Genomic DNA, 461,373 nt, shown 5'->3' with positions numbered 1-461,373 from the left:
TTGTTTTTCTTGAACATAATTTCTAAACCATAAGATCGCATCTGACCATTTAAAATAACTTGTTCAATCGCATCGTTGGCTATTAGATCGGCTCCGTCAATATAATCTAATCTATTTTGAATTTCCTTATAATAGGTTTCAATTTCAAAAGAATAATCACCATTTCTGATGTTTCGAAAATATCCTAAAGCAACCTGATCTGCCAATTGAGGTTTGATGTAATTATCACTAGGCATCCAGACATCTAGCGGAGTAGGAGAAGAAGTATTTGAAATTAGCTGAAGATATTGCGCCATTCGATTATAACTTGATTTTAAAGCTTGATTTTCATTTAATTGATAAGAAACAGAAAATCTTGGTTCAAAATTATTATAGCTTTTAATGGCTTTATTCTTGCCGAAATATTTTGTTGCCGTTGGTGTGCCTTTTTCATAAATCTGCATTTCATTATCAAAAACAACGGCTTCATTATTGTCGTAATAATTAATCGTTGAAGAACCTAATCTGTAAAATAAACTATAACGTAATCCGTAGGCAACGGTAATTTTGTTAGAAAGCTGACTTTCGGCATCTAAATAAGCCGAGGGTTCAAAAGCATATTTTTTATCTAATTGGTCAGGATTTATTCCAGAATCTGTTCCTGTTGGCTTAATGGTTCCGGGATTAAATTCATAATACGTTCCGTTTACGCCATAATTAAGTTTCAATTTATCAGAAAGATAATGTTTGAGATCGTATTTAATATTGTAGTTTTTAATTCCTGAATCCCATTTGAAACCAACAAAATCTAAGTCAAGACCGTAATAATAATCGCTGTAAATTAAAGAGAGATTTGAAAATAATTTATCAGAATACAAATGATTCCATCTCAAATTTAAAATAGAATTTCCGTATGTATTGGTAAAACTTTTGTTGAGTCTAAAAACATCACGACCAAAATAGCCCGAGAGATATAAACTGTTGTTTTCGTTTAGTTTATAACTTAGCTTGGTGTTTAAATCATAAAAATAAGCCAAATTATCTTTATTGTCTTCTGAAAGTTTTAAAAATAAATGCGTATAAGAAGCTCTTCCTCCAATCAAAAAAGAACCTTTATCTTTCACAATCGGACCTTCAGCAAGTAATCGACTTGAAATTAGGCCTATACCGCCATTCATATGAAAATCTTTACTGCTTCCGTCTTTTTGATAAATATCCAAAACGGATGAAGCTCTGCCGCCGTAACGTGCTGGAATTCCACCTTTATACAATTTTAAATCTTTAATGGCATCTGGGTTAAAAACAGAGAAAAATCCAAAAACGTGAGAAGAATTAAATATTGTAGCTTCATCCAAAAGAATCAAGTTCTGATCTGCGCCGCCTCCGCGAACATTAAATCCAGAAGCGCCTTCACCTGCATTGGTAACTCCGGGAAGTAATAAAATAGATTTTAGAACATCAACTTCTCCTAAAACAACCGGCATTTTTTTGATGGTCGAAATAGAAAGTTTATTAACGCTCATTTCTGGCGACTTAATATTTATTTTGCCTTTATTCTCTGTAATGACAACTTCTTGAAGTTCTTCGCCGCCTTCTTTTATAGAAAAATTGTTTTTTGTATTCTGATTTAAAATAATATTTTTTTGAATGGTTTGATAACCTACGTAACTGATTTCAATTTCATATTCTCCTTTTGGTGCAGAAAGAGAATAAAATCCATATTCGTTTGTAGTTGTTCCAATTTTTAATGAAGGAATATAGATGTTAACTCCAATTAGAGTTTCGTTGTTTTTGCTGTCAATGATAGTTCCGCTTAGAGTGAATTTTTCCTGCGCAAATGAGGTGAAAATCGTTAAAATAAAAAGAAAAAATGTGCAGGTATTTTTTGTAATCATTGTATTGATTTTGATTTACATAGATAGCAATTCTTGCTTACATATTCTGAAAAAACTATTGTTAAACATAAGTTAAGATAAAAAAAGGACAACCTTGCGAGTTGTCCTTTTGTTTATTTAAAAATACAATTGTATTCTGAATTATTTGATTTTAGCAATAATAGCGTTGAAAGTTTCGCTAGGACGCATTGCTTTGCTCACTAACTCAGGAGTTGGTTGGTAGTAACCTCCAATGTTTTGAGCTTTTCCTTGAGCACCAATTAATTCTGCATCGATTTTAGCTTCGTTAGCTTCAAATTCAGCAGCAATTGGAGCAAAGATTGCTTGCAATTCAGCATCTTTAGTTTGAGCAGCCAAAGCTTGTGCCCAATAGAATGCTAAATAGAAGTGAGAACCACGGTTGTCAATCTGACCAACTTTACGAGCTGGAGATTTATCATTTGCTAAGAATTTATCGTTTGCCTGATCTAAAGTTTCAGATAAAACAATTGATTTAGAATTATCTAAAGTTTGTCCTAAATGCTCTAATGAAGCACCAAGAGCTAAGAATTCTCCAAGAGAATCCCAACGTAAGTATCCTTCTTCTGTAAATTGCTCAACGTGTTTTGGAGCAGAACCTCCAGCGCCAGTTTCGAACAATCCTCCACCGTTCATTAAAGGAACAATAGATAACATTTTAGCAGAAGTACCAAGTTCTAAAATTGGGAATAAATCTGTTAAATAATCACGTAAAACGTTTCCAGTTACAGAGATAGTATCTAAACCTTTGATGATTCTGTCTAAAGTAAATTCAGTAGCAGCAATTGGGTTTAAAATGCGGATATCTAAGTTTGTTGTATCGTAATCTTTCAAGTATTTTTGAACTTTTACGATCAATTCTCTATCGTGCGCTCTGTTTTCGTCTAACCAGAAAACAGCAGGAGTATCAGATAAACGAGCTCTGTTTACAGCCAATTTAACCCAGTCCTGAATCGGAGCGTCTTTTGCCTGACACATTCTGAAAATATTATTTGCTTCAACGTTTTGTTCCATTAAAACATTTCCATTTGCATCAACTACACGAACAACACCATCAGCTTTCATTTGGAAAGTTTTGTCATGAGATCCGTATTCTTCTGCTTTTTGAGCCATTAATCCAACGTTAGGAACACTTCCCATTGTTTTCGGATCAAAAGCACCATGTTTTTTACAGAAATCGATAGTTGCTGTATAAACACCAGCATAAGATCTATCTGGAATAACTGCAAATGTATCTTGTGCTTTTCCTTCTTTGTTCCACATTTGTCCAGAAGTACGGATCATTGCTGGCATAGAAGCATCAACAATTACGTCAGATGGAACGTGTAAGTTTGTAATTCCTTTATCAGAATTAACCATTGCCAAAGCAGGTCCGTTTTCTATAGCTGCATTAATTGCTGCTTCAACTTCAGCTTGTTCAGGTCTTCCAGCGATTTTAGCGTAGATATCACCTAAACCGTTTCTTGTATCAACATTTAATTCTGCGAATAAAGAAGCGTATTTTTTGAAAACATCTGCAAAATATACTTCAACGATAGCGCCAAAGATAATTGGATCAGAAACTTTCATCATTGTAGCTTTTAAGTGTACAGAAAGTAAAACTCCTGCAGCTTTAGCTTCAGCAATTACATCAGCAGCAAAAGCTTTTAATTTGTTTACACTTAAAACAGAGCTGTCAATAATTTCTCCAGCTTTTAATGGAGTACTAGCTTTAAGAACAGTTGCAGTTCCGTCTTTAGCAATAAATTCGATTTTTACATCATTAGCTTCAGCAACAGTTAGAGATTTTTCACTTCCGTAAAAATCACCACCTGACATAGAAGCCACTTTAGTTTTTGAGTCAGCAGACCAAGCACCCATAGAGTGTGGATTTGCTTTTGCAAAGTTTTTAACTGCTCTTGGAGCTCTACGGTCAGAGTTTCCTTCACGTAAAACTGGGTTTACAGCAGAACCTAATACTTTTGCATATTTTGCTTTAATTTCCTTTTCAGCATCGTTTTGAGGATCTTCTGGGAAATTTGGTACGTTGTATCCGTGCGATTGTAATTCAGCGATTGCAGCTTTTAACTGTGGTACAGATGCTGAAATGTTTGGTAATTTAATAATGTTAGCTTCTGGCTGAGTTGCTAATTGGCCAAGTTCTGCCAATGCATCTCCAGTTTTTTGAGCATCAGTCAAAGAATCTGGGAAGTTTGATAAAATTCTTCCTGCCAGCGAAATATCTCTGGTTTCGATTTCAATTCCAGCTGTTGCTGTAAATGCTTGAACAATTGGTAAAAGAGAATAGGTTGCCAATAACGGCGCCTCATCAGTTAAGGTGTAAAAAATTTTTGATTTATTCATTTTCTTTTTTTTTTATAATCGTATCGTCAGGAGTTAACGATGTCAAAGATATATTCGGCTCAAAATGAGCGGAGCAAATATAATAAAATCACAACGAAATCGGTTGAGTTTTGCAGAGAAAAGACGAAATTAACAGATTGTTATTTCGAGCTCGTTAAATTGCTAAATCGATGATTTTGGTATTAAAAAATTACGGTTTTGTTAGCGGTAGAATTAGAACATAAAAAAAACTCGCTTCAAAGAATATGAAACGAGTTTTTTATAACATTTTGATAAATGATTATCTTCTTTTATCTTTAATCTTAGCTTTTTTACCAGTAAGTTGTCTGAAGTAGAAAATTCTAGCTCTACGTACAGCACCTTTCTTGTTAACTTCGATTTTTTGTAAAGCTGGTAAGTTTACTGGGAAGATACGCTCAACACCAATAGATCCAGACATTTTACGGATAGTAAAAGTTTCTGTGTTACCAGAACCTCTTCTTTGAATTACAACTCCTTTAAAAAACTGAGTTCTTGTTTTTTCACCCTCTTTAATTTCGTAGAAAACAGTGATTGTGTCTCCAGCTCCGAATTCAGGGAAATCTTTTCTAGCAACGAATTCGTCTTGAACGAATTTTAATAAATCTGCCATGATAATTTAAATTATGGTTTTTATATTAGAACAACATTCACGGATCTCGCCAGAGGTTGGTCAAATTCGGGTGCAAATGTAAAAAATAATTATAAATTATGAATTATAAATTGTAAATTATTTTTTAGTTTGTTTTGTTTCAAGTTCCAGGTTTCAAGTTGTTGCTATCGAGAGTCTTAACTTGAAACAAAAATAACCTTAAACTTGAAACTAAATTTTAGTGTCCTTCCAATAAATCTGGTCGTCTGTTTTTTGTATGTTCAAAAGCCATGTCTTCGCGCCATTTGTCTATTTTTGCCGCGTGACCGCTGGTTAAAACTTCTGGAACTTTCCAGCCTTTATAATCTGCAGGTCTTGTATATATAGGTCCAGAAAGCAAATTGTCCTGAAAACTATCTGTCAAAGCTGAGGTTTCATCACTTAAAACACCAGGAATTAATCGAATTAAAGCATCAGATAAAACTATTGCGCCTAATTCTCCACCAGACAAAACATAATCACCGATAGAAATTTCTCTGGTTATAAAATGATCACGAACTCTTTGATCTACACCTTTATAATGTCCGCACAAAATAATAATGTTTTCATACATCGACATTTTGTTTGCCATTTTCTGATTCAAAGTTTCGCCATCTGGTGACATATAAATTATTTCGTCATATTCTCGCTGGCTTTTTAAATGCGTAATACAGTCGTCAATAGGCTGAATGGTCATTACCATACCTGCGCCGCCGCCAAACGGATAATCGTCTACACTTTTTTGTCTATTTGTGCTATAGTCACGTAGATTGTGAAAATGTACTTCAACTAAACCTTTGTCGATAGCACGTTTCATAATCGAAGCCTCAAAAGGACTTCTTAACAATTCTGGTAAAAGTGTAATAATATCAATTCGCATTTCCTGTTGAATAATTTTCTTGTCGGCAAAGATACAAAGTTAATATTTGTCAATTTCTAAAGATTTATCTAACGCTTATTTTGAGTTGATTTTTTGGGATTTAAAACCAAAAGATGCATTTCGTCGTATATAATGTGATTTTCATCGGATTTAATGTTATGATAAACTATCGTTATGTTTATTTGAGATAATAGTGTTAAATTTATATAGACTCTATAGCTAAACTTTAAAAATTACCTTACACTTATGAAAAAAACTTTACTTTTGATTGCAATTTTATTCTTGCAAATATCTTGTTCAACCAAAAATGTTCATGATGAATGGGTGGGACAATCGAAACAAAAATTGATGAAAGCATGGGGACCTCCTGTAAGAGTTCTTCATGATGATCAGGACAATGAGATATTGCTTTATGCAGATCAAATTTTTACAACAAATCACGGTCGAGAGGTTTCTGGAAATGCAGGTCCTTATTATTGGAAATATGATTACATGTATGTCAATAAATCAGGAAAAATTGTTTCTTGGCGAAACGAAAAACAGAAATTTCCGCCTCAATCAGTTGATGTAAAAATGTTAGGAATGAATTTAAAAGGCAATCCATTGAAATAAAAGCCTTTTAATTTTAAGATTTTAATCTCTAAAAAAGTAGTAATTTTAAATGTTAATTTAGAACTACTACTTTTTTTATATATAATGTCATCAAAAATAAAAATTATAGCCATATCGGGCAGCACCAGAAAAGATTCTAGTAATTTTAAAATTCTACACTATATTTCTAGCCAGTTTCAATCAGAATTTGAATTTGAAATATTTCAAGAATTAGATAAGCTTTCTCATTTTAATCCAGATTTAGATACAGATAACGCACCAAAAGAAATTGTTTCTTTACGAAATAAAATAAGTGATGCACAAGGGGTAATTATTTGTACTCCAGAATATGTTTTTAGTCTTCCGGGAAGTTTAAAGAACGCTTTAGAGTGGTTCGTTTCCACAACTATTTTTTCTAATAAAAAAGTTGGTTTGGTAACAGCTTCGGCTTCTGGAGAAATGGCGCACGAGCAGCTTTTATTGATTATGAAGACTCTCGGAGCAGATCTTGATTCTAATACGCAATTATTAATTCAAGGTGTTCGAGGCAAAATCAATACAGAAGGAAAAATTATAGATTCAGAAACCGCTATTTCGCTTCAAAATTTTGCAAAGAAATTTGAGAATCATTTTTTATAATATATTTACTTCTTGGAACCTATCTAACCACATGATTACAAGAAGAAATTTTATAGCAACCACAGGTCTGGTCACAACTGCAGTTTTGGCTTCACCATCATTTGCATTTTCTATGAATAAAAAAGAAATAGGATTACAGTTATACACGCTTCGCGAAGAACTTCCAAAAGATGTAAAAGCAACTTTAGAAAGAGTAGCTAAAGCAGGATATACAACAGTTGAAACGTATGGATTTTCTATTAAAGATCAGTTTTGGGGATTAACGCCTAAAGAACTTAAAAAGATTCTAGATGAAAATAATCTCAAAGCTGTAAGTGGACATTATAATTTAGGAAGTTTTCTTTATGATGGAAATAAAGAAGAATTAATTGCATCAATAGAAGTTGCAAAAATTTTAGGAAATGAGTTTTTAACTATTCCTTGGGTAGATGAACCTTTTAGAAGAAATATTGAAGATTATAAAAAGATTGCGGCTCGTGTAAACGAAGCGGCAATAATGTGCAATAAAGCAGGTTTGAAACTCGCATATCACAACCATGATTTTGAATTTCAAAAACATGATGGAATTACTGGTTTCGAAATTTTATTAAAAGAAACCAATAAAGATTTGGTCTTTTTTGAATTGGATTTGTATTGGGTAATTCACTCAGGAAATGATCCTTTAGAATTATTCAAAGAAAATCAAGGACGTTTTAAAATGTGGCATGTAAAAGATAAGGATAAAAAGAACAATGATCTGAACACTGAAGTTGGTTCTGGAACAATCGATTTTAAACCTTTATTTGCAGCAGCAAAACAATCTGGAATGGTTTATTTTTTTGTAGAACAGGAAAATAATTTTGCTTTAAGTTCTTTTGAATCAATTAAAACGAGTTATGATTTTATTTCTAAAGATTTAGTATAAAAACAGATTCATCAAAAATGTTATATTAGTATAAAAATCAATTTTGAAACTTATGAATATAGGAACAAGCAAAGAATTTATAAAAGGAGACGAAATAGAGTGGGAAGTAGTCGGGGAAGGAATTAAACGCAAGATTTTGGCTTTTGATGAAAGAGTAATGCTTGTCAATGTTCATTTTGAAAAGGGAGGAATTGGCGTTTTACACGAACATTATCATACGCAAGTTACCTATGTAGCGAGCGGAAAATTTGATGTAACTATAAATGGTGTAACAAAAACTCTAAAAGAAGGCGATAGTTTTTATATTCCGCCTCATGCAATTCATGGAGTTGTTTGTTTAGAAACAGGTATGCTTACAGATGTTTTTGGGCCAGCAAGAGAAGATTTTTTGAATCATTAAATAATTGAAAATCAATTGAATTTAGATTGTGAAATTCTGATCTAATCTTAAAATTAAAAATTTTATAACTTTTTTAAAGTTTCAATTAAGATTAGATCGGTATTTTTGCAGCATGAATTTATCTAAAACAAATGTACTTTTTATGGCAGTTTGCACTGGACTTATAGTTGCAAATCTTTATTACTGCCAGCCTTTGATTGTTTTAATTGCTAACGAATTTAAAATTCCAGAAGCCAATGCCGGAACGATAACTTATCTTACTCAGGCAGGTTACGCTATTGGGTTGTTTTTTATGGTTCCGTTAGGTGATAAATTAGAACGAAAAAGGCAAATTTTAATGACAACTTTTGCTACCGTAATCGCACTATTAATTGCAGCAACCGCCAAAAGTTTTTTTATTTTGCAAATAGCTTCCTTATTAATTGGAATTACATCAATTGTACCACAGCTTATTTTACCGTTGGCGGCTTCTCTGAGTGCGCCAGAAGAACGAGGAAAAGTGGTTGGAACAATTATGAGCGGTCTTTTAGTTGGAATTTTGCTTTCGCGAACATTAAGCGGTTTTATTGGTCAGGTTATGGGCTGGAGATCAATGTTTTATATTGCGGCAGGAATTTGTCTTTTGATTTTCTTTGTCATTCAAAATAAATTTCCAGTTAACAAGCCTCAGTTTCAAGGAACTTATGGACAGTTAATTAAGTCTTTGTTTACGCTAATAAAAACGGAACCAATTTTACGCGAAGCAACAGCAATTAATGTTTTTAGTTTTGCTCAATTTGGAGCTTTTTGGACCACAATGGTTTTACTGCTTTCGGGAGAACCTTTCGGTTTTAATAGTGCAACAATTGGTTTATTCGGAATTGTTGGTGCTTCAGGAGCTTTAGCGGCGCCACTCGTTGGAAAATTAGGAGATAAAGGAAATTCGAGAATTGCAGTTGGTTATGGAATTTTACTAGTTTTAATCAGCTTTTTGATTTTCTATTTTTCAATCGAAAGTGTTATCGGAATTGCAATTGGAATTGTATTTATAGATATCGGAATTCAAGGCGTTCATATTTCTAATCAAACCCGTGTTTATTCACTGCTTCCAGAAGCTAGAAATAGATTAAATACGGTATTTATGTCACTTACATTTTTAGGAACTGCAGCAGGTTCTGCATACGGATTATTGTTGTGGAAAATCGGCGGATGGCATGCTGTAACAATTGGCTGCATGATTTTATCGTTGATATCATTAACGATTTACGGACTTACTTATAAATCATCCCGACGCTTCGGGGCTAAAAAACAAAAAGCGTAAATTGATTAAAAAATTAATTTGTAAATTTGCGTTCAAATTAAAAATAACAACATGGAAAACGGAATATACGCTAAATTCAACACTAGCAAAGGTTCGATTTTAGTTAAACTAACACACGATTTAACACCTGGAACTGTAGGGAACTTTGTAGCTCTTGCAGAAGGAAATATGGAAAATAAAGTGAAACCTCAAGGACAAAAATTCTATGATGGTTTAAACTTCCACAGAGTAATTGCTGATTTCATGATTCAAGGTGGTTGCCCTAAAGGAACTGGAACTGGAGATCCTGGATATAAATTTGATGATGAGTTTGTACCGAGTTTAAAACACGACCGTCCAGGGGTTTTATCTATGGCAAATTCTGGTCCTGGAACTAATGGTTCTCAATTCTTTATCACTCACGTTCCAACTCCTTGGTTAGACGGAAAACATACCGTTTTTGGTCACGTTGTAGAAGGGCAAGATGTTGTTGATGCTGTTGCTCAAGGTGATGCTTTAGAAACTTTAGAAATTATCAGAGTTGGAGATGAAGCTCAAAAATGGAATGCAATTGAAGCTTTTATCGGTTTAAAAGGTGCTAGAATGAAAAGAGAAGCAGCTTTAAAAGCAGAATCTGAAGCAAAAATGGAACAATTAGCAGCTGGTTTTGATAGAACTGAAAGTGGTTTACGCTATAAAATGATCCAAAAAGGCGAAGGTAAAAAAGCTGAAGCTGGAAAAACAGTTTCTGTTCACTATGAGGGATCTTTAGAAAATGGAAAAGTTTTTGATTCTTCTTACCCACGTAAAAAACCAATCGAATTTAAATTAGGAATTGGGCAGGTTATTGAAGGATGGGACGAAGGCATTGCTTTATTGCAAGTTGGAGACAAAGCTCGTTTTGTTATTCCTTCTGATTTAGCTTACGGACCATCTGGTGCTGGTGGGGTTATTCCTCCGCACGCAACTTTGATTTTTGACGTTGAATTAATGGACGTAAAATAAGAGTTTTACAAACAATTCAGGATTGTATAAATAGAATCCCATTCGCATGCCGAATGGGATTTTTTTATTTTCAAATAGATATAAAAAAAAACACCGTCACAGAATGAGGTGTTTAATAAGTTATGAATGATGCAATACTTCAGTATTATCTACTGCAATTACTTTTAAAGTTTTAACGCCAGCAGGTAATTCCCAATCTACTTCGTCATTTTCTTTAAAACCAATAATAGCAACGCTTAAAGGTGCTAGAATTGAGATTTTAGATTGTTTTACATCTGCAGCAGAAGGTAAAACGATTTGAATTTTCATTTGTTTCTTGGCTTTTACATCTTCAATTGTGACAAATGAATTGATTCTGATTACTGAACTGTCAAGTTCGCTTTCTTTACTAATTACAGCGCGATCTAATTCTTGCGAAAGCTGATTGGCTTCTTTAGTATTTGTTGAATTTTTACTTTTTAAAATCAATTCTCTTAAAAATTGATAATCTGATTTACAGAAAGTGGGTGTTGGTTTCATATCTAAATTGAATTTATTGTTATTAAAATTTAAGCTATATTTCTTCTTTTAGGACTAACAAAAAGATGATTTTCAGTCTTTAGAAAAAAACGATTTTTTTAAAAAGTTCATTTTTTGAAAACAAAAAAGTATCTGATCAAAAAATGATTTTTGTCAAATAAATAAATTTTTAATCTTGATGTAAATCCTCCGTCAAAAAGAAGAAAACTGAAATAGACGGAGGCCTAATTAATAAAGGCCTTATTATGTGAAATAATTACAGCAGGAAGCGGTTTTGCAATGCAAAACGACTTTTTAGAAGCTGTAGATGGTATTTTATTTCCCATGAGGATGATAAATTGATCTGCAAAGATAGGTAATCTTTTTTAATTTTATACGTATTTACTTCCATTTAATGCCACAGCCCAAACTAGGTTTCTGTGTTTCCTTCAAACTTCGGTTGTAAATTAGGGCATCTATTGCGCCTCTTAAATCGCTTCCACTAAGCGGAATACCGTTTCCAGGTCTAGAATCGTCTAGCTGTCCTCGGTAAAATAATTTGTCTTGACTATCAAACAAATAAAAATCTGGAGTGCAAGCTGCTTGATAAGCTTTTGCAGTTTCTTGACTTTCATCGTATAAATAAGGAAAATCAATTTTATTTTCAAGAGCAAAATCGGCCATTAAATCTGGAGAATCCTGTGGATATTTTACTGCATCATTGCTCGAAATAGCAATAACTCCAATTCCTTGAACACGATAATCATTAGCAATCATAACGACTTCTGGCATAACGTGATGTACAAACGGACAATGATTACAGATAAACATAACCAAAGTACCTTTTGAACCTTTCAAATCTTCGAATGAAAAAGTGTCATTAGAATTGGTGTCCTTTAAATAAAATTCAGGAGCAATTGTGCCTAAAGGAAGCATTGTAGATTCTGTTCGTGCCATTTTACAAGAAATTTGATTTTCAAAAATAGCTTTAAAAATCTGTAAATAAAAGAGCACAAGAATAAAAAAGTATCCAAAGAAGCAGTTAGCCGATTTAGCTTGCTTCTTGGGATACTTTTTTAGTTTTTTATGAATTTAAAAATTGAAGTAAATCTTCATTTAGTTTTTCTCTGTCAGTATAAAATAATCCGTGCGGAGCGCCTTCGTATTCAATAAATGTGTTGTTTTTGATTGCTTCAGCAGCCTTTCTTGAAGTAAGATCTATGGGCACAATTTTGTCATCATTTCCATGAATAATAAGCGTTGGAACTTTTATAAAATCCAATTCGTCTCTAAAGTCGGTAAATGAAAATGATTCAGCACATTTTAAAGTAGCACGAGGAGAAGCAGCAGAACATAATGCTCTGTAATATTCTAACAAAGGAGTGCTTAAAGGTTTGTTGATAATATTAACACCGAAAAATGTTTTTCCGAAATTATCAATAAATCCAATTCTGTCTTCTTTTATTGCTGCTGCAGTATTTTCGCTTTTTTCTTTTGGATGTCCGTCTGGATTATCATTCGTTTTTAATAAAAAAGGAATAATAGAAGATATCAAAGCAATTTTAGAAACATTTTTTCCGCCATGACGACTAAAATAGCGAACAACCTCGCCACCGCCCATTGAGAAACCGACAAGCGTTACATTTTCTAATTCTAATTGTTCTATAATTTCCTGAAGATCATCTGTTAAAGTGTCATAATCGTATCCATCCCAAGGATGTGATGATTTTCCGAAACCACGACGGTCGTATGCAATAACTCTGAAATTATTTTGTACTAAATGATCAATTTGATATTCCCACATTTCGTTTGAAAGCGGCCAGCCATGTATTAAAATTACAGGTTTTCCTTGACCATAATCTTTTACATAAAGCCTTACATTTTGTGCGGTTTCAATATATTTATCGGTATGAATCTGTTTTAAATTAGATTCAAAATCTTTTATAGAAAGGCAGGCATTTGGTTCTGTATGTTCCATGATATATCTTTTTTTACGTGAGTTTAATTCTTTATTCTCGTAAAATTAGAATGGAAGCGAAAGAAAAGGGTTACAGAATTAGGACGATTAATTACAAAATTAATAGGTTTGTAATAAAACAGATTTGAAATGGATTTAACTTGGAGCGAATTTGAAAGAACCGATATGCGTGTCGGAACAATTATAGGTGTAAATGATTTTCCCGAAGCCAGGAAACCAGCTTTTCAGCTAACAATTGATTTTGGTTCAGAAATCGGAATTAGAAAATCATCGGCGCAAATAACAAAAAGATACCAAAAAGAAGATTTAATTAATCGTCAGATTGTTGCGGTTGTCAATTTTCCTAAAAAACAAATTGGAAAATTTATGAGCGAATGTTTGGTTCTTGGTGCTGTAGGCGAGGAAGGAGACGTGATTTTATTGGCTCCTGATTTTAAAATAGAAAATGGTTTGCGTATAGGTTAGTTTCTGCTCAATAAATTTTACCGCAAAGCACGCAAAGTTTTTTTGTAATTGACTTTTTTAGAAAAGGTTAAAGTTCGCAAAGCTTTATGAACTTTAACCGATAAAAAACTTCTCATATAACTTTGCGATCTTTGCGTAAATCTTTATGTCCTTTGCAGTTAAATTAAAAGTTTGTTTTTTTCGATAAACTGTCTAAGAATTAACTGTCCTTCTTCCCAATATTTTAAGTCAGAATCGGAGTTAATATGACCTTGTTGTCCGATGTTTACAAAATCGCTTCCCCATATTTCTGAAAGATATTTTTTTCTTTCAAAAGATGCATAAGGATCATTTTCGCTAGCAACTACTACAGAAGGAAATGGTAATTTGTAAAGCGGAATTGGTGAAAAATTTCTAGTGCATTCTGGCGTATGCTGAGGTGAATCAACATCAGCGGGAGCAACTAAAAATGCGCCAATTATATTTGGATTATTATTTTTTTCGGCCCAATGTAAAACTAATGAAACCGCTAAACTATGTGCGACTAAAATAGTTGGTTTGTCTAGTTTTAAAATATTTTCGTTTAATCTTTTAAGCCATTCTTCGCGAATTGGTTCATCCCAATTGTCTTGTACAACACGAATTGAATTTTCAAATTTTTCGTGCCAAAACGTCTGCCAATGCTTTTCTCCAGAATCGCCAAGTCCTGGAATTATTAATAATTGTGTCTCCATTGCCGTGGAATTTTATTTAGTGATTTATTTTTTGCGTTCTTTTACAATTCGGTTTACTTCATTAACCAAAAGCGGAAAACCAGGTTCTGTCATTCCGTGACCATAACCGTCTAATTCGTAAAGTTTAGTTTGAGTATGTCCAACCAATTTCATCATTCTAGCCATGTATGCGTTTTCTTCATAACGCCCTAACATTTCTAATTCGCGATCTCCAGTAATTAACAATAAAGGCGGAGCATCTGCGCGAACGTGATATAAGGGCGCGAATTCGTCAATTGTTGGCTGTTTTTCTGGAATTCCGTTTTCTCTTCTAATTTCAAAATGCGTGATGCATTGTCCGCTGAAAGGAATTAATCCTGCGATTTGATTTGCATCAATATTTTCTTTCTGAAGGTATTTTTTATTAAGACCAATCATTAAAGCCAGATATCCACCAGCAGAATGTCCAGAAACAAAAATTTGAGATTTATCACCTCCGTAATTTGAAATATTATTGAATGTCCAAGCTACTGCCGCTGCTGCATCTTCAATAGATTTTGCCGCTTTTGCTTTTGGCGAAAGTCTGTAATTAACTCCAATAATAGCAAAACCTTTATTTTTTAAAGCTTCTGGAATTTCTTTATTTCCGCCTGTCAATCCGCCGCCGTGAAACCAGACGATAGTTGCGAAATCTTTTTTATTTTTTGGATAGTAAATATCTAATACGCATCTTTCGTTAATATATTTATCAGACTTATTTACAGAAGCATTATAGTATTGAATATTATTTTTTGTTTCGTATTCAAGATTTTGTGCAGAAAGAGAAATTCCGAAGAAGATGAAACTGAAAAGAAGAATTAATTTTTTCATTTTTTGTTGTTAGATGTGAAATGTTAGAAGTAAAATATCATTTGAGAAAAATAAGCGAATTGCACGTCTCACATTTTACAATTCACGTCTCATATATAAATGTATAAAAAAAGTCCAAAATGCAGAACAATTTGGACTCGTACTTTTTGAAAAGTTTTATTTTGAATTAAATATCATCAAAATCAATGTCTGTAAAGCTAGATCTTTGGGTTTCTACTTTTTCAGAACTATATTCTTTCTTAAAATCTTTTTGATGTCTTTCAGAAATTACTTCTTCGCCTTTGTGGTTCAAAACGTATGAAGTCATTTCTTCTAGTATTTCGGCAAAAGCACTAAAATCTTCTTTATATAAGTAAATTTTGTGTTTTTTGAAGTGAAACGAACCGTCTTCTTCAGTAAATTTTTTGCTTTCGGTAATCGTGATATAGTAATCATCAGCTTTGGTAGCTCTCACATCAAAGAAATAAGTTCTTCTTCCTGCTCGTAATACTTTAGAAAAAATCTCTTCTTTTTCTAACATGTCATTTTCTCTCATAATACGTTCTATCATTTTTGGAATTAATAGTACTCAAAAATCATAAAAAATTATCTATTACGCAACAATTAAAGTAATTCTTTTTCCGAAAGTTGTTTTAAATATAACGATGCATAATATCCTTCTTGATTTATTAATTGATTATGAGAACCTTGTTGAATAATCTTACCATCTTCGAGTATGATAATTTTATCTGCATTCTTTGCAGATGATACTCGATGGCTTACAATTATGGTTGTTTTGTCTTTAGAAATTTCAAATAAATTGTTTAAAATCATTTCTTCGGTTTCGGTATCTACGGCAGACAGACAATCGTCAAAAAGTAAGATTGCAGGGTTTTTAATAATTGCTCTTGCTATAGAAACACGCTGTTTTTGTCCGCCCGAAAGTGTAATTCCTCTTTCTCCTAAAATAGTGTCGTACTGTTTGTTAAAGGTAATAATGTTGTCGTGAACAACGGCATTTTTAGCGGCCGCGAATACTTCTTCGTCGGTCGCATTTTGATTTCCGAATTTGATATTATTTTTAATAGTGTCAGAAAACAAGAAAGCATCTTGAGGAACGATTCCGATATTATTTCTAAGATCGTTTAGATTTAATGTGCTGATTTCATTTCCGTCAATTTTAAGTTCACCTTCAGTCACATCATATAGCCTAGAGATCAAAGAAAGAATGGTAGATTTTCCAGAACCCGTTTTTCCTAGAATAGCTAAAGTTTCTCCTTTTTTTACAGTAAAAGAAATATTTTTTAAAGCTTCAATATTAGTGTCTTTATATGTAAAAGTAACATTTTCGAAAGAAATATTTCCTTGGATAACAGATGAATTTTCGTTATTGTTTTTAATTTCTGGTTCAATTTTTAAAAATTCATTTAAACGCTTTTGAGAAGCTTCGGCCTCTTGGACCATAGACGAAACCCAGCCTAAAGAAGCAACAGGCCAAGTAAGCATATTTACATATAAAATAAACTCAGCAATGGTTCCGATATTTGGAATAGTTCCGTTAATGTACATTACACCTCCAAAATAAATTACAACCAAATTACTGATTCCTATAAGCGCAATCATTAAAGGTCCGAACAACGATTGAACTCTTGCAAGACTTAAGCTTTTACGTTTGCTTTCTTCGGCAAGATCAACCATATTATTTTGATGCTGATTTTCTAAAGAATATGCCTTGATAACACGAATACCAGAAAAGATTTCCTGAGTAAAACTTGAAACTTTAGAAAGATATTGTTGGAAAGTTGTACTTCGTTTATTGATTTCAGAACTTAATTTGAAAATACAATACGAAAGAATCGGCAGCGGCAATATAGTATATAATGTAAGACGTGGTGATACGTTATACATATATAATATAACGATGATAAAACGGATAGCTGTATTTATAGTGTACATCACTGCAGGACCAACATACATTCTGACTTTTGAAACGTCTTCGCTGATACGGTTCATTAAATCTCCAGTTCGGTTTTGTTTGTAAAAAGTCTGCGAAAGATTTTCGTATTGTCTGAAAACTTCATTTTTTAAATCAAACTCAATATGACGCGACATTACGATTAAAGTCTGACGCATTAAGAAGGTTAAAAATCCTGCGACAATAGTTGTTCCGATGATTAAGAGCACGTTATGAATTAAATCCTGACGAAAAGCCGAAATCACAATTTCTGATTTTTGGTCTGTAATTGATAATTTATCAAAATTTTCAATTGCATTTAAAGACTTGCTAATAAGCTTTGGAGTATATAATGAAAATATTTGTGCGATTATAGTTGTTAAAATACCAAGCGAAAAACTGTATTTATATTTGATGAAATATTTGTTTAAATAGCTTAATTCTTTCATTTTTTTAAGAAATCTGATATTGAATTGATTTGTATTTAAGAATTATTATTAAATAAAATTATAATAATTTGCGATTTAATCAAAACAATTATATTGTAATATTGTTATTTTAAAGATAAAAAATTAGCACATGTGTATTTTTTAATTATGTTTGAGTTGTCTTTTTGACGAATTCATAATTTTAACCTAATTAATACTAGCGCTATGGATGCAACTTTCGCAACTGGAAAGGAACTTCAAAAAATGGATCCTGTTTTTGGTCAATTATCTTTTGACGATCACGAACAAATTGTATTTTGCAATGACAAAGATACAGGTTTAAAAGCAATTATTGGTATTCATAATTCGGTTATGGGGCCAGCTTTGGGAGGAACCAGAATGTGGAATTATAACACAGAATGGGAAGCTTTAAACGATGTTTTACGCCTTTCTAGAGGTATGACGTTTAAATCTGCTATTACTGGACTTAATATTGGTGGAGGTAAAGCCGTAATTATTGGCGATGCTAAAACTCAAAAAACACCTGAATTAATGCGTAAGTTTGGTGAATTCGTTCACTCATTAAGCGGAAGATACATCACTGCAGAAGATGTCGGAATGGAAACTAAAGACATGGATACTGTAAGAGATGTAACGCCTTATGTTACTGGTATTTCTGAAGAAAGAGGTGGCTCTGGAAACCCTTCTCCAGTTACGGCTTACGGTGTTTATTTAGGTATGAAAGCAGCAGCTAAAAGTCAGTTTGGGACTGATGTTTTAGATGGTAAAAAAGTCTTGGTACAAGGAATTGGACACGTGGGTGAAACTTTGGTTGAATATTTAACTAAAGAAGGAGCACAGGTAACAATTTCTGATATTAATGAAGAAAAACTATACCAAGTTGCTTCAAAATACAATGCAACAATTTATACTGGAGAAGATTTGTATACTGCAGATGTTGATATCTATGCACCGTGTGCAATGGGAGCAACAATTAATGATAATACAGTAGATAAAATTAAAGCTAAAGTTATTGCTGGTGCAGCAAACAATCAATTGGCAGATGAGAATATTCACGGTGCAAGATTACAAGAAAGAGGAATTTTATATGCTCCAGATTTCTTAATAAACGCTGGTGGAATCATTAATGTTTATGCTGAATTAGCAAACTATGGTAAAGCTGAAATCATGACTAAAACAGAAAATATCTACAATACAACTTTAGAAATTATTGATTTTGCTGCTAAAAATAATATTACAACTCATAAAGCGGCTCTAACAATTGCTCAAAATCGTATCGATCAAAGAAGAATCGAGAACGCGGCTAAGTAATTTTTTAAGTTTACAGTTTCAGTCTCAGTTTTCAGAACTACTGGAAACTGAGACTTTTTGTTTTCACTTAATACCGAAAACTGCGACTGCGACTGAAAACTAAATAAAAAGGAGACCAAAAACTACGACTTTTTTACGAATTAATTTTAAAATATGCCTTAAAAGTTATACTTTTGCAGACTAATTTTTAAATGTTCTTACGAGGTGGTAAATAGAAGACACATACGCGTTAAAGTAATGCAATCCATTTATGCAATGCATCAAAGCGGTTCTGAAAATATGGAAAAAGAAGAAAAATTTCTTTTCTACAGCATTGATAATATTCAGGACTTATACCTTATAATGCTTTCTTCATTGATTGAAATTTGTAAAAAAGAATCTGTTTTTTTACATCTGTCAAGTAAAAAACACCTGGCAACTGCCGCAGAACGTAATCCGAATGAAAAATTTGTAAAAAACAAGATTTTTCAACTTCTTGCCGAAAGCAATTCTCTTAGCATCGCTTTAGAAACTCGTAAAATTAATAATTGGTCTTTAAACGACGATTATATTATTTTGCTTTTAAATGATGTTAAAGCAAACGATATCTACAAAAAATACATGAGCAATAATGTAAATACATTTGAAGAAGACAGACAATTTATTATTGATTTGTTTGAGAATGTTATTGTTCCGAATGAAAAATTATATGAGTATTTAGAGGATGATAAATTAACTTGGGTTGACGATATTCCAGTTGTAAATACGCATATTGTAAAACAATTGAAAGGAATTAAAACGGAAGATTCGGACGATTTTAGAGTGCCAAAATTGTATAAAGATGTTGAAGATAAAGATTTTGCAAAAGATTTATTTAGAAGAACAGTTTTAAATGAAAATGAATTTGCAAAAGAATACGACGATAAAACGCCAAATTGGGACAGCGATCGTATTGCTGAAATTGATACTATTATCTTGAAAATGGCGATTTGTGAATTTGTTAAATTTCCTTCAATTCCAGTAAAAGTAACTCTTAACGAATATTTAGAAATTGCAAAAGAATATTCTACTCCGAAAAGTAGTATTTTTATCAACGGAATTTTAGATAATCTTGTAAAAGAACTTACCGCTAATAAAAAGATGGTAAAAGTAGGAAGAGGGTTAATGTAAGATTTTGAACTTTCAATTTTTTAAATGCCAAATTCCAACTTCTTTGTCTCTTTGAGCAAAGTCGAAAAGCTAAAAAAAAGAATATTAAATATAAATCAAAAATAAATTTAAATTATGGGACAATTATCTCAATTTGCGCCATTTCTTTTAATGTTTGTGGTAATCTATTTTTTCATGATTAGACCACAGCAAAAAAGAGCAAAAAACGAAAAAGAATTTGAAAGCAGCCTAAAAGTAGGCGACAAAATAATCACAAAAAGTGGTTTTCACGGTAAAGTTGTAGAATTAGCTGAAACTTCGGTTATTATTGAAACTATGTCTGGAAAATTAAAAATTGAGCGTTCAGCAATTTCTATGGAAATGAGCGCTGCTTTGAATAAGAAAGCGTAAATTTTAAATTACAATATTTTAAAAATCCCAAATTCCAAATAGGAGTTTGGGATTTTTTTTTGTTTTTAATGATTCCCTACACAATCATGTCATTCCGAGGAACGAGGAATCTCCGTTAGAAAATCTACAAAGATTGTCGATACAGATTGCGGAGCTACTTACGGAGATTCCTCGTTCCTCGGAATGACAAACTGCATCTAGGAATCGTGAAGTGAGTATTGTTGTCCTGACGAAAAAAAAGAAAAAACCTTTGTCAAAGTTTTAAACTTAGACAAAGGTCTATTATCGTTAGAAAGCTGTTCGACTTCGCTCAGAGTGACATCAAAAATCTATCTGTATTTATCATTCAGCCCAACATTTGCCAGAATCATCGGAATCACCTTTTCAATTCTTGAAAGTTTTGTTTTTTCCTGTTTGGCTGATTCAATATATTCTAAAAACTCGTATTGTTTGTACGGTTTAAAGTTTTCAAAAGCTTCTTTGAGACTTGGATTTTGTTCCATTTCTTTATTCAAAAGCTCAGAAATAATAGTTTCTTTTTTGGAAGGTTTTATTATTTTTCCCTGCTTTTCATTCTCAATGGCTTCGTGAATATATTCTAAAATTTCTTTTTCGTTTATTTCTTCTTTCGATTTAAAACGCCATTGACGAAGGGACTTCGTTACTTCTTCTTGAGCATTGATAAGTTTTTTCTTTTCATCTTTTAAGAAAACGCCATTGTAAAACCAAATGGTAAAATAATCTTTAAAACCGCCTAGACCAACAACGTTTTTTTTATTGAAAACGTAAACAGGAGCTCCCCATTTTACGGTTTCGATCAGCTCAGTTTTATCAATAATTGATTTAAGAATATGAATTTCTTCTTCCCACTGATTTACTTTGTCCCAAACGTATTTTTTATCAGACATTGTTTGATTATTTTTTTCTTTTAGGTTTTTCTGGTGTGTCGAAAATTCCAGGAATTGCAGTTAATTCAGCAATTTTTACAATAACATCAGTCGCTTTTTGAATGCTTTCTGCTGGAACGTATTCATATTTTCCGTGGAAATTATGGCCGCCCGCAAAAATATTCGGACAAGGTAATCCCATGAATGATAATTGAGAACCGTCAGTTCCACCGCGAATTGGTTTGATTATCGGTTTAATGTTTAATTCTCTCATTGCTTTTTCGGCAATATCAACAATATATTTTACAGGAAGAACCTTTTCTTTCATATTGTAGTATTGATCTTTAACTTCAGCAATAACAATATCTTCACCAAATTTCTTTGCGAATTTCTTGTTGAATTTTTTAGCAATTTTATGAATCAATTCTTTTCTGCTTTCGAATTTCTTCTTGTTATGATCGCGAATGATTAATTCTAAAACAGTTTCTTCAATATTTCCTTTTATATGATGAACATGGAAAAATCCTTCATAACCTTTCGTTTCTTCGGGGGTTTCACCTTTCGGAAGTTCGTTGATAAAATCATTTGCCAAAAGCATCGAATTAATCATTTTTCCTTTTGCATAACCAGGATGAACGCTTTTTCCTTTAAAAGTAATTTTAGCTCCAGCAGCATTAAAATTTTCGTATTCTAATTCTCCAATCTGACTTCCATCCATCGTGTAAGCCCATTGCGCTCCGAATTTTTCAACATCAAAATGATGCGCTCCGCGACCGATTTCTTCGTCTGGTGTAAAACCAATTCTGATTTTTCCGTGTTTGATTTCCGGATGCTGGATCAGATATTCCATTGCAGAAACAATTTCTGTAATTCCAGCTTTATCATCGGCGCCTAGTAAAGTTGTTCCATCAGTTGTAATGATGGTTTGACCTTTATATTGCAATAAATCTTTAAAGTAATTTGGAGATAAAATTATGTTCTTTTCAGCATTTAAAACAATATCTTTTCCGTCGTAATTTTCAACAATCTGAGGTTTTACATTTGCTCCGCTAAAATCTGGCGAAGTATCAAAATGAGAAACGAAACCAATAGTTGGAACTTCGTGGTCAACATTGCTAGGAAGCGTCGCCATGATATAAGCTTTGTCGTCTATAGTTACTTCTTCAAGACCAATTGCTTTTAGTTCTTCGACTAATTTATTGGCAAGATTCCATTGTTTTTGTGTACTTGGTGTTGTTTGAGAATGAGGATCTGATTCAGTGTCAATTGTTATGTAACTGATAAAACGATCTATGATATGTTGCATTTTTTTGAATTTTTAGCAAATATAGAAAAAATTTTCTGCTGAATAATTTAGCTTTTTCTATCTGAATTAATAAAAAAAGGGATTCTATATGAATCCCTTTTTGATATTTAAAATGTTGTTATTTACTTTTTACACATCTAAAGCCAACGTGATTTGCCGCAGATCTGATTTCGCCTTTTCCTCTTGTTCCGACCATATAACGAGTACAATATTGATCGGTGCATAAAAACGAACCGCCTCTATGTACACGCTTAATTTCTGTCGGATCATTTGGATCGTAATAAGCGCTTGGTCCCGTAGGGTTTTTTGTTACTTTTCCGCTTTCCGCTAATGATTTATAGTAGTCAACACTGTACCAATCATTAACCCATTCCCAAACATTTCCTGCCATATCATAAAGTCCATAGGCGTTTGGAGCATATTGCGCTGTTGGAGCAATTCCTTTAAATCCGTCTTCGCCAGTATCTCCATCTTTTATCGGGAAATGCCCTTGATAAATGTTAGCTTGAAATTTTCCCTTAGGTTTTAAGTCATTTCCCCAAGCATAAAGATTTCCTGTTTTACCGCCACGAGCTGCAAATTCCCATTCTGCTTCAGTTGGAAGTCTTTTTCCTGCCCATTTTGCATAAGCTTCGGCATCTTCATATACGACATGAACTACAGGATATTTTTCTCTTCCTTTTATAGTGCTTTGCGGACCTTCGGGATGTCTCCAGTCAGCACCGGGCTCGTAGCGCCACCATTGCAGAAAATTATTCAGATTCACGGCAGAAGGAGTAGGAGTAAAGACAACAGAGCCAGTAATTAAATCTTCTTCACTCGCCGTTGGAAATTCCTCTTTAGTTGGTTTTTGTTCTGCAACAGTTACATATCCCGTTGCTTTTACAAATTTTTCGAATTCTTCGTTAGTGACTTCGGTTTCATCCATATAATAACCATCAACATAAACACGATGAATAGGAGCGGCATCTTTTGTAACTCCTTTTATACTGCATAAACTTTCGTCTTCTACATTGCTTCCCATAGAAAATTCGCCGCCAGGAATCCAAACCATACCTTCTGGTGCTTTTGTTTCTGGTTTGGATTTATTTTCTATAGTTGGCTTAAATTCAGATTCTACGCTAACTGGAACTTCGTGGCATTCAGCAACTGTTTTTTCTTCTTTATCTGTAAATCTAGTGTAGCTATAGGCTATTGAAATAATGGATAATGTAAGTAAAGCAAATATCCAAAAGGTCTTGTTTTTCATGGTTTATTTTTTTGAACTGATAATGGTTGTAATAGAAGGGATAAAATTATAAAAATAACTTTGTAATTATACTAATTTTATAGAATTAATATAATTATTTGTCTTCCTCAACAAGAACTACTTCGTATTTATCTTTTCCGTCTACTTGAACAGGCTGATAATAAGTTTCACCAAATTTTATGTATTTTACATCTCCTACAGTGACTTCTTCTCCGCCTTCAGGAAGATTTTCTACTATTGTTCCTGCGGTAGGCGCGACCACTTTATAAGAGCTTCCATCTTTTTCATAATAAGTACCGCCGTAGTAATAATTATTGACTGTTCCTGTATTGACGGTTTGGGCGCCACTAGGAATATTATTGACTGTTCCGCCAACGGGAGCGGCAACTGCTGTATAACCTCCATTTGAAGGTGCGTACCAAACTCCCTGATCATAATGATATTGGTTACTTTCTACACTAACCACAATTGCTGTAACAGCTAAAGTAGTGACGAAAAATCCCCAAGGATGCCATACTGGACCCCAGTAAAAAGGTCTGTAAGGATGGTAATAGTAAGGATGATAACCATAATATCTGTATCCGCCGTGTATGTAAGGAGGTCGTGTGTAAACAACTGTATTTCTTCTTACAACTGTATTTCTATTGTTGTTGATTGTAATATCTCTGCTTCTGTCTACATTTCTTGTATTTCCGCTAATATTTGTGTTTCTGTTTCCTGAATTTCTATTGCCAGAGTTTATGTTGTTATTAGAATTTCGGTTAGTGGTATTGTTTTTTCTGTTGCTAATTTTAGTGTTAGAACTATTATTTGGTCTTGTAATTTTTGTTCCAGAACCATTAGAGCCAGGTCTTGTTACTGCTGGTTTATTTGCTGACGGTTTAGTTACAGTTGGTCTTGACTGATTGGCTGGTCTTGTAACAGACGGTCTTGTTTGAGCTCCGCCGGCAGGTCTATGTACGCCTCCGCCACCTCGATGTCCTGCGCCTGCGCCTCCGTGACGCTGTGCGAAACTATCTATTGAAATAAGGAAAAATGTACCTATCAAACACATTAGTGCCGATTTTCTTGCTGATTTGGATATGTTTTTCATTTTCAGTTGTTTATATGAATTAAAGTTATGAAAAAAAATCTCTCGTTTAAAAAAATGAAACAAAAGTTTGTTTACAGATTTATAGTGAAATATCCCATTGTATTCTGAATCGCCAGCCTTGCTCCAACGGGAGTGTTTTATCTTGAAAACTAAAATAACTTACCTCAGAAGTTAGTTTGTTTTTATGTCCTTTAAAGAACCAGTTAAAAGCCAATGTAGATTCGTCTTGTCGATTTTGTCTAATTGAATAATCTGGTCTATATGCTGCATGTCTTGCAGCCATTTCTAAATGTTCAGGCCACCAATGAAAAACATTATGGAAGAAATAACCAGCTTGAACATAATACCCTTTCATAACAGTCATATAGTCATTATTGTATTTATCGATTATTTCTTTAGTATGCCATTCGCTTTGCCAAGAAAACCCGCGATACATAAAAGCTGTTTCTAAGTTCCATTGATTTACTCTGTATTGTCCCGGTAATCCATCTTCAAAACCATCTAAAGAGCCGCCTCCAGCTTGCGAGAAACGTGTATATGGGCTTCGATTAGTAATAGCTGAAAAAGCAATTATTGGAGTTGGCTTTTCGTGAAATTCTAAATCACAGCCTTCAAAATCCAAGAATCTGCCTAAAAAATTCCATTGCGCTCTTCCAAAATACATAAGATGATTATCGTCGTTAGAAGTGCTTCCGCGTCCTGTACCTGTTAAAGCCGCAAACCAATAATTAAAATCGGCAATGCCTTTTCCTTTTAAGTGACCGTAAACTTCGGCTCCCAATTCTCTATCAACTGTAAAAGGTCTATTGATAAGAGATCGTTCTACCATTTGTTGTTCGCCGCTGCTAATGAAACGTTCACGCGTAAATTCTGTTTTCCATTGCCCGACTTTAAAACTCAGCCAATCCCATTTTTCGATCATAATTCTAAAATCAAGCAGATTAGACTGACTTAATTCGTATTCCCAATAATATTTAAGCCATGGTTCAAAGGCATGACCGCCAATTTTAAGTCTAGCTCGATTTATTTTAAAAGTAGTTTTAGCATCTTGACTGTAATCATCATAAGTTAAAGGATCTGTATCGTAAGGAGTTGAAAAACGAAATTGTAACCTGCTCTGTAATTGAAATAGAAATTTTTTATCACGGGTTTCTAAGTCAATTCCTTTATTACCATATCTAACATTCATAAGCTTTGTCGTATCTTTTTCTTGTTGCGATATTCCTCTCGAACTAAAAAGAAGCATTGCAAGCAAAAGAAGTTTTTTTATGTGAAGTATTTTTGGTGCGTTGAACATAAGCTTAATGGGTTGTATAATTTCTTAAAGAATGATCTAAATTTATTTTCCTCCAAAGTTTTTTGCAATTCCCAATCCAATTCCCCAGCTGTCATAAGCATTCCATTTAAAATCGTAACTCATAGTGCCGAAAATTTCCCATCCTTTTGGTAATTCATATCCATATTCTACTCCGGCACGAGTCAGGAAAAAATCTTCTTCTTTGGCAAATTCACCTCCAAAACCTAAGAGAAAACTCCAATGTTCATTTGGTTTGTAAATTCCCATAATGGCAGGAGCAATGGGATAACTTCTTTCGATAGTTTCTTTATCTTCTCCGCTGGCGAGATTTTTTTCTACTTTAAATTTTTCAATAATAAAATCAGTATGAAGTCCGATTGCCCATTTTTCTTTAAATTGAAAAGTATAATCTAATCCCCAAGCGGGTAGACTTAAAACTTCCCGATTTCCTTCATCATCGCGACCTTCAAAAACATGAACATGATTTATAGAAAGTCCGATTTGATGATGTGGACTAAAAGTCTTTTCTTCAGTATCTTGCGCTATTATATTATTTGAAATAAAACAGATTAAGCTAGATGTTACTAGTAAAAACAAGTTTTTTTTGTGATAAAAACTATAGAACATTTTATTCAGTATTGATGAAAAAGTTTGCATCTTATTTTTTTTTAAGAAAAGAGGCATTGGTTAAAGAATACCTCTTAATCTTTATAAATTGGATTTAGTCTCTGCCTAAAGCTCTTTTTGCTTCATTATTTAAGTCAGAATATTCAATTTTTCCAACATTAACTCCAACACCATAGATTTCTCCTCCTTTAAAAGTTCCCGGTGTTTTGTATTCTTTACTAACGGCGTCTCCACTGTCAAATCCTACGCAAAGTCCATCGCCAGAAAGCGTAAATTTTCCAGACTGTGTTCTCATTGGACCAGAGGCAACTTCTTTACCATCAATATAAAGTTTCATTGTCCCAAGTGACTCGCCATTTGGACCTGCTTTTTCACGGTTAAATTCCATTCCGAAAACGTGTTTTCCAGGTGTGATAACAACATTAGAAGTGAATTGTTGTTCTGGAGCAATTCCTAAGAAATTGTACACATAATGGAGTTTTTTATCTTTTAAAAATAAGGTATGACCACCGAAACGAGATCCGTGCGCAAAAATTACACCCGAAGCATTCGCATCTTTGACATCGACATCGGCTACAATTTTATAAGAACGTCCACGAACATTAACTGCAACTCCTTCAGGTACTGCCGAAGTTCCTGGATAATATTTGTAAAGATCACGAGGGGCTTCGGATGAAGGTCTTTCGGTTCCTAAAATTTCAATTGCAGAACGATCGTCAAGCGGCAGAACTAAATTTTTATTCGCTTCATCATTCCAGTCTTTAATAAGTTCTTTTAACTTGTCTGGATATTTTGCAGCTAGGTTTTTAGACTCTGATCGGTCAACATCAGTATTATAAAGTTCCCAAACATCTTTATCAAAATTTCCTTTTCCCGATAATGGAGCGTGAAGTGCAACAGCTTTCCATCCGTCTTTCCATAGAGCTCGGCTTCCAAGCATCGCAAAATACTGAATATGTTTCTGTGTTTTTGTATTTGGAGCAGCATCAAAAGTATAACGCATAGAAACTCCAGATAACGGATATTGAGGAACACCTCTATATTCTTTAGGCATTTCTAGACCGCAAACATCTAAAATAGTTGGTACAATATCTGTTGAATGATGAAACTGATCGCGAACAACACCTTTGGCTTTTATTCCTTTCGGCCAAGACATCACAAGCGGATCACAAGTTCCTCCAGCATATTGGCTGTATCTTTTGAACATTTTAAACGGCGTGGAAAACGCTGCAGCCCAACCTGTTGGGTAATGTTCGTACGTGTCAGGACTTCCTAATTTATCAATATATTTTAGGTTTTCTTTTAATTCGTCAGGATATCCGTTAAAGAATTTATTTTCGTTTACAGAACCTGATTCAGAACCTTCTCCAGAAGCTCCATTATCGGCAGCATAAATTACAAGCGTATTTTCTAGTTGTCCTGTTTTTTCCAAATAATCAATAATTCGACCTACTTGTGCGTCTGTATATTCGGAGAAACCAGCATAAACTTCTGCTAGTCTAGAGAATAATTTCTTTTCTTCTGGTTTCAATTTATTCCAATCTAATACATTATCTGCCGGATTGGCAACTCCTGGAGGCATTGGATTAAATTTATCAAAGTTTGTTCCCGCAGGAAGTACGCCTTTTGCAATCATTCTCGGAAGTACCCATTTGCGATAAGCATCATAGCCTTCGTCAAATTTACCTTTATATTTTGCAATATATTCTTCTGGGGCTTGATGCGGGGCATGATTTGCTCCAGGACAATACCACATGTACCAAGGTTTTGAAGGATTTGTAGCCTGCTGATCTTTAATAAATTCTAGAGCATGATCTGCTAAATCTTTAGATAAATGATATCCTTCTTCTGGAGTTGCAGGTGGTTCAATAAAATGATTGTCTTCAACTAAATCAGGATACCATTGATTGGTTTCTCCTCCAAGAAAACCATAAAAACGGTCAAAGCCCATTTGAAGCGGCCAAGTGCTTCTTGGTCCTCCAGAAGCAATATCTTGTTCTGGCACGTTATGATTTTTTCCTACCCAAAAAGTACTCCATCCGTTATCTTGAAGAATCTGTCCGATTGTAGCTGCCTGTTTTGGAATCCTTCCGCTAGCACCAGGATATCCATCTGCTGTTTCGGTAATGGCGGCCATTCCGTTAAGATGATGGTTGCGGCCAGTTAATAATGTTGAACGAGTTGGAGAACATAATGCAGTTGTATGCCATTGTGAATACGTAATACCGTTATCTGCCAATTTCTTCATTGTAGGCATGTTAATTCCTCCTCCATAAGGCGACCATGCAGCCATTCCAGTGTCATCATATAGTATGAATAAAATATTTGGAGCTCCTGCTGGGGCTTTTTTAGGAAGATAAGGAGCCCAGTCACTTTTAGAATCTCTAATGTCTAATGCCATTTTTCCTTTAAAAGTTTCTTTCGTAACCTGTTGCGGGTCTGCCTGAGCCATTGTTTTTTGGCTTAAGCCCACTAAAAGAAATAAAAAGAATAATAATTGAATATTGATTTTTTTTAGAGGGTTGTTGCTTTTCTTCATGGTTTTATAGTTTAATTATATTATTTAAATGAAAAAACTTTTGAAATTTCTAATAAAAATTAATCCGATAATGAATGCAGCTTGTAAGTAATATAGATTGTGATTTTTCTTATAAGTCTCAAAATTAAATAATTAAAAAACCAAAGAAGCTTGTTTAGAGCCTTGAACTTGTTTCATTTTATAATTTGCAACATCAAAAAAAGCTTTTTGAACACTTCTGAACACAAAATTGCACAAAATAGAAATGATTTGTTTTTGTAAAAAAGTACCTTTTTCAACTATAATATTTAAATTTGCAGCCAAAATAACAACAACACAATTCTTATGTATAAATTGATAATTCGCCCGATACTTTTTTGGTTTGATCCTGAAGAAGTGCATTACTTTACTTTTTCATTTGTTAAATTCATTTCAAAAATTCCAGGAGTTTCGGCAATTATAAGATCAATTTATGAGGTAAAAGATTCTCGTTTAGAAAGAGAAGTGTTCGGAATTAAATTCAAAAATCCGGTTGGACTTGCAGCTGGTTTTGATAAAGATGCCAAGTTGTACAAAGAACTGGGAGATTTTGGTTTTGGTTTTATCGAAATCGGAACTGTAACGCCAGTTGGACAAGAAGGAAATCCGAAAAAACGTTTATTCCGTTTAAAAGAAGATCAAGCAATTATTAACCGAATGGGATTTAATAATGGCGGAGTTCTAGAAGCGGTAGAACGTTTGAAAAAGAATTCAGGGGTATTAATTGGCGGAAATATCGGAAAGAACAAAGTAACAGATAACGAAGATGCGGTTAAAGATTACATCATTTGTTTTGACGCATTATTTAATCATGTCGATTATTTTGTAGTAAATGTAAGTTCGCCAAATACGCCAAATTTGAGAGCTTTACAAGATAAAGAACCATTGACGGCTTTATTGCAAACTTTGCAAAATAGAAATGTCGAAAAACAAAAGACAAGCACACAAAAAATAAAACCAATTCTTTTAAAAATTGCTCCAGACTTAACAGACGAGCAATTATTGGATATTATTGATATTGTAAAAACAACTCAAATTGCGGGCGTAATTGCTACAAACACCACAATTTCGAGAGACGGTTTACAATCTGCAAATCAATCTGAAATGGGAGGTTTGTCTGGAAAACCATTAACGAAACGTTCTACAGAAGTAATTCGTTTCCTTTCGGAAAAAAGTAACAAAGCATTCCCAATTATTGGAGTAGGAGGAATTCACTCTGCTGACGATGCTATAGAAAAATTAAATGCAGGAGCAAGTTTAGTGCAATTGTATACTGGATTTATTTACGAAGGTCCAGCTTTAATAAAAGCAATCAATAAAAAGATTTTAGGGCAAATGTAAAAGAAGCGCCTGAATTGCTAAACCGGTAAGAATTGAAATTCCGAAACTAATTAAGGTTCCAATCATAACATATTCGGTTAGTTTTCGGTCTTTGGCTTCTTTCAAATCGCCGAATCTGAAAATAGATTTTGCAGCCAACAAAAAACCGATTGCTTCAAAATGTCCGGTCAAAATAAAACAAACTACAAACAGACGTTCTAATATGCCAATGTAATTTCCTGCATTGGCAAGAGAATTGTCTTGATGGCTATTTTGGCTTTCTGGACTCCAGATAGAAATAATGGTTTTTATGAAAATCGAAGAAGGTTTTGTAACCAATATGAATCCCGTAATCAGAATCCAAAAGTCATTCATGGGCAAGAAACGGACAAAGCCGTTGTCATGATAAAAAAATGCAGTAATCCCAATTAAAATTAATAAATGCGCAATTTGGTCTACTACAAACCAAGTTCGTTTGTTTTTTGGTTTCTGAAAATTTAGTTTGATTACATCAATAATTCCGTGAGTTACAGCAATAAAAATGGCATAAGGAATAAAACTAACTTCTCCAATTAAAACCGCCGCCAATACTCCGTGAAGTAAAATATGAAGATATAAATAAACGCTTTTATGTTTATTTGCTTCTTTATGGCTTACCCACGAATTGGGTTGCCAGATAAAATCGCCTAATAAATGCGCTAAAAGCAGTTTTATAAATAAAATCATAATGCTGTAAGTTGTTTTATTTGATTTCTAAAATATTTATCTAAATGCATGACCAAATCAAACTGAGCGCGTTTTTGTCTTCGACTCACGGCAGCTTGATTGATGCCTAATTTTTGTCCTAACTCTTCTTGTGATAAATTTGGATTTTCTATAGCCAAAGCTACAAATTCTGCCGATTGCACTAGCCAACTGTCCATAAATGTTAATGCAAGCTGAATCATTAAATTTAGTTTTTCATCAAAATTTGAATCTCCCGTTCGCAAGGCTAATGTGACTTTTTGCTTTTTTAAGGTTTCAAATAATTCGCCAGAATTAATAAAAGCAGCACCATTACTTTCAGAAATTCTTTCGGCATTATGGGTTTTATCTCCAAAACCAATACTCATTCGCGCGTCAGATTTTATGGCTCGCAAACGTGCTTTTACTAAAATGGCAACTAACAAAGCATCTTCAGGATTAGTAACTTCAATCTGAAATTCGTCACCACGATAAATCTCCCATTGGCTTGGTGTTGTGCCAAATGGCGTTAAAATTTTTTTCAAATCTTCTACCCAATGTTCAGATTGCTGTTGTCTTGAACCAATTATATCGCCCGTAATTACACTAGTCATAATCAAATATAATTAAAAAATAATAAACTTTCTATTACAAATATAAGTAATATTTTTAATTATTACGCTTTTGGGTAATATTTTAAAATATTACGTTTTTTGGTAATTATGTTTAATATTACAATATTTTGTAATACTTTCGATTCAGCTAAAATTATCTTTTATTTCAATAAAAAAGAAACTAACTTAGCCTTTACAAATGAATAAGCTTTGAATAAAGAAATCAAGATTATCGAATGTCCAAGAGATGCCATGCAAGGCATTAAGACTTTTATTCCGACAAAAAATAAAGTGACATACATACAAGCTTTGCTTCGTGTAGGATTTGATACTATTGATTTTGGAAGTTTCGTTTCTCCAAAAGCTATTCCGCAAATGCAAGACACGGCGACTGTTTTAGAACAACTTGATTTATCTCAAACAACAAGTAAACTGCTTTCCATAATTGCCAATACACAAGGCGCAATTACAGCGTCTGAATATGAACAAATTCAATATTTAGGTTTTCCTTTTTCTATTTCGGAAAATTTTCAAATGCGTAATACTCACAAAACTATTGCAGAATCTTTAATTACTTTAGAAGAAATTTTAGAAGTTGCCGATAAGAAAAAGAAAGAAGTGGTCACGTATCTTTCTATGGGTTTCGGAAATCCATATGGAGATCCTTGGAACATTGAAATTGTGGCAGACTGGACAGAAAAACTTGCAGGAATGGGCGTAAAAATTCTATCGCTGTCTGATACAGTTGGAACTTCAACTCCAGAAGTAATTACCTATTTGTTTTCAGAATTAATCCCGAAATATCCTGAAATTGAGTTTGGAGCACATCTTCATACAACGCCAGAAAGCTGGTTTGAAAAAATTGATGCAGCGGCAAAAGCAGGTTGTACTCGCTTTGATGGTGCTATTCAAGGTTTTGGAGGCTGCCCGATGGCAACAGATAAGTTAACAGGAAATATGCCGACCGAAAAACTAGTTTCTTATTTTACTGCAAATAAGAAAGTTACAGGTTTGAACTCTTTAAGTTTTGAAAGTGCTTATAACGAAGCTTCAAAATTGTTCGGAAAGTTTCATTAATAAATGGTTATATTTAGTAACTTCGACAATGATTGTAAACATTAAGCGTTACATTTATTAGATATACTTTTGTCATGAAATCAGCCTTCTATAAAGTTATAAAAATAGTGATTTTGTCACTTTTATTTTCTTCATGTTCAAGTGATTTAGACTTTGGTCAAATAGATGATCTTAAGTTAGAACCTGCTTTTGTGGCAAATCTTGCTTATTTTGATATTCCAGCAAATAAGCTAATCGACGATGGTGGAAATCATGTTGTTGATGATTCAAGAGGATTTGATGTTTTTAAAGATAAATTTTTTAATGATCATTTACGAAAAGCCGAATTCAATTTTGAAATAGAAAATACCATAGATCGCGCTTTTGTTGTAAGTCTTCAATTATTAGATGCTAATGATCAAGTGTTGCAAACTCTCATTTTTCCTGTTCCTGCCTACAGAGGAACTGCCAATGTTATTGAATTTCCAACAGAAGTTTTTGAAAATCAACGATTGGATCTGTTAAAAAAGACTGTAAAAATAGGTTTCAAAATTGCAATTTCTCAAGGAACTCCGCTAAATAGTCAGAGTTTAGGGAGTTTAAAATTAAAATCAAGTGCAACAGCTTATTTAATAATTGGATGAGAAAAATATATCTGATTATCTGTCTCGTTTTTCAGCTTTCTTGTTTTTCTCAAAATAAAGAATTACTGTATAATTTCACGGCTATTCCGCAATCTTTAATGGTAAATCCGGGAGCCGATGTTTCTTACAAATATTATTTTGGATTTCCGGTTTTATCCGGAATTTCAGCCAATGTTGGTTCAAGCAGTTTTACGGCTTATGATTTGTTTGCCAATAACGGAGTCGATTTTAATCAAAAAGTTAGAAACGTAATTAATCAATCTACAAACAGAGATAAAGTTGTAACCAATCAGCAATTGGAAGTGTTCTCAGGCGGCTTTAGAATTGGCGGACGAGAAAGTAAATCATACATTTCGTTTGGTTTATATCAAGAATTTGACTTTTTCATGTTTGTTCCAAAAGATTTGGCAATATTAGCTTTAGACGGAAATAGCAATTACATCGGAAAATCGTTCAATCTTGGAGATCTTAGCATGAAAGCTGAGGTTCTTTCCGTTTGGCATGTTGGTTTTCATAAAAAAGTAAGCGAAAAATTTGTTTACGGCGGTCGTGCTAAAATCTATTCAAGTGGTGCAAACGCTACATCAACAAAAAATGCAGGTTATATCTATACAGGACAGGATTCAGGAAATGCTAATCTTTACAATCAAATCATTTCTTCCGATTTAGAATTAAAAACTTCTGGACTTTCTAAATTCACAAAAGACGAATACGAAGGAAATGTCGTAAAAGATATTGCCAATAATACTTTTTTTAGCGGAAGTTTAGGTCTTGGCGTCGATGCCGGTTTTACTTATTATATTAAAAAGAATTTGCAGTTAACGGCAAGTATAATAGATTTAGGATTTATAAAACAATCTAAAGATATTGAAACTTTAACCTACAAGGGAACATATCGATATGATGGCGTAAATCCTGATTTTACAGGAAATGATGAACCAGAAGATATATTTGATGAATTCGACAAAGCCATTCCAAGAGATACATTATACAATAAGTATACTACATGGCGTCCAACTAAGTTTTATTCTTCAATACAATATTCATTTGGAGAAGCGCGCCCTGATGACGAATGCAATTGCCGTGGAAAAATCAATACTTATTATAAAAATGCAGTTGGAGCACAATTATTTGCTATGTCTGCGCCACGCGAACCCTTATTTGCCTTAACAGCATTTTACAAAAGAAGTATTTTTAAAAAATTAGAAGCAAAAGCTACTTATACTTTTGATACATTTTCAAATAAAAATATTGGTTTAGGTCTTGCAGGAACACTCGGGCCCGTAAATATTTATGCGCTATTTGGCAATGTTTTAGAATACAAAGATTTATCGAAAGCTAGCAGTGCAACATTCCAACTCGGAATTAATTTTGTATTTCAAGACCGTGATGATGATTAATTTCAATCATTATAATTAGAAGCTATTTCCAGCTGTCCATTACAAGCACTCGAGCCAAAAAACTTTTTTTCAAGGCTTAAAAAGAGCTTCCGTTGGTCGCTTTTTTAAACCAGAAAAAAATGTTTTTTAGCTTTTCGTGGCTTTTCATTTCCATCTGGGCTAGGGCATATGTTTTTATAAGACAATTCTTGTAAACGCAAATTTATGAATAACTTAGTATTTAAGTTAGCAATTTATTCACTATATTTGCACGCAATTCAACTAGAAATTGCAACATGATAGCACACAACTCCAAGATTATCGGCGAAGGTTTAACTTATGACGATGTATTATTAGTACCTAACTACTCGAATGTGCTTCCCCGCGAAGTGAGTATCAAATCAAAATTCTCAAGAAACATCACATTAAACGTTCCAATCGTATCTGCTGCTATGGATACGGTAACAGAAAGTGCAATGGCAATCGCTATGGCGCAAGAAGGCGGAATAGGTGTTTTACATAAAAATATGACTATCGAACAACAAGCAGGAAAAGTTCGAAAAGTAAAACGTGCTGAAGCGGGAATGATTATCGATCCGGTAACTTTACCAATGAACTCTACTATTGCTGACGCAAAAAATGCCATGAAAGAATTCGGAATTGGTGGTATTCCAATCGTTGACGAAAACAAAATCTTAAAAGGTATAGTAACGAACCGTGACTTACGTTTCGAGAAAAATGGCGCAAGACCAATCGCTGAGGTTATGACAAGCCAAAACTTGGTTACAGTTTCTGAAGGAACTTCATTAGAGCAAGCAGAAGTTGTTTTGCAAGGTCATAAAATTGAAAAATTACCAGTTGTAAACGAAAAAAACGAATTAGTTGGTTTAATTACTTTTAGAGATATCACAAAACTGACTCAAAAACCAATCGCTAATAAAGATTCTTTTGGTCGTTTAAGAGTTGCAGCTGCAATTGGAGTTACTGGAGACGCAGTTCAAAGAGCTGAAGCTTTGGTCGCTGCTGGTGTAGATGCCATTATTATCGATACAGCACACGGACATACAGAAGGTGTTGTAAATACATTGAAAGAAGTAAAAGCAAAATTCCCTCAAATAGATGTGATTGTAGGAAACATTGCAACGCCAGAAGCTGCTAAATATTTAGTAGAAAATGGTGCTGATGGTGTAAAAGTTGGAATCGGACCTGGTTCTATCTGTACAACTCGTATCGTTGCAGGTGTTGGTTTTCCTCAATTCTCAGCAGTTTTAGAAGTTGCTGCTGCAATTAAAGGAACTGGAGTTCCAGTAATTGCTGATGGTGGAATTCGTTATACAGGAGATATTCCTAAAGCAATCGCTGCAGGTGCAGACTGTGTAATGTTAGGTTCATTATTAGCAGGAACAAAAGAATCTCCAGGAGAAACTATCATTTTTGAAGGAAGAAAATTCAAATCTTATCGCGGAATGGGTTCTGTTGAAGCGATGCAAACTGGTTCTAAAGATCGTTATTTCCAAGATGTTGAAGATGATGTTAAGAAATTAGTTCCAGAAGGAATCGTTGGGCGTGTTCCTTACAAAGGAGAATTGAACGAAAGTATGCTTCAATTTATCGGCGGTCTTCGTGCTGGTATGGGATATTGTGGTTCAAAAGATATTCCTACTTTACAAGAAACTGGACGTTTTGTTAGAATCACATCAAGCGGAATTACTGAAAGTCACCCGCATAACGTAACGATTACAAAAGAAGCTCCAAATTATTCTAGATAATCATAATGAATTTGCAATTCAAGTTAAAAGATGTTCTTGAAGTTGATTTGTATTATGGATTTTATGATATCTATGTTTTAGGAGGTTTTGATGTTCAAGTAAACGATGATTTCTTTGTTGAAATACTTGATTTGAAAACAAACGAATCTATATTGCTAAGAGAAAAAAGTCTTAAAACTAGAGATTATAGAAACGGAAGTAGGGCTGTGAAATTTTTTAGTTTTCAAATAACTGAAAAATCGAAATATAAAATTTCAGTTCATAATTATGAAGATATGACTGTATTTTATTCAATGATAGGAAGTAACCCATTGAGTGTTTTTAATTTATTGAAAAGACTTTATGGAATAAAAAGGAAACAGCTATCGTTAAATGAAATTGAAATATTAATCAATTAACTTATAGAAAAAAGGCGTAAGATTTAGTTCTTACGCCTTTTTTTATTTGTTTTTTGAGATTTTAGATGTTTGTTTAAAATCACTTTTTGATTTTAGTTGCATGCTAAAATCGGTATGTTTCAAATCAAGATTAAAATCCATTTTTAAATTGTTTTCGGCCATAAAATGATTTGGAATATCATAAATTAAATCTCCGCTTCCAATTCCAGAACCGCTTGTATCAAATCTTGTATCAGACATTTTCATTGTATACGTTTGTGAAATATCAAAGAATGCACTTTTCGAATCCATTCTTTTTAATTTGTATACCGTAGTAATCACCATTTCAATATTAATACCTGCAATTGGCAATGTTAATGGACTTTCCTGAATAAAAGATTCCCCGATTTTTAATTTTTTCTGAGGCATAACTAATTGCGAAAAAGTGCTTTGTACTGTTTGAAACACAACATTTTTTAGACTTTCTTCCATGTCTTTAGCAACAATAGAATCCATTTTTGGTAAAGTGGTTTCTGAAGTTTTTCCGTAAAGCAATGTACCGCTTGGGATTATTGTTCTTCCATTTCCATCGACAGCTTTCAAGTATTCAATTGTAATAGGAAAAGTTCCATCTTTATCTGTCTTACCAGTTTTAGAAACGATGTCTATGGTCATGATGCTTTTAATAGCGGTTGGATTTGGTACTTGATTTTTCTTTAGTGTTTCTAAAAAAACGTCACTCCCAGAATACGTAACTTCATAATCTGAAGAATTAATTGTCGTTTGATTATAAATAGTTTGTGGAGAATAACCAGCTTTAAAATCTAAAATTTGATTAGACTGACCGTAATTAAAGATCGTTGCAGAAATAAAAAGAAGTACAAATAGTTTTTTCATAGTTAAGTTTGAAGCGTTTTTCTTTTCGCTAGTTCGAAACGAAAGTAAGAAATTAAAAACAACTTTGTTATTTTATTTAAACAAGATTTTTCGTTCGTAATTTAATTAAAACCTACTATTTAAAATGTCCTCTGCTACAATATCAGAATGCAATAAATCTTCCATTTTTTTTGTCATACGTTGTGCTTCTAAGGCATAACCAAACATCTTTTGTTCGTAATCTGCAATTGCTTCATCAATTGTTTCGAACTTTCCTTCTGTTAAGTTTTTAGTTAAATGAAAAGCGTCAAATAATCCCATATTAACTCCTTCGCCAGCAAATGGAGGCATTAAATGCGCTGCATCCCCAACAAGAGTAATATTTGAATGTTCTTTCCACGATTCTTCTAAAGAAAATAATCGTAAAGGCAAACCTGAAAATTCGGTAGAAGCGGCGAAGAATTTTTTATAATCGTCACCCCAATTTTTGAAAGTTTCATTTAAAAAGAAAATCACTGCTTTATCATTTTCAAAATCAATTCCGTGATTAGAAATCCAATTTTCGTCGGCTTTAAAAGAAACTCCAAAATGTACAGAACCATCACGCATTGTATGTGTATAAAACATTTTGTGCTCGCCCATTGCCATTACATTTCCATTTCCGTATTTTGGTTTAAATTCAGGATAATCGTGATCTGGATTTACAATTTCACCTTGAATGATATAAGTTCCAGAAAGTTTAGGTTCCTGATCACTCACAAATTTTCTGGCATTAGATCTTCCGCCATTTGCAACAATTACAAAATCGGCTGTAGTTTTTGTGCCATTTTTGAATTCTAAAAGATACTGATTTTCAATTTTTTCGATGTTAATTAATTGGCTATTCCAAACAACAGTGTTTTCTTCAAGATTGTCGAGCATAATTTTTCTTAAATCGTTTCGATCAATTTCTGGACGTGAAAAAGCATTAGTTTCATCTGGCATTTCATCAGAAGTAATATTGCCATTTATATCAGCCATTTTTTCTCCAGTTGGTCTAGCGTATTGCAGAAAAACGTCCATTAATCCCGCTTTTTGAATCGCATATTGACCTGAATCCGAATGAATATCTAAAGTGCCGCCAGAAGTTCTGGCTTCAGCATTAAGATCTCTTTCATAAATCGTTACATCAGCACCATTGATTTGTAAAATACGAGCAGTTGTTAATCCAACTGGACCGCCGCCAATAATGGCAATTTTTTTGTTTTCTATAATTGAAGTTTTCATTTTATTAAAATTTATATTGTAATTGCTCTTCTCCCGCCCGAAACTTCGGGATCGGGGCGCTCAGAGTGACAAACTATTAGAATTTGGAATTTTTGCAATTGTTATTTGAAAACTAAGGTGTCAAAGCTTTTAAAACCAAATTGAAAGTTTCATTTTTTAATTCTTCAGTAAAAACAAAAGCTTTTCCCGACATTGATTTTCCTTCTCGATGAAACTCTAATAAAGAATAAAGTGGTCCGTAAGCAATACTCCAAAATATTTCGTATGGAATAGAAATAAGTTCTTTTCTATCAATTGCAGCAAGCATAAATTCTGTCATCATTTGTTTGTAATCGCCTGATATTTCTGTTACAATAGCCTCGCCATAAGTAGAATGCTTTAAAAGTTCTAAACAAGTGGCCTCAAGTGTAAAATTTAAATTGAAATAAATACGGTTTTCCCATTGCATTCGTAATCCATCTCTAAAACTCATATCTGCAGAAAATCCGTCGAACATCTTTTCGAAGAATTTTTTACCAATTTCGATTCCGATTTTTCTAATCAAATCTTCTTTGTCAGAATAATAAATGTAAAGTGTTGCAACAGATATACCGCATTCTTTTGCTAAACGATTCATTCCAAAACCTTCTACACCTTGCGCAACAATCATTTCGATTGCTTTTTGCTTTACAATTTCTTCTTTATTAATATCTCTTGTTCTCATAATCTTAACTAATTACAGTACAAAGATATAAATAATAAATGAATGCTCGCTTATTTATTTTTTTAAGGCTCAAAGTTAGTGAGGTACAGAGGAACAAAGGTTTTTTTATTTAATGGTTAATTGTTAATGGTTGATTGTTAATTGTAATGGTTGATTGCAGTGGTTTATTGTGTTTCTTTTAATTTGATTTGAGAATAACTAAATTGTCTCCAGCTTTAGCTGGAGGTTTATTATAAATTGAGAAAAAGGCTTTAGCCAAATTTTTTACTTTATATATTGAAACAAAAAAAATCAGCTGAAACAATATTAAATTGTTTCAGCTGATTTTATATGGATAGTATATTTTATAAAGTTTTTGTAGGTTCAGCTTCTCTAAGATTCTGATTTTCTAAAATCTCTTTTAAATAAGGCTTGGTAGCAGTTTCTATATCGCCTTCAGAAATATCTAAAGCTTTTGGATCTGATGCGAGTTGCAGCCAAGGTTTTGGTCCGTCAAAAGGATAGCTTCCAAAAACAACGACCGGAGTTCCCTTTACTTTTACATTTTCTTTGTCTTTCAAAATCCATTCGTCTGCGAATTTGTAAAGATATTTAGCATCTTTTTCTAATAATCTTAAACAAGAATGAGAAGCCGGATAGCCTGGAAGTTCGTATTGATGAAAACCAACGCCAAGTTTGTTTTCTATATTAAAGTTCCATTTTAAATCCCATTCGTCATTAAATGTACTAGTTGTTTGTTCTGCTTTCCAGTTGGTAAAAAATAATCCAGTTGGAGTAGGATCTTTTTTTCTTCCCATATTGGTTGGGCCTGTACGAACTAATTCGCCGTTTTCATAAGCGGCAAAAGCTTGTGTTGGATATGAAAATAATATTATTTTTGAAACTTCTTCTAAAGCAGAAACGTGCAAAGGAAAAGGAAGATAATAAACCAAATCACCACTAAAATCTGCAGGAATTACAACAGAATCTAGTTTTTTGAAATTTGCTTTATCAGTTCTGTTTAATGCGTAAACAATATTCATTTTACTGCTATCAGCTTCATTTGCCTTTAACCACTCTTTTGTATTAGAAATTTGATAAGAAACCGTTTTTGGTTTTTTATATTCAATTACTTCTTTTTTGTCTGTTTTATTTTCAGTCAGCGTTATGGTATCAGTCTTTTTGCAAGAACCTAATAAAACTAACATTAATAATAGTAATCCGTTTGCTGTGTAATATAACTTTTTCATAGGTCGTATTTTTATGAAAATAAAGTTATGGTTATGATAGCTGAAAAGGGTTACATAATTTTTTGAATTGGTTTCGGGATTTACATTTTACATTAAATCCTAAATAATTCATTTAATATCATTTTTAAAAGCAATAATGTTTAAATCAAACCTTTTATTTTAGCATGTTGCAACAACATAATGGTTTTAGCATCAGTAATTTCTCTAGATTCGATCATAGCATAAGCCTGATCAAAAGTAAATTCTAAAACTTCAATATTTTCTTGTTCAGCATCTAATCCGCCGCCTTCGCTTACTTTCATGCTTTCGTCGTATTCGCCAACAAAAAGATAAAGAATTTCAGTAACTGCGCCTGGCGACATATAAGTTTCAAAAACTTTTTCTACTTTAGAAATACGATAACCGGTTTCTTCTTCGGTTTCGCGAATAATCGCCGTTTCGGGATTGTCTTTGTCTAAAAGTCCAGCGCAAACTTCAATCATCATTCCGTCTTTATTTCCGTTAAGAAAAGTCGGAAGACGAAATTGACGCGTTAAAATAACAGTTTTTTTGGTTGAATTGTATAATAAGATTCCAGCGCCATTGCCACGATCGTAAACTTCACGAGTATGAATTTCAGATTCTCCGTTTTCTTTTTGGTAATCAAAAGTAACACGGTTTAAGATGTACCAATTGTCTGATAATAATTTAGTTTCTATAATTTCAACTTTTGGATTTTTCATATATGAAATAATTTGTATAAAAAAACGCTCTGATTATCAGAGCGTTTAAATGTATTATTTTGTTATTGTTTGCTTTCTGTCTGGTCCAACCGATACAATTTTGATTGGCACTTCGATTTCTTTCTCAATAAACTCAATATATTCTTTTAGCTCAATTGGCAATTGATCGTAAGATGTTAAACCAGTTAAATCTTGTTTCCATCCTTTAAATTCTTTGTAAATAGGAGTAACGTTTTCTGGCTCAATGTTGTAAGGGAAATGAGAAATATTTTGTCCTTTGTAGTTGTACTCTGTACAAACTTTTAAAGTTTCGAAACCAGAAAGAACATCACCTTTCATCATCATTAACTGAGTAACTCCGTTAACTTGAACAGCATATTTTAAAGCTACTAAATCTAACCATCCGCAACGTCTTTGTCTTCCTGTTACAGAACCAAATTCGTTACCAACTTTTGCCATTGTAGCACCAACTTCGTCAAAAAGTTCAGTTGGGAAAGGTCCGCTACCAACACGTGTAACGTAAGCTTTGAAAATTCCGTAAACCTCTTTGATTTTGTTTGGAGCAATTCCTAAACCTGTACAAGCTCCAGCAGCTGTAGTGTTTGATGAAGTTACGAAAGGATAAGTTCCGAAATCAACATCTAATAAAGATCCTTGAGCACCTTCACAAAGAATAGATTTACCCGCTTTTTGAGCTTGGTGCATGTATTCTTCACTGTCAATAAAATCTAATTTTTTCAACTCTTCAATAGCTTCAAAGAATTCTTTTTCTAATTCAGCCAAGTTGTATTGAATGTTAACATCGTAAAAAGCAATCATTGCTTCATGTTTGTCTGCCAATGCTCTGTAACGATCTTTGAAATCTTCTAATTCGATATCTCCAACACGTAAACCATTTCTACCAGTTTTATCCATGTAAGTTGGTCCAATTCCTTTAAGAGTAGAACCAATTTTTGCTTTTCCTTTAGAAGCTTCAGAAGCAGCATCTAGCAAACGGTGAGTTGGTAAAATTAAGTGTGCTTTTCTAGAAATAATTAATTTGCTTTTGATATCAAGGTTGAATTTTTCTAGACCTTCAATTTCTTTTTGAAAAACTACAGGATCGATTACAACACCATTTCCGATGATATTTACTGAGTTTTTATGAAAAATTCCAGAAGGGATAGTTCTAAGTACGTGTTTGATTCCGTCAAATTCTAATGTATGTCCTGCATTTGGTCCTCCTTGAAAACGTGCAATAATATCATAATTTGAGGTAAGTACGTCTACAATTTTTCCTTTACCTTCATCTCCCCATTGTAATCCTAGTAATAAATCTACGGTCATTCTGTTTTAATTTGCGTTGAGACAATCAAAGTTGTCCTACTGATTATGTAGTTAATTTTCTTTTTTATTTTTTTTGAATAAATCCTCTTTGCGGATTATTGTTTTTGCTTTTTGTTTCCGTAGAAATAAAGTGAGTGATTCGTAATTTCGATATCAAATATTTCTTCGATTGTTTTTTTGATGGTTTGAATTCTTGGATCACAAAATTCAATTACTTCTCCAGAATCAGTCATGATAATATGATCATGCTGTTTGTCGAAATAAGACTTTTCATAGTAAGCCTGATTTTGTCCAAATTGATGTTTTCTAACCAAAGCGCAGTCTAACAATAACTCGATCGTGTTGTATAAAGTAGCTCTACTCACACGATAGTTTTTGTTTTTCATTTTGATATACAAGTTTTCGATGTCAAAATGTTCCTCGCTGTCGTAAATTTCCTGAAGTATAGCATAACGCTCAGGAGTTTTGCGATGCCCTTTTTGTTCAAGATACATTGTAAAAACGTTTTTTACAATTTCTTGATTTCTAGTGTTGTCAGTTGAAATGAGTGTCATATCCGGCAAAGATAAATTTTTATTTTCAATCAATAAAAGTTTCGGGTTTAAAGTTTAGTTATAAAACCCTTATAGATAGGTTAAAAAGTTAGGTTCTGTATTCTCTGGTCACTTTATCAACACCGTCAATCTTCTTAATTGCATTGATCATTTTCTTTAAAATGGTATTGTTTTTTACAATAACAGCAATCTGACCGTGAAAAATTCCAGCATCTGTACTCAACGAAATGCTTTGAATATTTACGCTCATATTGTTCGAAATTACTCTTGTTAATTGGTTTGTAAGTCCTAAAACATCCATTCCAGTAATATTGATAATGGCTTTGAATTCTTCTTGCGAAGAGTCAATCCATTTAGCGCTCATAATTCTGTAGGCATAATTAGACTGCATTCCGATTGCGTTTGGACAATCTTTTTTATGCACTTTGATTCCTTCATTAATCGTTACAAAACCAAATACATCATCACCAGGAATTGGATTACAACATTGCGAAAGTTTATAATCTAGTTTGTCATGCTCCGTTCCAAAAACCAGCATGTCGTAATTACTGCTAATGACTGGTTTGTGAATATCTTCGTCGGCTGTATCTTTATTTCTTTTGATTTTATTTTTAAAGAAATTGATGAAAGAATTTCCTTTTTGCGCCGCATAATCTTTTAACTGCTGATTTTCGATCGCACCAATTCCGACTCTATAAAATAAATCTAAACTTGTTTTTAGTTTGAAGAAATTAACTAACTCGTTTGTAACTTGCTCATTAAAAGTAATTTTTAAATGTTTCAGTTTTCGAACCAATAATTCTTTTCCTTCCTCTGCAATTTTTTTAGTATTCTCGTTAAGAACGTTTTTAATCTTATTTTTTGCTCTCGAAGTGGTTACATATTCCAGCCAGTTTACCGTAGGTTTCTGATTAGCAGAAGTAATAACTTCGACTTGATCACCACTTTTCAGTTCGTAATTCAGAGGAACTAAACGTCCATTTACACGAGTTCCGCGGGTTTTAATTCCAATTTCGGAGTGAATACTAAAAGCAAAATCTAGAGAAGTTGCACCTTTAGGCAATGATTTGATTTCTCCTTTTGGCGTAAATATGAAGATTTCTTTAGAATATAAATTCATTTTAAAATCTTCAACAAAATCAACTGCGTTTGTTTCGGGATTTTCTAGTGCTTCGCGAAGTAAATTCAGCCAAACGTCTAAGCCACTTTCTTCAGTTGCTCCATTTTTATATTTGTAATGCGCAGCGTAACCTTTTTCGGCAATTTCATCCATACGTTCGCTTCGAACCTGAACTTCAACCCAGCGACCTTTTGGTCCCATAACTGTAATGTGAAGCGCTTCATAACCAGTAGATTTTGGTGATGAAATCCAATCGCGCAAACGGCTCGGACTCGGGCGATAGTGATCGGTAACGATAGAATAAATTTTCCAAGCTATAAATTTTTCTTCATGCGGATCTGATTTATAAACTATTCTTAGCGCGAATTTGTCGTAAACTTCGTCAAAACTTACATTTTGAGCGCGCATTTTTCTACGAATAGAATAAATAGATTTCGGACGGCCTTTAATAATATAATCGACACCTTCATTATCCAAAGATTTCTTCAATACATCTGAAATATCTTTGATGTAAGCGTCTTGTTCTTCTTTTGTTTCGCGAATTCTACTAACAATGTCGTTGTAAACTGCAGGTTCAGTATATTTTAAACCTAAATCTTCTAGTTTGGTTTTAATGTTGTAAAGTCCCAAACGGTGGGCTAGAGGAGCGTAAATGTATAAAGTTTCAGATGCAATTTTGGTCTGTTTATATTCCGCCATCGAATCCATAGTCTGCATATTATGAAGACGATCGGCTAATTTGATCAGAATTACTCGAACATCATCATTCAGCGTCAGAATCATTTTTCTGAAATTCTCAGCCTGCATTGAAGCATTCAAATCCTTTTGAACTAATGAGATTTTGGTCAAACCTTCAACCAATTGCGCCACTTTCGGATTAAATAAACGTTCAATATCTTCAACCGTAATTGGAGTATCTTCTACAACATCGTGTAATAATGCCGCGGCAATAGAGGTCGCTCCCAGACCAATTTCTGAGGCAACAATTTTTGCAACTGCAATAGGATGAAAGATATACGCCTCGCCAGATTTTCTTCTCTGTTCTTTGTGTGCATCGACCGCAACATCAAAGGCTTTTCGAATTAATTTTTTGTCGGCTGGGGTTAAAGTTTGGTAACTTATTCGTAGTAATTCTTTGTATTCCTGCGCAATAGCTTTATTTTCTTTTTCAATATCTATTTCTGTCATAACGGCATAGTTCAAGTACTAAAAATAAGAATTTGTTTGAACATACGCAAGGCTATACAATTGTAGATTTTAGAGTGCAGATTTTAGATTTTTGAGGGTTTAATTTTGAGATTTTCATCTCTAAAAATGAGCTTCGATTTCGCTCAGTCTGACAGTAAAAAAGAAAGTAAATTCCAATTTTTAATCCCGAAGCTTCGGGACCAAATTCCAAAAAGGAGCAAAGCGACTTTTAGAAAATCTAAAATCTAAAATCTAAAATCTAAAATCTAAAATCTAAAATCTAAAATCTAAAATCTAAAATCTAAAATCTAAAATCTAAAATCTAAAATCTAAAATCTAAAATCTAAAATCTAAAATCTAAAATCTAAAATCTAAAATCTAAAATCTAAAATCTAAAATCTAAAATCTAAAATCTAAAATCTAAAATCTAAAATCTAAAATCTAAAATCTAAAATCTAAAATCTAAAATCTAAAATCAGAACCCTCTCTGACGTTTCGCTTCAAAAATCAAAATTGCAGCGGCGACAGAAACGTTCATGCTATCAATTTCGCCCTGCATTGGGATAATGATATTTTGAGTTGCTTCGTCACGCCATTGTTGTGTTAAGCCAGTAGCTTCTGTGCCCACAACTAAAGCGGTTGGAGTAGTGAAGTTTTGAGTGTGATAAGAAGTTGAATTCTGCAAAGTTGCACTATAAAAATCAATCTTTTTTTCTTTTAAAAAAGAGATAATTTCTTCAGTAGTTCCTGTTGCAATTTGGTTGGTAAAAAGACAGCCAACGCTAGAACGCACAATATTCGGATTGTATAAATCGCTTTTTGGATTTGCGATTAAAACCGCGTCCAAATTTGCCGCATCTGCAGTTCGTAAAACAGCGCCGATGTTTCCTGGTTTTTCTAAAGATTCAACAACTAGAATCAATGGATTATCGGATAATTTTAGGTCTGATAATTTTAAAGATTTGGTTTTCGCCACCGCTAAAATTCCTTCGGTAGTATCACGATAAGCCAGTTTTTGATAAACTTCTTTATTAATTTCTATAATTTGAAAGGAGTTTTGAATCAGTTTATTGATTTCTGATTCTGAAACTAATTCAGGTAAAAATAAAACTGTTTCAATTTCGTAACCGCCTTTTTTGGCTAATGAAATTTCTCTTAAACCTTCAATCAAAAACGTTCCAGTTTGTTTTCTTGCTTTGGATTTTTCCTGAAGTAAAACCAAAGATTTTATAAACGGATTTTGAACAGAAGTAATTTGTTTCATTTTTTTTAAGACTCAAAGTTGCAGAGGAGCAAAGGTACAGAGTTTTTTTCTTCCTGCAAGGTTTTTAAAACCTTGTAGGTTTACTAAAAAGGTTTGCCACGAATTCCACTAATTTTCACTAATTTTTCCTCTACATTAAGACAAAAAAATAATTAGTGAAAATTAGTGGAATTCGTGGCAAACAAAAAATTATTCCTCTGTAGAATTATTTTCCTCTAAAAGAGCTGTTTCTTCAGCAGGTTTTGTAACCACTTGATCTTTATTTCCAAAAAGGAATTTCTTTATTCCTGCAAAAGCAGCAATAACTCCGATTACGATAAATTTTGCGAATTTAGCTAAAATAGCAAAGAATCCGACTTTTGCCAGCACTTTCCCAGCTACCAAACCGCCAATTGTCCAAGCGGCAACAGTATCAGTGTCAGCGTCAAAATCAAGGTATTTATTTCCATCGTTGAACTCAACACTTTTAATGATCCCCGGAATACTTGCTTTTACTTCTGCAAGTTGATCAATGCCAGCAACAGCAGAAATATTGTACATTCCTTTTCTTCCTAAAACTCTCAAATCGTAGTTTAAAGTATGGTTTTTGTCATGTCCAAATTCAAGTTCTTTTGCCCAATGCAATACTTTTAAAGTGTTGTCATAATAAGGTTTAGATGCCCACCCAATTAATTCAACTTCAGAATAGCCTCCTTTTTTTCTTTCTTCATTTTCAGCAGCTACATCTTCTTTCATTGTTTTCAAAAGATCATCGTAATCAATGTCATCTGCATCATCATCCTTTACATAACCGTCGCCTTGGTAGCTAATTACAAACATCCAGCTGTTGTTATGCGTTACACCTTTTCCGTCTGGAACCAAAGAACCCAAAACGGTTTTATCTTCGGGATTTCCCCACAAATTGCTCAAAACATTTTGTGTTTGTTCAGCATTTAAAAACTTAAAACCTTTTGGTATATTTAATGTTCCATCACCTTCAGGAAGGCTAATTTTTCCAGATTCATAATTAAAAGATTTTTCAATCTTGTCGTAATAAGCGGTAAGTGTGTCTGGTTTTTGTGCGCTGATTTTAGTAATTGCTGTCAGCGATAAAAAAAGAAAAAATAGTTTTTTTTTCATTTTGGGGTTGGTTTTAAAATGGTTAATTATTTATGGTTTGTGATTGTTTTCAAATAATTCTGAAATTTCTTTTTCTACAGGATGTGATGTTTTAAAATCAAATCCTAAGACTTTAGCCAAAGTTTGGGCAAATTGTTTTTGATAGAATTGAGCTTCTGTTTTGATTTCTCCTTTTGAGGCAATTTCTGGTCCCATTGCAGCAAACCAAATTTCAGATGCGCCAGGAACATCGGCACCATGATCGGTCCATTGCGCTTTTACTTTGTCGCCGCGACCATGATCTACGGTAATAAATAAAGTAGTTTTGTTTTTGTATTGAGGATCATTTTGGATGTAATTCCAGATTTCCTGAATCCATTTATCGACTTGATTTGCAGCGTCTAAATAAGATCTGTAATCTCCATGATGTGCCCATTCATCCGTTTCTCCGTAGGCAATATACAGTACTTTTGGCTTTTTAGTTTTAAGTTCGTCTAAAGCCTGATAATGCGTAAAAACATCTAGACATTCATCTTGATGAAAAGGCTTGAATGAATTATCACGCATTTCATTTAACAGCTTTTGCGCAGGTGTTGGTTTGTTTCCGCCAACATTATCAAAGGCCGAAATGACAGGAAAACCGCTTCTTTCTTCATTTAAAATTCTGTCAAAAGCATCCCACGCGCCAAAAGCAGCTACTTTTCCATTAAATTTAGATTGCTGATTTAGAAATTCTAAAACATTGACATTTGGATTGGCTTTATAACCATTTGAGTTGACTTTTAAATCAACATTTCCAGTCATAATTTCGCTATATCCAGGATAACTAAACCAATACGGATTGGCAACATCAACTTTATTTCTTAAGTCTCTATTGCCATAAATTTGACCTTTTGAAGCAATTTCTGACCAGAAAAAAGGCATTAATTTTTTTCGTGCTTCTTTGATATCGGCATCAGCATATTTTTTATAAATATAAGCGCTGTCTCCTTGATTAAATTTTTTGTCGTTTGCAATTGCGGGATCAATTCCTTTAAAAACTTCCTGCCATCTAAAACCGTCTGTAGTGATAATAATGATGTTTTCTGTTTTTTGTGCTAAAGATTTACAGCTCAATAATATGAACAGAATTAAAATTGCTTTTTTCATTTCTTAATTAGTTTGTAATTTCATGAATTATATTTCAAAACTAATTAATTTAATTAAGCAATTTTTACGGAATGTCGTAAAGTAACTATATAGTAATAAAGGATTAAAAAGAAATCTTTTATTCTTTGTAGTTCAGGGAGTTTCGGCTTATAAAATTCCTCTAGATTTAATTTCCAAGTATTTATTAATAGCGTCTAAAGTCAGATTTTCTGGTTGGGTTAAAACCGAATGGATTCCGTATTTTTTTAGTTCGTTTACAATTAATCGCTTTTCGAACATGAATTTTTCTGCGATTACTTTGTCATAAACCTCCTGAAGCGTATTTGTTTTTTTATTAATGATACTGTTCAATTCAGTATTGCTAAAGAAAACTACAACCAATAAATGGCTTTTTGCAATTCCTTTTAAATAAGGTAATTGTCTATTTAAGCCGTCCATTGTTTCAAAGTTAGTGTACAGAATAATTAAACTTCTTTGATTGATATTTTTTTTGATATCGACATAAAGTCTGCTGTAATCGCTTTCAAAAAAATCGGTTTTGATATTGTATAAAGTCTCTAGAATTTTCTGCATTTGAGAACCTCTTCTTTCTGCAAAAACTCTATTTTCTACTTTTTTAGAAAAAGAAAAAAGTCCCGCTTTATCTTGTTTTTTAAGAATAACATTCGACAAAACTAAAGCAGAATTGATTGCATAATCCAATAAAGCCAAACCGTCAAAAGGCATTTGCATAACGCGTCCTTTGTCGATTGCCATATAAACAGATTGCGATTTTTCGTCCTGAAATTGATTGACCATCAAAGAGTTTCTTTTCGCAGTCGCTTTCCAGTTCAGTGTTCTTAAATCGTCACCTTGAACATATTCTTTAATTTGCTCAAATTCCATTGTATGTCCAATTCGGCGTATTTTCTTGATTCCGTATTGAAACAAATTATTAGAAAAAGCAATTAAATCGTATTTACTTAATTGAATGTAAGATGGATAAGTTGGAACCATCTGATTTTTATCAAAAATAAATCTTCTCGAAATTAATTTTAAAGGCGAAGAAACATAAATATTTAAAGCGCCAAATAAATATTCACCGCGTTCCGTCGGACGCAATTCATAGCTGATTTCTTTTTGTGTCGCAGCATCAATTGTTTTTAAAATCTTAAAATCGCGAACTTGAAATTGAAAAGGAATTTCATCAATAATTTTAATTAAAACAGAAAAATTATAATGATTTTTTAAATTAATTTTTATCGGATTTAAATCTCCATTTGATAATTTTTCGGGTGTAATTCTTTCTGCTTCAATTCCAGTTTTGACAGTATATAACAATAAAATATCAATTCCTAAAAAAGTCACTAATCCTAAAACTAGAAGCCAAACCGCATTGTAAATATTTGGAAAAATAAAAGCGCAAACAAAAAGCCCTATAATGCCTAAAAGCACATAGAAAAAGAAATTATTTAGATATAGACTTTTTATGAATTTCATTTATCTGGTTTAGAGTTTCAAGTTTCAAGTTTCAAGTTTCAGGTTTCAGGTTTCAGGTTTCAACTTTCAAGTTTTACTCATTAACAATTCACCATTTACAATTAACAATTATCTTGGTATTTCAACTGTTTCAATAATTTGTTTAATAATTTCTGAGCTTGTAATACCTTCCATTTCACGTTCTGGAGTTACAATAACACGGTGTTGCAAAACAGGAGTTGCTGCTTCTTTAATATCTTCTGGCGTAACAAAATCACGTCCGCGAATGGCAGCAAAACCTTTAGCAGCATTTAAAATTGCAATTGAGGCACGAGGAGAAGCTCCTAAATATAAAAAGGCATTTTCTCGCGTATTTACTACAATTCGGGCAATATATTCTAGTAGATTTTGCTCAACTCTAATTTGTTTTACCAAACCTTGATATTGTCTGATTTCTTCAGAAGAAAGAATCGTTTTTATCGCCTCTAATTTATCGTGGTTTTGTAAAGTATGTTCTCTCTGAATGATTAAAATTTCTTCATTCAATTTTGGATAATCAATACTAATTTTAAAGAGAAAACGGTCTAATTGCGCTTCAGGCAAACGGTAAGTTCCTTCTTGTTCAATTGGATTTTGAGTTGCAATAACCAAAAATGGAGTATCTAGCTGATATTCAGAACCGTCAATTGTGATTTGACGCTCTTCCATAACTTCAAAAAGTGCCGCTTGCGTTTTTGCCGGCGCACGATTAATTTCGTCAATTAGAATTAAATTAGAAAAAATCGGACCTTTTTTAAACTCAAATTCTGAACTTTTCAAATTATAAATAGAAGTTCCCAAAATATCAGACGGCATCAAATCTGGCGTAAACTGTATTCTGCTAAAACCAATATTTAAGGTTTTAGATAATAATTTGGCAGTGATTGTTTTAGCAACTCCAGGAACACCTTCAAGAAGAACGTGACCGTTTGATAAAATAGCGACCAAAAGCTGATCGACCATTTTGTGTTGTCCAACAATTACGGTTTCAATTTCTTTTTTTATTGTGTTTACGTGATCTAAAAGCGGCCCTAAATTAATTCGGGTTTCAAAATTCACATTTTCGTTAGTGATTTCGTTTGCATTAGTATTGATATCGTCCATAATTTGGTCTATTTTTTATTTTTATTTTGCCACTCCCGATAGCTATCGGGATAAGAGGATTAAAAATGATTTTTATAGAATGAATTAATCATTTTAATCTGTGGCTTATATTTTTAATTAGTGCAAAATCTTTTCAATTGCGGTGTTTATTCGCAGTAAATCTTCTTCAAGACTTCCGTGATAACTATTTCTATGATTGTTAATTAAAGAAACAAGTTCTTCAATATCTTTTTCGTCTTTTCCGGTTTTGTAATGTAATTTTTTTATAAAATCATCATTCAGTTTTGTTGTATCTATTAAAAAGTCAGTTCTTATTTTCTCTAAGAAATAAATGATTTTTTTGTCAATTAAATTGGTGTGATCACCTTCTTGATAATATAAATTTCCGATCGTTTTGGTAAAATCAACAGTTAAATTTTCTAATGGTTTAATTATCGGAACGACACGCTGTTTTCGTTTCGCATTAAAAATCATAAAAATTAAAATACCAAGCAAACCTAAAAACCAAGCCGATTTTAGAGGCGGCTGACTCATAATATAACGAAGTGGAGAACCTGAAATTCGTTCATCTTTAGGTTCTTTATTGTACCAAAAAACATCTCCTTTTGAAAAATAAGACAATACATTTTCAGCATACTTATAATGGTCTTTTTTCAGCAAAGTGTAATTGGTAAAAGCCACAGGTTGTGTGTGCAAATAAAAATATCCGTTTTTATAAGGAACCTCAATAAAATTAATCTGTTTATTTTTTTTATTGTTTTGATATCCTAAAACAGTTGTATTTAAAGTATCAATTTTAGAAAAATAATCATTTAAGCCAGAGTTTAAAGTATATTTTTTATTGCTTAATTTTTTGTTTGCCAACCAGGTTACAACGCTATCTGCGGGAGGAAAATCGGCTTGTGTCCGAACTTTTAAAGAATCCAGCAACAAGCTAGGAAATTCTTTCATGCTCAAAAAAGCATTATTTCCGTGCGAAACAAAATATATAATCTCTATCATCGATCGATCATCAATATTATTCACTTCAGAAATATTGATGAAATTACCTTTCACTTTATAATTTTCTACATCTTTCGAATCATCGTATTCAGAATCCAAGTATTCGTATGCCGTTTCGGTAGAAATTCTTTTAATTTTTTGATTCTTAAAAAAGCGATTTGCTTCTTGATCAAAAACATAAAGGCCAAACGGAATTTTGTCGTTTACAGAATAAGTCGGAGTCCAATCGATTGGTTTTGGCTGTCCTTTATCTATCAACAGAATAAAACCAAAAAGCAAAACCAAAAACGCAATGTATATTTTAATATTTCTATCCATTGCCAAAGGTTTTTAAAGCTTGTTTGAATCTGTTTTCTGTGCTATTGAATCTAATATCGTCAATTTCAAATTCGCCGTACCAGATGTAATTGTATAAATAGGAGAGATAAGTAAACTCTTCTTTATGAGCTGTTTGCTGTAATTCGTACAAATAATCAGAATTTGTTTTTTCGATATCCCATTCTATATAGTTATGTTGGGCCATAACTTTTAAAAGCCAAAGATAATAGTAACGAATGGCAGCTCTTTTTTCGCCGTTCTGAATACTTTCTTTAATTAGCTTTTCGAAATCTAAAAGATGAATGTTTTTTTCGGCATCAGAATAAAATATGGTCTTCTTATCCGATTTCCCAAAAATCCATTTTCCTTCTTGATTGGATATGTTTTTAGCAATAAAATAAACAACAATAATAACCACTAAAATGGCTATGATTCGGAATAAAATCACAACAAAATTTAATGAAGTCTGTGCACTTTCAAAATGAAAAAGGTTTGCAAATAATTTTGCCAGCCATTCTTTAAAAAGATCCCACCAGTTTTTTTCTGGAGTTTGATATTCATAAATAAAATCCGAACCAGTATATTTTTTCTTAAAATTTTTATCAAAATGTTTGGCTTCTATTTCTGAAGCATCAATTTGAATATCTTTTTCAGAAAATTTTATTCCAGATACTTTTGGAGGTTCTTCGTATACAGCAGTACTGTCTTGAGCCATTGAAACGCCAAAGCAAAAAAGAAAAGATAAAATAAATAAGAATCTTGTCATTACTTGGGTTTAAAGATTTTTGGCTGTTAAAGAATGTATTTTTTTGTGCACGATAAAAGGGTAAATCAAGTAATAAAATGAAATAATACTTAAAGTAGCCAAAATAATAAAAATGCTTAACCAAATTGGCATATCAAGAGAATATCTTGTGATAAAACCTTCTAGAAATCCTGCGCTTATTGTAAAAGGAAAAGTACTCAAGAATATTTTGAAACTGTTTTTAAATCCGATTTTGAAGGAATTTAAACGAGAAAAAGTTTTCGGAAAAAGAATCGAAGCTCCCAAAATAAATCCAGTTGCAGTTTCAATTACAATGGCAAAAATTTCCATAGAACCATGAATCCAAATTCCTCTTACACTTTTCCAAAATACGCCATGTTCGTAAAAAAAGTATTGAAAAGAACCCAGCATAATACAGTTTTGCAAAAAAATGTAAAAAGTGCCAAGTCCGGCAATTATGCCATAGAAATAGCATTTTGCGCCTACGTGCAAGTTGTTGACCGTAATGCCAATAAAACTTCCCCAATTGCTTCCAGAACCGTAAACAGCCATTGGATTACCTTTTTTAATATTTGCCAAAGACATATTTACATATTCGTCGCCCATAATAAGCCTAACAAAATCTTGATCGTATCGAGCCGAAAGAACACCAATGCCCACAGTTATAAAAAATAGAGAAAAAGCATATAATAAATACCTTCTGTATTCGTAAACCAGCAAAGGAACTTCAATTTTAAAAAACTCAACAATTTGATTTCTATCCGTACGCTTGGTTTTGTAAATCTTTTGATAAATCTGTGAAGCAAGATGATTTAAATAGACAACCGTTTTACTTTTAGGATAATACGTTTGGGCATAAGATAAATCATTCATCATTTGAATGTACAAATTAGCTAATTCATCAGGATTTTTTTTAGCTTTACCAAAAATTGCCAGCTCAAATTCGAGCCATTTTTCTTTGTTTTGTTTTATAAAGGCGATTTCTCTCATTGTTGGCTAAAATATAAAATATGTCAGAATTATCTATTAATACGACACAAAATGTTAAAATAAATTTTATTGCCGCTACAGTAGGCGAGCGATTAGGGGCATTCTTTATCGATTTGTTCATTATGATCTCTTATGCCACGGCGCTTTCGATAATTCTTTTCAGTTGGTTAAAACTTGATAAATTGATGACTGATTTAGACGGATGGTCTAGAGGAGCTATTTTTATCATTTTGTATTCGCCACTAATTGTTTATTCTTTAGCTCTCGAAAGTATTTTTGAAGGACAATCGCTAGGAAAAAGAGTTGTTAAAATTAAAGTGGTCAAAATTGATGGTTATCAGGCAGGTTTTGGTGATTATCTGGTGCGTTGGTTTTTTAGAGTAATCGACTTTTTTAGCTTTTTTGGTCTTCCAGGAATAATCGCAGTAATTACCAGTAAAAATGCGCAGCGTTTAGGCGATATGGCGGCGGGAACGGCGGTAATAACATTAAAAAATAAAATCAATATCAGTCATACAATTTTAGAAGAAATAGACGATGCTTATGTGCCGACTTATCCTTTGGTAATCAAGCTTTCTGATAATGATATGCGTATTATCAAAGAAACTTTTCAAAAAGCTGAAGCTAAAAACGATCATGAAATTATTTATAAATTGGTAGCAAAAATTGAAGCAGTAACCGGAATTAAAAACCAATCTGGAAACAATAGCGATTTTATTCGGGTTATTTTAAAAGATTACAATTTCTATACACAACATATGTAAGCTTTTTTTTAGGTTTTGATGATAATTCTTTATATTTAACATCTTATTAATTAGTATGTTAATTTAAAAAGTAAAACATGAGAACTTCAAAAGCTTTTTTTACCTTATTAATGTTGTTTACTGCTCTTTTTAATTTCGCTCAAGGCGGAAAAAAATTAGATAAAATCATAAAAAGAGATTACCAGATTATCGAATGTACGATTTCTAAAATGTCTGATAGCACCGTAGAATATTCTCTTCCTGGAGAAACGCTTCAAATTTCAATTGATATTTCGAAAATTGCCAGAATTGATTTCGCAAGCGGAAGATCTCAAACTTTTGACGTTTCTCAAAATAATGCAGCGCCAAATTCTAGTCAAACTGTAATTGCTCAAGATGTTAAGCCAAATACCATCGCGGTACTGCCAGTTCCTTATGTTAATTCTGATACGCAAGAAGCTTCTGAAGATATGGCAAAATTTGCTCAGAACGATTTGTATAACAAATTGTTAGATAAATCTTCAAATATATTTCCGTTGACCGTTCAAGATTTAAGAACTACAAATAGTTTACTCCACAAAGCCGGAATCGATTACAAAAATATTGATGAAACACCAATTGAAGATCTCGAAAAAATATTAGGTGTTGATAATATTGTTGCCGCAAAAGTATCGTATACTATTGGAACAACTTCGACAGCAACAACTTATAATAGCGGAAATGCAAAAGTGAGCGATAATAACAAAAAAGTTACAACAAGCGATATTTCTACTACAACAGCAAACAACCAGAGTTACTACTATTACACGGTTTACTTTGATATGTATAAAAATAAAGACAAAATCTATTCGCAAACTCGTAAACCATTTTTGGCAGTAAAAGACAGTTGGATGGAATCTGTTTCTTATTTATTAAAAAGAAGTCCGATTTATACTAAGAAATAATTCAGGAATACTAAATGGAAAAATTCAAATCTAAAATTGACCTCTGGTTGGCATTTCTATTAATTGTAATTTTTGGTTTTGCACTGATTCAATTTGCTTATGAAAAAAAATGGATAGGTCTTTCTTTTATTTTTTGTGTGATTAGTTTCATTATCCATATGTTTACTACTACTTTTTATACAATAGAAAGAGACAAACTAAGAATAAAATGTGGTTTTCTTATTGATTTCACGATTGAAATTAAAAATGTAAAAAAAATTTCCGAAACTTTCAATGTTTTGAGTTCACCAGCACTATCATTAGACAGACTAGAAATTCTTTATGGAAAATATGATACAGTTTTGATTTCTCCAAAAGACAAAAAAAGATTTATAGAAGAACTAAAAAGAATAAATCCTGAAATAGAAATAGTACTAAAAAAATAGGAAGAATACTAAAAACTCTGCACCTTTGTACCTTTACCTCTTTGTAACTTAAGAAAAATGTTTCATTTACTAGATATTATTGGGACAATGGCTTTTGCTATGTCGGGAGCTTTAACAGCAATGCATAAAAAACTAGATCCTTTTGGGGTTTTTATTATTGCTTTTGTAACGGCTGTAGGAGGAGGGACCCTTCGTGATGTTCTTATCGGAAGAACTCCAGTTGGCTGGATGCGAGATATGCAATACGTATATGTAATTATTTTAGGTTTTTTTCTTGCCATTATTTTTAGAAAAAGATTTGACAAACTTCGAACTTCTCTATTTTTATTTGATACGATCGGACTTGGCGTTTTTACTTTAATTGGTCTTGAAAGAGGAATTTTAACTGGACTTCATCCCGCAATTTGCATTGCTTTAGGAACAATGACTGCATGTTTTGGTGGCGTAATTCGTGATATTTTATGTAATGAGATTCCGAATGTTTTTAGAGAAGAAATTTATGCTACAATTTGTATTTTGGGAGGAATTGTCTTTTTTGGTTTAAGACGTTTAAATTTAGACGACGATATTTTATATTTAGTTACTTCCTTAATTATTATCATAATTCGATTAATGGCAGTAAAATATAAATGGCATTTAAAAGCATTTGACCATAAATAATCTAGAAATGTATATCATAAAAAAATACCATCAAGACGATTATTTAATCTGGAACGATTTTGTCGCCCAATCCAAAAATGCTACTTTTTTATTTCATCGCGATTTTATGGAATATCATAAAGATCGTTTTGAAGATTTTTCGCTTTTAATTTTTGAAGAAGACAAATTGAGAGCAATTCTTCCCGCAAATAAAAAACAAAAAGCCGTTTATTCTCATCAAGGTTTAACTTATGGAGGTTTGGTTTTTTTATCTAAAATGAAAGCAGAAAAAGTAGAATCAATTTTAGATGCAATTTTACTTTTTTTGAAAGAAAATCAAATTAAAACCTTTTTTTATAAGCCAGTTCCTAGTTTTTATTTTTTGGAAGGAAATAAAGAAATGGAATTTTTTCTGTTGAAAAGAGGAGCTGTTTTAGAACAAAAAGAAATGAATTTGGCAGTTAATTTAACTGCTCCTTTGAAAATTTCTAAAAGTAAAATGAAACATTTCAGACGAATTGAAAATCTAGATCTAGATATTATAGAAGAACAAGAATTTGATCCGTTTTGGGAAAAAGTTTTAGAACCCAGATTATTAGAAAAACACAACACAAAACCGGTTCATTCTAAAGAAGAAATCACGCTTTTACAATCGAAATTTCCAAAAAATATCAAACAATATTCAGCATACAGAAATGACGAAATTATTGCCGGAATCACGATTTTTGAAACTAAAAATGTCATTAAATCGCAATACGGCGCCACTTCAAAAACTGGAGAAGAATTTAGAGCTTTAGACTTTTTATTCATCAATTTGATTCATAAATACAAACGAAAAGGAAAACATTTTTTTGATATGGGAATCGTAAATTCTGATATTCAGGATTATAATTCTGGTTTATTAAAACAAAAAGAAGAATTGGGCTGTTCTGTTTACAATCAGGATTTTTATAAAATTGAAATAAAGTGATACCATTTTTAGACCTAAAAAAAATCAACGAACCGTATGAAACTGCTTTTCAGGAAAAACTGAAAACGGTTTTGCATAACGGCTGGTATATTTTAGGAAACGAAGTGGAAACATTCGAAAAATCTTTCGCCAAATATTGCGACAAAAAATATTGTATCGGAGTAGGAAATGGTTTTGATGCTTTGGTTTTAATTTTTAAAGGTTATATAGAACTCGGAATATTGCAAAAAGGAGACGAAGTAATTGTTCCAGCAAACACATATATCGCAAGTATTTTAGCCATTTTGCAAACCGATTTAGTTCCGATTTTGGTTGAACCGAGATTAGAAACCTACAATATAAATCCAGATTTAATTCAGGAAAAAATCACCTCAAAAACCAAAGCCATTTTAGCCGTTCATTTATACGGACAATTGGCAGAAATGGAAAAAATAAATCAAATTGCACAAAAAAATAATTTAGTTGTAATTGAAGATTGCGCACAATCACACGGTGCAGAAAATAATCTAAAATCTACAATCTATAATCTACAATCAGCGTCTGCTTACAGTTTTTATCCAGGTAAAAACTTAGGCTGTTTAGGCGACGGCGGCGCAGTTACAACAAATGATGAAGAACTTGCAAAAGTGCTTTTTTCGCTTCGAAATTATGGTTCCGCGAAAAAATATCGCAACGATTATATTGGCGTAAATTCGAGATTAGACGAATTGCAAGCAGGATTTTTAAACTTAAAATTACCAAATTTAAATGCCGATAATGAAAACCGAAGAAATGTAGCCAAACGTTATTTATCAGAAATTAAAAATGATAAAATAATATTGCCTTTTTGGGATTTTTCAAATAATCATGTTTTTCATTTATTTGTTATTCGAACAGAAAACCGTCAAAATTTACAAGAATATTTAACCGAAAACAATATTCAAACTGTAATTCATTATCCAATTCCGCCACACAAACAAAAAGCTTTATCTGAGTGGAATAATTTGTCTTTTCCTGTTACCGAAAAGATTCATAATGAAGTTTTGAGTTTGCCCATAAGTCCGATTTTAACTGACGAAGAAATTGATTTTATTATCGAAATTTTAAATCAATATTAAATTGAATTTCTACAGAAAAATAATTCAAACGAGTTTGTTTAAGATTACTTCTTTAAACAGTTTTAGTGTCGTTTTAAAGATCGGTATCGGATTAATTACGTCAAAAATATTAGCCATTTTCGTTGGTCCAAGCGGAATGGCTTTGGTTGGAAATCTTCGTAATTTTTTGACTTCATTAGAAAATATTTCGACTTTAGGTTTTCAAAACGGAATTGTAAAATATGCTGCCGAAAACGAAAAAAATAAAGATGAACTTCAAAAAATAATTTCCACCGTTTTTATCAGTTTGCTTTTTATCGGAGTACTTTTAAGCGGAATTTTGTTTTTTACCGCTTCGTTTTGGAACGAAAAAATCTTTGGAGACAATACCGAATATTTACTGATTTTTAAAGTTTTAGCATTTGTTTTACCAACTTATGGACTTTCTGTTTTTTTAATCGCAGCAATTAATGGTTTAGGAAAATTTCAAAAAGTAATTTGGATCAATATTATTGGAAATATAATAGGATTAATAACTTCCGTTTTTCTGATTTTACAATTCGAAACAACAGGTGCTTTATTGGCGATTATAATTGCGCCGAGTTTATTGTTTTTTTTGACTTTTTATTTAGTTCAGAAAGAAATTCAATTTCTTCAACTGATAAAATTCAATTCATTTGATTTTAAAATTGTAAAAAATCTTTCTTCTTATTCCTTAATGGCATTGGTTTCATCGGTTTTAGGACCTTTTATCTTTCTCGCAATCCGAAACCATATTATTCAGGATTTAGGAATCGAAAAAGCAGGATATTGGGAAACCATGACGCGAATTTCGTCTTATTATTTACTATTTGTAAGTACTATTTTAAGCGTTTATTTTTTGCCAAGATTATCTAAATCTCAGAATAATTTAGAAACCAAAATTGTTTTTTGGCAGTATTATAAATTTATTCTTCCCGTTTTTGTTTTAGGTTTAACGGTACTATATTTTGTTAGGTTTTTTGTAGTTCAGTTACTTTTTACAAAAGAATTTTTACCAGTAACCGATTTGTTTTTCTGGCAACTTTTAGGAGATATTTTTAAAGTTTGCGCACTGATTTTAGGTTTTCAGTTCTTTGCCAAAAAAATGACTTCAGCATTTATCATTTCCGAATTGTTTTCGCTTTCAGTTTTATATTTTGCAAGTTTATATTGTATAAAACTATTTCAGATTGAAGGCGTTGTAATGGCATATGCGTTTCAGAATTTTGTTTATTTGACAGTTTTGGCGATTTATTTTAAAAAGAGTTTATTTTAATTTTCTGTCCATTTCTGAATATAATTTTCTGCAATTTTAATATAATGGTGATTTTCCTCAATAAAAGTTCTCGCACGCTCTCCAATTGCGACAATTTCTTCTGGATTTTCTATTAAAAAAGACAATTCTTTTACCAAATAATTTACATCTGGAATTGCGTTTACGCAGACATTTTCTGAAAGATTATAGTATTTTGTAAATTCAGTTTCAGCGCCAGTAAAAACGACTTTTCCTTTCGCCATTGCTTCAAGCGCATTATAACCTTGATCGTAAGCATAAACCATGTCCAAAAAAATATGACAACTGTTGTACAAATTAATATATTCAGAATAAGGAACGCTTCGAACTGTAATAACTTCCACTTTTGAAGCGTATTTTTCTTCAATTATTTTTAAAGCTTTTTCAAAATAATCATTTCCTTTTTTCAAATAATTATCATTGTTAATTCCATGAAAAATGACAATTTTATCCATAATTTGAAGCGGTTTAAAGGAAAGTTTTTCAATATTAATCGGATTCGGAATCAATCCTAAATATTTCTCATTGCCTCGAAGCGGAAGATGATAATCTAAATCTGAAGCAATTATGCCACGACATTTTTCGTGAATAAATTGATGCAACTTAAAAAACGCTTCTTCTTTGAATTTCAGAACATTTCCAAAAGATTTTCGATCAATTTTATGATTGAGATATAACGGAATTACAGATTTAAAATCAGGATTTTCAAAACAATATTTCACATTCAAATAATCATATCCGCAACTCAGTAAAAATAATTTTTGATTGTTTTTTAATAAATAAGAAATGATTTTTTTTTCGTAGAAAGACGTGCAATAAAAACTATTTTCGTTAATAAGCTGCACAACATCAAAACCAGAGCACTGTCTTTTGAATTTTAGAAATTGGCGAAAAGTCAAATAAGAACTTATATCAAAACCAGAAAATTTGAATACGGCAATTTTTACTTTTTTCAAAAAACCAGAATCCCATTTTTTTTGAATAGGAAAATCAACAGGAAAATTTTTAAAACCGTCTTTGAGACCGATAATAAAAACTTCATGCCCTAAAGCCTTAAGACCATCTTTTAAAGAATTGTGCAAATGGCTGTATTCGCCTACCAATAAAACTTTCATTTATGTGTATATTTGACAAATATATTTACTTTTTCGGTCAAAACATGAATAAAAAGAAAGTTGCTATTGTTTCAAATTCTTTAGGAAAAGGTGGAGCAGAACGTTTTGCAGCTTTGCTGACTTTTATGTTAGAAAATACTGGTTTTGAAGTTCATTCAATTTTAGTAAATAATGTTGTAGATTATTCATACACTGGAACTTTGTTTAATTTAGAAAAAGAAAGTTCTAATTCATTTTCTTTATTTAGAAAAATCAAAAAAGGCATTTTGTTACGTCGATATTTATTAGAAAATAATATAGATTTTATAATCGACAGCAGATCAAGAAATGTTTTGATAAGAGAATTAATCACAAGATTTATTTATCGAAATTCGAAAATCTATTATATAGTTCACAGTTATAATTTTAAGAATTATTTTCCCGATTCGAAATTCTGGGCAAGAGCGATTTACAAAAATGCTGGAGCTTTAGTTTGTGTATCAAAAGCGATTGAAGAAAAAGTAAATCAGTTTTTAGAATTAAAGAATACAACAACAATTTATAATCCTTTTTTTATTCCAGAAACAGAAGTTAAAAATGCTATTCTAGAAACCCAAAAAGTGATTTTGTTTTTTGGAAGATTTGATGAAAAGGTAAAAAACTTCAGCTTGTTATTAGAAGCTTTTTCGCAATCTGAAATTTTTTCGAAAGGATACAAACTTCATTTGCTGGGCGAAGGAAATGATCTGAACTTCATTAAACAAAAAATAAAAAGTTTAAATCTTAAGAATTACGTCGAAATTTTCCCGTTTAAAAACAATCCTTATAAAGAAGTTCGGGAAGCTAAATTTACCATTTTGACCAGTAATTACGAAGGTTTTCCTTTGTCAATTGTAGAATCATTAGCTTTAGGAACTCCCGTAATTGCTGTTGATTGCAATTCTGGACCAAGAGAAATAATTCAAAATGAATTTAACGGATTGTTGGTTGAAAATCATAATCCAAAAGCTTTGGCAGAAGCAATAAGTAGATTTGGAGATGATGATGAATTATATGATTTTTGTAAAAAGAATGCTTCAAAAAGTGTTGTACATTTGACTTTAAATACAATTTCAGAACAATGGAAAAATCTTCTCAACAAGCCAAAATGACAACAAATCAGGATGTTCAATTATTAGAAATTCCTAAAATTGAAGATCGAAGAGGCAATCTTTCGGTCATTGAAGGAAATACTATTCCGTTCGTTTCTAAAAGAGTGTATTATTTGTATGATGTTCCAAGCGGAAGCAAAAGAGGAGGCCACGCACATATTGAACAGAAGGAATTTTTAATTGCGCTTAGCGGTAGTTTTGATGTAGTTTTAAAAGACGGAAAAACCATTAAAACGGTAACACTTAATAAACCAAATGTTGGTCTTCTTATAGTTTCGGGAATTTGGCGCGAGCTTAAGAATTTTTCTTCGGGAAGTGTTTGTCTGGTTCTGTCTTCGGATGAATTTAGCGAAGAAGATTATATTCGTGAATACAAAAAATTCAGGTTATTTAAAAACGGATGAACCAAATCCTAAATTTGCTAGAAAGGTTTTAAACGAAATTAAGAATCGCAAAAAAGGTGCAGGAAGCTGTAATAAGATTCTTTTTTTTAAGCTAAAATTCTTCAAATTTATTGAGTTGGAATATTTTATAAAAAGCTCATTTTCTCCAGCTAATTTGCTTTTTATGGAAAGAGAAAAACGATTTAAATCCAGAAATTTTTTTAAATCTAAATTGGTTTTTTCAGCTTCTTCAAATTTCGAAAAATCCATTTTTTCTTTAATTAATTTAGTGTTTTTGGAAAGACTTTTTGAATCGTAAATGTAACGAGCTAAGATTTTCCAAGAAAAAACAACTGAATAAACAAGTCCAATTCTAATCCATAAATCGGTGTCTTGACCGCTTTTAATTTTAGTGTCAAAATTTCCAACTTCATCAAAAACAGATTTATGAAAAACAGCGCACGAAGTGCATAAAACGGTTTCTTTGAAACTGGCTTTAAAATAATTTACAATTTCAAAATCGTAGTTTGTTTTTAAAATTGAATATTGTGCGGGAATTGTTTTTTTTGAAGTATCAAATTCAATTGCTGCAGAAAAAACTTTTTGATCTGGAAGTTTAGAAATAAGATCAAACATCGTTTCTAAAAACGTTGGATACCAATAATCGTCTGCGTCGAGAAAAGTTATAAAATCGGAGTTCGCTTTTTCAATTCCGTAATTTCTAGCTGTCGAAGCGCCTTCATTTTTTTTGCTATAATATTGAATTCGCGAATCTTTAAACTGTAGTGCTTTTTCTTCACTTTTATCTGTAGAACCGTCGTTTACAACAATAATTTCAAAATCCTGAAAAGTTTGATCGAGAATACTTTGTATCGTATTTTCGATAAAGTTTTCTTTGTTGTAAAGCGGAATTATTACAGAAAAAAAAGCCATTTATTTTGATTTTAAAAAGCAATAATAGCCTAATTTATAAATATCGAACAGAAAAAGCGATGGTTTTTCTGAAATCAAATTCTGTTCAATTTTTGATTCTAATTTTCGAAAAATAAAAGAAAAAGCAGTAAGCAGTTTTAGTGTTTTTAAAAGCTCAAAATAAGCAATAATTCGGCTTTCATTTTTTGAGATTTTATTTGAATTATTGAGAAAAGCTAAGTTTTCTAATGCCGTTTTTGTTTTGTTTAAAAATAGAACAGAAGTTTCTAAGTTTAAATGAAAAACAGGATTTTCAATATGCGTAATTTTAAAAGCTTTTAATTTTAAAACAGAGAAAAAAAGTAAATCTTCGTAACCGTATTTTGTCAGCGTTTCATCAAAAGGGAAACGATTTATAATTTCTTTTTTTATCAATAAATTAGAAACCAAAGCAAAATCAGAAGGGTTTTTAGTTCTTTCAGATAAATTTAATGCTTCTCGCTCTCTGCCATAAACCCAGCGTAAAAGAAATTCTTTGTCAGGTTTTTGATCTTCATACAAAAGACCTCCAAAAACGACTTTTTTATTTTTATTTATCTCTGAAATATAATTCGCAATAAAATGATCATGAACAGGAATTACATCGGCGTCCAAATAAAGAAGATTTTCAAAAACTGCTTTTTTAGCCAATAGATTTCTTATGGCACTTCGTCCAATATTTTTTTCTAAAGAAATAAAGGAGCAATTTTGAAACTGATTTATTTTTTGATTTTCTGCTATAAAAAGGTTTGAAGCATCGTCGTAGCAAAGGATTTCAAATTTAATTCCGCAAGAAATGCACTGTTTTTGAAGTTCGCTTACAAGCGGCAAAACAGCATAATTGTAAACCGGAATTAAAATGGAAAGCATTACACGCTTTTTTGCACTACTTCGAAGATTCTTTCATCTTCGCATTTCAATGTTTTAGAAGGGAATTTCATCAACAAAGCATAATCGTGAGTTGCCATGATAATTGTTTTACCAGCCGCATTGATGGCTTTTAGTACTTCTAGAACTTCAGAACTTGTCTGCGGATCAAGATTTCCTGTTGGTTCGTCTGCCAAAATAAATTCTGGATCATTAAGAAGCGCTCTTGCAATTGCCACACGCTGCTGTTCTCCTCCAGAAAGCTGGTGAGGCATTTTATTTACGAAGTCTTTCATGCCAACTTTATCCAAAACTTCATCAATTTTGTGTTGCATTGCTTCTTTTTCTACCCATCCTGTAGCTCTTAAAACAAAAAGCATATTGTCTTTGATAGAACGGTCTGGAAGTAGTTTAAAGTCTTGAAATACGATTCCGATTTTACGTCTTAAATACGGAATGTCGTTTTCTTTTAATGTTGCCAAATCAAATTCAACAATATGTCCTTCTCCCTCAACTAATGGTAAATCAGCGTATAAAGTTTTTAAGAAACTACTTTTTCCAGAGCCTGTTTTTCCGATGATATAAATAAATTCACCATGATTAACATCCAAATTAATATGAGATATAATTTTTCTTCCTTCTTGATATATAGTTACTTCTTTAAGAGACAGTACGGTTTGTGACATAATAAATTGATTTGAATGGTAAAAGTAATAAGATAACGTATGTATTCAAAATAAATTTGAAAAATTAAACCATATAAGTGATATAAGTTCATTTTAAATAATTATGAATTAAGTTTTCCAACTTATAATAGCTTATATGTCTTATATGGTTTTTGAATTTATTTATTTTTTGAAAGTTTGAGTACCAATAAATTGAAGTTTGCTAAACCGAAAAATCACAGCGATTTCTTAAATTGTTCATAATAAAACTGCGAAACGTTTCGTTATAAAGCGTATAAAATGATACATTTGAATACTAAATATTTTGAAAATGCGTAAACTTTCCTGGTTCTTTTTATTCCAAATTATCCTTATTTCGACGACGGTTTCGGCACAAAAATCAGCTATCTATACATACGATTTAAAGGATTTTGACAAAGCACTGGCTTTATATAATGACAAACAATATGCTTCGGCACAACTTATTTTTGAAAAAGTAAAGAATAATGCTACGACAGAAGAAATTCAGTCAGATTGTGCTTATTACATTGCCAACTGCGCGATAAGAACCAACAAAGCAAATGCCGATGCTTTAATGGAAAAATTTGTAAATGATTATCCAACTAGCACAAAGCAAAATCAGGCTTATATAGAAGCTGCGCAATATTTTTTCGAACAAGGAAATTACCCAAAAGCTTTATTATGGTTTGATAAAGTAGACGAAAGTTATATGAGTAAAGCTGAATCTGATAAGTTTAACTTCATGAAAGGTTACAGCTATTTTAATGCTAAAAAGAAAAAAGAAGCAACTTCTTATTTTAATAAAGTGGTAAATTCTAAAGAATATGGTTCTCAAGCCAAGTATTATTTAGGATTTATGGCCTATGAAGGCGACGATTATAAAGAAGCGACAAAATATTTTGACGAAGTTTCAGGAGAAGAAAAGTATAAAGAGAAACTTTCATATTATCAAGCTGATATGAATTTCAAATTAGGAAATTTCCAAAAAGCTATTGATTTAGGTCAGCAAGCGATGGCTAAATCTAATGCTTTAGAACAATCAGAATTAAATAAAATTATTGGTGAAAGTTATTTCAATTTAAAGCAATACGAAAAAGCGATTCCTTATTTGGAAAAATATGCTGGTAAAAAAGGAAAATGGAATAATACCGATTTTTATCAGTTAGGTTACGCTTATTATGAGCAAAAAAACTACGAAAAAGCCATTTCTCAGTTTAATAAAATTATCGAAGGAAAAGATTTCGTTGCGCAAAATGCGTATTACCATTTAGGTTTAAGTTATCTGAATATTGGTAAAAAACAAGAAGCTTTAAATGCGTTTAAAAATGCTTCTGAAATGGATTTTAATACCCAGATTCAAGAAGATGCCGCTTTAAATTATGCCAAATTAAGTTACGATATCGGAAATGCTTATCAGGCTGTTCCAGGAATTTTATTAGATTTTCTTAAAAAATATCCAAATAATTCAAGCCGTTCTGAAGTAGAAAAATTATTGGTTGACTCTTATATTTCTTCAAAAAACTACAAGGAAGCTTTAACATTATTAGAAAAAAATAGAACTGCAGAAAACAAGGCAGCGTACCAAAAAGTGCTTTTTTACCGTGGATTAGAATTGTATAACGAATCGAATTATCAAGAAGCGGGTAAAATGTTTAAAAGCGCTATTAGCGAACAAAAAACTCCTGAATTTACGGCACGTGCGACGTTTTGGAAAGCAGAAACGGAATATCTAAATGATGATATGCAGAATGCTTTATTAACGTATAAGCAGTTTGCTGGAATGGCAGCTGCAAAATCAACAGATGAATATAAAAACATCAATTATAATATTGGTTACACGTATTTTAAATTGAAAGAATACGATCAGGCGGCAAATTCTTTTCAAGCTCAGATTGATAATTCGCCTTCAGATAAGGTTCGTTTAAACGATTCTTATTTGCGTTTGGGAGATTCTCGTTTTGTGACTTCAAAATACAGTGCAGCAAATGAAGCATACGGAAAAGCAATTGCGGCAAGAGGTGTTGATGCTGATTATGCGCAATTTCAAAAAGCACTTTCTTATGGATTTATGTCAAACAATACCAAGAAAGTTGATGAATTGAATAATTTCCTTCAGATGTATAAAAAGTCATCTTATCGTGATGATGCTTTGTTCGAATTAGGAAATACGTATGTTGCTGAAAAGAAAAATGATCAAGCTTTAAAAACTTACGATCAGTTAATTTCAGAATTCCAAAATGGAACTTTTACTTCAAAAGCAATCTTAAAACAAGGTTTGATTTATTACAACTCAGATCGTGATCAGCAGGCTTTAACGAAATTTAAAAAAGTAGCAGCAGAATTTCCAAAAACTCCAGAAGCTTTAGAAGCAGTTGCAACTGCAAGATTAATTTATGTTGATTCGGGAAAAGTAGACGAATATGCAACTTGGGTAAGAACTTTAGATTTTGTTGAAGTTTCAGATGCAGAGTTGGATAACGATACTTATGACGCTGCATTTAAACAATACAGTCAAAATAATAGTAAAACTGCGATTACAGGTTTTGGAGGTTATATTGCAAAGTTCCCGAACGGAATACATGCTTTAGAATCTAATTTTTACTTGGCACAGCTTTATTACGCAGAAGGTTCTGAAACGAAATCTACAGCAAACTATCAATATGTTGCAGATCAGCCAAGAAGCGAATTTACAGAACAAGCTTTAAACAGATTGGCTCAGATTTATTTGAAAACAAAAGATTGCGATAAATCAATTCCTGTTTTAAAACGTTTGGAAAGCGAAGCAGATTATCCGCAGAACAAAACTTTCGCGCAAGCAAACTTAATGAAATGTTATTATGACAAAAAAGATTATGATAACTCTGTAGTTGCTGCTGAAAAAGTTTTGGAAAACCCAAAATCTGATGCAGGTGTAAAAGCCGATGCGCAAATTATTGTGGCGCGGGCAGCAATTCAAACTGGAAATGAAGACAAAGCGAAAACGGCATATGCAAAATTAGCTACAACTTCTAAAGGAGAATTGGCAGCAGAAGCACTTTATTATGATGCTTACTTTAAAACCAAAGAAGGAAAGTATGAAGCTTCAAATACTGCTGTTCAAAAATTAGCAAAAAGCTATTCGGCTTATAAATATTATGGTGCAAAAGGCTTGGTATTGATGGCAAAAAATTTCTACGGATTAAAAGACAGTTATCAAGCGACATATATTTTGGATAATGTAATTAACAATTTTACAGATTATCCAGATGTTGTTGAAGAAGCTAAAAAAGAATTGAGTGCTATTAAATCTGAAGAATCAAAAACGAATTCGTCGATTAATAGATAAGAATAAAAGAATATAGAATATAGAGAAAAGAACATAGATTGAATTAAAGATTGGAAAGTCTATTCTCTATATTCTTTATTCTATTTTCTAAAAAAGAAAGAAAGAAATGAATTTACCTTTTTATATAGTTGATGTTTTTGCTGATAAAAAATATGCTGGAAATCAGTTGGCGGTTTTTATGGATGCAGAAAATCTGAGTACAGAACAAATGCAGCAGATTGCTCGCGAAATTAATTTTGCAGAAAGCACATTTGTTACCAAACTTGACAGAGAAAATAATAAAGCTGAAATTAGAATTTTTACACCAGCTCACGAAATGCAGTTTGCAGGACATCCAATAATTGGAACTTCTTGGGTTTTGATGAATAAGATATTTGAAAATGCTCCAAATGAAATCAAACTTGAAGTTCCGATTGGACCAATTGCGATAAACAAATCAGAAAATTTGATTTGGTTAAAAGCGGCTCAGCCAAAATTTTGGGATGTTTTTGCAAAAGAAGATTTTCCGTCTTTCAGCAACTTGACAATTGATGATTTTGATAATCAATATTTGATACAAGAAGTGACAACAGGAAGTGCGTTTGTAATTGTTCCGTTAAACAGCAAAAGAGCCTTAGAAAATTTAGTTTTAGATAAAGATAAAACCGATAAATGGTTGAAACAGCATTGTAAAACAGATCATAAAGGATTGTATTTTTATAGTTTTGAAGATTCGAAACTGACAACCAGAATGTTATGTGTGGAAAATAATCAATTGGTTGAAGATGCCGCAACAGGAAGCGCAAGTACATGTTTGCAGGCGTATCTTTTAAAATATCATTCTTCTGAAATTGAAGTGGCAAATCATCAGGGAGATTACATTGGTCGTCCGTCTGAAATTTATTTTAAAGGGAAACTAGAAAATGATCATTTTGATATTAATATTGGAGGAAAAGCTCAGTTTGTAGCCAAAGGCGAATGGGAAGCTTAAAATAGAACAAAGAAAATAGAACAAAGAAAAAAGATTTTAGAATATACTTAGAGAACAAAGAGTTTTAGTATAAGAATTAAGAAATAGCATAAGTCTATTTTCTATAATCTTTTCTCTATACTCTTAAAAAGAAGAAATATGAAATTAAATTGCCAGTATAAAATTATCGTTTTGCTAGTATTATTTACGGCTCAGTTTTCGTTTGCACAGAAGAAAAATGAAAGCATCGGAACTGAAACTGTAAACGTGGTAAAACCTTATTCGCCAACTATTTCAGATGCTTTTAAAGTAAAAGAAACTCCTTCGCTTGACGATAGCGGGAATCAGCCGAAAGAAGTTATTAAATATAGTATTTTGTCTGTTCCTGTGGCTTCGACATTTACACCATCTAAAGGAAAAGCCGAAGGTGTTGAAAAAGCTAAAAGAGAAAAATTGTTTAATAATTATGCGACTTTGGGAGTTGGAAATTATGGCACTTTAAATGCAGAATTATTTGTAAATCAGGATTTAGGAAATAATGATTATTTGGCTGGAATATTTCGTCATCATTCTTCTCAAGGCGGAATTAAAGACTTAGAATTGAATGACGAGTTTTACGATACGGCAATTAATGTAGGTTATGGTCAGAATAACAGAGATAATAATTGGAATGTTGATTTAGGATATCAAAATCAACTTTACAATTGGTACGGACTTCCGGCTGATTTTGGTTCGACAAATCCGGCTCAGCGTCTGGATTTAGTAAATAGCATCAATTCAGATCATTCTTATAATACGATTTGGCTTGGCGGAAATGCTGAATTTACAGAGAGTATTTTTAGCAATCTTGCTGCAAAATTCACTCATTTTTCAGACAGTTATTCTTCTTCGGAAAATAGATTTTATGTAAAGCCGACTTTTACGGTTGATATTATGGATCAGGCAATTAAAACAAATGTAATTGTAGATCATGTTAGCGGTTCTTTCAAAAATAATTATTTACAGACTAATACTGAAGCGGTAAAATATGGTTTTACAAATGTTGGAATAGAGCCAAGTTTTGTAATTCATGAAAATGATTGGACGTTAGAATTAGGAGCAGGAGTTTTCTATAGCGGAAATACAGAAAATAGTGGAAACAAATTTTATTTATACCCAAAAGTAAACGCTTCCTACAAATTGGTTGGAGATTTAATGATTTTCTATACAGGAGTAGATGGAGGTTTAAAACAAAACTCTTATGCTGATTTTGTGACTGAAAATCCGTTTTTGTCACCGACTTTAAACATGCGTCCGTCTAGCACTCAATATAATGTTTTTGCAGGTTTGAAAGGTAAATTAGCAAACAATGTAAATTATAACTTGACAGGTTCATACTTGAATGAAAAAGATAAAGCATTATTTAAGGCTAATGATTATACAGAAGTAATTACAAATGAGGATTATGCATTCGGGAACTCTTTTGGAGTAGTTTATGAGGATATTAGAACATTGCGATTTTATGCAGAATTAAAAGCCGATTTCTCTCAAAATGTGGCTTTTGGAATCAGCGGAACTTTTAATAGTTATAATACTGATAACGTAGTTGAAGCATGGAATTTGCCAAAAATGAAATTAAGTTCAACTTTAGACGTTAATATAACTAAGCAATGGTATGCAGGTTTGAATGTATTTTATGTAGGAGAAAGAAAAGACATGCAGGCAAATTCAGGAATTGCAGCTAATTATGCGCCAATTACTTTAAAAAGTTATTTTGATGCTAATGCTCATGTTGGTTATAAGTTTAGTGATCGTTTGACATTTTTCTTAAAAGCTAATAATATTGGAAATCAAGCTTATCAAAAATGGTTAAATTATCCTGTACAAGGATTCCAGATTTTAGGAGGCGCAAATTATAAATTTGATTTTTAAAGATATTTAGCCACAAAGACACTAGGGCACAAAGATTATATAAATAATAGAGTGCCTTTTTTTTTCAGCCATGAACTCATGAATTTTTTGGAGTAGATTCGTGAATTCGTGGCTGTTTTTTTTAATAAAGGAAAAAACCTTTGCATCTTTGTACCTCAGAACCTCAGTACCTCAAAAAATGACTTTCAAAGAAAAAATATACACACATTATACCCAAATGGTTCAAGATAGAATTGATGTTTTTAAAGACATGATTTCAAACTTGACTGAAGATTCTAAAAACGATGCCAAAGGTTCTGCAGGTGATAAGCACGAAACGGCTTTGTCGATGATGCATATCGAACAGGAAAAATTGACTACAAAACTCAAAGAAGCAATCGAGCAAAAAGGAATTTTAGATAAAATTGATCCAACAAAATCAACAGAAAATATTGTTTTGGGGAGTTTGGTAAAAGCAAATGGAATCTATTTATATGTTAGCGTTGCGCTTCCTAAAATTGCAATCGACGGAATTAATGTGATTGCGCTTTCTCCACAATCTCCGCTAGGAAATCATTTGATGGGAAATAAAGTTGGATTTCAGTTTGAGATTAATAAGACGCATTATACTATTGAAAATGTTGAGTAATTAATTTAGTTTACGAACAACTTTGACAAAGTTGAATTAACAAGAAAGCATTCTCCATAATTTTGCCATCTCGAGTTCTTTATCTTTTATTGAACATAGCTCGTGGTTTCAACCACGGACGCAATATATACAATACGTTTCCCGTGGTTGAAACCACGGGCTATGTTTTAATATTAATGAATAGAAGATCTTTGTCGAGCTACTTATGAGGATTTTTCTTTGTTGAAATTGGAAAATGATTGTATAAAATACAATTCAAAAACAACTTTCAATCTGTTCTTTGCGAATTTTTCATTGATACTAAGATAACTCAAAATTTTATTCAAAGAATTACATCAAACTTTCAATTTTAAACCTTTTTTTAGTTCCAAATTAAAATTTTCAAGTTTCGAGCTTATTTTTACTTCTAAATTTTACATTTTATATGTAAAATTAAAATTATGGTTATAATTTGTAATTGAAATTAATATTTATGTTTTTCAATTGTAACTAATACTTCATCTTTGCCTTATCAAATTAAAATTATAAAATAAAAATATAGAATATTATGTGTGGAATTGTATGTGCCTTTGATCTTAAACAAAAAGCCGAAGCGTTAAGACCTCAAGTATTAGAAATGTCTAAAATCATTCGTCACCGCGGACCAGACTGGAGCGGAATTTATAGCAATGATAAAGCGATTCTTTCTCATGAGCGTTTGGCAATTGTAGATCCAGCTTCAGGAAAACAACCTTTATTTACGGAAGATAAAAAATTGGTTTTGGCTGCAAACGGTGAAATTTACAATCACAGAGATTTACGTAAGCAATTTGAAGGAAAATATAACTTTCAGACTGAAAGTGACTGCGAAGTTATTTTAGCATTATATAAAGAAAAAGGAGTAAGCTTTGTTGACGAATTAAACGGAATTTTCGGTTTCGCAATTTATGATGTGGATAAAGATGAGTATTTCGTAGCTCGTGACCATATGGGAATTATTCCGTTATACATTGGATGGGATCAGCATGGAACTTTTTATGTAGCTTCTGAGTTAAAAGCTCTTGAAGGATATTGTACAAAAATCGAATTATTCCCTCCAGGACATTATTTATCAAGCAAAGACGGCGAATTTGTACAATGGTACAAAAGAGATTGGACAGAATATGATGCAGTAAAAGATAACGAAACAAGTATTCCAGAAATCAGAAAAGCATTGGAAGCGGCGGTTCACAGACAATTAATGAGTGACGTTCCTTACGGAGTTTTACTTTCGGGAGGTTTAGATTCTTCAATTACTTCGGCTGTAGCCAAAAAATTCGCTCAAAAACGTATTGAGTCAGATGATACTACAGATGCTTGGTATCCGCAATTGCACTCTTTCTCAGTTGGATTAGAAGGTTCGCCAGATTTAGCTGCAGCAAGAAAAGTAGCAGATCATATTGGAACTATTCACCACGAAATTAAATTTACAATCCAAGAAGGTTTAGATGCTGTTCGTGATGTAATTTATAACTTAGAAACTTACGATGTAACTACTGTAAGAGCTTCAACTCCAATGTGGTTAATGGCAAGAGTGATCAAGTCAATGGGAATAAAAATGGTTCTTTCAGGAGAAGGAGCAGATGAGTTATTTGGAGGATATTTATATTTCCACAAAGCACCAAACGCTAAAGAATTCCACGAAGAAAACGTTCGTAAATTAGGAAAACTTCATATGTACGACTGTTTACGTGCAAACAAAAGTTTAGCAGCTTGGGGAATCGAAGGGCGTGTGCCATTCTTAGATAAAGAATTTATGGATGTTGCAATGCGCATCAACCCACAAGATAAAATGATCAACAAAGAGCACCCAATGGAAAAATGGGTTGTTCGTAAAGCTTTTGAAGATATGCTTCCAGAAAGTGTTGCTTGGAGACAAAAAGAGCAATTTTCTGATGGAGTAGGCTATAGCTGGATTGATACTCTGAAAGAAGTGGTAGCAAGAGAGGTTTCAGATGAACAATTGGCAAATGCAAGATTTAAATTTCCATTGCAGACTCCAACTTCAAAAGAAGAATATTACTATCGTTCTATTTTTACAGAACATTTCCCAAGCGATGCGGCGGCATTATGCGTACCTCAGGAAGCAAGTGTAGCTTGTAGTACTAAAATTGCTTTGGAGTGGGATGAGGCTTTCAAAAACATGAACGATCCATCAGGAAGAGCAGTTGCAAGTGTTCACGATGATGCTTATGTTAAAGCGTAAATAATTTTAATTTTTAGAATTAGTATATATTATATTTTTGAAAAAACGTTCTCTGTTTCAGAGAGCGTTTTTCTTGTCTTATGAAGTTGATTTGTGTAGTTTTCAATTGATTATAAGCTTTGTTTTGTAATTATTTAACTTTCTTTTAATATATTTGAAACCTGCATTATTATTGTTAAACTCTGAATATTTTAATGATTTTAATAGCTCAAAGCAAAAATTAATATTTAGTTTTGCCTTGAACGAAATGTTTTAATGATTTTTTAATGTTCGGATAAACTGAATGATAATAGAATAATAAAATAAAAAATTATGTCTGGATTATTAGCCGTAATTGGTAAAGGAAAAGCCCCACAACTCGTAAAAGAACTTTCTGAAAGAATGTCGCATCGCGGCCCTGACGAAAGTGATATTCATATTATGGAAAACGGAAGTGTGCTTTGTCATGAAAGTTTATCTATTATTGATCTTAATTCAGGGAAACAGCCAATTCAAGGAACTGATAAAGCTTGGATGATTCACGATGGTGAAATCTATAATTATCAGGAACTTAAAGATACGGTTTTAAAGCATCATACTTTTAGAACAAATTCAGATTCTGAAGTGATTGTACATCTTTATGAAGAATTTGGATATGATTTTTGTAATAAACTAGATGGCGATTTTGCATTCGTTGTTATCGATGGAGATAAATATATTGCAGGTCGCGATCCGATTGGAGTAAAACCTTTGTATTATGGTTTGGATGAAAGAGGAAGAATTTATTTTTCGTCAGAAATGAAATCTATTGCAGATCAATGTAAATCATTTTCAACTTTTCCTCCTGGACATTATTATACAGCAAAAACTGGTTTTGTAAAGTATTATCATCCAGAATATGAGGATCATAAAAAAGCAACTCAGACATTAGATTTAGAACTTATTCGCGAAAGTTTAATAGAGTCAACTCGTAAGCGTTTGTTGGCAGAAGTGCCTTTAGGAGTGGTATTGTCTGGTGGTTTGGATACCTCTTTGATTTCTGCCGTAACTTCAAGATTATTAAAAGACAAAGGAGAAAAACTGCATTCATTTTCTATCGGATTAAATGCTGATTCACCAGATAATATTGCGGCTAGAAAAGCAGCTGAATTTTTAGGAACTGAACATCACGAAGTTCATTTTTCTGTAGAAGAAGGAGTTAAGATTTTAGAAAAAGTAATTTATCATATTGAAACGTATGATATTATTTCTGTAAGATCGGGAGTTCCGATGTATTTGCTTTCTAAAGAAATTGCTAATCAAGGAATAAAAGTAGTTTTGTCAGGAGAAGGTGCAGATGAAGTTTTTGGAGGTCATTTGTATTTTAGAAATGCCCCTTCAGAAGAAGAATTTCAAGACGAAACAATCGAGAGAGTTCAGAAATTGTTTACTGCAGATTTGCTTCGTGCCGATAAAACGACAATGGCGCACGGTTTAGAAGTGAGATTTCCGTTTTTGGACACAGATTTTTTAGATACTACAATTCGAATTAAAACAGAAGAAAAACAACCAAAAACTTACGACGGAATTGAAAAATACATTTTAAGAAAAGCCTTTGATGTTGCTGAAAATCAATACTTGCCTTCAGAAATTTTATGGCGTCAGAAAGAACAGTTCTCAGACGGAGTTGGGTATAATTGGGTAGATGAATTAATAGAATATTGTGCTTCGCAAGTTACAGACGAACAATTGGCTGGCGCAAACATAGAATTTCCATATAATTCGCCAACAACAAAAGAAGCTTATTTATATCGATCAATTTTCCATAAATATTATCCGCAAGTCAGCGCGGCACAGACCGTTCGAAAATGGATTCCGAAATGGCAAGAAAATTTAGATCCAAGCGGAAGAGCAAATGCAGCTCATTTGAATGGAAATTTTGAAACCGTAAAAACCGGGATTACAGTTTAAAAGATTAATTTTAATATCGAATTAAAAATAGAAAAGCCGAAATGCGTTTAAATGCATTTCGGCTTCGTTAGTTAATATAGATTCAATTTTTGCTTTTGGAATTTATAGAATTAGAATTTCAAATTTTGCATTATTTCTAGTTTTGAAATTTAGAATTTGAGAAAATTAGAATTTAAATTCATTTTTAGTTTTATTTTTTGGTTTTATTTTTTGGTTTTTCAGACAATTCTGTTAATAACTTAAGTGCTTTATGTCGTATTTTACTGGATATATAGCTTGCGTTTTTATATATTTGCCTGTTAGACAATAATTACATTTTTTAGAATAAATTATATGAGCGAAGAAATCAAGAAGAACAATTATTCAGCAGATAGTATTCAGGCATTAGAAGGGATGGAGCACGTAAGAATGCGTCCATCGATGTATATTGGTGATGTAGGGGTTCGAGGACTACACCATCTGGTTTACGAGGTTGTTGATAACTCTATTGATGAGGCGATGGGAGGACATTGTGATACGATTAGTGTTGCAATAAACGAAGACGGTTCGGTTACAGTTGAAGATAACGGTCGTGGTATTCCAGTTGATTTACATAAAAAAGAAGGAGTTTCTGCACTTGAGGTTGTAATGACTAAAATTGGTGCCGGAGGTAAATTTGATAAAGACTCTTATAAAGTTTCTGGAGGACTTCACGGTGTTGGGGTTTCTGTAGTAAATGCACTTTCGGTTCACATGAAGTCTACTGTTTTTAGAGAAGGAAAAATCTATGAACAAGAATACGAAAGAGGAAAATCATTATATCCGGTTAAACAAATTGGAGAAACAGAAAAAAGAGGTACTCGTCAGACTTTTTATCCTGATGATACTATTTTTACTCAAACTACTGAGTTTTCATACGATACGCTTTCAGCTCGTATGCGTGAGCTTTCTTTCTTAAATAAAGGAATCACAATCACGTTTACAGATAAGAGAGAAGTAGATGAAAAAGGCGAATTTAGAAGTGAAGTATTCCACTCTGATGAAGGTCTTAAAGAATATATTCGTTATTTAGACGGTAACCGTGAGCCAATTGTTTCTCATGTTATCAGCATGGATAATGATAAAGGTGAAATTCCGGTGGAGGTTGCCTTGATTTATAATACAAGCTATACGGAGAATATTTTTTCTTACGTAAATAATATTAATACTCACGAAGGAGGAACGCATTTACAAGGTTTTAGAAGTGGTTTAACAAGAACACTTAAAAAATATGCTGATGCTTCAGGGTTATTAGATAAATTAAAATTCGAAATTGCTGGAGATGACTTCCGTGAAGGATTAACTGCTATTATTTCGGTAAAAGTTTCTGAACCGCAATTCGAAGGACAAACAAAAACCAAACTTGGAAACAGAGAAGTAGTTTCTCCAGTTTCTCAAGCAGTTGGAGAAATGTTAGAGAATTATTTGGAAGAAAACCCAAATGATGCAAAATTGATTATCCAAAAAGTAATCTTAGCGGCTCAAGCACGTCACGCAGCGAAAAAAGCTCGTGAAATGGTACAGCGTAAAACCGTTATGGGCGGTGGAGGATTACCAGGAAAATTATCTGATTGTTCTGAGCAAGATCCTGCAAGATGTGAGGTTTACCTAGTCGAGGGAGATTCGGCTGGTGGAACAGCAAAACAAGGACGTGATCGTAATTTTCAAGCGATTCTGCCATTACGTGGTAAGATTTTGAATGTTGAAAAAGCGATGCATCATAAAGTATTCGAAAACGAAGAGATCCGTAATATTTTTACTGCTTTAGGAGTAACAGTAGGAACTGCAGAAGATAGTAAAGCACTTAACTTGGAAAAACTAAGATATCATAAGGTAATCATCATGTGTGATGCCGATGTCGATGGTAGTCACATTTCTACCTTAATATTAACGTTCTTCTTCCGTTTCATGAAAGAACTAATTGAGGAAGGTCACGTGTATATTGCTGCACCGCCTTTATACTTAGTTAAAAAAGGAAACAAAAAAGAATATGCTTGGAATGATGTTCAACGTGATCAAGCAAACGAAAGAATGGGTGGAAGTGCTAATATTCAACGTTATAAAGGTCTTGGAGAGATGAATGCGGAGCAATTATGGGAAACTACAATGGATCCAAACTTCAGAACTTTACGTCAGGTAAATATTGATAGTTTAGCAGAAGCAGATCAGGTTTTCTCTATGTTAATGGGTGATGAAGTACCGCCACGTAGAGAGTTTATTGAGAAAAATGCAGTTTATGCAAATATTGACGCATAAAATGAAAAATTAATAATTTCAATTCGTTTAATTGTTTAAATTTACTAGACAATTAAGCGAATTGTCTTTTTAAGGAATAGACAAGAATTAATAACCGATAAAGTAAAAAATATGAAAGTTACCATTGTAGGAGCAGGAAATGTTGGAGCTACATGTGCAGATGTTATTTCTTATAGAGGAATTGCAAGCGAAGTAGTATTGTTGGATATTAAAGAAGGTTTTGCCGAAGGTAAAGCGTTAGATATTACACAATGTGCTACAAATACAGGTTTTAATACTAAAGTATCTGGCGTTACCAATGATTATTCTAAAACTGCTGGAAGTGATGTTGTTGTAATAACATCGGGTATTCCAAGAAAACCAGGAATGACAAGAGAAGAATTAATAGGTATAAATGCAGGAATTGTAAAAGGAGTTGCAGAAAACGTTTTAAAATATTCTCCTAATACAATAATTGTTGTAGTTTCCAATCCGATGGATACGATGACATATTTGGCTTTAAAAGCTACTGGTTTGCCAAAAAACAGAATAATAGGTATGGGAGGAGCTCTAGATAGTTCGCGTTTTAGAACCTATCTTTCTCTTGCTTTAGATAAACCTGCAAATGATATTTCGGCAATGGTAATTGGTGGTCATGGTGATACGACTATGATTCCGTTAACACGTCTAGCATCTTATAATGGAATTCCAGTTTCTCAATTTCTTTCAGAAGAGGTATTGCAGAAAGTAGCTGCTGATACTATGGTAGGTGGAGCAACGCTTACAGGGTTGCTTGGAACTTCTGCTTGGTATGCGCCAGGAGCCTCTGTGGCTTATTTAGTAGACAGTATTTTGAATGATCAGAAAAAAATGATTGCATGTTCTGTTTTTGTAGAAGGAGAATATGGTCAAAATGATATATGTATTGGAGTGCCTTGTATAATAGGTAGAAATGGTGTTGAAGAAATTGTAGACATTAAATTAAATGATCAGGAAAAAGCGTTATTTGCGAAAAGTGCAGATGCAGTTCGTAGTATGAATGATGCTTTAAAAACGATTTTAGTATAATAAAAACGGCAAAAAAGAGAAAAGGCTGCACTTTTGCAGCTTTTTTTTTGAGATTAATTAATAAATAAATTGGTTAATATTTTCGTTAATTATATATTTGCTCGGTTTAAAAAAGAATTGGTAATTCGTGATCTCGTATTTTTGTTTTAAAAAATCATGTCAGGGCTTATTTTATGGGACTTTAAAACAAAAACAAAAATAAAACATAATTAATTTTTAGTAATAATGCAGAATAAAGGACTTATTAAATTTTTCGCAATTCTATTTGCATTGGTAAGTATTTACCAACTATCATTCACTTTTGTGGCAAATGGCGTCAAAAGTGAAGCTAAAGCTTTTGCAGGAGACAATCCTGATAAAGAGCTGAAATATTTAGATTCTATTGGTAAAGAAAAAGTATTAAATCTTGATTTTACTGATTTCACTTACAACGAAGTGAAAAACAAACAGCTTAATAAAGGGCTTGACTTAGAAGGAGGAATCAACGTTATTCTTCAAATTTCTATTAAAGACGTATTAAAAGGTTTGGCTAATAATTCTAAAAATCCAGTTTTTAATAAATCATTAGCTGATGCATCTGCAAATTTAGAAGGAAACAAAACGTATTTAAATAAGTTTTTTGAAGCTTTTGAAGCAAATTCAAAAGGTTCTGTAAAATTGGCTTCGCCAGATATTTTTGCTAACAGAAGTCTTCAAGGAGATGGTGGAGTAGACTTTCAAATGTCTGATGCACAAGTTCAAAAAGTTATCAAAAGAAAAGTTGATGAGTCTGTAGAAAGTGCTTTTAAAGTATTAAGAGAGCGTATCGACAAATTTGGTGTTACACAACCAAATATCCAAAAATTAGGAGAGACAGGAAGAATCTTAGTAGAGCTTCCAGGTGCTAAGGATGTGGATAGAATTAAAAAATTATTAGGTGGAAAAGCGCAATTAGAGTTCTGGGAAACCTATAAAATGGAAGAAATTGGAAATTTCTTAGTTGCTGCTAACGAAGCTTTAAAGAAAACTGAAGTTTCTAAAGTAGAAACAAAAACTGTTGCTAAAGATTCATTGAATGCTTTATTAACAGATGCTAAAGATTCTGCTGATGTTAAAAAAGGAAATAATCCTTTATTTGATAAAATCGTAGGTAATGGTGGCGGACCAGTTTTGGGTTACTTTGCTACAAAAGATACTGCTGCGATTAATGGTTATTTAAAAAGACCAGACATTAGAGTTTTATTAGCTGCTGATCAGCATTATGCTAAATTTGTTTGGAGTAAACCAACTACTATTAAAGATCAAAAAGCAAAAGATTTAGCAACAGCAAAAGATTTAGAAGTTGTTGAATTATATGCTTTAAAAGGGAATAGAGACAATAACCCAGCAATGAGCGGTGGTGTTGTTACTGATGCAAAAGATACTTTTGACCAAATGGGTAAACCTGCTGTTTCTATGCAAATGAACAGCCAAGGTGCTAAAGTTTGGGAAGAACTTACAGGTAGAGCATTTGCTCAAAAAAGTTATATTGCTATTGTTTTAGATGATATCGTATATTCTGCTCCTGGTGTAACAAGTGGTCCTATCGCTGGAGGAAGATCTGAAATTACAGGTTCATTTGATGTTGCTGAAACTAAAGATTTAGCTAACGTATTAAATGCAGGTAAATTACCAGCTTCTGCAGATATTATCCAGTCAACGGTTGTTGGTCCATCTTTAGGACAAGCGGCTATTGATGCAGGTACAATTTCTTCTGTATTAGGGTTCTTATTAGTTTGTGTTTGGATGGTATTCTATTATGGTAAAGCTGGTTGGTATGCAAACCTTGCTTTATTATTAAATTTACTATTCTTATTCGGAATTATGGCAAGTTTTGGTTTTGTATTAACATTGCCAGGTATTGCAGGTATCGTATTGACATTAGGTACTGCGGTAGATGCGAACATTATTATCTACGAAAGAGCAAAAGAAGAATTGCGTGAAGGTAAGTCACTTTCAGAGGCTGTTGCAGCTTCTTACGGATGGCATGGAGCAATGCGTTCTATTATTGATGCTAACGTTACTCACGTATTAACTGGAGCTATCTTGTTTATTTTCGGAACAGGACCAATCAAAGGTTTCGCATTAACATTATTAATTGGTATCGTAACTTCATTGTTTACTTCTATCTTTATTGCTAGAATTTTTATTGACAGAAATATCGCTGGAAAAGCAGATTTGACTTTCTCAACAAATATTACTAAAAACTGGTTTACAAACTTCCACTTTGATTTCATTAAAGTGAAAAAATTCACTTATATCTTCTCTTCTATTGTAACAGTAGTAAGTTTAGTTTCTATCTTCTTCGTTAACGGATTAGATGAAGGTGTTGATTTTGTTGGAGGTAGAACTTTCCAAGTTAAATTCGAAAAAGCTGTAGATGCTACTGCGGTTTCTGATGAATTATCTGCTGCTTTCGGTACTCCAGTTGAAGCTAAAATTTTAGGAGATGATGATCAATTGAAAATCACTACTAAATATAAAATTAAAGAAGATGGTGTTGCTATCGATGAGGAAGTAAACCAAAAATTATACGCTGCATTACAGAAATATTTCCCAAATACTACTTACGATAAATTTATCAACTCATTTGATGGTAAAAAAGTAGGTGTATTACAAGCTTCTAAAGTTGGTGCTTCTATCTCTGAAGATATTAAAACTAACTCATACTGGGCAGTTCTTGGTGCAATGGCAGTTATTTTCTTATACTTAATGGTATCTTTCCGTAAATGGCAATATTCATTAGGTGCGATTGCAGCTGTTGCTCACGACGTAATCTTCGTATTAGGAGTTTATTCATTATGCTACAAATTCATGCCTTTCCACATGGAAATGGATCAGCACTTTATCGCAGCGATCTTAACTGTAATTGGTTATTCTATGAATGATACTGTAATTGTATTTGACAGGGTAAGAGAATTTATCATCGGAAACCGTAAAGGTAGTTTCGAAGATATCGTAAATGCTTCTATTAATACAACATTATCAAGAACATTGAATACTTCATTAATGATGATTATCGTATTATTAACGATGTTTATTTTCGGTGGAGAGTCAATTAGAGGATTTATCTTCGCGATGTTAATCGGTATTATTGTAGGTACTTACTCTTCATTATTTATCGCAACTCCAGTATTGGTAGATACGATTTCGAATGATGAGAAACATACAATCGAAGACAAACACAACAAAGCATAATTTAAAACTTTGTTTTAATATAGAAAGATCCAGTGAAAACTGGATCTTTTTTTTATGTTTGTGTTAAAGTTATAAATGCTAATTATGATTAAAAGGATATTTTTCGTTATTACTTTTTTCTTTTCCATACTGCTGCTAAATGCGCAGAATAGTAATTTTAAAATTGGACTCAGTTATGGTTTTGGAAGTGAATTTAATAACAAAGATTATACTTTTACAAACCATTTTTATAAAACGCAATTGTATTATGGTTTTAAAGAATCTCGAAATTTTAAATATGAAGTTTTAATTCAGCCGGAAATCAATTTTGGAAAACATCAATTATTGAATCTTTACTTTGTAAAACCTGAGACGCCAAATTTTGAAGAAAAGAGAACTGAGTATATGAAATTAAAAGAGGTGCGGGAATATGTGTTGAATATTGGTTTTATTGTTAGAAAACCATTTGCAAAATCATATTCAATTTATCTTCTTGGAAGTGTTGGACCAATGATAACTGATACAGAAACAGAAAGGATGTCTAGTGGTTTTGCCTTTGCGGATGTTTTGGCTGTGGGTTTTACGGCTGATTATAATCAATTCAGATTTGATATTCGTCCAAGTTTAAGGCATGTTTCCAACGCTGGTTTAGGAAGCACAAACGCTGGGTATAATACGAAGAATATAGAATTTGGAGTATCTTATCAATTATAAAAAGAAAATGCCCGATATCTCAGATATTGGGCATTTTTTATTGTGTAATTATTTTTTAAGATTCTGCAAGCGGATTTCTTTGCGCTCTAATGATGAAGAAAAGTCCGATTATAATAAAAGGAATGCTTAACCATTGTCCTGTAGAGAAATAACCTAATGTGTCTTCTAATCCTCCTTGTTTTGATTTAACAAATTCTACAATAAAACGAACAACAAATAGAAGTACTAAAAACATTCCAAATAATAGTCCAGTTTTAAGTCTCGCATTTGTTTTCCAATACAAAAAGTATAAAATTGCAAATACAAAAATGTAGCAAAAAGCTTCGTATAGTTGAGTTGGATGTTTTACAGGTACTTCTGCTAATAAATTAGCAAATTTTGGATCTGTTACAACTGCATTGTAAGCTTCTTTAGGATCGGTAATTCCTGTTTTGCCTACGATTTGATATTTATCAAATTTGTCGTGTAAAAAACGAATTCCAAAAGAAGATGTAGTTTCGTTTCCAACAATTTCTGAGTTCATAAAATTACCAATACGCACAAAAATAGCGCCACTTGCCACTGGAATTACAACTCGATCTAATATCCATAACATAGGACGTTTTAAGATTTTTTTGCTGTAATAATACATAGCAACTATAATGGCAATTGCAGCTCCGTGACTTGCTAAACCTTGAAATCCTGTAAAGTGAAATTCTGGTTCAAATTTAACAGGCAGAATAATTTCTAATAAATGGTCTTTAAAATAATCCCAATCGTAAAAGAAAACGTGTCCTAAACGTGCTCCAATCAAAGTAGCAAGAACTGTCCAAACAAATAAAGAATCTAACTTTTCAAGTGATTCATTTTCTCTCTCGAAAATCTTTTTCATTAAGAACCATCCTAATCCAAAGGCAATTACAAACATTAAGCTGTAATAGCGAATCATAAAAAATCCTAGATCGATTCCTTCAGAAGGATTCCATATTAAATTTAGGGCATGTGTCATATAGTATTTTTTTATAGAAATGTAAAGATAAAAGTTTAATGTAAAGTATCAATTTGCAAACAGTTAATGTTTGTGATTGCATTTTTTTTCTGGAACTGGATCGTAGCCAGTTCTGCCCCAAGGATGACAGCTTAAAATACGTTTTATTCCTAAAAAACCTCCATAGAATAAACCGTGAATTTGTAATGCCTGGATCATATAGCTGGAACAGGTTGGTTCAAATCTGCAAGTTGCTGGGGTAAACGGAGAGATTGCCGTTTGATAAAAACGAACCAATAGCACAAAAGGATATATTAGAATTTTAGATAACATATTTTTTTAGTGTTCAGTCTTCAATTATTTAGTATTCAGTATTTTGTATTGTGTTTAAGCCAAAGTTTAAATCCGAATACTAAAAAAATGAATATTGAATACTTTTATTGTATGCTAAATGAAGTTCCTTCTTTGCCGTCTTTTAATTGTATTCCCAAGGCAATCAATTGATCGCGAATTTGATCAGAAAGAGCAAAATTTTTGTCTGCTCTTGCTTGGTTTCGCATGCCTATAAGCATATTTACAACACCTTCAAGTTTATCATTGTCACCATCTGCATTCTTGTCATCACTAAGACCTAAGACATTGAAAACAAATGCATTTACTGCTGTTTGAAAACTCTTTAAATCTTCTTCTGAAATTGTTTCTTTTCCATCTTTTAATAGATTGATAAAGCGAACAGCTTCAAATAGTTGAGCAATTAAGATTGGCGTGTTGAAATCGTCATTCATAGCATCATAACAAAGCTGTTTCCATGCGCCAAAATCAATTGAACTGGTTTTTCCGGCAACGATATTAGGTAATGCTTCAACAGCTTCCATTAATCTTTTGTATCCTTTTTCGGCTGCAACAATTGCATCATCAGAAAAGTCTAAAATACTTCTGTAGTGCGCTTGCAACATGAAAAAGCGAGTTACAGAGGCAGAAAAAGGTTTGCTTAATATGTTGTTATCTCCACTTAGAATTTCGCCTGGTAGAATATTGTTTCCAGTTGATTTTGCCATTTTTTTTCCGTTTAAGGTAAGCATATTGGCGTGCATCCAATAGTTTACTGGAGATTGTCCTGTGCAGGCTTCATTTTGAGCGATTTCACATTCATGGTGTGGGAACTTTAAATCCATTCCACCTCCGTGAATATCAAAATGATTTCCAAGATATTTAGTGCTCATTGCAGTACATTCAAGGTGCCAACCTGGGAAACCATCGCTCCAAGGCGAAGGCCATCTCATAATGTGTTCTGGTTCGGCTTTTTTCCAAAGTGCAAAATCCTGCGGATTTCTTTTGTCAGACTGTCCATCAAGATCACGTGTATTGGCTAGCATATCTTCGATATTTCTACCGCTTAAGATACCGTAATTGTTCGTTTCGTTATATTTGACAACATCAAAATATACAGAACCGTTGGCTTCATATCCAATTCCGGTTGCTATAATTTTTTTGATGATTTCGATTTGCTCGATAATATGTCCAGTTGCAGTTGGCTCAATGCTTGGCGGCAAAAAGTTGAATGCTTTTAGAATATCATGAAAATCTACCGTGTAGCGCTGTACAACCTCCATTGGTTCTAACTGCTCTAAACGTGCTTTTTTTGCAATTTTATCTTCGCCTTCATCAACATCATCTACGATATGTCCAACGTCAGTAATGTTTCGAACGTAACGAACTTTATAATCTAAATGAAGAAAATATCTGAAAATTACGTCAAAAGACATAAAAGTTCTCACATTTCCTAAGTGAACATTACTATATACTGTAGGTCCACAAACATACATTCCAACGTTTCCTTCATGGATTGGTTTGAAATCTTCTTTTTCACCAGATAGTGAATTGTATATTTTTAGTGGCTGACTGCTATATAAAGGCATAGTATTTTTGTTTAATCGTTTAATCGTTTATTTGTTAATTGTTTTTGAATAAGCAATTTAACAAATAAACGATTAACCAAAATATTTAGAATTGAGTGTCTAATTTAATGTAATCCAAGAATTCTCGTTTAGTTTGAGGATCTTTGAATTTTCCACCGAATTCAGACGTTACAGTACTGCTTTCGATATCTTTAATTCCGCGAGAGTTTACACAAAGGTGTTTTGCATCGATAACGCAAGCAACATCTTCTGTTCCTAAAGCTTTTTGAAGTTCCTGAACAATCTGCATAGTTAAACGCTCTTGAACCTGAGGTCTTTTTGCGTAGTATTCTACAATTCTGTTCATTTTTGATAAACCGATCACACGTCCGCTTGAGATATAAGCCACGTGAGCACGTCCTATAATTGGCAATAAATGGTGTTCGCAAGTAGAATAAACCGTAATGTTTTTCTCTACAAGCATTTCGCCATATTTGTAATTATTATCAAAAGTAGAAGCTTTTGGCTGTTTTGCTGGGTTGAGACCGCCAAAAATTTCTTTTACAAACATTTTTGCAACTCGGTTTGGAGTACCTTTAATGCTGTCGTCTGTTAAATCCATTCCAAGAGTTTGTAGAATGCTTTCAACATCTTTTTTAATTTTTTCTATTTTTTCTTCGTCAGTAATGTCAAAAGCATCTTCTCTTAAAGGGTTCTTTGCGTTACTGCTGAAATGATTATCTCCTATTTCGTCTAAAAATTCTTCGTTGTTTATCATTAAAAACTACTATTAGTATATGTATTCCTTTTTAAGGCGGTAAAGATAATTAATAAATAGGAAACCTTTTCTATGCTTTTTAGGATTTAATTGCTCCTTTTTGAAGATAATTTAATTTCGAGATTAAATATTCGTATTTGAAAACAAAAAAAGCAATAACGAAAGTGTTATTGCCTTTTTAATATTTGATTTAATCGATTGATTATCTGTTGTTATAAACCAATAAAGCTTCTTTTAAAATGTTTACGGCTGTAATCAAATCTTTTTTGTTCAATACATAAGCAATACGGACCTGATTCAATCCCATTCCTGGAGTTGAATAAAAACCTTTTGCTGGTGCAATCATTACAGTTTCACCATTTAAATCATAACTTTCTAAAAGCCATTGCGCAAAATCATCAGAGTTTTCTATTGGCAATTCTGCAATGCAATAAAAAGCTCCTTTTGGTTTTGTAACAATAACTCCATCAATTTTATTTAGTTCAGTAATCAAAGTATCGCGACGCTCTTTATATTCTGAAATTACTTCGTCAAAATAACTTTGCGGAGTGTCTATTGCAGCTTCGCAAGCAATCTGCTCAATTGTTGGCGGACTCAAACGAGCCTGAGCAAATTTCATTACTGTTGCTAAAACTTCTTTATTTTTAGTTACTAAACAACCAATTCTTGCACCGCACATACTGTAACGTTTTGAAACAGAATCAACCATAATAACATTTTGCTGTACATCTTCTAAATTCATTACAGAAAAATGTACGTCATTTCCATCGTACAGAAATTCGCGGTACACTTCATCAGCAATTAAGTATAAGTCATGTTTTTTAATTAAACTTGCTAATTGCTTAATTTCTGCTTCAGAATATAAATACCCAGTCGGATTTCCAGGGTTGCAAATCAGAATGGCTTTTGTTTTAGGTGTAATTAATTTTTCTACTTCTTCAATACTTGGCAAAGCAAAAGCAGTTTCAATTGTAGAAACAAGTGGCACTACAGTTGCACTTGTTGAAGATGCAAATGCGTGATAGTTAGCATAGAAAGGCTCTGGAATAATGATTTCATCTCCAGGATCTGTAATTGTGGCCAGCGCAAAAAGTAAGGCTTCAGAACCACCAGTTGTAACAATGATGTCTTCTGTGTTAACGTTTACGTTTTGACGCTGGTAAAAATGAGCTAATTTTTTTCTATAGCTTTCATATCCGGCAGACGGACTGTATTCTATAAGAGTTAAATCAATATTTTTTACCGCCTCGATGGCCACTTCGGGTGTCTTGATATCCGGTTGACCAATGTTTAAGTGATACACTTTATGTCCTTTTTTCTTTGCTAAATCTGCAAAAGGAGCCAGCTTGCGTATCGGAGATTCAGGCATGTTTTTGCCTTTGTGTGAAATTGTTGGCATGAGTACAAATTATTGAAGTGCAAATTTGCATTTTTTTTTCGAATTTAACGTAAACAATATGGGTACTTGCAAAAATGTAACAATAATAAATATATTTACTAATTTTATAATAAAAAATTGTCAATGAAAAAATATATAGTATTGTTTTTTGGGGTATTCTTACCTTTTGCGCTTTTTGGACAAGGCGATTTTTTGATGGAGAACAATGCGACAAAGGCCACAATTCCTTTTAAACTAATTAATAATCTGATTTTTATTCCGATAAAAGTAAACGGAGTAGAACTTAATTTTCTGTTAGATTCTGGTGTTGAGGAAACAATTCTCTTTAGTATGGAGGAGAAGCAGGAAGTAAGTTTTAATAATGTGGAAAAAATCAAACTTCGCGGTTTAGGAAGTGAAGAGGAAATAGAAGGTTTAAAATCGACTAAAAATGTTTTAGAAACTCATGGTCTAAAGTCAAACGACCATATGGTTTATATTATTTTGGATCAAAGCTTCAATTTGTCTTCTCATATCGGAATTCCTGTAAATGGAATTATCGGACATAAATTTTTTAGAAATAATTTGGTAGAAATCAATTACCAGAAAAAGAGAATTGTTGTTCATTCTAAAAATACTAAGTTTCAAGAAAAACTGGATAAAAAATTTAAATTAATCCCAATTACTATCGAAAGATCCAAACCTTATATAGTAACCACGGCTACAGTTAATAATGAAAAGATTGAAGCAAAATTGTTAATTGATATTGGTAATAGTGATGCTTTCTGGATTTTTGAAAATGATAAGATTAAGTTGCCAGATAAAAATTTTCCTGATTTTTTAGGAAAAGGCTTTAGCGGTGATATTGAAGGACATCGTGCCAAAATAGATCAGTTTTCGATTGATGAATTTGATTTTAAAAAGCCAATTGTTTCTTTTCCAGATTCACTTTCTATACGTAATGTAAAGATGGTTCCGGGCCGTATTGGTTCGATGGGAGGAGAAATACTGAAAAGATTTACTGTCGTTTTAGATTATAAGGATAAAAAACTCTATTTAAAGAAGAATTCAAAATTTGGGGAACCTTTTACTTATAACAAAAGCGGTATTTCTGTTCAACATAACGGATTGCAATGGGTACAAGAAACGGTACATATGGAAACTGTTAGAGTTGCTAATACATTAGAAGAGTTTCAGGGAGATAAAAACAATAATAATTTTAAATATAAGTTTGCTTTAAAACCCGTTTACGAAATCGTAAATGTGCGTAAAAATTCGGCTGCCGAAAAATGCGGATTACGTAAAGGTGATATTATTGTGAGTATTAATAAAATTCAACCCTATAGATATAGTTTACAGCAAATAAATAATCTTTTGAAATCAGAAGAAGATATTTGGGTTAATATGGAGGTTGAAAGAAATAGTGTAGTCTTAAAATTTAAGTTTAAGCTTGAGGATGAGCTTTAAATAGATTTATAATATATCTACAATTATAATTACTTTATTGATGATATATTTTTTGTGAAAAAATGTTTGTTAAAATCGTGACTATCTTTAGATATTTTAGTATGTTTAACGAAAATTTAATCTATGGCAAAAAACTACATTAATTTATTGACATTTGTAATACTTTTCATTTTTTTAAACTTTTTTTCTTCAAAAATTAATGCTCAATGCGCAGGTACTGATGGACAAAAAATAATTTGTGATATTGAGAATCCAGCTAATGAGTCATTGTCATTATTTTCATTATTGGGAGGTTCTCCAGTTCCAGGAGGAACTTGGTCTGATGACAACAATTTAAAAGGTCTAGATCCTGCTACAGGAATTTTGCGTCCTCAACTTATTACTAAGGGAGGTGTTTATCATTATACCTATACAGCTCCAAATACTGCGGGATGTACAAATAATAAAGCTGTCGTAACCATTACTATAGGTGCATTTCAAGGTGTTGGATCTCAGGCAACTGTTTGTAATGACAGCAATTATTTTAATCTCTTTACAGCATTTGATAGTAATTCGATGGGACCGCATTCAAATGGGCAATGGACAAATAGCGAAGGGAAAGTTGTGCCACAATCTATTTATATAGGTGATATAGATAAAAAAACTACACTTCAATTTACATATACGGTACCACCTGTATTAGAATGCTCGCCAGCATCAAAATCTACAACAGTCTTAGTAACTGTTTTAAGAGCTCCTAAGCCTGGTAATGCTAGCCATTTACTTTTGTGCGGAACTACTGATTTAGCTGGATATACTAATTTGGATTTGAATGATCGACTTACTGGACAAGATAGCGGAGGAACCTGGTCTGGTCCCGGTATTACATCAAGTTCCGATCACAATGTCAATCTGCAAGAATTGTTCGATAATTCCGGTCCAGGATCATATACTTTTAAATACACAGTTTTAGCAGTTCCAGACAATTATATTTGTAGCAACAAGGATACTGATGTAGTAGTGGTGCTAGAAAAAAGAATTGATTTTACAGGTTCTAAAATTGTGGTTACCAAGGATATTTGCGAAACGGAGATTTCTACAGCAACATACTATGCAACTATTACGCAAGGACCTGATGGGATTCCTGTTGGCGAGTATGATGTGACTTATACTGTTGCGGGATCAATTTCAGGAACTGAAAATGTAAGAGGTATTTTTTCAAATGGAGAATTTTCATTTCCTATAAATTCTGCTTATTTTCAACAGGTAGGAAAATCTACTATAACTGTAACTAGAATTGTAGCAACTTCTGGTTGGAATACATGTACAAATATCTTTAGTCCATTTTCAACAGTTTTAAATATTTCTCCCTTACCAAGATTAAACGGAGCAACACTTACATCAACTCCAACTTGTCAGAATAAAGCGGGATTGATGCAGTTGGATGCACCTCAATTACTTGACGGAGATTATCGCATTACCTATAATATAAATGGAGACAATGTAGCCACTGGACAAACTGCAATTATAAAAGCAGTAGGAGGGAAAGCAACTTTTGAAGTTCCTGGAAATTTGAATGTAAAGAGTGGCTTATCAGTGATTATAATTTTGAATATTGTAAACATTACTAACCCAACTCCGCAATGTGGTAGCCCTGCAAATTTAGGTGGAAATTTAACCATTAACCCACTTCCAAATGCTACAACTGTTAGTGTTGCTGTTAATAATTATTGTTTAAATGATCCCGTTTCTGTTGCTATTTCAGGATTAGGAAATTTAACAAATGCTAAAATTTCGTATCAGCTATCAGATAGTAATGTTTCTGCTGTCCAAACTATTACGCAAGCAGTAACAAACGGGAGATTAGATTTTGTCATTCCAGCAGCTTTGCTTCAGAATTTTGGCAGCACTAAGATTACCTTACTAAATGTAACTAATACTGTCACAACCTGCGATGTTGATTTGACTAATATAGCAGATGATTTTGTTCTATATCCACTTCCAGTTCCGCCAAACGTAACCGATCAGCAATTCTGTAAAGTAGATGAGGCAGCAATCGCTAATTTAGAACCAAGAGGAGCGCAATATAAATGGTATAACTCTCCAACGGCAACAACACCGCTAGCATCTACTTTACTTTTACAATCAGGTAATTATTATGTAAAGGAAACTTCTGCAACTGGCTGTATCTCTGAAGCATCGATGGTTACTGTTACAATAACTGATACACCAGTTCCAGTTTTAAATTCAGACGGACAGAATTTCTGCGGTTTAAAAAATCCAACTATTGCAGATTTATCAAATAATACCAATGTGCCATCAACAGTAGTTTGGTATGATGCTCCAAATGATGGGAATTTATTATCGGCTTCAACTCGTTTAACGGAACAAGGCAGATATTACGGATTTAATTTTCCAGATACAGGATGTTTTTCTTCAGGATATATTGAAGTTACTGTTACGTTAACATCTTGTGATAATGTACCAAACGACTTTTTTGTGCCCGATGGTTTTTCTCCAAACGGAGATGGTACAAACGATACATTTGTAATCAAGGATATTGAATTTTTATACCCAGACTATACTCTAGAAATTTATAACAGATATGGAAACGGAATGTATAAAGGAGATAAAAATAAACCAGCTTGGGATGGAAAAAATTATGAAAAGAGTGGCATAGCAGGCGGAATAGCGCCCAATGGAGTTTATTTTTATGTGCTTCATTTCAATAAAGATAACAAACCGCCGAAACAAGGCCGTCTTTATTTAAATCGATAAATCTCTTTTATATTTTTAATATAATTTCCAAATGAAAAAAATACTACTCTTTATAAATTTCCTTTTCTATTTGTCTGTTTCTGCACAGCAAGATCCAGAATACACGCATTATATGTATAATATGAGTGTTGTAAATCCTGCGTATGCAACTGGAGTTCCAGCAATGATGAATTTCGGTGGACTCTATAGAACACAATGGGTTGGAGCTTATGGTGCACCAAAAACATTTACATTTTTTGGACACACTGCGATTACAGATAAAATAGAAGCTGGAATTTCGTTTGTCTCAGATGATATTGGTGACGGAGCTAAAAAAGAAAATAACGTTTATGCAGATTTTGCATATGTTTTAAAATTAAGCAACAAAGATAAACTATCATTAGGTTTGAAAGCTGGATTTTCGTCTATGCAAAGCAATTTTAATGGATTTCGTTTTACAGACCCTCAAACCGATTATGCTTTTTCGGAAAATATAAACGCTACAAAACCTAATATTGGAGTTGGAGCCTATTATTTTAGAGATAATCTTTATGTTGGACTATCTGTTCCGAATCTTTTAAAATCAAAATATATTGAAGAAAAATCTGGAGTCAATGCTTTTGGTTCTGAAGAAATACATACATTTTTAACGGCAGGTTATGTTTTTCAGCTCAACGATATGTTGAAACTGAAACCTGCATTTATGTCCAAATTTGTCAAAGGCTCGCCAATCACTTTAGATGTTACAGCAAATGTTCTGTATAATGAAAAATTTGAATTTGGCGCGGCATATAGAATTGACGATTCTGTAAGTGCATTGTTTAATATCAATGTAACGCCAACTCTAAGAGTAGGTTATGCTTACGATTACACACTTACCAATTTCGGGCAGTTTAATTCGGGAACACACGAAATTATGCTGTTATTCGATTTAGACTTGTTAGGAAAAGGATTTGATAAATCACCAAGATTCTTCTAAGATGAAAAATATGAAAAAACTACTCGTTATTATATTCGTATTTTCAATACAGTTTATAAACGCTCAAGATCAAGAATTGATTAGAGCAAAGAAATTTTTTGATAGAACATATTATACTGAAGCTATTGTTTTATATCAAAAATTAGCAGACGAAAGACCTTCGCAAGAGGTAATTAAAAATTTGGCAGATTCTTATTTTTATACAAATGATTTGGTTAAAGCACAACGCTATTACAGATTATTGGTAAAGAATTACAATAAAGATTTAAAAAGAGAATACTATTTTAGATACGCTCAGACTTTAAAAGCAACAAATAGTATTGAAGACGCAAATAATAATTTAAAAGAATATTATGCGTTATCTGGAAATCCTGATGATGTTGTAAATTTTGAAAAAAACTTAAAAACATTAGAAAATGTTTCAGCAATAGGAAAACGTTTTGAAATTAAAAATCTTGCCATAAATACACCAAATTCAGAATTTGGAGCGGTAAAATACAACGATAATTTAGTCTTCGCAGGTGTAAAATTAAAACCCGGATTATTGGATAAAAAGTTCAAATGGGACAATGAAACCTATTTGAATTTAGTTTCAATTCCATTAAAAAATATAAATTCAGCAGATTCTATCGTTCATTATTTTGCAAAAGAATTGAAAACTGGAATGCACGAATCGAATGCTATTTTTACAAAAGATGGCAAAACAATTTATTTTACCAGAAATAATTCTAAAAACGGAAGGAAAAAGAAAGACGAAAGGAAAATTTCAAATCTTCAAATCTTTAAAGCAGAATTGGTAAATGGAAAATGGACTAATATTACGTCACTTCCTTTCAATAGTCCGAATTATTCTGTCGAACATCCTGCGTTAAGCGCAGACGAAAAAGTATTGTATTTCGCTTCGGATATGCCAGGTTCTCTAGGATCTTTTGATATTTATTCGGTTAATATCAATAAAGGTGCGTTTGATACTCCAAAGAATTTAGGTCCAAATGTAAATACAGATAAAAGAGAGCAGTTTCCTTTCGTTTCAGCGGATAATAAACTTTATTTTTCATCAGACGGACATTTAGGCTACGGATCTTTAGACGTTTTTGTTTCTGAAATTAAAGGTTCAGAATATGGAGAAGCCGTAAATATCGGTTTGCCTTTAAATTCAAATTTAGACGATTTTGCTTTTAACATTGATTCAAATACTAAAGAAGGATATTTTGCTTCGAATAGAGAAGGAGGAAAAGGCAACGATGATATTTATCAATTTAAAGAAATAAAAGACTTAATTGTTGAAGATTGCAAACAGTTTATTGCTGGAATTATTACCGATGTTGATACCAAATTGGCTTTAGAAAATGCAACTGTAATTTTGCAAGATTCAGAAAATAAAACTTTGAATACAATTACAACTTTAGCTGACGGAAAGTTCAGTTTTACAGTTGCTTGCGAAGCTTCGTATAAAGTTTCTGCTTTTAAAGAAAATTATACTAATGCTTCTACAATTCTGACTTTAGATAAAACCAGAGATAAAAATAATGACGCTTCATTAGCTTTAAAATCTTTAGAAGCGATTAAACAGGAAGAAAAGTTAATTGCTGAAAATAAGAGAAAGCAGGAAATTATTATAGAAGAAAATAATAAGAAGAAAGAAGCACTTGCAGCAATCGAGCTTAAAGAACAAGAGAAGAAAGCCAAAGAAGCAGCAATTGTAGCTGCTGAAATAAAAAAGAAAGAAAAAGTACAAGAGATTTTGGCGCAGGAAAAGGATGTTGTTAAAGATAAAGACAGACTAATCATTAAAACAGATCCGATTTATTTTGACTACAATATGTGGTACATTCGTAAAGAATCGAAAGTGGTTTTGGGAAGAGTTGTTGAATTAATGAAAAAATATCCAGGAATGGTAATTGAAATTGGTTCGCATACGGATTCTCGAGGAAATGCAAAATTCAATGAAGATTTATCTCAAAAAAGAGCCAATTCGACAAGAGAATTTATTATCCAATCAGGAATCGATGCAAAAAGAGTTTCTGCAAAAGGATATGGAGAATCTGTGCCAATTATAAAATGTAAAACAGATGAAGCTTGTTCTGAAGAAGATCATGAATTGAACAGAAGATCTGAATTTGTAATTAAAAATTTATAAAACAATAGTAAGAAAGAAAAACCTTTTTTATAAATTTATAGTATAACTGCGAAATAAAAAAATATGAAAAATCTTGCCTTATCTTGTTTGCTTTTGTCTGTTATTGGATTACAAAGCTGTAAAAATGAAGAAAAACAAAAAGCTGCTGAAGCCGCTAAAGCCGATGGCGAAAAAGTTGTAAGTACCGAATGTTATAAAGCAATTTATGAAAAGGATACTATAGATTTGAAATTAAATACTTTAAAAAACGGAAAATTAGCTGGAGATATGATTATGAAAGTTGCGCCTTCAACTGTAAGAACAGGAGAAGTCGCGGGTGAATTTCATGGTGATACCTTATTTGTAGATTATACTTTTAAGGATAATGTGAATAAAGATAAAACCTTCAAAAATCCGATGGCCCTTTTAAAACGCAATAATCAGCTTATTTTAGGAAATGGAACTATGCAGACTACAATGGGAGTAACTTATTTAGTAAAAGACAAACCAATTGATTTTGAAACAGTAAAATATAAATTTGATTCTGCTGAATGTGCTGCAAAGTAAATTAAAGAAGAAAATTTGAGAGACAAGATGTTTCTCGGTAAAGAGAAAATAGGCTGTCTCAAAAGGACAGCTTTTTTGTTGGATATAAATATATTTATAAAGAAGATATGTCTGAAAAACCCCAGCGGGGTGAAATATTTATAGAATCGTAATGGGACAAATGAAAAAAGCTCCAGAGGAGCGACATGTTTTTTCTACAGTTTTAATATATTTCGCTCCTCCGGAGCTTTATGCTGTAAACATTTTTTGCTATAAATATTTCGCTTCTCCGAAGCTCACAAAAAAAGGCTGTCACTAATGACAACCTTTATGTTATTTTTAGATATAAAAACCTTATTGAACTTCACCTTTAATTTTTAAGGCAACACGTCCGTCAGGATAATTTACTGCATTTGATTCAACAGTAATGGTTTTACGGATAGGACCAGCAACCATATTATATTTTACGTCGATTTTTCCTTTTTTGCCCGGCTGAATTGCTGCCGCTGGTTTTGTAACGATTATAGAACTTACAGTAGATTCTGCACCTGTAATTAATAAAGGAGCATCTCCAGTGTTTGTAAATTCAAAGGAACGAAGTCCGTTGTCACCTTTAGAAATCTTTCCATAATCAATTGTATTGTCTGGGGCTGCAAATTCAATTTTTGGGCCGTTTTGTGCATAACCTATTGCACTAAACAATAAGACTGCAATAAAAGAGGCTGCATTTTTCATATGAAATTAGTTTTTAATTGTAAGTAAATATACATTCTTTTAATTAACACACAAATTAATAATTCGCTTTTTATAGTCTACTTAATTATTTACTTTTGCTCTCAGTAATAATTACAAAAATTGAACCAATTTTTTGTTTAACTGTTTAATCGTTTATTTGTTTAATCGTTGAGATTGAATTATAAATGATGTTAGCAAGATAGAAAAACAATCATAATAATTCAATTTTACATTATAGTAATCAAAACCAATTAACGGTTAAACAAATAAACGATTAAACATAAATAGATGACAATTCCAGCACAATTTGACGCTAAAGCGATTGAGAACAAATGGTATGATTACTGGATGAAAAACAATTATTTTCATTCAGAACCAGATCATAGAACACCTTATACAATTGTAATCCCGCCGCCGAACGTCACTGGAGTCCTTCATATGGGACATATGTTGAATAATACGATTCAGGATGTTTTAATTCGTAGAGCACGTCTAAAAGGATTTAATGCTTGTTGGGTTCCTGGAACAGATCATGCTTCTATTGCAACTGAGGCAAAAGTTGTAGCAAAATTAAAAGCAGAAGGAATCAATAAAAATGATTTAACTCGTGAAGAATTCCTAAAACACGCTTGGGAATGGACAGATAAATACGGTGGAACAATCCTAGAACAGCTTAAAAAATTAGGTGCTTCTTGCGATTGGGAACGCACCAAATTTACAATGGATCCAGATATGTCGGCATCTGTAATTAAATCGTTTGTAGATTTATACAACAAAGGATTAATCTACAGAGGATACCGTATGGTAAACTGGGATCCAGAAGCAAAAACGACTCTTTCTGATGAAGAGGTAATTTACGAAGAACAACAAGGAAAATTATTTTTCTTAAAATATAAAATAGAAGGTTCAGAAGATTTCTTGACTATCGCAACGACACGTCCAGAAACTATTTTTGGAGATACTGCAATCTGTATTAATCCAAACGATGAGCGTTTTACACATTTAAAAGGTAAAAAAGCGATTGTTCCAATTTGCGGAAGAGTAATTCCAATTATCGAAGACGAATATGTAGATGTTGAATTCGGAACAGGATGTTTGAAAGTAACGCCTGCGCACGATATGAACGATAAAACGTTAGGAGAAAAACACAATCTTGAAATCGTTGATATTTTTAATGAAGATGCAACTTTAAATAGTTTCGGATTACATTATCAAGGAAAAGACCGTTTCGTAGTTCGTAAAGAAATTGAAAAAGAATTACAGGAAATCGGTGCTTTAGCAAAAACAGAAACGCACTTAAATAAAGTTGGAACTTCTGAAAGAACCAAAGCGGTAATCGAACCAAGATTATCTGACCAATGGTTCTTAAAAATGGAAGATTTGGTAAAACCAGCAATTAAATCAGTTTTAGAAACGGGAGATATTAAATTACATCCAAAACGTTTCGAGAACACTTATGCGCATTGGCTAAACAACATTCGTGACTGGAACATTTCTCGTCAATTATGGTGGGGACAACAAATTCCAGCATATTATTACGGAGACGGAAAAGAAGATTTCGTAGTTGCTGAAAACATAGAAGATGCATTAGTTTTAGCAAAAGAAAGAACCAACAACCAACAACTAACAACCGACAACCTTAAACAGGATGTTGACGCATTAGATACATGGTTTTCATCTTGGTTATGGCCAATGTCTGTTTTTGGCGGAATTATGGATCCAGAAAGTCCAGATTTCAAATATTATTATCCAACAAATGACTTGGTAACAGGTCCAGATATTTTATTTTTCTGGGTTGCGAGAATGATCATTGCAGGTTACGAATATGCTGGCGAAAAACCATTTACAAATGTATATTTGACTGGTTTAGTTCGTGATAAACAACGCCGTAAAATGTCTAAATCATTAGGGAACTCTCCTGATCCTTTAGATTTAATTGATGCTTTTGGAGCTGATGGAGTTCGTGTAGGATTGCTTTTAAGCGCCTCTGCAGGAAACGATATTATGTTTGATGAAGAATTGTGCAATCAAGGAAAAGCGTTTTCAAACAAAATCTGGAATGCTTTCAAATTGATCAAAGGTTGGGAAGTTTCAGAAACGATCGCACAACCAGAATCATCAAAAGTGGCAATCGAATGGTATGAAGCAAAATTGCAGCAGACTTTAGTTGATATTGAAGATAATTTTGAGAAATACAGAATTTCAGATTCATTAATGGCGATTTATAAATTGGTTTGGGATGATTTCTGTTCTTGGTTCTTAGAAATGATTAAACCAGCATATCAACAGCCAATTGACAGCGTAACTTTCGCGAAAGCGATCGAAATGTTAGAAAGCAACTTGAAGTTACTTCATCCTTTTATGCCTTTCTTGACAGAGGAAATTTGGCAATTAATTGCTGAAAGAACTCCAGAAGAAGCTTTAATTGTTTCGACTTGGCCAGAATTAAAACCTTTCGATGCTAAATTAATTGCTGATTTTGAAAACTCAATTGAAGTAATTTCTGGAATTAGAACCATCAGAAAAGATAAAAATATTCCGTTTAAAGATGCAATTGAATTAAAAGGAATCAACAGCGAAAATGTTTCAACCTATTTTGATTCAATCATAACGAAATTAGGAAACGTTTCGGCTTTCGAATATGTTTCTGAGAAAGTAGATGGCGCATTGTCTTTCCGTGTAAAATCAAATGAATATTTCATTCCGATTACAGGAAACATTGATGTTGAAGCAGAAATTAAAAAACTGACAGAAGAATTGAATTACACAAAAGGATTCTTGAAATCGGTAGAAGCTAAACTTTCTAACGAGAAATTCGTAAATGGTGCTCCAGAGAAAGTTTTAAATATAGAAAAACAAAAACAAGCCGATGCTTTGGCAAAAATTGCTACAATCGAGCAGAGTTTGGCTGGTTTGAAGTAAGAGTCAGATTGATTTAAAATAGAAAAGCTGTCCACTTTGGACAGCTTTTTTTATCTTGTATCATTCCGAGGAACTTTGAATCACAAAATTTTAATTTTCGTAGAAATTATCTTTAATATAGAAAACAGTGTCTATAAATTGAAGTATGCCATTTTCTGTTAATACATTTTCGTCGTGAAGATCTTCAAGAATAATTCCTAAGTCAGGATTATAGTAATCATTGTTTTTGGTATTTAGAAAACCGTTTACAAGCATAAACTTCTTTACAACTTCTAAGTCTGTTGGTTCAGTTGCTTTTACGAAAGGCTGTTCGACAACTGCATATATGATATCTTCGTTTTTGAAAAAGCCTAATAAATTGTATGCTGTATCTGGGAAAAAGAAGTTATTTAATAATAAATTGTTGAAGTAATCTATCCAAGAATTGTAATAAATAGAATCATTAAGTTTGATTACATGTTTTCCGTCTTTTAAATAGACTTTTTGCTCTGCGCCTTCAGAAAGATAATCTTCAAGATTAATATCTAAAATCCAAAGACTATTTAATTCAATAAACCTTTCTAAGGTCTCTTTTTCTTGTTTTTTGAAATGCTTGAACCCTTCAGCCATTTTACTTGAGCTTTGGCTTCTTCTAAGGTAACCGGCTGCTGCTTGGATAATTGTTCCATGCTTAACTTTGCTCTTTCCTGAAATGATAAGTTGTAATTCATATTTCATATAATAAAATGTAAAAGTATTACATTTTATTTATAATATCAAATACTACTCCTTATTTGTAGTCTTTATACTATATTTTTTTCTTCCTCAAAACCAAAAACAAAGGATAAGAAATAATTGCAATTCCAACAATAATAATAAAACTTTTTGGATCGCTGTAAATAAATCCTGCAAGTAATGCAATAGAAAATATAATAGCAATTATGGTTGTCCACGGATACCAAAAAGAACGATAAGGCCTTGGTAAATCAGGTTCTGAATTTCTTAGTTTTAAAAGCGAATAATAAGCGAGCCCCCAAACAATAATCGAGATAAATGCGGCGAAAGAAAACAAGACTTCAAAAGATCCGATGCATATTAAAAACAAACTGAAAAAAGAAGAAACCAAAAGTGCTACAATTGGAGTTCCGCCTTTGTTTACTATTGTTCCTTTTTGAATAAAAAATCCGTCACGGCTTAATCCGTAAAGAATTCTTGGCGGAATCATCATAAAAGCATTCAAAATACTGATTAAAGAAAAAATCGAAATTACCGTTACGATTTTGGCACCGTTTTCACCAAAAAGAATTTTGGCAACATCGGCTGCAGCTAGATTTGACTTAGCCAAAGTTTCAATTGGCAATACATGAAAAAAAGCGGCATTCACTAAAATATAAATCGCAACAACAAGCAAAACGCCACTATAAAGAGATTTCGGAATATTTTTGCTAGGATCATCATTTTCTTCTGCAAAAAAGCAAGTGGCATTCCAACCATTGTAAGTGCCAATTATAAGCTGTAATGATTTAAAAAAGCCAAAGATTAAACCTATTTGAAAAATAGAATTGTCTGTTTGAATTTTAGGAATTTGGACTCCTGTATACATAAAACAGGCAATTACTAAAGCTACGAAACAAATTACTTTTAAGAAACTGGTAATTTGCTGTATTACGCTTCCGTTTTTTACGCCGCTTAAGTGCAGCAAAACAAAAGCTGTTAATAACGAAATAGCCATTGTTGTCGAATAATTGGCTAGAGATGGAAATAAAATAATAATATATTCACTAATTACGATGCAGTAAAATGCGGGCGGAATAGCATTGGTAATATAATCATACCAACCAGACAAAAAACCAGCATATTCTCCTAAAGCTCTTTTGATATAATTATAAGATCCACCAGCTTTTGGTAACATTGTAGCCAGTTCAGAATAAGAATTTGCGCCTAATAAAACATACAAACCTCCGAATAACCAACAGGCAAGAATAAGCCAGTAATTGTTTAACATTTCTGCAATTGTTCCGGGCGTTCTTAAAATTCCAACTCCGATTGTTCCTCCAATTAATACGGCAATATTAAAACTAAGACCTAAAGTTTTCTTTAATTGGTTTTTCTTGAAATCGGACATGTTTGGATTTAATTTTAGGAAATAATAATTGAAGCAAAAGTAGCATTAATTGCATTACAAATAGCTTTAAAATAAAAATCCCAAGATATTCTGTTTTCGAAAATGAAATCAGAAAATCTTGGGAAAAACCAACCTAATTCAATGTTTTAGAATTTGTAGCGAAGACTTGTCATAACTTGACGAGGCGCTATCGGGTTCACGCTATAATTTTCGTGAACAGTATAATTTAATTCGTTTGTAATATTTGATAATTTGCAAAGAATGGAGAACTTATTCCAAGTATATCCAACAGATGCATCAATTGTTGTATAACCTTTGATTGGAATTTCTCTATGGTAAATTCCGTCAGGATATTTAACAAGATCTGTGCTATATTGGTCATTCCATCCACCTAAACGATCTCCAATATAGTTTCCAATTGCTCCAATAGACACACCTTTGAAGAAACCATCTTGCACTAAGTAATAGAAACTTAAGTTAGCAGTATTTGCAGGAGTTCTAACAAGACGATCGCCTTCTATAAAACTTCCGTTTAAACCAGATGTTTTTGTGTAACGCATGTCATTGTAGCTATATCCAGCAACGATACTTAAACCTTCTACAGGTCTTGCAGTTACATCAATTTCGATACCTTTACTTTTAGTTTCTCCGCTTAAAACTTTTACGTTTGTGTCTGTATTTACACTTCCGTCAGCTTTAAATTCTGCAGTTTGCGCTAAATTGTTGTTTACAATTTGATAAACAGTAACATTGGTGCTTAATAATCCTTCTAAGAAATCGGTTTTAACACCAGCTTCATATTGATCAATAATAGAAGGTTCAATTGGTTTTAGATCTGCTGTTGTTCCTGTGTTCGGCGTAAAAGAAGTAGAATAACTTGCGAATAAAGAAACGTCTGTTCTTGGTTGGTATATCAATCCGAATTTTGGAGAAAAAGCATTATCTAATTTCTTAGCACCAACGGTTGGAACTGCATTTTCAGGTTTTACAGTTTGAACTCCAGAAGCAAAAGTTTCTTTGTAAGTTGTTACTTCAGCTTCTTGCCAAGACCAGCGTATACCTGCTAATACTTTAAATTTTTCTGTAATTGAAATCAAATCCTGAAAATAGACACCAAAACGATTGGTTTCTGTTTTTGCAATTTGAGTTGCTCTAGCATTTGGAATGTCATTTCTTTGCGTTGACGGATCAAAGTTGAAAAGATTGATTGTGTCATAATTTGCAGGATTGAATGCAAAAGTATAAGCAGTTGCAAATGAGTTTTCCCAATCGGCACCTGTGAAAATCTGATGTTTTACAGATCCAGTATTAAAATTTCCTTGAAGACTTATTTGATCTCCTAATATTTGTTCTGAGTTGTCGTTTTGAACCAATGGTCTTGTCCAATCTCCATTATCTTTCACTGTAGATAATTGTGCTGTAGATTTTGAAGCTCTATCATAAGTTTGGTAAGAACCGTTGAAATTAAGCTTCCAGTTTTTATTAAAATCATGATTTAATAAGACAGAAGCGCTGGCAGATTTTGTGTTTCCATTTGACCATAATGATCCGTAAAAAGTATTACGAGGCAAGTCAAGGATTTTAGTTCCGATAATTCCCGTTCCAAAATCTGGAGTCCAGTCTGCCGTTAAATAATCTCCCTGTACAGTAATCTGCGTTTTAGGATTGATTACAAAAAGTAGGGAAGGATTAATATATAAACGCTCGTTTTTTACAACATCTCTAAAGCTTTCTGAATTTTCGTAAGAACCGTTAAGTCTAAAAGCAATAGATTTATTTAGGCCACCATAAACATCGAAAGCAGGTTTGTAATAAGAAAAACTTCCTATTTGCATTGATACTTCGCCACCACTTTTAAATTGAGGCGTTTTAGTAACCAAGTTAAGAATTCCTCCTGGCGCTACATTTCCAAACAAAAGCGCAGAACCACCTTTTAAGAATTCAACCTTATCTAAACCAGAAACATCTGGAATTGATCCTGCGTTGTAACGGAAACCGTTTTTAAACATATTATTGGCAGACATATCGTAACCTCTTGAGAAAAAAGATTCTTGAGCGCCACCACGAGCAGAACCAACATAAACTCCGTTGGCATTTTTAAGGACTTCACTTAATCTAATAGCTTGCTGCTGCTCAATAACATCAGATCCGATAACTTGTATAGATTGCGGATTGTCCATTGGCTTTAAGCCAGAACGAACGGCTGTAACTGGTTTTGGCTCTTTATTTTTAGTAACAACTACTTCGTTTAAGATTTCTCCTTTTTTATTTTTTACAGTATCATTTACTGTAGAAGTGCTTTCGTTGCTTGAATAATCTTGTCCGTAAGAGGCAAGACTTAATAATCCTAGTGCAAATAGTAAATTATATTTCATGGTATTTATTTAGATTCAATAAAAATTATCGAGTGCAAATATAAATACACCTGCTCTTTAACATGAAATTATGACGTGGTTTTCTTACTTAAACCTTTCTTATTCTTGTCTTAAGATTTGCTTAAGAATTTTCTAATGTTATTTTAATTTTGTATTTATTTTAAATAAAAAAACCTTGCCGTTAAGCAAGGTTTAAATTGAAATTAAATCTAAGAATGAAATTTTCTAAAATTATTTTACTGCAATTTGGTAAGTAGCCATTTTCCAGATTTCATCGTATTTTTTACCATTATGGTCACCAGATGCTTTTTCAGTGTGAGCATATTCTACCATGTAGTTTCCAGACCAGATTGGTGTAAAAGAGAATTCTCCTTTATCGTTTGTCCATAATTCTTTTTCCCAGCCGTTTGGTGCAATAACTTTGATTTTTGCTTCTTTAGCAATAGCTCCATCGTAAGAGGCAACACCAGTGATTTTTGTATCTTTTTTTGCAATATCTGCACTTTCTGAAAAAACAGCAATTTTATTCGTGTTTGATGCAATATTGTTTCCAGCAGCTTTGTTTCCAACAACAACAGTTGCACTCGAATTATAATCTAAAACCATAGTTCCGTACACATCTTTAACTTTATGGTGCATTACGACAGTGTAAACTCCATCTTCGTCTGGTGTAAAGAATGCTTGATATTTATTGTCTAAAGCTTTAGATGTCAATTTTGTTTCTTTTTTAGAAGGAGAAATTAGCACTAAAGAGAAATCTTTTAAATCAGAAAACCATTTATCTGCTTTTGTAATGTCGTTATCAGAGAATTCTCCAAAGTAAATTGAGATTTCTTGCGCTTTACCTTTTGTTCCAGTTGCTTTAGTTTCGATCCAAAGTGCGTGAGCGAAGATTTGCGGTGCAGCAAAAAGCATTAGAAATAAAAAGGTTATTGTTTTTAAAGTATTTGATTTCATAAGATCAAGTTTAAATTATTAGAATGAAATTTTCTACAAACATAAGTCTTATTTAGAATAATTAAAAATAAAAACCATAAAAAAAGCCTCGAAATCCATTATTATTAAATGATTTCGAGGCTTTTTTGTGATTTAAAGTTGATCTAGAATTTATAAGCGAAACTTGCTACAACATTTCTAGGTTTTTGCGGGTTAACAGTTGACCAGCCTCCGTTAAAATAATCTTTGTTTGTAATGTTATTTACATTTAAGCTTACGCGGAATTTAGTTGTGTTATAAAACACAGAACCATTAATAACGGTGTAAGAAGGCAGGATAAATTTGCCCGTAACTTCGCTATCTAAAATGGCATTGTCACTAGCATAATTTCCACCAAAACCAAGACCGAAGTTTTCTAAAGTTCCTTCTTCAAATTTATAAGTTGCCCAAAGATTTACTAAGTTTTTTGGACCAGCCCAGAAAGGTCTTTTTCCTTGTTCTAACCAAACATTATTTTCATCTCCTTTTGTAATTTCGCTTTGATTATAGCTATATCCAGCAATAATGCTTAAACCTTTTATTGGGGCAGCATTCAAATCAAATTCAAAGCCTTGGCTTCTTGCTTCACCACCTTGAGCGCTGTACATTGGATTGCTAGTAACTAAATTAGCAACATTAATGTCGTAATAACTCATTGTCGCAGTTAATTTGTTTGAAAACAAATCGGCTTTAATTCCAGCTTCTAACTGATTGGCGTGTTCTGGTTTAAAAGTTTGAGAACCAATAAAAGTTCCATTACTATCGTAAATAGCACTTGGAGCTATATTTCTGAAACCATTCATATAGTTAGCAAATAATGATAATTGATCTTTAATTGGCTGATAAACAACTCCAAATTTTGGAGATAATGCCGTTTGAGTATAGTTGTCTGTATCGGTTTTAATGTTTCCTTCTGTATCGAAATAATCTACTCTTAAACTTGCCATTGCTAATAATGAAGGCGTAATGTTTAAAACATCAGATGCGTAAGCACTATAAGTTGCATCTTTAGAATTATAATTTGGACCAGCTTCTGCCGCCAATAATTGATCTACTGAAGTCTGGCTAAGATTATATGGGTTTGCAGGATCTATTTGTCTTACTTCGCCTTGAGCGGTAACATTATATAGTTTTCCGTAACCAGAACCAGCAAACATAAGATTACGATCAAAATAATCTAAACCAACAACAAGACGATTTCTCATACTGCCGATTTTAAAATCTCCAATAAAATTCTGTTGAATATCAGTTGTTGACGTTTGCGAATTCTCTTTAGTAATCCAGAAAGCAAAATCGCGATTTCCGTCTTCATTGTCATAAATATAAGAATAGTATCCTCTTGATTTAGAAGATGTTCTTGATAAAACCGTCTGAGATGTCCATTGCTCAGAAATTTTATAAGTCATTTGTCCTTGCAAATTAAATCTCGGATTTTTCATCGGAAGATCGTTGCTGTAAAAAGACAAGTCGGTATTGTAGTTTAAATCGGCTAAGTCTTTAAATTGTAATTGTGAATCTCTTCCTAAAAACAACATAGAAGGCGTTGTTTTTTCTTCAGACATAAATTCTGTATTAATTAAGAAAGACAATTTCTCGCTTACTTTATAAGAAAGGGAAGGAGCTACAAAAATAGAAGTACGGAATCCTGCATCCTGAAAACTGTTTTCTGTTTGGTAAGCCGCATTAATTCTAAATAGCACATCATTATTATCATCTAGCGGAGTATTTACATCGGCAGTAACTCTGTTTAAACCGAAACTTCCAGCTAGATAAGAAACTTCACCTCCAAAACCGCTGTAAGGTTTTTTAGTAACCGTATTGATAAGTCCGCCGTAACTTACTAAACTGCTTCCGAATAAAGTTCCAGAAGGACCTTTTATAACTTCGATTCTTTCAATATTTGCAGGATCTAAAGTTCCGCTTGTAACGCCTGGCAAACCGTTTACAATATTGGCTTGAACTTCAAATCCGCGAAGCGAATAATAAGAACCTCCATCGCCACCACGACCTGTAGATTCCCAAAGTTTCTGAATTCCAGGAACATTTTTTAAAGCATCTTCATAGTTTGTAATCGCTTGATCTTTCATCAATTCAGAAGAAACAATATTGTAGACCTGTGGGTTCTCAACATTTTTTAGAGGCATTCTTGAAACATAAGTACTTTGTTTTGGAAACGCTTTTCCTTTATTATTGGTAATAATAACCTCTTGCAACTGCTTATTAGAAACAGTCAATTTTAAATTAAGAGAATTTGTTTCATTGGTTGTAACTGTAACTTGTTGTTCTAGAGTCTCGTAACCAGTTAAAGAAACTTGTAAAGTGTAGGTATTAGGTTTAACACGATTAAATTCAAAAGCTCCATCTTCGTCAGTAACGGTGCCATATTTTGAATTTTTAAGGATAATATTAACCCCAACTGCATTTTCTCCGTCAGAGGTTGTAATTGTTCCTTTAATTTTTCCCAAATTTTGCTGGGCAAAAATAGTGTTGCAAAATAAAAAGAACAGGCAGAATATGGTACTTATCTGCTTGATGCGATTTGAATAATTCATGGTAATTTTTTTGGATTAATTTTCTGCCTTTATTATTTAGAATAATTAAAAACAAGGCAAAAATAGAAATTATAATTTCCTTAACAAAAAAAATCCACTATTTCAAGGTTAATAAATTATAAAAAAAGAAGCCAATTTTTATAAAACTGGCTTCGGAGTTGCTTTTTTCTTCTTATTTCGTCCCCACCAGATCAGAAAACCTGTTATGGGTAAACTGGCACATACAAGACTGGCAAAGAAAGCTAATACTTTTCCTGGAAAGCCAAGAATGCTTCCAACGTGTAAATCATAATTTATGAATCGAAATTTTTCGCCATTATTTTTGTCTTCGAATTTTGTTATCTTAAGATTCTTGCCTGTATATTGGTCAAACTCCATTGATACGTCATCAAAACGATTTTCGTAACGAATAAAGGTTTGATAAGTTGCTAAAGAATCCTTTTCTTCAGGCGTAAACAAAAAGTAACATTTAGCTTTAGGATTTGCTTTTACAGTCGCTAAATATATTTTATCGTTAGCGTCAATTTTAGAATAATGAGTGGTGTCTGAAACAATTCTTTCTTCTTTTGGATATGTTTTTCCGCCATTAAATAGCCATTGAACTCCTTGATCATAACATCTGAAAGCCCAAACTAAACCCGTTAATGCAATTATTAAAGCGAAAATCATCATATAAAAACCCATAATATTATGCAGATCGTAGTTTTTACGTTTCCATTTCGTGGTATTTTTCCATTGAAACCAAAAACGTTGTTTTGCCGCACTTTTATTTTTGGGCCACCAAAGTATCAAACCTGTAATTAAGGAAATAATAAAAATAATAGTCGCAGTTCCGACAATTGGATCGCCAATTTCGCTATTTAAACAAAGTGTTTGGTGAAGCATTCGCACAAAAACAAAGAACTCAAAATTGTAATCTTCTACTTTTTTTATGCCACCCGTATAAGGATCTACATAAATGTAAGTGGTATGATATTGATTCCAGTACCAAATAGCGTCTTTGTCTACTTCTTCATAAAACCAAGTTTCAATGGTACGTTTGTCATCATTAAATGTTTTACATCCAGAAAAGGTTTGTTTCGGGTGAATCTTTTTATTGGTTTCTTTTGCGATTTCTATTAAATGGCTGATTGGTAATTTTTTATCTTTTACCTGATCAACATAATAATGATTGTGAATTATTGGACGTAATTCTTCTTCAAAAGCGTATAAACAACCCGTGATTCCAAGTATGACAACGATTATTCCAGAAGATAATCCTAGCCATAAATGTATTTTTAGTATTAGTTTTTTAAATGTCATTTTTATAAAAAATTAAAAAATAAAATCGGTATAAAAAGAAACACCTCTGCAGCTAAACAGAGGTGTTACTTTTAAGAAAATGACTTTAGAATTTCAATGTCAAATTAACCAAAAAGTTTGATGGAGCTTGAGAGTTTCCATAGAAATCCCAATATTTTTCATTAGATAAATTGTTGAATTTAACTCCAATTCTCCAAGTCGGCTGATCGTAAAATACGGTTGCATTTGCTGTTGTATAAGATGGAATGTAGAATACGTTATCTTCAAACATATAGCTTTTTCCAACATAATTTATTCCAAATCCAGCACCTAAACCTTTTACAGTATTTTGTAAGGTATAAGTCGTCCAGAAATTAGCAACGTTTTCTGGAGCTCCAACAGCTTTTTTTCCAGTTGCGGGAATAGTGTTATCGTTAAAAGCATATCCAGCAATAATATTAAAACCATTTATCGGATTAGCAATTAATTCAAAATCAAAACCTTTACTCACTTGTTCGCCATTCTGAAATGCAAAACCATCATTGTCATATTGTACAGCATTATCAATTTTGATGTTGTAATAACTTAAAGTAGTGCTCAATTTTTTATTGAATGCCTCTACTTTTACACCAAATTCATATTGTGCCGCGTAAACAGGATCTAAAATTAATCTTGTAGCATCGGGCTGCGTGGCTGGAGGCGAGTTTTGGAATCCGTTCATGTAGTTTCCAAAAACCGAAACCTGATCTTGAACAATTTGATATACTAAACCTAATTTTGGAGATAATGCTGTTTGATTGTAACCTTCTGTACTTTCGTCTGTGTCCAATTTAAAATTATCTAAACGTAAACTCAACATGGCAGATAATCTGTCTGTGAAATTAATAACATCAGAAGCGTAAACACTAAAAGTTTTGCTAGTTGTAACAGGATATGCAGTTTGAGTTAATGTCGCATCAACCGTTTTTCTTCTCATCGGATTAAAAGGAGTTCTCACGTCGATTGTGTCAAGATATCTTGTAACTCCAGAAGAAAAACCACTTTTGTTAAAGCTGTAATTGGCACCAACTAAAAGCTTGTGTTTAATGCTTCCAGTTTTAAACTGACCATTAACGTTTTGCTGGATATTAGTGTAATTATCATAAATAGGTCCCCAGTTTCCAACTCTTCTTGCAGCTTCGTAAGGGTTTAGCCAAAGCGTATAAGTTTGATAACTGCGTTCTACATTTTCTCCCATAAAAGAAAATAAAGTAGTCGATTTCCAATTATCAGATATTTGATATTCTGCCTGAGCAAAAACTTTATTTGCAGAAGTTTTTGCGTCGTTATCATCGTAAAATAATGACTTCCTATAGCCAATTTTCAAATCTCTAGGATTTGTAATTCCAGAGGCTGCGTCATATCTATGGTAAGTACGTCTTGTATTGTTCGAACTGATATATTCAGCATCGATATTAAAAGTAAGTTTTTCGTTTGCCTTAAAAGTTAAACTTGGCGTAAAAGCGACCGTGTTGTTGAAACCATAATCTAAGAAACTCTTTTCTCTATTAACTGCCGCATTCACTCTAAATAATACCGTTTTATCTTTGTTTAAAGGAGTATTTACATCGGCAGTAAAACGGTTTAAGTTGAAACTTCCTGTTGTATAAGATACTTCTGTCGCTGTTGTTTCGAAAGGTTTTTTGGTAACAAGGTTAACGACACCTCCAAAAGACGAAATAGTCGAACCGAACAAAGTTCCAGAAGGTCCTTTTAAAACCTCAATTCTTTCTACGTTTGCAAGGTCTGTAGAAGAACGGTTGGTTGAGGTTTCCATTCCATTTCTAGCATTAATACCCGTTGTAAAACCTCTAAAAGTTACACCAACTCCTCCAGAAGGATACGTAACAGGTACAGATCCTGGAGAGTTTTGTACCGCACTTTTTACATCTATAGAAACTTGTTCTAATAAAAGCTCTTTATGGATTACATTGTAAACCTGAGGATTCTCAAGATTTTTAAGTGGCATTCTAGCTACATAATCCGTTTTTTTAGAAGCGATGCTCTTTTTACCGCTAACTACAACTTCTTGCAATTCTTTGTTCGAAACTTTAAGTTGTAGATTAAGAGCAGTCGTTTCATTTTCGGTTACTGTTACTTGAGTTTCTAAAGTTTCATAACCAGTTAAAGAGATTTGTAGCGTATAAGAATTCGCTCTTACTCTGTTAAAATCGAAAATACCGTCGTCATTAGAAACTGTACCGTATTTAGTGTTTTTTAAAATAATATTTACTCCAGCAGCAGCGTCGCCATCTGAAGTTGTAATTGTTCCTTTGATTTTTCCGTTGTTTTGTTGTGCAAAAATGGATAAGAACGAAAATAAAAAGCTGATAGAAAATAGAAAACGTAAGGTTTTCTGATTGTGGTAATTCATTGCTATTTTTTAATTGGTTTATAAATAGTTTTTATTTAGAATGAATAAAAACAGTGCAAATGTAAAAATTAAAATAACTTTAACAATTTTTATTTTTATGATTTATGGATAAAATTGTTAAATGATGATTTAAGAGCGATTTAGACAAAATCTTATAGGAAGTTGTAGTAAGATAAAGTTTAAAAAGCTTTAGTTTTGCAGTCTGAAAAACAATTTCATGATTTTACATTTCTTCAAAAAAATTCAAAATACACCTCGAGGATACCGAATAGCCAATACTGTTTTTTTCTTTTTGTCAGGTTTTGGATATTCTTCGTGGGTTTCTAGAATTCCACACATACAAGCACAATTACATTTATCTGAAGCGCAATTTGGAGCCGTTTTATTTGCTTTTCCAATTGGTTTAATGCTAACAATGCCCTTTACAGGAAAATTATTGAATAAATATAGTAGCCGTTACATTATGCTTCTTGGAGCCATTATGTTTAATATTGTGCTCTCTTTGCCAGGTTTGGTGGCATTTGTTTGGCAATTGGTTATTGTACTCTTAATTTTTGGAGCTTCACGAAATATCTTCAACTTATCGATTAATGCGCAATCTTTAGAAGTGCAGAAATTATATCCGAAATCTATTATTACTCGTTTTCATGCGGTTTGGAGTATTGCAGTTTTCTCTGGAGCTGGTTTAGGCTACATAATGGTAACGCAGAAAATCGCGCCATCACATCACTTGTTGGGAGTTAGTGTTTTTATGCTGGCTCTTACAGCTTGTTTTTATCCGATGAGTATTCATAATGAACCAGTTCCTGTAAAGAAGAAGTTTTTCTCAATGCCTGAAAAAAATCTTGTCAAATTTGCTATGATTTGCTTTGTTTCAATGGCTTGCGAAAATACAATGTACGACTGGAGCGGAATCTATTTTGAAAACATCTTAAAAGCTTCTCCAAAATTAACCAGCGCTGCGTTTGTATTTTTTGCATCTGCGGTAACTCTAGGACGTATTTTTGGAGATTATGGCGTTATGAGATTCGGAACTAAAAAAATCCTTCTTTATAGCGGAATTCTAATCACATTAGGTTTCGGAATTTGCTTTATTCTTCCGTACGCGTATCCAACTATTTTTGGTTATGTTTTAATCGGATTTGGAGTTTCTTGCGTTGTTCCGCTTGTGTTTAGCATCGCCGGAAGATCTTCAAAATTAAGCAGCGGTTCTGCTTTAACTTCTATTTCTACAATTGGTTATCTCGGATTTTTATTAGTTCCGCCAATGGTTGGTTTTATCTCTGAATACCTAAGCATGAAATGGGCGTTTCTTGTTATGGCGCTTTTAGGTATTTTGATGATTTTTATGGTGAATAAGATCGGGGAGAATGAGTGATTTTTTGAGGTGCTGAGGTTCTGAGATGCTGAGGTTCTAAGGTTTAGGCTTTTGAGGTTCAATTAGACAAAGCTTTCTTTATGTTAATCTCCTAAAATTCTTCAAGTACAATTTATTTTTTATCTATTTCATATAAATAATCCATCCATTTTTGTTTTTCTATAATGTATGAATATTGAAAACTGGACTCATAGATTCGAACTTTATCTTTATATTGAAGTGTATCGACATAAAACAAATCTAGCAGTTCTTTTTGATTAAGGAAATGAATAGAATAGGAACTTGTTGGACAACAGCAATAACCTGTTTTTTCTGCATTCTCAAAAATGATTTCAAAATCTTTAACTTGTTCTTTTGTTGTTTTAAATTCCTTATTAGGAAGATACTTTTCTACATTTATTGTTTTATTTGTTGTAGCTGAGTCGTATTGTTTTATGATAATTTGAGTACTATTTGATAATGTACTATTAAATGAAAAATTATCATAAAGATCATCAATTGTATTTTGAGTTTTTTTACTACAGCTTATTATGAAAACCGAAAACAGAATTAAAAAAATGATCTTATTCATTTTTTTTGATTAATGAAATTTTTTCAATGGATATATAATTGTGCATTCTAAATTTTATGAAACAGAGATCTTAGATACTTAATTTTTTATTTTGATTTAGAATTAAACAAATTTTCAATTTGTATCCTTTCAGCAAAAGTTTCAAGTTGAATGTTTGAAGTTACATTATTAAAAATCGCTTTGATTTTTTGTGCATTTTCGGGATGAATTATTTTGCAACCTATAAAATCATGATTTTCTAAATACTCTCCAAAAACCGTTAGTAATTTCTCTCTTGTAATCAGTGCATTTTCTGTTTTAGTCTTAAACCATTTTTTTTGAACTTTAGTCAATAAAAAATAATCAGCCGAAGGAATAACATTTGGAATATGTTCTGTCCAGCTAGAAACGGTTATTATTTCATTGTTTTCCTTCGTTTTAAAGAAGAACATTTTAGGAACGAAATAGGCATTTCCTAACTTTTGCTGAATCAAATTTCTATTAAAATTGTAGTTCCAAATAGTATTCGATTTTTCAATTTCTAAATAGCTGTTTTGCTCATGGAAATTTACAGAACTAGCATTTAAATTTGTTTTATTCCAATTCTCAAATAACTCCGTTTTGGTCGGTTTATATGGTTTGTCATTTTCAGACTGCGGATTATAAACGTATAAATCTAAATCATTAACTAGTTTTTCTACAAAGTCAAATGCTTCAATTCCAAAGAAACTAGGACGAAGAAAATTTAAGTTGAAAGAAATACCTAAATCTTCAAAGTTTTCGAAATTTTGAGATTCTTCATCATCTTCATTTTCTGTTTTCAAAAAAGTAAAATATACTTCAGTATCAGGATTATGAAAAAACCATTGATTATTTTCTTCTGGAACTAAATTAAAAGATAAATAATACTCAACTTCATCGTTGGTTATCTTTGTTTCTATATTCTTAAAAAAGTATAAATCGTAACTCATATTTTAAATCGGTAAAAAAATTACTTCTTCGTCATAACAAACTTCTCCGAACTCGGTTTTCCGTTCAAATTCCCAGAAATTTCAGCTGTTAAAGTATTATTTTCGCCTTTAGAATACGTGATTTTTTGAGGATAATCATGTTTCGGGTTTTCAAAAACTAATTGTTGTTCTGTTTCAGAAGTCGATGGAAAAAAAACTGGTTTATCTTCGTTTTGACCTTTTACGGTTGCTTTATACGTCAACGTTTCTCCTAATTGTGCTAGAATAATACTTTCAGAATGAATGGTGTCTTTTCCTTTTATAAAATAAGAAATCGCACTAAAAGTACTATCGTTTAATTTTTGCCAGTTTTCAGATAAAACACCGTCTGGCGTTGTATTTTCCCAATTTCCAATTAACCAATCGGCTTTTTTGATTTTATCTTTTTCAACGGTTTCTTTTTTCTGGCAAGAAACAAAAGCTATAGTAAGTGCGATAAGAGTAATTTTCTGAAACATATTTTATAAGGTTTTTGATAGCACTAATGTATGAAAAAAATGTTTGCCACAAATTACAAGAATTTCCACGAATTTATTTTTACATATGCCACAGATTAAAAGGATTAAAAAGGATTTTATTTCACGCAGATTTAGCAGATTCAGCAGATTTATTTCACACCCTGCATTATAAAAATCTGTTATATCAGCTAAATCTGCGAGAAAAAATTTGTGGAAATTTGTGAAATTCGTGGCAGAAAACAAATAAAAATAAGTGGCTAAAAAAAATCAAACGCTAGCACTCAAAATCGAATAAACCAATTCCTTAGTAGGTTTTTGATCTCCGAGTTTTGCACGAACGTCATCAAAAGTCACTTTAAAATCGCAACCCGATTTGTATTCGGCACAGCCATAAGCAGTTTTTCCTTTTAAGATTGTTCCTTTCTTGCATTTCGGACATGTCAAAGAATCTGAACTTTCTTTTGTTTCGGCTTTTTTATCCGTTTTCTTTGGTTCTAATTTCAGTTTGTAATTTTCCTCAAAACGAATTAAACCTTCTGTCGTTCCATAATCGGTTTTAAAGCCTTTTATATTTACTGTAGAACCTTTCTGAACCAATCGTAAATATTGACTTTCCGTAATTTTTTTATCATAAAAAACAAAAGGCAGTACAAAGTCACAGCCCGATTTATATTCACTGCATCCAAAAGCCGATTTTCCTTTTATCAAATTTCCTTTTTGACATTTCGGACACGTTTCTGCTGAAATTCCCGAAGATTTCTTTTTTTCTGCTTTTACAACAGGTTTTTGAACGGTTGCGGCATGCGAAATATTGGCATGTTTAGTTTCGCTTCGTACTTCATAAACCAAAGCTTCAACCATGCTTTTCATATTTCTAATAAATGCAGCAGCGGTGAAAGTTCCTTTTTCAATATCTTTCAATTGTTTTTCCCAAGTTCCAGTAAGTTCAGCCGATTTAACCAATTCATTCTGAATCGTATCAATCAATTGAATTCCGGTTAAAGTCGGTAAAACCTGTTTTTTATTTCGAACAATATATTGCCGTTTGAAAAGAGTTTCAATAATATTCGCACGCGTAGACGGACGCCCGATTCCGTTTTCTTTCATCAATTCACGTAAATCTTCGTCGTCAACTTGTTTTCCAGCGGTTTCCATTGCACGCAATAAAGTCGCTTCTGTAAACTGATTGGGCGGTTTGGTTTCTTTTTGAAGGAAAGAAGGCTCGTGCGGACCTTTTTCGCCCACAACAAAACTTGGCAATAAATCGGGTTCTTTTTCTTTCGCATTTGGATCTTCAAAAACAACACGAAAACCTTTTTTCAAGATTTCTTTTCCAGTTGCTTTAAAAGTAACTTCGGCAGCTTTTCCTATTACTGTGGTATTCGCAACCAAACAATCATCATAAAAAACAGCAATAAAACGCCTTGTAATAATATCGTAAACTTGCTGCTGATTATACGCTAAATTATTTTGAACTCCAGTCGGAATAATCGCGTGGTGATCGGTAACTTTTTTATCGTTGAAAACCTTTGGTGATTTCTTGATTTTTTTCTCCAAAATAGGCTGAGTCAATTCTGCATAATTGCTTAATTTTTGCAGAATTCCCTGTACTTTCGGATAAATATCTCCAGGTAAAAAAGTCGTATCAACTCTTGGATAGGTAATCACTTTTTGTTCGTACAAAGTTTGCGCAATTTTCAGCGTTTCTTCTGCCGAAAACCCAAATTTCTGGTTGCAATAAACCTGTAAACCCGTTAAATCAAAAAGCTTTGGCGCATATTCGTTTCCGTTTTTTTTGTCGACAGAAACAATTTCAAAATCGCTTTCTTTTACTTTTTCTGCTAAGATTTCTCCATCTTCTTTTTTTAAGAAACGACCTTCTTCATAACTAAAAAGTGTTTCTCTGTATAAAGTCTGCAATTCCCAATAGGGTTGAGGTTTAAAATTTTCGATTTCTCTAAAACGATCTACAACCATCGCCAATGTTGGCGTTTGCACGCGCCCGATGGATAAAACCTGTTTGTAACCGCCATGTTTTACGGTATACAAACGTGTAGCGTTCATACCTAAAAGCCAGTCGCCAATGGCTCTCGAAAATCCGGCGTAAAATAAATTATCGTAATTCGTAGATGGTTTTAAGTTTTCAAAACCTTCTTTTATGGCTTCAGTTGTAAGAGACGAAATCCATAGACGTTGAATTTCACCTTTATAATTTGCCTCGTTCATCACCCAGCGCTGAATCAATTCTCCTTCTTGTCCAGCATCCCCGCAGTTTATGACTACATCGGCTTTGTCAAAAAGACTTTTTATGATTTTAAACTGCTTTTGAATTCCAGAATTCTGAACCACTTTAGTTTCAAATTTTTCGGGAAGCATCGGAAGATTGTTCAGATGCCAGCTTTTCCAATGAGGTTTGTAATCGTTGGGTTCTTTTAAGGTGCACAAATGCCCGAAAGTGTAAGTTACTGCATAACCGTTGCCTTCATAATAGCCATCGTGTTTGATATTGGCGCCCAAAACGGATGCGATTTCACGTGCTACACTTGGTTTCTCGGCAATACAGACCTTCATTTTTTCTTTTCTATTTAGTGAGCGAAATTACGTATTTTATTGTAAAGAGGCAAAGGTTCGTAGGCGCAAAGGGCCAGAGGTATCTATTGATTTTTTACTTTTTTTTGCAATTGTATAACTTGTAAAAACTAAAATTTTAAGGTTGAAATTATTTCCTGATATAAATCATTTGCGTCCAAAAGACCTATCACAGAATAAATGATAAGAGCCAAACCAATGAAAATAAACAGAATCAAAATAACGCTGTTTGATTTTCTTTCTTTTATTACAAAATTTTCAGGACTTTTTGCGCTGTAAAGTATTGATATTTTGGTGTTTATGGTTTGTAGGTAAGGCCCAAATCTATCCAAATCAGATGAGCCATGTATAAAAGGCTCTCCTTTAAAATTCTTTCCATCTGCGGTTTGGTATTCAATAATAGGAGTTTTATAACCTTCTTCATCTGATTTGTACGACACGATTTTTCCAATACTTTCGATTCCGTTTTTATGGATATTATCTAAGAAAATATAACCTGTAATAGAATAAACTAAAAACAAGAGTCCAAGTAATAATAAACAAATTAAGATATTATAAAAGCTTAAAGCTACGAAGACGATAAAGAAAATGGCGAAGAAAAAAGTTGCGTATTTTTTATTAAATAACATGTAATGGGTGTTTGACTTAAACTTTAAAAATATCAATTCTTTTCATCCAAGGAATTTCCGATTCTAGAAATTGAAGCTTTGTCTTTACTACTTTATCGCTTTTATCTCGTGGGTTTTTAGTAACAAATCTAGCTTTAGAATTAGTAAAATCTAAAGTGTTTTTTGCATCTAAATCTTCATTTTTATTTGCCGAAAAAGTAATGACATTATCTTTTACGCTCCATTTTCCTTTTCCGTATTTATTTTCTTCCGGAGGAGTTCCGCCTTGCAGTTTTCTATAATAATGAAATAGAAATGTTCCGTCTTGATTTAAGATCAGTTTATATTCAATTATATGTTGTTCGTTAGAAAGTGAACGAGCGTAATCGCCCGAAAACTGACTAGATTGTGCCGATAAACTTATACCAGAAATTAAAAGCAAAGTGATGATAAAGTGTTTCATTTGATTGTTATTTTGTATTTAAATTTTATTGGTTTAAAGTAAAATGGTTAATTTTTATTACTCTATTAGCAAGCTGTTTTTTTCTTTTGTAATAATACTTAATTATTAATCATAGGATTCAGATTGCTGTCTTTATTTCTCAAATCCAATCCGCCTTCGTAAACCGATTTAAGATTGGTCAGATAAAAATGCCAACCGTTTGAACATCCTAATCTAATATATTGTTTAGAAAAATCATCTGTTGGAATATTATGATGACGAAGTTCTACCAAAGTATAACCGTTATTTTCACTCAAATTGATATCGACCAGACAAGTTCCTTCAAAAGTAAATTGCAAATGGTCTTTTCCGTTTGCTAAAGTAATTTTTCCCAGCATTGGATCTTTGTACAAATGCCAAAACCATTCATAAGTATGCCTTTCTGTAGCATTTTCATCTTTACTTATAAGTTTTTGATTCGAATCAAAAAAAGACACTTTCTCTAGAAACCATTTTTCTAATTCTTCAGCTTTTGTCCAAGCATTATAAATATCATTCAGTTTAGCTTTAACTGCTATTTTTTTAGTGAAGGATGTCCAGTCGAAGTTTTCCATTTTAAGGTTTGATTTATTTTGTTTCAGCAGGTAAGTTTATAAATTCTGGAGATAAATTATTTAAAGATTTAAAGATATTGATTTTTAACGAAATAGAAGTTTGTGATTTTATTATTCATAAGAAAAAGTTTATATTTGCAGGATATTAGAATAATTACAATAATGGGAACTGCCAATTTTTATTTATTAAATAGCTGTTTGATGTGCTTAATGTACACCTTATTGTATTTGCATGACGATACTTTCTTAAAAAGTTCAAAAGAGTTTATTCATTTTGCCCTGTCACAACTCTAGACAGGGGATTTTTCCAATTTTATTGCTCATTTATTAATCTTCAATTTTCATTTAAGATGAAGTATCATTGTATTGGCATGAGCCGCTAAATAGCAATGAAGAGTTGTATTGCATTATCAATGAAAATGAAGCAAACAAGAAAGTCATGTCACAACATATTATTTTAACAACAGGAACATACGATTTAATTAAAGACCACGTAAGAAGAAAAAAAGTAACCGTACAGGAAGAAGAATTATTATTGAACCAATTAAAAAATGCTTCTCAGGTATTGCGTAAAAACCTGCCAGAAGATATTGTTTCTATAAATCGAAGAATTACGTATAAAGATCACGTCAATAACGAAGAAAAAACGATTCTTCTTGTTGGTCCAGAAAAAGCAAAAACAAGCAAAAATAAAATTTCGGTTCTTTCAGATGAAGGAATTGCAATGGTTGGCTACAAAGTGGGAGACCTTGTAGAATGGCCAGCTAAAAAAGGAAATTTGAAATTAGAGATTTTAAAAGTAGAAGAAGTAGCCTAAATATGTTTTCGTTTTCGAATTAAGTTAGTAACATCCCGATAGAATTTTTATCGGGATTTTTTTATATAAGGCATTTTTTAGTTCAAGATTTTGATTTTATTGCCTTTATTAATTTCTGATTTCGTTTATTAGCTCTTGAATTTTGTAAAGAAATAACAGCCCAAATTGCCGCAGGAATCCAGCCAATTAAAGTAATTTGTAAGATGAGACAAATAATTGAAGTGAATATTTTTCCTCTCAAAAAGAAAGAAAGAGACGGAAAGAAAATCGCAATTAGTGTCATCATCTTTTTATGTTTTGGTTTAGACTAAAGTAAATTCTATTTTTTTTAGGAATACTTATTTGTATGTGTTTTATTTTTAATGTTACATTTTTATTGAATATAGTTTTCATGATTTAAAGCGCAATGTTGTCGATGTTGGCAATGCTGTGCGAAGTCTCCCGACTTCGTACCCGTTCCAATATTCCATACAGTTTTCAGTTCCAATTTTTTTATTTTTTTTTATTTTTTAATTTGTTGTAAATTAGATGGTTGATTTTTTTTGTTAGGCAGTGTAATAATAAAACTTCTTAATATGAATGAAAATTTTAGACATTACGAACCCATCTTCAAAGAAAATGCAGTTCTCTTAAGTTATATAAGAAATACTGTTTCAGAAACTGCACAAGAACTAGGCGTCAAGCCTAAAATGCTTTCCAAATGGCGAAGTGCTTATTCTAAATTTGCAAAGGGAAGTTTTCCCGGTCTTGGTCACAAAAGAGTTTATTATGAAAACAAGGAAATCTACGAATTAGAAAATAAACTTGCAGAATCCAAACTACGATTAGAAATACTTGAAAAGGGAATTCAATATATGAATAAAGGAAAACATGCAATTTGTAATTTCATAATTCAGAATAGAGATAAATATCCTTTGTATACCATGTTTGAGGTTTTAGGTGTTTCTCATTCTACTTATGATTTATGGACAAAACAACCTTTTTCAAAAACAGAAAGTCGTATTTATCTACTTAAAAAAGAAATAAGCTCCATATTTTTTGAATTCAATCAATATAAAGGATGTGTACTTATTACGAGAGAATTACATAGTCGTGGATTTCAAATTTCTGAAGGACAGGTATCATTTTGGATGAAACAGCTTGGTTTGCGAAGAAAAGTAAAAAAGAAATTTATAGCGACAACCGATTCAAAACATAATTTATTTATTGCGCCAAACATTTTAAACAGACAATTTAAAGTTGATAAACCTTCTAAAGTATGGGTTTCAGATATAACTTATATTCGAATTGATAGAAGATTCTTATACTTAACTGTTGTTATGGATTTGTATGATAGAAAAATAATAGGATGGCATTTGAGTTCTGGACTTTCCACTAAGGTTACAACTTTACCTGCTTTTGAAAAGGCAATAAATAATCGTCATATTTCAGATGGTTTAATATTTCATTCTGACAGGGGTATACAATATGCTAATAGCATTTTTACTAATAAATTGAGTGAATTAAACTGTGCGCGTAGTATGAGCCGCAAAGGTGACAAACTTGATAATGCCAGTATTGAAAGTTTCTTTAATACACTAAAAAGAGAATTAATATATAAACAGACGAGATTGTTAACAGCACGAGAACTGAAGAAAGAAATCATGGAATATATCGAAAACTGGTATAATAAAAAAAGAATCCATTCTAGACTTGATTACAAGACAATTGAAGAGTTCAATAGTATTAGTTTATGAAAAAGAATAGAAAACTATATGATCGAGATTTCAAATTAAAGGCAGTTTTTTTAAGCTATGAAAATGGAAATTCGGCTCAGACAGCAAGAGATTTACAAATAGATAAAAATCTTCTTTCTCTTTGGCGAAAAGAGTATAAAAATTATGGAACAGGATGTTTTCCTGGTTATGGGAATCTAATTTTGACTTCTGAAGAGAAAAGAAAATACAATCTCGAAAAACAAATTAAGGAAACAGATTTGAAATTTGAAATAATTAAAAATGCTAGTAAATATATTTGTCTAGGAAAATCTTCTATTTTTCATTTCATGGCAGAAAATGAGAAAAATTATTCTGTAAGATTAATGTGCGAGGCATTTGGTATAAATAGAGGGACATATAGAACATGGAAAAAAGGCTTGCTTACAGAAACACAGAAATGGCGAATAGCCTTAAAAAAGGAAATAAGTTTAATTTTTCTAGCTTCAAAAGAAACTTATGGATGCCATCGTATTAGAATAGAACTTCAAAAATCAGGATATTTTTTATCACACACGACCGTGCTCAAGTGTATGAGAGAATTAGGTTTATATGTTTCGATAAAAAAAAATAACCAAGTTTTTAGAAAAACAAATATTACAAATCCTTAATTAATTCGCTTGGATGAATTTTTAAAGCTTGTGCAATTTTAAACATAGTACTTATTTTCATTTCTTGAGAACCTTTGATGTACTTTCTTAAACTTTCTACATCCATTTCGGCATCATGGGCAACTTCACGTTGTTTGAATTGATTTTCTTGAATTACACTTTTTATCTTGATTCCCAGTTCTTTTACAACTTCTGGAATTTCACTTTTTCTTTCTCTTTTCATGCAAATGAAATTACAAGTAATCGATTGTTTTTAAGTGAATGTAAACAGTCGGTTGTATGTCGCTGAATTTTTTATATATTTGCTTGTAATTGTAGTTTAAATCTTATAAAAAATAAAATGAGAATTGAAGAAAAAATAGAGGCATTATTAGAATTAGTTAGTAGAGGAAAGTATTTTACCAAACTAAAAACGACAAACTAAAACAGGAAATTCTTTTACGATTCCGTTAGAAGTATCTTCTTATAACGAATTAAATTTAATGGTTTCAGATTTATTAAAAGCAAGTATTATTCTGCTTAATCCAGATGCAAAAGGTTTGTCGAGTTTTACAAAAGACGACAATGTCAACGTAATGACTTTACTTGAAATTGCCTTGCAGTTATTACCTGAAGAAGAAATGGAATTGTTGGATGAATTGTGTAAGTTAAGTTTGAAGTAATATTACGATAGCATATTTCGATAGCGCGGATTTGTAATCCGTGCCCGCAAAGATTGGTTTATATTTTTGAAGATTTTTATTGTGTCTTATTGTTGCGGGCACGGATTGCAAATCCGCGCTATCGGGACGTGTACGAAGTCGGGAGACTTCACACAGCAAATCGTGTTATTTAGGAAAGAATACTTCGCAGAGCGTGGTATTATGCTTCGTTTTTTATAAATTGCGATCTGTAGTAATCATAAACTTCTCCTTCTTCAAAGTGATTTAGAAAAAATTTATTCAATCCCATTCTATAGATTATATCTTTATGCACACTTGGTAAAGTATGTCTTTTTCTTAAATAGTGACTAATTAATTGACAACAGTAATCTGCTAGTAAATGTCCATAGCAGAATTTTAAAGTCTGAATCTTATGCCTTAGTCCAAAGGCATTAACATTTTTTCGATTAACATTTTTCTCAATAAATTTATTATTTAAAACGTCAGTTTTTATAAACGGTAAATCAGCAGGTGTGCATTCGACGCAGAACATGATTCCTGCTTTTCTTGGAAAAAAAGAACTTCCTTTTTTGAACAAATACGCATCTGCATTAACTGCAGCTTTTATTTGATTTAAAAAAACATTAAAGTTTCTATCTAAATCTGTATTATCAATCTCCACCGCTGTTAATTCTTCTATTACAGTTTTTATCACAGTTTGGTTCCATACATCATTTTCCCAGCTATATCCATGAGTATAATAAATTTGCTTATGCTCAAGTCGTTTTTTTAATATTTCATCAAACTCATTATCCATTGCTACAAAAACAGTGGTTAAATTACCATCCATAATTTCAATAGCAATTTCTTTTATAGTTGTTTTTGATCCAACTGATTTGAATTTTATATTTTTATTTGGTGCAAATTTTTTAAAAATATTTTTCCAGAAAATAATATCTTCAGTTTCTTCATGATACTGACCATCTAATACTTGATTTTTTGTGAATGATGCGTTACCACCTTCTAGAAAAACTACTAAATCAACATTGTGAAACAAATGCTGATTGTTTAGTCCGCTACGTGTTCTTCTAAATGTTCTCATTTAATTGCTTCTTCAACTTTAATAATAGAATCATAAAAATTACCAACAATATCTGGTGAATGGGTAGCAAAAATTATTTGCGAATTTGGATTTAGGTTTTTAAGATTACTTACTAATTTTTCTTGCCAATCAACATGTAAAGAAAGTTCAGGTTCATCAGCTATATAAACATGATTGCTATATTCTTGCAATAAACTTTGACCTAAAATAATAAGCAATTGCTTTTCTCCAGAAGATAATTGAAACAGTGAAAATATTTTTCCACTTTGCGTTTCTACCTGAAGTTCATTTCTCTCTGTGATGAAAATTTTCTTTCTCTGGAATAGATTATTTACTTCATCGAGAAAAGTTAATTTTGGCTTGTAAATATTATTTTTACGTTCATTTAATAAATTCCATTCTTGTACAATTGAATGAATCCTTGTAGTTGCAATTAGTGAGGATAAATGATCAAGAGTAACAGGTCTGTCTTTTTGAACAAGAGCTTCTTGAGCATCCTCAAAAGATTTGAAATGTTTCTGAAGTTTTGAGCTAAACTCATTTTCTTGAAGTTTAAAAAGAAAAAAGATTTGTCTAAGAGATTCTTTTTCTTTTTCAGGTTCTAATTTAGGAGAAACAGAAATCATATCATTTTTAGACTCAGCTTCAATCAATGATAAGAAAATATTTTTTTGAAATTTCTCTGTTTCTTGTGAATATTTTCTATCTAAAAGACCAAAGTACTTTGCTAAATCTGTTGAAAGTTCCTTTATTTTTTTATCAATGCTGTATTCAAAATTTTTATCATCATTAATTTTATTTAACGCACTCATTCTATGAATAGATAACCATGTTAAATTTACTAGACCTTTTAATGCACTATTGACATCTCTATCATACGAACCTTTTGATAAATTTAATTTTACTTGGTGTGACGAATATCTATAAAATGTTTCTTCTTCTAACTCACTAAGGTTATATAATCTCGTTTTTTCTTCTCCAGCAATTTTAAGTTTAAAAATTATGTTTGAAAAAGGAGAATATTTTTGGTCAGTTTTTTCTACTTGTATATAAGTAACCCCTTTCTCTTTTTCAATTGGAAAGAAATCAATTTTAATTTTACTGAATGAAGCTTTATCTAAAGTTACAAAATCAGCATTTAAACTAGCTGCAATTAAGTTTATAATAGTAGTTTTTCCTGAGCCATTAACTCCAATTAGAAAATTTATATCTTCTTTAAAATCTATTAAAACGGATTTATCATCCCAAAATCCATCTATTTTAACTTTTTTAATTTTTCTCATATAATTATTGCTTTTAAATATGTAATGACTACCATATGATTTTAGAAGAAATTTGCATATTATTTTAATTTTCTCTCAAACTAAAATAAATCAACTTTTAAGATTGGAGGTTCTAAACATAATTCTTTTTAATTTACAAACTTTACGGAAAACCATAAATTTTGTAAATAATAATTAATAAATAGTAATTTGTGATTAAAAATATAAAATTGAAATATTAAAGAACAAACATCGCATTAAATTCAAATCCAACACCAAGTAAAAACCCCTGTTTTTCAAAAACAAAAACAATAGAAACCTTCAATAAATCCCCAAAAAAATAACCGCTAGAATTTTCCACAAATATTTCGTAATTTTGCCGTCCAAATAAAAGGAATTAGAAAATGTTAGATAGACTTCAATATGTAAAGCAGCGTTTTGATGAGATTTCGGATTTGATTATTCAGCCGGATGTTATTTCTGATCAAAAACGATATAAGCTACTCAACCAAGAATATAAAAGCATTAAAGCTTTGGTTGATAAAAGAGAAGAATACATTCTTGTTTTAGCCAATATTGACGAAGCAAACGAAATTATTGCTGACGGTAGCGATGCCGATATGGTGGAAATGGCTAAAATGCAGTTGGATGAAGCAAAAGAACGTTTGCCAGAATTGGAGGATGAAATCAAATTTATGTTGATTCCTAAAGATCCTGAAGATGCTAAAAACGTTATGGTGGAGATTCGCGCGGGAACGGGTGGAGATGAAGCGAGTATTTTTGCAGGTGACTTATTTAGAATGTACACTAAATATTGCGAAAGCATGGGGTGGAGAACTTCTGTTGTAGATATGAACGAAGGTACTTCGGGTGGTTTTAAAGAGGTTATTTTTGAAGTTACTGGAGAAGATGTTTATGGAACTTTGAAGTTTGAAGCTGGTGTGCACCGTGTGCAACGTGTTCCGCAGACAGAAACGCAAGGTCGTGTGCATACTTCGGCTGCTACGGTTATGGTTTTGCCAGAAGCGGAGGAGTTTGATGTTCAGGTTGATATGAACGATGTTCGTGTAGATTTCTTCTGTTCGTCTGGACCTGGTGGACAGTCGGTAAATACAACTAAATCAGCTGTACGTTTAACGCACATTCCAACTGGATTGGTGGCACAATGTCAGGACGAAAAATCGCAACATAAGAATAAAGATAAAGCTTTAATGGTATTACGTTCTCGTTTGTACGAAATGGAATTAGCCAAAAAGCAAGAGGAAGATGCAAAAAAACGTAGTTCTCAGGTAAGTTCTGGAGACCGTTCTGCAAAAATTCGTACGTACAACTATGCACAAGGTCGTGTAACGGATCACCGTGTTGGTTTAACGCTTTACGATTTAGGAAACATCATGAATGGTGATATCCAAAAAATTGTTGCCGAGCTTCAATTGGTTAACAATATGGAGAAATTAAAAGAAGCTTCTGAAGTTTATTAACGTAACCTTCTTAGGATCAAAGGGACATAGGAGCAAAGGCTCAGAGGTTTCTGGACTAGATATAATTAAAGCCGAACTTTGTTCGGCTTTTTTGTTTTTAGAAAACAAAGTAAGAAAGTATTTGCATGTTTGTATAGATTAAAAAAAATATGCAAAAAGTATATAAACCTCTGAGCCTTTGTGCCTCTGAACCTCTGCACCTTTTCAAAAAAAACTTAACGAATTCATAATTCGTTAAGTTTTTTTTTGACTTTTTTTACCTCATATTTGCTAGACCAAAAATAACCAAACATTAAAATTAATCTATGAAGAAAACTTTACTTTTATTATGCTTCTTTGGAAGCTTTTTTTATGCGCGATCGCAATCGTACTTCGGATTTAGAGATGACAATTATGCGGGAATTCAGTCGGCAATTTTTAACCCTTCTGCTATTGTAGCTTCAAAGTATAGCGCCGATGTGACTCTTTTTTCTGCAAGCGGAACAGCACAAAATGATTTGTACAGCGTTAATTTTTCCAGCATTTTAGACGGCAGTTACGATTTTGACACCGAAGCCAATAAAAACTTCAAATCGAACAATAGAGGAAACTTTAATATCGATGTTTTGGGACCTTCTGTTATGTTCAACATTACGCCTGTGCATAGTGTGGCGCTTTTTACGCGTGTGCGAAGTGTTACGAATCTTGTAGATGTAAACGGACAGCTTGTGGATGAAGTAAACAAGGATACTGATTTTTCTAACAGTTTTATGATTCAAGGCGGAAATCCGAATGGTGTTACTAATTCTTGGGCAGAAATCGGAGCAAGTTATGCGACTGTTTTACTAGATCGCGACGATAATTTTATAAAAGGAGGAATTACCGTAAAATACTTAATGGCAGGAGTAAACGGTTATCTAAACGGAAATGACATTAGCGTAGCATTCAACAGAAATAATGTTAATCCAGAACAGAGTGAATATTATTCTACGGGAACTTTAAGAACGGCAGCAAGCTACGATTATGATAATGGCGAAGATCCGAAATTTGATGCTGGTTCTGCTGGTGTAGGATTTGATTTGGGTTTTACTTATGAATATCAAACCAATTGCCATACTTGTATCGGAAATCGATATAAATTTAAATTGGCGGCTTCGATTACGGATATCGGAAAATTGAATTATAAAAATGTTGTCGAAAACACGTATAACTTAAACGGAAGAGTAACGCAAGATGATATCGAAAGTGCCGATAATATTTTCGAATTCTTCAATGCAAATTATACTAAAGTTTCGTCTAGAAAAGGTATTCAGGCGAATCTTCCAACGGCTTTGCATACTAACTTTGACTGGAACATCAACCAGAAGTTTTATCTGAATTTAAGCACTGATTTTAGTTTAGTTGATGCTAAAAAAGTAAACGGAACTGCAATTGCAAATTCGGTAAGTTTTACGCCAAGATACGAAACAAGACAATTTAGTTTCTATGTTCCTGTAACTTACATGCAATATAGCGGAACACAAATTGGAGCAGGTTTTAGAGCAGGACCTTTATTTGTAGGTTCTGGAACGCTGTTTACTAATTTGTTTTCAAACTCTTCAAAAGGCTGCAATATTTACGCTGGTTTGAAAATTCCAATTTATCAAAATTATAATTAAGAAGTCACAAAGGTTCAGAGGTTCAAAGTTGCAGAGGTTTCACCTTTGTTCCTTTGAACCTTTGTTTCTTTGTCCCTAAAAAAAGAGCAAAATATACCAAAGGTAAATTTTGCTCTTTTTAAAAATATAGTGAAGGTCTTATCTTCATTAACCGCTTTCCCCAAGAAGCGTATAATGAAAGTTAGATACCTAGAAATACTCTCGTATATTCAAAACATTTATATAGATTAGAGTAAACGTATACACCATTTTTTAATACTATTTCGCTTAACTTTTCCATAATACTTAAATATTAAGTTAGACAATTACTCTTTAGACGTTTAATATTGTGATTCTTCGTCTTCTTCTTCAGAAGCTTGATTTGAAGATTCATTTTGTGGTTTAGAAACCAGATTGGTTACAATTAGCTGGACAATAGATCCTAGAATGCCTTTAAACATTGAGTCTCCTTTTCCGACAATAAATCTTTTAGCAACATATCCAATTCCGATACTGATGGCTGATTGTGCCAAATGACTTTTAAAACCAACAGTTTCATTAATTTCTTCAACCGTATTTCGAATTAGATTTATCGGTTTTAGATTTTCTTTAATTTCGTCAACATTGTTTTTGATGGCGCACCATTCTGCATCTTGACGAACTTCTAATTCTTTAATTTTTTGATTTAATTGATCAATATTGTAAATGGCTTCCATAAATTAGTCTTTTAAAATTATCAATAAATTAAACCTTTAGTTTTTAGTTTCTTTTAGTATACTAGAAATGATAGTATTACCAATTGGAGTTTTTATTATTTTATGATGCGATTTTACCACAATTATGGTTACCAATAGATAAAAAAGTGCCATAATAAAAAATCCATAATAATATTCTCCCAGTTCTTTTCCAATCCATAAACTGATTCCGATATTTAAAAACAAGGTAAAAAATGCAACAACAATACCGATTGCAATCTTAGACGCCAACGATGATACACCATCGGCCACTGAACATACAGTTTTCAGTTTTAATAATTCTAAACTTGTTTTTGCGTAGTTTTCAGCTTTTTCGTAAAGATTTAGATCTTCGTTTGTTGTTGCATTTGGTTCCATGATATAGGGTTTTATGGTTTGAAAATTTCACTAATTAATTCTTTCGATTAATAGTTTGATTTTACTGTTTTAACATCATCTTTCAAGGTGTTGTAATCCTCTTTCACTTGATTAAGTTTAGATTTTCCTTCTTCAAGAATTTCTTTACCGTTTGAAGTGATAGTGTTTACTACGTTATCAAATTTTGTTTTAATGTTATCTCCGTAATCTTTCGATTTATCTTTGATTTTTTTTCTAGTGTTAGAACCTTTGTCTGGTGCAAACAATACTCCAATAAATGCTCCCGCCGCTGCGGCTCCTAATATTCCTAAAATTGTGCTACTTGCTTTCATAATAATTGATTTAGTGATTAATATTTAATAAATTGTTGATTTAATATGTGATTTTTAAATTTCTCGACCTTTAATAAGTCTAAGAAGAATGGCAATAATGGCAATAACTAACAGTATATGGATAATGCTTCCGAAACTGTAAACAAAGAACCCTAAAGCCCAAAGTATTACCAGAATAACCGCGATTGTATATAATAAGTTTGACATGGTTTTTATTTTACTGGTTAATAATTAATTTTTAATTTAACCTATACGAAAGGTATAATGATAAATTTCTGTTTCTTGCATCTGGAAAAGTGGTGGTAGTTCCTAAAACTGTTCTTTCTTTACCAACAGTTGTTAAACCGTGATTATAACGCAAACCAATGCTTATTGGATTAAAGTCAACTCCAACCCCTACAGCTAGACCAGCATCAAATTTTGCAAGATCATCTGTGTCGATTTCTTCATTGAATTCAAAATCTCCATTTCCCGTTACTTTAGAACTTACCAGATAAGATGCATATCCACCGGCGTGTATATTAAAGTTTTTAGTTAGATTAACTCTTACTAATAAAGGAACTTCGATATAATTCAATCTGAATTTTGCATTTCCATTAAAACCAGCACCGCTGTATTCTGATTCTGCTCCTTTGGTTGTAAATAAAATCTCTGGCTGAATAGCTACAAAATCTGAGACAGGAAGAGTAGCATATAGACCAGCGTTAAAACCGTATAAAATATTATTGTCATCAACGTTTTCGTCTTTGCTTAAGTTAGACATGTTGAATCCTCCCTTTACACCGAATTCGGTAGTTACATTAGTGTCCTGAGCGTGCAGCATTCCAAACGAAGCTGATAAAAAAAGTGTTAAGGCGCATAAAAAATTGGCTTGTAATTTCATAGTAAAAAATTTAGTTAATAGATAGATAATAGGCGTTTATACATTTTGTTTTCTTAATCTTTCGGTTTCCCTTAAAAGTTTGTATTGTTCAGGTAGATATCGCAGTACTAATTCCAAGATTTTTTTATCGTTTGTTTCTCTTGAAATAGATTCGAATAACTCGATCTGGTCGTCTAAAGCTTCTTTCGTGGCGTTTAAATAAATATCATTAAAATCATTTGCTTTTGCATCAGTAAGGTTGTACAAGTCTATTTTGTGCATGGCGTTGATTTCCGTTATTACAATGAGCTTTAAATTAGCCATTCTTGTTATTTCATTTAGCAATTGTGTTTCTTTGAATTCAATTCTCTGACTTAATTGCTTTACGATAACGTCTGAACTTTTTTGTTGTGCAATTTGACTTTTAGAAATAATTCCTTTACTTAAATTCGTCGTCGAAATAAAAAAGAAAACTTCTGTTTTTTCTTTTTCATTAATTGCAAAAGATTGATTCTTTAAGGTCTTTTCTATTGGATTTATTCTTTTGCAAGATGAGCTGCAAATGATTATCGCCGATAAGAAAAAGACTTTAAAAAAATGAGTCTTTAGATGGTGAATTTTGTTCATTATTACTTCCTAAAGTATTACATTACAAAGATGCTAACGAATGCAAGAATTTACTTTACAGCATAAAAAAGAAACGTTATATAATTCCCATAATGGATTTATATAACGTTATTTATGTGTTTTTTTAATGAATTTTAATCGGGTAGAAACACCGTAAATACTGAGCCTTCGCCCATAATGCTGTTGGCTGTAATATGTCCTTTATGATTCTCTACAATCTTTTTGCAGATAGCCAAACCAATTCCGGTTCCGGGATATTCTGTTTTAGAATGAAGACGCTGAAAAAGAATAAAAATGGTTTCTTTAAATTGCGGATCAAATCCCATTCCGTTATCAGTGAAAGTTATTTTATGAAATTTCTTTACAGACTGATCGACAATTTCTGGATAATCTGAAGAACTGACTTTTTCACTAGAAATCGAAATTTCTGGTTCAACTCCAGGTCGACTATATTTTAATGAATTTCCAATTAAATTGATAAAAAGCTGTTCGATCTGATATGGAATTACCGATAATTTCGGAAGCTTGTTTGATTTGATAACTGCCTTCTTGTCTTCAATTACTTCGGCTAATTCAGACTCAGCATTGTCAAGAAGTTCGTTGAGATTTATTTTTATAAATTCCTTTTTAGTGGTGTTAGTTCTAGAAAATAAAAGCAAATCATCAATTAAAACACGCATTCTTTTAGCAGAAACCTCAATTTTTGTGATGTAATTTTTACCGCTTTCAGACATAACTTCTTTATCTGCATCTGAAACTCGAGAAATAAAAGTTTGAATTTTTCGAAGAGGTTCCTGCAAATCATGACTTGCAACATGATTGAAAGAAGCCAATTCTTTATTGCTTTTTTCTAATTCTTTGTTTCGTTCCTGAAGTTCGATATTCAGTAAATGTTCATCAGTAATATCAAAATTGATTCCTAATAAAATTTTACTTCCTTGTTGGTCTGTAACCAATTTTCCTGCAGTTTTAAAGTAACGAACTTCAAAATCTGGTCGCACAATTTTATAATATAAAAACGGAACCTTTTTGTTTTCGATAATTTCGTCTATAGATTTTGCTACAGCATCTTTATCGTCTGGATGCACATATTTTAAAAGCGTTTCTTTACTCGGTACAAAAGAATTGGGTTCGAAACCTAATAATCTAAACTGATTGTCAGAATAATCAATTTTATCGGCATCCAAATCCCATTGCCAAGTGCTGAAATTTCCAATGCTTTCAGATTCTGCAATTAAACCAGAAGAAATTAAAAGTCTTTTGTTAAATACTTTCAGGCGTTCAAAATCACGGCTGATTTGTCTATAAGCTAATAAGATAAAACTTAAGGCGACTAAAAATAATGAAATCGAAAAAAGCGGACTTAAAGAAATTTCCGCATCATAAATTTTAAGTCTTTTTTTGAGATAGGTTTTTTCAATATCATTCATTTCGTCAACCTTAAAACGAATGTTCTCCATCAAAATTCGACCACCAAACATGTGATTGTCTAATTTTCTTTTGTCGTATGTTTTTGGATCGCTGTATTTTAAACAGTTTTCAAAAGAAACAAAACGAAGCGTAATGAGCTTGAAAAGTTTTTGAAGATTTTCCTGCTGTTGCGGATTATCAGCAGTTAATTTTTTTAAGGTGATAAAAGACGTATTTACCTTATCTCTAGAATAAATATAAGGCGTCAAAAAACGGGCATTGCGAGTAATAATGTAGCCTCGCTGGCCCGTTTCTGCATCTTTTATAGCCGACATTAAGCGTTCGAGCTGAATGTTTATTTCATAAGTATGCATAACCAGTTTGCTTGATTCGTTCAAGTCCTGATTATGTTTGTAAGCAATTGAAGATAGAAATAACAGAATGAAAACTGCGATTACAAAAATAACTCTCAAAGAGTTTGAAGAATTAAAATTTGGTATCCATTTCATTGGTATGCACTTATTTTAGTCGCAGCAAGAAATTATCACGGTTTAACCCAGAGGTATGATAGTGCCAGTTTACGGTCACGACTTCATTAATTATTTTTTTTAACGTATTAAAATCGCTTGGCTTTTTAATGTAAATATTAGCACCCTGGATAAAGGTATCTTCAATATCTTCCTCAGAAGAAGAGGTAGAATAAATGGCAATAATTATATCTTTTAAACGATCCGTTTTTTTGATTTCAATTAAACATTCTTTACCCGTTTTTTTAGGCATGTTCAAATCTAGAAACAAAATATCTGGAAGTTTATTGTCTGTATTATGTAGATGATCCATTAATTGCATCCCGTCGTGAACAAAACTTACATTGGTTTGTATTTTTATTTCTTCAAAAGCATCTTTAAAGAAAAGACGGTCATCTTCATCATCATCGGCAAGTAAAATGTGTAATGCGTTTTTTTGCATTTGCGTTCGGTATTTGGGTTTTTATTTTAAATTTTCTCTTCGTTTCTTAATAATTCTCTGAAAAGCAGACGGAGTAATTCCCGTTGTGTTTTTAAATTGCGTACTCAAATGCGCAACACTTGAATAGTTTAATAAAAATGCAATCTCGGTTAAACTCATTTCATTGATAATAATCAATTGTTTTGCTCTTTCAATTTTCTGCAAAATAATAAAGTTTTCTATAGAAGAGTATGTTACTTCTGAGAAAACATTTGATAAATATCCATAACTGTGATTTAGCTTTTCAGCCAAAAAAACAGAACTTTTATAATTATTGCTGTCGTCCATAAAGACCAATTCTATAATTGCGTCTTTAATTTTTTGGACTAATACACTTTTTTGATTTTCAACAACTTCAAAGCCGCATGGCGTCAATTTTTGTTTTAAATTTTCAAGTGCTTCAGCATCAATATTGTCCTCGATTTCGATTTCGCCAAAACCCAGCGTCGTAAAATTCACATTGTTCTGCTCCAAATTCAGTTTCAGATATTGAGAGCAAATAGTGTTAATGTCGAACTTTATAAATAGTTTCATTTTATAGAAATTTGGTTAAAGATACTTATTTTATTTTTGGTTACCGCTTTTAAACAGTGTAGAATTGTTAGATAATGATGTTTTTTTTAAAATAAAGCCCTCAAAAAAATACCGTCTAATATTTTTTATTTACTAGACGGTATTTCCTGATTGAGTTGTAAGGATTTACAAATCAGCAATGATTTTACGAACTTCATCTTTTGTTTTACCTAATTTTTGTTGAAGTTTTCCGTACATTTCGTCTTCTTTTCCTTCATCATAAAGTAAATCATCATCTGTTAAATCCGCATATTTTTGCTTCAATTTTCCTTTTAACTCATTCCAGTTTCCTTTTATCTCTGTAGTATTCATGACGTTTTTGTTTAATGTTATTAATAATGTAAAGTTGCAATTTATAATCTGGCTCTTGTTACATTAATTTTAATGACTGTTGTATAATTTTCATTTTAGACAATTTGTAACAATTAATAATTAACCTTTTACAATTAACCATTAAAAACTAAACTTGATATCTTCTAAGAACCCAAGCCATTTTTTCGTGCTCTTGTAATAATCCAGTAACAAAATCGGCAGAGCCAACATCTTTTGTTTCTTCTTCAAATATTGGAATATAACTTCTAAATTCTGTCACCAATTGTTCGTGATTTTCTAGAAGTTCAGAAAGCATGTGTTTTTGCGAAGCATATTCTTTTGGCGATTCTTTTAAAGTAGAATTATCGATAAACTCTTTCATTGTACCAATTGTTTTTTCTCCTAATTGACTGATGCGTTCCGCAACTTCATCGATTTGTGCTTCTAGAATTCTGTATTGTTCTTCAAATAATTTATGCAATTCCATAAAGCTATTTCCAGAAATATTCCAGTGAAATTTTCTGGTTTTTACATATAAAGTCATTTCGTTAGATAAGATTGTTCCTAAAATAGAAGCACTCTTTTTTAGATTTGCAGGCGTAATTCCGATATGTGGGCTCATAATTGTCTTTTTTATGTGTTTTTTCAAAGATAAAAGAGCCTTTCTTGTTTTTTCTTATATAATTTTAGATTGATGTTATAGGAATTCAATGTTAATTAGAGAATTAGAAAATTTAGATAATTAAAAACGAAATTTATAAATATCCTTTTAAGTATCAATCTGAGTGAAGTCGAAGGGCGCAAACTGCTTCGACTTCGCTCAGCCTGACAAACGTTAGACCTGAAACTTGAAACCTGAGACTTGAAACCAGAAACTCATTAACAATTAACCATCAACCATTAACCATTAACCATTATAATTTGTAATTTTGCCGCACAAGCAAAACAAAATATGACAACACAACAATTACACGAACAAATTCTTCAAAAAAAATCATTTCTATGTGTGGGTTTAGATCCTGATTTGGACAAAATGCCACAACATTTATTAAATACCGAAGATCCTATTTTCGAATTTAATAAAGCAATAATCGATGCTACGCATGATTTAACTGTAGGATATAAACCAAATACAGCTTTTTTTGAAGCATACGGAATAAAAGGATGGATGTCTCTGCAAAAAACAATCAATTACATCAACGAAAATTACCCTGATATTTTTACAATCGCAGATGCAAAACGCGGTGATATCGGAAATACGTCAAGCATGTATGCAAAAGCCTTTTTTGAAGATTTGAATTTTGATAGTGTAACGGTTGCACCATATATGGGAAAAGATTCTGTCGAACCTTTTCTGGCTTTCGAAAATAAACATACCATAATGCTGGCTTTAACGTCTAATGAAGGCGCTTTTGATTTTCAGACTTTAAATACTGGCGGAAAAGAATTATACAAACAAGTTTTAGAAACTTCTAAAACATGGAAAAATAGCGAAAACTTAATGTATGTAGTTGGCGCTACAAAAGCAGAATATTTTGCCGAAATCAGAAAAATTGTTCCAGATAGTTTTCTACTAGTTCCAGGAATTGGCGCTCAAGGCGGAAGTTTATCAGAAGTTTGTAAATACGGAATGAACGACAAAATAGGTCTTTTGGTAAATTCGGCAAGAGCAATTATCTACGCTTCAAAAGGAACTGATTTTGCTGAAAAGGCTAGAGAAGAAGCTTTGAAAGTGCAAAAAGAAATGGCTGAAATTATTTATTCTAAGTTTTAATAACTTTATAAATAAATTAACCGCAAAGTTCGCTAAGGTTTTTCGCAAGGTTCGCAAAGAAAAAACTTTGTGTTCTTAGCGTAAATCTTTGCGAACTTTGCGGTTAAAATAATGCAATCTAAATCAATGAAACAATTTCAAGACCAACTAGGAACGATTCATTCTTTTGAAATAACTCCAAAACGAATTATTTCTTTAGTTCCTTCACAAACCGAATTATTATACGATTTAGGTTTAGAAGAAAAAATCATCGGAATCACAAAGTTCTGTGTGCACCCGTTTCATTTTAAATCTACTAAAAAGATTGTCGGCGGAACGAAGAAAATTCATTTTGAGAAGATGAAGCTACTACAACCTGATATTATTATTTGCAATAAAGAAGAAAATACAGAAGAAATCGTAAATCAACTAAAAGAAATTTGTCCAGTTTGGGTTACAAATATTGTTTCTATTGAAGATAATTTTCAGATGATTTCAGATTTCGGACAGTTATTCAATTGCAGAACCGAAGCTCAAAAGTGGAATGACAAATTGGCTTTCGCCTTGAGCGATTTCAAAAATTATATAAAAGATATTAAAGAGAAAAAGGCAGCATATTTTATTTGGAAAAATCCTTATATGGTTGCTGGAAATGATACTTATATAAATGAGTTATTAAAACTCAATCATTTTAAGAATATTTACGAAGACAAAGGCCGTTATCCTGAAATCGAATTAAAAAAAATGCGTTTAGAAGGCGATCCTGATTTGGTTTTTCTTTCTTCAGAACCTTATCCATTTAAAGAAGAAGATGCTTTCGAAATTGGAAGATTTACACATCACGCCAAAACTATTTTTGTAGACGGAGAAATGTTCTCTTGGCACGGAAGTAGATTATTAAAGGCTTTTATTTACTTTAAACTACTTCATGAAAGATTGAAGAATTAGGTTTTTTGTTTAAAGTTTCAGGTTTCAGGTTTAACCGCAAAGAGCGCAAAGATTTACGCAAAGTTCGCAAGGCTTTTTTAGAAAAAGCTTTGCGGACTTTGCGTTTTGTATAAAACTTCTAAAAAAAAAAATCTTAGCGCTCTTTGCGTTAAAATTATGTTCAAAGTAAAGTAACTTGAAACCTGAAACAAAATAAAACAAAAAATGCCGACATCTCGAAGACATCGGCATTATTTAACTAACCAAAACCAAAATAATAAATAACCAGTTTATTACATTACAAAGATCCGACATAAATCAATGTAATGCTGTTAAGATCTTGTTATTACTTTGTTGGATATTAGTTAATGTTTAAAACTTGCAATTTTTTGTTTCAAGTTTCAGGTTTCAGGTTTCAAGTTGATTTATAGAACGTTGATTTTAACGCAAAGAGCGCTAAGAATTACGCAAAGTTCGCAAAGTTTTTTGCGCAAAGCTTTGCGAACTTTATATATACAAACTTCTTTGGTGAAAAAAACTTAGCCCTCTTTGCGTTAAAATTATGTTCAAAGTAAAACAACTTGAAACCTGAAACTTGAAACCTGAAACAAAATAATATAAAAAAAGAATGCCGGCATCTCGAAGACGCCGGCATCATTTAACTAACCAAAACCAAAATAATAAATAACCAGTTTATTACATTACAAAGGTCAGACATAAATTGATGTATTGCTGTTAAGGTTTTGTTATTACTTTGTTGGTCATAAGTTAAGATTTTTCAAATTGCTGTTTTGAGCTTTGTGCAACATAAAATAATTTTTAATTATTAAAATATAATAACAATCAATTTTGTTTATTAATATGCTAGAGATTAGTTTGTATATTTGATAAAACATTAAATATCAACGAAATGGAAGAACACAAAAAATTAACAACTGCAACAGGAACTCCCGTTCCAGACAACCAAAACATTCAAACAGCTGGGCCTCGCGGACCTGTTTTATTACAAGATTTTTGGTTTTTAGAAAAAATGGCGCATTTTGATCGCGAAGTAATTCCGGAGAGAAGAATGCATGCTAAAGGTTCTGGTGCGTACGGAACATTTACTGTAACACATGATATTACCAAATATTCAAAAGCAGATCTGTTTTCAGAAATTGGTAAGAAAACAGAAATGTTTGTACGTTTCTCAACTGTTGCAGGAGAAAGAGGTGCTGCTGATGCCGAAAGAGACATTCGTGGTTTTGCCATGAAATTTTACACAAACGAAGGAAATTGGGATTTGGTAGGAAATAATACTCCCGTATTCTTTTTTCGTGATCCGATGAAATTTCCAGACTTAAACCACGCAGTAAAACGTGATCCAAAAACCAACTTGAGAAGTGCTGATAACAATTGGGATTTTTGGACATTATTGCCAGAAGCTTTGCATCAGGTTACCATTGTAATGAGCGATAGAGGAATTCCGAGATCGTACAGAGAAATGCACGGTTTTGGAAGTCACACTTTTAGCTTCATTAACGCACAAAACGAAAGACATTGGGTTAAATTTCACTTGGTTTCGCAACAAGGAATCGAAAATCTTTCAGATGAAGAAGCCGCTTCTTTAGTTGGTAAAGACAGAGAAAGTCACCAAAGAGATTTATTTGATGCGATTGAAGAAGGGAATTTTCCAAAATGGAAAATGTTCGTTCAGATTATGTCAGAAGAACAAGCAAAAACGTATCGTTTTCATCCATTCGATTTAACGAAAGTTTGGTTAAAAGGAGATTTTCCACTAATTCCCGTTGGAGAATTTGAGTTGAATAAAAACCCAGAAAATTATTTTGCAGAAGTAGAGCAAGCAGCTTTTAATCCAGCTCACGTAGTTCCTGGAATTGGATTTTCTCCAGATAAAATGCTTCAAGGGCGTTTGTTTTCTTACGGAGATGCGCACCGTTATCGTTTAGGCGTTAATAATTATCAGATTCCAGTAAATTCATCAAGATGTCCGTACAACAGTTTTCACAGAGATGGAGCGATGCGCGTTGACGGAAATTATGGAGGAAGAAAACATTATGAGCCAAATAGTTTTGGTGAATGGCAAGATCAGCCAGAAACAAAAGAACCGCCATTGGCAATCTATGGCGATGCGTACGCGCACAACTTTAGAGAAGATGATAATGATTATTTTACTCAGCCCGGATTATTATTCAATTTATTGACACCAGAGAAAAAACAACTTTTGTTTAAAAATACCGCAGGTCAGGTAGGAGGGGCACAGAAATTCATTCAGGTTCGTCACATAAGAAATTGCTTTAAAGCTGATCCTGCATATGGAGAAGGCGTAGCAAATGCTTTAGGAATGACAATGGCAGAAGTTGATGCTTTTGATGATCCAAGATTGAAGATTGTGGCTCGTTAAATAAGGTTCTGAGATGCTAAGGGACTAAGTTTCTAAGTTATTCTAAATGATAAACCCGACAGATTTTAAAATCTATCGGGTTTATTTTTTATTTTAACTGGACTGAAGTCCAGCCCTACAATATAGATCGAGCCAAAGGCTCTAATTTCGTTCCGAAGGAACAATTTATGTTGTAGAGCTGGACTTCAGTCCAGTTTAATATGCAGGAAAAGAATCTATAGACAAAAATCTTAGGGATCTTGGCAAGCTTTAACACGCAAAAACAAAACTTTGCGCACTTTGCGAAAAACCTTTGTGACCTTTGCGTTAAAAACCATCAAGAAAAAACAACCGTTTTGTTACTGTAAACCATTGTTTTACGTTCAGAATGCAATTTTATCGCTCTTGCTAAAACTATTCTTTCTAAATCTCTTCCTTTCATAATAAAATCTTCTACAGAATGAATATGCGAAACACGCGCAATATCTTGCTCGATAATCGGACCTTCGTCTAATTCTTCTGTAACATAATGACTTGTTGCACCAATAATTTTTACTCCGCGTTTAAAAGCAGAATGATACGGCTTTGCTCCAGGAAAAGCTGGTAAAAAGGAATGGTGAATGTTAATGATTTTATTTTCGTAAAGCGAAATCAGTTTTGGGGTTATAATTTGCATATAACGAGCTAAAACAATAAAATTGATTTCATATCTTTTTAATAATTCAATTTGTTTTGCTTCGCCTTCTTCTTTGTTGTCTTTGGTAAAAGGAACAAGATGAAACGGAATATCAAAACGTTCTGCAATTGATCTTAAATCGTTGTGATTACTGATAATTAGTGGAATTTCTATGTTTAATTCACCTGCGCTGTAACGTCCCAAAATATCAAAAAGACAATGATCGTATTTAGAAACAAACAATGCCATTTTTGGTTTTTGATCCTGATTGTACAAATCCCAAGACATCTCAAATTTGGATGCAAGAGCTTGTTCAAAATCTTCTTTAAAACTTTCAACGGTTATTTCAGAATTGGTAAATTCGCATTCCAATCTCATGAAAAACACGTTCTGTTCAACATCAACATGCTGGTCGATGTAAGTAATATTTCCGCCCACTTTAGCAATAAAAGTAGTCACTGATGCGATAATATTCTTTTGGTCTTTACAGTGAATTAGAATTGTAATTTTCTGCATTTGGTTATTTTTTGGTTAGTTACAAAGTTGCAAAGGTTCAGAGTTACAGAGGTCACTTTGTATCTTTGTTACTATGAACCTTTGAACCTTCAGAAAAATCTATTTTCCATCCTGCATTGCAAATACACTTTTTAATAAAGGCGTTGTTCTTGCAGAGATGTTATTGCGTATTTCTTTTTCTTCAACAGCAATCATTTTAAAAACTCCAGACAAAGCTTGAGTTGTGGTATAATCTGTTAGATCTGGATTTACTTTTTTTACTAATGGAATTGTATTGTATTTTGTAATAATGTTTTTCCACACTACATCGGCGCCTACTTTTTCAAAAGAACTTTTAATTACTGGATTAAATTTTCCGTACAAGGCAGTTGTAGTACTTCCTTGCAAATAAGTTGTTGCAGCACTGTCATTTCCTAATAGAATATTTTTGGCATCTGTAAACGACATATTTTTAACTGCGGTAACAAAAATAGGAGTTGCTTCTTTTACGGCATCTTCTGCAGCACGATTTAGCATTTTAATTCCTTCATCTGCAAGAGAGCTTAAACCTACTTTTCGTAAAGTTGCATCTACTTTTTGCAATTCTTCTGGCATTAAGATTTTTACAGCTTCATTTTTATAAAACCCGTCAACGGCAGTTAATTTACTCACTTGTTGAGTAATTCCTTTGTTTAAAGCTTCTTTCAATCCAGAGGCAATATCTGCATTGCCAACCGGGAGCTGTGATGCTATTTGTGGCAGCTGATTTAAAGTCTGTTGAACTTGTGCACATGAAGTAAGCGAAAACGCAAAGGCTAATAGAATAATCTTTTTCATTATGGAGTTTTATTAAGTTTCAAAAATACTACTTATTCAAAAACAAAGCCACAATTTTATTGCTATAGAAGAAAGATTTTGTTGAATAAATAACAGGAATTGTAATTGTTTAAAATACGTATAAAATAAGTTGTCTGAAATGTATTTTAGTCAATTTTTGCATTGTTTTTCCATTGAAAAAGTAAATCTTCAAAAAAAGATTTTATCTCTGGATTTTTACCATCAACATAAACCTTAGAGGTGTTTTGTTTTTTTAGAAAAATGGGATAAAAAAACACCCCAAATTTTTATGAGATGTTTCTACTATAATTGTTTCAATCTTATTGTAAATATTGTAAATTAGGATGATACGTCGGATTATTATTTTTCAATTCATTCAAAATATCCTGCGTATAATCTTTTCCTCCTTTAATCAAATAAAAAATAGATTTAAGCACATAAATTGGTCCGTAAGGAATACTTCGCCAGCTTAATGATAAATTTAAAAAGAAATGTTTTAAAGCATATTTAAAAGTATGTTCGTTCGGACGAACAAAATAAACATTCGAAAGTTTAAATTTCTTAAAGAGTTTTGAAATAGTATTAGGAAAAACAATAAATTTTCCGCCTTGTTGTACCAGTACATTTATTTCAAACATTGTTAGACCTTCTGTATTATTTGTTTTCATAATAGTTAACTTTAAATATTATAAAATAAGTGGTATATTTTTGAGCAAAAGTCGGGAGGTTTAAGAAAATGTTTTGTCTGTAAAAGGTTTAATAGTAATAAGTTAAGGTTTTTTTGCTTTCTAAAAAAGACTAAAAAAGAGAGAAATTACCAAAAAATGATAATTTCTCTCTAAGATTGAATAAAATTGTATTATTGAGCTACAATCGCAGTTTCGCTTGTAACTTCTTTATCTTTTTCATAAACATCTTGAAAAAATCCTATTTCGCCATTTTCATTTACTAATGAAGTAAAATACGTAATGTAGATAGGTACTTTTTTAGATAATTTAAAGCTGCTTTCTGTTTTTCCTTCCATTGCCTTATCAATTTTTGCTTGAGTCCATTCTGGATAATCCTGCAACATGGCAACTGCCAATTCTTTAGCCATTTTTACATTAATACAACCGTGGCTAAAAGTTCTTTTTTCAAAATCGAATAAAGTTTTAGACGGCGTATCGTGCATGTAAATATCATCTGAATTTGGAAACATAAATTTCACTAATCCTAAAGAATTATCTGGACCTGGTTTTTGTCTTACTTGTCCGTTTACCATTTCCATATTTTTTTCAGCCAAATAATTTGGATCTGAAGCGATTTTGGATCTTAACTCATTTTGAACAATACTTTGTGGAACTGTCCAATACGGGCTAAAAACAATTCTATCAATTTCTCCATTAAAAATGGTTGTTTTAGTTAAAGGTGCACCAACAAAAACAGGCGAGGTTAATTGAACTTTTCCGTTTTTAACATATACCATTTCATAAGAAGGAACATTTACCAGTACATATTCATCGCTTGCAGCAATTTGAGCAGCAATCGCGCGGCATCTTTCCATGTTTAACTGTAAAGTTTCCATTTTTTCAGAAAGTGGAATATTCATCTCCTTAATATGTTCTTCCGCAAGAATATAATTTGGTTTAAATCCGTTACGAACTTTGTATTTCATTACAGCATCCATTAATTCTCTATCATAAACATCGCTTTTAGAATCCTGTTTTAAATCCCCCAATAAATATAAACGGGTTCTAACTTGCGCGATTGTATTAGATACAGCATCTGGACGTAAATCTTTATATGGAACTTCAGTTTCAATAGGTTTCCATTTATGAGAACGGTCTAGTTTTTTATATTTTTTTAAAACATCTTGCAATTTGTAATATTGGTCATATTCTACTTTTGCATCAAGATTGGCAGTTGCAGATGATTCTTCAATAGTGCTATAGTTCAAGAAATCTTTAAGCATTACATCATAAGCCAATTTCTTTTTGTCAGTATTATTTTTTTTAGTGTACATTACATACAATGAACTTAAAAGCATATCAGCATCTGTTTTAGAAATATTAGATTCTGATTTAGAATCAAATAACAGATCTATTTCTTTTTGGTAAGGAACAATTAAATCGTTAGTTTTTTTTGCTTTTTCATACAATACAGAACCAAATTCGTTGATTTCATCTTCATCAAACCAAATACTTCCAAGCGTTCTGTTTTTGTATAATGACATAATATCCGATTTGTATTTTTTTAAATCAGAATATCTTTTGAAAAAGTCATTAGCTTTCGCTGCGTTTGCAAGATCTGTATCGTTGAAAACGGTTGTGTGGTTTGAAGTTTTTTTATGGGAAAAATTGCTGTTTTCAATCGTATTGAAAGAAAATATAAAGAAACTCAAACCCAAAATTACGGTGAATGAATAAAATGTTTTCATTTTTTAAATTTTTACGTTATTACTTTTTTTGATGGTAAGCTTTGGTAAAAATTTGGGGCTTTTCTACAATGCTAAATTACTTTAGAAGGCCTTGAAACATGTTTTTAGATTTTATTTAAATGTTGCGAAATTGCCATGTCTTTAAGCTTTCTTTAACTATATCAATTAGTTACGTAAATTGTTACCCTTTAGGTTCACGAAATCGATTTATTTTTGTTAAGATAAGCTTAGAGTGAGGATCGAATATTAAAATATTTTGTAAATTGCCTCCATAAAATTATCATATTCATAAAATGGAACAACAAATACCATATATTCCTAAAAATAAAGTAAGAATTGTAACTGCTGCTTCACTTTTTGACGGACATGATGCTGCCATTAATATTATGCGCCGTATTATTCAGTCAACAGGAGTTGAGGTTATACATTTAGGTCACGACCGAAGTGTTGAAGAAGTGGTAAATACCGCCATTCAAGAAGATGCCAATGCAATTGCCATGACTTCTTACCAAGGCGGACATAACGAATACTTTAAATATATGTATGATTTGCTTCGCGAAAAAGGAGCAGGCCACATTAAAATCTTCGGAGGTGGAGGTGGAGTGATTCTGCCAAGCGAAATCGAAGAATTACACGAATATGGTATTACAAGAATTTATTCTCCAGATGACGGCCGTTCTCTTGGTTTGCAAGGAATGATTAATGATTTGGTTCAGCGTGCTGATTTTCCTATTGGAGATAAACTAAACGGAGAAATCGATCATATTGAAAATAAAACACCAACTGCAATTGCACGTTTGATTTCTTCGGCAGAAAATTTCCCGGATATTGCAAAACCTGTTTTTGATAAAATACACGAAAGCAATTCTGATTCTAAAATTCCAGTTTTAGGAATTACAGGAACGGGCGGTGCAGGAAAATCTTCTTTGGTTGACGAATTGGTTCGTCGCTTTTTAATTGATTTCCCAGAAAAAACAATCGGATTAATTTCTGTCGATCCTTCTAAGAGAAAAACTGGAGGAGCACTTTTAGGAGACAGAATCCGTATGAATGCGATTAATAATCCTCGTGTATATATGCGTTCGCTGGCGACACGTCAGTCGAATTTGGCTTTGTCTAAATATGTAGCCGAAGCGATTCAGGTTTTGAAAGCCGCAAAATACGATTTGATTATTCTGGAAACTTCAGGAATTGGTCAGTCTGATACCGAGATTATGGATCATTCTGATGTATCCTTATATGTAATGACACCAGAGTTTGGAGCGGCAACACAATTGGAAAAAATCGACATGCTTGATTTTGCCGATTTAGTGGCTTTAAACAAATTTGATAAACGTGGAGCATTGGATGCTTTACGCGATGTAAAAAAACAATATCAGCGCAACCATAATCTTTGGGAAAAGAATCCAGATGAAATGCCTGTTTTTGGAACAATCGCTTCGCAGTTTAACGATCCGGGAATGAATACGCTTTACAAAGCAATTATGGATAAAGTGGTTGAAAAAACCGATTCTGAATTGAAATCGACTTTCGAAATCACAAAAGAAATGAGCGAGAAAATCTTCGTGATTCCGCCACACAGAACACGTTATTTATCTGAAATTGCAGAGAATAACAGATCTTATGATGAAATCGCCATTTCACAGCAAAAAGTAGCGCAAAAATTATACGGAATTTTCAAAACTATTGAATCAGTTTCTGGAAAAGTTCCTGAAATCAATAAAGCTGGAATTGACGATTCGACTGTTTTACCAAGCGGAATTGCTGAACATGATGAAAACAGAATCTTTTTAAATCTTTTACTAAATCAATTCGATAAAGTAAAAATGGATTTAGATCCGTACAATTGGGAAATTATCTTGAATTGGGATGAAAAAGTAGCGAAATACAAAAATCCGGTTTACTCGTTTAAAGTTCGTGATAAAGAAATCAAGATTGCCACGCACTCTGAAAGTTTATCACATTTACAGATTCCGAAAATTGCTTTGCCTAAATATGAAGGCTGGGGCGATATCTTGCGTTGGAATTTACAGGAAAATGTTCCTGGAGAATTTCCATTTGCTTCGGGGTTATATCCGTTTAAACGTGAAGGCGAAGATCCGTCGAGAATGTTTGCGGGTGAGGGCGGACCAGAAAGAACCAATAAACGTTTTCATTATGTAAGTGCGGGAATGCCCGCAAAACGTCTTTCTACGGCTTTTGACAGCGTAACTTTATACGGAAACGATCCAGATTTGCGTCCGGATATTTACGGGAAAATTGGAAATGCGGGAGTTTCAATTTGCTGTTTGGATGATGCTAAAAAACTATATTCAGGTTTCGATTTGGTTCATGCTTTAACTTCGGTAAGTATGACGATTAATGGGCCTGCGCCAATGTTGTTAGGTTTCTTTATGAATGCCGCAATAGATCAGCAATGTGAGATTTACATTAAGGCAAATGAATTAGAAAAAGAAGTTGAGGCAAAAATCAACAAACTATATAAAGACAAAGGAATCGAAAGACCGAAATACCAAGGCGAACTTCCTGCTGGAAACAACGGTTTAGGATTAATGCTTTTGGGCGTTACGGGAGATCTGGTTTTACCTTTGGATGTTTATAACGAAATAAAAGTCAAAACGTTAGCGCAAGTTCGTGGAACGGTTCAGGCCGATATTTTAAAAGAAGATCAGGCGCAGAATACTTGTATTTTTTCAACCGAATTTGCGCTTCGATTAATGGGTGATGTTCAAGAATATTTTATTACTAAAAACGTTCGTAATTTCTATTCGGTTTCGATTTCTGGATATCATATTGCCGAGGCGGGAGCAAACCCAATTACGCAATTGGCATTTACGCTTTCAAATGGTTTCACTTACGTGGAATATTATTTGAGCCGCGGAATGAACATCAACGATTTTGGACCAAATTTATCGTTCTTCTTCTCAAACGGAGTAGATCCAGAATATTCGGTTATTGGTCGTGTGGCGCGTAAAATTTGGGCAAAAGCCATGAAAAATAAATACGGAGCCAACCAAAGAGCACAAATGCTGAAATACCATATTCAGACTTCTGGACGTTCGTTACATGCGCAGGAAATTGATTTTAACGATATTAGAACAACTTTACAGGCTTTATATGCTATTTACGATAACTGCAATTCATTGCATACCAACGCTTACGATGAAGCGATTACAACGCCAACAGAAGAATCTGTACGTCGTGCAATGGCGATTCAGTTGATTATTAATAAAGAATTAGGTTTAGCGAAAAACGAAAACCCAATTCAAGGTTCGTTCATCATCGAAGAATTGACTGATTTAGTTGAAGCAGCAGTTCTTCAAGAATTCGACAGAATCACAGAAAGAGGCGGAGTTCTAGGCGCAATGGAAACCATGTACCAAAGATCTAAAATTCAGGAAGAAAGTTTGTATTACGAAACCTTAAAACACAACGGCGATTTCCCAATTGTGGGTGTAAATACATTCTTGAGTTCAAAAGGTTCGCCAACGGTAATTCCGGCTGAGGTTATTCGCGCCACTGAAGAAGAAAAACAATATCAAATTACGATGTTGGATAACTTGCATCAATTTCACGAAGCAAAAGTAAACGAGCATTTAAATACGTTGCAGCAAGCTGCTATTAAAAACGAAAACTTATTCGACCATTTAATGGAAGCTACAAAAGTTTGTTCTTTAGGTCAGATTACTTCGGCGTTGTTTGAAGTTGGTGGGCAGTATAGAAGGAATATGTAGTTTTTGTACTTAGATTTATGAAAAAACCTCTCATGCGAATGGGAGGTTTTTTTTTATGAATAAGTAATTTGTCTTTAAGATTAAATATTTTTGTATGATAAATCATATATTTGTTTTTTTATGATTACTTTTTTTTTAAAATAATTAACCTTAATTACTGAATGAAAACAAAATTACTTTTAATTTTTCTACTCTTTTTAACAATACAAATAAATGCTCAACAATTAATTTATGATTTTATAAGTACACCGTCGACTTTTAAAATATTTAATGATAAAATCATATTTTACGGCAATCAAGAAGATACTGGTCGAGAATTATGGCTCAGCGATGGAACTAATTCAACTACAAAAATATTAAAAGACATATATCCTGGTACAGAACAATCAGTAAAATCAGGTTCAGCAATTTTAAATAATAAGTTTTACTTTATGGCTAGAGATGAAAGTTCTGAAGGTGAAATATGGGAGACAGATGGAACTGATTCTGGAACTAAAAAAATCACAAACTTTATTAACGGAAGAACTTTTAAGCTCACGACAGTAGGGGATAGAATATTTTTTCTAGTTCGATTAGATACAAATAAATTCCAAATTTGGAAAACTGATGGAACAACTAGTGGAACAGTATTCATTAAAGAAATTTCAGATTATTGGAATAATTCGACATATGAAGGTAATTGTAATAATACTTTTATATTTACAATTCAGCCAGCTTCAACTATGAACTCAAGAGTATGGAGAAGTGATGGCACTGCTGATGGGACTTATCCTATAACGCAACAAATGGATGGAAATGGTTCCGATTCTGGAGGAACAGCTGGTTTTACTCAGTATATAGTACATAATAATAAGCTATATTTTGTAACTAGATATTTTTTATATGAAACGGATGGAACTCTTGAAAATACCAAAAATATTGGTAATGTCTGGAATGCACAAAATAATATTGTGAATCACAGTAATGTTATCGAAGCAAATAATGAACTTTATTTTATGTTTTATTCATCTGATTTAAACAAGCTGTCAATATGGAAGTTTGATAACGTTGCTAAAAACTTATCCGAAATTTATGTTAACAGTAGCAATAAATATTTTACTCCGTCTAATTTTTCGAAAACAGATGATTCTTTACTTTTCTTCGGATCAAATACAAGTGGAAATACATCTTTATTATCCTTAAATCTAAATGATTATTCGGTTACAGATTTGAAAGAGTTAGCAAATAATGATTTGCAGAGGCCTGATTTCTTTTTTGTATCAATTTATGATATAGCTACGATTTATAAAATTAGGCAAGATGAGTACTTTATTTCTTCTGGAGTAAATGACAAATTTTTGAGAAAAGGATGGATATTTAATAAAACTTTGAATAGAGCTGAAAATATAAATACGCTTGACAATATAACTCAAGCTATCGTTTTTAAAGACAACTTGTATTATGGAAAGGATTCTAAATTCTGGAAGTATAGCAATGATTTAAGTACTCCTATATTTGGAAATAAATCCCCGTTAGTTTTCTTTCCTAATCCTTCAATCAACTTTATCAATATTAAAGCTGAGAATAATAATCAAGTTGAAAGTGTTCAAGTTTTTGATTTAAATGGCAGACTAGTTACAAATACATCTGATTTTGCTAATGATAAAATAGATGTTTCTAAGCTAAGTCCCGGAACATATGTTTTAAAAGCGAAAGTTGATGGACGTGAGGTATCAAAGAAAATAATTAAACGTTAAACTTCCTCGCTATATTGAGATAGCCATTTTGAACATGATGTTCTTGAATATCTTTCCAAGTATCCAAAGTCTTCATTTTATAAAATTTGCTGATTGCTGTGCGAAGTCTCCTGACTTCGTACCCGTTCCAATTATCTATAAAGAATATAAAAATAATTTTGGAACGGAATATAGCGGCGGGTACGAAGTCGGGAGACTTCGCACAGCAACGGTCACAGATCTTTGCGGAGTTACAAGTGTGATTTATCCCTTCGGTCGAAATGAAAATATTATAGATGTTTTCTAAAAAAAAGACATAAAAAAAGCAGCTTCTGGTACGAGCTGCTTTTCTAATTTTTGGGGGCAAAAAAGTGATTAACGACGAAATCCTGGACTATGATTAGCAGAATTGTCTAATTTCACATTTTTCACCTTTTTAGCAGCAACTTTAATTTCGTGTTTCGCAACTTTGTCGTTTGCTTTCAATTCTAGAACGTAAGTTCCAGCAGGAAAGTTTTCTAAACTAATTGTTTTTGAAACCTCTAACTTATCTGCTAAAGCGTCTCCCGCATAAAGTAAGTTGTGGTTCTCATCATAAATAGAGAAAGATGAACTCTCAACAGTGTCTAAAGTAAAGCTAACTACTTTTCCGTTACCTGTTTTAATGTTTAAAATATAGTCACCTTTTCCGTCAATGGCATAGGTAAACACAGTCGCTAAAAAAAAGGCAGCAACTAAACCAGCTTTGGTAAATTTTGTCATGTTTTTTTTAATTGTTAATTACTAAATGTGGAACGCGTAAAACTACAAATAGAAATTTAATTTTTAGCAAAAAAATAGCATTTTTAAGCAGTTAAGTTGCTGAATTAAAACTATTTCTATTCTTTGTTTGAACTATGTACGTAAATACTGGGATTGCGGATTTATTTTTTTTAAAATTTTTTCGATTTTTTTTATTGCTTAGAAATCAGTTAGTTGAATTAATAAGAATATTTTTTCAGAAAGTGATTTAGTGTAAAAATCACCTTTAAATTTAAGCACAAAAAAACAGCTCATTAACCAACAAAGAGCTGTTCTTTTGATATTAAAAGTTTACTTTTTAATTTTTTCTTACCTCATTTTATACCCTTAGTATAAAATCTTAACGGGCAGCGACATTTGTATTTTTAGCAAAACCATATTTATAAACTGAAGAAATTGCATTTCTAGATAAAACAGATGCATTTTCAGTTATTTTAATTTCATATTTTGCTCTTTTTACATTGTCTTCTACTTCTAAGAAGTAAGTTCCTTCTGGAAATTCTTCTAAGCTGAAAGTTCTCAAAATTCCTTCTTTACCAGAAGCATTTTCAGAATAAATTAGCGTTCCGTCTTTGTCATAAATTGCTAAGCTGGCTTTCTGTACTTTGTTAAGAGCGAAAGTGATCAGTTTTCCATTAGCTTTCAATACGTGAAGATTAAACTCCGACGTTCCGTCAATTGCGTAAGTGCTTATTCCTGTGAAAAGCAACGCTGCTACTAAACTCATTTTTGCAATCTTTTTCATGGGACTTAATTTTTAAATTATTAGTTCTAATTCTCTGATGCTAAATTAGTTATGAATATCAAGAAAAAGCGCAACTGTATTTTCTTATTTCTATGCTATATTCTCATTTACGAAACCGTTATAGGTTAAAACTTGAATTATATTTAATGTTTTTGTTAATTCAGTTATTATTTTTTAATGTTTCGCTTGATTTTAACTTTACACTCGATTAAAAATTTATTTACAATGAGCTGAGGTTTTTAACGCAAAGTGCGCTAAGTTTTTTTTAAATTTTTGAGACTTATAAAAGCGCAAAGTCCGCAAAGCTTTGTCTATAAAACTTTGCGGACTTTGCGCTTTTTCTTTGTGAACTTTGTGTTAAAAACCTTTAATTAAAGAGCAAAAAAAAACAGCTCAGTAACCACAAAGAGCTGTTTTTAAAACTTTAAAAGTTTTTAAACTTTACTAACTATCTAACCTCACTTTTTATACTGTATGAGAGTATAAAAATCTTTTAGCGTGTTGCCACGCTAGTATTTTTAGCAAAACCTGATTTGTAAACAGATGCAACAGCATTTTTAGATAAAACAGTTGCTTCGTCAGTTACAGTGATTTCGTATTTTGCTTTTTTTGTATTGTCTTCAACTTCTAAGAAGTATGTTCCTTCTGGAAATTCTTCTAGACTGAAAGTTCTTAAAATTCCATCTTTGCCAGAAGCAGTTTCAGAATAAATTAAAGTTCCTTCTTTGTCATATATTGCTAAGTTGGCTTTCTGTGTTTGGTTAAGACCGAACGTGATCAATTTACCATTAGCTTTTAATACGTGAAGATTAAACTCCGACGTTCCATCAATTGCGTAAGTGCTAATTCCAGTGAAAAGCAACGCTGCTACTAAACTAATTTTTGCAATCTTTTTCATGGGACTTAATTTTTAAATTAATAGTTCTAATTCTCTGATGCTAAATTACTTCTGTTGTAAGTATAAAAGCGCAACTATATTTTCCTATTTATATGCTATATTTTCATTTACGAAACCGTTATATGTTAAAATTTGAGTTTATTTTTATCGTTTTGGCTTATTTGGTTATTTTTTTTCAACGTTTTTCTTGATTTTAACTTTACAATGATTTAAAGGTTTGTTTAATAAATGTAAGAATAGGTACAAGGTTCTAAGATGCTAAGTTTCTGAGATTTTTCTTTTGTGAATATAATTGTAGAGCAGCAATGCAATTTTGTCTACAATTCTGTTTGTCAACAATAGATCTTTATATATAAGAGTAAAGTAAAAAACAATAAACTAAAAAACAATAAACTAAAACCTTAGAAACTTAGCATCTTAGAACCTTAGAATCTTTAAAAAAGTATAAAGCAAAAAAAAACAGCTCAGTAACCACAAAGAGCTGTTTTTAAAACTTTTGAAAGTTTTTAACTTACTAACTATCTAACCTCACTTTTTATACTTTATTAGAGTATAAAATTTTAAGTGCCGTGAAGTAACACTTAACTTTAATATTTTCTTAGTAAACTGAAGAAACTCCTTTTGAAGACAAAACTGAGTTTTTAGAATCTACTGTAATATCGTATTTTACTTTTTTGTAACTATCTGCAACTTCTAAGATATATTTTCCTTGTGGAAACTCTTCTAAACTGAAAGTTCTTAAAATTCCTTCTTTACCAGAAGCATTTTCAGTATATAGTACATTACCATTTGTATCATAAATGCTAATAGTAGCTCTTTGAAGTTGATTAATTCCAAATGCAATAACCTTGCCATTTCCTTTTAATACATGAAGATTTAATGCCTCATTTCCATCAATTGCATAAGTACTTATTGCTGTTAGAAGTACTGCACATACTAAACTTAATTTCATAATCTTTTTCATATTCTGTAGTATTAATTTTTTTAGTTCATTTCTCTGAGGCAAAGTTATAGCAGCAGTTGTGTTATTTTAACAACTATATTTTCCAATTTATATGCTATATTCTCATTTACGAAACCGTTATAGGTTAAAATTTGCGTTTAATGTTATGTTTCTGTTAATTTGGTTGTTATTTTTCAAAGTTTATTCAAAATTTGATTCTTCCTAAAATTTCCTTCTTTCCTACAAAAAATACCATAATGGTATAAAATCATGCTTCAAATTATGATATTTTAAAAAAATTACGGAGAAAAAAACGAGACACTAAAAAAAAGCCGATTTTGATGTAAAATCATCAGTATAAAATGCTTGATTTTTATGCAAAATCCTCATTTACGAAACCGTTATAGGTTAAAATTTAAATTATTTTAGGTGTTTTTGTTAAATTTGCTATTATTTTTTAAAGAAATTATCATGAAGACTATTGCCCCAGCTCTTGAAGTGATAACTAACTCATACGGAAGTTCTTTTACTTACGCCAAACACGCCGAAAAGACCAATAGCAAAGCTCATTTATGGCATTATCATCCAGAGATTGAGTTGGTTTATATTAATGGTGGGGCGGGGAAGAGACAAATAGGAAGCCATGTTTCTTATTATACCAATGGTAGTTTACTTTTAATAGGAGCTAATTTGCCTCATTGCGGATTTACAAATGAACAAACAGGAAATACAACAGAAACTGTTATTCATATAAAACCTGAATTTTTAGGAAACGATTTTTTTATCGCTCCTGAGATGAAAAAAGTTCAGAATATTTTAAAACAAGCTAAAGGCGGAATCGCTTTTGGCGGTGAAACGAAAAAAAGAATAGGAAAGAAAATTGAAATGATGGAAAATGAACCGCCATTTCAAAGATTGCTTACTCTTTTAGGAATTTTGGACGAATTAGATTCTTCAACTGAATCGACTATATTAAACGCCGACGGATTTTCATTAGAATTGCAAACTCAAGATAATGACCGTATGAATGTGGTTTTCAATTTTGTGAAAGATCATTTTCAAGAATCTATTTCTATAGATGAGGTTTCGAGTTTGGTAAGTATGACTACGCCATCGTTTTGTCGTTATTTCAAAAAGATTTCCAATAAAACATTTACAGAATTTGTAAATGAATACAGATTGGTGCACGCTTCTAAACTTTTGGCAGAACAGCCAATCAGTATTAATGAAGTTTGTTACGAAAGTGGTTTTAATAATTTCAGCCATTTTAGCAAATCATTTAAACAATATACAGGTAAAAGCGCATCGCAATACCGTCACGAGCATAAGATTATTATTAGTTAATTTTTGTATTGCCACGAATTACACTAATCTTCACGAATTGATTTGTGTAATTAACTAAAAAAGACATTTTACAAATCCGATCAGTTAAAAGCTGATCGGATTTTTTTTATTCCTACATCCTGTTTTTTGTATTGTCATAAAAATTGCTAGAGTTAATTAGTGAGAATTGGTGCAATTCGTGGCATAAAAAGCTGGTCGGATTTTTCATATGTTCTATTCTGAAAAAAGTTATATTTACATTCCCTAATCAGAAAAAAAACATAAAATGAAAAAATTTAAATTGCTGTTGTCTGCCTTTTTGCTTTGTCTTACAACCATGACATATGCCGCAAAAGTAGACACCTTACAAGTTGCCAGCGCCGCTATGGGTAAAACCTACAAAGCTGCTGTAGTTTTGCCAAATTCTTATTCTAAAAGCAAAACCACTTTTCCGGTAATGTATTTATTGCACGGAGCCTACGGACATTTTAGCGATTGGCTTAAAAATACTCCAAACAAAAAACTGGTTCATAATCTTGCAGACCAATATAATATGATTATTGTGATGCCAGAAGGTGAGACTTTTAGTTTTTATATTGATAGTCCTGTAAATAAAGAAAGTCAGTTTGAGACTTTTATTACTCAAGAAGTAATTCAGAAAGTAGATAAAACGTATAAAACGATTGCCAATAGAAACGGAAGAGTAATTACCGGACTTTCTATGGGCGGACATGGTGCTTTGTATTTGTCGGCCAGACATCCAGATTTGTTTTGTGCAGCAGGAAGTATGAGTGGTGCGGTAGATATGAGTACAATGCTCAATAGAGATTCTTCGGCTCAAATTGTAAAATTGATGCAGCCCGTTTTTGGAGATAAAAGCGGAAACACCGAATTATACGAGCAAAATTCTGTTTTAAGAATGGCTGATAAATTAAAGACAAATAAACTTCCGTTAATTATAGATTGCGGTGTTGATGATTTTTTAATTGAACCAAATAGAGAATTGCACAGAAGATTAGTTTATAATAAAGTAGATCACGATTATACGGAACGTCCAGGAGCGCATACTTGGGATTATTGGGAAAATTCTCTTCCATACCATGTTTTATTTTTCAATAAAATACTGCTTAAAAATCAAGTGACTGCGAAAAAATAAAGTCTTTTTTTACATAAAATAAACCGAATCGCTTTTTTTGGTTTGATTTTTGGAATATCTTTATAGTATAATCCTTAAAAAAAACAAGTTTATGAAAAAGATACTTACCTTATTCGCTGTTGCAGGACTAATGGCGTTTTCGAGTTGCTCGAATGATGATGATAATGTTGACTACGATACAATTGCTCATGTTATTGATGTTAATAATGTTAATTTTGCTTCTAATGGAGATGGAGAAGTTATAGATTTTGGTTTTACGCTTTTTCCTGGCGATGTAGTTTTGATTTACAGAGCGACAGGAGTAGCAAATGGAAGTACTCTTTGGTCTCAAATTCCAGAATCACATTATTATGATGATGGGACTTTATTTTTTACTTATAAATTTAATTTTAGTCGAGTAGATTTTGAACTTTATCTGGATGGATTTAATTTAAATACTGTGCCGGCTAATTTAGGAACTAATCAAAAATTTCGTGTTGTAATTGTTCCTGGTTCGGATCCTGAAATTAGTAATAAAACAGTAAATAAAAAAGATTACTCTGATTACAATACAGTTATTGCAAAATATAATATTGATGATAGTAATGTTAAAACAATTAATTTATAATTGAAAATATTGATAAACATAAAAAAAGGAAATCGTAAGATTTCCTTTTTTTATGTTTATATGTTTTAAAGATTTATTCTTTATCAGAATCAGAATCTGTCAAAACTTTTTCTTCTCCAAATTTTAATGAAACCAGAACTCCAACTAAAAGAGATAAAGCGATAAAACCTAAAGAAGCCCATTCTGGTACTTCAATATAATCGTGTAGAAGCATTTTTAATCCAACGAAAGCTAAAATAGCTACCAAGCTGTATTCTAAATAACTGAATTTTGCCAGCATATTTGCCAGAAAGAAATACATAGAACGCAATCCTAAAATGGCAAAAATATTAGAACTAAACACTAAAAATGGATCTTTGGTAATAGCTAGAATTGCAGGAACGCTATCTACTGCAAACAATACATCCATAACTTCGATTACGATTAAAGCAACAAATAAAGGTGTTGCCGCTTTTTTTGCAGTATTGGTTGTGATAAAGAATTTTTCTCCATCCATTTCTGAAGTAATCGGAATAATTTTGCCTAACGTTTTGTATACAAAAGAATCTCTCGGGTGAAAATCTTCGTCTTCTCCAGAAAAAAGCATTTTTGCAGCAGTAAAAAGCAAGAACAAACCGAATACATAAGTAGTCCAGGTAAATTTGCTAATTAACATTACTCCAAAGAAAATCATTAATCCGCGGAAAACTATAGCGCCTAAAATTCCCCAGAACAAAACACGGTGTTGGTATTTTTGCGGAATTTTAAATGAAGCAAAGATAATTGCAATAACAAAAATGTTATCTACGCTTAAAGATAATTCGATTAAGTAACCTGTAATAAACTTCATTGAAGCTACCGCAGGTTTTAATCCATCAGGATTTTCGATATAATCTGTGGTGTATAACCAGTAGATTACACCAGAAAAAAGAAACGATAAAGTTACCCAGATTAAAGTCCATTTGCTGGCTTCTTTTGTGCTAATAATATGTGGTGTTTTGTTAAAGACACCAAGATCTAAAGCAAGAATAAAAATTACAGCAAGTAAAAAGAGAGTCCAGACTATCATAATGAATTTTTTAAATGATATACAAAGATAAGTTTTGAAGTTTAACTTAAAAATTAAATTTAGCCTTAAAATTAAGTAATATTTGTTATTTGTAAAGCGCTAAATGTTATATAGTTATAAGGTTTTTGAAGAAGATTTAGTCTTTCGAAATATTTAGACATATTGATTTTTAGTCTTTGTTTTGTCATTCCGAGGAACGAGGAATCACACATATAACTCCTCAAAGTGAATTGTCAATCTTTGTCGATTCTCTAGTGTGATTCCTCGTTCCTCGGAATGACAAAAAACATGGTAAAAACAAAAGCCGACATAAAATGCCGGCTTTTGTAAATATATTGTAAGCTGTAAATTATAGCGCTGATTTAACAGTTTTGATAATTCTAGCAGCAATTTTGTAAGGATCTCCGTTTGAAGCTGGTCTTCTGTCTTCCAACCAACCTTTCCATCCTTTTTGAACAGTCATCAAAGGAATTCTGATAGAACATCCTCTGTCTGAAACTCCATAAGAGAAATCGTGGATAGAAGCAGTTTCGTGTTTACCAGTTAAACGTTGGTCGTTGTAAGCTCCGTAAACTGCGATGTGCTCAGCAGTAACAGGACGGAAAGCCTCGCAAATTCTTTCGTAAGTTGCTTGGTCTCCACATGTTCTTAATACTTCGTTAGAGAAGTTAGCGTGCATTCCAGAACCATTCCAGTCTGTATCTCCTAGAGGTTTTGGGTGGTATTCAATATAGTAACCATATTTCTCAGTCAGACGGTCTAATAGGTAACGAGCAACCCAGATTTCATCTCCAGCTTTTTTGGCACCTTTAGCGAATAATTGGAATTCCCATTGTCCGCAAGCAACCTCTTGGTTGATTCCTTCAAAGTTGATTCCAGCAGCGATACATAAATCAGCATGCTCTTCAACTAATTTTCTTCCGTGTGTGTTTTTTCCACCTACTGAACAGTAGTACATCCCTTGTGGAGCAGGGTATCCTCCAACTGGGAAACCAAGTGGAAGTTGAGTTTTAGTATCCATGATGAAATACTCTTGTTCGAAACCAAACCAAAAATCATCATTATCATCATCAATTGTAGCTCTACCGTTAGAAGGGTGCGGAGTTCCGTCAGCATACATAACTTCAGACATTACTAACCATCCGTTGATACGAGTTGGATCTGGATAAATTGCAACAGGTACTAAAAGACAGTCAGAAGAACCACCTTCAGCTTGTTTAGTTGACGAACCATCAAATGACCAGTTTCCAAGTTCTTCTAATGTTCCTTTGAAGTTTTCGTGCTCTTCAACTTTAGTTTTACTTCTAAGATTTTGAGTTGGTTCATATCCATCTAACCAAATGTACTCTAACTTAATTTTAGCCATAATAATATAAATTAATTTTTTTGTTTTTTTTCGTTGGTCAAATATAGATTTATTTTTTTAGTCCTAAAAATTAGGGGGCTATTTTGTTTGTCGAACTATAATTTTTTGGATAAGCGCAATTTTGATAGGGGTATATTTTAAAAAAAGCAATTTTAGTTAGGTTAAAAAAATAAATTCGTAATAATTACGGCACTTTTTTGAGTTTCTGAGTTAAGGAATTATGAAAAAATGTTTATTTAATCAATATTACCGCACAGTTTTGTTATATTTCTTTGCTTTGAATTCATTATTCTTCGAAAAAAGCACTTTATGTTGAAAAATTATAGTTCAAAAATCTAAAATTTATATTCTAAACAGGCTTATTAATTGTTTATATTTGTTCCTCATTTTTTTAGTGAAAATTATTACGAATTTAAAATATACAACCAATGTCAACATTACGTTTCCAAGCTTTACAAGAAGCTTCTAACAGAAAGCCGGTTCACTTTGAAGAAATTGATAGAAAATCGAATCTTTTTGGTTCAAATGTGTTTAATGAAAAAGCAATGAAGCAATATTTAACTTCGGATGCTTTAAAAGGAGTAAGAGATGCCATTCAGCACGGAACTAAAATTGACAGGAAACTGGCCGATTATATTGCAATGGGAATAAAAGAATGGGCTCTTGCAAAAGGAGTTACACATTATACACACTGGTTTCAGCCACTTACAGGAACAACAGCAGAAAAACATGATGCTTTTTTTGATACTTCTTATGATGGAAGTGATCCTGTAGAAAAATTTGGCGGTGCACAATTAGTGCAGCAAGAACCAGATGCATCTAGTTTTCCAAATGGTGGAATCCGTAATACATTCGAAGCAAGAGGTTATACGGCTTGGGATCCAACTTCGCCAGCCTTTATATATGGAACAACTTTATGTATTCCGACGGTTTTTATCGCTTACACGGGTGAAGCTTTAGATAATAAGATACCTTTATTAAGAGCATTATCTGCAATTGATGAAGCGGCTACAGAGGTTTGTAAATATTTTGACAAAAATGTAAAAAAGGTAACGGCAACTTTAGGTTGGGAACAAGAATATTTCTTGATTGATAAAGCCTTAGCAAATTCTCGCCCAGACTTAATGATGACAGGAAGAACTTTATTAGGACACACTTCTGCAAAAGGTCAGCAATTAGACGATCATTATTTCGGATCAATTCCAACTCGTGCACTTACTTATATGAGAGATTTAGAGCAGGAGTGTATGTTGTTGGGAATTCCGGTAAAAACACGCCATAATGAAGTTGCACCAAATCAGTTTGAGTTGGCTCCAATTTTCGAAGAAACAAATCTTGCCGTAGATCATAACTCCTTATTAATGGATGTAATGCAGAGAGTGGCAGAGCGTCACGATTTTAAAGTGTTATTTCACGAAAAACCATTTAAAGGTGTAAACGGTTCAGGAAAACACAATAACTGGTCATTGGCAACAGATACGGGAGTTAATTTATTAAGTCCGAGTAAAACGCCAATGAGCAATTTGCAATTTTTGACTTTCTTTATTAATACCATAAAAGCGGTTAATGATTATGAAACTTTATTAAGAGCTTCAATTGCAACAGCAAGTAACGATCATAGATTAGGAGCAAATGAAGCGCCGCCAGCTATCATTTCTGTGTTCATTGGAGCACAATTATCAAAAGTTTTACTTGAGTTAGAAAGCGTAACAACTGGAAAACTTTCGCCAGAAGAAAAAACAGATTTAAAATTGAACGTTGTCGGAAAAATTCCAGACGTACTATTAGACAATACAGATCGTAACAGAACTTCTCCATTTGCTTTTACAGGAAATAAATTTGAGTTTAGAGCCGTTGGTTCAAATTCAAACTGTTCAAACGCGATGACGACTTTAAATGCAATTGTTGCAAAACAATTGATTGATTTTAAAAATGAAGTCGAAAATCTGATTGAGAATAAAGACATGAAAAAAGATGATGCTATTTTTAATGTTTTAAGAGAATACATCAAACAATCTAAGAAAATTCTTTTTGAAGGTGACGGTTATAGCGACGCGTGGGAAAAAGAAGCTGCAAAAAGAGGTTTAAGCAATTTTAAAACAACTCCAGAAGCGATAAAAGCGAAAGTTTCTAAACAGGCTTTAGATTTATTTGCAGAATTAGGAATCTTTAATCACGTTGAAGCCGAAGCACGTTACGAAATTGAATTGGAAGAATACACTAAAAAAATCCAAATTGAAGGAAGAGTTTTAGGTGATATTGCTAGAAATCATGTAATTCCAACAGCGATTCGTTATCAAAATACTTTAATTGAAAACGTAAAAGGATTAAAAGAAATTTTCGGAAAAGAATTTGAAAATATCGCAAAAGAGCAGATTACTTTAATTAAAGAAATTTCAGGTCATATTGAAGGAATTAATACAAAAGTATTAGCAATGACAAATGAAAGAAAGAAAGCCAATCAATTAACAGACGCTCAAAAAATGGCAGAAGCTTATTGCAATAAAGTAAAACCATATTTTGAAGATATTCGTAATCATTGCGATAAATTAGAATTATTGGTTGATGATGAAAGCTGGACATTAACTAAATATAGAGAACTGTTGTTTACTAAATAATCAATTATAATCTACTGAAAACCTGTCTATTTAGGTAGGTTTTTTTATGAAGTGAAATTGAGGAAAACCTAAATAATTATTAAATAAGTAGTTTTATTCCTGTAAAATTATTTGAGAACAAATGTAATTTATCGAAATAATTTACACTTCATCGAAAAAAAGAGATTTTTAGAAAAAATACATATCGTTAATGCAGCTGACTTTGAGGAAGTTTTCTAATTTTAATCAAGAAATTAAATCAATACATATAAAATACCACAATAACCAACATAATTTAATCTGTGAAAAATCGGCGATATTCCAATCTGCCGATTTTTTTATGAATCAAATATTCGAATAAGCTAAAGAATTAAAAAAAGGGATTATCTTTGCACCACATCAACACAAACTAATTTTCATGAGTTCAGATTCTAGCAAAAGGTACGCGCAAAGAGGTGTTTCGGCATCAAAAGAAGACGTACACAACGCCATTAAAAACATTGACAAAGGTTTATTTCCACAGGCATTCTGTAAAATTGTTCCAGATTATTTGACACAAGATGCAGATCATTGCCTTATTATGCATGCCGATGGAGCAGGTACAAAGTCGTCTTTGGCTTATATGTACTGGAAAGAAACGGGAGATTTGTCTGTTTGGAAAGGAATTGCTCAAGATGCGTTAATTATGAATATTGACGATTTATTATGTGTTGGTGCAACAGATAATATTTTGCTTTCTTCGACTATTGGAAGAAATAAAAACTTAATTCCAGCTGAAGTTATTTCGGCAATCATTAATGGAACAGAAGAATTAATCAACGAATTAAAATCTTTTGGAGTGACGATTCATTCAACTGGAGGCGAAACTGCCGATGTTGGAGATGTTGTTCGTACTATTATTGTAGATTCTACCGTTACAGCTCGAATGAAACGTTCAGATGTTGTAGATAATGCAAATATTAAAGCTGGCGACGTAATTGTTGGTTTGGCTTCTTTCGGACAAGCAACTTACGAAAAAGGTTATAACGGAGGAATGGGAAGTAATGGACTTACTTCTGCACGTCACGACGTTTTCGGAAAATATTTGGCTAAAAAATATCCAGAAAGTTACGATGCTGCCGTTCCAGAAGAATTAATTTATTCAGGACAAGTTAATTTAACAGATGAAGTAGAAAATAGCCCAATCAATGCAGGACAATTAGTGCTTTCTCCAACAAGAACTTATGCGCCGATTATCAAGAAAATTTTAGATAAATATACTCCAGAAGAAATTCACGGAATGGTGCATTGCAGCGGAGGCGCGCAGACCAAAATTTTACATTTCGTAAAAGATTTACATATTATAAAAGACAATTTATTTCCAGTTCCGCCATTGTTTAAGTTAATCCAAGAGCAATCAAAAACGGATTGGAAAGAAATGTACCAAGTATTTAACTGCGGACACAGAATGGAACTTTATGTTCCTGAAGATATTGCGCAAGACATTATTGAAATCTCAAAATCTTTCAATGTTGATGCTCAAATCGTAGGTAGAGTAGAAGCTTCTGAAGAAAAGAAACTGACTATTAGTAGCGAATACGGAACATTCAATTATTAATTTAGTTGCAAAGATTCAAAGGTCCAGAGTTGCAAAGGTTTTGTAGCTTTTAAAATAATTATTATATTTAGAGATGCGCAATTGTGCATCTCTATGTTTTTAAATACTTTACATTATGTACGAATTACTTTTTTGGAAATATATAGACGAAATCTACTTGAACAATCAAGAAGTTTACGAAGCGCTGCTTGAAAAAGAAGAAGTAGAGGGTTTGGTTGTTCTCCAAATTGAAGTAATCGTAAATAGAATTAATTCTGTTTTTTCTGACTGGGAAAGAGTCGATGAAAACAGCTGGAAAAATCCAAAAGGAAAAGGCGCATTTCAAGTCATTACAACACCTCAAAGCGTAAAAATCGATTGCTACGGAACAGAAGGAAAAACCATGAATAAATTAGTAGATGTCATGGAAGAATTCAAATGCCCACTTTACGATCCGCAAGTTCCGGAACGTTATGATGAAATGAGCGAGTGAAAATAATTGTTAATGGTTGATTGTTAATTATTAATTAGAAATCATTCATCAATCATTAACAATTAATAACTAACAATTAATAATTAAAATTACCCGTTTTTCAAAAGTAAATTCTGTTCTTTTCTAAGTTTTGCAATCAATTGATCAACATAGGTTTTTATTTTCTGCGGAAGCGTATTCCAATTTTGATCCTTTTTAAAACTTCTGCAATCGTCTAAATTACATTCAACAGCGCGAATAGCATATTTTTTGTTTTTGTAAACAGTAATAATCTTCACACGTCTTATTTCTCCATATTCGGTTTTTGATCCGTAAACAACAATTGGATCAATGTAGCCGTCACCGTCTAGATCTTTCGTGCTGCAATATTTTGTCCAAAACCAAATAGTAGTTTCTTTAGGATCGTAATCTTCCAATAAATCAGTAATTCTCCATTTTTCTAAAAAACCGCCATGATCATTCATCACGCAAATTGCTTGAATTTTAGTATTTAAAGTGTCTTTTTTAGAAATTGTTTTTTGATTTTCGGTGAAAACCAAATCATAAATACCGCCTTTATCTTGAAATTCAATTGCTTTGTAAATCGGGAAATTTGAGATTCCGTTAAGTTCTCTCTGAATGATTTGTTCTTTAGTTAGTTTATAACTTTCTACTTTTTGAGAAAATCCAGATAATGAGTAAATTAAAAATAGAAGTAAAATATACTTTTTCATCAGGCGTTTATTTTTTTGAATTTCAAAGATATTCAAATGTATTTAGTTTAAAATTTAAATTTTATCGTAATTTTCTAAACTGAAAATAATTATAAAAAAGACTTTCTTAATATGTTGCAAAAAACTCCTTTTCGTTTTGTAGCGGGAGCATTATTACTTGCTTTTTCTCTTTCTACAAGTGCACAAAAAAAACCTAGCGAATCTAAAAATCTAATCCAATATGTTGATTCAATGATTGGAACAGCAAAAATGGGGCATACTTATCCTGGCGCAACTGTGCCTTTTGGGAGCGTGCAGTTAAGTCCAGAAACCGATACAATCGCTTACGGATTAAATGGAAAATACAATGGCGAAGTCTATAAATATTGTGCAGGTTATCAATATGAAGACAAAACGATTGTAGGTTTCAGTCACACTCATTTCAGCGGTACAGGGCATTCTGATTTAGGCGATTTTTTAATTATGCCGACGACAGGAAAATTGCAATTAAATCCTGGTGTTGCTTCAAAACCTTTGTCAGGTTACAGATCGGCATTTTCACATTCTACAGAAAAAGCAGAACCAGCTTACTACAGCGTTTTTCTAGAAGATCATAAAATTAAGGCAGAATTGACGGCAACAACTCGAGTTGGAATGCATCAATATACGTTTCCAAAATCTGATGAAGCGCATATTATTTTGGATCTTACTTCGGGAATTTACAATTATGATAAAAAGAATGTTTGGACTTTTGTTCGTGTAGAAAACGATACTTTAATTACTGGTTATCGCCAGACAAATGGTTGGGCGAGAACTAGAACGGTTTATTTTGCAATGTCTTTTAGCAAACCAATTAAAAGTTACGGACAAGCAGCACAAGAAAAAAGTGTGTATAGAGGTTTCTGGGGAAGATTTGATCAGACGAAAAATTTCCCAGAAATGGCAGGACAAAATCTAAAATTATTCTTTGATTTTGATACGAATGAAGGTGAAAAAATCAAAATTAAAATGGCTTTATCGCCTGTAAGTTCAGCGGGAGCTTTAGAAAATATGAAAAAAGAAACTCCAGATTGGGATTTCGAAAAAGTAAAAAAACAAAGTCAGGAAGTTTGGAATAAAGAATTGAATAAAGTTCAGGTAGAAACGATTCAAAAAGAAGATTTAGTTAATTTTTATACTGCAATGTATCATGCCTTTTTAGGTCCGACTGAATACATGGATTTGGATCGAAATTATAAAGGCCTAGATATGAATGTTCATAAAGCAGAAAATTTCACCAATTATACGAGTTATTCACTTTGGGACACTTATCGTGCTTTACATCCATTATTCAACATTGTACAGCCAAAAAGAAACGCCGATATGGTAAGTTCAATGTTGGCGCACTCAGACCAAAGTGTGCATAAAATGCTTCCAATTTGGTCGCATTACGCTAATGAAAATTGGTGTATGATTGGGTATCATTCGGTTTCTGTTGTTGCCGATGCAATTGTAAAAGGCAATATTAGTTTTGATGCCGAAAAAGCACTTCAAGCTTGTGTAAATACTGCTAAAGTACCTTATTACGACGGACTGGAATATTACATGAAACAAGGTTATGTGCCAGAAGACAAGAATGGTTCATCGGTTTCTAAAACTTTAGAATATGCTTATGACGATTGGGCAATTGCACAGGCGGCGAAGAAATTAGGTAAAACAGATATTTATAATGAATTTATCGAAAGATCTAAAAATTATAAAAACGTTTACGACGAAAAAACAGGTTTTATGCGTCCAAAATTAAATGACGGAACGTTTAAAAAAGAATTTGATCCGCTTGATACGCATGGACAAGGTTTTATTGAAGGAAATTCATGGAATTACAGTTTATACGTTCCGCAAGATCCTGCTGATATGATTAAAATGATGGGAGGAAATGATAAATTTAAAGTTCGATTGGATTCGTTATTTAATATGCATCTTCCAGATAAATATTTCGAAAATACAGAAGATATTACAAGAGACGGAATTATCGGAAATTATGTTCACGGAAATGAGCCTTCTCATCACGTGGTTTATTTGTATAATTGGACAGATTCTCCTTGGAAATCGCAAGATAAAATCAGAATGATCTTGAAAAAAATGTACCGAAACGGTGCAGATGGTTTAGGAGGAAATGACGATTTCGGACAAATGAGCGCTTGGTATATTTTCAGCAGTTTAGGATTTTACCCAGTTGCGCCAGGTTCTGACGAATATGCTTTAGGAAGTCCACTAATGAAAAATGCTGTTTTGAATTTAGAAAATGGAAAAACTTTTGAAGTTGCAACGGTAAACCAATCCGATAAAAATGTGTTTGTGAGTAAAGTTTTGCTGAACGGAAAACAATTAGAAAAACCGTTTTTAAAACATGCAGATGTTATAAATGGTGGTAAGATTACGTTTTATATGAGCAGCAAACCTAATAAAAAGAGTTATTAATTAAGGTGCTGAGCTATAAACCTAACAGGTTTTTAAAACCTGTTAGGTTTTGTTAGAATATTTAATTCGTGAAAATTTGTACAATTCGTGGCGGAACAACAAAAAACTTCACGAAATTTGCACTTCAAATAAAGAAAACGAAATATGAGAATAAATTTAAAATCAGGAATTGATAAACTGCTTTTTGGAATGAAGCAGAATGATGTAACGGCAGTTTTAGGAAAACCTGATAAAAATTATAAAGACGAAGATGATAATGTGATTTTTGTGTATAATGTGCATAAAATCAGATTGACATTTTATCAAGAAGAAGATTTAAAATTAGGTTATCTTGTAGCTTCAAGTAATAATCTAGAAGTTTTCGGATTCAAATTAATTGGAAGAAAAATTGCTGATGTAAAGAAAGATTTAGCAACAAAAGGAATTACAAAATACAATCAGGAAACTTTTGATACTTTCGAAAATTATTTCAACGAAGACAATTGGTTTATTCTGCAAACAGAATTTGATGAAGTTGTGAAGTTTGAAATTGGAGCGATCATCAATGATAAAGACGAATTTGACTGGAAATTTCCGGTGAAGAAATAGTATAAAGTTTGTCAGGCTGAGCGAAGTCGAAGCCCCGCAAGCCGAATCACATTGTGGGACTTCGACTTCGCTCAGTCTGACAAGCGGAACAAATAATCACAATAAAAAAACCGACAATCACTTGTCGGTTTTTTTATGTTTTGAAAAAAGAAATTATCCTTTTAGCCATGCATTTTTAAGTTTCTCTTTTGAAGCATCAGTAGCTTTAAAAGTTTCAGCTTCATCGTATGGTAATTTTACAGTTCCTTTGATAGTTTCTTCTTTTGCACCACGTTTTATTTTTAGTGTAATTGGATCGTTTTCTTTCCAATTTTCGCTTTCTGTAATCAAATCATAAATATTATCTAAATTGTATGATTTATCATTTACAGTTAAAATTTTATCACCACCTTTTAATTTAAGGTTTTTGAAGAATTCAATAGATTCAGACTCAGCGCGAACAGTAATTTCTTTTGTTGCTTTGTCGATAGTAATATTTGGAACTTGTCCTTTAATGAAAGGATTTCCAGGTTTTTTCTCAGTAGCTTTTGAAACTCCAACTTTAGCTAAATAAAAATCGTAAGGAATTGGAGTTGTTCCTGCTACATATTTGTTTAAGAATTCTCCAACTTCTGGGTAAGTTAATGAAGTGATTTTAGCAAACAATTCATCATCATTAAATGGTTTTTCAACACCATATTCATCAGATAATTTGTGCATTAAATCTAAAATACCTCTTTCTCCGTTGCTTTTCTCTCTAATGATAATATCGATACACATACCAATTAAAGCTCCTTTTTGATACACATTTAAATATTGATCTTTGTAAGGTTGCTCTAAAACGTTTTTACTCATTACAGTAAATGACATTGTATCGTTTAATCCTTTAGCTTGTTCAATTTTATCTGCAATTCTAGTGTAGAATTCTGCTTCATCAATTAAACCTTGGTTGATTTGGAAAAGATTAGCAAAATATTCTGTAACACCTTCGTACATCCATAAATGCTCAGACATTTTTGGCGCATTATAATCAAAGAATTGAATTTCTTTTGAATGAATTGTCAATGGCGTAACAATGTGGAAAAACTCGTGAGAAACTACATCTTTCATCGTTTCAACTAATTTTTCTTTTGGCATAGATTCTGGCAAAACTACCGTAGTCGCTGTAGGATGTTCTAAAGCTCCAAAACCATGTGCATCATCTTTTGCCATGCTTGATAAATAGACTAAAACAGTATATTTTTTAGTAGAATTTACTTTTCCTAAAAAGTTTTTCTGCGCCGTCATCATAGTTTTCATTTCTGGCGTAATGCTTTCTGCAGTATATTTTCCAGTAGGAGAGTAAACCGCAATTAAAATATCCATTCCATTTACATTAAATGTAGTGTAATCAGGTTTAGAATACATAATTGGATTTTCTACTAAAATAGCATAACGAGAAGTTGAAAACACATCTGAAGTATTACTTGCATCTTCATCTGTCATAGAAGTTGCGCCCCAAAGCGTGTCAGGATGTGTAATAGTAACTTTGTACGGAACATCTAATTTATCTTGAAAATATCCAACAAAACCATGAGTATTTAGCATGAAGTTTTTGCCTGCATCAATGTTAGTTCCTGCTGGAGAAAAAACGTCATCATTACCAAATCCTGTTCCTTTTTCAGTATCGAAAGTATCGTTTACCAAATAAGTGATTTTCTTTAAAGTTTTTGCATTTGAGATAGACCAAGAATTGTCGTCTAATCTTTTTACAGTTAATGCATTTCCTTTAGCATCAAAAGCTTTGAAGTCTTCTGAATATTTTCCGTAATTATCTGTAGAATAAGTTCCTGGAACTGTTTTCGGAATACTATAAACAATTTCGTCTGTTTTAATTGCTGGAGGTGTTACTGTTACCAGCACTTTATCATCTTTAACGTCGGTTAGATTGATATTAACTTCTACCGTATTGCTTTTTGCGGCACCAGTGCTACCTGTTTTACAGCTCCAAAATGTAACCGCTAGAGCTAAGGTGTAAAGTATTTTTTTCATTTGTATATATTTAGTTAATAGTATTTGTCACAAAAAGTGTCGAAAAGTTACTAAAAAATAACAATAAATTTAAAATAAAAAAAACTCCTGAAAAACAGGAGCTCAAAGTTTAGTCTAGTTTATTTTTTATATAATATTTTCCATCCAAATCTTCATCAAAATCATCTATTTTTACTGGTTTTGGTTTTGGTTTGTTTGCGATTGCCTTCTTTTTCCACATCTCAAATTTTTCAAGAGGCATCTTCTTTTTCATGATTTCCAGAACTTCTTTTTCTGCTAATCCAAATTCTTTTTTTATAATTTCAAATGGATTTTTTTCTTCTAAAGCTAACGAAACAAGTCTTTCGGTTTGCTCCCAAGTCAATTCTTTGCGGCTACTCTTTTTCATCACGTGAAAATTAATTCAAAATAGGGTGTTAATTATTAATAGATTGATTCTCAATTTATGTATCAATATTAAAAAAAAAAATAATAAGTTGTTTCGGTAGAGTATATTTTTTTTAATGTTTTTAGCTGTTTTTAAAGGATCTTGATTTTTCAAATGGAATTTTTAACAGATTCTTCAGTTTATTATTTTCTTCTGGCTTCATGTGCGTGTCAACTCCATAGATTAATTGATCTTTAGGAAGGTAGGTAAAAGTTCCAAAAAGTCTGTCCCAAACCGAAAATATATTTCCATAATTGCTATCTGTATAAGGCAGAACATAATGATGATGTACTTTGTGCATATTTGGAGAAACGATAAAATAACTCATAAAAATATCTAGTTTCTCTGGCAATGAAATATTAGCATGATTAAATTGTGAAGCGACGACAGAAAGAGATTGATATAGAAAAACCATCCACATTGGAGAACCAACAATTAAAACGCCTAAAGTGGTAAATATAAAACGAATTACACTTTCTCCAGGATGATGCCTATTTGCAGTTGTGGTATCAATCCAAGTATCGGTATGATGGACTAAATGAAATTGCCACAGATATTTGAATTTATGTTGAACGAAATGCGCTAAATAAGCGCCAATTAAATCCAAAAGCAATAAACCGATTAAGGTATAAAGCCAAATAGGCATTTCTGGCAGCCATTGTAAAATTCCAAAATGATTTTCTGTTGTCCAGCTTGCCGTTTTTATTAAAATGAAAGCCAAAATAAAATTGACAATAATTGTTGTAAATGTGAAAAAGAAATTTATTCCAGCATGCGGCCATTTTTTATATTGCATTCTGAATAAAGGAAAAGAGTTTTCAATTAACCAAAAAATAGTAATTCCGCCAATAAGAATAAGACTTCTGTGCGAAGATGGAATTGTACTGAAGTAAGAAATAATTTCGTTCATAATATAAATATTTGAGTTGAAATAACGTTTTCTTGCCGATTTTATCCAAAGGAAAAGAGAAAACCAAATATAAATATATCTGATTTTCTCTTTCGAAATAAATTATTATGCTAATTTATAATTATTATAATACTATTTTTTCAGGTTCACCTTCTTGCTGTAATAGATTTTTATAGATAAATCCTGCCGCGATTGCGCCCAAAATTGGTGCTGCCCAGAAAAGCCAAACCTGAGATAATGGTTCGCCTCCAGTAAAAACCGCCTGAGAAAGCGATCTTGCAGGATTTACAGAAGTATTTGTAATTGGAATACTAACTAAATGAATTACGGTAAGTGTTAAACCAATTGCAATACCGCAAAAATTGCTGTTAGCAAATTTGTCTGTTGAGCCAAGAATAATTAAAATAAAGAGTAGTGTAAGAACAAATTCAGCTATAAAACAGGCTTGTAAAGAATAGCCATCAGGAGAGAAGGCTCCAAAACCATTTGATGCAAATGCTCCAGCTTTAGTGTTGTCTATTGCAAAACCAGCTTTTCCAGATGCAATAGTATATAATGTACCAGCTGCAGCTATAGCACCAATACATTGTGCTATTATATATGGAATTAGATCTTTAATCGGAAATTTTCCTCCTGCCCATAATCCAAAAGAAACGGCTGGATTAAAATGTCCTCCAGAAATGTGTCCAACGGCATAAGCCATCGCTACTACTGTTAAACCAAAAGCAAGTGCAACACCAGCAAATCCAATTCCTAATTCAGGAAAACCCGCAGCAAATAGGGCACTTCCGCAACCGCCAAAAACAAGCCAGTAAGTTCCGAAGAACTCAGCAAATAATTTTTTCATAATAAAAGAATTTAATTAATGGTTAATGTTAGAATATATATTGGTAAGCCCAATAAATTAAAACAATTTGTAAGAGCAAACGTACAAATAAAATCCATCTTGGTAAACCAAAACCTGCTTTTTTATTTTGAAACATGTATAAATTTGCGGGAAAAACAGCAATAAGTAAAGCTATAATTCCCCAGGCGGCGAAAATTTTTGTCGCAGGTATAGTCAGCAGAATGCCTAATATTATTTCGGCAGCACCACTTAAAATATTTATTAATTTAGTATTCTGAAAGAAAGGCGGAATGATTTTAATATACATTCTTGGCTTTCTAAAATGATTAATTCCAGCACCTATATATAGAAAAGCCATTAAATATAAATGCCAGGGTAGAATCATGATATCTTATTGTTTATCACGAATTTATAAAAAAATTAACAATTATTGCATTACAGGAGCTCTTTTTTTAAGAATGCTTACTTTGGATTATTTTTTGCCTTGAAATTTACATTCATAATAATAATGGCAAGAATAATTAGAACAATTCCAACCCATTGCGAAAAAACTACTGTTTCATTTAATAAAACGTAAGCCATCATTACAGATACGGGCAATTCAAGCGCCGATACAATACTTCCAAGTCCGATACCAGTTAAAGGAAATCCTGCATTCATCAACATTGGAGGAATTATGGTTCCGAACAGAGCCAAAACAATTCCCCATTTTAAGAAAATTTCAAGATTGAAAGGAGAAACCTGCGTAAAAAACGCAAAAGAAAATACAATAACAGATCCGCCTAAGAGCATATAAAGACTTCTTTGCGCTGACGAAATCTCGGTTGCCACTCGATTTGCAGTAAACATCGTGGTAGTAAATGAAGCTGCTGCCATTATTCCCCATGCTAAACCTCTCCAGTCTAACGTAATATCATTGTTTATAATGTTTGTTGCTAATACCGTTCCGAAAAGCACAATAAATACAGCAATGACTTTTTGTTTTGAAGGCAATTTTTTTTCTAAAATCATTTCAAGTAAAACTCCCATCCAAACGGTTTGCATCAATAAAACGATTCCGATAGAAACTGGAATGTATTTTACAGCCAGATAAAAGAATAAACTGGTCATTCCTAAAGAAGTTCCAGCAAGCATTAAACTAAATATGTTTTTTGGAGTTGCTTTAACCGCTTGATTTTTATTTTTAATTCTCTGAAAAAGATTGATTAAAAGAATTCCTGTAATTCCATAAATAAATTGAGAGCTTGTAACTTCTGCCGTAGTGTATCCTTCAGAATAAGCTATTTTGACAAAAGTAGCTAGCATTCCGTATGTTGTTGCACCTAAAGCAACAAAAAAAACACCTTTTAAAACATTGTTTTGAGACATCATAATTTACGTATTTTTAAAAATTCAAGCCGGCAAAGGTAAGTTATTTTGTTTAGGATTTTATCGTACTATGTTGAGAAAATTGATTTAATACTAATAAAATTGAATTTTAAAGTCTTGAATTGTGAATTATTCAAAATATTGAAAAAGAAAAAGCCATCAAAAATAATCTGATGGCTTTTTATAAATTAAAAGAATAATATTCTCTGTTATCTAATTAGGTTGATTTTGATAGGTTTCGATTTCAAAAATCAAAGTAGCATTTGGCGGAATAACTCCTCCGGCACCTTTTTCGCCGTAAGCTAAATTAGAAGGAAGAAAGAAGATTGCTTTTTCTCCATCTGTCATCATGTCAAGAGCTTCAATAAAGCCAGGAATCATACCGTCTTTTTTACCAACTGCAAACGGAAAAGCTTTGTAACCGCCTTGAGCATCTCTGTTAGCATCATACTTTCCATAAGTTTTAGCTACGCTAGATATACTGCTGTCAAATAAGTTACCATCTTCAAAATATCCTGCATAATGGAAATAAATATTTGATCCTTCAGCGCCTTTAACTCCAGTTCCTTTTTTTGTAATTACATATTTTAAACCAGATGCAGTTGTAGTTGCTTTTGCTTTTGTTGCTGCGAAATATGCTTGTTTAGTTGCTACGACTTTTTTAGCTTCTTCTTTTTGCAATTCGCCTTTTTTCATTTCATCGCTGAAAATTTTTACTGCATCAAATTTTTTAGCGGCAGCTCCTTTACGAGTAATGGTAATTTTTGTCATGATATCATCCTGAACAATTTTATTTACATTGTCCATACCAGAAACTACATGTCCAAAAATAGTATGTTTCCCATTTAACCAGGGAGTATCTTTGTGCGTAATGAAAAATTGACTTCCGTTTGTTGCAGGACCAGAATTTGCCATTGCTAAAACACCGCCTTTTTCAAATTTTAATTCCGAAACAAATTCGTCTTTAAAAGAATATCCTGGACCTCCAGAACCATTTCCGTCTGGATCACCTCCTTGAATCATAAAATCGTTTATAACTCTATGAAATTTTAATCCATCATAAAATGGTTTTCCTTTTAATTTTTCAGCCTTAACAAAAGGATTTTTGCCTTCTGCCAAAGTGATGAAATTTGCCACAGTTACAGGAGCTTTTACATATTCTAGCGAAACTACAATATCTCCTTTGGTAGTAGAAATTGTTGCAAAAATTCCATCTCCTGGATTTGGCGCTGCTGCAGGTTTTGCTGCTGTTGCCGTTTTAGGTTTTGCTGCAGGTTTAGCCGCAGGTTTTTTTGTTTGTGCTTGAATATTTACTACTGCCAAGCAAAATAAAAATAAAAATTTAAACTTCATTACTTTTATATTTTAAGTCTGTGAGTTACTTTTTATGGTTTCTCTGTAATTTGGATTTCAAAAATGATATTTGCATTTGGCGGAATTACTCCTCCAGCGCCAGTTTCTCCATAAGCCAAATGAGATGGAATGAAGATAACTGCTTTGTCTCCTAATGAAAGTTGCTCAATTCCTTCAATAAAACCTGGAATTAAACCTTCTTTGCTTCCAACTTTAAAAGGAATTGGTTGATATCCATTTTGTGCTGCTCTTGCAGGATCAAATTTTCCGAATTGTTGCGCAACATTTTCTATACTGGTATCAAATAAAGTTCCATCTTCAAGAAAACCAGCGTAGTGAACATATATTTGACTTCCTGCTGCAGGTTTTTTACCAGAACCTTTTTCAGTAATTGCAAATGCTAAACCGCTTGTTGTTTTAGTTGCTTTTGCTTTTAAATCAACAAAAGAAGCTACTTTTTCTTTTTGAACCGCTGCGGCTTTAATTTGTTCTTTTGAAATATCAGCAAAATAGTCATGGAAAACTTTTACAGCATCAAATTTCTTTGCTGCTTCACCATTTCTGATAATTGTTACCGTTACGATATTATCGCCTTGAACTACTTTATTTACTACTTCTTGTGTTTTTGCATCAACAACATGACCGAAAATAGTATGTTTGTTGTCTAGCCAAGGAGTTTCAACGTGAGTAATAAAGAATTGACTGCTGTTTGTTCCAGGCCCGTTGTTAGCCATTGCTAAAACTCCAGCTTTATCAAATTTTAAATCCGAAAATTCATCTTTAAATTTATAACCAGTATCTCCAGAACCAGTTCCAAGAGGATCTCCAGTTTGAATCATGAAATTTTCAATAACTCTATGAAATTTTAAACCATCAAAAAAAGGCTTCTTTTTAAGGTTTTCATGCATTACAAATTCATTTTTACCTTCGGCTAAAGTTACAAAGTTAGCAACTGTAATAGGCGCTTTTTTGTAGTCAAGTTCAACAATGATATGACCTTTGTTGGTTTCTATATCGGCATATAAACCATCAGGCAAATTGCTGTGGTCATCTTTACAAGAATAAAAAGAGCTAACGGCTATTAATAATAATAAAATAATCTTTTTCATTTTAAGATATTGTTTTTTATGGAGTTAATGTGTCTTTTTTAACTGGTGCAGCTGGTTTTACAGCAGCTGGTTTGGGAGTTGTTGCTTTTGGCGTTGGAGTTTGTGCTGCAGGATCTGGAACAAAATTTCTCAATGTAACAGTAACCATCAAAGGTTCGTTTGTTCCAATTTTTTTGTTGTCTCCGTGATATCCATAAGCCATATGCGAAGGAAATAGGAAAGTCACAGTTTCATTTTTGTGCAATCTTTTAATTCCATCACGAAGTCCCATCATAATGTCTTGTTTATCTACATAATAAGTTTGCGGACCAAGATCAGATTCAGAATAAATGATTTTGCCTTCAAGGTCTTTTACTTCCATATTGAAGTAGGCAATATCTCCTTTTCTTGGTGCTGCAGTTTCTGCGGTATTTCGTTCTTCGTAATTAAACCAATATCCTTTTGGAGTAGCATAATACTTTACTTTCGGATTGCTTTTGATTATTTTTTTAATAACATCTTCTTCGCTAGCCACCAATTTTTTATTTCGATCTGCTGATGTTTTCATGAATGTTCCTGAAGCGCTAGAAATAGGTCTTCTCGCTTCTTCATGATGCTTACAGCTGATTAATAAAGCAGCAAAAAGCAAACTGTAAATACTCAATTTTAGGTTGTTCATAGATTGGGCTATAAGGTTAGTTTTTTTACTAAATCTTCAAATTTTTGAACCGTTTCTTCCATCGAAACTTCAGATCTTCCACCGGCTGCGTTGCTATGCCCGCCTCCGTTAAAATGATCTCTGGCAAATTGATTCACATCAAAACCGCCTTGAGAACGGAAAGAAATTTTGATAATTCCTTCGTCTTTATTTTCGATAAAAATAGCAGTAAAAACAATATCTTTTATACTTAAACCATAATTAACAATTCCTTCTGTATCACCTTTAACATAATGAAAAGAATCTAGCTCTTCTTGTGTTAACGTCATATATGAGGTTTTATGTTCCTCAAATATCTTCATATTTTGCAAAGCACGGCCTAAAAGCTGTAATCTGCTGTATGAACTATTGTCAAATAACAAGACAGGAATTTGAGTGTTTTCTACGCCTAAGTCAATTAATTCGGCAATAATTCTATGAGTATTTCCAGTTGTTCCAGGAAAACGAAACGAACCTGAATCGGTTAAAATTCCAGTATAAATGCACGTTGCGATAGTTTTATCGATATCTTCTTTTTTATTTAAAAAGGAAATAAAATTATAAACCATTTCGCAAGTTGAACCGTATGAAGTATCAGAATAAGTATAAGTTGCATAATCATCAGGTTTTTGATGATGATCGATCATGATGAAAGTTGCATTTAACTTATTCAGAGTATGTTCCATTTCGCCAGTGCGATGAAAAGCATTAAAATCAAGTGTGAAAATAATATCAGCTTCTTCTAAAATCTGAGTGCAAATTTGAGTTTCTTTTTCGAAAATTTTTACTGTTTCTGATCCAGGAAGCCACGCTAAAAAATTAGGAAAATCGTTAGGAGCAATAACTGTTGCCTCGTGATTATTTTTGATTAAAAAATGGTACAAACCTAATGTTGATCCCATTGCATCGCCATCTGGTCCTCTGTGCGGAATAATGGCAATTTTTTTTGGGTTTGCGAGTAATAATTGAATCGCTTGAATATCTTGTATTTTCATAGTGTGCGAATTTACATTTTTTTAATGTAATGCTGAAAATAATTTTAGTATTCAAGTGGCAGTATTCAGTGTTCAGGTTTTAGTGTTCAGTCTCAGTTCTCAGTTTAGTTTGGAATTTAGGATTTTAAAAATTGGGATTTAATCTCTGGTATAATTTATATTTGGCGCCTTTTACAATTTGCGATTTATAAATCCCAACAGAACCAGAAGAGAAGTAAGCAACTGTACAAGCGATTGCTATAAAAATTCCAGAAGCAATTCCGAATAATTCCATTCCCATAATAGTGCAGGCGATAGGAGTATGGGTTGCGCCAGAAAAAACAGCAACAAAACCAATTCCCGCTAAAAGCGCAATCGGCATCGGAATTACAGTCGATAAAGCACTTCCTAAAGTAGCACCAACAAAAAATAATGGAGTTACTTCGCCACCTTTAAAACCAGCTCCTAAAGTAAATCCTGTAAATAGTATTTTTAGCAGAAAATCGTACCATTGGTTTGGAGTTGAAAAAGCGTCAACTATTACAGGAACTCCCAATCCTGAGAATTTTGTAAAACCAAAACCAGCAATTGCAATGGCCAAAACCACACCGCCAATAACTGGACGAAGTGGAGGATATTTAATGTTTTTTGAAAAAAGTGAACCCCAAAAATGTGTTGATCTTGAAAATAATAAGGCAGCAAATCCAGAAAGAACACCAACAGTTAGAGTAAAAATAATGTTGTTTAAGCTAAGTTCAGGAATAACAGGAATGCTGTAATGAGTATGTTTTATTTCCCAGAATTCTACCGTAAAATACGCTGCGTAAGCCACTAGAAAAGAAAGTAAAATACTTTTAAAATTAAGTTTACTGAAATATAAAACTTCTAAAGCAAAAATGGCGCCTGCTAACGGTGTTCCGAAAACGGAGGCAAAACCAGCGCTGATTCCGAGAATGATTAAGATTTTACGCTCTGAATTATCGAGTTTGAAAATTTTGGTGAATTGATCTGCAATTGCGCCGCCCATTTGCACTGCCGTTCCTTCGCGACCAGCGGAACCTCCAAATAAGTGTGTTAGCAAGGTTCCAAAAAGAACTAAAGGAGCCATTTTAAGCGGAATTACTTTTTTAGGATTTTCATATTCTTCCAAAAGCAAATTATTTCCTTTTGCAACAGATTCTCCCCAGTAATAATAACTTAATCCAACGAGAAGTCCGCCGAAAGGCAAAAGCCAGATAATCCAATTGTGTTGAATCCTAAATTGAGTAACCCATTCTAAAGAAACTAAAAAGAATGCTGAAGCAGATCCAGAAAGTATGCCAATTAAAATACAGATAAGAATCCATTTTGGAAGAGAAAGCAGAAATTGTTTTAGATTTTGGAAAGTCATTAATGAATTCTAAAAATAGTTTGCCACGAATTTCGCCAATTTTCACGAATTAAAAGAAAAAATAATCATTTTAAATCTGTTATCCCGATAGCTATCGGGAGTGGCAAAAAAAAATAGTGCGAATTAGTGTAATTCGTGGCTAAAAAAAGGTTACTGAACAACAGCAGTAAATTCAATTTCAACCAAATATTCTGGAGCAACTAATTGATTGATTCCGTAAAAACCTGTTGTTGGTTTTACATCTTTGAAAAAAGCAGCATGAGCTCTTGCTACTTCTTCGAAAGTTGAAACATCAGTTGTGAAAATTCGAGTTCTAATTACATCTTTAATGCCAACATTCAAATCTTCTAAAACTTTTTCAACTCGTTCGATTATATTATAAGTCTGCGCATAAGCGTCGTCTGCTTTTACTTTGTCACCGTCAACGATGGCTACAGTTCCAGAAACTTCAATGATATTTCCAATTCTTACGGCGCGGCAATATCCCATTTTGTCTTCCCACGGAGATCCAGTTAAGATGTTTTCTCTTTTCATTTTTTATAATTTGTGAATTTGTTTGTTGTGTTTTTAAAATCAAATTCAGGTTAATTAATACGTCGCAATTTAAGAATTATGGTTTTGAAAGAAGCTAAAAAAAGCTTGAAATCAAATCGGAAATCAAGCTTTTTTGTGATATTAAAATGTTATTCAGTTTCTTTTTCTTCATAAAGACGAAGCTTATTTTGTATCGTATTTATGTTTTTTTGCAAGGACTCAATTTTATTTAGAAGATTGGCAATTGCATCAATTCCTTCCAAATTAATTTTAAGATCATAATGCATTCGAATCATTTTTTCTACCGTTGGAAGCTGTTCGGGTTCTAGATATTCATCATTTTCTTCCATAATAATATGTATAAGTCCGTAATTATGAAGTTCAGTTATAAAAGTATTTTCAATTTCGTGATACAAACAAAACTGCTTTATCTGGATTAAATTTTTATTTTTCATGATTTCTTAGTTTTGCTAATTCTTCAAATAATTCTTTCTCTTTATCCGACAATTTTGTTGGAATTTTTATGGTGTACGTAATGTATAAATCACCAAATTGATTTTCTTTTTTATAAATAGGAAACCCTTTTCCTTTCAATTTTACCTTTGTTCCAGGCTGAGTTTCTGCGGGAACTTTAATTTTTACTTTTCCATCGAAAGTAGTAATGAATGTTTCGCCACCTAAAACTGCTGTGAATAAATCTAGCGGAGCATCTGCGTACAAATTATTTCCTTCACGTTTAAAATCTGAATTATTGGCAATAGAAAAAGTGATAAATAAATCTCCGTTTGGACCGCCATTTACGCCAGGACCGCCATGATTAGGAATTTTAATAATCTGCCCATTTTCTACACCGGCTGGAATTGTAATTCGGATATTTTTTCCGTTTACAGTTAAACTCTGTTTGTGAGTGGTGTAAGCAGATGCGAGATCTAATTCGAGTTCGGCATTAAAATCCTGACCTCTATATTTAGATTGCGATCTGCTTCTTCCGCCGCCATACATTGAATTAAAAAAATCTGAAAAATCGCTTCCAGAAAAGTCACCGCCAAAACCAGAAAAATCACCTCCCGAATATTGCGAACCACTTTGTTGTCTGCTTTGCTGTTGGTTCGGATCGTATCCCGCTTTTTCAAATTCGTCGGCATGTTTCCAGTCTTTTCCGTATTTATCGTATTTTTTACGATTTTCCGGGTTGCTTAAAACTTCATTGGCTTCGTTTATTTCTTTAAATTTCTTTTCGGCTTCTTTATCATTTGGATTCAAATCGGGATGATATTTTCTAGCCAGTTTTCTATATGCTTTTTTGATTTCTGCTTCGGTCGCAGATTTTGTAACGTCTAATACTTTATAATAATCGATATAATCCATTTTATGAGATTTTTAAATGGTAAAATAAAGTATTGAAGTTAAGAATAAGTTGTTAATAATCAAAATGCTGAATTCGTTTTAAGCTTAGAAGAAGCAACTTTTAAATTGTTTTTTGGGAAATTTGAATTTTAGAATTTGAATCTTAATTTTTTATGAAGTAAATTAAATCTTGGCAGGTTTTTTGATTCCAAAAATTAGCTTAATTTATTGTTATAAAACTCCTAAAGTTGCCGAGCCTAATTAAATTATACTATTTTTGTGATGCTGGACTTTTGATTTTTGTATTAATTATAAAAGCCGATTCGATAAAACTATTTCAATGAAGCACATTTTATTATTCATATTGTTTCTTACTGCAATGTCAGTATCAGCCCAGATTGAGTCTAGTACTAGCTTCAAAACTATTCCTGGAGGAAAATTTACTGCAAAGCCTAAAAAGACTCCGATTCCTGAAGTTAAAAACCCGCAAGCAGAATTAAATGATATGCCAGCGATTAAGACTCCGAATGTTTTCGAAAATACTACGATAACGCCCAAATCTAAATTTCAGATTGGAGAAGAAAAAAGCAAATTTACAATGTCTACAGAAACTGATTTTGCTAATCCTGGCGATCGTTATGTGGCAAAAATGGAAAAGGATTTAAACAAAGCCTTAAAAGATGCAGGTTTAAGAGAAGGTCGAGGAACACTAGTGAAAAGAAATATCTCACTTGGAGATTTTAAAACAAAATCAGAATACTTTATAGTGAAATTTCGCGATTTTGGAGCAATTGATGGCGATTTAGTAAAAGTTTCTTCAAATGATGCCGTTATTAGAGATCGTATTTTATTAGATGCTAGTTTTCAACAGGTAAAAATTGATCTTAAACCAGGTTTTAATAAATTAGATTTCGAAGCTTTAAATATCGGTACATTAGGAGGAAATACTGCCGAAATTCAAGTATACGATGATAAAGGTACGTTAGTTACCAATGATTATTGGGATAATCTCGCCGCTGGATTTAAGGCGTCTATAGTTGTGACGAAAGAGTAGGGCGCTTTTAGCGCTAGTTACAAAGAGACAAAGGCTCAAAGGGACAAAGTTTTATACTTCGTTTACCTTTGAGCCTTTGTCTCTTTGTAACTTTGAACCTTTTAAAAAGGATCCGCAGTAACTCTAAACCTCATATCTGCTTTTACAGTAACATCTTTGGTTAAAGTTTCTTTTAATGTTACCTGAGTTCTTATTTTGTAACTATCTGATTTAATATATTGATCTAATTTTTTATCTGTACAAATCAAATCGATTGTGTTTGTTGTTACATTGATATTGTCTTGATAAGCCAATTCTATTTCATCAGAATTTGTTGTTGAAATATACAAGTGAACCGATTTTAAAAATGTAAAAGTTTTATTTGACGGATCAGAAATAGATAATTTCAGAGATCTGATTTTTACATCTTTTACTAAACTTGCTTTGGTTTTGTTGTTTTCAAATTCTGCTGAAGAGTTCGTAGTAACTTCTGGAGTGATTATTTCTGAAGGCAGATTAATAGGCGAAGAACTTTTGATTTTGATTGAAGCAGCGTTCGAAATGTTGAAACTCAATAAATCATCAACAGCATCGCAAGAAGTTAAAAAAAGAGACATGATAAGTGTCAGGGCAATAAATTTTGATTTCATAGTTAAACTAAATTGGTTTTTTTGATAAATACGAAATAATTCAGTTTTTGGATTTTTTGTTTTTAAGGTTCAAAGATGCAAAGGTTCAAAGGAACAAAGCAAATAATGTTTTGAAAATTTTATAAACCTCTGAACCTTTGTAACTCTGTGCCTTTGAACCTAAAAATCGGAACGCTGAAAAAATATTTATTTTTTCAGCGTTCCGATTTTTCAATTTCGAATATAAAAAGTATTTTTGCGCATGCAACACAACGTACTTATTTTAGATTTCGGATCGCAATATACTCAGCTTATTGCGCGTAGAGTTCGCGAATTAAATATATTCTGCGAAATTTTTCCTTACAATCACATTCCAAGTGATTTATCAAGTTATAAAGCCGTAATTTTAGGAGGAAGCCCTTTCTCTGTTAGAGGAGAAGATGCGCCACATCCTGATTTATCGCAAATTAGAGGTAAAATGCCTTTGCTTGCCGTTTGTTATGGAGCTCAATATTTAGCGCATTTCAGCGGTGGAGAAGTAGCAGCTTCAAATACCAGAGAATACGGTAGAGCAAACTTGTCTTATATTAAAGAAGGTGAAACTTTCTTTGAAGGAGTTTCAGAAAACAGCCAAGTTTGGATGAGCCATAGCGATAGTATCAAAGCGCTTCCAACTAATGCCGTTAAATTGGCAAGCACGCATGACGTAGAATACGCAGCTTACAAAATTGAAGGCGAAACTACTTATGCAATTCAATACCATCCAGAAGTTTACCATTCTACAGATGGAAAACAAATGTTGGAAAACTTCTTAGTGAAAATTGCTGAAGTTCCTCAAAACTTTACTCCAAATGCTTTCGTTGACGAAATGGTAGCAGAATTAAAAGAAAAATTAGGAAACGATAAAGTGGTTCTTGGTTTATCTGGCGGAGTAGATTCTACTGTGGCGGCAGTTTTATTAAACAAAGCAATCGGACAGAATTTATATTGCATCTTCGTAAATAACGGTTTGCTTCGTAAAAACGAATTCCAAAATGTATTAGATCAATACAAAGGAATGGGATTAAATGTAAAAGGTGTAGATGCTGGAGATCGTTTCCTTGGCGAATTAGCTGGAATTAGTGATCCTGAAACAAAACGTAAAACGATCGGTCGTGTATTTATCGAAGTTTTTGATGATGAATCACACTTATTAGAAGACGTAAAATGGTTGGCACAAGGAACAATTTACCCAGACGTTATCGAGTCTGTTTCGGTAAAAGGGCCATCTGCGACAATTAAATCGCACCATAATGTTGGTGGATTGCCAGATTATATGAAATTAAAAATTGTAGAACCGCTTAGAATGTTGTTTAAAGACGAAGTTCGTAGAGTTGGAGCTACTTTAGGAATAGATCCTGAATTGTTAGGAAGACACCCTTTCCCAGGACCAGGATTATCAATTAGAATTCTGGGAGATATTACTCCAGAGAAAGTACAAATTTTACAAGATGTTGATTCTGTTTTTATTGAAGGATTAAAATCTTGGGGATTGTATGATAAAGTTTGGCAAGCTGGAGCAATTTTGCTTCCTGTAAACAGTGTTGGTGTTATGGGCGATGAGCGTACTTACGAAAAAGTAGTAGCGCTTAGAGCGGTAGAATCAACAGATGGTATGACTGCTGACTGGGTTCATTTACCTTACGATTTCTTGATGAAAGTGTCAAACGACATCATCAATAAAGTTAAGGGAGTGAATCGTGTAGTTTACGATATTAGTTCAAAACCACCTGCAACAATTGAGTGGGAATAGTAGCATATTTTAAAATTAAGGTCTTACATTTGTAAGGCCTTAATTTTTTATAACCTACTATTTATGAGAGAACTTTTAACAATTTCTCTTGTCTTTATTTTGTCTTTTAACAAAATAATTGCGCAAGATTCAATTATTGAGCACAAGATTCAAAAAGGAGAAACTGCTTATTTTATTGCCCAAAAGTATAAAGTTTCTATCGACGAGATTTACAAACTCAACCCCGAATCTCAAAAAGGAATCAAGGACAATCAAATTATCAAGATTCCTGTTCATTCAGAAAAAACAAATTCAAAACAGCAGATTCATGTTGTTGCTCCAAAAGAAACGCTGTTTGGTTTGTCTAAACAATATCATGTTTCGCTCGAGGCCATTCAAAATGCCAATCAAGAAATTCTTGCCAACGGACTTCAAATCGGTCAAGAATTAATAATTCCTCAAAATTCAGATTATTCTTCAAAACAAGAAATTGTTGTTTGGTCAAAAACTACTCATCAGGTTTTGGCAAAAGAATCTTTATTTAGTATTGCGAGACAATACAATGTTTCGGTTCAAGATTTAGAAAATCTAAACAAAGAAATTTTGATTAATGGTTTGCAAATCGGACAAACGATTTCAATTCCAAACAAAAGAAAAACGTTGGATGGAAGAGTTCGTGTTATTAATCAGGAAACTATTTTTCATGTTGTTGAGCCAAAAGAAACCAAATTTTCGATTGCTAAGAAATACGGAATTTCGATTGATCAATTAGAATCTCAAAATCCAGAAATTGTAAATGGATTAATTGTCGGCAACAAATTAGCCATTAACACCGCAGCAATAAAACCGTCAAACGAAAGTGAAGAATTGATGCTCGCTTTAGCCGAAAAACAAGTTGTGGTGGAGAAAACAAAAGCCAAAACAGTTGAAATTGAAGATTTAAAAGATCGATTGGTTGTTCAGAAAGAAATGAATCAGAAAATTATAAAAATTAATGATTTGAAAGTGAATCTGAATGATATGAATGGTTCTAAAGAAAACTCGGTTGAAAAATTGCGTTTGGTTTTAGAAGCAAATAAAAACGTTCAAGATATTTTGATGGCAAAATTGGATTCGCTCGTCAATTCCATGAATAACGATTTGAAGGAATTAAAACGAATGGATATTTTGAATGTTGAAGAATCTAAAAGATTAGAAAAACAATCTTCGGAAGGAATTAACAAAACCAACGAATTGTCTTCTCAACTAAAGAAAGAATTGGCTGAAAACAGAAAGGTTTATGCCGGATTGATGAATAAAGTAGAAAAAATTGCCGTCGAGGAAAATCAGGAATATAAGAAGAAAATCCGCGAAAGCGAGAAGAACAGCAGTGCTACATCTTTGCAGCAACGTTTATCTTTAGAAGAAATTAAACGTTATAAAATAGAGCAAGAGCAAGGTGATGCCAAAAATCAGCTTTTGATTGCCAAAATTGATTCATTAGATACTCAAAAAAAGATTGAAGTAAAAAGACATATCAGCAAAGCTTCTTATTATAGTATGGAAGCCAGAAAGTTTGATGATAGATTGGCTTTGGTTAAACTGAAAAAATATCAGAATGAAGCGATCAAAAAACAGAAAAAAAATAATAGTGAAGAAAATTCAAAAACAATTTCTTTAGAAGAAATGAAACAAGAATTGAAAGACAATCCGTTACGAACTGATAAAACAGTAAAAGTAGAAGTTTATGATAATCTTAGAGAAGTTTCGAATGGGTATTACTTAGTTTTGGGTATATTTACAGACGCAGTGGAGCGAGATAAGTTTATTATGAAACTCATTGATTCTGGCGAGTTTAACGCTAGTTTCTTCTTCAATATTAACAGTCTTTCGTACTATGTTTATGCCGATAAGTTCGAAAACATGGAAGAAGTACTTTATAAATGCAAGAAAAAAGAAGAAGATGAGTTATATAAAGATATTATGATTGCTAAAGTAGAAATCGATTTGAGGTAGATTTTGTTGAAATAAACAAACGGCGCGAATTTTGCTTTTGGTAAAAATTATAACTTATTTTAGAATTAGAAATTAAATTGTTTTAAGCCATATTATGAAATATTATTTAACATTATTGTCTCTTGTATTTTTTATGACTTCGAATGCATTTTCGCAAGAAAAAGTAGTGAAGTATAAAGTATCAAGCGGTGAAACTATTAATCAGATTGCGCAGAAATTTAAGGTGACTCCTTATGATATCTATCAGCTAAATCCAGATGCTAGAACGGGTATAACTCCGAATTCTGTGCTATTGATTCCAACTAAAAATGGGGAAACAAAGAAGGAAGAAACTGCAAAACCTAAAACTGTCGTTTCTTCTGGCAAAGAAGTAATTCATGAAGTACAGCCAAAAGAAACGTTTTATAGCATTGAAAAAAAATACGGAATTTCGGATGAAGCTCTAAAAGCAGCAAATCCGTTTTTGGAAAAAACTGGTGTTCAAATCGGGCAGAAATTAGTTATTCCTGCTAAAGGAGCAGCTCCAAAAACCGTTGCAAAACCTGCAAAAGAAAAAGCTGCAGAAAAATATGTATATCACGATGTACAGCCAAAAGAAACAAAATTTGGTATTGCAAAACAATACGATATGACTGTTGCAGAACTAGAAAAACGTAATCCTGATATTGTTGCAAATTTGCCAGTTGGTTACAGATTGACAATTAAAGGAACGGCTCCAAAAACGGAATCTGTACCAACAGAAACTGCAAAATCTGTAGAAAATAAAAAGCCTGTAGAAACTTCTAAAAAAGCAATTTCTTATATGGAATATCAAGTAAAACCAAAGGAAACTTTTTATAGTTTAGGAAGAGTTTTTCATTTATCACAAGAAGAATTAGTGGCTTTAAATCCGTCACTTTCTGAAGGTGTAAAAGAAGGAATGGTTTTGAAAGTTCCTGCGGGATATGTAGCTCCAGCTCCAATTATTGCGGCGCAAGTTCCAGCTGAAAAAACAGCAGATTCTTCTAACAGTAAACCAATTGAAACTACTGGCGGCGGAATTAAGATTGTTGATAAAGTAAAATCGACTGATAATAGTAATGCTGAAATCGTAGAATTAAGCAAAAAAAGAGGTGCAAATGAACGTAAAAAAGTAGTGTTATTGCTGCCATTTAATATGTCTAAGATTCAAAGTGATACAACGGGAACAGGCAGCAGAATTAAAAATGATAAGTTCTTAAATATGACTTTAGATTTTTATGCTGGTGCAATGATGGCTATCGATTCTGCAAAAACATTAAAATTGCCAATAGATGTTGCCATTTATGATTCGCAAGAAACTAAAACGACATCTAATATTTCTAGTTTGGTTTCTAAACTTCAAGATGCAGATGCTGTAGTTGGACCATTTTATCAAAATAATGCTGAGGCGACTGCAAATACACTTAGAATGTATAATGTTCCGGTTATTTCGCCTTTATCAAAAGATATTGCCAATCCGATTGAGAATTTATATCAGTCTATTCCAGCAAATGATGTAATAAAAAATGCGGTTTTTGATTACATGCGTTCTAAAAACGGAAATATTGTTGCTGTAGTTGATAAGAAAAAAGAATCGGTTATTAATTACATCAAACAAAATCAAAGAGGAGTTGCTTTTGCATCTTTGACAGAAACTGGAGGTTTGGATGCGGCTAATTTGAAAAGCTTATTAATTCCAAATCGAATGAATTATGTGGTGATGGAAACTGGAAATACAGCCATGATCAAAGCAACGATAAAAGCGATGTTAGATTCTCAAAAAACGTGTCAAGTACAGCTTGTAATTTTAGAACCAAACAGTACATTAGATACAGACGAAATCAGTTTTGATAATTTGGTAAAATTGAAATTGATGTATCCGTCTGTAACACGCGAAAGTGACGAACAATCGGTTTTAATTTATGAAAAACAATACCGTCTTAAAAACAAAGCAAATCCAACAACATATGCAACAAGAGGATTTGATGTGACGTTTGATACTATGATGCGTTTGGTACAAGGAAAAACGTTTCAAGAAACGGCAGATATGATGACTACGCAACAAGTAGATAATAAATTTCAATATTACAGAAAAGAAGATGGCGGACACGCTAACAAAGGTGTTTACATCTTATATTACGATAGTGACTTAACTTTAAAAGTAGCAAATTAATGACATCAAAAGTAACCTATTTAGGAGATTTAAGAACAAGTTCAATTCACGTGCAATCAGGAAGCGAAATTATTTCGGATGCACCATTAGATAATAACGGAAAGGGAGAGGCGTTTTCTCCAACAGATACAGTTGCAAATGCTTTGGCAAGCTGTATGATGACGATTATGGGAATTAAAGCTCGTGATTTAGAAGTAGATTTTGTGGGCTCTACCGCAGAAGTAACAAAAATTATGAATGCTGAACCAAGAAGAATTGGAGCAATCGAAATTGTTTTTAACATGAAAAGCAATGCTGATGAAAAAAGCAGAACCATTTTAGAACGTGCTGCAATGACTTGCCCTGTGTTTTTGAGTTTAAGTTCGGAAATAGAAAAGAAAATTTCTTTCGACTGGAGTTAATTTTTGAATAAATATTATAAAGTAAGCTGTCCCAAAAAGACAGCTTTTTTTATAAGCTTCGGAGAATCGAAATATTTATAGCAAAGAAAAGACCTTACAACATAAAGCTCCAGCGGAGCGACATATTTTTAATTTATAATATATGTCGCTCCGCTGGAGCTTTTTATCATTTGTCTGATTTGAATTCTATAAATATTTGCCCCGCTGGGGCTTTTTAAAAAATATTATGATTAGTCAAAGATAACTCCCTTTTGTGGAGATTTATTTTGTTTTATGAATTGTCTAAAAACAGACAAGAGAGCAATTTTTAACGTTGCTCTCTTGTCTTCTTTAACTAACCAATATTTATTCTGAAAACTCTAATTTTTTCAATTTATTCCATCCGCCGCGAGTGAAATCTGGAATTTCAACAGGAGCAGAATTATTGTCTAATGAAATTTCAGTTAATGGACCAAGGCAAGACCATTCCGCTAAATCGTAAACATCCATATCTAAAGGAAGTCCTTTTTGTAAGCAGTAAATTAATCTGTAATCCATAATGAAGTCCATTCCTCCGTGACCGCCAACTTTTTTAGCTTGTTCTTCAATTCCTTTTGCAATTGGGTGTTTGTATTTTTCCATCAACGCTTTTTTAACATCTGCAGGAACAAAAGAGTGCGCGCTTAATTTTTCGTGATTTGGTTTTACATCATCACTTAACTCTTTCCCGTCTAAAGCATAACCTTCTAACGGATATTTGTTTGCAAAACCTTTTGTACCGCTCAATTGGTACATTCTGCTATACGGACGAGGAGAAGTTACATCGTGCTGAATTTGAATTGTTTTTCCGTTTTCAGTACGAATCATGGTCATTGTATGATCTCCATTTCTAAAATCTTTAATTTCTTTTCCAGATTTTTCTTTAATATAAGCAGGATTTCCAACCGCTTTTGTATCCATAGAAACCAAGAAATTCATTTTGTCTCCACGGTGAATGTTTAATGCCTGACAAGCTGGTCCCATTCCGTGTGTAGCGTAAACATCTCCACGGTGTTTGATGTTGTAATCCATTCTCCAGTTGTTCCAATATTCTCCCCAAAATGGTTGTAAACCATGAATATAAGAACCTTCAGCGTGAAGAATTTCTCCAAAAACACCTTGTTGTGCCATATTTAAAGTCGTCAATTCAAAGAAATCGTAAACGCAATTTTCCAATTGCATACAATGTTTACGAGTTTTTTCAGAAGTATCAATAAGTTCCCAGATTTCTTTCATAGTCAAAGCACCTGGAACTTCAATTGCAACGTGTTTTCCATCTTTCATGGCTTGAACACCAATTGAAGCGTGATGAAGCCAGTCAGTCGCAACATATACTAAATCTACGTTTGGTAAAGCGGTTACTTTTCTCCAAGCATTTTCATCTCCGTAAAATTCTTGTGCTTTTGGAAAACCAGCTTTAGTTAAAATTTCATTTGATTTTGCAGTGTTTTCTTGAGTCATATCGCATAACGCCACAATTTCTACACCTGGAATATGTGTCATACGTTCAACTGCTCCCGGACCGCGCATACCAAGTCCGATAAAAGCAACACGAACAGTTGGAATTGCTGGCGCAGCCAAACGCAAAACATCGGTTTGACCTTTAGCTCTTGCAGGAGTTTTTGTTTTTATCATTTGAGCCGATGCAAAAGTTCCCCACAACATAATGCATGCGGCTAAAATGAATTTTAAATTACTGGTTTTCATAGTTAATTTGTTTTAAATGTTTTGATAGTTTTTATACTATCGGAAATACTGAAAATTTTATTTTTTTTTGAGATAGTTTAAGGTAATGCACTAAAATCTATTTCAGGTTTTTTATTGTTAAGTGGTCTTGTAAAGTTAGTTTTTGGCGTTGTATAATTATTAAAAAAGCCTCCATTTTTTAAATAGAAAGAATTGTTTTCTGTTCCGCCTGCAAAATCCATTCTATATTCTTTCGCGCCCGTATTGTCATTTGTAAATCTGGCTGTATTGATTTCTGTCCAATTTCCTTTTTCATTACAAATCCATTGATTGTTGAAAAGCACTTTTCGAGAAAAATCGCCTTGTTCTGGAATAAAATTCTCTAAGAACGAGTGAAACCTTTTTAAATAAGTATTTGTTTCTGGACGATTGAAACTAGCGATCAATAACCATTTATTTAATTCTGGAGCGAAAAAATATGCTGTATATGTTGTAGAATTATTTCCGTTCGGAAAACCTCTTAACAAGAACTTGTAAGTTGTGCCAGCTTTCCAATTGTACTTTAAATAACTTTGTCCGCCTGAACCTTCATTTCCAAATTCTCCGGTATGAACATTTTCGCCTTTTTTAAGCATTTTGATTTTATGCGATTCTGGAATATTATTTGGATCATCGGTATTAAAAGGACTCCAAACTGAGAATAAAACCCTTCTTTCGGTTGCTGAGTTTACTTGAATTCCGAAATAACCTTCGCCAAAACCATTTGCCATAAAATAAGAACCAATTTTATCTTCGTTTTCTGGAACCGTTATTTCGTTATAAAACCATTCTGCATTTATGTTTTCTTGAACAGGATAGTTTAAGTGAACAGATGGACCGCGACGTCCCCAATGATAAAAATTACCTTCGTTATTTGGAACGTAAGAGATTTTTCCGTCGTAATCAGCGCTGGAAATTTTTAATCTATTGATGGATGGAAAACGATCGCCATTTTTACTAATTCCTTTTATTTTTAGTGCAACATAACCTTCCTGGTTGATTTTCCAATTTCCAATTACAACTGCTTTCTTTGAAATATTGAAAGTTACTTTTTTAGCGTCATTATTAATCGAAAATTCAAGCTCTGATTTTCCATAAACTTCAATAGATTCTTCAACAGAAATCTGAAAAGTTCCCGGTTTGAAAATTCTGAAATAAACGGTAAAGGTTTCGTCAGCATTTTTCCAATTCTCAATGCCATTGTCTGTAATCGTATTATTGTCTTCTAGATGTTTAGAACTGTATGCATTTCCTGCCAATGGTAAAGAAATGGATGTTTTAGGATTTTCTATTTCGTTATTTTCTGAACCACTTTCGCTGTGGTCGGTACAGGAGAATGATACAAGTGAAAAAGCTAAAATTAGATAAAGTAAATTTTTCATTAGTAAGTATTGAGTGATTAACTTTTTTTTAAACCTCTCTAATTTTTTTACTACTAGAGAGGCTGTTAAAAACAATAAACAAATCTAAAACGATTATGGGTTTTGGGTCAAAGTACCTGGATAAGCATTAATTTCTGATTGCGGAATGTATTGAACCACTCGTAAACTTGTTGCAGGAACATCGTTCATTGGCAAATGAGGACCAGTATAACGACGTGTCATAGTTTGTCCGTTTCTGTAAACATCATAACCACGATGTGCTTCAAACGCAAGTTCTAATTGACGTTCTTCATCAATTCTTTGTACAGCGTTTGTGCTATTTAAAGAAGTATAACCTCCACCAACAATAGCTCTTTCGCGAACTTTATTCAAATTGATTAAAGCATTGGCATAATCTCCTTTTTTAGCATAAGCTTCAGCAAGATTTAAATACATTTCTGCCAATCTCGAAATAATAGGAGAGTGCAAGTGAGAATCATTATCCTGAAGTGAGCATTTTGTAATGTAATACATTGGATATACACGGTTTAAAAGCATCATATAATCTTTTTCGCCAGTATAAGTTTTTCCTTCATATACAATTGAATACTGATTTTCGGCAGCATTTACAGTTGTTAAATTATAGTTTGTAGTTCCGATAGTAATATAAAATGAGCCATCAGCATTACGTTTTAAAGGTTGCTGCATGTAGTTGTATCCTGTTTGAGTTCCTCCAGCATTAAAAACATCGTAGATAAAACGGAAAGCTTCAGTTTTGTTTCCAGCAGCATCTGTAGCGTATTGCGGATCGATGAAAGCCCAACGTGCATCATTTTTTCCTCCAGCTTTTCGAAGCAAATCTAAATACTCAGCACTCGCATACATTTCTCCCCAACCTTGACCTTGAATATTGGCATACATACCACCAATTCCGTAATAGTGATCGTAACCAGAAAACTCAGAAGCAACTTGTTTTACAGCAAAAATAGTTTCGGTTTGCTCTGGCGCGTCAGGAGCATAAGTGTTATATTTCATGAAGCTTGCACGGCTCAATAAACTGTAACGTCCGCTTGCGATTACTTTATTCGAATATTCGATAGACTGTGTTGCAAATTCTTGATTTGGAGAATCATAAGTACCGCTCATGTACAAATAAATTCTAGAAAGCATTGCTTGAGCCGCTTCTTTTGTTGCATAAGCAGCAGATTTATCAGCATTCATTAAAGTTTCTGCTTTTTTCAAATCATTAATTGCTTGTGCATAAGTATCTTTTACAGTTGAACGATCTGGTAAAGTCAAATTGTTTAAGTCGTCTGGAAGACCATTTACAATTGGAACTCCTAAATTGGTTTCAGGAGATTGTGCATAAGGTCTTCCGTATGTTTTTCCTAAATAAAAGTAAATCATACCTCTCAAATAATACGCTTCACCTAACTGCTGATCAACTGCGTCACTTTCTCCTTCTTTAATAATTTTAATTAAATCACTTGATTGCGAAATTATTTTATAACTGTTATTCCAAAAAACAGACAAACGCCCATTATTGGTAACATGCTGATAAGAAATAAAAGAATAAAATGCATCCGTAGAAGTTCCTCTAATCATAATGTTGTCGCCTGGATATTCGCCAACTCTGTGCATAACGTCGGACCAGCCTTTAAGCTGTGCATAACATCCGTTTAGTAAAACTTCAATAGAAGCTTCTTTATCTTCCTGAATTTTATCTTGCGTATAGGAATTAAATGGTTCTCTGTCTAACTCACATGAAGACAGGAAACTAATTGCTGTAAATAATAGAAATATCTTTTTCATGATTTTGTTTTTAAAGAGTTAAGTTAAGTCCTAATACTACTTTTCTTGTTGAAGGATAAACTTGCGTAGCAACACCAGAAATTGCTCCATTAATTGGCGGAATTTCAGGATCAACTCCAGAATAATGTGTGATAGTAAATAAATTTTCTCCAGCGATATATAATCTTAAATTTGAAATATATAGACTTTCAATCGGCATGTTGTAGCCTAAAGTCACACTTCTCATTTTTAAGTAAGTTCCGGTTTCTAAGAAACGAGAAGAAGCTTTGTTTGAGTTACTCGGATTATTGTAAATCGCTTGCGGATGTGTTGCAATATCTCCAGGTTTTTCCCAACGGCTCCAACCGCTATGTAAATTCATTTGATTACGATCTGTATAAGCTCCGTCCGAATCAAATTCTGCTCTTGCATAATTGTAGATTTCTCCGCCTACAGAATAACTGAAAATAGCTGCGAAATCGAAATTTTTATAATTTAAATTGGTAGAAAAACCTCCAAAAAAATCAGGAGTATAAGCTCCAATTACTTTTTGGTTTTTAGAAGCAGCCGCATAATCATAAGTTTTAACACGTGCTCCGTTTGCATCTGTTGTCATCCATTGAGGTCTTCCATTTTCAGGATCAACGCCAGCCCATTCTGTTAAATACCAACTGTCTACATCTTTTCCTGGAGTAAGTAATTTACTTGCAGAACCTGCTATACCACTTCCGTCTCCAACAATAATCTGAGTTTTACCTCCGTAAAGACTTGTTACTTTATTTTTATTTGTTCCGATGTTGGCATCAACAGACCATTTTAAATTATCATTTTTAATAATATCTACGTTAATTGATGCTTCAAAACCTCTATTATTTACCGCTCCAACATTTTTCCAAATACTGGTTACCCCAATTACACCTGGGAGAGGCACTTGATATAAAAGATCTGAAGTATTTTTATTGTAATAATCTAAAGTTATGTTTACACGATTGAATAATCCGATATCCAAACCTACATCACCTGTATATGTTTTTTCCCAGCTTAAGTCAGGATTTCCCAATTGCGAAATTAAAGCTCCCGGATTTTCATTATAACTTTGTGAAAAAGAATATAATGGAAGGTGAGGATATAAGCTGTTTGGTCTGTTACCTACTGAACCGTAACTTGCTTTTAATTTTAAATTATGAATAAAATCGGCATGGAAAAAGCTTTCTTTATGAATATTCCAACCACCGCTCACAGAAAAGAAATTTCCGTATTGTGCATTTTTTCCAAAGTTTGATGCACCATCACGACGAAAAGAAACTTGTGCTAAATAGCGGTCATCATAAGAATAATTTAAATTCGACAATAAAGACTGAACAGCCCATTGCGATCTTCCGCCGCCCACTTTTTCTGGAACAGCTGCTGCATCGGCAACGATAATTCCTGGCGGAATTCCAGTTGCAATTCCGTTGCTGTATTTAGAATTGTATTCATTCCATTCGTAACCTGCAACAGCATTAAAACTATGTTTGTCAAAAGTTTTATTAAATCTTAAAAGCTGGTTGCTGTAAACACGGTTGTAATTGCTGAAATAATCTTCAATTCTTCCTTTAACAGCTTCGCCAGAAGAAGATCTCGGATCTGAATAATACGTTGAGGTGTAACTTCCAAAAATATAATTGTTTACAGAAGCAAAAGTCAGCCAGCTTGTAAATTTAATATCAAAATCCATATTGGCACGAACGGTATAACTTTCAGATTCACCATAGTTCCATTGTAAATCATATAAATAATTAGAACCTGTCGTGTTTACCCAAGTCGGATTTGGAGCATTTCCAACTAGACTTCCATCTTCCAAATATGGACTATCCCAAGGCATATTTCCGTACAAAGCGCCTACAGAATGCTGTTGATCAAATGTTGTTTCTTTAGTTAAGTTTATTTGAGGACGTACAGTAAACCAAGTATTCGGTTTGTACTCAAATTTCATTAATCCATTGTATTTTTTATATTCATAACCTTTTATAGCTCCAGTTTCGTCATAATATCCAAGAGAAACATAGCTTTTAAAATTGTCACCGCCTCCGCTGATAGACAGATTGTAATCGTTTGCAATTCCTGTTTTACTTCCGTTGTCCCACCAATCGAAGTTTTTGTTTCGCAATTCAGGATTCCACCACCAAACATTCTGGAAATCTTCTTTGTTAGCAAAAGAATCATACAAATCATATAATTCTGCGCCATTCATAATGTCAAAATTTCCGTTATTGATTGTAGTCATTGCGGTTCTAGCAGAGAAATTAATAGTTGCTTTTCCTTTTTTACCGCTTTTTGTAGTAACCACAATAACTCCGTTTGCACCTTGAGAGCCGTAAACAGCAGTAGAAGCAGCATCTTTAAGAACGGTAAGTGTTTCGATATCGGCAGGATTCATATTTCCAGAACTGTTTCCGACAATTACTCCATCAATAACCCAAAGCGGATCTGTGCTTCCGTTTACAGTAGTTCTACCGCGAATAATAATTTTTCCAACCGATCCAGGCTGTCCTCCGCCTGTGTTTACAAAAACACCAGTAGCTTTTCCTGCAAGCATGTTTTCGACAGCAGGAGTAGTAACATCAACAATTTTTTTATTGTCTAAAGTTTGAAGCGAACCTGTTAGACTTTCCTTTTTAACTTTACTGTATCCCACAACAACTACTTCATCCATTTGTTGTCCAGATTCTTTCATTGTAACTTTTAAAGAAGAATTTCCTGCAGCAACTTCTTGTTCCTGCATTCCAAGAAATGAAAACACTAATATCGTTGAGGCGCTTGGAACTTCGATAGCAAAACTTCCGTCAATATCGGTTTGAACACCAGTTTTACTTCCTTTAATAACAACATTTACCCCAGGAATTGGAGTTCCTTTTTCGTCTACGACTTTCCCTTTTACTATTTTTTGAAATGCTAATAAACTGGTTTTGTTTAAAGCGATTTCACTAATCGGTGCTGCAGACGCTGCTTGAATGCTTAAAGACAACAATGAAAACAAAGCCGTTTTTAAGCTTTTTTCAAGTACTGAATGCATTCTTAAAGTGCTGGACTTTTTAGCGAATACTTTTTTCATACTCTGGTTAGGTTTTGGTTAATAATTGAGTTTTTGTTTAGTTATTTTTTCTTTTCTAAAGACTAAAATTTTGGTTTTGTTGATGATTTTGAATTCGTTTTTTTAGCTAAAAATGATCGAAAATGAATGCAAATTTTATCCTCAAAATTTTAATTGTTCGACGAAACTAGAGATTAAAAAATTATAAAACAAGAAAAAACACAAAAAATGTGCTCGAACACACAGAATTTATGTTCTCGAGCACATAAAATTGTGCAATTGATTTTTTTGAGATAAAAAAGTTGAAGATATTTTAAAATAAAATGTAAAATAGACAGTTGTTAGATTTAATCGGATTCTTAGCCTGTTGTTTTCTTTTTTAAAGAATATAAAGTAGATTGGTTTTTTAGTAAGAATTTCGCAATTGTTGATTTCGAAACCTAAGAATTGATTAACTATTTTTAAAGTTTAAATATGTGAGTTTTTTCTTTCTCTATTTTTTTATTCATGTTATAATAAAAAAAGCATTTAGATTTTTTGAAAAAGTTTGCCTTATATTAGCCTTTTTTAAATTAATAAAAAGATGTTTTTTTGAAAGTAGAATAATTGCATTTTTTAAAGCGCTATTATTTATTTCGAAAATTAAAATAAAACCAAAAAAATGAGTTCAGATTTAAAAGCCTACAAAGTCAATTTAGTTAAACAAAACGAAAGCGTAAATATTGAAAACTTGGATCCTGATTTTTGGGAAAAAGCAAACTGTTTAACAGACTTTTGTTCGGCTTGGAAAACAGATCCATTTTCAAAAATTGAATTTAGAGCAAGATGGAATTCAGATTATTTATATTTTAATTTTCAAGTTTTTGATTCGGAAATTTATATCGACAGAAAAGACAATTCTACAGACAGCATTTGCAATTCAGATAGAGTGGAGCTTTTTTTTAGAAAAGATGAAAAAATGAGCCCGTATTATTGTTTAGAAATGGATGTTGATGCTCGAATTCTGGACTTCGAAGCTTATCCAAAATGGAATTTCGATTACAATTGGAAATGGCCGAAAGGACATTTAGAAATTTATTCTTTTAAAAACGCCAATTCATTTACCGTTCAAGGAAAAATAAGCATGGCTTCGCTTAAGGAATTAGATTTAATTCAGAATAATGTTATTGAAACTGGAGTATATCGAGCCAAATTCTCAAAAAATGAAAACTTAGAATACGAACCAACATGGATTTCTTGGGTTAATCCTAAAACAGAACAACCAAATTTTCATATCGCATCTTCGTTCGGAAAATTTATTCTTGAAGAATAATTATCTAAAATTAATAGAGGTAAAAATCAGCATTTTCGACATTAATAATATCAATTGGCAATAAAATCGTTTCAGGAATTTCTTTGCTGTACAAGAAATGTTCTGCCAATGTGCTTACGCCTAAATACGCTTGTCTTTTCTGATTTTGGTGAATTAAAAAATGCAGTAATCCTTCGTTTAAGAAATTGACATTCTTTTCGATTAAATCGTATCCAATCAGCGCTATTTTTTTGTCTTTCAAGCTAGAAAGAGTTGTAGCAATTTGATACGCTTTTGATGTTGTAATAAAAATGCCTTTTAAATGCGGATTTTCTTCAAGGAAATTTAAAAACTTGCTTTCAACATTTGGATGTTTTAGTTTTAGTGTTGTCAGCGAAAAATTATTCAATTTCTTTTCTTCAAAATAACTTCTGAAACCTTTTTCCTTTTCCTGCATGTGAACCGCATTTTTCAAACTTTCATCAATATGAACAATCGCAATTTGACCTTCGGATAAAATTAAGTTCATTAAACTAGCAGCAACTCGGCCGCTTTTGTAAAGATCCTGACCAACAAAACATTTCACAATGTTAGACTCAATCTGATTATTGAAAGTATTGACAATAATGTTCGATTCTTCATAAACTTTAACTGCCTCAATCGTTTCTTTATGAAATACGGGAGCAATTAAAACCGCATCGGGTTCAAGACTTAAAACCTTATCGTTAACATTTACAAACGATTTTTTGCTTTCTGGATTAAAATACTGAATTGTAATATTGACGCTGTAAGGTTTAAATTCCTTTACAGCATCTTGAATTCCGTTAACGCAAGGAAGCCAGTACGAATCTATTTCAGGATCAGGGAGTAAAACACAGATTTTGTAAATCTTAGTATTTTTTAAATTTCGTGCAATTAAATTAGGCTCATAATCAATAACATTTAAGACCTCATTAATTTTTTCCAGCGCCGCAGGAGAAACTTTTCCTCTATTATGCAAAACTCTGTCGACAGTTCCTTTAGAAACTCCGGCCATTTGCGCAATGTCTTTAATAGTATATTTTTTATCCATATAAGCAAATATATAAATAACATTTAATTTTTCGGAATATACTTTGGATGAATTTTAAAAATGTGCTCGAGAACATTTTTTAGTGTGTTCGAGCACATTTTTTCTGAATTTATTTGTTTTATCAAAATATAATCTATAGTTTCGTACAATCAAAACCCAAAATCAAAGTAAATTTACTAATCAAAATATACTTTAAAACGCTGTTTTTTAGTATTATAATATCTTGTTTTTAAATGAGGAAAATTACAGCTTCAGCGCCAGGGAGAACCTGTCTTTTTGGAGATCATCAAGATTACTTAGGACTTCCTGTTATAGCTTGCGCCATAGATAGAAATATTAAGCTAATTGCCAAAGAAAATCAGACCGATACTTTTGTGCTCAATATGATTGATATAGACGAAATTCGGATCATAGATATTCATGCTACATTCGAAAAATTAGAAGCAAGAGATTATTTTGCTTCAGCGCTTCGCGTTTTACGCAGATATGGTTGCATTCCAACATCAGGTTACACAATAACTATTACCGGAGATATTCCAATAAATTCAGGAACATCAAGTTCTTCGGCATTATTAATGGCTTGGATTCGTTTTTTAATTGAGGCTTTTGGAATTAATCAAGAAGTCACGCCCGATTTTCTTTCGAAATTAGGCTATGAATCTGAAGTTTTAGAACATGGAGAACCTGGAGGAATGATGGATCATTTTAGCATTGGCGTTGGAAATATCGTGTATATAAACACCAAAAATCCATTCTCGTTTGATGTAATCGGAACGGAGTTAAAAGGTTTGATAACTGGAGTTTCTGGAGTTCCTAAAGAAACAATCGGTTTAATCGGCGAATTAAAAGGGAATGCTTTAATGGCGATTGATATTGTTAAACAAAACTATCCCGAATTCGATTTGAACGCTTCAGAAATTGAAGATTTAAATAAATATAGAAATTGTCTTCCAGATCGTTTGATTCCGTTTTTTGAAGCAGCAATCAAAAATTACCATTACACTAAAGAAGCATTAAAAGAATTTGAAAAGCCAGTTTTAGATCTTAAAAAAATTGGTGCTTTAATGAATGGTCATCATGAAATTTTGCGAGATCTTCTTAAAATAACAGTTCCTAGAATAGACGCTATGATCAATGCGGCTTTAAAAGCGGGCGCCTACGGTGCTAAAATTGTGGGTTCTGGAGGAGGAGGAAGCATTGTGGTTATTGCAGATCCTGAAAAAGAAGATGCGGTTATAAAAGCAATTTTAAATGCTGGAGCAGAAGAAGCTTATGTAGTTAATGTAGATCCGGGAGTACGAATTATTGATAATATTGAAATTTAAAATAAAATGCACAACAACTTAGTAATTCTAGCCGGCGGAGCTTCTTCTCGTATGAAAAAAGAAGCGGTTTTAGATAATTTGACTCCAGAAGAAATTGCTCAGGCAAACGAAAGAAGTAAAGGTTTAATTGGTGTCGGTGCGAGCGGAAGACCTCTTTTAGATTATCTTTTATGGAATGCAAAAAAAGCTGGCTATAAAAACATCTATATTATAATAGGTGAACAAGGAGAATTGTTTAAAGAGTTTTATGGAAGTCAAATGAAAAATAATGACTTTCACGGGCTGAACATCTCATTTGCTGTTCAATATATTCCTGAAGGAAGAGTAAAACCTTTTGGAACTGCCGATGCTTTATTTCAGGCGGTAGAACAATATCCAGAATTGAATTCGCAGTTTTACTCCGTTTGCAATAGTGATAATTTGTATTCAGCAGAAGCTTTGCGCGCATTAAGAGAAACCGAAAGCCTGAACGCATTTATTAGTTACGATCGAGATGCAATGGATTTTCCGCAAGAGCGTATTTCTCGTTTTGCAATTGCAAAATTAGATAAGGATAATCAGCTTTTGGATATCTTAGAAAAACCTTCAGAAGAGGTTTTAGAAGAATATAAAGATGCAGAAGGAAAAATACGCGTAAGTATGAATGCTTTTAAGTTTAATGGCAAAACATTATATACACATTTAAAGAATTGTCCTGTTCATCCAGAGCGCGATGAAAAGGAATTGCCAACGGTACTTTTAAACTCCGTTAAAGAAAATCCGCAAACTACAGTCGGAATTCCGTTTTCTGAGCACGTTCCAGACCTTACAGCCAAAGAAGATATTGCTGATGTAAAAACATATTTGGCAAAATATTACCCTGATTTAAACTGGAATAGCAAAAATTAACAAAACTTTCATATCTAAATTAGAGATTAGGGAAATTTAATGTAGTACTTTTGTTTTGCAAAAAAAATGCAGATATTTGCATAAATTACGCAATCAATAATGTGAGAGTTGATTCTAATTTAGATTTTGAATTAAATAAATCTATAAACTAATCAACCAAAAATTATGACAAACATTCAAAGTACATTACAGGTAGAAAGAAAAAGTGCCATTGTTCCGATGGTCATTCTAACATTATTGTTTTTTATTCTAGGATTTGTAACTTGGCTAAACGGGCCGCTAATTCCGTTTTTTGAATTGGCTTGCGAATTGACTTCTTCTCAAGCTTATTTTGTAACCTTCGCGTTTTATATTGCTTATTTCGTAATGGCAATTCCTTCTTCTTATATTATTGAAAAAGTGGGATATAAAAACGGAATATCTTTAGGATTATTAATTATCGCCGCTGGTGCGTTTATGTTTTATCCAGCAGCATCTAGCCGAACTTTTCTTTTGTTTTTAATTGCATTATTTATAATGGGAACTGGTTTAGCAGTTTTGCAAACCGCTTCAAATCCGTATGTTGTGGTAATTGGACCGAGAGAAAGTGCTGCTGCAAGAATAAGTGTTTTAGGAATTGCAAATAAACTGGCTGGCTTTGTGGCTCCAATCGTGCTTACAGTTCTTGTTTTGTCTAATATGCAAGACTTTACCGCAGAAAAAATCGCTTTGATGGACGAAGCTGCAAAAAATACGGCGTTAAATTCTCTTGCTTTGCAATTACAAACACCGTATCTTTATATGGGGTTGATTATTAATGTTTTAGCTTTAATGGTGAAATTTTCTCCTTTGCCAGAAATTGATTTGGATGAAGAAGGAAATGTATCGAATCTGAGTGTTTTCAAACAAATTAAAAATGCTTTTAGATACCCGCAATTGGTTTTAGGGGTAATTACTTTAATGCTGTATTTATCTGCTGAAGTTTTAGCTGGAGATTCGATCGGCGCTTTTGGAAAACAGTTAGGAGTTTATGGAGAAGATGGAAATTTCTATCTAAAGCTAACTTCATTTACAATGTCGGCAATGGTGATTGGATATGTTCTTGGAATCGTTTTAATACCTAAATATGTTTCTCAGGTTAAGGCTTTAAAAGTATCTGGAGTATTAGGAATAATTTTAGTTTTGGCAATTGTTTTAATTTCTCCAAAAATTATGATTGAAGTTCCAGGGACTTCAAATATTCCTTTAGTAATACTTTTAGTAGCGCTTTTAGGATTAGCAAATGCATTGTGCTGGCCTGCAATCTGGCCAATGGCGTTGCAAGATTTAGAAGGTTATACAAAAATTGGAAGCGCAATTTTGATTATGGGAATTATTGGTGGAGCTGTTTTTCCACTTTTTTACGGAATGATTACAGAAAGCATAAATTCCTCTTTAGTTGCAAAAAATATGCAAAATGTATCAAAAAGCGGAAATCAAATTGCTTATCTAATGTTATTGCCTTCTTATATAATGATTCTTTTTTATGCTGTAAAAGGACATAAATACAGGAAATGGTAATAATTTAAAAGAACAAAAAATAAAAAATTAATATATCATGTTAAAAAGTAAAATCGACAAGGCAACAGGTTTCGAAAAACGATTCGAAAACATCAACACAGTTGTTTTTGAAAATTCAACGGATGCTTCAAAAGAAGTGGCGCAAGAAATTGCAACTTTAATCAAAGAAAAACAGAATGAAGGAAAACCTTGTATTTTAGGTTTGGCAACTGGTTCTTCTCCAAAAGGATTGTATGCTGAATTAGTTCGTCTTCATAAAGAAGAAGGTTTGAGCTTTAAAAACGTAATTAGTTTTAATTTGGATGAATATTATCCAATGGAACCAAATTCAATCAACAGTTATGTTCGTTTCATGAAAGAACTTTTGTTTGATCATGTCGATATTTTACCTGAAAACGCTCATGTTCCAGATGGACTTTTAACAAAAGAACAAATTGCAGATTATTGCCACGAATACGAAGCAAAAATCGAAGCTTTAGGCGGAATCGATTTGCAGGTTCTTGGAATTGGAGGTAACGGACATATTGGTTTTAACGAATCTGGTTCGCTTCAAAACTCTAAAACTCGTTTGGTTGCGTTAGATCATATTACAAGAGTTGCAGCAAGTAAAGATTTTTATGGTTTAAATAATACGCCAAGAACAGCAATTACACTTGGAGTTAAAAAAATCATGGAAGCAAAAAGAGTAATCTTGTTAGCTTGGGGAGAAGGAAAAGCAAACATTGTAAAAAAATCTGTTGAAGACGAAGTTACAAACCGAGTTCCAGCGTCATTTTTGCAAGAACACAACAATGCAGTTTTTATTTTAGATAAAGAGGCTTCTTCAAAATTAACGAGAATCAACAAACCTTGGTTGGTTGAAAAAATCGTTTGGACAGACAAATTAACTCGTAAAGCAGTTTTAGGATTGGCTTTAGATCTTAAAAAACCAATTTTAATGCTTACCGATGCAGATTATATCGAAAACGGTATGAGTGATTTGTTGGCAGATTCAGGTCCGGCTTACGACACTAATATTAAGATTTTTAATAAATTACAAAATACAATTACAGGTTGGCCAGGTGGAAAACCAAATGCAGATGATTCTAATCGTCCTGAAAGAGCGGAACCAGCTAAAAAACGTGTATTGATATTCAGTCCGCATCCTGATGATGATATTATTAGTATGGGAGGAACTTTCATGCGTTTGCAAGAGCAAGGTCATGAAGTGCACGTGGCTTATCAAACATCTGGAAATATTGCCGTTGCTGATGATGAAGCGCTTCGTTTCGCAAGATTCGTAATTGATTACAACGAAAAATTCGGAATAAAAAGTGAGCAAGCAGATGATATTTACAAAAAAGCAGAAGCATTCTTACAGAATAAAAAGAACAGCGAAATTGATATTCCAGAAGTTCGATACATTAAAGGTTTAATTAGAAAAGGAGAGGCGAGAGCTACAAGTCATTTTGTTGGTCTTCCAGATTCTCAGATTCACTTTATGGAATTACCTTTCTATGAAACTGGAACAATCGAGAAAAAACCAATCGGACCAGAAGATGTTCAGTTGACGGTTGATTTAATTGAAAAAATTAAACCACACCAAATTTACGCAGCAGGAGATTTAGCAGATCCACACGGAACTCACAAAGTTTGTTTAGATGCAATTTTTGAAGCCGTTAAGGTTTTGAAACCAAAAGAATTTATGAATGACTGTTGGTTATGGTTATACCGTGGAGCTTGGCAAGAATGGGGAATTGACGAAGTTGAAATGGCGGTTCCGATGAGTCCAGATCAAGTTTTAGCAAAACGTCACGGAATTTTCAAACACCAATCGCAAAAAGATGGAGTTGTTTTTCAAGGAACAGACGCGAGAGAGTTCTGGCAAAGAGCAGAAGACAGAAACCGCGAAACAGCAGAATTGTACCACCAATTAGGTTTAGCAACTTATGCTGCAATGGAAGCATTTGTGAGATGGCATTACTAAAAAGTGTCAAAGGTTCAGAGGGACAAAGGGACAGAGGTTTCTATCTGTGCTGAACTTTTTTTAAATAATATTTTTGAAGCAGGAAGAGAGGGCGGAAATAAGTTCTTTTTTCTTGCTTCTTTTTTTTAAGCCTCTAAGTTGCTGAGACACTAAGGTTCTAAGTTTTTAATCTGTGAGAATCCTTTTAATCAGTGCAAAAGAAAAAATAAATAGTAGTTTTGCGTGAAATGAAATAAGCAGAAAATCTACGAAGTCTTTCATCTTGCTTCTTTCTTCTGCAAGAAAACTATGGATCAAGACAAAAAACAACTCATCAAATTAGCGCACACCAAAATGCCTTTCGGGAAATACGAAGGAAAATATTTAATTGACTTGCCTGAATATTACGTTGTCTGGTATCATAATAAAGGATTTCCAAAAGGAGAGTTAGGACAGCAACTACAGCTTATTTATGAATTGAAATTAAATGGTTTGGAAGAATTGATTCGAAATATTAAGAAGCAATATCCGAAGCCTTAAAAACTAAATATACTTTCCTAAATAAAGTAGTTTAATCTTATTTTATTCTTTTTTTGACTTTTAAAGGCCTTTTATCTTCTGATACATATTTATCATTGTTTAAAGATAAAATACTAAATTAGGTAATTTCTAGATTGCCTTGAGTTTAAAAGGTTTTTATGAGAAAAATTACATTGTTATTTTTTATTATTGTACAAGTGTGTGTTGCTCAGACTAATAATGTGAATCAATTATTGATAGACGGAGAAAAGGCTTATTTAGAAAGTGATTTTTTATTAGCAAAAGAAATATATACGAAGATTACGATTGAAGATCCAAAAAACAAAGATGGATGGTTTAATCGTGCTGCTGTAGAATTAAAATTAGGTGATAATGAAACTGCCTGTGAAGATTTTTATCAAGCTTATTTGTTGCACGATGGAGAAGCACAAAAAATAATTCGAGAAAACTGTCCTGATTTTAGAAATGGTTCAATAATGTCTTTAAGTGATGTGGAAGAAAAGCCTAAATTTTTGTATGGAAAAAGGGAGTTTTTACTAATTGAAAACAATAGTTTGAATCCTAAATTTTGTAGTATTCTAAGAACAAGGTTAAAATGGTCTCCAATTATTTCTAAGTATAAAGGAAGAATTTATATTCAATTTCAAATTGATAGATTTAATAAGTTAGATGTGAAATTGCTAAATGTTAGCGGAAATCAGAAAGAAGCTAAAATTATTAAAAAAGAAGTATTGTCTATTTTAGATGATATAGTAGTGTATATTTCAGCTAAAAATCATGGAGTAAATGTTGATTTATGGGATAAATGGTCTTTAACGCTAAATTTTTTAATGGTTTCTTCTAATTAAAATTATAATCTAACATTTTGTGATATAGAGTTTTTTTTGAAAGATATGATGTGTTATAGAAGTATTAATGATTATACATAGAAATTAGATCTTAATTTTTGTTTTTTAATTTATTAAAGTTCTCCATAATTAGTTGCGAATTTTTAGCTAAAATCCTAAAAAGCTTTCGTTTTATAAAGCCAGAACTTCAAACGGCTATTTAAATTGAAAGAAGTCTAAAAAATTAAAAATTATCTCATTCTGGAATTGATAAATTGTCTAATTAAATTTGTACTTTTGCCAAGTTTTTTACACAACTACTTACAAACAAACAACAGAATGAATCAAACAAAATATATTTTTGTTACAGGAGGTGTGACCTCTTCATTAGGAAAAGGGATTATCGCGGCATCTTTGGCAAAATTGTTACAAGGAAGAGGATACCGCACAACTATTCAGAAATTTGATCCATATATTAACGTTGATCCAGGAACTTTGAATCCTTATGAGCACGGAGAATGTTATGTGACAGATGATGGAGCTGAAACAGACTTAGACTTAGGGCACTATGAGCGTTTCTTGAACGTTCCTACTTCTCAGGCTAATAACGTTACTACAGGAAGAGTTTATCTTTCGGTTATTGAAAAAGAAAGAAGAGGAGAATTTTTAGGAAAAACGGTGCAAGTTGTTCCTCATATCACAAACGAAATCAAAGACAGAATGCAATTGCTAGGTAAATCTGGCGATTATGATATTGTTATTACTGAAATTGGTGGAACTGTCGGTGATATCGAATCTCTACCTTATATTGAATCTGTTCGTCAATTAGTTTGGGAATTAGGTGAAAATAACGGAATTGTTATTCACTTAACGTTAGTTCCATTTTTGGCTGCTGCGGGTGAATTAAAAACAAAACCAACACAGCACTCTGTTAAGACTTTAATGGAAAGTGGTATTAAAGCAGATATTTTGGTTTGTAGAACAGAGCACGAATTGTCTCAGGAATTACGCCAGAAATTAGCTTTATTCTGTAATGTGAAAAAAGAAGCAGTTATTCAGTCAATTGATGCTTCTACTATATATGAAGTTCCAAATTTAATGCTTGAAGAAGGATTAGACGTTGTAGCTTTAAAGAAATTAGATTTGCCTAAAAAAGCATCTCCAGATCTTAAAAACTGGAATACTTTCTTAAAAAGATTAAAAAGTCCAAAACAAACTGTAAATATTGGTTTAGTTGGTAAGTATGTAGAAATGCAGGATTGCTACAAATCTATTTTAGAGGCGTTTATCCATGCAGGAGCTGCAAATGAAACTAAAGTAAACGTAATTTCAATTCATTCAGAGCATATTAATGCAGAAAATGTTGAAGAAAAATTAGGAACTCTTGACGGAGTTCTAGTTGCTCCAGGTTTTGGTGAAAGAGGAATTGAAGGAAAAATTGAAGCAGTTCGTTACGTTCGTGAAAACAACATTCCTTTCTTCGGAATTTGTTTAGGAATGCAAATGTCTGTTATTGAGTATTCTAGAAATATTTTAGGTTACGCTGAAGCCAATTCTACAGAGATGAACGATAAAACGCCTCATCCCGTTGTGAATTTAATGGAAGAACAGAAAAACGTAACTGATAAAGGAGGTACAATGCGTTTAGGTGCTTGGAAATGTGATATCAAACCAGACACTTTAGCATACAAAATTTACGGAGAAAAAACTATTTCGGAGCGCCACCGTCACCGTTATGAGTACAATAATAAATATGCTGATGAATTGCAAAAAGCTGGTTTAAAAGCTTCTGGAGTTAATCCTGATACAGGTTTAGTAGAAATCGTAGAGCTTGAAAATCACCCATTCTTCATTGGTGTACAATACCACCCAGAATACAAAAGTACAGTTGCAAATCCGCACCCGATTTTTGTAAACTTTGTGGCTGCTGCAGTAAATGCACATAAAAAACAGTAATTAATATTTTGAGAAACTTGTAACTTTTGAGATCAACTCATTACTAATAAGCTTCAATGAATAACTTTTTTAAATAATAATGGAAGAAAAAAAATTAGACTTTAATTCAATCATTGGTTTTGTATTGATATTTGGAATTTTGATTTGGATTATGTACCAAAATCAGCCTTCTGAAAAAGAAATTGCTGCTGAAAAAGCCAAGAAAGAATTAGTTGCTAAACAAGAAGCACAAGCAAAAGCAGATAAAGCTAAAACGGCATCATTACCAGCTGCGGCTGTAACTCCTGGAGATACACTTCAATTGGCAAAATTGCAAAAAACTTTAGGAGGATTTGCTTATTCTGCAACACTTCCTTCTGCAAAAAAAGCTTTTACAACAATCGAAAACGAAAAGATTAAACTTAAAATCGCTAATAAAGGTGGTTATATTGTTGAAGCTACTTTAAAAGAATTCGAAAGATTTAAAAAAGGTTCTGGACAATTAGTTGAGTTAATCAAAAACAACAATTCAAGTTTAAATCTACAACTTCTTACTTCAGATAATAGAACATTAAATTCTAAAGATCTGTATTTCGAACCAACATTAGAAAAAATCGGTGCAGACCAAGTTTTATCTATGCGTTTGAAAGCAGGAGCTAATGAATTTTTAGAATACAAGTATATTTTAAAACCAAACGATTATTTAGTTGGTTTTGATATTCGTTCTCAAGGTTTGAACAGAGTTTTAAATTCTGCTAAACCAATTGATTTGCAATGGGATTTAAAAACATACAGAAACGAAAAAAGTATTGCTTACGAAAACCGTTATGCTCAAATTGATTACAAGTACAACGAATCAAAATATAATAACGTAAGTTCGCACGGACAAGGTAAAGAAGAAACTCCTGAAAAAGTAAGTTATGTAGCTTTCAAACAGCATTTCTTTACTACTATTTTATCTACAGAAAAACCTTTTGAAACTTCAAAATTACAATCTGATGATTTAGTTAAGGATGAAAAAATCGATACTGTTTTTACAAAACAGTTTAGAGCAAATTTACCTTTAGCATTTACAAATGGTGAGATCGATTACAAAATGAATTTGTATATGGGTCCTGCGGATTATAAGACTTTAAAAGCTTACGATAAAAACTTCGAAAAAATTATTCCATTAGGATGGGGAATTTTCGGATGGATCAACAAATGGATTTTCATTCCGTTATTTGGATTCTTAAGTTCAACAATTGGATTGGCTTTAGGAATTGCAATTATCATTTTCACGATTATCATCAAATTGGCTATGTCGCCAATTACATATAAGTCATTCTTGTCTCAGGCTAAAATGAAAGTTTTAAGACCTGATATTGCAGAGTTGGGAGAAAAATTCAAAAAAGACCCAATGAAGAAACAACAGGAAACAATGAAATTGTACAACAAGGCGGGCGTAAACCCAATGGCAGGATGTATTCCAGCATTGATTCAGTTGCCGTTTATGTATGCATCGTTCCAGTTTTTCCCTGCTGCTTTTGAATTAAGACAAAAAAGCTTCCTTTGGGCAGACGATTTATCATCTTTTGACTCAGTTGTAAAGTTACCATTTACTATTCCGATGTATGGAGATCATATCAGTTTGTTCCCGATTTTGGCAGCAATTGCAATTTTCTTCTACATGAAAATGACTTCAGGAGATCAGCAAATGGCGGCGCCTCAACAAGAAGGTATGCCAGATATGGCAAAGATGATGAAAATCATGATTTATGTTTCGCCATTAATGATGTTGATTTTCTTCAATAATTATGGTTCAGGGTTATCTTTATACAACTTTATTTCAAACTTAATTACAATCGGAATTATGTTTGTTATCAAGAATTATATTGTTGACAGTGATAAAATTCACGCTCAAATTCAGGAAAATAAACTGAGAGAGCCTAAGAAACCAAGTAAGTTTCAACAGCGTCTTAACGAAGTAATGGAACAACAAGAAGCAGCAAAAGCTCAGAATAAGAAAAAATAATTCTCAATAAAAAAATCTCGATTTAATCGGGATTTTTTTATACCAATATAATTTATAATTTAGATTTTCGTTAAGCTTAAAATAAAACTATATCTATGATCTCAAGAAAAATCATATTTGCATTTCTGTTTCTTTCTTCATTCTTTTTAAATGCTCAAACAGATGTAAATAAAGTTGATGCAGCTGGAAAAAAAGATGGACTTTGGAAAGGAACTTATGCCGAATCTAAACGACCTCGTTACGAAGGAACTTTTGATCACGGAAAAGAAACGGGTGTTTTTAAGTTTTTTGATGATACTAAAAAAGGAGATGTAATTGCAACAAGAGATTTTAGTGCTAATGATGGAAGTTCGTATACTATTTTCTACGATCAGAATAAAAATAAAGTAAGCGAAGGAAAAGAAGTTGGAAAAGCTCGCGAAGGAGAATGGAAATATTATCATAAAGCTTCTAAAGTTTTAATGACGGTTGAGAATTATAAAAACGGAAAACTAGAAGGCGCAAGAACTATTTATTATCCAAATGCTCAAATTGCTGAAGAGATGATGTATAAAAATGGTTTAAAAGAAGGTGCTTATAAAAAAATAGGTCAAGACGGAACGCTTCTGGAAGAATCCAACTTTAAAAACAACGAGTATAATGGTGACGCAGTTTTTTACGATTCTGATAAATCTGTTGCTTCTAAAGGCAAATTTGTAAATGGTAAAAAAGCTGGAATTTGGCAGTTTTATCAAAAAGGAAAATTAGTGAAAGAAGTTAATATGAGCGATCCTAAAAATACAAATAAAGCTTCTGAGAAAGGTTCTGCACCGAAAAAATAATAGTACAAGAGTTTTATTTCCTTAAATAAAAATAAAATAGCCAAAGAATAAATTGTTTACATTTGAGTAACCAATTTATTCTGATTTATGGATTTAAGCGAACTTTTAGGACGATTTCTGCTTCTGTTTTTTTCGATTTTGGTTCTGTATTTTTTTTCCAATAGAAAAGATAACGCGACCATAAATCCATTAATGGTTATTGTGGGACTTTGTACTTTTTCGCTTTGTTATCTTTTTACAAAAATTGAAATTGGAGTAGGGATTGGATTTGGATTGTTTGCTATTTTTTCGATACTTCGCTTTAGAACACAATCTTTTACTGTAAACGCTATTATTTTTCTTTTTGCAACGATTACATTATCGATTTTAGATATTATGTATCCGTTTGAAAAGATTGAACTATTGTTGTTTTTTCAAATTATTATAATCGGATTTTATATAATAGCTTCAATTATTGTAAATAAAAAAGCTTCAAAATATCTGAATTCTGTAGATGTGAAAATTCCGCTTGACGATAACTTTTCTTTAAATCAGGAATTCATTAGAAAATCAATTCAAGAAAAAATTAAAATTGAAGAATTTGATTTCAGAATCGTTTTAATCAATACTGCAACAAACGAAATAGATTTATTGGTTTTCTATTAATCGTTAAAAGGACGAACTTGTTTAATATACAAATCTCTTTTTTCGCCCACAATTTTGAACTCAATATCGACAGGATGAAATTGATTTTTGCGCCAATATCGATACATTTTAGTTTCAATTTTTTTACTGACATTAAAAATATTGCTCATTTCTGATCGGCTTAGCAAAGGTTCGTTATTATTTAAATTAGAATTTGAAGTATAGTCGATATCAAAATCGGTGTCGTCTTTTCCATCATTGAAATGATAAGCAACAAATTGCTCACAAATTTCTCCTTTTTCTGGTTTTACAACAGAGTTTTCTCCTTTTTGAACATTAACGGTAATTCCTGGGAAATTTTCTCTAAATATATTTTTGGTAATAATTACGCCATTTGCCAATTCGTCTGGAAAAGAACGATGTACTAAAACTCCCATGGCAATATTTTGTTGATCAATTCCGAAAAGTTCTCTTTCATTAAATGAAGCTTCATTCCAAACGCTTGCCCAAACTTGTTTTATCGCTTTTTCAAAACTTTTGATGGAATCTCCGAGAATTCCTGTTTTCGAATCATACAAACCTGCTCCATTAAAATCGTCTAAATCTTCTGCATTGGTTGAAGATCTAAATCTGAAGTTTTTGAATTTGGCGTCTTTAAAAGCTAGATTTAATTTCGAAATTAATTGAGAATCAATAGGTTCTTTTTTGATAGCATCTCTGATTTTTTTCAATTGATTATTAATCCAAACGGTAGAATCTTTTTTAGGAAATGCTAAAAGTTCAGCAATTAAAGGAGAAATAGATGATTTTTGAATATGTTGATTATAAAAATAAAACGGAATGGCATGCGCATTTTCTGGAACTTTAAATGGAGTTTCTTTTGAAATGGCAATCAAATATGCCATGTTTTGCGCTTTTGAACCAATATAATTTACACCTTTTTTAGGAATTTCAGCCAAATTGACCAATTCGGTAATGCTGTTATCAATAATTAACTTTTTCTTTTTTGCAGCAGATTTAACTGGGATTTTTTTAGTTGTTTCTTTAATGTAGAAAGTATCGACAGCAATCTTCAATTCTACTTTTTTAGACAGCAATCTTTTGATATTGTTGTCTTTTTCGATTTCCGTGTAAGCCATAATCGGAATCTTTCTGTTTTTTCCTAAAAGAACCAAATGACTTAACGGTGTCTGAAGTTCGTTTACAATAATTCCACGCACGTTTGGAAGAATATCTGGCGTTCCATTCAAAATAATAATTTCATCAGAATTAGGTTTTGTAGTTTCTAAATCTTTGATTTTGTATTGCTTTAAAATTCCAATATTACTGCCACGGACAACTTCCTGATATTTAATTTCACCAAAAATATAATCTGATTTGACGCATGGAATTTTAAATTTCTGCTGCTGAAACCATGACATCATTTCGGGATTATTCAAATAGAATTTTAATTTTTCCCCAATAAAAGTGGAAGTTCTGACTAAATTAAAAAAACGTTCAATTAAAGTAATAGGCATATGATCTGAAGCAGCGAGTTCGAAAATCCATTTATCGGTGCCTTTTATATGATTTAAATTCCCAAGTAAATAATCTCTGTTTTTTTCTGTATCGCTATAATTTTCGTTATTAAATATATCAAGGTCTTTGCTGTAGCCTAAATAATTGGTGACAAAATCAAAATGCAATAAAATGAGACTGCTATTGAAATAATACATTTTTTGTTTTCGGATGTCATAAACCACTTTGATAGATTCGATATTAGAAAATTTATCAGACAAAGGTTTTCCTTTAAATGCTTTGTACGATTCGTAATTCGGTAGAGAAGATACAAAACGCTGAGCATTTAAATTAGTCAGGACGAACAGGAAAAATAAGCTGTAAATGTATTTTTTCATTCTTTTTGAATTGATGAATAAATGTACTTAAAAAAGCAATAAGTTTTATCTACCGCGGGATTGCTTAAAGTAATGCAAACCTTTGTGAAATTTTCTATTATTTGGCGTACCTTTGCAACCTTAAAAAATTAAACATTTCAAAATGAAACGAGTAGTTGTTGGACTTTCAGGTGGAGTAGATTCTAGTGTTGCCGCATATTTATTGCAGCAGCAAGGATACGAAGTTATTGGCCTTTTTATGAAGAACTGGCACGATGATTCTGTTACTATTTCTAACGAATGTCCTTGGCTTGAAGACAGTAACGATGCTTTGCTTGTTGCTGAAAAACTTGGAATTCCGTTTCAAACTGTTGATTTAAGCGAAGAATACAAAGAAAAAATCGTTGACTATATGTTTAACGAATACGAAAAAGGAAGAACGCCAAATCCTGACGTGCTTTGTAATCGCGAAATCAAATTTGATGTGTTTATGAAAATCGCTTTGAGTCTTGGTGCAGATTATGTGGCAACTGGACATTATTGCCAAAAAAGCGAAATCGAAGTTGACGGAAAAACGGTTTATCAATTAATTGCCGGAAATGACGTTAATAAAGATCAATCATATTTTTTATGCCAACTTTCACAAGAACAATTGTCTAAAGCTTTGTTTCCGATTGGCGCTTTAACAAAACCAGAAGTACGCGAAATAGCTGCCGAAATGGAATTGGTTACAGCCGAAAAGAAAGATTCTCAAGGTTTATGTTTTATTGGAAAAGTTCGCCTTCCAGAATTTTTGCAGCAAAAATTACAGCCAAAAGAAGGTAAAATTGTTCAAGTTGATAAAAACGATTCAATTTATAATGTTGATATATCGTCTGAACTTTCTTTAGAAGAAAAATTAAAACTAGAATCTCAAAAATTAGAATATCTTCCAACAATGGGTAAAGTAGTTGGAAAACACCAAGGCGCTCATTATTTTACAGTTGGACAAAGAAAAGGTCTGAATGTAGGAGGAACGACAGATCCTTTATTTGTAATTGCTACAGATGTTGAAACGAATACTATTTATACAGGTTTATCAAGCTCACATCCCGGATTATTCAAAAAAGCTCTTTTTGTTGGAAAATCTGAAGTGCATTGGATTAGAGAAGATTTGACGCTTAAAGCAGGTGAAAAAATGGAAGTAATGGCTCGAATCCGTTACCGCCAGCCTTTGCAAAAAGCGGTTTTGCATCAATTTGAAGACGGAATGTATGTAGAGTTTGAAGAACCGCAGTCTGCAATTACCGAAGGGCAATTTGTAGCTTGGTATTTAGAAAATGAATTAGCTGGTTCAGGAGTAATTTCTTAAATTTATACCGTTGGAAGAAATTCCTAAAACGGTATAATATGAAATATAACTTTACTTTTATTTTAATACTTCTTTCTTTTACGGTATTCGGGCAAGAAGAAGCTTGGGTTTATTTTAATGCTAAACCTAATGCTCAGGCTTTTTTTGCTAATCCATTAACAGAACTTTCTCAGAAAGCTTTAGATCGAAGAACCAATCAAAATATAGCATTAGATATTACCGATGCGCCTTTAGAAACTTCCTATGTGAACCAAATTACGGCAAGCAATGGTATAACGGTTATGGCTCAGTCTAAATGGCTTAACGCGCTTCATATCCGTGGTTCTCAGGCAAATGTTAATGCTTTGAAAACTTTGGCTTTCGTACAAAAAATAGAATTTGCAGATAAAACTTTAAACACTTCGGCAAAAAAAGTTTCTGAAAATCAGATTAATAAAACAAAAAACAAGTTAGAAACCACAATTGATTACGCTTACGGTAATTCTGCTAATCAAATTCAGATGTTGAACGGACAAGTTTTGCATCAGCAGAATTATACTGGGGAAGGAAAAATTATAGCAGTTTTTGATGCAGGCTTTCCGGGTGTTAACACAGCGCACCCATTTGAAAATCTTCGAAACAACAATAAAATTTTGGGTGGTTACGATTATACCGAAAGAAATGCTAATTTTTATGCAGGCGGTAGTCATGGGACAATGGTGCTTTCTACAATGGGCGGCTACAAAGAAAATGCTTTAATAGGAACTGCTCCAAATGCATCATACTACCTTTTTATCACAGAAATAGAAAAAGATAATATTGAGAATCCGTTGGAAGAATCACTTTGGGTTGAAGCAGCGGAAAAAGCTGATGCTTTGGGAGTTGATATTATTACAACTTCATTAGGTTATTTTGGAGATCGTAACGAATCGAGATACAATCATACTTATAGCGAGATGAACGGAATTACGACTTTTATTTCTCGTGGCGCAGAGATTGCTTTTAGCAAAGGAATTTTAGTATTCGCATCGGCTGGAAATGAAGGAACTCAGACAGAAAATCATATTGGTTCTCCTGCCGATGCAGTTTCTGTTTTGGCAGTTGGTTCTGTTACGGCAACTAAAACAAGGTCTAGTTTTAGTTCAATCGGACCAAGTTACGACGGCAGAATAAAACCAGATATTATGGCGCAGGGAACAGCTGCGGTCGTTTCTAGTGTAAATGGAACTATTGGCACAGCAAACGGAACTTCTTTTTCATGTCCGATTATGGCGGGAATGGCAGCTTCTTTATGGCAAGCTTTCCCAACTAAAACCAATAAAGAAATCAGACAGATGATTTTGGCTTCTTCTGATCGATTTACGACGCCAGATAATAATTACGGTTACGGAATTCCGAATTTTGGATCAACTTTAAGTGTAGATAATTTTATTGCAGAAACGGCTTTTTCGGTTTATCCAAATCCAGTAAAAAATACAGTTACTTTTTCTTTTTTAAATCAAAATAATACGGCTTCAGTAACTATTTATTCTGTTTTAGGGCAAAAGTTAATTGAAGAAAAAATTAATAGTTCAAATCCAGTTCTTTCGCTTCAATCTTTACAAAGCGGACTTTATTTTTACAGTTTTGATACTGAAAATCTGCATAAGACAGGAAAAATCATCAAGCAATAAATTTTTTAATGAATAAAATCACTAAGCTTTTTAATATAAAATATCCAATTATTCAAGGAGGAATGATTTGGAATAGCGGTTATAAATTGGCTTCCGCAGTAAGTAATGCGGGAGGTTTAGGACTTATTGGTGCAGGTTCAATGTATCCAGAAGTTTTACGCGAGCATATTCAGAAATGCAAAAAAGCTACCGATAAACCATTTGGAGTTAATATTCCGATGTTGTATCCTAACATAGAGGAAATCATGAATATTGTGGTTGAAGAAGGCGTAAAAATCGTTTTTACTTCGGCAGGGAATCCTAAAACGTGGACTTCATTTTTAAAAGAAAAAGGAATAACCGTTGTCCATGTTGTAAGCAGCAGTGTTTTTGCTTTAAAAGCACAAGACGCTGGTGTTGATGCCGTCGTAGCGGAAGGTTTTGAAGCAGGCGGTCACAACGGCCGAGAAGAAACTACAACATTGACATTGATTCCGATGGTGAAAGAAAAAATCCAAATTCCGTTAATTGCGGCAGGAGGAATTGCAACAGGAAGAGGAATGCTGGCAGCAATGGTTTTAGGTGCAGATGGCGTTCAGGTCGGAAGCCGATTTGCAGCATCTGTAGAATCTTCATCACACAATAATTTTAAAGAAACGATAGTTAATACTAAAGAAGGCGATACACAATTGACTTTGAAAGAATTAGCGCCAGTTAGATTGATAAAAAATAAATTTTATCAGGATGTTCAGGATTTGTATCAAAAATGTCCTTCTAAAGAAGAATTGATTCAGCTTTTGGGGCGTGCCAGAGCTAAAAAAGGAATGTTTGAAGGAGATTTGGAAGAAGGCGAATTAGAAATTGGACAAGTGGCAGGTTTGATTCATGATATTTTGCCTGTAGAAGAAATTATTCAACAAATGATTGCCGAATTTGAACTCGCATCCAAAGAAAAGACTAAATTTGAGTTTTAATTATCTGCAAGAAATATTTTATGAATTCTATCCGCACTTATATATTATTACTTTTTTTAGCACTGGGACTGCAAAAGGTTCAAAGCCAGTCTTATCATTTTAAAACTTCGGGATTTAGCGTTTTAGAAAAAAATGAAAGAGGAAAATGGGGCGAATGGTCCAATTTAAATTTGGTGAATCTTTCGGTGGTTTTAGATACAGACAAACACAGAATTGTAGTATATTCTCAGGAAATTCAGCTTTTTAAGATTTTAGATTATATAGAAAGAGAGGAAAACGATACCGATATTACGTATTCTTTTATGTGTAAAGATAATGATGGAAAAGAATGTAAATTATCAATTATAACGCGCAAAAAACAAGATTTTAGAAAACAGCTTTACATTAATTACGACGATCATATTATTGTTTATAATATTATTACAGTTTAAAAATGAGGTTCTAAGGCGCTGAGACTCTAAGTTGCAAAGGTTTTGGATAATTAAGTATTTCAGACTTCAATAAAAATAACAACCCCGACAGATTTAAAAAGTCTGTCGGGGTTTCTATATAAAATCTAAGAAACTTAGCAACTTAAAAACTTAGCAGCTTAATAGCTACAAAGAATCAATATCCTTAATAAACTCATCATATTCTAAATAGAACATTTCAAGAGCGTGCATTTTTTCGTTGAAGAAATCAAAAATGGCATCCCAGTTGTTTTTATTGCTGAAACCAACGCCGGTTTTTTCTACCCAAATTCTGCTAATTGTTTTACCGCTTTCAAGAGTATAATTTTTTTCAAAAACTAAATCTTTAATAAATTCTTCTTCAAGAATACCTTTTAAAGCTTCTAATTTTTCAAAATAAGCATTTCTTTTCTCGTCGCTTCGATGTTCAATGTCAATTAAAACCTGCGCTTTTTTATTATCTACAAAAAACTTAAAAGAGAAGTCTTTTATTTTAGTATCATAAAGTACCCATTTACGAGGATATTTTTCGGCAAATGCTACCCAAAATTCTCTTTTTATTCTTTGTGATTCTTCTCTGCTGTACATTTTTTAGGCTTTAATTTTAGAAAACTTGCGGTACTGCGTTTTCTGGAGTATATTTATGTTTTATTTGAAAGTACAAAAATAAGCTTTGATTATGAATTTTCAAGACTTTTTGAAATATGTTCCCAATATAATTCCGATTGAATTGCCAGCGATAGCTTCACATTTAAAAATGGCTCCGAAAGAGCGTATTGAGGGATTAAAAAATCTTGATATTGAAGCATTAAATGCAAGAATGGCAGGAGTAATGATGTTGTTTTATCCTAAGCAAGAAAAAACGCATCTGGTTTTGATTGTTCGAAACACATATGAAGGGGTTCACTCTGCTCAAATTGCATTTCCTGGTGGAAAGTTTGAGAAAAGCGATTTTAATTTTGAAAACACGGCTCTGAGAGAAACCCATGAAGAAGTTGGAATTGAACGTGAGAAGATAGAAATTATTAAAAAATTTTCTCCAATGTATATTCCGCCGAGTAATTTTTTAGTGCATCCTTTTTTGGGAATTGCAAAAGAAGAACTGTCTTTTTATCCAGATATAAGAGAAGTTGCAGGAATTATTGAATTGCCTCTTTCGGTTTTTTTGAATGATGAAATAATAATCGAAGCCAGATTATCAACTTCTTATGGAGCAAATATTTTAGTTCCGGCATTTAATATTCAAAATCATGTGGTTTGGGGAGCAACAGCCATGATTTTGAGCGAATTGAGAGATGTGTTAAGAACAACTTTTGAAAATCAGATGGATTAATGTTAATTTAACAATTTGATATTCATTTAAATAGGTGTTAATGCGAGAAAATTTTATAAACTGTTGCTGATAGAATAATTTTTGTATGTTTGCGACCTAACATAAAAACAAGATAAATTAGTTATGGGATTGTTTAAACGAAATCCTTTTGGGCATATATTATTCATCAAGAAATGGTTGATCCGTATTTTGGGAGCCATGACGCATAGAAGATATAGAGGTTTTAATGAATTACAGATTGAGGGATCTGAAATTATTAAAACGCTTCCAGATACTAATGTCTTATTTATATCAAATCACCAGACTTATTTTGCAGACGTTGTAGCGATGTTTCATGTCTTTAACGCAAGTTTATCAGGGCGTCAAGATACTATTAAGAACATTGGTTATTTGTGGCAACCAAAGATGAATATATACTACGTTGCTGCAAAGGAAACAATGCAAGCTGGTTTATTGCCAAGAATTTTAGCTTACGTTGGTGCAATCACGGTAGAAAGAACTTGGCGTGCAAAAGGTGTTGATGTAACCGAAAAGCGCGAAATAAATCCAAATGATACTGAAAATATTAAAATTGCTCTTGCAGATGGCTGGGTAATTACTTTTCCTCAAGGAACTACAAAATCATTCAAGCCAGTTCGTAAAGGAACTGCACATATTATCAAACAACATAAACCAATCGTAATTCCCATTGTTATTGACGGTTTCCGCCGTTCTTTTGATAAAAAAGGACTTAGAATGAAGAAAAAAGGAATTCTGCAATCTTTCATTATCAAAGAACCTTTAGAAATTGATTATGAAAATGATACAATTGATGAAATTGTAGAAAAAGTAGAATACGCAATCGAACAACATCCATCATTCTTAAAAGTTATTCCTGCTGAAGAAATCAAAGCGCAAGAAGAGCTTAACAGATTGAGACAGTGGGAATACTAGAAATTTTAGATTTCTGATTTAAGATTTTTTTGTTTCAAGTTTCAGGTTTCAAGTTTAAAAACTTTGTCCCTTTGTTACTCTGAGCCTTTGTAACTTATTAAAAGTCTATCTTCTTCAACTCCTTATAATTCGCATATAATCTGCGTAAAAGTGTTCCGTAAATAATTCTGTAAAAACACCAAAATAATCCGAAGAAACCTAATATCACCAGAATTAATATTCCGACTGTAACAAACATTGCTCTCCCATTTACTGCGAGTTTTTCTCTCAGAAATTCCATGTCTGGGTTGTAGACAAATGCAATAAAAAAACTTAGAATTGAGGTTATTACAATCATTCCTAGATTATACCAAACGTAATATTGAACAGTTTTGCGAGTTTTTAGAATAGCGCTCATCAGTGATTTCGTGGCAATTGTAGTCGAAATTGTTCGGTAATTTTTGTAGAATATATACACAAAAATTAAAACTACAACATAATTAAAATAGGTTAAAAACTCTAGGGTAGTAACAATTTCGGGGTGATTCATTTTTCGCAATACATCATCCGTGTTGATGAATATGTTCGAAAAAGTCCAAAAAGAAATTTCCAAAATACTGATAATCAAAATCCATTTTACAATAGAAGATGATTTTTTATGAATCATCCTATAGATTTCAGTTTCAGAAATTTGTTGAAAAGAAGCAGTGTTCTTTTGCCAGTCTTTTTTTAGTAAATCCAGTTCTTTCATAATAATTTTTAAGGATTTAGTATTTTTTTAAGTTTCCCCTTAATTCTGTTCATTTTCACGCGCGCATTCACTTCGCTTATTCCTAAGGTTTCAGCTATTTCTTGATAATCTTTGTCTTCTAAATACATAAAAACTAATGCTTTTTCGATGTCATTCAATTGATAAACTGCTTTGTACATCAGTTTAATTTGTTCCTCTTCTTCATAATTATAATCAACATCTTTTACAAAATGCTGATGATTTTCATAATCTACGGTAGAAATAGTTCTTTTGGTTTTTCGGTATAGTGTAATTGCAGTATTTAATGCAACACGATAAGTCCATGTCGAAAATTTACTGTCACCTCTAAATTTTGGATAAGCTTTCCAAAGCTGAATGGTAATCTCTTGAAACAGATCTTTATGAGCATCTTCGCCAGCAGTATATAATCTACAAATCTTGTGGATTATATTCTGATTTGCTTGCAGCTGCGCAACAAATGACTGTTCTAGATTTTCGCTCATATTTGTATTAGTAGTTGTGAAATGATTTTTGTTACAGTTGAGTTATATTTTTTTTGCCACGAATTTCACAAATTTCACGAATTTCTTTTCTAAATATTAAAGCAAAAAGCATTTTATACTTTTAAAATTAGTATTAATTAGTGTAATTCGTAGCAACTTTTACAATTGACGCGTTTTATAATAATTAATCATCAAATCGATAAACTTACTGTAGCTGTCCATTCCGTCTTTTTGATTGTTTGTTTTTAAAAAATTATCCCATAGAAAATGAAAACCTTCGTCAATAAAAGTGTCGTATTTTTTCCAAAAATCTTGGCTTTCCTGGTAATTTTTTAAAATTCCAATATTAACTTTTTTCTTTAAATGCTTAAAAATGTTCTCGTTCTTATATTGCCAAATTCCCAAACAATAACGAAGAGTAAAACTATATCCGGAATATTGATAATATAAATTTTCATTTTTAACGGAAGCTAAAACACCAATAAAATTGCATTCATTTTCGCTTGCAAATCCAATTTGATGTGCCATTTCATGTGAAGTGGTTAACGGGAAATTATACATTGGCAGTAAATCATTAATTTGGGCCTCGTTTGTAAAAGGATTTAAATAACCGCCAAATCCCATATAGGTTAAAGGAACGCTAAAGAGTGATTTTTTAACACTTAGCGTTTTATATTTGAAATAAGGATGTTCTTTCGCTAAATTATCGTAGCCATTTAAAATCATCTGAAAAGATTCTTTTTGAGAATAAGGAAAGACAACTTTTGAAGTTTTATTTTTAGTAATTTGATACTGGACTTCGTTAGTTTTTGCAATAAGTCTTAGAGTAAAATTCAAAAGATCAGCATCGGTATATTCTCTTTTTATTTCCATTTTTTCAAAAAGAGGTTCACGATAATAATTGAAAGCCCAAAGCAGATGAAAGAAAAAGTAAAAAACAGAAATTTTACTTAATATGGTTAAAATGTGGTCTTTCCAATCTGTTCTCCAAGTCTTTCGGATTTTCCAAAACCATCCAATTATAGCTAAAATAAGAAAAGCGTAAATGCAATCGCCAAGCGAAAAAGGAATTTTACCAAGACCGATTCTTAAAAAATGAGAAATTCTACGAAATATATTATTGCTATAAAAACCTTCTACATAATCTGGAAAATATCGAAGGATTCTTAAAAAGATAATCTGAACTAAAAGAAATATAGGGAGAATATATTTTGATTTCACGGTTTTGGTTTTTTATAAAAATAATAATTATAAAGAAGTTCAGTTCGTTTTTTTAGAAAATTTATTGATATGTTCCTCTTGGAACATTTCGTTGGTAGAAAAAAACGATTCAAATGAGTTCAAACGTTCCGATAGGAACGCCTCAGTGAAGTTTACAGTTTTTATTATTACCAAATAAGTGTCAATACGCCACAACAACAATCAATTGATATTTTATTTTTAGTCATTATGTTTTGTGCTAATTCCTATAATTTGTATTCAAAAAGCAATTAAACTTTGTAACTTTGAAGCTCTTAATTGTTAAACATCAAACAAAATATAATGAGTCAAGAAATAAGAAATCTGGAACCAAAAGCACTTTGGAACAAATTTGCAGATCTAAATGCTGTTCCTCGTCCATCGAAGAAAGAAGAGCGTGTAATTGAGTTTATGAAAAACTTTGGAAACAGCTTAGGTTTAGAAACTTTCGAAGATGAAATCAGAAATGTAATTATTAGAAAACCGGCGACTCCAGGAATGGAAAATCGTAAGCCAATTGTAATGCAAGGACATTTAGATATGGTGCACCAAAAAAATGCAGATACAGTTTTTGATTTTGATACACAAGGAATCGACATGTATATTGACGGTGACTGGGTTCGCGCGCGTGGCACAACGCTTGGAGCTGATAATGGGTTAGGAGTGGCGACTATTATGGCAATTCTAGAAAGCAAAGATATTCCGCATCCTGCAATCGAGGCTTTGTTTACTGTTGATGAAGAAACAGGAATGACAGGAGCTTTAAATCTAAAAGGTGGTATTTTACAAGGACAGATTTTGTTAAATCTTGATACAGAAGAAGATGATGAAATTGATATCGGTTGTGCGGGAGGAATTGATGTAACAGCAACAAGAACATATCATGAAGAAGAAGTTCCGGAAGGTTCTGTTGGTTATACAATTACCGTAAAAGGATTAAACGGAGGGCATTCAGGAATGGATATTCATAAAGGATTAGGAAATGCTAATAAAATTATGAATCGTTTGTTATTTGATGCATTTGAAAACTTTGGTTTGCAGATTGTTGAAATTAATGGAGGAAGTCTTAGAAATGCGATTCCGAGAGAAAGCGTTGCTAAAGTTATTATTTCTCAAATGTTTGATGAAGCTTACGTTTATGATATGCAGGAAATTATTGCAGACATAAAAGCAGAATACAAAACAACTGAACCAAACTTATCTATTGAAATTGTAAAAGGTGATTTGCCAGAGAAAGTAATGGATTTAGGAGTTCAGGAAGGAATTATCAGGGCAATATACGCAGCACAAAATGGAGTTTATAAAATGAGTGCTGATATGGCTGATTTGGTTGAAACTTCAAATAATATTGCTCGTGTTGTGATAAAAGACGGAGAAATTTTGGTTGGATGCTTAACGCGTTCTTCTGTAGAATCTTCAAAATTTGATTTGGCAAATTCGTTACGTTCTGCGTTTGAATTGGTTGGATGCGAAGTTGAGCTTTCTGGTTCTTATCCTGGATGGACTCCAAACGTAAATTCTGAAATCTTAGAAGTTTTAAAAGAAATATACGAAAAACAAAATGGAGAACAACCAAAAGTTGTAGCTTGTCACGCTGGTTTAGAGTGCGGAATCTTAGGAACAAATTATCCAGATATGGACATGATTTCTTTTGGACCAACTATTCATGGAGCACACTCTCCAGATGAAAGAGCAAGTATTTCTTCGGCTCAGAAATATTGGAAATTTGTCTTAGAAATTCTTTCTAATATACCAGTTAAGGGTTAGTGGTCAGTGTTCAGTGTTCAGTTTTTTAGTGTTCAGTGATCTAGCAGACGACTTATAATGACAAAAAAAGGAGTGATTTTATCACTCCTTTTTTTGTATATACTGACCACTAAAAAACTGACCACTGATTACTTTTTTAATTTCGTTTTAAGACTTTATACTGTTCATAACACGCGCTAATTGCGTCCATAATCTGCAAGTCATTTGCGGTTTGAATGAAAGAATCAGAATAGTTGCACCTGTGCATAATTTCTGGAATTTCGTCTTTGCTAATTCCTAATAATACAGCAACAGTTTCGCGATCATATTTAGATTCTAAAAGCGTTCTAACGGTATCGTCTTTTTTCATTTCCTTTAGTTTCTTGAGCTCTCGGCCATTTTTACCAAAGAAATTATAGAGCATATCGGCGGGATTAAAAATCGAACCGAGGACTTTGCCAAATGCATTTGGTGCATATTCTCCTGCCTCATAGCCTTGTGTAAGACCAGAAATACTGTATCGATAGTTTTCTTTTGTTGGAATTAATTTAGAATCAATTTCAAGATATCCGGTTAGCGTAAAAGGAGCGATAATAACTTCTTCTAGCGCAATTGCTTTTTCAGTAAGTTGAATTCTGGTTACTTTGTTTTTTACCCAGTCATTTGTTACTCTGATTCTTAGCGATTGAAATCCTAAAATAGAAAAATGAAGCGTATCGTTAACTTGCACATCAATTTCAAAATATCCTTTTTCATCAGATTTCGCACCACGCACTTTGTTAGTGTTGATGACGTTTACGCCAGCAAGGGGCTGTTTGCTATTATCATTAATAATATAACCTGAAACTCTTTGTGGAACCGTTGGCTGCGTATCTTGCGCAAAACCAAAGTTGGCTAATAGTGTAAAAAAGAAAACTGCGAAATATTTCATATCCTGATTTAAAGCACTAAAAGTAGTAAATCGGGATTAAATATCTCGCAGTCTTGGAATTTAATTATAAGAAAATTAACAAAGCCTTCAATATTGCTTTTTTGAGTTAATAGAAGAGGCTAGTAAATTGTTTTAGATTGCAAAACTTACTTATGGGGAATAAAAATTTGAATAAAAAAAATCCCAAGTTCCAAGTATATCTGGAATTTGGGATTTTATATTTTAAGAAATTAAATGATTAATCTCTTCTTGATCTTCTTGGTCTTGAGCTATCACCAAAGTTTTCTGAACGTCTTGGAGCTCTATCAGAACCTCCATTTTCGTTTCTTGGAGCAGAACTTCTAAAACCACCTTCTCTTCTTGGAGCAGATGAATTTCTATCATTTCTGAAACCTCCCTCACGTGATCCGCCATCTCTTGAAGAATTTCTGTCTCCTCTAAATCCGCCTTCGCGTCTTGGAGCAAAGTTTCCTTCTCTTCTTGGTCCGCCAGAATTACGTCCGCCACCACGGTTGTTATGGTCACGTCTTCCTCCGCCATCATTTTTAGAAATCTCAACATTAATACGACGACCTTCTAATTGTACGTTGTTTAAAACGTCCATTACTTTGTCTGTATGCTGAGGATCAGTGTTAAAGAAAGAGAATCCTTCTTTTACGTCAACTTTAAAGATATCATCACGACCTAAGTCTAATGTTTCTTTTAAGTAATCTTTTAATGACATCCAATCGAAGTTATCTCTAGAACCAATGTTTACGAAATAACGAACTGCTCCGTTATTGTTGAATTCTCTTGGCTCAGAATCACCTCTTTCACGTCTGTCTGAAGATTGAGTAGAAATATCTCTGTTCTTTTTGTAATAAGCAATGAAACGGTTAAATTCTACTGAAACCATTTTCTTAATCAATTCTTCTTTAGATAAATCTTCTAAAACGTTGTTGATTGCTGGTAAATAGTTGTCAATTTCGTGATCAACCTCAGTATCTTTAATTTTGTTTGCTAAGTGTAATAACTGAATTTCGCAGATTTCGATTCCAGACGGAATTGTTTTTTCTTCGAATTTCTGTTTGATGATTCTTTCGATAGAAGAAATTTTACGTAACTCACTTTTTGTAACAATTACAATAGAAGTACCTAATTTTCCTGCTCTACCTGTACGACCAGAACGGTGGTTGTAAGTTTCGATTTCGTCAGGTAATTGGTAGTTCACAACGTGAGTTACGTTATCAACGTCAATACCACGTGCAGCAACGTCAGTAGCAACAAGCATCTGAATTTGTCTTCCACGGAACGATTTCATTACACCATCACGTTGCGCTTGAGATAAATCTCCGTGTAACGCAGCGGCACTATATCCATCTTCAATTAACTTCTCAGCGATAGCTTGAGTGTCTCTTTTTGTACGACAGAAAACTACAGAAAAAATGTCTGGATTAGCATCAGCTAAACGTTTTAAAGCTTCATAACGGTCACGAGCATTAACTAAATAAAATTCGTGAGAAACTGTAGACGAACCAGAGTTTTTAGCTCCTACAGTAATTTCTAGTGGTTCGCTCATGAATTGTTTTGCAATTCTAGCAACCTCTTGCGGCATAGTTGCAGAGAACAACCATGTGCTTTTTTCGTCTGGAGTATCTGATAAAATAGATACAATATCATCATAGAATCCCATGTTTAACATTTCGTCAGCCTCATCAAGAATACAGTAATCTATATTTTTAATGTTCACTAAACCTCTGTTAATCATGTCTTGCATTCTTCCTGGAGTTGCCACAATAATTTGTGCACCTCTCTTTATTTCTCTTGCTTGCTCTGTTATACTAGCTCCTCCGTAAACTGCTACCACATTAATACCTTTTTCGTATTTTGAGTAGTTTTTAAGTTCGTTAGTAATCTGTAAACATAACTCGCGTGTTGGCGATAAAACTAATGCTTGTGTATTTCTGTTGTCGGCATCAATTTTTTGAATTAGCGGAAAACCGAAAGCTGCCGTTTTCCCTGTCCCTGTTTGAGCCAACGCAACCATATCTGTGTCTTTTTCCAATAATAGGGGAATCGCCTTTTCCTGTACCTCTGACGGATTTTCAAATCCTAGATCTAAAATCGCCTTCAGTAACGATTCATTCAATCCTAATTGTTCAAATTTATTCATATATGTATTTAAAATAGGGTGCAAAATTACAGCTAATTATTCAGATAAACTAATGCAATTTCAAGAATTATGTATTTGTTATGATTTGATTATCAAAAAGTTACGATTTTTGCAAAATGATTTTTAGTAAGAAATCGAGAATTTGTTGAAAAAACACGTCTGAAAATGTAAAATTTAAACCTTAAAATGTTGTATTTTAAACAATTATTTTGTGGTACTCAGAAAATCAATTAGTTGCTTTACTGCTTTTCCGCGATGACCAATAGTGTTTTTAGTTTCTAAAGACAATTGGGCAAAGGTTTCGCTATAATTTTCTGGTTGAAAAATTGGATCATATCCAAAACCATTCGTTCCTGTTTTTTCTAATGTGATATTTCCAGAAGCAATTCCTGTAAATAAATATTGTTTTCCTTTCAGGTTTAAAGTAATAACAGTTTTAAATTGAGCACTGCGATTTTTTTCGTTTTTTAAAGCATCAAGAAGTTTGTTCATATTATCATCAGCGTTTTTTTGTTCGCCTGCATATCTAGCAGAATAAACTCCAGGTTCGCCGTTTAGTGCAGAGACTTCCAAGCCTGTATCATCTGCAAAACAATCATAACCATACTTTTGAGTGACATAATCGGCTTTTAAAATCGCATTTCCTTCAATTGTATTAGCTGTTTCTGGAATATCTTCTAAGCAATTAATGTCTTCTAAACTTAATATTTTAATGCTTTCTGGAAGCATACTTTGAATTTCTGCAATTTTATTTTTGTTGTTTGAAGCGAAAACGAGTTCCATAGAATAATGTGTTTAAATGATTTCCAACACAAATTTAGAATTCTTATATTTGATAGAGCGTCAAAAATAAAATTAAATGCAATTATCCGTACTTTATAAAAAAATAATGCCATTTGTAAAGCCTTACAGAAAAATGGTAATTGCTACTTTGCTGCTAACATTTATTGGTTCATTTGCGGCACAAGTCAACGCTTTAATCTTAAAATATACCGTTGATACCATTAATAATCTGATGGTTGCGCACGAACCGCTTTCTAAAGGATTTCATTTACTCGGAATAATCAGTATTGTCTTATTGACTAAAGAACTGGTTAATTCTGTTGTGCAATTTGGACAAAAATTTTATGGCGAAAAGCTGAGAATCTTTGTAACTCGTGATATTTCTCAGACTATTGTAGAAAAAATTCTAAGCTACAGAATGGAATTTTATACTTCTGATGAAAATGAAAGCGGAAAACTTCAAACCAGAATAGATGCCGGAATTAGCAGTTTAACACGATTGGTTCAGAATTTCTTTATTGATATTCTTCCTTTGTTTGCAAATGCTTTTGTGGCTTTGGTTATGATGTTTTATGCAAATTTTTATGTTGGATTGGTCAGTTTGTGCATAATTCCGATTTATTTCTATATAAGTCAATTGCAAGCAACTAAATTAAGCGGGTTTAGAAGAAGAATGCGAAATTACCGTGAAACAAAAAATAACGGAATCATAAGTTTGATCGAATCCATAACTGTTATTAAATCTTTTGTACGTGAACCTTCTGAAGCAGATCGTCATCAAAAAATTCAGTTTGAAATGACCGAAAATCAATTGGCAACCAGAAAAACCAGTTTTATTTTTGAAAGCATTAAAAGTTTTGTCGAACAAATAGGAGTGGTTATTATCATTATTTTGACGGCGTATTTTGTTTTGAATAATCAGATGACAATTGGTGCGATTATGTTTCATATTATGTTGTTTAACAACGTTTCGGCGCCAATTAGACAATTGCATCGAATTTATGACGAGATAAATGATGCTTTGATTTATTCTGAAGGATTTTTTGATATTTTGGAATCTGATAATGAAATTGAAACTAGCGGCGATTATATTCCTGAGAAAATTGTTGGTTTGATAGAAATTAAAAATGTTGATTTTGTATATCCAAACGGTACAAAAGCGCTTTCTGATATAAATTTTACAGTAAAACCTAATGAAACAACAGCTTTAGTAGGATTGAGTGGCGCAGGAAAAAGTACCATAATAAATCTTTTGGATAAATTTTATCTTCCATCTTCGGGGAAAATTTGTTTGGATGGAGTTGATTTAATGGATTATAATACCGATTTCCTTCGTAAAAATATCGGATTGGTTTTGCAGAAGAATCATATTTTTAAAGGAACAATTGCTGAGAATATTTTGTACGGAAATCCAAAAGCTTCGCATTCAGAAGTTATAGAAGCGGCAAAACAGGCTTATATACACGATCAAATTATTCAACTCCCAAAAGGCTACGATTCTGATGCCCATTTGCTTTCTGGCGGACAACAACAGCGAATTGCAATTGCAAGACTTTTTCTGAAAAGTCCGCCAATTATCTTTTTAGACGAACCTACGGCAAGTTTAGACGCGATTGCGACAGAGCAAATTAAAAAATCTTTAGATGCAATTAAAAAAGACAGAACCGTGATTATAATTTCGCACAGTATTTCTCAAATTATAGATGCATCAAATATTATTGTTTTAGAAAAAGGAAAATGCGTCGAAAAAGGCACACACGATGAGTTATTTGATAATAAAGGAACATATCATCAAATATTTATGGCAATGGCAAATAGCTTGAATATTGAAAAAATTACGCAGACTTTTGATTGAAATAATTCAAAGTAAATTTTTCCATTATAAAAGTTGTAAGGATTCCAAAAGTGTAAGCCAAAATATCCGACCATAAAAATCCTTGCCCTAAAACATATCTTCCGAAAAGTGTTTTTCTGAGTTCAATCATCCATTGGCCTTGATATAATTGAAGAAATTCAATGGAGTAACAAATCAAAAGAGAAAGAGATGCGACTAAGAAAGCATTTCTGAATGGAAGAAATATTCGAACCAGAAAATAAATCATAACGGCATACAGAAAATCGCCAATCCATAATGGAAGAAAAGGAATTTTTCTGGAAAGAATTCCAAGGAAAATGATGGAGAGAAAAATTAAAGTGTAATAGATGCTTGTTTTTTTCAAAGTTTATTATGGCTTAGTTTAAAGCAAATTTATATAAATGTTTATTTTTTAAGAAAAGTTTGTCATTCCGAGGAACGAGGAATCACACGAGAAATTCCGTAAAGTAATTCACCAATCTTTGTCGATCTGCGAGTGCGATTCCTCGTTCCTCGGAATGACAAACTAAATCTTATCTCTTAAAAAGGTCTTTAATAATCCATTTTTAGGTGACAAAAAGTACAAAAACTTAAAGGACTCACTTTATTTCATAAATTTATCGATTAAACAAACTATAAACCACATGAAGGCAAAATTTTTTACCCTGATTACAACTTTAGTTTTTTTAGGAAATCAAGGCTATTCTCAAAAAAACAATTCATTCAATATTAAAAAACAACTGGATTATTGTGCCGAACAAGCATCAAAAACTTTAAAAGTAATTCCAAACGACGGAACTTCTCCGAGAACTGTTCCAAATGGAAGCAATGAATGGAAATTTGTTGGCTATAAAGATTGGACAAGCGGATTCTGGCCTGGTGAATTATGGTTTTTGTACGAAGCAACAAAAGATAAAAAATGGGAAAAAGAAGCCGATAAATTTAGTCGTTTTTTAACGCCTTTATCTGTCAGTAAAGCAGGAGATCATGATTTAGGATTTCAGGTTTTCAATAGTTTTGGAAACGGATATCGATTGACAAAAAATCCAGAATACAAGGAAATTATTCTAAAAACGGCCGATACATTGGCAACGCTTTTTAATCCAAAAGTGGGAACAATTCAATCTTGGCCTCATAATAAAATGGGCGGTCATAATACGATTATCGACAATATGATGAATTTAGAACTTTTGTTTTGGGCTTCAAAAAATGGCGGAAATAAAAAGTTGTATGATATCGCAGTAAAACATGCAGAAACTACAATGGCCAATCATTTTAGACCAGATAATACGTCTTATCATGTTATTATTTACGATTTCGAAACAGGAAAAAAAATAAAAGGAAGAACTGCTCAAGGCTATAGCGATGATAGTATGTGGGCGCGCGGACAAGCTTGGGCGATTTACGGCTTTACAATGACATATAGAGAAACTAAAGATGTTAAGTTTTTAGATTTCGCACATAAATTGGCGAGAGTTTATTTGGATAAATTGACAACTGAAGATTTAGTTCCGTATTGGGATTTTAATGCGCCAAATATTCCAAACGAACCGAGAGATGCTTCGGCAGCAGCAATTGTTTCTTCTGCACTTTTAGAATTAAGTTCGTATACAAAAGACAAGAATTTAAAAACAGAATATTTGACAAAAGCCAAAAAAATGATTGTTTCGCTTTCAGACAATTATCAGAGTCATGACGTGAATTCAGCATTTTTATTACATTCAACAGGACATAAACCTGCGGGAAGTGAGATAGATTGTTCTATAAATTACGCAGATTATTACTATCTTGAGGCATTATTAAGACTTCAAAAATTAAAATAGAAAATTATGATCAAGAAAATATCTCAAATTGCTATTGCAATTACACTCGTACTTTCGCTTTTAAGCTGTAAAAATACCAAACAAAAGCTTCAGGAATATGTTGTTACTTATAATAAAACAATCGCGCCAAGTTTTAGAGCTGATAATGTAACACTAACAACTGCAAGAGGTTATATTAATGATGATAAAATCGAATTGCGTTTTGAAACTGATTTAGAGCAAAATGAAACTAATAAATCTGCGGCAGCTATTTCTTTTCCAAAACAGATTAAATTAATGATTGATAAAGATCAGATTCCGAGACAATTAATTGAAGAAGGAGTTCAGTTTGATGTTTATTTTCTTGCTGATGATAATACGGTTTTAGATAAAGAAGTGCTAACAGGAGAATCTCTTAAAGATTTTTTGAAATAAAATCAGATTATTAGAAGAAAAATTAATCAGTTTAATTCTTACATATTAAAGTCTCTTTATATTTTAATTTAAAGAGACTTTTTTGTGTTTATAGATTAAACTTAAGTCGAAGAATAACTTTTGTATTCTTACAAAATTGTTTGTTTTTTGAAGATAATCAATTTGTATTCAAAGAATTATAAAGTCTTTTTTTATAATTGAATGTTGTTTTTATGTTATAATTTATTTATGTTTGAGTTAAAAAATAACTATAAAACCAATAATTTATGAAAAAAATTACCCAAATCGCATTTGCTTTCGCGTTTGCACTTTTTCTAATCAGCTGTAAAAATACTAAACAGAAAATTCAAGAACATGTAAGTAATTACAATAATTCTTCTTCTATAAAAGGAAATGGAATTACGAGTACAACAGCAAAAGCTTTTCTAAATGACAATAAAATTGAAATTAGAATTGAAACCAATTTAGAAGAAAACGATGCAAATAAATTAGCCTACAAAGAGTCGTTTCCAGATTTATTGAAAGAAATGATTAAAAACGATCAAATTTCAACTTCATTAATTTCTGAAGGAGTAAAGTTTGATGTTTATTTTCTAGCCTACAACAATGCTATTTTAGCGCAACAATTAGTTGATCAGCAAGAATTAGCAGTTTTAGAAGGTGGAGCTGCAGAACAAAATAAGGAAACAGCAAAATTGTAATTTAAAAATAGATTTAAAAGAAAAAGCCTCTTTAGTTGTAAAGAGGCTTTTTTGTTTATGAGAATTGCGTAACGTTTTTAAGATTGTCTGGAAAATACTGTTCAGATAAATCAGAAAATTCATCACCGCGCATGAAAATATTAATGTCAACATCTGCAAAACTGCTTTTTCCAGCTGCAGCCAAAAGTTCATTTGCTGAGTGAAGCGTATTTTTATGAAAATGATACACACGATCTGATTTGTCTGTAACAACCAAACCTTTCATCAGCATTTTATTTTGAGTCGCGACTCCAGTTGGACATTCGTTATTATGACAACGTAAAGCTTGAATGCAACCTAAAGAAAACATAAATCCTCTTGCGCTGTTGCACATATCGGCGCCTAATGCGATTGCATGTAAGATAGAATAGCCAGAAATGATTTTTCCACTTCCGATAATGCGCATTTTATCACGTATGCCTAAACGAACCAAAGTTTTGTTTACGAAAATTAATGCTGGTTCAAATGGCATTCCGACACCATCAGCAAATTCTAGTGGCGCAGCTCCAGTTCCGCCTTCCGCGCCGTCAATGGTAATAAAATCCGGATAAATATCCTCAGTAATCATTTCTTGACAGATGGCTTCAAATTCGGCAGTATTTCCAATACATAATTTAAATCCGATTGGTTTTCCGTTAGAAAGATCACGTAATTGTTTTATGAAATGAATTAATCCTTTAGCATCAGAAAAAGCATGATGACCTGGAGGAGAAAGAATCATTGTATGCGGTTGAACGCCTCTAATTTTAGCGATTTGTTCCGTGTTTTTCGCAGCTGGAAGCACACCTCCATGTCCTGGTTTTGCGCCTTGTGAAAGCTTAATTTCAATCATTTTTACATTCGGAAGATTAGCTTTTTGAGCAAAATTTTCTGGACTGAAATTTCCTTCTGCATCGCGGCAGCCAAAATATCCTGTTCCAATTTGCCAAGTAATATCTCCGCCGCCCGCAAGGTGAAATTCGGTCAATCCACCTTCACCAGTATTTTGGTAGAAATTTCCTTTTTTAGCACCAATATTAATCGCGCGAACAGCATTTTCGCTCAAAGAACCAAAACTCATCGCCGAAACATTAAATAAAGAAGCAGAATAAGGCTGTTTGCAATCTTTTCCGCCAATTAAAACGCGAGGCAATTCTTCGTTAACTTTTGCTGGAAAAATAGAATGTTTTATTCCTTCGTAATTCTCTGTATTTAAGTTTAATTGTGTTCCGAAAGGTGTGCTCGAATCAATATTTTTTGCTCTTTGATACACTAAAGAACGCTGATTTCTAGAAAAAGGTTTTCCGTCTGTAGATCTTTCAATAAAATATTGCTGAATTTCAGGTGCAATCATTTCAAATAAATATCTGAAATAACCCAAAACCGGGAAGTTTCGTAAAATAGCATGTTTCTTTTGTGAAGCATTATAAGCTCCAACAATCAACAAAATAGGAATAGCAAAAACGAGTAAGTAACCTCGCCCTGTATAATAATAAATTGCAACAACAATTATAAACAATAAGAATCCGTAAATAAAGAATTTTTTTCTCATGTTTTTAAAAAATTAAAATAGGTAATAAATGCGATAATTAGTTGAATCTTAGACGTACATAAACGTGTTTGATTCCTTTTTTGTCTGATTCTCTTTCATCAATCTCTAAAATATCAGTTAACGATTTCAGCATTGGGGTAAGTTTAGAATAGCCATAATTTCGAGGATCAAATTCGGGTTTTTTCTTTACAATCAAATTGCCGACATCTCCCAGAAATGCCCAGCCATCGTCATCTTCAATATCTTCAATTGTAGCTTCGATTAATTCGATAGTTTGTTTGTCAACTTTATGAAGCGCTTTTTCAGCTGGTTTTTCAACTGGTTTTTTGGTGTCAGCAGCAGCTGCTTTTGGCTTTTTCTTTTGAGTTGCTCCATCCAAAACTTCAATATAAATAAATCGGTCGCAGGCAACAATAAACGAATTTGGCGTTTTCTTTTCTCCGATTCCGATTACTTTCATTCCAGATTCTCGAAGTCTTATTGCAAGACGCGTAAAATCGCTATCGCTGGACACAATACAAAATCCGTCTAATTTTCCAGAATACAATAAATCCATTGCGTCAATAATAAGAGCAGAATCCGAAGAATTTTTTCCAACTGTATAACTATATTGTTGAATGGGAGTGATGGCATGTTCTAATAAAACACCTTTCCAGCCATTTGCATTTGGTTTTGTCCAGTCGGCATAAATCCTTTTCGTAGTTGGCGTTCCGAGTTTTGCAATTTCTTCCATCATACCTTTTACATTGCTGTAAGGCACATTGTCTGCATCAATGAGAACTGCCAGTTTTAAATCTTTTGAATTGCTTAAAGGCATTATTTTAATATTAAAAATTAAATACTCTCAAAGTTAAAATTAAAATTGGTTTTTATAAGAATTGAATGATGAATAAGTCGTTTTGTCAGCACTAATTATTTTCTTTATAAATAAGGAGTTTTAGTTCTAAAATTAATTAAAGATAAATTTGTCTTTTATATAGAATCTCCATATCTTTGTTAAGAATTAACAAAGAATGTATGTTTTCAAAAGCGTGTGAGTACGGAATTAGAGCTTCAATATTTATTGCAACCAAATCTTCTAAAGGGATTAGAGTTGGAATAAAAGATGTTGCCAAAGAAATAGATTCTCCCGAACCTTTTACAGCCAAAATTATGCAGATTTTGACTAAAAATGGAATCATACATTCAGCTAAAGGAGTTGGCGGTGGTTTTGAAGTTTCAAACGAAGCAGTAAAATCAATAAAACTGATTCAGATTGTAGATGCGATAGATGGAAACAAAATTTACAGCGGATGCGGAATCGGATTAAAAGAATGTTCTGAACAGCATCCTTGCCCTGTTCATCATGAATTTAAAAAAATTAGAGAATTGCTTTTGGAAATGCTTACTAAAACCACTTTAGAACAATTGGCTTCAGATGTAAAATCAGGTGATTTCTTCTTAAAAACATTAAATATAAACGATTAATATTTTATAAATTATTTTAAAAATGAATACAAAAACCAAAATTTCAGTACTAATCCTGATGGGATTTTTAGCAGTTACTTCGTGCGGTAAAAAAGAAACAGCTCCTGCAGATCAAACAGAAACTACTGAATATTCTACTGAAGGAGAAGCGGCACCAGTAACATCAACTGAAGAAAATGTATTAGTTATTGAAGGGAATGACCAAATGCAGTTCAATGCAAGTGAATTAAGAGCTGTCGCTGGAAAACCAATCAAATTGACTTTGAAACACGTAGGTAAAATTCCGAAAGAAGCAATGGGACATAATTTAGTGATTTTGCAAGAAGGAACAGATCAAGCAGATTTTGCATTAAAAGCTAATGATGCAAAAGCAACCGATTACATTCCAGCATCTGAAAAAGCTTCAATCATTGCTCACACTAAATTATTAGGCGGAGGAGAAGAAGATACAATAGAATTTACAATTGATAAAAAAGGATCTTATCCGTTTATTTGTTCTTTCCCTGGCCACGTGGCTATGATGAAAGGTACTTTAATTGTTGAGTAAATAACAAAGGCTCCAAATACTTAAATGCTTTGGAGTTTTTTTTAAAACTAATAAAAGATAAATTTATCTTTTATTGAAAACAAATAATAATTAAAAATTTAATTTCTTTAAAGATGGAAAATTTAAAAAACAAAACAATAGGATCGTTCGTAGCTGAGGATTTTAGAACAGCTGCAGTTTTTTCAAAATACAAAATTGATTTTTGCTGCAAAGGAAACCGAACGGTAAATGAAGTTTGCGAAAAACAAAATATTGATGCCGATGCTTTAGTAGAAAATGTACTTCAAGTTATGCAATCTGAAAATGGCGGAAGTATTGATTTCAATTCATGGCCATTGGATTTATTAGCAGATTATATTGAGAAAACACACCATCGTTATGTGGAAGAAAAAACAAATGTATTGCTTCCGTTTTTAGATAAATTGTGTAAAGTGCATGGAGCCAATCATCCAGAATTGTTTAGAATAAATGAATTGTTTATTGGCTGTGCAGGCGAATTATCACAACATATGAAAAAAGAAGAATTGATTTTGTTTCCATTTGTAAAACGAATGGTGAAAACGAAAGAATCTGATGGAATTTTGCATCAGCCTTCTTTCGGAACCGTTTCAAATCCGATTGCAATGATGATGAATGAACACGATAACGAAGGTGAACGTTTTAGAGAAATTTCGGAACTAACCAATAATTATACTCCGCCGGTAGATGCTTGTACAACTTACAGAGTAACTTTTGCAATGTTGAAAGAGTTTGAAGAAGATTTGCATAAACATATTCATCTAGAAAATAATATCTTATTTCCAAAAGCAGTTGTTTTAGAAAAAGACTTTGTTGAAGTAGAATAAAGGTTAATTTTAATAGTGGAAAAAGCACCGATAAAATATCTAAAAAGGATAATTTTCGGTGTTTTTTATTTGAAGAAATGCTTTAAACCATATAAGTGATATAAGTTCATTTTAGCCAAACTTATAATTTCTAATATTACTTATATGGTTTAATAATTTTTGTACGTTTAAAAATTTATTATTTATGAATTCTCAAAAAGCTTGGATACTTTCCTGTTTTTTTAATTTTCTGATTGCTTGCGTTTTCGGATTATTAATGCGTTTTATGTATCTCTTTCCAATAGATTTTCTGAATTACAGCTATCTTCTTCATGCACATTCGCACGTTGCCATGTTGGGATGGGTTTACATGATCGTTTATGTTTTGGTTGTTCATTTCTTTATTCCAAAAGAAAAAAGGAAGAAACCCATTTACAACCGTTTATTTTGGCTTACGGAATTTTCAGTAATCGGAATGATGATTGCTTTTCCAATTCAAGGATATGCATTGTTTTCGATTATATTTTCAACGATGCATATTTTGCTGAGTTATGTTTTTTGCCGTTTGGTTTGGAAACATTGTTCTAAAGATAAATCACCTTCACAAAGACTTTTATTGGTTTCGATTTTATTTATGATTTTATCGACTTGCGGTGTTTGGTGTCTTGGTCCAGCTGTAAGTACGTTAGGTAAGCAAAGCGCATTTTATCAGATCGCGATTCAGTTTTTTCTTCATTTTCAATTTAATGGATGGTTTATATTTGCGATTTTAGCTTTGTTTTTAAAACAATTTCAAAATAAAATTGATGAAGTAAAATTTAAGAAGTTTTACTTTTTAATGATTATTTCAACACTATTAACATTGACTTTTCCTATACGTTGGTTTGTTGAAAATGTCATTTTGAGTTATATAAATATTTTCGGAGTTTTGATTCAATTATTAGCTTTTGTTTATTTCTTTAGAATGCTAAAACCTCAAATTAATCATTTTAAAAGTTCATTACATCAAACAACGAAAATAGTTTACGGTTTAGCATTATGTTCGTTGTTTTTGAAAGTCGGAATTCAATTGCTAACAATTTTTCCTAATCTGGCAGAAGTTTCACATCAAATTAGAAATTTCGTAATTGGATTTATTCATTTAACGACTTTGGGAATTATATCCGGATTTTTGTTTGGAATTCTGCTTCAGAATAAAATGCTTTCTGCTGATTCTAAAACATTAAAAATAGGAATGAAGTGTTTTATTTTGGGATATATTTCGACGGAAATTTTATTGTTTTTACAAGGCTGGTTTTTGTTTTTTGGAGAAGAAAGTATTCCAGGATATTTTCAAAGTATTTTGATTTTTAGTATTCTTTTGGTTTTAGGGTTGATCCTAATTATGTTATCAAGAATAAATTTAAAATTTCATAATTTAGAAAAGAAACTAAAGATAAAAAAGTCCCAGAGGAACGACATATTTATAGAAAAAGAGATAGTATAGAAAAGAAGCGCCAGCGGAGCTACATATTTGTAGAAACGTTTTGACAAAGATTAGAGAACCCCAGCAAGGCGAAATATTTTCTAAAAAGTTATTTTTTTCTAACCTGATAAATATTTCGCTTCTCCGAAGCTTTATATTAGAAATAAAAAACAAGAGCCGATTTCTACCTAAAATCAAACTCTTGCTTCTTACTAATCAACCTATTTAAATAACTATATTTTTCCTGCTTCCTGATTTATTGCTTCAATTGTTTTTTCATTATTTACGCCCAAACCTTCCTGTTGAAAAACCAATTCTCCTTCGGGATTAAAAACACTAATAATATTTGAATGCGAAAAATCTATTGGAGAAATCTTTTTATAATTCACCGCCAAAACTGCAGCAAATTCTCTTGTATTTTCTTCAGAAGAACGAAGGAAAATCCAAGGATCTTGATTCATTTTGTTTTCAATAGCAAATGATTTTAATCTTTCAGGAGTATCTGTATTTGGATCTATACTTACCAAAATCAATTTTACATGCTGTTTTGTTTGTTTTGCTAGTTTTGATTCAATATCGCGCATATCGGCAACTAATCTCGGGCAGGCAGCTTTACAGCTTGTGTAAATCATTACCATTACTAAAACATTTCCTCTAAGACTTTTTAGTTCTATATCTTTTCCGTTTTGATTTGTCCATTTCGAAGGAAGATTATAAATCGATAAATCACTAATTTCTTTTTTTGATTCTGCTTTGACTTCTTTTTTGTCAGCTTCTTTGCAACTGTAAAACGCGAATAGAAGAAGAAAAGCAATTGCTGTTTTTTTCATTGTAAGCCTAATTAAATTAGATTTTAGGTTTTATTGTACTTGCGCATCTAAAGCCAAGATTTCTTGTAGAATATTGAGCTTTCAAACTTCCTCTAAAAGCGTATCGCATAAAAGCGGCATAATCCATTAAATCGGATGCGTTTATAGAACCGCTTCCGCAGAAGAGATTTTTGTCGCTGCTTTTGTCTTTTCGAGATTCCCCAGATAAAAAAATGCTGTTAAAATCAGAAGTCCATTCCCAAACTAAACCGTGCATATCGTAAACGCCCCAATAATTTTTAAACGTTTTTCCGATTTCATTTTCATACGTTCTAGATTTCTCATACCAAGACAAAATATATTCGTTGAATTCTTTTTTGGTTCTGGCGTCAATTTTTTTGGTATCTGCCATTGCTACATATTCCCATTCATCCATTGTAACCAAGCGTTTTCCCTCACATTCGCAGTATTTTTTAGCAGCAAACCACGAAACACTTGTTGCAGGAGAATTAGGTTTTGCATTTCCAAAATCAGAATCATTTTTCCAATAAGAGAGGTAACTTTTATCGGCAAAAATTCCTTTAATTTTTGATTTTTGATATGAAGGATTCTTTTTGACGAAATCTAAAAATTCACGGTTTGTAACAGGGTAAATGTCAATATAAAACGATTTTACTTCGACAGGTTTTTTAGAAACGGCTCCATAAAGAGGGACAAAAGATCCCTCTTTTATGAAAACCATTCCTGTTTCCTGTGCCTTCATGACACTGGTAAACACAGAGAAAAAGACAATTAAAAGAATGAAAATGAATTTTTTCATGCTGTTGGTTTTGCTGTTATCTTAGCGCTTTCACCATTTCTGGCGTAACTTCTGTTTTGTTGTTGCCCCAACTGCTGTAAATGTAGGTTAACACATTTGCGATTTCGTCATCAGATAAGTTTTGCGATGGCATTATGTTATTGTATTTTTTTCCGTTAACAGTGATTTCTCCAGTTAAACCGTGTAAAATTGTTTTAATCGCGCGTTTAGAATCGGCATTCAAATAATCTGATTTTGCCAAAGGAGGGAAAGTGTTCGGAATTCCTTGCCCTTCAGATTGATGGCACGCAAAACAAGTCGTTCCGAAGATTTCTTTTCCGATTTTTACTTTTTCGGCAGCAGTACGTTTAGGGATTTCAGTTTTAACGGCATTACTTCCTGGCATTTTCTGAATCGTTCCGCCTTCAGGCAAATAAATACCTTCTTGAATTGTTCCAGAATAAATGTTTTTATTTTCTTTTCCTTCTACTTTTAACATTCCCAAAGCACCTTTATTAAAAGCTCTAAAAATAGAGTGATCAACTAAAATGAAAGTTCCGGGAGTTTCTACTTTAAAATCTACAATTGCAGCGCCACCAGCAGGAATTAAAGTTGTCTGAACATTTTTATTAATTGTACTTCCTCCTTCAACGTGTACATTGTCAAATATTTCTCCAATAACGTGGAAAGAAGAGACCAAGTTTGGTCCTCCGTTTCCAACAAACAAACGAACCGTTTCGCCTACTTTTGCTGTTAACTCATTACCATTTGTAAGAGATCCAACCTTTCCATTAAACACAACATAATCAGGAGTTTCTTTTACCGCTTTATTCATGTCAAATGGCTGAAGACCTTTTGCTCCATATTCACCTTGAGTGTAAAAATCGCCTTGCATAACGTAATATTCTTTGTCAACAGGAGGAAGTCCGCCTTCTGGTTCGACCAAAATCAAACCGTACATTCCGTTTGCAATGTGCATTCCGACTGGAGCAGTTGCACAATGATATACGTACAATCCTGGATTTAAAACTTTAAAGCTGAAAACTTTTTCGTGTCCAGGAGCAACAAGAGAAGAAGTTGCTCCACCACCTGGGCCAGTTACAGCATGTAAATCAATGTTATGCGGAAGTTTGTTATCGGGATGATTTTTTAAGTGAAATTCAACTTCGTCACCAACACGAGTTCTAATAAAACTTCCCGGAACAGAACCTCCAAATGTCCAATACGTATATTTTACTCCATCGGTCATTATGCCTTCTTGTTCTTTAATTTCCATGTTTAGTTTTAATTTCATGGCATTTCTGCTGCCAACAGGTTTAGGAACATGAGGAGGCGAAGTAAGCTCGGCTTCCATTTCGCCTTCAGTCTTAATATCTGAATAATTTTTAGCTTCGTCATTCTTACAGCTTGCCAATAAGAGAAGCATGAAAAGTGAACAAAGCAACACGTTCATCTTAATCCAAATTTTGTAATTCCTTTTCATAATACATTGGTTTTGTTTTTATTTAAATATGAATCAAAAATAAAAGACTGTTTTATCTTTTATTATGATAAAAATCATGTTTGAAATAATTCTGTTTCAGATGCAAGAAATAAACTCATAGTATATTTTAGGTTAAATCTTACAGTTTTATTTCTCTTGATAATTTTTAAATAAAAATAATTGAGGCTCTTTATTTTAAATTAATTATGATTATTTTTGCTCGCTGATTAAGTAAAAAAAATTACTACAATATATTATGGTAAAAGATTTATTCGAAAGAATTCAGGACAATAAAGGACCTTTAGGAAAATGGGCTTCTCAAGCAGAAGGTTATTATGTTTTCCCAAAGTTAGAAGGAGAGTTGGGTCCTAGAATGACTTTTCACGGAAAAAATATTTTAAACTGGAGTTTAAATGATTATTTAGGTTTAGCAAATCATCCAGAAGTTCGTCAGGCAGATACAGATGCAGCAATTCAATTTGGTGCGGCTTATCCGATGGGAGCTCGTATGATGTCTGGACACACTACTTACCACGAACAATTAGAAAATGAATTGGCTGAGTTCGTAATGAAAGAATCTGCTTATTTGTTGAATTTTGGTTACCAGGGAATGGTGTCTATTATCGACGCTTTGGTTACTAAAAACGATATTATTGTTTATGATGTAGATTCACATGCTTGTATCATTGATGGTGTTCGTTTGCATATGGGTAAACGTTTCACATACAAACACAATGATTTGGAAAGTATGGAGAAAAACTTGCAACGTGCTACTAAAATGGCAGAAGAAACTGGAGGTGGTATTTTATTTATTACTGAAGGTGTTTTTGGAATGCGCGGACAGCAAGGAAAATTGAAAGAAATTGCAGCTTTAAAGCAAAAATACAATTTCCGTTTATTGGTAGATGACGCTCACGGTTTTGGTACTTTAGGAAAAACAGGTGCTGGAGCAGGTGAGGAGCAAGGAGTTCAAGATCAGATTGATGTTTACTTCTCAACTTTTGCTAAATCAATGGCAAATATTGGTGCTTTCGTAGCGGCAGACAAAACGGTTATAGACTACTTGAAATACAATCTACGTTCTCAAATGTTTGCTAAAGCATTACCAATGATTCAAACAATTGGTTCTTTGAAACGTTTAGAATTATTACGTAAATCTTCTGCAATTAAAGATAAACTTTGGGAAAACGTTAATGCATTGCAAAACGGTCTTAAGGAAAAAGGATTTAATATCGGAGATACAAATACTTGTATTACACCAGTTTACTTAGAAGGAAGTATCCCTGAAGCAATGGTAATGGTAAACGATTTAAGAGAAAATTATGGTATTTTCCTTTCTATTGTTGTGTATCCAGTTATTCCAAAAGGAATTATCTTATTGAGAATGATTCCTACAGCTTCTCATACAATTGAAGATATCAATGAAACGTTAACAGCTTTCGAAGCAATTCGTGAGAAATTAGTTAACGGAACTTATAAAGAAATTGCACAACGTACAACAGTAGACGTATCGTAATTGACTTTAAAATAAAAATTTCCTAGTGGGAATTATGTAAAAAAATCCATTCGTTATGCGAATGGATTTTTTTTATTTAGGGTAACTTTATGTAATAAATCACAAAATAAAAATAAAGAATTATGAAAAAAGTACTAACACTAACAGTTATTGCTTTGGCTGTTTTTGTTTCTTGTAAAAAAGAAACAACAACTACTGAGCCAGTGCAAATTACACCAAGTCCGCCAAAAGAAGCTGAAATTGTAGAACCTGCTGGAGATCAATGTTATGCTTGGAGATTAAATGGAAGCGTTATTGAAATGAGTTTTAATGTAAACTCTCATCAAGAAGTAAACGGAAAACTAAGTTACAATTTGGTAGGAAAAGATAAAAATGAAGGAACTCTTATCGGAAACATGAAAGGAGATACTTTAGTTGCCGATTATACATTTTCTTCAGAAGGTGTTTCGTCTGTAAGAGAAGTTGTTTTTTTACAAAAAGATGGCGCTTTTATTGAAGGATATGGAGATATTGTAGAAGCCAACGATAAAGTGTCTTTTAAAGACAAAAAGAAGCTAAAATTTGACGCAAAAAATACCTTGACAAAAATAGATTGCAAAGTGGAGTAATTAAGATCTACTAAATAAAAAAAATCCATTCGTTTGGGGGCGAATGGATTTTTTTTATTTAAAATTTAGCTGTTAAAGCTAATTACTTGTTACTTTTCACTAATCACTTAAAACTAAAGATTCTTCAGATAAGTCTTTCTTTGACAGTGAATAATTGGATCAAAATTTTTCCAAAGTAAATGAATCGCGTTATTTTCTAATAATTCAGGAGTTCTAATGCAATTCTGAATTCCTTTAGCTGAAAAAGTTTTATAATATTCATCAAAAATAATAGCCGTTACACCTTTGTTTTGATATTCAGGATGAACTCCGATAAGGTAAAAAACAACATCTTTACTGTGTTTTTTTGCTTTTAATAGTTGAAGAAATCCAAAAGGAAATAATTTACCTTTTATTTTCTGCAAAGCTTCAACAAAACTTGGCATTACAATACTGAAAGCTACTAAATTATCGTCTTTGTCAACAACAAATTTTATATATTCTGGATTGATAAAGCTGATGTATTTCTTTTTAAAATATTCTTTTTGAACATCAGAAATCGCTACAAACGAAGCTAGTTTTTCATAAGATTCATTAAACAAATCAAACATTTTGTCCACATGAGGCATAATGTCTTTTGTTTTTGTAAAGTTTAAGGCTCTTAATTCGTAACGCTTTTTGATTAAAGCTTGCGCTTTTTGAAAAAATTCTGGTTTTACATTTGAAAAAGGGAAAATACTTTCGATGTATTGTTTTTCAACCTGAAATCCTAATTGCTCTAAATGTGTTACATAATACGGGTGATTGTACCAAGTAATCATGGTTCCTACTTGATCGTAGCCTTCTGTTAAAACACCAACTTTGTCTAAGTTTGAAAATCCCATCGGACCTTCAGCGTGTTCTAAATTATGTTTTCTTCCTAATTCGAATACTTTTTCAAGAAGTGCTTTTGTAACTTCAATATCATCAATAACATCAAACCAGCCAAAACGAACTTTTCGCTTATGCTGATTATTTACTTCAGACCAATTGATGATAGCCGTAATACGGCCAACAATTTGATTGTCTCTATAAGCCAAATAGAAATAGGCTTCAGCATTATCAAAAGCAGGGTTTTTCGTTTTATCAAAAGACTCTAATTCGTCTGCAATAATTGGCGGTACCCAGTAAGGGCTGTCTTTGTATAGCGAAAAAGGGAATTTAATATATTCGGTTAATTCTTTTTTGCTTTTGGCTTCTTTAATTGTGATCATTAAGCTGGTATTGAGATTCTCTTTTTAGAGCGTTTGGTTATTTAATTTTATTCGTATTTCGCTTTACGTTTTCTTTCTTTTTCTTGATAATCAATGCTTTTTTCATTATCAGTATTCTTTTTGGCTTTTTCCTCTGCTTTATTTGCTGCTTGCTTGTTTTTGTACCAACCGTCATAACGCCATGATACTCCAACTCCTCCGTATAAAATCGAAGGCGTATTCTTAAAGTTTGTACTTATAGAAGCATCAACCTGCATATTTGGAGAAAGCAAATAAGCGGCCCCGCCACGTACGATTGCATCACTGTAAAAATCGCTTTTATAGCCTTGATTTTCAACAAAACCAGACCATCTTTCGTTAAATCCGTGCGTCAAAGTTAACACATATCCGTAACTTGGATAATCTGTTCCGATGTAATCTGCAATAATATTGGTTACAAATACCCATCTTCCACCTCCAAATGAATTTTGCGTAATAAGAGAGATTTTAGGTGAAATAGCACCGTCGGGAGAAAAATAATATGGATTATCGGCGCCAACAAAATTAGCTCCTGCAAATACAGAGACTGCAGGAATTAATTCACGCCAATTAAAACTATGGTTTGCTTTATAGCTATAAATGTTTACTTCTCTTTTATTTTTGTAAGGATCATAAATCAAGTATTTTGCACCAAGAACAGTTTGTCTGAAATTGTTTTTCTTGTAACTGGTGTATGGCGTGTCATAATTAGCCATTTGATATTGTACATCTAGGATAAATTCTAATTTTTCTAGAAAAGCACCATATCTAAGAGAGAAATCAGTTCCGAAACCGCTGCCGTCATAATTAAGTAAATCGTGTTTTTCTTTAATGCCGTAAACGCCAAGTTCGGCTTGAATCACTGATTTTCCTACACCATACGCCGACATGGTTTCTCCAGGGCGGTTGGAATTGATAACATCAGTATATTGCGCAAAAAACAGTTGTGGAATAAAAAAAAGTACCGGGGCAAGTAAGTTTTTAATTTTGAACATAATTTTCTTTTAAGTTTAGAAAGTGATAACGCATTTCAAATGTACATATTTTATTATTTATTTAAGATTCATATTTTATTTTTAAGCGATGGATTTATTAATTTTGGAAAAAAATATATAGTTATGCAAGAAGCATCATTTTCAGGTTTGTTAAAAACCATCATGTGGGTTATAGCTTTTTATTACATTTTTAAATTTTTAGCTAGAATCTTTTTGCCAATATTGGTTAAAAAAGCGGTAGAAAATGCTAGTGAAAATTTTCAAAGACAACAGCAGTATAATCAAGGTAACACTTATCAAAATAATCGCAATAACAACAATAATGATGAAATAATCATTAATACTGCTAATGCTAAAAACCCGCGTGCGACCAAAAAAGTGGGAGAGTATGTTGATTACGAAGAAATAGATTAGATTTGTGTCCTGAAAATTTAGGATTCATTTTAACCCAAACTAGCCAAAATTGAAAATAGTAAATAAGTTCTACGTGCATGCCCTTGTTATTCTGGGCTTTATTCTTGTTTCATTAATTTATTTTTATCCAGTTCTGCAAGGAAAACAAATTTTCCAGTCAGATATTGCTCAATACACCGGAATGGCAAAAGAGCAAAATGACTTTAGAGCGATAGAAAATGCAGAGCCTTATTGGACAAATTCAGCTTTTGGCGGTATGCCAACTTACCAGCTTGGAGCAAATTATCCAAATGATTTTGTGGGTAAAATAGATGATGTTTTACGTTTTCTTCCGCGTCCTGCTGATTACCTATTTTTATATTTCTTAGGTTTTTATGGTTTGTTATTGGTTTTAAAAACCGATCCGTTAAAGGCGTTTATTGGAGCGATTGCTTTTGGTTTTTCAACTTATTTAATCATTATTTTAGGAGTAGGCCATAATGCCAAAGCGCACGCTATTGCTTACATGCCTTTAGTTATTGCCGGATTTATACTCGTCTTTCAGAAAAAATACATTTGGGGCGGTTTGCTCACAATGTTTGCCGTGGCATTAGAAATTAGTGCCAATCACTTTCAGATGACCTATTATTTATTGATTTTCTTATTGATACTTTCAGGTTATTTTGCATTTAATTTTATAAAAGAAAAAGATTATAAAGGTCTTTTAATTTCAACCGGAACTTTAATTATAGCTGGAATTTTTGCAATTGGAGCGAATGCTGGAAATTTATTAGCAACAAGTGAATATGCTAAATTTAGTACACGAAGCAATAGCGAATTGACATTCAATCCAGACGGAACAAAAAAGACAAATGAAAATGCTTTAAGCCGCGAATATATTACAGAATACAGCTACGGAATTGCAGAGAGTTTTAATCTTATTGCGCCTAGACTTTTTGGTGGATCAAATCACGAAAATTTAGGTACCGATAGCAGAATGTATTCTTTTTTTATAGAAAAAGGAGCTTCTCCGTCTCAAGCGCAAGAATATGCGGCAGGTATGCCTACTTATTGGGGAGATCAGCCTATTGTTGCTGCGCCAGCTTATATTGGTGCAGTTGTGTTCTTTTTGGCCGTTTTAGCACTATTTATCGATAATAGAAAAATTAGATATGTATTTCTAGGAGGAGCATTATTTTCATTAATTCTTTCTTGGGGGAAAAATTTCCCATTGCTTACAGACTTTTTTATAGACTACGTACCGATGTACGATAAGTTTAGAGCGGTATCTTCTATTCAGGTAATTCTAGAATTGTGTTTTCCTGTTTTAGCAGTTATGGGAATCCAATCGTTTTTTAAAGCGAAAGATGAGCCTAAAGTACAGCAAAAAGCACTTGTACAGACTGGAGTTTTTGGAATAGGAGTAATTTTGATTTTAGCAATTGCTAAAGGATTTTTCCATTTTTCAGGTTCTAGCGACCAATATTTTATGGAAAGTTACGGACCAGATTTTGTTGATGCGCTAAAAGAAGACCGAATGACAATGTATTATGCAGACTTATTGCGTACAGGTTTTCTTATTGTGATTACTTTTGGAGTTCTTTGGTTATTCATTAAAAATAAATTTTCGCAAACTACAACTTTAATTATTGTAGGACTTATAATGATTTTTGATTTGTTCTTTGTAGACAAAAAATATGTTTCGGCAAAAGATTTCGTAAGTCCAGTTCAAATTGCGGCTCCTTTTCAGGAAACGCCTGCTGATGCAGAGATTTTGAAAGACACTACACATTACAGAGTTTTTGAAGTAAACGGAAATATGTCGAGTGCACGAGCTTCTTATTTTCATAGTTCTATAGGTGGTTATCATGCGGCAAAACCTCGCAGAATGCAACAGCTTTTTGATTATCAGATTGCTAAAAATAATCTGGAAATACTTAATATGTTGAATGTTAAGTATGTTATTCAAACCGATAAAGAAGGAAAAGAAATTCCGACAATTAATCCAGATGCTAATGGAAACGCTTGGTTTGTGAGTTCTGTAAAATTGGTAAACAAGCCAGATGATGTAATGAAAGCTCTAAATACTATTGACACTAAAAATGTAGCTGTTTTTAATGTTCATGAGCATGAAAACAAGTTTCAGAATGCAAGATTAAAGAAAGCATTTGATACAACAGGAACAATTAAAGTTGTAGCATACAAACCAAATTATATTAAATACAAATCTGAAAATGAGAAAGACGGATTAGCTGTTTTCTCTGAGATGTATTATAAAAATGGATGGAATGCTTACATTGATGGAAAACTAACAGATCATTTTCCAGTTGATTATGTTTTAAGAGCAATGGAAGTTCCTGCTGGAAAACATACAATTGAATTTAAATTTGATCCACAGGTTGTTAAAACTGGTGGAACAATTACACTAATGAGTTCAATTGGAATGTTATTGCTTTTAGGTGGTGGAATCTTTTTTGAAAGTAGAAAGAAGAATTCAAATAAAGGTGAGTTCAAGAATTAGTTTTCTAAATGTCAATTGCAAAAATTCTGAAGATAGTTCTTTTAATCATTTTAGATTTATTAGTATTTGCTTTTTGCAGCTTTTTCATGATGGGCTATGATGATTTTTATGATGAAAGTCAGGGAGAATATTTTAGTTTTTCGAGCATGAAATTGGAGTATAAAGTTGTTTGGGGATTTTATAATTTTTGGATTATATTAAATTGTTTGCTTTTATTTTATATCTTATTTAAAGTGTACAAGAGATTAACCCTAAAATAAATTTACCTTTGCATTTTTAATATTAAACCTCAATTTTTCTTGGAACAAAAAAAGCTCTTAATAATTACCTATTATTTTCCGCCTGCGGGTGGGCCTGGTGTACAGCGTTGGTTAAAATTTGTGAAATATTTACCAGAGTTTGACGTACAGCCAATTGTTTATGTTCCAGAAAATCCAACTTATCCAATTGTTGATGAAGGTTTAGTAAGCGAAATTTCAGATAAAGTTATTGTTTTAAAGAATAAAATTTGGGAACCTTATCAATTGGCTTCTATTTTTTCAAAAAATAAAACAAAGAAAATCAGTTCTGGAATTTTTCCGCAAAAGAAAAAACAGACGTTTTTAGACAAAACTTTTCTTTGGATTCGCGGAAATCTTTTTATTCCGGATGCTCGTGTTTTTTGGGTAAAACCTTCTGTTGCTTATCTTGAAAAATATATTAAGGAAAATAATATTGATACGATTGTAACTTCTGGACCACCGCATAGTCTGCATTTAATTGGTTTGGAATTACAGCAAAAATTGAAAGTAAAATGGTTTGCCGATTTCCGTGATCCTTGGACTACTATTGGGTATCACAAAGCGCTCCGTTTATCTTCTTATGCAGAAAAAAAACATAAAAATTTAGAACATAAAGTACTTAATTCTGCTGATGAAATCATTGTAACAAGTAAAACGACAAAAACCGAATTTGAGGCAATAACAGATAAGCCAATTACTGTAATTACAAATGGTTATGATGTTGAAACTGTCGAAAAACAAGATTTAGACCATAAATTTACTTTAGCGCATATTGGTTCGTTTTTATCTGATAGAAATCCGCCGTTTTTGTGGAAAGTTTTGGTTGAATTACTAAAAGAAGTTCCCGAGTTTAAAACTCATTTAGAAATAAAACTTATTGGCGCTGTAAGTCAAGAAGTTTTAGATGCAATAGAAGAAAATCAATTAAAAGACTATTTGAATTTAGTTGGTTACGTTTCTCATAAAGAGGCAGTTGCGCATCAAAGAAAATCTCAGGTTTTGCTTTTAATTGAAATTAATTCGGAAGACACAAAAAGCATTATTCCAGGTAAATTGTTTGAATACATGGTTTCAAACCGTCCAATAATTGCTATTGGACCGCAAGGTTCTGATTTTGCAGATATTGTAACGCAAACAAATACTGGAGTATTTTTTGATTATTCTGAAAAAGCGAAACTAAAAAGTGTAATTTTGGACTTTTTTAATCAGTTTTTGGAAGGAAAATTGCAATCGCATGGAATTGGTTTACAGCAATATTCAAGAAAAAATCTAACCAAGCAATTAGCGCAGCTGATTAGTAAATCATAGATTGTAAAAAATCTAAAATCTAAAATCTAAATTCAGAAATCCAAACATGGGTGTTGTCTTAAATCAGTCTTTTAAAAATACAATTATTACTTATATTGGTTTTGGTATCGGAGCCATTAACACACTTTATTTGTATCCAATTTTTCTTGGAGCAACTTTTTATGGACTGACAAACTATATAACTTCAAGTGCTAACGTTATAATGCCTTTGTTTGCTATCGGAATGCAAAATACATTGGTGAAGTTTTATTCTCAATATAAAACCGATGAAGAAAAATCTCAATTTTTGTCTTTTACGGTTTTGTTTCCCATTATTTTAATAATTCCATTGTTATTAATTGGACTTTGTTTCTACGATGAAATTTTGTTCTTTCTGTCAAAAAAGAATGCAATCGTTAAAAGTTACGTTTGGCTTATTCCCTTTATTGGGCTAACTATGGCATATTTCGAAATTTTTTATGCTTGGGCGCGTGTTCACATGCTTTCTGTTTTTGGAAATTTCGTTAAAGAAATTGGTTTAAGATTGTTTTCTTTATTTCTATTGATAGCAGTTTATTATGATGTACTTAGTGTGGAAGGATTTGTATATGCAACTGCCGGACTATATTTTTTAGCTTTTTTGGTTACTATGTTTTATGCGTTTAGTGTTCAGAAACCTCATTTTCAGATTTCTAAACCAAAGAATGCAAAAGATATACTAGTTTATTCATTTTATATTATTCTATCTGGAAGTGTTGCCAATTTACTTTTAGATGGAGATAAAATGATATTAAATCAATATATGATTATTGATAATATTGCATTCTATTCGGTTGCAACCTATATAGCATTAGTTATTTCAGTTCCAAGTCGTGCCATGCACCAAATTGTTTATCCGATTACTGCAAAATTGATGCATGAAAACAAGCACGACGAATTAAATGAGCTTTATAAAAAAACATCGATCAATCTTCAAATGGTTGGTGGTTTTGTAATGCTTTGCATTTTTGTGAATATTAATCAATTATATGAATTAGTTCCGAAAGAATATAGCGGCGGAATTTCTGTAGTATTTATGATTGGGCTTTCTAAATATTTTGATTTAATTTTAGGAAACAATAATGCGATTATTTTTAATACAAAATATTACAGAATGGTGTTGTATTTAGGATTAATGTTGGTTGTGTTAACAATTGTGCTAAATATGATTTTTATTCCAATTTTTGGAATTTTCGGTTCTGCTTTTGCGACGCTTCTATCTATTACTTTGTATAGTTTGGCAAAACTGCTTTTTGTGGTTAAAAAACTTCATTTATATCCATTTACAAAGCAGACTATTCATTCGATTGTTCTGACTTTTGCTTTATTCTTGGTATTTTATTTTTGGGAGTTTCCATTTTTCCAATTAATAAGTATTGCTTTAAAATCGATTTTGGTTACTATTTTCTATGTTTATTTGAATTATAAATTCAAGATTTCGACAGATATTAATAACGTTATAGATTCTGTTTTAAAGAAAATAGGAATTAAAATATAAGTAAGATTTTACCGAAAATTGAAAGTAATTTAAAATTTGTAGCTTTTTTGTTTTTATATTTGTTAGAAAGGATAACTAATTTATTTCTAATAGAATATGAAAATAAAAATACTTAGTTTATTAGGGTTCTTTCTTGTTTTTTCTTCGTCATTATTATTTGCTCAAACAAATGATAAGCAGATTCTAGATAAATCAGTTTCGCCAATAAAACTTAAAGGTTATCCAGTTAGTCCGTTTAAAGACACACTTTTTTTAGTTTATACTAATGTAGGATCTTTTTCGGCTAAAGAGCGAGCTAATTATATTTCGAATAAAATTAAAAAACTTTACGAAGAGTCTTTTTTTGAGAAAGATTCCATAATTATAGTTCCTTCTGATGTTTCTCTAGATATTGTTTACAAAAACGATTTGGTAATAATGTCTGTTTTAAAAGCAGATGCAAAGGCAGAAAACGCTTCAATGTCTTTTATTGCTAAACGTAATTTAGCATTAATTAAAAGGGCTATTATTTATCAGAATGAGAATTATTCGCAATTGCCAAAACGAATCGGATATACAGCATTGTTAATCCTTATAATTAGTTTGGTTTTATTTTTGGCGGGGAAACTTTTTAATTTGCTCAAAAAATATATCATTAAAAGGAAAGCACGATATTTTAAAGGTGTTAGTTACAATTCAATAAAAATATTATCTCCACAAAAACAGCAGTTTATATTTCTTCGTCTTTTCGGATTTATAAAAACGGTAACTCTAATTTTTATTGTTTATCTATCTCTGCCTGTTTTATTTAGTATTTTTCCGGCAACAAAAGAATATACAACAACATTGCTTCAGTGGATTTTAACGCCTGCGAAATCAGTCTTAATGGGACTTATCGATTTTTTACCAAGTTTAATAACCATTATTGTTATCATCATCATTTTTAGATATGCCTTAAAACTGATTAAATTTTTCTTTTACGAAATAAAATCAGAAAACATTAAAATTGACGGATTTTACAGCGATTGGGCATTACCTACATTTAATATCATCCGATTATTAATGTATGCTTTTATGTTAGTAATTATATTTCCTTATTTACCAGGTTCTGATTCTTCTATATTTAAAGGCGTATCTGTATTTGTAGGTGTTCTATTTTCGCTTGGTTCTTCAAACGCAATTGCAAATATGGTAGCAGGTTTGGTAATTACTTACATGCGCCCGTTTAAAATTGGCGATTATATAAAAATTGGCGATGTAAGTGGAGAAGTAATAGAAAAAACGGCATTAGTTACTAGAATTAGAACGCCTAAATTTGAAGACATTACAATTCCGAATGCTACCGTTTTATCTAGTACTTCTACAAATTATTCGGCAAATACACAGCAATCTACAAACGGATTATTGATTCATACTACAGTATCAATTGGTTACGACGTTCCTTGGACAGCAATACATAAAGCTTTAATTGATGCAGCTTTAAAAACAGAAATGATTGAAAAAGAACCAAAACCATTTGTGCTTCAAACAAGTTTGGATGACTTTTATGTTTCGTACCAAATTAATGTTTATACAAAAGAACCCACAAAACAGCCAAGAATATATTCGTCACTTCATCAAAATATTCAAGACTCATTTAATGCCGCTGGAATCGAAATTATGTCTCCACATTACAGCGCTTTACGTGATGGAAATGCTTCTACTGTACAATCAGACAAAAAAAGTAACGATAAATTATAACTTCTGTTATCTGGGGAGCTTAAAGTTAATTAATTGAAAAATAGCGATTAAATTTAAAACTTTAACACCTGAATATTTTGTAATTAATCGAATTAAAATTAACTTTAACATGAAAATTTATCAGTAGTTTGTTGTAATAGCCTATTTTTTTCTAACAAAATCACTAAATGTAGGTATTTTTTTATTATTTAGAAATGAATATTTTTGCAAGAAATTACAAATGAAAGTGTAATTAGAATTAATTGTAGAGTAATAATTATGAAGGACAATCATCTCAGCCATGAACAAAGCATGCAGGTATTTTCCAATATGATCTCAAACAAAGTTCATAAGGGGTTTACGCTGGAAGAAAGAAATGATAAATTGCTTTTTGCAGTTTTATCTAAAGGAGGAAAAGTGGTTAACCACAGTTTAAATTTCATGATTTTTTGTTTAACTCTCGGTTTGTGGTCGTTTGCATGGCTTTATCTAACTTTTGAGGCTTCAAAACAGAAAAAGATTTTAGTAGCTATTGATGAAGACGGTTTTCCATTTGAAGAAAGATGTCTCGTAGCTTAAATATTGAAGAATAAAATAGTAAAAGCCATAAATACAAATTAATCACTTGTATTTATGGCTTAATTATTTTTAGAAAGAAAGGAAATTTATAATTTATCCTTTAAATAAATTCCAGTTACTGAATCTTTTACTTTTACAATATCTTCTGGAGTTCCAGAAGCCAGTAAATAACCGCCATTTTCACCACCTTCAGGTCCAAGATCCAGAATCCAATCGGCGCATTTTATTAAATCCAGATTATGCTCGATAACAATAATAGAATGTCCTTTTTCTATTAAAGCATCAAAAGAAGCCAAAAGCTTTTTAATATCATGAAAATGAAGTCCCGTTGTTGGTTCATCAAATACAAATAAAGCTTTTTCTTTTGTTGCTCCTTTAACTAGAAAAGATGCCAGTTTGATACGTTGCGCTTCACCACCAGAAAGGGTAGAAGAGGATTGTCCTAATTGTACATAACCTAAACCAACGTCTTGCAGAGGCTGTAATTTTTGCGTAATTTTTGATTGCTTGTTTTTTTCGAAAAAAGCAATCGAATCATCAATTGTCATTGTTAGAATGTCGTTGATGTTTTTGTTGTCAAAAGTAACTTCTAAAATTTCTTTTTTGAAGCGTTTTCCTCCACAAGTTTCACATGGTAATGAAACATCTGCCATAAAGACCATTTCGACGTTTATAGAGCCTTCTCCTTTACAAGTTTCACATCGACCTCCGTCAACATTAAAAGAGAAATGTTTTGCCTGATAGCCTCTTATTTTTGATAATTTTTCTTTGGCATATAAATCGCGAATGTCATCGTAAGCTTTTATGTAAGTTACAGGATTTGATCTAGAACTTCTTCCAATCGGATTCTGATCTACGTACTCGATATGTTTGATTTGAGAAAACGAACCTTTTAGTTCTGTAAATTGTCCCGCTTTTTCAGATGCACTTTCTAGCTTTTTCTGCATTGCAGGAAATAAAATCTTCTTAATTAAGGTACTTTTTCCACTTCCCGAAACACCCGTCACGACAGTTAAAACATCTAAAGGAAAAGTAACATCAATATTTTTTAAGTTGTTTTCGCGCGCGCCAACAATATCAATATGATTTTTGAATTTTCTTCTTTTTTTCGGAACAGTAATTTCTAAATCACCATTTAAATATTTAGCTGTAAGCGAATCAGATTTTAGAATTTCATCGTAAGTTCCTTGAGCAACTAGTTTTCCTCCAAAAGTTCCAGCTTCAGGACCGATATCGATAATCATATCAGCAGCTTTCATGATATCTTCGTCGTGTTCAACTACAATAACGGTATTTCCTAAATCGCGAAGAGAAAGTAAAACTTTGATCAATCTTTCGGAATCTTTGGGATGCAAACCAATACTTGGCTCATCTAAAATGTACATCGAACCAACCAAACTGCTTCCTAAAGAAGTAGCAAGATTAATACGTTGCGATTCTCCTCCAGAAAGAGTAGCAGAATTTCTATTCAAAGTAAGATAATCTAAACCAACTTCAGTTAAGAATGACAAACGATTATTAATTTCAACCATTAAACGTTTTGCAATTTGCTTTTCGTAAACGTTCAATTCAATGTTTTTGAAGAATGTAACCAAATGTTTAATCGGTAAATCGACTAAATCTGAAACAGTTTTTCCGTTGATTTTTACGTAAGAAGCTTCTTCGCGAAGACGTTTGCCTTTACAAACATGACATTTTGTTTTTCCGCGGTAGCGCGAAAGCATTACACGATTTTGAATCTTATAATTTTTTTCTTCTAATTCTCTAAAGAAATCATTTAAACCCTGAAAATATTGATTTCCAGTCCAAATTAAATCTTTTTGTTCTTCTGTTAATTGAAAATAAGGTTTATGAATAGGAAAATCAAACTTATAAGCATGTTTAACAAATTCATCTTTGTACCAGCTCATACTCTCGCCACGCCAAGGATAAATAGCGCTTTCAAAAATAGATAATGAAGTATTCGGAACCACAAGATCTGCATCAATTCCGATTATATTTCCGTAACCTTCGCAAACAGGACAAGCTCCATAAGGATTGTTGAAACTAAATAAATGAACATTTGGTTCTAAGAAAGTGATTCCGTCAAGTTCAAATTTATTAGAATACGAAAATCTTTTTTCGCCATTTAGTTCTTGTAAAAAAGCAATTCCTTTTCCTTCAAAAAAAGCAGTTTGAACAGCGTCGGCAAGACGATTGTAGAATTCTTCTTCCTCTTTTACAACAATACGATCTATAATCAGTAAAATATCTTTATTATCAAATTGATGTAAATCTGAAGCATTAAATTCGTCTAAACGAACCATTTCGTTATCGACCAAAATACGCGCAAATCCTTGTTGTAATAGCACTTTCAGTTTGTCTTCTAACTGTCTTCCTTCTTCTAAATGAATAGGAGCAAGCAATAACCATTTACTGTCTATTTCTAGAGTTTTTACATCAGAAATCACATCAGTTACCGTATTTTTTTTAACCTCTTGTCCAGAAATTGGCGAGTAAGTGCGCCCAATTCTCGCAAATAAAAGCTTAATGTAATCGTAAATTTCGGTAGAAGTTCCAACAGTCGAACGTGCGTTTGTTGTATTTACTTTTTGTTCAATTGCAATTGCCGGAGCAATACCTTTTATGTATTCTACTTTAGGTTTGTCTAAACGACCTAAAAACTGACGCGCATAAGAAGACAAACTTTCTACATAACGTCTTTGTCCTTCAGCATATAAAGTGTCAAAAGCTAAACTCGATTTTCCAGATCCCGAAAGACCTGTTATAACAACAAGTTTGTTTCGAGGAATAACCACATCTACATTTTTTAAATTATGTACTTGCGCTCCTTTTATTATAATATTTGATTTTGGGTCTATTGTAGAAAGATCAATTTGCATAAAAAAGTCAATTTTTACAAAAGTAATCAATTTTAAGGAGGATTTTGTTATGGATTTAGTTCCAAATAATAACTATTTTATTCTGGAAAATAATTATATAGACTTAATTAAATGCTGAAATTAAAGGAAAAAACGCCACTATTTTATGATTTAATTTTATTAGAATAAATTTAATAACAGAGCAAATTTTAAGAATTTTATGAATGTTTTTGGGGCTTTTCTGTGTAAACTTTAAGTTTATTCTAGATTATTAAATGTTTTTCCTGCAATTATTAGTGAATTAATTTGGTTTTTAAAATAAATATTTGTTAAATTTGGCCAGAACATTATTATAACTCATAAAAAAGAAAAGCCTATTTAAGAAAACTACTTTTTAAAAAATTTACTCCAAATTTTTAAACACAAACTAAAAAAAGTAGTTATTATGGCTGATCTGCATACTCCAGACGCTCTATTGGTTAAAAATTATGTTGAAGGCAATGAGGCGGCCCTTGCAACATTAATTAGAAGGCACGAATCTAAGATATATGGTTTTATATATTCTAAGATTGCCGATAGAGATATTTCAAATGATATTTTTCAAGACACTTTTATTAAAGTAATCAAAACTTTAAAAAGCAATTCTTATAACGAAGAAGGTAAATTTTTACCTTGGGTTATGCGTATTTCTCATAACTTAATCGTAGATCATTTTAGAAAAACTAAAAAAATGCCTATGTATAGAGAAACAGAAGAATTTTCTATTTTCTCTATTATGTCTGACGATTCACTAACAATTGAAGGCAAAATGATTGTAGATCAGGTAGAACTTGATTTAAAAAAGTTGGTAGAAGAGCTTCCAGAAGATCAAAAAGAGGTTTTGGTAATGCGTATGTATCAAGATATGAGCTTTAAAGAAATCTCTGAGATTACAGGTGTAAGTATCAATACTGCATTGGGAAGAATGCGTTATGCTCTTATGAATTTGAGAAAAATAATTGATAAACATCAAATTATTTTAACCAACTAATACTATTTTGATAATAAGCTCGTTATACTAATATAAATCATTTTGAAAGTATGGCGAAAATTTACTCAAAAAAAGCATTAGCTTCTAAAGATCTTAAACCTAAAAAAGAAGTTGTTTCTTTTATTTTAAACTATTCTCAAGCTTTAACAGTAGTTAAGATTGAAGAGAAGAGTTTCGAGATCATAGCTAATTAAACCACTCACTATTTAAGTCGGAGGTTTATTAAAATATAGCCAAATGGTCGTTTTGGCTGGCAGACTCACTATTTGTATTCGTACTGATAGTGAGTTTTTTTGTTTATAATTTTAAAATTGTCTTTTTGCATTTTTCAGATAAGAAAAATGTTTTTCTCACAATATTTTTTTTATAAGTTTTTTATTCTATTTTTTCTAAGTTTTGTTAAAATTTAATAATTAGATTCGATTTTGTATGTTTATTTAGTTTTTAATTTTATTTTAGTTAAAAACTAATCTATTATTCATTAAAAAAGCTATTAAAGAGTTTTTTCTTTAATTAGTTGTTTTTAAAAGAGAATGATTCAAATAACCAAAGAATTAATAATTAAATACTTAACCAAAACCAGATTATTTATGATGAAAAATTACCCTCCGCTGTTAAGTTGATCTTTACTTGATTTTACGCAGAAAATATTTGAACCAGCAGATATTAATGTGTCTATTAATTTCAGTATAATTTAAAGTTACTGTCTGAAATTAATGCCTCAAAAACCAAAAGAAATCATTTAATCAACCAAAACTTAACCGCAAAATGAAAGAGAACATTAGAATGCTATCATGCTTGTTTATGATTAGTATGGGTGCTTTTGCCCAAAAAGAACAAATCAAGGAAGCACAATCTTTGTATGATAAAGGAAAAAGCCAGGAATCTTTGGCGATTTTAAAGAAAGCAGAATATCTAATCCTTAATGCTTCCGATGAAGACAAATCAGACTATTATTTCTTAAAAGGGAATGTTTATAAAGATCTTGCTACAAAAGATATAGATGCTGTTAATAATTTTACACTGGCATCTCAGGCTTATCAAGATGTCTTTTTATATGAAAATGAGTCTGGAAAATACAAATCTACCGTAAAAGCAAATATGGCTTTAAAAGACATGAAAGGTAGTTTGGTAAACGGCGCGATGGCTGATTTTAAAGCAGGTAGATTTAAAGAAAGTGCTGAGAAAAGTTATAAAGTGTATTTGTTTGACAAAAAAGACACTTTAAATTTATACAACGCTGCATCTTCATCTATAAATGCAAGAGATTATAATTCCGCAGTTATGTATTACGAACTTTTGAAGAAAATCAATTATTCAGGAAAAGGAGTTTTATATTTCGCAACAAACAAGAAAACAAAAGAAGAAGATAACTTTATTTCTCCAAAAGCTAGAGAATCAGCTATTCAGCAAGGTCTTTACGATAAACCAAGAACAGAAACGGTTCCTTCAAAAAAGATTGAAGTTATAAATAACTTAGCTTATTCTTATATGGAGAAAAAAGATTATCCAAAAGCAGAATTAACTTATAATTCTGTTTTAGAGTTAAATCCTAATTACATTGATGCTTACATTAATCTAGCTTATCTTAAATTGCAGATAAAGAAAGATATAGCAGATGAAATTTCAACTTTAGGAACCAGTCCTTCAGAAATGAAGAAGTACGATAAATTGAATGCTCAAAAAGACGATGTAACAAGAAGTGCGATTCCATATCTTAAAAAAGTTTTGGCTCTTGAACCTAAAAATGAGGACGCAACAAAAACATTATTAGGTGTTTATAGATCTTTAGATATGACTACTGAATATAATGCGTTAAAAGCATCTAGATAATTTTTTAAACAGACAAAAACTCTAAAGCACAAAGATTTTTATTTTTGTGCTTTACTTTTTTTAACTACTGGAGGTTTTTCCATTTCCTCAATAATTGATTTTTTTCCGATGGTTTTGGTAATAATATCTTTTTCTAAACTCCAGCCGCGTGCAGGCGAATATTCTCTTCCGTACCAAATAATTTGAAGATGCAAATCATTCCATAAATCTCTAGGAAATAATCTTTTGGCATCTTTTTCAGTTTGAGCAACATTTTTTCCGTTAGATAAATTCCATCTATACATTAATCTATGTATGTGCGTATCAACGGGAAAAGCGGGAACTCCAAAAGCTTGCGACATTACAACGCTTGCTGTTTTATGTCCAACGGCAGGTAAAGCTTCGAGCGCTTCAAAACTCTGCGGAACTTCGCCATTATATTTTTCAATCAAAATTTCAGATAAACCATAAATTCCTTTCGATTTCATTGGCGACAAACCACAAGGACGAATAATTTCTTTAATTTCTTCCACAGACATTTTCACCATATCGTACGGATTATCGGCTTTTGCAAACAGCAAAGGAGTAATCTGATTCACGCGAACATCGGTACATTGTGCCGAAAGCAAAACGGCAATTAATAAAGTATAAGGATCTTTATGATCTAATGGAACAGGTATAGTAGGGTAAAGTTCTTTTAAAGTATCAATAACAAATTGTACACGAGCTTCTTTATTCATTTTTGTTTTTTTAATCCCGTAAAAATAGTATAATTTTGATGATGTGCCTAATCCAGCTTTCCGTTTCAACTCCTCATTATGCTAGTAACATTTTTAAGTATTTAAAAGAGCTTCCGTTGGTCGCTTTTTAAATACAAAAAATGTAAACTATCATAATTCCGGGGTTTTCACTGCAATCTGGGGCAAAAGAATAACAATTAACAATTGATAATTAATAATTAATAATTATAGAGATATGACAACATTAAAATCAGGGGATAAAGCGCCAAATTTTTCAGGAACAGATCAAGACGGAAAATCACATAAATTAGCAGATTACGCAGGAAAAAAACTAGTTGTTTTCTTTTATCCAAAAGCAAGCACGCCAGGATGTACAGCAGAGGCTTGTGATTTAAGAGATAATTTTCATCGTTTTCAAGCTAATAATTACGAACTTTTAGGAGTAAGCGCTGACAGTGCAAAAGCGCAAGTTAAATTTAAAGAAAAATATGAATTACCTTTTCCGTTAATTGCAGACGAAGATAAATCGGTTATCAATGCGTTTGGAGTTTGGGGACCAAAAAAGTTTATGGGAAAAGAATACGACGGAATCCATAGAACAACTTTCGTAATCGACGAAAAAGGAATTATCGAAGAGGTAATCGAAAAAGTAAAAACAAAAGAACATACTTCGCAGATTTTGAAATAGTGTTCAGTTGCAGTTTTCAGTTGTCACACTGAGCGAAGTCGAAGGGAGCTCCAATTAGAACTAGGGCTTCGACTTCGCTCAGCCTGACAGAAGATGATTTAATTCAAAAATAAAAAGTTCGTATAGCTTATACATAAAGCTTTGCGAACTTTGCATTTTCATAAAACCTCGTAAAAAAAAACTTAGCGAACTTTGCGTTAAAAAAAAAACACTCAGTTCAAAAACATGAAACAAAAAAAAAGTCCCAATAAAGGGACTTTCTCAATTATGTATTTTGTTCTAATTCTTTCTGCGGATGATATCCAAAAAGATGATGCTCTTTTATAATTTCTGGAATTCCAGGTGGCAGCATTGGTTCCCAGCCTGTTTTTCCTTGATTGATCATTTTTAAAACTTCTCTAGAGAATACTTCTAGAATATTCGGATCGTAGTCTTCAATATCAACTACTTTTCCATTAAATTTAAAGAATTTGTAAAGCTCTTTCATTCTTGGATGAACCTTCAAATTGTTTGAATTCATTAGTGTTCCGTCTTCGTCTAGCATTGGGTATAAGAAGACTTTCATGTCGCGATAGAATAATTTTCCAAAAGCTTCCAGAATTCCACCACTTAAATGGCGGTAATATTTCTCGTCAAAAATATCAACAAGGTTGTTTACACCCATCGCTAATCCCATACGAGCTTTGGTATAATTGGCAAAGTATTCAACTACTTTATAGTATTCTTGGAAATTAGATATCATAACGGTTTGGCCAAGAGAACAAAGTAATTCGGCTCTGTCCATAAAATCGCGTTCGTCTATTTCTCCATCAGAACGTAAATTTGAAAGAGTGATTTCGAAAATAACTAATGTATTGCTTTTTTCAACCTTATTTTCATTGAGAAACATTTTTAGTGATTTCTCATACATATCCATATTTACTTTTGTAACTGGACGAAAACTTCCTCTTAAAGCTAAAAGATTCTTTTTGTATAAAATCGCAGCTGGTAAAATGTTTTTTCCTTCTGGATTAAACATTACGGCATCAGTCATTCCATTTTTAACCAATTGTAAACTCATCAAACGGTTGTCAACGTCAGCAAAACGTGGTCCAGAAAAGTTAATGGTATCAATCTCTAATTGATCTTTGTCTAAGTGATCGTATAAATAACGAAGTAATCGTTTTGGATCGTTGTATTTGTAAAAAGCACCGTAAATTAAGTTTACACCTAAAATTCCAAGTGTTTCTTGTTGTAATCTTGCGTCGGTTTCTTTAAAACGAATGTGAAGAATAATTTCGTTATAAGCTTCGTCTGGTTCAATTTGGTATCTAATTCCAACCCAACCGTGACCTTTAAATTGTTTTGCAAAATCTATTGTCGCAACAGTATTGGCGTAACTGAAGAAAAGTTTTGTTGGGTGTTTTTCGCGGCTCAAACGCTCTTCAATAATCTGACCTTCATGTGTCAGCATTTTTTTTAAGCGTTCTTCAGTAACATATCTTCCGTCATTTTCTGCGCCATAAACGGCGTCACTAAAATCTTTATCATAGGCAGACATTGCTTTTGCTATCGTTCCTGAAGAACCTCCGGATCTGAAAAAATGTCTAACTGTCTCTTGTCCAGCACCAATCTCAGCAAATGTTCCGTAAATATTCTCGTTTAAATTAATGCGTAAAGCTTTGTCTTTTATAGAAGGAATCTGTTCGATGACCTTGTCACCTTTGAGTTTTATTTCTGTACCCATTTTGTTTTAAATAGATTTGATACAAAGTTAGTAAATTAGCAGTCTAATGAAAGAGAAATAATCTATTTTTGTAAAAAAATTAAGTTCAATTGAAGGTTTATTTTTTAGGTACAGGTACTTCTCAGGGTATTCCGATAATCGGAATCGATCATCCAGTTTGTAAAAGCACTGATGCTAAGGATAAAAGGCTTCGTGTATCCATCTGGATTACATGGGGCGAGCATTCATTCGTAATCGATTGCGGTCCTGATTTTAGACAGCAAATGCTTTCCTGCGGATGCAGAAAATTAGATGCCATTTTATTTACGCACGAACATGCAGATCATACAGCAGGATTAGACGATATTCGTCCTTTTAACTTTAGGCAAGGTGAAATTCCAATTTACGGACATCAACGTGTTTTAGATAATCTAAGACGCCGTTTTGATTATGTTTTTGAAACCGTAAACAAATATCCAGGTGCGCCAAGTGTAAAAACTTTTGAAGTCGAAAATGATGTTCCCTTCGCGGTTGGAGATAAAACTGCTATTCCAATCAATGTAATGCACGGAGAATTGCAGGTTTTTGGTTATCGAATAGATGATTTTGCGTATTTAACGGATGTAAAAACAATCAACCAAGTGGAAACAGATAAACTAAAAGGTTTAAAAGTTTTGGTTGTAAATGCTTTGCGTGTAGAACCTCACGATACCCATTTTAATCTGCAAGAAGCACTTGATTTTATAAATCTTGTTAAACCTGAGAAAGCTTATTTAACACACATTAGTCATGTTTTAGGTTTTCACGAAGAAGTACAGAAAACCCTTCCAGAAAATGTTTTTCTGGCTTACGACAATTTAGAAATTACCATTTAATTATACCACACAATGAAAAAATCCTTAATGCTTTATCTTTTTATTTTAGCAATTTTAATGAATGTGTTTACGTACGCATTTTATAGCGGAGAAGTAAAATTTGCACAGAATAGATACGATAAAACAACTAAGAAACTTAGAGATAGTATCAACTTAGTAAAAACACAATTAGCCGAAGCTGATTATTTTTCTTTAGAACATAATGAAAATGCACAAAATTACTTCGATAATAGCGCTTCTGGAGGAAAAGTTATTTTGTACGAAAAACTGATTCCGGTTGTAACAGAAAAGTTACTGGATTTTAATTCTGATCCAAAAGGAAATCCTTACACAGGTCAAGATCAAATCGGACCGACAAAATTTGTTATAAACAAAGTAAAAATTTTAAACCACAGATGGATTATTGCAGATTACAGCAATGGAGAATTATGGGGAGAAGTCTTGTTAAAATACTTTGTAGATAACGATGATAATATTACCTTTGAAGTAAATCAAACTTGGTTGTATCAAAAATAGGATTTTTTTAAATCCTATTTTTTTTGACCTTTAATTTAATAGGATTATGAAAAAGATGTTTTTGTTGTTAATGGTTTTTGGTGTGTTTTCTTGTGCTAAAAAGGTTTCTCAGGAAAAAGTTGTTACAAAAGAACCGCAGAAAGAGAAAGTTGTAGTAGGAGCAGATGTTGATTCTCACGGATGTAAAGCTTCTGCTGGTTATACTTGGTCGATACTTAAAAACGAGTGTGTTAGAGTTTTCGAAAATAGTACAAAACTAAACCATGCTGAAGATGGAAAAACGTACACAACAGTTTCGTATGTTATTTTCGACGGAAATAAAGCAGAACTTTTCTTAGATACTCAAAAAGAATCGATTGTTTTAGAAAGAAAATCGGAAGGCGATTCTTGGGTTAACGGCGATTGGCAATTAATTCCGTGGAAAGGTTATGTTTTGAAAAAAGCGGGGAAAATTCTTTATACGGGAGAATAGTTTAGTGATCAGTGTTCAGTTTTTTATTGTTCAGTTGCAGTTTGTAGCTAGAACTTTGTAAAAGTTGAAACTTTTGCAAAGTTTTTTGATTGCACAAATCACTGAATACTAAAAAACTGAACACTGAATACTAGCCAATAAGCCAATTCTTAAAATCAAAGAAATTTTGCGGAGCAACTCCATGCCCAACAGGATATTCTTTATATGTAACAGGAATATTTAATTTTTCTAAAGCGGCAGGAGTTTTTCTTGCCCATTCAATCGGAATAACTTGATCTACAGTTCCGTGAGAAGCAAAGAATTTTAAGTTTTTAAAGTCATTATTTTCAAAACCTTCTTTGATGATTTCTTCATTAAAATAACCACTCATTGCCACAACTCTCTGGATTTTTTCTGGATAAGAAAGGGCAGTTGCATAACTTAAAATCGATCCTTGACTAAATCCAATAAGTGTTACATTATTGGCATCAATTGGATATTTTGAAACTAATTCGTCAATAAAATTGGCAATCATATCTCTTGACGTTTTTGCCTGTTCATTATCAGAAAACTTATTTTGATCTGCATCAAAATTGATTGCGTACCAAGCGTAAGCACCGTATTGTAAATCATAAGGAGCTCTTGCAGAAATTATATAATAATTATCTGGAAGTTCAGAAGCAAATGAGAATAAATCAGCTTCGTTACTTCCGTATCCGTGCAGTAAAAGCAATAATGGATTTTTGTCTAAAATTACTTTAGGTTCTTGTATTTTATATTCTAAAGATAGAGTCATTTTTTTAATTGTAAATTGTTAGTTGTGAATTATAAATTTTCAAGTTTGGAATTTGGAATTTTTTAAATTGGAATTTTAAAATTTATCCAATTTTACGAAACCATTTCTGAAACAATTCTCCAACTAAAGGAATTGGTTTCATTTGACCTTGAATAGCATTAAAAATACCGAAAGTCCAAAGAATTGAAATGCAGATCCACATTGGGAAAGTAATAAAAAAGCTGTCAAAATTGCTGATAATGGCTCCCAAAGAGATAAAAGTGAGTGATAAGCCTAAAGCCTGACGGATATGAAAAGAAGCAAAACTATTTTTGTTTTCCGAATTCATGCTCATAGCGATTAAAACGCCGATAATTAGAATATAACTGGTTATTGCAATTGCTTTTCCTTCTTCAATTGTATTCTTCATTTTATTATTTTGTAACAAGTTGATTTTGATTGTAAATTCCGTAAACAGAACCTTTAAGTTCAGTTCCTAAAAATGCAGAATTTTTAGATTTTGAAAGAATATTTTCTTTCTCGAAAATTGATTTATGCTCAGTTGTAAAAAGTGTCAAATTAGCTTTTGCACCTTCTTCAATTGTAGAATTTGCAAGACCGAAAATAGCTTTTGCTGCAGTTAATTTTGCTACAATCGTTTCTACCGGTAAAACCGTCATTAAAGCTCCAAAAGCACTTTCTAAACCAATAGTTCCATTTTTTGCGGTATCAAATTCCATTTTTTTAAATTCAATATCAATCGGATTATGGTCTGATGTAATCATGTCGATTGTGCCGTCAGCAACTCCATTTAATAGAGCTTGTCTGTCTACTTCTGTGCGTAATGGCGGCGTAACTTTAAAACGAGTATCAAATCCGTCTAGTTTTTCATCCGTTAAAACCAAATGATGTACAGAAGCACTTGCTGTAACGTTTAAGCCTTTAGCTTTTGCTTCTCTAATCAATTCAACCGATTTTGCAGTAGAGATTGTCGGAATGTGAAGTTTTCCGCCTGTATATTCTAACAAAAACAAGTTTCTAGAAATTTGAAGTTCTTCAGCTAAATTCGGAATTCCTTTCAAACCCAATCTTGTTGAAACAATTCCTTCGTTTGCCACACCGTTTCCTTTAATATTTGGATCTTGAGAATATGCAATTACCAGACCGTCAAAATCTTGTACGTATTGCAAAGCAATTTTTAAAATATTGGCGTTGTCGATGCTTTTATTATAATCTCCAAAAGCTACGGCGCCAGCATTTTTCATGTCAAAAAGTTCTGCCATATCTTTTCCTTCGCTAGATTTTGTTAAAGCTCCAATTGGGAAAATTTCTGTAGCAAAACCATTTGCTTTATTTTTTACAAAGTTTACTTGAGACTGATTGTCAATAATTGGTAGTGAATTGGGTTGTAAAGCAATTGCTGTAAAACCACTTTTTGCTGCAACATTTAATCCGTTTGCAATGGTTTCTCTGTCTTCGTAACCTGGTTCACCAAGAGAAACGCTGCTGTCAAACCAGCCTTGAGAAACGTGAAGATCATCGAATCTTACAACTTCTGCATCGTCGTTTGGAAGAGAAACGCCTATTTTTTCTATTAAACCATCTGCAATTAAAAGATCAACGGTCTGATTGTGAAACGGACTTTTTGAGTCGATAATTTTGGCGCTTTTGATGATTATTTTCATATGTAGATATTTTTTTGTCGTAAAATGATTTTTGTAAAAAGTAAATTGTTTAAAAGTAAACGTAAAACCTACTTCACAAATTTTATAATTGCCATTTCTAATGCTAAAAATAACAGTGCAAAGATAACAAACCATTTCCAAATTTGGCTGTCAGTTCGCTCAGTTTGTAGCGTATTAAAAATGGTCGAAATCGTATCGGCAGTTTTGAAATCTGAAACCACATTGGTGTTTACTTGACTCAAATCGCTTTCGGTTCTTTTATAATTAAAGCTAATATTTTCTACCCATTCTTTTTTATCGAAAATTCCGTAATTGCCAGCTGTTTCTGGAAAATCGTTAAAGGTTAGTTTGACTTTATTGTTTAAAATCTGCTGAATTGGAATAAATGAATCGTCATTTCCTTTTACTTCCAAAATCGCATCTTTAGTCAATAAAACATCAACAAAATATGGCTGATTACTTCCGATTGTCAAGGCATTTACCCCCGTTTTTTGATTGTTCTGTGCTATTTTATAAAAAAGCGGAACAATTAAAGGTGATTGCTGGAAATTTGAATTTGTGCTATTTATTGGAGCTGTAAAAACTGTAATTCCCGCAACTTGATTCTGAACGGCAGTAACAAATGGAGTTTGATCTTCAAATGAAAGAACAGCAGGATAAGAACTAGAAACGGCAAACGAACTATTTACTTTTGGGTATTGAAAATTAGAAATTTTGTTTTCAAAAACTCCAGAAAATAAAGGATGATCGAAATTTATTTTGGTAATTAATTTACTGTTACTTTCTAGATTTCCGAATTGAATTTTTCCAAAATTGCTTAATAAAGCATTTAGGTTTGAAACAGAACTTTTCTCAGATGGAATGACAACTAAATTTCCTCCTTTAGAAACAAAAGCTTTCAAAGTCGTTTGCAGTGCCTGCGGAATGTCAACTAATTCATTTAAAATAATCGTATTTTGTTTTTCTAAGCTATTATAATCTAAAGAACTGATGGAATAATTATAAAAATTAAATTCGCCAGAAGTATAAATTCGAGATAAGAAATTGCTTTTTTCAGGTTCGCCAATACTGATAACGTTTGTTTTTTTATTTTTAGAAATACTGAAAAACAATTTGTTATCATAAGTCAAACCATTGTCTTCAATTGTTACATATCCGTGAAATGCTTCTTTCGGAATCGTAAAATTGATTTTCTTTTTCTTCGTGTCAAAATTGACAATCGTTTTGGCGATCAGTTTGTTTTGATTGTATAAAGCGGTCGAAACTGGTTTGAAATCTTCACCATAAGCAGATAAGTTGATGCCAATTTCATAGAAATTCTCTAAACTCTGATTGATGTAAACGCTGTCAATAGAAACGTTATTTTTTTGTTCTGCTTCTGGAACTATGAAATATGGTTTTTCATCAAAATCTATATTTGCAATATCTTTTTGTTTTAAACCAATAGCATCTGTAATAATTACAATGTCTTTTTTATGCGCAGATTTATGCGCTTTGATTTTGGCTGAAATAGCAGAAAGATCAAAAGGTGAAGCGCTGTATTTTAAGTTTTGTAAAGCACTTTTAGAAGATTTTATATCCGTATTCCAAAAATTTTCTGTGTTTGTTAATAAAGAAAACTGAGTGTTTTCTGGAGTATTTTCAAGCAATTCCTGAACAGCTCTTTTTAATAATTCACCCTTTTTTCCTTTTGCTTGCATGCTGAAAGAATTGTCTAAAACAATATACATTTCATTTGATGCATTTTTACTGTCTTTCGCCTGAAAAAAAGGTTGTGCAAAAGCTAAAATGATAAAAGTTAGGAGTAATAAACGAGTTGCTAATAAAAGTCTTTTTTTGATTTTGGAACTTTTACGAGTCTGAATCGCGAGTTCTTTTAAAAATCGAACATTAGTAAAATAGGAAGTTTTAAAACGTCTTAATTGAAATAAATGAACCAAAATTGGAACGATCAATAAAAACAGAAAGTATAGAATTTCGGGATGTTTAAAATGCATTCTGGCTTCGATTTACTTCACTACGTTTTGTTTTTCGCGAAGATGCTCGTCAAAAATACGAATTTTTAGTTGAACCATATAAGTTCAACTAAGAGATTATAAGCGAAAAATCTAAAATGAACTTATATGACTTATATATTGGTAAGTTCTTTTTTAAATGTAATTTTTCTTGTTTTAATTGTAATCTGCAAAAGATATTATTCCTTATTTTAGCTGATTCAAAAAAACAAACTATGAAAAAAATATATTTAGTATTATTTTCAGCTTTATCATTGACCACGGGAAAAGCTCAAAATAAATTCAATTTATTAGTCGGAACCTACACAAATACTTGTCAAAGCAACGGAATTTACGTTTACGAATTTGATGCTTCTTCGGGAGATTTTAAGTTGAAGAATTCATCAGAAAATGTAGTTAGTCCGAGTTATTTATCGGTTTCTGCAGATAATAAATTTGTTTATGCGGTAAACGAAAATGGAAATCAAAGTGCTGTAAGTGCTTTTGGATATGATTCGGTTTCAGGAAAATTAAAGTTTTTAAACACAAATGATGCTTTAGGAGCAGATCCTTGCCATTTAATTAATGACGATAAAAATGTAATAGTTGCTAATTATTCTGGAGGAAATATTGTCGTTTTTAAGAAAAAAGCAGATGGAAGTATTACAGAAGTACAGCAATTAATTCAGCATGAAGGAAAAGGACCAAATGCAGCGCGTCAAGAAAAAGCGCACGTACATATGGTTGTTTTTTCTCCAGATAAAAAGTTTGTTTTGTCTAATGATTTAGGTTTGGATAAAGTGTTTATTTATAAGTATAATCCAGATTCTAAAAACGAAATGTTGACTTTGAAAGGAAGCGTCGATGTAAAACCAGCAAGTGGACCAAGACATTTAACTTTTAGTAAAGATGGCAAATTTGTCTACTTAGTTCAAGAATTAGATGGGACTTTGACAACTTTAAGCTACGATAAAGCAGGAAACTTAAAAGTGATTGCTGAAACTAGCATTTTGCCAAAAGGCTTTACAGGCGGAACCGGTGCAGCAGCAATTAAAATTTCTCCAGATGGAAACTTTTTATATGTGTCTGATCGTGTAGATGCCAATGCAATTTCGGTTTACAAAATCCTTAAAGATGGAAAAATCGAATTAGTAGAACAGCAAAGCACTTTAGGAAAAGGTCCAAGAGATTTTGCCATTGATCCAACTGGAAATTACCTTTTACTAGGTCATCAATATACTAATGATATAGTTATTTTTAAAAGAAATAAAACAACAGGAAAAATCGAAGATACTGGAAAAAGAATCGAATTATGTTCGCCAGTGGGATTGGTTTTTACGAAAATCTAGTTTTTAAGGTTTAGAAGAACAAAGGCTCAAAGGTACAGAGGTTTTAAATTCTGTACTTTTGAGCCTTTTATTCTTTGTCCCTACGTTCCTCTGAACCTTTGTCCCTAAAAAAAAAACTATTTATTCCCGTCTTTTCTCTTCTTATCTCTAGTCTTCAACATATTTCTGTTTACAGAACCGTGTGTTTTCTTTTTTGTTTTTGAAGGCCCTCCTAAATTAACTTTTTGGTTCTTTTTTGATTTTTCGTGAAAAGCACCATCACCATCAAGTTTTACTTTTTTCATCAAAAACTTTCTTGGTAATTTATCTTTTTCTGGTTCGATTAATTTTTCTGAGATTTCAACTTCTTCAGGAAAATCAGCGATTTTCAGTTCTTGATTCATTAAAACTTCAGCTTCAATTTTGAATTCTTCTTCACGAGGCGTTACAAAACTAATTGCGGTTCCAGTTGCATCTGCACGACCTGTACGACCAATTCTGTGCATATAAAGTTCTGGCATTTCAGGAAGTTCAAAGTTAATAACGTGAGAAATATTAGAAATATCTAAACCTCTTGCCATAACGTCGGTTGTAATTAAACCGCGAAGATTTCCTTCTTGAAATTCAGCCATCGTAGTCAAACGATAATTTTGAGATTTATTCGAGTGAATAACACCAAACTGACCTTCAAATAATTCTTCGATACGCGTATGAAGCATATCTGAAATCTTTTTATTATTCACAAAAATCAGAACACGTTCGATACTTTCATCTGTTTCTAACAAATGTTTTAGCAGATTTACTTTTGTATTAAAGTTCGGAACGTTATAAGTAATCTGAGTAATTTTTTCTAATGGAGTTCCAGAAGCTGCCAAAGTTACTTCTTCAGGAAAATCAAAATAATCATTTAGGATAGTATCTACTTCATCAGTCATTGTTGCTGAGAATAAGATATTTTGACGTTTTGGTTTCATCATTGCCAAAAGCGCTGTCAATTGCGGACGGAAACCTAAATTCAACATTTCATCAAACTCGTCGATAACTAATTTTTGAGTTTCATCAAAGCGAACAACAGCATCCAAAGCCAAATCCATCGTTCTTCCTGGAGTTCCAACAAGAATGTCAACACCTTCGTAAACAGCTTTTTTCTGTGTATTGATGTTTACACCACCGTAAATTCCTAAAGTTTTAACAGACATATATTTTGTCAATTTTTCAACTTCGTCTACAACTTGAACAACTAATTCGCGGGTTGGAACCAGAATTACGATTTTTGGCGTATTGGTATTTGTAAATTTATATAATTTAAGAAGTGGCAATAAATAAGCAAAAGTTTTACCAGTTCCGGTTTGAGCAATTCCCATCATATCGCGTCCAGAAGTAATCACAGAAAATGATTTTTCCTGAATAGGAGTTGGTGTAGTAAATCCTAAATCGTCGATTGCTTTTTGTACAGATTTTGGAAGATTAAATTTTTCGAAAGTGCTCATTTGCTTTAAATTTTGTGCAAATGTACGTTAAATTCGTGGTTTTTTTGTTGATTTTATAATTTAAGATGCCCATTTGTCTCTCTGAGCGAAGTCGAAGAGCACTTGCCAATTGGAGTGTGGGCTTCGACTTCGCTCAGCCTAACAGCATAAAATGCAAATAAAATCGATAATTTAAAAATTTAAAACCCTTCAAAAACACCTAATCCAAACAAAGCAAAATCATATTTTACAGGATCATTCGCATCCATTTCTCTTAATTTAGTATCTAATTCTAGTAAAGCTTTTGCATCGTTTTGCTTTCGAGAAAGAATTTCGAGTTTGCGAGCAACATTTCCAGAATGAACATCAAGCGGACAAGAAAGAACAGAAGGTGAAATGCTTTTCCAAATTCCTAAATCAACTCCTTTTGCGTCTTGGCGCACCATCCAACGCAAATACATATTGATTCGTTTTGCCGCCGAATTATTTAAAGGGTCTGAGATATGTTTTTGTGTTCGAGGTAAATGATCGGTTTCAAAAAATATTTTTTTGAATTCGCTAATACTTTTCTGTAAACTGTCTTTTTCTTGATTTTTTGCAAAGACAGCTTCTAGTCCGTTGTGGTTTTTGTAGATGTTTTGCAAACCTTTTATAAAACCTGCAAAATCATGTCCATTAAAAGTGCGGTGTACAAAAGTTTCGAGTCTTGCTAAATCTTCTTCAGAATGTGACATTACAAAATCGTAAGGAGTATTGCCCATTAATTCCATCATTTTATGCGAATTCTTGATAATCATTTTACGGTTTCCCCAAGCAATAGAAGCACTTAGAAAACCAGCAATTTCAATATCTTCTTTTTGCGAAAAAAGATGTGGAATTTGAACGGGATCACTTTCTATAAAATCCTGATTATTATATTGAATGACTTTCTCATCGAGAAAATCTTTAAGTTCTGATTTATTCATATTACAATGAAATGTTCTTATTTATTCGACTTTCCTAGCCCTGATGGGAGCGGCATCCTTTTGTGGCGGGGTTAGCCATAAAGGATATAGCGGACAGCAGGAATAGCTTCTGATTACTCTAATTACTAATCTGTCCGTCAACCATAACCAATTTTCTATCTGCCATATTGGCTAATTCTTCGTTGTGTGTTACAATAACAAAAGTTTGTCCGAATTCGTCACGAAGTTGAAAAAATAATTGGTGCAGGTTTTCTGCCGAATGAGTATCAAGATTTCCAGAAGGTTCGTCTGCAAAAATAACATCTGGTTTATTTATTAAGGCTCTTGCGACCGCTACACGCTGTTGTTCTCCTCCAGAAAGTTCACTTGGTTTGTGATTAATTCTATGGGAAAGTCCGAGATAAGTAAGCAATTTTACAGCTTCTTTTTCTGTTTCAGATGGTTTTTTGCCTGCAATATGAGCGGGAATACAAACATTTTCTAAAGCGGTAAACTCCGGTAAAAGCTGGTGAAACTGAAAAATGAATCCTAAATTTAAATTTCTAAAATCGGATAGCACTTTGTCTTGTTTGCTTTTCTTTTTGAAGTAGCCATTATAGTAAAAAAGCATTGTAAGTATTGGTAAAAAAAGCGATATGCTTGCCACTAATCTAAGTGTTTCATCAAATATTTTTGTTCTAAAAAACACCAAGTAAATGGCTAGTAATATTATATAAAGAGAACCAGTCCAAGTAACAATTTTAAAGGTTTTTTCTTGTTTTGAGCTATTGTTTTGAATGTTTTGCAGTTCAAGAATATTTTTACCATTAATGGTTAAAGAAGAATCTGGATTATGATCAGGTTTGTCTAGAGTTCCTAAAATTTGCAATAAAGTTGTTTTTCCTGCACCAGAAGCACCAACGATAGAAACAATTTCGCCTTTTTTAATATGTAAATCAACTCCTTTTAAAACTTCTAGTTTATCGTAAAACTTATGTATGTTTTTTGCGTGTATCATGTAGTGAAACTGTTTTTACAAAGAAACGAAGATTATAGTCAATATCAAATTACAAATTATCAAAAGTCAAAAGTCAAAAGTCTGAAGCCTAAAATCTAAAATCTAAAATCTAAAATCACAAATCGGCATATTTATTGGTATGGGAATTTAGAAAGTAAATTAAAAAAAGAAATAATAGAATTTGATGAATTCTTTTTAATTTCGATAAACAAAAATAAATGTAAGATGCAGGATTTGAATATTGTAGAAGATGATGATAAGCTCTCAAAACTAATTATAGGATTGGTTTTGGATGGAATTGGAATGATTTCTTTTTCTATTCCTCTTCTTGGTGAATTTTCAGATGTGATCTGGGCGCCAATTGCAGCTTTTTTAATGACGAGAATGTATAAGGGAAGAGTAGGAAAGGTGGCTAGTGCTTTGACTTTTATTGAAGAAATACTACCTTTTACAGATATAATTCCGTCATTTACTTTGACATGGATTTATACTTATTTCTTTCAGAAAAAATAAAATCAGAAAAAATAAAAAAGGACGGTTTTTAAGCCGTCCTTTAGTTTGATTTTATTGCACAATTATTTTTTTACTATACTGTGTTTTCTTAGTCTGTGGATCAGTTACTTTAATCAGGAAAACTCCTTTAGAATGTAATTGAATTGTTTCTGCGGTATTTCCTCTAATTTTTTGTCTCAATAATTTTTTTCCAGAGATATCATATATTTCAAGATCTGAAACTTCAGTTTCTTCATTATCAATAAATACAGAAAATGCACCGTTGCTTGGAACAGGCCAAACGCTAAAAGAATTGTTTTTAATTTCTTTGCTAATTTCTGCTGTTGCTAAGTTGATATTTTGCCCGCTTACGATGTTGACTTTTCTTTTCATTGTACCGCCTTCAGAATCAGTTACTGTAAATTCAAAAGAACATAATCCATTTGATGCTGGTGTAAAAGCGACAACATTTGTGTTTAGTACAGCGCCTCCGTTTACTACATTAGAAATAGAATAAGAAACTCCGCTAGTAAATCCTTGTGATAATTTCTGGATATTAATATCTATTTTTTTTCCGTCAGGCGATTCGTAATGAGGCAAAGACATCCATTGTAAATATTTGTCTAAGTTCGTGTAACCATCTTGGTCTGTATCAGCATTTGAATCTGAAAAATCGCCAATTGCAGAGTTTAAATTTGTACCAATTATAGTTTCCCACCAATTTGGCAATCCATCTAGATCGCTATCCCAATTTGTGGCTCTATTTACAATTGGGTACACTTCAAAACCGCCAACATCAGCTTCGTTGTCTGGAAATCCAGGTTTTTTAGTTACACTTCCGACAGAAGAAGTAGTTCCGTTTAGGGTTTCATTTATAATTCTTTGATCATGATCATCAAATATTGGTTGTGTACATCCAACATCTGAAAGCACAATTTTGTAGGCATTTTTAGCAGATTGCGTAGTTACGTATGAAGGAAAAAAGGGTGTGTTTACAAAGTTCTCATAAGAAACAGTATTTCCTGAAGCTTTTCTTCCTGCAGTTTGATTGCTCTCGTCAAAATAGCCGGGCATTACATTTCCACTAAAGTAGCATTGTTGCATCCCTGTTCCAACGCCTTCATTTTGCTGATTAAATGCCACGAAAATTTTAGATCCAGCACCAGGTTTGTAATAATTATTTACAAAATTTACTTCTTTAGTTCCGCCGTCTGTTGTTCTGCCTCCCCAGTTGTAAACCACATTATTAGTAATATCCATTCTTCCTGCATAAGCACCGCTTCCGTCTAATCCTCCTCCAAGACTCCAGTTTCTTCCGTAACAGTGCGCTAATAAATTGTGGTGAAAACTTCCAATATCGCCTCCAATTGTTGCCGCATAACCGTGTTCGGTTCCAGCTGGATAATTTTGGTGATTTGCAGCATTTAATGCCTCAGAAATAAGTGTTTTTTGTAAGGTGATGTTTTTTCCAGATCTAGAACTGAAAGATTCGTCAATTGTCCAGCTTATAGAGCAATGATCAATGATACTGTTGTCGGCACCTGTTAATCCCATTCCGTCGAAAGTAGGACCAGCTCCAATTCTAACTCTTAGATTCTGAACAATGGCATCATTTCCTGTAACGCCAAAAGGAGCAGAACGAATGCAGATTCCCTTTCCAGGAGCAGTTTGACCAGCAACTGTTACATATGGCTGACTTAAAACAAGGCGAGATTGTAATTGAATAATTCCAGAAGTATTGAAAACAATTGTTCTTGGTCCAATATCATTTGTAACGGCTTCGCGGAAACTTCCTGGACCACTGTCATCTAAATTGGTTACCATAACAACTTTTCCGCCGCGTCCGCCTCTGGCAAAACGACCGTAACCTTCAGCGTCTGGAAATGCAAGTTGTGCAGGACGAAAACGCCATACATTTCCTTTTTCAATTCCATTTGCTAAAACTTCATCGATACGCCAAAAATAAGTTGCTCCGGTATATAACCCGTTTACTTGATAAGTGTTATTAGCAAGAGCTTGATTGCCTTTATATTCAGGAGAAGAAGTTGTGGCAGCATTTACCGCAGCTTGATCTGTTCCAAAGTAAATATTATGCGAAACAGCATTGGCAGCGGCTGTCCATTGCAATAATTTACCTCCCGATGTTAATTCAACATGTTCGTCATTTTGTTTCGGATTCGGATTTGTTGCTTGATAGAAAATGTTTGGCGTATTTAATTCAAATCCATTGAACATGATATTTTTAACGTTTTCTGTACCTGAAGTTTCCGCCGCCATTAATATTACGACATCGGTTCCCGTTGTGGCTTGAAATTTTAGATAAACAGATTTTGCGTCGGCAGTTTTAAGCGCTCTAGCAGTTGGAATCAAATTATCTACAACCAAATTTCCATTTATTGAAATATCAATCGGACTAAAATTATTTCCCGACGGACTATCTACAGCATTAAAAAATGCTAAAAATGTATGTTCTCCAGTTGTTAATCCGCTAATTTTAAGTTCAATTTGAGCTCCTAAATTGGCAGTTGTTCCTTTTACAGTAAGTCCATCGCTTACTAATCTTGCGTAATATGGAGCTTGAATACCAGCTTTGTACCAATTAGTCCCTAAGGCGTCTCCATTATTTCCTACACGAGTAACGGTAAAAGTTACTCCGTTTTCTGTGTAAGTGCTTGTATTTCCAGAAGCTACAACCCAAGTGCTATAATCAGGATCGTTAACTTCTGCTTTAGGTCTTCCAGACTGGTCAAAGTCAATTTTTACAATCGGATTTTGGGCAAAAATCTTTGTTTTCGGCGTAATGAGACAAATCATAGTCGCCATTACGGAGAGTTTTAAGTAGTTTTTCAGCATTTCAAATTGTGGTTTGGTTAGTAAGTAATTTTAGTTAGAAATAAAAACATTCAAAGAGTTGATTATCAATGAGTATTATATTATTAACTATTGTAAAGTTTGGTATTAGTTAAAATAAAACTATCCTGCACCATCCTGTTCTGGTTACTGTTTTGTTATAATTTTTAGATTAAAAAAATGTAATATTTATTTTTAATCTAAAATGTTTGCGATGTTTATATTTGATGAATAAAGGAAATTATTCTCATCACAAAAATGTAACAAAATTTTGAGAGTCTAAATTTTTTAAATTTTAAGAGAATAAAATAAATCAAAAATCATGATTAAGAAATAATCTTAACCAGAACGGATTCTATAATTTAAAAAAGAGTAGAATTGAAGAAATTAATCTTTAAATAAGAAGCCTAATCCCATTCTTTTTAGCATTTTCTTTTCGAAATTCCAAAAGAAACGGAATTGCCCAAAAATAGTTCCAATAGCAACTAATAAAACTTGATAGACAGGAAGAATAATCAACAAACGAATAAGGGTAAACCAAACAACTCCTAAATCTTCTTTGTGAATTCCAACCCAGTCACAGAAAGGTCTAGAGACCCATGCAGATGCCGATCCGGTGATGGCAAAAACAATTAGTATGATTATGGCTTGTAGGTTGGAAGTGATTCCCCAACGTTTTTTTAGTTTGTCCATTATTTATTTATAACCATTACAAATATACTAACATTATCGTAATGGCACATAGCCTGCGAGCTTTTGTTTGTAAGTATTTTGAAAATATATCATGTAGTTGTAAATTAAGTAATTTACTTCGTATCCGTAATGAATTTGAGGTTGGTAATCAATCGTCATTTCGTATAAATTTGGACTATATCGGTTTGGCTGTAAAACCCTGTTATTCCATTCTGTAACGTATTGATAGTTTTTATTTTCAAGAAAAGCTAAACTGTGATAATTTCTAGGAAAAGCCATAGAGTTTAACCAGTAATTAAATCCGTTGTCAATAATAATGACTTCATATTCTAACGAATCGTTTGCAATTCTTACAGTATCATTTGTTTTTTTACTTGAAGCATTGTTATTTCCATTACTCGCAATATTTTGCGAAGCTGTTGAACAAGCAATGATTGTTGCTAATAGGATTAATATAAAAATGCACTTTTTCATAGTTTAAAGTTACGAATTTTTTTGATAAGGTTCAAAGGTGGATAGATGCAAAGGTCCAGAGGTTTTGCTTTGTATATAAAAAAAACTGATTACAATTTTGTAATCAGTTTTTTTTGAGTTTTGGCTAAAAGACTTTGTTCCTCTGAACCTCTGTAACTTTGAACCTATTTTATTTACTTCCAAACAATTTCCCGATAAATCCAGCGATTCCGCCTTTGCTTTTGGTAACAACTAAAACATCGGCAACATCAACTTTTCCGTCGTTGTTTTGGTCAAGTCCGAATTGCATTCCGTATTTAGAAATAGTGTCCATAATTCCAGAAGCTTGTCCGCTGTTTCCTGAAATGGAATTGATGATATCTGAAATTTGAAAACTACCATCATTAGGATCTTTTGCCTTGTTAACCAAAGAGCCTAAAATCTGCGGAATTAAATTAGATGCAACTCCATTTGAATCTGCACTGCTTAAGCCGAATTTTTGACCAAGATTTCCGCTTAATTGCTGTTGAATTTGCTGTACAACAGGATTTGAGCTGTCGATAGGTGAGTTTCCGTTAAATAATCCTGCAATTTGATCTGTTCCGCCTTCTGAAACGATTTTTTTTAATCCTTCAAAAATAGAATTGCTAGTTTCGCCAATTACGGCTTCATTATGTTCATTTGGAACAGCAGAATTGTTTACTACTGCATCGCCTCCATATTGTTGTACTAATTGGGTTAATTGTTCAAACATGATTTTTAGGATTTAGATTAGAACTCAAATTTAAACAAAAAAAGAAAGGGATTTATTAAACTGTGTTAATAAATCCCTTGCAAGTGTTTTAATTATAGTTAATTAGCTCAATAAAGTAATAATTTGAGATGCTAATTCAGTTCCAATTCTATCTTGTGCTTCTCCAGTTGCAGCTCCGATGTGTGGAGTCAATGAAATTTTAGAATGCATTAAAATTGCCATTTCTGGTTTTGGTTCGCTTTCGAAAACGTCTAAACCTGCAAAAGCAACTTTTCCTGAATCTAAAGCTTTTACTAAAGCTACTTCATCAATAACACCTCCACGAGCGCAGTTTACGATTCCAACGCCATCTTTTAAGATTTCAAATTCTTTTTCTCCGATGATGTAACCGTTTTGAGCAGGAACGTGTAGTGTAATGAAATCAGCTTCTTTGAATAAAGATTCTAAAGATTGAGAAACGATTTTAGTTGTAATAGATTGTCCGTCAAAAAACTCAACTTTTACATCTACCTCAGGAATAAAGCTATCAGCAGCAATAACTTTCATACCCAAACCAAGCGCCATTTTTGCAGTAGCTTGTCCGATACGTCCAATACCAACAATACCAAGAGTTTTTCCTCTTAATTCAGTTCCGTTTGCGTACGCTTTTTTCAAACCGTCAAAGTTTGAATCTCCTTCAAGAGGCATATTTCTATTTGAATCATGTAAAAAACGAACACCAGAAAATAAGTGCCCAAAAACCAATTCAGCAACAGATTCTGAAGATGAAGCTGGAGTATTGATTACATGAATTCCTTTACTTTTTGCATAATCAACATCGATATTATCCATACCAACACCACCGCGACCGATGATTTTGATACCAGGACAAGCGTCGATAATATCTTTGCGAACTTTAGTTGCACTACGAACTAAAATTACGTCAACATTATTTTCATTGATAAAGTTAGCTACTTGTTCTTGAGCTACTTTTGTAGTTATAACTTCAAATCCACCTTTTTCTAAGGCTAGAATTCCGCTTTTAGAAATTCCATCATTTGCTAATACTTTCATTGTGTGTTTATTGTTTATTTGGTGAATCGTTTATTTGTTTAATCGATAAACCAATTTTTAATTTTTTCTTTTTTGATATTTTTCTAAAGGAAATGTTTTTACGATCTAAACAGTTAAACAAATTAACGATTAACCGAAAAAAAAACTAAACTTTAGTTTCCAAAGCTTTCATTACATCAACTAAAACCTGAACGCTTTCAATTGGCATTGCGTTGTAGATAGAAGCTCTATAACCACCAACAGAACGGTGTCCTGGCAATCCTGAGATATTAGCTTCTTTCCATAAAGCATCAAAAGTTGCTGTATGATCTGGATTGTTTAATAAGAAAGTAACGTTCATGTTAGAACGATCTTCTACTGCAGCAGCACCTTTAAATAATGGGTTTCTGTCGATTTCAGCGTAAAGTAATTCTGCTTTAGCGTTGTTTAATTTTTCAACAGTAGCAATTCCGCCTTTTTCTTTAATCCATTGTAAAGTTAAAAGAGAAACGTAAACAGAGAAAACAGGCGGAGTATTGTACATACTTTCTGCTTTAATGTGTTTAGCGTAATCTAACATACTTGGAATTGTTCTTCCGTTTTTGCCTAGGATTTCTTCTTTAACTACAATAAGAGTTGTTCCTGCAGGTCCCATATTTTTTTGAGCTCCAGCATAGATTAAGTCGAATTTAGAGAAGTCTAATTCGCGAGAAAAAATATCAGAACTCATATCGCAAACAACAGGAATGTTTGTTGATGGGAATTCTTTCATTTGAGTTCCAAAAATGGTGTTATTGCTTGTGCAGTGGAAATAATCAGCATCGGCTGGAATTTCGTAACCTTTTGGAATATGAGTATAATTGTCTTCTTTTGAAGAAGCTACCACGATAGTTTCTCCGAAAAGTTTAGCTTCTTTGATTGCTGCAGTTGCCCACGTTCCTGAATCTAAATAAGCTGCTTTTCCGTTTTCTTTTAATAAATTATATGGCGCCATTAAGAATGCTGTACTTGCACCACCTTGTAAAAATAAAGCCTGATAACCTTTTCCTTGAAGTCCTAATAATTCTAAAGCAAGGGAACGAGCTTCCTCCATAACTGCAACGAAATCTTTGCTTCGGTGCGAGATTTCAAGGATAGATAACCCTGAATCATTAAAATTTAAAATTGCTTTTGATGCCTTCTCAAAAACTTCCTGAGGTAAAATACTTGGTCCTGCGCTGTAGTTGTGTTTTTTCATGGTTGTTGTTAATAGTCGAAAATTTTAAAGACGCAAATTTCGGCAATAAGAGCCGAAAAAGCGTTAAAATATTCGAAATAATTAAACAATTTATTACTTTGTTGTTAACAAAAACGTTATAGTATCGACATTATCTGCGTAATCCCACAATTGAGGTTTTTGCGTTTCTCCAAAAGCAATGCTATTTGGTGTCAAATTACTGCTTACAATGCATTGAATTTGCTCTAAATCATTCTCCAAACGTTTTTTAACTTCTTCAAGGTTTTCATAGTATTCATAAAAAACGCTTGAGATAGGCGAGGCGTAGCTTGAATCTTCTTTTATAGTTAAAAAACCGTTGTCTAATAATTTGAAATTACTCATCAAAAATACGGCTTTATTATAGTCATAATTGTTAGCGTATTTTTCATAATGAATGACATCTTGATATTTGAACATTGCTTGAAAAAAAGCATCAAAAGAGTAGTTTTTAGGAACAAAAAGTTTTGAAACGTTACGACATCCTAAACCAAAATATCTGAAAATATCTTCACCTAAATTTTCCAATTCTTCATGGGTTTCTTTACCTGTTAGAACCGCAGCCGAATTTCTGTTTTTTCGAATAATTGAAGGCTTATCTTTAAAATAATATTCAAAATAACGAGCTGTATTATTGCTTCCTGTCGCAATTACGGCATCAAAATTTTCCAATTTTCCTTCCACGAAAGTGATTTTATCTTTAAAATTTTCATCAACAGCAATTAAGTATTTTGCTAAAAAAGGCAATAAATGCTGATCGTTTGACGAAGTTTTGATTAAAGCTTTGTAACCAGTTATTAAAACGGATAAAAAATCATGAAATCCAACCAAGGGTATATTTCCCGCTAAAATTAAAGCAACCGTTTTTGAATTGTCGTTATTTTCATCAATTTTATAAGCCGAAAGCCATTTGTCAATATTTTCTTTTGTTAAAGCCTCAGCCCAAGATTGTATTGAAAAATATACTTGTTCTGGCGTATACCAACCGTTATGTGATTGCGATAAATGTATCAGATTTTCGAAATCATCAAAAAAGATATCATTATATAAGACGTCAGATTTTCTAGCAGAAGCGTCTTCTGAAAATTGACTTAAAAATTTTCCTAATTCAACAAAAACACTTTTTTTTGTTTCTAATGTCATAATGTTTGTTTATGAATTGTTTTGATTGTAATTTTGCACAAAAATAAGCATAATTAAGTCGAAAGACAAAAGTCCAAAGTCGAAAGTCCAAAGTTGAAAAGACTTTAAACGCTTTTACTTTCACCCTTTATGACTTTAGATTTTATGACTTTATAAACTTTAAGACTAAAAAACGATGGCAATTATTATAACTGACGAATGCATCAACTGTGGGGCTTGCGAACCAGAGTGCCCAAATACAGCAATATACGAAGGAGCTGATGACTGGAGATATAAAGACGGAACAAGTCTTTCTGGAAAAATAGTTTTACCTGACGGAACTGAAGTGGATGCAGATGATGCACAAACTCCAATTTCTGATGAAATCTATTATATTGTACCAGGAAAATGTACCGAATGTAAAGGTTTCCACGATGAACCACAATGTGCTGCCGTTTGTCCAGTTGACTGCTGTGTGCCAGACGATAATCACGTTGAAGACGAAGAAACATTATTAGAAAGACAATCTTTCCTACACGGAGAGTAAGTATTTCTTGTATTTTAAATATAATCCTGAGTGTGAACTCAGGATTTTTTTTTGCGTTAAATAAAAAAATAATCAAAGTTAGTTTGTTGATATCTAATGAATTATTATTTTAGTGTTAGTTTATTGATAAAAAAGTAATACTTTAGTTAAAAAATTGACAACGCCTATGAGGAAATTGTTACTTTTATTTGTCGTATTATCTGGAATGAACGTTTTTTCTCAAGAAACGGAGTATTCTATTTTGGTAAAAGATATCGAAACTTTGCAACCAATAGAAAATGCAACAGTAGTTATTTTAAAAACCAAACAAGTTTTATTGACTAATGAAGATGGTAAAGTCACTTTTGTTTTGACCGGTGGATCAAATGTAGAAGTCTCCGAAATGAATTACGAAGAAGTCACGATGCGCTGGGCTGCATTAAAAGAAAATGAATTTGTAGTTTATATTAAAAACAAAAAAGAAAATCTAGACGAAGTTGTCGTTTCGAAACAGAATTCTCAAAAAATACTTCAAAAATTAGTTTCAAATTCTAAACAAAAACTAAGTTTCTCTTATCGGTTAAAAGTTTATGTTCGTGAGTTTTTTATGCTCGATAATCAATATTCATATTATAATGACGGATTGGTTAATTTTCAATTCAATAAAAATAATACCACAACTTTATTAGTAGAGCAAAATCGTTCTTATGGATTGCTAGAAACGGATATAAGTACTGATTTAAGAGGTTATAATTTGAATAACATTATGGAGAATTATTCGAATTTTAAATACTTTGAACCATTATTAGATACAAAGGCAAAAAAACAATACGATTTTACTACGAAGGGACATCCGAGCAATAAGGAACTCTATATAATGTCTGTTACTCCGTTTGATAAAGCCAAAGAAGCGATTGATAATTTCGAAATTATTTATGATCCAGAAAAAAAGCTGATTTTGGAATTTACTCTTTCTGTAACTCCTGCAAATCTTGATAAAGTAGATGACAAGACAAAAATTGGCGACAAAAAATTAACCAAGTCTTTTGTGAAAGTAACGTACCGATGCGATGATAAAGATTATTATGTGCTGAGTTCTAATGAAGAAATTGGATATAATCTCATCTTAAAAGACAAAACAAAAAACATTCAGGTAAGAAATAGTTTTGTAACTACCGGATTTAATAGACAGAATTTTACCTATAAAGAAAGTGATGTTTTTAAAGAAAAATCGCTTTTTAATAAAAAGAATAAAATCTTGACTAATTATTGGGATACTTCTGGTTTTACCGCTACAGATGAAGAAAAAGCTATTATTGCTTCTTTAGAGTTTAAATTGTAATTAAATATAAATAGAAAAAAATCCTGAACAATTAATTTTGTTCAGGATTTTTTGTTTTGTTGCGTGTCCTTCGACTTCGCTCAGGAAGACATAAATCAGTTGGCACTACTAATATTTATGTTTGTCAGGCTGAGCGAAGTCGAAGCCTTTTTCTATACTTAAAAATTAAATCCAAGTCTTGCATAATAGTACGCACCGTTGAATCCCATTTGTACGGCATCCCAATAACCACCTGCTTCAACCCAGTCATCTTGCTGATCAGGATATATGTTTAGCAAGTTATTTGCGCCAAGCGTTATTTTAGTTGATTTAGAAAGTTTAAATCCTAAAGTTAGATCAGTTACGATTTTAGCGCCATAAGTATCTGTAGCGGCATTTTTTTGAATTGCATATAATTGGTCTTCGGTTTGATCTGGCGAAGTTCTAAAATCTTCAGGAGTTAAATCACTCATTTGATAATCTAATAATTTTACTTCGCTAAATCTTGTAAAAGATAATCCTGCATCAAACCATTTTCTAGCATAATTTAGATTTAAGCCAAATTTGTTTGGTGGAGCTGAAGCTAATAAAAAAGCTCTGTCTCTTTCTCCAAAGAAAGTTTTTTCATCTAAATCACCATTTTTGATTTTGTCAATTTTCATGTGGTTGATATTACCAACAAGAGTAGCTTCAAATCTGTTGCTGTCAACAGTTTTTTTCCAAGCTAAAACAATGTCAAGCCCTGTCGTTTTAGTGTCTACACCATTTACGAAAAACTGTGCTTTGTCTACATTCATTCCTAAAGCTGTTGCATCAAAGTAACCGGTTAGTACAATTCTGTCTTTTACATTGATTAAATAACCGTCTACAGTTGCTGTAAAATCGCCAAGAGATGCCGTAAATCCTAGAGAAGCATTTACTGCTTTTTCTTCGTTTAACTTATTAATTCCAAATGCTCTAGTAACCGGACTATCATTCGAAGCAAGTAAAACTTCTGTCGCTCCGCCAGAGCTAAAGTTTGTAAAGCGTAAATTATAGTAAATCTGTGCTAAAGAAGGCGCACGAAAACCTGTACTTACAGAACCTCTTAAATTAATTTTGTCTGTTAATTTAAGTCTCGAAGCAAATTTACCATTTAGAGTACTTCCAAAATCATTATAATTCTCATAACGTACAGCGCCACTTACCATCCATGCTTCTGTAATATCTAATTCTGCGTCGGTATATAAAGAGAAGTTAGTACGACTTTTATTTACTTCATTTGCAGGGCTGTATCCAGGGAAACCTTGAGATCCGCCTGGTCTTGGTTCTCCAGATACAGGATCAATCGGAGCGCTTTGTGTTGTCGGATCTGTAATAGGAACTCCATTAGTATCGTAAGTTGCATAAGAACCTATTTCTCCAGCAAAAATTTTAAATTGTTCTACTCTGAATTCAGTTCCAAATGCAATGTTTAGTCCGCCAAGAATATCGCCATAATTTTTAGAAACATCTAAATTGGTTGTGTTTTGAAGCAAACTGTGACCTCCAGCATCAAATTGTGTCGGAGAATTTTCTTCGAGAGAAGCATTTAAAGTTCCTTTGATATTATAATGGAATTTATTTTTACCTAAAGTATTACTAAAATCCCATTTCCATCCTCCTGAAGTTTCTGTTCTTATTCCGGCAGCAATTGAATTATCATTAATTTTTGAAGTGATTCTAGGAGTAAATCCGCCTGGATAGATAGCTTCTACAACTCTTTCCCCATCATTTCTGGTAAAAGCATAAGCATCTGTATCTCTAAAATTACTTCCTCCAAAAGCATAAAATTGTGTTTTTTCTGAAATAGGAATGGCAAGATTTACAAACAAATTAATTCCCTGAATTTCTGCTTCTCCAAATCCTTTTCTAAAATCAAAACCTGGTCTTAAAGTTTTGTTTTTATTTAAGAATTCTCCCGTAATATTTACATATCCACCATTATTCCCGATTTTAGTTCCGTAATTGGCTGCAATTTTTACAGAACCGCCATCAAAATCCTGATTCTTTCCAAACGAGTTTCCATAACCATGTTGATCCAATCTGTATCCCTTTGTATTAGCTGTTCCTTCAGGAAAATCTCCTTTTGCATTTGTATTAAATGCTCCATAAGTAACAGATCCTGTAAATTCATCTACGCTATCATTTGTTACGATATTGATAACTCCGGCAATAGCATCAGAACCGTATTGTGCTGCAGCTCCGTCGCGAAGAATCTCAATTCTTTTAATAGATGCGGCAGGAATTGCATTCAAATCTGTTCCTGTATTTCCGCGTCCGCGTGTTCCGAATAAATTAATTAAGGAAGATTGATGTCTTCTTTTTCCGTTAATTAAAACCAAAGTCTGATCGGGTCCCATTCCTCTCAAGGAAGCTGGATCAACGTGATCGGCACCATCAGAACCAGATTGTTTGTTTGCATTAAATGAAGGCGCTACGTATTGTAATAATTGATTGATTTCAATTTTTCCACTTTGAGTTGTAACATCTTTTACGTTGATCACATCAATTGGAACAGCAGAATTTACAACAGTTCTTTTTGCATTTCTCGAACCAACGACCACAACATCATTTAAAACCTGACCATCGCCATCTGCTAAAGTAACGTCTATCTTATCTCCAGAAACTACTTTTTCAATTGTTGAAAAACCAACATAGCTAAAAATTAATGTTGCGCCTTCTTTTACTTTTATTCTGTAACTGCCTTCAAAATCAGTAGAGACGCCATTGTTGGTTCCTTTTTCTAAGATATTAACACCAGGAAGCGGCGCACCAGTTTTGTCTTTTACAAAACCCGAAACTTCTTTCTGTGCAAAAAGAAATGCTGAATTCAGCACAAATAGTAATAATGCAATCTTTTTCATGGTAATTGGTTTTTTGGTTTGTTTTTTGTTGATTAGTTTTATAAAAGTAATGTTTTTTAACAAAAACTTAATAAAATGTTTAAAAATTTTCGAGAATAGCTTTAAAATTATATTATTGAACATTTTTGCTTCGCGCAAGAGCTATTAAATCTTATATTTGCAAAATTTTAAAGCCAAAAAATATGATTTTGGCAGAAAGAAGAAAAACGCGTAAAATCATAATGCATTAAATTACAACGTTTAATGATTTAGGTCTGAAAACAAAAAGACCAATAAAATAAATAGAAACAAAGAGATGAAAGCAGGAATTGTAGGATTACCAAATGTTGGAAAATCAACATTATTTAATTGTTTATCTAATGCAAAAGCGCAAAGTGCAAACTTTCCATTTTGTACAATCGAACCAAATATTGGTGTTGTAAACGTTCCAGATCCAAGAATCAATAAATTGGAAGAATTGGTAAAACCAGAGCGCGTTCAAATGGCAACTGTAGATATCGTAGATATTGCAGGTTTAGTAAAAGGAGCAAGTAAAGGTGAGGGTCTTGGAAACCAGTTTTTAGGAAACATTAGAGAGTGTAATGCTATCATTCACGTTTTGCGTTGTTTTGACAATGATAATATTGTGCACGTAGACGGAAACGTTAATCCAATTCGTGACAAAGAAACGATTGATATCGAATTGCAGTTGAAAGATTTAGAAACAATCGAAAAACGTTTGGAAAAAGTAAAACGTGCTGCAAAAACAGGAAATAAAGAAGCTCAGACAGAAGAAGCTTTATTAAATAGAATTAGAGAAGCTCTTTTGCAAGCTAAATCTGCAAGAACTATTATTCCTCAAAGCAATGACGAAGAAGTTTTGATGGAAGGTTTCCAATTAATTACTTCAAAACCAGTTTTATACGTTTGTAATGTTGACGAAAGTTCTGCTGTAAACGGAAACAAATATGTTGATCAAGTACGTGAATTAGTAAAAGACGAAGATGCTGAAGTAATTATTCTTTCAGTAGGAGCAGAGGCTGATATCACAGAATTAGAAAGCTACGAAGAGCGTCAGGTTTTCCTTGAAGATATGGGATTAACGGAGCCGGGAGCATCAGTTTTAATTCGTGCAGCTTACAAATTATTAAAACAACAAACTTACTTTACAGCTGGTGTAAAAGAAGTTCGCGCTTGGACAATCAATATTGGAGCTACAGCACCGCAAGCTGCTGGAGTTATTCACACTGACTTCGAAAAAGGATTTATTCGTGCAGAGGTTATTTCATACGAAGATTACGTTCAATACGGTTCTGAAGCAAAAGCAAAAGAAGCTGGAAAATTCAAAGTTGAAGGAAAAGAATATGTTGTAAAAGATGGTGATGTAATGCACTTCCGTTTCAACGTTTAATCTTTTTATTTAAGAGAATAGAAGAAAGAACAAAGAGAATAGATAAAACTGCTGGAGAAATTCAGCAGTTTTTTTATGCTTAAAAAGTAGAGTTCTCTTTTGTCAGGCTGAGCGAAGTCGAAGCCCCGCGTAAAGATTGGAGATTTAGATAGTAGAGCTACTTACGTGTCCTTCGACTTCGCTCAGGATGACAAAAATGATAATAAAAAAATCCGTTTAAATCCGCGCTTTCGCGAAAGCGAATCCGTAAAATCCGTGTACCATTTCGCAAGCAAATTTACAGTTTGAAAATTTTTGGCTCAAAAATTGGTTACAGAAAAATAACCAATTACTAATCTAAAATCAACCAATCAAAATGCTAAAAAAGTCATTCAAATTTCTCGGCTGGACACTTTTCGGAATCTTCTGTTTTATTGCTTTGTATGTTTCTTCTGTTTTAATTATTTCAAAAATTACGGTCAATTCTGATATCGTAAAAGTCGAAGAACAAAATGCAATTCCAATTTATATTCTCTCAAACGGAGTTCATACCGATATTGTAGTTCCGATAAAAAATGAAATTAAAGATTGGCGAAATGAAATTCAATTCAGTCAAACTCAATCAAAAGATTCTCTAATGAATTATATTGCATTTGGTTGGGGCGATAAAGGTTTTTATTTAGATACGCCAGAATGGTCAGATTTAAAAGCAAGTACCGCTTTAAAAGCTGTTTTTGGTGTAAGTTCATCTGCAATGCATACTACATTTTTCAAACAATTGAGAGAAGGAGAAGATTGCAAACGCATTTTAGTTTCAAAAGATAACTATCAAAACTTAGTCAATTATATTTCAAATAGTTTTCGTGATCCAATTCATCCAGAATGGATTGAAGGTCATAGTTACGGAAAAAAAGATGCTTTTTATGAAGCGAAAGGAAGTTACAGTCTTTTTTATACTTGCAATACTTGGGCAAACAGCGCTTTAAAAGCCGCAAATCAAAAAGCTAGTTTGTGGACCGTTTATGATAAAGGCATTTTTTATCATTATAAATAAATTCTAAAGATGAACATGGAAAAAATATAAAATTCCATTAGAAATCAAGAATTCAGAATTTTCATTATTGCGTAAATTTGAGAGAATATCAAAAAATCAGCACATGAAAATCAAAAATATATTCTCCAAAACTTGGTTTCTACTAAAGAATACCTTTTTAGAATTTAACGATGATAACGCAATTAAGTTAAGCGCTGCATTGGCGTACTATACCATTTTTGCGTTACCGCCTTTATTGATTATTATTATCACAATTTGCGGTTTCTTTTTTGGAGAAGAAGCGGTGACCGGAGAATTATACGGACAAATTAATGGTTTGGTAGGTAATGGTGCGGCAACTCAAATTCAGGAAGCGATTAAAAATGTACAATTGTCTGGCGATAATGTTTTTGCAACCGTATTTGGCGTTGTGATGCTATTAATTGGAGCCTCGGGAGTTTTTGCCGAAATACAAAGTTCTATTAATTTTATTTGGGGATTACGTGCAAAACCAGATAAAGGAATCAAGAAGTTTATTCAAAATAGATTAATGTCATTCTCGATGATTGCTTCAGTTGGGTTTTTAATGTTGGTCAGTCTTTTTATAAGTACAACTTTAGATTTGCTTAGTGCACGTCTAAAAGTATATTTTCCAGAAAGTACTGTTTATCTATTTTATATTGTAAATGTTGTAATTGTTTTAGCCAGTATAACACTTCTTTTTGCTATAATTTTTAGAACATTACCAGACGGAAAAATAAAATGGAAAGATGCTTTCATAGGATCTGGAGTTACGGCAATACTTTTTATGATTGGTAAATTTGCCATTGGTTTTTATCTAGGAAGTTCAACAGTTGCTTCGGTTTATGGCGCAGCCGGTTCTGTGATAATAATTTTGGTTTGGGTTTATTATTCGGCAATAATTCTGTATTTTGGAGCAGAATTTACTAAGGTCTATGCGAAATCTTATGGAGGAAAAATCTATCCTAACGAATATTCTGTAGAAATAGCAAAAGAGATTTATGAAATTGATAGTCCGAAAAAAGAACCGATTGAAGAAAAATTATTAAACGAAAAACCATGAAAATAGTAGCCTTTGGAGGAAGTAACAGCAAGCAGTCAATAAATAAACATTTAGCAACTTATGCAGCGAGTTTATTTGAGAATACAGAAGTTGAAGTTTTAGATCTTAATGATTTTGCAATGCCTGTTTTTAGTGTTGATTTAGAGAAAGAAATTGGTCAGCATGAAATTGCAAAAGCTTTTTTAGGTAAACTTAAAGAAGCAGATATTTTAGTGGTTTCAATGGCAGAAAACAACGGAAATTATTCTGTAGCCTTCAAAAATGTTTTCGATTGGAGTTCACGTATCGAAAAAGACGTTTTTCAGCATAAACCAATGTTGTTATTGGCAACTTCTCCAGGCGGAAGAGGAGGTTCTTCTGTTTTAGGAATTGCGCAAAATATTTTCCCTAGATATGGTGCAGAAATTAAAGGAAGTTTCTCATTACCAGCATTTGGCTCGAATTTTGATTTACAAGAAAATAAAATCTCTAATCCTGAATTAGATCAAGAACTGAAAGATATTATTAAATCAAATTTTTAAATGCCACAAAAAAAGATTGCCCTTATTATTCTTTTATTAAATGTTATTTTCATCAATTTTACCTTTGCTCAAAAGATTAGCGATGTAGATAAAATTGTTGCAAAATATCCTAAAAGCTTCAATTCAACCGAAAAACTGGCAGAAAGAATCGAAAAAGATTTTGATTCGGATGCTGAGCGCGCTCGTGCAATTTACAGTTGGATTGCTTTCAATATAAAGTATGATTATAATGCATATCTGAATCCGCCGAGAACACAAGGTTTTAGTTATTCTTCTGAAGCTGAAAAACAAAGAAAGCTAAAACAGATAAACGATAATTTAATTCAAAAAGCATTTAAATCTCAAAAAGCAGTTTGCGAAGGATTTACAGCATTATATCAAGATTTAGCGCAACAAGTCGGATTGGAATGCGAAATAATTCGAGGCGATTCTAAGGTTTCAGTTAGAGATATTGGCAGAAAAAACACTTCATCCAATCATGCTTGGAATATGGTTTTGATTGGTAAAAAATGGCGCTTAATTGATGTAACTTGGGGACAAGGTTATTATGACAGCAGTAAAGGAAGAATGGTCAACGATTTTAATCCGGTTTATTTTGATACAGATCCGGATTACTTTTTCGCAAAACACTTCCCAGATTCCGGAACTTTTTTAGGTAATAGATTAAGTAAAAGTGATTTTCTAAATGGTCCTTTAATCTACAATACCACAATCGAAAAAGATTATAAAATTAAATCGCCAGATTCTGGAATAATCGAAGCCAGAAATGGTGACAGAATTACAGTTGAAATCAAAAATGTATCTAAATCAAATCAGGTTTTTTATTTAAATAAAAGAAATCAGCCTGTTAAAGTTCAAAATCCAAAAGAGAAACGTGGAGGTTTAGAATTTCAGATTTTAATAGATAGTAATATAGGTGATTACATTACGGTTTTTGTAGATGGAAATAGTGTTGTTTCTTTTAAAATAGGTTAAAAATAATGGATTAAGAATCCAGCAATTTTCATCTTTTCTGAAATTGCCGTATCTTAGCAAGAATGATCCGAATTTGAATACTATGGAAACGACTTTTCTAAAATCGATACTAGATAATGATTTCTATAAATTTACGATGCAGCATGCTGTAATCAAGCTTTTTCCTAAAGCAAAAGTTCGTTACGGATTTATAAATCGTGGTAAGCATATTTTTCCAGAAGGTTTTGCAGATTTACTTCGAAATTCTGTAGATGCATTGGCCAATCTTCGTTTAACAAAAGAAGAGAAAAATTATCTAGCTCATTATTGTCCTTATTTAGATCCAACATATCTAGATTTTCTGCAAGGATATAGTTTTGATCCGTCTGAAGTTCAGATTAGTCAAGAAGGTTCAGAAATTACAGTTACGGTTGAAGGTTTTTGGTACAGAACTATTTTGTGGGAAGTTCCTTTAATGGCTCTAATTTCAGAGCTTTTTTATAAATCTAATCATTTAATCCGTTTAAATGATGAAGCTATAAAAGAATTGACAAAAGAAAAAATCGATAAGTATAATAAATTAGGAGTTTCGATTTTAGAATTTGGGACCAGAAGACGCCATTCTTACGAAGTTCATGATTTAATAAACGAAACTTTAAGAACCTATGGCGGACACAGTTTTATTGGAACCAGCAATGTACATTTTGCAATGGTTAACAATAGAAGACCTTTAGGAACGCACGCCCACGAATGGTTTATGTTTCATGCCGCGCAATATGGTTTTCAGGTGGCAAATTTTATAAGTCTCGAAAATTGGACAAAAGTTTATGGCGGAGATCTCGGAATTGCACTAACGGATACTTATACTACAGAAATATTCTTTAATCAATTTGATAAAAAATATTCCAAACTTTTTGATGGTGTTAGACACGACAGCGGCGATCCGATTGAGTTTGCCCAAAAAGTAATTGCTCATTATAATAAAATGGGAATCGATCCAAAATCAAAAGTTATTGTTTTTTCAGATTCACTCAACTACGATAAAGTAAAAAAGATTGTCGATTTTTGTCAAGACAAAATAAAAATGTCATTCGGAATCGGAACCAATTTTACCAACGATGTAGGCCTTCCTGCTATGAATATGGTGATTAAATTAACCGATACAAAGCCAGATAATATACATTGGCAAGGCGTTGTAAAACTTTCTGACGAAAAAAACAAAAATACGGGAACGCCCGAAATGATTGCTTTGGCTAAACAAGTACTAGGAATCAAATAGTATTTTTTTTGACGAAAAAGCAGTTTTTCATAATTTTAGCGCCCATTTTATTTTAAAATCAATTTAAATAGATTTTAAACTGTTATTATTCATAACAAAAAGAAAATACGCTTTCATTTTTTGCTAAGAAATGGTACATTAGCAAAAAATCCTAAATTCATATATGCTAGAGCAAAATCAATATACCGAAGATAATATTCGTTCACTTGATTGGAAAGAACATATCCGTATGCGTCCGGGAATGTATATCGGAAAACTGGGAGACGGTTCTTCTCCAGATGATGGTATTTATATTCTATTAAAAGAGGTTTTAGATAACTGTATCGATGAGTTCGTAATGGGCTCTGGAAAAACTATCGAGGTAACGATAAAAGATAAAACGGTTTCGGTTCGTGATTACGGGCGTGGAATTCCGTTGGGGAAAGTGGTCGATGTAGTTTCGAAAATGAACACAGGAGGAAAGTACGATTCTAAAGCTTTCCAGAAATCAGTTGGTTTGAATGGTGTCGGAACGAAAGCGGTAAATGCGCTTTCCAATTTTTTCCGCGTAGAATCTGTTCGTGAAGACAAACAAAAAGCAGCGGAATTTTCTGCTGGAAATCTGGTTTTAGAAGAAGATGTAGTTGAAACTACAAAACGTAAAGGAACGAAAGTGACTTTTACGCCAGATGAAACGATTTTTAAAAACTATAAATTCCGTTTAGAATATGTGATTAAAATGGTCAAAAACTATTGTTATTTGAACAATGGTTTGACTATTATTTTCAACGGAGAAAAATATTATTCAGAAAACGGACTTCGTGATTTATTGGAAGAAACAATCAGCGAAGAAGATTTAGAATATCCAATTATCCACTTAAAAGAGCATGATATCGAGGTTGCGCTTACGCACAGTAAAACGCAATATAGTGAAGAATATCACTCTTTTGTCAACGGTCAGAATACAACTCAGGGAGGAACGCACTTAGCCGCTTATCGTGAAGCTGTTGTAAAAACAATTCGTGAATTTTACAATAAGAATTTCGAAGCATCAGATGTTCGTAAATCGATTGTGAGTGCGATTAGTATTAAAGTGATGGAACCGGTTTTTGAGTCTCAGACTAAAACAAAATTAGGTTCTACAGATATGGGTTCTGATGATGGAACGCCTGCGGTTTCTGTTCGTACTTTCGTAAACGATTTCATCAAAACGAAACTGGATAATTATCTGCATAAAAATCCAACAACTGCGGAGGCTTTATTGCGCAAAATTCTTCAGGCAGAACGCGAGCGTAAAGAATTATCAGGAATTAGAAAACTGGCTACAGATCGCGCTAAAAAAGCCAATCTTCACAATAAAAAATTAAGAGATTGCCGCGCCCATCTTCCAGATACCAAAAACCCAAGAAACTTAGAAAGCACGCTTTTTATTACCGAGGGAGATTCGGCTTCTGGATCAATTACAAAGTCACGAGACGTAAATACACAAGCGGTTTTTAGTTTGCGTGGTAAACCTTTGAATTCATACGGAATGACTAAAAAAATCGTGTATGAAAACGAAGAATTCAACTTATTGCAGGCAGCATTGGATATTGAAGACGGTTTAGAAAAATTACGTTACAACAACATCGTAATCGCAACCGATGCCGATGTCGACGGAATGCACATTCGTTTGCTTTTAATTACTTTCTTTTTGCAGTTTTTTCCTGAATTAATTAAAGAAGGGCATTTGTATATTTTGCAAACACCGCTTTTCAGGGTTCGAAACAAAAAAGAGACGATTTATTGTTACTCAGAAGAAGAAAGAAAGGACGCCATCGAAAAATTAAAACCAAAACCAGAAATCACCCGATTTAAAGGTTTAGGAGAGATTTCTCCAGATGAGTTCAAGAACTTTATTGGAGATACGATCCGCCTTGATCCGGTTATGATGGATAAACATACTTCAATTGAGCAATTGTTATCTTTCTATATGGGAAAAAATACACCTGATAGACAAGAGTTTATTATCAAGAACTTGAAGGTTGAGATTGATGAGCTTGAGGAGGCTTAATCATAAAAAAAGAATTATTGAAGAATTTTTTAGTATTTATACTGAACAAAATATATGAAAGACGAAGAAGACGATAACATAATTCCAAACGACGACGAGAATAATTCAGGTGAAAATCAATTTGATGAAAATCAAGATGATTCAGATGAGATTATAAATGTAGATGCAAAGAATTTTGAAGGACAGCATTTTTACGAAAATCAAGAAGAAGAAGGCGAAGACGTTATTACCAAAGTAACTGGAATGTACAAAGACTGGTTTTTGGATTATGCTTCGTACGTAATTCTAGAACGTGCAGTTCCTGCTATCGAGGACGGATTCAAGCCTGTTCAGCGTCGTATTATGCACTCTTTAAAAGAGCTGGATGATGGTCGTTATAATAAAGTTGCCAATGTTGTTGGTCACACTATGCAGTATCACCCACACGGAGATGCAAGTATTGGTGATGCAATGGTACAAATTGGCCAAAAAGATTTATTGATTGACTGCCAAGGAAACTGGGGTAATATTTTAACGGGCGATGGAGCAGCAGCTTCGCGTTATATCGAGGCACGTCTATCTAAATTTGCTTTGGAGGTTTTGTATTCTCCAAAAATTACAGATTGGGGCGTTTCGTATGATGGACGTCGTGCAGAACCAAACAATCTTCCAGTAAAATTCCCATTGCTTTTAGCACAAGGAGCAGAAGGTATTGCGGTGGGACTTTCTACAAAAGTTTTGCCTCATAACTTTAATGAATTAATTGACGCTTCAATCAAGATTCTAAAAGGAAAAGCTTTTACGCTTTACCCTGATTTTATGACTGCTGGTATTGCCGATGTGTCAAATTATCATGATGGAATGCGTGGCGGACGTGTGCGTGTGCGTGCTAAAATTTCGCAATTAGACAAAAATACATTGGTGATTACACAGATTCCGTTTTCGACCAATACATCGAGTTTAATTGACAGTATTTTGAAAGCCAATGAAAAAGGTAAAATCAAAATCAAGAAAATTGAAGACAATACGGCTGCCGATGTAGAGATTTTAATTCATCTTTTCCCAGGCGTTTCACCAGATAAAACAATTGATGCTTTATTTGCTTTTACAGCCTGTGAAACTTCTGTAGCACCTTTAGGATGTGTTATTGAAGACAATAAGCCGTTGTTTATTGGAGTTTCTGAAATGTTAAAAATCTCAACACACAGAACGGTTGATTTGCTTCGTCAGGAATTAGAAATTCAGTTAGAAGAATTAAAAAACAAGTGGCATTTTTCTACTTTGGAGAAAATCTTCATTCGTGAAGAAATGTATATTGACTTCAAATTATATGGAGACAGAGAATCACTTTACAAATATTTATACGATCGTTTTGAGCCTTTCAAAAAATCATTCGTTAGAGAAATCAATGATGATGATTTACAGCGTTTGACTCAAATTCCAATGATCCGTATTACACGTTTCGACTCTGATAAAGCAGATGATTTAATCGCTAAGTTAGAAGACGAGATGAAAGAAGTAGAGCATAATCTAGAACATTTGACAGATTTTGCAATTGCTTACTTTACCAAATTAAAAGAGAAATACGGAAAAGGACGTGAACGCCAGACAGAACTTCGTGTTTTTGATAACGTAGAAGCGACAAAAGTAGTTTTACGTAACACAAAACTTTACGTAAACCGTGAAGAAGGGTTTGTAGGAACAAGTTTAAAGAAAGATGAATACGTAGGTGATTGTTCTGATATTGATGATGTTATTGTGTTTTTACGAGACGGAACCTTAATGATTACAAAAGTCGATGCCAAAACTTTTATCGGAAAAGACATTATACACGCTGCCGTTTTTGATAAAAATGATAAACGTACCATTTATAATATGATGTACCGTGATGGTAAATCGGGACCGTCTTATATCAAACGTTTCAATGTTACTGGGGTGACGCGTGATAAAGCTTACGATTTGACAAATGGAACAAATGGTTCGCAAGTAGTTTATTTTTCGCACAATCCAAATGGTGAAGCTGAGGTAGTTACTATATTACTGCGTCAGGTTGGAACAATTAAAAAACTGAAATTCGATATTGATTTTGCTAAACTAGCGATTAAAGGACGTGGTTCTAAAGGAAACTTGGTAACCAAATACCCAATCAAGAAAATCGAATTAAAAGAAAAAGGAATTTCAACATTATTGCCTAGAAAGGTATGGTTTGACGATACTGTAAAACGTTTAAATGTTGACGCAAGAGGAGAGTTACTAGGAGAGTTTAAACCAACAGATAAAATCTTAGTAATTAGCCAGTCAGGGAAATTGAAAGTAATCATTCCAGAATTATCGACTCATTTTGATGAAGATATGATTGTTTTGGAAAAATGGAAACCTAAAAAACCGATTTCTGCGATTTATTATGACGGAGAAAAAGAGCGTTACTTCTTGAAACGTTTCCTTGTAGAAAATGAAGGGAAAGAAGAAAGTTTCATAACAGACCATCCGAATTCGCAATTGGAAATCGTTTCGACAGATTACCGTCCTGTTGCACAATTGATCTTTGCTAAAGTAAAAGGCGTTCAAAAAGACGATTTACATATAGATGTAGAAGACTTTATAGCCGTAAAAGGTTTCAAAGCTCTAGGAAATCAATTAACGACTGATAAATTAAGACAGGTTAACTTATTAGATCCGTTGCCTTATGACGAGCCAGTTGAAGAAGTTCCAGAAAAATCGGAAATTCCGGAAGATGATCCAGTGGAAACAGAATTAGATGATGATGGCCAAATTGGTTTGGTTTTAGAATAAAAAAAGAAAACGCTAAGATTTTTAGTTCTTAGCGTTTTTTTGTGTTTTGAGTTTAATTCTCAATAGAAGTAAGAACCTCTTTTTTAATCCATTTTATTTCATTGTTTTCAATACTGATAGAAATAATGTCTCCATTTTGTATTTCTCCGGAAATTATCTTTTTGGATAAAGGTCTTCTTAAATGCGTTCTGATAATGCTTTTAATGGGTCTTGCTCCATATTTGGCATTATAACCATTTTCGGCGAGGTAAAGTTTCACTTCCATCGGAATTTCAACTTTAATATTAATGTTTTTCAATAAATCTGTAAACTCTTTTTTGAGGTGAATTTCGAAAATTTTCAATGCATTTTCTTTACTGATAGGCGCAAAAGGTACAATTTCTGTTAATCTTCCTAAAAAATCAGGTCGGAAATAATTTCCCATAATTTCCATTAAGGAAGTTGAAGTTGGAATTTCACCACTATTGAATGTAGTAACAATATGATTTGCCCCAATGTTTGAAGTAAAAAGAATAATAGCATTTGAAAAATTACCTTCCTTGCCTAAACGATCATGCAGTTTTCCTTCGTCCATAATTTGAAGAAAAACATCAAAAACAGAAGGATGCGCTTTTTCAATTTCATCAAATAAAACAATAGAATAAGGCTTTTGTCTGATTTTATTTACTAGTAGCCCTCCCTCTTCATACCCAACATAGCCTGGAGGAGCACCGCGAACTAGAGGATTCTAAAACTCGGGTGGTAGAGAGAGTCTTAGAAATTATGTTTCCAGAAGTCACCTCTGGAGCAAAACCGGCAAGAGCAATTTTGCATGCATTACCAATAGAAAATAATATCAAAGTTTCTCTGCAAAATCAAATGACAGTAAGCAGGAGAATTCATAATATTTATAATCCGCTGGCACCAATTATAAAAGAGATTGCGCTTGCTCCAACTCTTGAAGTAAAATTGTCTGCCTGCGAATTAAAATACATTGCTTACGAGAGAAATCTGTATCAAATCTCCAGTCTTTTTTATAAAGATGTTGTTAGAGATTACAATCATACTTTACCATCAGGAGAAATTGTTTTAGGAATTGAATTAAGCGACGAAAAAGTATTAGAGCTTGAAGATTTAATGTTGTATATCGATATTAAAAACACCCACCAAAAAGAAATGTTTCATTATTATTTAAAACAAATGAAATGCTTTCTTGATGATAAAGAAATAGAAGTAAAAGAAGGTTATAATGTACCTCTTAATAACCTTGATATTGAAGGTATTATCAATAACAATTATTCTAATCTTACTGAAATCATGCAGGAAGTCAATGAATTTTACTTCGATAATTTTTATACTTTAAAAGGAAGTTTGAAATATAAAAATATAAAAGAATATGGTGCTGAATATAAACCATTTGAAGACGCTGTAGATAAAGGTGGAAAACCAATAATTTGGATAAAAATGGTTTTTCCAGAATCATTAGTTCCTCAAATTATCGATAATGTTTCTTTTACAGCAAACTGTTTTCCGGTAATCAATAAGAAGAAACATGATCAAACCAAGACGCTAGACACTTTTTTATCTTACATAGCTTTAGATACAAAGAATGATATTTTTCTTGATATAGATACTATTGTAGATGGACTTAATGCACGTTACGAAATAAAAGAGTTTAAAGAAGGTATCTTAGAAGAGGGAAGTGCTGTATTGAGAATGGGAGGAGTTTCTAGATTTGATTCCAGAACAGCTTCAGAATTGCTGCAAAACCTTTTAGATCTATTAAAAGACGAAAGTTCTTCTTTTGCAGGTTTAGGAAAAGATTTCATGAACAGCTCCTTGGTTCAAATTAACCAGTTGCTCGCATCGGTAGAGCAGCAAGCCAAAGAAAGTGATTTTTCTAAGAATAACGATCCTTATTTAATGATTAAACCCAAAGCAGACGAATCTGTAGGGAAATCATTTAAGATCACTTATTGGTCGACATGTGCCGAAGAAGGAAATGATATTAAGACAGGAACGGTTTTGGAGTGCAAAGATGATTTGTTTTTTGTAAGTCAGAAAACTACACTTGTAACAAATACCGTTGGAGGTTTAAACAAACAAAACAATAAAGACCGAATTCTTGCTTACAGAAATGCATTGCTAACTAGAGGAAGAATTGTAACTTTTGCAGATATTAAAGCTTTTGGTTTTAGCCATTTTAAAAATTCGATTGCAGATATTAAAATAGAAAAAGGAACAAAAAAAGAAATTTCAGTAAAAGCTGGTTTTAGCAGAACTGTAGATATTTACATCAAAATAAATCCTGAAGAAAAACAGCACTTGTCAGAAACAGAGTGGGAATATTTATGTGATAGCTTCATGAAAAATCTTAAAAATAGATCTTCAAATGTGTTTCCATATAGAATGTTTGTTGAATAAAATGAAAACCGCCGAAAAATTTCTTTTCGGCGGTTTTGTTTAATTGAGGTTTTATTTTGGTTTTACTGGTATTTTTTATCCGTAAGCGTTTTCATAAAAGCAACAAGCGCTTTTTCTTCTTTTACTGTTAAATTTAGCTTGTCAAATGGTAGGGTTTGATTTTCCACTTCGTAACCTAAACCAATTCCGCCACCTTTATTGTAAAATGAAACCACTTCTTCTAGCGTTTTGAAAACTCCGTTATGCATGTAGGGTGCAGTAACGGCTACATTTCTAACAGTTGGAGTTTTGAAAGCGCCAACCAATTGAGGCATTTTATTGTATATGTAACGACCTTTGTCTGGGCTTAAAGATTTTCCCGATGGCTCATTTGGAGTTCCTATAACTTCATGTTCGCTCTTAGAATAGCTTGGTGGAACTGTTCCATTAAATATAGGTGTAAAATGACAAGTAGCACATTTTGCTTTTCCCATAAAGAGATTCATTCCTTCAATTTCTTCATTATTCAAAACATTTTTATTTCCTCTCATATATTCATCGAATCTCGAATCAAAAGAGTTTAAAGAACGCACATAACTCGCAATGGCATTTTGAATCTGCCATGCTTCAGGTTTTGAAGTTTTTGGATACGCTTTTTTAAAGAGTTCGACATATTTTTTATCTGTTTGAATTTTAGCATGAATGTTTTCAATAGAACCATGCATTTCATCTTTATTCTGAATTACATCAACACTTTGTTTTTCTAAATCCAATTGACGCATATCCCAAAACTGAGCATTCTGCAAAGAAGCATATGTTAGAGTAGGAGTGTTTCTTGATAAATTCATTCCAGTAAGCGAAACGTTTGTTTTTAATCCATCAGTAAAAGCTTTTTCAGGATTATGGCAGCTTGCACAGCTTCGATCGTTATTTTTAGAAAGACTTTTATCATAAAACAATTTTTCTCCTAAAACCGCTTTTTCTTTAGTAAAATTATAATCTTCTGAAAGTACAAAGGCATTTACATCAAAAGCATCTTTGTCAAATAAAGTTTCAATAGTTGGTTTTAACGGACTGGATTTTTTTACATTTTTAATTTTTTCTTCTTTCTGAAATGCTTTTAAATTTTTAGAAATAGGATTTAGATATTCGCTAATGAAAACCGCACGATTAAAAGCATTGAAATTATTATTCTTAGCACAATATTCTTGAGCCTTTTTTGTAATTTCTTTTAATTTAGATAATGATTTATTATCGAGACTAATTTTTTCAAGGGTTTCAGGAATTGAGATTAAACTTTCTCCAGTTTCGAGAATTGAAGACTGTAAAATCGGACTATCAAAGCCTGTTATTCCTAGAGCAATAACCCTGAAAACATTTTGCTGAATCGCATCTAGAACATAATCATCACTTATAGTTATTACATCAAAAGTGCTTTTAAGCTGTTTAATATTTGCTCGAAAAACATTTAACTCTCGTACTAAATCTTCTTTATTTTTGATGTCATATTCAGGATAAATCATTTCCTCCATAACCTGAAATCCGTGAGGTTCAAAAGATCTGTTTTCTTCCAATTCCATTTCATCAAGAGCTGGACCATTCATAAATCTGGCTGTCTCAGGAATAAAATATTCAATTGCCCATTCAGCTTTTTTATAGACTAAACGTGATTTTTTAAATTGGTCTACAATTTCTTTCTGCGACGAATTGCTTGTTACTAATTTTTGGAATTTTGCAATTTCGTTATCTAGTTTACTTAAATTAATAAGCAATTCTTGTTTAACTGTAGATTTTGATGTTTTGTTTTCTTTACAGGAAATGAAAAAACAAAATATTATAAATAGAAAAGTAAAATGGTTGAATTTCATAATGGTGTTGTAATAGAAACAACCCTTACTGTAAAAATAAGGGTTGTCAAATAGATTTTGGTAGAAATTTATCGCTGTACGTTTCTAATAATTACAGTTTGCCCACCTTCTTTGTTAGTTTGAGTTCCAGAACCATCAGCATTTTTAAATGCGTCACTTTGCCAAGTGTGAGGGTGAATATTTACGGTAAAGGTATTTGGAACACCAATGATATCTGAAATGTCTTCCATAGCACCATATTCCCAGCTTCCAAATCTCATTTCGCCAGTTTGGTTGTAAAGTGTATTCCATGCAACATCAGCTCTTTTGTGGTTCATGTTTAACCATGCTTTGTTTTGTTTTGTAGCGATATTGTATTGCCAGATGTATGAATCGTGTTGAGCAGCTGTGTAGTAGCTGTCACCATCTTCCTGAATGTAAACGTAGTTTTCAGTTACACATAAGTTATCTGGATTGATGATTCCAGTTCCAGGAGTACTATCACCTTCAACAGCCAATTCTAAAGTTCCTTTTAAAGGGTTTGTAGCATCAAGTTTCAATTTATAAACTCTTCCCCACATGGTGTAACCTTCAACAGGAGCGTTATTTGTTGCTTGGCCAGTTGCTGTAAAATAGATTTCTCTGTTGTTAATTGCGCTTCCTTTTCTGTAATCTACGTCTTCAACTCTAGAAAAACGAATTGCTTTTAAGTCATTTACAGTTGTATTAATTACAGCTCCGGTTAAGTTTTTAGCATTTGGAATTTCAACAAATTCAACTGGATATGAATTGTTTAATGTTATTGTTGTTTCAACCTGATTTCCGTCAGTTCTTTTTAAGGCATATAATTTTCCGTTATTTAAATCACCAACTGTACTTACATACATAATCAACTGACCTGCACTTACGTGAGAAGTTGCGTAAGACTGATCTTCACCAATTAAAATAACTGTTTTTCCAGGATAAGCTTCTTTTGGAAGCGGAACAGCATTTTCCATACTTGCTTTTCCTAATGCAGGCAAAACTCTGTCTGTTCTTGCTTTATCTGAAGACAAACCTAAAGGATTAATTCCGTGTACCATACTTTCTTGACCACTTTCTCCAGCCGTTAAAAAGATAGGACCAAATCCGTGGATTTCTGGAGTTGCTAAAGTTGCAGAACATAAACGAGTTAAACCTCCAACTCCGTCAACTAAATAATCTCCTTTTACAGGTTTGAAAGTTTTGTCTAAATAAACTCTTGAAACAGATTGTAAAATTTCGTGGTTAGTAATCAAAATATAACCATCGCTGTTTGGATCTTTCATTAATCCTGCACCATCTGGCTGCGCTCCATAAACAAATGAAGGTGATTGTGGTAAAACATCAGAACTTGCAATTAAAGTGCTGATTTTTAGGTTTTCGAATCCAGTCATCGGATAAACAAAAGCAGGTACTTTTGAGTTTGATGTAAAATCGATGCTAGCATTTACATCGTTTTTCGAATCTTTGTCATCATTTTGACAGCTCAATAAGGAAAGACTCGCTATTCCAAATAAAGCGATAGATTTAAGAAGGTTAGTTTTCATAATTGTTTTTTGTGTTTTTTTTTCGATAGAACAAAGCTATCTTTCTAAAACAAAATACAGGTTATGTTAATTTTTTCTTAATGCTAATAATTGTAAGTCTAATATTATGAAATAGTAAATTGGAAGTTTCGAATGTAAATTTAAGACTCATAAAAAAAACTTAAAGAGGCTTAAAAAGCTGATTTAGATTTACCGATTTCTTTTCTTTCAGTTTTTTAACAATCTTAAGAAAGGCAATCGCAGTAATGTACGCATCACCCAAAGCGGTATGTCTGTCTTTTTTTGAAATATCAAATTTATCAGCAAGATCGTCTAAAGTATAATGATCTTTTCGTTCAAATAAATGAGATTGAATTAGTGTTTTTTTGTACAAATAGGCAGTATCGAGAGTTTTGTTTGTCAATTGTGGAAGTCCGTTTCTTTCTAGCGCTTTATTTATCATTGTAACATCAAAAATAGTGTGATGAGCAATAATTATAGAATCGCCCAGAAAATCTAAAAACTGCTGTAAAGCTTCTAATTCCGTTGGACGTTTGACAAGCAAATCTTTTAAAATTCCATGAATTTGCGCGGTAGATTTATCATAATGATCTTGTTTAAGATAAACTTCAAAACTTTGCTGAATATTTATAATTCCGTTTTGAAGAACTAACGCACCAATGCATAACATGCGATCGTTATCGTAATCAAAACCAGTCGTTTCTGTATCTAAAACAACAAAACGAGTTTCTTCGATCGTAATATTTTCATCAAAGAGATTGTTTTCTTCTTTTTTCCAAAAATTAAATAAACCCATTACTATACCAGATTTGAGATGTTAAAACGAACCGAAATTAATTCCTGAAGCTCTTTAATGGTTTTAAAAGTACGTTTCAGCTTAATTTTTTCCATTTTAGTTAGAGATTCCAATTCGATAAACTGACCAGAATCGTGATGCAAAAGACCTTGTTTTGTTCTGAATTTCAACAAAGCTTTGAATGAGTAAGAACACGATAAATACAGCTCTCTATTGTTAGGTTCTAATTCTGCCAATTTTTCAAATCGTTCTGCCGTATTGCTGATTCCTTTAATAGAATGCGATAAAATTAAAACGCGTGCAGCATCTGTAAGTGGCATTAAAGCTCTTCGTTTAATATCAAAATTGTCTTTATTCGCTCCGTCTTGTTCAACCAAAAATTGTCTAAAAAAACCTGTAGGAGACGGACTTTGCAAAGCACCGCTCACTAAATGCATGTAGAAAATCGGATTTGCTTTTATGGTTTCAAAAATATAATCTGACAACTGACTTACAATTTCTGTATCTCCGTAAGTAGAACTGTAATCAAAGAAAATAAAAGATAATAAAACCTCATTTTTTCCTGGATTGGTAATCCAATGATGCACTTGAGCTTTCCAATCATCTAAACTCATACACCATTTTGGACTCGAAGCCATCATATCGGCTGGGCAATAATCATATCCAATTTCAAAAAGACCTTTGTTGACAAGTCCAGCAAATTTTTGAAAATAAATTCTGGTTTCATCTCTAAAAACTTCATTCACATTTTCATAAACAATAGCATTATCTTGATCTGTATGCAACATTTGTTCGCCTCTTCCTTGGCTTCCCATTGCCAGCCAAGCAAATTTTACAGGTGGCGGACTGCTCATTTTTTCAATACAAATTTCGATAACGCGAGTAGTGCAAGCTTCATTAAGTTCTGTAATGATTTTGGTAATCAAAGTCATTGGAATATTTTGATCCAAATAGCCTTGAAGCAATTGCATAATTTGGTTTCGAATTGGCTTTATTTCCTTGATCTTTTTGGTACGTTTTAAAGCTTTTATTAAAACCGCAGGATTGTTTCCAAGTGCGACCATAACATCATGTTTCGATAAAATACCAACAGCTTTTGTATTGACAGTTCCGTCTTTGGTTAAACATAAATGGCTGATATTGCTTTTCATCATCGCCATTTGTGCTTCTGTAACGGTCATTTTTTTTGGATACGTAATAACAGGTTTTGTCATTATCGTTTCGGCAGTTGTTGTAATTGGAAAATCTCCGGTTACAATTTTATTACGAAGATCTTTATCGGTCAAAATACCAATCGGGAGCATTTCATCTACAATCAAAATCGCTCCGACTTTCTTTTTATTCATAATTATAGCAACATCTCGAACGGTTGTAGACGGACTGCAAGTCACAATTTTTTTTGAATATTTTATTGGAGCTAAATCAAAAGAATGATTGTTAGAATGAAGATTATCATCTAAAAGATCATCGCCATATAATTTATCTTTATGAATATCTGAATACGGATTTCGAGTATTCGAAGCGTAACTTTCTATCAAGAAATTACCAACATTTCTGTTTTCGAGCGCATAAGGTTTAAAAACTGCAATTGGAATAGCGTACAAAATACTTTCCTCGTGCGCGACGGCTTCCATAATATAATTTTCTTGTGCCAAAAGCGGACGAAGACCGAAAATATCGCCTTCATCACACATGTCTAAAACGGTGTTTTTAGTCCTTTTTTTAAGAGCAACAGCGCCTTTGTGAACCACATAAAAAGAATCGTGAGTTTTGTCGTTTTCTGCAAATATTACGGCATCTTTTTCTTTATAAATAATAGAAATCTGTTCGGACAGTTTTTCTAAATCTTTCTGATGTAAAAAATTAAATGGCGGATAACCTTTTAAAAAGTCAGCAACTCTTTGCGAAATGGTATTTTTCATGTGGCTAGATTAAAGTTCTAAAGTACTATTTTAAATAGAAATGTAAAAGAAACACGTTTGTTTTTTGAGGAACAAAGGAACAGAGGTGCAAAGAGGTAAAGGTTTTGCTCACAGTTTTGTCATCCCGAGGAACGAGGGATCTCCGTGAATAACTCCACAAAGTGTTTAAATCATTAAAAATAAAAAAGCTCCCTAAAATGGAGCTTAAAATTTTATAAAATCAAGAGTTAATCAACTTTGTGCACTGTACCACGTTGTTTTTCTTCAGAGCCGACCATTCCAAATTCAAAAGTATAAGAATCTTTAGAAGTAGTTAAAATTTTCATGTTTATCGCTTTTTCCTCAGCCATATTTTTTGGATGCTTTTTTTGCAGAATATATTCACAATCACTTACCCAACGAATGGTTGCGGTATCTGTTTTTCCTTCAAAAGTTTCGATTTCGATATCATCTTTGCGTTCAAAAAAGGTTGTTTTTTTTACGCCATTTACTTCGTATTCAAATTTAAATTTTCCTGTTTTAAAATCTTTACAATTGTGTTCGGCATTATAGCAAGAAACTAATGCCAAAAAAGGAAATAAGAATATAATTTTTTTCATTTTTTTTTATGCTTTAAGCTTTAGGCAATAGGCTTTAAGCTTCATAAATAAGCAGTTTTGCTTATTGCATATAGCCTAAAGCTTACAGCTTTTTTATCATTTCAGTCTTTTTAATTCATCGTCAGTAAAGTTCTTAATTTCTTTTTCTTTGGCAAACTTTTCGGCGTTGTAATTTCCTGATTTATTTTTCGGAATAGATAAACTATTCCACTCGCTGTTTTTCAATTGTTTGGCATAAAAAACAATCTGTCCGACATGATAAGGATAATGTGCTAATTGACGATTTATCGCTTCTATAACGGTATGACCTTCGTTTCTAATATAAATGATCTCTGAAAGCTGTGCAGGAGATAAATTTTCTAAAGCATTTTCAAGACAATTCCAGCCTTTATTCCAAAGTTCTAAAACTTCTTCTTTTGATTTTAAATCATTTTCGAATTCAGAATCTCGGTTTCGCCATTCTTTTTCTCCATCTGTGGTTAAAAAATCGGTCCAACGCGAAAGCATATTTCCTGAAATATGTTTTATAATGGTGGCAATGCTGTTTGTGTCTTCGTTAAAAGAAATAAAAAGCTGTTCGGGCTCAAGCTGATTAATTGCTTTTTCGCCAAGCATTTTATAATACAAAAATTGCTTTTTGGCACTTTCTAAATAAGAAAAATCAGCGCTCATATTTTATACAATTTTAATGTCATATTTATCCAGAAGACCGACAATTCCATCATTAGAAAATTGCGCTTTTTTCATCGGATTAAATTCGGGATCGATTTTATAATTGTAAGCCGTTTTAAAGTTGACTCCCGCCAATTGCGTTTCGTTGAAAATGGCACCATCAAGATTGCAATTGTCAAAAACAGAACTTGTTAAATTAGTTCCGATAAAAGTTACTTCACGAACCGAAGAATTGATGAATTTAGTTTTAGGCATTTTTTTGTTCGAAAACAAAGCGTAATCTAAAACGCATTCTTCAAACTGAACTTGAAATAAGAAATCGTCACATTCGTTAAAAGCGATTCCGAGAAGTTTACAGTTTCTAAAAGTGACATTTTTTAAGCTTGTTCCCGCTAGACTTGTCATAGATAAATTGCAGTCAATAAATTCGCAATCTAAAAAAGTATTGGAACCAAAATTACTGCTAGAAAAATCACAGTTTTTAAAAACACAATCTTCAAACTCTCGATTATTTATTTTTTTGTTGATGTAAACAACTTTTTCAAATGTTTTCTGAATGTGAATTATATCTTCCATGAATGTTTTTTTGATTTTCGAGCATTATGGCGAACTCGTAAAATGTAAATTGAATCGACAGTTATTTGATAAGAAATGCTATATTCATAAACAGAATAAACTCTGAAAGTACCATCATTATTAGTTTTCTGTTTATCTAGTTTGTAAATTACAGATTGTGTTTTAAGTATTTCGGTACTTTCAAACACGGTATTAATTACTTTATCTGCAATTTTGATAGATTTACTTTCGAAGAAAATATAAAAATGAATGTCTTCTAATTGATTCAAAGCATTGCTTGACCAAATTATTTTCTTCCCCATTTTTTCGCAATTTCTTTAGCCTGATCTTCAGTATAAAAATCACCTTTTTTGATACTATCTAAGGCATTTTCGATATCTAGATTATAAGCTTCATCGGAGTTAATTGCGGTATTATTTATTGATTGTAAAAGGTGTTTTAGTTTTTCTACAAAAGAGGGATCTTTTACTTTATCAATTTCTTGATGAATCCAGTTTATTTCTGCTTGTATATCCATAACAAAGAATTTTAGTAAAGATACAAATTAGTCGTTAAATATACCTTTCATGATGATTTTCAATCCTAAAAAGATTAAAAACATAGAAGACAAACAAGCTACAATTCCAATACCAAGAACAAGATAATGCCAATTTGTATGCTGATTCATAAATGCATTATAAATCATTGATGGCCCAAGAAACATCAATGGCAAAGCGCCAGTTAGATATTTAACTCCTTTTCTTAGTAATTCTTTATTTGTTGCCATGACTTTTTGTTTCAAGTTTTCTTTGTTTCAAGTTATTTGACTTGTATTGAACCGCAAAGTACGCAAAGTTTTTTTACATTAGAAACTTTAAATAAAGCGAAAAGTTCGCAAAGCTTTAAGAAAAAACCTTGCGAACCTTGCGTAAACCTTTGCGAACTTAGCGGTTAAATTATCAGTTAAGATTTATAATTATCAACAGCATTTCTCACACTGCCATATTTTTTCAATAATTCTGATGCCAGTTCATAAGAAACAGGAATTTCGCCCATAATCATTTTTACGCCACGATCAACTAGCTTGATGTTGCTCAATTGCATATCAACCATTTTGTTTCCGCGAACTTTGCCAAGCTGAATCATTGCTGCGGTCGAAATCATATTTAAAACCAATTTCTGAGCCGTTCCAGCTTTCATTCTCGAACTTCCTGTAATAAATTCTGGCCCGACAACAACTTCAATCGGAAATTGCGCCGTCAATGCCAGTGGACTTCCTGCATTACAAGTAATACAGCCCGTAATAATATTATTTTGATTACAAGTTTCTAAACCGCCAATTACGTAAGGAGTTGTGCCAGAAGCGGCAATTCCGATTACAACATCATTAGAAGTAATATTATGATTCTGAAGATCGATCCAAGCTTGCGTCGGATTATCTTCTGCATTTTCTACAGCGCGTCTTATAGCGGTGTCGCCACCTGCAATAATACCATTTACTAAATCAAAAGGAACACCAAAAGTTGGCGGACATTCTGAAGCATCAACAACACCAAGACGTCCAGAAGTTCCGGCGCCAATATAAAACAATCTGCCTCCTAATTTTAGCTTTTCAACTATTTGCGGAATCAAAGCTTCTATTTGTGGCAAAGCTTTTTCGACCGCATAAGGAACGGTTTTGTCTTCTTGATTAATATTGGATAACAATTCATGAACAGACATTTTTTCTAAATGTTCGTATTTTGATGCTTGTTCAGTAGTTTTCGTAAATGTCATTTTTATCGTTATTTAGACTGGTCAAAATTAACAATTTTATCTCAATTTTGAAATTTAGTATACAAACTCACAAAGATTTAAAGTTTTGTTTGTACTGTTGCGAATGCTTTCTTACATCTTCATTAAAAGAACTAAAATATTATATTTGTTAAAATTTTAAAAGATAAATGGATAAAATAGATTTATTGCAGGGAATTGGTCGAATTTCAGTTTTTGTTTCGTTATTGCTTGCATTTTTTTTATTAACGGTCAAAACCGAAAATAAATTGGCAAACCGATTATTTGCTTGGTTTTTTATTTGTTCGGCTATTGATCTTAGCGGTTTTTTTATTGAAGCGAGTAATCTCAGAGAACTAAAATTTGAGATTTTTAGATCTACAGCTTGTTTGTTTCAAATGCCTTTGTTTTATCTTTTTGTACTGGCTGTTTGTTATTCTGATTTTAGATTAAGATGGAAACACTTAGTTCATTTACTTCCTTTTATAATCGTCAATTTAGTTTTTATACCGAGAATTTATCTTAGTGCAGCAGTAGATAAAAGCATTTTTCTTTCAGGTCTTAATTTAATGTCTGAAATTTATTTTATACAGATTTTAGTAGAATTTCAATATGTATTTTATATTATATCTGTTTTTTTGATTGTAAAAAAATACAGAGAAATCTATTTAGAAAATTATGCAAATGCAAGTACAGCGACTTACAAATGGCTTTTTCAGATTACGTGCGTATTTCTAACGGCACATATTATTGTCGCATTAAAAAATTTATTGCGTTATAGTGGTTTTAGTGAAATTTTTCTGTGGGCAAATGTTCTTGTCGGAACGATAGCTTTGTTTATTACTTGTTGGTTTATAATGAAAGCTTTAAATCATCCTGAACTTTTTAGAGGAGTCAATTCGAAACTAAAACTAACAAAAGATATTTTGCCAGAAGTCGAAGAAAAATCGGCATCTGCAAACGGTCAAAATGACGAGATCAAAACTCAAATTGAAGCTTTAAAACAATATATGACAGAGAAAGAACCTTTTCTTGATCCGTCGCTTACGATTCAGGAATTGGCAAATCAAATTGATATTCCGGTTCGTGATTTGTCAGTTTTAATAAATCATCAAATGGATCAGCATTTTTTTGATTTTGTGAATGAATATCGCATTCTAAAAGCTATGAATATTTTGAAAGATCAGTCTAAAAGTGATCTAACTGTTTTAGAAATTTTATATGAAGTTGGTTTTAACTCTAAATCTTCGTTTAATACTTCTTTTAAAAAATACACCAATTTAACACCGACAGCTTATCGAAATGCTTCATAATTAAGGTTTTGTAAAAAGTCGTACTTCATACTTAATAAAGTCGAACCAATTTCTACTCAAGAAATTGGTTCGACTTTTTTTTGTCGGTCGAATCTGGAAAATTTCTAAGGCAACTTTGCTTCAAATTAATCGAAACAAGTTTAAAAATTAGAAATCATGAAAAAAGCAAACCTCCTTATCTTTTTATTATTGCCTTTATTTTGTTTAGCACAATCTTTTCAATTAAAAGGAAAAATAGCAAATGAAAAATCGACATTAGAATGGGCAAATGTTTCAATATTAAATTTAGAGGGAAAAATTATTAACGGAACAACTTCTAAACAAGACGGAACTTTTGATATTAATCTTAAAAAAGGAACTTATAAAATAAGAATTGGTCTTTTGGGATTTACAGATTATGAAAAAGAATTTACAATAGAAAAAGATACTGATTTAGGAATTATCGTTTTAAAAGAAAACGCAACCAATTTGGGCGAAGTTGTTATTCAATCTAAAAAGAAAACAATCGAACAGAAAACAGATCGTTTGGTTTATAATTTAGAAAATAATGTAACTACAGTTGGTGGAGATGCTTTGAGCGCCATTAGTACAGCGCCCGGCGTTGTGGTGCAAAATAATGCAATTACGATACTAGGAAAAGGAACTTCTCGAGTTATGATTGACGGAAGAATGTTAGAATTGGCTGGTGAGGAATTGAATAACTTTTTGAAATCTATTTCTTCAGGAGATATTAAAAACATTGAAATTATTAGTAATCCGCCAGCAAAATATGATGCTGAAGGGACTGGTGGATTGATTAATATTATTATGAAAAAAGGAATTCGTGATTCTTGGAAAAATACAACGACAGTTTCTTACGATCAAAATAAATTTGGAATTGTTACTTTGAGAGACAACTTTTTCTACAATAAAAAGAAGTTTAGATTTTCGGCAAGCCTTAACGGAAAAACAGGTTATTTGAATGCAACAGACGATTTGAAAATGTATTTTCCTAACGGACTTTCGCATATTTATAGTATAACAAAAGTAAAAAACGAAAACCTTTCAGGGAAATTAGCTTTAGATTATGATCTTTCTGAGCGTACAACTATTGGTTTTCAATATTTAAATGATAGAAATAATCCTGATTTTAAATCGGATATCAGAATTGATAATTATAATGCTCAAAATCAATTGGATAATGTTACGTTAAATAATAGTTTTACTGATAAAGGTTCTAAAAATCAAACTTATAACGCGCATTTGATTACCAAATTAGATTCTCTAAAACGAAAATTATCTGTTGATCTGGATTATTTTAATTACAGTTCAAAATTCAACCGAAATTTTGTTGCCAATAATTATACGCCAGATATGACTTTTGTAGATGTTAATCAATCTGGGCAAAATATTTCGAATCAAGATATTGATAATTGGAGTTTTAGAGCTGATATGGAACATCCGTTTCAAGCGTTGAATTTATCTTATGGCGCAAAAATGAGTTTTACAAATAGTATCAGCGATGTTTTGTATTACAACACAATTTCTGGAAATCCAGAATTAGATCCAAATCAATCGAACCGATTTAAATACACTGAAAATAATCAGGCGGTTTATGTTAATGCGGATAAAAAATTCAATGAAAAATGGAATTTTCAAATGGGTTTAAGATTAGAAAATACACAAACAAACGGTTTTTCTGAAACTATGAATCAGGAAACGGTTAATAATTATTTAAAGTTATTTCCAACGTTTTATGCTTCTTACAAAAAAAACGAGAATAATACTTTTAGTTTGAATTACGGAAAAAGAATCAACAGACCTCGTTTTGATTTATTGAATCCGTTTCGAATTTATATTAGTAGTAATAGTTATTCTGAAGGAAATCCGTTTTTGAAACCTTCATTTAGTGATAATTTTGAATTTGCACATTCATATAAAGAAGTTTTAAGAACTAGTGTTTTTGTCAATTCAGTTACAAACGGTTATGGCGTTTTGTTTACGTCAAATCCAGAAACGAATACGCAGATTGTAACGCGCGAGAATTATTTTAAAAACCTAAATTACGGAGTCGGAGAAACGTATTCGGCAACTTTTGCAGAATGGTGGTCAAGCGAGAATTCACTGTACTTTTTGGGAGCAAAAACAGAATTTATAAAAGATATTAATGCAACGCCATCAAATAGTTTGCAAGTAGATTTTTCTACAAATAATACATTTATATTAGGTAAGACAACAAAACTGCAAATTGATTTTAGTTATAGTTCGCCTTTTAAAAGTGGTTTGTATGAAATTGGATATGCATCAAGTTTTGATATTGGTTTTAAACAGGATTTGTTTAATAAAACAATGCAGATTGCATTTTTAGCAAATGATATTTTTAATACTTCTTATCTAAAAGATTTTACTTCGGTTGTAAATGGTGTAAAGCAAGTTTATATTGAAAATCAGAGTAATAGATTTGTACGTTTATCTGTAGTTTATAATTTTGGAAACAAAAAAATCAATGTGAAAGAGCGCGCTTTTGGAAATCAGGACGAGAAAAAGAGAACGGGGAATTAATACCAGTATCCTAACAGGTTTTTTCAACCTGTTAGGTATTAATTGGAAGTTCTAAAAACAAATACCTAACAGGTTTTTGAAACCTGTTAGGATACTTGAAAATTTGTTTATAAGATAAACGCCAATAAAATTCCGAGAACAATCATAGAAACTTTGGCAATATTGAATTTATGTCCTTCGCTGCTTTCAAAGATTATAGTAGATGAAATGTGGAATAAAATACCAATTACAATTGCTGTTATTTCGGTGTAATAATCGTTTAAAATAGGTAGAAATTCGGAAGCAACAGTTCCTAACGGAGTCATAATTGCGAAAGTTAACATGAAGGCAAAAATGGCTTTTTTATTTAAATCGGCATTGATGAAAAATGTCGTTAAAATTACGGCAATTGGCAAATGATGAATTGCAATTCCGATAGCAAGACCTTGATGATGACTTACTGGAAATCCTTCTAAAAAGGCGTGAATGCACAAACTAATAAATAAAAGCCACGGAATTTGCGACATTTTTGCATGACCGTGAACGTGTCCGTGTTCGGCACCTTTAGAGAAAAATTCAAGCACAATCTGAAATAAAATTCCGATCATAATAAAGATTCCAATATTATGATTATGAGATTCGTAAACCTCAGGAAGAAGATGCATTACAGTTAAAGACAATAAAAAAGAACCGCTAAATGCTAGCAGTAATTTTAAATTGGTTTTGTTTTTTGGTTTAATAAACAAAGCCACGCCATATCCTAAAAGTACAGAAAATAAGGGTAGTAAATAGTTCATTTTTTATTGTTTAATCGTTGATTTGTTTAATCGGATAATTGTTTTTTTGTTTAGCGATTAAACGGTTAAACAATTAAACGATTAACCAATTTACTTAAAAATCATGATTAATCTTTCGCTTTCGATTTTGTGGAATTTTTTAAGCTTGTAATCTCCGAAAATGTCTAGAAGATAAATTCCAGCTTCGTCCATCAAATCCTGAAAGTCTTTCAAAGTTAAAGCTTTTACTTTTTCTGTAAAATGATATTTTCTGCCTTGATCCTCAAAATCAATTTCTTTAAAAATATGTCCATCTTCAACATATCTTTTGATATGAAAATCAATGTTTTCAACCGTTTTTATTTCTTCTGGAACAAGATTTTCAATCACGTTTGCTACGTTCATGAAATCAATTACAGCGAATCCGTATTCTGATAGACTTTCTTTAATTGCTTTTAAAGTTGTCAGGTTATCATCATCATTTTCGAAATAACCAAAACTGGTAAAAAGATTAAAAATGGCATCAAACTTTTCTTCAAAAGGCTCACGCATGTCGTGCACTTTAAAGTGAAGTGTTTCGTTGCTGTTTTTACTGGCTTCTTCGATACTGTTTTCTGATAAATCTGCGCCTAAAACATTATATCCTAATTGATTTAAATAAATAGAATGACGACCTTTTCCGCAAGCTAAATCCAATACTTTTGCTTTTTCAGGCAAATTAAGATAATGCGTTAAATTGTCCATGAAAATTTGAGCTTCACGGTAATTTCGATCCTTATAAAGAATGTGATAATATGGGGTGTCAAACCAGGAAGAATACCAGTTTTGATCGTGGCCTTCCGGATTTAGGTTTGATTCGTTATGCTTTTCAGACATTTATTCTATTTCAATTAATTCAAAGTCCGGCAAATTTAGTGTATTTTTGCCGAAAAATAACTATTTCGCTGTTATAGGTAATAGCGATTAGCTTTTTTTAATTGAAAAGAAATGGAAGAAAATTTTAAAATGATTGCCAAATGTTTTTTTGGCTTTGAAGAAATATTAGAAAAAGAATTGCGCGCACTTGGGGCTCAAGATGTTGAAAGAGGCGTGAGAATGGTGAGTTTTAAAGGAGATAAAGGTTTTATGTATAAAGCCAATTTGTCTTTACGTACAGCGCTTAAAGTCTTAAAACCTATTTACTCTTTTAGAGCAAATAACGAACAGGCACTATATAAAGGAATTTCTGGTGTGAATTGGTCTAAACTTTTAAACGCAAATCAGACTTTTGTAATAGATTCGACGGTTCATTCTACTTATTTCAACCATTCTGAATTTGTTTCTCAAAAATGTAAAGATGCAATTGTAGATCAGTTTAGAGAAAGAACAGGTCAGCGTCCAAGTATTGATAAACAATATCCAGATTTGCGAATTAATATTCATATTGATAAAGATCAGGTTTCTGTTGCTTTGGATACTTCTGGAGCTTCTCTTCATCAGCGTGGTTATAGAACAGCAACCAATATTGCTCCGATTAATGAGGTATTGGCAGCAGGAATTCTTTTGCTTTCAGGCTGGGATGGTCAAAGTCATTTTTTAGATCCGATGTGCGGTTCTGGAACTTTCTTGGCAGAAGCGGCTATGATTGCTTGCAATATTCCGGCTAACATTAACAGAAAAGAATTTGCTTTTGAAAAATGGAAAGATTGGGATAATGATTTATTTGATACCATTATTGAAAGTTTAATGAAAAAAACAAGAGAGTTTCATTATTCTATCAAAGGTTTTGATAAAGCGCCAAGTGCTGTAAGTAAAGCGAAAGACAATATCAGAAATGCCAATTTAGAAGATTATATATCGATTAGCGAAGATAATTTCTTTGATACTGAAAAAGAAGTGGAAGGAAAACTTCATATCGTTTTCAATCCGCCTTACGATGAGCGTCTGGACATTCATATGGAAAGATTTTACGCTAATATAGGCGATACTTTAAAGAAAAATTATCCAGGAACAAATGCTTGGTTTATTACAGCAAATCTAGAAGCATTAAAATTTGTTGGATTAAAACCTTCAAGAAAAATCAAACTTTTCAACGGAAGTTTGGAAGCTCGTTTAGTAAAATACGAAATGTACGAGGGAAGCAAGAGAGCGAAATTTCAGGTTTCTGAATAGGTACAAAGGCTCAGAGGTTTAAAGGCACAAAGTAAAAATCTGTGTCGCTTTAAACATCTAAGCTTTAAACTAAAAATAGTAAAATATAATTTGATTATTTGTTCAAATAAACAAAGTTTCAAAAATAACCAAAGAAAAACCTTTGTTTCTTTGAGCCTTTGCAACTTTGAACCTTAAAAATAAAAAACATGTCAAAATTACAATTAAGAGCTTTTTTATATCAATTAGCTGCTTTTGCAGTCCTTTTTATTGCATTCCGATTTGTGATTGATGCTTATACAGGATTAACAGGAATCTGGATTCCGTTGACAGCATTTATTGTGGGAACTATTGTTGGGCCTAAATTTCAAGCTGTAAGAACTAAAGACGGAGAAAAGCTTTTTATGAAATGGCTTTTTATTAAAGGAATCAAAGAAATTGGATAATTAGACTTTTATGAAGAAAATTGGACTTATTGGTGGAATTAGCTGGGTTTCGACTTCTGATTATTATACTTTAATAAACAAAGGAATCAATGAAAAACTCGGTGGACTAAATTTCTCCGAATGTCTGATTTATTCTTTTAATTATGCCGATATAAAAAAGAATAACGATAATAATGATTGGGATTCTACTTTTAAAATGCTTTTGAAAGCTGCAGAAGTTTTGAAATCGGGCGGGGCAGAAGCGATTGTCTTATGCGCCAACACCATGCATTTAATAGCAGATAAACTTCAAAATGCTATTGGATTGCCTCTGATTCATATCGCAGAAGAAACTGCTATAGAAATTCAGAAAAAGCAAATTAAAAAAGTGGGTTTGCTGGGAACAAAATTCACAATGGAATTGGATTTCTTTAAAGATAAACTAATCGAAAAAGGAATCCAAACTGTAATTCCAAATAATGAAGACGACAAAGATTTTATTCATTATACCATTTTTGAAGAACTAGGTCGAGGACTTGTAACTGACGAAACAAAAAAGCGTTATCTAGAAATTGCAAATGAATTAATTAAAAACGGCGCAGAAGGAATAATTTTAGGTTGCACTGAAATTCCGTTAGTAATAAAAGAAGGAGATTTGAATGTTCCTATTTTTGATACCGCTTTAATTCATACACAAGCAGCAGTTAATTTTCAGTTATCATAAAAAAAAGGCAAATTCATATTTTGAATTTGCCTTTTTTTCAACCTTAGTATCTTAGAAGCTTAGCATGTTAGAACCTCAAAATTCTATGGTTTTTTCTTTTTAGCAGCTTCTTCTTTTACTACTTCAGAAGCCATTGTTTTCTTTTTGTAGATTGGAATAAAATAAGAAACAGTATAATTAAAACCTACTCCAAAACTTCCGTCATACGTTCTATTGAAACCTGGAATATATAGGTTTTCAAAATCAGCAGGTTCGTTATTCATAACCAAAAGCTTAAGCTGAACGCCAAAACCAACAAATACGTTTTTTACAACTTGCGCTTTTAAACCTAAACCAACTTCTAACCAACCAGCAGTTAAACCGCTGTATTTTTGATCAGTAGCGATTGTAGGAAGTTCTCCCCAATACGGATTCGGATTGTAGATTTTATAGCTATTCAATTCTTGGTTAAAAGTACTAAAACCACCACGCATTCCAATCGTGATAAGATTTTCCATATCCAGCCAGTTTTGATAGAAATTATAATCAAATCCACCTTTTATGTAAGTTCCAGAAGCTGAAGAGGTTAATCTGTCATCGTTTGTTGTCTTATCTTCGTAACCTAATTCGGCTGCTAAATAGTATTTTTTGGTTAATCTCCAATCTCCAACAAATTCAATTCCTTTATAATCTTTGTCATAAAGTCCGCGAGTAAGTTTGTATAAATCTACACCTACGCGAAGCCCATAGCGATCTGTTTTTACAACGCTGTCTTTTTTTACATCCTGAACCTCTTTTTTTACAGTTTCAGTTTGCGGTTTTTGGGTTTTTACTTCTGTATCTTTTTTGTCTTTTTTATCTTTTGAAATCTCTGGTACGTCTTGAGCTTGTACTAAAAATACCGAAAATAATAAACAAATACTAGTAATAAACTTCAACGTGTGTTTCATTTTCAGAATCGATATTTGGGTTAATTAATTGAACTGTAGACATCCAAACGGTGTCTCCATCTGGATCCGTACGAACAATTGACTTTACATTAAAAATAGTTTTAAAACCACAAGCTCTCGATACATATACATTTTGAGTTGTATAATTGATCGTTAAAACATCTGCATTTCTATCAGTAGGAATAGTGCTTGCTGCGTCATAAGTTAATTTAAAGGTTGTGATCGTATCATTAACTTTTAATGGTAATTGTATTTTGCTTGTACCAGCAAAAGTAAGTCCAGTTGCTACATCCTTACCTTCGCCAACAGCTGTCAAATTGGTTATTTTTCTTTCTACAGTTGGATCGTCACTATAGTAAAATGTAATAACCAATCTAGGTGTAGTAGGCGTATTGGCATCGCAGATATCATCTTTCTCGCAACTAGATAAGCCAAAAGTAAAAAGCAATAACAGAGAGACTAGTTTTTTCATCTATATTTTTTATCGAAGTTCTAAAAGTACAACATTTTCAACATGATGTGTCTGCGGAAACATATCGACAGGTCTAACACGCGTTACTTTGTATTTTTCGTCCATTAAAGCTAAGTCACGTGCCTGTGTTGCAGAATTACAGCTTACATAAACTACTTTTTTTGGAGCAATTTTTAAAATTTGTTCTACAACATCTTTATGCATTCCGTCGCGAGGTGGATCTGTTATAATAACATCTGGCTTTCCGTGTTGTGCAATAAAAGCTTCATTAAAGACTACCTTCATGTCTCCAACAAAAAACTCGCAATTCGTAATATTATTGCGTTCTGCATTGGCTTTAGCGTCAATAATTGCTTCAGGAACACTTTCTACTCCGATTACTTTTTTCGCTTTTTTCGAAACAAATTGTGCAATAGTACCTGTTCCTGTGTATAAATCGTAAACTGTTTCGTTTCCAGTCAGGCCAGCAAATTCTCTCGTAATTTTGTATAATTCGTAAGCTTGGTCAGAATTGGTTTGGTAGAAAGATTTAGCATTGATGCTAAATTTTAAACCTTCCATTTCTTCTAAGATGTAATTTCTTCCTTTATAAAGAATAACGTCTTGATCGTAAATTGTATCGTTTGGTTTTCCGTTTACCACATATTGCAATGAAGTAATTTGAGGGAATTTCTCGTATAAATGATCTAGAATTAATTCTCTATTTGCTTTATCTTCTTCGAAAAACTGAATTAAAACCATAATCTCGCCAGTAGAAACTGTACGAATCATTACGGTTCTCAATAATCCAGAATGTTCTCTCGGATTGAAAAAAGCGAGATTATGCTCATTCGCAAATGCTCTAATTTCGTTACGAATTGCATTTGAAGGATCTTCTTGTAAATGGCATTTATTAATATCAAGAATTTTATCCCACATTTTTGGAATATGAAAACCTAAAGCATTTCTATTTCCTAAGTCTTCAGTGCTTCCAATTTCTTTTTCGGTTAACCAACGGCTGTTAGAAAAAGAAAATTCCATTTTATTTCTGTAGAAAAACTGTTTTTCAGAACCTAAAATATCTTCAAATTCTGGAAGTTCGATTTTTCCTATTCTTTGCAAATGATTTTTAACTTCATTTTGTTTAAATGCAAGCTGTTGGCCATACTTCATATTTTGCCATTTACAGCCTCCGCAAACGCCAAAATGTTCGCAGATCGGATCTACTCTGTAATCAGATAATTCATGAAATTTTACGGCTTTACCTTCGTAATATGCCTTTCTTTTTTTAAATGTTTGTACGTCCACAACATCTCCAGGTACCACATTCGGAATAAAGATTACTTTTCCGTCAGGTGCTTTGGCTACTGAAACGCCTTTTGCACCAGCGTCAAGAACTTGAATTTGATGAAAGACAACTTTGTCTGTATTTTTTCTTCCCATAGCGCAAAAATAAGCCTTTGAAAACTTTTACAAATTTTATTTATAAAATTTTTTAGAAATTCTTTAAAAAATTAGTTTACTTCAGTTTAAAAGTTAATTTTGTTTGTGTAATAAACCCAAAGAATTACAGTTTTAACCTACTATTATTGTTGCTTTATGAAGTTGTATCATACACTCTCACAAATAAGCTTTCTTAAAAGAAGTTATGCTTTTAAATTTCTATTTGTTGCATTTATTGGTATTCATATTCCTTTAATCGGAATTTTATTTTTTGTGCTTTATTTTCAGCACAGTATTTCACCAACATCCATTCTTGTTTTTTCTTTGGTAATGACTCTCATTGCGACAGGGTTGACACTTCTAATTTTAAATCGTTTAATAAAACCAATTAAGACAGCATCTAAAGCATTAGCCGATTACAGAAATTCGCGAAAATTATCGACATTGCCAACAGAATATACAGACGAAGCCGGTTTATTAATGTGCAATATTCAAGAATCTATTTATGAGGCAGAAGGTTTTATTAATGAAAAACAGGATTTAATTTATATGCTTTCGCATGATTTAAAAAATTTCGCTGGAAATCCGCAAGGTTTAGCCAAATTGATCATAAGCGAAGAACCTTCCGATTCTGTAAAAAATCTCGCTGAATTAATCTGTGAATCTACTAATCTTCAATTTAGATATATTGAAAATTTTATCAAGCTTTTAAAAGAACAAGATGAAGTGGTGAAAATCAATCAAGACAGTAAAACCATTTTATTTCCAAATATTCTACCTTTTATCAATGAACAAGTTGAACAGCGTTTATTCGACAAAAAAATAAAACTGAATTTAGTTTTAGAATGTGTTGAGGCTAAACTTAAAATTGATGAAGGTTTATTAATTCAGGTTTTAGTTAATTTGATCAGTAATGCCGTTAAGTTTTCTTATTTTGAAAGTGAGATTAAAGTCCGAATTTATGCAGAAGATTCAAAGCTGATTTTGACTGTAAAAGACAGCGGAATTGGTTTTGATAAACATTAAATAGAAGAATTATTTAAGAAATTTACCAAAATGAGCCGTCTCGGAACCGCAAATGAAGGTTCTACCGGAATTGGATTGTATCTTTGCAAAAAAATAATAGAACGAAACAAAGGTCGATTGACAGCATCGAGCGACGGTAAAAATCGTGGTGCTGAATTTAGAATCGAATTTGATATCTAATTTTCGTTCGTTTTTAGTACAATGCTGACATGTAACTTAATTTAGGTTTTCCATCAACGCATTCTACACCAGTTGGAGGTATTACAAGTTCGCAACTTGATACTATATTCCATTTTATGTCATAAGCGGTTTGTGCATCGGTGTAAGCTTTTACTTTTGCAAGAAACGCTTCTTTGTTTATTTTTTTTGAGTATGGAATGTAAAGTGCCACACCTCCACAAGCTTTAGTTCCCAGCGGCGTAAAATCCCAATCTTTTGCATCAGTACAAGATTGCGTAGTAGCTAATGAAAGCGTAATAATCTCCTGATGCATCTTTTCTAGTTTTGCTGCATCTTGTTCTTGTATAGTAGCCTCGTCATTTGTACAAGCGGCAAAAAGTAATATTGCTAATAAAATAAAACTTAGTTTTTTCATGGTTAGTGATTTAGAGTTAGTTTTATTATTAGATGCTATGATTAACAAATGGTTGCGTAATCTTTAAAAAAAAAACTGAGATACAAGAGCTAAAAAACTTAGCATCTCAATATCTCAGAATCTCATTATTTTTAAAATTTTACCAAAGCTGATGAACAGCTGGTTTAATGAAGTCATTATAAATTTTATTCATTTCAGAAATTTGTCCTGAAGTTAATTTTGGAGTATCGTAAACCGATAAATTTGATAAAACATGATCTGTTTTAGATGCGCCAGGAATAATACAGCTAACTTCATTAAAACTCAAAATCCATTGCAGTGCGATTGGAGCAAGGTTTTGCGATTCTGGAAATAGCGCCTTTAAAGCTTCAACAGCTTTTAAACCTAAATCATAATCAATTCCAGAGAAAGTTTCTCCTTTATCAAAAGCTTCTCCGTTACGATTGAAATTACGGTGATCTTGAGAATCAAAAGTTGTTTTTGAATCAAATTTACCCGTTAAAAGTCCGCTTGCTAGAGGGACTCTTGCAATAATTCCGATATCTTTCTTTTTTGCTTCAGAGAAAAATAATTCTGATGGGCGCTGACGAAACAAATTGAAAATAATCTGCACCGTAGTTACATTATCATATTCAATTGCTTTTAAAGCTTCTTCAACTTTTTCAACGCTTACGCCAAGATTAAGAATTTTACCTTGCTCTTTTAATCGGTCAAAAAGCTCGAATATTTCAGGACGGTAATAAACTTCTGTTGGCGGACAATGTAATTGAATCAAGTCTAAAGTTTCTAAACCTGTTCTCTTTAAGCTGTCTTCAACAAATTTCTGAAGCACTTTTGGAGAATATCCTTCATTAACATGTGGATTGATTTGGCGTCCGCATTTTGTAGCAACAAAAATTCGTTCAGAACGAGAGCGAACAACTCTTCCAACGGCAGTTTCGCTTAAACCATTTTCATAAACATCGGCAGTATCAATAAAATTAACGCCATTGTCAATCGCGGTATTCAAAAGTTCGTCGGCAGTTTTATCATCAAAACCCGATCCCCATTTTCCGCCAACTTGCCAAGTTCCAAGCGAAATTTCAGATATATTAAAATTTGTTTTTCCTAGTTTTCTGTAGTTCATTTTTTTTTCTTTTAAAGGTTCAAAGGCTCAAAGATGCAAAGTGACAAAGGTTTTTTGTTTCAAAGGTTTGGAAAGAGGTAAAGTTTTTTATTCAATTTAAAACCTTTGAACCTCTGATCCTTTGCAACTTTGAACCTCTTAGTCGAACAAATCCGAAGATAAATAACGATCGCCTCTATCGCAGATAACGGCAACAATAACTCCAGATTCTAATTTTTCGGCAATTTTTAAGGCAACCGCAACAGAACCTCCGCTGCTCATTCCTGCAAAAACACCTTCTTCAAGCGCTAATCTTTTGGTCATTTCTCGAGCTTCTTCTTCGCTAACATCAACAACAGTATCGACTTTAGAAGCATCAAAAATTTTCGGAAGATATTCTTGTGGCCATTTACGAATTCCAGGAATCTGAGAACCGTCGCTCGGTTGTGCGCCAACAATTTGAACATTCGGATTTTTCTCTTTTAAATAAGTAGAAGTTCCGATAATAGTTCCTGTTGTTCCCATTGCAGAAACAAAATGCGTTACAGTTCCGTCAGTATCGTTCCAAATTTCTGGACCAGTTGTTTTATAATGCGCTTTCCAGTTGTCGTCATTGGCAAATTGATTTAGCATTAAATAACCGCCTTGCGCCACTTTTTTATCTGCATAATCTCTAGAACCAATAATTCCTTCGCTTGCAGGAGTTAAAATAACAGTTGCACCATAAGCACGCATGGTTTGTGTTCTTTCTTTTGTAGAATCTTCAGGCAGCACCAATTCTATTTCTATACCAAATAATTGAGCAATCATTGCAAGTGCAATTCCCGTGTTTCCGCTCGTTGCTTCAATTAATTTATCGCCTTTTTTAATTTCGCCTCTTTCTAGAGCAGCAGCAATCATATTGTAAGCCGCTCTGTCTTTTACACTTCCTCCAGGATTATTTCCTTCGAGTTTAAGCAAAAGCTTAACATTTTTATTTTTAACCAAATTGACGGTTTCCATTAACGGAGTATTGCCAATCAGGTTTAGTAACTTATGTGAATTCATTTTATTTTTTTTCTTTGATTTTAACTTCAGTTGTAGTGGTATTCAAAACGATAGAATCTGCTGGAACAGATTTTGTAATCCAAGCATTTCCTCCAACAACACTATTTTTTCCGATTGTAGTTTTGCCTCCCAAAATGGTTGCGTTGGCATAAATGCAGACATTATCTTCAACTGTTGGATGTCTTTTTGCATTTTTCATTTCTTTGCTTACACTCAAAGCGCCAAGCGTAACACCTTGGTAGATTTTTACATGCTTTTTGATAACAGTAGTTTCGCCAATTACAATTCCGGTAGCGTGATCTATAAAAAATGGCGATTCGATACTAGCGCCGGCATGAATATCAGTTCCTGTAATTCGATGCGCATATTCGCTCATTAAACGAGAAAAAAGCAATAAATCTAAATGATACAATTCGTGGCTTAATCTGTAAATAGCAATGGCATAAAATCCAGGATAACCTAGATAAACCTCGTCGATACTATTAGAAGCTGGATCATTTTCTAAAATATATTCGGCATCTTGATTTAATTTTTCTAAAACGCCAGGAAGTTTTTCAAGAAATCTTTCCCAAATAGATCCGCATAAATTTTGCGGTTTTTTACAAGCTAAAACAGCGATTTCTTTAAAACGGATTTCTAACTCACTAATGCTTTCGTCTAAAGCTGCATTCGAATCAAAAAGGGTGTAAAAAAGCTTCTCTGTAAAGTCTTCTGTTTTTGTTTTAATGCCGTAATTTATGTGCGAATGGCTCTTTAAAGCCTTTATATTTTGTATGATAGTGTCTTTTGTCACAATGGTAAGAATGAATGAATAATTTTGGAACGTTAAAAGTAAGGTGTTTTTTGGAAATAAAGTCACGATTTAACTAAAGAAATTTTCTCTAGAATATCATATTTGTGATAAAAAAGTAATTGTAAACGAGATCTTTTTATATCATTCTTAAGAAGTTATTTACGTAAATTAGCCTATAAAATTTACAAAAATGAAAAACAATCAAACATTTAAAAGTGCTATTTCGGGGCTTTCTTTTTCTGAAAACGAGAAAATCTACGGAAAATCTATTCATGATCCAATTTTGGGTTTGATCAAAAAAGAATTTCCTGATTTTAATGATGATGATTGTATTGCCGTAAACGAGTTGAATTTGTATCGTCAAAAGTACATTTCGAATTATCTTTCGACAGAAATTGGAGCGCTTTCGGCTATGGAGAAAAGCGTTATTTCTTCTTTAAAAGATGATAAATCCATTGTAAGCACTGTTGAAGATGAGGAAGAAACCCGAAATCTAGGACAAAGAGTGGCAGATCGAGTAGCAGATTTTGGCGGAAGCTGGACTTTTATTATCTCTTTTGTTGTTTTTATCACTATTTGGATCAGTTCAAATGTGCTCATTTTTCTAAATAAAGGTTTCGATCCATATCCGTTTATTCTCTTAAATTTAATTCTTTCTTGTGTTGCCGCTTTGCAAGCGCCTGTGATTATGATGAGTCAAAATCGTCAGGAAGAAAAAGATCGAAATCGAGCTAAAAAAGATTATATGATTAACCTAAAATCGGAATTAGAAATTAGAATGATTCATGATAAAATTGATCATTTGATTATGCATCAACAACAAGAATTAATCGAAATTCAGAAAGTGCAAATCGAAATGATGAATGATATTTTAGATCAAATTAAGAAATAAAAATTTCTTAAAATTCCAAAAGGAGCAAAGCGACTTTTAGAAAATCTAAAATCTAAAATCTAAAATCTAAAATCTAAAATCTAAAATCTAAAATCTAAAATCTAAAATCTAAAATCTAAAATCTAAAATCTAAAATCTAAAATCTAAAATCTAAAATCTAAAATCTAAAATCTAAAATCTAAAAATAAAAGTGTTTTAAGTAATAACCTCCAAGCATAAAAAAGAGGTTTAAAAATGACATTCTCCAAATTAGTTTTTTATAGTTTTTAGATTTATCTAAAAAATGAAGCGCTATAATACCGAAGAGCAAAAGGCAGGAAAATATCGCTGGATACATTTTAAAAGCTGCTAAAAATTCGCCTTGAAAAAGTAAGAATAAAGAACGCTGAAAACCACAGCCTAAACAGTCAAAACCGAAGATCGATTTGAAGAGGCAAGGAATCATATATCGCTCTAAATTCATTGTAATTCTTTTTGCAATTTTACTAAAAAAATGTGACAAACGACTGGAGTAGAATGGAAGTGCTATTTGAAAGTTTTATACTTTTGGAATCTTAAACTTTGAATGAATGAAAGCTTTTAAAATTATAATAATGATTCTTGCGATTTCGGTTGCGTTGTACGAGCAAGTTTCAGAAGAAAAAAATATCTATATCATGATTGTTGCAATTGTAGTTTTCATGTTTGGAATGATGCAGCTGAGCGCAAAAACGCCAAGTAAAAATAACGATAAAGAAGAGTAGGATGTTGGTAAAAGGAGATAAGGTTTCGGTACTCGACGAAGCTATAAACGGAACAGTAGTTTCTGTCAAAAACAATGAAGTTTTAATAGAAACTACGGATGGATTTATGATGACATTTTTTGTCAATGAATTACTTAAAATACAAGATTCCAGTAATTTAATGAATTCTATTAAAAGAATTAATTTAGATGAAGTTTCAAAAGAAAAAACAGAGCCAAAACCGAGAAGTTTTGTTAAAGAAAAGAAAGATAAACGTGATTTTGGAGTTCCAGAATTTGATCTTCACATAGAAAAATTAGTTCCAAATAAACGCGGAATGTCGAATTATGATATTTTGATTTTGCAGACCGAAACTGCAAAAAGACATATCGAATTTGCTATCAGAAATCGCATTCCGAAAATCGTTTTTATTCATGGCGTTGGCGAAGGAATTTTAAAAGCCGAACTAGATTTTTTATTAGGGCGTTATGACGGAATTGATTTTCAAGATGCCAATTATCAAAAATATGGACTAGGCGCAACAGAAGTTTATTTTAAACAAAACAATAAATAAAATAGATTTAGAGTGCTTTAAAAGGCTCTTTTTAGGGCATAAAAAAACGTCTGTTTTTCGATCTGATTTATCTTAAAATCAGCTTCAGAAAACAGACGTTTTTTGTAAGAATATTTTATTTGAATTTCTTTTAGAAATCAGTTCGTTTTATTCAGGTACATTTTTAGTAATTGTTCCAAGAACGAAACTGTTTCCAAGTTTAAAAGAGGTTTTTCCTTTTTTCAAAACTACATTTTTAAGCACTATAGTATGAGTAAGATTTTGTGCTACTCTCACAGTTGAAACTTCTATTATACCACCTAATTGTCCTTCCCACGTTTGATCAACAGTTGGGGTTTCTGGCTTTTTTTCTGCACAGATTGCAGCATCTGTAAAAATACCTGTACCCGATTTTACTGTTCGGTAGTATACATTATTTTCTGTTGCTTTAATTGTACTTTGGCGAGGCTTATCAACTGGGGTAACTACATTTTCAAGTAAAGTCGCATCAAGGTTTTCAATAGATAAATAGAAAGAAGTGTTGAAATTATAAATTCCTTTCATATAAGAACATTCTCTAACGGGCTGATCGACTACAAATGTTAAATTTGCTGCAGGTACGGTAGTAACATAATTTCCAAAAACAAATTTTTCGTTAGTTTGAACCCCAGAAGGTTTAGAGAATGTGATGTTTCTAAAAATTACACTATGTGTGTATCCTGTTATTCGTGAGCTTCCATCGGTTTCATTAGGAATTTCCCTTGCCTTACTCTCAATTTCTATTACACCGTCTGTTCCAATCCATTCTTCTGTTATTTTCGGAGTACTTGGCGGAATTGTACCGCAAATGTTTGCAGCAGCGACAGTTCCATCATACGCTCTATAAATTGCACGATAAGAACCATTTCCTTTTGCATCTATGGTGTAACTATAAATAGAATCATTTTCATTTCTAAATGATCCTGCTGGCATTTGAAGTAAAAGAGCTTCCTGAGTTTTTAATTTATAAACTAAAGTGCTAGTCGCTGCATCGCCACAAGCTTGAGCTTCAGTAATATCTTCAAAATCTATAGTATCTACAGTTAAATCTCCATCATCGCATCCATTCAAAATAAGAGCAAATAATAAGAGGGCAGCATATTTTTTCATTGTAAAATTTATTTTGGTCAAAAATAGTGAAAAAATTGCCAAATGATATTTAAGATTTGACAATTGATATTTCTTAACTTTGCAGCAATGAAAAAAGTATATCTAGATAACGCCTCAACAACAGCAATGCGTCCCGAAGTAGTTCAGGAAATGACTAAAATAATGCTGGAGGATTACGGAAATCCATCTTCTACACATAGTTTTGGACGAAACGGAAAAACTATTATAGAGCTTTCTAGAAAAAGCATTGCTAAATATTTAAACTGTACTGCTCAGGAAATTATTTTTACTTCTGGCGGAACTGAAGCTGATAATTGGATTCTTCGCTCTGCTGTAGAAGATTTAAAAATAGAAAGAATTATTACTTCAAAAATAGAACATCATGCCGTTTTACATACGGTTTGGGCGCTTAAAGAAGAATACAATATTCAAGTTGATTATGTAAATGTAAATGCTGACGGAAGTTTAGATTTAACACATTTATCCAATTTGTTATCCGATGAAAAGAAAACACTGGTGAGCTTAATGCATGTAAACAACGAAACTGGAGCTATTTTAGATTTAGATCGCGTTAGTTTGATTTGCAAGCAATACAATGCATTATTTCATTCAGATACGGTTCAGTCTATTGGAAAAACAGAAATAGATCTGCAAAAGACTCCAGTTGACTTTATTTTGGCAAGTGCGCATAAATTTCACGGGCCAAAAGGAATTGGATTTGCTTTTGTTCGAAAAAATTCTGGTTTACAGCCATTGCTTTTTGGAGGAGAACAGGAAAAAGGACTTCGCGCTGGAACAGAAGCGGTACACCAAATTGCTGGAATGTCAAAAGCTTTGTCTGTTTCTTACGAAAAATTAGACGAAGAAAGAGCTTATATTTTAAGTATAAAAAAATATCTGATTGAGCAGTTAGAAATCCATTTTCCAGATTTTAGAATTAATGGTAAAAAAGACGATTTTTATAATATCATAAACATTATTCTGCCTTTTTCATCTGATAAAACATCGATGCTGCTTTTTAGTTTAGATATGAAAGGAATTGCAGTTTCTCGAGGAAGTGCCTGTCAATCTGGAAGCATAAAACCATCGCACGTTTTAAACGAAATGCTTTCTGAGGAGGATTTAAAATTACCAAATCTCCGAATTTCATTTAGCCATTACAACACCAAAGAAGATATCGATTGGCTTGTTGAGAGTCTTAAAGTTGTTTAAAGTTTCAGGTTTCAGGTTTCAGGTTTCACGTTCTGCATTAAACTTGAAACCTGAAACTTGAAACCTGAAACAAAAAACTATTTTCGAATCACTTTTACTTGCGAATCATTGGTTAATTTGATAATAGTTGAAGATTTTCCGTTGATTTTATCTTGGTTTAAGTTTACAACATAATCAACACCATTTATAATTTCTGGACTAATGTCTTTAAAAGCGATCGGTGTTGGCTGACCTGAAATATTGGCCGAAGTTGAAACTAAAGGTTTTTTCATTCTTTCCATCAATTTGTAGCAGAAAGGTTCTTTTACCAATCGAACTCCTAATGATTTATCGGCTGCAATTATATTTGGAGCAACATTTCTTGCGTCATCAAGAATTAAAGTAGTTGGTTTGTCTGATAAATCCCAGATTTGCCAAGCAACTTCAGGAATGTTTTTAAAAACATTGTACATCATTTTTTCTCCATTCATCAAAACAATCATGCTTTGGGTTTCTGCACGTTGTTTTAATTTATAAATTTTAGCAACAGCATCGGCATTGGTTGCGTCACAGCCAATTCCCCAAACAGTATCAGTCGGATAAAGAATGATTCCGCCTTCTTTAATCACTTCGTATGCTTTAATTATTTCTTCGTTCATTGTAAAGAGCAATATAGAATTCAACTGCAAAAATAATCTTTCTAGTTGGTAAAAAGTTTAAATTTAATTGACAATAATTAAGTTTTTGTGATTTATAAGATTATTTTTGTTGCTTAAGATAGAAGATCAGGAAAAACAGACACTATTAAACACTAATTTTTGTTTTGCTTTTTACTTCTTAATTATTGAATAATCTTAAAATACCACATGGATAAAAAAGCAGCAAAAATTGTTATTCCTGTATACAAGGAATATTTTGGAGAACTTGAAGAAAAATCGTTTTTACAATGCTGTAAAGTTTTAAAAGATTATGAAATTGTAATCGTGCATCCTGAAGGATTAAATTGTGCTTATTTAACAGAAAAGTATAATAATTTAAGCTTTAAAAGTTTTTCTAAACTCTATTTTGCTACAATTGACGGCTACAATGAATTGCTGTTGTCTTCTATATTTTACGAAAGTTTTTTAGATTCTGAATATATTTTAATTTATCAGCTTGATGCTTTTGTTTTTAGAGATGATCTGATGAAATGGTGTCAAAAAGGTTATGATTACATTGGCGCGCCTTGGATTGCCACTTCGACAGATTCTTTCGGAATGAATATTTTTAATAAAGTAGCAAGATTGTTTAGATCTAAAAAGAAAAATGCTCGCGAACAGACTTTCTTTAAAGTCGGTAATGGAGGTTTCTCTTTACGCAAAGTAGCTTCACATCATAACATCGCAAAACAGCAGCAACAGTTTATAAAAGATGTTTTAAATGAAACTGATAAAAAAATCTATGCTATAGAAGATGTTTTCTGGTCGTTGAAAGCAATTGAATTTGATCCTAATTTTAAAATTCCTGATTATAAAGAAGCCGTTTATTTTGCTATTGATCGTAAACCAAATTTGGCAATGAAATTAACAAATAATGAGCTTCCTTTTGGTTGTCACGCCATTAATAAACCAAAAGTAATTGACTTTTGGAAACCTATACTTGATCAATATTAGGTAATACTTTTATAAAAAGCATAATAGTTTTTTTGCATAGTATTAAGGTTGTGATTCTTTTTAACTAGTTCAAAAGCATTTGATTTTACAGATTCGCTTATATTTGAATTTTTTAAAATTTCGAGTACTTTTTCAGACAATGTTTTACTGTCTTTAATCGGTGCAAGAAAGCCCGTTTTTCCATCAACAACGACTTCAGGAATTCCTCCTGCCATAGTAGAAACAACGGGAACTTTAGATGCAAAAGCTTCATATATTGTTAAAGGGAGTCCTTCAGTCACAGAAGTGAGTAAAAAAACATTAAACTCAGGTAATAAGTCTATTGTGTTTCTAAAACCGGTAAAATAAATATCTTTTTTTAAATCATTAGCATTGGCATAATCAATCAAATCATTTTTCAAAGGCCCATCTCCAATAACCACAAATTTTACAGTTAAAGAGCCGCTTTTAGCTTTAATTGTTTTTGCTGTATCAATAAAAGTATAAATATCTTTTTGGTTTGTTAATCCAGCGATATTGCCAATTATCAAAGTTTCTGGAGAAAGACTAAATTCTTTATGAAGCAAACTGTGGTTTGTTTTTAGAGAAAATTTTTCTACATCTATTGAATCGTAAATTGTAATTAATCGGCTTTTGTCTTTGATTATTTTGTCAAATATAGATTCAACAGCTTTAGAAACACAAATAATATTCTTAATTCTAGGGTGAGAATATTTGTATCTATTTAAAAATTTATCTTTGATTCTGTTGTTTCTTTTTCTGCTCAAAATGAGCGTTATAGATTTATTTAATAACTTTAAAGCTATAAGAGCAGCATTTAATGCAGATGAATCATGTATGTGTAAAATATTGATATTTTCCTTATTGCAAATATTGATTATCGCAAAAGTTAGATTTAATAATTTTAGACTATTTTTTCTATAAGTGAAGTAATCAGCTTTATCATTTTTACAAATTGATGATAAAATAGAATTGTTAGGACATAGAATATATTGCTTAATATCACTTTTCTCTTTTAATAGTTTATAAACGGTGTACATTTGAGCATCACCACCTCTCAATTCGGTTATGGACGTGACATTTAATATTTTCATTGCGTTTTAAAATTCTTACAAAAATATAAGAAAATTATTACTTTTAAAAATAAATGATTTCTTTTTATTATTCTATGGAAGCATTTAACTATTTTTGAACTTTTAAAAAACAGATACTTATTATGCCTCTAAAAATAAGCGAAAAATTTAAAGTAGACGAGAAAGATATTAAAGAGATCCTAAATAACTTTAGCTCTTCTGGCGAACTTTTTGGCAACGGTGATCGTAATAAAATTAAATTGTTCAAGTTAGACGGAAAAACGATTAATGTCAAATCATTTAAGGTTCCGAATTTAATAAACAAAATTGCCTATAAATATTTTAGAAAATCAAAAGCGAGACGTTCTTTCGAATATGCCACAATTTTATTAGAAAAAGGAATTGGAACACCTGCGCCTCTAGCATTTTTTGAAAATTTTAATTTTTTAGGTCTAAAAGACAGTTATTACGTAAGCGAGCATTTGGTTACAGAATTAACGTATAGAGAACTTGTTGAAATTCCTGATTTTGTAGAACATGACCGAATCTTGAGACAATTCACTAAATTTTGTTTCGATCTTCACGAAAAAGGAGTAGAGTTTTTAGATCATTCTCCAGGTAATACTTTGATAAAGAAAATTGAAGAAAATAATTACGCATTCTTTTTGGTCGATTTAAACCGAATGAATTTTCATAATCAGATGAGTTTTGAACAGCGCATGAATAATTTTCGACGCTTAACTCCTAAAAAAGAAATGATTGCGGTGATGAGTAACGAATATTCTAAATTCTACACCGAAAAAAATGAAACTGAAATCTTCGAAAAAATGTGGCAGGCTACAGTCGATTTTCAAGAAAGTTTCGCAAAAAAGAAAAGATTAAAAAAGAAACTTAAATTTTGGAAGTCTTAATTTACTATTGTTTTTTGAGTTTTTTCCTGTAAATTTTTTTTCTGATTTATTGATGTAATAATGTGGTTCCTATCTTCGTTTTTATATATTTACAAAAATTAACAAATGAACTACGACAATAAACCAGATTCTTATTACAGTAAAATGCGTTTCGAGATGCTAAAATATCTTCCAAAGGATTCGCTTAAAATATTAGAAATCGGCTGCGGAAATGGCTGCTTTGGAGAATTTCTTAAAAAAGAAAATAATAGAGAAGTTTGGGGAATTGAGTTAATGCCAGAAGAAGGCAAAGAGGCAGAAAAAGTTTTAGATCGCGTTTTTATCGGAAAGTGCGAAGACTTTATCAATGACTTACCAGATAATTATTTTGATGCTATTTATTGCAATGATGTTTTAGAGCATTTATTTGATCCTTATTCTTTATTAAAAGATTTAAAGTCAAAATTATCTAATAAAGGTGTTGTAATTAGTTCTATTCCAAATATTAGATACCACAATCAATTTAAGATGTTTTTGTTTAGTAAAAACTGGAAATACCAAGATCACGGTATTATGGATTTTACGCACATGAGATTCTTTACAGGAAAAAGTATTAGAAGAATGTACGAAGACGCAGGATATTTGGTAAAAACTCATGAAGGAATCAATAAAACAAAATCATTAAAACCTTATTTATTTAATATTCTGTTTTTGTGTACGCAATTGGATATTTTCTATCTTCAATATGCTACAGTTGCTTCGAAATCCTGATTTTTTTAAGTTCTTGAAAACGGCTTGAAACACTGAGAGCATTTAAATAGCAAATTGTAAAACCCTTTCTGCCATCCAAAAATCCTAAACGAATCAGAAATTGATGAAGAAACTGATAAGCAGGACGAATGTAAAAATGAAAGAAATTCGGTTTGGTGTTTTTTGAAAGTTCTTCTTGAGCTTTTAATTTTCCGTAAAAAATCATTTTTTGTTTATAATCATCAAAGGTGGAGTAAGAAAAGTGAATTAATTTATTTTTTAATTTTCTTACTTCGCCATTTATAACCAGTTTTTCGTGAACGATTTTTTCGTGATTATAAAAAGCATTTTCCTTTTTAAAAAGACGAATAATTTTATCAGTTTGCCAACCGCTGAATCTCAATCTTTTATCTTTAAACATAAAAGTTCGGTACATAAAATAGGCCACTGCATTATTTTCTTCATTAATAACAGTTTCGATTTCTTTTTTAAGGTTTGGAGTTACTCTTTCGTCAGCATCAATAAAAAGAATCCAAGAATTTGAAGCTAAATTTATGGCATAATTACGTTGAGCAGCAAAATTTTCAAAAGAATGCTGAACTGTTTTTACATTCTTGAAAGATGAAGCAATCTCAAATGTTCTGTCCGAACTAAAAGAATCTACTACAATAATTTCGTCGGCAAATGAAAGATTTTCCAAAACATTTTGAATGTTTTGTTCTTCATTGCGCGTAATAATTAATGCTGATAATAATTGTTTTTCTGAAGAAATCATTGCTGTTGCTTAAAGCCGTTTTGTTTTAAAAACAATTTGATTCTATCTTCAAAAAAATCTGGCAAAAACTTCTCATATAAAGAAAGTGATTCTTTTTTGAGCATTTTCTCAGTTTTGTTTTCAAAGAAAGCTGGCCTATAATCTTTTAAATGAACCGAAAGATGATGAATTCCGTCTTCAAAAGTCGCCCAAATTTTCTTTTCAATCCAAGGAGAAAAAATAATAAAGGAAGGCTTGTCTAAAGCTTTTGCCATATTGATGGCGCCGCCGTCATTTCCGATAATAGCGTCGCATTGATTGACCAAACCGACAAAAGATCTTAAATCTCCGCCTAATAAATCAAAATAAATCTTGTTTTGAGTAGAAGATTTACAAGCATTAAAAATAGTTTTAGCTTCTTCTAATTGTTTCGGAAAATAGTTAAAAAGGATATTTACATCAGCATTGTCGGCTACATAATCTACCACTTTCGCCATAAATTCTAACGGATAAGTTTTAAGTTTTTCGCTTCCTAAAAGACTTATCATGATTGTTTTTCGGTTTTTATTAACCTGATGTTTTTCAAAAAGTGCAATTGCTTCTTGATTTTCTTTTTCAGAAACAAACAATTTCGGAATTGGGTTAATTTTTGTTTTAAGATTAAGAGGTTCTAGTAAAGAAAGTCTTCTTTCTATTGCAAGTCCAAGATTAGTTTTCGGAAATGGTTCAAATGGAACATTGTCTGTATATAAAAAAGTTCTTCCTGGTTTTTTGTACGAAATTTTTCTTTTGGCATTACTAAGTAAAACCAAAATCCAGCTTTCTAATTTCGAATAAGCATCAATTAATACATCGTAATTTTCTTTTCGAAGTTGAATACCTAATTTTAAAAGCTCTTTTTTGCTTTTTCGATGTTTTTCTTCAAATAAAATTACATTGTCAATACTTGGATTTCCTTCTAAAACTGGAGTCGTAGCGGCATAAACCAAATAATCTATCTGAGCTTCGGGATAAGCGGCTCTTAGATTATTACAAATAATGCTACTGACTAAAACGTCTCCAATCATTTTTTGCTGAATAACAAGTATCTTCATGAAAATGGTGTTGTATTAATGGACTACAAATTGAAGCAAAAAAAATCCAAATTCCAATCATTTTAATGAAAGGAATTCGGATTTTTTAAAATTGAAAATTTATATACTATAAAGTATTAAACCGCAACATCGTATTCACGAAGCGCATTGTTTAAAGAAGTTTTTAAATCTGTAGAAGGTTTACGAGTACCGATAATTAAGGCACAAGGAACTTGAAATTCACCTGCAGCGAATTTTTTAGTATAACTTCCAGGAATAACCACTGAACGAGCAGGAACAAAACCTTTCATTTCAACTGGCTCATCACCTGTAACATCTATAATTTTAGTAGAAGCTGTTAAACATACGTTTGCACCAAGAACTGCTTCTTTACCAACATGAACACCTTCAACAACGATACAACGAGATCCAATAAAAGCACCATCTTCGATAATAACTGGAGCAGCTTGTAATGGCTCAAGAACACCACCAATACCAACACCACCACTTAAGTGTACATTTTTACCAATTTGAGCACAGCTACCAACAGTTGCCCAAGTATCTACCATTGTTCCTTCGTCAACATAAGCACCAATATTTACATAACTTGGCATCAAGATAACACCGCTAGAAATGTAAGCGCCATAACGTGCAACAGCATTTGGTACAACACGAATTCCTTTTGCAGCATAATCTCTTTTTAGTAACATTTTATCATGATATTCGAAAATACCAGATTCCCATGTTTCCATTTTTTGAATTGGGAAATACATTACAACCGCTTTCTTAACCCATTCGTTTACTTGCCATTTGTCTCCAACTGGTTCAGCAACACGTAATTTTCCTGCGTCCACCAATTCGATAACTTCTCTAATGGCATCAGTTGTTGTAGTTTCTTGTAATAAAGCTCTGTTTTCCCAAGCTTGTTCAATTATAGTCTGTAAAGAATTCATACGTTTAAATTTTTGGCAAAGATAAGGTATTTGTAGAAATCGAAAAAAGTAAAAAGGTTTGAAAATGTTACATATTTAACTTTTTGTTTCTTATTTGTAAGACTTACTGATGAGATTTATTTAATAATTTAAACAGTTACCTCTAAAAGTTTTTTTTATGTCAAAATATGACAAAAGTCAGATTTTGTCTTTTTTCTTCTAAGTAATTTCGCTGTGTTGAAAAACATTCCTTTCACACAACCAAATCATATAAGCAGTAAAATATGAATCAAGAAAATCAGTTTCAGAACAGAGTAATAATTGATAAAGAAGTAGCTTGGGATAAAACTCGAGTTATCATGAGTAAAACAAATGCCTTTGGTATTATAGAATACGCCAATGAAGTTTTTGTAGATGTTTGTGGTTACGAAGACTACGAATTAATGGGACAGCCGCATAATATTATTCGTCATCCCGACATGCCAAAAGTTATTTTTAAGGTGCTTTGGGAGAATCTTAAAAACGGAAAAAACTTTCACGCCATTGTAAAAAACCTTGCAAAATCGGGAAGATATTATTGGGTAATTACCGATTTTGATATTGCTCGCGACGAAAATGACGTGATTGTAAATTATTTCGCCAGAAGACAAGCAGTGCCACAAGAAGTAATTGCAGTTCATATTGAACCTTTGTACAAAAAGCTTTTGCAGATCGAAGCTGCTAGCGGAGTTGAATTTAGCGAGAAATACTTAATTGGTTTTCTAGAAGAAAAAAAGAGAACTTATGTAGAATATATTAAGGAGTTGATTTTTGAACATGAAAAATCGCAAGCTAAATTTTCTAACTATGCAGAAGATGAAGGTGCAGAGGAAGAGGAACACAGAGGTTTTTTCAGTCGATTGTTCGGAAGATAAATAGAAGTTGTTTTTTAGGTTTTTGAATATTTGGATAGAAAGTCCGTCTTGAATCTTTCAAGGCGGATTTTTGTTTTTAAGTTTAATTTAAAAAACATGAATTTAAAAAGGTTTATATTTGTATTGTAAAATGAAAGTATTATGGAAGCAATCAGATTAGAATTTCAGCCAGAAATTAGAGAGAAAGTACTTAAATTATTAAGTGAGTTTTCTCCTAGTGAATTGACAATCATTGAAGAAGATTCTGATTTTGAAAATGATAATAGAAAAGTGCATGCAGCTTATGCTAAATTAAAAAGTGGCAATGAAAAGTTGTATTCAATAGATGAAATAGATTCAATTTTAGACAATACATTTTCGGAATATGACAATTAAAATTTCGAATGAATTTTTAAAATTATTAAAAGAACAAGTTCATTATATTTATAAAGATAAACCTAAAGCAGCGCTAAAGTTTAGGAAAGATTTGCTTAGAAATATTAAAAAAGATTTAAAACATCCTTTTCTCTTTAAAAAATCAAGATATTTTGATGATGAAAATATAAGAGATTACGTTTTTAAAGGATACGTTTCTGTTTATGAGGTTGATACCGAGAAAAATATTGTTTTCATTTTTGGTTTTATAAAATATAAAGAGGCCCTTTAAATATTATAATTTTACTTTCTAATCTTTTATAAAAATTTTAAAAATGCCAAGAATCCTTTCGATAGATTACGGACAAAAACGCACAGGAATTGCAGTTACAGACGAAATGCAAATTATTGCCTCGGGTTTGACTACAATTCCAACTCATACTTTAACTGATTTTCTAAAAGACTATTTTTCAAAAGAAAAAGTCGAAGCGGTTTTAATCGGAGAGCCAAAACAAATGAATGGACTTCCTTCTCAAAGTGCTTCTGTGATTAATGGTTTTGCAAAACATTTTGCTAATATCTTTCCAGATATAAAAATAATCAGAGTAGACGAGCGATTTACCTCAAAAATGGCATTCCAAACTATGATTGACAGTGGCTTAAATAAAAAGCAACGTCAGAACAAAGGATTAATTGACGAAATTTCTGCTACAATTTTGCTTCAAGATTATCTTTCTTCAAAAAAATAACGCTGTACGACGGATTTTTTGTTTATAATTTAAAGGTTTTTAGAAATTCCTAACTTTTATCATGTAAAAATTAGTTTTTTTTTGCAATTAAAAAAGTACCTTTGCACTTTAAATAAAAATACTGTTATGCCTGACGAAACCATACGTTCAAATAGTGATGTAGTACTCATTGGCGCTGGAATAATGAGTGCCACTCTCGGAGTAATTTTGAAAGAATTACAACCAGATATTAAAATTGAAATTTACGAAAGATTAGATGTTGCTGCAGCAGAAAGCTCAGATGCTTGGAATAATGCAGGAACTGGTCACTCTGCTTTTTGTGAATTAAATTATACTCCAGAAAAGGCAGACGGAAGCATAGATCCTAAAAAAGCAATAAGTATTGCAGAATCATTTGAGATTTCTCGCCAATTTTGGTCTTACTTAGTGCAGGAAAACAAAGTTCCTTCTCCGGATAATTTTATTAAAAGCGTTCCTCATATGAGTTTTGTATGGGGCGACAAAAACGTTGATTATTTAAAAAAGAGATTCGACGCACTTCAAAGCAATCCGATTTTTGCTGACATGACTTTTAGTACCGATTTTGAACAGCTTCAAAAATGGATGCCATTGGTTATGGAAGGACGTAATGCTGACGAAAAATTAGCTGCGACTCACATGGAAATTGGTACCGATGTAAATTTTGGTGCTTTAACAAGAAGCATGTTTAATTACTTAGAAAAACTAGACGGCGTTTCTTTGTTCTTTAATCATGAAGTTAAAAAATTAAGACAGCGTGAAGATAAATCTTGGAGAATAAAAATCACAGATTTATCGACTGGAAAAAAACGTAAAGCATATACCAAATTTGTATTTATTGGTGCTGGTGGAGGTTCTTTGCCTTTGTTAGAAAAAGCAAATGTTCCAGAAGGAAATGGTTACGGAGGTTTCCCAGTAAGTGGGCAATGGCTTAAATGTACAAATCCAGAAGTAATTGCTAAACACGCAGCAAAAGTTTACGGAAAAGCAAGCGTTGGAGCTCCTCCAATGTCTGTTCCTCATATTGATACTCGTGTAATTGATGGCGAAAAAGCACTTCTTTTTGGACCATTTGCGGGATTTTCAACTCGTTTTCTTAAAAACGGATCTTATTTAGATTTGCCTTTGTCAATTAAAGCTAATAACTTAATTCCTATGTTGGCGGCTGGATATCATAATATTCCATTAACAAAATATTTGATTGAGCAAGTTCGTCAATCTCCAAAAGATAGAATGAAAGCTTTACGCGAATATCTTCCAACGGCACGTTCTAAAGATTGGAAATTAGAGAAAGCAGGACAACGTGTTCAGGTGATCAAAAAAGATGAAAAAGAAGGCGGAGTTTTAGAATTTGGTACAGAAGTAATCAATACACACGATGGAACTTTGGCTGTTTTATTAGGCGCTTCTCCGGGAGCTTCTACGGCAGTTGGTATTATGGTTGATTTGGTTGGCAGATGTTTTGGAAATCAAATTAAAACTCCAGAATGGGAATCGAAATTAAAAACAATGATTCCTTCTTATGGTCAGAAGTTAAATGAAAAACCAGAGCTTTTAGCAGAGGTTAGAAAACATACAGCAGAAGTTTTAAAAATAAAATAAGCTTCTCAATTATTAGAATAAAAAAACAAATCCAGATGAATTAATCTGGATTTGTTGCTTTTAGATCGGTTGTGTTTTTTAGAATTTTTTCAGCAAGATTACTCATCCAGATTAATTGTTCTATAACCATCGAGGCTTCTTGCATTTTGGCTTGGCGAGTTTCTTTGTCCAAATCGTCATCTTCGGCAAGACGCGTGAAGTTTTTCCTCTTTAATTCCTCAAATTGTAAAGTCACATCTTCTTTTTCAAAAAAAGTATCTTTCAAAATGACTTCATTTCTTAAAATGGCAATAGCGTGATCAAGATTAGCCAAAATTGTTTTTATAATATAATTAAATGATTCTGAAGCAGAAGTTGTTTGATGTGATTGAATATAAGTGGAAAGTGAAGCTAAAGCAGACAATAAAGAGTGATTTAAAACCACTAATTTATTAACTAAAGGCATAGTTTTTTGCTTCGATTTCGGTTCCTGCATCATTCGCTGAAAAGAGGTCATTAAATTTCCAATTTCAACAAAAGCATTTTTTCTCGCTAAACGATAAGAGGTAGGAACTTCTCCTTTTTTATTATAAAAATCAGCAATTTCTTTTAAATAAGTTCTGTTGGCGCGAATTGAATTTTCAATATGAATTGGCGTATTAATAAATTCCCAAGCCGGCCATAAAAAATGATTGGCAATAAAAGCCAAAATTGCTCCTGCAAGAGAATCTAATATTCTGTACTGAATTACTTCGTTAATATCTGGAGTTAGAATTCCGTAAATAAAAACAACATACATCGTAACAAATGTGGCGCTGATTTTATAATTGATTTGAGTAAACGAAATTCCCAAAAGCATACATATAATAGAGAAAATACTCAGCGCAACATGGTTTTGAATTACAGATACAATTCCAAAAGCTATAAGACCGCCCAAAACGGTTCCGAAAATTCTATTGTAAGATCGTTCTTTTGTTAAGCCGTAACCAGGACGCATAATTACGACTATGGTTAATAAAATCCAATAAACATTTTGAAAAGGAAGAATTTGTCCTAAGAAAAATCCAATCAAAATAGTAATGGTTAATCGTATGGAATGCCTGAAAATTGAAGAAGAATAACTTAAATTTTCAATCAAAGTTCGTAAAGGATAATATTGCGGAGTCAGAAATTTTTCGAGTTCCTTATCTTTATCTTTTAATTTATAAGACTGCATTGCCAAAGAAAATGCTCGCTGAATAATTTTGATTTTCCCAACTTGATTTTTGGCGTATTTTAGCATATTTGTCAGCATCAAAACACCTTCTGCGGCTTCTTCTTTTCCTAGTGTTTTTTCGTAATCAAAAATGGCAAATTCGAGTGCGTCCAATTCATTTTTCAAATCATGTTTGTCAACATACACACTAATATGTCGAACATTTTTAGAAAGCTTTTTTAAAGTCGAAGCTAATTTGTAAGCCACATTTTGGTACGTTCTTAAAACATCCGGATGTTTGGCAAATTTTTCATGAAGTTTGCTATGGTCGAAAGATGTATAAAGAGCAAGTTCTTGAATTTCAACCAAAGTGATAAAAACCAAAAGCATCTTTCTATTCTGACTCGTGATTCCAGATGCATTCTGATTTCCAATAAGCATTTTTCTTAAATCTTCATGTATAAGATTCAATTCTACCTGAACGGCAAGCTGTTTTTCGATAATTGCTCTTCTATTGGCTTCTGGACTCCATAAATCGCCTCTTAATTTTAAGTATTTAGCGGTAAGCTTTATTCCTTCAGCAATTTGCAGTTCTACATATTTATATGGCTGAACAAAATGAAAAACAAGTGATACAATTAAATATAGAATTCCTCCAATAAATATAAAACCCGAATATTCAAAAGCGGCCCATCCTTCATGTAAATGTCCAAATGAAAGTGAAATCGATAATAAAGCTGAGAAAGAGATTAAAGTTGCGCGCTGTCCGTAGACCGAAATCATGGAACAAATAAAAAGAAGAAATCCTAAAAAAATATAAAACAGAAAAGGATAAGGATAAACAAGATTTACAAGTAAGTTTACTCCAGAAACGATAAAAGATGCGGCGATTAATCCCTTAATTTTATGGCTAAGAGAACTCGGTATATCGCTGGGATAAGTATAAAAAGCTCCAAGTGCAATAGTAAAACCAATTTCAAAATGCCCCAAGAAATTTAAAACCAAAACAGGAACAACAGAAGCGATAGTTACTTTGGAGGCGTTGAAAAATGAGGTGCTGTTTGTAAATTTTGAGATTTTATCAATCATAAAGAGCCGTTTACTAGCAAAGGTAAGAATTGTAAGAGTGATTTTGGCATAATTATAGCTGAGATTTCTAACGACGAGGAAAAAATATGATATAAAATAGTATAAGAATTATTCATTGACTATTTTTTACTATTTTTGCCAGCTGAATTATCAGAACTTTAATTCTGTTTTTTTACAGCTTAAAAATATAAACAAAAACAAATGATTTTACCAATTGTAGGATACGGTGATCCTGTTTTAAGAAAAGTAGGGCAGGACATTACGCCAGAATATCCAAACCTAAAAGAAACAATCGCAAATATGTACGAGACTATGTATAATGCGTACGGAGTTGGGCTTGCTGCACCGCAGGTTGGACTGCCGATTCGTTTGTTTGTAATTGATACAACTCCTTTTAGCGATGATGAAGATCTTCCTTCAGAAGAGCAAAAAGATTTGAAAGGTTTTAAAAAGACTTTTATCAACGCTAAAATCGTAAAAGAAGAAGGTGAGGAATGGGGTTTTAACGAAGGCTGTTTGAGTATTCCAGACGTACGTGAAGATGTTTACAGAAAACCAACCGTAACAATCGAATATTGCGAAGAGGATTTTGTAATGAAAACGGAAGTATTTGACGGTTTAATCGCAAGAGTTATTCAGCACGAATATGACCATATTGAAGGAATTTTGTTTACAGATAAAATTTCGTCTCTTAAAAAACGTCTTATTCAAAAGAAACTAAAAAATATTACTGAAGGAAAAACGTTTCAGGAATATAGAATGAAGTTTTTCGCAGCAAAAAAAGGAAGATAAAATTTCTAAAATATCTTTAGAAAAAAAATAAAGCAAATTCTTAATACTAATTTTAATAAAAATGAATTTAACGAAAATTTTAGCCATTTCAGGAAAACCAGGTTTATATGAGTTAAAAGTTCAAACTCGTACAGGTTTTGTGGCGGAATCATTAATTGATGGGAAGAAAATTACTGTAAATCTAAAAAGCAATGTAAGTTTATTGTCTGAAATTTCGATTTACACTTATGCAGGTGAGAAACCGTTAACTGAAGTAATGCAGCAGATTGCCGTTAAAGAAAACAAAGGTCAAGCAATTTCTCATAAAGAAGACAATGCTACTTTAGCAGCTTATTTCAAACAAATTCTTCCAGATTATGATGAAGAAAGAGTTTATCCATCAGATATTAAAAAAGTATTAAACTGGTATAATACACTTCAAGCAAAAGGTTTAGTAACAGATTTAGCTCCTGCGGTTGAAGAACCAAAAGAAGAAGCTCCAGTTGCTGCAGAAAAACCTAAAAAAGCTCCAGCTGCAAAAAAAGCAAAAGCTAAAAAAGAAGAAGAATAAAAACGTTTCTTTTTGAATATATAATATCCTGTTAAGATGTTTTCTTGACAGGATTTTTTAATTTTACAATATCGAGTTTAAATCTAAAGAACTTAAAAATGAATAGAGAAAACCAATTAAAAGCGTTTGAGAGATTATTAAATATCATGGATGAACTTCGTGAGCAATGTCCATGGGATAAAAAGCAAACCCTACAGACATTGAGACATTTAACTATTGAAGAAACCTACGAATTGGGTGATGCTATTCTGGATAATGATTTAAATGAAGTTAAAAAAGAACTCGGAGATTTGTTACTTCATATTGTTTTTTATGCTAAAATCGGTAGCGAAACCAATGATTTTGATATTGCTAATGTTTGTAACGAAATTTGTGAAAAACTAATTCATCGTCATCCTCATATTTACGGAGATGTAAAAGTGGAAAATGAAGAAGAAGTAAAACAAAACTGGGAAAAATTAAAACTAAAAGAAGGTAAAAAATCTGTTTTAGAAGGAGTACCAAGAAGTCTTCCTGCACTGGTAAAAGCAAGTAGAATTCAAGATAAAGTAAAGGGAGTAGGTTTTGACTGGGAAGAACCTCATCAAGTTTGGGATAAAGTTCAAGAAGAATTACAAGAACTGCAAGAGGAAGTTCAATCTGGAAATCAAGACAAAATAGAAGACGAGTTTGGAGATGTATTATTCTCGATGATTAATTACGCTCGATTTTTAAACGTAAATCCAGAAGATGCTTTAGAAAGAACTAACAAGAAATTCATTAAACGTTTTCAATATCTTGAAGGCAAAGCAGATGAATTAGGAAAGCCGCTAATGGATATGACGCTAGCAGAAATGGATGTTTTCTGGAATGAAGCCAAAAAGCTTTAATTGTCAGCTAATTTTTTTAAAGCGCGAACGTCTTTAAGCATGATTTTTTTACCAACCAATTCAATTAAACCTAATTTATTAAAATCAGATAATAGTCGAATACAGCTTTCAGTTGCCGTACCAATAATTCCAGCTAATTCTTCTCTAGTTAACTGCACTTTTAGTGTTTTATCTGAGTCTTCGCCAAATTCATCATGTAAATGAAGCAAAGTTTCGGCAAGTCGCTGTTTAACTGTTTTTTGAACTAAAGCAATTTTCTCATTTTCAGATTCTTTCAAATCTTCGCAGACAGATTGCATCATATTCAAAGAAAACTGATTATTGCTATTAAAGAAATTGATGATTTCTGTTTTCGGAATAAAACAAACCTCCATGTCTGCAATCGCTTTTGCTGTCAAGTTTGCAGGCTCATTGCTAATCATCGAACGCTGTCCAAGAAGTTCACCAGATTTTACCAGTTTCACAATTTGATCTTTTCCGTTTGCGCTCAATTTAGAAAGTTTTCCAACACCATCTTTTACACAAAAAACACCATTGGTAACTTCGCCTTCTTCAAAAAGCGCTTCACCTTTTTTAATTTTATAAGTGGTTTTGCTGTTTGCTAATTTTATAACTTCCTCTTTATTAAGTGCTTTTAAAGAGCTTAGCTGACGTACAATGCATTGATCACATTTATTCATGACAATAGTTGTTTGCTGCAAAATTAAGCATATTTAAGACTTTTTGGCATTATTAGATGGTAAAATTATTATAAATAAGAATTTGCTATCATTTAGCGCTGTTATTTTTATTAAATTTAGAATTCAATTTCAATAGAACATGACAATTATCATCTTAATAATTGTGCTTTAATTGGAAATTTGCGACAAATAAAAACAAGTTTATGAGGGAGCAAAGTTGTTTTCATTGTGGTTTATCTATTGAACAAAATGAAGAAATTGAGTTTGATGATAAGAAGTTTTGTTGTACAGGCTGTAAAACGGTTTACGAAATTTTCAGCATTAATGACTTGACCTCTTATTATGATTTTGAAAAATCGCCTGGTGCCACACCGCTAGACATCAAAGGCAAATATGATTTTTTAGAGAATGAAGCCATACTTTCTAAAATTTTAGAATTTCAGGAAGGTAATACGGCAATAGTTTCTTTAAACATTCCGCACATTCACTGCAGTTCTTGTATTTGGATTCTTGAAAATTTAAATCGTCTTCAGTCAGGAATCAGTACTTCTCAGGTTAATTTTCATGAAAAGAAAGTTCGAATTACGTTTAATTCAGATTTGGTTTCTCTAAAAGAAATAGTTTATCTGTTAAGTTCAATTGGTTACGAACCTTATATTAGTTTAGAAAATTATGGAAGTGAAAAAGCAAAAATAGACAGGAGTTTAACCTATAAATTAGGTGTAGCTTTTTTCTGCTTTGGTAACATTATGCTGCTTTCATTTCCAGAATATTTCGAAATGAAAGAATTTTGGCTAGATAGTTATAAACCATTTTTCAGATTGCTGATTTTTCTTTTAGCGTTGCCAAGTTTCTTATATTCAGCAAGTGGGTATTATGTTTCTGCTTATCATAGCATTAGAACAAGAATGCTGAATATTGATATTCCAATTGCTTTAGGGATTATCGTGATGTTCATTCGAAGCACTTACGATATGATTATGGATCATGGACCAGGTTTTTTTGACAGTTTAGCCAGTTTAGTATTCTTTATGCTTCTTGGAAAAATGTTTCAAATTAAAACCTACAGTTTCTTAAGTTTCGAAAGAGATTTTAAATCTTATTTTCCAATTGCGGTTACAAAAATAAACAAAGACATTTCAGAAGATAATGTTGCCATTTATGATGTTGTAAAAGGAGATCGTTTATTGATTCGTAATCAAGAGCTTATTCCTGTTGATGGGATTTTAATCAGCGAAAGCGCCGAAATCGACTATAGTTTTGTTACTGGAGAAGCCGTTCCGATTACCAAAAAATCAGGCGATAAGATTTTTGCAGGTGGTAAACAGATCGGAAAAGTTATCGAAATGGAAGTTTTACATTCTGTTTCTCAAAGTTACTTGACTCAATTATGGAGTAACGAAATTTTTCAGAAAAAAGTAGATCAAAAACACAAAACAATCACAGATGTGATAAGCCGTTATTTTACACCAATACTATTATTGATTGCATTTGCAGGCTTTGGTTATTGGGTATCTATAGATGCTAATATTGCTTTTAATGTTTTTACCGCAGTTTTAATTGTGGCTTGTCCTTGCGCATTAGCATTAACAGCTCCGTTTACTTTTGGTAATATTTTGAGAATTTTAGGAAAGAAGAAATTCTATCTGAAAAATGCCATCGTGATAGAACAGCTGGCTAAAGTTGATACGATTGTTTTTGATAAAACAGGAACCATTACTACCAATAAAAAATCAAATATACTTTACGAAGGAAATGCTATTTCTGATTTAAATATCATTTTGATTAAGAATGTTTTACGAGGTTCAAATCATCCGTTAAGCCGTATGCTTTACGATTTTCTGCCAGAAACAAAACGTCTTGCTGTAGAGAGTTTTCAAGAAATTACAGGAAAAGGAATCTTGGCTATTATAGAAAGCAAAGAAATTAAAATTGGTTCAGCTCAATTTGTTGAAAGTATAGCTGTAGATGGTTCAGAAATTGAAAAAACTTCTTTGCATATTAAAATTGATGAAGTTTATTTTGGAAAATATAATTTTCAAAATCAATATCGAGAAGGTTTAGAAAAGCTTTTTTCAACGTTGAGTAAAGAATATAAAATTAAAGTTCTTTCTGGAGATAATGATGGAGAAAGAGAAAATTTAGAAGCAATTCTTCCTAAAGGTACTGAGTTGATATTCAATCAGAAACCGGAACAAAAACTCGAATATATTAAAAAACTTCAAGAAAAAGGACAAAATATAATGATGGTTGGTGATGGTTTGAATGACGCTGGAGCATTGGCACAAAGCAATGTTGGAATTTCTATTTCAGAGAATGTAAATGTTTTTTCACCCGCTTGTGATGCCATTTTGGATGCATCTGAATTTTCACGTTTGAATTACTTCTTAAAGCTTTCTAAAAAAGCCATTTCTATTATTAAAATGAGCTTTACTTTATCATTGCTTTACAACGTTGTAGGGCTTGCTTTTGCGGTTACAGGAAACTTGCTTCCAATAGTAGCGGCTATAATTATGCCGTTGAGTACAATTACCATTGTTAGCTTTGTTACTTTTATGTCTAACTATTTCAGTAACAGAAATTTATAATTATTTTAAATAATTAAAGAGATATTTTTTTTAATTTTATTATTCTTCTCTGAGCATGATAATTATCATATTTTAAACGCCGATCACCTAGTAATTTTGTTAACATAAATTTACGGTATGAGTGTTATTTATCTTTTAATTTCAGTAAGTATTTTCGTCGCAATTTGTTTCTTTATTGCTTTCATTATTGCTGTCAAATCTGGCCAGTACGATGACGATTATACACCTTCAGTCAGAATTCTTTTTGACGATGAGACCAAAATTATTTCCCAAAATAATAATTCACCAATCGAAGAAAAACAAGTATAATTATGGAAATGGAACAGTTTTATTACGACAACAAAATTGTAAAAAAATTCATTTACGCCACAATACTCTTTGGAGTTGTGGGTATGTTAGTGGGGCTTACCTTAGCGGTAATGTACCTTTTTCCCAACATGACAGATGGGATTTCGTGGCTTAGTTACGGCCGTTTAAGACCATTACACACCAATGCTGTTATTTTTGCCTTTGTGGGTAATGCTTTTTTTGCTGGTATGTATTACTCGCTGCAAAGATTGTTAAAAGCCAGAATGTTTAGTGATTTTTTAAGTAATCTTCATTTCTGGGGATGGCAGCTAATTATCGTTGCTGCAGCAATTACACTTCCATTAGGTTATACTTCATCTAAAGAATATGCGGAGCTAGAGTGGCCAATTGATATTGCAATCGCTTTAATCTGGGTAGTTATGGGAATCAATATGATTGGTACTATGTTACGCCGTAGAGAGCGTCATTTATATGTAGCAATCTGGTTTTATCTGGCAACCTTTGTTACTGTTGCGGTACTACATATTTTTAATAATATTGAAATTCCAGTTTCAGCTTTAAAAAGTTATTCTGTTTACGCGGGAGTTCAAGATGCACTTGTACAATGGTGGTATGGTCACAATGCGGTGGCATTTTTCCTTACAACTCCATTCTTAGGACTCATGTATTATTTTGTTCCTAAAATTGCGAACAGACCTGTTTATTCATATAGATTATCTATTATTCACTTTTGGTCTTTGATCTTTATTTATATCTGGGCAGGACCTCACCACTTATTATATTCTGCTTTGCCAAACTGGGCACAGAATTTAGGAGTTGCATTCTCAGTAATGTTAATTGCTCCATCTTGGGGAGGTATGATTAATGGACTTTTAACGCTGAGAGGTGCATGGGATAAAGTTCGTGAAGAACCAGTTTTGAAATTCTTTGTAGTAGCAATTACAGGTTATGGTATGGCAACGTTTGAAGGTCCAATGCTTTCTCTTAAAAATGTAAATGCTATTGCACACTATACGGATTGGATCGTTGCTCACGTACACGTTGGGGCTTTAGCTTGGAATGGTTTTATGTCGTTTGCAATTATTTATTGGTTAATTCCAAGAATGACAAAAACGGACTTGTTCTCTAAGAAATTGGCCAACTTCCATTTCTGGATTGGAACTTTAGGTATTATCGTTTATACAATTCCATTGTATGTAGCAGGTTTTCAACAAGCTTCTATGTGGAAACAATTTAATCCAGACGGAACTTTAACTTACGGAAACTTCCTTGAAACAGTAACAGCTATTATGCCAATGTATTGGATGAGAGCTATCGGTGGTAGTTTGTACTTAATTGGTATGCTGACATTGGTTTACAATATTATAATGACAGTAAGACAAGGTTCACCAGTTGAGGACGAATTAGCTCAAGCTCCAGCGTTGCAAAGAATCAGCAGCGGAAGAGTAAGAGGAGAGAAGTTCCATTCTTGGTTAGAAAGAAAACCAATACAATTAACAATTTTAGCGACGATTGCTATTTTAATTGGAGGTATTATCCAGATTGTACCAACGATTATGGTGAAATCAAATATTCCAACAATTTCAAGTGTAAAACCGTATACACCTTTAGAGTTAGAAGGACGTGATTTATACATCAGAGAAGGTTGCGTAGGATGCCACTCTCAATCAGTTCGTCCATTTAGAAGTGAAGTTGAACGTTACGGAGTTCAATCTAAAGCAGGAGAGTTTGTTTACGACCATCCATTCTTATGGGGATCAAAACGTACAGGTCCAGATTTATTAAGAGTTGGAGGTAAATACAATGATAACTGGCACTTTAACCATATGTGGAATCCGCAAAGTACGTCTGCAGGATCTATTATGCCAGGTTATAAATGGTTATTTGATAATAAACCAATGGACATTTCATTGACACAAAAGAAAATGCAGGCGATGATCTCATTAGGTGTCCCATATTCTCCAGAAGATGTTGCAAATGCACAAAAAACATTGAGAGAACAGGCAGTTAAAATTGAAAAGAGTTTAGAAAGTGATCCTGATTTCGTGAAAAGTTACGAAGACAGCCGTAAAAAAGCGGTTGCAAAAGGAGAAAAATTCACTCCAATGAATGAAAGAGAAATCGTTGCTTTGATTGCTTATATTCAAAGACTTGGTACTGATATTAAAGTAAAAGAAACTAAATAACAGCATTATGTTCGAACAAATAAAACACAATATGGAAACAATATCGGGTGTAGAATTATACCCGATTATTTCCCTCTTGATTTTCTTCTTCTTCTTTGTAGGATTGGGCATTTGGGTATTCTCTTATAGAAAAGAAAAAATTCAGGAAATGAGTAATATACCTTTAGATGAAGGACTTAGTGTAATTACAAAAGATAGATAAAAATGAAAAAGTTTTTCCCAGTATATGTTAGAGTGCCGTTGATTTTTTTCATCGTATTTGGTTTGATGGAGTATTTTGTAGACTCAGGAGATAAGCCAGCGTTTGTAAAATTTCCAATGATTTCAGTTTTCTTATTTGCATTCTTGTTTATCTTAATTGCTATTGAAATTACGCTTAGTGCCGTAAATCGTGTTATGTATCAATTAATGACACCAGAAGAAAAAGCAAAGAAAGAGTTTGAAGATAGCTTAAGCTTAAAGGAAAGCACATGGTTTAAAAATTTGATGCAAAAGCTGACTAAAACGTCACCAATCGAAAAAGAAGGCGAACTTTTAATGGATCATGATTATGATGGAATTAAAGAGCTTGACAATAATTTACCGCCATGGTGGGTGTATTTGTTCTATATCTGTATCATTTTCGGTGTAATCTATGTGATTCGTTACGATGTTCTTGGAGCTGACAATCAAGAAATGGAGTTGAAAAAAGAAATGGCTCAGGCAAAAATTGATGTTGAAGAATATCTAAAAACAGCACCAGATTTAATGGATGAAAAAACAGTTGTTTTACTTACCGATGAACCAAGTTTAGCCGCCGGAAAAGAAATTTTTACAACAAACTGCGCGGCTTGCCACAGAGCAGATGGAGGAGGACAAATTGGACCAAACTTAACAGATGACCGCTGGATTTTAGGAGGTGGAATTAAAAATCTATTCCACACAATTACAAACGGAGGTAGAGACGGTAAAGGTATGATTTCGTGGAAAGGAACTCTTAAACCAAAAGAAATTCAGAAAGTTGCCAGTTATATTTTGTCTTTACAAGGAAGTAATCCGAAAGATCCAAAAGAACCAGAAGGAGAAGTTTGGGTAGATGAAAGCGCCCCAATAAACGATGCAACAGCTGTTGCACCAAAAATAGATACCACAGCAGTTAAAAAATAATTAGAATACAAATATCATGTCAAATTTACCAGACGAAGCGTTTAGAGATACCATCGGAACTATAGATGAAGGTGGTAAACGGAAATTTATTTTCCCTAAAAAACCGTCTGGTAAATTTTATGATTATAGAAAGATTGTCAGTTACGTTTTATTGGCAATTTTATTTATAAATCCGTTTATTAAGGTAAATGGGAATCAGTTTATGATGTTCAATATTTTAGAACGTCGTTTTAATATTTTTGGATTCCCTTTTTGGCCTCAAGATTTTTATCTTTTTGTGATTTCAATGCTTATTGGTGTTGTTTTCATACTTTTATTTACGGTTGTTTTTGGAAGGATTTTTTGTGGATGGATTTGCCCGCAAACCATTTTTCTTGAGCTGGTTTTTCGTCGTATCGAATATTGGATTGATGGAGATCGTGGAGCACAAACTCGTTTGGCAAGACAAGAATGGAATGCAGAAAAAATTAGAAAAAGAGTCATAAAATGGACTATTTTCTTTTTAATTTCTTTCCTTATCGCAAATGTATTTTTGGCTTATTTAGTTGGAAGTGACAAATTGTTTTTGATGATAGAACAAGGTCCAATTTCGCAGGCAAGTAATTTTATTGCGCTTCTTATTTTTACCGGTGTTTTTTACTTCGTTTTTGTTTGGTTTCGCGAACAGGTTTGTATCATAGCTTGTCCGTATGGAAGATTGCAAGGTGTTCTTTTAGATAATAAATCGATAAATGTTGCCTATGATTTTGTACGAGGAGAAAAAGAAGAAGGGCGTGCAAAGTTTAATAAAAAGGAAAATCGAGCTTTAACAGGAAAAGGAGATTGTATAGACTGTCTTCAGTGTGTTCATGTATGTCCGATGGGAATTGACATTAGAAACGGAACGCAGTTAGAATGTACAAATTGTACAGCTTGTATCGATGAATGCGATCATATTATGGAATCTGTTGGATTACCAAAAGGTCTTATTCGTTATGCTTCTGAAGACGAAATTGCTAAAAAAGAACCTTTCAAGTTTACAGCAAGAATGAAAGGGTATTCAGCAGTTCTCTTCATCTTATTAAGCATTTTTGTCGGAATGTTATTTTTAAGAACCGATGTTCAAGCAGTTATTTTACGTCTGCCAGGACAGTTGTTTCAGCATAATGGAGATAAAATCAGTAATGTTTACACTTATAAAATTGTAAACAAAACCATGAAAGATTACAACGATATTCATTTTGGATTGATCGATCAAAAGGGAACAATTAAAAATGTTGGAAAACAGCATTTTAAAGTTGCTAAAGAAGGAATTTCTCAAGGAACATTATTTATAGAAATCAATGAAGTTCTCTTAGAAAGCGATAAAACAAAAGTCAAAATAGGAGTTTATAATGGTTCTGAACTCATAGAAACTACAACAACAAATTTCTTAGGACCACGCAATTTTAATTAAAATATATTATTATGAAAATTAATTGGGGAACAGGAATCGTCATTGCATTCGTATTGTTTATGACATTTATTTTATATTTTGTTTTTGAAGTTCAATCAAATTCTAAATATGATAATGATTTGGTTGTCGAAGAATATTACAAACATGACACACACTTTCAGGAAGAAATGGCGAGAATTCAAAATGCGCATGATTTACAGCATAAACCGTCAATAAAATATACAGAGAATAATGGTGTATCTGTAACTTTTCCTGCTGGATTCGAAAGCGAAAAAGTAAAAGGAAATATTCTTTTATATAGACCTTCAAATAAAAAATTTGATTTTAATACTCAGATTGCTTTAACCAACTCTTCGTTGACAATTCCACAGAAAAAATTAATTAAAGGACGCTGGGATGTTAATATGGAATGGCAGTACGAAGGCAAAAAATATTTAACTAAAGAAGTGATTTACGTAAACTAATCTCAAAATGTTATTCTCAGCATTCTTTTTAGGTCTTATCAGTAGTCTGCATTGCGTTGGAATGTGCGGACCGATTGCTATGATGCTTCCTGTAGACAGACAAAATGAAGCAAAAAAGGTAACGCAGATCATGACATATCATTTCGGTCGTTTAACGGCTTACGCTACAATCGGATTAATTTTTGGATTATTAGGAAGAGGCTTTTTTCTTGCCGGATTACAGCAAAAAATGTCCATAATAATCGGTGTAATCATGATTATTGTGGTTTTAATTCCGGAGAAGAAATTTGCAAATTATAATTTTTCAAAACCTGTTTACAAAATCATTTCAAAAATCAAATCAAATTTAGGAAGCCAGTTTAAAAACAAAAGTTATAAATCTCTTTTTACAATTGGGTTGCTTAATGGCTTTTTACCATGCGGAATGGTTTACGTTGCATTATTTGGTGCAATTGCAATGCAGAGTGCAGGTTTTGGTATTCTTTATATGCTTTTATTCGGAATAGGAACAATACCGTTGATGACAATTGTAGTTTATGTAAATTCATTACTAAAATTGCCTTTCAGAAATAAAATCCAAAAGGCAATTCCGTATGTTGCAGTTATAATTGGAGTCCTTTTTATTCTTAGAGGATTGGGACTTGGAATTCCTTATATTTCACCATCTAATATGAGTTTATTTGTGCAACAGACTCCAAACTGTCATTAAAAATATATCTTACTTAATTATACAGTCATCGAAAACAGATTTGTTTCCGGTGACTTTCTTTTTAGATGCAAGTCAAAAGCCATGCAGATGTTACGTACAAAAGGTCTTCCTTCTTCTGTAATTTTAATTGAATTTTCTTCAATGACAATTAAACCATCATTTTCTATTTCTTTTAAAGCAATTAAAACTTCAGGAAGTTCATTAAAATTTAAAGAGTCTTTTGTCCACGAAGTTTGAAGTTCACAGGTTAAATTCAGAATATGTTTTCTAATAATTAAATCTTCTTCATTTAAAATGTGTCCTTTTACGACAGGAAGTTTGTCCCATTCTAATAATTGATAATAATCTTCTAGATTTTTAGTGTTTTGAGCAAAACTATACCAGCTGTCACTAATGGAAGAAACTCCCAAACCAATCATAACTTGTGTTTTAGAAGCACTGTATCCCATAAAATTTCTGTGTAAATTACCATTATGAGCTGCTTTAAATAAACTATCTGTTTCTAAAGCAAAATGATCCATTCCTATTTCATGATAACCATTTTGCGAAAGCAGTTTTTTTCCTATTTCGTAAAGCTGTCTTTTTTCGGCATCTTTCGGCAGATTTTCTTCATTAAAACCGCGCTGTCCATTTCCTTTAATCCAAGGCACGTGAGCGTAGCTGTAAAAAGCTAAACGGTCTGGTTTTAGAGAATTTGTCTTTTCAACCGTATCGATAACATCTTCAATAGTTTGAAATGGAAGTCCAAAAATAATATCGTGACCAATAGAAGTATAACCTATTTCTTTTGCCCAAAAGGTAACTTTGGCAACATTATGAAAAGGCTGTATTCTATTAATGGCTTTTTGAACAGTAGCAGAATAATCCTGAACACCAAAACTTACTCGGCGAAAGCCTAAATCATATAATTTTTTTAGCTGTTCGTGAGTCGTATTATTTGGATGCCCTTCAAAACTAAATTCGTGATTTTCTGATTTTATCGCATAACTGAAAATTCCATTGATAAGCAATTCCAGATTTTCTTTAGAAAAAAAAGTCGGAGTTCCTCCGCCTAAATGTATTTCTTTAATAACAGGTTTTTCTGGAAGTATTTTGCAATATAAATGCCATTCTTTTAAAAGCGCCTTAATATAGGTTTCTTCAACAGAATGGTTTTTGGTAATGCGTTTATTGCATCCGCAAAAAGTACACATGCTTTCACAGAAAGGCAGATGAATGTATAAACTAATTCCGTTTTTTGAATTGCTTTCTGAGAATGATTTTTGCAAAGAAGTAATCCATTTTTCGGTTGTAAAATCAGCCTCATTCCAATACGGAACTGTCGGATAGCTTGTATATCTTGGACCTGGGACATTGTACTTTTGTGTCAAAGAGATTTTCATAATGACGGATTTAGTTTACATCAAAATTAAAACTTCAACGACGGAGATAAAATGACAAATATCATGTAAAGGGCAAAAAAAAAGAGGCTCAAATTTGAGCCTCTTTAATTGAATTAAATAACTAACTTGAAATAGAATCTTGGATGATTTTAAGCCATTTTTTTGCAAACTGATGATCTTGATAGACACTAATCTGTTTGATGCGGTCGTCATCAAAATCATAGAATGGAATTATTATCTTTTTAGATGTTTCTTTGTCCTGAAATTCGAAATCAATTTTAATAATGGTATTCGAATGTGCGTCTGTAGTTGGAATTAATTTACATGAATCAATAGTATTTAAATCAACAAAAATTGATTCTTGCTGATTTGGATTGAAATTCATCAGAATGAATTTATTATTTTTTTGATCCAGTGTTAATGTTTTATTGTTGATCGATTCTGTCAAATCAAAACTTTCTGGATTAGAAGGATTAAATCTCTTTTTAATATTTAAAATTCTCGATTTACTTGCAGCGCTTGAACGTGCAGAAAAATATACTGGAATTGCGACAATAATTAAAATCACAATACCCATAATGGTTGTTGTAGTTTCCATAATGTTTTTAATGAAATAAATAAATGATATACACCGGCTTTTCGTTAGAAAGCGGTTATAGTTTGAAGAATAATCTTCGTCTAAAATCAAATTTTATTTACCAGAAAAAATGGAAAGCATAAAGTATGACTGAAACTTTTTTACTTTGAGTAGTAAATAGTTTTGTGTATGCTGAAGTAGATGTAACTGTTTGATGTTGTGGGATAAGAGGTAGAAAAGAATCTAAACACTTTAATATCCCAGATGAAGTGGTTTTGATATTCGCTGCAAACTGATAACTTCCTTGCGGCTGTATAAATGCAGATGAATCTCCAATTTCTTTGCAGAAATTAGAATCCGTTTTTTGTGTCTCATTTATGTGCACAGAGGCTGTGTCTGCCTGATAAGCAAACAAACCTGCAATCAAAAGTGCAATAAATACAACGGTTTTACGAATCCAATTCATGTCGGCGAATTTAAGTCATAAAACACAATTAATGAAATTTTATAGAATTAATTAACACTCAAAAAAAATCCTCAGTATTTTATTTAAAAAACTGAGGATTTAAGATGTTATTGTTGCATTTTAAAATAATAATCTGCAGAATGTTTGCCACTTCCGTAAAAGAGAAAGAAAATGCAGATAAATAAAACGATTAATGCTAAAATTAAACTTTCAGATTGCATTTTTCCCATGAAGTTTACGAGAACTGCACCAAATAAAATAGGCAATTGAGCCGCGATAGCCCAACGTGTCAATAGCCCAAAAATAATCATTATACCACCAATCATATGAGCAGGAGCAATGTAATGCAGCATAAACATTCCTCCTCCAAATTTATCTATAGGGGAAATTAAATCATGCAGGTATTGAATATTAGTGACAAACGAGACACCTTTCATAAATAAAAATCCACCCAAAACAATACGTACTAAATCAACTGGTAAATAAGTGTGCGAATTCGCCCATTTATTCAAACTTTTTACATTTTCCATGATGCTGTGTGATTAAAAATTATATACTAAGTTACTAATTTTTAATGATATGTGTATTTTAAACAGCTTGAAAATAAGTTTTTTGCTTTTTATTTAACGTATTATTGAGAATTCTTAATTCTAAACTTGAATTACACCCAAATTAAATGGTTTTTGAATAGGAGCGTGGTTCGCAGCTTCGATTCCCATTGAGATCCAGGTTCTAGTATCTAAAGGATCGATGATAGCATCTGTCCACAATCTAGAAGCTGCATAGTAAGGAGAAGTTTGTTCGTCGTAGCGTGCCTTTATTTTATTGAAAAGTTCAGTTTCTTTCTCCTCATCAACCATTTCTCCTTTCGCTTTAAGCGAAGAAGCTTCAATTTGTGCTAAAACTTTTGCGGCTTGAGTTCCTCCCATAACGGCTAACTCAGCGCTTGGCCACGCAAAAATCAATCTCGGATCATACGCTTTTCCGCACATGGCATAATTTCCGGCTCCATAAGAGTTTCCGACAATAACGGTAAATTTAGGAACTACAGAATTACTCACCGCATTTACCATTTTAGCACCGTCTTTAATAATACCGCCATGTTCAGACTTTGAACCAACCATAAAACCAGTAACATCTTGTAAAAACACCAACGGAATTTTTTTCTGATTACAATTTGCTATAAAACGAGTAGCTTTATCGGCGCTATCAGAATAAATTACTCCTCCAAATTGCATTTCGCCCTTTTTTGTTTTTACCACTTTTCTTTGATTGGCAACAATTCCAACTGCCCAACCGTCAATTCTGGCATAACCGGTAATTAGTGATTGTCCGTAGCCGTCTTTGTAAGCTTCAAATTCTGAATTATCAACCAAACGTTTAATGATTTCCATCATATCATATTGTTCAGTTCTGGCTTTTGGAAGAATTCCGTAAATATCATTTGGCTCTAAAGCTGGTTTTTCTGATTTGATTCGGCTGTAACCAGCTTTATCAAAATCACCAATTTTATCTACAATATTTTTAATTTTATCTAAAGCGTCTTTGTCGTCTTTCGCTTTATAATCGGTTACACCTGAAATTTCACAATGAGTTGTAGCGCCGCCAAGAGTTTCGTTATCGATGGTTTCGCCAATTGCTGCTTTTACCAAATAACTTCCCGCAAGGAAAATACTTCCTGTTTTGTCAACGATTAAAGCTTCGTCACTCATAATTGGAAGATAAGCACCACCCGCAACACAGCTTCCCATAACGGCTGCAATTTGGGTAATTCCCATACTGCTCATTTGCGCATTATTTCTAAAAATACGTCCGAAATGTTCTTTATCTGGAAAAATTTCATCCTGCATTGGAAGATAAACTCCAGCGCTGTCGACAAGATAAATAATTGGAAGTCGGTTTTCCATGGCTATTTCCTGTGCGCGAAGGTTTTTCTTTCCCGTAATTGGAAACCAAGCTCCAGCTTTTACAGTAGCATCATTGGCAACAACAATGCATTGTTTTCCTTTAATATATCCAATTTTTACAACGACGCCTCCAGACGGACAACCGCCGTGTTCTGGATACATACCTTCTCCAGCAAAACCTCCAACCTCAATACTTTTAGCATTTTCATCCAATAAATAAGCAATTCTTTCGCGAGCGGTCATTTTGCCTTCAGCATGCAGTTTTTCGATTCGCTTTTCGCCGCCGCCCAATTTTACTTTGGCAAATTTTTGTTTTAATTCTGAAAGGAGTAGTTTATTGTGATCTTCGTTTTTATTGAAGTTTAAATCCATGATATAGTATTGATTTTATAAAATAGTGTTGGCTAATTTACAAAATCGATTGAAATAAACCGATTGCTTTGTGATGAAGTTAGTTGCTGTTTTTATTTAAACACATAGAAACATAGAATTTATAATTTAAAAAAGGAAATAAAAAGAAACTAGTTTCTAACACATAGCGAGTATAACTATGTTTGTTGCAATAAGTGAAACGCCTTTTTACATATTCTGAATCTGTGTTTCTATGTGTTTAAAAATTATAACCCAATTATTTTTCTTTAATTTGTTGTTTCATACTAATTAGTATTTTTATGTCTAAAGCAGCAAATACAAGACTTACCATTCTTCATAAAGCATTTGAATTGATTTATACGAAAGGATATCAAACTACAAGTATTGATGAAATTATTGCTACAACTCAGGTTACAAAAGGAGCTTTTTATTACCATTTCAAAACTAAAGATGAAATGGGAATTGCTATTATTGAAGAAATTCTGAAACCAACAATGCAGGAGCATTTTATAAAACCAACAGAAGCATCTCAAAATCCGATTGAAGATTTTTATAATATGATTTCTTATTTGTTGTTGGAAGATCCTTTTTTACAAGTAAAATATGGCTGTCCAGTCGGAAACCTAACGCAGGAAATGACGCCTTGGAATACGAAATTTAGTGAAGCATTAACTGAATTGGTCGATTTGTGGAAAACAACCATCATAAGTTCAATTGAAAAAGGAAAGAAATCTGGCTTGATTCGTAAAGATATTATCGGTGAACAGGTCGCATTTTTTATCTTATCTGGCTATTGGGGAATAAGAAATTTCGGAAAACTTCAAAATGATAATTCTTCTTATCTGATTTATTTAAAGGAACTTAAGAGTTATTTGAATGGTTTGAAATAAAATTATTTTTCAAAAACATACTAATTAGTATGTTTTTAAATATATTTGCATTGTCTAAATCAAAAAACAATGTATCAAACGCTTTTAGTTGGCCATTCTTTCATGCGATGGCTTGTATTGTTGAGCTTATTATATTCTATTTTTATTGCTTATAAAGGCTATTCTCAAAAACTTCCTTTCACTAAAAAAGATAATTTGCTGCGTCATTGGACGGCTACAATTGCTCATATTCAGCTTCTTTTTGGAATATTGGTTTATCTACAGAGTCCAATTGTGAAATATTTCTGGAGAAACTATAAAGAAGAATTTCAAAATTTGGATGCTTCATTTTTTGGTCTAATTCATATCTTTTTGATGTTGATTGCAATAATCTTTATTACAATTGGTTCCGCTTTAGCGAAAAGAAAATTTTCTGATGAGCAGAAATTCAAAACGATGCTGGTTTGGTTTTCCATCGCTTTATTAATCATTTTCATTGCCATTCCGTGGCCGTTTTCACCTTTTGCTAACCGACCTTATTTTAGATAATTATGAAAAATTTATTTCTAACAAATACCGGACGTTTACGAATTATTGGATTCTTTGAAGGAACATCACTTTTGATCTTGCTTTTTATAGCAATGCCAATGAAATATGTTTTTGAAATGCCATTTTTAACAAGATCAGTAGGAACAATTCACGGTGCTTTATTTCTGCTTTTTATATTTAATGCAATAAGTGTTGGAGTAGAGCAGAATTGGAAATTTAAGGATATAACATGGAAAGTTCTCTTGGCTTGTATAATACCATTTGGAACTTTTTATATCGATTATAAAATTTTAAGTAAAATTAAAAACGAATAAAAACATGATTTTTGTATTCAAAACAAATGTTGATAGTATTTCGAAAGTGAAGAAAATAACGCCTAAACTGAATCGATTATTTCCAGATTCTAAGTGGAATTTTGATCTCGAAGATTGCGATAATATTCTAAGATTTGAATGTAAAGATGATATTATCGAAAAAGTAATTTTCTTGATGAAAGTTATTGGCTTTGAATGTGAAGCTTTATAAAACAAAAAACATCCGTTGTAGCGGATGTTTTTTATATTTATATGTTAATTTTATTTTTTTGTAGCACAAACCATTCGTTTCAAGATCGCCCATTGTTTTAATGCATCACGAGCTTCAACGGCAGGATAACCTAGCATTGTTTTTCCCGCAGGAACATCTCCTGTAACTCCAGAGCCAGCACCAATTACAGCTCCATCTCCAATACAAGTATGGTCTTTTATAGATGCGCTTCCGCCAATTATAACTCCGTTTCCTAAAGTTACAGAACCTGCTAAGCCACTGTTTCCAGCCATAATGCAGAACTTTCCAAGTTTACTATTATGTCCAATTTGAACTAAATTATCGATTTTACAGCCATCTCCTAAAATTGTAGAGCTAAATTTTCCGCGGTCAACACAAGAATTTGCACCAATCTCTACACCATTGCCAATAATCACATTTCCGATTTGCGGAATCTTTACTAATCCTTTTTCCGTACAAGGACGAAATCCGAAACCATCTGCACCAATTGTAGCATTTGGGTGAATGATACAATCATTTCCAATATGGCAACGCTCACGAATAACACTTCCAGACCAAATAATGGTATTTATTCCGACTGTTGATTCGTCTAAAATAGTAACATTTGGGTAAATTACTGCATAAGCGCCAATTTCTACTTTTGGACCAATGTAGCAGCCGGCACCAATTTTAGCGCCTTCGCCAATTATAGCGGTTTCGTCTATTGTTGCAGTTTTATGAATATTATTATGAAAGATTGGAGCTGGCAGGGCAAAAAGGGCTAAAATCTGCGACATTGCCAAATCGGCATTTTTTACTTTTATAAAAGCACGATTTTCTCCAGGTTCAATCGAAATATCTTCGTTTACAACAGCAATCGAAGCATTGGATGCCGACCAATATTTTTCGTATTTCTTGTTTCCAATAAATGAAATTGAAGAAGTGGTTGCCTTTTCTAATTGTTCGGTAGCGGTAATAGTTTGCGAAGTAGTGCCGTAAATTACGCCATTAATAACTTCATTGATTTCTTGAATTGAATAGGATCTCATTGACAAATTTTAATCGACTTAGGGTTATTTTTTGCCAAATAAAATGAATTAGATTTTAATTACCTAATTAATTTTTCGTGTTTCTTAATAATTGTTTAAAATAAAGATGTGATTTTTGAAAAATTAACATTAAAAATATTAATTAAGTAAGAGTTTTTTAATGCGTAGATAGGCTTTTGATTGAATTTGAAACAGAAACCTCAATTTATGGTGGTAAGAAAATAAATAATTTAATTGTTAAGTGATAGCTTACATTTGTTTTGTTAAATCATTTATTTAGTGATGATTAAAAAAAAGCGATTCACTATTTTAGGAATCGCTTTTGTAATTATTCTTTGATTTTTGATAATGAAACTGCATTGATACAGTAACGTAATCCGCTTGGCGGAGGTCCGTCAGGAAAAACGTGACCTAAATGTGCATCACAAACATTGCAGACAACTTCAACACGAACCATTCCATAAGATCTGTCAGCATGGTAAGCAATTGCATTTTCTTTGATTGGTTGTGTAAAAGATGGCCAGCCCGTTCCTGATTCGAATTTTTCGCTAGCATCAAACAGAACCGTTCCGCAGCATTTACATTCATAAATTCCAGGATCAAACAAACTGCATAATTCAGAACTAAAAGATCTTTCAGTTCCTTTTAAACGAGTAACCTGAAATTCTTCTGGAGATAAGATTTGTTTCCATTCTTCCTCCGTTTTTTCCACTCTCTTTTCAGGAGCTGGATTTCCTTTATTTGTAAAATGAATTACATCTGCCCATTTTATCATAACTTTTTTGTTTTAAAGTTTCAGGTTTCAAATTTACTGTGACGGTCAACTGAGATTGATCAAAAAAAAACTGAATACTGAATACTGAGACTGTTTTACTCTTCCTCTTTCTGTCCCATCATCATTAGATAAGCTTTCAAGAAAGGATCGATATTTCCGTTCATTACGCCATCTACATCGCTGGTCTCGTAACCTGTACGAACGTCTTTTACTAATTTATAAGGCTGCATTACGTAGTTACGAATTTGCGAACCCCATTCGATTTTCATCTTTCCGGCTTCAATATCAGCACGTTGTGCTTGTTGTTTCTTTAATTCGATTTCATACAATTGAGAACGAAGCATTTGCATAGCACGTTGTCTATTATCTTGTTGAGATCTCGTTTCAGAACATTGAATCTGAATTCCAGTTGGTTTGTGAACTAACTGAACTTTAGTTTCAACCTTATTTACGTTCTGTCCACCAGCACCACTCGAACGAGAAGTTGTAATTTCAATATCGGCAGGATTAATGTCGATTTCGATACTATCATCTACAAGCGGATAAACGTAAACAGATACGAAAGAAGTATGACGTTTTGCGTTACTATCAAAAGGAGAAATTCTTACCAAACGGTGAACACCATTTTCTCCTTTTAGATATCCAAACGAATAATCTCCTTCGAATTCTAAAGTTACGGTTTTAATTCCAGCAACATCGCCTTCCTGAAAGTTAAGTTCTTTTATCTTGTAGCCATAACTTTCGCCCCACATCATGTACATACGCATTAGCATTCCTGCCCAGTCACAACTTTCTGTTCCTCCTGCACCTGCTGTAATCTGAACCACAGCACTTAAACTGTCGCCTTCATCAGAAAGCATGTTTTTGAATTCGATGTTTTCAATATGCGATTGTGCCGAATCATATTGTTCGTCTAATTCCTCAACCGTAAGTTCTCCTTCTTTATAAAAATCATAAGCAAGCTGTAATTCTTCTGTTAGAGAAACGGCTTTATCATAATCTTCAATCCATTTTTTCTTGTTTCGAAGATTTTTTACAATGTTTTCGGCATCTTTTGGATTATTCCAAAAATCGGGTGCAAAAGTTTTTTCTTCTTCGTTTGCGATTTCGATTAGCTTGGCATCAACGTCAAAGATACCTCCTCAACGCACCAAGGCGCTCCACAATACCTTTTACTTGTTCGGCTGTTGTCATAAATTAATTAATAGGTTTTATATTTTTTTTAGAATTATTACGTTAATTTGGTCTAGAGAAACTAGCGAGTTAAATTTTACTAAATCTTGCTGAGAATAACTATAAGTAATACGTAATTTTGCATACAAAAATAAGATATAGTTTTTAGAATATGGAAATAAATTTAATCAGCGATACCATAACCAAGCCTACTTATGAAATGCTGCAGTATATGTTTAACGCCCAAGTCGGCGATGATGTATACAAACAGGACCCAACGGTGATTGAATTGGAAAACAGAACAGCAGAGTTTTTTGGTATGGAAGCTGGGCTTTTTTTTCCGTCTGGAACTATGGCAAATCAGACTGCAATTAAACTTCATACACAGCCTGGAGAACAATTAATTGCTGATAAATATGCTCACGTTTATCATTATGAAGGAGGAGGAGTTTCTTTTAATAGCGGCGTTTCTTGCTGTCTTTTAGATGGAAATCGCGGAATGATAACTGCTGCGCAAGTTAAAGCTGCTATAAATGATCCAGAATTTTATCATAGTCCGCTAACGAGTTTGGTTTGTGTAGAAAATACAACCAATAAAGGCGGTGGAGCTTGTTACGAATTAGAAGATTTAAAAGAAATAAAAAAGGTTTGCGACGCTAATAATTTGAAATTTCATTTGGACGGCGCAAGAATTTGGAATGCCTTAGTAGCTAAAAGACAGAATCCTAGAGAATTTGGTGCTATTTTCGATACAATTTCGGTTTGTTTGTCTAAAGGTTTAGGCGCTCCAATTGGTTCTGTATTGCTTGGAAGTAAAGCTGATATTTACAGAGCGTTGAGAATCAGGAAGATATTAGGTGGAGGAATGCGTCAAGTAGGATATTTAGCAGCAGCAGGATTATATGCTTTAGCTCATAATATCGAAAGATTGGCAGAAGATCATCGCAGAGCAAAAGAAATTGCAAAAATCTTAAGCACAAAACCTTGGATAGCATCCATCGAACCAGTAGAAACTAATATTTTAATTTTTTCTCTTGCAGAAGGTTACAGCGACCAACTATTGATTGAAAAATTAAAACAGAAAAATATATTAATAAGTTCTTTAGGTCATAATAAACTTCGTATTGTAACGCATTTAGATTATAAAGAGGTTATGCATACATATGTACTAGAAACACTTTCGAAGTTTTAGAGAGAAGGTTCAAAGATGCAGAGGTTCAAAGGAATAAAGGTTAAAAAAAAGAGGATGTTTTTAACATCCTCTTTTTTTTGTGGCAAAGAAAGAAAACCTTTGAATCTTTGCAACTCAGAACCTTTGTCCCTTTATTTAAACAAATTATCCATTCCAGGAATAGATGGCATGTCCATTCTTGCAACAGCGTCTAATTCTCTCTCGTTTACGTTTGTAGCTTTTTCAATTGCTTTGTTTAAAGTTACAATCAGGTAATCTTCTAGTTGCTCTTTATCTTCTAGTAAAGAATCATCAATAGAAAGTGATTTTATTTTTCTGCTTGCTGTAATAGTAACTTTTAATAATCCGTCAGCGCTTTGTTCATCAATTAAAACAGTATCTAGACGCTTTTTAGTATCCTCAATTTTTTGCTGGGTTTCTTTAAGTTTGCCCATCATTCCCATTAAATCCATTTTTGTTGATTTTTTAAATTATTTCAGACAAAATTAGTATATTGCTGTATTAATTCAATAGAATATTTTATGAAAAAATTAATTTTGTTCTGTTGGCTTTATACTATTTTTGCGACTTCATATTTAAAAATTAATGCTCAATCAATGCAAAATGATATATCGGCTCCAAAGGCTAAAATAATTCCAAAAACACTAAAAAAACATAAAGAATCCAGAGTTGACAACTATTTCTGGCTGAATGACAGAGAAAATTCAGAGGTAATTGATTATCTAAATCAAGAGAATGCTTATTATGAGAGTATGACTGCTCATACCAAGGATTTAAAAGATAATCTATTTGAAGAAATGAAAGGGAGAATAAAAGAAGACGATTCTTCAGTTCCGTATTTTTATAATGGATATTTTTACATTACGCGTTTTGAAACAGGTCAAGATTATCCAATTTTCGCAAGAAAAAAAGGAAGTCTTTCCGCTGAAGAAGAAATTCTTTTCAATTGTAATGAAATGGCAAAAGGACATGCTTATTTCAAATTAGGAGGTTTGAGTATCAGTCCTGATAATAAATTTGCCAGTTTTGGAGTGGATATTGTCGGAAGAAGAATTTATACTATTCAAATTAAAAATTTAGAAACTGGCGAAATTTTAGCAGATAAAGTAGAAAATGTTACAGGAGCTTCAGTTTGGGCAAATGATAATAATACTATTTTTTATGTTAGACAAGACGAAACGACGCTAAGAGCAGACAAAGTTTTTAAACATAAATTAAATACAGCTTCAGATAAAGATATTTTGGTTTATGATGAAATTGATGATACTTTTAATGTGTCTATCAGTAAAGAAAAGTCAAAAAAATATATTGTTATTGGTTCTGGAAGCACATTGACGACAGAATATAGAATTTTGAATTCTAATAATCCAGATGGAGAATTTGCTGTTTTTCAGCCACGTGTACGTGGGTTAGAATATAGTATTTCGCATTACGAAGATTCGTTTTATATTTTAACTAATAAAGATAAGGCGACGAATTTCAAGTTGATGAAAACTCCTGAAAACAAAACGGGAAAGAAAAACTGGGTAGATCTTATTCCGCACAGAGAAGATGTTTTATTGGAAGATATCGAAATCTTTAAAAATTATTTAGTTGTAGAAGAGCGTTCGAACGGATTAAACCATATTCGAATCATGCCTTGGAATGGTGAGGCAGATTATTATCTTCCTTTTGGCAGTGAAACATATAATGCTTACACAACAACAAACGTAGATTTTGACACCGATATTTTGCGTTATAGTTACCAATCATTGGCAACGCCGTCTTCTATAATTGATTTTAATATGAAGACTAAAACCAAAGAAATCTTAAAAGAACAACAGGTTTTAGGCGGAAAATTTGATAAAGATAATTATGTAGAAGAACGAGTTTGGGCAACGGCAAGAGACGGCGTAAAAGTGCCAATTTCGATGATTTATAGAAAAGGATTAGAGAAAAATGGCAAAAATCCATTGTTGCTTTATGCTTATGGTTCGTACGGAATTACAATGGATACTTATTTTTCTTCCACCAGATTATCACTTCTTGATCGCGGATTTATTTACGCAATCGCGCATATTCGAGGAGGTGAAGACTTAGGAAGACAATGGTACGAAGATGGAAAACTGTTAAAAAAGAAAAATACCTTTACAGATTTCATCGATTGCTCTAAATTTGTAATAGACCAAAAGTATACTTCTCCAGAGCATTTATATGCGGAAGGAGGATCTGCAGGCGGACTTTTAATGGGAGTTATTGTTAATGAAGCTCCAAAATTATATAATGGAGTCATCGCTCAGGTGCCTTTTGTAGACGTAATTACCACAATGCTGGATGACAGTATTCCGCTTACAACCGGAGAGTATGACGAATGGGGGAACCCAAATAACAAAAAATATTACGATTATATGTTGTCGTATTCACCTTACGATAATGTAAAAGCGCAGGAATATCCTAACATGTATGTGTCTACCGGATTGCATGATTCGCAGGTACAGTATTGGGAGCCAGCTAAGTGGGTTGCAAAATTGAGAGATTTGAAAACAAATGATAAACTTTTGTTTTTAGATACGAACATGGACGCAGGTCATGGCGGGGCTTCGGGACGTTTTGAGGCTTTGAAAGACTTAGCAAAAGAATTTAGTTTTTTGTTAGATTTAGAAAAAATTAAAAGCTAATTAGATTTTTTTTGTTAAATTTGCAACCTATCAAGGTTAATTTAAAAAGGCCTTTGATTAACTATTTTTTTATGAAAGAAGAAATAACCGCTTATAATAATGTTTTAGAGTTAATAGGTAACACCCCGCTTATTAAACTAAATAAAATCACCGAAGAGTTAGAAGGGAATTTCTACGCAAAGGTAGAAGCTTTCAATCCAGGTCATTCCTCAAAAGATAGAATAGCATTGTATATTATTGAAGAAGCCGAGAAACGAGGAATTCTTTCGCCAGGAGATACCATTATTGAGACAACATCTGGAAATACAGGATTTAGTTTAGCAATGGTAAGCATTATTAAAGGTTACAATTGTATTTTAGCAGTAAGTTCAAAATCATCAAAAGATAAAATTGACATGCTAAGAAGTTTAGGAGCTAAAGTGTATGTATGTCCAGCTCACGTTTCTGCAGATGACGAAAGATCATACTATAATGTAGCAAAACGTTTACACGAAGAAACAAAAGGATCAGTTTATATTAATCAATATTTTAACCAATTAAATATTGATGCTCACTACAACACTACAGGTCCAGAAATTTGGGAACAGACAAAAGGACAAATTACGCACTTAGTTGCTTGCAGCGGAACAGGAGGAACTATCTCTGGAACTGCAAAATTCTTAAAAGAAAAAAATCCAAATATTAGAATACTAGGAGTTGATGCTTTTGGATCTGTATTGAAAAAATACCACGAAACAAAAGAATTTGACAGCAAAGAAATTTACCCTTATCGTATTGAAGGTTTAGGTAAAAACTTAATCCCGTCAGCTACAGATTTTGATATTATTGATAAATTCATGAAAGTAACCGACGAAGAAAGTGCTCACTCTGCAAGAGAGATTACTCGTAAAGAAGGTTTATTTGTTGGATATACTTCTGGAGCAGTAATGCAAGCTATTAAGCAGTACGCAGAAGAAGGCGAGTTTACAAAAGACAGTAACATTATTGCTATTTTCCCAGATCACGGTTCTCGTTACATGAGCAAAGTATTTAGTGATGACTGGATGAATGAACAAGGTTTCTTTGATAGTGTTAACGAAGAAGAAGCTCAAAAAATTGAATTTGTAAAGTAAGTTTTTTACTTTCTAAAATATTAAAAAACTCCATTCTTAATTTGAATGGAGTTTTTTTTGTTTTTCACTTTAGGAAACGGTATGTTTTATATTTTAAAATATTGATAATTTACCGTATTAATACGTAAGAAATTATTAATCTATTTAATTTAAACTTATAATTTTAATAATATTTAAATAAAGCATAAAACCGTATTTCAACGATAAAAACAATTGAAATTCGTTGTTTTAACGAGTATTTAGGTAAGTTGTCGGAATTTTTTTCGGCAAAATTCATAATAGTCTAGTTTAGCACTATGTTAAAATAACATGAGTGTTTAATCCCAAAATCTAACTATTATGAAAAAATTACTACTTACACTATTGTTTGTATGTTATTTGAATGTTAATGCGCAAACACCAATTCAAGAATTTAATTTTAATGGTACTTTAAACAATACCGCAAACACAATCTCATTTATGGGAACCGATAATTTTGTGACGGATAGGTCAGGAAATGTAAAAGGTGCTCAAAGACTAAATAATAAAGCCTTAGAAGCTGTAATTGATAACGTTCCTCAAGGAAGAGCAGCAAGAACAATTAGTATCTGGGTTAAATTTAATGATATCGCTAATGCCAATTATATTTGGGGTTATGGAAATGCTTATAATGCGCAATATTGCGGTTTATTACAGCAAGGAACGTCTTCTTCTAACTCAGATTTGAGTTTAGCAGCGTGGGGAGCTTCTAATGATGTTATTGTTTCTACACCGCTTGAAAAATATGTTTGGTATAATTATACGATTACATATGAAGGAGTTACTTCAAAAATATATCGTGACGGAAAATTGTTAAAGTATTTAGAGGGAATGACTAGATCTACAAATGGTAATGTTTTTAGATTAGGAGAAATCAATACGACAATCGGAATTAATGCTGATGTAGACGATTTAAAAATTTATGATTTTGCAATGACTCCAGATCAGATTAAAGATTTGTATGAGAAAGAGAAACCGGTTCTTTCGGTTGCTACAACTCAAGTTGAGCAAACAAAAGCTACTGTGGTTAAAGGAAAAATTGTTAAACCAGCAAATGGCAACATTATAACGTCAGGCGATGTTAATACAACAAAAAGTGTTGAGATATATTCTCAGGGGCAAAAATTAGTGGGTGGAAATGCGATGAATATTAATGATCTTCCAGAGGGTACTTATTTGTTGAAAATAAGCACTAATCCATCTAAAAAAATCACATCTAAATAAAATGGCTTTACTTAATTTTAAATATTAGTTTTTTATTGCGAAAGCAATTAATTTTTTTGAAATAGTGAATAAAAGTCTTCTAGGAAGCTAGAAGGCTTTTATTGTTTTTGTTCTAATCTAATTTTTTTTAAAAACGAGATGTAATATTTTCTTAAAATAAGTTTTAGGAACAATTAATTTTTTTTGCCTAATATCGCTGAAAGGCATGTAAAATGATTTTTGTGAGAATTCGTTATTTATGTGTAGGAATTATTTGTTGGTGTTGAATTAAAATTATAGATTTAACAAAAATTATGAAAATTGTAAAAGGAAAAATTTGACTATTCATTTTGATTATTTAAAATTTTCATTACCTGATATTTGCCGTTAACTTCTTCTATTCTGATAAAAGCTATAAATATGAAAAAAATATTACTCACGTTAATGTTTGTAAGTTTTTTAAATTCAAATGCACAAAATCCTGTACAGGAATTTAATTTCAATGGAAATTTAAATAGTGCTGATAATTCAATTTCCTTTTTAGGAACTCCTGTTTTTGTAAATGATCGGAACGGAATTGCAAAAGGTGCATTGAGATTGACAAATAAAGCTCTTCAGGCTGTTGTAGGCGAACTTCCGCAGGCAAACAAACCAAAGACAATTTCTGTTTGGGTAAAGTTCAATACAGTAAATACGGCAAATTATATTTTTAATTACGGAGCGCCAGTAAATGGACAATATTTTGCATTAATACAACAACCTGCAACTTCAGGTCTTTCAGATTTAAGTCTAGTTGGTTGGGGAGATGCAAATAATCTCGTGGTTTCCGTTCCTCTTGTAAAAGAAACGTGGTACATGTACAGCGTTACTTATGAGGGAAATGTCTCCAAAATTTACCGTAATGGTGAATTATTAAAAGCTGTAGAAGGAATTCAGCGTTCAGCAAAAGGTTATATTCTAAGCCTTGGAAAATTAAATACGGCAACTAGTATAAACGCAGATATTGATGATCTAAAGTTATACAGCGTAGCAATGACAGATGAGCAAGTTTTAGAAGCGTATAATAGTTCTAAACCAACTATTGTAGCGCCACAAACAACTCAAGTTGCAAATACACCCAAAAAAGCCGTCGCTCCTTCAGCAAAAGCACAGCTAGCTCCTCCAGTTGTTGCTTCTTCGGCAGAAACTAAAGCTAAAAATATCGAAGTTTATTCTGAAGGAAAAAGAATATTAGAAACAAATACAATTAATATTGGCGATTTGCCAGACGGAACATATCTGATAAAAATATCAAATTCGGCTGCTAAAAAATAAGCAAAAAAAAAAGCCTTCTGAATTTTCAGAAGGCTTTTTTTTATCGTTTTTTCTGCTGTCCAGGAGCGTAAGCTTTTGCGCTTTTATCTCCATTCATTTTTTTGGCTTGTCCAGGTGGTATTTTTTTTCCTGTAGTTGGAGTAGTGTTTGTATGCGAATGAACACTGCAACTGATTACACTTAGTAATAAAAATAAAAGAACTAGTGCTACGACTGCAATTCGAGTAATTTTAGATGTTTGCATTTTTTTAAATTTGAGGTTGCACAAATATAGTAGCAAATAGGTCACTTTATTAATCGGATCTTAGTTTAAAGTGATTTTAAATAGAATTTCTTTACTAAATTTTGATTGCCAAAAATGGTTTTCTTTAAATACGTGTAATAAAGAAAAAGCCTTCTAAAATCTAGAAGGCTTGTATTTTTTTAGCTAATTACACTGATGACAATAAATAATATCACTAGAGCTATTACAGCAAATTTCATAAATTTTGAGGATTGCATAAATGTAGGTTTTAAATTAATCTATTTCTGATATTGGCAAATATAATTTTTTTATTGAATTTAAAAAGTTAAAGTTCTTTAAAACAAAAAAGCTTTAGAAAAATCTAAAGCTTTTGTATCAATTAAAAGAAGTGAACTATGATTCTTGCATAGTATGATAAACGTTCATAACATCATCATCTTCTTCTATTTTTTCGATTAGTTTTTCAACGTCAGCGATTTGAGCTTCAGTTAATTCTTTTGTGATTTGCGGAATACGCTCAAAACCAGAAGATAGAATTTCTAAACCTCTGTTTTCTAATTCTTTCTGGATAGCACCAAAACTTCCAAAAGGAGCGTAGATTAAAATTCCGTCTTCGTCTTCAAAAACTTCTTCAGCACCAAAATCGATTAATTCTAATTCTAATTCTTCAGCGTCAAGTCCGTTGTTAGCAATTCTAAAGTTGCAAGTATGATCAAACATAAACTCAACAGAACCTTGAGTTCCCATTGTTCCGTTGCATTTGTTGAAATAACTGCGAATATTAGCTACAGTTCTGTTATTATTGTCAGATGCTGTTTCAATTAAGATAGCAATTCCGTGAGGAGCGTATCCTTCAAACAAAATTTCTTTATAGTTAGCAGTATCTTTATTACTTGCATTTTTAATTGCGCGCTCCACATTGTCTTTTGGCATGTTGGCAGCCTTCGCATTTTGTATTACAGCTCTTAATCTAGAATTGGCGTCTGGGTTTGGACCGCCTTCTTTAACAGCCATAACGATATCTTTACCGATTCTGGTAAATGTTTTGGCCATTGCAGACCAACGTTTCATTTTTCTTCCTTTTCTAAATTCGAACGCTCTTCCCATTTCTAATAATTAGTTTTTGTGATGCAAAAATACGGTTATTCCTTATTTTTCCAAAAACAAAATTGCTCTTTTTTTATTGTTTTATTTTGTTTGAAGTTTTAGGTTTCAGGTTTCAGGTTTAGTGGATTGTGTTGAGTTTAAACGCAAAGTGCGCTAAGGTTTTTGTTAAAAATTCATTTCTAAATACAAAGTTCGCAAAGCTATATATGTATTGCTTTGCGAACTTTGCTGTTTTCTGAAAATTAGCTTAAATTTTCTTAGCAAACTTTGCGGTTAAACCTGAAACTTTAAACTTGAAACCAATCTATTTAGCCCCGCTGTTAAATTCGTTGATAATATTTACAGCTTCATTAAGATACGGATTCTTTTTAAGATTGTCCATTTGATATTGATTAATTGTTTTATCGGTTGGATAAGCACCTAATAGAAATTGATTAATACTTGAATTGTAAATATCTAACGGATTGTTTTCATCATTAAACATGTTAATCTCTGTCCAGAGAGCATCAAAAGTCTTTTTCTGCTTAAAAATAGCATCCAATGTCATCGGAAGTTCTGATTTTGGAGTATTTATAAGCTGATCTATTTTAAGATTAACTTTCTTGATATTATTAAAGAAATAATTATCAGCAAGTCTTGTCGAGCTGTTTTTAGCTATTTTGTCAATCAAATTACGTTTGACATATGTTCTATACTTCAAAAAAGGCTCAATGCTGTCATTTTTCAATGCTGTCGGAAAATCGCTTTCTTTCTGATAAATATCTTCATAAAATTCAGGAAGAACAACATCTGGTGTTACGCCAACATATTGATGGCTTTTTCCTGTAATTCTGTAAAATTTATTAATCGTAATTTTTAAGAAATCTGTACTCTTGTCTTCTTCAAGCGGAAGAATAGTCTGCATAGTTGCTTTTCCGAGCGTATTGCTCCCTAATAATAAAGCACGATTATAATCTTGCATAGTTGATGCAAAAAACTCGCTCGCCGAAGCCGTATTGCTATTCACTAAAACAACAATCGGACCTCTGTAAATAACACCTTTTATTGGATCGTTAATTACAGCTTTATCTTTTTTATTATCAACCACGATAGAAATCGGTCCAGAATCTACAAACATTCCAGCCAATTTTATCGCTTCTTCCATCGAGCCTCCGCCATTATCAATTAGATCGATAACAAGACCTTTCACGTTATCTCTTACTAATTTTATCACTTCGTGAGCAACATCATCAGCGCAGCCTTTTTGACTATTTCCGTCTAAGTCTGCATAAAAACTTGGAATTTTGATATATCCAACTTTACTTTCCTTTCCAATCATGAAACTGAAAACCGAATTTTCTTCGTCTTTCATTACTTGTTTCTCAATATAAACATCAAAACTTTTACCTGAATTACGTTTCAAAGTCAATGTAATATGTTTGTTGGTTTCCGATAAAATCATGGTTGAGATGGATTCTAACGAAGCGCAAGAAACCTGTAAAGTTTCTTTTTGATTAGAAATTGAAATAATCTGATCTCCTTTTTTTACCTGTCCAGTTTGATAAGCAGGACCTTTCGGATCGACCTCATCAATAATAATTTCATTTTTTTCATTTAAGTTAACAGTCATTCCGAGAGATAAATGTTCCTTGGACAAAGAAGCCATAAAACTGTTTTTAGAATCATCGCTAAAATAAGCCGTATGCGGATCAAAATAAGTGCAAAAGAAATTATATAATTTTTCTTCCTGTTTTGTATTGCTTTCTAATAAAGTGCTAAAACGACATATTTCGTTGGTTACAATCTTACTTTTTGAAACAGTTTCAATAGATTTAAAATTGGTTTTTAAAGAATCTAAATTGTCGCTCATTTCGGCGATATCATCTAATATTTGATAGCGTAATTTTTTAATCCAGACTTTTTCTACGTCTTCTTTTTTAAGATAAAAAGCAAAAGACTTTTTGTAAAAACGAATCGTGTCTTTTTTATCGTAATCGATCGGTAAAGTCTGAATTTTTTCTAATACTTTTTTAGTCCGCAAAAGACCATTTGTATAAGTAGTTTTGATTTCGCTAAGAAAACTGCAATCGTTTTTTAGAATTAAATCATCTAAATTATAGCGATATTTTTTTGCCATTTCGTCATATTCACTTTTCAAAAAAATGTTACGCGAAGGATCTAATTCGTTAATGAGATTATCAAAAACGAAAACCGATAAGCTGTCGTCAACAGGTTTTGGTCTAAAATGTTCCGTTTGAACAAGGGCATTTATTTTGTTTAATATTTCACAAGTTTCTGCACTGTTCTGACCAAAAATGAAAGTTGATGTCAGCAAAAATAGGAGTAGTGAAACCTTTTTCATAAACGGAAATTCAATGTTTACCATTAAAGTTACACTAATTTTTTTAGAAAATACCGTATTTTTCTTTAAATATCGACAACCAAAAGTTTTTTTCCGTCGAAAAGACAAATTATAAAAACGGCTTTAAAACAAAAAAAGCATTACTTTTTACGGTAATGCTTTTTTGAAATATATGAGTTTGAAAAATTACTTTTTATAAAAAGGCAATTTTACCACTTTAGCAGCAACATCATTTTTTCTGATTCGAATAAAAATATCACTATCAATCGCGCTATTTGCAACAGTTACATATCCTAAACCAATTCCTTTATTCATAGAAGGCGACATAGTTCCAGAAGTTACAATTCCGATCACTTCGCCAGAAGCGTCAACAATTTCGTAGTCGTGTCTTGGCACCGCACGTTCCTGCATTTCAAAAGCAACTAATTTTCTGGTAACTCCAGCTTCTTTTTGTTTTTTAAGCGCTTCAGAATTAGTAAAATCTTTAGAAAATTTAGTAATCCATCCTAAACCAGCCTCAAGTGGAGAAGTAGTATCGTTAATATCATTTCCATACAAACAGAATCCCATTTCCAGACGTAAAGTATCACGCGCCGCAAGACCAATTGGTTTAATTCCGAAAGATGCTCCAGCTTCAAAAACTTTATTCCAAATTGCTTCAGCATCAGCGTTTTTGCAGTAAATTTCAAAACCTCCAGAACCAGTATATCCAGTAGCAGAGATAATTACATCATTAAAACCTGCAAAATCGCCCACTTCAAAATGGTAATATGTAATAGCAGATAAATCAACAGAAGTCAAAGATTGCATTGCTTCAACCGCTTTTGGCCCTTGAATTGCCAATAAAGAATAGTCTTCAGAAATATTCTTCATATCAACTCCCAAATCATTGTGAGATGAAATCCAGTTCCAGTCTTTATCAATATTCGAAGCATTTACAACTAGTAAATACTGTTCTTCTTTCATTTTATAAATAATCAAATCATCAACAATTCCGCCTTCATTATTAGGAAGACAAGAATATTGCGCTCTTCCAATTGTCAAAGTTGAAGCATCATTAGAAGTTACTTTTTGAATCAAAGCCAACGCATTTGGACCTGTTAACAAAAATTCACCCATATGCGAAACGTCAAAAACGCCCACACCATTACGAACCGTTTCGTGTTCAGCATTAACCCCTTCGTAAGTAATTGGCATGTTATAACCAGCAAAAGGAAGCATTTTTGCTCCTAAACCTTCATGTATGTGCGTAAGCGCAGTATTTTTCATTGTGTTGTTTTATAAAATTGTTCTGCAAATCTATTCAAAAAATATCTAATTTGAATGCCTTAAATTATAAATTTCGCAATAATCAGGAGCTATTTCCTGCTATCCGCTATATCTTTTGCTTTTTAAAGAAAAAAGCAAAAGGATGTCGCTTCTATCAGGGCTAGGGGCGATCGGTAAAAAGAAATGTTTATGCTTTCGATTTTTTCTATAACTTTAATATATATAATTATAGTTTTCAAGTCTAGCTATGTTTGTTAAAACAAGTGAAACGCCTTTATTCGCAAAGAAAAGCTATCCCGAAGCGTCGGGACTATGTGTTTAAAAATTAACCGCAACAAGTAAAGAAGCCAAATGAAGTCTCCATATTTAATCACAAAAGAAGAAATTCTAAAAATATACAAACCTATAAATCCGCACGCACACAAAGGAACACAAGGTCACGCCGTAATTATCGCTGGAAGTTACGGGAAAATAGGAGCGGCCGTTTTAGCTTCAAAATCCTGTTTAAAATCCGGTTGCGGACTCGTAACGACTTTTATGCCAAAATGCGGTTATCAAATTCTTCAAATTTCCATTCCAGAAGTAATGACCGTTACCGATGAAAATACCAATTTTATCACCAATATTCATTTACCTTTAATTTCGCAAGCAATCGGAATTGGCCCAGGAATCGGAAAAGAACTCGGAACACAAAAAGCCTTATTCGAATTTTTAAGAATTAACAAAGCGCCTTTAGTCCTTGATGCCGATGCTTTAAACATTATTTCAGAAAACTTATCTTGGCTGGAATTAGTTCCCGAAGACACGATTCTAACACCTCATCCAAAAGAACTAGAACGTTTAATCGGCAAATGGAATTCTGAATCAGAAAAATTTCAGAAAACAATTGCATTTTCAGAAAAATACAAAGTTATTGTCGTTATGAAAGGTGCGCCAACATTCATTATAAACAGAACTTCAGTCTACGAAAACACAACAGGAAATGCGGCTTTAGCAACCGCAGGAAGCGGTGACACTTTAACTGGAATCCTCACAAGCCTTCTCGCGCAAGGCTACGAACCAAAATATGCCTCAAAATTCGGAGTTTATCTTCATGGATTAACAGCAGATATTGCTTTAGCCAAAACAGGTTACGAATCTTTTATTGCTTCAGATATTATTAAGAATTTAGGAAAAGCTTTTTTGAGTTTAGAAAAGTAATTTTAACGCAAAGCTCGCAAAGGTTTTTTGCAAAGTGCGCTAAGTTTTTAAGAAGCTTTGCTTTTTAAGTTCGTAAAGCTTTGTTCTCATTTTTTGTCATCCTGAGCGAAGTCGAAGGATCGCAAAGATATTCCTCAAAGTTTAGTTTCTTTGTCGAGCTACTTTCATCCCTTCGACTTCGCTCAGGGTGACAAGCTGGATGTCACACTCGACAATTAAATCTTTGGGAACTTAAAAAAAACAAAGCAACCTCAAAAACTTAGCGCACTTTGCGAAAAATCTCTGTGCTCTCTGCGTTAAAAAATCTCATCCCAATAAAAAAAAATCTAAAATCTAAACTCTAAAATCAGAAATCTAAATTCGTAAGTTTGTAACATCAAAGATTAGAAACTTAGCAACTCAGTTTCTTAGCATCTTAGAATCTTTTAAAAATGAAAAACTTCGATCTCAGAACGGTAAACGTCATGCGATATATAACGCCACTGCGTGAAGGCGGTTCTTTACCCGCTTTGGCAGAAGCCGATGACGATTTTAAATACGTATTAAAATTTAGAGGAGCTGGACACGGTGTAAAAGCTCTTATAGCCGAATTAGTAGGCGGGCAAATAGCAAAAGCTTTAAAACTGCAATTACCAGAATTAGTATTCGCAAACCTCGATGAAGCTTTCGGAAGAACCGAAGCCGACGAAGAAATTCAGGATTTACTGCAAGGAAGTCAGGGATTAAATTTGGCGCTTCACTTTTTATCGGGAGCAATAACTTTTGATCCTGCGGTTACAACTGTCGATGCAAAATTAGCGTCGCAAATTGTTTGGCTCGATGCATATATTACCAACGTAGACAGAACTTTCAAAAACACCAATATGTTGATCTGGCATAAAGAATTATGGCTTATTGATCATGGAGCGTGTTTGTATTTTCATCATTCTTGGAACAATTGGGAACAACATGCTAAAAGTCCGTTTGCATTGATTAAAGATCACGTTTTATTGCCACAAGCTTCGCTTTTAAAAGAAGTCGATGCCGAGTTTAAAGCGATTTTAACACCAGAAATTTTAGAAGAAATTGTAAATACGATTCCAGAAGATTGGCTTCAGTGGGAAGACGCAGACGAAACGCCAGAAGGATTGCGAAACGTTTATTTACAGTTTTTAAAAACAAGATTAGAGAATTCAGAAATATTTGTAAATCAGGCTCAAAATGCAAGATAATCACTTATACGAATATGCTGTTATTCGTGTTGTGCCAAGGGTAGAGCGCGAAGAATTCCTGAATATCGGAATCATTTTGTTTTGCAAAAAAGCCAAATTTATAAAAGTTCTTTTTCATTTAAATAAAGAAAAAATACAAGCACTTTCTGCCGATTTCGATATCGAACAATTAGAATGCAATTTAACTTCACTAGAAAAAATCGCAAGCGGAGCCAAAGACGGTGGTCCAATTGCAGAATTTGAAATTCCTGAAAGATTTAGATGGTTAACGGCAATTCGAAGTTCTGCAATTCAAACTTCAAGACCTCATCCGGGTTTGACTCAAGATTTAGAGAAGACGATTCAACGTTTGTTTACAGAACTTGTTTTGTAGTAGGTTAAAAAGATATAGTTGCAAAGGAACAAAGGATTTGATTTATGCTATTATCCCCAATCTTGTCATTTCGACGAAGGAGAAATCTCCGTAAGTAACTCCACAACGAGAATCCAATCTTTGTCGAGTTACTTGCGGAGATTTACTTCGCCTATTCGCTTTTGCTCGGGTCTCCTTCGTCGAAATGACAATATTGCGATAAAATCATTTTAATCCTTTTAATCTGTGGCATAAAAAAGACGCACTTCAGTTCGTCTCTACAGAAAACCTTTGTCCCCTTGCACCTCTGTTCCTCTGAACCTTATTAAATCTTTTTCTCCAAATAAATAAACTCCAAAGGTTCATCAGAAACCGTAACATGAATTTCACTTTCAGGAAAAGCTTCTCTTTCGCCTGTGTCAACATAACCGTGACGTTTGTACCACGCAATAAGTTCTTCACGAACCGAAATGACCGTCATAATGATACTAGATAAACCAAGTGCTTTAGCATGATTTTCGGCTTCGGCCAAAAGCTTTTTCCCGATTCCACTATTTTGAAGTTCTGGCGAAACGGTCAGCATTCCTAAATACAATTGATTTCCTTTTTCTACCAACAAAACCGAACCGATGATTTTGTCATTCTCTGTAAATTTCAGAATCGTATTTTTTGGATCAAGAAAGATTTCGGTCATTTCCTCTTCATCGGTTCTTTTTCCTTCTAGTAAATGCGCTTCGGTTGTCCAGCCTTTTTTAGAGGTTTCGCCTCTGTAGGCTGAATTTATTAAAGTTGTTAATGCTGGAATGTCTTCGAGTAATGCTTTTGTAATCATTAGGTATTAAAATGAAATGTATTTTATAAAATTATATAGAACAAAATTACATTAGAAAAATGGCTTCAGCCTAATCTTTAACTTTTTTTGGCTAAAGTCGAATTTAATTTAAAAACAAACCTCCAGCTAAAGCTGGAGGCTATTGATTTTGTATTTGTTGTGGACAAAGAAATTATACTTAATATTTTGCAGGTTCGCTCGGTTTAGGCAACGATTGCTTTATAAATGTTCTGATGTCTTCATTTGCAGTTTCTAAATCGGCTTTTCTTAAATACATCATATGACCACTTCTGTAACCTTTCCATGACATTCTATTGTTTAGTCTTCCGCTTGGATCCATTTGCCATAAATCATATTTTGCATTAAAGTAATCGCAAGCACCGTCATAATATCCAGATTGCACCATTACATGCAAATAAGGATTTTGTGCCATCGCCTGTCTTAGATTTTCTCCTGTTTTATCATTAGATCTGTCCCAAGGATGTACAGAACCAAACATATTGTATTTAAAATCAGTTTTATAATTCAAATTATTGCGCAGATACAGATTGATAGAAGGCGTAAACGAATGCAACCAAGAAGTAAGTTCGGCATTAAAATCAACGCTTTCTCCAGAATCCTTGCGGTCAATTCCTTTGTATCTTGAATCAAGTCTTCCAATCGTAAAACCTTGATCTCTTAACAATTCTTTCCAGAAATAATCATAAGGAACGTCTAGATTGTTTTGCAAAATAACTTTTTCTGAAATACCAGAATAGCGTGCCATTTTAGTGGCAATTTCCTTTCTTTTTTGTTCTTCTAAAGAACCTCCTTTACTCAATGCAGGAAGAAGCTCGTTTATGGTGAAATTTTCTACTTCTGGCAGCATATCCGTTAAATCTTTGTTTTGAAGGTCTGGACTTAGCATTTTATGATACCAAGCCGTAGCAGCAAAATAAGGCAATTTAAGAGCGGCATCAGAAACAACTCCACGGCTTATTCCTAAATCTGTTGGAGATACTAAAATTACTCCGTTAAGATACATCCATTGATTGTTTTGCAATTGAAGCGCTAATCCCGAAACTCGAGTAGTGCCATAACTTTCGCCAATAAGATATTTTGGTGAAGCCCAACGATTCGATCGAGTTACAAAACCATTGATCCAATCGGCTAGGTATTTAATGTCGGCATTTACGCCAAAGAATTTTGAATTAGGGATTTCTTTGCTTGTAGGTCTTGAATAAGCTGTATTAACCGGATTTACAAAAACGATATCAGCAACATCTAAAATCGAATAAGGATTTTCTTTTATTCCGTAAGGTTGCAAAGGATATCCTTCATCATCAATATTTAATAAACTTGGACCTGTATAAGCAATCTGCATCCAAACCGAAGCAGAACCAGGACCGCCATTAAATGAAATCACTAAAGGGCGAGAATCGCGATCTTTTACATCAGAACGCTCATAGTATGTATAAAATAATCCCGCAATTGCTTTTCCATCTTCATCCCAAACAGGCATAGTTCCTGTTGTGGCTTTGTACGAAACTTTTTGACCTTTTATTGTTGTGGTATGATTGGTTACGACTTGATAATCTGGATTAAAAGTAAGATTAGAAGGAGAGTTTTCTTCTTTTGCAATTGGAGGTGTAGGAGTAACTTTTGGTTTTGATTCCTGAGAGTAGGCAGTTAAAAATCCAACTAAAAGAAATGAAAGTAATATCTTTTTCATAGAATTTGGGTGTGTTATTAGATTTTTTAAAGATATAAAAAAATAATAAGCGGTATTTGCTAGCGCAAGCGTCTCGCTCGTAAACGTTCCAATTGGCTTTTGATTACTTTGTGTTCACGAGCGGGACGCTTGCGCTAGCGGAGGAAATCTGGACCTGCGTAGATTTTATATTTTTTGGAACTAAGAAATAATAGATTAGTAAAGTAGATGCTGTGTAGATGCTGTGCGAAGTCTCCTGACTTCGTAACCGCAACTATATTCCGTTCCTATTGTTACTTTTGCTTTGTGGATAATTGGAACGGGTACGAAGTCAGGAGGCTTCGCACAGCGATTCTTGCAAATAATTAAGAACACTTCGTAGAGCGAGGAAATCAGGACCTGCGTAGATTTTATATTTGTTGGGAACGAAGAAATAATAGATTAGTAGATGCTGTGCGAAGTCTCCCGACTTCGTACCCGCAACTATTCCGTTCCTATTGTTACTTTACTTTGTGGATAATTGGAACGGGTACGAAGTCGGGAGACTTCGCACAGCGATCCTTGCAAATAATTAAGAACACTTCGTAGAGCGGGGCGGAACGCTCTAGCTAGCCAGAGATTAATCGGAACGTGTATGAAGTTGGGAGACTTCGCATAACGATTGTAATATTTCGTATAGCAAGTTGTGCGTTGTTTATTACTACTGTTTTAATTAGAGTCTAAATCTTGACTATTTTTTGAGCCAATAAAAATTTGTAATTTAGTTCCTTCTTCCATTATCTGTTCTTGGAAGTGTATATCGGATGCATTAAATATTTTCTTTATTTTTATAGCTTCGGTGTCATTTTTATTTTTGGTTAATAAATAGACCCCAACCCCTGTGTAAGTGGAAAATCCGATACCAGAATTGACTTTCCATCCTGCAAACTCAAATAGATTTTTGAATTGGGTTGCATAAGTTGCACCTTCACCATCCCCAAGAGAACTTGAAATATGAATTTCTTTATTGGAGAGTTTTTTTAATTCAGCTATTAATTTATTTACATTCTGCGTAGGTATACTTCTAGGTTTTATTTTATCCTTTAAAATTATTAATTCCTTCTCTGCGTTAGCTGTTTTTTCCTTTTGTTCTTCTACTTTTAATTCAAGTTTTTTTGCTCTTTCATTTGTATTAGCTGCACTAACTAATGCATTGGCAGCTTCTTCTTTAGCTTTTTGAGCGGAAGCATTCGATTCAGCAATCTTACTTTTCAAACGTTCTTCTTCAATTTTTTTTACAGCGTCAATTTTTGAGCCGTAAATAAGACTTAATACTGCAAATAATGCTGCTAATACCCCAAAAAAAGTAATTCCTATATCTAAACTTAGTTTTATTTTTTCCATTTTCTGTATGGTCATAATTTACCAGTTTTTTGCATTTAAATAATTACTTTGTAGTCAGCTGATTGTCAAATTTGAAGATGTAATACTCTTAAATAACGCACAACTCATGTGTATGAGAAACAAACCTTCGCATGCACACTTAAATTCGGGTAGATAAGTGAAAATTTATTTCGTTTTCTTACTTTTCAAATATATGTATTTTTTATTGCCAATTTTTACGGATTTCCGTACTTGAAATTTTTATTTGCTAACTCAAGATAATTTAGTGTAATGCAATAAAAAAACGACTGAAATAAATCCCAGTCGTTTTGTATATGATGTTTTATAAAATGTTACCCTAAGAAACTCTTCAACTCCTCATAACTCGCAATCTTAACACTAACTTTCTCCTCATTAATAACACTCTCAATTTGAGCAGGAATAGGAAGTGAAATTCCTAAAGCAGGTTCAACAACATCTAAAAACTTAATAGGATGCGCCGTTTCTAAGAAAATACCAATTGCGTTAGGATGTTTTTCCAATTCTTTTTTCAAACCTAAATATCCAACAGCGCCGTGTGGTTCTGCGATATAACCGTCTGTTTTGTAGATTTTCTTTAGAGCTTCAAGCGTTTCTTCATCAGTATAACTATAAGAAGAGAAATCTTTTTCGAAAGCTTTTAAGTCATTATTGTATAATTCCTGAATTCTAATAAAGTTACTTGGGTTTCCAACGTCCATTGCGTTAGAGATTGTTGCTTTAGAAGGTTTTGGATCGTATTTTCCGTTTTCTAAGAATCTTGGTACCGTGTCGTTTACGTTTGTAGAGGCTACAAAATGCTCAATTGGCAAACCTAATTTCTTTGCCATAATTCCCGCGCAGATATTCCCGAAGTTTCCGCTTGGGCAAGAGAAAACTAAAGGTTTGTTTTGGCTTTTCAAGGCTTTGTAAGCAAAGAAGAAATAAAACATTTGCGGTAACCAGCGCGCAATATTAATTGAGTTTGCAGAAGTCAGGTTTTTATGTGCTAAAGTTTCATCTAAAAACGCTTTTTTTACCATATCCTGGCAATCATCAAAAACGCCGTCCACTTCAAGCGCTTTAATGTTTTGCCCTAAAGTCGTCAATTGTTTTTCCTGAATATCGCTTACTTTTCCTGATGGATATAAAATGACAACATCAACGCCGTCAACACCTAAAAATCCGCTCGCAACGGCTCCGCCTGTATCTCCAGAAGTGGCAACTAAAACAGTGTTTTTAGCATCTTTTTTGTCTTTATTGAAATAACCCAAACAACGTGACATAAAACGCGCTCCAACGTCTTTAAACGCCATTGTAGGCCCGTGAAATAATTCTAACGAATAGATTCCGTTTTCGACTTTCACCACCGGAAAATCAAAAACTAAAGTTTCGGCAATAATTTCTTTTAGTTTTTCTGCTGGGATTTCGTCACCAACAAATTGTTTAATCGCTTCAAAAGCAATTTCTTCATGGCTTAAACTTTCGATTTTATCAAAAAAAGAAGGATCAAGCGGTGTTATGCTTTCTGGGAAATATAATCCTTTGTCAGTTGCTAATCCTTGTATAACAGCTTCTTGAAAAGAAACTTTTGGGGCATTATGGTTTAAACTGTAGTATTTCATTTTTTTATTGCTTTAGGCAGTAAGCTTTAGGCTTTAGGCTCTTTCCTAATGTTGCGTATAGCTTTTTATTTAAAATTTCAATAATTATTATTCGGCTCTCTTGTCATTTCGAGGAACGAGAAATCTTCGCAAGTAACTCCGCAACGTTAATCCAATCTTTGTCGAGCTTCTTGTGGAGATTTCTCCTTCGTCGAAATGACAAACTGCACGGTTATGTATTGTGTGTATGCTTTGCGGGAGCTTCGACTCCGCTCAGCCTGACAAGCTTTGTCTTAATACTTAATTCTTCGTACTTAATACTTTTCTACAAAATGCGGACGCCGTCTGGATTAATCTTCGAAACGTGAATTTCATACGGTAAATTCATTTTTTCGTAAACGTCGCTCATGGCTTTTGCGATTTTTTCGGCGGTTTCTTTTCCTTTGCTTAAAGCGAAAATCGATGGGCCAGAACCTGAAATTCCAGAACCTAAAGCGCCGTTTTCGTAAGCCGTTTGTTTGATTTGATCAAAACCTGGAATTAAAACGCTTCGTACAGGTTCAACAATTTCGTCGTGAAGTGATCTTCCTATTAAATCGTAATCTTTAGTGTAAAGACCAGCAACCAATCCGCCTACGTTACCCCATTGCGTAATAGCACTTTTTAGGGAAACGTTTTGCTTTAAAACCGAACGTGCATCAGACGTTTTTAACTCAATTTGCGGGTGAACAACTGTTGCGTACAATTCCTCTGGGCTATCAATTCTAATAATATCTAAAGGCGAATAACTTCTTACCAAAGTAAAAGCGCCTAAAAGGGCAGGAGCAACGTTGTCGGCGTGCGCGTTTCCGCTGGCTAATTTTTCGCCTTGCATCGCAAACTGAACCAAATCTTTACGAGAATACGGTTTTCCCAATAATTCATTAATTCCGAAAACCGCTCCGGCAGAACTTGCAGCACTGCTTCCGATTCCGCTTCCAGCTTTTATGTTTTTATAAATTTCGATTTCAAATCCAAAATCCAGTTCGCCTAAAGTTTCAAGCATGGCCAAAGCCGCCACTCCAGAAACGTTTTTCTCGGTTTCTAAAGGCAAATCGGCACCGACAATTTTAGTGATTCGAACTCCTTTTTGATCGACTTTTCGAACAATCATTTCATCGCCCGCATTGTCTAAGCAAAGTCCAAGTACGTCAAATCCGCATGAGAGATTGGCGATAGTTGCTGGGCAAAATAGTTTAATTTCCATTTCTTTTTAAAGGTTCAGAGTGGCAAAGGCTCAAAGGTTCAGAGGCTTTACTACTTATTGTTTTAAAGGTTCATAGTGGCAAAGGTTCATAGGTTCAAAGGTTTTTAACTTTGTCCCTTTGCACCTTTGAGCCTTTGTTCCTCTTTAGATATTTCCTATTCTAATAACGTCAGCAAAAATTCCTGATGCTGTTACTGCTGCACCAGCTCCGGCTCCTTTTATTAATAAAGGCTGATCTACGTAACGATCTGTGTAGAAAAGCACGATATTGTCTTTTCCTTCTAAATTGTAAAAAGGATGATCTTTCGGGATGAATTGCAGACCTACGCTTGCTTTTCCGTTTTCGAATTGAGCAACGTATTTCAACCTTGAATCTTTGACTAAAGCTTCTTTATAAATACCTTCAAAATGAGAAGCGTGTTTGATTAACGATGCGAAGAAATCTTCGTTGTTTGTTGTTACTAAACATTCTGCTGGCAGGAACGATTCGTTTGCAATGGCGTCAATATCCATTTCGTAACCGCTTTCGCGAATTAAGATTAAGATTTTACGAGCTACGTCAATTCCGCTTAAGTCAATTTTTGGATCTGGTTCTGTGAATCCTTGAACTCCAGCTTCTTTTACCACATCGTGAAAAGAATTGTTTTCGTCAAAATTGTTGAAAATAAAGTTCAAACTTCCCGATAAAACCGCTTGAATTTTATGCACTTTATCTCCAGATGCAATCAGATTTTTTACTGTATCAATAATTGGCAATCCCGCGCCAACATTCGTTTCAAATAAAAACGGAGCGTTGTATTGGCGAGATAAACTTTTTAGTTTTTTATAATTGTCGTAAGCAGAAGAACAAGCAATTTTGTTGCAAGTTACAACGGCAATACTTTCTTTTAAGAATTTCTCGTAAGCTTCAGAAACTGTTGCATTTGCTGTAATGTCAACAAAAATGCTGTTACGTAAATTCAGTTCTTTTGCTTTTTTGATGAATTCTTCGATACTTGCTGGTTCGCCTTCGCTTAAAGCGGAATCCCAATTTTTTAGAGAAATTCCGTCTTCATCAAAAATCATTTTTCTTGAGTTTGATAAAGCAATTACGCGAACATTTATTTTTAAATTATCTTTTAAGAATTTCTTTTGGCTATGAATTTGCTCGATGAATTTTTCTCCCACATTTCCAACTCCCATTACAAATAAATTGAGCTGTTTTGTGTTTTCTTCGAAGAAATTTTCGTGTAAAGTATTCAACGCTTTTTTAACGTCTCTTTCGTTAATTACTGTCGAAATATTTCTTTCAGAAGCACCTTGCGCAATCGCACGAATGTTTACGTTGTTTTTTCCTAAAGTACTGAACATTCTTCCGCTTAGACCTTGGTGATTTTTCATGTTTTCACCCACCAAAGCAATAATGCAAAGGTCTTTTTCTACATAACAAGGATCGATTTTGTTTTGCGAAATTTCAATCTCAAAAGCTTTGTTAATTGCATTTTCAGCATTTTCAGCATCAGAATTTAAAATTCCGATACAAATAGAATGTTCAGAAGACGCCTGAGTAATAAAAATAACGTTGATTTTTTCCTGAGACAATACTTCGAACAAACGTCTAGAAGAACCTGCAACTCCAATCATTCCTGGGCCTTCAAGTGTTAATAAAGAAATATGATCAATATGGCTGATTCCTTTTACAACAGTATCATTGGATGAAATTTGATTTGAAATTAAAGTTCCTACAGCTTCTGGCTCAAAAGTATTTTTAATTAAAATCGGAATGTTTTTTCTTAAAACTGGCTGAATTGTTGGAGGATATAAAACTTTAGCACCAAAATGCGATAATTCCATCGCTTCTTGATAAGAAATATTCGCAATTGGTTGTGCTTGTTTTACAATTTTAGGATTAGCAGTAAACATTCCGTTTACGTCTGTCCAGATTTCCAATTGTTCAGCATCAAGTGCGCCTGCGATAATCGCGGCAGTATAATCAGAACCTCCACGCCCTAAAGTCGAAGTGATTCCGTCTAAAGTCTGCGCAATAAATCCAGGAAGAATATTGATTTTAGATTTATTCTCAGCAAAATACTCTTTTATTAATTGATTTGAAACTTCGAAATTTACAGTTGCTTTTCCGAAGTTATTATCTGTTTTAATTAATTCACGGCTATCTTTGTAAACAGCGTCGCTATTAATTTGCTGGTAAGCTTTCGCAATAATAAAAGAAGAAAGTAATTCTCCAAAACTCAAAATAGTGTCGGCAGTTCTTGGCGATAATTCACCCAATAAGAAACAACCATCTAATAAAGTTTCTAAATGATTGATGATTCTTTTTACGTGACTCAACAAACTGCTTTGCTCACTAACAGGAATTAATTCTTTCAGCGTGTCAAGGTGTTTTTTCTCGATTTCAGCAACAACATCTCTAAAGCTTTCGTCGTTTGCTGCCGCTTTTGCCGCTGCAGATTGCAATAAATCTGTTACCTTACTTAAAGCGGAAACAACAACAACTAATTGATCTTGTTGTGCTTTTTGTTTAACAATTTCAAGAACGAGTTTTATATTTTGAGCATTGGCTACCGAAGTTCCGCCAAATTTTAATACTTTCATTTTTTGTGATATTTTTAATGAGTTGCAAAATTTTTGAGTAACAGATGTTCAAAGATTATCAACTGTGAACTGAAACTGAAAACAGCAACTTTTTTTCTTTTTAAATGTTTTTTATGTATCCAATAACTCTCTTCTTTCATGAAAAAAGTATAGGTAACCTAGGATTATATGTAAAATTGTATACCCCTAAGGGGTAGTAGTTGTTGTAGTAGAAATAATGGTAGCAGCAATTGCAACTCGAGTTGGAGTTGTCATTGTAGATTGATATTTTGTGCTGTTACTTTTCATTTTTGATTTTTCAAAAGTACAGTTTTTAAGTAGGATTAAAAACCCTTATTGCCTTTTTGCGAATATTTTAATAATTCAAATTCCGATAATTCAATATTGAGTATTTGTTAAAATTCGATATGCTAATTTGAGGTTTTGATATATTTAAAGAGGTATTTTTTGTGGATTCTTTCTTTGTAAAGAGTTGGATTTTAATGAAAAACTGCTAAAAAAGACTAAAAAACCGAGATGTTCTGTATTAAGAATAAATTAAAAGCGCGGAATTCCATTTAGTGAAATTTTAATTATTGTGATAAAATGTTGCTTTTTAATATTGATTTGTTGAATTTTGACGTCTTAAATTGAAAAACGTCATGAGAGAGATCCATTATATAAGTACTGAAACTATAACTTTAGAAACATTACAAGAGATTTTAGGCAATAATAAAATGCTTGAATTATCTGAAGAAGCTAAAGTGAACGTTCAGAAATGCCGTGATTATTTAGATAAAAAAATGGCAACACACACAGCGCCAATCTATGGAATTAATACTGGTTTTGGATCTTTATATAGTGTAAAAATTTCTAATGAAAACTTATCTAAACTTCAGGAAAATCTAGTAAAATCTCATGCTTGCGGAACAGGAGAGGAAGTTCCTGCTGAAATCGTAAAAATGATGTTGTTGCTTAAAATTCAATCTTTAAGTTATGGGCACTCTGGCGTTCAGTTAATTACATTGCAGCGATTAGTTGATTTTTATAATAATGATATTCTTCCAATAATATATACCCAAGGTTCGCTTGGAGCTTCTGGAGATTTAGCTCCTTTAGCACATTTATCTTTACCATTAATTGGAGAAGGAATTGTTCTTTTTGAAGGAAAAAAAGTAGCTTCTGCTGAGGTTCTAAAACATTTTAACTGGGAACCAATCGTTTTACAGTCAAAAGAAGGTTTGGCTTTATTAAACGGAACTCAGTTTATGAGTGCTTATGGAGCTCATATTTTAATTAAAGCTTATAAATATTCTTATTTGGCAGATTTAATTGGAACAATTTCTTTAGAAGGTTTTGATGGAAGAATTGAGCCATTTAATGAATTGATACATTATATTCGTCCACACAAAGGACAAATCGTAACGGCGCAAAGAATTACTGAATTCTTAGACGGAAGTGAAATTATTGCTCAAGAAAAGAAACACGTTCAAGATCCGTATTCTTTCCGTTGTATGCCTCAAGTTCACGGAGCTTCAAAAGATGCAATTGATTACGTTAGAAAAGTATTCAAAACCGAAATTAATTCGGTAACTGATAATCCTAATATATTTATAGAGGCAGATCAGATTATTTCTGGTGGAAATTTCCACGGACAGCCTTTAGCTTTGGCTTTAGACTTTATGGCGATTGCTTTAGCAGAATTAGGAAGTATTTCTGAAAGAAGAACGTATCAATTAATTTCAGGTTTGCGTAATCTTCCTGCATTTTTGGTAGATAATCCAGGATTAAATTCAGGATTTATGATTCCGCAATACACCGCAGCAAGTATTGCGAGCCAGAACAAGCAATTGGCAACACCATCAAGTATAGATAGTATCGTTTCTAGCAACGGTCAGGAAGATCATGTGAGTATGGGAGCAAACGGAGCAACAAAAGCCTTACGAATTTTAGACAATTTAGAACGTATTTTAGCAATTGAATTGTTGAATGCTTCACAAGCAATTGCGTATAGAGAGCCACTAAAATCAAGTAATTTTATCGAAATGTTTGTTAACAGCTATAGAGAAGTTGTGCCTTTAGTAAAAGAAGATCGAATCTTACATAATGACATAGAAAACACGGTTTTATTCCTTAAGAGTTTCCAAATAGAAAACGATTTGTTAACAATGGCTTAACATTGCAAAATATTATTGAAGTAATTTTGCGGTATCAAAAATAAAACAATGTCAATAAACAGTATTTTCCAATTTTTAGTGCCGAAAGACAAAAAATTCTTTCCACTTTTTGAAGAGGCTTCAAGCAATTTAATTGAATTAGCTTCTAACTTACACGAAGCTGTAAATTTACCATTAAAAGAAAGAGAAATTCTTTTTCAAAAAATTGACGAATTAGAACAAAAAGGGGAAGACATTACACGTCAGACAAACCTTGAGTTAAGCAGAAACTTTATTACTCCATTTGACAGAGAAGATATTCACACGTTAATTACTTCAATTGACAACGTTGCCGATTATCTTCATGGTGCATCAAGCCGTATGAGATTGTATCAGGTTGATAAGATTACAAAATCTATCAGAAAAATGACCGAAATCAATCTTGAAGCTTGCCAAAATATTGATAGTGCTGTAAAAGAATTGAGAAATTTACAGAACTTTAAAGTTATTAAAGATGCTTGTTCTAGAATTAATAAATTAGAAAACAAGTCTGATAACGTATATAACAAAGCAGTTTTTGAAATTTTTGAAAACGAAACAGATGCTAAAAATATTATTAAATATAAAGAAGTATTATCTGTTTTAGAATCAGCAACAGACAAATGTAAGAGTGTTGCGAATATACTAGAATCTATTTCTGTAAAACATTCTTAATTCAATTTTTCATTCTGAAGTTATAATTTTATGACGCTACTTATATTAATTATAGTATTAGCTTTAATTTTTGATTACATCAATGGTTTTCATGATGCGGCAAATGCTATAGCGACTGTTGTTGCAACAAAGGTTTTGACACCTTTTCAGGCGGTTGTCTGGGCAGCATTTTTTAACTTTCTTGCCTATTGGGTTTTTGGATTTGGTGTTGCAGATACTGTTGCTAAAACAGCGCACACAATGGAAATTAACCTAGTGGTTATTTTAGCCGGAGTTATTGCGGCAATATGCTGGAACTTATTAACTTGGTGGCTAGGAATTCCGTCAAGTTCTTCGCACACATTAATTGGTGGTTTTGCTGGTGCAGCTGTGGCGCACGCTATTGCAGTTCACGGATTCTCAGGTTATGTAGGTGAAGACGGAGCAACTCATTATTGGTATGAAATTGTAAGTTGGTATAAGGCCGGGAAAGATGGCGGAATGCCTTCGGGGGTTATCATCATTATTGCTTTTATTGTTCTTGCACCGCTTTTAGGAGCTTTAGCTTCTTATTTAATTTCAATCTGGTTGCTAAATGCTTCACGTAAAAGTATCGGACCTAAAATATTTACAATCGCATTAATGATTGCAACTATTTTATTTGTTTACTACCAAATGGTTCCTTATGAAAAGATTGATAAGCCAAGATTTGATTCACATTTTTGGAGTGTAGCTTTTGATTCTCATAATATTAAATGGTTTTTAGTTGCTTTTATCATCTTGACAGTTAGTGCTTTTTGTTTGATATTTAGCAGTTTAAATTTACACCAAGCAGATGCAGCTTTGAAAAAAATGCAGTTACTGTCTTCTGCGGCTTTTAGTTTAGGTCACGGAGGTAACGATTCTCAAAAAGTAATGGGAATTATTGCAGCTGCGGTTGCGGTATATATCAATACAAATCCAGGAGTTCATATGGATGCTTGGTTGGATGTTGTGCTTCCAAATGATGATTTAGGAATTAAAGGTGTAATGCCAAGTTGGATTCCTTTAGCATGTTATTCTGCAATTGCTGCGGGAACTTTAAGTGGTGGATGGAAAATTGTAAAAACAATGGGTTCTAAAATCACAAAAGTAAGTTCGTTCGAAGGTGTTGCTGCTGAAACTGCAGGAGCTTTGACACTTTACTTTACAGAGCACTTAAAAATTCCAGTAAGTACAACGCATACTATTACAGGATCTATTATTGGTGTTGGATTAACAAAACGTGTTTCTGCAGTACGCTGGGGAGTTACCGTAAGTTTAATCTGGGCTTGGATTTTGACTATTCCGATTTCTGCTTTATTGGCAGGTATGGTTTATTTTGTGCTAAGCGTATTTATTTCGTAAAATAGATTATTGAGAAATGTGAGATTTAAATTCGCATTTTGTCTAAATATTTTAAATGCCGGTTTCTTTTTGAAATCGGCTTTTTTTATAAATCTAAAATCAGAATTTCTGTAGATTTTTGTGATTGTGTTTTCTTTTATAATGCGTTTGCTTTAAGTTTTTCTGGTCTTCAGATATAATACTTATTGTTCCGTCAATTTCTAGCATTGCGAGTTTTACGTTTTTAAAGAACTCAATTCCGTGTTCTCGCATCGCTTCTTTTAATTCTTCATCAGAGATATCCAGTTTGCTTAAAGCTTTAAAATCTAGCTTTCCGTCGTGAATTAGAATTTGAGGTTTATCAAGTAATAAATCGCCCAATGTTTTGTATTTGCGCGTAAGTTTTTTGATTATAAAATTTATTGTAAAAAGAACTAAAGCGGCAACCAAACCACCTATTAGGCTTGTGTCAGGACCAACCATAGCATTTTGAACAGAATTACTAATTAAAAGAATAAGAATTATGTCGGCTGTATTTAATTGCGAAAGTTCTTTTTTGCCAAAGATTCTCAAGGCAATTGTCATGAAGAAGTAGACAGCAACGCTTCGTATGATAATGTCTAAATAAGGAAAATGCATGTTTTTTATTTTAAAGTTAAATAAAAAAGCTTTGTCAAAGTTCGAAACTTTAACAAAGCTGCTAAATTATTTGTGCTGTATTAAGTTTAAATGAACTTAATTATAGTTTGAAATTCTTTTCAATAGCTTTAATCATTTCTCCAGCGACATCTTTATTAGTTGCGCCTTCAATTCCTTCAAGACCTGGCGAAGAGTTAACTTCCAATAATAAAGGTCCTTTCGAAGAACGAATAATATCAACTCCAGCAACTTTTAAGTCCATTGCTTTTGCGGCTTTAATGGCGATTTTTTTCTCTTCGGCAGTTACTTTGATTACAGAAGCAGTTCCGCCTAAGTGAATATTAGCTCTAAATTCTCCTGGCATTGCTTCACGCTGAATTGCGGCCACAACTTTTCCGTCAATAACAAAACAACGAATATCTTTTCCATTTGCTTCTTTAATGAATTCTTGAACTAGAATATTAGCATTTAAGCTTTTAAAAGCATTAATAACACTTTCTGCAGCTTTTTTTGTTTCGGCCAAAACAACCCCTTTTCCTTGTGTTCCCTCTAATAATTTCACAATTAAAGGCGAACCTCCAACCATTTTGATTAAGTTGTCTGTATCAAGCGGAGAATTAGCAAATCCAGTAGTTGGAATATCAATTCCGCTATTTAGTAATAATTGTAGTGAATACAATTTATCACGAGATTGCGTGATTGCTGTAGCAGAATTTAAAACAAAAACCTTCAAAGCTTCAAACTGACGTGTCAAAGCGCAGCCATAAAAGGTAATGCTTGGTCTAATTCTCGGAATAATGGCATCAAATTGATTCAGAATCTTTCCGCCTCTATAATGAATTTCAGGAGTTTTAGCATCGAGTTTCATATAGCATTCTTTGATGTTTAAAAAATGCATTTCATGACCTCGCATTTCGCCCGCTTCCATGATTCTTTTATTGCTGTATAATTCCGGATTACTGGCTAAAACACCAATTCGTAAACCAGAACTTGCTTTTTCTGAGTTTTGGTATAATTCTTTTAATGATTCAGCTGTTGGCTGTCCTAAAAGATATTTTTGTTCAGGATCGACCAAAACCCTTCCGCTCATTGCTTCACGTCCTAAAAGCATTCTAAAACCCATAGAATCACGATTAGTCAAAGTCATTTCGATTGGCCATTTTGCATCGCCAATTTTTAAGCTGGTCTGGATTACGTAGCGATGTTCTCTAAAACCGCTTGAACTTTTTACAATTCGTTTGTCAACCAAAGGCGCTTCACAATGAATAATGGTTTTGATATTATTCTGAATCGGATTAATATCAAACTTTACCCAATTGGCATCATTTTTTATAAAAGGAGCTATGTTTAAAGCGTGCATTGCCGAAGTTTTGGCGCCAGAATCAACACGAGCTTTGATTGTTGGAATTCCAAGTTCTGGAAATGAGCACCATTCTTCGCTGCCTAAAATGACTTTGTTTTGAAGCATATTTTATTTTTATGTTATAGAATTTAAATTCAAAAATAGCTATTTGCTTTTACTAAAGATAGTAAATTATCCAAAAAAAATGCCCGTTATGTTATGAAAACGTAACGGGCATGTTATTTGTGTTATAAAATTTAACTAATTTATTGATTAGTCGGCTCTTCAGCTTTATGAATTTCTACTGATAATTCTTGTGAATCGTCTTTAAGATCCATCATAATCTCATCGCCTGAATGTATTTTCGAAGTAATGATTTCTTCTGCTAATAAATCTTCAACATATTTTTGGATAGCTCTTTTAAGAGGTCTTGCTCCAAATTGTTTGTCGAAACCTTTTTCAGCAATAAACGCTTTTGCTTTGTCAGTTAAGCTTAATTTGTAACCTAACTCTGCAATACGAGAATACAGTTTTTTCAATTCGATTTCGATAATCAAATCGATATCTGCTTTTTCAAGCGCATTAAATACAATTACGTCATCAATTCTGTTTAAGAACTCAGGAGCAAAAGTTTTCTTCAAAGCGTTTTCGATAATGCTTTTTGAATTTTCATCAGCCTGAGCTGTTCTTGCAGCGGTACCGAATCCAACTCCTTGTCCGAAATCTTTCAATTGACGAGCTCCAACGTTAGATGTCATAATGATGATCGTGTTTTTGAAGTCAATTTTACGACCTAAACTATCTGTCAAATATCCATCATCTAAAACTTGAAGCATCATATTGAATACATCTGGATGTGCTTTTTCGATCTCGTCTAAAAGAACCACACAATATGGTTTTCTACGAACTTTTTCAGTCAATTGACCACCTTCTTCGTAACCAACGTATCCTGGAGGCGCTCCAACTAAACGAGAAATTGCGAATTTCTCCATGTATTCACTCATGTCAATACGAACTAAAGCGTCTTCAGAATCAAATAATTCTTTAGCTAATACTTTAGCTAATTGCGTTTTACCAACTCCAGTTTGACCTAAGAAAATGAATGAACCAATTGGTTTATTTGGATCTTTAAGTCCGGCTCTGTTACGTTGAATAGAACGCGCAATTTTAAGAACGGCTTCATTTTGACCAATTACTTTATTTTGAATTAATTCAGGCAATTGTGCCAATTTATTGCTTTCAGTTTGTGCAATTCTATTTACAGGAATTCCAGTCATCATCGAAACAACATCAGCAACATTATCTTCTGTAACTTCAATTCTGTTGTTTTTAGAATCTTCTTCCCATTGTTCTTGAGCAACAGCTAAGTCTTTTTCTATGCGTTTTTCGTCATCGCGAAGTTTAGCAGCTTCTTCATATTTTTGTTTTTTAACAACCATATTTTTAAGCTCACGAACTTCTTCTAATTGACGCTCTAAATCTAAAATTTGTTTAGGAACATCAATATTGGTAATATGTACGCGAGAACCAGCTTCGTCAAGAGCATCGATAGCTTTGTCTGGTAAAAAACGCTCAGACATATAACGATCTGTAAGTTTAACACAAGCTTCAATTGCTTCTGGTGTATAAGTTACATTGTGGTGATCTTCATATTTGTCTTTTACGTTATTTAAAATTGCAATTGTTTCTTCAACAGAAGTTGGTTCTACAATTACTTTTTGGAAACGTCTTTCAAGTGCACCATCTTTCTCGATATATTGTCTGTACTCATCAAGAGTTGTAGCACCAATACATTGTATTTCTCCTCTTGCTAATGCAGGTTTAAACATGTTTGAAGCATCAAGAGAACCAGTTGCTCCACCAGCACCTACAATAGTATGGATCTCATCAATAAAAAGAATAATATCATCGTTTTTCTCAAGCTCGTTCATCACAGCTTTCATTCTTTCTTCAAATTGTCCTCTGTATTTTGTTCCAGCAACTAAACTTGCCAAATCAAGAGTTACAACACGTTTGTTGAAAAGAATACGAGAAACTTTCTTTTGAATAATACGCAAAGCTAATCCTTCTGCAATAGCAGATTTACCAACTCCAGGTTCTCCAATAAGAAGCGGATTGTTCTTTTTTCTTCTACTTAAAATTTGAGAAACACGTTCAATTTCTTTTTCGCGTCCTACAACAGGGTCAAGTTTTCCCTCTTCCGCCATTTCTGTTAAATCTCTCCCAAAATTATCTAAAACTGGAGTTTTTGATTTTTTGTTTGACTTATTGGCGGGATTATTAAAACTGCTTTCTTTAAGACTGTCATCTTGTCCTGAATCGTCATTATACGATTCGTTTCTTGGCAAGTTTTCTAAGAATTCTTCTTCGTTCGGAGTCATATTTAAATACTGTTCTTTAGCTATGTCATAATCTATTTTCAGTTTATTCAATAGCTTGGTTGTTGGATCGTTTTCGTTTCGTAAGATGCATAATAGCAAGTGAGCGGTGCTAATTGATGAGCTTTGAAATACTTTAGCTTCAAGAAAAGTGGTCTTCAGGGCTCTTTCGGCCTGTCGGGTAAGGTGAAGGTTTTTCTTTTCTGCATTTACTTCAACGCTTAGATTAGCTGGGCTCAGTATTTCTACTTTCCTGCGTAAATGATCTAAATCGACTGCTAGGTTATTAAGTATATGAATAGCTTTTCCGTTACCATCTCTTAAAATGCCCAGCATAAGATGTTCGGTACCAATAAAGTCGTGCCCTAAACGAAGTGCCTCTTCTTTACTGTACGTAATAACATCTTTTACTCTTGGTGAAAAATTATCATCCATAATATATAATTGGTATTGTAAATTTAGTGAATTACTGATTTAAAAACAAAAACCGTACCCTTCGAGAATGCTTGTCAGCTAATAGACGAAAAAAAAGGCAATAAAAGCGTTAAAAAACGCTTAATTTATTAACTAAAAGCCAAAATAAAGTTGTTAATAAATCATTGAAATAAGTGTAAGTAAATAGCTGAAAAAATTTCAAAAAAACGTATCTTGGCACGCTTTGAAACTATTATAATTATTTAATATAACAACTTATGTCTGAAGGAGAAAAGTTAATTCCTATTAACATTGAAGATGAAATGAAGTCAGCTTACATCGATTATTCGATGTCGGTAATTGTATCGAGAGCACTTCCTGATGTTAGAGATGGTTTGAAACCAGTACATCGAAGAGTTCTTTATGGAATGTATGATTTAGGTGTAACTTCTAGATCTGCCCATAAAAAATCTGCAAGAATTGTAGGGGAGGTTCTGGGTAAGTACCACCCGCACGGAGATACTTCTGTTTACGACGCGATGGTTCGTATGGCTCAGGAGTGGAGTATGCGATATTTATTAGTTGATGGCCAGGGTAACTTTGGTTCTGTTGATGGTGACAGTCCTGCGGCAATGCGTTATACTGAGGCTAGAATGCGTAAGATTTCTGAGGAAATTATGGCAGATATCGAAAAAGAAACAGTTGATTTTCAATTAAACTTTGACGATACATTATATGAGCCAAAAGTAATGCCTACAAAAGTTCCTACTTTGTTAGTAAACGGAGCTACAGGTATTGCGGTTGGTATGGCAACCAATATGCCACCACACAATTTAACTGAGGTTATCAATGGTACTTTAGCGTACTTAGATAATAATGATATTGAAGTTGATGAATTAATGACTCATATTAAAGCACCAGATTTTCCAACTGGTGGTGTAATATATGGTTATGAAGGTGTTCGCGAAGCTTTTAAAACTGGTAGAGGACGTATTGTAATGCGTGCAAAAGTTGGTTTTGAAGAAGTTGACGGAAGAGAATGCATCATCGTTACTGAAATTCCATATCAAGTTAACAAAGCCGAGATGATCAAACGTACGGCTGATTTAGTTAACGAGAAAAAAATCGAAGGTATTGCCAATATTCGTGACGAATCGGACAGAAATGGTATGCGTATCGTTTATATCTTGAAGCGCGATGCTACGCCAAACGTAGTTTTAAATACCTTATATAAGTATACTTCATTACAGTCTTCTTTTAGTGTAAATAATATTGCATTAGTAAAAGGTCGCCCTCAAATGTTGAATCTGAAAGATATGATTCATTATTTTATTGAGCACCGTCACGAAGTAGTGGTTAGAAGAACACAGTTTGAATTACGTAAAGCAGAAGAAAGAGCTCACATTTTAGAAGGATTAATCATTGCTTCTGATAATATAGATGAAGTTATTGCGTTAATTAGAGGTTCTAAAAACACAGATGAAGCAAGAGATAAATTAATTGAAAGATTTAAATTATCTGATATTCAAGCTCGTGCTATCGTTGAGATGCGTTTACGTCAGTTAACAGGTCTGGAGCAAGACAAGTTAAGAGCAGAGTTTGAAGAATTAATGAAGTTGATCGAGCATTTAAAAGCTTTATTAGCAGATGTTAATTTAAGAACAGAGGTAATTAAAGAGGAGTTGGCCGAAATCCGTGATAAATATGGTGATGAAAGACGTTCTCAAATTGAATATTCTGGAGGAGATGTAAGTATCGAAGATTTAATTGCTGATGAGAATGTAGTGATTACAATTTCGCACGCTGGTTACATCAAACGTACAAACCTTACAGAATATAAAACACAAAATAGAGGAGGAGTTGGGCAGAAAAGCGCTGGTACTAGAGATCAGGATTTCTTAGAACATATGTTCGTTGCAACAAATCACCAATATATGATGTTCTTTACGCAAAAAGGAAAATGTTTCTGGATGCGTGTTTATGAAATTCCAGAAGGAAGTAAAACGGCAAAAGGTAGAGCAATTCAGAATCTTGTAAATATTGAAAGCGACGATAAAGTAAAAGCTTTCATTTGTACACAAGACTTAAAGGATAAAGATTATATCAATACCCATAATCTTGTAATGGTGACAAAACAAGGCCAGGTTAAGAAAACTTCTTTAGAGAAATATTCTAAACCAAGAGCAAATGGAGTTGCTGCTATTACAATTAAAGAAGGAGATGAGTTGATTGGTGCTCAGTTAACAAACGGAGAAAGCCAAATTATCTTAGCAGTAAAATCTGGAAAATTAGTTCGTTTTGAAGAAACTAAAACACGTCCGATGGGAAGAACAGCTTCTGGAGTTCGTGGTATTACGCTAAAAGACGAAACAGATGAAGTAATCGGAATGGTTACGGTTGACAAAGAGGATATTGCAACATCGCAAATCTTAGTTGTTACTGAAAATGGATACGGAAAACGTACCAAATTAGTAGACGATGATGGAGAAGATGTTTATAGAATCACAAACCGTGGCGGTAAAGGTGTTAAAACGCTTAATATTACTGATAAAACAGGTAAATTAATATCTATCAACGCGGTAACAGATGCAGACGATTTGATGATTATCAATAAATCTGGATTAACAATTAGAATGGCAATTGAGGATTTACGTGTTATGGGACGTGCAACTCAAGGTGTTAGATTAATTAACCTTAAAGGTAAAGATTCTATCGCTGCTGTTACTAAAGTTATGAAAGACGATGCTGAAGAAGTTGTTGTTGATGAAAATGGAAATGTAATTGAGTCTGGAATCGAAAGAATCAAACCTGATTTGGAAGTTCTTGAAGATGATGGAGCGGTTGAAGAGGAAGATGATACTGACGATGAAGAGATTGAAGAAGAAGATGATGCGGACGGAGACGACGACGAATCTGAAGAATAAAACTAAATTGAATAAAAATTAAATACAAACAAATATCATTATGAAAAGTAAATATGTAATACTTGCTTCTGCATTATTGATCTCTGTGGCTACATTTGCTCAAAAAGATCAAATTAAAAGTGCTGAAAAAGCTTTAAAAAGTGGAGATGCTCAAGGAGCAGTTACAATTTTGACTGGTGCAGAAAGCCTTGTTGCAAACGCAAAAGATACAGAGCAGGCTCAGTTTTATTTTGTAAAAGGAAATGCTTATTTAGATCTTGCTAACAAAAAAGTTGACGAAAGTAAAAACTTATCTTTGGCAGCTGAGAGTTACAAAAAGTTAATCGAGGTTGAAAAAGCATCAGGAAAACAAAAATATTCTACAGATGCAGCAACTTCTATCACTAACATTAAAGGATTGTTAATTAATTCTGCAATTGCTGATACTCAAGCAAACAAGCATAAAGAAGGTGCAAAAAAATTGTACGATGCTTATGAGTTAGACAAAAAAGATACGATTAATTTATACTACGCTGCTTCTACAGCTGTTAATTCACAAGATTTTGATCTTGCATTACCAATGTACGAAGAGTTAAAAAAATTAAACTATTCTGGAAAAGGAACTTTATTTCTTGCTACAAATAAAGCAAGTGGAAATGAAGATAACTTTAGCAGTGCGAAAGATAGAGATTTAGCTATAAAATTAGGTACTCACGAAAAACCTAAAACAGAAGCTATTCCTTCTAAAAGAGGTGAAATCTACAAAAATTTAGCTTTAATCTTAGTTCAAAAAGGACGTACTGAGGATGCTAAAAAAGCTATCGCTGACGCAAGAAAAGCAAATCCAGAAGATACTTCATTAATTTTAACAGAAGCTAATTTATATTTAGATTCTAAAGATTATGATACTTACAAAAAATTAGTTGGTGAAGCTTTAGAAAAAGATCCAAATAATGCAGATTTAGTATTTAATTTAGGTGTAATCAGTGCTGGTGCAAAAAACAATGCTGATGCTGAAAAATATTATTTAAAAGCAATCGAAATTAATCCTAATTATGCAAATGCTTATTTAAATCTTGCTGCTTTAAAATTGGAAGCTGAGAAACCAATTATCGACGAGATGAATAAATTAGGTACTTCTGCTAAAGATATGAAACGTTACGATGTTTTAAAAGCGCAAAGAGAGGGTGTTTTCAGAGGAGTAATTCCTTACCTTAAAAAAGCAAACGAATTAGATCCTAAAAATGATGATGTTGCTAAAACATTATTAGGCGTTTACAAAGCATTAGAAATGACTGCTGAAGCAAAAGCTTTAAAAGCGACAATGAACTAATCTTTAGTTACTGTGTTTATATAAAAAAACCATCCCGTAAAAACGGGATGGTTTTTTTTATGGGAAATTAGATCATTAAAGCAAAGTTGCCGATAATGTTATTGTCGTATTCAATAATTTAGAAATTGGACAGATCTCTTTTGCTTTCGTAGCGGTCTTTTCGAATTCTTCTGCTGAAATTGAAGGTACTTTACCTTTTAAATCTAAATGAATCAAAGTAATCGAGCCATCTTCAAAAGTTACGGTGGCTTCTGTAGTTAAATCATCTGCTGTAAAACCACCTTCATTTAGAAGAAAGCTTAATTGCATGGTAAAACAGCCTGAATGAGCCGCAGCAATTAATTCTTCTGGATTTGTTCCAACTCCGTCTGCAAATCTTGTTTTAAAAGACAGTTGTGCATTATCTAGAGTAGTACTTTGAGTGCTTATTGTTCCAGTTCCTTCCATGCCAGTTCCTTTCCAGTTGGCATGTGCTTTTCTTGTAAATTTCATATTCTTTTAATTTAAAATTGATGTTAAATGTTTATTTGTTTGACTGCTTGTTAATAGCTGTAACTCAAATATAATCAATATTTTGCAGAATAGTTTTACGAAATTTAATGAGAATGTTAAGTTTTAGGTCTTTTATAGAAAGTTGGATTGTGTTTTTTAACGCAAAGAGCACAAAGTAAAAAGCGCAAAGTTCGCAAAGCTTTTTATAAACTTTGCGAACTTTGCGTAAATCTTGGCGCTCTTTGCGGTAAAATATGAGCAGTTTTTATTCTTGTCCTAAGTTTCGAAGTTGTTTCAATTTATCTTTCCAAACTTCAAGACTTTCTTTGTGAATTGCAATGTTTTTACGAACCTCAGTTACAATAGAATTCTCTTTTTTTGCATTCTTAGTGTTTGTAAAGAATTGAATGTTGTTTTCTAATTGGAAAATCTCATTTTGAACTTCTTCAATTTTACGCATAATGAAGATTTTTTCATTGTCTAGTTTGCGCGTATCGTTACTGTCTGATAGAGAATCGATTCGGTTTGCAAAACGCATCATCTCCGATTCTTTTTTGCTTAAGCTTAGTTTTTCAAAAAGTGCATCTAAAATCTTATTGAATTTGCCTTCAATATGTCTTCTTGAAAAAGGAACTTTTCCAAATCCTTTCCATGTTTCAATGTGAGCTTTTATAGCATCTAAATCAGTTTTATGATCTCCAGTTAGTTGGAAGGCTCTTAAAGTATCTAGATAAGCTTTTTTATTGTCAAAAGCAGCAACTTCTTCAACGTTTTCTTCAGATTTGTGTTCTTTTAGTTTGTCAAAATAATGGTTGCAAGCATCTTTAAATTCTTTCCAGATTTTATCTGAATATTTTTTCGGAACGTGACCAATTTGCTTCCATTCTTCCTGAATTTGTTTCATTATAGGAGTTGTAGAAGCGAAATCTGTGCTTTCTTGAAGGTCTTTTGCTTTTGCAACAAGAGCCATCTTTTTATTTAAGTTATCGTTTTGATCTTTTTTGATGTCTTTGTAAAACGAATTTTTGAATGCATTGAAGTTTCTTACCGCAGTTTTAAAAGTTGCCCAAGTTTCTTCATTTACTTCTGATGGAACTTTTCCTGCTGCGAAAAACTCATTTCGAAGCGCTTCTACTTTTTGAATTTGTACAAGCCATTGCGAGTGAGAATTTACTTTTTCTGTTCCTAGAGCTTCAATTTTCGAAATAATTTCTTTTTTAACTTCAAGATTTTGTTGTTCGTTAGCTCTTTGGCTTTCAAACAAAACTTCTCTTTTGTCATGAATTTTTTTAGTTAATTCACTAAATTGATTCCAGATTACATCTCTATGTTCTTTAGAAACTGGACCAATTTCTTCTTTCCAGATTCTGTGAAAATCCTGCAATTCGCGGAAAGATTTGTTTACATCTGCATCGTTTACCAATTCTTCAACGCGCGCGATAATCTTTTGCTTTAACTCCAGATTATGTTTGAAATCTAAATCTCTGGCTTCGCGATCTAAATGAAGATAATCATAGAAATTTTCAACATGAAAATGATAATTATTCCAAACGTGATTGTATTTGTCTTTTGGAATTGCACCGGCATTTTTCCATCTTTCTCTTAGTTCATTAAAATGCTTAAGAGTGTCTTTTATGTTTTCTTGTGGGTTAATTAACTCTTTTAATTCTTCAACAATTGCCAAACGATTCTCTAAATTTGATTTTAAATTAGTCTGTAAATGTTTAAAATGAGCATTTCTTTTTTCTCTGAAAATATTATAATATTCATCAAATTTTAATTTCAGAGGTAAATGATATTCAAATTCTTCGCTAGGATCGGGATTTGAAGCTAGAAATTCTTCTTTTTTCTCCTCTAGAAGATGGTGATATTGTAATAAAAAAGCCTTTTTGATTTCTTCGATATGATCTTTTACAGACATTATTTTGTCTAGATTGACCATTTTTTTAAGCTCATCGACAAGTGCGTCTAAAGAAAAAGTGTTATAATCTTGCATAGGAATATCGTGGCGATCCTTCAAGGTTTCGTCTTCACTTTCTTCTGCATTCGAATTTGTAATTACATCTAAAGCTTCCTGATGAACGTTTTCATCATTTTCTGCATCATCTGAAACTGAGTTCTCAATTGGAGCTTCAGACTCAGATATTTCAATTGCATCATTTGTTGCAGAATCGTTTATTTCAATTCCATCTTTTCCGTCTGCTTCTTGCAGGTTATCATTCTTTTCTTCTAACATCTTTAAAATGTATAAGGTTTTTATTTTACAATGCGAAAGATAGTAAAGGTGTTTCTAACTACAAAATAAATCGCTTGTTTATGCGCTATTTTACCATGAAATTCCTATTCTTTGCACTAATTCAGTATTGTGTTGGAAATGTTTTGATATAATGATTAAAGTATCTTTAAATTCAGAATAATTATCTTTTTTTTAATTCTACTTTGATAAATTCAATTTAGTAGGGAACTATTTATTTTTTAGAATAGAATTAAAACACCCATTTCAATTCCAAAATTGTAAGTTCTATTTGCTCCAAAGCCAGCACTTGGGTGAATGTAAACTAAATTATTTGGAGTAATTTTTCTGCCAAATTCAACAAATGCATTATTTTGAAAAGCCTCTAAAGTTGTGTTATAACGAAAAGCAACATCTCCGGCAACCCAGTTTTTTCCAAAAAAATGAAGCATAACATTTTCAAAAAGCGTAATACTAATATCATTTCGATCATTTTCTCCTGCAAAACTACCTTGATACTCTAAAGTAGAGAGCCAAAGAAACTTTTTTTCAGAAAAATATTTTCCATACACAACTGCGGGCATTACAACCCACTTTCCTGTGCCGAAATTAGGATCTGCTGCCGTATTTGCATAAATTCTTGTTCTTAAAGCTATTCCGTTGCTATTTCGCATGTACGGAATATAACTAACTCCCATACCGACATCTCCAATTGCTGTTTTGTTTATAGAGTTGGTATTTGCCGAAATTAAGGGAAGATCGAAACGTAAATTCCAGGCTTTGTTGCCAATCGGCAGTAAAACTCGAATTTGTGTAGTATTAAATGACCCGTTATCGGTATCTAAATATTCGTCGAAAAAAATAATTGTTTTAAGAAAATAATGATAACGAGGCTCAGAAAAAGGACTTTGCAAAGTATCATTTTCTTGTGCCTGAAGTAGATTGTGAAATAAAAAAAATAGAATGCTAAGTAATTGTATTTTCTTCATAACCACTTGTTTATAAGTGATTTAAAAATACAAAAAATACGTTAACATTCTATTTTTTGGATATGATTTTATTTATTCCAGATTTTCCAAGCTTTTTCGGCTTGAAAAATAAGCATGTCAAGACCATTTTTTATAACTGCACCTTTTTCTTTTGCTTTTTTTAGAAAAGTGGTTTCAGCTGGATTATAAATTAGATCGTAAGCAATATGCTTTTCTGTAAAGAACTCATAAGGCAAGTTTGGACAAGCATCAATGTTTGGGCTTGTTCCGACTGGCGTACAGTTAATTATGATTTGAAAGTTATCAAATGTTGTAGCATTAATCAAATCATAATCAATTATGTTTTCTTTTGCTTCTCTAGAAACAAATGTATACGGAATGTTTAATTCGTCTAACGCGAAAGCAACACCTTTAGAAGCGCCCCCAGTTCCTAAAATAAGGGCTTTTTTATGGTGAGGTTCTAATAATGGTTCTAAAGATTTTTTAAAACCATAATAATCAGTGTTGTATCCTTTTAATTTTCCGTTTTTGGTAAATTTTATAGTGTTAACAGCACCAATTAAAGTTGCTTTTTTTGATAGTTTATCTAAGAATGGAATTACTTGTTCTTTGTACGGAATGGTTACATTTAATCCTTTTAAATCGGGATTGTTTTTAATCAATTCTGTAAAATAGTTAATTTCAGAAATGTCAAAATTTTCGTAGCTGTTACCAGCAAAAACTTCATTATCGAATTTTTCTGTAAAATAACCTTTTGAAAAAGAGTAGCTAATGTTGCGTCCCAATAATCCAAAACGTCTTCTTAATAAAATATCAACCATTATTATTTTCTATGTTTTTCTATATAATTTTTTACTGTTTTTCTTGACCAAACCACAGGAAACAAATCTTCAATTAAGATATAATTATCAAAATTTAATCGTAAACCATTGCTTAAGTGGAATTTAGCCTTTGTGTTATCTTGGATCATAAAGTACAATCCGGCTAAACGATATTCGATTTCGTTTTCTTCAGGAAAATATTCGGTAGCCTGCAATAAAGTTTGAATAGCGCTTTCGAATTCGCCTAAAAATTTAAGAATATCAACCCAAAACAACCAAGTGTCAAGTGCGTAATCTCCAAATTCTACCGCTTTTCTATAACCAAATTCGGCTTCTTCAAAAAAGTTCATTTGTTTGTTGATAGTAGCGTATCTTTTCCAATACAAACGATTTTGATTGTCGATTGCTAAAGCTTTATTTACAAAAAACAATGCTTTCTGATAGTTTTTTTGACGTAAATGAAAATCAGTAATCGCAATCCATCCTTTATCTAAAAGCGGATCTTCGTGAACTGTTTGGTTGTAATATTGAATAGCTTTTGCTAAGTTTCCAAGCTTTTCGTAACATTTACCAATTCGAAGCAGCGCATACGATGTTGCATCGTCTAATTCGATGGTTCTGTTGTAGCTTTCAATCGCTTCGTTATATTTTTTTAGGCGTTCGTAAGCTTTTGCTTTTTCCATGAAAGCACCTAAAAACTCGTCATCAATAAGCGTTGCATAATCAAATGCTCGAATTGCATTTTCATATTCCTTTACACCATAATGAAGTCGCCCAAGCTGATGCCAAGCGATTTCGCTGTAAGGATTTCTGTTGATATACTCGTTCAAATAAACAATCGCTTCTTGATTTTGATCTAAAAATTCAAAACAATACACGACGTTATAAAGAGCAGATTGGTCTTCCAAATCTTCTTCAAGACATTTAATGAAGTTTTCTTTTGCCAATTCAAGATTATCCATAAAAAGATATTCCATTCCAATCAAGTTGTATACATCGGCGTAATCGTCAGTATACTGCAATGCAATTTTTAATAATTCAACTGCTTTTTCATGCTGATCTCTTTTGGAACAAATATTGGCTTTCTGGATATAAATTTCCTCGTTGTTTGGTTCAATTGCGTATAACTCATTCAAAAGCTTTTCTGCTAGCTCGAGTTTGTCATCATAAACCAACATTTCTACTTGTACTAATTTTAAGCCTGTAGATTTTGGGTGTTGGTCTAACGCAAGTTTCAAGGCCTTTTTTGCTAAATTAGCCTTGCCTATGTCTAAATAATGAAGAATTATTTCTTCGAATTCTTCAGAATCAAAAAAGAGTACTTTGTTAGTCTTTAACATCGACTCAAATTTGGATAGGGATAGGTTATAATCTTCTTCTTCGTTGCTTAATTGCATACTTCGTTATTTTGAAATTAGCCTACTATAAATTTAGGCAACCATATAATTGCTGTAAGGATAGGAAATTAATTGTTTTGAACAATTTAATTAACAATATATGGCGTTTTTTATTCTATTTTGGGAAGAAATCTCTCTTATTATTAAGGGATTAGCTTCTGTTTTGTCAATTTTTAATTCTGGTTTAAAAAGTATAAACTTAATTTTTAAGCTTTGCTCTTTTTTAAAATTTCATCCATGACTTCCAAAATAATTGCACAGCCTTCTCTAATTTCATCTTCAGAAATAGTTAGCGGAGGTGTAATTCTAATGGCGCATCCTTCAAAAAGAAGCCAGAATAAAATCAATCCTTTATCTTGGCAATTTAATATGACTTCATTGGTAATTTCCGCAGATTCTGTCATGGCAGCCAGCATTAATCCTTTTCCTCTAACTTCTGTAATCAAAGGATGTACCAAAAGCGATCTGAAGAGTTTTTCCTTTTCTAGTGTCTCCGCCATTAAATTTGTTTCAGTTAATTCTTGCAAAGTTGCTAAACAAGCTGACGCAATGACAGGGTGTCCACCAAAAGTAGTAATATGACCTAATTTTGGATTCTCTGTTAAAAGATCCATTTTTTCAGCTGAAGCGGTAAAAGCGCCAACTGGCATTCCGCCACCCATTCCTTTACCCATTACCACAATATCTGGAACTACGTCATAGTTTTGAAAACCAAATAGTTTACCTGTTCTTCCAAATCCAGGCTGAATTTCATCAACAATCATCAAAGCTCCAACTTCATCGCAACGTTTACGAACTTTTTCAAGAAAATTGTTTTCTGGCTGAATAAAACCTGCTCCACCTTGAATAGTTTCTAAAAGAATCGCGGCTGTGCGAGTTGTTATTTTTTGCAGATCTTCTTCATTATTAAAAGTAATAAAATCTACATCTGGAAGTAGCGGTCTAAAAGCTTGTTTTCTTTCTTCAAATCCCATAACGCTCATAGAACCCATTGTGTTTCCGTGGTAGGCATTGTGACAAGAAATTAGTTGACTGCGTCCTGTAGTCCTTTTAGCTAATTTTAAAGCGCCTTCAATTGCTTCTGTACCAGAATTAACCAAATAGGTTTTATTTAAAGATTCAGGAAGGAGTGAAGCCATCAGTTTACAATATTGAACAGCTGGACTTTGAGAATATTCGCCATAAACCATTACGTGCGAATATTTATCTAACTGATCTTTTATGGCCTGATTTACTCTCGGATGTTGATGCCCTAAAGTACAAGCAGAAACTCCGGCAACAAAATCTAAATATTTTTTATCGTTTGTGTCGTATATGTAAGAACCAATGGCATGAGAAACTTCCATTCCCAGTGGATAAGGAGAAGTTTGTGCTTGGTATTTTATAAAATCTGGATTCATTTTTTTTTTAGCTTCTAAATTGCTGAGATACTAAGATTCTAAGCTTCTAGGTTTTTAACTGTAAACTGTGAGTGCGACTGAAAACTTTTTTTAGGTTCAAAGTGGCGAAGGTACTAAGGTTCTAAGTTTTTTTACTTTACGTTTAAGTTAACTTTGTGGTTTAAACAATCGTAAAGCACTGTAAACTTTGACTGCGACTGAAAACTATTTCTGCTTAGGTTTTGTTTCCATCTTCACGGCAGGTTTCTTTTTATCGTAATTCAAGGTTTCCTTCCTGACTTTCATCGGAACATTTTTGCCTTTTTCTTCTTCTTCTTTGCCTTGTTTAATGAGTTTTTCGTTCATTTCATTGTCCTCTGCAGTAAAAATATCATCTTTAGACTTTATTCTTTCATCGGCACGCCAAATCATTCCACGCAATTTTCTTGCATTTTCAGGCAATTCATCTTCTGGATAAATATCGCCGTCGACTTTATTGAAAAACGTAATCGTTTCAATTGCATTATTTTCCAATATCATGTTGATTTTACTGCTTACATTTTTATTGATTCCAATCAATTCATTGGTATCATTTCTCATAAAATACACAACTTCGGTATTTTTGATAACATCAACATCATGGAGTTTTCCATCCCGAAATTTTCCAAATAGATTGAGGCCTTTTACCTGATTAAAACCGGTTCCGAGCGTGTCCCGGGAGATAACAAAAGTATTATTTAAAACCTTTAACGAGTCAATTTTTCTGGTCTGATTGTCACCAATTAAGTGCATAACATCTCCAGTAATCTGGCTTTCTCCATTCCAAAGAATTGGTTTTCCAATTAATTTTGTCAATGCAGTTTTGGAGTCTGAATGTATAGAATCACATTTACCGCTCATATCGATTTTAAAAAAACGGACATTATTATAAGCGCGTAAAATACGTTCTCCTTCTTTTCCTGTAACCATTAATTTTTTTCCGTGAATGTAAACTGAATCATTTTCAACTAAATTAATAGCAACGGCTCTTTTAGTAACAAACATCGAATCTTTAAGCTTGTAAAGTTCTGCGTAATGTCCTTTTACAATTCCTTTATTGATAGAATCGGTAATCTTTACATTTCGAGTTGCCGATGCAAATTCGGTATTTCGATTATAAAATAAACTATCGCCTTCTATTAGTCTGTCATCATATTTGATATATGATTTCCTGAGAAAGTGCGCCAAATTCTTTTTTGTATCGTAAAAACCTTTTTCAGTATAAATGTAATTTTCCTTGCTCGTAATTGTCGAAGGTCCAAGTAAATAAGTATGTCCAGAATTACTGTAATAATCTAAATGATTCGATTTTATTACATATTTTGGATTTGTAATTACAACTTCGGTCAAGAATTGAAACTTTTTTTCTTTCGCATAATATCTTCCCGATTTACTCACCAAAGTATTGTCTTTATTGACAATTGTACCTTTTGTGTTGTAAAAAGCTTCTTGTACATTTCTGTCAAAATTAATAGTGTCAGTTTGCAAAGTTGCGTCTGGAGAAGTCATAACGGCATTTCCTGTTGCAAAGGCTTTTTTTAAATTTCCGTTATATTCTGCGTATTTACTGTTCAAAAATAAAGTATCTCCTTGATTTAGTTGAACATCTCCAAAAGCCTTTAAGTAGTTTTCTTTCTTAAAAAGATAGGCTTTATTACAAGTCATTATAACGCCATCATGAATCAATTTTACGTTACCGCTAAGGAGTACTCCTCCTGGCACCAAAGCTTCATTAACTTGAACATCGTCGGAGTTCTCTATAATTATTTCTTTAGTTTTTTGTGCTTGTGCTTGTGTTTTAGCTTTAGCCTTTACTTGTGCAAATGTAGATTGAATGCTTAAAAAAAGCAGACCGTAAAATATGTAAAAGAGTGATTTCTTCAACTGATTAATTTTTTGTCAAATTTATGAAAAAGGATACAACCTTAGATTGTTATTAGCATTAATTTATGTGTTTATTTTTTAAGTCTCAAAGGTTCAGAGTCACAAAGGTTCAGTGTTTTTTTGTTTAGAATTCTTCAAATTTTTCAAGTTATTTAGAACCTTTGTTTTTTGAGCCTTTGTTATTTTAAATCTCCATCAATTTTATCAACAAATTAAGGAACTCTCACGTTGTAGTTAATGCTTTTAATAATTCTTGTACGCAAATAAAACTAACTTTCTTTTAAGTTTTAAAAAATAAACTAAATTTAATAATTGGTTTCAAGATTTGATATGGATTATGAAGCCTTGAAAAGAGAAGATTAGATTAAAAATATATGATAAAAAGTAAGTTTATTGTTGTTGGAATTGCTACAACAATGCTGTTTTCTGCATGCAAAACAAAAGATTTAAAAATGAGTGAAATAAAAGAAAATCATTCTAATGATAAGAAAATTGTAGTATATCAAGTTTTTACACGCCTATTCGGAAATAAAAATACCAATAATAAACCTTGGGGAACAATTGAGGAAAACGGCGTAGGAAAATTTAATGATTTTACAGATAAAGCACTTCACGAAATAAAAGATTTAGGCGTTAATTATATTTGGTATACGGGTGTACCTCATCACGCATTGGTGAATGATTATACTAAATACGGAATCTCAAATGACGATCCAGAAGTAGTAAAAGGGCGCGCGGGTTCGCCTTATGCAGTAAAAGATTATTATAATGTGAATCCAGATTTGGCGGTAGATCCTGCAAAACGTTTGGAAGAATTTGAAGCTTTAATTAAAAGAACGCACAACGCGGGTTTAAAAGTGATTATTGATATTGTTCCGAATCATATTGCTAGAAAATATGAAGGAAAATCAAATCCTGAAGGTGTAAAAGATTTTGGTGCAGATGATGATGTAACGGTTGAATACAAAAGAGATAATAATTTCTATTATATTCCAAATGAACATTTTGAAATTCCAGATGGAGATGTTCCGTTAAACGGAGAAAAAAATCCTTTGATTGATGGAAAATTTGATGAAAACCCAGCAAAATGGACAGGAAATGGTTCTAGAAAATTCAAGCCAGATCAAAATGACTGGTATGAAACGGTAAAAGTAAATTATGGTGTTCGCCCAGACGGAAGTAAAGAATTTCCAGAACTTCCTGCAGGATTTGATCAAAAATCATATCAAGAACATTTTGCTTTTTGGCAAGATAAAGATGTGCCAAATTCTTGGAAAAAGTTTAGAGATATTGCTTTATACTGGACAGCAAAAGGTGTTGATGGATTTCGTTATGATATGGCAGAAATGGTTCCATACGAATTTTGGAGCTACATGAACTCTTCTATTAAAATGAAAAATCCAAATGCATTTTTATTGGCAGAAGTTTATAATCCGAATGAATATAGAAATTATATTCGTCTAGGAAAAATGGACTATTTATATGATAAGGTAGAAACGTATGATAAATTGAAAGATGTAACACGTGGAAAATCTTCTCCAGACGAATTAACAAATATCCAAAAAGGAATGTCTGATATTGAACATCATATGCTTCATTTTTTAGATAATCATGATGAACAACGTTTAGCAAGCCCAGAATTTGCAGGAACTCCAGAAAGAGGAAAACCTTTAATGGTGGTTTCAGCAACAATAAGCACTTCTCCAACTATGATTTATTTTGGGCAAGAAGTAGGAGAGGCCGGAAATGAAGATGCAGGTTTTGGAAAACGATCAAGAACTTCAATTTTTGATTACATCGGAGTTCCAAATCATCAGCGTTGGATGAATGATGGAAAGTTTGATGGAGGGCAATTGACTGAAAGCGAAAAACAACTTCGTGATTTTTACAAACGTTTATTGAATTTTACCATAAGTAGCAGTGCTTTAATGGGGAATTTTGAAGAAATCCAATCTGCAAATCGCCAAAATAATCAAGCTTATGATACCTTGTTGTATTCTTACGTTCGTTGGTCTGAAAAGCAAAAGCTAATCGTGATTGCTAATTTTTCTTCAGAAAAGGAAAGCGAATTTGAATTAAAAGTTCCTGCGAATGTTATTTCAAAGTGGAATCTAAAAGACGGTTCTTACGTACTTGTAGATAAATTATATTCAGCCAGCAAAACTTATCTTACCGTTAAAAATGGTGAAGGTTCTGCAAGAGTAAAAATAAAACCTTCTGAATCTTTTATTTATGAAGTAAACTAAATTTTAAAAAAAAAAACGTGCTTAGATCCAATCAGATTTAAGCACGTTTTTAATTTTATATTTCTTTTAAAAGCGAAAGAATTTCTCTAATTGAAAAAGTCGCACCGCAGACAAATTCATCTGATGCGCCATAATAAACAGTCAATGTATCTCCGTCAGGCTCTATAATATGGCCGTTTGTAAAAACCACATTTCCAAAAAATCCGCTTAATTCATATTCCGTTTTTGGAAACATAATCGGCTCTTCAGTTCTTGAAATTATTTTTGAAGGGTTTTCCAAATCCATTAAAAAAGCACCTAAACAATATTGATGCGCTTCGTTTGCGCCATGATAAATCTCAAGCCAGCCTTTTTCAGTTTTTATGGGGGCTGCACCAGCTCCAACTCTTTTGCTGTCCCAAAGATTTTTTCGAGTTTTTACGATGCATTGATGATTTCCCCAATGAATGCCATCTGGAGAAGAAGCAATCCAGATATAATTGCCACCAATATCTACACTGCTCGGACGATGTAAAGCGTAAAATAATCCGTTTATTTTTTCTTCGAAAATAGCGCAATCCTTGTTGTGAGCAGGAAAGATCATTCCGTGTTTCTGAAAGTTTTTCCAGTCTGTTGTAGTTCTTAAACCAACTCCAATGCCATTGTCTGATACTGAAGTAAATGTGAGGTAATATTTTCCTTCAATAAAAGATACACGGCAATCTTCAATTCCAAAAGTTTCTAAAATTCCTTCGCTAACCAAATGAGGGTAATCTTCAGGTTCGTAAAAGTGTTTTCCATCTTCACTGCATAATAATCTAATGTGCGATAAAGTGGTTAAATAATCTACGCCTTGATAATTAATTACACGCGCATCTGTTGCTATAAGTTCAGGATGATCTTTTGCGATTTCAATAATTTGAATAGATCCTGAATCTGTCAAAATTGGAAAAGAAATAATGTTTTCTATTTGTTTCGGTCTTTCAGCAACTCGTACAGCAAGCCAGATTTTATCCTCGAATTGAAACACACCAGGATTTAATAAACAGCTAATTTCTAAACCGTCTCTGCTAGGAGCTAAATCTGACGGAGAAAGCAATGGATTTTCTATAAAACGATTGGCAATATCTTTCATGTTCTTGATTTCTAATTACCATTAAGTTATAAAAAAAAGCTGATACTTAAATTGTATCAGCTTTTCTTTTATACTTTTTTAACCTTTTTGAGGGCTTCGACGTAATATTCGTTTACTTTCTCCCAATTGATATGCTGGTAGAAAGCATTAATATAGCTTCCTTTTCTATTTTGATAATCTAGATAGTAAGCGTGTTCCCAAAGATCAATTCCCATAATTGGAGTTCCTGGAATTAGAGCATTTCGCATCAATGGATTATCTTGATTTTCAGTTGTTGTAATTTGTAATTTTCCATATCGATCTACAACAAGCCAAACCCAGCCCGAACCAAATTGCTTTTCAGATTGTGCTTTAAATTGATTTGTTAAATTATTAAAAGAACCAAATTCTTTATTAATAGAACCAGCTAAAGTATCTTTAGGAGTTTGTTCTTTAGGAGTTAAAATATTAAAATAAAGCGTATGATTATAATAACCGCCGGCATTCTGACGAAGTTTGGCATTATTCAAATCCATCTTTTTTAAAATATCTTCAATCGGCATGTTTTCGAACTCAGTCGAAACGATTTCCTTATTAAAATTATTTGTGTAAGATAAATAATGTTTAGAATAATGTGTTTCTAAAGTCAAAGTTCTAATATCTGGAGCAAGACCGTCATAATTAAATGGCAGTTTTGTCATTTCAAAAGAACCTGGATCGGCTTTAACGTCATTTGGAGAACCAATAGATATTTTTTCTTCTTTAGTTGGAAGCGGAACTTCAACAACCTCGACCAGCTTGTCTTCTTTACAGGAAAATAATAGTAAAAATGAAGCTAAAGTGCTAAAAAGAACAACGTTTTTCTTCATAATGTTATTTATTTTGATGTTAATGAATTGATAATCTCAATGTAATTTTCTTTGGCCTCATCAATAGAAATATGGCTTATCTGCATCCAAGCATTGGTTTTGAAAGCGTCTCTCAAATCAAAATTTTCAGATTGATTGTAAACGGCAGTTCCAAAAGTTGCTTGTTTGTAATATGCATACAACCTCAGCTGCACATCTTGCGGCAGTGATGCCTGAGTCATTGTCATAGCAATTTCTACAGCTTTAGCAAACCGAATATCTAAATCTTTATCAGCCATTTATGCCTTTGTCGCAATAATTGTTTTTCCACCAATTGCTTTTTGATTTAACTCAACATTAATCGGTGTACCTAAAGGTAAAAATAAATCTACTCTTGAACCAAATTTTATGAAACCTGCATCTGTTCCTTGAACAACCTGCATTCCTTCTTTAGCATAGTTTACAATTCTACGAGCCAATGCACCAGCAATTTGTCTGTATAAAATTGCTCCAAAAGTTTCGTTTTCGATAACTACGGTAGTTCTTTCGTTTTCTTCACTTGCTTTTGGATGCCAAGCCACAAGAAACTTTCCAGGGTGATATTTGCTAAATTTAATGATACCATCCATTGCATAACGAGTTACGTGCACATTGATTGGCGACATAAAGATAGAAACCTGTAAACGTTTATCTTTAAAATATTCTCCTTCATAAACTTCTTCAATAACCACCACTTTTCCATCTACAGGAGCAAGGATATGGTCGCTGTTTCTAATTGCAATTCTTTTCGGATTTCTAAAGAATTGTAAGATAATAATCAAGATTAAAAGAGTTGCAAATTGAACAAGCATTCTCAGCCAAGAAATATCGATGAATTTATCAGCAATTAAAAGTACAGCTACTGTAAAAACAGTACCTAATAAAATAGACGGGCCACCTTCTTTATGAAACATAATATAAAATTTGATAAAATAAAAATATAATTGGTGCTACAAATATAACACTATCTAATCGATCTAGAATACCTCCGTGTCCTGGCATAATCGAACCGCTGTCTTTTATACCGGCAATTCGTTTAAATTTAGATTCGATCAAATCTCCAATAGTTCCAAAAACGCTCACAATTAAAGCGATTATAGTCCATATTAAAATTGATTTACTAATAAATTCAGGATTTGGCTGAATGTATAATTTAGAAATTAAAAAACCTGCAAAAGCTGCAAAAACAACACCGCCAAGAAATCCTTCAATAGTTTTTTTAGGAGAAACGCGCTCAAACAGTTTGTGTTTTCCCATGGATTTTCCAACTAAATAAGCGAATGTGTCATTTGTCCAAATCAAAACAAATAATCCAATTATGATTTTTGGGTTGTAATCAATCGTCCCAAAAGATATTTTAACGATGAAAATAAATGGAAGCGTAATATATCCTAATAAATACAGGTATTTTGAAGACGTGCTTATTTTTTGAACAGAATCATAAAAAAGGAATATGATGCATTTTATTGAAACTACAATTGTAATAGCAAGAAGTACTAGGTCTAATTGTTTGATATTAGTTTCTAAGTTGATATTGGAGTTAAATGTTTCGTTTAGAAATTTACTTGTTTGCTTATTGTAATGACTTATAAGAATAGTTGTAGAATAAACTAAAATTCCAAAAAGAATAGAAAACACTTTGTTTAAGTTTACGATATTAGAAAACTCATATATCGTAATAATTAAGAAAACGCCAAAAAGAGTGATGAAGCTTTCTGTAGAAAACAATATGGAGGCTAATAATAAAGCGATATAAACAGCACCAGAAATGGTTCTCTTCAGTGTTTCGTTCATCTTAAAGATCTTCTAAAAGCAATAAATAAAGGTTTTTAGCAACACTTCCGTATTGGGTAAAATCTTCTTCTTTAGCTTTTTCGAAATATTTTATGGTAGTAATGTTAGTAGGATAGTCCCTTTCGTATTTACGTTTTATAGCGCTCAATCCGTCGCTTTTCATTGGTAAAATTTGGCTTGTTGTAGCAATAATAACAATATTTGCTGGTAATTCGTTAGGTTTATTTTGTCTTATCTGTTTCGAAGAAAACAAGATAGAGCCTTCATCAGCTATAAGATTTTCGCAGCTGGCTAATAAAAATTTTGGTTTAGTTGGCGCACTATAAAATAATTTATTTTCTTCTAATAAACTAAAAAGCGCTGGTTCATAACATAAAACTTCGCTTTCAAACCAATCATTCTCTTCTAAGATATTTTCAAACTGTTCAGCAACTTCATCTGTATTTTCACAGTACAAGAATTTACCTCCATTTTTTTTAAAATTGAAAATAAACTGTTCGTCTAAAGATAAATGACTGTTCTGTGCAGATGTGCCTGCATATTCGCTTTCGTGCTCTTCGTCAGAAGCGGCTTCACTTGAGCCAAATATTTTTTTGAAAAAATTCATTTTTTATATGAAATGCTTTACATGTTAATTGAAAACGTTCAAAGATAAAAAAATCTTAATTCAAAAGGGTATTTTGAATTAAGATTTTAAAAATTTATTACGTTTTTCGTAATTATTTATGAAACTACTTCTTCTAAATTTTTATCAAAAGTACGTTTTCCGAAAATGTTTTCTAAATCATCTTTAAAGATAACTTCTTTTTCAATCAGAATATCAGCAAGTTGATTCAGTTTATCTTTGTTTTCTTCTAAAATTTGAATCGCTCTCTGGTATTGGCCTTCGATTAATTCTGAAATTTCAGCATCGATAATTTTTGCCGTTTCGTCAGAGTATGGTTTAGAAAAACTGTATTCACTTTGTCCGCTTGAATCGTAATAAGTAACATTTCCAATTTTGTCGTTCAATCCGTAAATAGTTACCATTGCACGAGCTTGACGTGTAACTTTTTCTAAATCGCTTAAAGCACCAGTTGAAATTCTGTCAAAAGTTACTTTTTCAGCAGCTCTTCCTCCCATAGTAGCGCACATTTCGTCTAACATTTGATCTGTTCTAACGATCTGTCTTTCTTCTGGTAAGTACCACGCAGCTCCTAAACTTTGTCCACGAGGAACGATTGTTACTTTAATAAGCGGTGCAGCATGCTCTAGCATCCAGCTTACAGTTGCGTGTCCAGCTTCGTGAATTGCAATTGCTCTTTTTTCTTCTGGAGTAATAATTTTGTTTTTCTTTTCAAGACCACCAATAATTCTGTCAACAGCATCAAGGAAATCTTGTCTGTCTACAGCTGGTTTGTTGTTACGTGCAGCAATAAGCGCTGCTTCATTACAAACGTTTGCGATATCAGCACCAGAGAAACCTGGAGTTTGTTTTGCTAAGAAATCAAGATCTAAACCTTCAACTTTTTTGATAGGAGCTAAGTGTACTTTAAAGATTTCAGCTCTTTCGCGAATGTCTGGTAAGTCAACGAAAATTTGTCTGTCAAAACGTCCTGCACGCATTAAAGCTTTATCAAGTACGTCAGCTCTATTTGTTGCAGCTAAAACAATTACGTTAGAGTTTGTACCAAAACCATCCATTTCTGTTAGTAATTGGTTCAAAGTATTTTCTCTTTCGTCGTTTCCGCCAGACATATTGCTTTTTCCTCTCGCTCTACCAACCGCATCGATCTCATCGATGAAGATAATAGCAGGAGATTTTTCTTTTGCTTGTTTAAATAGGTCACGAACACGTGACGCACCAACTCCTACGAACATCTCTACGAAATCAGAACCTGATAATGAGAAGAAAGGCACTTGAGCTTCACCAGCAACAGCTTTTGCTAATAAAGTTTTACCTGTTCCAGGAGGCCCTACAAGTAAAGCTCCTTTTGGAATTTTACCTCCAAGATTCGTATATTTTTCTGGATTTTTAAGGAATTCAACAATTTCTTGAATTTCTTCTTTAGCACCTTCTAAACCAGCAACATCTTTAAAAGTTGTTTTAATGTCTGTTTTTTCATCAAACAATTTAGCTTTAGATTTTCCGATATTAAAAATCTGTCCGCCTCCGCCAGCGCCTCCGCCAGACATTTTACGCATAATGAAAATCCATACACCAACAATTATGATGATAGGAAGTAAGCTGATTAAAATATCACTCCAGTTATTTTTTTGAAGGAAGTTGAAATCTTTCAATTTCCCTTCGCTAACCGCTTTTTCTAGTTTAGTCTGAAAAATTTGATCATTACCAATTTCCAAAGTGTAATGTGGACCTTTGTTTGGCTGTTTAAAAATATCTTCAGCTACTTTTTTATTTGCTGGATCTTTAAGAGCAGCAGCATTTAAATATACTTCAGCTTCGGCTTTGTTGTAAACAATAACTTTTTCAATCTGACCTTTTTCTAAAAGCGTATTGAATTTAGAAGAAGTTAATTGAGCAGGTTCGCTTAAGCTTGATCCTCCTGTGGCAAAACTTATGAATAAAAAAACTAAAAGTATTGCGGTATATATTAACCAAGGACTTATTTTAAATTTATTCGGATTTGGATTATTATCTTTAGCCATTTAGTGAAAGTTTCTTTAGTATTTGTTCTCGATTGTAGTTATTTTGGCATCGCCCCAAAGGCTTTCGATATTGTAATATTCGCGAATATGTTTTTGGAATACATGAACCACAATGTGTACATAATCCATTAAAACCCACTCTCCATTATCGGTTCCTTCTACGTGCCAAGGCTTATCTTTTAAGTCTTTTGATACTGTTTTTTGAATTGAGTTTACGATGGCGTTAACTTGGGTGTTTGAGCTACCGTTGCAGATTACAAAATAATCGCACACAGCTGTATCTATCTCTCTTAAGTCAAGAATATCGATATCATTTCCTTTTACTTCTTCAATCCCTTTGATTATGTTCGCCAGTAGAACATCATTATTAATCGTCTTTTTCGCCATGAATTATTTTATATGTGAATTTGTAAAGTTACCAAATTTTGTGATTATTTTTGAACCTTAACAAAATATTAAATTAAGTTATTTAAATTATTTAATGAAACTAATCAAACTCGATGCCATAGATTCGACAAATGATTTCTTAAAATCATTGGCAAGCCAAGATGAACTGGCGAATTTTACAGTTGTAACTGCTGAAAATCAGACAAAAGGCAAGGGGCAAGTAGGAGGAGTATGGAAGTCTGAAGCGGGTAAAAACCTAACTATGAGTGTTTTGGTAAAGGATTTTCTATTTTCTAATGGAGAAGTTTTCAATTTAAGCGTTTTGGTTTCATTAGCTGTTGCAGAGGTTTTAAAATCGTTAAATATTCCTGAGATATGTGTAAAATGGCCAAACGACATTCTGTCATATAATAAGAAGTTGGTTGGCATATTAATTGAAAACACCTTAAAAAGCGATGGCAGAATAGTGTCAGTTGTTGGAATTGGAATTAATGTTAACCAAACCGATTTTAGCGAATTACCGACAGCTTCTTCTATTTCTGTAATTTCAGGGAAAACTTTTGATAAAGAGAAATTAGCTATTTTAATAGTTGAAAAATTAAAAGAGAAAATTCAGTTATGGAAAACTTCATCTGAGAAGTTTTGGAATGATTATTTAAATTTTTTGTTTAAAAAGGGAATTCCAACCGCCTTTAGAGATAATAATAATCAAGATTTCATGGGAATCATCCAAGGTGTTTCTTCAATAGGTAAACTTCAAGTTTTGTTAGAAGATGATTCTGTGGCAGAATTTGAGATTAAAGAGGTTAAGATGCTTTATTGAGGTGCTAAGGTTCTGAGTTGCTAAGATTCTAAGGTTTTTTTCTTTCAAATGAATAAATCGTGTTATTTGTCATTTCGAGGAACGAGAAATCATACGCGGGATTCCGCATAGATAAGGAAATACTTTGTCAAGCTACTAGTGTGATTTCTCGTTCCTGAAATGACAAAAATAAAAAAGCCCAATCATCAGATCAGGCTTTCATTTATAATTCACAATTTACAATTCACAATTATAACTTGTTCATATTGTTTGCTAAAGTTTCAATAAACTTACTAATCGGACCTTTAACCATCATCGCCATCATAGCGTTGAATTCTCCTTCAAAAAACAATTGAACCGCACTTTCTGAATCGGAAACACTATCAATGTTTGAAGTCAATGTAAACGGAAGTTTATCACTTGCAGCGCCCAAAACGATTTTGTTTGGAGCTGTTTTTTCTTTCATTTTTAATTTGATTTCCGGCATTCCTTTCAATCCAAAAATAAAAGCGTCTTCGCCAGTCACTTCAAATTTAGCGATGTTATCCGGCATTAATTTTTCAAAATTCTTAACATCAGTCAATTGATCAAATAAATCTTGAGCTGATTTCTGAACAGTAACTTTTGGACTTTCTAAGTTCATATTTGTTTGTGTTTGTTTATTTTTTTAACGCAAATGCTTTTTTAGCGCAAAGAACGCAAGTTTTTTTCTATACTATCACTTTATAAAACGCTAAGTTCGCAAAGCTGAAACTTTAAATAAAATTTCAAAAGGAGCAAAGCGACTTTTAGAAAATCTAAAATCTAAAATCTAAAATCTAAAATCTAAAATCTAAAATCTAAAATCTAAAATCTAAAATCTAAAATCTAAAATCTAAAATCTAAAATCTAAAATCTAAAATCTAAAATCTAAAATCTAAAATCTAAAATCTAAAATCTAAAATCTAAAATCTAAAATCTAAAATCTAAAATCTAAAATCTAAAATCTAAAATCTAAAATCTAAAATCTAAAATCTAAAATCTAAAATCTAAAATCTAAAATCTAAAATCTAAAATCTAAAATCTAAAATCTAAAATCTATTCCTGTCCCCAAGTAGATGGACTTTCGTTCCATTCTAACAAAGTTGATTGCTGATCTTCAGTGATGTATTGTTTCTGAACTGCTAAATCTAACAAGTTTTCGTAATTGCTCAAAGTAAAAAGATCAAGATTAGCTTCTTTGAAATTTTCTTCAGCAACACCAAAACCGTATGTGAAAATGGCAGCCATACCTTTAATATTTGCACCTTCGCTTCTTAAAGCTTCAACAGCCATCAAACTACTTTTTCCAGTACTAATTAAGTCTTCTACAACTACAACATTTTGTCCTCTTTGTAAAAAACCTTCCACTTGGTTTTGTCTTCCGTGTTTTTTAGGCTCTGGACGCACATATACGAACGGAAGTCCTAAACTTTCGGCAACCAAAATTCCAACTCCAATGGCTCCAGTAGCAACACCAGCAATGACATCAGGTTTTCCAAATTGTTTTTCGATATTTTTAGCAAATTCATCACGAACATAGTTTCTGATGCTCGGAAATGAAAGAATTAACCTATTATCACAGTAAATAGGAGATTTCCAACCAGAAGCCCATGTAAAAGGATTTTCGGGATTCAATTTAATTGCATTTATTTGCAAAAGCAATTCGGCTGTTTTTTCGGCAGTATCTTTATTAAAAATCATAATACAAATGTATAAAGTTTTTGTAAACGACAAACCACTTTTTTTGACAAATGAAATCTCTAAGGAAACAGATTTCCAATTGTTCTTGTTAGAGAGTATTGATATAGAACAGCTTATTATAAAAATTTTTCAAAATAAAATTCAAAAAGCTATTCTTTATCATCCAGATGAAAGTGAAATGATGAAAACCCTTAAAGCCAAAATTCCTGTAAATAAAGCGGGCGGAGGTTTTGTGTACAATAAAAAAGGTGAAGTTTTGTTCATCTTTAGAAACGGAAAATGGGACTTGCCAAAAGGCGGAATAGAGAAGGGTGAAGACATTGAAGCGACTGCAATGCGTGAAGTCGAGGAAGAAACGGGAGTAAATCAGTTAAGAATTACCAATAAACTGCAAAAAACCTATCACATTTTTAAACGCAACGGAAAATACAAACTCAAAATCACGCATTGGTTCGAAATGCAATCTGATTTTGAAGGAACTCCACACGGACAACTTGAAGAAGGAATCGAAAAAGTAGCTTGGTTAAATCCAGAGCAAATCAAAGAAGCGCTTAAAAACTCCTACGAAAACATAAAATTGTTGTTTGAAGAAGAAGAAGTTTCAACAGAAAAAATAGAACCGCCTGTAGCTTATCGATCAGGACCAAGTTCTAATAATTAAAATTAGGGCGTGCCGCCTATAAAAAAAATCCCCAATCAACTTTGCGTTCATTGGGGATTTTTTTTATAGCTGTCGGGCTTTCGCCTCCGCCGCGGCGGATTGACTCTATCCCTCACGCGGAGCTACATATTGATGTGAGATTTGTTTCAGATTTTTCATTGTCGAGAGCGCCTGTGAGAATTCATTCCGTTAGGAATGTTTCGTTGGTAGAAAAAAAAGATTTGTGTTTAGACGTTCCGTAGGAATGTTTAAATAATGTTACCGATATGTTATCCGTAAAACAAGTGTCCATACAGGACACAATGCAAAACCATACAATTAATTCTACCGACGAGATATTCCTAGCGGAATATTTTCTCAGTTAGAACAATTTACTGATAGTGCGGATTTGCAATCCGTGCTATCGGGTTTTAGCACAAAGCTTTGCGACCTTATCGCAAGCCAAACCCAATCAAAATCAAAAAAAGCCTTAGCGCACTTTGCGTTAAAAGAAAGCAATAAAAAAAACTAAAGCACTCGATAAACAGGATACTCCATATGCGCCTTTTCATAATAAACAGAATGTTTATAAATCCAATCCAATTGCGCTTCGGGATTTTTAGCAAACTCGCGGTCGTTTTGTTTTTTAGTTTCTAATTCTGCTTTTAGAACAGGATTTTCTTTTAAAAGATTTGCCGCAGTATCTTCAAAAATATATTCAGAATAATGTTCTTTTTGCTGTAAAATTGGATCAAAGAAATTCCAGTTAAAAAACGAATCAACGCCTTCTGGTTCAAAAGCTTCTACTAGATATTTTACACCTTTTTGATTCGTTGGAACAATGTAATCTCCTTTAGCGAAAGCCATTTTAACGATCTTTGAAGTTACAGTTGTATTTCGGTGCAAATAATGTCCTTCGTATGCAGACGGAACAGTTTTAAAATCGGCAATTCTATAACTTTCAACTTCTATAATCGTGTCGTTTTTAATTTGTTTAAACGAGATATTGTTGTTTTTCAAAAGATCAATAATATTCCAATATCCTCTCGGAACAATATAAGCCGTCGGAATCACCACTTCTTTAACCGATTTGAATTCCTTAATGTACGGAACGTCTTTTTTATATGGTTTGCTTCGATCGTAATACAAACGATTTCCAGTTGTGGCGTCGCTTTTTTTGTAACCTGCTTCATAACCTAAAAACGAAAAAGTAGTCGCTTTTGTGCTGTCAAGTTCCCATTTTAAAGTATAGGATTTCTTTGGCTGATATTGTTCTAAATTCTTTACTCTTAAATCTTTTATTTTCTGATAATTCGCATCGGTAAAATCCAAAGTCGATTTCATGTATTCGTAGGTCATTTTTACACGTTCGGTGTATTTTTTCAGCATGTGCGTTTCAACGACAAAACCAATCGTATTAAATAGAGAAGTGTAACCCGTAGTATATCTAGGACTATCAACAAACTGTCCGAAACCTTTGTCTGGCGTATCTTTAAAAGAATCAACGTAAGGCGTAGTTTCAATTTTCTTTTTCTGGAGATCTTTTACCAAAGCCGGCATCATTTCATTATTCATAAAATCGCCCAAAACAGTTCCGAGTTTATTATGTTGTGTCATAATGTAAGTCAGTTTGTATTGATAATCAGAACCGTTACTCACGTGATTATCAATAAAAATATCAGCATTTATTTTTTGGAAAATCTCCACAAAACTCTTTGTATTTCGCGTATCCGATTTCATTAAATCACGATTCAAATCGTAGTTTCTGGCATTTCCTCTAAAACCATAAATTTCAGGTCCGTCTTGATTAGCGCGCGTTGTAGAATTTCTATTTAAAGCGCCGCCAATATTATAAACAGGGATCGTAACCAAAACCGTATTTTTTGGCGCTTTCAATTTTCCAATTGCTAAATCTCTGTAAAATTGCATTGTTGCGTCGATTCCGTCAGGTTCTCCAGCGTGGATTCCGTTATTTACAAACAGAACAGCTTTGGTTTTCTGAATTTTATCAAAATCAAATTCCTTGTCAGGGTTAAAAGTTATCATATGTAAAGGTTCTCCAGAATCTGTCAAACCCATCTCTTTCATCTGAATCGTTGGGAAATCATTCGCTAAAAGCTTAAAATAAGCAATAGTTTCTTGATAAGTTGCCGATTGATTTCCGTTTCCTTTCTCAAAAAACGTCTCGTATTTTTTATTGTTTTGAGCGAAAAGAGTTATCGTGAAAAGTGAAAAGAGAAATGTAAAAAGTTTCATGATTTTGGGTTTAATAGGAATCAAATATAAGTTTTTTGTTTCAGGTTTCAAGTTTGATGTGCGTGGTGTTTTTTTAACCGCAAAGAGCGCAAAGGTTTACGCAAAGTTCGCAAAGTTTATATTCAAAGCTTTGCGAACTTTGCGTTTTTATAAAATCAAGCATATATAAATCCTTGCGTTCTTTGCGGTTAAAAAAACTTGAAACAACTTTTTTACCTACTTTTGCAAAATGAATAAAAAACACCATTCCAACAATATACTTTCGAATTTAGGAATTCAGAGTCTGAACGAAATGCAAGAAATGGCACAAGATGCCATTTTGAACGAAAACAACGTTTTATTACTTTCTCCAACAGGATCAGGAAAAACATTAGCATTTTTACTTCCTATTTTAGAATTATTACAGCCTGAAATTCTTTCTGTTCAATGTTTGATTCTGGTTCCATCTCGCGAATTGGGATTGCAGATAGAACAAGTTTGGAAGAAAATGGGAACGCAATACAAAGTCAATATCTGTTACGGCGGACATTCTATTGAGACAGAAATCAAAAACTTAAGCAATCCTCCGGCGGTTTTAATTGGAACGCCTGGAAGAATTGCCGATCATATTGACAGAGATACTTTTAGAACCGATAAAATTCAGACTTTAATTTTAGACGAGTTTGATAAATCGCTTCAATTAGGATTTCATGAGCAAATGTCTTTTATTATCGGAAGATTACCGAAAGTGAACAAAAGAGTTTTGGTTTCGGCGACTTCAGATATTGAAATTCCAAAATATACACGAGTTGTAAATCCGACGATTTTGGATTTTATTCCAGAGGAAGAAGAAAAAGCCAATCTTTCGATGAAAATGGTAGTTTCGCCATCTAAAGATAAATTGCAGAGTTTGTTTAATCTGATTTGTTCTTTAAAATCAGAATCGGCTATTATTTTCTGTAATCACCGTGATGCGGCAGAACGTATAAGTGATACGTTAAACGAAAAAGGAATTTATTCGGTTTATTATCATGGTGGAATGGATCAGGAAGAACGTGAACGCGCTTTGATTCAGTTTAGAAACGGAAGCGTTACGTATTTGGTAACAACAGATTTGGCTGCGAGAGGTTTAGATATTCCAGAAATGAAACACGTTATTCATTATCATTTACCATTAAAAGAAGACGAGTTTACGCATAGAAACGGTCGTACAGCACGTATGCAAGCAACTGGAACGGCGTATATTATCATTCACGAAAGTGAAAAACAATTAGACTACATTGATTACGAAATGGATGTTTTGGATGTTGAAGGAAAAGTTTCGCTTCCAAATCCGCCTCAATTTCAAACCATTTATATCAGCGGCGGAAAGAAAACCAAACTGAATAAATTTGATATTGTAGGTTTCTTTTCTCAAAAAGGAAAACTTGAAAAAGATGATTTAGGTTTAATTGAAGTAAAAGATTTTGTTTCGTTTGCGGCCGTAAAATTCAATAAAGTAAAAGATTTATTGAAGAATGTAAGAGATGAAAAAATGAAAGGCAAGAAATTTAAAATTGAAGTTGCGCGTAACGTAATCAAAAAAGTTGAAGAGGAGAAGAAAGGGAAATACTGATTTTAGATAATTTAGAAGAAAGAGGCAAGATGCAAGATTCTAGCACAAAGATTAGAATTTGAAAATTGATTTTTATGAGTTTATTTTTCTGTTTTTCAATGTTTTAAGATATTGTAACTAACTTTTACAATTTTATGTTAAAAAAATAATGGTTTGATAGGTGTTTTTTCAATATTTCTATGTTTTTTTGCTACAGTAAAATTGTAAACCCCAAATTCACTATGAAAAAGATTATTACCCTTGCTGCTTTATTTTTCAGCTTTGTTTCGTTTGCGCAGATTAAAGTCCTTGAAACTGTTCCAGTTGAAAAATTAGGAAAAGTAAACAACAATTACATTCAGAAAATTGGAGATGAGTATACAGTGTATTACACTACTATTCTAACTGATGATGATGATTCTTCTAATTTGAGAAAATTTTCATTCAAAAACCTTAATAATGATTACAATAACCTATATAATATCATTATGGGAGGTTTTACAGCAACACCTTTGTACGATATCAAATTAGAATTACCTAACAATTACATTTGGTTGCACTACACAGGAAATGTTGTTCCAGATAAAGCTACAGTTCAATTTATGGTTTCTAGCAAAGAAAGAGACGCTGCTACAAACAATGTTTCTGAGCCTTTAGTAAAAGATCAAATCAGTAAATTATTCCAGAAATAATTTTCTTAAAATATTAGATTTAAAAAGCCCGTTCAGGATTATGAACGGGCTTTTTTATTGAATGGTTTTCTTTGTTTCAAGTTTATAAACTTTGCCTTCAATTTTACCGCAAAGCACGTTAAGTTTTTTTTAATTTAAGGCTTTGTAAAAGCGCAAAGTTCGCAAAGCTTAGTAAATAAAACTTTGCGAACTTTGCGTTAATCTTTGTATGCTTTGCGGTTAAATTTTATTGCTTTTCCAAGTAAAACCTTAGAATCTTAGCAACTTAGAACCTTAGCATCTTTTTTAAATCTTCTTCACATATTGCGTAATAATCACAATCTGCTGTCCATCTACTTTTCCTTCTATATATTCAGCATTTTCGTGATCTAGGCGAATGTTTCTAACTGCAGTTCCTTGTTTGGCAACCATGCTAGAGCCTTTTACTTTAAGATCTTTGATTAAAACAACCGAATCTCCGTGTTGTAGTACTACGCCGTTGCTATCACGGTGAACTAATTTATTTTCGTCATCTTCGCCTTCTCCAGTTGCTTTTGCCCATTCTAGAGTATCTTCATCCAAATACATCATATCTAGTAATTCTTGTGGCCAGCCAGCTGCGCGCAAACGGCTTAACATTCTCCAAGCCACAACTTGTACCGGAATATTTTCGTTCCACATGCTGTCATTAAGGCATCTCCAGTGATTCAAATCTACGTTGTCTGGATTCTCAATTTGGTCAATACAAGTGTTACAGGCTAATATAGCTTCATCAATTCCGCCTTTTTTGGTTGGCAAAACTTGATAAACTTTTAAATTTTCTTCAGCGCCACAAAGTTCACATTTCGATCCGCTTCGTTTGCTTAATTCTCTTTCGATGCTCATTATTTATTGTTTGTTTTAAAAATGCGAAATTACTTATAATTTGCTTCGCTGGCAAGTTTTTCTATTTTGTCATTGAGAGGAACGAAACAATCTCATTTGCTAGATTCACTATAGCGAGTTTGCTTCGTTCCTCTCAATGACTTTGAGTGCTTGGATTATTTTCAATAGATTTTATTTCTTCGCTCGAACCGCGTTCGGAACCAGCATTTCATATTCGCCACCATGGCGCAATACATCGCGCACAATACTCGAACTAATGAAAGATGTACTTGCAGCCGTTAAAAGAAATACCGTTTCTATTTTAGAAAGTTTTCTATTGGTATGTGCAATGGCTTTTTCGAATTCGAAATCGGCTGGGTTACGAAGTCCTCTCAAAATGAAATTTGCTTTTAATTTTTTTGCTAAATCAATTGTTAAGCCTTCATAAGTTATAACTGAAATTTTTGGTTCGTTTTTGAAAGTTTCTTCAATAAAGCGTTTTCTTTCTTCTAATGAAAACATATATTTTTTTTCGGCATTAACACCAATTGCAATTACGATTTCATCAAATAAAGGAAGTCCTCTTTTGATAATATCTTCATGTCCAAGTGTAATGGGGTCAAATGATCCTGGGAATATGGCTTTTCGCATTTCTTTAAGTTTCTAAGGTTTTTGGAGTTTAAAGGTACAAAGGTTTTATTTTGTTGAAGGAATTTTCTATTCTGATTCTAATGAATAATTTTTATGTCTTATTTTTAAAATTTCTCCATTTTGATAAAGTTGCATTAATTCCTTTTTTGAATAGGAAACTTTTTTATCGGAGTAGTTTTCAGTTTTATCTAAATCGTCAACTTCGTAGGGCATATAAGCGTCAAAATCATTATGTATCGTAAAAATACTGTCTGTAGTTATTTTATCAATTTTAAATGTAGAATAATAGCCATTTGAAAATTTCAAATTATAGACATCACCAACGGTTGGCTCTTTTATCAAAACTGTGAGATCATCCTTATTTTGGATATAATTATTAGCGAAATAGACAAGAAACAATAATAAAAGAATGGTTCCAGAAAACATCCAAATTGAACTTTCAAGTTTTTCATTTCTTAGCTTTTCCTGTCCATCTAAAGTTAAATCTTCGTAATAAAATAAGTTTTTACAGCTTGTACATTCTATATTGACCGTTTTTCCAACAGGAAAAAGCGGAATCATTGTAATAAAAACGTAACGTCTAAAAATGCTGAAATTTAAAGTATTCTCAATGCCACATTTGGGACATTTTTCGTTTTTGATGAAGCCGTTTTTTAAATTCGAATCTTTTGTTCCGATTAGAAAAAGCATATGTTTTAGGAGTTTCTAAAGTTCTAAAATAATAAGTTTTGTGTGATTTGGAATTTGGAACTTTCTTTTTTGGAGTTTAAATTTTTATGTTATTCTCTTTGTGTTTATCGCTTCAACCCATTCTTCTTTTTGGCAGACATTACAAGTTGCAGTTCCTTTTTTTACTTCTTCTGTGTGCCCACAAAAAGAACAAGCGTAAATTCCGTCTGAAGGAATGAATTTGCTTTTGGCATTAAACAATGATGGTAAAATTGGTAATCCGTATTTTACTTTTTCATCTGGATAAAAGAATACGCTTATTTCGCCGCTGGTTTCTATAAAAGCGTGTCGAACCTGACCTAAATGTTCAATTGATCTGATGCGAAGTTCTGCGAAAAACTCGTCTTGCGCCAAAGTTTCTTTTTTAAAACTAGATACAGAAAACTTTCCGTCATTAATTAAACATTCGGTTTTTCCTTCGATAAATTCTTCAAACTTTTTGCTTTTTCCTGTCAGCCAGGTTACCGAACGGTATAAAATAATTATAGTAGAGAAAACTATTGCAGCGGGAATAATTCCCACATCTTCATAAAACATCGGATCACCAGCTGCAGAACCTAATGCGATAATAATAACAGTTTCAAAAATCGATAATTGTTTGACACCTCGTTTTCCAGCCAATTTTAGCGTTAGCAACAATATGGTAAACATTACGGTCGAACGAAATATTACTTCCAAAAGAAAAACTTCTGGCAATTCATTAAAAAAAAGTCTATCCCATTCGAAGATTTGTTTCATTTTTTTGAGGTTCTAAGTTTCTGAGATTCTAAGGTACTAAGTTTTTGATTTAAAAAAGGTGCTAAAATCTTAGAATCTTAGCACCTCAAAACTTTAGTGTCTTAAGCCAAAGCTAATTCAATCGCATTTGTGAATAATTCTTCTAGAGAAATTCCGGCTGCTTTTGCTTGCTGTGGAATCAAACTTTCTGTTGTTAATCCTGGAATCGTATTCATTTCTAGCATATACGGTTCGTTGTTTACAATAATGAATTCACTTCTTGAGAAACCTTTCATTTTTAGAACTTCGTAAGCGCGTTTTGCTGTTTCTCCTACTTTTTGAGTTAATTCGTCTGAGATTCTTGCAGGAGTGATTTCTTGCGATTTTCCTTCGTATTTCGCTTCATAATCGAAGAAATCATTGTCTGATACGATTTCTGTAATTGGTAAAACTTTGATTTCACCTTTATAATTAATTACTCCAACAGAAACTTCTGTCCCATCAAGGAAACTCTCAATGATAATTTCGTTGTCTTCTTTGTAAGCAACTTCAATAGCTATTGGAAGTTCTGCTTCAGTTTTTACTTTTGAGATTCCGAAACTTGAACCCGCTTTGTTTGGTTTTACGAAACAAGGAAGTCCAACTTTTTTAACGATTTCATCAGTATTTATTTCATCGCCTTTATTTAAATAGTAAGAAATAGCCGTTTTTATTCCGTATGGTTTTAAAACCGATAATAAATCTCTTTTGTTGAATGTAAGAGCAGATTGGTAATAATCGCAAGAAGATTGTGGCAATCCGATTAATTCGAAATAAGCTTGCATTAATCCATCTTCACCTGGAGTTCCGTGAATAGCGTTAAAAACACAGTCAAATTTGATTTTTTCTCCGTTTACTGTTACAGAAAAATCATTTCTATCGATTGGGAATTCGGCATCGTTTTGGTCGACATAAACCCATTTTTCTTTAAAAATATGAATACGAAATCCGTTGTATTTTGTTTTGTCAAGATATTGGTAAACGACATTTCCGCTTATTAAAGAAATTTTGTATTCGCTGGAATATCCGCCCATGATGATGGCAATGTTTTTCATTGTATATTTTTATTTTTTAATTATTTTCAAGTTTTATGCTTCAATTTATAGCCACAGATTACGCAGATTAAAAATGATTGTTCTTTGAATTATTCATTTTATTTGTCATCCTGAGCGAAGTCGAAGCCCCGCATGCTGAATTACTTCGTGTGACTTCGACTTCGCTCAAGATGACGATCACGCAAGTTTCATGTTTTAAACAAAATTATCATTTTTTTTGAAACGAAATACTTTATCTTTGTCGCTATTAAAAATAAATTTATGAGTTTACGTCAGTATTTAACAAGTCGAGTTTTTTTCTTGCAATTGCTTGCGGCCGCAGCTATTATCGCGATTATTGGTTACTTATTTATGCATTGGTTAACTTTTACGACAGATCACGGACATGAAATTGCTGTTCCGAATTTGTCTAAATTGACCGAAGAGCAAGTTGAAGAAAAACTAGACGAACTGGATTTAGATTATGTTCTTTTAGACAGTGTGGATTACAGAAGTGAATTTCCAAAATATAGTGTTGTAGAACAAGATCCGCTTCCTGGAACTAAAGTTAAAGTGGGAAGAAAAATTTATATCAAAATTAATGCTTCAGGTTTTTCATCTGTAAAAATTCCTGATTTAATTGAGAAAACGTATCGTGAGGCTGTGCCAACTTTAAAAGCTTTAGGTTTAGAACTTGGAACAATTACTTATATTCCGAATCTTGGAAAAGATATGGTTTTGGAGATGCGTCTAAAAGGAAGAAACTTAAAAGTAGGAGATCGTGTGCTTAAAGCATCTAAAATTGATTTAGTTTTAGGTGACGGAAAAGCGAGTTATGTTGATGAAAGTCAGGCAGACAGTACAGCAGCTGCGCCTGCAGAAACCCCAAATGATGAACAATAATATTGAAGAAAATTTAGATCTGGAAGATGAATTATTCGAGCATTACAGATTTGAAGTGCCTAAAGGTCAAGCGTTTTTACGTATTGACAAATATTTAATGTATTTGATTCCGAATGCTACGCGAAACAAAATTCAGAACGCGGCAACAAACGGAAATATCTTTGTAAATGATATTCCTGTAAAATCAAATTATAAAGTAAAACCTTTTGACGTGATAACTGTAATGTTGTCGCATCCACCGTTTGAAAACCATATTCTTCCTGAAGATATTCCGTTGAATATTGTTTATGAAGATGATGCTCTTTTATTGATTAATAAAGAGCCTGGAATGGTTGTGCATCCTGGTCACGGAAATTATACTGGAACTTTAGTAAACGCCTTGGCACATCATTTTGATAATTTGCCAATGAATAGCAGCGAGCGTCCTGGTTTGGTTCATAGAATTGATAAGGATACTTCTGGACTTTTGGTTGTGGCTAAAACAGAAGCTGCAATGACACATTTAGCAAAGCAATTTGAAGCGAAAACTACAGAGCGTGAGTATATTGCTTTGGTCTGGGGAAATGTTGTTGCTGATAGCGGAACAATTGAAGGAAATCTAGCAAGACATCTAAAAGACCGTATGCAAATGGCAGTTTTTGCCGATCCTGAAATTGGAAAACCAGCGATTACGCATTATAAAGTTTTAGAACGTTTTGGTTATGTAACTCTTATTTCTTGCAAACTGGAAACAGGAAGAACGCACCAGATTCGTGCGCACATGAAACATATCGGTCATCCTTTATTTAATGATGAACGTTACGGCGGACATTTGATTCTAAAGGGAACGACTTTTACAAAATACAAACAGTTTATAGAAAATTGTTTTAAAGCTTTACCTCGTCAGGCGCTGCATGCAAAAACGCTTGGCTTTGTTCATCCAAATACGGGTGAATTAATGCGTTTTGATACGGAATTGCCTCAAGATTTTCAGGATTGTATCGAGAAATGGCGTAATTATGTGAAATCGCATAATGTGGAAGACGAAGAATAATTAGAGAATTTGTCAATTAGAAAATTAGATAATTTACTTAAATATAAAAAAGCTCCTTTTGGGAGCTTTTTTTGTTTTGTCATAATTTATTATCGTTGCAATATTCTTTGCGTAGACGCACTGCAGTGCGTCTCTACAGATATGCTTTGGGTTCTGTAGATAAATTTTCTAATTGACAGATTATCTCATTTTCTAATTCACTTTTAATTCAATTCCGAATGGTATTTTATTTTTCCTATTGATCCAGTTTCTGATGGTAAAAGTTCGAAAACTGAAGTAGGAGCGAGGCCTTGTTCAATTCGGTGCGAAACGTAAATAATGCTCACATTGGTTTCTTGTTTTATGGTGTTGATTAATTGAATTACTAAATCAACATTTTCGTCGTCTAAACCTTCAACAGGTTCGTCTAAAATTAATAATGGCGGATGTTTTAAAACAGCACGAACTATTAAGGCAACTCTTTGTTGGCCAATAGATAAATCGATGAAACGTTTTTTACGTAAATGTGTCATTTCAATCACTTCAAGCCATTGCGTAACTATGTTTTTTTGATGTGTTGAAGGTTCGGTGTAAAGTCCGATTTGGTCGAAGAATCCCGAAAGAATCATTTGTTCTAACGTATGTCCTTTTTGAAATAAATCGGTCATTGAAGTGGTGAAAATCCCGATTTGTTTTTTAATTTCCCAAACGCTTTCTCCTGTTCCTTTTTTTCTCCCGAACAAAAATAAATTTTGTCCAAAACCTTTTGGATTATCGCCTGTAATCAGAGATAAAATAGTGCTTTTTCCAGAACCATTTGGTCCGATTAATTGCCAGAATTCACCTTGTTTAATAGTCCAAGAAATGTTGTTAAGGATCTTTCGTTCTTCGTAACTTACCGAAACACCATCTAATTTTATTAATACACTTTCGTGAAAGGAAATTGGTTCAATAGCTTTTGGAATTGCAGCTGTATTAAGAGTTTTAAAATGATTTTCGGTTTTTAAAATTGGATGCAGTTCAAATGTATTGTCTTTAATTTGGGCTTTGTTCGGAACAAATTCAAGGACATCTACAGTACGGTTTAAAAGCTGAATAATAGCAATATCGTTGATAAGATCTTTTAAAGAATCAGCTAAAACAACTCTTGAAGCTTGATCGAGATGATCAAATGGATTGTCAAAAATGATAAAATCTGGTTTTTGATCGATGCAATATTTTAAAAACTCTTTTTTGCGTTCTCCAGAAGAAAAAGTTCTAAGCTGTCTGTTTGAGCTTTTAGAGGCTTCAACGCTGTCGTATTGAAATTCTTTTTCGATGAATTTTTCTATTGCAATATCAGAAAACAGAATTCCTTTCTGATTATTAAAAATAGCTAATTCACCTTTTGCTTCTCCGTTTAATATATTTTCTATAAAAGCCTTTTTATTTACCTGATTTGATAAAAGTATATCCCAATGTTGCATTGTAATTTTTTATTTTTTTGTCACAGATTTCAGATTAGCGTGATTAATCTTTATAATCCTTTAATCTGTGACAATATATAATTTCTATTCTAATTTTTTGTTGTCATTTCTCGATCATTTCTGGACCATTCACTCCAAGAACCTACATATAATTTAGGAATTGGAAGTCCTGCATAATCCATTGCCAATAAAGTATGGCAAGCTGTAACGCCCGAACCGCAATGCACAATTATATTCTCTGATTTTTTGTCTCCAATTACAGCCTTATATTTTTGAGCCAATTCAGCAGCAGATTTAAAAAATCCATTTTCGTCTAAATTTTCAGTTAAAGGAACGTTTACCGCACCAGGAATATGTCCTGCAATTAAATCTAGAGGTTCTGTTAAGCCGTCATATCTGTTTTTGTCACGAACATCAATCACAATATTTTGATTGTTTTTGCGAGCTTTTTCGACTTCGTCAATATCAGATAAGGGTAGTTTCCATTCCTGAAAAGGATATGTAGTTTTTCCAAAATATTCAACTCCAGAATTTGTTGGAAAACCTGCTTGAATTGCAACTTGATAACCGCCATTTAAAACCTGAATTTTTTCATGTCCAATGGCACGCATCATCCACCAGAATCTTGCTGCGAAGTTCGAGCCGTTTTTATCATCGTAAACAACAACATGACTTGAAGGTAAAATTCCGAGAGAAGAAAGTGTTTTAGAAAAATCTTCTGCAGACGGCAAAGGATGTCTTCCTCCGTTGGCTGGATTTTCTGAAATGGAAGCCAAATCACGATTTAAATCTACAAAACGAGCTCCTTTTAAATGTTCATTCTGATAGTTTTCAAAAGCATTTGCACCAGCTCGAGCATCAACTAAAATAATATTTGAAGCAGAAACTAATTCTTCGGCAGAAATTAAAGGTGATATAGGTTTCATTTTTTTATTTTTTCTTCGAATTTCCCATCCAAAGAAGGGCATTCAAAATTAATTGACTTTGCGTTTTATTTTCAAAAGTGTACGACAAGGTTTTGTTTGTTCCACCTTCATAATCAATATCATTGTGTCCCATATTTACGTACAGCATTTTGTATTTTTTATTGGTCCAAACAACAGGGTAATAACCGCTGTGCCAGATTTCATGCGCTTTTGGGCCAGTTCCTAACGGAAAACTAGATTCGTCAATTGCTAATAAAATTTCGATATCCGGGTTTTTGGTTAAATCATTCGACCATCTATACCATTCGTTTGGTGCAGAAGTGAAAGTTTTAGGAATATTTTTAGTCACCGGATGCTGATTTTCTACTCGTAAAACTGCCGATGTTGGTTTCCAAGTATTGCTTCCATATTCTCCAGATCCTAAAAAAGTATTATGATACCAGTTCCAATCCTGATTATAGCTGGAATCATTTAATGCAAATGCCGAAAAGTGAAATCCGATGAAACCGCCTCCGTTTTCCATATATTTTTGAAAAGCTTCGCGCTGTTCTTTTTTTTCTGGGCGTGTGTCTAAAAATAAAACAACTTGATATTTCGCTAGAAAATTTGAATTTAAATTCTCCCAATTGCTGGTTGAATCATATTGAAAATGATTTTCGGCAGCTAGTTTTGGGAAATATTTATTCGCTTCATGCACAAAACTGATGTGTGCCTGATCGTTTTTTGCCGTATAAAAAGCAATTACTTTAAATTTTGGATTTTCTTTTTTGTTCTGAGAAAAACTTGAAAAAGAAATCATTAAAATAAAAAATACAATAGATTTCTTAAAAGCGGTTTTATTTTGATTGAAAATAAACATGAATTAACTTGGAATTTTTTCGATCAAAATTTCATTTTCAGATTTATCAAAATAAGTGCAAGTCATTTCAACAATATCAACACGCCATTTTGCAATTCCGCTTTGTGCGCAATGTTTGCAGAAAGTCATATAGTCGGTTTCGCCGTGCTGGTGTTTTACCAAAAATTCAATAAAAAGTTCTTTGTTTGAAAAATCAGCAACTTTGATTTCAGGATATTTTTCTTCAGCTTCAGCAGTATAATTGTTTAAACCGAAATAAATAACGCTTCCGTCATGAACGTAAGTATCATATCCTTTTACCCCTAAAATAATTAAATCCTGAATGTAATTTGGAAAATCTGCACCAGATTTTACTTTTGAGTGAGCTTCTTTTATTTGTTCTATTGTAAACATATTTTTAATTTTAGATTGTTGATTTTAGATTTTAGATTTTGGCACGAATTACACGAATTCAAACGAATTAATTTTTCCTTTAAGCGCAATAAAATTAGTGTGAATTAGTGTAATTCGTGGCAAATAAAAAAAAGTTTTTATTTCAAAAATACGATTAATGCTTTTATAAATGAATCAAAAGATTCGATATGCGGTAAATGTCCTGTATTTGGAATTTCTGTTAATTTTGAATTCGGAATGGCTTTTTGTGTTTTTTTGCCCAATTCGGCATAATTTCCCATTGTTTTTTGAATTTCTGCCGAAACCAAAGGTTTTCCTAAAGCCGTTTTATCTCTCGTTCCAATAATTAAAAGCGTCGGACTTTTGATATTTTTAAATTCGTATAAAACAGGTTGCGTAAAAATCATATCATAAAGAAGAGCAGAATTCCAAGCCACTTTATTATAGTCGGGAGCTGTTGTCCAGCCAGCGCCAAGTTCAGCCCATTTTTGATAATCGGCATTCCATTTTCCGTCATAATAATTTGCCATTTGGTATTTTTTGATGCCTTCGTAATTTTGTTTTAATTCCGATTCGTACCACCAATCAACAGGTTTGTATGGTACAATTAACTTCCAGTCTTCCAACCCAATTGGGTTTTCTAAAATTAGCTTTTCTGTAGTTTCAGGATACATCAATGCAAAACGAGTTGCGAGCATTCCGCCCATAGAATGACCTAAAATAGCTGATTTTTGAATTCCTAAATGATCTAAAAGTTGCTTTGTATTCTGAGCTAATTGCTGAAAAGTATATTGGAAATTATCTGGTTTTGTAGATTTTCCAAAACCAATCTGATCGGGAACAATTACACGAAATCCTTCTTTTGTTAAAGCTTTAATAGTTGTTTCCCAATATGCGCCATTGAAGTTTTTTCCATGAAGGAGAACAATGTTTTTATTATTGTAATTATCTGGTTTTATATCCATATAAGCCATCTTAAGCGCTTGACGCTGATTGCTTAATTCTAAAAAATGAACAGGAAAAGGATATTCATAATTACTTAAATTAATATCGAGAGACTTAATATTTCCTTCTTGAGCAAAACTTAAAAAAGGAATTAAAAGTGCTAATACTTTAAAGATTTTCATGTTTACGGGCATTTGTTTAATAACTTATAAAGTTAAAACGTAACATTTTTAAAACAAAGCTTAAAATCTTAAAGTTATCAGAAAAAAAGAAAAATCAACTTTATGCCATCACTGCAATTATACTTAAAGCAACTTTCCCAAGCTCTTTATCTCCAAGAATTTCTATTTTATCTAATGCTTCAAATGGTGTTATTCCTTTAGAAAATAAAAGCCATGCATCTTGCGGATTAATTTTTACGATTGAAGTAGAATCAGCTTCAAAAGAATCAATAAATTCCCAGTTTTTTTCTTTTTTTATAATACTCCATTGACCGCCAATTTCTGTAGTAATAATCAATGTTACAATCGTGTGTATTGGAGCGTTTGTGTTTCGATACGTATGCGGTAAAGCTTGAATAAAGGTTTTTATAAACGGATAAAATAATTCTTTTGTCATTAATGCTTGTTTTCCGACAGCATCTCTTATCTGCTTTTGATGCAGGAATTTTTCGGTATATTCTCGTGCAATATGAAACCAGTTTGAAGAAATTTCCTGTCCCGCCCAAGCCACAGAAAATATAGCATTTTCAAACAGATTTAGTGTTTGTAAGTGATCTGAATATTCTTTTCCTGTAGTTTCTAATAAATGAATAAGCACATTTGGACTCAATCTTTTTGTAGCATTTGTCCAAGTCATATTCAGTTGATTTAAGAAATCTACCAAATCTTGATATGAATTAATATTTTCAGGATTCTCTCCAAAATACCGATCTCTAGAAATAGATAATCCTCTTAGATTTCCATCTAATAAATGGGATGCAATATCTTTAACTTTCCACTTTTTAGCTACTGTTTGAGCGTTCCATTCTTCTTCAATTAACGATTTTAAAAGATCAATTAATAAAGTGTCCAGAATAGGGAAGAGTTCTAAAGTCTGAATTGGAATTATTTCTGAAGATTTCATTTAATTTGTTTTTTGATCAGGAATTCTGAAATCACCATTTTTTAAAGTCACAACACGTTGCGGATACGGAATGTCAATGTTATTTTCGTCAAATCTCTTTTTGATGCTTTGAAGTAAATCGCAATACATTACAAATCCGTCAGTAGAGTTTTTTGCCCAAGCCCAAGCTTTTAGATTTACGCTAGAATCGGCTAAAGCAACAACTCGAGCGGTTACCAATGGAGTATTCTCTTTTTTATTTTCGTCAGTACGTGTGTCAATAAATAATGGATGTTTGGCGATTTCATCTTTTATTATTTCCAAAGCTTTTTCGATATCAGAATCGTAACTAATGCCAATTTCTATTATTTTGCAGCATTTAGTATCGTGCATATTTGTGTTTACAATAATCTGCGCGCTAATTACCGAATTTGGTATTATAATTCGGTTGTTTTCAGCATCTTTCAAAACGACTTGACGCAGATTAATATCTTCAACAGTTCCAACAAAATTATTGATGGTAATTTTATCATTGATTTTAAAAGGTTTAAAAATCACCAAAAATATTCCGCTCACAATATTACTTAAAGCTTGTTGTGAAGCCAAACCAGCAACAAGAGAAATAACGCCAGCTCCAGCTAAAAACGAATGTCCAATGATTTTAAATTCGGGGATTTGTATTAAAGCAAAAGCAAAACCTAAAATATAAATTATAGTGATGATTAGGTGTTTTAAGAATTTAAAACCAGTTGCGTCATAATCTTTATCGATTTGTTTTCTATACAAAAGATAGCGAAGCGCTCTGTCTGTAATCGCGCCCAAAACAATTGTTGTAATTGCTATGATGGCAATAAAAAATCCGATTCTAAAGTCTTTTATGTAATCTATCATAGCTTGTTTTTTACATTAATGAGAAATAACAGATTCGATTAACCAATCATTTTTTACTTTTTTCAAATTGAATTCGATAGGCATAACAGCATCCATATCTGGAGTGACAATAATTTGAGCAGTCGAATCGGTTATTTCTTTTTCAAAGTAAGAAGCCTTTTTTTCTTTGTCTAAAAATCTGGTCTTTTCTTTATCTGGAATACTTTTTTCCATCTTTTTGAGAGTTTCCAAAATCATCTGATTTTCTTTATTTGTAATCAGAAAATTTTTTGCAGTTTCAAAATCAAAATGGTTTGTTGCAGACAGATAAGCTTGAACAGTCTCTTTTGGAGATTTAGATTCTTTTACAGCATTTATTTTTTCAGAAGATTTGATTTCGTCTGAAGATTTATTTTTGCAATTTGCAAAAAGAGCCAGAATAACAAAAAAAGAAAATAAACGTCTCATTTGTTTATATTTTAAAGTCCAACGAAATCATCGCTTTTTGGAAATATAGATAAAGCTTGAACAGCAATTTCTGGAGTAGGAGAGGCTAATTTTCTAAGTTTAGTGTCCATCCAAGCGCCATCAACTGTAATTGTCGCACAAAGCGTGTCGTCTTCTCTTCTAAATTCGTGAATAATTGACCAGCGAGAAGCATCGGCTTTCATTTTTGAAGTTTTGGTATGAATGAAAATTTTGTCTGAAAGTTTTAATTCTTTTCTGAAAACACATTCTTCTCTAAATAAAACAGGTCCAAAACCTTGCGTTTGCATAACTTTTAGAGTTAGTCCCAGTTCTTCAAGGATTTCGATACGATGCTGTGCGCCAAAATCGTAATAAGCACTGTGACGAACATGAAAATTTGGGTCAAGATCTGACCAACGAAAAGATATTTCTTTTGTAAATGAAGCCATTTTGTAGTTGTAATTTTAATTTGAAATCGAAATTACGAATAAAAACTGAGTTTATTTTAAAGTTTCATTTTAGAAAGTTCAACTTCCAACTTGTCAAAATTCTCTTCATTTTTATCAACGACATAAGGTTTTAATTTCTGGCATTCTTCTTCCGTTTCAAAAAGCATTTTAAAAACCACTTTAGTTTGATTTTCTGCAATCCTTTCAAAAGTAGTCAGGATTTGAAAAAGGGGTTTAGAATGGCGTTTCCAGGCAATCAGATTAGGTTTTTCTATTTTGATAAATTCACATTCGTTGGCATAATTACCGACTTCAGGGCCATGCATTATAAAACTCCATTTTCCGCCCTCGCAGAAATTAAATTCGTTGAAAGTATTCGTAAATCCTTTTGGTCCCCACCAATTTTTTAGATGTTCTGGATTGCTCCAAGCTTTAAAAACAAGTTCTTGTGGGAAGTTTAAAACTCTGGTAGTAACAATTTCTGAATCCGGTGTTGTTGAAAGAATATCTGAAGTCATAGCTAAAAGTTTTATTATTAAAAAAGAAAGAGCATGATAAAGTTAGAATTTAATTTATGGAATCAGATGTTTTTTGTTCTGTTTTAGAATTTAATTTTTTGACAATGAAAGGCAAAGTTAATCCTTGTCCGATAAGTGTAAAAAGAACGACTGCAACTGAAATAAAAATAATGGCATTACGCTCAGGAAAAGGATTTCCGTCTTCAAGAAATCTCGGAAGTCCGATGGCAATGGCAAGAGATACAATACCTCTCATTCCAGACCAACCTAAAATAATACTGTTGTTGAAGTCTAAAAGCGCGTCTTCACTAATTTTTCTTCTGCCGCCGCGATTCTTTTGAAAGGCTTTTTGAAGGTTTATTTTTTGAAGAAATATTCTAACAAACCGTATTAATAATGCGACAATTGTAATGATAAAAGCATAAACAATATAAGGAAGAATCATATCGTCGTCGATATCTTTTAATACATATCTAAAATTAAGTCCGATTAGAATAAAGATCAATCCATTTAATAAGAATATAATAATATCCCATAGATTTCGCGAGCTATTTTTTAAGCTTTCAGGAAATACTTTTTTGCTAAAACGGGCAATTGCCAATCCTGAAACAACAACAGCAATAACACCAGAAACCTGCAAATGTTCAGCAATTAAATAGGTTACAAAAGGCATTAAAAGCATAAAACTTATGGTAACGTTTGCATTTTTACGGACCTTTTTTAAAATAACGGATAATATTTTTGACATCACAAAACCTACAAGAAAACCTCCGCCCAATAAAATAATAAATTGCAACGTTGCCTTCCAGATTACAAAAGCAGATCCCATTACGGCAGCAACAGCGAATCGGTATGCAACCAACGCAGAAGCATCATTTATTAAACTTTCGCCTTCAAGAATAGTTATGGTTTTATGTGATATTCCAAGACCTTTTGTAATACTTACTGCGGCAACGGCATCCGTTGCAGAAAGAATAGCACCAAGTACAAATGCGAGTGGCCAAGTGATATCTGGAATCATATAATGAGCAACAACGGCAATCCAAAATGTGGTTAGAAAAACTAAGGTAATAGCAAGCGTGCTTATGGTATTGAGATTGGTTTTAAAATCTTTTGGCGAAATATTAAAAGAGGCATCATATAATAATGGAGGAAGGAATAAAAGAAAAATAATTTCTGGATTGATTTCAATTTCATTCATAGTGGGAATAAAACCAATCGCAATTCCAACAATTACAAGTAGAATAGGGTATGGCAGTTTTGCTTTATCAGCAAAGGCAGATAATCCGATAACAATGGCGAGTATGAATATTATGATGCTGTAGTTTTCCATTCTGAAGATGTGCTAATTGCAAAGATCAGTTCTTATTTCTTTTCAAATGTCAAATTATTTACAAATTCTGTCAAGATACTTTCGTAAAATGGGAATCGAGTTTCTTTGACACTTATTGCAATTGTAAACGAATTAATTTTGGAGGTTACATCAATAAAAAAGTATCTATACAAACCGTTGTTTCCTTCAACATTCTTATCCATTTTTACTTTAGTAATTTTTAGTGACGGATCATTAATGCTAAATTTATAATCGAATTGTGAAGAAGTATTGGTAGGTTCTTTTTTTGTATTCGGAATAAATATTTGCACATCAGGAGCTTCTGAAAATTTGTTTGACGCGTCTTGTTTATTATTAACAGGTCGACACAAGTATGTAATTAATGAATCCTCTTTGGTTTTGTCGAAATAAATCCAAATATGATTCGGAGTCGAGGCTTTAACGCTTATTTCGTCAAAACTATATTTGTCGTCATAATAGATATTTGTCATGAAGCTTCCGTCATCATTGTATTTTTCCCATTTTCCATACCAATAATTGTCTTTAGCGAGACCTTTTCCAATCATGATTCCGTTAGAATTATAATATATCGTTTCGCCATTAAAAGCATCATTTACGAAATTGGTTGCTCTTTTAATTTGGCCATTATCAAAATATAAAAAAGACTTTCCTTGTTTAATGTTATCTACAAATTGAGTAGTTTCAATTAAAATTCCTTTATCATTATAAAAATTAAATTTTCCTTGTTTAATTAAAGAATCTTTTTTTGTGGAATATCCTGCCATTTGAAGCGTATTGTTGATATAATAATCTTTAACTTCAAAAAGATTAGCACTAGGTGAAACAACTCTGTAAAAAGCTGCGTTTTTCTTTTCACAAACTTTCCAGTTAGTGTCATAAAATGTTGTGGTTTGAGAAAAACTTAAATGAGCAATTACAAAAGATAAAATTGAAAAAAGAAATTTCATATAAATTTTAGATTAATTGGTTTTTACCCTGTTTTTTTACTTCATTAATTATGATAATTCATTTGTGAATCAGTCTTTTTTAAGTCTGACAATGGTTAAGATTATCTTCTCAAATATATAATATTTACTTATAAGTCCTAATCATTATTTATCTGAACGCCTATTATTAATTCATTTTTAATGACACACAAATGATTAAATTACAATATGTCAGGTTTTGAAAATGTCATGTTGTCAGATGATTTTTAAGGTCTCGACAATAAAACTGACAATTTTATTTGGTTTTTTATATTGGCACAAAGATTGACTTATGCCACCTGAGTTATAAAATTAAATCGAAAATTAAATATATAAAAAATGGGTAAAATAATCGGAATTGACTTAGGTACGACGAACTCTTGTGTTTCTGTAATGGAAGGTAACGAAGCAGTTGTTATCCCTAACGCAGAAGGAAAAAGAACTACACCATCTATCATCGCTTTTGTTGAAGGTGGAGAAATTAAAGTAGGTGATCCTGCAAAAAGACAAGCAGTAACGAATCCTACAAAAACGATTGCTTCTATTAAACGTTTTATGGGACACACTTTTGCTGAAACTCAAGAAGAGGCAAAAAGAGTTCCTTACAGTGTTGTAAAAGGTGACAACAATACTCCACGTGTGGATATTGACGGTCGTTTATACACTGCTCAAGAATTGTCTGCAATGACACTTCAAAAAATGAAAAAAACTGCTGAAGACTATTTAGGTCAAACAGTAACTGAGGCGGTTATTACAGTTCCTGCTTACTTTAACGATGCTCAGCGTCAAGCTACAAAAGAAGCTGGTGAAATCGCTGGTCTTAAAGTTATGCGTATCATCAACGAGCCAACTGCTGCTGCACTTGCTTACGGATTAGATAAAAAAGGAAATGATCAAAAAATTGCTGTTTACGATTTAGGTGGAGGTACTTTTGATATCTCTGTTCTTGAATTAGGAGACGGTGTATTTGAAGTATTATCTACAAATGGTGATACTCACCTAGGTGGTGATGATTTTGACCAAGTTATTATTGACTGGTTAGCTGACGAATTTAAAACTGAAGAAGGTATTGACTTGCGTTTAGATCCAATGTCATTACAGCGTTTGAAAGAAGCTGCTGAGAAAGCTAAGATTGAATTATCATCTTCTGCTGAAACAGAAATCAACTTACCATACGTAACTGCTACTGCTTCTGGACCAAAACACTTAGTGAAAAAATTATCTAGAGCTAAATTTGAGCAATTATCAGATTCTTTAGTAAAACGTTCTATGGAGCCAGTTGCTAAAGCATTAAAAGATGCAGGTTTATCTACATCTGATATCGACGAAGTAATCCTTGTAGGAGGTTCTACTCGTATGCCAAGAATCGCTGACGAAGTTGAAAAATTCTTCGGTAAAAAAGCTTCTAAAGGTGTTAACCCTGATGAGGTTGTTGCTATTGGAGCTGCTATTCAAGGTGGAGTTTTATCTGGAGATGTAAAAGATGTATTGTTACTTGACGTAACGCCTCTTTCTTTAGGTATCGAAACTATGGGTGGTGTATTGACTAAATTAATCGAGTCTAACACAACTATCCCAACTAAAAAATCTCAAGTATTCTCTACTGCTGCTGATTCTCAACCATCTGTTGAAATTCACGTATTACAAGGAGAAAGAGCTATGGCTGCTGATAACAAAACTATCGGTCGTTTCCACTTAGATGGTATTCCACCAGCACCAAGAGGAGTTCCTCAAATCGAAGTAACTTTCGATATCGATGCTAATGGTATCATCAAAGTTTCTGCAACTGATAAAGGAACTGGAAAATCTCACGATATCCGTATCGAAGCTTCTTCTGGATTAACAGCTGAAGAAATCGAAAAAATGAAAAAAGATGCTGAAGCTAACGCTGATGCTGACAGAATCGCAAAAGAAAGAGCTGAGAAATTGAACGAAGCTGACAGTACTATTTTCCAAACTGAAAGTCAATTGAAAGAATTGGGAGATAAATTGACAGACGATCAAAAAACAGCTATCGAATTTGCTTTAACTGAATTAAGATTCGCTCATCAATCTCAAGATCTTGAGGCAATCCAAAAAGGATTAGACAATGTAAATGCAGCTTGGAAAACAGCTACAGAAGCAATGTACGCTCAAGGTGGTGAAGGTCAACAAGCTGCTCCACAACAAGAGCAGTCTTCTGGAGACAATGTTGAAGACGTTGAATTCGAAGAGGTTAAATAAGTACTGATTAACATCAGTTAGTAATAAGTGTTAAACCGCTGTAAACGTAAAGTTTACAGCGGTTTTTCTTTTTTATGCATTTTTGTTTCTGCTGTTTTTTAATCGTTTTTTATCATATATTTGTACCATATTTGTACCGGCACTTAAAAGGCGATAATGTGGCACTTATGTATACTTATGGCACTTAAATTGGGGATAAAGGAGATGAAAAGAATAAATAAACAATGTCTTGTATGCGGGGAAGTGTTTCTGCCCAAGACCGTAACTTCTATCTACTGCTCGCCAAAATGCAGTAAAAAAGCATACAAGCAGAAGATGAAGCAGCTTAAAAATGAAGCAGACATCAAAGCGATGATCGAGAAAATACCGCAGGATAGGGCATTTCTTTCTGTCCCGGAAGCTGGCATGCTTTTTGGCATAGCAAAAAGAACCCTTTACAGGTTTGTCGATCAGGGAAAAATTCCTTCAGTTAATCTGGGAATCCGCCTTGTACGGATAGACCGGAGCATTATGGAAAGGATGTTTGGCCCTGCCCGCAGCCTGCGGCAGGATGAAAGCGCACCGAAGAAAAAATTATACAGCCTCGAGAAAGAAGACTGCTATTCCATCGGCGAAATAGCTCAGAGATTTCAGATATCTGAAGGTTCTGTCTACAGCCATATCAGGAAATATTCAATCCCTACCAGACAGATTGGAAAACATGTATATGCCCCAAAAAGCGAAATTGATAAATTGTATAACGGAAATGATTTTATATGAAGCAATTAGCAAAAACCAAGGTGACTGTGCGTCTTCGAAAAGCAGAAGACAAAAATCAATGGTATGTTTACATAGAGAGCTATCCTGTAGAGGTTTCCGGAAAGAAAGCTCCTCAGAGAATCCGCGAGTATTTAAACAGATCCGTTACAACAGTGGAGTGGGACAAGAAAAGAGCAGCCCAGACAGATGCAGAGGGTGTAAAATCCTACAAACCCAGACGCAGCGATAACGGAATAATAATCTGCAGAAGCGAAAGCGACCGCGAGATAATGCTTTATGCTGACGGGGTGCGTAAAATCCGTCAGAAAGAATACGATAATATAGATCTTTACAGTGATGCTGAGAACCTATTGGTTGAACAGAAAGAAAGAGGAAAAGAGGATTTTATCAGATACATTTCTTCTGTAGCAGCTAAAAGACACGCCCGAAGTTCAAAATCCATTCAGATCAATTGGGAGCGGACCAGAGAATTTTTAAAAAGCTACTCTGTAGGCAGTCTGATGTTTTCTCAGATTAACATCAGAATGGCGGAAGATTTTAAACTCTTTCTGCTGGGTGCCCCGCTCGGAGGAGGCAAAAAAGGAATACTTTCCCTCAATACTGCGGCAAGGTATTTTTCCATTTTTAAAGCAGCTTTGAAACAGGCTTTTATTGATGGATATTTAACCGTTGATTTATCTTCACAAGTAAAAGGCATACCTGAGCAGGAATCACGACGCGAATATCTTACCATTAAAGAATTAAACGTGTTGGCTGAAACGCCCTGTGAAAAAGATGTCCTTAAAAGAGCCGCGCTTTTCTCAGCGCTCACCGGCCTGCGGCATTCCGACATTCAGAAGCTGCGCTGGAAAGAGATAACCCTGGAAGACGGCATGGCCAAACTGCATTTCACGCAGAAAAAGACAAGAGGTGTCGAGTATATGCCAATTTCTGAGCAGGCTTTAGATCTCTGCAGAGAACCGAGGCTTCCCGGGCAGCTTGTTTTTGAGGATTTGCCGGACCCGTCGTGGATTTCACGCCCTCTGAAAAAATGGGTTGAATCTGCCGGCATTAAAAAAAATATTACCTTCCACTGCTTCCGCCATACATTTGCAACATTGCAGCTCTCAAGCGGTACAGACATCTATACGGTCAGCAAAATGCTGGGTCATACCAACGTAAAAACTACTCAAATCTACGCCAAGGTAATAGATGAGAAGAAAAACAGAGCTTCTCAGGCAATACAATTGGAATCTTTAAAGAAAAGAGCGCAATGAAAATAAAGTACTTTGAATATATTGCAGTTTACCTGTCTGTTTTTTTAGTCTGCGTCTTTGTCGGTGCAATCGGAAGACTGGTGCTTTTGGAAAAAGGTGCGGATGAATATACGGCCGGCGTTTTCTTTTGGATCAGCACTGGATTTGGAGTTTTAATGTTTGCAATTCTAAGTTTATTTCTAAATGGTTTGGCTGAGAGATTGGTTAATCGTTTTTTGAAGGCAGAAAAAAATGAATCGCCTGAAAGCCGCATTGCAAGTAAGGACTATGTAAAAATAGAAGAGGAACGGCAGGATGCTTTAATCAAGCCCGAAATTCCTGAAAATAATAATGCAGCCATTGATATTGAGCAGATAAGGAAGGAGCGGCAAAATGTAGCCAGAAATCAAAAACAGGCCAGAATTGATACAGCCATCCGTTATACGCAGCAGGAGTTTGCGCTGTACATGTCGGATGATGATCTGGAGCAATTGGGCAGCAACATAATTATATATGCTGAAGGCATAAATTTTGAAAAGATTAAACCGGTAAAAGTAAAAGATCTGTCCAATCTGGATCTGTATCATTTTGGCTGGAATATCTGGAATTGCTTTAAAGCCACCAGACAGGACAGAGCCGCGGAATTTCTAAAGCTGACTTTTGCTGAAGCTCTAAAAGATGTCGAACAGAACAGCATTAAAACGCATCTGAAAGATGATGAACATAAAGGTATTATAAAGATTATGGAAGATCTTGCAGATTTTTAAATACCAATAGTTTGAAAGCACTGTGTTTTTCAGGTGTTTCTGCTGGGAAGAACGACACAGCAGAAACACTTTTTTCATTTGCACCATAACTTTTAAAAACGAAAGCTATGGATACAAACGAAATCTCTTTTGAGAACCTTCCCAAAGCAGTAGCGCACTTAGTGAAAGAAATTGCCGAGATCAAACTTCTGATTCAGAATGTGCAGGTATATGAATCTAAAGAAAAAAGCATTCCTATCGGCATCGAAGAAGCAAGCCGGCTGATAGGAAAAGCAAAGCCGACAATTTATGCTCTTGTAAGGCAGAGAAGAATTCCGTGCTATAAATATGGTAAAAAGCTGTATTTTTTTGAAGAAGAGCTTTTAGAATGGATTTCTAAAGGGAAAAAGAAAACAATACAGGAAATCGAATCAGAAGCGATGAAATTTAATAATAAACGAAATAAATAACAGGCACCAATAATACTTATATCATTCTATTAGATAATCAAAAAGCATTTCATGCAAAGCGATATGCTGTTTAAGAAAAATAAACCATCCTTTTTACTGCTGCATAATAGAATGATGATGTTTTTTCTTGGACAGATGGGCTTTGAGATCAGTAGTATTCAAATAAGGATTAATAAAGTGTATTTGTAGAAAGGAGTGCTTTTTGCTGCAGATAAACTGCTAAAATTAATTTGCCCAGTTTTTTTATCACTACTAATCTATGGATCACAAGTTATATATTTATTGGAATTACAATTGTAAAGACTGTTCCATTCTCCTGGTCCGAAGTTAATGTAATCTGGCCATTTAAAAGCTGGACAATCTTTTGTGAATAAGCCAGGCTGATATTTAATATATCACCGTTTGAGTGCGATCTGTCAAATAGGTGGAAGGGGTTAGAGGACTGCACAAAAAAACTGCCATTATCCGAAATTACAAAACGCATGCAGTCTTCGAACTGGTACTTATTTTTAGTTTCGATAAAAAGATTTGTGCGGATAACATCTGCCGTAAATGTAACCTCAAATAAATCCAGCTCCTCTATGTTTTTATTGGTTATGGAATAGTTAATTATCTCACTTATAAGATTTATCAATAAGCTGCGGTCACACTGGAAAGAAAAATCATTTTTCAATGCTGTCAGATCTTTCATGATAATCTTTACTTGCGGAAAAATGTTTTCAAATCGATATGCTGTCATTTTAAACACTTCAGAAAGTCTGATAGGGACGTACTGCAGCTTTTTGTTATCTAAAGAATTATATTGTTCCAGGTTTTCGAGTAAAAAACTCACCTTAACCGCAAAGGAATTGATTTTTTCAATTATGCGGGCTCCTTTCATGCTTAATGCTGATTCTTGGTCAGACAATACGCTGGCGAATAATTTTATTTTCCGCAAAGGCTCCTTTAAATCATGTGACAGGACTTTATTTAATTCAACCTGCTGGGAATTTTTTTGGGACAGCTTACGAAACTGGAGCTCTAATTTTTGCTGCGTAGATTTCAGTTCCTCACGAACTGCAATAAGTTCATGGTTTTCTTCTATGGCCTTTTCTGCAAGTTTTTTTGCTTTCAGGAGTTCTTTCTCGTGAAGATTTCGCTTTGATATCTGCATTCCTGCACAGTACACTGTGTAGGTATCATTATTTCCGGCTAATGCCATATTAAACAATACTGGGAGCTGCCGCTGGTCACTGGTGACAAATGAAAGGTAAACTTCATTTGCGGCTCTCTGCATTTTTATCAGTGGATAAAAATGTGTCTGGAGGTAAATTCTCCCGCCTGCAGTCAGTAAATCTTCAATTCGCATTTTATACTTAATTTCGGAAACTTCATATCCTAAATCTTTAAGGAAATAATCGTTAATTGCAGTTATGAGCCCGTTATTAGAAAATGAAAACTGGTAACAGGGGAAATTGTCCTTAAATTGGCCGGAAGAACTAGGCATTACTATAATTGTTTTCAGCTAAGAAATCCTGGATTATCTGGATTGTTTCTTTTGGATGGCTTAAATGGGGGCAGTGCCCTGTGGCTTTCATCCTAACTATTTTACTGTTTGCAACTTTCGCAGAAATGTAGTCTCCTACTGATTCTGGAGCGATAATGTCGTCGGCGCACTGCATAATGAGCACTGGAATTTTAATTTTTGATAAGTCATTTCGATTGTCTGAGAAAAATGTAACTTTAGCAAAACGTTTTGTAATGAAGGTGTCTGTTGCGCAGAAACTTTCCTCCAATTCAGAAGCCAATTCAGGACGGTCGCCGTTTTTCATTATGGCAGGAGCTAAAAAACCTGCCCATCCTAAGTAATTATTTTCCATTATATCCAATAAGTCATCTAGGTCTTTTTTATCAAAACCGCCTGTATAAATATCATCATTGACATAACAGGGCGACGGTCCGATCCAGACCATGCTGCTAAAAAGGGCAGTCTTTTTGATAAGTGCCACAGCGCCTATCATGGCACTGACCGAATGTCCGACAAAGGTTATGTTTTTTAAATTTAGCTCCTCACAGATTTCAATCAGATCCTGAGCGTAACCGTCAAGAGTAGAATAACGTTCAATATTATAAGCACTTGCTTCAGATTTGCCGCAACCTACATAGTCAAAAACAATAATCCGGTAATTTTGACTGAAAGCCGGGGTGATAAGCCGCCACATATTCTGGTCGCAGCCAAAACCATGAGCAAAAAGCAAAGCATCATTACCTTGTCCAAAAATCTTCACATTATTCCTTAAGGCAATATCTCCCAAATTATAATTTCTAAAAAAAGTACTAGTTTAAAGTCAAAAATACGAAATATTTAGTAGATATTGATATTGGTTTTCAGGGTTTTCTTTTGCACAGGCAGTAATTAAATTTGGAAACTGCCCAAAGGTGGTTTGCAGGGCAGGATTTATTGGTTTTAATGGGATCTTTCTTTCTTTCTTTCTTTCTTTCTTTCTTTCTTTCTTTCTTTCTTTCTTTCCAGATGTTAGTTACTTTAGACTGCTTTTATTTGTTTTAGATTTTTTTATTTTGATTTTGGCTGTTGAAGGCGGTTGCTTGAAGTGAAGTATTTTAAAAGTATTTTTATCTAAGGGAAGAAAGAGGGGCAGCAGTTTTTGTCTGACTCCGATTAAATAGTGGATCTCTGCTGTTTTGTTCGTGAGACGCGGCGATTCTGATCAATTTTAGGTTGTAAAGCTTTTGATTGAGGTGGATTTAAAAAAGTGTATATTGAAAACTTTAAAGTAAGTTTCTTTAATTAAAATCTTAAAAAAAGATTTGGATTTTTATGACAGAAAAGCACCAACTCCAAAAAACAAGTGTGAAGATTTTGTCGCAAAACTTTGGTTGGGTGAATATCGTTTAAAATCTATTTAACTTTTTGCAGCAATACAGCATCCACTCCAAATTTATTGCTTCAAGCTGTTTGGGTGTCCCCATAGAAATTGCAGAACGATGTCTTTAATTTTATAATGGAAGAAATTTTATAATAGGAGAGCACACTTTTCATCATTTGTGAAGCAAGCGATTGTTTCATTTTTAGAAAATTTGGTTGCAGATTATAATTTGCAACATCAAACTGTTTGATTTTGAGTTCTTTGTTTTGGCAATAACTTAATTTTAGTAATACTAATTTATAAATATTGCAATTATGAAGAAAAAAGCTTTATCGATAGTTTTAACTAGTTTGCTGCTGCTGTTATTTATCAATGTAGAAGCCCAATCCAAAAAGAAACCTAATATTATAATGTTGATTTCTGATGATACTGGATGGGGAGATCTTGGAGTGTATGGTGGAGGTGAGTCACGCGGCATGCCTACTCCCAATCTGGATAAAATGGCCAAAGAAGGAATGCAGTTTTGGGAGTTTTACGGACAGCCGAGTTGCACACCGGGAAGAGCGGCTATGATAACCGGACGCATTCCTAACAGAAGCGGTATGACAACGGTAGCCTTTCAGGGCCAGGGAGGAGGTCTGCCAGCAGGTGAGTGGACCTTGGCCTCTGTTTTAAAGAAAGCGAATTACAAAACCTACTTCTCCGGGAAATGGCATTTAGGAGAAGCTGATTATGCGATGCCTACTGCACACGGTTTTGATAAAATGCAGAATGTGGTGTTGTATCATTTGAATGCATATACCTATGCTTTCCAATCTTGGAATCCTGATATGACTCCTGAAATGCTGGCTTTTTTTAAGAAAGTAACCACTGGAGTATTGGAAGGTGAGGCTGGAGGAAAAGTTAGAGAGGTTTCTAAAGTTACCGAGGAAAATATTGCTGAGCTGGACATGATGAAGACTGATAATGTCTTAAAACAGCTGGATTCCTATGCAGCGGCTAAGGATCCGTTTTTCATGTGTGTGAACTTTGCCAAAAACCACCAGCCTAACCTGCCGTCTAAAAAATTTAAGGGAAAATCTCCCGGGGCCAGCAAATATGCCGACTGCGTAATGGAGATGGACTATAATGTCGGACGAGTGATGGATGAGATCAAAAAACTGGGAATTGCAGAAAATACCATTGTAATTTATACTGTTGATAATGGGGCATGGCAGGACGTACATCCTGATGCAGGCTATACGCCTTTTAGAGGTTCAAAAGGAACAGACAGAGAAGGAGGAAGCCGAGTTCCTGCAATTGCATGGTGGCCAGGGCAGATAGAAGCAGGAAAACAAAATCATAATATAGTAGGAGGGCTTGATCTGATGGCAACTTTTGCCAGCCTGGCCGGTGTGGAACTTCCTAAAAATGACCGTGAAGGTAAACCTATGGTTTTTGACAGTTACGATATGTCCAATGTATTATTCCAGAAAGGCAAACCGCTTCGCAATAACTGGTTTTATTTCACGGAATCTGAATTATCTCCTGGTGCAGTGCGAGTGAGCCACTTTAAAGCGGTTTATAATACGAGAGGAGATAATGGGGCGCAGGCAGGAAGTGATGCTCCGGGACAACAGCTTGGATGGAGAGGTGACGAAACATACATTGCAACTGTTCCAGCCATTTATGATCTGTGGCAGGATCCGCAGGAGCGCTATGATCTGTTTATGAACAGCTTTACAGAAAAAACATGGACGCTTCCAGTTTTCAATAAGGCTATTCAAGACCTGATGAAAACATATATCCAGTACCCTCCAAGACCCATGCAGGGAGAAGTCTATTTAGGCAATGAAACAATCACAAGGTTCAGAAATATCCAGGAAGCAAAAAAATTAATGGAAGAAAAAGGCATGAAACTGCCTGAAGATGTCAAATATTAATTCAACTAAATCTTAACTTTAAAAAAGGTGGATTAAAAATTCCACCTTTTTTTGAATCAAGACTTTTTTAATCCGAAATATTTATAGAAAAAAAGATGAAAAAGACAATAAAACACCCCCGATTTAAATTGGCCTTTTTTTTGTTATTAATGGCACTAGCCTCAGGCTGTAAAAAAGAAACGGCAAAAGACCAGAATAAAGATGTGCCGGCCCAAGAAATCTCATCTGAGAATAATTCTCCTCTGAGCTCGTGGAACGATACAAAAGTAAAACAGGACATCATTGCCTATGTAAAAGATGTAACCAATAATGAAAGCCCTAATTTTATACCTGTAAAGGACCGCATCGCAACTTTCGACAATGACGGAACTTTATGGGCAGAACAGCCTTTTTATTTCCAGCTTTTCTTCGCCTTGTATCAGATCAAGGCCTTAGCTCCGAAACATCCTGAATGGAAGAACAAGCAGCCTTTTAAGGCAGTTTTGGAAAATAATATGGCAGAACTGATGAAGCAGGGAAAGGCAGGACTGCTGCAGATTGTGGCCGTCAGCCATGCAGGAATGTCTACCGATGAGTTTGAAGCCAGTGTCAGCAAATGGATCGGCACCGCACAGCATCCGACAAAGAAAAAACTTTACAAAGACCTCATTTACCAGCCTATGCTTGAATTGGTTCAATATCTTCAGGCAAACCAGTTCAAAGTATTTATTGTTTCTGGAGGAGGTATAGATTTCATGCGCGCGTGGGCTGAGGATGTCTACGGAATCCCAAAAGACCAGATTGTAGGCAGTACCCTTCAGGCAAAATATGAATACAACAATGGCAAACCGGTGATAACAAAACTGCCTGCTCTGGATTTTAATGATGACAAAGAAGGAAAACCAGTTGCAATAGAAAAGTATATTGGAAAAAAACCGGTTTTCGCAGCAGGAAATTCAGACGGTGACCTTCAGATGCTGCAGTGGGCCGCTTCCAATAAATACAAGAATTTTGAATTGTATGTCCACCACACAGATTCTATCCGCGAATGGGCATATGACAGAAAATCTCCAGTGGGGACACTCAATAAAGGACTTGATGAGGGAAAGGCTAAAAATTGGGCTTTTGCGGACATGAAAATGGATTGGAAAGTGATTTTTCCTGACAATTAACTAATTAAAATGCGAACTATGAAATTAAAAATATTTAACCGGGAAGCAAAAGGCGCCAGAGATTATGCTGCGTCATTAGTGATGCTCTTCGCGGGGTGCATTGCTGGGGCGGCGCAGGAAACCGAAGAAAACAAGGAACCACAGAGCGGTGCCACTTCGGTAAAACTATCACAGGAAGTGATGAACCCGACAACTCTGGCATGGCAGCTGCAATTGGAAGAATATGCAATTTTTAAGACTGAGGGACAGGATGGATTCGCACAAAATTTTCGTTTCAGGGGGATAATTCCTTTGAAAGAAGGATTTTTAATTAAAGTGCCGCAGCTAATAAGGGTTATTACTTTTTTAAATACGGCGCCAGACGGCAAAACTGGATTGGGAGATCTGACTTTGAACCAGTTTTTTCTTCTCACTAAGAAAGACTGGGGGGAGTTTGGTGCGGGATGGAATATTCAGATACCTACAAGAACCGACGACCAGCTTGGTTCTCCCCAGTGGAGTATCGGTCCAGCTTTCACAGTTACTTTCACAGATCTTGGAAAATGGCAGATGTACTGGATCTGGGAAAACTTTTTCTCTATATCGGGAAATGGAAAGTACGGTTCATCAGCCTATGCAGTGCTGCAGCCAAATGTCTTCTACACATGGCCAAACGGCATCTATGCAGGTATTGAGCCCGAGTGGCAGATTGATTACAAAACCGGGAAAGTTGCCATACCGATGGATTTCAGGGTTGGATATATATGGTCGGGCAAATTAAAATACAATGCCTATATCGAGCCTGAAGTCATGGCTTTCAGATCTGACGGATATCCCAGAAACTCAGCGAACTTTGGGGTAAGGCTTGGTTTTAGATGGTATCTGCCAATGTAACATCTGTCCAATCAGCGGTATTAAATTAAAATAATTTTAAAAAAATAAACATATGGCTAATATGTTTGGCAGATTAACAAAGGAAGAAAAAGAAGAATGCTTGGTAAGAATAGAATTTATCACGAATTCCAAAAAGCTTTTTTTAAATAAAGATTTCTGTCTGGCCCAGCTGTCGGAAGAAACAGGAATTACCGGGCATAAAATTTCGTATCTGATTAATGCCGAGTTTGGGGTAAATTTTAATGATTATATAAATTTAAAAAGAATTCAATACTTGCTGGAAAATCTAAATGACCCTGTATTCAAGAATCTATCTATTGAAAAAATGTCACTTATCTGCGGATTTGGCTCCCGAGCAAACTGTTTTAGGGCATTACGTAAACATAAAGGCAAATCTTTAAAACATTTTAAAATAGGCTCGCACCTCTCATAATATTTCTTTTATTAAGTTAAATCAGAGATAAATCAATTTTAAAGTCTCGGCAGAGCAGCAATAAAACTGGCTGCGACTCAGTTAATTTGTAGCTATTTTCTGAAAAGGGTTCTTTGTACTTAATTCTAAGACACGAACCCTTTTATTTATGCGAACTTAAACTTTTAAATGGTTTTGTTACGGTTTTAAGCTATTGTTAAATCTAAATGTACCGATTCTGCACCCAACTCAAATTAATACTCAAATTATAGAAATAAACCATAAACAAATCAATGTATCATTCAATCAGAATATAACTCTAATTATTTCTTTGAATTATTTAACTGTTTTTAATTTTCAACAACGAAGCCCTGTGATTCGAATCTAAGTAGGTAATAATTTGATTTTAATGATCTAAGAAAGATTTAAAAAGTCTGCGCTACAAATAATGCACAAAACTTTCAATGATAGATTAATTGTAAAATGAACCTGTTTTTGTGGAAATTTTTGGGCTGCCTCATTTTTAAAATTAGTTGGTAATAGATGATGACACATTTAAACCAAAATAATGATAAGCGGCTCAATGTATTTAAAAGCTTGCATATTGCCGCGATATTTTTCAGCATCTTATAGAAAGGCTTTATTTATTTTTTAAATGCAACTCATTAAAAAAGGTAAACAATAAAGCGGTCAGTGTAAACATAATTCCCATAGTCAGATTATTGCAGACATAGAAATCCTCTTTAAATTTAAAAGTGAATAGATAATATAAAGGAAACAATAAGCCCAAAATTGTAAATACAGATCCTGAAACCATTAAAATAAGAATAAAATATTTCATAAGACTTTTTTATTTTAAAACAAATGTAAGAAATAAGTGTTTTTTTTAAAGTTAAAATATTGATTTTTAGTAGTTCTCTTTTTGTTTTTTTGTTTTTGAAATGAACTGGCCTCTTAAATGAGAATTCAGCAATTTAGAAATGAAATATTTTATAAAGTAATAACCATCGATAGTGTTATGAAGAGGGATGCGCTGCAATTAAAACATCTTGTGCGGAGAATCTTATTTGAATGAAGTTACGACCGTATGGCAAGATCTTGTTGAAAATTACATCTTTTAAGTTGCTATGAATCATATGGTTCAGCAGCTTTGTCTAGGGAAATGTTAATCCCTTTGTCGGTTAACATTTTATTGGCTTCCACGGTTTTATTTTCCATTTGTCCTTTGGTTATTGATTATTGAATTAAATAATAGTTTAATCCCTTACGTACAGCGAATCCCTCTTTAGATTAAGCAATGCATAATCAGATTAGTTTTGCAGCATGTACATGTTATAATTATTATATTTACTGAAATAACAGCTATTAGTCTATGTACGAGGAATTAAAGTATTGGTATTTAAGGGATCACAAATTGTTTAGAACGCTGAGCTATTCACAAATTAAGCAATTGTGTATTATCACAGGTTTTAAAAAAGCAGCTAAAGGTGAAATTATTTATTTTTCCTCTTCAGATGTACCTCGTATTTTTTTACTTAAAAAAGGAAATATAAAAATAGTTGCCATTGATGATGATGGCAATGAAACAATAAAAGACATTATTCAAAAAGGAGATTTATTTGGCGAATTGACTTTGGAAACGGATGCTAAAGAGCAGGAATATGCAAAGGTACTTTCTGATGATGTAGTAATCTGCAGTTTTTTAATGGCTGATTTTGAAGATTTATTGCTTCGAAATCCTACTCTCGCAATTTCATATACCAAATTTGTGGGTTTAAAAATGAAACGCGTCAAGAACAGTTATGCCAATTTAATTTCTAAAGACGCCAAAACCAGAATGTATCAGTTCCTTAAAGACTGGGCAGAAAAGGAAGGTGTTAGAAATGGAAACACGGTAGCTATCGAAAATTATTTAACCCAAAATGATATTGCTCAGATTATCTGTACTTCGAGGCAAACCGCTGCACAGTTACTCAATGAAATGGAAATTAACCAGCTCTTGAGTTACAACAGAAAGGAAATTATAATTCCAGATATAAGTAAACTATAATTATTTTAGGCAAAGTGTAAATTAGCCGACATTTTGCTTTTTCGCAGTGCTGTAATTTTACATCATCAAAAAGATGTAAAACAAATGCACTATGAAAAAAATACTTTTAATATTTCTGGCAGCCCTGACTTCGGCTGCTCATGCACAAAAGCCGGTTCCTAAATCGGCAATGGATATTGCACCTTTATTAATTGGTGAAAAAATTCCAAACGCAACTTTGAAAACACCTGAAAATGTAGAGGTTAATATTTTAGACATACTAAAAAAGAAAAAAACGGTTCTTGTTTTTTATCGCGGCGGATGGTGTCCGTATTGCAATATCCATTTACAGTCATTGGCCGGAGCCGAAGAACAAATTATCGATTTAGGCTACCAGATTATTGCTGTAAGTCCGGATTCTCCTGAAAATCTAAAAACAACAGAAGAAAAAGACAAAGTAAAATACAGTTTGCTTTCAGATTCAAACATGGAATTAATAAAAGCGGTAGGGATTGATTATCAGGCTCCGGAAAACTACAAAGAGGCAATTAACGTACATTCTAATGGAATCAATAACAGCTTACTGCCAGTTCCATCAGTTTTTGTAGTAAACACCGATGCTGATATACTTTTTGAATATATCGCCCCCGATTTTAAACAGCGTATCTCAACAGAATTATTGGTATCAGTATTAAAAAACTTAAAATAAATTAAAGATGAAAAAGCTGGCATTATTGTTATTGATTTTAATTTCAGGCAGTTCATTTGCTCAAAACGATGCAAAAAGAATCAGCCAGTATAATTTAGAAAACAAGGCAGGTATCCAGGGTTATGATCCTGTTGGATATTTT

The 461,373-nt window shown here is 32.7% G+C and carries 411 protein-coding genes and 4 pseudogenes (2 of these 415 cut by a window edge); 185 read left to right on the top strand and 230 right to left on the bottom strand.

Annotated elements, in window-relative coordinates:
* The 4 genes from P0R33_RS05705 to trmD form a co-directional block, all read right to left on the bottom strand.
* Nucleotides 1–1,874: the 5' portion of a TonB-dependent receptor gene (locus P0R33_RS05705; RefSeq protein WP_276174598.1), read on the bottom strand. The gene continues 508 nt to the left of window position 1, outside the view; 1,874 of the gene's 2,382 nt are visible here — the first part of the coding sequence; the start codon lies at nt 1,872–1,874; its stop codon lies off the left edge, out of view.
* A 141-nt stretch (nt 1,875–2,015) separates the two neighbouring features.
* Nucleotides 2,016–4,235: an NADP-dependent isocitrate dehydrogenase gene (locus P0R33_RS05700; RefSeq protein ID WP_276174597.1), complete on the bottom strand. Its 2,220-nt coding sequence runs from the start codon at nt 4,233–4,235 to the stop codon at nt 2,016–2,018.
* A 280-nt stretch (nt 4,236–4,515) separates the two neighbouring features.
* Nucleotides 4,516–4,866 carry a 50S ribosomal protein L19 gene (rplS, locus tag P0R33_RS05695; RefSeq protein WP_276174596.1) on the bottom strand — a complete coding sequence of 117 codons (351 nt, stop codon included), beginning with the start codon at nt 4,864–4,866 and terminating at the stop codon, nt 4,516–4,518.
* A 217-nt stretch (nt 4,867–5,083) separates the two neighbouring features.
* Nucleotides 5,084–5,764, bottom strand: a complete 681-nt coding sequence (gene trmD / locus P0R33_RS05690) for a tRNA (guanosine(37)-N1)-methyltransferase TrmD (protein WP_276174595.1) — start codon at nt 5,762–5,764, stop codon at nt 5,084–5,086.
* Nucleotides 5,765–6,010: 246 nt separating this feature from the next.
* On the opposite strand from trmD, the gene P0R33_RS05685 reads away from it, so the two are divergent.
* The 6 genes from P0R33_RS05685 (at nt 6,011) to P0R33_RS05660 (ending at nt 10,582) form a co-directional block, all read left to right on the top strand.
* Nucleotides 6,011–6,376 carry a hypothetical protein gene (locus P0R33_RS05685; protein WP_276174594.1) on the top strand — a complete coding sequence of 122 codons (366 nt, stop codon included), beginning with the start codon at nt 6,011–6,013 and terminating at the stop codon, nt 6,374–6,376.
* 84 nt (nt 6,377–6,460) lie between these two features.
* The gene (locus P0R33_RS05680; protein WP_276174593.1) at nt 6,461–6,994 is read left to right on the top strand and encodes an NAD(P)H-dependent oxidoreductase; all 534 of its coding nucleotides are present in this window, start codon (nt 6,461–6,463) and stop codon (nt 6,992–6,994) included.
* A 31-nt stretch (nt 6,995–7,025) separates the two neighbouring features.
* Nucleotides 7,026–7,898, top strand: coding sequence for a sugar phosphate isomerase/epimerase family protein (locus tag P0R33_RS05675; RefSeq protein ID WP_276174592.1), 873 nt, complete (start codon nt 7,026–7,028; stop codon nt 7,896–7,898).
* A 52-nt stretch (nt 7,899–7,950) separates the two neighbouring features.
* The gene (locus tag P0R33_RS05670) at nt 7,951–8,298 is read left to right on the top strand and encodes a cupin domain-containing protein (protein WP_276174591.1); all 348 of its coding nucleotides are present in this window, start codon (nt 7,951–7,953) and stop codon (nt 8,296–8,298) included.
* Nucleotides 8,299–8,440: 142 nt separating this feature from the next.
* The gene (locus tag P0R33_RS05665; RefSeq protein ID WP_276174590.1) at nt 8,441–9,598 is read left to right on the top strand and encodes an MFS transporter; all 1,158 of its coding nucleotides are present in this window, start codon (nt 8,441–8,443) and stop codon (nt 9,596–9,598) included.
* Nucleotides 9,599–9,649: 51 nt separating this feature from the next.
* The gene (locus tag P0R33_RS05660; RefSeq protein ID WP_276174589.1) at nt 9,650–10,582 is read left to right on the top strand and encodes a peptidylprolyl isomerase; all 933 of its coding nucleotides are present in this window, start codon (nt 9,650–9,652) and stop codon (nt 10,580–10,582) included.
* A 120-nt stretch (nt 10,583–10,702) separates the two neighbouring features.
* Here P0R33_RS05660 and P0R33_RS05655 read toward each other — a convergent pair whose 3' ends face one another.
* The 3 genes from P0R33_RS05655 to P0R33_RS05645 form a co-directional block, all read right to left on the bottom strand.
* Nucleotides 10,703–11,101 (bottom strand): GreA/GreB family elongation factor, encoded by a 399-nt coding sequence (locus P0R33_RS05655; protein ID WP_276174588.1) that lies wholly within the window; start codon nt 11,099–11,101, stop codon nt 10,703–10,705.
* A gap of 381 nt (nt 11,102–11,482) precedes the next feature.
* Nucleotides 11,483–12,037: a thioredoxin family protein gene (locus tag P0R33_RS05650; RefSeq protein WP_276174587.1), complete on the bottom strand. Its 555-nt coding sequence runs from the start codon at nt 12,035–12,037 to the stop codon at nt 11,483–11,485.
* Nucleotides 12,038–12,164: 127 nt separating this feature from the next.
* On the bottom strand, nt 12,165–13,058 hold the full coding sequence (locus P0R33_RS05645) for an alpha/beta hydrolase (protein WP_276174586.1): 894 nt from the start codon (nt 13,056–13,058) through the stop codon (nt 12,165–12,167).
* 129 nt (nt 13,059–13,187) lie between these two features.
* Here P0R33_RS05645 and P0R33_RS05640 point away from each other — a divergent pair, with 129 nt between their 5' ends.
* Nucleotides 13,188–13,523, top strand: a complete 336-nt coding sequence (locus P0R33_RS05640) for a tRNA-binding protein (protein ID WP_276174585.1) — start codon at nt 13,188–13,190, stop codon at nt 13,521–13,523.
* A gap of 158 nt (nt 13,524–13,681) precedes the next feature.
* On the opposite strand, the gene P0R33_RS05635 is transcribed toward P0R33_RS05640, so the two are convergent.
* From P0R33_RS05635 to P0R33_RS05620, 4 genes are all read right to left on the bottom strand, one after another.
* Complete coding sequence (locus P0R33_RS05635; protein WP_276174584.1) at nt 13,682–14,236, bottom strand: alpha/beta hydrolase; 555 nt, start codon at nt 14,234–14,236, stop codon at nt 13,682–13,684.
* Between the two features lie 24 nt (nt 14,237–14,260).
* Nucleotides 14,261–15,085: an alpha/beta hydrolase gene (locus P0R33_RS05630; protein ID WP_276174583.1), complete on the bottom strand. Its 825-nt coding sequence runs from the start codon at nt 15,083–15,085 to the stop codon at nt 14,261–14,263.
* A gap of 166 nt (nt 15,086–15,251) precedes the next feature.
* On the bottom strand, nt 15,252–15,620 hold the full coding sequence (locus P0R33_RS05625; RefSeq protein WP_229352933.1) for a PUR family DNA/RNA-binding protein: 369 nt from the start codon (nt 15,618–15,620) through the stop codon (nt 15,252–15,254).
* 68 nt (nt 15,621–15,688) lie between these two features.
* Nucleotides 15,689–17,467, bottom strand: coding sequence for an ABC transporter ATP-binding protein (locus P0R33_RS05620; protein ID WP_276174582.1), 1,779 nt, complete (start codon nt 17,465–17,467; stop codon nt 15,689–15,691).
* Nucleotides 17,468–17,671: 204 nt separating this feature from the next.
* On the opposite strand from P0R33_RS05620, the gene P0R33_RS05615 reads away from it, so the two are divergent.
* From P0R33_RS05615 to yajC, 3 genes are all read left to right on the top strand, one after another.
* Nucleotides 17,672–18,778, top strand: coding sequence for a Glu/Leu/Phe/Val dehydrogenase (locus tag P0R33_RS05615; protein ID WP_276174581.1), 1,107 nt, complete (start codon nt 17,672–17,674; stop codon nt 18,776–18,778).
* 237 nt (nt 18,779–19,015) lie between these two features.
* Nucleotides 19,016–19,927, top strand: a complete 912-nt coding sequence (gene nusB, locus P0R33_RS05610) for a transcription antitermination factor NusB (RefSeq protein WP_276174580.1) — start codon at nt 19,016–19,018, stop codon at nt 19,925–19,927.
* A gap of 114 nt (nt 19,928–20,041) precedes the next feature.
* The gene (gene yajC / locus P0R33_RS05605) at nt 20,042–20,317 is read left to right on the top strand and encodes a preprotein translocase subunit YajC (RefSeq protein WP_276174579.1); all 276 of its coding nucleotides are present in this window, start codon (nt 20,042–20,044) and stop codon (nt 20,315–20,317) included.
* A 329-nt stretch (nt 20,318–20,646) separates the two neighbouring features.
* Here the strand turns inward: yajC and P0R33_RS05600 are convergent, their stop codons facing one another.
* The 7 genes from P0R33_RS05600 to P0R33_RS05570 form a co-directional block, all read right to left on the bottom strand.
* Nucleotides 20,647–21,225, bottom strand: a complete 579-nt coding sequence (locus P0R33_RS05600) for a YdeI/OmpD-associated family protein (protein WP_276174578.1) — start codon at nt 21,223–21,225, stop codon at nt 20,647–20,649.
* 7 nt (nt 21,226–21,232) lie between these two features.
* A complete protein-coding gene (pepT, locus tag P0R33_RS05595) occupies nt 21,233–22,510 on the bottom strand; it encodes a peptidase T (protein ID WP_276174577.1) in 1,278 nt (425 codons plus the stop codon).
* Nucleotides 22,511–22,628: 118 nt separating this feature from the next.
* Nucleotides 22,629–23,759 (bottom strand): formylglycine-generating enzyme family protein, encoded by a 1,131-nt coding sequence (locus P0R33_RS05590; protein WP_276174576.1) that lies wholly within the window; start codon nt 23,757–23,759, stop codon nt 22,629–22,631.
* A gap of 94 nt (nt 23,760–23,853) precedes the next feature.
* On the bottom strand, nt 23,854–24,852 hold the full coding sequence (locus P0R33_RS05585; RefSeq protein ID WP_276174575.1) for a DUF6515 family protein: 999 nt from the start codon (nt 24,850–24,852) through the stop codon (nt 23,854–23,856).
* 79 nt (nt 24,853–24,931) lie between these two features.
* The gene (locus P0R33_RS05580; RefSeq protein ID WP_276175691.1) at nt 24,932–26,098 is read right to left on the bottom strand and encodes a porin; all 1,167 of its coding nucleotides are present in this window, start codon (nt 26,096–26,098) and stop codon (nt 24,932–24,934) included.
* 93 nt (nt 26,099–26,191) lie between these two features.
* A complete protein-coding gene (locus P0R33_RS05575; protein WP_276174574.1) occupies nt 26,192–26,806 on the bottom strand; it encodes a hypothetical protein in 615 nt (204 codons plus the stop codon).
* A gap of 64 nt (nt 26,807–26,870) precedes the next feature.
* On the bottom strand, nt 26,871–29,315 hold the full coding sequence (locus P0R33_RS05570) for an arylsulfatase (protein WP_276174573.1): 2,445 nt from the start codon (nt 29,313–29,315) through the stop codon (nt 26,871–26,873).
* Nucleotides 29,316–29,639: 324 nt separating this feature from the next.
* Between P0R33_RS05570 and P0R33_RS05565 the strand changes: the two genes are divergently transcribed.
* Nucleotides 29,640–30,674: a quinone-dependent dihydroorotate dehydrogenase gene (locus P0R33_RS05565; RefSeq protein WP_276174572.1), complete on the top strand. Its 1,035-nt coding sequence runs from the start codon at nt 29,640–29,642 to the stop codon at nt 30,672–30,674.
* On the opposite strand, the gene P0R33_RS05560 is transcribed toward P0R33_RS05565, so the two are convergent.
* Nucleotides 30,660–31,379 carry a DUF3307 domain-containing protein gene (locus tag P0R33_RS05560; protein WP_276174571.1) on the bottom strand — a complete coding sequence of 240 codons (720 nt, stop codon included), beginning with the start codon at nt 31,377–31,379 and terminating at the stop codon, nt 30,660–30,662. The two genes, P0R33_RS05565 and P0R33_RS05560, sit on opposite strands and share 15 nt — an antisense overlap.
* Nucleotides 31,376–31,990, bottom strand: coding sequence for a SatD family protein (locus P0R33_RS05555; protein ID WP_276174570.1), 615 nt, complete (start codon nt 31,988–31,990; stop codon nt 31,376–31,378). Before P0R33_RS05555 ends, P0R33_RS05560 begins: the two co-directional genes overlap by 4 nt.
* Before the next feature lie 210 nt (nt 31,991–32,200).
* Here P0R33_RS05555 and P0R33_RS05550 point away from each other — a divergent pair, with 210 nt between their 5' ends.
* From P0R33_RS05550 to P0R33_RS05530, 5 genes are all read left to right on the top strand, one after another.
* The gene (locus tag P0R33_RS05550; RefSeq protein WP_276174569.1) at nt 32,201–33,067 is read left to right on the top strand and encodes a hydroxymethylglutaryl-CoA lyase; all 867 of its coding nucleotides are present in this window, start codon (nt 32,201–32,203) and stop codon (nt 33,065–33,067) included.
* A 74-nt stretch (nt 33,068–33,141) separates the two neighbouring features.
* On the top strand, nt 33,142–33,690 hold the full coding sequence (locus P0R33_RS05545) for a hypothetical protein (RefSeq protein ID WP_276174568.1): 549 nt from the start codon (nt 33,142–33,144) through the stop codon (nt 33,688–33,690).
* Nucleotides 33,687–35,090, top strand: coding sequence for a DUF5723 family protein (locus P0R33_RS05540; RefSeq protein WP_276174567.1), 1,404 nt, complete (start codon nt 33,687–33,689; stop codon nt 35,088–35,090). The genes P0R33_RS05545 and P0R33_RS05540 overlap by 4 nt, the downstream gene beginning before the upstream one ends.
* Before the next feature lie 275 nt (nt 35,091–35,365).
* The gene (guaB, locus tag P0R33_RS05535; protein WP_276174566.1) at nt 35,366–36,838 is read left to right on the top strand and encodes an IMP dehydrogenase; all 1,473 of its coding nucleotides are present in this window, start codon (nt 35,366–35,368) and stop codon (nt 36,836–36,838) included.
* A 5-nt stretch (nt 36,839–36,843) separates the two neighbouring features.
* A complete protein-coding gene (locus tag P0R33_RS05530; protein ID WP_276174565.1) occupies nt 36,844–37,236 on the top strand; it encodes a hypothetical protein in 393 nt (130 codons plus the stop codon).
* 42 nt (nt 37,237–37,278) lie between these two features.
* Here P0R33_RS05530 and P0R33_RS05525 read toward each other — a convergent pair whose 3' ends face one another.
* The 16 genes from P0R33_RS05525 to P0R33_RS05450 form a co-directional block, all read right to left on the bottom strand.
* Nucleotides 37,279–38,112 (bottom strand): hypothetical protein, encoded by an 834-nt coding sequence (locus P0R33_RS05525; protein WP_276174564.1) that lies wholly within the window; start codon nt 38,110–38,112, stop codon nt 37,279–37,281.
* Between the two features lie 105 nt (nt 38,113–38,217).
* On the bottom strand, nt 38,218–39,357 hold the full coding sequence (locus P0R33_RS05520) for an NAD(P)/FAD-dependent oxidoreductase (protein WP_276174563.1): 1,140 nt from the start codon (nt 39,355–39,357) through the stop codon (nt 38,218–38,220).
* Between the two features lie 112 nt (nt 39,358–39,469).
* Nucleotides 39,470–40,060, bottom strand: coding sequence for a TetR/AcrR family transcriptional regulator (locus P0R33_RS05515; protein ID WP_276174562.1), 591 nt, complete (start codon nt 40,058–40,060; stop codon nt 39,470–39,472).
* A gap of 344 nt (nt 40,061–40,404) precedes the next feature.
* The gene (locus P0R33_RS05510; RefSeq protein ID WP_276174561.1) at nt 40,405–41,289 is read right to left on the bottom strand and encodes a L,D-transpeptidase; all 885 of its coding nucleotides are present in this window, start codon (nt 41,287–41,289) and stop codon (nt 40,405–40,407) included.
* 140 nt (nt 41,290–41,429) lie between these two features.
* On the bottom strand, nt 41,430–42,011 hold the full coding sequence (gene nudK / locus P0R33_RS05505) for a GDP-mannose pyrophosphatase NudK (RefSeq protein WP_276174560.1): 582 nt from the start codon (nt 42,009–42,011) through the stop codon (nt 41,430–41,432).
* A 54-nt stretch (nt 42,012–42,065) separates the two neighbouring features.
* Nucleotides 42,066–43,337: an adenylosuccinate synthase gene (locus P0R33_RS05500; RefSeq protein WP_276174559.1), complete on the bottom strand. Its 1,272-nt coding sequence runs from the start codon at nt 43,335–43,337 to the stop codon at nt 42,066–42,068.
* A 95-nt stretch (nt 43,338–43,432) separates the two neighbouring features.
* Nucleotides 43,433–43,891 carry a transcriptional repressor gene (locus P0R33_RS05495; RefSeq protein WP_029268726.1) on the bottom strand — a complete coding sequence of 153 codons (459 nt, stop codon included), beginning with the start codon at nt 43,889–43,891 and terminating at the stop codon, nt 43,433–43,435.
* Between the two features lie 88 nt (nt 43,892–43,979).
* The gene (locus P0R33_RS05490; protein ID WP_276174558.1) at nt 43,980–46,199 is read right to left on the bottom strand and encodes a RelA/SpoT family protein; all 2,220 of its coding nucleotides are present in this window, start codon (nt 46,197–46,199) and stop codon (nt 43,980–43,982) included.
* 475 nt (nt 46,200–46,674) lie between these two features.
* On the bottom strand, nt 46,675–47,463 hold the full coding sequence (locus P0R33_RS05485; protein ID WP_276174557.1) for an RNA methyltransferase: 789 nt from the start codon (nt 47,461–47,463) through the stop codon (nt 46,675–46,677).
* Nucleotides 47,464–47,652: 189 nt separating this feature from the next.
* A complete protein-coding gene (locus tag P0R33_RS05480) occupies nt 47,653–48,582 on the bottom strand; it encodes a DUF2167 domain-containing protein (protein ID WP_276174556.1) in 930 nt (309 codons plus the stop codon).
* A 30-nt stretch (nt 48,583–48,612) separates the two neighbouring features.
* Nucleotides 48,613–49,710, bottom strand: coding sequence for a phosphoglyceromutase (locus tag P0R33_RS05475; RefSeq protein WP_276174555.1), 1,098 nt, complete (start codon nt 49,708–49,710; stop codon nt 48,613–48,615).
* 147 nt (nt 49,711–49,857) lie between these two features.
* Nucleotides 49,858–51,189 carry a DUF58 domain-containing protein gene (locus P0R33_RS05470; RefSeq protein ID WP_276174554.1) on the bottom strand — a complete coding sequence of 444 codons (1,332 nt, stop codon included), beginning with the start codon at nt 51,187–51,189 and terminating at the stop codon, nt 49,858–49,860.
* A 108-nt stretch (nt 51,190–51,297) separates the two neighbouring features.
* Entirely contained in the window at nt 51,298–52,311 is a 1,014-nt protein-coding gene (locus P0R33_RS05465) for a MoxR family ATPase (protein WP_276174553.1), read from the bottom strand.
* A 117-nt stretch (nt 52,312–52,428) separates the two neighbouring features.
* Nucleotides 52,429–53,631 carry a DUF4350 domain-containing protein gene (locus P0R33_RS05460; RefSeq protein ID WP_276174552.1) on the bottom strand — a complete coding sequence of 401 codons (1,203 nt, stop codon included), beginning with the start codon at nt 53,629–53,631 and terminating at the stop codon, nt 52,429–52,431.
* The gene (locus P0R33_RS05455; RefSeq protein ID WP_276174551.1) at nt 53,624–54,397 is read right to left on the bottom strand and encodes a DUF4129 domain-containing protein; all 774 of its coding nucleotides are present in this window, start codon (nt 54,395–54,397) and stop codon (nt 53,624–53,626) included. The genes P0R33_RS05460 and P0R33_RS05455 overlap by 8 nt, the downstream gene beginning before the upstream one ends.
* A gap of 9 nt (nt 54,398–54,406) precedes the next feature.
* The gene (locus P0R33_RS05450; RefSeq protein ID WP_276174550.1) at nt 54,407–55,387 is read right to left on the bottom strand and encodes a stage II sporulation protein M; all 981 of its coding nucleotides are present in this window, start codon (nt 55,385–55,387) and stop codon (nt 54,407–54,409) included.
* Nucleotides 55,388–55,407: 20 nt separating this feature from the next.
* On the opposite strand from P0R33_RS05450, the gene P0R33_RS05445 reads away from it, so the two are divergent.
* The 7 genes from P0R33_RS05445 (at nt 55,408) to P0R33_RS05415 (ending at nt 61,481) form a co-directional block, all read left to right on the top strand.
* The gene (locus P0R33_RS05445) at nt 55,408–56,151 is read left to right on the top strand and encodes an RDD family protein (protein WP_276174549.1); all 744 of its coding nucleotides are present in this window, start codon (nt 55,408–55,410) and stop codon (nt 56,149–56,151) included.
* A 77-nt stretch (nt 56,152–56,228) separates the two neighbouring features.
* The gene (locus P0R33_RS05440; RefSeq protein ID WP_276174547.1) at nt 56,229–57,074 is read left to right on the top strand and encodes a hypothetical protein; all 846 of its coding nucleotides are present in this window, start codon (nt 56,229–56,231) and stop codon (nt 57,072–57,074) included.
* 14 nt (nt 57,075–57,088) lie between these two features.
* Nucleotides 57,089–57,499, top strand: a complete 411-nt coding sequence (locus tag P0R33_RS05435) for a PH domain-containing protein (RefSeq protein WP_276174546.1) — start codon at nt 57,089–57,091, stop codon at nt 57,497–57,499.
* 57 nt (nt 57,500–57,556) lie between these two features.
* Nucleotides 57,557–58,159, top strand: a complete 603-nt coding sequence (locus P0R33_RS05430) for a trimeric intracellular cation channel family protein (protein WP_276174545.1) — start codon at nt 57,557–57,559, stop codon at nt 58,157–58,159.
* 7 nt (nt 58,160–58,166) lie between these two features.
* On the top strand, nt 58,167–59,108 hold the full coding sequence (locus tag P0R33_RS05425; RefSeq protein ID WP_276174544.1) for a GNAT family N-acetyltransferase: 942 nt from the start codon (nt 58,167–58,169) through the stop codon (nt 59,106–59,108).
* A complete protein-coding gene (locus tag P0R33_RS05420; RefSeq protein ID WP_276174543.1) occupies nt 59,105–60,205 on the top strand; it encodes a DegT/DnrJ/EryC1/StrS family aminotransferase in 1,101 nt (366 codons plus the stop codon). Before P0R33_RS05425 ends, P0R33_RS05420 begins: the two co-directional genes overlap by 4 nt.
* Nucleotide 60,206: 1 nt before the next feature.
* Nucleotides 60,207–61,481, top strand: coding sequence for an O-antigen translocase (locus tag P0R33_RS05415; protein WP_276174542.1), 1,275 nt, complete (start codon nt 60,207–60,209; stop codon nt 61,479–61,481).
* Here P0R33_RS05415 and P0R33_RS05410 read toward each other — a convergent pair.
* The gene (locus tag P0R33_RS05410; RefSeq protein WP_276174541.1) at nt 61,478–62,614 is read right to left on the bottom strand and encodes a glycosyltransferase; all 1,137 of its coding nucleotides are present in this window, start codon (nt 62,612–62,614) and stop codon (nt 61,478–61,480) included. The two genes, P0R33_RS05415 and P0R33_RS05410, sit on opposite strands and share 4 nt — an antisense overlap.
* 44 nt (nt 62,615–62,658) lie before the next feature.
* Between P0R33_RS05410 and P0R33_RS05405 the strand changes: the two genes are divergently transcribed.
* Both P0R33_RS05405 and P0R33_RS05400 read left to right on the top strand, forming a co-directional pair.
* Nucleotides 62,659–63,744, top strand: a complete 1,086-nt coding sequence (locus P0R33_RS05405) for a glycosyltransferase (RefSeq protein WP_276174540.1) — start codon at nt 62,659–62,661, stop codon at nt 63,742–63,744.
* On the top strand, nt 63,714–64,148 hold the full coding sequence (locus P0R33_RS05400) for an FdtA/QdtA family cupin domain-containing protein (RefSeq protein WP_276174539.1): 435 nt from the start codon (nt 63,714–63,716) through the stop codon (nt 64,146–64,148). The genes P0R33_RS05405 and P0R33_RS05400 overlap by 31 nt, the downstream gene beginning before the upstream one ends.
* On the opposite strand, the gene P0R33_RS05395 is transcribed toward P0R33_RS05400, so the two are convergent.
* From P0R33_RS05395 to P0R33_RS05385, 3 genes are read right to left on the bottom strand one after another with little or no spacing between them, the layout of a single operon-like run.
* Nucleotides 64,131–65,060, bottom strand: coding sequence for a glycosyltransferase family 2 protein (locus P0R33_RS05395; protein ID WP_276174538.1), 930 nt, complete (start codon nt 65,058–65,060; stop codon nt 64,131–64,133). The two genes, P0R33_RS05400 and P0R33_RS05395, sit on opposite strands and share 18 nt — an antisense overlap.
* Nucleotides 65,061–65,948, bottom strand: coding sequence for a glycosyltransferase family 2 protein (locus P0R33_RS05390; protein WP_276174537.1), 888 nt, complete (start codon nt 65,946–65,948; stop codon nt 65,061–65,063).
* Complete coding sequence (locus tag P0R33_RS05385) at nt 65,948–66,631, bottom strand: ATP-binding cassette domain-containing protein (protein WP_229352645.1); 684 nt, start codon at nt 66,629–66,631, stop codon at nt 65,948–65,950. Before P0R33_RS05385 ends, P0R33_RS05390 begins: the two co-directional genes overlap by 1 nt.
* A gap of 310 nt (nt 66,632–66,941) precedes the next feature.
* Between P0R33_RS05385 and P0R33_RS05380 the strand changes: the two genes are divergently transcribed.
* From P0R33_RS05380 to P0R33_RS05335, 10 genes are all read left to right on the top strand, one after another.
* Nucleotides 66,942–69,956 (top strand): tetratricopeptide repeat protein, encoded by a 3,015-nt coding sequence (locus P0R33_RS05380; RefSeq protein WP_276174536.1) that lies wholly within the window; start codon nt 66,942–66,944, stop codon nt 69,954–69,956.
* 106 nt (nt 69,957–70,062) lie between these two features.
* Complete coding sequence (locus P0R33_RS05375) at nt 70,063–70,926, top strand: PhzF family phenazine biosynthesis protein (RefSeq protein ID WP_276174535.1); 864 nt, start codon at nt 70,063–70,065, stop codon at nt 70,924–70,926.
* Between the two features lie 138 nt (nt 70,927–71,064).
* The gene (locus P0R33_RS05370) at nt 71,065–72,816 is read left to right on the top strand and encodes a TonB-dependent receptor (protein WP_276174534.1); all 1,752 of its coding nucleotides are present in this window, start codon (nt 71,065–71,067) and stop codon (nt 72,814–72,816) included.
* Between the two features lie 178 nt (nt 72,817–72,994).
* Entirely contained in the window at nt 72,995–73,444 is a 450-nt protein-coding gene (locus P0R33_RS05365; RefSeq protein WP_276174533.1) for a hypothetical protein, read from the top strand.
* Between the two features lie 547 nt (nt 73,445–73,991).
* Nucleotides 73,992–75,668: an asparagine synthase B gene (asnB, locus tag P0R33_RS05360; protein ID WP_276174532.1), complete on the top strand. Its 1,677-nt coding sequence runs from the start codon at nt 73,992–73,994 to the stop codon at nt 75,666–75,668.
* Nucleotides 75,669–75,980: 312 nt separating this feature from the next.
* On the top strand, nt 75,981–77,597 hold the full coding sequence (asnB, locus tag P0R33_RS05355; protein WP_276174531.1) for an asparagine synthase B: 1,617 nt from the start codon (nt 75,981–75,983) through the stop codon (nt 77,595–77,597).
* Between the two features lie 333 nt (nt 77,598–77,930).
* Nucleotides 77,931–79,871 carry a DNA topoisomerase (ATP-hydrolyzing) subunit B gene (gene gyrB / locus P0R33_RS05350; RefSeq protein WP_276174530.1) on the top strand — a complete coding sequence of 647 codons (1,941 nt, stop codon included), beginning with the start codon at nt 77,931–77,933 and terminating at the stop codon, nt 79,869–79,871.
* Between the two features lie 111 nt (nt 79,872–79,982).
* Nucleotides 79,983–80,918, top strand: coding sequence for a malate dehydrogenase (gene mdh / locus P0R33_RS05345; protein ID WP_276174529.1), 936 nt, complete (start codon nt 79,983–79,985; stop codon nt 80,916–80,918).
* 225 nt (nt 80,919–81,143) lie between these two features.
* Complete coding sequence (gene secDF / locus P0R33_RS05340) at nt 81,144–84,134, top strand: protein translocase subunit SecDF (protein WP_276174528.1); 2,991 nt, start codon at nt 81,144–81,146, stop codon at nt 84,132–84,134.
* Between the two features lie 84 nt (nt 84,135–84,218).
* Nucleotides 84,219–84,827 (top strand): acyloxyacyl hydrolase, encoded by a 609-nt coding sequence (locus tag P0R33_RS05335; protein ID WP_276174527.1) that lies wholly within the window; start codon nt 84,219–84,221, stop codon nt 84,825–84,827.
* 55 nt (nt 84,828–84,882) lie between these two features.
* Here P0R33_RS05335 and lgt read toward each other — a convergent pair whose 3' ends face one another.
* The 5 genes from lgt to P0R33_RS05310 form a co-directional block, all read right to left on the bottom strand.
* Nucleotides 84,883–85,815, bottom strand: coding sequence for a prolipoprotein diacylglyceryl transferase (gene lgt, locus P0R33_RS05330; protein ID WP_276174526.1), 933 nt, complete (start codon nt 85,813–85,815; stop codon nt 84,883–84,885).
* Between the two features lie 63 nt (nt 85,816–85,878).
* Nucleotides 85,879–86,127 carry a membrane protein insertion efficiency factor YidD gene (gene yidD, locus P0R33_RS05325; protein ID WP_229352622.1) on the bottom strand — a complete coding sequence of 83 codons (249 nt, stop codon included), beginning with the start codon at nt 86,125–86,127 and terminating at the stop codon, nt 85,879–85,881.
* Nucleotides 86,128–86,231: 104 nt separating this feature from the next.
* Nucleotides 86,232–87,713: a cysteine--tRNA ligase gene (gene cysS / locus P0R33_RS05320; RefSeq protein WP_276174525.1), complete on the bottom strand. Its 1,482-nt coding sequence runs from the start codon at nt 87,711–87,713 to the stop codon at nt 86,232–86,234.
* An 85-nt stretch (nt 87,714–87,798) separates the two neighbouring features.
* The gene (folE, locus tag P0R33_RS05315; protein ID WP_095929803.1) at nt 87,799–88,470 is read right to left on the bottom strand and encodes a GTP cyclohydrolase I FolE; all 672 of its coding nucleotides are present in this window, start codon (nt 88,468–88,470) and stop codon (nt 87,799–87,801) included.
* A 202-nt stretch (nt 88,471–88,672) separates the two neighbouring features.
* Nucleotides 88,673–89,869: a pyridoxal phosphate-dependent aminotransferase gene (locus P0R33_RS05310; protein ID WP_276174523.1), complete on the bottom strand. Its 1,197-nt coding sequence runs from the start codon at nt 89,867–89,869 to the stop codon at nt 88,673–88,675.
* 123 nt (nt 89,870–89,992) lie between these two features.
* On the opposite strand from P0R33_RS05310, the gene P0R33_RS05305 reads away from it, so the two are divergent.
* The 5 genes from P0R33_RS05305 (at nt 89,993) to P0R33_RS05285 (ending at nt 97,716) form a co-directional block, all read left to right on the top strand.
* Nucleotides 89,993–91,315 (top strand): PDZ domain-containing protein, encoded by a 1,323-nt coding sequence (locus P0R33_RS05305; protein ID WP_276174522.1) that lies wholly within the window; start codon nt 89,993–89,995, stop codon nt 91,313–91,315.
* 123 nt (nt 91,316–91,438) lie between these two features.
* Nucleotides 91,439–94,072 (top strand): gliding motility-associated C-terminal domain-containing protein, encoded by a 2,634-nt coding sequence (locus tag P0R33_RS05300; protein WP_276174521.1) that lies wholly within the window; start codon nt 91,439–91,441, stop codon nt 94,070–94,072.
* Between the two features lie 31 nt (nt 94,073–94,103).
* Nucleotides 94,104–95,030, top strand: coding sequence for a type IX secretion system membrane protein PorP/SprF (locus tag P0R33_RS05295; RefSeq protein WP_276174520.1), 927 nt, complete (start codon nt 94,104–94,106; stop codon nt 95,028–95,030).
* Between the two features lie 10 nt (nt 95,031–95,040).
* Nucleotides 95,041–97,170, top strand: coding sequence for an OmpA family protein (locus P0R33_RS05290; protein WP_276174519.1), 2,130 nt, complete (start codon nt 95,041–95,043; stop codon nt 97,168–97,170).
* A gap of 63 nt (nt 97,171–97,233) precedes the next feature.
* The gene (locus P0R33_RS05285) at nt 97,234–97,716 is read left to right on the top strand and encodes a hypothetical protein (RefSeq protein ID WP_276174518.1); all 483 of its coding nucleotides are present in this window, start codon (nt 97,234–97,236) and stop codon (nt 97,714–97,716) included.
* Between the two features lie 333 nt (nt 97,717–98,049).
* Here P0R33_RS05285 and P0R33_RS05280 read toward each other — a convergent pair whose 3' ends face one another.
* Nucleotides 98,050–98,430 (bottom strand): DUF1573 domain-containing protein, encoded by a 381-nt coding sequence (locus P0R33_RS05280; RefSeq protein ID WP_276174517.1) that lies wholly within the window; start codon nt 98,428–98,430, stop codon nt 98,050–98,052.
* Between the two features lie 288 nt (nt 98,431–98,718).
* On the opposite strand from P0R33_RS05280, the gene P0R33_RS05275 reads away from it, so the two are divergent.
* Nucleotides 98,719–101,352, top strand: a complete 2,634-nt coding sequence (locus tag P0R33_RS05275; protein ID WP_276174516.1) for a valine--tRNA ligase — start codon at nt 98,719–98,721, stop codon at nt 101,350–101,352.
* A 90-nt stretch (nt 101,353–101,442) separates the two neighbouring features.
* Here the strand turns inward: P0R33_RS05275 and P0R33_RS05270 are convergent, their stop codons facing one another.
* From P0R33_RS05270 to P0R33_RS05240, 7 genes are all read right to left on the bottom strand, one after another.
* A complete protein-coding gene (locus P0R33_RS05270) occupies nt 101,443–102,069 on the bottom strand; it encodes a hypothetical protein (RefSeq protein WP_276174515.1) in 627 nt (208 codons plus the stop codon).
* Nucleotides 102,070–102,139: 70 nt separating this feature from the next.
* Nucleotides 102,140–103,456, bottom strand: coding sequence for an APC family permease (locus tag P0R33_RS05265; protein WP_276174514.1), 1,317 nt, complete (start codon nt 103,454–103,456; stop codon nt 102,140–102,142).
* A 146-nt stretch (nt 103,457–103,602) separates the two neighbouring features.
* A complete protein-coding gene (locus P0R33_RS05260) occupies nt 103,603–105,831 on the bottom strand; it encodes a TonB-dependent siderophore receptor (protein WP_276174513.1) in 2,229 nt (742 codons plus the stop codon).
* Nucleotides 105,832–106,062: 231 nt separating this feature from the next.
* Nucleotides 106,063–106,788, bottom strand: a complete 726-nt coding sequence (locus P0R33_RS05255; protein WP_276174512.1) for a DUF4198 domain-containing protein — start codon at nt 106,786–106,788, stop codon at nt 106,063–106,065.
* 143 nt (nt 106,789–106,931) lie between these two features.
* Nucleotides 106,932–109,358: a TonB-dependent receptor gene (locus P0R33_RS05250; protein ID WP_276174511.1), complete on the bottom strand. Its 2,427-nt coding sequence runs from the start codon at nt 109,356–109,358 to the stop codon at nt 106,932–106,934.
* Between the two features lie 138 nt (nt 109,359–109,496).
* Nucleotides 109,497–110,660 (bottom strand): PepSY-associated TM helix domain-containing protein, encoded by a 1,164-nt coding sequence (locus tag P0R33_RS05245; protein WP_276174510.1) that lies wholly within the window; start codon nt 110,658–110,660, stop codon nt 109,497–109,499.
* A gap of 85 nt (nt 110,661–110,745) precedes the next feature.
* Nucleotides 110,746–113,052, bottom strand: a complete 2,307-nt coding sequence (locus tag P0R33_RS05240; protein WP_276174509.1) for a TonB-dependent receptor — start codon at nt 113,050–113,052, stop codon at nt 110,746–110,748.
* Nucleotides 113,053–113,269: 217 nt separating this feature from the next.
* Between P0R33_RS05240 and P0R33_RS05235 the strand changes: the two genes are divergently transcribed.
* Nucleotides 113,270–114,430 (top strand): MFS transporter, encoded by a 1,161-nt coding sequence (locus tag P0R33_RS05235; protein ID WP_276174508.1) that lies wholly within the window; start codon nt 113,270–113,272, stop codon nt 114,428–114,430.
* A 112-nt stretch (nt 114,431–114,542) separates the two neighbouring features.
* On the opposite strand, the gene P0R33_RS05230 is transcribed toward P0R33_RS05235, so the two are convergent.
* The 7 genes from P0R33_RS05230 to P0R33_RS05200 form a co-directional block, all read right to left on the bottom strand.
* Nucleotides 114,543–115,001, bottom strand: coding sequence for a hypothetical protein (locus P0R33_RS05230; RefSeq protein WP_276174507.1), 459 nt, complete (start codon nt 114,999–115,001; stop codon nt 114,543–114,545).
* Between the two features lie 86 nt (nt 115,002–115,087).
* Nucleotides 115,088–115,951 (bottom strand): hypothetical protein, encoded by an 864-nt coding sequence (locus P0R33_RS05225; RefSeq protein ID WP_276174506.1) that lies wholly within the window; start codon nt 115,949–115,951, stop codon nt 115,088–115,090.
* Nucleotides 115,952–115,971: 20 nt separating this feature from the next.
* On the bottom strand, nt 115,972–116,448 hold the full coding sequence (locus tag P0R33_RS05220; RefSeq protein WP_276174505.1) for a DUF6265 family protein: 477 nt from the start codon (nt 116,446–116,448) through the stop codon (nt 115,972–115,974).
* Nucleotides 116,449–116,715: 267 nt separating this feature from the next.
* Nucleotides 116,716–119,019, bottom strand: coding sequence for a DNA topoisomerase 3 (locus tag P0R33_RS05215; RefSeq protein WP_276174504.1), 2,304 nt, complete (start codon nt 119,017–119,019; stop codon nt 116,716–116,718).
* A gap of 128 nt (nt 119,020–119,147) precedes the next feature.
* Complete coding sequence (locus P0R33_RS05210) at nt 119,148–119,666, bottom strand: DUF3592 domain-containing protein (RefSeq protein ID WP_276174503.1); 519 nt, start codon at nt 119,664–119,666, stop codon at nt 119,148–119,150.
* Nucleotides 119,667–119,682: 16 nt separating this feature from the next.
* Nucleotides 119,683–120,108 (bottom strand): hypothetical protein, encoded by a 426-nt coding sequence (locus tag P0R33_RS05205; RefSeq protein WP_276174502.1) that lies wholly within the window; start codon nt 120,106–120,108, stop codon nt 119,683–119,685.
* 98 nt (nt 120,109–120,206) lie between these two features.
* Nucleotides 120,207–120,701 carry an SRPBCC domain-containing protein gene (locus P0R33_RS05200; RefSeq protein WP_276174501.1) on the bottom strand — a complete coding sequence of 165 codons (495 nt, stop codon included), beginning with the start codon at nt 120,699–120,701 and terminating at the stop codon, nt 120,207–120,209.
* 439 nt (nt 120,702–121,140) lie between these two features.
* Here P0R33_RS05200 and P0R33_RS05195 point away from each other — a divergent pair, with 439 nt between their 5' ends.
* Nucleotides 121,141–121,518 (top strand): GreA/GreB family elongation factor, encoded by a 378-nt coding sequence (locus P0R33_RS05195; RefSeq protein WP_276174500.1) that lies wholly within the window; start codon nt 121,141–121,143, stop codon nt 121,516–121,518.
* 82 nt (nt 121,519–121,600) lie between these two features.
* Here the strand turns inward: P0R33_RS05195 and P0R33_RS05190 are convergent, their stop codons facing one another.
* Nucleotides 121,601–121,759, bottom strand: coding sequence for a YqaE/Pmp3 family membrane protein (locus P0R33_RS05190; RefSeq protein WP_276175690.1), 159 nt, complete (start codon nt 121,757–121,759; stop codon nt 121,601–121,603).
* Nucleotides 121,760–122,093: 334 nt separating this feature from the next.
* Here P0R33_RS05190 and P0R33_RS05185 point away from each other — a divergent pair, with 334 nt between their 5' ends.
* A complete protein-coding gene (locus P0R33_RS05185) occupies nt 122,094–123,254 on the top strand; it encodes an IS3 family transposase (protein ID WP_276174499.1) in 1,161 nt (386 codons plus the stop codon).
* Nucleotides 123,251–123,883 carry a transposase gene (locus tag P0R33_RS05180; RefSeq protein ID WP_276174498.1) on the top strand — a complete coding sequence of 211 codons (633 nt, stop codon included), beginning with the start codon at nt 123,251–123,253 and terminating at the stop codon, nt 123,881–123,883. Before P0R33_RS05185 ends, P0R33_RS05180 begins: the two co-directional genes overlap by 4 nt.
* On the opposite strand, the gene P0R33_RS05175 is transcribed toward P0R33_RS05180, so the two are convergent.
* Nucleotides 123,870–124,106, bottom strand: coding sequence for a helix-turn-helix transcriptional regulator (locus P0R33_RS05175; protein ID WP_276174497.1), 237 nt, complete (start codon nt 124,104–124,106; stop codon nt 123,870–123,872). The genes P0R33_RS05180 and P0R33_RS05175 overlap by 14 nt on opposite strands.
* Nucleotides 124,107–124,365: 259 nt before the next feature.
* Between P0R33_RS05175 and P0R33_RS05170 the strand changes: the two genes are divergently transcribed.
* Nucleotides 124,366–124,545, top strand: a complete 180-nt coding sequence (locus P0R33_RS05170; RefSeq protein ID WP_276174496.1) for a hypothetical protein — start codon at nt 124,366–124,368, stop codon at nt 124,543–124,545.
* Between the two features lie 199 nt (nt 124,546–124,744).
* Here the strand turns inward: P0R33_RS05170 and P0R33_RS05165 are convergent, their stop codons facing one another.
* The gene (locus P0R33_RS05165) at nt 124,745–125,626 is read right to left on the bottom strand and encodes a DUF4435 domain-containing protein (RefSeq protein ID WP_276174495.1); all 882 of its coding nucleotides are present in this window, start codon (nt 125,624–125,626) and stop codon (nt 124,745–124,747) included.
* On the bottom strand, nt 125,623–126,909 hold the full coding sequence (locus P0R33_RS05160; protein ID WP_276174494.1) for an AAA family ATPase: 1,287 nt from the start codon (nt 126,907–126,909) through the stop codon (nt 125,623–125,625). Before P0R33_RS05160 ends, P0R33_RS05165 begins: the two co-directional genes overlap by 4 nt.
* 383 nt (nt 126,910–127,292) lie before the next feature.
* On the opposite strand from P0R33_RS05160, the gene prfA reads away from it, so the two are divergent.
* Nucleotides 127,293–128,369: a peptide chain release factor 1 gene (gene prfA, locus P0R33_RS05155; protein WP_276174493.1), complete on the top strand. Its 1,077-nt coding sequence runs from the start codon at nt 127,293–127,295 to the stop codon at nt 128,367–128,369.
* Between the two features lie 305 nt (nt 128,370–128,674).
* A complete protein-coding gene (locus tag P0R33_RS05150; protein ID WP_276174492.1) occupies nt 128,675–130,006 on the top strand; it encodes a DUF5723 family protein in 1,332 nt (443 codons plus the stop codon).
* 320 nt (nt 130,007–130,326) lie between these two features.
* Here the strand turns inward: P0R33_RS05150 and P0R33_RS05145 are convergent, their stop codons facing one another.
* The 11 genes from P0R33_RS05145 to P0R33_RS05095 all read right to left on the bottom strand — a co-directional run bounded on the left by P0R33_RS05145 (nt 130,327) and on the right by P0R33_RS05095 (nt 136,843).
* Nucleotides 130,327–130,701 (bottom strand): hypothetical protein, encoded by a 375-nt coding sequence (locus P0R33_RS05145; RefSeq protein WP_276174491.1) that lies wholly within the window; start codon nt 130,699–130,701, stop codon nt 130,327–130,329.
* A gap of 36 nt (nt 130,702–130,737) precedes the next feature.
* Entirely contained in the window at nt 130,738–131,097 is a 360-nt protein-coding gene (locus P0R33_RS05140) for a hypothetical protein (protein WP_276174490.1), read from the bottom strand.
* 47 nt (nt 131,098–131,144) lie between these two features.
* Entirely contained in the window at nt 131,145–131,429 is a 285-nt protein-coding gene (locus tag P0R33_RS05135) for a YtxH domain-containing protein (RefSeq protein WP_276174489.1), read from the bottom strand.
* Between the two features lie 54 nt (nt 131,430–131,483).
* The gene (locus P0R33_RS05130; protein WP_143102046.1) at nt 131,484–131,636 is read right to left on the bottom strand and encodes a lmo0937 family membrane protein; all 153 of its coding nucleotides are present in this window, start codon (nt 131,634–131,636) and stop codon (nt 131,484–131,486) included.
* 31 nt (nt 131,637–131,667) lie between these two features.
* Entirely contained in the window at nt 131,668–132,312 is a 645-nt protein-coding gene (locus P0R33_RS05125) for a porin family protein (RefSeq protein ID WP_276174488.1), read from the bottom strand.
* A 36-nt stretch (nt 132,313–132,348) separates the two neighbouring features.
* Nucleotides 132,349–132,918, bottom strand: a complete 570-nt coding sequence (locus P0R33_RS05120; protein ID WP_276174487.1) for a DUF4142 domain-containing protein — start codon at nt 132,916–132,918, stop codon at nt 132,349–132,351.
* Nucleotides 132,919–133,052: 134 nt separating this feature from the next.
* Nucleotides 133,053–134,837 (bottom strand): CHASE3 domain-containing protein, encoded by a 1,785-nt coding sequence (locus P0R33_RS05115; protein ID WP_276174486.1) that lies wholly within the window; start codon nt 134,835–134,837, stop codon nt 133,053–133,055.
* Between the two features lie 10 nt (nt 134,838–134,847).
* Entirely contained in the window at nt 134,848–135,297 is a 450-nt protein-coding gene (locus P0R33_RS05110) for a response regulator (RefSeq protein ID WP_276174485.1), read from the bottom strand.
* A gap of 21 nt (nt 135,298–135,318) precedes the next feature.
* A complete protein-coding gene (locus tag P0R33_RS05105; RefSeq protein ID WP_276174484.1) occupies nt 135,319–135,870 on the bottom strand; it encodes an AraC family transcriptional regulator in 552 nt (183 codons plus the stop codon).
* Between the two features lie 165 nt (nt 135,871–136,035).
* Entirely contained in the window at nt 136,036–136,221 is a 186-nt protein-coding gene (locus P0R33_RS05100) for a CsbD family protein (RefSeq protein WP_276174483.1), read from the bottom strand.
* A gap of 148 nt (nt 136,222–136,369) precedes the next feature.
* The gene (locus P0R33_RS05095) at nt 136,370–136,843 is read right to left on the bottom strand and encodes a DNA starvation/stationary phase protection protein (protein WP_276174482.1); all 474 of its coding nucleotides are present in this window, start codon (nt 136,841–136,843) and stop codon (nt 136,370–136,372) included.
* 330 nt (nt 136,844–137,173) lie between these two features.
* Between P0R33_RS05095 and pyrF the strand changes: the two genes are divergently transcribed.
* From pyrF to P0R33_RS05080, 3 genes are all read left to right on the top strand, one after another.
* Nucleotides 137,174–137,995: an orotidine-5'-phosphate decarboxylase gene (pyrF, locus tag P0R33_RS05090; protein ID WP_276174481.1), complete on the top strand. Its 822-nt coding sequence runs from the start codon at nt 137,174–137,176 to the stop codon at nt 137,993–137,995.
* Between the two features lie 126 nt (nt 137,996–138,121).
* Nucleotides 138,122–138,922, top strand: coding sequence for a helical backbone metal receptor (locus P0R33_RS05085; RefSeq protein WP_276174480.1), 801 nt, complete (start codon nt 138,122–138,124; stop codon nt 138,920–138,922).
* An 889-nt stretch (nt 138,923–139,811) separates the two neighbouring features.
* A complete protein-coding gene (locus P0R33_RS05080) occupies nt 139,812–141,305 on the top strand; it encodes a catalase (RefSeq protein WP_276174479.1) in 1,494 nt (497 codons plus the stop codon).
* A 316-nt stretch (nt 141,306–141,621) separates the two neighbouring features.
* On the opposite strand, the gene purU is transcribed toward P0R33_RS05080, so the two are convergent.
* The 4 genes from purU to P0R33_RS05060 form a co-directional block, all read right to left on the bottom strand.
* Nucleotides 141,622–142,476 (bottom strand): formyltetrahydrofolate deformylase, encoded by an 855-nt coding sequence (gene purU, locus P0R33_RS05075; RefSeq protein ID WP_276174478.1) that lies wholly within the window; start codon nt 142,474–142,476, stop codon nt 141,622–141,624.
* 99 nt (nt 142,477–142,575) lie between these two features.
* Complete coding sequence (locus P0R33_RS05070; protein WP_276174477.1) at nt 142,576–143,292, bottom strand: DUF4197 domain-containing protein; 717 nt, start codon at nt 143,290–143,292, stop codon at nt 142,576–142,578.
* A gap of 320 nt (nt 143,293–143,612) precedes the next feature.
* Nucleotides 143,613–143,960, bottom strand: a complete 348-nt coding sequence (locus tag P0R33_RS05065; RefSeq protein ID WP_276174476.1) for a hypothetical protein — start codon at nt 143,958–143,960, stop codon at nt 143,613–143,615.
* Between the two features lie 191 nt (nt 143,961–144,151).
* Nucleotides 144,152–145,708 carry a L,D-transpeptidase family protein gene (locus tag P0R33_RS05060; RefSeq protein ID WP_276174475.1) on the bottom strand — a complete coding sequence of 519 codons (1,557 nt, stop codon included), beginning with the start codon at nt 145,706–145,708 and terminating at the stop codon, nt 144,152–144,154.
* Nucleotides 145,709–146,001: 293 nt separating this feature from the next.
* Between P0R33_RS05060 and P0R33_RS05055 the strand changes: the two genes are divergently transcribed.
* Together P0R33_RS05055 and P0R33_RS05050 are read left to right on the top strand one after the other, a co-directional pair.
* The gene (locus tag P0R33_RS05055) at nt 146,002–149,442 is read left to right on the top strand and encodes a methylmalonyl-CoA mutase family protein (RefSeq protein ID WP_276174474.1); all 3,441 of its coding nucleotides are present in this window, start codon (nt 146,002–146,004) and stop codon (nt 149,440–149,442) included.
* Between the two features lie 161 nt (nt 149,443–149,603).
* Entirely contained in the window at nt 149,604–151,178 is a 1,575-nt protein-coding gene (locus P0R33_RS05050) for a T9SS type A sorting domain-containing protein (RefSeq protein WP_276174473.1), read from the top strand.
* A gap of 354 nt (nt 151,179–151,532) precedes the next feature.
* Here the strand turns inward: P0R33_RS05050 and P0R33_RS05045 are convergent, their stop codons facing one another.
* From P0R33_RS05045 to P0R33_RS05030, 4 genes are all read right to left on the bottom strand, one after another.
* On the bottom strand, nt 151,533–151,919 hold the full coding sequence (locus P0R33_RS05045; protein ID WP_276174472.1) for a secretion protein: 387 nt from the start codon (nt 151,917–151,919) through the stop codon (nt 151,533–151,535).
* Nucleotides 151,920–152,298: 379 nt separating this feature from the next.
* Nucleotides 152,299–152,703 carry a secretion protein gene (locus P0R33_RS05040; protein WP_276174471.1) on the bottom strand — a complete coding sequence of 135 codons (405 nt, stop codon included), beginning with the start codon at nt 152,701–152,703 and terminating at the stop codon, nt 152,299–152,301.
* Between the two features lie 493 nt (nt 152,704–153,196).
* Entirely contained in the window at nt 153,197–153,601 is a 405-nt protein-coding gene (locus P0R33_RS05035) for a T9SS type A sorting domain-containing protein (protein WP_276174470.1), read from the bottom strand.
* 598 nt (nt 153,602–154,199) lie between these two features.
* The gene (locus P0R33_RS05030; RefSeq protein ID WP_276174469.1) at nt 154,200–154,565 is read right to left on the bottom strand and encodes a DUF3244 domain-containing protein; all 366 of its coding nucleotides are present in this window, start codon (nt 154,563–154,565) and stop codon (nt 154,200–154,202) included.
* 450 nt (nt 154,566–155,015) lie between these two features.
* On the opposite strand from P0R33_RS05030, the gene P0R33_RS05025 reads away from it, so the two are divergent.
* From P0R33_RS05025 to P0R33_RS05015, 3 genes are all read left to right on the top strand, one after another.
* Complete coding sequence (locus P0R33_RS05025) at nt 155,016–155,888, top strand: AraC family transcriptional regulator (protein ID WP_276174468.1); 873 nt, start codon at nt 155,016–155,018, stop codon at nt 155,886–155,888.
* Nucleotides 155,889–156,153: 265 nt separating this feature from the next.
* Entirely contained in the window at nt 156,154–157,023 is an 870-nt protein-coding gene (locus P0R33_RS05020) for an alpha/beta hydrolase family protein (protein ID WP_276174467.1), read from the top strand.
* A 91-nt stretch (nt 157,024–157,114) separates the two neighbouring features.
* The gene (locus P0R33_RS05015) at nt 157,115–157,630 is read left to right on the top strand and encodes a hypothetical protein (RefSeq protein ID WP_276174466.1); all 516 of its coding nucleotides are present in this window, start codon (nt 157,115–157,117) and stop codon (nt 157,628–157,630) included.
* 73 nt (nt 157,631–157,703) lie between these two features.
* On the opposite strand, the gene P0R33_RS05010 is transcribed toward P0R33_RS05015, so the two are convergent.
* Together P0R33_RS05010 and P0R33_RS05005 are read right to left on the bottom strand one after the other, a co-directional pair.
* Nucleotides 157,704–158,678 (bottom strand): TerC family protein, encoded by a 975-nt coding sequence (locus P0R33_RS05010; RefSeq protein ID WP_276174465.1) that lies wholly within the window; start codon nt 158,676–158,678, stop codon nt 157,704–157,706.
* Nucleotides 158,679–159,027: 349 nt separating this feature from the next.
* On the bottom strand, nt 159,028–160,044 hold the full coding sequence (locus P0R33_RS05005; protein WP_012024410.1) for a glutamine synthetase beta-grasp domain-containing protein: 1,017 nt from the start codon (nt 160,042–160,044) through the stop codon (nt 159,028–159,030).
* Between the two features lie 428 nt (nt 160,045–160,472).
* On the opposite strand from P0R33_RS05005, the gene P0R33_RS05000 reads away from it, so the two are divergent.
* The 3 genes from P0R33_RS05000 (at nt 160,473) to P0R33_RS04990 (ending at nt 164,710) form a co-directional block, all read left to right on the top strand.
* On the top strand, nt 160,473–162,662 hold the full coding sequence (locus P0R33_RS05000; RefSeq protein WP_276174464.1) for a glutamine synthetase III: 2,190 nt from the start codon (nt 160,473–160,475) through the stop codon (nt 162,660–162,662).
* Nucleotides 162,663–163,059: 397 nt separating this feature from the next.
* A complete protein-coding gene (locus tag P0R33_RS04995; RefSeq protein WP_276174463.1) occupies nt 163,060–164,238 on the top strand; it encodes an AIR synthase related protein in 1,179 nt (392 codons plus the stop codon).
* A gap of 115 nt (nt 164,239–164,353) precedes the next feature.
* On the top strand, nt 164,354–164,710 hold the full coding sequence (locus tag P0R33_RS04990) for a hypothetical protein (RefSeq protein ID WP_276174462.1): 357 nt from the start codon (nt 164,354–164,356) through the stop codon (nt 164,708–164,710).
* 89 nt (nt 164,711–164,799) lie between these two features.
* Here the strand turns inward: P0R33_RS04990 and P0R33_RS04985 are convergent, their stop codons facing one another.
* Nucleotides 164,800–165,423 (bottom strand): hypothetical protein, encoded by a 624-nt coding sequence (locus P0R33_RS04985; RefSeq protein WP_276174461.1) that lies wholly within the window; start codon nt 165,421–165,423, stop codon nt 164,800–164,802.
* A 111-nt stretch (nt 165,424–165,534) separates the two neighbouring features.
* Here P0R33_RS04985 and P0R33_RS04980 point away from each other — a divergent pair, with 111 nt between their 5' ends.
* Both P0R33_RS04980 and P0R33_RS04975 read left to right on the top strand, forming a co-directional pair.
* Nucleotides 165,535–167,862: a GH92 family glycosyl hydrolase gene (locus P0R33_RS04980; RefSeq protein WP_276174460.1), complete on the top strand. Its 2,328-nt coding sequence runs from the start codon at nt 165,535–165,537 to the stop codon at nt 167,860–167,862.
* Between the two features lie 144 nt (nt 167,863–168,006).
* Entirely contained in the window at nt 168,007–168,450 is a 444-nt protein-coding gene (locus P0R33_RS04975) for a hypothetical protein (protein ID WP_276174459.1), read from the top strand.
* A 153-nt stretch (nt 168,451–168,603) separates the two neighbouring features.
* Here P0R33_RS04975 and P0R33_RS04970 read toward each other — a convergent pair whose 3' ends face one another.
* The 14 genes from P0R33_RS04970 to P0R33_RS04905 form a co-directional block, all read right to left on the bottom strand.
* Nucleotides 168,604–170,460: a peptidase M61 gene (locus P0R33_RS04970; protein WP_276174458.1), complete on the bottom strand. Its 1,857-nt coding sequence runs from the start codon at nt 170,458–170,460 to the stop codon at nt 168,604–168,606.
* A gap of 109 nt (nt 170,461–170,569) precedes the next feature.
* Nucleotides 170,570–170,848, bottom strand: coding sequence for a DUF2805 domain-containing protein (locus P0R33_RS04965; protein WP_184164100.1), 279 nt, complete (start codon nt 170,846–170,848; stop codon nt 170,570–170,572).
* Nucleotides 170,849–170,969: 121 nt separating this feature from the next.
* A complete protein-coding gene (locus P0R33_RS04960; RefSeq protein ID WP_276174457.1) occupies nt 170,970–171,797 on the bottom strand; it encodes a sterol desaturase family protein in 828 nt (275 codons plus the stop codon).
* 124 nt (nt 171,798–171,921) lie between these two features.
* Nucleotides 171,922–172,644 (bottom strand): aquaporin Z, encoded by a 723-nt coding sequence (gene aqpZ, locus P0R33_RS04955; protein ID WP_276174456.1) that lies wholly within the window; start codon nt 172,642–172,644, stop codon nt 171,922–171,924.
* A 28-nt stretch (nt 172,645–172,672) separates the two neighbouring features.
* The gene (locus tag P0R33_RS04950) at nt 172,673–173,029 is read right to left on the bottom strand and encodes a DoxX family protein (RefSeq protein ID WP_276174455.1); all 357 of its coding nucleotides are present in this window, start codon (nt 173,027–173,029) and stop codon (nt 172,673–172,675) included.
* Between the two features lie 77 nt (nt 173,030–173,106).
* Nucleotides 173,107–174,012 (bottom strand): DMT family transporter, encoded by a 906-nt coding sequence (locus P0R33_RS04945; protein WP_276175689.1) that lies wholly within the window; start codon nt 174,010–174,012, stop codon nt 173,107–173,109.
* 213 nt (nt 174,013–174,225) lie between these two features.
* On the bottom strand, nt 174,226–175,365 hold the full coding sequence (locus P0R33_RS04940) for a peptidylprolyl isomerase (RefSeq protein ID WP_276174454.1): 1,140 nt from the start codon (nt 175,363–175,365) through the stop codon (nt 174,226–174,228).
* A gap of 32 nt (nt 175,366–175,397) precedes the next feature.
* Nucleotides 175,398–176,474, bottom strand: coding sequence for a peptidylprolyl isomerase (locus tag P0R33_RS04935; RefSeq protein WP_276174453.1), 1,077 nt, complete (start codon nt 176,472–176,474; stop codon nt 175,398–175,400).
* Between the two features lie 16 nt (nt 176,475–176,490).
* Nucleotides 176,491–177,132: a gliding motility-associated peptidyl-prolyl isomerase GldI gene (gldI, locus tag P0R33_RS04930; RefSeq protein ID WP_276174452.1), complete on the bottom strand. Its 642-nt coding sequence runs from the start codon at nt 177,130–177,132 to the stop codon at nt 176,491–176,493.
* A gap of 8 nt (nt 177,133–177,140) precedes the next feature.
* On the bottom strand, nt 177,141–178,145 hold the full coding sequence (locus P0R33_RS04925) for a bifunctional oligoribonuclease/PAP phosphatase NrnA (RefSeq protein ID WP_276174451.1): 1,005 nt from the start codon (nt 178,143–178,145) through the stop codon (nt 177,141–177,143).
* A gap of 124 nt (nt 178,146–178,269) precedes the next feature.
* Nucleotides 178,270–179,514: a voltage-gated chloride channel family protein gene (locus P0R33_RS04920; RefSeq protein ID WP_276174450.1), complete on the bottom strand. Its 1,245-nt coding sequence runs from the start codon at nt 179,512–179,514 to the stop codon at nt 178,270–178,272.
* A 150-nt stretch (nt 179,515–179,664) separates the two neighbouring features.
* The gene (locus tag P0R33_RS04915) at nt 179,665–180,048 is read right to left on the bottom strand and encodes a RidA family protein (protein ID WP_184164127.1); all 384 of its coding nucleotides are present in this window, start codon (nt 180,046–180,048) and stop codon (nt 179,665–179,667) included.
* 149 nt (nt 180,049–180,197) lie between these two features.
* Nucleotides 180,198–180,503, bottom strand: a complete 306-nt coding sequence (locus tag P0R33_RS04910) for a chaperone modulator CbpM (protein WP_276174449.1) — start codon at nt 180,501–180,503, stop codon at nt 180,198–180,200.
* Nucleotides 180,493–181,416, bottom strand: coding sequence for a J domain-containing protein (locus P0R33_RS04905; protein WP_276174448.1), 924 nt, complete (start codon nt 181,414–181,416; stop codon nt 180,493–180,495). The genes P0R33_RS04910 and P0R33_RS04905 overlap by 11 nt, the downstream gene beginning before the upstream one ends.
* Before the next feature lie 319 nt (nt 181,417–181,735).
* Between P0R33_RS04905 and P0R33_RS04900 the strand changes: the two genes are divergently transcribed.
* Complete coding sequence (locus P0R33_RS04900; RefSeq protein ID WP_276174447.1) at nt 181,736–182,449, top strand: hypothetical protein; 714 nt, start codon at nt 181,736–181,738, stop codon at nt 182,447–182,449.
* A 101-nt stretch (nt 182,450–182,550) separates the two neighbouring features.
* On the opposite strand, the gene P0R33_RS04895 is transcribed toward P0R33_RS04900, so the two are convergent.
* Entirely contained in the window at nt 182,551–183,078 is a 528-nt protein-coding gene (locus P0R33_RS04895; protein ID WP_276174446.1) for a hypothetical protein, read from the bottom strand.
* Nucleotides 183,079–183,319: 241 nt separating this feature from the next.
* Between P0R33_RS04895 and guaA the strand changes: the two genes are divergently transcribed.
* The 4 genes from guaA (at nt 183,320) to P0R33_RS04875 (ending at nt 189,397) form a co-directional block, all read left to right on the top strand.
* A complete protein-coding gene (gene guaA / locus P0R33_RS04890) occupies nt 183,320–184,849 on the top strand; it encodes a glutamine-hydrolyzing GMP synthase (protein WP_276174445.1) in 1,530 nt (509 codons plus the stop codon).
* A gap of 63 nt (nt 184,850–184,912) precedes the next feature.
* Nucleotides 184,913–186,823 carry a LysM peptidoglycan-binding domain-containing protein gene (locus P0R33_RS04885; protein ID WP_276174444.1) on the top strand — a complete coding sequence of 637 codons (1,911 nt, stop codon included), beginning with the start codon at nt 184,913–184,915 and terminating at the stop codon, nt 186,821–186,823.
* A 94-nt stretch (nt 186,824–186,917) separates the two neighbouring features.
* Nucleotides 186,918–188,996, top strand: a complete 2,079-nt coding sequence (locus P0R33_RS04880) for a LysM peptidoglycan-binding domain-containing protein (RefSeq protein WP_276174443.1) — start codon at nt 186,918–186,920, stop codon at nt 188,994–188,996.
* Nucleotides 188,996–189,397, top strand: coding sequence for an OsmC family protein (locus P0R33_RS04875; RefSeq protein WP_276174442.1), 402 nt, complete (start codon nt 188,996–188,998; stop codon nt 189,395–189,397). The genes P0R33_RS04880 and P0R33_RS04875 overlap by 1 nt, the downstream gene beginning before the upstream one ends.
* A gap of 345 nt (nt 189,398–189,742) precedes the next feature.
* Here P0R33_RS04875 and P0R33_RS04870 read toward each other — a convergent pair whose 3' ends face one another.
* The 4 genes from P0R33_RS04870 to P0R33_RS04855 form a co-directional block, all read right to left on the bottom strand.
* Nucleotides 189,743–191,080, bottom strand: coding sequence for a Gfo/Idh/MocA family oxidoreductase (locus tag P0R33_RS04870; RefSeq protein ID WP_276175688.1), 1,338 nt, complete (start codon nt 191,078–191,080; stop codon nt 189,743–189,745).
* 119 nt (nt 191,081–191,199) lie between these two features.
* Nucleotides 191,200–192,522, bottom strand: a complete 1,323-nt coding sequence (locus tag P0R33_RS04865) for a DUF3472 domain-containing protein (RefSeq protein ID WP_276174441.1) — start codon at nt 192,520–192,522, stop codon at nt 191,200–191,202.
* Nucleotides 192,523–192,615: 93 nt separating this feature from the next.
* Nucleotides 192,616–194,313, bottom strand: coding sequence for a RagB/SusD family nutrient uptake outer membrane protein (locus P0R33_RS04860; protein WP_276174440.1), 1,698 nt, complete (start codon nt 194,311–194,313; stop codon nt 192,616–192,618).
* A gap of 10 nt (nt 194,314–194,323) precedes the next feature.
* A complete protein-coding gene (locus P0R33_RS04855; protein WP_276174439.1) occupies nt 194,324–197,386 on the bottom strand; it encodes a TonB-dependent receptor in 3,063 nt (1,020 codons plus the stop codon).
* Nucleotides 197,387–198,026: 640 nt separating this feature from the next.
* Between P0R33_RS04855 and P0R33_RS04850 the strand changes: the two genes are divergently transcribed.
* Nucleotides 198,027–198,677, top strand: a complete 651-nt coding sequence (locus tag P0R33_RS04850) for a sugar-binding protein (protein WP_276174438.1) — start codon at nt 198,027–198,029, stop codon at nt 198,675–198,677.
* A gap of 10 nt (nt 198,678–198,687) precedes the next feature.
* Here the strand turns inward: P0R33_RS04850 and P0R33_RS04845 are convergent, their stop codons facing one another.
* The gene (locus tag P0R33_RS04845) at nt 198,688–199,728 is read right to left on the bottom strand and encodes a LacI family DNA-binding transcriptional regulator (protein ID WP_276174437.1); all 1,041 of its coding nucleotides are present in this window, start codon (nt 199,726–199,728) and stop codon (nt 198,688–198,690) included.
* A 233-nt stretch (nt 199,729–199,961) separates the two neighbouring features.
* Between P0R33_RS04845 and P0R33_RS04840 the strand changes: the two genes are divergently transcribed.
* The 10 genes from P0R33_RS04840 (at nt 199,962) to P0R33_RS04795 (ending at nt 212,207) form a co-directional block, all read left to right on the top strand.
* Complete coding sequence (locus P0R33_RS04840; RefSeq protein WP_276174436.1) at nt 199,962–201,053, top strand: galactokinase family protein; 1,092 nt, start codon at nt 199,962–199,964, stop codon at nt 201,051–201,053.
* Nucleotides 201,054–201,059: 6 nt separating this feature from the next.
* Nucleotides 201,060–201,941, top strand: coding sequence for a sugar phosphate nucleotidyltransferase (locus tag P0R33_RS04835; RefSeq protein ID WP_276174435.1), 882 nt, complete (start codon nt 201,060–201,062; stop codon nt 201,939–201,941).
* 165 nt (nt 201,942–202,106) lie between these two features.
* A complete protein-coding gene (locus tag P0R33_RS04830; RefSeq protein ID WP_276174434.1) occupies nt 202,107–203,480 on the top strand; it encodes a sugar MFS transporter in 1,374 nt (457 codons plus the stop codon).
* Between the two features lie 37 nt (nt 203,481–203,517).
* Nucleotides 203,518–205,446, top strand: coding sequence for a glucosamine-6-phosphate deaminase (gene nagB / locus P0R33_RS04825; RefSeq protein ID WP_276174433.1), 1,929 nt, complete (start codon nt 203,518–203,520; stop codon nt 205,444–205,446).
* Nucleotides 205,447–205,734: 288 nt separating this feature from the next.
* On the top strand, nt 205,735–205,965 hold the full coding sequence (locus tag P0R33_RS04820) for a DUF3820 family protein (protein ID WP_008462478.1): 231 nt from the start codon (nt 205,735–205,737) through the stop codon (nt 205,963–205,965).
* Nucleotides 205,966–206,123: 158 nt separating this feature from the next.
* A complete protein-coding gene (locus P0R33_RS04815; protein ID WP_276174432.1) occupies nt 206,124–206,813 on the top strand; it encodes a hypothetical protein in 690 nt (229 codons plus the stop codon).
* A gap of 318 nt (nt 206,814–207,131) precedes the next feature.
* On the top strand, nt 207,132–208,748 hold the full coding sequence (locus P0R33_RS04810; RefSeq protein ID WP_276174430.1) for a CTP synthase: 1,617 nt from the start codon (nt 207,132–207,134) through the stop codon (nt 208,746–208,748).
* Between the two features lie 79 nt (nt 208,749–208,827).
* Nucleotides 208,828–210,741, top strand: coding sequence for a membrane protein insertase YidC (gene yidC, locus P0R33_RS04805; protein ID WP_276174429.1), 1,914 nt, complete (start codon nt 208,828–208,830; stop codon nt 210,739–210,741).
* A 95-nt stretch (nt 210,742–210,836) separates the two neighbouring features.
* Nucleotides 210,837–211,562 carry a hypothetical protein gene (locus P0R33_RS04800; RefSeq protein WP_276174428.1) on the top strand — a complete coding sequence of 242 codons (726 nt, stop codon included), beginning with the start codon at nt 210,837–210,839 and terminating at the stop codon, nt 211,560–211,562.
* Nucleotides 211,563–211,649: 87 nt separating this feature from the next.
* Nucleotides 211,650–212,207: a DUF4956 domain-containing protein gene (locus P0R33_RS04795; protein WP_276174427.1), complete on the top strand. Its 558-nt coding sequence runs from the start codon at nt 211,650–211,652 to the stop codon at nt 212,205–212,207.
* Here P0R33_RS04795 and P0R33_RS04790 read toward each other — a convergent pair.
* Complete coding sequence (locus P0R33_RS04790) at nt 212,204–214,081, bottom strand: PEP/pyruvate-binding domain-containing protein (RefSeq protein WP_276174426.1); 1,878 nt, start codon at nt 214,079–214,081, stop codon at nt 212,204–212,206. The genes P0R33_RS04795 and P0R33_RS04790 overlap by 4 nt on opposite strands.
* Nucleotides 214,082–214,223: 142 nt before the next feature.
* On the opposite strand from P0R33_RS04790, the gene mnmA reads away from it, so the two are divergent.
* The 4 genes from mnmA to P0R33_RS04770 are packed head-to-tail and all read left to right on the top strand — an operon-like array spanning nt 214,224 to nt 218,447.
* Entirely contained in the window at nt 214,224–215,411 is a 1,188-nt protein-coding gene (gene mnmA, locus P0R33_RS04785) for a tRNA 2-thiouridine(34) synthase MnmA (RefSeq protein WP_276174425.1), read from the top strand.
* A 38-nt stretch (nt 215,412–215,449) separates the two neighbouring features.
* On the top strand, nt 215,450–217,063 hold the full coding sequence (locus P0R33_RS04780; protein WP_276174423.1) for a S8 family serine peptidase: 1,614 nt from the start codon (nt 215,450–215,452) through the stop codon (nt 217,061–217,063).
* Nucleotides 217,064–217,071: 8 nt separating this feature from the next.
* On the top strand, nt 217,072–218,016 hold the full coding sequence (locus P0R33_RS04775; RefSeq protein ID WP_276174422.1) for a nitronate monooxygenase: 945 nt from the start codon (nt 217,072–217,074) through the stop codon (nt 218,014–218,016).
* Between the two features lie 20 nt (nt 218,017–218,036).
* Entirely contained in the window at nt 218,037–218,447 is a 411-nt protein-coding gene (locus tag P0R33_RS04770; RefSeq protein ID WP_276174421.1) for a hypothetical protein, read from the top strand.
* Between the two features lie 165 nt (nt 218,448–218,612).
* Here the strand turns inward: P0R33_RS04770 and P0R33_RS04765 are convergent, their stop codons facing one another.
* On the bottom strand, nt 218,613–219,053 hold the full coding sequence (locus P0R33_RS04765; RefSeq protein ID WP_276174420.1) for a DUF4268 domain-containing protein: 441 nt from the start codon (nt 219,051–219,053) through the stop codon (nt 218,613–218,615).
* A 91-nt stretch (nt 219,054–219,144) separates the two neighbouring features.
* On the opposite strand from P0R33_RS04765, the gene P0R33_RS04760 reads away from it, so the two are divergent.
* Nucleotides 219,145–219,798 (top strand): CoA pyrophosphatase, encoded by a 654-nt coding sequence (locus P0R33_RS04760; RefSeq protein WP_276174419.1) that lies wholly within the window; start codon nt 219,145–219,147, stop codon nt 219,796–219,798.
* 123 nt (nt 219,799–219,921) lie between these two features.
* Complete coding sequence (locus P0R33_RS04755; protein ID WP_276174418.1) at nt 219,922–220,731, top strand: lysophospholipid acyltransferase family protein; 810 nt, start codon at nt 219,922–219,924, stop codon at nt 220,729–220,731.
* 97 nt (nt 220,732–220,828) lie between these two features.
* Here P0R33_RS04755 and P0R33_RS04750 read toward each other — a convergent pair whose 3' ends face one another.
* The 3 genes from P0R33_RS04750 to P0R33_RS04740 all read right to left on the bottom strand — a co-directional run bounded on the left by P0R33_RS04750 (nt 220,829) and on the right by P0R33_RS04740 (nt 223,185).
* A complete protein-coding gene (locus tag P0R33_RS04750) occupies nt 220,829–221,461 on the bottom strand; it encodes a hypothetical protein (RefSeq protein ID WP_276174417.1) in 633 nt (210 codons plus the stop codon).
* A gap of 8 nt (nt 221,462–221,469) precedes the next feature.
* Nucleotides 221,470–221,964, bottom strand: a complete 495-nt coding sequence (locus tag P0R33_RS04745) for a sigma-70 family RNA polymerase sigma factor (protein ID WP_008462500.1) — start codon at nt 221,962–221,964, stop codon at nt 221,470–221,472.
* 159 nt (nt 221,965–222,123) lie between these two features.
* Nucleotides 222,124–223,185 (bottom strand): DUF3810 domain-containing protein, encoded by a 1,062-nt coding sequence (locus P0R33_RS04740; protein WP_276174416.1) that lies wholly within the window; start codon nt 223,183–223,185, stop codon nt 222,124–222,126.
* Nucleotides 223,186–223,506: 321 nt separating this feature from the next.
* Between P0R33_RS04740 and P0R33_RS04735 the strand changes: the two genes are divergently transcribed.
* A complete protein-coding gene (locus P0R33_RS04735) occupies nt 223,507–224,970 on the top strand; it encodes an aminoacyl-histidine dipeptidase (RefSeq protein WP_276174415.1) in 1,464 nt (487 codons plus the stop codon).
* Between the two features lie 136 nt (nt 224,971–225,106).
* On the opposite strand, the gene P0R33_RS04730 is transcribed toward P0R33_RS04735, so the two are convergent.
* The 3 genes from P0R33_RS04730 to P0R33_RS04720 all read right to left on the bottom strand — a co-directional run bounded on the left by P0R33_RS04730 (nt 225,107) and on the right by P0R33_RS04720 (nt 228,815).
* Nucleotides 225,107–225,880, bottom strand: coding sequence for a carboxypeptidase-like regulatory domain-containing protein (locus P0R33_RS04730; RefSeq protein WP_276174414.1), 774 nt, complete (start codon nt 225,878–225,880; stop codon nt 225,107–225,109).
* Nucleotides 225,881–226,118: 238 nt separating this feature from the next.
* Nucleotides 226,119–228,032 carry a DEAD/DEAH box helicase gene (locus tag P0R33_RS04725; RefSeq protein WP_276174413.1) on the bottom strand — a complete coding sequence of 638 codons (1,914 nt, stop codon included), beginning with the start codon at nt 228,030–228,032 and terminating at the stop codon, nt 226,119–226,121.
* 204 nt (nt 228,033–228,236) lie between these two features.
* Nucleotides 228,237–228,815, bottom strand: a complete 579-nt coding sequence (locus tag P0R33_RS04720; protein ID WP_276174412.1) for a non-canonical purine NTP diphosphatase — start codon at nt 228,813–228,815, stop codon at nt 228,237–228,239.
* A 76-nt stretch (nt 228,816–228,891) separates the two neighbouring features.
* On the opposite strand from P0R33_RS04720, the gene P0R33_RS04715 reads away from it, so the two are divergent.
* On the top strand, nt 228,892–230,670 hold the full coding sequence (locus P0R33_RS04715) for an ABC transporter ATP-binding protein (protein WP_276174411.1): 1,779 nt from the start codon (nt 228,892–228,894) through the stop codon (nt 230,668–230,670).
* Here P0R33_RS04715 and P0R33_RS04710 read toward each other — a convergent pair.
* Complete coding sequence (locus P0R33_RS04710; protein ID WP_276174410.1) at nt 230,651–231,034, bottom strand: DUF2809 domain-containing protein; 384 nt, start codon at nt 231,032–231,034, stop codon at nt 230,651–230,653. The two genes, P0R33_RS04715 and P0R33_RS04710, sit on opposite strands and share 20 nt — an antisense overlap.
* A 280-nt stretch (nt 231,035–231,314) precedes the next feature.
* On the opposite strand from P0R33_RS04710, the gene P0R33_RS04705 reads away from it, so the two are divergent.
* From P0R33_RS04705 to P0R33_RS04695, 3 genes are all read left to right on the top strand, one after another.
* Nucleotides 231,315–232,493 carry a glycoside hydrolase family 88 protein gene (locus P0R33_RS04705; RefSeq protein WP_276174409.1) on the top strand — a complete coding sequence of 393 codons (1,179 nt, stop codon included), beginning with the start codon at nt 231,315–231,317 and terminating at the stop codon, nt 232,491–232,493.
* A gap of 6 nt (nt 232,494–232,499) precedes the next feature.
* The gene (locus P0R33_RS04700; RefSeq protein ID WP_276174408.1) at nt 232,500–232,907 is read left to right on the top strand and encodes a hypothetical protein; all 408 of its coding nucleotides are present in this window, start codon (nt 232,500–232,502) and stop codon (nt 232,905–232,907) included.
* A 266-nt stretch (nt 232,908–233,173) separates the two neighbouring features.
* Complete coding sequence (locus tag P0R33_RS04695) at nt 233,174–233,608, top strand: hypothetical protein (RefSeq protein WP_276174407.1); 435 nt, start codon at nt 233,174–233,176, stop codon at nt 233,606–233,608.
* Between the two features lie 55 nt (nt 233,609–233,663).
* Here P0R33_RS04695 and P0R33_RS04690 read toward each other — a convergent pair whose 3' ends face one another.
* Both P0R33_RS04690 and P0R33_RS04685 read right to left on the bottom strand, forming a co-directional pair.
* On the bottom strand, nt 233,664–235,178 hold the full coding sequence (locus P0R33_RS04690) for an FMN-binding glutamate synthase family protein (protein ID WP_276174406.1): 1,515 nt from the start codon (nt 235,176–235,178) through the stop codon (nt 233,664–233,666).
* A 37-nt stretch (nt 235,179–235,215) separates the two neighbouring features.
* Nucleotides 235,216–235,995: an NYN domain-containing protein gene (locus P0R33_RS04685; RefSeq protein ID WP_276174405.1), complete on the bottom strand. Its 780-nt coding sequence runs from the start codon at nt 235,993–235,995 to the stop codon at nt 235,216–235,218.
* A 200-nt stretch (nt 235,996–236,195) separates the two neighbouring features.
* Here P0R33_RS04685 and P0R33_RS04680 point away from each other — a divergent pair, with 200 nt between their 5' ends.
* From P0R33_RS04680 to P0R33_RS04665, 4 genes are all read left to right on the top strand, one after another.
* Nucleotides 236,196–236,645 (top strand): Rrf2 family transcriptional regulator, encoded by a 450-nt coding sequence (locus tag P0R33_RS04680; RefSeq protein ID WP_276174404.1) that lies wholly within the window; start codon nt 236,196–236,198, stop codon nt 236,643–236,645.
* A gap of 22 nt (nt 236,646–236,667) precedes the next feature.
* A complete protein-coding gene (gene azu / locus P0R33_RS04675) occupies nt 236,668–237,192 on the top strand; it encodes an azurin (RefSeq protein ID WP_276174403.1) in 525 nt (174 codons plus the stop codon).
* A gap of 113 nt (nt 237,193–237,305) precedes the next feature.
* Entirely contained in the window at nt 237,306–238,037 is a 732-nt protein-coding gene (gene ric / locus P0R33_RS04670) for an iron-sulfur cluster repair di-iron protein (RefSeq protein WP_276174402.1), read from the top strand.
* Between the two features lie 184 nt (nt 238,038–238,221).
* Entirely contained in the window at nt 238,222–239,502 is a 1,281-nt protein-coding gene (locus P0R33_RS04665; protein ID WP_276174401.1) for a hypothetical protein, read from the top strand.
* Between the two features lie 212 nt (nt 239,503–239,714).
* Here the strand turns inward: P0R33_RS04665 and P0R33_RS04660 are convergent, their stop codons facing one another.
* From P0R33_RS04660 to nirK, 3 genes are all read right to left on the bottom strand, one after another.
* Entirely contained in the window at nt 239,715–240,311 is a 597-nt protein-coding gene (locus P0R33_RS04660; protein WP_276174400.1) for an SCO family protein, read from the bottom strand.
* 16 nt (nt 240,312–240,327) lie between these two features.
* A complete protein-coding gene (locus tag P0R33_RS04655; protein ID WP_276175687.1) occupies nt 240,328–241,053 on the bottom strand; it encodes a formylglycine-generating enzyme family protein in 726 nt (241 codons plus the stop codon).
* 73 nt (nt 241,054–241,126) lie between these two features.
* Nucleotides 241,127–242,572 (bottom strand): copper-containing nitrite reductase, encoded by a 1,446-nt coding sequence (gene nirK / locus P0R33_RS04650; RefSeq protein ID WP_276174399.1) that lies wholly within the window; start codon nt 242,570–242,572, stop codon nt 241,127–241,129.
* A 256-nt stretch (nt 242,573–242,828) separates the two neighbouring features.
* Between nirK and P0R33_RS04645 the strand changes: the two genes are divergently transcribed.
* Nucleotides 242,829–244,088: an aminotransferase class I/II-fold pyridoxal phosphate-dependent enzyme gene (locus P0R33_RS04645; protein ID WP_276174398.1), complete on the top strand. Its 1,260-nt coding sequence runs from the start codon at nt 242,829–242,831 to the stop codon at nt 244,086–244,088.
* Between the two features lie 122 nt (nt 244,089–244,210).
* Nucleotides 244,211–244,696 (top strand): hypothetical protein, encoded by a 486-nt coding sequence (locus P0R33_RS04640; protein WP_276174397.1) that lies wholly within the window; start codon nt 244,211–244,213, stop codon nt 244,694–244,696.
* Nucleotides 244,697–244,809: 113 nt separating this feature from the next.
* Here the strand turns inward: P0R33_RS04640 and P0R33_RS04635 are convergent, their stop codons facing one another.
* Together P0R33_RS04635 and P0R33_RS04630 are read right to left on the bottom strand one after the other, a co-directional pair.
* Complete coding sequence (locus tag P0R33_RS04635; RefSeq protein WP_276174396.1) at nt 244,810–245,928, bottom strand: GTP cyclohydrolase; 1,119 nt, start codon at nt 245,926–245,928, stop codon at nt 244,810–244,812.
* 47 nt (nt 245,929–245,975) lie between these two features.
* Entirely contained in the window at nt 245,976–246,941 is a 966-nt protein-coding gene (locus P0R33_RS04630) for a transporter (RefSeq protein WP_276174395.1), read from the bottom strand.
* Between the two features lie 123 nt (nt 246,942–247,064).
* Here P0R33_RS04630 and P0R33_RS04625 point away from each other — a divergent pair, with 123 nt between their 5' ends.
* The 6 genes from P0R33_RS04625 to P0R33_RS04600 all read left to right on the top strand — a co-directional run bounded on the left by P0R33_RS04625 (nt 247,065) and on the right by P0R33_RS04600 (nt 255,237).
* Nucleotides 247,065–247,355: a DUF4834 family protein gene (locus tag P0R33_RS04625; RefSeq protein WP_276174394.1), complete on the top strand. Its 291-nt coding sequence runs from the start codon at nt 247,065–247,067 to the stop codon at nt 247,353–247,355.
* Nucleotides 247,356–247,404: 49 nt separating this feature from the next.
* Complete coding sequence (locus P0R33_RS04620; RefSeq protein ID WP_276174393.1) at nt 247,405–249,855, top strand: YfhO family protein; 2,451 nt, start codon at nt 247,405–247,407, stop codon at nt 249,853–249,855.
* A 299-nt stretch (nt 249,856–250,154) separates the two neighbouring features.
* Nucleotides 250,155–251,444: a glycosyltransferase family 4 protein gene (locus tag P0R33_RS04615; protein ID WP_276174392.1), complete on the top strand. Its 1,290-nt coding sequence runs from the start codon at nt 250,155–250,157 to the stop codon at nt 251,442–251,444.
* A 46-nt stretch (nt 251,445–251,490) separates the two neighbouring features.
* Complete coding sequence (locus P0R33_RS04610) at nt 251,491–252,960, top strand: lipopolysaccharide biosynthesis protein (protein ID WP_276174391.1); 1,470 nt, start codon at nt 251,491–251,493, stop codon at nt 252,958–252,960.
* 96 nt (nt 252,961–253,056) lie between these two features.
* On the top strand, nt 253,057–254,679 hold the full coding sequence (locus P0R33_RS04605) for a mechanosensitive ion channel family protein (RefSeq protein ID WP_276174390.1): 1,623 nt from the start codon (nt 253,057–253,059) through the stop codon (nt 254,677–254,679).
* A gap of 204 nt (nt 254,680–254,883) precedes the next feature.
* Entirely contained in the window at nt 254,884–255,237 is a 354-nt protein-coding gene (locus P0R33_RS04600) for a hypothetical protein (protein WP_276174389.1), read from the top strand.
* An 86-nt stretch (nt 255,238–255,323) separates the two neighbouring features.
* On the opposite strand, the gene uvrA is transcribed toward P0R33_RS04600, so the two are convergent.
* Nucleotides 255,324–258,119: an excinuclease ABC subunit UvrA gene (gene uvrA / locus P0R33_RS04595; protein ID WP_276174388.1), complete on the bottom strand. Its 2,796-nt coding sequence runs from the start codon at nt 258,117–258,119 to the stop codon at nt 255,324–255,326.
* Nucleotides 258,120–258,543: 424 nt separating this feature from the next.
* Between uvrA and P0R33_RS04590 the strand changes: the two genes are divergently transcribed.
* From P0R33_RS04590 to P0R33_RS04580, 3 genes are all read left to right on the top strand, one after another.
* Complete coding sequence (locus tag P0R33_RS04590; protein ID WP_276174387.1) at nt 258,544–259,128, top strand: sigma-70 family RNA polymerase sigma factor; 585 nt, start codon at nt 258,544–258,546, stop codon at nt 259,126–259,128.
* Nucleotides 259,129–259,178: 50 nt separating this feature from the next.
* Nucleotides 259,179–259,322, top strand: coding sequence for a hypothetical protein (locus P0R33_RS04585; RefSeq protein ID WP_276174386.1), 144 nt, complete (start codon nt 259,179–259,181; stop codon nt 259,320–259,322).
* A gap of 574 nt (nt 259,323–259,896) precedes the next feature.
* Nucleotides 259,897–260,961 carry a tetratricopeptide repeat protein gene (locus P0R33_RS04580; RefSeq protein ID WP_276174385.1) on the top strand — a complete coding sequence of 355 codons (1,065 nt, stop codon included), beginning with the start codon at nt 259,897–259,899 and terminating at the stop codon, nt 260,959–260,961.
* A gap of 38 nt (nt 260,962–260,999) precedes the next feature.
* Here P0R33_RS04580 and nth read toward each other — a convergent pair whose 3' ends face one another.
* The gene (gene nth, locus P0R33_RS04575; protein ID WP_276174384.1) at nt 261,000–261,680 is read right to left on the bottom strand and encodes an endonuclease III; all 681 of its coding nucleotides are present in this window, start codon (nt 261,678–261,680) and stop codon (nt 261,000–261,002) included.
* A gap of 235 nt (nt 261,681–261,915) precedes the next feature.
* Between nth and bcp the strand changes: the two genes are divergently transcribed.
* Nucleotides 261,916–262,368 carry a thioredoxin-dependent thiol peroxidase gene (gene bcp, locus P0R33_RS04570; RefSeq protein WP_276174383.1) on the top strand — a complete coding sequence of 151 codons (453 nt, stop codon included), beginning with the start codon at nt 261,916–261,918 and terminating at the stop codon, nt 262,366–262,368.
* A 265-nt stretch (nt 262,369–262,633) separates the two neighbouring features.
* On the opposite strand, the gene P0R33_RS04565 is transcribed toward bcp, so the two are convergent.
* On the bottom strand, nt 262,634–264,094 hold the full coding sequence (locus P0R33_RS04565; RefSeq protein WP_276174382.1) for a TonB-dependent receptor: 1,461 nt from the start codon (nt 264,092–264,094) through the stop codon (nt 262,634–262,636).
* A gap of 89 nt (nt 264,095–264,183) precedes the next feature.
* Here P0R33_RS04565 and P0R33_RS04560 point away from each other — a divergent pair, with 89 nt between their 5' ends.
* From P0R33_RS04560 to P0R33_RS04550, 3 genes are read left to right on the top strand one after another with little or no spacing between them, the layout of a single operon-like run.
* Nucleotides 264,184–264,948 carry an MBL fold metallo-hydrolase gene (locus P0R33_RS04560; protein ID WP_276174381.1) on the top strand — a complete coding sequence of 255 codons (765 nt, stop codon included), beginning with the start codon at nt 264,184–264,186 and terminating at the stop codon, nt 264,946–264,948.
* A 12-nt stretch (nt 264,949–264,960) separates the two neighbouring features.
* Nucleotides 264,961–265,464: a hypothetical protein gene (locus tag P0R33_RS04555; protein WP_184164321.1), complete on the top strand. Its 504-nt coding sequence runs from the start codon at nt 264,961–264,963 to the stop codon at nt 265,462–265,464.
* A 46-nt stretch (nt 265,465–265,510) separates the two neighbouring features.
* Entirely contained in the window at nt 265,511–265,936 is a 426-nt protein-coding gene (locus P0R33_RS04550) for a hypothetical protein (RefSeq protein ID WP_276174380.1), read from the top strand.
* A gap of 130 nt (nt 265,937–266,066) precedes the next feature.
* Here P0R33_RS04550 and P0R33_RS04545 read toward each other — a convergent pair whose 3' ends face one another.
* From P0R33_RS04545 to P0R33_RS04530, 4 genes are all read right to left on the bottom strand, one after another.
* Nucleotides 266,067–266,711 (bottom strand): alpha/beta fold hydrolase, encoded by a 645-nt coding sequence (locus P0R33_RS04545; RefSeq protein WP_276174379.1) that lies wholly within the window; start codon nt 266,709–266,711, stop codon nt 266,067–266,069.
* Nucleotides 266,712–266,793: 82 nt separating this feature from the next.
* Nucleotides 266,794–267,120, bottom strand: a complete 327-nt coding sequence (locus P0R33_RS04540; protein WP_276174378.1) for a hypothetical protein — start codon at nt 267,118–267,120, stop codon at nt 266,794–266,796.
* Between the two features lie 4 nt (nt 267,121–267,124).
* Nucleotides 267,125–268,375 carry a dihydroorotase gene (locus P0R33_RS04535; RefSeq protein ID WP_276174377.1) on the bottom strand — a complete coding sequence of 417 codons (1,251 nt, stop codon included), beginning with the start codon at nt 268,373–268,375 and terminating at the stop codon, nt 267,125–267,127.
* Nucleotides 268,376–268,443: 68 nt separating this feature from the next.
* Nucleotides 268,444–270,372 (bottom strand): BatA domain-containing protein, encoded by a 1,929-nt coding sequence (locus P0R33_RS04530; protein ID WP_276174376.1) that lies wholly within the window; start codon nt 270,370–270,372, stop codon nt 268,444–268,446.
* A gap of 233 nt (nt 270,373–270,605) precedes the next feature.
* On the opposite strand from P0R33_RS04530, the gene P0R33_RS04525 reads away from it, so the two are divergent.
* Nucleotides 270,606–271,718, top strand: coding sequence for a lactonase family protein (locus P0R33_RS04525; protein ID WP_276174375.1), 1,113 nt, complete (start codon nt 270,606–270,608; stop codon nt 271,716–271,718).
* 116 nt (nt 271,719–271,834) lie between these two features.
* Here the strand turns inward: P0R33_RS04525 and P0R33_RS04520 are convergent, their stop codons facing one another.
* From P0R33_RS04520 to P0R33_RS04505, 4 genes and pseudogenes are all read right to left on the bottom strand, one after another.
* Nucleotides 271,835–273,187, bottom strand: coding sequence for a DEAD/DEAH box helicase (locus P0R33_RS04520; protein WP_276174374.1), 1,353 nt, complete (start codon nt 273,185–273,187; stop codon nt 271,835–271,837).
* Between the two features lie 179 nt (nt 273,188–273,366).
* The gene (locus tag P0R33_RS04515; RefSeq protein WP_276174373.1) at nt 273,367–274,131 is read right to left on the bottom strand and encodes a TIGR02757 family protein; all 765 of its coding nucleotides are present in this window, start codon (nt 274,129–274,131) and stop codon (nt 273,367–273,369) included.
* 118 nt (nt 274,132–274,249) lie between these two features.
* Nucleotides 274,250–274,696, bottom strand: a pseudogene (locus P0R33_RS04510) (ABC transporter ATP-binding protein); the annotation flags it as partial.
* A 213-nt stretch (nt 274,697–274,909) separates the two neighbouring features.
* Nucleotides 274,910–275,128: pseudogene (locus tag P0R33_RS04505) on the bottom strand (ATP-binding cassette domain-containing protein); the annotation flags it as partial.
* 225 nt (nt 275,129–275,353) lie between these two features.
* On the opposite strand from P0R33_RS04505, the gene P0R33_RS04500 reads away from it, so the two are divergent.
* Complete coding sequence (locus P0R33_RS04500) at nt 275,354–275,641, top strand: hypothetical protein (RefSeq protein ID WP_276174372.1); 288 nt, start codon at nt 275,354–275,356, stop codon at nt 275,639–275,641.
* 51 nt (nt 275,642–275,692) lie between these two features.
* Here P0R33_RS04500 and P0R33_RS04495 read toward each other — a convergent pair whose 3' ends face one another.
* From P0R33_RS04495 to P0R33_RS04465, 7 genes are all read right to left on the bottom strand, one after another.
* Complete coding sequence (locus P0R33_RS04495; RefSeq protein ID WP_276174371.1) at nt 275,693–278,473, bottom strand: T9SS type A sorting domain-containing protein; 2,781 nt, start codon at nt 278,471–278,473, stop codon at nt 275,693–275,695.
* A gap of 384 nt (nt 278,474–278,857) precedes the next feature.
* Nucleotides 278,858–279,163 carry a DUF6787 family protein gene (locus tag P0R33_RS04490; protein ID WP_276174370.1) on the bottom strand — a complete coding sequence of 102 codons (306 nt, stop codon included), beginning with the start codon at nt 279,161–279,163 and terminating at the stop codon, nt 278,858–278,860.
* A 33-nt stretch (nt 279,164–279,196) separates the two neighbouring features.
* On the bottom strand, nt 279,197–279,637 hold the full coding sequence (locus tag P0R33_RS04485) for a DUF6146 family protein (RefSeq protein ID WP_276174369.1): 441 nt from the start codon (nt 279,635–279,637) through the stop codon (nt 279,197–279,199).
* A gap of 169 nt (nt 279,638–279,806) precedes the next feature.
* A complete protein-coding gene (locus P0R33_RS04480) occupies nt 279,807–280,370 on the bottom strand; it encodes a DUF937 domain-containing protein (protein ID WP_276174368.1) in 564 nt (187 codons plus the stop codon).
* A gap of 102 nt (nt 280,371–280,472) precedes the next feature.
* Complete coding sequence (locus P0R33_RS04475) at nt 280,473–281,423, bottom strand: D-2-hydroxyacid dehydrogenase (RefSeq protein WP_229352376.1); 951 nt, start codon at nt 281,421–281,423, stop codon at nt 280,473–280,475.
* Nucleotides 281,424–281,568: 145 nt separating this feature from the next.
* Nucleotides 281,569–282,639 (bottom strand): 3-phosphoserine/phosphohydroxythreonine transaminase, encoded by a 1,071-nt coding sequence (serC, locus tag P0R33_RS04470; protein WP_276174367.1) that lies wholly within the window; start codon nt 282,637–282,639, stop codon nt 281,569–281,571.
* 93 nt (nt 282,640–282,732) lie between these two features.
* Nucleotides 282,733–283,800 (bottom strand): acyl-CoA reductase, encoded by a 1,068-nt coding sequence (locus P0R33_RS04465; protein ID WP_276174366.1) that lies wholly within the window; start codon nt 283,798–283,800, stop codon nt 282,733–282,735.
* Between the two features lie 175 nt (nt 283,801–283,975).
* On the opposite strand from P0R33_RS04465, the gene P0R33_RS04460 reads away from it, so the two are divergent.
* Nucleotides 283,976–284,326 carry a 4Fe-4S dicluster domain-containing protein gene (locus tag P0R33_RS04460; RefSeq protein ID WP_223705346.1) on the top strand — a complete coding sequence of 117 codons (351 nt, stop codon included), beginning with the start codon at nt 283,976–283,978 and terminating at the stop codon, nt 284,324–284,326.
* 166 nt (nt 284,327–284,492) lie between these two features.
* Entirely contained in the window at nt 284,493–285,647 is a 1,155-nt protein-coding gene (locus P0R33_RS04455) for a hypothetical protein (protein ID WP_276174365.1), read from the top strand.
* Nucleotides 285,648–285,805: 158 nt separating this feature from the next.
* On the opposite strand, the gene P0R33_RS04450 is transcribed toward P0R33_RS04455, so the two are convergent.
* Nucleotides 285,806–288,511 carry a TonB-dependent receptor gene (locus P0R33_RS04450; protein ID WP_276174364.1) on the bottom strand — a complete coding sequence of 902 codons (2,706 nt, stop codon included), beginning with the start codon at nt 288,509–288,511 and terminating at the stop codon, nt 285,806–285,808.
* Between the two features lie 295 nt (nt 288,512–288,806).
* Between P0R33_RS04450 and ychF the strand changes: the two genes are divergently transcribed.
* The 8 genes from ychF to P0R33_RS04410 all read left to right on the top strand — a co-directional run bounded on the left by ychF (nt 288,807) and on the right by P0R33_RS04410 (nt 299,555).
* Nucleotides 288,807–289,901 carry a redox-regulated ATPase YchF gene (gene ychF, locus P0R33_RS04445; RefSeq protein ID WP_276174363.1) on the top strand — a complete coding sequence of 365 codons (1,095 nt, stop codon included), beginning with the start codon at nt 288,807–288,809 and terminating at the stop codon, nt 289,899–289,901.
* Between the two features lie 355 nt (nt 289,902–290,256).
* A complete protein-coding gene (locus P0R33_RS04440) occupies nt 290,257–290,934 on the top strand; it encodes a TIGR02117 family protein (RefSeq protein WP_276174362.1) in 678 nt (225 codons plus the stop codon).
* Between the two features lie 103 nt (nt 290,935–291,037).
* Nucleotides 291,038–291,997: a YihY/virulence factor BrkB family protein gene (locus P0R33_RS04435; protein ID WP_276174361.1), complete on the top strand. Its 960-nt coding sequence runs from the start codon at nt 291,038–291,040 to the stop codon at nt 291,995–291,997.
* The gene (locus P0R33_RS04430) at nt 291,994–292,518 is read left to right on the top strand and encodes an NAD(P)H-dependent oxidoreductase (RefSeq protein WP_276174360.1); all 525 of its coding nucleotides are present in this window, start codon (nt 291,994–291,996) and stop codon (nt 292,516–292,518) included. The genes P0R33_RS04435 and P0R33_RS04430 overlap by 4 nt, the downstream gene beginning before the upstream one ends.
* A complete protein-coding gene (locus P0R33_RS04425; protein WP_276174359.1) occupies nt 292,519–293,493 on the top strand; it encodes a transglutaminase domain-containing protein in 975 nt (324 codons plus the stop codon). It abuts the gene before it with no gap.
* An 82-nt stretch (nt 293,494–293,575) separates the two neighbouring features.
* Complete coding sequence (gene pncB, locus P0R33_RS04420; RefSeq protein ID WP_276174358.1) at nt 293,576–294,751, top strand: nicotinate phosphoribosyltransferase; 1,176 nt, start codon at nt 293,576–293,578, stop codon at nt 294,749–294,751.
* Between the two features lie 163 nt (nt 294,752–294,914).
* Nucleotides 294,915–296,783: a DNA topoisomerase IV subunit B gene (locus P0R33_RS04415; RefSeq protein WP_276174357.1), complete on the top strand. Its 1,869-nt coding sequence runs from the start codon at nt 294,915–294,917 to the stop codon at nt 296,781–296,783.
* Nucleotides 296,784–296,837: 54 nt separating this feature from the next.
* A complete protein-coding gene (locus tag P0R33_RS04410; protein WP_276174356.1) occupies nt 296,838–299,555 on the top strand; it encodes a DNA gyrase/topoisomerase IV subunit A in 2,718 nt (905 codons plus the stop codon).
* 52 nt (nt 299,556–299,607) lie between these two features.
* Here the strand turns inward: P0R33_RS04410 and P0R33_RS04405 are convergent.
* Nucleotides 299,608–300,276 (bottom strand): annotated as a pseudogene (locus P0R33_RS04405) (AAA family ATPase); the annotation flags it as partial.
* A gap of 41 nt (nt 300,277–300,317) precedes the next feature.
* Here P0R33_RS04405 and P0R33_RS04400 point away from each other — a divergent pair.
* Complete coding sequence (locus P0R33_RS04400; RefSeq protein WP_276174355.1) at nt 300,318–301,958, top strand: hypothetical protein; 1,641 nt, start codon at nt 300,318–300,320, stop codon at nt 301,956–301,958.
* 62 nt (nt 301,959–302,020) lie between these two features.
* On the opposite strand, the gene P0R33_RS04395 is transcribed toward P0R33_RS04400, so the two are convergent.
* From P0R33_RS04395 to murQ, 11 genes are all read right to left on the bottom strand, one after another.
* Nucleotides 302,021–303,805, bottom strand: a complete 1,785-nt coding sequence (locus P0R33_RS04395) for a cytochrome c peroxidase (protein ID WP_276174354.1) — start codon at nt 303,803–303,805, stop codon at nt 302,021–302,023.
* A 68-nt stretch (nt 303,806–303,873) separates the two neighbouring features.
* Nucleotides 303,874–305,352, bottom strand: a complete 1,479-nt coding sequence (locus tag P0R33_RS04390) for a hypothetical protein (RefSeq protein ID WP_276174353.1) — start codon at nt 305,350–305,352, stop codon at nt 303,874–303,876.
* A gap of 160 nt (nt 305,353–305,512) precedes the next feature.
* Nucleotides 305,513–306,148, bottom strand: a complete 636-nt coding sequence (locus P0R33_RS04385) for a 3'-5' exonuclease (RefSeq protein WP_276174352.1) — start codon at nt 306,146–306,148, stop codon at nt 305,513–305,515.
* A gap of 2 nt (nt 306,149–306,150) precedes the next feature.
* Nucleotides 306,151–308,070: a DUF294 nucleotidyltransferase-like domain-containing protein gene (locus P0R33_RS04380; protein ID WP_276174351.1), complete on the bottom strand. Its 1,920-nt coding sequence runs from the start codon at nt 308,068–308,070 to the stop codon at nt 306,151–306,153.
* Nucleotides 308,071–308,297: 227 nt separating this feature from the next.
* On the bottom strand, nt 308,298–308,669 hold the full coding sequence (locus P0R33_RS04375; RefSeq protein WP_276174350.1) for a DNA topoisomerase IV: 372 nt from the start codon (nt 308,667–308,669) through the stop codon (nt 308,298–308,300).
* 96 nt (nt 308,670–308,765) lie between these two features.
* Nucleotides 308,766–309,341 carry a DUF1572 family protein gene (locus P0R33_RS04370; RefSeq protein ID WP_276174349.1) on the bottom strand — a complete coding sequence of 192 codons (576 nt, stop codon included), beginning with the start codon at nt 309,339–309,341 and terminating at the stop codon, nt 308,766–308,768.
* A gap of 3 nt (nt 309,342–309,344) precedes the next feature.
* Nucleotides 309,345–309,917 (bottom strand): pentapeptide repeat-containing protein, encoded by a 573-nt coding sequence (locus P0R33_RS04365; RefSeq protein ID WP_276174348.1) that lies wholly within the window; start codon nt 309,915–309,917, stop codon nt 309,345–309,347.
* Nucleotides 309,905–310,219 carry a type II toxin-antitoxin system RelE/ParE family toxin gene (locus P0R33_RS04360; protein WP_276174347.1) on the bottom strand — a complete coding sequence of 105 codons (315 nt, stop codon included), beginning with the start codon at nt 310,217–310,219 and terminating at the stop codon, nt 309,905–309,907. The genes P0R33_RS04365 and P0R33_RS04360 overlap by 13 nt, the downstream gene beginning before the upstream one ends.
* Nucleotides 310,204–310,434, bottom strand: coding sequence for a hypothetical protein (locus P0R33_RS04355; RefSeq protein WP_276174346.1), 231 nt, complete (start codon nt 310,432–310,434; stop codon nt 310,204–310,206). The genes P0R33_RS04360 and P0R33_RS04355 overlap by 16 nt, the downstream gene beginning before the upstream one ends.
* 27 nt (nt 310,435–310,461) lie before the next feature.
* Nucleotides 310,462–310,683 (bottom strand): DUF6095 family protein, encoded by a 222-nt coding sequence (locus P0R33_RS04350; RefSeq protein ID WP_276174345.1) that lies wholly within the window; start codon nt 310,681–310,683, stop codon nt 310,462–310,464.
* 176 nt (nt 310,684–310,859) lie between these two features.
* A complete protein-coding gene (murQ, locus tag P0R33_RS04345; RefSeq protein ID WP_276174344.1) occupies nt 310,860–311,672 on the bottom strand; it encodes an N-acetylmuramic acid 6-phosphate etherase in 813 nt (270 codons plus the stop codon).
* 167 nt (nt 311,673–311,839) lie between these two features.
* On the opposite strand from murQ, the gene P0R33_RS04340 reads away from it, so the two are divergent.
* Nucleotides 311,840–312,982, top strand: a complete 1,143-nt coding sequence (locus P0R33_RS04340) for a helix-turn-helix domain-containing protein (RefSeq protein WP_276174343.1) — start codon at nt 311,840–311,842, stop codon at nt 312,980–312,982.
* 156 nt (nt 312,983–313,138) lie between these two features.
* Nucleotides 313,139–315,523 carry a TonB-dependent receptor gene (locus P0R33_RS04335; protein ID WP_276174342.1) on the top strand — a complete coding sequence of 795 codons (2,385 nt, stop codon included), beginning with the start codon at nt 313,139–313,141 and terminating at the stop codon, nt 315,521–315,523.
* Between the two features lie 107 nt (nt 315,524–315,630).
* On the opposite strand, the gene P0R33_RS04330 is transcribed toward P0R33_RS04335, so the two are convergent.
* A complete protein-coding gene (locus tag P0R33_RS04330) occupies nt 315,631–316,299 on the bottom strand; it encodes a ZIP family metal transporter (protein WP_276174341.1) in 669 nt (222 codons plus the stop codon).
* Between the two features lie 90 nt (nt 316,300–316,389).
* Nucleotides 316,390–317,154 (bottom strand): class I SAM-dependent methyltransferase, encoded by a 765-nt coding sequence (locus P0R33_RS04325; RefSeq protein ID WP_276174340.1) that lies wholly within the window; start codon nt 317,152–317,154, stop codon nt 316,390–316,392.
* Nucleotides 317,155–317,265: 111 nt separating this feature from the next.
* Here P0R33_RS04325 and P0R33_RS04320 point away from each other — a divergent pair, with 111 nt between their 5' ends.
* The 3 genes from P0R33_RS04320 to P0R33_RS04310 all read left to right on the top strand — a co-directional run bounded on the left by P0R33_RS04320 (nt 317,266) and on the right by P0R33_RS04310 (nt 319,557).
* The gene (locus P0R33_RS04320) at nt 317,266–318,429 is read left to right on the top strand and encodes a THUMP domain-containing protein (protein WP_276174339.1); all 1,164 of its coding nucleotides are present in this window, start codon (nt 317,266–317,268) and stop codon (nt 318,427–318,429) included.
* 188 nt (nt 318,430–318,617) lie between these two features.
* On the top strand, nt 318,618–318,854 hold the full coding sequence (locus P0R33_RS04315) for a hypothetical protein (protein ID WP_276174338.1): 237 nt from the start codon (nt 318,618–318,620) through the stop codon (nt 318,852–318,854).
* Nucleotides 318,855–318,864: 10 nt separating this feature from the next.
* Nucleotides 318,865–319,557: an aspartate/glutamate racemase family protein gene (locus P0R33_RS04310; RefSeq protein WP_276174337.1), complete on the top strand. Its 693-nt coding sequence runs from the start codon at nt 318,865–318,867 to the stop codon at nt 319,555–319,557.
* Nucleotides 319,558–319,640: 83 nt separating this feature from the next.
* Here P0R33_RS04310 and P0R33_RS04305 read toward each other — a convergent pair whose 3' ends face one another.
* Genes P0R33_RS04305 through rlmD form a run of 3 tightly spaced genes read right to left on the bottom strand, consistent with a single transcriptional unit; the run spans nt 319,641 to nt 322,380 of the window.
* The gene (locus P0R33_RS04305) at nt 319,641–320,486 is read right to left on the bottom strand and encodes a DUF6048 family protein (RefSeq protein WP_276174336.1); all 846 of its coding nucleotides are present in this window, start codon (nt 320,484–320,486) and stop codon (nt 319,641–319,643) included.
* Nucleotides 320,458–320,958, bottom strand: coding sequence for a DUF6452 family protein (locus tag P0R33_RS04300; RefSeq protein WP_276174335.1), 501 nt, complete (start codon nt 320,956–320,958; stop codon nt 320,458–320,460). The genes P0R33_RS04305 and P0R33_RS04300 overlap by 29 nt, the downstream gene beginning before the upstream one ends.
* A gap of 9 nt (nt 320,959–320,967) precedes the next feature.
* A complete protein-coding gene (gene rlmD / locus P0R33_RS04295) occupies nt 320,968–322,380 on the bottom strand; it encodes a 23S rRNA (uracil(1939)-C(5))-methyltransferase RlmD (RefSeq protein WP_276174334.1) in 1,413 nt (470 codons plus the stop codon).
* 156 nt (nt 322,381–322,536) lie between these two features.
* Here rlmD and P0R33_RS23510 point away from each other — a divergent pair.
* Nucleotides 322,537–323,586: pseudogene (locus P0R33_RS23510) on the top strand (HAMP domain-containing sensor histidine kinase).
* A gap of 13 nt (nt 323,587–323,599) precedes the next feature.
* On the opposite strand, the gene P0R33_RS04285 reads toward P0R33_RS23510, so the two are convergent.
* The 4 genes from P0R33_RS04285 to epsC all read right to left on the bottom strand — a co-directional run bounded on the left by P0R33_RS04285 (nt 323,600) and on the right by epsC (nt 326,946).
* Nucleotides 323,600–324,001: a hypothetical protein gene (locus tag P0R33_RS04285; RefSeq protein ID WP_276174333.1), complete on the bottom strand. Its 402-nt coding sequence runs from the start codon at nt 323,999–324,001 to the stop codon at nt 323,600–323,602.
* Between the two features lie 139 nt (nt 324,002–324,140).
* Nucleotides 324,141–325,127 carry an aldo/keto reductase gene (locus P0R33_RS04280; protein ID WP_276174332.1) on the bottom strand — a complete coding sequence of 329 codons (987 nt, stop codon included), beginning with the start codon at nt 325,125–325,127 and terminating at the stop codon, nt 324,141–324,143.
* A 138-nt stretch (nt 325,128–325,265) separates the two neighbouring features.
* Nucleotides 325,266–326,153: a cysteine synthase CysM gene (cysM, locus tag P0R33_RS04275; RefSeq protein ID WP_276174331.1), complete on the bottom strand. Its 888-nt coding sequence runs from the start codon at nt 326,151–326,153 to the stop codon at nt 325,266–325,268.
* 1 nt (nt 326,154) lies between these two features.
* The gene (gene epsC / locus P0R33_RS04270) at nt 326,155–326,946 is read right to left on the bottom strand and encodes a serine O-acetyltransferase EpsC (RefSeq protein WP_276175686.1); all 792 of its coding nucleotides are present in this window, start codon (nt 326,944–326,946) and stop codon (nt 326,155–326,157) included.
* Between the two features lie 190 nt (nt 326,947–327,136).
* Here epsC and P0R33_RS04265 point away from each other — a divergent pair, with 190 nt between their 5' ends.
* Complete coding sequence (locus P0R33_RS04265) at nt 327,137–327,838, top strand: DUF1003 domain-containing protein (RefSeq protein WP_276174330.1); 702 nt, start codon at nt 327,137–327,139, stop codon at nt 327,836–327,838.
* A 178-nt stretch (nt 327,839–328,016) separates the two neighbouring features.
* Here the strand turns inward: P0R33_RS04265 and P0R33_RS04260 are convergent, their stop codons facing one another.
* Nucleotides 328,017–328,283 carry a DUF2752 domain-containing protein gene (locus P0R33_RS04260; protein WP_276175685.1) on the bottom strand — a complete coding sequence of 89 codons (267 nt, stop codon included), beginning with the start codon at nt 328,281–328,283 and terminating at the stop codon, nt 328,017–328,019.
* A 124-nt stretch (nt 328,284–328,407) separates the two neighbouring features.
* Here P0R33_RS04260 and P0R33_RS04255 point away from each other — a divergent pair, with 124 nt between their 5' ends.
* Together P0R33_RS04255 and P0R33_RS04250 are read left to right on the top strand one after the other, a co-directional pair.
* Nucleotides 328,408–328,581, top strand: coding sequence for a hypothetical protein (locus P0R33_RS04255; RefSeq protein WP_184164488.1), 174 nt, complete (start codon nt 328,408–328,410; stop codon nt 328,579–328,581).
* A gap of 1 nt (nt 328,582) precedes the next feature.
* Nucleotides 328,583–329,134: a Smr/MutS family protein gene (locus P0R33_RS04250; RefSeq protein WP_276174329.1), complete on the top strand. Its 552-nt coding sequence runs from the start codon at nt 328,583–328,585 to the stop codon at nt 329,132–329,134.
* A 147-nt stretch (nt 329,135–329,281) separates the two neighbouring features.
* Here P0R33_RS04250 and P0R33_RS04245 read toward each other — a convergent pair whose 3' ends face one another.
* Nucleotides 329,282–330,262 (bottom strand): hypothetical protein, encoded by a 981-nt coding sequence (locus P0R33_RS04245; protein ID WP_276174328.1) that lies wholly within the window; start codon nt 330,260–330,262, stop codon nt 329,282–329,284.
* Nucleotides 330,263–330,349: 87 nt separating this feature from the next.
* Here P0R33_RS04245 and P0R33_RS04240 point away from each other — a divergent pair, with 87 nt between their 5' ends.
* On the top strand, nt 330,350–331,474 hold the full coding sequence (locus tag P0R33_RS04240; protein WP_276174327.1) for a cysteine desulfurase family protein: 1,125 nt from the start codon (nt 330,350–330,352) through the stop codon (nt 331,472–331,474).
* 77 nt (nt 331,475–331,551) lie between these two features.
* Here the strand turns inward: P0R33_RS04240 and P0R33_RS04235 are convergent, their stop codons facing one another.
* Complete coding sequence (locus P0R33_RS04235) at nt 331,552–332,112, bottom strand: L-threonylcarbamoyladenylate synthase (protein ID WP_276174326.1); 561 nt, start codon at nt 332,110–332,112, stop codon at nt 331,552–331,554.
* A 207-nt stretch (nt 332,113–332,319) separates the two neighbouring features.
* Between P0R33_RS04235 and P0R33_RS04230 the strand changes: the two genes are divergently transcribed.
* Nucleotides 332,320–333,105 (top strand): DUF5672 family protein, encoded by a 786-nt coding sequence (locus P0R33_RS04230; protein ID WP_276174325.1) that lies wholly within the window; start codon nt 332,320–332,322, stop codon nt 333,103–333,105.
* On the opposite strand, the gene P0R33_RS04225 is transcribed toward P0R33_RS04230, so the two are convergent.
* Complete coding sequence (locus tag P0R33_RS04225) at nt 333,102–334,199, bottom strand: glycosyltransferase family 4 protein (RefSeq protein ID WP_276174324.1); 1,098 nt, start codon at nt 334,197–334,199, stop codon at nt 333,102–333,104. The two genes, P0R33_RS04230 and P0R33_RS04225, sit on opposite strands and share 4 nt — an antisense overlap.
* A gap of 122 nt (nt 334,200–334,321) precedes the next feature.
* On the opposite strand from P0R33_RS04225, the gene P0R33_RS04220 reads away from it, so the two are divergent.
* Both P0R33_RS04220 and P0R33_RS04215 read left to right on the top strand, forming a co-directional pair.
* On the top strand, nt 334,322–335,089 hold the full coding sequence (locus tag P0R33_RS04220) for a Kdo domain containing protein (RefSeq protein WP_276174323.1): 768 nt from the start codon (nt 334,322–334,324) through the stop codon (nt 335,087–335,089).
* 105 nt (nt 335,090–335,194) lie between these two features.
* The gene (locus tag P0R33_RS04215; RefSeq protein ID WP_276174322.1) at nt 335,195–335,839 is read left to right on the top strand and encodes a class I SAM-dependent methyltransferase; all 645 of its coding nucleotides are present in this window, start codon (nt 335,195–335,197) and stop codon (nt 335,837–335,839) included.
* On the opposite strand, the gene P0R33_RS04210 is transcribed toward P0R33_RS04215, so the two are convergent.
* From P0R33_RS04210 to P0R33_RS04200, 3 genes are all read right to left on the bottom strand, one after another.
* Nucleotides 335,817–336,593: a glycosyltransferase family 2 protein gene (locus P0R33_RS04210; RefSeq protein ID WP_276174321.1), complete on the bottom strand. Its 777-nt coding sequence runs from the start codon at nt 336,591–336,593 to the stop codon at nt 335,817–335,819. The genes P0R33_RS04215 and P0R33_RS04210 overlap by 23 nt on opposite strands.
* A complete protein-coding gene (locus P0R33_RS04205; RefSeq protein WP_276174320.1) occupies nt 336,590–337,666 on the bottom strand; it encodes a glycosyltransferase family 9 protein in 1,077 nt (358 codons plus the stop codon). Before P0R33_RS04205 ends, P0R33_RS04210 begins: the two co-directional genes overlap by 4 nt.
* A 116-nt stretch (nt 337,667–337,782) precedes the next feature.
* A complete protein-coding gene (locus P0R33_RS04200; RefSeq protein WP_057118644.1) occupies nt 337,783–338,598 on the bottom strand; it encodes a 2,3,4,5-tetrahydropyridine-2,6-dicarboxylate N-succinyltransferase in 816 nt (271 codons plus the stop codon).
* 263 nt (nt 338,599–338,861) lie between these two features.
* On the opposite strand from P0R33_RS04200, the gene P0R33_RS04195 reads away from it, so the two are divergent.
* The 5 genes from P0R33_RS04195 (at nt 338,862) to P0R33_RS04175 (ending at nt 342,214) form a co-directional block, all read left to right on the top strand.
* On the top strand, nt 338,862–339,491 hold the full coding sequence (locus tag P0R33_RS04195) for a PAS domain-containing protein (RefSeq protein ID WP_276174319.1): 630 nt from the start codon (nt 338,862–338,864) through the stop codon (nt 339,489–339,491).
* 141 nt (nt 339,492–339,632) lie between these two features.
* Nucleotides 339,633–339,866: a hypothetical protein gene (locus tag P0R33_RS04190; RefSeq protein ID WP_276174318.1), complete on the top strand. Its 234-nt coding sequence runs from the start codon at nt 339,633–339,635 to the stop codon at nt 339,864–339,866.
* The gene (locus tag P0R33_RS04185) at nt 339,856–340,137 is read left to right on the top strand and encodes a type II toxin-antitoxin system RelE/ParE family toxin (RefSeq protein WP_229352282.1); all 282 of its coding nucleotides are present in this window, start codon (nt 339,856–339,858) and stop codon (nt 340,135–340,137) included. Before P0R33_RS04190 ends, P0R33_RS04185 begins: the two co-directional genes overlap by 11 nt.
* Before the next feature lie 43 nt (nt 340,138–340,180).
* Nucleotides 340,181–340,594, top strand: a complete 414-nt coding sequence (gene ruvX, locus P0R33_RS04180) for a Holliday junction resolvase RuvX (protein WP_276174317.1) — start codon at nt 340,181–340,183, stop codon at nt 340,592–340,594.
* Between the two features lie 126 nt (nt 340,595–340,720).
* Nucleotides 340,721–342,214 (top strand): malate:quinone oxidoreductase, encoded by a 1,494-nt coding sequence (locus P0R33_RS04175; protein WP_276174316.1) that lies wholly within the window; start codon nt 340,721–340,723, stop codon nt 342,212–342,214.
* Between the two features lie 40 nt (nt 342,215–342,254).
* Here P0R33_RS04175 and P0R33_RS04170 read toward each other — a convergent pair whose 3' ends face one another.
* Nucleotides 342,255–344,477: an FUSC family membrane protein gene (locus tag P0R33_RS04170; RefSeq protein WP_276174315.1), complete on the bottom strand. Its 2,223-nt coding sequence runs from the start codon at nt 344,475–344,477 to the stop codon at nt 342,255–342,257.
* Nucleotides 344,478–344,678: 201 nt separating this feature from the next.
* On the opposite strand from P0R33_RS04170, the gene def reads away from it, so the two are divergent.
* The 3 genes from def (at nt 344,679) to mazG (ending at nt 346,688) form a co-directional block, all read left to right on the top strand.
* Nucleotides 344,679–345,269, top strand: a complete 591-nt coding sequence (def, locus tag P0R33_RS04165) for a peptide deformylase (protein WP_109192716.1) — start codon at nt 344,679–344,681, stop codon at nt 345,267–345,269.
* Nucleotides 345,270–345,330: 61 nt separating this feature from the next.
* Nucleotides 345,331–345,819: a DUF5606 domain-containing protein gene (locus P0R33_RS04160; RefSeq protein WP_276174314.1), complete on the top strand. Its 489-nt coding sequence runs from the start codon at nt 345,331–345,333 to the stop codon at nt 345,817–345,819.
* 98 nt (nt 345,820–345,917) lie between these two features.
* Nucleotides 345,918–346,688: a nucleoside triphosphate pyrophosphohydrolase gene (mazG, locus tag P0R33_RS04155; RefSeq protein WP_276174313.1), complete on the top strand. Its 771-nt coding sequence runs from the start codon at nt 345,918–345,920 to the stop codon at nt 346,686–346,688.
* Here mazG and P0R33_RS04150 read toward each other — a convergent pair.
* Nucleotides 346,685–347,368, bottom strand: a complete 684-nt coding sequence (locus P0R33_RS04150; protein WP_276174312.1) for a Crp/Fnr family transcriptional regulator — start codon at nt 347,366–347,368, stop codon at nt 346,685–346,687. The two genes, mazG and P0R33_RS04150, sit on opposite strands and share 4 nt — an antisense overlap.
* Before the next feature lie 203 nt (nt 347,369–347,571).
* Here P0R33_RS04150 and P0R33_RS04145 point away from each other — a divergent pair, with 203 nt between their 5' ends.
* The 8 genes from P0R33_RS04145 to P0R33_RS04110 all read left to right on the top strand — a co-directional run bounded on the left by P0R33_RS04145 (nt 347,572) and on the right by P0R33_RS04110 (nt 356,205).
* Nucleotides 347,572–349,956, top strand: a complete 2,385-nt coding sequence (locus P0R33_RS04145; RefSeq protein WP_276174311.1) for a heavy metal translocating P-type ATPase metal-binding domain-containing protein — start codon at nt 347,572–347,574, stop codon at nt 349,954–349,956.
* Nucleotides 349,957–350,073: 117 nt separating this feature from the next.
* The gene (ccoS, locus tag P0R33_RS04140) at nt 350,074–350,265 is read left to right on the top strand and encodes a cbb3-type cytochrome oxidase assembly protein CcoS (RefSeq protein WP_091491194.1); all 192 of its coding nucleotides are present in this window, start codon (nt 350,074–350,076) and stop codon (nt 350,263–350,265) included.
* 2 nt (nt 350,266–350,267) lie between these two features.
* Nucleotides 350,268–352,451 carry a cytochrome-c oxidase, cbb3-type subunit I gene (gene ccoN / locus P0R33_RS04135; protein WP_276174310.1) on the top strand — a complete coding sequence of 728 codons (2,184 nt, stop codon included), beginning with the start codon at nt 350,268–350,270 and terminating at the stop codon, nt 352,449–352,451.
* Nucleotides 352,452–352,458: 7 nt separating this feature from the next.
* Nucleotides 352,459–352,653: a CcoQ/FixQ family Cbb3-type cytochrome c oxidase assembly chaperone gene (locus P0R33_RS04130; RefSeq protein WP_111378528.1), complete on the top strand. Its 195-nt coding sequence runs from the start codon at nt 352,459–352,461 to the stop codon at nt 352,651–352,653.
* A gap of 2 nt (nt 352,654–352,655) precedes the next feature.
* The gene (locus P0R33_RS04125; RefSeq protein WP_276174309.1) at nt 352,656–353,597 is read left to right on the top strand and encodes a cbb3-type cytochrome c oxidase N-terminal domain-containing protein; all 942 of its coding nucleotides are present in this window, start codon (nt 352,656–352,658) and stop codon (nt 353,595–353,597) included.
* A 16-nt stretch (nt 353,598–353,613) separates the two neighbouring features.
* A complete protein-coding gene (gene ccoG / locus P0R33_RS04120) occupies nt 353,614–355,032 on the top strand; it encodes a cytochrome c oxidase accessory protein CcoG (protein ID WP_276174308.1) in 1,419 nt (472 codons plus the stop codon).
* 11 nt (nt 355,033–355,043) lie between these two features.
* A complete protein-coding gene (locus tag P0R33_RS04115; protein ID WP_276174307.1) occupies nt 355,044–355,496 on the top strand; it encodes a FixH family protein in 453 nt (150 codons plus the stop codon).
* Between the two features lie 7 nt (nt 355,497–355,503).
* A complete protein-coding gene (locus tag P0R33_RS04110; protein ID WP_276174306.1) occupies nt 355,504–356,205 on the top strand; it encodes a sulfite exporter TauE/SafE family protein in 702 nt (233 codons plus the stop codon).
* A gap of 17 nt (nt 356,206–356,222) precedes the next feature.
* Here P0R33_RS04110 and hemN read toward each other — a convergent pair whose 3' ends face one another.
* The 5 genes from hemN to P0R33_RS04085 all read right to left on the bottom strand — a co-directional run bounded on the left by hemN (nt 356,223) and on the right by P0R33_RS04085 (nt 360,909).
* Nucleotides 356,223–357,587 carry an oxygen-independent coproporphyrinogen III oxidase gene (gene hemN, locus P0R33_RS04105; RefSeq protein WP_276174305.1) on the bottom strand — a complete coding sequence of 455 codons (1,365 nt, stop codon included), beginning with the start codon at nt 357,585–357,587 and terminating at the stop codon, nt 356,223–356,225.
* Nucleotides 357,588–357,708: 121 nt separating this feature from the next.
* Nucleotides 357,709–358,185 (bottom strand): hypothetical protein, encoded by a 477-nt coding sequence (locus P0R33_RS04100; RefSeq protein WP_276174304.1) that lies wholly within the window; start codon nt 358,183–358,185, stop codon nt 357,709–357,711.
* Between the two features lie 97 nt (nt 358,186–358,282).
* Nucleotides 358,283–358,630 (bottom strand): hypothetical protein, encoded by a 348-nt coding sequence (locus P0R33_RS04095; RefSeq protein ID WP_276174303.1) that lies wholly within the window; start codon nt 358,628–358,630, stop codon nt 358,283–358,285.
* A gap of 107 nt (nt 358,631–358,737) precedes the next feature.
* Complete coding sequence (locus P0R33_RS04090; RefSeq protein ID WP_276174302.1) at nt 358,738–359,160, bottom strand: DoxX family protein; 423 nt, start codon at nt 359,158–359,160, stop codon at nt 358,738–358,740.
* A gap of 120 nt (nt 359,161–359,280) precedes the next feature.
* A complete protein-coding gene (locus P0R33_RS04085) occupies nt 359,281–360,909 on the bottom strand; it encodes a carboxyl transferase domain-containing protein (RefSeq protein ID WP_276174301.1) in 1,629 nt (542 codons plus the stop codon).
* Between the two features lie 299 nt (nt 360,910–361,208).
* Between P0R33_RS04085 and P0R33_RS04080 the strand changes: the two genes are divergently transcribed.
* From P0R33_RS04080 to P0R33_RS04065, 4 genes are all read left to right on the top strand, one after another.
* Nucleotides 361,209–361,799, top strand: coding sequence for a TetR/AcrR family transcriptional regulator (locus P0R33_RS04080; RefSeq protein WP_276174300.1), 591 nt, complete (start codon nt 361,209–361,211; stop codon nt 361,797–361,799).
* A 69-nt stretch (nt 361,800–361,868) separates the two neighbouring features.
* Nucleotides 361,869–362,327 (top strand): hypothetical protein, encoded by a 459-nt coding sequence (locus P0R33_RS04075; RefSeq protein ID WP_276174299.1) that lies wholly within the window; start codon nt 361,869–361,871, stop codon nt 362,325–362,327.
* A 2-nt stretch (nt 362,328–362,329) separates the two neighbouring features.
* Nucleotides 362,330–362,641, top strand: coding sequence for a DUF3817 domain-containing protein (locus tag P0R33_RS04070; protein WP_276174298.1), 312 nt, complete (start codon nt 362,330–362,332; stop codon nt 362,639–362,641).
* Nucleotides 362,642–362,645: 4 nt separating this feature from the next.
* Nucleotides 362,646–362,852 carry a hypothetical protein gene (locus P0R33_RS04065; RefSeq protein WP_276174297.1) on the top strand — a complete coding sequence of 69 codons (207 nt, stop codon included), beginning with the start codon at nt 362,646–362,648 and terminating at the stop codon, nt 362,850–362,852.
* Between the two features lie 50 nt (nt 362,853–362,902).
* Here P0R33_RS04065 and lpxD read toward each other — a convergent pair whose 3' ends face one another.
* From lpxD to prfB, 3 genes are all read right to left on the bottom strand, one after another.
* A complete protein-coding gene (gene lpxD / locus P0R33_RS04060) occupies nt 362,903–363,901 on the bottom strand; it encodes a UDP-3-O-(3-hydroxymyristoyl)glucosamine N-acyltransferase (protein WP_276174296.1) in 999 nt (332 codons plus the stop codon).
* Between the two features lie 328 nt (nt 363,902–364,229).
* Nucleotides 364,230–364,676 (bottom strand): peptide-methionine (R)-S-oxide reductase MsrB, encoded by a 447-nt coding sequence (gene msrB / locus P0R33_RS04055; protein WP_276174295.1) that lies wholly within the window; start codon nt 364,674–364,676, stop codon nt 364,230–364,232.
* A gap of 95 nt (nt 364,677–364,771) precedes the next feature.
* Nucleotides 364,772–365,870 (bottom strand): peptide chain release factor 2 gene (gene prfB, locus P0R33_RS04050; RefSeq protein WP_276174294.1). Its coding sequence is split into 2 segments (ribosomal slippage): nt 364,772–365,806 and nt 365,808–365,870, totalling 1,098 coding nucleotides; the frame shifts between segments, so codons are not numbered across the junction.
* Nucleotides 365,871–366,021: 151 nt separating this feature from the next.
* Between prfB and P0R33_RS04045 the strand changes: the two genes are divergently transcribed.
* Nucleotides 366,022–367,041, top strand: a complete 1,020-nt coding sequence (locus P0R33_RS04045; protein ID WP_276174293.1) for a GntG family PLP-dependent aldolase — start codon at nt 366,022–366,024, stop codon at nt 367,039–367,041.
* Nucleotides 367,042–367,172: 131 nt separating this feature from the next.
* On the opposite strand, the gene P0R33_RS04040 is transcribed toward P0R33_RS04045, so the two are convergent.
* Nucleotides 367,173–367,493 (bottom strand): YbaB/EbfC family nucleoid-associated protein, encoded by a 321-nt coding sequence (locus P0R33_RS04040; RefSeq protein ID WP_276174292.1) that lies wholly within the window; start codon nt 367,491–367,493, stop codon nt 367,173–367,175.
* Between the two features lie 69 nt (nt 367,494–367,562).
* Between P0R33_RS04040 and P0R33_RS04035 the strand changes: the two genes are divergently transcribed.
* The 4 genes from P0R33_RS04035 to P0R33_RS04020 all read left to right on the top strand — a co-directional run bounded on the left by P0R33_RS04035 (nt 367,563) and on the right by P0R33_RS04020 (nt 373,345).
* Nucleotides 367,563–369,698 (top strand): S9 family peptidase, encoded by a 2,136-nt coding sequence (locus P0R33_RS04035; RefSeq protein WP_276174291.1) that lies wholly within the window; start codon nt 367,563–367,565, stop codon nt 369,696–369,698.
* Nucleotides 369,699–369,769: 71 nt separating this feature from the next.
* A complete protein-coding gene (locus tag P0R33_RS04030; RefSeq protein WP_091491556.1) occupies nt 369,770–370,810 on the top strand; it encodes a cysteine synthase family protein in 1,041 nt (346 codons plus the stop codon).
* Between the two features lie 339 nt (nt 370,811–371,149).
* Nucleotides 371,150–372,052, top strand: coding sequence for a LamG-like jellyroll fold domain-containing protein (locus P0R33_RS04025; RefSeq protein ID WP_276174290.1), 903 nt, complete (start codon nt 371,150–371,152; stop codon nt 372,050–372,052).
* Nucleotides 372,053–372,451: 399 nt separating this feature from the next.
* Nucleotides 372,452–373,345, top strand: coding sequence for a LamG-like jellyroll fold domain-containing protein (locus P0R33_RS04020; RefSeq protein ID WP_276174289.1), 894 nt, complete (start codon nt 372,452–372,454; stop codon nt 373,343–373,345).
* A gap of 40 nt (nt 373,346–373,385) precedes the next feature.
* Here P0R33_RS04020 and P0R33_RS04015 read toward each other — a convergent pair whose 3' ends face one another.
* The 4 genes from P0R33_RS04015 to gcvT all read right to left on the bottom strand — a co-directional run bounded on the left by P0R33_RS04015 (nt 373,386) and on the right by gcvT (nt 378,306).
* Entirely contained in the window at nt 373,386–373,589 is a 204-nt protein-coding gene (locus P0R33_RS04015) for a hypothetical protein (RefSeq protein ID WP_276174288.1), read from the bottom strand.
* 393 nt (nt 373,590–373,982) lie between these two features.
* The gene (locus P0R33_RS04010) at nt 373,983–374,696 is read right to left on the bottom strand and encodes a YebC/PmpR family DNA-binding transcriptional regulator (protein WP_184164613.1); all 714 of its coding nucleotides are present in this window, start codon (nt 374,694–374,696) and stop codon (nt 373,983–373,985) included.
* A gap of 304 nt (nt 374,697–375,000) precedes the next feature.
* Entirely contained in the window at nt 375,001–377,037 is a 2,037-nt protein-coding gene (locus P0R33_RS04005) for a carboxy terminal-processing peptidase (protein ID WP_276174287.1), read from the bottom strand.
* A gap of 186 nt (nt 377,038–377,223) precedes the next feature.
* On the bottom strand, nt 377,224–378,306 hold the full coding sequence (gcvT, locus tag P0R33_RS04000; protein ID WP_276174286.1) for a glycine cleavage system aminomethyltransferase GcvT: 1,083 nt from the start codon (nt 378,304–378,306) through the stop codon (nt 377,224–377,226).
* A 351-nt stretch (nt 378,307–378,657) separates the two neighbouring features.
* Between gcvT and P0R33_RS03995 the strand changes: the two genes are divergently transcribed.
* The 3 genes from P0R33_RS03995 to P0R33_RS03985 all read left to right on the top strand — a co-directional run bounded on the left by P0R33_RS03995 (nt 378,658) and on the right by P0R33_RS03985 (nt 381,090).
* Entirely contained in the window at nt 378,658–379,506 is an 849-nt protein-coding gene (locus tag P0R33_RS03995; protein ID WP_276174285.1) for an NAD(P)H-hydrate dehydratase, read from the top strand.
* Nucleotides 379,507–379,937: 431 nt separating this feature from the next.
* On the top strand, nt 379,938–380,717 hold the full coding sequence (locus P0R33_RS03990; RefSeq protein ID WP_276174284.1) for a HipA family kinase: 780 nt from the start codon (nt 379,938–379,940) through the stop codon (nt 380,715–380,717).
* Entirely contained in the window at nt 380,707–381,090 is a 384-nt protein-coding gene (locus P0R33_RS03985; RefSeq protein ID WP_276174283.1) for a DUF3037 domain-containing protein, read from the top strand. Before P0R33_RS03990 ends, P0R33_RS03985 begins: the two co-directional genes overlap by 11 nt.
* A 304-nt stretch (nt 381,091–381,394) precedes the next feature.
* On the opposite strand, the gene P0R33_RS03980 is transcribed toward P0R33_RS03985, so the two are convergent.
* The 6 genes from P0R33_RS03980 to thrA form a co-directional block, all read right to left on the bottom strand.
* Nucleotides 381,395–381,901 (bottom strand): GNAT family N-acetyltransferase, encoded by a 507-nt coding sequence (locus P0R33_RS03980; RefSeq protein WP_276174282.1) that lies wholly within the window; start codon nt 381,899–381,901, stop codon nt 381,395–381,397.
* 178 nt (nt 381,902–382,079) lie between these two features.
* Nucleotides 382,080–383,612: a carboxypeptidase gene (locus P0R33_RS03975; RefSeq protein WP_276174281.1), complete on the bottom strand. Its 1,533-nt coding sequence runs from the start codon at nt 383,610–383,612 to the stop codon at nt 382,080–382,082.
* Nucleotides 383,613–384,299: 687 nt separating this feature from the next.
* Complete coding sequence (locus P0R33_RS03970) at nt 384,300–384,974, bottom strand: hypothetical protein (protein WP_276174280.1); 675 nt, start codon at nt 384,972–384,974, stop codon at nt 384,300–384,302.
* A gap of 332 nt (nt 384,975–385,306) precedes the next feature.
* The gene (thrC, locus tag P0R33_RS03965) at nt 385,307–386,596 is read right to left on the bottom strand and encodes a threonine synthase (protein WP_276174279.1); all 1,290 of its coding nucleotides are present in this window, start codon (nt 386,594–386,596) and stop codon (nt 385,307–385,309) included.
* Between the two features lie 304 nt (nt 386,597–386,900).
* Nucleotides 386,901–387,821 carry a homoserine kinase gene (locus tag P0R33_RS03960; RefSeq protein ID WP_276174278.1) on the bottom strand — a complete coding sequence of 307 codons (921 nt, stop codon included), beginning with the start codon at nt 387,819–387,821 and terminating at the stop codon, nt 386,901–386,903.
* 144 nt (nt 387,822–387,965) lie between these two features.
* On the bottom strand, nt 387,966–390,413 hold the full coding sequence (gene thrA / locus P0R33_RS03955) for a bifunctional aspartate kinase/homoserine dehydrogenase I (protein WP_276174277.1): 2,448 nt from the start codon (nt 390,411–390,413) through the stop codon (nt 387,966–387,968).
* 641 nt (nt 390,414–391,054) lie between these two features.
* Here thrA and hutH point away from each other — a divergent pair.
* From hutH to P0R33_RS03940, 3 genes are read left to right on the top strand one after another with little or no spacing between them, the layout of a single operon-like run.
* A complete protein-coding gene (hutH, locus tag P0R33_RS03950; protein ID WP_276174276.1) occupies nt 391,055–392,569 on the top strand; it encodes a histidine ammonia-lyase in 1,515 nt (504 codons plus the stop codon).
* Nucleotides 392,570–392,617: 48 nt separating this feature from the next.
* Nucleotides 392,618–393,262, top strand: a complete 645-nt coding sequence (locus tag P0R33_RS03945; RefSeq protein WP_184164697.1) for a DUF47 family protein — start codon at nt 392,618–392,620, stop codon at nt 393,260–393,262.
* A gap of 30 nt (nt 393,263–393,292) precedes the next feature.
* Nucleotides 393,293–394,627, top strand: coding sequence for an inorganic phosphate transporter (locus tag P0R33_RS03940; RefSeq protein ID WP_276174275.1), 1,335 nt, complete (start codon nt 393,293–393,295; stop codon nt 394,625–394,627).
* 99 nt (nt 394,628–394,726) lie between these two features.
* Here the strand turns inward: P0R33_RS03940 and P0R33_RS03935 are convergent, their stop codons facing one another.
* The 3 genes from P0R33_RS03935 to P0R33_RS03925 all read right to left on the bottom strand — a co-directional run bounded on the left by P0R33_RS03935 (nt 394,727) and on the right by P0R33_RS03925 (nt 399,400).
* Nucleotides 394,727–395,245, bottom strand: a complete 519-nt coding sequence (locus P0R33_RS03935; RefSeq protein WP_276174274.1) for a YetF domain-containing protein — start codon at nt 395,243–395,245, stop codon at nt 394,727–394,729.
* Between the two features lie 100 nt (nt 395,246–395,345).
* Nucleotides 395,346–396,713, bottom strand: coding sequence for a 30S ribosomal protein S6--L-glutamate ligase (rimK, locus tag P0R33_RS03930; protein WP_276174273.1), 1,368 nt, complete (start codon nt 396,711–396,713; stop codon nt 395,346–395,348).
* A gap of 140 nt (nt 396,714–396,853) precedes the next feature.
* On the bottom strand, nt 396,854–399,400 hold the full coding sequence (locus tag P0R33_RS03925) for an ATP-dependent Clp protease ATP-binding subunit (protein WP_276174272.1): 2,547 nt from the start codon (nt 399,398–399,400) through the stop codon (nt 396,854–396,856).
* Nucleotides 399,401–399,657: 257 nt separating this feature from the next.
* On the opposite strand from P0R33_RS03925, the gene gyrA reads away from it, so the two are divergent.
* Nucleotides 399,658–402,303, top strand: coding sequence for a DNA gyrase subunit A (gene gyrA / locus P0R33_RS03920; RefSeq protein ID WP_276174271.1), 2,646 nt, complete (start codon nt 399,658–399,660; stop codon nt 402,301–402,303).
* A 40-nt stretch (nt 402,304–402,343) separates the two neighbouring features.
* Nucleotides 402,344–403,615: a tetratricopeptide repeat protein gene (locus P0R33_RS03915; protein WP_276174270.1), complete on the top strand. Its 1,272-nt coding sequence runs from the start codon at nt 402,344–402,346 to the stop codon at nt 403,613–403,615.
* Between the two features lie 75 nt (nt 403,616–403,690).
* Here the strand turns inward: P0R33_RS03915 and P0R33_RS03910 are convergent, their stop codons facing one another.
* The 7 genes from P0R33_RS03910 to P0R33_RS03880 all read right to left on the bottom strand — a co-directional run bounded on the left by P0R33_RS03910 (nt 403,691) and on the right by P0R33_RS03880 (nt 412,849).
* Complete coding sequence (locus P0R33_RS03910; RefSeq protein WP_276174269.1) at nt 403,691–404,107, bottom strand: OsmC family protein; 417 nt, start codon at nt 404,105–404,107, stop codon at nt 403,691–403,693.
* Nucleotides 404,108–404,372: 265 nt separating this feature from the next.
* Nucleotides 404,373–406,343 carry a DUF349 domain-containing protein gene (locus tag P0R33_RS03905; RefSeq protein WP_276174268.1) on the bottom strand — a complete coding sequence of 657 codons (1,971 nt, stop codon included), beginning with the start codon at nt 406,341–406,343 and terminating at the stop codon, nt 404,373–404,375.
* 239 nt (nt 406,344–406,582) lie between these two features.
* Nucleotides 406,583–407,329, bottom strand: coding sequence for a lipid A phosphoethanolamine transferase (locus P0R33_RS03900; protein ID WP_276174267.1), 747 nt, complete (start codon nt 407,327–407,329; stop codon nt 406,583–406,585).
* A 68-nt stretch (nt 407,330–407,397) separates the two neighbouring features.
* Nucleotides 407,398–408,150 (bottom strand): shikimate dehydrogenase, encoded by a 753-nt coding sequence (locus tag P0R33_RS03895; RefSeq protein WP_276174266.1) that lies wholly within the window; start codon nt 408,148–408,150, stop codon nt 407,398–407,400.
* A 2-nt stretch (nt 408,151–408,152) separates the two neighbouring features.
* Nucleotides 408,153–409,547 carry a tetratricopeptide repeat protein gene (locus P0R33_RS03890; RefSeq protein WP_276174265.1) on the bottom strand — a complete coding sequence of 465 codons (1,395 nt, stop codon included), beginning with the start codon at nt 409,545–409,547 and terminating at the stop codon, nt 408,153–408,155.
* Nucleotides 409,548–409,753: 206 nt separating this feature from the next.
* Nucleotides 409,754–410,947: an aspartate aminotransferase family protein gene (locus P0R33_RS03885; RefSeq protein WP_276174264.1), complete on the bottom strand. Its 1,194-nt coding sequence runs from the start codon at nt 410,945–410,947 to the stop codon at nt 409,754–409,756.
* Between the two features lie 204 nt (nt 410,948–411,151).
* Entirely contained in the window at nt 411,152–412,849 is a 1,698-nt protein-coding gene (locus P0R33_RS03880) for an OstA-like protein (RefSeq protein ID WP_276174263.1), read from the bottom strand.
* Nucleotides 412,850–413,223: 374 nt separating this feature from the next.
* Between P0R33_RS03880 and P0R33_RS03875 the strand changes: the two genes are divergently transcribed.
* Nucleotides 413,224–415,095, top strand: coding sequence for an alpha-amylase family protein (locus P0R33_RS03875; RefSeq protein WP_276174262.1), 1,872 nt, complete (start codon nt 413,224–413,226; stop codon nt 415,093–415,095).
* Between the two features lie 55 nt (nt 415,096–415,150).
* Here the strand turns inward: P0R33_RS03875 and P0R33_RS03870 are convergent, their stop codons facing one another.
* The 8 genes from P0R33_RS03870 to rsfS form a co-directional block, all read right to left on the bottom strand.
* The gene (locus P0R33_RS03870) at nt 415,151–416,209 is read right to left on the bottom strand and encodes a glycosidase (RefSeq protein WP_276174261.1); all 1,059 of its coding nucleotides are present in this window, start codon (nt 416,207–416,209) and stop codon (nt 415,151–415,153) included.
* 68 nt (nt 416,210–416,277) lie between these two features.
* Entirely contained in the window at nt 416,278–417,057 is a 780-nt protein-coding gene (locus tag P0R33_RS03865; RefSeq protein ID WP_276174260.1) for a superoxide dismutase, read from the bottom strand.
* Between the two features lie 8 nt (nt 417,058–417,065).
* A complete protein-coding gene (locus P0R33_RS03860; protein WP_276174259.1) occupies nt 417,066–417,335 on the bottom strand; it encodes an acyl-CoA-binding protein in 270 nt (89 codons plus the stop codon).
* Nucleotides 417,336–417,989, bottom strand: coding sequence for a phosphatidylserine decarboxylase family protein (locus P0R33_RS03855; RefSeq protein WP_276174258.1), 654 nt, complete (start codon nt 417,987–417,989; stop codon nt 417,336–417,338).
* Nucleotides 417,979–418,869 carry a phosphatidate cytidylyltransferase gene (locus tag P0R33_RS03850; RefSeq protein ID WP_276174257.1) on the bottom strand — a complete coding sequence of 297 codons (891 nt, stop codon included), beginning with the start codon at nt 418,867–418,869 and terminating at the stop codon, nt 417,979–417,981. Before P0R33_RS03850 ends, P0R33_RS03855 begins: the two co-directional genes overlap by 11 nt.
* Nucleotide 418,870: 1 nt before the next feature.
* Nucleotides 418,871–419,476 carry a lactate utilization protein B/C gene (locus P0R33_RS03845; protein WP_276174256.1) on the bottom strand — a complete coding sequence of 202 codons (606 nt, stop codon included), beginning with the start codon at nt 419,474–419,476 and terminating at the stop codon, nt 418,871–418,873.
* Between the two features lie 116 nt (nt 419,477–419,592).
* Nucleotides 419,593–421,518 (bottom strand): ATP-dependent zinc metalloprotease FtsH, encoded by a 1,926-nt coding sequence (gene ftsH / locus P0R33_RS03840; RefSeq protein ID WP_229352036.1) that lies wholly within the window; start codon nt 421,516–421,518, stop codon nt 419,593–419,595.
* Nucleotides 421,519–421,533: 15 nt separating this feature from the next.
* A complete protein-coding gene (gene rsfS / locus P0R33_RS03835; protein WP_115886694.1) occupies nt 421,534–421,905 on the bottom strand; it encodes a ribosome silencing factor in 372 nt (123 codons plus the stop codon).
* A 94-nt stretch (nt 421,906–421,999) separates the two neighbouring features.
* Between rsfS and P0R33_RS03830 the strand changes: the two genes are divergently transcribed.
* Complete coding sequence (locus P0R33_RS03830) at nt 422,000–422,728, top strand: biotin--[acetyl-CoA-carboxylase] ligase (RefSeq protein WP_276174255.1); 729 nt, start codon at nt 422,000–422,002, stop codon at nt 422,726–422,728.
* 229 nt (nt 422,729–422,957) lie between these two features.
* Here the strand turns inward: P0R33_RS03830 and P0R33_RS03825 are convergent, their stop codons facing one another.
* Together P0R33_RS03825 and pyrE are read right to left on the bottom strand one after the other, a co-directional pair.
* A complete protein-coding gene (locus tag P0R33_RS03825; protein ID WP_229352027.1) occupies nt 422,958–423,350 on the bottom strand; it encodes an SRPBCC family protein in 393 nt (130 codons plus the stop codon).
* Between the two features lie 434 nt (nt 423,351–423,784).
* Nucleotides 423,785–424,429, bottom strand: coding sequence for an orotate phosphoribosyltransferase (gene pyrE / locus P0R33_RS03820; protein WP_276174254.1), 645 nt, complete (start codon nt 424,427–424,429; stop codon nt 423,785–423,787).
* Between the two features lie 7 nt (nt 424,430–424,436).
* Between pyrE and P0R33_RS03815 the strand changes: the two genes are divergently transcribed.
* Nucleotides 424,437–425,090, top strand: a complete 654-nt coding sequence (locus P0R33_RS03815; RefSeq protein WP_276174253.1) for an NUDIX domain-containing protein — start codon at nt 424,437–424,439, stop codon at nt 425,088–425,090.
* A gap of 507 nt (nt 425,091–425,597) precedes the next feature.
* Here P0R33_RS03815 and P0R33_RS03810 read toward each other — a convergent pair.
* Nucleotides 425,598–427,325, bottom strand: coding sequence for a M14 family metallopeptidase (locus P0R33_RS03810; RefSeq protein WP_276174252.1), 1,728 nt, complete (start codon nt 427,323–427,325; stop codon nt 425,598–425,600).
* Nucleotides 427,326–427,554: 229 nt separating this feature from the next.
* Here P0R33_RS03810 and P0R33_RS03805 point away from each other — a divergent pair, with 229 nt between their 5' ends.
* Nucleotides 427,555–428,919 carry a DEAD/DEAH box helicase gene (locus P0R33_RS03805; RefSeq protein ID WP_276174251.1) on the top strand — a complete coding sequence of 455 codons (1,365 nt, stop codon included), beginning with the start codon at nt 427,555–427,557 and terminating at the stop codon, nt 428,917–428,919.
* Between the two features lie 221 nt (nt 428,920–429,140).
* Nucleotides 429,141–429,590 carry a hypothetical protein gene (locus P0R33_RS03800; RefSeq protein WP_184164785.1) on the top strand — a complete coding sequence of 150 codons (450 nt, stop codon included), beginning with the start codon at nt 429,141–429,143 and terminating at the stop codon, nt 429,588–429,590.
* 285 nt (nt 429,591–429,875) lie between these two features.
* On the opposite strand, the gene P0R33_RS03795 is transcribed toward P0R33_RS03800, so the two are convergent.
* From P0R33_RS03795 to P0R33_RS03775, 5 genes are all read right to left on the bottom strand, one after another.
* On the bottom strand, nt 429,876–430,454 hold the full coding sequence (locus tag P0R33_RS03795) for an alkylphosphonate utilization protein (RefSeq protein ID WP_111283621.1): 579 nt from the start codon (nt 430,452–430,454) through the stop codon (nt 429,876–429,878).
* 171 nt (nt 430,455–430,625) lie between these two features.
* Nucleotides 430,626–431,084, bottom strand: a complete 459-nt coding sequence (coaD, locus tag P0R33_RS03790; RefSeq protein WP_276174250.1) for a pantetheine-phosphate adenylyltransferase — start codon at nt 431,082–431,084, stop codon at nt 430,626–430,628.
* Nucleotides 431,085–431,150: 66 nt separating this feature from the next.
* Nucleotides 431,151–431,774, bottom strand: a complete 624-nt coding sequence (locus P0R33_RS03785) for a hypothetical protein (protein WP_276174249.1) — start codon at nt 431,772–431,774, stop codon at nt 431,151–431,153.
* An 84-nt stretch (nt 431,775–431,858) separates the two neighbouring features.
* Nucleotides 431,859–432,551, bottom strand: a complete 693-nt coding sequence (locus P0R33_RS03780; RefSeq protein WP_276174248.1) for a YetF domain-containing protein — start codon at nt 432,549–432,551, stop codon at nt 431,859–431,861.
* Between the two features lie 101 nt (nt 432,552–432,652).
* Nucleotides 432,653–433,624, bottom strand: a complete 972-nt coding sequence (locus tag P0R33_RS03775) for a D-alanine--D-alanine ligase (protein ID WP_276174247.1) — start codon at nt 433,622–433,624, stop codon at nt 432,653–432,655.
* A 261-nt stretch (nt 433,625–433,885) separates the two neighbouring features.
* On the opposite strand from P0R33_RS03775, the gene P0R33_RS03770 reads away from it, so the two are divergent.
* Nucleotides 433,886–434,506, top strand: a complete 621-nt coding sequence (locus P0R33_RS03770) for a PASTA domain-containing protein (protein ID WP_276174246.1) — start codon at nt 433,886–433,888, stop codon at nt 434,504–434,506.
* A complete protein-coding gene (locus P0R33_RS03765; RefSeq protein WP_276174245.1) occupies nt 434,496–435,539 on the top strand; it encodes an RluA family pseudouridine synthase in 1,044 nt (347 codons plus the stop codon). Before P0R33_RS03770 ends, P0R33_RS03765 begins: the two co-directional genes overlap by 11 nt.
* 203 nt (nt 435,540–435,742) lie before the next feature.
* On the opposite strand, the gene P0R33_RS03760 is transcribed toward P0R33_RS03765, so the two are convergent.
* From P0R33_RS03760 to P0R33_RS03705, 12 genes are all read right to left on the bottom strand, one after another.
* Nucleotides 435,743–436,984 carry an ATP-binding cassette domain-containing protein gene (locus P0R33_RS03760; RefSeq protein ID WP_276174244.1) on the bottom strand — a complete coding sequence of 414 codons (1,242 nt, stop codon included), beginning with the start codon at nt 436,982–436,984 and terminating at the stop codon, nt 435,743–435,745.
* Nucleotides 436,985–437,073: 89 nt separating this feature from the next.
* Nucleotides 437,074–437,910 (bottom strand): sulfurtransferase, encoded by an 837-nt coding sequence (locus P0R33_RS03755; RefSeq protein ID WP_276174243.1) that lies wholly within the window; start codon nt 437,908–437,910, stop codon nt 437,074–437,076.
* 4 nt (nt 437,911–437,914) lie between these two features.
* Nucleotides 437,915–438,769: a ThuA domain-containing protein gene (locus tag P0R33_RS03750; RefSeq protein ID WP_276174242.1), complete on the bottom strand. Its 855-nt coding sequence runs from the start codon at nt 438,767–438,769 to the stop codon at nt 437,915–437,917.
* A 3-nt stretch (nt 438,770–438,772) separates the two neighbouring features.
* Entirely contained in the window at nt 438,773–439,162 is a 390-nt protein-coding gene (locus P0R33_RS03745) for a DUF1398 family protein (RefSeq protein ID WP_276174241.1), read from the bottom strand.
* 137 nt (nt 439,163–439,299) lie between these two features.
* Complete coding sequence (locus P0R33_RS03740; protein WP_276174240.1) at nt 439,300–440,289, bottom strand: alpha/beta hydrolase; 990 nt, start codon at nt 440,287–440,289, stop codon at nt 439,300–439,302.
* Between the two features lie 100 nt (nt 440,290–440,389).
* On the bottom strand, nt 440,390–441,232 hold the full coding sequence (locus tag P0R33_RS03735; RefSeq protein ID WP_276174239.1) for a maleylpyruvate isomerase N-terminal domain-containing protein: 843 nt from the start codon (nt 441,230–441,232) through the stop codon (nt 440,390–440,392).
* Nucleotides 441,233–442,102 carry a mechanosensitive ion channel family protein gene (locus P0R33_RS03730; RefSeq protein WP_276174238.1) on the bottom strand — a complete coding sequence of 290 codons (870 nt, stop codon included), beginning with the start codon at nt 442,100–442,102 and terminating at the stop codon, nt 441,233–441,235.
* A gap of 15 nt (nt 442,103–442,117) precedes the next feature.
* Nucleotides 442,118–442,549 (bottom strand): hypothetical protein, encoded by a 432-nt coding sequence (locus P0R33_RS03725; RefSeq protein WP_276174237.1) that lies wholly within the window; start codon nt 442,547–442,549, stop codon nt 442,118–442,120.
* Between the two features lie 11 nt (nt 442,550–442,560).
* Nucleotides 442,561–442,998, bottom strand: a complete 438-nt coding sequence (locus P0R33_RS03720) for an acyl-CoA thioesterase (RefSeq protein ID WP_276174236.1) — start codon at nt 442,996–442,998, stop codon at nt 442,561–442,563.
* A gap of 56 nt (nt 442,999–443,054) precedes the next feature.
* A complete protein-coding gene (locus tag P0R33_RS03715) occupies nt 443,055–443,516 on the bottom strand; it encodes an SRPBCC family protein (protein ID WP_276174235.1) in 462 nt (153 codons plus the stop codon).
* Nucleotides 443,517–443,565: 49 nt separating this feature from the next.
* Nucleotides 443,566–444,849 carry a Na+/H+ antiporter gene (locus P0R33_RS03710; protein ID WP_276174234.1) on the bottom strand — a complete coding sequence of 428 codons (1,284 nt, stop codon included), beginning with the start codon at nt 444,847–444,849 and terminating at the stop codon, nt 443,566–443,568.
* A gap of 32 nt (nt 444,850–444,881) precedes the next feature.
* Nucleotides 444,882–445,817 carry a hypothetical protein gene (locus P0R33_RS03705; RefSeq protein ID WP_276174233.1) on the bottom strand — a complete coding sequence of 312 codons (936 nt, stop codon included), beginning with the start codon at nt 445,815–445,817 and terminating at the stop codon, nt 444,882–444,884.
* 357 nt (nt 445,818–446,174) lie between these two features.
* On the opposite strand from P0R33_RS03705, the gene dnaK reads away from it, so the two are divergent.
* The 5 genes from dnaK (at nt 446,175) to P0R33_RS03680 (ending at nt 451,268) form a co-directional block, all read left to right on the top strand.
* On the top strand, nt 446,175–448,058 hold the full coding sequence (gene dnaK / locus P0R33_RS03700) for a molecular chaperone DnaK (RefSeq protein ID WP_276174232.1): 1,884 nt from the start codon (nt 446,175–446,177) through the stop codon (nt 448,056–448,058).
* 204 nt (nt 448,059–448,262) lie between these two features.
* Entirely contained in the window at nt 448,263–448,817 is a 555-nt protein-coding gene (locus P0R33_RS03695) for a helix-turn-helix domain-containing protein (protein WP_149207857.1), read from the top strand.
* On the top strand, nt 448,814–450,073 hold the full coding sequence (locus tag P0R33_RS03690; RefSeq protein WP_276174231.1) for a site-specific integrase: 1,260 nt from the start codon (nt 448,814–448,816) through the stop codon (nt 450,071–450,073). The genes P0R33_RS03695 and P0R33_RS03690 overlap by 4 nt, the downstream gene beginning before the upstream one ends.
* A complete protein-coding gene (locus P0R33_RS03685) occupies nt 450,070–450,819 on the top strand; it encodes a hypothetical protein (protein ID WP_276174230.1) in 750 nt (249 codons plus the stop codon). Before P0R33_RS03690 ends, P0R33_RS03685 begins: the two co-directional genes overlap by 4 nt.
* A gap of 107 nt (nt 450,820–450,926) precedes the next feature.
* Nucleotides 450,927–451,268: a helix-turn-helix domain-containing protein gene (locus P0R33_RS03680; RefSeq protein WP_149207854.1), complete on the top strand. Its 342-nt coding sequence runs from the start codon at nt 450,927–450,929 to the stop codon at nt 451,266–451,268.
* A 271-nt stretch (nt 451,269–451,539) separates the two neighbouring features.
* Here P0R33_RS03680 and P0R33_RS03675 read toward each other — a convergent pair whose 3' ends face one another.
* A complete protein-coding gene (locus tag P0R33_RS03675) occupies nt 451,540–452,754 on the bottom strand; it encodes an ATP-binding protein (RefSeq protein ID WP_149207853.1) in 1,215 nt (404 codons plus the stop codon).
* Nucleotides 452,747–453,562, bottom strand: a complete 816-nt coding sequence (locus tag P0R33_RS03670; RefSeq protein WP_149207852.1) for an alpha/beta hydrolase — start codon at nt 453,560–453,562, stop codon at nt 452,747–452,749. The genes P0R33_RS03675 and P0R33_RS03670 overlap by 8 nt, the downstream gene beginning before the upstream one ends.
* Before the next feature lie 887 nt (nt 453,563–454,449).
* Here P0R33_RS03670 and P0R33_RS03665 point away from each other — a divergent pair.
* The 7 genes from P0R33_RS03665 to P0R33_RS03635 all read left to right on the top strand — a co-directional run.
* On the top strand, nt 454,450–456,057 hold the full coding sequence (locus P0R33_RS03665; protein ID WP_276174229.1) for an arylsulfatase: 1,608 nt from the start codon (nt 454,450–454,452) through the stop codon (nt 456,055–456,057).
* Between the two features lie 95 nt (nt 456,058–456,152).
* Nucleotides 456,153–457,208 (top strand): HAD family hydrolase, encoded by a 1,056-nt coding sequence (locus tag P0R33_RS03660; RefSeq protein ID WP_276174228.1) that lies wholly within the window; start codon nt 456,153–456,155, stop codon nt 457,206–457,208.
* An 18-nt stretch (nt 457,209–457,226) separates the two neighbouring features.
* A complete protein-coding gene (locus P0R33_RS03655) occupies nt 457,227–458,081 on the top strand; it encodes a transporter (RefSeq protein WP_149207849.1) in 855 nt (284 codons plus the stop codon).
* Nucleotides 458,082–458,133: 52 nt separating this feature from the next.
* The gene (locus P0R33_RS03650) at nt 458,134–458,514 is read left to right on the top strand and encodes a helix-turn-helix domain-containing protein (RefSeq protein ID WP_149207848.1); all 381 of its coding nucleotides are present in this window, start codon (nt 458,134–458,136) and stop codon (nt 458,512–458,514) included.
* Between the two features lie 1,351 nt (nt 458,515–459,865).
* On the top strand, nt 459,866–460,543 hold the full coding sequence (locus tag P0R33_RS03645) for a Crp/Fnr family transcriptional regulator (RefSeq protein WP_276174227.1): 678 nt from the start codon (nt 459,866–459,868) through the stop codon (nt 460,541–460,543).
* Nucleotides 460,544–460,634: 91 nt separating this feature from the next.
* Nucleotides 460,635–461,231: a peroxiredoxin-like family protein gene (locus tag P0R33_RS03640; RefSeq protein ID WP_149207846.1), complete on the top strand. Its 597-nt coding sequence runs from the start codon at nt 460,635–460,637 to the stop codon at nt 461,229–461,231.
* A 7-nt stretch (nt 461,232–461,238) separates the two neighbouring features.
* Nucleotides 461,239–461,373, top strand: the start of a protein-coding gene (locus P0R33_RS03635) for a YHS domain-containing (seleno)protein (protein ID WP_149207845.1). 327 nt of this gene lie beyond the right edge of the window; 135 of the gene's 462 nt are visible here — the first part of the coding sequence; its start codon is at nt 461,239–461,241; its stop codon lies beyond the right edge, outside the window.

Source organism: Flavobacterium sp. YJ01 (assembly GCF_029320955.1).
Classification (GTDB): domain Bacteria; phylum Bacteroidota; class Bacteroidia; order Flavobacteriales; family Flavobacteriaceae; genus Flavobacterium.
This window is presented reverse-complemented; position numbering and strand designations above follow the sequence as displayed.

Bases quoted from the DNA above. Each gene is read 5' to 3' on its own strand.
- P0R33_RS05700 (WP_276174597.1), bottom strand. From the start codon at position 4,235: ATGAATAAATCAAAAATTTTTTACACCTTAACTGATGAGGCGCCGTTA.
- rplS (WP_276174596.1), bottom strand. From the start codon at position 4,866: ATGGCAGATTTATTAAAATTCGTTCAAGACGAATTCGTTGCTAGAAAA.
- trmD (WP_276174595.1), bottom strand. From the start codon at position 5,764: ATGCGAATTGATATTATTACACTTTTACCAGAATTGTTAAGAAGTCCT.
- P0R33_RS05685 (WP_276174594.1), top strand. From the start codon at position 6,011: ATGAAAAAAACTTTACTTTTGATTGCAATTTTATTCTTGCAAATATCT.
- P0R33_RS05680 (WP_276174593.1), top strand. From the start codon at position 6,461: ATGTCATCAAAAATAAAAATTATAGCCATATCGGGCAGCACCAGAAAA.
- P0R33_RS05675 (WP_276174592.1), top strand. From the start codon at position 7,026: ATGATTACAAGAAGAAATTTTATAGCAACCACAGGTCTGGTCACAACT.
- P0R33_RS05670 (WP_276174591.1), top strand. From the start codon at position 7,951: ATGAATATAGGAACAAGCAAAGAATTTATAAAAGGAGACGAAATAGAG.
- P0R33_RS05665 (WP_276174590.1), top strand. From the start codon at position 8,441: ATGGCAGTTTGCACTGGACTTATAGTTGCAAATCTTTATTACTGCCAG.
- P0R33_RS05660 (WP_276174589.1), top strand. From the start codon at position 9,650: ATGGAAAACGGAATATACGCTAAATTCAACACTAGCAAAGGTTCGATT.
- P0R33_RS05655 (WP_276174588.1), bottom strand. From the start codon at position 11,101: ATGAAACCAACACCCACTTTCTGTAAATCAGATTATCAATTTTTAAGA.
- P0R33_RS05650 (WP_276174587.1), bottom strand. From the start codon at position 12,037: ATGGCACGAACAGAATCTACAATGCTTCCTTTAGGCACAATTGCTCCT.
- P0R33_RS05645 (WP_276174586.1), bottom strand. From the start codon at position 13,058: ATGGAACATACAGAACCAAATGCCTGCCTTTCTATAAAAGATTTTGAA.
- P0R33_RS05640 (WP_276174585.1), top strand. From the start codon at position 13,188: ATGGATTTAACTTGGAGCGAATTTGAAAGAACCGATATGCGTGTCGGA.
- P0R33_RS05635 (WP_276174584.1), bottom strand. From the start codon at position 14,236: ATGGAGACACAATTATTAATAATTCCAGGACTTGGCGATTCTGGAGAA.
- P0R33_RS05630 (WP_276174583.1), bottom strand. From the start codon at position 15,085: ATGAAAAAATTAATTCTTCTTTTCAGTTTCATCTTCTTCGGAATTTCT.
- P0R33_RS05625 (WP_229352933.1), bottom strand. From the start codon at position 15,620: ATGAGAGAAAATGACATGTTAGAAAAAGAAGAGATTTTTTCTAAAGTA.
- P0R33_RS05620 (WP_276174582.1), bottom strand. From the start codon at position 17,467: ATGAAAGAATTAAGCTATTTAAACAAATATTTCATCAAATATAAATAC.
- P0R33_RS05615 (WP_276174581.1), top strand. From the start codon at position 17,672: ATGGATGCAACTTTCGCAACTGGAAAGGAACTTCAAAAAATGGATCCT.
- nusB (WP_276174580.1), top strand. From the start codon at position 19,016: ATGCAATCCATTTATGCAATGCATCAAAGCGGTTCTGAAAATATGGAA.
- yajC (WP_276174579.1), top strand. From the start codon at position 20,042: ATGGGACAATTATCTCAATTTGCGCCATTTCTTTTAATGTTTGTGGTA.
- P0R33_RS05600 (WP_276174578.1), bottom strand. From the start codon at position 21,225: ATGTCTGATAAAAAATACGTTTGGGACAAAGTAAATCAGTGGGAAGAA.
- pepT (WP_276174577.1), bottom strand. From the start codon at position 22,510: ATGCAACATATCATAGATCGTTTTATCAGTTACATAACAATTGACACT.
- P0R33_RS05590 (WP_276174576.1), bottom strand. From the start codon at position 23,759: ATGAAAAACAAGACCTTTTGGATATTTGCTTTACTTACATTATCCATT.
- P0R33_RS05585 (WP_276174575.1), bottom strand. From the start codon at position 24,852: ATGAAAAACATATCCAAATCAGCAAGAAAATCGGCACTAATGTGTTTG.
- P0R33_RS05580 (WP_276175691.1), bottom strand. From the start codon at position 26,098: ATGCTTCTTTTTAGTTCGAGAGGAATATCGCAACAAGAAAAAGATACG.
- P0R33_RS05575 (WP_276174574.1), bottom strand. From the start codon at position 26,806: ATGCAAACTTTTTCATCAATACTGAATAAAATGTTCTATAGTTTTTAT.
- P0R33_RS05570 (WP_276174573.1), bottom strand. From the start codon at position 29,315: ATGAAGAAAAGCAACAACCCTCTAAAAAAAATCAATATTCAATTATTA.
- P0R33_RS05565 (WP_276174572.1), top strand. From the start codon at position 29,640: ATGTATAAATTGATAATTCGCCCGATACTTTTTTGGTTTGATCCTGAA.
- P0R33_RS05560 (WP_276174571.1), bottom strand. From the start codon at position 31,379: ATGATTTTATTTATAAAACTGCTTTTAGCGCATTTATTAGGCGATTTT.
- P0R33_RS05555 (WP_276174570.1), bottom strand. From the start codon at position 31,990: ATGACTAGTGTAATTACGGGCGATATAATTGGTTCAAGACAACAGCAA.
- P0R33_RS05545 (WP_276174568.1), top strand. From the start codon at position 33,142: ATGAAATCAGCCTTCTATAAAGTTATAAAAATAGTGATTTTGTCACTT.
- P0R33_RS05540 (WP_276174567.1), top strand. From the start codon at position 33,687: ATGAGAAAAATATATCTGATTATCTGTCTCGTTTTTCAGCTTTCTTGT.
- guaB (WP_276174566.1), top strand. From the start codon at position 35,366: ATGATAGCACACAACTCCAAGATTATCGGCGAAGGTTTAACTTATGAC.
- P0R33_RS05530 (WP_276174565.1), top strand. From the start codon at position 36,844: ATGAATTTGCAATTCAAGTTAAAAGATGTTCTTGAAGTTGATTTGTAT.
- P0R33_RS05525 (WP_276174564.1), bottom strand. From the start codon at position 38,112: ATGAAAAAACTATTTGTACTTCTTTTTATTTCTGCAACGATCTTTAAT.
- P0R33_RS05520 (WP_276174563.1), bottom strand. From the start codon at position 39,357: ATGAAAACTTCAATTATAGAAAACAAAAAAATTGCCATTATTGGCGGC.
- P0R33_RS05515 (WP_276174562.1), bottom strand. From the start codon at position 40,060: ATGAGAACAAGAGATATTAATAAAGAAGAAATTGTAAAGCAAAAAGCA.
- P0R33_RS05510 (WP_276174561.1), bottom strand. From the start codon at position 41,289: ATGAAAAAGTTATATTACACAGCAAACGGATTACTATTATTAATGTTA.
- nudK (WP_276174560.1), bottom strand. From the start codon at position 42,011: ATGAAAAATCCAAAAGTTGAAATTATAGAAACTAAATTATTATCAGAC.
- P0R33_RS05500 (WP_276174559.1), bottom strand. From the start codon at position 43,337: ATGACCGTAGATTTATTACTAGGATTACAATGGGGAGATGAAGGTAAA.
- P0R33_RS05495 (WP_029268726.1), bottom strand. From the start codon at position 43,891: ATGACACTCATTTCAACTGACAACACTAGAAATCAAGAAATTGTAAAA.
- P0R33_RS05490 (WP_276174558.1), bottom strand. From the start codon at position 46,199: ATGACAGAAATAGATATTGAAAAAGAAAATAAAGCTATTGCGCAGGAA.
- P0R33_RS05485 (WP_276174557.1), bottom strand. From the start codon at position 47,463: ATGAAACAAATTACTTCTGTTCAAAATCCGTTTATAAAATCTTTGGTT.
- P0R33_RS05480 (WP_276174556.1), bottom strand. From the start codon at position 48,582: ATGAAAAAAAAACTATTTTTTCTTTTTTTATCGCTGACAGCAATTACT.
- P0R33_RS05475 (WP_276174555.1), bottom strand. From the start codon at position 49,710: ATGAAAAAAGCAATTTTAATTCTGTTCATATTATTGAGCTGTAAATCT.
- P0R33_RS05470 (WP_276174554.1), bottom strand. From the start codon at position 51,189: ATGAAATTCATAAAAAGTCTATATCTAAATAATTTCTTTTTCTATGTG.
- P0R33_RS05465 (WP_276174553.1), bottom strand. From the start codon at position 52,311: ATGGACGATATCAATACTAATGCAAACGAAATCACTAACGAAAATGTG.
- P0R33_RS05460 (WP_276174552.1), bottom strand. From the start codon at position 53,631: ATGGATAGAAATATTAAAATATACATTGCGTTTTTGGTTTTGCTTTTT.
- P0R33_RS05455 (WP_276174551.1), bottom strand. From the start codon at position 54,397: ATGACAAGATTCTTATTTATTTTATCTTTTCTTTTTTGCTTTGGCGTT.
- P0R33_RS05450 (WP_276174550.1), bottom strand. From the start codon at position 55,387: ATGAGAGAAATCGCCTTTATAAAACAAAACAAAGAAAAATGGCTCGAA.
- P0R33_RS05445 (WP_276174549.1), top strand. From the start codon at position 55,408: ATGTCAGAATTATCTATTAATACGACACAAAATGTTAAAATAAATTTT.
- P0R33_RS05440 (WP_276174547.1), top strand. From the start codon at position 56,229: ATGAGAACTTCAAAAGCTTTTTTTACCTTATTAATGTTGTTTACTGCT.
- P0R33_RS05435 (WP_276174546.1), top strand. From the start codon at position 57,089: ATGGAAAAATTCAAATCTAAAATTGACCTCTGGTTGGCATTTCTATTA.
- P0R33_RS05430 (WP_276174545.1), top strand. From the start codon at position 57,557: ATGTTTCATTTACTAGATATTATTGGGACAATGGCTTTTGCTATGTCG.
- P0R33_RS05425 (WP_276174544.1), top strand. From the start codon at position 58,167: ATGTATATCATAAAAAAATACCATCAAGACGATTATTTAATCTGGAAC.
- P0R33_RS05410 (WP_276174541.1), bottom strand. From the start codon at position 62,614: ATGAAAGTTTTATTGGTAGGCGAATACAGCCATTTGCACAATTCTTTA.
- P0R33_RS05405 (WP_276174540.1), top strand. From the start codon at position 62,659: ATGAATAAAAAGAAAGTTGCTATTGTTTCAAATTCTTTAGGAAAAGGT.
- P0R33_RS05400 (WP_276174539.1), top strand. From the start codon at position 63,714: ATGGAAAAATCTTCTCAACAAGCCAAAATGACAACAAATCAGGATGTT.
- P0R33_RS05395 (WP_276174538.1), bottom strand. From the start codon at position 65,060: ATGGCTTTTTTTTCTGTAATAATTCCGCTTTACAACAAAGAAAACTTT.
- P0R33_RS05390 (WP_276174537.1), bottom strand. From the start codon at position 65,948: ATGCTTTCCATTTTAATTCCGGTTTACAATTATGCTGTTTTGCCGCTT.
- P0R33_RS05385 (WP_229352645.1), bottom strand. From the start codon at position 66,631: ATGTCACAAACCGTACTGTCTCTTAAAGAAGTAACTATATATCAAGAA.
- P0R33_RS05380 (WP_276174536.1), top strand. From the start codon at position 66,942: ATGCGTAAACTTTCCTGGTTCTTTTTATTCCAAATTATCCTTATTTCG.
- P0R33_RS05375 (WP_276174535.1), top strand. From the start codon at position 70,063: ATGAATTTACCTTTTTATATAGTTGATGTTTTTGCTGATAAAAAATAT.
- P0R33_RS05370 (WP_276174534.1), top strand. From the start codon at position 71,065: ATGAAATTAAATTGCCAGTATAAAATTATCGTTTTGCTAGTATTATTT.
- P0R33_RS05365 (WP_276174533.1), top strand. From the start codon at position 72,995: ATGACTTTCAAAGAAAAAATATACACACATTATACCCAAATGGTTCAA.
- asnB (WP_276174532.1), top strand. From the start codon at position 73,992: ATGTGTGGAATTGTATGTGCCTTTGATCTTAAACAAAAAGCCGAAGCG.
- asnB (WP_276174531.1), top strand. From the start codon at position 75,981: ATGTCTGGATTATTAGCCGTAATTGGTAAAGGAAAAGCCCCACAACTC.
- gyrB (WP_276174530.1), top strand. From the start codon at position 77,931: ATGAGCGAAGAAATCAAGAAGAACAATTATTCAGCAGATAGTATTCAG.
- mdh (WP_276174529.1), top strand. From the start codon at position 79,983: ATGAAAGTTACCATTGTAGGAGCAGGAAATGTTGGAGCTACATGTGCA.
- secDF (WP_276174528.1), top strand. From the start codon at position 81,144: ATGCAGAATAAAGGACTTATTAAATTTTTCGCAATTCTATTTGCATTG.
- P0R33_RS05335 (WP_276174527.1), top strand. From the start codon at position 84,219: ATGATTAAAAGGATATTTTTCGTTATTACTTTTTTCTTTTCCATACTG.
- lgt (WP_276174526.1), bottom strand. From the start codon at position 85,815: ATGACACATGCCCTAAATTTAATATGGAATCCTTCTGAAGGAATCGAT.
- yidD (WP_229352622.1), bottom strand. From the start codon at position 86,127: ATGTTATCTAAAATTCTAATATATCCTTTTGTGCTATTGGTTCGTTTT.
- cysS (WP_276174525.1), bottom strand. From the start codon at position 87,713: ATGCCTTTATATAGCAGTCAGCCACTAAAAATATACAATTCACTATCT.
- folE (WP_095929803.1), bottom strand. From the start codon at position 88,470: ATGATAAACAACGAAGAATTTTTAGACGAAATAGGAGATAATCATTTC.
- P0R33_RS05310 (WP_276174523.1), bottom strand. From the start codon at position 89,869: ATGCCAACAATTTCACACAAAGGCAAAAACATGCCTGAATCTCCGATA.
- P0R33_RS05305 (WP_276174522.1), top strand. From the start codon at position 89,993: ATGAAAAAATATATAGTATTGTTTTTTGGGGTATTCTTACCTTTTGCG.
- P0R33_RS05300 (WP_276174521.1), top strand. From the start codon at position 91,439: ATGGCAAAAAACTACATTAATTTATTGACATTTGTAATACTTTTCATT.
- P0R33_RS05295 (WP_276174520.1), top strand. From the start codon at position 94,104: ATGAAAAAAATACTACTCTTTATAAATTTCCTTTTCTATTTGTCTGTT.
- P0R33_RS05290 (WP_276174519.1), top strand. From the start codon at position 95,041: ATGAAAAAACTACTCGTTATTATATTCGTATTTTCAATACAGTTTATA.
- P0R33_RS05285 (WP_276174518.1), top strand. From the start codon at position 97,234: ATGAAAAATCTTGCCTTATCTTGTTTGCTTTTGTCTGTTATTGGATTA.
- P0R33_RS05280 (WP_276174517.1), bottom strand. From the start codon at position 98,430: ATGAAAAATGCAGCCTCTTTTATTGCAGTCTTATTGTTTAGTGCAATA.
- P0R33_RS05275 (WP_276174516.1), top strand. From the start codon at position 98,719: ATGACAATTCCAGCACAATTTGACGCTAAAGCGATTGAGAACAAATGG.
- P0R33_RS05270 (WP_276174515.1), bottom strand. From the start codon at position 102,069: ATGAAATATGAATTACAACTTATCATTTCAGGAAAGAGCAAAGTTAAG.
- P0R33_RS05265 (WP_276174514.1), bottom strand. From the start codon at position 103,456: ATGTCCGATTTCAAGAAAAACCAATTAAAGAAAACTTTAGGTCTTAGT.
- P0R33_RS05260 (WP_276174513.1), bottom strand. From the start codon at position 105,831: ATGAAATATAATTTACTATTTGCACTAGGATTATTAAGTCTTGCCTCT.
- P0R33_RS05255 (WP_276174512.1), bottom strand. From the start codon at position 106,788: ATGAAATCAAATACTTTAAAAACAATAACCTTTTTATTTCTAATGCTT.
- P0R33_RS05250 (WP_276174511.1), bottom strand. From the start codon at position 109,358: ATGAATTATTCAAATCGCATCAAGCAGATAAGTACCATATTCTGCCTG.
- P0R33_RS05245 (WP_276174510.1), bottom strand. From the start codon at position 110,660: ATGACATTTAAAAAACTAATACTAAAAATACATTTATGGCTAGGATTA.
- P0R33_RS05240 (WP_276174509.1), bottom strand. From the start codon at position 113,052: ATGAATTACCACAATCAGAAAACCTTACGTTTTCTATTTTCTATCAGC.
- P0R33_RS05235 (WP_276174508.1), top strand. From the start codon at position 113,270: ATGATTTTACATTTCTTCAAAAAAATTCAAAATACACCTCGAGGATAC.
- P0R33_RS05230 (WP_276174507.1), bottom strand. From the start codon at position 115,001: ATGAATAAGATCATTTTTTTAATTCTGTTTTCGGTTTTCATAATAAGC.
- P0R33_RS05225 (WP_276174506.1), bottom strand. From the start codon at position 115,951: ATGAGTTACGATTTATACTTTTTTAAGAATATAGAAACAAAGATAACC.
- P0R33_RS05220 (WP_276174505.1), bottom strand. From the start codon at position 116,448: ATGTTTCAGAAAATTACTCTTATCGCACTTACTATAGCTTTTGTTTCT.
- P0R33_RS05215 (WP_276174504.1), bottom strand. From the start codon at position 119,019: ATGAAGGTCTGTATTGCCGAGAAACCAAGTGTAGCACGTGAAATCGCA.
- P0R33_RS05210 (WP_276174503.1), bottom strand. From the start codon at position 119,666: ATGTTATTTAATAAAAAATACGCAACTTTTTTCTTCGCCATTTTCTTT.
- P0R33_RS05205 (WP_276174502.1), bottom strand. From the start codon at position 120,108: ATGAAACACTTTATCATCACTTTGCTTTTAATTTCTGGTATAAGTTTA.
- P0R33_RS05200 (WP_276174501.1), bottom strand. From the start codon at position 120,701: ATGGAAAACTTCGACTGGACATCCTTCACTAAAAAAATAGCAGTTAAA.
- P0R33_RS05195 (WP_276174500.1), top strand. From the start codon at position 121,141: ATGTCACAACATATTATTTTAACAACAGGAACATACGATTTAATTAAA.
- P0R33_RS05185 (WP_276174499.1), top strand. From the start codon at position 122,094: ATGAATGAAAATTTTAGACATTACGAACCCATCTTCAAAGAAAATGCA.
- P0R33_RS05180 (WP_276174498.1), top strand. From the start codon at position 123,251: ATGAAAAAGAATAGAAAACTATATGATCGAGATTTCAAATTAAAGGCA.
- P0R33_RS05175 (WP_276174497.1), bottom strand. From the start codon at position 124,106: ATGAAAAGAGAAAGAAAAAGTGAAATTCCAGAAGTTGTAAAAGAACTG.
- P0R33_RS05170 (WP_276174496.1), top strand. From the start codon at position 124,366: ATGGTTTCAGATTTATTAAAAGCAAGTATTATTCTGCTTAATCCAGAT.
- P0R33_RS05165 (WP_276174495.1), bottom strand. From the start codon at position 125,626: ATGAGAACATTTAGAAGAACACGTAGCGGACTAAACAATCAGCATTTG.
- P0R33_RS05160 (WP_276174494.1), bottom strand. From the start codon at position 126,909: ATGAGAAAAATTAAAAAAGTTAAAATAGATGGATTTTGGGATGATAAA.
- prfA (WP_276174493.1), top strand. From the start codon at position 127,293: ATGTTAGATAGACTTCAATATGTAAAGCAGCGTTTTGATGAGATTTCG.
- P0R33_RS05150 (WP_276174492.1), top strand. From the start codon at position 128,675: ATGAAGAAAACTTTACTTTTATTATGCTTCTTTGGAAGCTTTTTTTAT.
- P0R33_RS05145 (WP_276174491.1), bottom strand. From the start codon at position 130,701: ATGGAAGCCATTTACAATATTGATCAATTAAATCAAAAAATTAAAGAA.
- P0R33_RS05140 (WP_276174490.1), bottom strand. From the start codon at position 131,097: ATGGAACCAAATGCAACAACAAACGAAGATCTAAATCTTTACGAAAAA.
- P0R33_RS05135 (WP_276174489.1), bottom strand. From the start codon at position 131,429: ATGAAAGCAAGTAGCACAATTTTAGGAATATTAGGAGCCGCAGCGGCG.
- P0R33_RS05130 (WP_143102046.1), bottom strand. From the start codon at position 131,636: ATGTCAAACTTATTATATACAATCGCGGTTATTCTGGTAATACTTTGG.
- P0R33_RS05125 (WP_276174488.1), bottom strand. From the start codon at position 132,312: ATGAAATTACAAGCCAATTTTTTATGCGCCTTAACACTTTTTTTATCA.
- P0R33_RS05120 (WP_276174487.1), bottom strand. From the start codon at position 132,918: ATGAACAAAATTCACCATCTAAAGACTCATTTTTTTAAAGTCTTTTTC.
- P0R33_RS05115 (WP_276174486.1), bottom strand. From the start codon at position 134,837: ATGAAATGGATACCAAATTTTAATTCTTCAAACTCTTTGAGAGTTATT.
- P0R33_RS05110 (WP_276174485.1), bottom strand. From the start codon at position 135,297: ATGCAAAAAAACGCATTACACATTTTACTTGCCGATGATGATGAAGAT.
- P0R33_RS05105 (WP_276174484.1), bottom strand. From the start codon at position 135,870: ATGAAACTATTTATAAAGTTCGACATTAACACTATTTGCTCTCAATAT.
- P0R33_RS05100 (WP_276174483.1), bottom strand. From the start codon at position 136,221: ATGAATACTACAGAGATAAAAGGAAACTGGAATGAGTTAAAAGGAAAA.
- P0R33_RS05095 (WP_276174482.1), bottom strand. From the start codon at position 136,843: ATGAGCCCACATATCGGAATTACGCCTGCAAATCTAAAAAAGAGTGCT.
- pyrF (WP_276174481.1), top strand. From the start codon at position 137,174: ATGACAACACAACAATTACACGAACAAATTCTTCAAAAAAAATCATTT.
- P0R33_RS05085 (WP_276174480.1), top strand. From the start codon at position 138,122: ATGAAACAATTTCAAGACCAACTAGGAACGATTCATTCTTTTGAAATA.
- P0R33_RS05080 (WP_276174479.1), top strand. From the start codon at position 139,812: ATGGAAGAACACAAAAAATTAACAACTGCAACAGGAACTCCCGTTCCA.
- purU (WP_276174478.1), bottom strand. From the start codon at position 142,476: ATGCAGAAAATTACAATTCTAATTCACTGTAAAGACCAAAAGAATATT.
- P0R33_RS05070 (WP_276174477.1), bottom strand. From the start codon at position 143,292: ATGAAAAAGATTATTCTATTAGCCTTTGCGTTTTCGCTTACTTCATGT.
- P0R33_RS05065 (WP_276174476.1), bottom strand. From the start codon at position 143,960: ATGAAAACAAATAATACAGAAGGTCTAACAATGTTTGAAATAAATGTA.
- P0R33_RS05060 (WP_276174475.1), bottom strand. From the start codon at position 145,708: ATGAAAACATTTTATTCATTCACCGTAATTTTGGGTTTGAGTTTCTTT.
- P0R33_RS05055 (WP_276174474.1), top strand. From the start codon at position 146,002: ATGGAACAACAAATACCATATATTCCTAAAAATAAAGTAAGAATTGTA.
- P0R33_RS05050 (WP_276174473.1), top strand. From the start codon at position 149,604: ATGAAAACAAAATTACTTTTAATTTTTCTACTCTTTTTAACAATACAA.
- P0R33_RS05045 (WP_276174472.1), bottom strand. From the start codon at position 151,919: ATGACAAAATTTACCAAAGCTGGTTTAGTTGCTGCCTTTTTTTTAGCG.
- P0R33_RS05040 (WP_276174471.1), bottom strand. From the start codon at position 152,703: ATGAAAAAGATTGCAAAAATGAGTTTAGTAGCAGCGTTGCTTTTCACA.
- P0R33_RS05035 (WP_276174470.1), bottom strand. From the start codon at position 153,601: ATGAAAAAGATTGCAAAAATTAGTTTAGTAGCAGCGTTGCTTTTCACT.
- P0R33_RS05030 (WP_276174469.1), bottom strand. From the start codon at position 154,565: ATGAAAAAGATTATGAAATTAAGTTTAGTATGTGCAGTACTTCTAACA.
- P0R33_RS05025 (WP_276174468.1), top strand. From the start codon at position 155,016: ATGAAGACTATTGCCCCAGCTCTTGAAGTGATAACTAACTCATACGGA.
- P0R33_RS05020 (WP_276174467.1), top strand. From the start codon at position 156,154: ATGAAAAAATTTAAATTGCTGTTGTCTGCCTTTTTGCTTTGTCTTACA.
- P0R33_RS05015 (WP_276174466.1), top strand. From the start codon at position 157,115: ATGAAAAAGATACTTACCTTATTCGCTGTTGCAGGACTAATGGCGTTT.
- P0R33_RS05010 (WP_276174465.1), bottom strand. From the start codon at position 158,678: ATGATAGTCTGGACTCTCTTTTTACTTGCTGTAATTTTTATTCTTGCT.
- P0R33_RS05005 (WP_012024410.1), bottom strand. From the start codon at position 160,044: ATGGCTAAAATTAAGTTAGAGTACATTTGGTTAGATGGATATGAACCA.
- P0R33_RS05000 (WP_276174464.1), top strand. From the start codon at position 160,473: ATGTCAACATTACGTTTCCAAGCTTTACAAGAAGCTTCTAACAGAAAG.
- P0R33_RS04995 (WP_276174463.1), top strand. From the start codon at position 163,060: ATGAGTTCAGATTCTAGCAAAAGGTACGCGCAAAGAGGTGTTTCGGCA.
- P0R33_RS04990 (WP_276174462.1), top strand. From the start codon at position 164,354: ATGTACGAATTACTTTTTTGGAAATATATAGACGAAATCTACTTGAAC.
- P0R33_RS04985 (WP_276174461.1), bottom strand. From the start codon at position 165,423: ATGAAAAAGTATATTTTACTTCTATTTTTAATTTACTCATTATCTGGA.
- P0R33_RS04980 (WP_276174460.1), top strand. From the start codon at position 165,535: ATGTTGCAAAAAACTCCTTTTCGTTTTGTAGCGGGAGCATTATTACTT.
- P0R33_RS04975 (WP_276174459.1), top strand. From the start codon at position 168,007: ATGAGAATAAATTTAAAATCAGGAATTGATAAACTGCTTTTTGGAATG.
- P0R33_RS04970 (WP_276174458.1), bottom strand. From the start codon at position 170,460: ATGAAAAAAATACTTTACACCTTAGCTCTAGCGGTTACATTTTGGAGC.
- P0R33_RS04965 (WP_184164100.1), bottom strand. From the start codon at position 170,848: ATGAAAAAGAGTAGCCGCAAAGAATTGACTTGGGAGCAAACCGAAAGA.
- P0R33_RS04960 (WP_276174457.1), bottom strand. From the start codon at position 171,797: ATGAACGAAATTATTTCTTACTTCAGTACAATTCCATCTTCGCACAGA.
- aqpZ (WP_276174456.1), bottom strand. From the start codon at position 172,644: ATGAAAAAATTATTTGCTGAGTTCTTCGGAACTTACTGGCTTGTTTTT.
- P0R33_RS04950 (WP_276174455.1), bottom strand. From the start codon at position 173,029: ATGATTCTACCCTGGCATTTATATTTAATGGCTTTTCTATATATAGGT.
- P0R33_RS04945 (WP_276175689.1), bottom strand. From the start codon at position 174,012: ATGTCTCAAAACAATGTTTTAAAAGGTGTTTTTTTTGTTGCTTTAGGT.
- P0R33_RS04940 (WP_276174454.1), bottom strand. From the start codon at position 175,365: ATGAAGTTTAAATTTTTATTTTTATTTTGCTTGGCAGTAGTAAATATT.
- P0R33_RS04935 (WP_276174453.1), bottom strand. From the start codon at position 176,474: ATGAAAAAGATTATTTTATTATTATTAATAGCCGTTAGCTCTTTTTAT.
- gldI (WP_276174452.1), bottom strand. From the start codon at position 177,132: ATGAACAACCTAAAATTGAGTATTTACAGTTTGCTTTTTGCTGCTTTA.
- P0R33_RS04925 (WP_276174451.1), bottom strand. From the start codon at position 178,145: ATGAAAATACAAGATATTCAAGCGATTCAATTATTACTCGCAAACCCA.
- P0R33_RS04920 (WP_276174450.1), bottom strand. From the start codon at position 179,514: ATGACTTTCCAAAATCTAAAACAATTTCTGCTTTCTCTTCCAAAATGG.
- P0R33_RS04915 (WP_184164127.1), bottom strand. From the start codon at position 180,048: ATGAAAAGAGAAAACATCTTAACTGGATCTCCGTGGGAAGACAAAATG.
- P0R33_RS04910 (WP_276174449.1), bottom strand. From the start codon at position 180,503: ATGAAAAATAAAAATTTAATCCAGATAAAGCAGTTTTGTTTGTATCAC.
- P0R33_RS04905 (WP_276174448.1), bottom strand. From the start codon at position 181,416: ATGGATTATATCGATTATTATAAAGTATTAGACGTTACAAAATCTGCG.
- P0R33_RS04900 (WP_276174447.1), top strand. From the start codon at position 181,736: ATGAAGCACATTTTATTATTCATATTGTTTCTTACTGCAATGTCAGTA.
- P0R33_RS04895 (WP_276174446.1), bottom strand. From the start codon at position 183,078: ATGAAATCAAAATTTATTGCCCTGACACTTATCATGTCTCTTTTTTTA.
- guaA (WP_276174445.1), top strand. From the start codon at position 183,320: ATGCAACACAACGTACTTATTTTAGATTTCGGATCGCAATATACTCAG.
- P0R33_RS04885 (WP_276174444.1), top strand. From the start codon at position 184,913: ATGAGAGAACTTTTAACAATTTCTCTTGTCTTTATTTTGTCTTTTAAC.
- P0R33_RS04880 (WP_276174443.1), top strand. From the start codon at position 186,918: ATGAAATATTATTTAACATTATTGTCTCTTGTATTTTTTATGACTTCG.
- P0R33_RS04875 (WP_276174442.1), top strand. From the start codon at position 188,996: ATGACATCAAAAGTAACCTATTTAGGAGATTTAAGAACAAGTTCAATT.
- P0R33_RS04870 (WP_276175688.1), bottom strand. From the start codon at position 191,080: ATGTTGTGGGGAACTTTTGCATCGGCTCAAATGATAAAAACAAAAACT.
- P0R33_RS04865 (WP_276174441.1), bottom strand. From the start codon at position 192,522: ATGAAAAATTTACTTTATCTAATTTTAGCTTTTTCACTTGTATCATTC.
- P0R33_RS04860 (WP_276174440.1), bottom strand. From the start codon at position 194,313: ATGAAAAAGATATTTCTATTATTTACAGCAATTAGTTTCCTGTCTTCA.
- P0R33_RS04855 (WP_276174439.1), bottom strand. From the start codon at position 197,386: ATGAAAAAAGTATTCGCTAAAAAGTCCAGCACTTTAAGAATGCATTCA.
- P0R33_RS04850 (WP_276174438.1), top strand. From the start codon at position 198,027: ATGAGTTCAGATTTAAAAGCCTACAAAGTCAATTTAGTTAAACAAAAC.
- P0R33_RS04845 (WP_276174437.1), bottom strand. From the start codon at position 199,728: ATGGATAAAAAATATACTATTAAAGACATTGCGCAAATGGCCGGAGTT.
- P0R33_RS04840 (WP_276174436.1), top strand. From the start codon at position 199,962: ATGAGGAAAATTACAGCTTCAGCGCCAGGGAGAACCTGTCTTTTTGGA.
- P0R33_RS04835 (WP_276174435.1), top strand. From the start codon at position 201,060: ATGCACAACAACTTAGTAATTCTAGCCGGCGGAGCTTCTTCTCGTATG.
- P0R33_RS04830 (WP_276174434.1), top strand. From the start codon at position 202,107: ATGACAAACATTCAAAGTACATTACAGGTAGAAAGAAAAAGTGCCATT.
- nagB (WP_276174433.1), top strand. From the start codon at position 203,518: ATGTTAAAAAGTAAAATCGACAAGGCAACAGGTTTCGAAAAACGATTC.
- P0R33_RS04820 (WP_008462478.1), top strand. From the start codon at position 205,735: ATGGATCAAGACAAAAAACAACTCATCAAATTAGCGCACACCAAAATG.
- P0R33_RS04815 (WP_276174432.1), top strand. From the start codon at position 206,124: ATGAGAAAAATTACATTGTTATTTTTTATTATTGTACAAGTGTGTGTT.
- P0R33_RS04810 (WP_276174430.1), top strand. From the start codon at position 207,132: ATGAATCAAACAAAATATATTTTTGTTACAGGAGGTGTGACCTCTTCA.
- yidC (WP_276174429.1), top strand. From the start codon at position 208,828: ATGGAAGAAAAAAAATTAGACTTTAATTCAATCATTGGTTTTGTATTG.
- P0R33_RS04800 (WP_276174428.1), top strand. From the start codon at position 210,837: ATGATCTCAAGAAAAATCATATTTGCATTTCTGTTTCTTTCTTCATTC.
- P0R33_RS04795 (WP_276174427.1), top strand. From the start codon at position 211,650: ATGGATTTAAGCGAACTTTTAGGACGATTTCTGCTTCTGTTTTTTTCG.
- P0R33_RS04790 (WP_276174426.1), bottom strand. From the start codon at position 214,081: ATGAAAAAATACATTTACAGCTTATTTTTCCTGTTCGTCCTGACTAAT.
- mnmA (WP_276174425.1), top strand. From the start codon at position 214,224: ATGAAACGAGTAGTTGTTGGACTTTCAGGTGGAGTAGATTCTAGTGTT.
- P0R33_RS04780 (WP_276174423.1), top strand. From the start codon at position 215,450: ATGAAATATAACTTTACTTTTATTTTAATACTTCTTTCTTTTACGGTA.
- P0R33_RS04775 (WP_276174422.1), top strand. From the start codon at position 217,072: ATGAATAAAATCACTAAGCTTTTTAATATAAAATATCCAATTATTCAA.
- P0R33_RS04770 (WP_276174421.1), top strand. From the start codon at position 218,037: ATGAATTCTATCCGCACTTATATATTATTACTTTTTTTAGCACTGGGA.
- P0R33_RS04765 (WP_276174420.1), bottom strand. From the start codon at position 219,053: ATGTACAGCAGAGAAGAATCACAAAGAATAAAAAGAGAATTTTGGGTA.
- P0R33_RS04760 (WP_276174419.1), top strand. From the start codon at position 219,145: ATGAATTTTCAAGACTTTTTGAAATATGTTCCCAATATAATTCCGATT.
- P0R33_RS04755 (WP_276174418.1), top strand. From the start codon at position 219,922: ATGGGATTGTTTAAACGAAATCCTTTTGGGCATATATTATTCATCAAG.
- P0R33_RS04750 (WP_276174417.1), bottom strand. From the start codon at position 221,461: ATGAAAGAACTGGATTTACTAAAAAAAGACTGGCAAAAGAACACTGCT.
- P0R33_RS04745 (WP_008462500.1), bottom strand. From the start codon at position 221,964: ATGAGCGAAAATCTAGAACAGTCATTTGTTGCGCAGCTGCAAGCAAAT.
- P0R33_RS04735 (WP_276174415.1), top strand. From the start codon at position 223,507: ATGAGTCAAGAAATAAGAAATCTGGAACCAAAAGCACTTTGGAACAAA.
- P0R33_RS04730 (WP_276174414.1), bottom strand. From the start codon at position 225,880: ATGAAATATTTCGCAGTTTTCTTTTTTACACTATTAGCCAACTTTGGT.
- P0R33_RS04725 (WP_276174413.1), bottom strand. From the start codon at position 228,032: ATGAATAAATTTGAACAATTAGGATTGAATGAATCGTTACTGAAGGCG.
- P0R33_RS04720 (WP_276174412.1), bottom strand. From the start codon at position 228,815: ATGGAACTCGTTTTCGCTTCAAACAACAAAAATAAAATTGCAGAAATT.
- P0R33_RS04715 (WP_276174411.1), top strand. From the start codon at position 228,892: ATGCAATTATCCGTACTTTATAAAAAAATAATGCCATTTGTAAAGCCT.
- P0R33_RS04705 (WP_276174409.1), top strand. From the start codon at position 231,315: ATGAAGGCAAAATTTTTTACCCTGATTACAACTTTAGTTTTTTTAGGA.
- P0R33_RS04700 (WP_276174408.1), top strand. From the start codon at position 232,500: ATGATCAAGAAAATATCTCAAATTGCTATTGCAATTACACTCGTACTT.
- P0R33_RS04695 (WP_276174407.1), top strand. From the start codon at position 233,174: ATGAAAAAAATTACCCAAATCGCATTTGCTTTCGCGTTTGCACTTTTT.
- P0R33_RS04690 (WP_276174406.1), bottom strand. From the start codon at position 235,178: ATGAGAAAAAAATTCTTTATTTACGGATTCTTATTGTTTATAATTGTT.
- P0R33_RS04685 (WP_276174405.1), bottom strand. From the start codon at position 235,995: ATGCCTTTAAGCAATTCAAAAGATTTAAAACTGGCAGTTCTCATTGAT.
- P0R33_RS04680 (WP_276174404.1), top strand. From the start codon at position 236,196: ATGTTTTCAAAAGCGTGTGAGTACGGAATTAGAGCTTCAATATTTATT.
- azu (WP_276174403.1), top strand. From the start codon at position 236,668: ATGAATACAAAAACCAAAATTTCAGTACTAATCCTGATGGGATTTTTA.
- ric (WP_276174402.1), top strand. From the start codon at position 237,306: ATGGAAAATTTAAAAAACAAAACAATAGGATCGTTCGTAGCTGAGGAT.
- P0R33_RS04665 (WP_276174401.1), top strand. From the start codon at position 238,222: ATGAATTCTCAAAAAGCTTGGATACTTTCCTGTTTTTTTAATTTTCTG.
- P0R33_RS04660 (WP_276174400.1), bottom strand. From the start codon at position 240,311: ATGAAAAAAACAGCAATTGCTTTTCTTCTTCTATTCGCGTTTTACAGT.
- P0R33_RS04655 (WP_276175687.1), bottom strand. From the start codon at position 241,053: ATGAAGGCACAGGAAACAGGAATGGTTTTCATAAAAGAGGGATCTTTT.
- nirK (WP_276174399.1), bottom strand. From the start codon at position 242,572: ATGAAAAGGAATTACAAAATTTGGATTAAGATGAACGTGTTGCTTTGT.
- P0R33_RS04645 (WP_276174398.1), top strand. From the start codon at position 242,829: ATGGTAAAAGATTTATTCGAAAGAATTCAGGACAATAAAGGACCTTTA.
- P0R33_RS04640 (WP_276174397.1), top strand. From the start codon at position 244,211: ATGAAAAAAGTACTAACACTAACAGTTATTGCTTTGGCTGTTTTTGTT.
- P0R33_RS04635 (WP_276174396.1), bottom strand. From the start codon at position 245,928: ATGATCACAATTAAAGAAGCCAAAAGCAAAAAAGAATTAACCGAATAT.
- P0R33_RS04630 (WP_276174395.1), bottom strand. From the start codon at position 246,941: ATGTTCAAAATTAAAAACTTACTTGCCCCGGTACTTTTTTTTATTCCA.
- P0R33_RS04625 (WP_276174394.1), top strand. From the start codon at position 247,065: ATGCAAGAAGCATCATTTTCAGGTTTGTTAAAAACCATCATGTGGGTT.
- P0R33_RS04610 (WP_276174391.1), top strand. From the start codon at position 251,491: ATGGGTGTTGTCTTAAATCAGTCTTTTAAAAATACAATTATTACTTAT.
- P0R33_RS04605 (WP_276174390.1), top strand. From the start codon at position 253,057: ATGAAAATAAAAATACTTAGTTTATTAGGGTTCTTTCTTGTTTTTTCT.
- uvrA (WP_276174388.1), bottom strand. From the start codon at position 258,119: ATGCAAATTGATCTTTCTACAATAGACCCAAAATCAAATATTATAATA.
- P0R33_RS04590 (WP_276174387.1), top strand. From the start codon at position 258,544: ATGGCTGATCTGCATACTCCAGACGCTCTATTGGTTAAAAATTATGTT.
- P0R33_RS04585 (WP_276174386.1), top strand. From the start codon at position 259,179: ATGGCGAAAATTTACTCAAAAAAAGCATTAGCTTCTAAAGATCTTAAA.
- P0R33_RS04580 (WP_276174385.1), top strand. From the start codon at position 259,897: ATGAAAGAGAACATTAGAATGCTATCATGCTTGTTTATGATTAGTATG.
- nth (WP_276174384.1), bottom strand. From the start codon at position 261,680: ATGAATAAAGAAGCTCGTGTACAATTTGTTATTGATACTTTAAAAGAA.
- bcp (WP_276174383.1), top strand. From the start codon at position 261,916: ATGACAACATTAAAATCAGGGGATAAAGCGCCAAATTTTTCAGGAACA.
- P0R33_RS04565 (WP_276174382.1), bottom strand. From the start codon at position 264,094: ATGGGTACAGAAATAAAACTCAAAGGTGACAAGGTCATCGAACAGATT.
- P0R33_RS04555 (WP_184164321.1), top strand. From the start codon at position 264,961: ATGAAAAAATCCTTAATGCTTTATCTTTTTATTTTAGCAATTTTAATG.
- P0R33_RS04550 (WP_276174380.1), top strand. From the start codon at position 265,511: ATGAAAAAGATGTTTTTGTTGTTAATGGTTTTTGGTGTGTTTTCTTGT.
- P0R33_RS04545 (WP_276174379.1), bottom strand. From the start codon at position 266,711: ATGACTCTATCTTTAGAATATAAAATACAAGAACCTAAAGTAATTTTA.
- P0R33_RS04540 (WP_276174378.1), bottom strand. From the start codon at position 267,120: ATGAAGAATACAATTGAAGAAGGAAAAGCAATTGCAATAACCAGTTAT.
- P0R33_RS04535 (WP_276174377.1), bottom strand. From the start codon at position 268,375: ATGAAAATAATCATCAAAAGCGCCAAAATTATCGACTCAAAAAGTCCG.
- P0R33_RS04530 (WP_276174376.1), bottom strand. From the start codon at position 270,372: ATGCATTTTAAACATCCCGAAATTCTATACTTTCTGTTTTTATTGATC.
- P0R33_RS04525 (WP_276174375.1), top strand. From the start codon at position 270,606: ATGAAAAAAATATATTTAGTATTATTTTCAGCTTTATCATTGACCACG.
- P0R33_RS04520 (WP_276174374.1), bottom strand. From the start codon at position 273,187: ATGAGCACTTTCGAAAAATTTAATCTTCCAAAATCTGTACAAAAAGCA.
- P0R33_RS04515 (WP_276174373.1), bottom strand. From the start codon at position 274,131: ATGAATAAATCAGAACTTAAAGATTTTCTCGATGAGAAAGTCATTCAA.
- P0R33_RS04500 (WP_276174372.1), top strand. From the start codon at position 275,354: ATGCAGGATTTGAATATTGTAGAAGATGATGATAAGCTCTCAAAACTA.
- P0R33_RS04495 (WP_276174371.1), bottom strand. From the start codon at position 278,473: ATGCTGAAAAACTACTTAAAACTCTCCGTAATGGCGACTATGATTTGT.
- P0R33_RS04490 (WP_276174370.1), bottom strand. From the start codon at position 279,163: ATGGACAAACTAAAAAAACGTTGGGGAATCACTTCCAACCTACAAGCC.
- P0R33_RS04485 (WP_276174369.1), bottom strand. From the start codon at position 279,637: ATGAAAAAGTGCATTTTTATATTAATCCTATTAGCAACAATCATTGCT.
- P0R33_RS04480 (WP_276174368.1), bottom strand. From the start codon at position 280,370: ATGTTTGAACAATTAACCCAATTAGTACAACAATATGGAGGCGATGCA.
- P0R33_RS04475 (WP_229352376.1), bottom strand. From the start codon at position 281,423: ATGAAAGTATTAGCAAATGATGGAATTTCTAAAAGCGGAATTCTAGCC.
- serC (WP_276174367.1), bottom strand. From the start codon at position 282,639: ATGAAAAAACACAACTACAGCGCAGGACCAAGTATTTTACCTCAGGAA.
- P0R33_RS04465 (WP_276174366.1), bottom strand. From the start codon at position 283,800: ATGACATTAGAAACAAAAAAAAGTGTTTTTGTTGAATTAGGAAAATTT.
- P0R33_RS04460 (WP_223705346.1), top strand. From the start codon at position 283,976: ATGGCAATTATTATAACTGACGAATGCATCAACTGTGGGGCTTGCGAA.
- P0R33_RS04455 (WP_276174365.1), top strand. From the start codon at position 284,493: ATGAGGAAATTGTTACTTTTATTTGTCGTATTATCTGGAATGAACGTT.
- P0R33_RS04450 (WP_276174364.1), bottom strand. From the start codon at position 288,511: ATGAAAAAGATTGCATTATTACTATTTGTGCTGAATTCAGCATTTCTT.
- ychF (WP_276174363.1), top strand. From the start codon at position 288,807: ATGAAAGCAGGAATTGTAGGATTACCAAATGTTGGAAAATCAACATTA.
- P0R33_RS04440 (WP_276174362.1), top strand. From the start codon at position 290,257: ATGCTAAAAAAGTCATTCAAATTTCTCGGCTGGACACTTTTCGGAATC.
- P0R33_RS04435 (WP_276174361.1), top strand. From the start codon at position 291,038: ATGAAAATCAAAAATATATTCTCCAAAACTTGGTTTCTACTAAAGAAT.
- P0R33_RS04430 (WP_276174360.1), top strand. From the start codon at position 291,994: ATGAAAATAGTAGCCTTTGGAGGAAGTAACAGCAAGCAGTCAATAAAT.
- P0R33_RS04425 (WP_276174359.1), top strand. From the start codon at position 292,519: ATGCCACAAAAAAAGATTGCCCTTATTATTCTTTTATTAAATGTTATT.
- pncB (WP_276174358.1), top strand. From the start codon at position 293,576: ATGGAAACGACTTTTCTAAAATCGATACTAGATAATGATTTCTATAAA.
- P0R33_RS04415 (WP_276174357.1), top strand. From the start codon at position 294,915: ATGCTAGAGCAAAATCAATATACCGAAGATAATATTCGTTCACTTGAT.
- P0R33_RS04410 (WP_276174356.1), top strand. From the start codon at position 296,838: ATGAAAGACGAAGAAGACGATAACATAATTCCAAACGACGACGAGAAT.
- P0R33_RS04400 (WP_276174355.1), top strand. From the start codon at position 300,318: ATGTTTCCAGAAGTCACCTCTGGAGCAAAACCGGCAAGAGCAATTTTG.
- P0R33_RS04395 (WP_276174354.1), bottom strand. From the start codon at position 303,805: ATGAAATTCAACCATTTTACTTTTCTATTTATAATATTTTGTTTTTTC.
- P0R33_RS04390 (WP_276174353.1), bottom strand. From the start codon at position 305,352: ATGAAAACTAACCTTCTTAAATCTATCGCTTTATTTGGAATAGCGAGT.
- P0R33_RS04385 (WP_276174352.1), bottom strand. From the start codon at position 306,148: ATGGGTTTATTTAATTTTTGGAAAAAAGAAGAAAACAATCTCTTTGAT.
- P0R33_RS04380 (WP_276174351.1), bottom strand. From the start codon at position 308,070: ATGAAAAATACCATTTCGCAAAGAGTTGCTGACTTTTTAAAAGGTTAT.
- P0R33_RS04375 (WP_276174350.1), bottom strand. From the start codon at position 308,669: ATGAAAAAAATTATATTCTTATTTCCTTTTTTGGCATTAGTTTCTTGC.
- P0R33_RS04370 (WP_276174349.1), bottom strand. From the start codon at position 309,341: ATGAGCGCTGATTTTTCTTATTTAGAAAGTGCCAAAAAGCAATTTTTG.
- P0R33_RS04365 (WP_276174348.1), bottom strand. From the start codon at position 309,917: ATGGAAGATATAATTCACATTCAGAAAACATTTGAAAAAGTTGTTTAC.
- P0R33_RS04360 (WP_276174347.1), bottom strand. From the start codon at position 310,219: ATGGGGAAGAAAATAATTTGGTCAAGCAATGCTTTGAATCAATTAGAA.
- P0R33_RS04355 (WP_276174346.1), bottom strand. From the start codon at position 310,434: ATGGATATACAAGCAGAAATAAACTGGATTCATCAAGAAATTGATAAA.
- P0R33_RS04350 (WP_276174345.1), bottom strand. From the start codon at position 310,683: ATGGCAACAAATAAAGAATTACTAAGAAAAGGAGTTAAATATCTAACT.
- murQ (WP_276174344.1), bottom strand. From the start codon at position 311,672: ATGACATTTACGAAAACTACTGAACAAGCATCAAAATACGAACATTTA.
- P0R33_RS04340 (WP_276174343.1), top strand. From the start codon at position 311,840: ATGGATAAAATAGATTTATTGCAGGGAATTGGTCGAATTTCAGTTTTT.
- P0R33_RS04335 (WP_276174342.1), top strand. From the start codon at position 313,139: ATGAAAAAAGCAAACCTCCTTATCTTTTTATTATTGCCTTTATTTTGT.
- P0R33_RS04330 (WP_276174341.1), bottom strand. From the start codon at position 316,299: ATGAACTATTTACTACCCTTATTTTCTGTACTTTTAGGATATGGCGTG.
- P0R33_RS04325 (WP_276174340.1), bottom strand. From the start codon at position 317,154: ATGTCTGAAAAGCATAACGAATCAAACCTAAATCCGGAAGGCCACGAT.
- P0R33_RS04320 (WP_276174339.1), top strand. From the start codon at position 317,266: ATGGAAGAAAATTTTAAAATGATTGCCAAATGTTTTTTTGGCTTTGAA.
- P0R33_RS04315 (WP_276174338.1), top strand. From the start codon at position 318,618: ATGTCAAAATTACAATTAAGAGCTTTTTTATATCAATTAGCTGCTTTT.
- P0R33_RS04310 (WP_276174337.1), top strand. From the start codon at position 318,865: ATGAAGAAAATTGGACTTATTGGTGGAATTAGCTGGGTTTCGACTTCT.
- P0R33_RS04305 (WP_276174336.1), bottom strand. From the start codon at position 320,486: ATGAAACACACGTTGAAGTTTATTACTAGTATTTGTTTATTATTTTCG.
- P0R33_RS04300 (WP_276174335.1), bottom strand. From the start codon at position 320,958: ATGAAAAAACTAGTCTCTCTGTTATTGCTTTTTACTTTTGGCTTATCT.
- rlmD (WP_276174334.1), bottom strand. From the start codon at position 322,380: ATGGGAAGAAAAAATACAGACAAAGTTGTCTTTCATCAAATTCAAGTT.
- P0R33_RS04285 (WP_276174333.1), bottom strand. From the start codon at position 324,001: ATGAAAAAACTAAGTTTTATTTTATTAGCAATATTACTTTTTGCCGCT.
- P0R33_RS04280 (WP_276174332.1), bottom strand. From the start codon at position 325,127: ATGAACTACAGAAAACTAGGAAAAACAAATTTTAATATATCTGAAATT.
- cysM (WP_276174331.1), bottom strand. From the start codon at position 326,153: ATGAATTCACATAAGTTACTAAACCTGATTGGCAATACTCCGTTAATG.
- P0R33_RS04265 (WP_276174330.1), top strand. From the start codon at position 327,137: ATGAAAAACAATCAAACATTTAAAAGTGCTATTTCGGGGCTTTCTTTT.
- P0R33_RS04260 (WP_276175685.1), bottom strand. From the start codon at position 328,283: ATGATTCCTTGCCTCTTCAAATCGATCTTCGGTTTTGACTGTTTAGGC.
- P0R33_RS04255 (WP_184164488.1), top strand. From the start codon at position 328,408: ATGAAAGCTTTTAAAATTATAATAATGATTCTTGCGATTTCGGTTGCG.
- P0R33_RS04250 (WP_276174329.1), top strand. From the start codon at position 328,583: ATGTTGGTAAAAGGAGATAAGGTTTCGGTACTCGACGAAGCTATAAAC.
- P0R33_RS04245 (WP_276174328.1), bottom strand. From the start codon at position 330,262: ATGAAAAAATATGCTGCCCTCTTATTATTTGCTCTTATTTTGAATGGA.
- P0R33_RS04240 (WP_276174327.1), top strand. From the start codon at position 330,350: ATGAAAAAAGTATATCTAGATAACGCCTCAACAACAGCAATGCGTCCC.
- P0R33_RS04235 (WP_276174326.1), bottom strand. From the start codon at position 332,112: ATGAACGAAGAAATAATTAAAGCATACGAAGTGATTAAAGAAGGCGGA.
- P0R33_RS04230 (WP_276174325.1), top strand. From the start codon at position 332,320: ATGGATAAAAAAGCAGCAAAAATTGTTATTCCTGTATACAAGGAATAT.
- P0R33_RS04225 (WP_276174324.1), bottom strand. From the start codon at position 334,199: ATGAAAATATTAAATGTCACGTCCATAACCGAATTGAGAGGTGGTGAT.
- P0R33_RS04220 (WP_276174323.1), top strand. From the start codon at position 334,322: ATGCCTCTAAAAATAAGCGAAAAATTTAAAGTAGACGAGAAAGATATT.
- P0R33_RS04215 (WP_276174322.1), top strand. From the start codon at position 335,195: ATGAACTACGACAATAAACCAGATTCTTATTACAGTAAAATGCGTTTC.
- P0R33_RS04210 (WP_276174321.1), bottom strand. From the start codon at position 336,593: ATGATTTCTTCAGAAAAACAATTATTATCAGCATTAATTATTACGCGC.
- P0R33_RS04205 (WP_276174320.1), bottom strand. From the start codon at position 337,666: ATGAAGATACTTGTTATTCAGCAAAAAATGATTGGAGACGTTTTAGTC.
- P0R33_RS04200 (WP_057118644.1), bottom strand. From the start codon at position 338,598: ATGAATTCTTTACAGACTATAATTGAACAAGCTTGGGAAAACAGAGCT.
- P0R33_RS04195 (WP_276174319.1), top strand. From the start codon at position 338,862: ATGAATCAAGAAAATCAGTTTCAGAACAGAGTAATAATTGATAAAGAA.
- P0R33_RS04190 (WP_276174318.1), top strand. From the start codon at position 339,633: ATGGAAGCAATCAGATTAGAATTTCAGCCAGAAATTAGAGAGAAAGTA.
- P0R33_RS04185 (WP_229352282.1), top strand. From the start codon at position 339,856: ATGACAATTAAAATTTCGAATGAATTTTTAAAATTATTAAAAGAACAA.
- ruvX (WP_276174317.1), top strand. From the start codon at position 340,181: ATGCCAAGAATCCTTTCGATAGATTACGGACAAAAACGCACAGGAATT.
- P0R33_RS04175 (WP_276174316.1), top strand. From the start codon at position 340,721: ATGCCTGACGAAACCATACGTTCAAATAGTGATGTAGTACTCATTGGC.
- P0R33_RS04170 (WP_276174315.1), bottom strand. From the start codon at position 344,477: ATGATTGATAAAATCTCAAAATTTACAAACAGCACCTCATTTTTCAAC.
- def (WP_109192716.1), top strand. From the start codon at position 344,679: ATGATTTTACCAATTGTAGGATACGGTGATCCTGTTTTAAGAAAAGTA.
- P0R33_RS04160 (WP_276174314.1), top strand. From the start codon at position 345,331: ATGAATTTAACGAAAATTTTAGCCATTTCAGGAAAACCAGGTTTATAT.
- mazG (WP_276174313.1), top strand. From the start codon at position 345,918: ATGAATAGAGAAAACCAATTAAAAGCGTTTGAGAGATTATTAAATATC.
- P0R33_RS04150 (WP_276174312.1), bottom strand. From the start codon at position 347,368: ATGAATAAATGTGATCAATGCATTGTACGTCAGCTAAGCTCTTTAAAA.
- P0R33_RS04145 (WP_276174311.1), top strand. From the start codon at position 347,572: ATGAGGGAGCAAAGTTGTTTTCATTGTGGTTTATCTATTGAACAAAAT.
- ccoS (WP_091491194.1), top strand. From the start codon at position 350,074: ATGAGTGTTATTTATCTTTTAATTTCAGTAAGTATTTTCGTCGCAATT.
- ccoN (WP_276174310.1), top strand. From the start codon at position 350,268: ATGGAAATGGAACAGTTTTATTACGACAACAAAATTGTAAAAAAATTC.
- P0R33_RS04130 (WP_111378528.1), top strand. From the start codon at position 352,459: ATGTTCGAACAAATAAAACACAATATGGAAACAATATCGGGTGTAGAA.
- P0R33_RS04125 (WP_276174309.1), top strand. From the start codon at position 352,656: ATGAAAAAGTTTTTCCCAGTATATGTTAGAGTGCCGTTGATTTTTTTC.
- ccoG (WP_276174308.1), top strand. From the start codon at position 353,614: ATGTCAAATTTACCAGACGAAGCGTTTAGAGATACCATCGGAACTATA.
- P0R33_RS04115 (WP_276174307.1), top strand. From the start codon at position 355,044: ATGAAAATTAATTGGGGAACAGGAATCGTCATTGCATTCGTATTGTTT.
- P0R33_RS04110 (WP_276174306.1), top strand. From the start codon at position 355,504: ATGTTATTCTCAGCATTCTTTTTAGGTCTTATCAGTAGTCTGCATTGC.
- hemN (WP_276174305.1), bottom strand. From the start codon at position 357,587: ATGAAAATCTCTTTGACACAAAAGTACAATGTCCCAGGTCCAAGATAT.
- P0R33_RS04100 (WP_276174304.1), bottom strand. From the start codon at position 358,185: ATGGAAACTACAACAACCATTATGGGTATTGTGATTTTAATTATTGTC.
- P0R33_RS04095 (WP_276174303.1), bottom strand. From the start codon at position 358,630: ATGAATTGGATTCGTAAAACCGTTGTATTTATTGCACTTTTGATTGCA.
- P0R33_RS04090 (WP_276174302.1), bottom strand. From the start codon at position 359,160: ATGGAAAATGTAAAAAGTTTGAATAAATGGGCGAATTCGCACACTTAT.
- P0R33_RS04085 (WP_276174301.1), bottom strand. From the start codon at position 360,909: ATGGATTTAAACTTCAATAAAAACGAAGATCACAATAAACTACTCCTT.
- P0R33_RS04080 (WP_276174300.1), top strand. From the start codon at position 361,209: ATGTCTAAAGCAGCAAATACAAGACTTACCATTCTTCATAAAGCATTT.
- P0R33_RS04075 (WP_276174299.1), top strand. From the start codon at position 361,869: ATGTATCAAACGCTTTTAGTTGGCCATTCTTTCATGCGATGGCTTGTA.
- P0R33_RS04070 (WP_276174298.1), top strand. From the start codon at position 362,330: ATGAAAAATTTATTTCTAACAAATACCGGACGTTTACGAATTATTGGA.
- P0R33_RS04065 (WP_276174297.1), top strand. From the start codon at position 362,646: ATGATTTTTGTATTCAAAACAAATGTTGATAGTATTTCGAAAGTGAAG.
- lpxD (WP_276174296.1), bottom strand. From the start codon at position 363,901: ATGAGATCCTATTCAATTCAAGAAATCAATGAAGTTATTAATGGCGTA.
- msrB (WP_276174295.1), bottom strand. From the start codon at position 364,676: ATGATAAAATGGGCAGATGTAATTCATTTTACAAATAAAGGAAATCCA.
- P0R33_RS04045 (WP_276174293.1), top strand. From the start codon at position 366,022: ATGGAAATAAATTTAATCAGCGATACCATAACCAAGCCTACTTATGAA.
- P0R33_RS04040 (WP_276174292.1), bottom strand. From the start codon at position 367,493: ATGGATTTAATGGGAATGATGGGCAAACTTAAAGAAACCCAGCAAAAA.
- P0R33_RS04035 (WP_276174291.1), top strand. From the start codon at position 367,563: ATGAAAAAATTAATTTTGTTCTGTTGGCTTTATACTATTTTTGCGACT.
- P0R33_RS04030 (WP_091491556.1), top strand. From the start codon at position 369,770: ATGAAAGAAGAAATAACCGCTTATAATAATGTTTTAGAGTTAATAGGT.
- P0R33_RS04025 (WP_276174290.1), top strand. From the start codon at position 371,150: ATGAAAAAATTACTACTTACACTATTGTTTGTATGTTATTTGAATGTT.
- P0R33_RS04020 (WP_276174289.1), top strand. From the start codon at position 372,452: ATGAAAAAAATATTACTCACGTTAATGTTTGTAAGTTTTTTAAATTCA.
- P0R33_RS04015 (WP_276174288.1), bottom strand. From the start codon at position 373,589: ATGCAAACATCTAAAATTACTCGAATTGCAGTCGTAGCACTAGTTCTT.
- P0R33_RS04010 (WP_184164613.1), bottom strand. From the start codon at position 374,696: ATGGGAAGAGCGTTCGAATTTAGAAAAGGAAGAAAAATGAAACGTTGG.
- P0R33_RS04005 (WP_276174287.1), bottom strand. From the start codon at position 377,037: ATGAAAAAGGTTTCACTACTCCTATTTTTGCTGACATCAACTTTCATT.
- gcvT (WP_276174286.1), bottom strand. From the start codon at position 378,306: ATGAAAAATACTGCGCTTACGCACATACATGAAGGTTTAGGAGCAAAA.
- P0R33_RS03995 (WP_276174285.1), top strand. From the start codon at position 378,658: ATGAAGTCTCCATATTTAATCACAAAAGAAGAAATTCTAAAAATATAC.
- P0R33_RS03990 (WP_276174284.1), top strand. From the start codon at position 379,938: ATGAAAAACTTCGATCTCAGAACGGTAAACGTCATGCGATATATAACG.
- P0R33_RS03985 (WP_276174283.1), top strand. From the start codon at position 380,707: ATGCAAGATAATCACTTATACGAATATGCTGTTATTCGTGTTGTGCCA.
- P0R33_RS03980 (WP_276174282.1), bottom strand. From the start codon at position 381,901: ATGATTACAAAAGCATTACTCGAAGACATTCCAGCATTAACAACTTTA.
- P0R33_RS03975 (WP_276174281.1), bottom strand. From the start codon at position 383,612: ATGAAAAAGATATTACTTTCATTTCTTTTAGTTGGATTTTTAACTGCC.
- P0R33_RS03970 (WP_276174280.1), bottom strand. From the start codon at position 384,974: ATGGAAAAAATAAAACTAAGTTTAGATATAGGAATTACTTTTTTTGGG.
- thrC (WP_276174279.1), bottom strand. From the start codon at position 386,596: ATGAAATACTACAGTTTAAACCATAATGCCCCAAAAGTTTCTTTTCAA.
- P0R33_RS03960 (WP_276174278.1), bottom strand. From the start codon at position 387,821: ATGGAAATTAAACTATTTTGCCCAGCAACTATCGCCAATCTCTCATGC.
- thrA (WP_276174277.1), bottom strand. From the start codon at position 390,413: ATGAAAGTATTAAAATTTGGCGGAACTTCGGTAGCCAATGCTCAAAAT.
- hutH (WP_276174276.1), top strand. From the start codon at position 391,055: ATGAGAGAGATCCATTATATAAGTACTGAAACTATAACTTTAGAAACA.
- P0R33_RS03945 (WP_184164697.1), top strand. From the start codon at position 392,618: ATGTCAATAAACAGTATTTTCCAATTTTTAGTGCCGAAAGACAAAAAA.
- P0R33_RS03940 (WP_276174275.1), top strand. From the start codon at position 393,293: ATGACGCTACTTATATTAATTATAGTATTAGCTTTAATTTTTGATTAC.
- P0R33_RS03935 (WP_276174274.1), bottom strand. From the start codon at position 395,245: ATGCATTTTCCTTATTTAGACATTATCATACGAAGCGTTGCTGTCTAC.
- rimK (WP_276174273.1), bottom strand. From the start codon at position 396,713: ATGCTTCAAAACAAAGTCATTTTAGGCAGCGAAGAATGGTGCTCATTT.
- P0R33_RS03925 (WP_276174272.1), bottom strand. From the start codon at position 399,400: ATGGATGATAATTTTTCACCAAGAGTAAAAGATGTTATTACGTACAGT.
- gyrA (WP_276174271.1), top strand. From the start codon at position 399,658: ATGTCTGAAGGAGAAAAGTTAATTCCTATTAACATTGAAGATGAAATG.
- P0R33_RS03915 (WP_276174270.1), top strand. From the start codon at position 402,344: ATGAAAAGTAAATATGTAATACTTGCTTCTGCATTATTGATCTCTGTG.
- P0R33_RS03910 (WP_276174269.1), bottom strand. From the start codon at position 404,107: ATGAAATTTACAAGAAAAGCACATGCCAACTGGAAAGGAACTGGCATG.
- P0R33_RS03905 (WP_276174268.1), bottom strand. From the start codon at position 406,343: ATGTTAGAAGAAAAGAATGATAACCTGCAAGAAGCAGACGGAAAAGAT.
- P0R33_RS03900 (WP_276174267.1), bottom strand. From the start codon at position 407,329: ATGAAGAAAATACAATTACTTAGCATTCTATTTTTTTTATTTCACAAT.
- P0R33_RS03895 (WP_276174266.1), bottom strand. From the start codon at position 408,150: ATGGTTGATATTTTATTAAGAAGACGTTTTGGATTATTGGGACGCAAC.
- P0R33_RS03890 (WP_276174265.1), bottom strand. From the start codon at position 409,547: ATGCAATTAAGCAACGAAGAAGAAGATTATAACCTATCCCTATCCAAA.
- P0R33_RS03885 (WP_276174264.1), bottom strand. From the start codon at position 410,947: ATGAATCCAGATTTTATAAAATACCAAGCACAAACTTCTCCTTATCCA.
- P0R33_RS03875 (WP_276174262.1), top strand. From the start codon at position 413,224: ATGATAAAAAGTAAGTTTATTGTTGTTGGAATTGCTACAACAATGCTG.
- P0R33_RS03870 (WP_276174261.1), bottom strand. From the start codon at position 416,209: ATGAAAGATATTGCCAATCGTTTTATAGAAAATCCATTGCTTTCTCCG.
- P0R33_RS03865 (WP_276174260.1), bottom strand. From the start codon at position 417,057: ATGAAGAAAAACGTTGTTCTTTTTAGCACTTTAGCTTCATTTTTACTA.
- P0R33_RS03860 (WP_276174259.1), bottom strand. From the start codon at position 417,335: ATGGCTGATAAAGATTTAGATATTCGGTTTGCTAAAGCTGTAGAAATT.
- P0R33_RS03855 (WP_276174258.1), bottom strand. From the start codon at position 417,989: ATGTTTCATAAAGAAGGTGGCCCGTCTATTTTATTAGGTACTGTTTTT.
- P0R33_RS03850 (WP_276174257.1), bottom strand. From the start codon at position 418,869: ATGAACGAAACACTGAAGAGAACCATTTCTGGTGCTGTTTATATCGCT.
- P0R33_RS03845 (WP_276174256.1), bottom strand. From the start codon at position 419,476: ATGAATTTTTTCAAAAAAATATTTGGCTCAAGTGAAGCCGCTTCTGAC.
- ftsH (WP_229352036.1), bottom strand. From the start codon at position 421,518: ATGGCTAAAGATAATAATCCAAATCCGAATAAATTTAAAATAAGTCCT.
- rsfS (WP_115886694.1), bottom strand. From the start codon at position 421,905: ATGGCGAAAAAGACGATTAATAATGATGTTCTACTGGCGAACATAATC.
- P0R33_RS03830 (WP_276174255.1), top strand. From the start codon at position 422,000: ATGAAACTAATCAAACTCGATGCCATAGATTCGACAAATGATTTCTTA.
- P0R33_RS03825 (WP_229352027.1), bottom strand. From the start codon at position 423,350: ATGAACTTAGAAAGTCCAAAAGTTACTGTTCAGAAATCAGCTCAAGAT.
- pyrE (WP_276174254.1), bottom strand. From the start codon at position 424,429: ATGATTTTTAATAAAGATACTGCCGAAAAAACAGCCGAATTGCTTTTG.
- P0R33_RS03815 (WP_276174253.1), top strand. From the start codon at position 424,437: ATGTATAAAGTTTTTGTAAACGACAAACCACTTTTTTTGACAAATGAA.
- P0R33_RS03810 (WP_276174252.1), bottom strand. From the start codon at position 427,325: ATGAAACTTTTTACATTTCTCTTTTCACTTTTCACGATAACTCTTTTC.
- P0R33_RS03805 (WP_276174251.1), top strand. From the start codon at position 427,555: ATGAATAAAAAACACCATTCCAACAATATACTTTCGAATTTAGGAATT.
- P0R33_RS03800 (WP_184164785.1), top strand. From the start codon at position 429,141: ATGAAAAAGATTATTACCCTTGCTGCTTTATTTTTCAGCTTTGTTTCG.
- P0R33_RS03795 (WP_111283621.1), bottom strand. From the start codon at position 430,454: ATGAGCATCGAAAGAGAATTAAGCAAACGAAGCGGATCGAAATGTGAA.
- coaD (WP_276174250.1), bottom strand. From the start codon at position 431,084: ATGCGAAAAGCCATATTCCCAGGATCATTTGACCCCATTACACTTGGA.
- P0R33_RS03785 (WP_276174249.1), bottom strand. From the start codon at position 431,774: ATGCTTTTTCTAATCGGAACAAAAGATTCGAATTTAAAAAACGGCTTC.
- P0R33_RS03780 (WP_276174248.1), bottom strand. From the start codon at position 432,551: ATGAAACAAATCTTCGAATGGGATAGACTTTTTTTTAATGAATTGCCA.
- P0R33_RS03775 (WP_276174247.1), bottom strand. From the start codon at position 433,624: ATGAAAAACATTGCCATCATCATGGGCGGATATTCCAGCGAATACAAA.
- P0R33_RS03770 (WP_276174246.1), top strand. From the start codon at position 433,886: ATGAGTTTACGTCAGTATTTAACAAGTCGAGTTTTTTTCTTGCAATTG.
- P0R33_RS03765 (WP_276174245.1), top strand. From the start codon at position 434,496: ATGAACAATAATATTGAAGAAAATTTAGATCTGGAAGATGAATTATTC.
- P0R33_RS03760 (WP_276174244.1), bottom strand. From the start codon at position 436,984: ATGCAACATTGGGATATACTTTTATCAAATCAGGTAAATAAAAAGGCT.
- P0R33_RS03755 (WP_276174243.1), bottom strand. From the start codon at position 437,910: ATGAAACCTATATCACCTTTAATTTCTGCCGAAGAATTAGTTTCTGCT.
- P0R33_RS03750 (WP_276174242.1), bottom strand. From the start codon at position 438,769: ATGTTTATTTTCAATCAAAATAAAACCGCTTTTAAGAAATCTATTGTA.
- P0R33_RS03745 (WP_276174241.1), bottom strand. From the start codon at position 439,162: ATGTTTACAATAGAACAAATAAAAGAAGCTCACTCAAAAGTAAAATCT.
- P0R33_RS03740 (WP_276174240.1), bottom strand. From the start codon at position 440,289: ATGAAAATCTTTAAAGTATTAGCACTTTTAATTCCTTTTTTAAGTTTT.
- P0R33_RS03735 (WP_276174239.1), bottom strand. From the start codon at position 441,232: ATGAAATCTTCAGAAATAATTCCAATTCAGACTTTAGAACTCTTCCCT.
- P0R33_RS03730 (WP_276174238.1), bottom strand. From the start codon at position 442,102: ATGATAGATTACATAAAAGACTTTAGAATCGGATTTTTTATTGCCATC.
- P0R33_RS03725 (WP_276174237.1), bottom strand. From the start codon at position 442,549: ATGAGACGTTTATTTTCTTTTTTTGTTATTCTGGCTCTTTTTGCAAAT.
- P0R33_RS03720 (WP_276174236.1), bottom strand. From the start codon at position 442,998: ATGGCTTCATTTACAAAAGAAATATCTTTTCGTTGGTCAGATCTTGAC.
- P0R33_RS03715 (WP_276174235.1), bottom strand. From the start codon at position 443,516: ATGACTTCAGATATTCTTTCAACAACACCGGATTCAGAAATTGTTACT.
- P0R33_RS03710 (WP_276174234.1), bottom strand. From the start codon at position 444,849: ATGGAAAACTACAGCATCATAATATTCATACTCGCCATTGTTATCGGA.
- P0R33_RS03705 (WP_276174233.1), bottom strand. From the start codon at position 445,817: ATGAAATTTCTTTTTTCAATTTTATCTTTTGTAATTGCTCATTTAAGT.
- dnaK (WP_276174232.1), top strand. From the start codon at position 446,175: ATGGGTAAAATAATCGGAATTGACTTAGGTACGACGAACTCTTGTGTT.
- P0R33_RS03695 (WP_149207857.1), top strand. From the start codon at position 448,263: ATGAAAAGAATAAATAAACAATGTCTTGTATGCGGGGAAGTGTTTCTG.
- P0R33_RS03690 (WP_276174231.1), top strand. From the start codon at position 448,814: ATGAAGCAATTAGCAAAAACCAAGGTGACTGTGCGTCTTCGAAAAGCA.
- P0R33_RS03685 (WP_276174230.1), top strand. From the start codon at position 450,070: ATGAAAATAAAGTACTTTGAATATATTGCAGTTTACCTGTCTGTTTTT.
- P0R33_RS03680 (WP_149207854.1), top strand. From the start codon at position 450,927: ATGGATACAAACGAAATCTCTTTTGAGAACCTTCCCAAAGCAGTAGCG.
- P0R33_RS03675 (WP_149207853.1), bottom strand. From the start codon at position 452,754: ATGCCTAGTTCTTCCGGCCAATTTAAGGACAATTTCCCCTGTTACCAG.
- P0R33_RS03665 (WP_276174229.1), top strand. From the start codon at position 454,450: ATGAAGAAAAAAGCTTTATCGATAGTTTTAACTAGTTTGCTGCTGCTG.
- P0R33_RS03660 (WP_276174228.1), top strand. From the start codon at position 456,153: ATGAAAAAGACAATAAAACACCCCCGATTTAAATTGGCCTTTTTTTTG.
- P0R33_RS03655 (WP_149207849.1), top strand. From the start codon at position 457,227: ATGAAATTAAAAATATTTAACCGGGAAGCAAAAGGCGCCAGAGATTAT.
- P0R33_RS03650 (WP_149207848.1), top strand. From the start codon at position 458,134: ATGGCTAATATGTTTGGCAGATTAACAAAGGAAGAAAAAGAAGAATGC.
- P0R33_RS03645 (WP_276174227.1), top strand. From the start codon at position 459,866: ATGTACGAGGAATTAAAGTATTGGTATTTAAGGGATCACAAATTGTTT.
- P0R33_RS03640 (WP_149207846.1), top strand. From the start codon at position 460,635: ATGAAAAAAATACTTTTAATATTTCTGGCAGCCCTGACTTCGGCTGCT.